Raw genomic sequence first — 461,373 nt, 5'->3', positions numbered from 1 at the left:
TGGGAGCAAATAAGTATCCGTTTTTAAAATACGTTTTTTATGCGTATACAGCTGGATTTGTCTGGATGATGGTTTATTTTAACCTGGGGCGTACTTTTCCTTATGCCTACAATTCCATCCTGAATCACTTGCAGGGATTTTTAATATCCTTGTCCGTTGCTGTTATCGCAGTGTTGGTGGTGCGTTATCTATATAAGGAGCGGAAAGACCGCAAAAGATATTGACAGTATATATTGATTTGAAATATGACGCTTTAATCCTTATACTGAATACATAGACATACAGAAAAGGATGAGGACTGTGATTCACAACGATTGGCTTGAGAAAGAAACGATTCGCACGGTGACTTGCAAGCATACAGATGCCGCTAAATTTTTGGTATCGAATGTGCTGACAGCCGGTAAAACATATGAAGTGAAAAATGAGACCGAAGAATTTATCTTTGTTGTGGACAACACCGGAAAAATCGGCGGTTTCTATAAAACTTATTTCGAATAAAGATGAAAATGACAAAAACCGATGCATGCACATCGGTTTTTTCTATGGAGAGAGGGTTGTTTATGGATTTTATCGAGAAGGAAATAAACGAACGAAAAAACAGGACACATGAAGGCTATGAAAAATTGATCGGTACCGGCGGTTATATCTCACCGGATGCAAACCTTTGGCAGGATGTAATGGCGGCTGTCGTCTTGCGTAAACCGGTTCTTTTAAAAGGGCCGACAGGGGCTGGGAAGACACGTTTGGCTGAATCGATTTCTGCAGTATTTGGGCAGCCGATGCAAAGCATCAACAGTTCAGTGGACCTTGACGCTGAAGCGTTATTAGGTTTTAAAACGCTGGTGCAGCGTGACGGACAGAGTGAGATTGAGTTTATCGAAGGGCCAGTAGTGACAGCCATGAAAAAAGGACATCTCCTTTATATAGATGAAATCAATATGGCCAAAGCGGAAACTTTGCCGATCCTGCATTCTGCGCTGGACCATCGCCGCATGATGACAAATCCGTTTACGGGCGAAGTGATCGAAGCACATCCCGACTTTGGCGTAATCGCAGCAATCAATGAAGGCTATATTGGAACGGCCCCGATGAACGAAGCATTGAAAAACCGCTTTATTGCTTATCCGATTCCTTACCTTTCCGGTCAGCAGCTTTCAGAGTTATGGAATCGGGAATTTCCAGATGCTGAACCCAAATTGAAGGAGTTTATGCTGAATCTCGCAGAAGATCTGATGAAGCAGGTCGAAAATGGGCTGCTGTCAGAAGAAGCGGCGTCGATCCGCAGTTTATTGGATGCGACTGCGCTGGCTGAACATATGGATCCGATCCGGGCAGTCGATTATGCCATTGCGCAAAAGCTGGAAGATGAAAGTGAACGGGAACTGTTCATGGACTTGGCCAATACCTGGAAAAAGTAGGTGAGTGGAATGGCGTCAGTCAATCGCTTTATCCAATTCAATAATGAAACGATCGATACAAAAATGCTCTATCGGCTGGAAATGCTGGGAGGCGCATTAGCCGATGCGCCTTATCTGAAAGTCACGACCCGTAAATTAATCGAATTTCGGCCAACGGAATCGTCCGTCTCTGTCAGTGTGTTCTGGCGGCATCGATCGAAATTTGTGGAACAGCATGGTTACCTGTCGGATATCTATTTGCTGAGCGCAGGTTTTTGGCGGAATTTCAGTTTGTCGGCATGGAAGGACGTTATAGCTGAACAATCCCCTGTGTCTTCATTGCGGCGACAGCTGCTCCTCTGTGCTGAAGAATTCAGGCTATCAGAAAAGATCGTCAAAGAGCGGCCGGGAACAGCAGATTCATTTGATGTACGTGAAGAGGTTTACGGCGAATTTCATCGGGATCAATTCAATCAGAACCTGAAACGCGGCTTTTTGGCGGATGCTTTTCTGAATGCGGCATACTTGAGCCTGCGGGATGTTGAAACTGAAATGGATGATCCGTGGGGACCTGTGCTGCTGATTTGGAAAGGCATGTTCGACGCAAAATCGACGGCTGATTCAAGTGCAATTGTGGAGCGGATGACAGGTCGGCTCGAGTTTTTGCTGAGCAGCGATATGATCCATACTTATTACACTTTCGGTGACGCGGCGGATAAAGCTCCTCCGTTTCATTACCATGAAGGAATTGAAGCAGAAAAACCAGACGAACAGGAAGAAATTGAAACAATCGAGGAATGGTTCAATTCGTGGCACCGCGAAACAGAATTGACGGATTCGCCGGCCATGGAATTTGAGCTCGAAAAGGGTGATTCACAATTGGCTACGGGCGGCAGGGAAGAAGCAGGTGCGGATGAGGTGCAGCAGACCGGAAAGGGAGATTCAAACGGTGAGCACCTGGAAGATAACGATGAAGACGACAAGGATATGGAAAGCGGCCCGAAACGTTCAGGCGGCAAATTCGGCCGCGCCAATGAACAGGTGGTTTATCATGAACAGCGGCTGCTGGCGCATATTGACCACAGCAGGCTGATTGCTGACTGGCGCCGGCAACAAGCTCCTTATGTTCGATCCCTGTTGAAGGAATTGAAGAAACGCATTACTCAGCGCCATCAGGATTACCGCACCAATTTAAATGCGGGAAGGCTTTCCAAAAATTTGCTGCCGCTGGCACTTGAAGAGCGTCCGAAGCCTTTTTACCGGAAATCTGCGCCTTCCAAGGAATTGGATGCCGTATTCTGTCTGCTGATTGACGGGTCTGCGTCGATGGTTGATAAGCTGGATGAAACCAAGCAGGCCGTTCTGTTGTTCCATGATGTGCTTCGCGGTCTGGGCATCGCACATGAAATAGTGCTGTTTTACGAAGACGCATTTGAGGCAAGCGACAGTGAACAGCCCAATTATTTTGAGTGGATGCATAAATTCGAAGACGGCATGCGCGACCATGCACAGGAAATCGTATCGTTTGAGGCTCATGAAGATAACCGGGATGGTTTTGCGATCCGCTGGATGACTGACCGGATCAAGCGCCGGCAGGAGAAACACCGCTTCATTCTGGTTTTCTCAGACGGTGAACCGTCGGCGTATAATTACGCAGAAAACGGAGTCGTGGATACGGCGAATGCTGTAAGTGAAGCGAAGAAAGAAGGGGTCGAACTGCTCCATCTATTTCTCACCAGTGAACCAATCACAGAAGAACAGGCCACTTTCTACCGCATGATGTATGGCAATAAATCGGTGAGCGCTGATTCGCTGGAGAATTTCGTTGACCAGACGCTGCGTTTGCTGAAACGGACCTTGCATCTGGTGATTCAGTCGGGATAGATAAAGGTATTCGGTTGTAAGCTTGCGTTTTCCATTTATATTTTGTGGAATTGCCGTGTTTTTCTTTGATTTTGTCAGGTTTTATCCAGTTAAAAGGGTATACTGTCCGCAGATGAAAAATACTGTCCGGAAACACTGAAATACTGTCCGGAGCAGCACAAATACTGTCCGGAGTAAAAATATGGAAAATAAATTCTAAGCGAAAAAATCCCGCGAAGCATTTTAGCTTCACGGGATTTTTTTTATTGATTTCTGGAGTTTTCGCCTTCGTGGATAGCGAGCAGGCGTTGCTTAAGCTCCACTTCCATTTTGCCGATTTCCATTTCAGCGGCGCGGCGGTTCTTGCGTCCTTCACTTTGGATCTGCAAAGTTTCCTCGATAGTGGTAAGCAGGTTTTCCTGTGTTTTCTTCAATGTCTCAATTTCGATGATGCCGCGTTCATTTTCCTTGGCGGTTTCAATCGAGTTCATTTTCAGCATTTCCGAGTTTTTCAGCAACAGATCATTTGTAGTGGAAGTGACCTGTTTCTGGGCTTCTACTGCTTTCATCTGTTTATTGAGCGTCAAAGCGATGGCAATCTGATTTTTCCAGAGTGGGATGGACGTCATGATGGATGATTGGATTTTTTCTGCTAACGTCTGGTTTGTCTGCTGGATCATGCGGATCTGCGGCGCGCTTTGAATCGTGATCTGGCGTGACAGCTGGAGGTCATAAAGACGTTTATCCAGACGGTCGACGAATTGCACCATATCGTTTACTTCCTGATAGGCCATCTGATCATCCGATGCCTCAGCCTTTTTACGGAGGGCAGGGATGGTTTCGTTCAGAATTTCATCCCGCTTAATCTCAGCAGCTGCAATGTAGACGTTCAGTGCCTGGAAATACATCTTGTTCTGATCATACAATTCTTCGAGCATTTGCACGTCTTCAAGAAGTCCGCGTTTGGAATGGTCCAATTGGATGCTGATGCGGTCAACCTGGGTGCTCAATTTCTGGTATTTGGTCATGATTTCCTGAACGGAGTATTTAGCTTTGGCAAATAATTTACGGATGCCTGATTTTTTCGTTTCGGTCAATTCTTCGGGATTCAGTTCCTGTAATTTTTTCATCAGATCATGCAGGACGTCGCCGACAGGGCCGATATCTTTCTGCTGTACATGATCCAGCATTTTATGCGAGAAATTGCCGAGCTGGCTTTGGGCATTCGCCCCATAAGTCAAAATCGCTTCGTGGTTGCCGGCTGGGATCTGTTTTGCAAGCTCCTGGGCTTTTTTCTTGTCTTCATTTGATAGCTTATCCATTAGCAATACCGGGCGTCCGCTCTGCTGTTCGGCAGGGGACTGCTCTTTTTCCAGCTGAATGCCGAATGGCGACTCCAACAAATCATCCAATTCACTTCGTGTCGATTGATTTTCGTTCATTTTCCACGTCTCCTTCATCATCGGTCAAGGATTGAACCAATAGTTTCTGATTTTGCTGTTTGTCGACAGCCAATCGCGCATAATCAAGTTCCATCCGAAGCTGTTCCACATCGGACGACAGCACTTTCTTCAAATCATTCTGCATGACACGGTTCATTGATTGCAGAGTTTCGCGGGTGTCCTGCAATGCGATTTTGATGTCACGGTCCTTAACGGGCTGACCGACAAGCAGGGTATATTTTTCGGTCAGTTCCAAAGCAGAATCGAGATGTGAATAAAAAAAGGATTCAGCGAGATAAAATTTTCTTGGATGCTGCTGCACGACTGCAATGATTTTATTGGAGAGCTTGGTCATTTCCATCAATTGCCTGAACGAAGAAATGGATCGCACCCGGTAATATTGGCCTTGCAGACGTTTGGTTTTAAGTTTAGCTTCCTGTACCTGTTTCAGTACATGTTTATATTCACTCCTCGTCATCCCCAGTTCTTTGGAAGTGGAAGAGAATTGAACTTGTTTGATTGTCGAATTGCTGGCAAGATAGGTTCCGGCAGCAATTGCTCCAGATGCGAGCAATCCAATTTCCGCCCCCAAATAAAGGATTGGAAACATCACTCCTGTGATCGGGAGGCTGACCGATTGTCTTCTTATAAAGTTTTGGACTCGGTTCATGCGGAAGTCACTCCTTAATTGCATTTCCATAATATACATACGATTGAATGCGTGAAAGGTTTCATGCAGGCTTTCTTTATCCCCATTTTACGGGAAAGGCATAGCCAATACAAACTTCGGAATCATATGCTGGTGCAGATGCATATCACTGGACAGACAGCGTTTTATTTGGCAAAATGCAAGTATAGAATTTGTAATTCTGTGTTTCATAAGAGGAATTCCAAAAAAATAATTATAAATATTTAGATTTGTTTGACACTTACGCGCAATTTAGGTATTATAGAGGAAATAAATACTATCTTCACCAACTACAGCTATTCACATATTCCAAAAAGTGATCAGCACGTGATGGTACTTTTTGGAATATGTGAATTTTTTTATGGAAATTCACATATTGAAAATTTTTTTATTACCAGGAGGTTTTTTACATGCAAGAAGGTACAGTAAAATGGTTTAACTCAGAAAAAGGATTCGGCTTCATCGAAGTTGAAGGCGGAGATGACGTATTTGTACACTTCTCAGCGATTCAAGGCGAAGGCTTTAAAACGCTTGACGAAGGTCAAAGAGTTGAATTTGAAGTAGAGGAAGGCAACCGCGGACCTCAAGCTACAAACGTAACTAAATTGTAATCTCCAAGAGCTGCTCATTGCGAGCGGCTCTTTTTTTTTATGCATTTTGAATACATAATATTCTGTTAATTTAAGATGGGTAATGGAAATCTGCTACTTTAATCTATGGTGTAAAGACACATAAAGTAAATATACCTATAATTTATATGAAATATCTGAAAACTTTTATTTTACCAAGTTCAATAATCTCCTTTAGAGTAAAATAAAAACACATAATCCAGCCTATATATTCAGAATAATTAAACAGTTATGCTGTTAACACCGAGCTAAGATGCCGGTAAGACGAGAAGGAGTGGATTTGATGAACAAGAAAAAATTACTGACTTTAAGTTTAGCAGCATCACTGGCGTTATCAGCAACTGCGGTTTCCGCAAATAATGCACCGGGGCAGAATGCCTCTGAAAAAGTGCATGTGAATAAGGAGACTCAGACACCGGATTTTATTTCCGGTAAACTGACTGCTCCATCCAATAAACCTGTGAAGGAAATCGTGTTTACATATTTGGAGCAAAAAGAGGAAGCTTACAAGATCGGCAAAAACGGTGCTTCCAATTTCAAGATTGTCAGCCAGAAAAAAGATGATCTCGGCTTTACTAAATTGAAATTGCAGCAAGTCTTCAAAGGTGTTCCGGTATTCGGTTCTGTCATCAATGCGCATGTAGATGAGAATGGAGTTCTGACTTCAGTTTCCGGAAATCTTGCGCCAGAACTGTATGATAAGCAATCATTGAAGAAAGGAGCGACAGTAAAAGCTGATGCAGCTCTCAAAACTGCGGCAGCTGACCTGGCGAAAAAAATCGGGGAATCACCGGAACTGGAGCATGAAGCAGCCGCTGAACTGGTTGTCTATGTGAAAGACGGCAAAGCTAATTTTGCCTACAGTGCAGAATTCGAATTCCTGTATCCGGAACCGGGGAATTATCAATATTTTATCGATGCTAAAACGGGTGAAGTTTTGGATTCCTATAATCAGATCCATGAAGCTAAGCCTTCTGCCGGCGGTGGAACGTTGACAGGAAACGATTCGACGGCTACCGGTAAAGGCGTTCTTGGCGATACGAAAACATTCAATACGCTTCTCAATAATAACGGATCCTATTTAGTGGATCGCACACGCGGAGACGGAATCTTCACTTATGATGCCAAAAATCGCACACGAACACCGGGCACGCTATGGCTCGACAGCGATAATGTATACAATGCCGCTTATGACGGTGCCGCTGTTGATGCCCATGCATATGCAGGACAAACCTACGATTATTTCCAGAATGTTCATAACCGCAACAGCTACGATGGCAACGGAGCGCAATTGGTTTCGACTGTCCATTATGGCCGCAGCTATAATAATGCATTCTGGAGCGGCTCGCAGATGGTTTACGGGGACGGGGACGGCAGCCAATTCATCCCGTTGTCAGGTGCACTTGATGTAATCGCCCATGAGCTGACGCACGCCGTAACAGATACGACGGCAGACCTGATCTATCAGAACGAGTCGGGTGCGATCAACGAATCCATGTCCGATATTTTCGGGACTCTAGTTGAATACCACTTCAATAATAATCCGGACTGGCAGGTGGGCGAAGATATTTACACCCCGAATGTTGCGGGTGATGCACTTCGCTCCATGGAAGATCCGACTTTGAGCGGGGATCCTGACCATTATTCGAAACGCTATACCGGCACGGGTGACTACGGCGGTGTGCATATAAATTCAGGCATAAGCAATAAAGCCGCATACTTGCTTGCTAATGGCGGAACGCATTACGGTGTCAGTGTAAATGCTATCGGCAATGATAAAGCAGGGGACATCTACTACCGTACGTTGACGCAGTATTTGACTCCAAACTCGAACTACAGCCATTTCCGCGCTTCAACGATTCAGGCAGCCACTGACCTTTATGGAGCTTCCAGTGCGGAAGTTGCAAGTGTGAAAGCCGCATTCTCTGCTGTTGGAGTCAATTAAACAGGCGAAAGCAAAGCTAATAGAAGACGCAAGTTGGAGGTCCACGAATGTGGGCCTCTTTTTGAGTGCGATCGCCTTTCTTATTATAGAAGAAAGTTTAAGCCATTGCTTTTGGAGGGTATAAAATAATGGTAGAGGAATTGATAATAGGAGGTTTTATTATGTCGGACGAAGTATTGTCAGGTGAAGGTAAAGTGAAATGGTTCGATGGAGATAAAGGATATGGCTATATCACAGCTCCTGACGGAGAAGAGTTTTTTGTCGAAACGATTTCCATCAATATGGATCTTGGCGTTTTGGTGCCTGGACAGGAAGTTAAATTCAATATCGTTGAAGGAAACCCGGAACGGGAGCGAATCGCTACAAACGTGACGATGAAATTTTAAATTATTTTTGATCGTGAGTTTGATGATCGTTCGATTCAGGTTATAGTAATTATAAATAAGTATAGAGGGGGAGAGCCAATGACAAACGATACGTTAAAGAAACCACTGCCAAATGAAGAAGAGCAGCGGGACTTTTATCAGAAGTTGCGTTATAAGATTCATAATTGGGTGGAAAGCAAGGACGGCAAAGGAAGTAAATTCCTGAAGTATGTATTATTTGCGCCAGACTTTTTCCATCTCTTGATGAAAATGATGCTGGACAGCCGCATCGACAGCAAGAGCAAATCGATGATCGGGGCAGGTATCCTTTATTTCTTTGCACCGGTCGATCTGTTGCCGGAAGTTCTGATGGGACCTGCCGGTTTTGCCGATGACGTAGTGGTGGCAGTTTATATTGTGAATTCATTATTGAATAAATACCCGAAAGAAATCGTGACATCACATTGGGCCGGCGATGAAGATCTGCTTATGGTAGTCAGCCGCCTGGCCAGCACAGGAAATAAATGGGCATCACGTTTGCCTGCAGGCAAAATGGTGAAGCGTTTCCTGAAATGATATATGAAAATCCCGCCACACATTCCTTCGGAGTGTATGGCGGGATTTTCAGCTCGTCGAGAAAAATTAGCTTTTTAAATCATTTCACTGCTGCGTGAGCCTCCTCGATAGCTTGCGAAAACGATGCTACTGTCTCTGCATCGGACCGCTGGATTCGAGACATGAATAAACGTATTCTTTGTAGAAAGCAATTCTGAGATATGGAGCAAACCAGCGAGACTCCCAGGGGATTAGAAACGGAGTTGGCTTTTCAACTCCGTTTCGTGCGAAGTGCTGAGATCCACTCGGACGAAGGGGACCGAGTCCGAGTTAGCTCAGTGCAAGCCCCCAGGAAAGCGAAGCGGTTTTGCGCAATATCGGTTATTTTGTTTAACAAGAATAAAAATCCCGCCACACTTTCAAAGTGTGGCGGGATTTTTTAGGTTAGTTAGTAATGCCTTGCGATTCTTTCCATTCAAGGAATTCATCATAAGTCAATTGCTTGTCGAGGATGGATCCGTCTTCGCGGATTTCAATCACACGGTTGGCAACTGTCTGGATGAACTGATGGTCATGCGATGTGAAGACCATCGCGCCTTTGAAAGCGATCATGCCGTTGTTCAATGCCTGTATTGACTCCAGGTCCAAGTGGTTGGTAGGTTCATCCAACAACAGGACGTTGGCATGTGACAGCATCATTTTAGAAAGCATGCAGCGTACTTTTTCGCCACCTGACAATACAGATGGTTTCTTTTTAACTTCTTCGCCGGAGAACAGCATTCTTCCGAGGAAGCCACGTAGGAAGGTTTCGCTTTCATCTTCCGGTGAATATTGACGAAGCCAATCAACCAGCGACAGCTCGCTGCCTTCAAAGTAAGCTGTGTTATCAATCGGAAGGTATGCGCGTGACGTTGTAACGCCCCAGCGCGCAAAGCCTTCTTCCGGCTCATCTTCTTCGGCAAGTATGCGGAGCAAAGCGGATTTCGCTAATGGATCTCCGATCAATACGATCTTATCATCTTTATTCATATTGAAATTGATACCGCTCAATAGTTTATTGCCGTCCACTGTCTGGCTCAAGTCTTTAACCGTCAAAACGTCGTTGCCGATTTCGCGGCCGATCGTAAAGTTGACGAATGGGTATTTTCTCGATGAAGGACGGATATCGTCCAATTCAATCTTATCAAGCATTTTTTTACGCGACGTGGCTTGCTTCGATTTGGAAGCATTAGCTGAGAAGCGGGCAATAAAGGCTTGCAATTCTTTGATTTTTTCTTCTTTTTTCGCGTTTTGGTCAGAAGCCAGGCGAGTCGCCAATTGGCTTGACTCATACCAGAAGTCATAGTTTCCTACATACAGCTGGATTTTACCGAAATCCAGATCCGCAATGTGCGTACAGACTTTATTCAAGAAGTGACGGTCATGCGATACGACGATGACGGTGTTTTCAAAGTTCATGAGGAAGTCTTCCAGCCATTGGATCGCTTTAAGATCTAAATGGTTGGTAGGCTCATCGAGAAGAAGAACGTCAGGTTTGCCGAAAAGGGCCTGTGCCAAAAGCACTTTCACTTTATCGGAACCGGATAGTTCAGCCATTTTCTTATCGTGCAGATCATCCGAAATACCAAGTCCCTGCAAAAGTATTGCGGCTTCAGATTCAGCTTCCCAGCCGTTCAATTCTGCAAACTCACCTTCGAGTTCAGCTGCGCGCATGCCATCTTCATCAGAAAAATCTTCTTTCATATAAATGGCATTTTTCTCAGTCATGACATCATATAATTTCTTATAGCCCATCATTACTGTATCAAGAACTTGTTTTTCTTCGTATTCGAAGTGGTCCTGCTTCAATACTGCAAGGCGCTCACCAGAACCCATATAGACATTGCCGGATTGTGCTTCAAGTTCACCGGAAAGAATTTTGATGAACGTGGATTTACCGGCACCATTGGCTCCGATTAGTCCGTAGCAATTTCCCGGGTTGAATTGGATGTTCACGTCTTCGAATAATTTACGGTCACCGAAACGTAAACTTACATCATTTACTGCTATCATTAATACGTACCTCCTAAATTTCACAATGCAATTAGTATACCATGAAATGGCCAAAAACAGATAGCATCTGAATGCAGTGTTCGATAAACTAAAAGAGTGTGTTTCGATAAGAGATATTCTTTCCATACCGCTTCGGCGCTTTGGACAAGGCTCACACAATAAGCCGAGAAGATCACTCGTCTTATTGTTCCGCCCAGTCCTGGAGCGCGCCTTCGCTAGAATTTTCTCTAGTGGTGTAGATCACAACAGCGAAGATGACTTGGGAAATAAGTTCAGCGCGAGTCCCCGGCAAGGGAAGCTGTTTTGCGAAACATCGGTTATATAATTTTCTTTATTTTATTTTTAAAAATGTTGCTAAACCTTATATTTTCGTGCCTTATAGGCTTCAAGAAGGCCGAGGTCCTTATTGAGTAAATACTCCATTTTTACGTAATCGCGCCGGTTCGGAATATGCTCGGGCGTCAGGCCTTTCATGGTAAAGATGAAATAATAGCCGCCGATTTGGCGGAACCATACAACGACGTGAGGAAATTCATCAAATATTGCTTTTATGTTATAGCGTTTCGCGTAACTCCAATTTACAAGTTTCATAAAAGTAACCGCCTTTCACTGCCCTTATTTTAATAAAATTTTGCGGCGAACACAAGTTTGATTGGCGCAGGAAGAGGTGTTTCCATTTTGACAGACAAGCAAAAAAAATCCGCGCTCGGCATAATGGTGCTGGCGATCCTTTTTGTATCCGTAAATCTCCGTCCTGCCATTTCATCGATCGGGCCGTTGCTGGATACGATTCGGGAAGAGTTGTCGCTGACAAGCAGCGAAGTGAGTCTGCTGACTTCGGTTCCCGTTTTCTGCATGGGGTTGTTTGCTCCGCTTGCGGTTGTTTTTAATAAAAAGCTCGGACTGAAAAAATCCATCGCGGTTCTGTTGACGGCGATCGGGGCATTCACCTTGCTCCGCGGATTTCTGCCGACATATCCTGTACTTCTGGCCAGCGCATTTTTTATCGGTTTATCGATTGCGATCATCAGCCCGTTGCTGTCTGCGATGATCAAGCGGAATTTTCCGACCCGGACAGCTTCATTGATTGGTGTCTATTCATTCGGCATGGGGCTCGGGGCAACATTGGCGGCGGGTTTGACGGGTGTTTTCTATTCATTTGCGGGATGGCCAACTGCCTTGGCAAGCTGGGGGCTGCTGTCGATTGCAGCGATCATCTTATGGCTTCGCGTAAAGGAGCCGGCAGCTGAAGTTGCTGAAATTCCGATGGAAGGTGCAGCAGTCGTTTCGCCGTGGAAAAACAGGCGCGCCTGGTATATGCTGCTGTTTTTCGGTTTCCAGTCGGCTTTGTTCTTTTCCATCATTACCTGGCTTGCGCCGATTGCCATCGAAAAAGGCATGTCAATACTGGTTGCAGGTGCAGTTTTGACGGTCATGTCGACTGTACAGATCGCCTGCAATCTATCGATTCCGCTGCTTCTTGAAAAATGGCCAAGCCGGCATTTATGGATCATGGTCAGTCTTGGGTTCGGAGCGGCAGGTGTTCTATTATTGATGTTTGGCAGTACGGCATTGATCTGGCCGGCAGCCGTATTTATCGGCATCACACTAGGAGGCTTGTTTCCTTTGGCATTGATGATGCCGCTTGACGAAAATTCGTCTCCGGATGACGTCAACAGCTGGACTGCGATGATCCAATCGGGGGGGTATATCATCTCCGCGCTGACACCATTCGCGATCGGTTTATTTTATGACCGGTTCCAAAACCATATGATATCTCTTAGCCTGTTCCTGGGTTTCATCGCGATTCTTATGGTATTCGCTTTTTTATTGAAAGAAAAACCTGCAACTGAGTAAAATCAATACGAATCAAAAAGGGGAAGACCAATTATGAAAGAGCAGATTTACACTACGATTATCTTTGACATCGACGATACATTAATGGATTTTGCATTATCCGAACAAGCGGCATTACATAACACGTTCATGGAATTCGATCTGCCGAATGGTTTCATGGATATGCATGCCAGTTACAGAGCCATCAGCAAAGTTCTTTGGCAGGATCTCGAGCAGGGCAATATTGCATTGCGGGAACTTGGCATCGAACGTTTCCGCAGACTGTTTCTGGAACATCGCTCAGACAAAGACCCAATCGCTTTCAGCAGCGCTTATTTAAGCTATCTGGGCAAGGAGGCGCATTTGATGGCGGGCGCTCTTGAAGTTCTGGAGCAGTTATCGCATTGTCGGCTAATGATAATGACGAACGGTTTTGGAGAAGTGCAGACATCCAGACTGAAAAATTCGGATCTTGGCCAGCATTTTGACCACATTGTCATCTCTGAAGAGGCTGGGTATCAAAAGCCGGATCCCGGAATCTTCGAATTCGCTTTTTCTAAAATCGGAGTTGAAGCGAAAGAGAACGCGATTATCGTCGGCGATTCATTGACTTCAGATATTCAGGGCGGCATCAATTATGGCATTGATACAATCTGGTTCAATCCATCAGCCAAAAAGAATGAGAGTGCAGTGGAGCCGACTTTTGAAATAAGAGATCTTCTGGAAATCATTGATATAGTAAATGGAAGTTTTACGCAAGGAAAGGAAGGATCCAAGTGATCATCAGACAAGCGGAAACTGCTGACGCGGAACGATTAGTGAGCTTGATGGCTGATGCAGAAAGATCAGGCTTCATGCTATTTGAACCGGGTGAAAGGCAAATAGCACCGGATCAGTTAAGCAAAAGAATAGCGGCGGTTGAACAGGATGAAAAATCGGCGATACTGTTGGCAGAAGACAATGGGGAACTGAAAGGTTATCTCTTCATCATCGGCAACAGCACTCAGCGGAGGAGCCATAATGTGTACCTGGCCATCGGTATTGCTGAAGCAAGCCGGGGACAGGGAGTGGGAATGCGATTATTTGAAGGCCTGGATAGCTGGGCAGCGGAAAATAATATCCACCGCCTCGAATTGACGGTGATGATGCACAATCGCGCCGGTGTCGCTTTATACCAGAAGGCGGGCTTTAAAATAGAAGGAATCAAAAAGAACTCGTTGAAAATCGACGGGGAATACATAGATGAGTATTATATGGCGAAGCTGCTAGGTGAATAAATAGATAGATAAAAAACGGACGCTTCCATTTCTGAAGCGTCCGTCAGTATTATTTTTCGATTTTTTCCTGTTTCCATACGGCATCTAGAAAATCATCACGGCCCGATTGAGCACGGTCTTCCAGATAATGTTCTGAGTTTTTCTTATAATAATCCTGGTGGTAGTCTTCTGCAGCATAAAAAGGTGCAGCATCTAGAATTGGTGTGTTGACCGGTTTATTGTATCGTCCGGATGCATCCAGTTCCTGCTTTGAAGTTTCGGCGATTTCACGCTGTCTGTCATTATGGACAAAGATGGCAGGTCTATACTGATCTCCGCGATCCTGGAACTGTCCTTCATTGTCTGTTGGATCGATCTGCTGCCAGAAAATATCAAGCAGCTGCTCATATGGGAAAACTTCCGGATCGAATGTGATTTCGACCACTTCAAGATGGCCGGTTGTGCCAGTCTTGACCTGCTCATAAGTGGGATTTTCCACATGCCCGCCGGAATAACCCGATACCACTTTCTCTATTCCGTCAAATTGGTCAAACGGTTTGACCATACACCAGAAACAACCGCCTGCAAATGTTGCTTTCTCTGCCATAATCATTCTCCTCCTGTCGTTCATAAAAGAAATAGTACCACTGCAACTGTTTACAGACAATAAAATTGTTTATACTGTATGGAGATAAGGTGAAATCAGCTTTCAAGAATCCGTAAATATAAAAAGCCAACCGAAACCTGCAAAAGTTCCATGCGTCATATTTGCATGGATATAGAAAGGAATGTGTCATTAATGGAAGAAGAACGTCAACTAAGAGGTAAACGCCGCAAAAAAAGAAGATTTCGGAAACGGGGAATCCTATTCCTTTTGATGATTGTATTGCTTGCCCTTGGCGCTTACTTTTTTATGCAGTACCAAAGCGGCAAGAAACTGGCAGAAGAATCGGACTTGCCGGAAGTCGAATTCAATAATGATGAAGAGAACGATGGCTACGAAAACATCCTGGTTCTGGGTGTGGATGCACGGGGAGAAGAGAAATCCCGTACAGATACGATGATGCTCGTCGCACACAATAAAGAAACGAATGATGTGAAAGTCGTGTCATTCATGCGGGACATCTATGCGGAAATTCCTGGATATCAATCGTATAAATTGAATACAGCATATTATTTAGGCGGCGTGGATCTGCTGGCTGATACGCTGCGCAATATGTTCGGTGTGGAAATTCAGCATTATGCACTTGTCGATTTCTCCAGTTTTGAGAAGTTGGTGGATATTGCCGCGCCGAATGGTGTCGAAATGGATGTCGAAAAAGATATGTCCGAGAATATCGGCGTCTCCCTGACACAAGGCGAACAACGTTTGAACGGCAAGGAATTGCTGGGCTATGCTCGTTTCCGGGCAGACAATGAAGGGGATTTCGGCCGTGTGCGCCGCCAGCAGCAGGTGCTAGCCGCTTTGAAAGAAGAAATGATCAGCATCTCCGCAATTCCGAAATTCCCGAAATTGGCGGGAGCCGCACAAGGTTATGTCCAAACCGATATGCCAGTGCTTGATCAAGTAAAGCTGGCGACTGATATGGCAACCGGTGGAACGGAAGGCGTCGAAAGGCTGACAATTCCCGTTGAAGGCAGCTACAGCTATGGCAGTTATGCGCAAGCCGGATCTGTCCTGGAGATAAATCTGGAACAGAACCGACAGGCATTAAGTGAATTTTTAGATCAGCCGCTGCAATGAAAAATTCTGAAAATATGATAAAATAAAATAGAATAGTCCATATGGAAAGTAGGGCGCGCCATGGAACCAGAAGATAAGCCATCCTTTTTCAGAACGAATTACATTCAGTTCCTGGGAGGCCGAAACACGTTATTCACATTAATCGCTTTAGTATTGATCGGTTTGATCATTTTCATATTCAGGGAAGTGTCATTCATCTTCAATCCGCTGAGCGTCTTTATGCAGACAGTCGTTTTGCCGGTTACGCTGGCTATGATCCTGTATTACTTGTTGAGACCTGTACTTAGGCTTCTTGAGCGTTTCCGCATCAAAAGGATATGGGGGATCCTGATCATCTTCATGGGTGTCGTCGGTATGTTGACGCTTGTCACTTTCCTGATCCTGCCGTTTCTCAGAGAGCAGCTGCAGATGCTGATTGAAGAGTTCCCGCAATATTTCATGCAGTTATTGACAGACATCGACGCGTTTCTTCGGACTTCTTTTGTCGGGGATTACTATACCGGCTCCAATTTCGACATCGATCAATTGATGGAAACGCTGCCGGACAATCTGGCCGGCATACTCCAGGATGTTGTGGCAAGCATCATTACCGGGATCACTGGTTTCCTTTCGACCATTACAAGTTTTGTCCTGTCGATCGTCATTGTTCCATTCATTTTGTTTTATTTGCTTAAAGACGGCGAAAAGCTTCCTGAATATATATTAAAACTTCTCCCACCGCGTCTGCGCGATGATACGCGAGAGGTATTTGGGGAAGCGGATAGGCAGTTAAGTGCTTACATTCAAGGGCAATTGATCGTCGCTTTCTTAATCGGCGTCATGGTTTTCATAGGATTCCTGATCATCGGCATGAAGTATGCACTGCTTTTGGGTGTATTGGCTATGTTCACAAGCGTCGTCCCGTATATCGGACCAGCCATCGCGATTACACCTGCAGTCATCATCGCCCTTGTAACTTCGCCATTCATGTTAGTGAAGCTTGCAATCGTATGGACAGTGGTACAATTGGTGGAAGGAAACATCATTTCCCCGCAGGTCATGGGAAAAACACTATTTATCCACCCGGTCACGATCATTTTCGTGCTGTTGACTGCCGGCTCACTGTTTGGTGTAGCGGGGGTTATCCTGGGTATTCCGGCCTATGCGATTCTGCGGGTTCTGGTATCCCATATATTCAAGCTGTTTAAACGCAGATACAATAAACATGAACCTGTGCTCGACAATCAATATGATTACACGGAGCTGCACTAGAAGTTTACAGTTAAACCGGAAGTGGTAAAGGGATAATACAAATATTTGGAGGTTTCCGAGATATGAAATTCAAAGAGTTTTTATCATCTATCGGCTTTGGCTCGATGAAAGTCGAAACAGTTGTGGAGAGGCCGCATTTGGAAGAAGGCGAGACCTTGAACGGCACCATCTATTTTGAAGGGGGAGACTCCGACCAGGAAGTTGACTACGTGGAATTACATGTCATTAAAATAATCGACGATTATCGTGAAGACAGTGATTTCAACATTATCGAAACCATCGTAGCCAAGCAATCCATGGAATTTGCGGGATCCGTCAAGTCTAAGGATACAGTGATGCAGCAATTTGAAATCGTGCCGGATGAACGCTGGCTGGTGGAAACCGATAAAGCGCGTCTGATTTTGCGGACGATAGTGCACATCCGCGAAGGTGTGGATGTACGTGATGAAGACGAGATTACATATGGGAAGATTGAAGGCTGATAAAGCCTTCTTTTTTTTGTGTCTATAAAATTGGATGGTTAACAATTGTAAGAACTATAAAAAAAATTTAAGTTACTATGCTAATATTTAGAAAGAGTTCGGTTTTTTTAGGAAGGGGGATAGTCGTTAATGAAAAGATTTTTTATTATATCAGTCATTTTGTTTACCAGCATATCTTTGTCTGGCTGCCAGCAGTCATCCGGTGCTGATACTCCTGCGGTACCAGCAGACAATCCTGAAAATCCTTACCCACCTGAAGAGGCGATCGAGAACGGAGATGTTGTCAATATTTTTGGGGAGATAACCAACTTGGAAACATTCACTAGTTTCACAGAGAATTTTGAAGCGGAGATTGAAGATGAAATCCGCATCACTTTATACACAGTAGAAGGTGATCCGTTTTTCTATAATCTTAACTTTGATGGCAGTGAAATCCATTATACTTACGATGATTCTCAAGATAGTTATGCCGGTTCTGATAGAGGCATTTATAGTACGACATGCTCTGAAATAAACAGTGAAAATACTGAAGATGGGACTCTGTACAGTTTGGAAGGATGTTCATCTTCGGATATTGGCGGCACCTTTTATTTTATAGTTTCGGAATCCTGATTAAAGTGGATATCAAGCCATTAACCTAATGAAAAAGGCAGATTGGATACCATCTATCCGATCTGCCTTTGATTATTATTGTTTTAAGGTTTAGATTTCTCGCCAGGTTTTTCCTGCTTTTCTTTTTCTTTCTTAGCCGATTTCTCAGCTTCACGTTTTTCCTCAGCCGCAGCCTTCTCAGCTTCGCGTTTTTCCTCAGCCGCAGCCTTCTCAGCTTTGCGTTTTTCCTCTGCAGCAGCCTTCTCAGCTTCACGTTTTTCCTCAGCCACAGCCTTCTCAGCTTCACGTTTTGCTTCAGCCGCAGCTTTCTCAGCTTCGCGTTTTGCTTCAGCCGAAGCTTTCACAGCATCACGTTGCTCCTCAGCCGCAGCTTTTTCTTCAGCTTTCTCAGCTTTGGCGGCGATTTTTTCTTCTTCGGACCGTTCTTCTTCAGGCTCAGAATCTTCGTCTGCAGAAGGAGTGGATACTGTTTCATCTTCAGTATCTAATTCTTCATCAGCATCTTCGGATTCCTCGGACTCTTCTGGTTGGTCTTCAGGGCTATCTGCATTTTCAGCTGTTTCATCTGCAGCGCTTTCTTCAGCAAGAGCATCCGATTCCTCTTCTGTTTCTATTTCTTCATCCGATTCATTTAACTTGGCAAGCTCTTTTTCAATTTTATTCTCCAGACGCTCCATCGCTTTGGCGACATTTTTAGCCAGCGATTCCTTTGCCTGCGGATTCGTCACTTTCTCCATCGCTGCTTGCAGCGCCAGCAGGCTGGAACTGAACTTGGCTTCCAATGCAGCACGCGCATCTTCTTCCGTCAAATCGTCATCCGTTTCCGAACCCATATCGACAGGTTCTTCTTCAGCCTCTTCAGCTGGAAGTTCTTCTCCGTCCGGTTCGTCAGCAGGCGGCTCTTCCGTTTCATCTTCTTCGCCATCCACCAGTTGGTCCAAGCCTTCTTCATACAGCGCCAATGCTTTCTCCAGCGTTTGGACTGCCAATTCCTCATCGCCGGCAGCCATCAAAGCTTCCGCTTCCAGAATGCGCTGCTCTGCATACTCAGCAAATAATTCCGCTTCCGCAGCTTGGTCAAACGTGAAAGCCAATTGGACCGTTTCCTGCAATTGCTTCAGGAAATAAAAGAAGTCACCCGGCACCAGTGCGGGTTCTTCCGCTACAGTTGTGTCAGTTGCATTTTCTTCAGCAGCTGGAGAATGTTCATCGGCTGAGGCAGCCAGTGCATTCAACGACAGCATGCCAGCTGAAGCAATCACCCCGACTGCAAAATAGCGCTTGATCTGTTTGGAAACTTGTTCTTTTTTCTGTTTTGATAACATTCCATTACCCCCGAGTTCTTTTTTTCATTGCAAAAGAACATTGAACTCTACTCTAAAAAAGTATCATCCGCCATTCCCGGCAGTCCAGCCGCCATAGCCGAAGCCACAGGCCTGTAACTTTGCGTCACAGCCTTTCAGCTGTTTTGCCTTTATACAAGATGCGAATAAATATTTTGCTTAGCTTTGAAAGAAAAACAGAATATTATTGCCACTTAAGTTTAAATGAATACTATAGAACTAGGTAGGGTAAAATGAACTTATTTATTGTATATATTTTCAAGTGGAATGGTTTTAAAATCACTCAAGAAGATAGAACCGTACCCGTAATCGAAGAAAGGATTACAAGCAGCAAGATTGCGGCAGATAAAGCAAAATCTTTAGGCTTTATAGACACAGGCTGATAGAACTCTTTTCGGGCTTCACCGGTAAATCCACGCGCTTCCATCGCAAAAGCGGAGCGCTCCGCTTTTCTCACAGCTCCGGCAAGCATCGGAATAATGATTCTGCGGATATTAAGAAGCCTCTGCCACCAGTATTTTTCAACCGCTGTTCCGCGGAGGCGATGTGCCTGTTGGATCTGAAAGAATTCATCTCTCAGCACGGGGAGGAACTGATAGCCCACCAACACACCATAGGCTAGTTTTGGTGACAGTTTCAATTGCTGCATCAGGCTCATGACGAATTTTACCGGATCCGTCGTCAACGCGAACAGGAGAGAGAGGGAAGAAAACGCCAGAACACGGAAAGACAGGGATAACGCCAATGCCAGCTGCCTATCAGTCACATCATGGCCGAACAGCGACCAGATGACTGTGCCGCCGGTTTCAGCACTGAAAACGATCGTTGTCCAGAGATAGCCGAATGCGCCCAGCACAAAAGGGAACATGTACAAAGTCCAAAGCTTCCAATTGATGCTGCTGAAAACGAACTGCATCAAAAGGATGCTGATAAAAACGAGCAACGGCGTCCAAGGATTGAAGAAAAACGCGAGACCAAGCATCGCGATCGTCACTGTGATGAATTTCATCGCGGGATTCATATCATGCAAAAGATTCCGCACGTCGCGTCACTCCTTTCGGCGCTAGCAGGTTATGGGATGCAAGCAGTTCCACGTCTTGCCACACTCTCTCGGAAATGAATTTACCGGTCATTCTGCCGTCTTTTAAAAGCACAACAGAATCGGCGACTGCGGCCGCGAACTCCATATCATGCGTGACGATAAAAACAGTATCTCCCTGGTCCAACCGGCTGTCGATAAGTCGGAACAATTCCAAAAGCGCCGCTTCATCCTGGCCTGAAGTCGGTTCATCGAGAAACAGCACATTTCGTTTATCCGCGAGCATCGCTCCGATAGCCACCCTGCGTTTCTGGCCGTGGCTGACAGCAAAAGGATTGTGTTCTTTGATATCCGTTAAACGGAGAGACTCTATGAGATCATTCAGTTCCTGTTGGGAAGACGTTCCGCCAAAAGCCAGTTCGTCAAGGACTGTTGAAGTCAGAAACAGAAATTCTGGTGATTGTAGCACATAGCCGCACGGGTCTGATGCGAATTTCACGGCTTCTTTTTTATAGATGCCGCAAATCGCTTTCACCAACGTCGATTTTCCGCTGCCATTTGGTCCTGCAATAACAATGCATTCCCCTTTTTTTGCAGTCATTGATAAAGGGTGGAGCAGTGTATTGCCTTTCACATTGACTGAAAGTCCCGTCGCAATTAGAACGGTGGGATCCAGGATTGAATTCAACCGAAGCGGGTACCGCAATGTTTCATGTGGCTTGAAGATGGCGTCTTCTGAAATTCTGCCATCGCTCGTAACCTTAATCTCCCGGTCAAAAAATGTTCCCCAATAATCCAGCCTGTGTTCAACGGCAACGATTGTCAGATGAAATTTCTTCTGCAATTGATCGAGCCAAAGGATGAATTCTTTGGCGGTATATGGATCGAGATGCGAAATCGGTTCATCAAGCAACAGGACTTCAGGATTCATGACCAATGCACAGGCAGTGGCAACCCGCTGTTTCATTCCGCCGGAAAGTGTTTGGATTGAAACATGCCGGAGGTGGGACAGACCGGTTATGTCCAGGACATGGCGGATCCGCTCCTCCATTTCGCTTGCCGGGGTATTCAAGTTTTCCAGTGTGAAGGCAAGTTCTTCTTCGACCGTCGGCATACAGAATTGCGAATCCGGATCCTGGAAAACAGTCGCCACGCGGTGGTTGATTTCTCCCGGTGCATAAGAATCAGCCGCTTTGCCGAATATGTGAATTTCGCCATTCACGATGCCATCACAATTGGCGGGGTAGAGCCGGTTCAATAAATACAGCAACGTCGACTTGCCGGAGCCGCTGGGACCGGAAATGGCGACCCGTTCGCCGCGCTCGATTGCAAAAGAGATGGATGAAAGTGTCGGTGATTGGTCATCCGGAAAACGGAAGCTGACATTATTCATTTTAAAGATAGTGTCAGGCATTGGCATCACGCGGCTGTGTCCGGGCAATGGCGTAGCCGCGAAGTGAACCGGTCGCAAGCAGCGCATCGCCGATATATTTGCCGCCGATGCCGGCAATGATTGCTCCGCTCAATACACGCAGCGTAAACATCAACGCGACGAATGAAGGATCCAGTGCTGCATAGCCAGAAACGAAATAACCGTAGATAAAGCTGAATACAGCCGCACCGATTCCTGCGAGCATAAAGACGAAAATATTAAAGTGGCGGTAACGCGTCACAGCAAAAGCGGCTTCAGCGCCGAGCCCCTGAACAATCCCGGAAAGGATGAGACGCGGACCAACCGCATTTCCAAGCATCACTTCGATGATTGCCGCCATGGTTTCGGGAATTAAGGCAGCGCCGGGCTTACGGATAATGTGCATACAGATGATTGAAACGATAAACCAGATGCCGAACATCCATTCATAGGCGATGGGGCCGATCAGCCCAGCCCATATATTGCCGAGGTGGATGAATAACAGGTAGACGATGCCAAACACGACTCCGAACAGGGACATCAATACAATTTCCTTCAGTTTCCACGATTTAAGCATTTTCGCTGCCCCCTTTGTGAGATGGACTGTTGATGCTCATGGAGACCGTCATGACCAGATGTCGGTGTTCATCAGAACGTGCATGGGTGAATGATTCTTCAAAGAATGCAAAGACATCGTGTATATCACCGTGGATTCCGCTGGCATAATGCATCGAATCGTTCCAGACGCCGTGCTCTTTTGCCCGTTCCACTTCACGGTAAATGACGCTCATATAATCCGGATTGTTCATCGGGTAAAGCGCAAATTGCGACGAGACATATTGTTTGGTGTCGTCCGTGTTCAATAGCACATCGTCTTTGTCGAGGTACACATCTCCTGAGGTATCTCCCGGGCAGCCGATGGAGAACGTGCCGTTCAATGCCACATGTTCGCCGGTTTTGGCTGCATGCAGCGTGAGCGCTTTTGCTACATTGAAAACGTGGTTCTGTTTTCCGCGGATGACGGTTGAGACATCATCTGTGTGTTTCCAAACGTTTGAGGTGTCGGTTTCATTCAACGCCCCTTTGATGATTTTGATGAAGTCGCCGGACATCGGATTGAGCGTAAAGCGAAATCCGACGATGGGGCTCGTGCCGCATTGCAATGGTTCCATAACAATATTCCTCCTTAAAAATGTGCACAAAAAAGGCCGCATCCGTGAAGATGCAGCCACTGTTCCATGCAAATTAAAAGGAGAGTCGAGCTCCTGAAAAGTTCGTTTTGCGGAAAGTCACCGCACTTCCTCACGCAGGTCCTAACCTGATCGAGTCATAAGGGATCGGAGCTTTCGCTCGCATCTCAGCTAAATAAGCACCCCCAGTGCAGAAAACGGTATGCGGTTTTTGTGTTCGGGTTGTCCCGATGGCTCTAGTGTAAATGAAGGGAGGGGGGAAGTAAAGGGTATTTTGTAAACATGATATTCCGCAAAACAGCTCCGAAGACATTAGCCAAAGCTTGCGAGGATAATGTCTTTGCGACGAAGTGCGCAGCACTGCAACGCTCTTTCATGTCTTGAAGCTAGCGTAGCGGTGCAGAGACAGGAGCACGATTTTTTTAAGCTGCACTTATACAGCACCACATTTCTCCGCTGTTTTGCTCCATATCATTCTGCCCAGCAATTACCTAGTTGAAATTATTTAAATAGAGGAAGATGAAATCACTTCAGACGTACGCTTTCCGGGTGGCGGTGAATGGAGCCTCCTCCTCCGCTTCGCTCCGTGCGGGGTCTCCATTTACCGCTGATCACCAAGGAGTCGCCGTCTTCCGTTATTTCATCCAGATAGGGTGGGGAAATATATTTGTGGTGTCTATATATACTTATCTCGAAATCAGAGCATATATATTGTAATCAGGTATAGACCGGCGTAAAATTCCCATTAGTCACCAAATTTATAGGGGCTTTATTAAAATGAAATACAGATGAAAATCGATTGATTTAAACTATATAACTATCTGGTTAGCAGAAAGGATGGTTTTTGATATGACAGTAAAAGTGAAAGTATATTCGGATTACGTTTGTCCATTTTGCTTCCTGGCAGAACAGCCGTTAGAGGAAGCGATTAAAGGAAAAGATGTGGAAGTTGAGTGGATGCCTTTCGAGTTGCGTCCAGCACCGAATCAGACATTGCGCCCGGAAGACGATTATCTCCAAACAACTTGGTCGCAGTCGGTTTACCCGATGGCTGAGCAGATGGGAATCGAGATTTTCCTGCCGGATGTGTCGCCGCAGCCGCATACCCATTTGGCATTTGAAGGGTTTCAATATGCCAAAGAAAAAGGGAAAGGCACTGCCTATAATGAACGCATGCTGAAAGCCTTTTTCCAGGAGAGCCAGGATATCGGTGATGTTGAAGTATTGACGAAACTGGCAGGGGAAGTCGGCTTGGATGAAAAAGAATACCGTGAAGCACTTGAGTCCCGAAAGTACGAAGAAGCTCACCAGCAGGCACTTGAGCACTCTTATGAAGAGGCTGATATAACTGCTGTACCGACATTTGTGATCGGCGATACTAAAATCGCTGGCATCCATACGAAAGAGACGCTCGAACAGCTGATCGACGAAGAACTGCAGAAACAAAAACCTAAAGTCTTGTTTGAAGGAATGGCATGTGGACCTGGCGGTTTCTGCTAATACTATCAGAAGAGGTGTAAACCTATGACGAATAATAATAAAGCGATTTTAAAGAATAATGATTGGGTAAAAGGCATTTCCCGACACGGCGAAATGATCATCGGTTTTGTTGATTCGATGAGTTTGGAACAGGAAGCTGTGCATGTAGTTGTGGCTGAAAGTGATAACGAAGAGTTAATCGGCAAAACGATTCCGATGCATTTCAATCAAGTGGAAGTCATTCCGACGGCGACAAGCAAAAATGCCGGCGAGCTTGAGTTTTTGATTGATCTGGCTTTGTCGACTGGAGACAAAGAATGGTTCGAAGAGCTTTCTGCTGAGTTGAATGAGAAGAAGCAGGCAGTTAATTAAAAGAAGCAGACAAAAAAATAATTTAAGAAAGAGCAGCGGCAGAATGGAGCCGATGCTCTTTTTGATTGATTTTCAATAAACACCTAAGCCAATAGGAGTAATATTCTCAGAATAATGCGTAAGAGAATTGAAAGAGGGTATTTAAGATTATAGTGAAATAATTCAAGTGAAAATAATACAAAAAAAAATGACAAAGCAGGTGTTGAGATATGAATGAAGAGACGACGATCTTAAAAACAACTGATTGGGTAAAAGGAACTTCCATTAAAGGTGAAATGGTCATTGGATTCATCGATTCACTGAGCATGGTGCAAGGTGCTGTATATGTAACGGTCGCGGAAAGCGATAATGCTGAAATTGTAGGCTTAACAATTCCAATTGCAGTCCAGCAGGTCGAGACATTGCCGGAAATTGCACCGAAAGATACGGCTCAGCTTGAAGATCTGATTGATCTGGCTTTGCAGACGGGTGATAGAGAGTGGTTTAAGGAACTGACTGGTGAATTAAATGGAAAGAAGCGTCCAATAAAAATACAAACAAATTAAAAAGCAACTAGCTATATAAGCTCGTTGCTTTTTAACTTGTTATATTACACCAAAAAGTAGAAGTTTTCCAAGAATGCTATGTAAAACTATAATTGCAATAACATAATAGTGCAGAAAAATATTATTAAGTGAGCTGAAATTGTAAACCGAAGTTGGGAGCACCTTAATGAAGGGCAGTAACATGGAACTTAAGATTTTTCATCTAAATCTATTTAAAAATTAGCTGATTTATAATGGAAATTACATCATAAACCGCTAGCCTTTTGTAAATAAAAGGATTAGCGGTTTTTTTAGAGAAGAATACTTACTTCTTATTAATCATAGTAATACTTAATTAACAAATTATGTAATAAGATATACAAAGTGGTAATCATAGTGGTACTATATATCTAATTAATATAACGGAGGAAGTGATAAAATGTTCGATAAATTGCGAGATAAAGGATACTTTGAGCCTATAGGAAATTTTTTAGAATGGATAGAACCCGATTGGGATAAACATGAAAAGAACTTGGAGAAGTTTAATAAAAAAATGATGAAAACAGGTGTAAAAATTGATGCTGTATTAGGTATTGGGGAGTTTGAAGGCTCTACGCTAAAGGAAAGACGAAATGCTTACAAAGGGTATATAACTGAATTGAATTCAAATGCCAAGTTTGGGGATATTATTGGAGTAAATCGTCCAATGTATATTCATTATGGAATTTACATAAGTCATGAAAAAGTAATTCACTTTTCATCATTAGAATCTGACACTTCTTTTGCGGACAATAGAATCATTCAAACAGACTTAAAAACATTTTTAAGAGATTCAGATACGTTCTTTGTATTAGATGTAGAGTCTTTAGAGGAGAGAATATTAAAATTCCCTACTCTATACCCAGTCATGAAAATCCCCACAAATATTAACCTTTCTCAGATAAGAAAGTTGTTCAGTAAAATGAAGATTAATTCTCCAGAAGAAACGGTTGAACGAGCAAAATCATGCTTAGGCAATGGTTCATATAATTTAGCAACAAATAATTGCGAGCATTTTGCTGTATGGTGTAAAACAGGTGTTTCAAAATCTTATCAAGTTGATGCAATATTAAGCCTTATTCTTCAAGGACCGACTGTGAAAATTAAACTGATATGATCAGCCTACTTAAAATAGCCATGTGATTGCTTGTCGAAAAAGAAAGGAGAATTATAGTGAGAGAAGAAGAATTCAGAAATTACCTAATAGGCAATGAAGATATTCAAAGTAAAGTGAAGGCTGTAACTTCCAGAGTAGCGAAGGCTTTGAAAGTAGAACGGGAGTTATATATTGACCTGGATCTCATAGTAAAAAATGATGAACAGATGTATCAATTGCTCCTTGATGTTCAAGAAAAGTTGAATGACAGACAGTACCATAATGTTTTTCAAAATGCAGTCCGCAAATATTATTGCTTTGTAAACGGCAAGGAGTTCCCTAGAATGGCACAATATGAAAAAATAAGAAATTCATTAAAAGTTTAAAAATAAAGGAGATGTCTTAAAATGCCAATAGAATTTTGGGAATTTTTATTAGGATTTATAGAAACAGCTCGTACACCTTTAGTGGTCGCTGTAATGCTGGCCATTTATCATTATTATTATCATGTTAAACCCTCGAAAAATTAGAATTAGGTTGGATATAGATTAATATTGAAGAATACCAGGCTGCATTATGTCATTAGAAATATAAGCTGCTGATTAATTAATGAATTTCAGGAAAGAAGGTTTTTAGTCCATGACGTTAGAAATGAAAAACATAGCAAGTCTCGTCCACAGCAGAGAATTCGAAGAGTTGAACCGTATGTTCAAAAAGTTCAATCCATTGAAGGTTTTGCGTATGGACAGCCATGAAATTAGGCATTCGAATGTCTTGGCCTGGTTGCTGGACCATGAAGAAAATCATGGGTTGAATTCAGTCTTTATCGAAAAGCTAATTAGTAAACTACTTATGAAACCTGATAATAATGATTTTATTACTGACTCTGAATTTTTCTTAAAAGTTTTGAGTTTGAAGTTCAGCGATTGGAAGGTTGAAAGGGAAAAGCAAACAAGCAAGAAGCGATATATCGATTTGTTACTGTCTTCAGAAGAAAATAAAACAGTGATAATTATTGAAAACAAGTTTTACTCCTCACAGTCCAAAAACCAGTTAGCCGATTATCTTGAATTTGTAGAAAATGAATTTCCTGGATATAAAATTATTCCTGTCTTTCTTACATTACTTGACGAAGAATCAGCAAACGATTCCTATTGGACTTTGAAATATGCGGATATCGCAAGTGTTATAGAATTTATTCTTCAGTTCTACAAAGAATCTATAAGTGAAGAAGTTTTTGTGTTTCTAAAAAATTATCTAGCGGTATTACATGAACGTTTCGCTCCGGATCCGGAGCGACTGCTTCTTGCTGAAGGGATTTTTGAAAATCATGGAGAGGCAATCACTTATCTTTATTTACTCAACAATCCAGGAATCAAGTTTTTAAATCATCATCAGACCTTTAAACAACAGCTTCAAAAATTAACTTTTACTGAAGAAGCTTGGATGAAAAAGATATATCAATCATCCAAAGAAACAATCGATTTTATTTATTCTGAGGGCTCTTTGACTCTTAAGAAAGCTTTTGAACGGTTTGTTGAGGAAGATAATCAAAAAATTGTCTCCCGAAACGATGCATCGAAATCATATCCAAGCTTCACTCACCCAGAATGGGAGCAGCATTCTGAATTTTTAGAGATGCTGAACGATAAAGCACCATACTGGTTGAAATTAGGATTGATAGTATTTATGCACCGAGCAGGGAATCATCTTAAACTCATTATTGAAGTAGGTAACTTGGAATACGGAATACGACTCAAATTACTAGAGAAACTTGAAGAGAACAGCTTTTCCATTAAACCCTCTTCTAAATCATCAAATTCAATGTATACCCGCATATTCACAGATCAGGTGGAAGTGAAGGATTGGAGCAGCATCGATCAGATACATGAAGCAATTACACAGTTAACTACTAGTGTGGAGTTTGAAAATAATCTTCAAAGAGTCAACCAAAGTCTTCAAGCACAGTCTGCTGAGATGAATAAAGTTGGAGTTTCTTCGTAACATTTGTTTCTCTATTGTGCAGATATGATTCGGAAATGAATTTTATGCAGGAGGTCATAACATGGTGAGGAAGCGGCTTTTGGCAGTCATTAATTGTTTATCCACACACTCCAGCAAAGAACAGCCATTATCATTGCAGGAGATCAAAAGTCAATTAATGCATGAATACGATCTGGAATTATCCGATAAGATGATACGAACCGAACTTAAGTTTTTACAGAGTTCTGCATCCCTCTACAAGCTCGAAACAGGAACAAACAATAAGAATTATAAAGAAAAAGTGTACTATCTGGAAAATACATCGTTTCAAATCCACGAATTGCGATATCTCATGGATGCCGTCTCCTCGGCTCGTTTTATATCTCAGTCTGAAACCAATCAATTGATCTATAAATTGCGAGGTCTTACAGATGAATTCACATCCAAACGTTTGGCCAACGAATTAATTCATACTGAAGGCAAAATCGGTATAATGCATTTTGCTGACAACGTGCAAACACTTCATGAAGCCATCAAAGCTAAAAAATGCGTCAAGTTCCAATATGGAAGGTATAACGTTGATAAGGAATTCATTTTAAGTAGAGAAGGAGATTTTTACAAAGTAATTCCTTTAGGTGTTGTTTGGTATCAGGAGTATTATTACCTGATAGCCAAGGAAGAAGGCAAGGAGAAGATAATTCAATATCGAATCGATCGAATGAGTTCCGTTATGAAAACTGAGGACTCCTGGGTCCCGAATCCTGGCTTTGATTTAGAAAAATACGTTTCACAGTTATTCCATATGTATTCGGGTGAACAAAGTGGCATAGCTATGGAGTTCGATAATCATTTGATAAATGTTGTTATCGATCGTTTTGGATTGGATGCCAAAATAAAGAACCTTGAAAATGGCCGCTTTTTGCTTGAAGTTGATGGAGTTGTCAGTATGGGGTTAGTCAGGTGGCTCCTTACTTGGGGAGCCGATGCAAAGGCTTTGAGACCAACAAAGTTGGTTGATATGATGAAGAAGGAAATTGGACGTTATGACGGTCTATATACATAAAAACCGCTCGTTTCCTTCTGGAAGGAAACGAGTTTTCTGTGATATTGGTATTCTTAATTTAACAATTAATGAAGGGGTGGTTTAAATGACATTGATAGCTGCTAAACATTTAAAAGAGATATTTGAAGTAAATGCAAAATTTTATCACACAGAATTAAACGGTGAAAAATTCTTAATGAGACGTGAGGCAAGAATAACGCGTAAAGGTACTGATCAAGATAAAATTGATGCGGTTGTAGTGATGATCAATCCAGGAAGCTGCAAACCTTCGGCAGTCTTAAAAGAAACTTCTTCCGACAAAATGGAGATGGTTCCGGCAAATCCAGATCAGACACAATACCAATTAATGAATTTAATGGAACGGAAAAACTGGGATGTAATGGTCATTTTGAATTTATCGGATATATGTGAAGGTAATCTACAAAAATTCAGCGAGATTGAGAAAAAGTTTGCTGCAAAGAAAGAATCTCATTCAATTTTTCAAGATGAGAATGTATCGGCTCGTAATGAGTTGCTTTCCAACTCAAGTCATCTAATTTTTGCGTGGGGAACATCTCCCGTCGCAAAAAGACTGGCAAAGGAATTTGGTCTATTTAGTAACGGTACGCCAACAAAAAAATATAATCATATGAAAGCATGGGTTCACCCGGAAAAGTTATTTCCAATGCACCCACGCCCAGCACTGATAAAAAGCAGAGTTGGTTGGCTGGACACAATGGAGTCTTTATTGAGTGAAGGATTGCCTTCATGAACACCTTAACTTTAGAACATCAAACTTTCTTTTCTTTAATGATTTATGAAGATAATTATGCCTACGTTGAAGACATCCGAACAGTAAATCCTGATTTTCCATCCGGAATCGTTCAATATCAAGACTTCATCCCTGGTATCCAATTAAAAACTTTGCAAGTCGAGGGTGCATTTATCCAAGTGCAACGAACTCAGATGAACGATTTTTCTGAAATGGAAATACTGAAACGTTCTATAGGAAAAGAAGTATGGTTTAAGGAAGATGGAGGGGATTCACCTCGCCGCGTAAAACTCATAGAATATTCTGGGAGAAAGAAAGTATTGTTAGATATTGAAGAGCAAGTCTATTTATTTAATCCTATTGGACAATTTACCATTCCGATGAATTTTTTAGAACACACAAAACCATTTATTCAATGGAAATTTACCGATTTAAAGAAAGGTCTCACTATACGATATTTGACTCAAGGTTTCTCATGGGAGATGCATTATTACCTGACAGTCCAAGAAGATGGATTTCAGCTAAAAGCTTTATGCTCGATTGAAAATCAAACCAGCCATTCCCTAAAAAGTGTACCTGTATTTCTAGCGAGTGGTATAGAGAATAAGACCAATAATTTCCGGGTTTATTCACAAATGGAGCAGATCGGTTCGTCCTCTGAAGTGAAAACTTTTGAAGTTGGCGGCCATCATGTATTAAAGCTGCCTGAAACAGTGGATTTATATCCACACGAAGAGGTAAACATTGGTTATATTAATCGAACTGGAAAGACGATAAAACATGATTATTATGCAACATCCAAAAACAATCAGATTGTGTCAAAATATCGTTTTGAAAATTCAAAAGAAAATGGTCTGGGAATTGTTTTACCGAAAGGCCGGATTCACTTAAGTCATGAAGGTGATTTTACTAGCTACCTGGGTGAAAAGAGTTTCGAGAAAACTATGGAAAATGGATGGGTGTATCTTGATTTGGGTGCTAGTAAGGATATAAGTATAAGATCAAACGAACGTTATTGCTACGATGAAGATGATTATTACGTATATGAAGTTGAAGTTGTGTTCAGTAACCATGTTGATCGGCCCGTGAATGTCGATTATACCCATTTTATAGATACTAATAGCTGGCACATCATTGATTGCAATATAAAATATGATAAAAATTCTCATAGTACTGCGAATTTTACAATGGATCTTGGTGCTCTAGAAACTAATTCTTTGAAATTCACTTATTGCAAATACGAAACAGTATAGGACTGGTGAGTATGTCGATAAAAACTATTTTAATTGCTTTTGGTTCATGGTTATCGCAACAACCTAAACCTCATTCAACAACCATCGGTGACACAAGAATTATCAATGGCATCGAATACTGGAACATAGGAGACCTTGAAGACCAAGACAATTGGAGATATGTGGGGCCGGCAGAACCTCGTTGGTTTATTAATGTGTTGCTGGAAGGTAATAAAGTCTCATATTTGGTTACTCGATTTGAGGACCCGGCTGCAATTTACCATGAAGGGTTTTATGAGAGAGAGCTGGCTATAAAGAAATTGAGGATGCAAGCTTATGATTTTCACGAGGAGGAAGTGTATTGATTACAAACGATATGATGATCCACAAAATGTTTGTAAGATATTCTGAAACTCATACAGTGACTATGATCTCATACTTGTCAAAAACGTCATCATTGAAAATTGTTTCTACTTTTGAAAATCCGCTTACAGTTAAAATTGAGAAATTTAAAAGTATAGAGCGCTTTATAATAGTTGTTAACCAAAAGAACATAATGAAAGTAGCTTTTGGAATATTATCTCCGATTAAATTCATAAGTGCCGAATACGATGCGAGTTTTCTCTTGGAAACTACTGATGGTGAATTGAAAATTACATTTAGAGATTCTTAATACGAAGAAATGATGATTCGAAAAAAAGTAAAAAATGGAGAAGTTTATCCTTTTCAGGATGAACATCTCCATTTTTTATTTGTGAAATGGTTTCAAATGAAAAAGTGTATGGCTGCACTAGGTGAAAATTCGCTCGTTGCGTCCAAATGCTTCCGGCTTCGAACAAGTGCTTTCCATATGATGATAGACGCCATCCCTTGAAGATGTTAAGAAGCCATGCATCGCTTCCAATACATGATAAGCGAGCTGACCGTTCGCTCGGTGCGTTTTGCCATTCAGTAAGGCATGTGCCATATCAGCGACGCCTATGCCGCGGCCGTTTTCCTGGAAATCGGATATCAAAGGGATGTGGGTAAAGTTTTCTTCATCTTTTTTGCGCAGCCGCACCGGTCCGCCGAAGTTATTCGGATCTGGAACGAGCAAAGTGCCTTCGCTTCCGTAGATTTCAATCGGCGGGAGTGCGGAACCGCCGAAAGCATCGAAGCTTGTAGTTAGTGTACCAATCGCACCAGAGGCGAAATCGATTGTTCCGGATATATGGGTTTCTGTGGAAACTGTGATTTTCTGGCCTGCGTTCGGTTCACTCAGTATAGTGCGTTCCGGATAACTGATGCGCGCAGATCCCGCAATACGTTGGATGGGGCCAAGCAATGTGATCATAGCCGTTAAATAATAGGGGCCCATGTCGAACAGCGGACCGCCGCCTTTTTCATAATAGAAAGCAGGATTCGGGTGCCAATGTTCATGTCCGCGGCTGATTACAAAAGCTGATGCACCGATTGGGGTGCCAATTTCGCCGTTTTCAATCAAATGCAGTGCGGTTTGTACGCCTGCTCCCAGGAATGTGTCCGGGGCGGAGCCGACCAATAAGCCTTTTTCCTTTGCTTTGTCCAAGACCTGCTTGGCTTCCTGCAGGCTGATGGCCAGCGGTTTTTCCACATAGACATGTTTGCCGGCTTCCAATATTTGAAGGCAAACTTCAGCATGCACTTTCGGAAGCGTTAAATTGATGACCAGATCGATTTCCGGATCAGCCAGCAATTCCTGTACGGAGCAGGCTTTCGGAATGCCATATTGATCCGCTTGGGAGCGGGCGCGATCCAGTTCCAAATCTGCACAAGCTGTAAGCGATAGGTGTTTGTATGCCGGGATATTCTCCATATAGATGGAACTTATGTAGCCGCAGCCGATAATGCCGATTTTCATTGTGCGCATATTACTCCTCCTTCACTGGCTGTCGCCCATGCCGGTATAGTTTCCGGCATTTCCAGAAGCTGCATAGCTGTGATTGTTTGAATCTCTGTAGAGTGTTTTTCCTTCAGCCGCCCATAAAAATCCTCTTTTCATCATCAACGAAACTTCAGGCATCGCCATGATATCCGCTGAATGGCCCAGCGAATTGTAGAATACGCGCCCGGCGCCCCAGCGCTTTGTCCAGACAACCGGCATGTCGACAGCTTTGTTTGGGGTATGCGGCCCTTCCGCAACAGGGAAGCGGGTAGTGGCAAGCACTTCTGCTGCCGGATCGATATGGAGGTAATATTGTTCGCTGACGACTTTGAAATCGTTCATTCCTTCTAAAAGAGGGCTCGAAGAATGTTTGATATTGACCATGTATTCTATACCGTCATTGCCTGGATGTGCGACCCAGTTGCCACCCGTCATAAATTGCCAGTCCACATTTTTTCGGAAAGAATCGCACATACCGCCGTGGCTGCCCGCCAGTCCAACACCGCTGATGACAGCTTCCGAGACATTGCGCACATATTGCGAATCGATTTCGCCCATCGTCCAGTTGGGAACGATCAAATCAAGCGCTTTTAGTTTTTCGGCATCTGCGTATGCGTCAAGTGTATTGGCGATTTCTACGTCGAAGTTTTCGGCAACGAGCAGCTCTCTATAGATTTCTGCGACTTGTTCCGGCTCATGGCCGTCCCAACCGCCTTGGACGATCAATGCTTTTTTCTTCAAGGGCTCCACACTCCTGTCGGTTCATATTTGTTTTTAAAGGCTGGATACTTCAATCCACTTTCTTTCCTTAATGGATAATTCGACAGCTTCAAGAACTTGCTGGCATTTGACACCTTCATTGAAGTTGGGAACCGGCTGGCGGTCTTCCTGAAGTGCATCCATGAATTCCACGAAAGCATGGGTAAACGTATGTTCATAGCCGATCGGATGTCCAGCAGGCCACCAGGCGCCAGCATAGGCATGCGCCGGATCGGTTGCGAGTACGCGGCGGAATCCTTGGACGTCATCCTGGTCGTCGGTAAAATAAACCTGCAATTCGTTCATCCGTTCAAAGTCGAAAATGACACTGCCTTTGCTGCCGTTGATTTCAAAAGAGTTTGTGCTGCGGTGTCCTGTTGCGAAACGGGTGGCTTCAAAACTGCCAAGTGCGCCGTTTGCAAAGCGGGCCATGAACAGTGTTGCGTCGTCAACAGTAACAGGACCGGTTTGGGCTGACTGTCCGCCCGTTGCCGATAAACCGGCCGTTTCATCCGGAAGCGGCCGCTCTTTTATGAACGTTTCACTCATGCCGATGACATCAGCGATATCTCCGATAAGAAAATGGGCCATGTCGATCAGATGCGCTCCTAAATCACCATGCGCTCCTGACCCGGCAATTTCTTTCTGAAGCCGCCAGGCGAGGGGGAAGTCAGGGTCGACCAGCCAGTCCTGTAAAAACCAGGCCCGAAAATGATGGATGTCGCCAAGTCGGCCATCGTCGATCAATTTTTTCGCAAGCAATACGGCGGGGGCAAAACGGTAATTGAAGCCGACCATATGCTTCACGCCTGCTCCTTCCGCCGCTTCCAGCATTTCACGTGAATCCTTCAGTGAAAGGGCCAAAGGTTTTTCGCAGTAGAGGTGTTTTCCGGCATCCGCCGCCGCAATTGCAATTTCCTTATGGGCGTTGCTCGGGGCGTTGATATCGATTAAGTCGATATCGTCCCGGGATACAAGATCTTTCCAATCGGAAGTATGTTCTTCCCAGCCGAATTGTGTTGCGGCAGCTGCGACAGCACCAGTATTTCGTCCGCAAATCACTTTCATATTCGGCTTAATGCGGTCCGGGAAGAACATCGGCAGCGCCCGGTAGCCGTTGCTATGTGCTTTACCCATGAATTTATAGCCGACCATGCCGATATTCAATGAATTCATCCAATCATTCCCTTTCTTTGTTTACTTTCTAAACAAACTTGGCTTTATTTTCTCGAATATTTAAAATTCTGTCAAACTTAAGAATTCATTACCAGGATTTTTTCAAAGAATATACTATTTCTGCCAGGAAAGAGGAATCACAGGGCATCGAATAGAATGAAATTAAAAGGTGCCATCGAATAGGCTTTTAATTTGGAACCATTTATAGCTTAAAAGGGGATGAAGAGAATGACAGCACGTACATTGGATGTAACAATGCAGAAGATAGAGAAGGAAATCAATGATAATCCTGAACCGATTTCAGGCATGGATACGGTTTATAAGTTTGAGATCGATGGGGAAGTATTTCAGATGCGTTTAAAGGATCAAAAAGCTGAACTTTTATCCGAATCGGATAAGCAAGCGGACTGCACACTGAAAATGTCGTATGACAATTTCCAAAAATTCCTGAATGGCAAATTGAATGGCATGACTGCTTTCATGACCGGGAAATTGAAGATTGATGGAGACATGACTAAAGCATTGAAGCTTGAAAGCATCGTCAAAAAATACGACTTGAACATCTAATTGATCGTGCAGATAGACGGAAGCCGGCTTAGCGAAAAACGCTGAGCCGGTTTTTTATGGAAAACTTCCGATAATCCAACTATTTTCAGAATTATTCGAACTATATATTGCAAACGTACGTTCTTTTTGATATGATGTTGTAACTTAGATATGGGATGGCGGATCACTTTGCCGCTTGTTTAACTGATGCCTCTTCAATAAAGACATTATAAATTTGGAGGAGGATTTTTATGTTTCAATCAGCAAAGAAATTGGAAAATCTCTTTAACACGGAAGCCGCTTTCTATAAACTCCAGACACACGGCAAAATTCATCTCTGCCGCAGTCTTGCGGCAGTCCGGCGAAAGGGCGCAGAAATTGAAGAAGAACCAGATGCGTTATTTGTGTTGCTGAACCCGGGGAGATGTCTGCCGGTGGACGGTGAAGAAACCATTTCAATGCTAACTGGAGAAGTGGAAGTTCTCCCTATGCTGCAGGCAACACCTGACAATACGATGTATCAGCTGATGCGGCTGATGGAGCGGATGGGGTGGAATCATATCGAGATCATCAATCTGACCGATGTATTAACAGGGAAGTTTGAGGATTATTTGGAATGCCAGGAATGGATGAAGCTTCATCATGACAATCGACACAGCATCTTTTCCATTGACCGCTATCCTGAACTGTTGGAGCGTGTAGAAAAAGCGGGTGTGGTCATTGCGGGATGGGGCACCAAATCGAAGATAGCATCCGCTGCGGAAGAAGCGAATACGATCTTGTGGGAAATCGCTGAAGTAAAAGGTCTGCGATACAGGCAGCACCCACTTTATTATCATCCGTTTCCTTGGCTGCAAACTAGATGTGTCATGTGGCTGGATGATATGGAAGAGCAATTGAAACGTGTAGGTGAAGTTGTTTGATAGGCATTTAAAGAGAGGGAATGAACATGAATCTTTAAATAAGATTGAATTGTCTGAAAATACAGGTTAAGTTTAGAGTAACTTATATATAAGGAGATGATTGGATGGCAGATTGGCTGACCAGTTTGCAAACGGAGACACCGCAACAGGGATTTGAACTTGCATTGCTATTGGCGAGAAAAGGGGTGGCATATACGCAGACTTCTGCAGAAGTGCGTGAACGTCTGCGCCCGGAATATGCGGAAAACGCCGACAGCCTTACAATGGCTTCGCAAGTTGTAGCAATACATTTTCAGACAGTCGCCGCGGCAAATGGTTACTGGAGATGAAAATAGGAAAGCCGCAGCTGGATTATCACCAGTTGCGGCTTTCGTTTGTTTTATAACTGTAAAATCGATTGATTTACCTGCTGCGGATTTTCGACAGCAGACGAAGAATCTCCAGGTAAAGCCACACTAAAGTGATCAGCAGACCGAAAGCCCCGTACCATTCAAAATACTTGGGCACCCGGCTGGCCGCGGCGTTTTCGATAAAGTCGAAATCAAGCACCAGGTTCAGTGCGGCAATGATGACGATTACGACGCTGATCGCGATGCCGATCGGGGACGAATCATGCAGATAAGGAACATTGAATCCGAAGAATCCACCGATGAACGAAACAAGATAGACAAGGAAAATAGCGCCAGTTGCAGCTACTACGCCCATCCTGAAGTTTTGGGTGACCTTGATCAAGCCGGATTTATAAACTAACAGCAAACTGAATAACACAGCTATGGTCAACAATACCGCCTGGAAAACGATGCCTCCGTATTGGGCTTCGTATTGAGCGGATATTGCACCAAGGAACAGCCCTTCAAGCAAAGCATACAGCGGTGCTGTAAAAGGGGAAACTTTTGGGACGAATATAGTGATCAAAGCCACAATCAGCCCGCCGATTGCGCCTATCAAGATAAGCGGCAAAACACTGCCGGGATTTTCGACAAATTGATTCCAGGAATAGACGAATGTGGCCAATACCAGAAGGATCAGGATAAATGTTCTGTTGACTGTACCGCCGATTGTCATCGTTTGGCCCGAACCGACCGTATCGAATTTTTCAAATGCTTCTTTTTTCAAACTTGGATTTCCGCTTCTCAAAAATTTTCACCTCTTCATTTTTACGTGCAGTTTCATTATATCCTTCAGTACGGAAATGACCAAACAACTTTTGTTACATAAACAGCCATTTCTAACTTTGCTTTATTCTGACAGATAAAACATGTATAAAGAGCTATGTATTAAATTGACAAACAACACTTTCTTCCTATTCAAAATATATTGAATTATTTATACAATTTAAAAGTACAAAATAATATTTAGGGGGACGAATGATGTTGAAAGTATTATCTACATCCGCAATAACGCTTGCCTTAGTGGGCGGCGCAGTATTCGCTGGCGTAAACAACAGCGACTCAACTGTTGAAAAAGTCAGCCATAAAAGTGAATTGAGCTTGGCTCATTATGTTGGTGCTTCACCAGAACTCGCAGATCGGGCGAAGGAATTAGGAATTGATTTGTCAAAAGCTGATCCTGCTGAAAAATTGGCAAACAATAACGGCAAAAAATTTGAGGCGCCTGGTGATAACCACGCTGCTTACAATGTGACAGAAGGCGATGTACCGGTACTCGTGCTTTTAGCAAAATATAAAGACGGTGACGAGCCAATCGGTGACATGCCAGGCCAAGTGCCGGCTGAATATTACGAAGACCTGATTTTCGGTGATGAGTACAATCCTTATGAACTGGAACAGTTCAAACAATATGCTGAGCATAATGGCGTTGCCGTGCCGACGGACCGTACGATGCAAAATGTATATAAAGAGTCCAGCAATGGCAAAGTTAACCTGGTACGTAAGGAAAACACCGATTTTGCTTGGGTCGAATTGCCAAAAGGCGCTTCTTATTATTTGGATCAGGAAGGCACATATGCTGAAAATGGCAAATATCTTTTAGGCAACGCTAACGGAGATGCTCATACAGGTGAATTTGTCCGTGATTTGCTGAAAGCGGCAGATGATCAGATCGACTTTTCTGAATACGCTGTTGACGGCGAAGTGCCGAATATCTTTGTTGTCCATGAAGGAACCGGCGCAGAATTCAGCCGTGACCCGGCGCAGTTCTGGTCACATAAGTGGAGTCTTTTGAGCGCATTATTCTACGGCAAGTATTATGAAACAGGTAAAGATGCTGCTACTCATGCAGGAGTGTCACAAGGGGAATGGATCAACGATACTATCGCCAACGAGATGACCTATGACGGCGTACTTGTCAATAACTACAACATCCAGCCGGGAATCGGGGGCAACGTAGCGGGTTATGACGCGGCGACGGATTCTTATGATGAGTCTCTTGCGACAGGGCCATTCCCTGCACAGCCAGGCGTTTACGCACATGAATTCGGACACGCTTTAGGCTTGCCTGATTTTTATGACACAGTTTATTCTTCCGAAGGCGTCGGCAACTATTCAATGATGGCTGGCGGATCTTGGATGCGCTATCCGGATGCTGCGGCATACTCAGGAAACTCACCGACTCTATTTGATCCATTCTCGAAAATCTTCCTTGGATGGGCTGATCCAATTGACGTGAAACCTGGTGATGAGCCGCAGACGATTACATTGCCTCCGGTCAACGAAGCGTCAGCTGACAGCGGAATTGTGAAAATGGAAGTGCCTGGTTCAAACGGCACAGAATACTTCCTGTTCGAGAACGTTCAGCAAAAAGGATTCAACCAAGGATTGATCCGCCAAGGTGAAGATGCGCATGGCCTGCTTGCTTGGCATGTGGATGAAAACATCATCAATCTTTATCAGACAGCCGGATTCCGTCCGAATAACGTTGAAAACTGGATGAACAAACGCTTCCAGTACAACCAGTCCCAAACAGCTTCAGATGGCACGAAAGTGACGCATTATGGTCTATCCGTGCTGCAGGCTGACGGTAAATATGATCTTGAGAAGAACGTAAACCGCGGCGACGCAGCCGATTTCTTCAAAGCCGGCGATGAAATCACACCGGTTTCAAGCAATGTCCACTCAGGATCTTACTACTTCTGGAAAGGGCAGAATGCAACACCTGCCGATTCAGGGATCCATGTAACGGATATTGTGGAAAATGAAGACGGTTCAATTACAGCCAAGTTTTTCTATAACTCTAATTCAAGCAAGTAATAATTAAGGTTAGCAACAAAACCGCGATTCTCTATTGAATATAGAGAGGCGCGGTTTTTTATGTTTGATTATAAGTTATTAGGCTAATAAATATAGAGGCATCTTAAAATCAAAAAGAGGGGGTCAGCTATGTTTACTCATCAATTGCTGGTTTTGCTGTTCATCGGCTACATCATTTACACAGTCGATATCAAAAAGAATTTCTTTCCGGTGCCGGTGGTATTGGTGGCTATAGGATTAGGCTTATCGTTCATCCCATTTTTTGATGGATTCAATATCTCCAAAGATATCATATTCAATGTATTTCTCCCGGCCATCCTTTTTACTTCCGCGTACCAATTTCCGTTAAAACAATTAAAGGAGAATATTGGGATTATCATCACATTGAGTACATTCGGCATGATTGCCACTGTCTTTTTACTCGGACTTTCCATATATTTAACCGGCGGCTTTTTTACAGCAGTGTCCTTTACTGCAGCCTTCCTATTGGCGGCAATTCTTGCGCCTACTGATCCGGTGTCCGTGACAGCTATTCTGAAGGAAAGCAGCGGTGCTGATCAGATTGCTGATGTGGTTGAAGGGGAATCTATGATCAACGATGGTACCAGTATCGTGTTCTTCACTATTTTTCTGACTATGTTTCAGACCGGCGGCGGATTTTCACTCAGTAAATTCATATCTGAACTTTTGCTTGTATCGATCGGCGGTATTTTGCTGGGGGTCACAATAGGTTGGCTCATGAGCAAAACAATCAGATTTACTAAAGATAAGAAGTATCAGGTGATGCTGAGTATTGTCGGTGCCTATGGCGCATTTTATATCGGGGAAGCAATCGGGGTATCAGGAGTACTTGCAACTGTGGCTGCCGGCATATTTGTGTCCTATGAAATGAGCAAGGAAATCAAGGAGGATAATCTGCAGGAATCGCTTGATGGGTTCTGGGATATAACCACTCCCGTACTGCTTGCAGTGTTGTTTCTTCTCATCGGTATTAGAGGCGCTGACTATCTGGCGTTTTCAGGCTGGTGGTTTGCTATTGTGATTTTTATATTTTCCATCCTTGTCCGGTATATGGTCATTGGCGGTTTTATCTACGGGGTCCCGAAATGGAGGCATGAATTTAAAAACGACTTTTCCACCATTACACTTACAACTTGGTCAGGGATAAAAGGGGCGATGTCCATTGCTTTGCTTCTTTGGTTGGAAGAAGCGACTTCCGGCAAAGAAGAAATTTTGGTTTCTCTGTCTTTTGCGGTAATCTTATTATCCTTAGTGATTCAGAGTGTGGGAATCTATCCATTATCCAAAGTGCTGAAGAATCTGCAATAATTTTATTAAACATGAAAAAACTCCAATCCCATGTGGCGGGATTGGAGTTTTTTTAATCAAGACCCAGAGCGGTAATGCCGATATCAGCGAGTACCTGCTGGCCGGCGGCAGTTGGATGAATGTCATTTTGGATGACGTATTCGGCTTGATTGTCGCCAAATGCAGCATAGGCGTCTGCCACGTATACATTCTCATTCGAAGCTGCCAAAGCTGAGAAGGCCTGATTGATCCCGGGGAGAATGGGATCAGCAACATAATGAAGCGGATCATTCAACTGGAATGGATTATAAACATTATAAAGCACAATTGGAGCATCCGTCAGGGAGCGGGTTTCTGCTATAGCTGCCGCTATATTCGCAAAAACATCATCATTTGAAAGTTTTTGCATCAATAATTCCCGGAACAACACTTGATTGCCGCCGCTTTCCAGACCTGCTTCACGCAAAATTTGAAGTAAATCATTATTGCCGATCGTTATGGCTACATAATCAGCGTGGATGACCGCCTGGCGGTATTTCTGTTCAGTTTGCAGCGCGCTCAGCAATTGCTCGCTTTGCCAGCCTGGGATGCCCAGATTACGGACACGTAAATCTTCTGATGCACCGATTAGATAAGGATAAGCAGTTTTGGCGGGATTCTGGTAGTTCTGCCCAAGATTATAACCGAAGGGAATGGAATCACCTAGTGCTACCAAAGATTCTTTTGCTTGGTCGCTTTTGGCGAAAGTGGCTGGCGACACGATCGAAGTCGCCAGCAATAAAACAGCCAGGCTTTTTGTAATTTTTTTCATCAACATTCTCCTTTCAATTATATTGCAATTTTAGTATAAACTTATTTAATTGAATTGTCTGTAAAATATTTTCGCCAGAAGTTTCCTGTCAAGAGTGACTCTTTATTTATGGTAAGATTAAAGCAATAGAAGGGTAATTAAAATGGAGGGGCGGAAGGACATTATGAATCTGTTGATTGATAAGGCAGCTTGTTTTGCGGCTGTCAAACATGATGGTCATTACCGAAAAGGGACGCATATTCCTTATATTTCACACCCGTTTGGCGTGGCGTTGATCCTTATGGAAGAAAAACAATCCGACAAAATAATTGCCGCTGGTTTATTGCATGACACGCTGGAAGATACCGAGACAAGTGAAGAAGATCTATTCAAAAACTTTGGCGAGGAAATTCTGATGCTGGTGAAAGCCGCTTCCGAGCCGGATAAGACATTGCCGTGGGAAATCAGGAAACAGCGCACCATCGAAAGGCTCCAATACCACTCCGTAGACGAACTCCATTTGATACTGGCGGACAAACTTCATAATCTGCGATCTATCCAGACGGATGCCAGTAAATTCGGCGACAGCATTTGGGCCCGTTTCAATAGAGGGAAAAGGGAGCAATGCTGGTATTATATGAGCATTGTCCGCGAATTGAAAGACAAAAAGCGTGAAGTGCCGCTGATCAGGAAGCTGGAAGAAGAAACGAACGAGCTGTTCATCGGCAAAAAGAAATTGACACTCCATGACATTCGATTGCTGTTCAACAGTATACAGACCGGCAAAATCTCAAATTATGATGGGTTAAATGAATCCCGGCTGTTGGCATTCGCCCATGAACTGCAGGAAGCTGCCAGGCGGAATGATTGCAGTGAAACCGAACGAGACGTTATTCGCAATCTTTTGAAGGGCCGAGGGCTGGACAATGAGATTCAACCCGAGGATGATCCATTTATCTATGCTTATTTATATGAGTTAAAATTCCGGCTGGGCTGGAATGATGAAACTTTTCTCGATTATTTCAAAATTTATTATTAATAATGCTTCTATAATAATGCGTAAAAGGGGATAAAATAATATGCCGCTGGACATTGTGCGAAATGATATCACCAAGATGAAAGTAGATGCCATAGTCAATGCCGCCAATTCGGGTCTGAAGATGGGCGGAGGGGTATGTGGCGCCATTTTTCGAGCTGCCGGCGCTGACAAATTGCAAGTTGCTTGCGATAAAATTGGCCACTGCGCTGCAGGTGAAGCTGTCCAGACGGATGCGTATGGACTTGATGCCGATTTCATTATCCATACTGTAGGGCCTGTTTGGCAGGGAGGACAGGCTAATGAAGAAAAACTGCTCCGCAACAGCTATAGAAATTCACTTGAACTGGCAAAATCGATCGGCTGCGAATCAATTGCGTTTCCGCTGATTTCTTCAGGCATATTCGGTTACCCGAAAGAAGAAGCATTGAAAGTGGCTATAAGTGAAATTGAATCTTTTCTTACCACCAATGAAATGGATGTCTTTTTAGTCGTTTTCGATAAAACATCTTTTGGCATCAGCCGGAACTTGGTCGAATCCATCGAAGCCTATATTGATGAAAATCAAGTGGAGGCGATAGAAAAGCCCTATCCTCGGCGCAGACGTGTTATTAGAGAAGAAATCATTTCTCAAAAGATGGAGCAGGAGTTCAAATTGGATTCTGCTATGGATATCAGCTTGGAAGATGTCTTGAAAAATATGGATGAATCTTTTTCAGAACGCCTCTTCCGGTATATTGATGAAAAAGGGATGACGGATGCGGAGACTTATAAAAAAGCGAATATCGACCGAAAACTATTTTCGAAGATCCGGAATTCGCCGAAGTACACTCCTTTAAAGAAAACAATTATCGCATTTGCTGTGGCGCTCGAACTGGATTTGCAGGAGACGGAAGATTTATTGGAAAAAGCGGGTTACCGGCTATCGAGAAGCCATGAATTCGATTTGATCATCATGTATTTTATCGAACGGGGGAATTATAAGATCCATGAGATCAACGAAGCTTTATTCGCGTTCGACCAGGTTCTGCTCGGTGCATAAAAAATGTCGCTTCTGAAGCGACCAATTGGGAAGTCCAGTGACGTATCCTTAAGTTGTTAAGATAACTTGAGGAGGAATAAACAATGAAGAATGAGATGACGGAATTGGTATTCATACTGGATAAGAGCGGTTCGATGGCGGGGCTTGAAAAGGATACGATCGGCGGATTTAATGCATTGGTTGAGAAACAGCGTAAATTGCAGGGGGATGTCAGGGTTACTACAGTATTGTTTAATCAGAGCTATGAATTGCTGCATGACCGCATCTCGTTAAAAGGCATTTCTCCGCTGACCGAAGATGACTACGAGGTTGGAGGCACAACTGCATTGCTGGATGCGATCGGTTCCACGGTCCAGAAAATCGCAAATGCGCAGAAAAGGACCATGGAAGAAGAACGTGCTGATAAAGTGATGTTCGTGATCACCACAGATGGTATGGAGAACGCAAGCTGCGAATACAAATATAAAAAAATCAACGAAATGATTGCCTCGCAAAAACAGAAGTTCAATTGGGAATTCATTTTCCTCGGCGCCAATATTGACGCGGTCGCAACGGCGCGGCAATTCGGTGTTGAAGAGGAGTTTGCGGTGGAATATCATGCCGATCCTGAAGGGACCCAGCTGAATTATCAGGTTCTCAGCGAAGCTGTAACATCCTTCCGCACCGGTAAATCAATCGACCGGAACTGGAAGAAAGATATCGAAAAAGATTATAAATCGCGTGCAAAGAAATAAATAGGCAATTTTTACTCTTCCTTAAGTGGAAGAGTTTTTTGTTTGTGCCCGGTGCGGCGATAGTTTTGATTGAAATGGCAAAGGGTAGTGAGTCTATAAGGACCTTGATGTTAAAAATCGATTGTTGGAGGTATCTATTCAATGGATAAAAAGAACAATAAATTATTCGGTTTTTTTGGCGGACAAATGGAAGTTCAGGAAAAGATAGAGGAGTTAAGAAGTGAAGGTTATCCATCAGACAATATGTATGTGATCGCTAAAGACAATGAACAGATCAATGCCTTGCGCTCCTATTCGGAAGTCCATTTCAGTACTGAACAGGATGGCGATTGGATAGATAAATTCAAGGAGATGTTTTCCGGCAACCATTCGCTGAAAAATGTTTTTGAAGAAATGGGATTCAGCAATGAAGAAGCGGAAGACTATAACCGACGGATTGAAAATGGCGAAATTTTCCTGTTTGCCGACGACGAAGTCTATAACGAAGTCGATAGAAGCACCGGCTTTACAGCAACTGCAACAACTGGCACAAATGAACATACCGACAGCGGTTTTTCAGATGCTCCCAAGATGAGCCGGGCGGAACGCAGAAAAAAGATGACAGGGAATGGCGAGGAAAGCATGCTTTTGCATGAAGAGCAATTGGAAGTCCATAAAGAACGCGTACAGACAGGCGAGATCAACGTCAACAAACGCATAGTGGAAGAGCAGCAGCATATGGACGTGCCGGTTGAACGGGATGATGTCATAGTTGAGCGGCGTCCTGTCGCTGATAATGGGGATTCAAATGAAGAAATCAAAAGGGAACCCTATCAAGTCGGGGATGAGCTGCATATTCCTGTAGTTGAAGAACGACTGGTCGTGACAAAAAAAGAAGTAGTCACTGAAGAAATAGTAGTCACCAAACGCAAGATCAGTGACACAGAGCATATTTCAGAAACAGTGCGCCGGGAGGAAGTCGATATTGACGACCGTGACTTGCCGATCAATGGAAAAAATGATTTCTGATTGCCGCAAAACCTTTCCGTATTAGGCTTTCAGGGCTTATTATGTTTAATTTGAGTGCCACGGGGTAGACAGATACTAGCTTCATCAGAAAGAAGACATCACAATTTAATTGGAGGTTTTATGATGGTGAACAATAATAATAATGACAAACTGGTAGGTACATTTGAATTGCAGGCACAGGTTTTCAAGAAAATTGAAGAATTGAAAGAACAGGGTTATCGCGAAGAGGACATGTATGTAGTGGCCAAAGACGGCGCGAACATCGATACGCTTCAGGATAAGACAAGAACCAACATCACGTCAGGTGATAAAGACAGCAACTGGAAAGATAAATTCACTAATCTGTTCTCAAGTGACGATACGGAAAGAAGTTCTTATCGCAATGTCAGTGATGACAGCACCAGAGATACGGACTACAGCAGCCATGTGGAAAATGGCCGTATATTATTGTATGTCGACCGTGATTATGCGGGCACATCAGGTACATTTGCGACAGGCAGCAGAACCGGTTCGGATGCAGATATGGGCAGAGGTGGATACACTGGTACCGGCACCGGAAGAGGTACTGAAGAAGAAAGCTTTAAACTGCATGAAGAACGTTTGAATGTAGATAAGGAACGTGTGCAGACGGGTGAGGTTAACGTCGGCAAACATGTTGTAGAAGAAGAACAATCAATAGATGTTCCGGTCGAACGCGAAGAAGTGTACGTTGAACGTCGTCCGGTCAATGATGAGACAGGCTCAGGCTTAAATGATCGTGATGGCTTCAATGACAAGGATTCAATCCATGTGGATGTCAATGAAGAACGCGTAAATGTTTCTAAAGACGATGTCGTCAGTGAAGAATTGGTTGTCGGCAAGCGTAAAGTCAAAGATACAGAGCATGTCAGCGAAACGGTGCGCCGTGAAGAAGCTGATATCGATGAAGATAATAATGCCAATAAAGGCTTGTTCAACGATAAGGATGATAAAAGAGGATTGTAATATACGCCTCGGCAATAGCTAGAAATAGCGAAGCCGCTCCAGCTGTTTGCTGGAGCGGCTTTTTGCTTTGTTGAAACTTCAGATGATTTTTTCCGTAAAATAATTGGAGAGGGGAGGGGAGCCGATGAAGAAACAGCCTGCAATGAAAATACCGAAATCTTTGTTTGCGCAATTCTTGGATTGGCTGACGATTTTGGTTTTCGCTGCTGTCGTCATTTTTCTCATCACCCAGTTTTCTGCATTGCCGGACAGAGTTCCTGGACATTATGACGGAAAAGGCGATGTCGACAGATGGGGAAGCAAAATGGAATTATGGATTTTACCGCTGATCGGGGTATTGCTTTGGATTCCCATGACAGTCCTTGAAAAGTATCCGCATCTATTCAATTACATGAATTTGAGAGAAGACAATATTGAAGCCCAATACCGCAACGGCCAATTGATGCTGAACGTGCTGAAGAATGAATCGGTTCTTTTGTTCAGTTATCTTACCTTTCAGGGAATCCGGGTGGCGACCGGTGGCACAGAAGGTTTGGGCATATTCTTCATGCCGATTTTTCTGGTCGTGATCATCGGAAGCATGATCATATTTCTGATAAGGATGCTTAAACTGTGAATACCGGTGAACGCCTGTGGAGAGGGGTTATCCAGTAACCCACAGGGAAACGGGGTTATCCACAAAGGGGCAAAGTTATTAACTTTTTGATGATACGAGTGTATTAATTAGATTCAGGGTAATGAATTTATTTGATACACCTGTATCATATTTATTGAATAATAAAAGTATTCTGATAAAATGGATGTATGCCGAAACTAATAGATCACGAAAGCAAAAAGTTGGATATCGCACATGCCGCATGGAAAATTCTATTGAAGGAGGGTATGGAAGGCGCGTCAGTAAGGAATATCGCAAAGGAGGCCGGAATTACACTGGGAGCATTGCGTTATTATTTCACAACACAGGAAGAACTGCTGGCTTATACAGAAGACCTGGTTCATGCCAATCTGGCTGAACGGACAACCGAACTATTCATGGCCGATCTGCCTCCTCAGGAAAAAGTGCTTAAGCTGCTGGCGGGCTTGCTGCCGGAAAACGGGGAAGGGGACTCCGCGCCTGAGGCTCGGCTGATATTCAAACTCCATTCCAAATACTCGGGAAAAGCTTATGACAGGGGTCGGGACAGCGTCTACCAGGCTGTTAAATCAGTGATGTCGAACCTTGTGATGTTGAATCTGTTGAAAAAAGACACGGATCTGAGTTTGGAAACGGACAGGCTCTACGGCCTGATGGATGGCCTGGCGCTGAATTCTATGCTGCAAGGGGCGGAAGGGAATCCTGAAAAAACGAGGGGTATCCTGGAAACCCATTTAAAAGCTATAAGCAAGGAGCCAAGCGGGGGTCAATATTGACCTCTGTTTTTTATTTGTGAAGCGTTTTATTTATAAGTTAAATATCTATACAAAGTTCATCGGTAGCTATACATGATTTTTGTTTACATAATAAAAATATGAACAAACTAAATCGAAAGGTTTAGAATCTGAAAAATTAAGGTATAAATCAATAAACTTTCATTTATCTTCAATTTGAAATAAAATAAAGGGAAGCAATTCATCCCTAAAGAGGAGTTGAGACCGATGAGTTTAGAAACGATCAAAGGTTCAAGCATGATTGTTAAAATGACACGCAGTTTGATGAAAGAAGGCTGGTCATTTACTCCCAATGAATTTGATGTGATCATCAAAGCCGAAAACAAGGTGACAGGTGAATCCATCCATTTCCCATCGATCGGAAACTTGAAGACCTGGATTTATCAAAAAGCATTGAGCTATTAATAGTATAGAAAATCCCGGCCATCCAAATTTGGATGGCCGGGATTTTTCATTTTATATTTATAACATTTTCTCAAGAGCCATAACCGCTTCTTTAGCGGTTTTTGGATCAACTGAAATCCTGTTGATCACTCTGCCCTCGACCATTTCTTCAAGAGCCCATGTCAGATGCGGCAAATCGATTCGATTCATTGTCAGGCAAGGGCACATATAAGGATTCAGGGATACGATATCACGGTCAGGAAAATCCTTTATAAGGCGGTTGACGAGATTCATTTCGGTGCCGATCGCCCATTTTGAACCGGGTTCGGAAGCCTCGATCGTATCAATGATGTATTTTGTCGAACCGGCGTAATCAGAGATGCTGACGACTTCATAAGTGCATTCCGGGTGGACGAGGATATTGCGGTCCGGTTCTTTGTCGCGCAAAATTTCCACGTGTTTCGGCAGGAAATTCATATGCACAGAACAATGGCCTTTCCAAAGTATAACCTGAACGTCTTCGAGTTCACACTTGAGTTCAAGCTTTTGTTTAATTGGATCCCAGATCGCCATCCGCTCCAGTGGAATGCCGAGTTTTACCGCTGTATTCCTGCCAAGGTGCTGGTCGGGAAGAAACAGCATGCGCTGTTTTTGTGCAAGTGCCCATTCCACCATTTCAGCGGCATTCGAAGAAGTGACGGTAGCTCCGCCGTTTCTGCCGACAAAAGCTTTGATGGCGGCAGTCGAATTTACGTAAGTCAGGGGAACGATCGTGTCGCCAAAATACTCCTGCAGTTTCAGCCAGGCCCGCTCGGTTTGATCGATATTGGCCATGTCGGCCATCGAGCAGCCTGCACGCATGTCCGGTAAGATGACCGCCTGTTCAGGAGTCGTCAGAATGTCGGCTGTTTCCGCCATGAAATGGACGCCGCAGAAAAGGATGAAGTCCGCTGTCTGCTGACCGGCAATCTGTGATAGCTGAAGTGAATCACCCGTAACATCCGCATAGCGGATCACTTCGTCTTTCTGGTAATGGTGTCCAAGGATAAATAAACGTTCTCCGAGAATATCCTTTGCGCGGGCAGCGCGTTCGTGCAGTTCGCTGACAGGTGCTGACAGATATTCAGACGGCATTGCGTCAGTCAATTGAAGTTCATCCAATAGTGAAGTCATTGTGTGACAGCCTCCTTATGTGAAATGCTCAAGTTCATGCTCATATCCAGATTACTGACACTATGCGTCAAAGCGCCGATGGATATGACGTCAACGCCAGTATCTTTGTAATACCGTAACTTTGCCAGATCGATGCCTCCCGATGCTTCAGTGCGGATAGCAGAGGGAACAAGCTGGACCCAGCGTTTCATTGTTTCAGGCGTCTGATTATCGAACATGATGACATCAGGTGATGCATTGACCGCTTCCATTAATTGTTCCTCTGTTTCCACTTCAACCTCGATCATCATCATATGCCCATGTGCTGAGCGCGCTTTTTTCACAGCCTCCGTAATGGAGCCGGCAGCTGCTATATGATTGTCTTTCAGCATCACGGCATCGTATAGCCCGTTGCGGTGGTTAAACCCGCCGCCGGCTCTTACCGCGTATTTTTCAAACATCCGCAGGCCGGGTGTCGTTTTTCTCGTATCGACGATGCGGGTGTGAGAGCTGCTTAATGCTTCCGCACATTGTCTCGTCAATGTTGCAATCGCACTCATGCGCTGTACCAGGTTTAGAAAAACACGTTCCCCTGACAGGATTTGCGATACTTTTCCGGTAATCCTTACAATCGGTTCGCCCGCCAGGACTGGGTCGCCATCCTTTTTGAAGGCTTCAACCACTAGTGATGGGTCGAGAAGATTGTAGCCCCATTCAAAAATATGTAATCCTGCGATTATGCCGTCAGCTTTCGCTCGTACAATCGCTTCTCCTTCATCCGTTTCATTAAAGATGACCGACGATGCATCACGTTCACCGATATCTTCAATTAAAAAATTCGTCAATGCTTTTTCCGCCATTAATCTGTTCATGTTACAGTCTCCTTGCTATGGGTTTTTCGGTAGGTAATTGCGCTTCCTGTTTTAGACAATTCAATCACTTTTCCTTGCCATTCATCCATTCGAGAAGGGAAGTCTGTCCTGAAATGGGCGCCACGGCTTTCAGTGCGCAGATAAGCTGCAGTTGCAATCAATGTGCACACTGTCATTTGATGATGATTACTGATATCCTCATCGTCCATATTCATCAAATGCTTAATTGGGCGCAGCGGATAGTCAGTGATAAATGCATTTAACTGTTTCTTATCCCGCAATATTCCGATTGCGTCAGTCATTTTCGAACGCATCAATCCCATATCGGGGAAGTCGGAAAGGCCAGATGTTCCGTTTTCTATGGATGCATACACTTGAACTGGCAGCCTGTCAGCAGAAAGCGAGTTTTGTTCAACCAAATCATCTGCCAGCCGTTTTGCGAAAACGATTGCTTCCAGCAATGAATTGCTGGCCAGCCGGTTTGCGCCGTGTACGCCGCTGGATGCAACTTCCCCGATGGCATATAAGCCGCTAATAGTCGTTGCGCCTTTGTCATCCGTTTTGACTCCGCCCATATGAAAATGCGCTCCAGGCCGGACAGGAAGCAAATCTCTTGTGGGATCTATCCCATGGGTACGTAAGTTTCCCCAGATTGCAGGGAATTTGGATTTGAAACAGGTAATGCCCCTTGCATCCAGAAAAACAGGGCCATGCTTCTGCCAATGCCACTCAATTGTCCGGGCGACAATGTCCCTGGGGGCAAGTTCTTTCATCGGATGGATATCGTCCATTATGGAATGGCCGTCTTTATTGACCAAAAAAGCACCTTCTCCGCGGACTGCCTCTGAAATAAGCCCTTCAGATTTTCCGTCGATCGTCAAAATGGTTGGATGGAACTGGACGAATTCCAGATCTTCCAAAACAGCTCCGGCGTGATATGCCAGCGATAACCCTTCGCCTCCCGCGACAGGCGAATTGGAAGTGTGGCTGTATAATGCGCCGATTCCCCCTGTCGCAAGAACGGTATAGCGAGCGGGTATGATTTGTCGGTGTCCATTTCTATTGCTTGCCACTGCGCCGCAGCATTTTCCGTTATCCATTATGAGTTCGAGTGCCTGGTGTTCGGGTAAAAGATGGATTTTCTTTTCAGTTTTCTTCATTAAATAGTCCATCAGATTCTTGCCGGTCTGATCACCGCCCGAATGGAGGATTCTGCGGGTGCTGTGTGCACCTTCCATGCCAAGTATCGGCTGGCCCGATTCGTCCTGGTCGTAGGGCAGCCCTTCAGCCATCAGTTTTTTGATGGCAGTTTGCCCATCCTTGGTCAGCATCTCAACACGTTCGGGATCGGAATGATCTGCGGTCGCCAATAAAGTATCCCATGCATGCGCTTCAGGCGAATCGGTTTTGTCGAGGCTGGCTGCGATGCCGCCCTGGGCCAGATATGAATTCGCTATTTCTGGCGTATTTTTTGTCAGCACGGCAATTTTATAGGTAGAAGGCAGGGAATGTGCGAGCATCAAACCCGCTGCTCCGCCGCCGATAATACATACATCAAACAAAACTTTACACCTTCTTTACAAGTGTCTTGACACTATTAATGACATAAAGATACAGTGAATACAAGGTAAAAATGCATTTTGAAGGGATTTTGATAAAGATATGAAAAGCTATTTGGACGCGGCGGCGACAATTCCAATGAGAAAAGAAGCTTTACAGGCATATATGGAAACAGCCGAACAGGCTTACGGCAATACACAAAGCCTTCATGATGCCGGAACAAAGGCATCGGATTATGTGGATTCCTGCCGGCGGATCCTGGGAAATTTATTGGATGCCAGACCTGAAGGGTTTTACTTTACCGGCAGTGCATCAGAAGGAAACCAATTAGCCATCCGTTCGGTATTGAAAGGAAGGCCCGAACATTGCAGAAAAATCATATCGACATCTTTGGAGCATTCTTCTGTTTTGGCTGTTCTGCATGAGCTGGAAAAGGAAGGATATACAGTAGAGTATGTGCCGGTGGACGAATTCGGAAATCTGAACCGGAAAGAATTTGAGCTCGCGGTTGATAAACAGACGGCACTCGTGATAATGCAGCATGTCAATTCTGAAATGGGGGCAATCCAGGATATTGCCTATTGTTCGGCGTATGCCAAACGCTATGATGTTCCGCTTCATTCGGATATGGTCCAAGGTTTAGGCAAAGTGCCCGTCAATTTATCGGATAGCGGAGTTGCTTCGGCAGTTTTCTCTGCGCATAAAATTGGGGGACCCAAAAGCGTCGGCATCGTCTATGTGGATCCCAGCATCCACTGGCAATCTGTTTACGAGGGAACGGTCCATCAAAACGGTTTCAGGGCGGGAACGATTGATGTTCCGGGCATTGTTTCCGCTACAATCGCTGTAAAAATCGCGGTAGCGGAACAGCCCGGAAATTTCAATAACGCTAAAGAATTGCAATCGTATTTGCTTGGAAATCTGCCGGAGGACGTGATTCCTGCAGGCGATCCTTCGGCAAAATCTCCTTTCATCCAGGGATTATTATTGCCGCATGTTGAAGGGCAATGGATGATGCTTGAATGCAACCGGCACCAGATTGCCATCTCCACCGGTACAGCCTGCAAGATTGGAGCGGGTGAAGCGATGTCAGCGATGCTGGCAATGGGAATTGCGAGTGATGTCGCCAGGAAGTTTATCAGGATTTCATTCCATTCTGGCACAACTGAGGAAAATCTGATCGATTTTTTGGATGTATTGAACAAAACATTGCAGCCGACAGAACCTCCCTTATAGTTTGCGGAATAATCGGTAAATTGATATCCTTACAAAAAGGAAGGTGATATTTTGAGTGATATTATTGAATTGACCAAAATCACAGTGTTTCAAAAAGACACAGCCAATAAAATCCGTGAAGCCTATATCGGCGATTTCAAAGAGCCGCTCATGTTCGGTGTACACGGAGGTGTACGGGAATTTTATGGAGTCGAAACCGATCCGGAATATCCATCGACGCTGGACCATATCGTAGCTGCCGCGGGCGGCTGACTGGTCGGTACATTATCAGGCGCGCTGGAAGCGCGTCATATACCGACTTCACCAGACAAAGTAAAAGCGGAAGTACAAGGTGTCATTGAAGCGCCGGACGGAGTTTTGAAAATCACCAGAATCAGCTGCCATTATCACGTGAAAGTTCCAGCCGGCAAAGAAGAGGCTGCTGAACGGGCTCTAAAAGTCTTTGACAGGGGCTGTCCTGTAGCCCAGACGCTGAAAGGCGCAGTTGAAATTGAACATGCATGGGATATTGAAAGCTATTGAACGGATTACAGCAACGAAGTTACGGAAGACGTGTCTTAACATAAGGCATGTCTTCTATTTTATTGCTGCGGAATTTGCTGAAACTTGGGAGGCTCGCTATGAAAATAATTATTGCACCGGATTCGTTCAAAGGTTCGATGACAAGCTTGGTGGCCTCTGTAGCCATAAAGCGGGGGATACTCGATGTTGATCCACTTGCTGAAACAATCCTTTTGCCGATGGCTGATGGCGGAGAGGGAACAGTTGAGGCAATTCTGTCGGTTAGCGGCGGAAAGAGGATCAGCTGCCAGGTCCAGGATCCGCTTGGCCGGAAAATTGAAGCGGCCTATGGATGGATTGTTGAAGAGAAAGCAGCTGTGATTGAAACCGCTGCTGCTTCCGGCTTGCCATTGCTTTTGCCGGAGGAGCTGGATCCTGACAAAGCTTCGAGTTTTGGCACGGGTCAACTGATCAAAGACGCATTGGACCGGGGAGCGGAAAAAATCATACTGGGGCTTGGCGGCAGTGCGACGGTCGACGCGGGCACGGGTTTATTCCAGGCACTGGGCGTTAAATTCTTTGATGAAAACAACAGGGAACTGGAAACTGTCGGCGGTCGAGTGGATTTGATCGCCTCAATGGATGCAACTGGGCTGGAACCTTCCCTGGCTGCAGTTCAAATCATCGTTGCCAGTGATGTAATAAATCCTTTGTTGGGAAAAGATGGTGCGATTGCGGTTTTCGGCCCGCAAAAAGGAGTGAAACAGCAGCACATGAGCCGATACGAAAAAGGCATGCGGCAATTTTCCGCGCTCGCTGCCAATACTATGGGCCGTGATAAAAGTGCGGAACCCGGAAGTGGAGCTGCTGGAGGCATCGGTTTCTTGTTGAAAACTTTGTTGGATGTGGAATTTATGAGCGGCCTTGAATTGATTGTGGAAAGGACTCAACTGGAAAAGCAATTGGACGGCGCTGATCTTGTACTGACCGGTGAAGGGCGTATTGATGGGCAGTCTGTATTCGGAAAAGTTCCGGTTGGCATCGGGCGATTGGCCCGGAGCCATAATATACCCGTCATTGCTTTTGCCGGATCGATCGGTTCAGGCATCGAAAATCTTGAAAAGGAAGGTATTCTTGAAATCATGCCGATAATAAGTGGGCCGATGGAACTTCAGGAAGCTTTGCTTGATGGGGAAAGTCTGTTATATAAAGCAGCCAAGCGCCTCATGAATATCCTGAAGCTCGGAAAAGTGATTGCAGATGATAAGTGATGCTTAGATTAATAATGAGTTTAGTTGACCTGCTCTGTGACGAGCAGGTTTTTCTACGAATATTAATAATATCTTAATAAATAAGCTGGTTCTTTTTTAAGTAATCAGGGCTATAATAAGGTAATAAACTAACAGGAAATTACAAATATTTATGAAACTTTACACGTGTTCATTCGTTAAATTATATATAGACAGATAAGTCCCGATAAATTCTAAGTCTCCGGTCGCATACATTAATAGCCTGGCGCCTGATGTAGGTTTAAAGAGAGAAAGATAAACTGAAGGTAAGGAAAAACGGGATTCTTTGCAAGGGGGAAGAAATGATGGAAATATACATAGTGTTCACTGACACCAAAACCAATTTGGCAAAAATGATCAAGAACTGTACACGATATCCGTTCAGCCATGTGTCGCTGTCATTTACCAAAGATTTAAGCCAGATGTACAGCTTCGGCCGAAAAGAAACGGATAACGCATTCATAGCAGGATTTGTGAAAGAAGATGTGCGTGACCATCTTTTTCAACGGGCGGATTGCGCTGTCTGTAAGATGGAACTTAGCGAAGAGTGCTACCGGATGATATGGGCGTACGTTCAACGAATGGAACGGGAAAAAGATTCGTTCAAATACAATTTCACCGGTCTATTTGCCGTTGCTTTCAATTATAATTTCAATCGAAAAAATGCTTATTTCTGCTCGCAATTCGTAACCGAAGCATTGGCTGCCGGAAACATTCATTTGACAGAAAAGCCGCCTGCTTTAATGACACCGCGCGATATCTTTTCGTCAGACAGCATGGAAATGATTTACCGTGGAGACATGCGTAATTATCCGTATCTTGACAGCATCCCAGCTTATATTGCCGAAGCGCATTATCTGGAGGCTGTCCAATGAAGAAGGTTCTGCTTCTCCCTTTGCTGGACAGCATGCCATCCGGTCATCACCAGGTCGCTGATGCGGTCCGGGAGATTATTCAGATGAATTCCGGGGAGATTGCATCCACGAAACTGGATATTCTGAGTGAATGGAATACCTGGCTTGAAAAAGGCATCGTAGCGGGATATCTTGGATGGATCCGCCGCTTTCCAAAATCCTATGCATGGATATACCGGCAATTCGCCTATCGCAGTAAAAGTGAAAGGCCGCATAAATTATACGAAATCTTATTCATGAACAAAGTGAGGGACCTTTTAGAAAGGGAACAGCCGGATCTGATTGTCTGTACCCATGGCTTCGCTTCGCTTTTTATCAACCGTTTAAAAGAATCTGGCGAATGCGATATTCCCACATTGAATATCTATACGGATTTTTTCATTAACGACGTGTGGGGCTGCAGCCATATCGACTATCATTTCGTGCCCAGCAGGATGGTTAAAGACGCGCTGTCGTCTAAATATGATATTGATGAAACCCGGATCTTCGTTACCGGCATCCCGATCAGCCCAAAATTTGAACAACGGACGCGGCAAGAAGAAACCGGCAACCCAACAGTGAACCGGATTTTATTGTCTGGGGGCAGTGTGGGACTGGGAAACCTGGGGGATTTGGTCAAAAAGAGAGTTAAAAACACTAATTGCCGGGTGAAGGTTCTTTGCGGAGCAAACGAGAAGTTATATAAAGACATCAAACGCATACCGGATGAATTTGCTGAAGCGTACCCCTATATATCTTCCAAAGAAGAAATGAACAAAATTTATGATGAAGTGGACGCTATTATCAGCAAGCCCGGTGGTGTAACGGTGTCGGAAGCGCTCAGAAAAGGCATCCCAGTTTTTATTTCGTCGGCATTGCCCGGCCAGGAACAGATCAATTTGCAGATTCTAAAGGAGATGGAATTGGTAACGCTGATTCCCGGAGATGAAGACGCGCTTGATTTCACCTGCAGAGCGCTTCAGGACGAGAAAATGATGCAACAATTCAATGAAGCAGCTGACAGGTACAGGAAATCGATTGAACTGAATGATTCAAAAAGCATGTTTAAAGTGATCCAACAAATGCTGGAGCGGGGCTGAGAAGGATGGATATCCAATCCCTCATCAATCAGATATTGTTGTTCCTGGAAGCAATGGGTTTGTTTGGGCTGTTCGGGGCTATTTTTCTTGAAGGGGCTTCAGTTCCGTTTCCAGGCATCATCGCCGTGTTGGCATACGGCGGATTGCTTGATCTGTCATTGGCAAAGATGGCCGGAATTGCAGCAATGATGGCTGTCGTTTATAGCCTGGCGAGCCTGATCCCTTATTTCATCGGCAATAAACTGGAGCATCTCCTATGGAATAAAATCCGAAAGGGGCTTGAGAAGGCAGGCGGTTTCTTTAATCGCTACGGAATCTGGAGCATCGCTTTATCGCGGCCATTCGGAGTAGGGAACTATATATCTTATCTGGCGGGTATCAGCAATGTTGGCTTGGTAAAATACATGATCCTAACATTTTCAGGAATCTTTCCATGGTGTTTTGCGATTCTGTATCTGGGAGATTACCTGAACGGAAATTATGAGCGTTTTTCGGCTCTTTTCAACGATTATAAATTTGAGTTCTACGGAATCGGACTGTTGCTGGCGGTTCTCTTTACAGCGTATTCCATCTGGAAGCGCAGAAAAAAAGAACGGACATGAAAAGCCTCTTCAAATGCGAAGAGGCTTTTCCAAATCTGTCCAGAAATATTCAACTTCAATAAGCATTACGTTCTAGACGGATGCTTTCCGCGGGGAGCGGGCCTGAGCCTCCTCAGTCGCTCCGCTCCCTCCGGGGTCTCAGACTCACTCTGTTTCCCGCAGGAAGCGATTCACGCTTGCGTGAATCGTTTGCGACGAAGCTAGCGCAGCGATGCAGGAGCATATCTTTGCTCTTCACCGTCTATCACTTCATTCGGATTCCGTTCATAAATCTAAGATCTACTTCTTGATTTAGAGTAAACTTAAATAAGATCGTATTATAGAAAGTGATCTGAGGTATGGAGCAAAACAGCGAAGACTCCCAGGCGACCAAGCGAAGTGCTGAGATCCACTCGGGCGAAGTGTAACGAGACCGAGTTAGCTCAGCGCAAGCAGCCAAGTGCGGCCGAAGTATTTCGGCCAGCGCTTTGCGACGAAGCTAGCGCAGCGATGCAGGAGCACGGTTTTTGGAAAGCGAAGCTGTTTTGCGGAATATCGCTTTATATTTTTCTGTATCCGAAAGTTTAAAAAGCCTCTTCAAATGCGAAGAGGCTTTTCTGTATTCAATATGATCCCGAATTCTTCTTCGAGCAATTTTACTTTTTCAGCCTCCGTCAATTCCTGCTTTTCTTTCCTGCCTTCTATAGTTCGGGTGAGGGTGGTTCCGGAAAGTGTGACACGGCCTTCCGGAGTCGCTTTTGTTACGATGTCATCATGCGTAAATGTAGATTCTTCCGATACCTGGTTGAAGACACAGCCTTCATGGAAATCCTCCAGCTTTTTCTCATCCAGTGTAAAACGGTACAGCACTTTTTCGTTCCCGTCATTTTCGCGAGACAGTTCATAAACTCCGGATTCGGCTTCCTCTATCCGATAAGTTCCGCTATTATCGGTATGCCTTTCGCCTTCGAGAGGAATCGGACTGATCGTCGAATCGCCAAAACCCGCGTCCACCAGATAAGGGGCGTCGAGTTCAACGATGATGGCTGCATGCGTATCGGCTTTTGCATAGCTGCCGTCAGGCTTCACGACAGTCGCTGAAATCATTTTGGCGTCAAAACCGATTTGCTGCAGAAGCCAGCAGAACAAGCCGTTCAGTTCATAGCAATAACCGCCTCTGTGCTGATTGACCACTTTGTCGTAGATGCTCTCCAGATTCAGGTAGATCGGGACTTTTCGGATTACATCCAGGTTCTCGAAAGGGATATGCTGCATGTGAAGTGATTGGAGCTTCGCCAGGTCCTGCAGGTAATTCTCTTCGACCGGATGGGCATTAAAGCGTTTCAGATATTTTATCGGATTCATATATATTTTTTCCTTCCTTTCATGCGGTAGCTTACTGGCTTATTTATTCCCGATATTCGGCTTTCGGAAACTTGACGCGCTGTGCGCAATGAAAAATTGTGCGCCGTAATAGGTGGACATGATCAGCAGGTGAGAATACGCCACAGGAGCAACGAACATATTCCAGGCGAGTACGGAATCCGATGCGACAAAGAGCAGGCTGCCGATGATCAGCCAGCGGTTCCCGGTCATAAATGCGGACCAGGCCATCAGGATAATGGCGGAAATATAAAACAGTACCGGCATGATTAATGCGTCATCGCCGCCGGCCTGCAGTGCTCCCATCATCCGTACACCCATCAGCAGACCGAAAATGCCGAACGGCAGGATGGACAGTAATCGGTAAAGATTGTATTTCCATTGGGTTAAAAATGCGGCTATGTAAAAGAGGTGGCCGATTAAAAAGGCGGACAACCCGATAATGAACCAATGAAGCGTCGCGTCACCGATTGAACAAAAGATAAGTCCGGTGAGAATCAGCCAGTGGATCTTTAATTTTTCGTGAGGCATTCGAATGAGTGCATACATGATGATCAGCACCATCGGAATCAGCTTGAAAATAAGCTTAAACCATAAGGGGTTATCCGGAATAAAGAAAATGTAAAGAATGCTTGCAGCTAAAATTGTGGCAGGTAATAGTGATTTTTTCATAACCAGGCTCCCGTCGTTTCTTCTGTATGAAAGGTATTCCATCAAACAATAACAAATCCCTTTATTTTCCTTGTGATTTTTCCAGTATTGGTGGAATGGTCCAGGGGGCATAGTGAGATAAAATTAACAGATAAATAGGAAAATAAAATCAATACCTCTCTATACATCTTTTGAATCATAGGACTATCGGGTAAATTTATTATAATATTACATAATTTTAACAAAGTGTATATTTTCTTCTTGTATAATTATGCCGTACGCAAATTCAAAAGAGGGAGTGAATAGTTTGACGAAAAGCGCATTAGGGAAGCTTTTTCTAAGTCTTTTATTGGTGCTGTCAGCAGCTTTGCCGTATATGGCGACTGCAAATGCAGCAGATCCCATCTCGGTGGCGGACGCGATCGCGAATAACTCTGGAACGGCCACAGTTAATGGGTATATTGTGGGCACAGCCAATAGTGGGAGCAGTTATGACCAGGAAGCACCTTTTTCAAGTGCAACCAATTTAGGACTGGCAGATTCACCGGATGAAACAGACCCGGCTAAAATACTGCCGGTGCAATTACCGACCGGTTCTGTAAGAGCAGGTTTAAATTTGGTCGATAACCCGACCAACTTCAAAGCGGAAGTGAACATTACCGGAACATTAAGTGCATATTTCAGCGTTCCAGGTTTACGCTCGACAACATCTTTTGAAATCCTGTCTGAAGGCGAAGCTCCACCAGAACCGACTGTTGTAAATTCATTGGCTGAAGCCCGCACAATGCCTGGTGAATTGATCCAGGTGGAAGCGACAGTTACTACAGGTACCGGTTTCTGGGGCGGCAACGCGTTCTATGTCCAGGACGAAACAGCTGGACTTTATGTTTACACGAACAGCGCGACAGCAGCGCCTGGCGATATCGTCCGTTTGACTGGCTCAGTGTCAGAATACAGCGGGGAGCTGCAATTGCAGCCGAACACGGTAGAGGTGCTGTCATCGAACAACGAACTTCCTGCTTTGCAAACGATTACACCTGCAGGAGTGAACGAAGAAACGCAAGGTGAGCGCGTTGAGTTGCAGAATGTAACGATTACAGGTCTGCAAGCGGTCAATGATTACGGTACTTTCGAGTTTTCTGCAGTGGCGGAAAACGGGGAATCTGTAATTATCCGAAACGACAACCGCAACGGCGTGACTTTTGAGCAATTCACACAGCGTTACCAGGAAGGTGACCTGATCCATGTGACAGGAATCGCTTCTAAATACAATGATACTTATCAGGTGAAGACATTAGGTTTCGAGAGCTTCGACTTAGTCAACAAACCGGCTGTCTATGCGGATGTTTTCCCGGGCATCGTGTCTGAAGGCACAGAGATCACGCTTCAGTCAGGCTGGGAAAACGCAACGATCTATTACACGCTTGACGGCTCAGATCCAACAGCCGCCAGCACAGAATACACAGCGCCGATCGTATTGACGGAAGATACAGTCATCAAAGCGATTGCTTCAGCTGACGAAACATCGGAAGTCTTTTCATTCGAATATACGGTTTTGAAAACGGAAGATCTGCGCATCCGTGATATTCAAGGGCAAGGCCATTATTCAAATTACGAAGACGTAGCAGTCAATGAAATCACCGGCGTTATTACACATTTCTACAACGGTGCGAATTTTGTCATCCAGGACTTGGATGACGATGGCGACTGGACGACTTCAGAAGCGATTATCGTAAACAGATCCAGTGCAAGCACCTCATTTGCAGTTGGTGATCTCGTGACAGTAGCGGGGACTGTGGAAGAATGGTTCTATAAAGGCTATTCGGATATGCGGGATAACGACCTGCCGCTGACACGCATCCGTTCGACGGAAGTAGTGAAAAACGGTACGGCTGATCTGCCGGAACCGCTTGTCATCGGAGAAGATGTCTTCCCTCCGACTCAAAATATTGAAAATGACGGATTGACTTCGTTCGATCCGGAAGAAGACGGCATCGATTTCTGGGAATCACTTGAATTGATGCGTGTAGGTGTGGCTGACGCACAAATCGTTGGACCACAGGATTACGGCGAAGTATTCGTCGTATCCAAGAATGCAACAAACAATGATTTCCATAAACAAGGCGGCATTTTGCTTGCGGAAGATGATTATAATCCGGAACGCATCACTGTAACGACGGGTGAAAATGTCATCGCCAAAGCTGGCGACACCTTTGCGGAAATGCCGGTTGGCGTACTTGGCTTCGGCTTCGGCAATTACCAGATTTGGACAAATGAAAATGAAGTTCCGGCAATAGTGGACGGCGGAACAACGCCGGAAGAGACGTGGATCCAAAACGCGGAAGACGAGTTGACGGTGGCAGCCTATAATGTGGAGAACTTCTCTGCAGACCCAAGCCACACTTCTGACGCGAAAGCTCAGCGCATTGCCGAATCATTTGTGAACGATTTAAATTCACCGGATATTATCGTCATGGTGGAAGTACAGGACAGCGACGGTCCGACGGCATCCGGCAACAGCGATGCAACTGCAAGTTATGAACGCTTGATCGCTGATATCGAAGCTGCTGGCGGTCCAACTTATGCATGGACGGATATTGCGCCTGAATACAATCAGGACGGAGGACAGCCTGGCGGAAATATTCGCGTCGGTTACCTTTACAACCCGGAACGCGTAACACTTTCAGAAGGAACAAAAGGAACTGCGACACAGGATACGGAATGGGTGGACGGTGAATTGTCATTGAATCCAGGCCGCATTCAGCCGATCCCGATGCCGAATACACGCAAACCGATTGCCGCACAATTCGAATTCCAGGGTGAGCAGGTTGTTGTAATCGGCGCACACTTAAATTCAAAAGGCGGAGACGAGCCATTATTCGGCCAAAACCAGCCGCCATTCCTTGGTTCTGAAGAAGAACGCATTGAACTGGCGAAAGCCATCAACGGCTTCATCCAGGAAGGACTTGAACAAGATCCGGACCTGAATGTCATCGTTGCGGGTGATATGAATGATTTTGAATTCACACCAGCAATGGAAGCATTAAAAGGTGATATTTTAACTAATAAAGTGGAAGATGTTCCACTCGAAGACCGTTTCTCTTACTATTATCAGGGCAATTCCCAGGTTCTTGATCACCTGCTGGTGACGAACAACCTGGCGAATCGCACAGAACTGGATATGGTTCATATCAACGCCATGTTCATGGAAGAACATGGACGCGCATCTGACCACGATCCATTGCTTGCACAGATTGATTTCTCAAAACCGGCAGTGCCGGGCGAACAGGAAGCGGATCCTGATTATTCAGGAGATGTGGCTGTTATCACAGCAGGCGAATTTGACGAAGAAGGCAAACTGACAATCGAATTTACTGAAGGCACCGTCGAAGAATTGCTGGCGAGCGGAAAAGATCTGTTGATCGATCTTCCGGCAGCGGATATCACTTTCACGGCTGAAAACCTTCAGCAATTGGCGGATGCTGCAGGACAAAGCTTCAACCTGGAACTGGCTGTCGACGACGAAGAAACGGTGGACAAACGTCCAGCGTTGACGCAGCAACTTGACATCGCAGTTACAGATCCGGAAGGCAATGAAATCGATGTAGATTTCAACTCTGACTTCACTTTGGCTTTTGATACTGACAGCGGCGTAAAAATCCAGTTCGGCGCACGTGAAGATGCGAAAGGCAAATGGAAAATCATCCAGGGCGAACTGGATGGCGATACCTTCACTTTGAGCGTAAACGAATTCGGCAACTATACGGTGGTAACAAATAAGGGACAGGCGAAAAAACAGTAAGTGAATAAAAATAAGCGGCTCTTCAAGGTGGAAATAACCACTTTGCAGAGCCGCTTTTTAAGTTGCTTTATTCCGGCCATTTTCGGCCATTGTCACGCAAACTTCCTAATAATGCTTTCCGGCGTTCAGATGACTCTTCGAGTGACTGCAGGAAATCGTCTGTCTGGACAACTGGCAGCCCTCTCTCTCTCATCGTATCCAGGTCCGGTGGCGGGGGAGCTATTTCTGCCGGACTGATATAACCGCTGCGCAATGTTGTGATGTAACTGTCGATTGTCGATCTGGCTTCATGGACGAGCAGCTGATTCGGCCCGTGGCCATTCCTTAAACCGAATTTGAAGACAGTCAAAACTTCATCCAATGTAGCGACCGACACGGCGAGTTCCTCATCGCGTTTGCTTGAGTGGTAATAATGCAGGATAGGATACGCATTATGCATTGATGTCAATGTGCTTAGTTGGGAGGAAAAGGTGTTGAGTAACAGATCAATGTTATGAAAATTTTCGCCATTCCACGAGTTCGTTACAATCTCCGTTACATTTTGTCCCATTCCACGCACACTTTCAGCGAAAGCCCTTTTTTGGGTAACCGCATCGAGTACCGATAAGATATAGGTAACGCCAAGTGTGATAAATACAAGGCCGCTTGCAGCTGTCAGGACAGCCAGGATCTGCCATAAGCCCTCTTTCATGATGTAATCCCCTACACCGAGTGTAAAAAGGAGGTAACCGGTGACATACCACCGTTCCGCCCAGCTGATGGGATTATTATCATTTGTATCAATGAATGAAGCAGAATCTCCAGCAAAAAGCAATGTCCACCCGGTCCAAAACAACAGGATCCAAGTCAACAGCGTCGCTACAAGAATTATAGGGCCGGCCATGCTGATGATAAAGGATTTCCCTCCGCTCAGCCAACGAATGCCCAGCCAACAAAGCAGCGAAATCCTTTTTGTGATAGGTCCCGCTCCGCCGTCGGGCCATAAAGTCGTCCATGCAAAATCGATAATGCCCGCAAGTATCAGGATAATGCCTAAAATAGCATAGATTTCAGTCATTGTCAGCCTCCTTTAAAAAGTGCTTGATTGAGTACATATTAAAATGATAAGTGAAATTACTTGCCTTGTATAATCATAAGTCTGATAAGAGGTGAAACATTTGATAAAATAATGTTATAATGATATAATTATGATAATGGATGATTGAAAGGGAGGTGCTTAGATTGAAGAATAAATCGCTGACGGGCGCCCTTTTAACAAAAGCGCCTTTAAATAAAATCAAAAAACACAAAAAGGAATATTCAATCGATACAATTGTCATCATCGGTGACTCTGTCGCATACGGATATGGAACAAAAGAAGGGATCTCGAGGTATCTGAAAACGAGTTTTCCGGGAAGCCGAGTCATCAACCTGGGCATCAATGGGCTGACGAGTGACGGACTTGGAGCAAAATTGAAATCCGGCTCATGGGATCTCCAGATAGCTTCCGCTGACCTGGTGCTGATCAATATCGGCGGCAATGACCTGCTGCAGGGATTCCGAAAACTGGGAACTGCCGGGTTGGTCCGTAATTTTAAAGCAATCCGCGTTAATTACCGGAAAAATCTGCTTGAAATGTATGCCAAGCTTCGTGAGTTGAATCCGGAAATGCTGATCGTTCAGAACGATTTGTATAATTCCATGAAAAAAGAGCATCAGTACTGGGGATTGACAAAACTTCTCTACAGACGCTGGAACCGCGCTATCGGAGAACGGGGCGTCATCATATCGAAGACGGATAAGATGGGGAAAAACCCAGGGATCTGGTTGGACGGTATCCATCCCAATGAGGAAGGCTATAAATTGATGCATGAACTGCTGATCGATACATTAAGCTCGACGGGGATTGTCCTGGCTCAACATTCCAACAAAAAATAGCCTGCAAAAAAGAAGCGTCGATCAGCTTCTTTTTTTATGCCTGAAATTTTCCGGTTATCAGTTTATATTTTAGGGTATTGGTCTTTATACAGCATTTTTGCTGCAGTATCCAAAGCAGGAGGCGGATTGTATGAACCGTGGAGTAATCACATCATTATCAGCGATAGGCATCGCTCAAGCATTAAAAATTGTAACAAATAAAAAATTGACGGGTGAATGGCATCTGAAACACGCGTTTACAACCGGAGGCATGCCAAGCTCCCACTCAGCAGGTGTATCTGCTCTGGCTACATATGTGGCCGCCAACAAAGGGACGCGCCATACTGAAACCGCACTTGCTATTGTATTCGGCACAATCGTCATGTACGATGCACAAGGCATCAGAAGACATACCGGTGAAATTGCACAGCTGGTCAATGACCTTGAAGACAGCCTTATCTCATTGAAAGGCGATTTCCCAAGCCTTGAATTGATTAAGCGAGAAGAAGAATTGAAGGAACTATTAGGCCATCAGCCAATTGAAGTTTTCGCTGGGGCAATGTTCGGTGTCGTGCTGGGACTCATTTCAGCGAAGTTTGAAAACGATGCGATTGACCGTAAACGGGCCAAAAAGCTACCCGTTCCCGGTGGTATAGACCGTTATCGTTATGCTTCGCAATAAAGACTAACCAAAGCCCTTTCCAGGTATATATCTTGGAAAGGGCTTATTTTATGGATTTCGTTGATTATGAATACGTATACATATATACTTTAAATTAAGAAAAGGGGGAGGACAGATGGTCTCTTCAATCGATGTCGCCAAGCTCGCTGGTGTATCACAAGCAACTGTTTCCAGAGTTTTGAATGATCCTGATAAAGTGAATAAGCCGACGCTTGATAAAGTGAACGCCGCGATACGGCAGTTGAATTACCGTCCAAATGCCGCAGCCCGTTCATTGATCAGCAGAAAAAGCGGAGTGATCGCAATAGTAAGCGGTCCGCTCGATAATCCGGACAATGCTGAATTCACAAATGAAACAATAAAACGCATCCAGGAAAGAGGTTTCATTGCAGAGATCCATTTACAGGATTCCTCAAACCCTGAATCGGTTCTCCTATCAGTTCAAAATACGCAGGCGGAAGGTATAATCCTGGGTTCTATTGTCATTGATGAAATTGCGATAGCCAAATTGAAGAAAACAGGGATACCCTTGATGTTTTTCGATATGGAGCCAGCTGCAAATGAGCATACCGTTTCTTTGGACAACCGCTTGGCAGGTGCTGCAGCAGCTGAATATATCAGTTCACTGAACCATAGCAATGTTGGCTGGCTCGGAGGAGAACCATCAGAGTCGCATCTTCAGCTTCGATATCAAGGATTCCAGGAATGCGCAAAAGCGAACAACATGAATATTTTGCGTGCCATGGCAGCCATCGATGATTTGGATGCACCTTTATCAGCAATGCTGGCAAGAAAGGAAAGACCGACGGCCATTATAGCAGCAACGGATATGATCGCATACCGCGCTATGGATTTTTTGGTGGATTATGGCTATAGGATACCTGACGATATCTCATTGTTGGGTATCGGTAATGCACCTTTATCTGCCATGTCTTACATGAACTTGAGCAGTATCGGTATATCTGGAGACAGGGATATTTACAGTGATGGTGTGGACCGGCTGGTCAAAGCGATAGAAGAAGGTAGTGCGAATAAATCCGTTGAAATGAAATATGCACCTGTGTTATTTGAACGGAATTCGACCCGTAAAATATAATTTTATCAGTATGTATACGTATTCATATACTCAGCCGATATGAACTGAATTTATTGACCGAATATTTGTTATACTTATCTTTAATAAAAGGAGGGTTATTCATGAGCATAAAAGATCCAAAAGTTTTAACAGAACGTATTTCATTGATTGATGGTTTTGATATGAATATCTCGGAACGAACAGGTACATACGTAATCAACGAAGATAAGCTCACATTAATAGAAACCGGCCCAAGTCCATCAGTTCCCTATATAAAAGAAGGGCTAAAAAAACTGGGCTATTCTTTAGATCAAGTCAAATATGTCATTGTGACTCATATTCATCTCGACCATGCTGGCGGAGCAGGGCTGCTGCTGCGGGATTGTCCGAATGCGAAACTTGTGGTGCATCCGAAAGGAGCAAGGCATCTTACAGACCCATCACGTTTGGTGGCGGGAGCTAAATTGGTCTATGGGGACAGATTTGAAAGTTTGTTCGAGCCGGTGCTGCCTGTACCGGAAGAGAAATTGCTGATAAAAGGGGAAGGCGATGAGCTGGAAATAGGACCGGATTGCAAGCTTGTATTCTGGAATTCGCCAGGACATGCAAATCATCATTTAGCCATCCTGGACCCTGTCAGCAAAGGCATATTCACGGGTGATACTGCCGGAATACATTATAAGCAGCTGGCGAAGGAGAATATCGAATTTCATTTGCCTTCGACTTCTCCTAATCAATTCGATCCGGATCTCATGCGCGAATCGATTTTAAGAATGAAAGAAGAAGGGTTCATCCGTGCATTTTATGGACATTACGGGATGACTGAAAATCCGGAAGCGGCTTTTAACCAGACGCTCGAATGGCTGGATGTTTTTATGGAAGAAGCGGAAGCAGCCGTAAAGGCACAAGAAACATATATCGAGCTGGCAGCGCGGCTCAAAAAACAGGTCACTAAAAGATTACGTTCTTTGGGTATCAGTGATGACCATGAGGTCTATATGCTCATCGAACTTGATTTGATGGTCGGTTCAATGGGGTTAATGGATTATCTGAGCAAAAGAGATGGCTGATGACAAACTGGTGAAGAAGAGCGGAGCTCTTGTTCACCAGTTTTTTATGTTACCGGCCGATTCAAAGTGAAGAAGCGTTGGATCAGGAACTTAGAAGAGGAAAAAACGTCAAATTCAAAGGGGATATTTAAAATTAGTATTTTGTTAAATACATACATTTATATGTATTTAATTTCTTACGGTTTTTGATTTTAAAATTTTTATACAAAATTTATCACATATAGATTCTTTTTTAGGGTTTCATGTGATTTAATGAATGAGGAAACAAGGATAGCATTATGATTAAATTTGGAAAAGAGGCTTCATATGTGCGGATTTACAGGATTTATAGGTAATACAGAAAATGCCGGATCTATATTGAATAAAATGATGGACCGGATCATACATAGAGGACCGGATTCAGCCGGTGAATTTTTGGAAGGGGAAGCAGCTTTGGGTTTCCGCAGATTGAGCATCATCGATCTTGAAAGCGGCAGCCAGCCTTTCCATAATGAAGACAATACGCTTGTCTCCATGGTCAACGGCGAAATTTATAACTTCCAGGAACTGCGTGAAGAGCTGATCGGAAAAGGGCATGACTTCACGACCCATTCGGATTGTGAAGTCATCATCCACGGTTACGAAGAATACGGCACGGCGATTTTCAGCCGGCTTCGCGGCATGTTCGCTTGTGCCATCTGGGACCGCCAGGAAAAGAAATTGGTTGTTGCCAGAGACATGTTCGGCATCAAGCCGTTATATTATGCGAACATGAACGGCGTTTTGCTGTTCGGCTCCGAAATCAAAAGTTTCCTTCCGCATCCGGCATTCAAAAAAGAAGTGAACCGGGATGCGTTGAAACCTTATTTGACATTCCAGTATTCTGTTATGGACGAGACTTTCTTCAAAGGCGTTTTCAAGCTGCCTGCAGCCCATTTTATGGTGTATAAGGAAGGCCAGGTGTCACTCGAGCGTTACTGGGAACCTTCTTTTGATGTAAACGAGAAACCTTTGGAAGAAACAGTGGAAGAAATCGACAGCGTGATTCGCGAATCTATCCAGGCTCACCGGATCAGTGATGTAAAAGTCGGTTCATTCCTGTCCAGTGGAGTGGATTCCAGTTATGTGGCTTCTGTCCTTAAACCGGACAAAACATTCACAGTCGGTTTCAGTGATAAGAACTTTTCGGAAATCGACAATGCACAAATCTTATCTGATGAACTGGAAATCCAGAATATCAATGAAGTCCTTAATTCGGATGAATGTTTCAGCGAGCTGGAGCAAATCCAGTATTTAATGGATGAACCGCATTCCAATCCGTCGATTGTGCCATTGTATTTCCTGGCTCAACTTGCGAAAAAAGATGTTACAGTCGTTTTGTCGGGTGAAGGAGCGGATGAATTATTCGGTGGTTACGATGATTATGATGTTCGCCCGAATCTGAAGAAATACAGAAAGCTGCCAGCTGGCTTGCGTTCGGCCGTCGGTTCTGCAGCAGCAAAACTGCCGGAGATGCGCGGCAAGCAATTTTTGATCCAAGGCGGCCTGCCGGTAGAGAAGTGGTTTATCGGCCAAGCCAACGTATTCCCTGAACACGAAGCGGCTCGTATGCTTAAGCCCGCTTACCAGACTGGCCCCACGGTAGCTGAAATCGTGCAGCCCGTTTATGACCGTGTCAAAGGAAAAGATGATTTGACGAAAATGCAGTATCTTGATTTGAATCTTTGGCTTGTAGGGGATATCCTGTTGAAAGCCGACAAGATGAGCATGGCTCATTCCCTTGAATTGCGTGTGCCTTTCCTGGATAAAAAAGTGATGGAGACAGCATCCCGATTGCCTGCCCATTACCGCATTGGCGCGAATGACACCAAATATGCGATGCGGCTCGCGGCTCGCCGGGCACTTCCGGAAGTTTCAGCCAATCGCAAAAAGATGGGCTTCCCTGTGCCGATCCGTAATTGGATGCGTGAAGATAAATTCTATCAGCAGATCAAGTCCTATTTCACTTCGGACGAAGCGGCAGAATTCTTCAATCAGAACGAGCTCCTTGCTCTTTTGGATGAGCATTACACGAATAAAGCAAATAATGCCCGTAAAATCTGGACCATTTTTATGTTCCTTGTTTGGCATAGACGTTATTTCGTTTCAGAACAGCCAGACGCAGTTCAAGTTCAATTAGGCGAAGAATCCGCATTGGTATAAAACAAAAAGGGGTTATCAGATATTCATCTGATAACCCCTTTTTTTATCATTCATATGACTTCATGACTGTTGGCAGAAGCTCCGTCAGCTCGTGGGCAAGCAACGTATGCGCGGAGCGGGTTGTGACCCATTCATCTGCGCACGCCCCGTGGAGATGGACAGCATTCAGAACCGCGTGCCGCCAGTTATCATGGCAGCAGAGCATGCCAAGCAGCATGCCGGTCAGTGTATCGCCGGTGCCGCCTTTTGCAAGTGCGCTGTTGCCGGTCGGATTCAAATAAATTTCGCCGTCCGGAAATGCGATCACAGTATTATGACCTTTCAGAATGATGGTGACGCCTAACCTGGCAGCCCAATTTGCGGCATGATGAGCGTGCTTGTGTTGAAGTTCTTCTGGCGGAACTCCTGTGATCCGTGAAAATTCACCCGGGTGCGGTGTCAATATGACGGGAGCTTCAGTTTTGCCATATGCTCTCTCAGACAGGGCACCGGCATCCAGCACAAGTGGTTTTCCGACTCGGAGCAGGTGCCCGACTGCAGCTTCAGTTCTTTGATCCGGGAGCATCCCTGGACCGATTGCAATAGCTTTATAAGAGTCCAGGTCAAGGTCAGGATCGTTAATGCGCTCCATCAATTCGGGCTCGAAAGTCGCTTCCGGCACATGGGAAGCGATTGGTGCTATGGATTCCCTGGCTGTCGCCACCACCAATTTACCAAGCCCGCTGCGCATCGCTGCAGCAGACGCTAGGATTGCAGCGCCAGGCATTCCTGAACTGCCGGCAATCAATAGAGCGGTCCCATATGTACCTTTATGGCTTTCCGGGTGGCGATGGGGTAAGTGCCTTCTGACAAGATCTTTTGACCAAACAGGGATGTTATCCATTCAGTTCATCCTTCCTCTTTGCTATATAGAAGAAATAGCCTTATTAAAGGCGTATTAAACAAAGCAAGCTGACTGAACTGCTTGAAAAATAATGGAACGGGTAAAGGACAATAAACTTTAACAAAGGAGTGAACCGAATGCCTGATAAAAAAGAGCAGCAAAATAACGGAGAAGATAGGGAAGAACGTTTTACTGGAACGCCTGAAGAACAATTACCGGATCTGGAAGCAGAAGATATACAGAATCAGCAGAAAGGACGCACTGAAAAAGAAGAGGAATCAGATAAATGAGAAGATAACCGCAACAAACCGCTCCCATTAGAGGGAGCGGTTTGTTGTATATCGGGAAACATAAATATTTATCACTCAATATGGACATTTATGGAACTTGCTGTATTTATTTAAATGTGTTTTTGATGTAAAATTAGAATGTGTTTAAATGTCAGAAATATTTGAATATTAAAGGAGGATGATAAGAAGTATAATTTTTTTCAAATGCTAAAATGCCAACCGTCACCAGAAACTATTCGGAGGCGATCCAGATGGAAGAGAAGGCGAAAGCAGATTTTTTCCGTAAATTCAATGCCGCTTTTTTTAATGGAGATCAGGAATTCATTAATAACCATGTCACGGAAAATGTGACCTGGTCGATTGTCGGTGCAGAACCTGTTAAAGGGAAGCAGGGGCTATTGGACGCTGCTTTCGGTGTAGCAGACTTCAGTAATATGGAATACGAGATTGAATCGGTTATTTGCAGCCAGGGCGAAGCTGCTGTTAAAGGGGTCAGCCGCCGTAATGATGATGAAGGGAATGTCCGCAATTTCTGCTATTGTGATATGTATACATTGGAGGGTGAACATTCTGAAAAAGTGAAAAGCATCATTACATTCGTGATTGAACTGGAACCCAAGCATCAAGCAAATAGTTATTGAAAAGTTTTTATTTAAACAGATAAAAGTGATGGAAATAAGAAATTAGCCTGTCTGCCTCTGCACTTGTCTATGGTAAACTGAAAGATGCAATCGAATAGGGAACTCAAGGGTGGTTGGCCATCCCCGGAAGAAAGGGGGTGGTGCATATGACGGTTTATGAAGCATTGATGTTTGCAGTAACTTTCGCAAGCCTGATGCTGATGATTTCGTCTAAAGACCAAAAAAAATAACCCGCCCTTGAGTTGGTAGCTCTGCGGGTTATCCTTATTAAGTAACCTAATGGCTGATCTCCCTTGTTGGGACCTGTCGATTGCTTGCTGTCCGGTGTTGACGCACCGGGCGGCTTTTTCTTATACATACTATTATATACCCAGCAGCTTGAATTTCAAGCAAATCGGCTGAAATTACTGAAAGGCGGGTTCAGGTCATGAGAAATCGGGCTGGTGTGATTATAATCGAAAATAATCGATTGGCATTGATTGAAAGAATTCGGAACGGATATACCTATTACGTCTTTCCAGGCGGCGGCATCGAAGCAAAAGAAACGCCTGCAGAAGCTGCCAAACGGGAAGCTTTGGAGGAACTGGGCCTGGAAGTGGAAATTGGTGAATGCATTTTCAGGCTGTCAGGCACGGTGGAGGAATGCTATTTTCTGGCTGCAGTTACAGGCGGGAAGTTCGGAACAGGCGCCGGCATGGAATTTACAGAACGCGACCCGGAGCGGGGAAGCTATAAAGCTGTATGGGTGGATAGGGATACGCTGCCGTCGATTACACTGTATCCAAAAGAATTGGCTGCAAAATTGTGCCAACGTACAGAATAACCCCTTGGACAAGGAAAACCTTGTCCAAGGGGTTATTTTTTATTGCTGTGATTTCCATCGGAAAATTAAACCTTTAAAACTTATTTGTCCATTAATTGCGCTACATAATTCTTCACATCTTCAGCAGTAGCCAATGCCAAAATGGTATCTGTGTGGTTCTCCATTTCAGCTTTCGACAAGCTGGCGATCATGGAGCGGGTTTTTAATATGGATGATGCACTCATTGAAAACTCATCGAGACCGAGTCCGAGCAAAATGGGAACAGCCATTTCTTCACCAGCCATCTCTCCGCACATGCCAGCCCATTTGCCTTCTTTATGGGCTGCATCAATAACCATCTTGACCATTCGCAGAATTGCCGGGTTAAATGGCTGGTATAGATGTGAGACGTTCTCATTCATGCGGTCGGCAGCCATCGTGTACTGGATCAGATCATTGGTGCCGATGGAGAAGAAGTCGACTTCCTTAGCGAAAAGGTCAGCCATTACCGCTGTGGAAGGGATTTCGACCATTATGCCGACTTCGATATCCTTGTTGAAAGCAATGTTTTCAGCAGCAAGCTTCTCTTGTTCTTCCAACAGCAATTGCTTGGCCTGCCTGAATTCATCAAGAGTAGCGATCATCGGAAACATGATCTTCAAATTGCCGTGGACACTTGAACGAAGCAAAGCCCGCAGCTGTGTCCTGAACATATCCGGCATTTCAAGGCAAAGGCGAATGGCGCGAAGGCCAAGAAATGGGTTCAGTTCTTTCGGCAAATCCAAATAAGAAAGTTCTTTGTCCCCGCCGATGTCCAAGGTACGGACAACAGTGGGTTTTGTTCCCATTGCCTTCAGTACTTCAGAATAGATTTCATATTGCTGTTCTTCAGTCGGGAAACTGTCTCTGCCCATATACAAAAATTCGGTGCGGAACAGCCCGATTGCTTCCGCGCCGTTTTCAAGCGCGGATTTCACGTCTTTCGGTGAACCGATATTCGCCGCCAGTTCCACTTTAGAGCCGTCTGAGGAAACAGAGGGTGCGTCTTTCAGACCGGCCAGAACTGTTTTTTGATGTTCATACTCTTCTTTGCGCTTTTTATACGATTCGATTTGCTCTCCGGTGGGATCTGCAATAATCTTCCCTTCGATACCGTCTATTATCAGCAACGTCTCATCGGCCAGGCTCTCCATCAATTTTTTGACTCCGACAACTGCCGGAATTTCCAATGTTCTTGCCAAAATTGCTGAGTGTGATGTCCTGCCGCCTATTTCAGTCAAAAAGCCCTGGATGAATTCAGGATTGAACTGGACTGTGTCTGATGGCGTAAGATCCTCCGCCAACAGGATCACTTTTTCTGAGATCAACCCTGGGTTTGGAAACTTCACTCCCAGTAAATGTGCCAAAACACGGTTTCGGACATCTTTGATATCCGCTGCCCGTTCTTTCATATAGTCATTGTCCATCGAAGCGAAAATATTCATGAACATTTCCGATACTTCATGCAGGGCAGTCTCAGCATTGACCCGGTCCGTTTCAATTTTCTCAGTGATCGGCCCAATCAGTTCCGGATCACTTAACACCATGAGATGGGCACCGAAAATCGCTGCTTCTTTAGGGCCGATCTGCGTTTCTGCCTGTTCTTTGATGAGTTCCAGCTCTTTTGAAGAAACAGCTATCGCTGTCTGGAACCGCTCGATTTCAAGTGCCGGATCATCAATTGTGTTTCTGTCAAATTCCAGAGAAGGGCTTTCGAGCCGGTATGTCTTTGCTATGGCAATTCCGTCAGAAGCCGCAATTCCATATAATTCCGTTGTCATTGGTTTGATATCCCTTCAGCTTTCATCGCTTCTTCGATTTTAGCCATCGCTTCTGCTTCGTCTTCACCGTCCGCTGAAATTGTAACAACCGAGCCTGATGAAATGCCGAGGGACATGACACCTAATATTGATTTCAAGTTTACTTTCTTGCCTTTGAATTCCAATTGGATATCAGATTTGAATTTGCTCACTGTACCAACCAGCGCAGATGCAGGGCGCGCATGCATACCCGCTTCGTCTGTAATGGTGAATTGTTTTTCAGTCATTTAAATTCCTCCTAAATATAATTATAAGTTCATTTTCAATAGTATAAACCACTGTATATCAAAGAACCAATGATAGAAAATGAACGTTTTTGATTGCTTATGAATGATTATGATTGATTTTGGAAGCGATTTCAAGTAATATCTACTTAAAATTACTAAAGCAGGTGATTGAGTTGTTAACCAATGAGCGGCATGACTATATTTTACGAATGCTCGAAGAAAAAAAGACAGTGAAACTGCAGGATTTGGTTGAAGTGACAGATGCTTCCGAATCGACTTTACGTCGAGACCTGACTGAACTTGAAAGCATGGGGAAACTTGAACGTGTTTTTGGCGGGGCGGTTCTCCCCGGACGAAATTTGCAGGAACCGAGCATGGATGACAAGTCGACCCGCAATTTGAAAGAGAAAAAGTCGATTGCTGAATACGCGGCTTCATTTGTTCAGGAAGGCGACAGTGTATTCCTGGATGCTGGTACGACCACGCTGCAAATGATCCCCTTTATAAAAGATAAGAATCCTGTCGTAGTGACTAATGGGCTGCCACTTGCAGTTGCACTGAATGAAGCTGGCATCACCACCTATTTGACCGGTGGGATGTTGAAGCCGCGAACCGGCGCATTCGTCGGAGCGGGTGCTTTAGCTGCGCTTGGAGCCTATCATTTCGATATCTGTTTTCTCGGTGTCAATGGCATCCATGCCGATTATGGCTATACGACGCCGGATCCGGAAGAAGCCGCCGTCAAGAAGAAAGCAGCTTCCCATGCGAGAAAGACCTATATACTGGCAGATCACAGCAAAGTGAATAAAGTGAGTTTCGCCACAATCATGGATCTCCAGGATGCTGCGCTGATTGTCGATGGAGTGCCAGCTGAAACTTTGCAGGAATATAAAAAAATTACAACTGTAAAGGTGGTTGAAAAATGATTTATACATGTACCGTATCACCATCGATTGATTACACGAATTACTTGCCCTCATTCCAAAAAGGCGCCTTGAACAGAAGTGAAAAAGTGAATTATTACCCGGGAGGAAAAGGGATAAACGTTTCCAGAGTCTTGAAGCGTCTCGGAGTCGACAGTATCGCTTATGGATTTGCCGGAGGTTTTACCGGCCAGTTCATCCAGGATTTTCTGGCAGCTGAAGATGTGCGGACAGACTTTATTGATACCGGCCAGATTTCACGGATCAATATCAAGATCAAAGCCGCGGAAGAAACCGAATTGAATGGACCAGGACCGGAACTGAGCAACAGCCATCTGCAGGAAATGAAAAAGAAAGTGGAAAACATCAAACCCGGTGATTGGTTCGTTCTTTCCGGCAGTATACCAGACACATTGCCGATCGATTATTTCATCTCATTGGGAGAGACCTTGCAGAAACAGAAAGCTCGCTTTGTCTTGGATACGTCAGGTAAAGCATTAAGTGAATTGATCGACAGCCGCCCTTTTCTCATCAAACCGAATATCGAAGAACTGGGGGAATTGTTCCAGACAACCATTCAAAATAAGGAACATGCTGCGGAATGCGCGTTTCAGCTTACTGCCAAAGGCGTCGCCAACGTCATTGTTTCCATGGGGGCTGACGGGGCCATGCTGGTTGACCGGGAAGAGGCTTATTTTGCTGAAGCTCCGACAGGACAAATGGTCAATACCGTAGGAGCGGGTGATTCACTCGTTTCCGGCTTCATCGCTTCATTGTCGAAAGGCAGTTCAAAGGAAGAAGCATTCCGCTACGGCATCGCATGCGGCAGTGCAACTGCTTTCAGTGATGATTTGTGCAGGAAAGAAGAGACAGAAGCATTATTGAATCAAATAAAAGTTCGGCCATTTAAAAGACTGGATGTGAAAAAATGAGAATTACGGATTTATTGACAAAAGAAACGATTGCCATGGATTTAGCAGCTGGTTCAAAAGAAACGGTGATTGATGAATTGGTGAACCAGCTGGATGCAGCAGGGAAGTTGACGGATAAAGAAGCGTTCAAAGAAAATATCTTAGCGAGAGAACAGCAAAGTACAACGGGAATTGGTGAAGGAATCGCCATTCCACACGCAAAATCTGCAGCAGTCAAGCATCCTGCGATTGCATTTGGACGCGCACTTAACGGCATCGATTTTGAATCAATGGACGGCCAGCCGGCGAATTTATTTTTCATGATTGCTGCAAGTGAAGGGGCGAATGACGCCCACTTGGAAGCCCTGTCAAGATTGGCGACCTTTTTAATGGACGAACAGTTCCGAGAAAAAGTACTCGCTGCCGATTCAAAAGAAGCAGTTTTGCGTGCGGTGTCAGAGAAGGAAACTGAAGTTGAAGGTCCGGAGGAAGAAATTATGGCAACCGACGATGTGCCAGATACTGCCGGAAAAAGGATTTTAGCGGTCACGGCCTGTCCGACAGGCATTGCCCATACGTATATGGCGGCTGAAAAATTGAATGACCGTGCAAAAGAGCGGGGCATTTCACTGAAAGTCGAAACAAATGGGTCAAGTGGTGTAAAAAATCGTTTGACTGCTGAAGATATCGCGGCAGCTGATGCGATTATCGTAGCCGCTGATACCAAAGTGGATATGGCCCGTTTTGACGGTAAACCGGTCATTCAGACAGCAGTCGGGAAAGCCATCTATGAAACAGATAACCTATTGGACCGTGCTGTTACAAATGATGCACCGGTCTATAAACACGATAAGTCAAAGGATGATGCAGCTGAATCAGAATCCAAAGGCGGCTTTTACAAACATTTGATGAATGGTGTATCCAATATGCTTCCTTTCGTAGTCGGCGGCGGGATCCTGATTGCTATATCGTTTTTCTGGGGAATTGAAGCGACAGATCCGACAAGCCCTGATTACAATGCCTTTGCTGCGATGCTCAATACGATCGGCGGCGGCAATGCCTTCTTCCTGATGGTGCCTGTCCTTGCCGGTTTTATCGCCATGAGTATTGCTGACCGTCCCGGTTTCGCACCTGGGATGATCGGCGGTCTGATCGCCATCACCGTTTCCGGTGTGGATGAAGTCAGCGGCGGTTCCGGTTTTCTTGGCGGTCTGATCGCCGGATTCCTGGCAGGTTACGTAACGCTATTGGTGAAAAAGGCTTTTGCCGGTTTGCCGAATGCGCTTGAAGGGTTGAAACCGGTCTTGTTCTATCCGGTGTTCAGTATTGCGGTCACCGGTATCATCATGATGCTGGTCAATCCACAGCTGACAAAAGTTTACACTGGCATTTCTTCTTTCCTGGAAAGTCTTGGCGGCACGAATCTGGTGCTTGTCGGTTTGCTTTTGGGCGGCATGATGGCGGTCGATATGGGTGGACCGGTCAATAAAGCCGCGTATACATTCGGTATCGCCATGCTCGATGCCGACAATTTTACATTTATGGCGACAGTCATGGCTGCCGGGATGGTTCCACCGCTTGGCATGGCAATAGCTACTACATTGTTTAAGAAGAAATTCACGAAACCTGAGCGTGAAGCAGGTAAAACAGCATACGTTCTCGGGGCATGCTTCATTACGGAAGGTGTGATTCCATTTGCAGCGGCCGATCCCGCTCGTGTCATTCCGGCATCTATAGCTGGAGCGTCGGTTACAGGAGCTCTTGTCATGCTGTTCGACATCGGATTACGTGCTCCACACGGCGGCGTGTTTGTAATGGGCTTTGTCGAAGGCGGAGCCATGAACGTCCTGCTCTATGCCCTGGCCATCATCATTGGGGCAATCGTTGCTGCGTTGACAGTGGGTATTCTGAAAAAGAATACTGTTACAGCTTAATTAATATGGAGAGCTCTCATAACTATGAGGGCTCTTTTTCTATCTTAAATATGTAATCCGTATGCTAAAATAAGGAAAAATATTATTGATGTCATACAAGACTTTTTGGAAGTAGAGGTGAGAATGTGTTTTTGAAACGAATAAGCTTGCTAAATAAAGACAATGTCGACGCAACACAATTTCCTTTCACGATTCCAGCCATCGAAAACTTTGAAGAACTGGAGCTGACAAGTAATATCACTTTCTTTGTCGGTGAAAATGGATCCGGGAAATCCACGCTGCTGGAGGCAATCGCCGAGAAATGCGAATTCAATTCAGCGGGCGGCGGGCGCAATAATACATACGATGTCCATGCTTCCCATTCAGTATTGGGAAGACATATCCGTTTGTCGTGGATGTCCAAAATTACGAATGGTTTTTTCATGCGAGCCGAATCTTTTTATCATTTTGCCACTCATATCGATGAACTGCAAAAAGACGGAGCCGATGTATACAGAAGCTACGGCGGACGCTCTTTGCATGAACAGTCCCATGGGGAGTCATTTTTCTCTTTGTTCCAGAATCGATTCAATGGACGTGCGATTTATCTCCTGGATGAGCCGGAAGCTGCATTGTCGCCGCAACGGCAACTGGCATTCCTGCGGATTCTGCACGATTTGACGGAGAAAGAAGGATGTCAGTTTATCATTGCCACGCATTCACCAATTTTGCTGGGATATCCGGAAGCGACCATATTAAGTTTTGACGAGGGTAAAATAAAAGAAATCGATTATGAACAAACCGATCATTATCAAATTACGAAATATTTTCTTGATCACCGGGAAAAATTCCTGGAGGAAATTTTGAAGGATGAACCAGAGGAATAACTCTATAGATCGAGGATAAGGAAATAGCCGCATGATTCTATGCGGCTTTTTTGCGTTCATATTGATGAATAATAAAGTTGTTTAATTTAAAACGATTAAAGCGTTCGTAAAGGTATCTGGAAAAAAGCGGACGTTCGTAAAGTGGCTATCCACTTTTACGAACGGTTTTATCTTCAATATAAAAGCTGCTCAAGTAATTTATGAAATGGTGGAAATTAATGTTAATATGGATTTGAAAGTGTTTGGTAGATTGGGATGTATCAAAAGTGCATTTAGGTTACATTCTGTTTTTGGGTAATATGGAATTAGTCTTCAATTATTCTTATTAAGGGTAGGTAAAGTAATATGCGAACGGCGAGTCTAAAAAATGATAAAAACCGAGGTGGTAAGTTTCATGGACTTAATTTTATCAATGGGTGTGGCTGCTTTTGGCTTATGGGGGATTTATGCGAGTATTTTTCTCATTACCAAAGAGAAATTTTTAGAGAATCCCGACTATCGATTTTTAAGGGAGATATTCCCTTTACCTGCAAAAGTGAATTATTGGCTATTTAAAATTTTCTTTTTTGTCGCTGGAAGCATCGTAATGGTTGTAGGCATTCAAGTCTTTTTAAGAGACCTTTAAATTTTCTATGGATAATCTTCAAAGATTAAAAAAATAGAGAAAGGAGGTGTTCACAAATGGCTTCTGCAAAAGAAAAAAAGATAAATAAAATTCTTCTATGGATTGCATTTCCTTTTTTAACCCTGGCTATTATATTATCTCTTACAGGGATTGTGCCTCTTCCACCACAGACTACTATTATAGGTATCATTTTGCTGATTTTGGCTTTGATAACGTTCATTAAATCCTCCAAAAAACAAAACATGAAATAAACAATTTAAGCAGACTTAATATTTTCTAATACATCCCAAAGTGACTTACTTTGAGACAATTTACATTTAAAAGTTTGTGCAATAAAATTTCAAAGAACGAATTTGTAAAAGGCTAAAGGTTTACATATCCCGAATTTATCGGAAGCTGCACAAATAGAAAAATGAAGAGAAGAGGCTGATTAGAGCAACTCTTTTCTCCTTTTCGTCTGTAAAATTGCCCCTTAGAGAACTAGCACAACATTCTTATTTTATTCATTGAGAACCAGCTTAGCTTATATAGAAATTCTCTTTACGAGTCGTTTTTAATCTCTTTGATTTTAGTTGGATAGAGCAATTGAAAAGCTGGACGACTGTCTGCCAAATTCATTTCGTGAAGGTTAGTCTCTTTTTCAAGCACGACTTGATTCTCCTCGGCCAAAACTTGCTCAATGCTAAGCATCATGCATTTCACCGCGACAATCAATAACGTCAACAGGATCAACGGATAAGCGGCGAGCCACGGGTAAGAAGTATACAGGTAGCTCCACCACATGCCGAGCGTGCCGCCCCATTCACTGGAAATGGAAATCGTTCTTGAGACATCAAAGATATCCTTCATGGAAACAGATCCTCCGATAAAAATTAGGAAAACCCCGAGATGTGCCATGAGGATAAGTGTCTGGATAAATTCCCGCATGCTGATCAGAAAGACTTGCGGAACGAGATACGGTTTGATGTGTTTAGTCAAGATGCGCCATTTTCCCGCACCCAGGGTAATGGAAGAAGCGATGAATTCCTTCCGGTAAACAGCTTTTATTTCATTTGCGATCAGCACCGAATTTGCCGGGACAAAGATGAAGGACAGAACGGAAATATAAACGAATAATGCTGACCAGATGCCAATCCTTTCTTCCGTTTCGAAGGTGCCCGTCGTCGGATTAAATAGACTGGAGGGTTCAATCCAAAGCAGCAGGAGAAAGGCGAACAGTGTAATCGGGAAATAATTGACGGCATCGGCGATGTTTTTGACCACACGCTGCAGGAACGGCGGGCAATAATGGAGCGCGATGCCAATCACCACCGCAGGCACGACCCGGAAAAAGGCAATCGCCAGTCCTGCCAGAATGGTGTATTTCGCCCCGACCAGCAACACAAACGCCGCATTCCGGCCGAAAGTGTCCGAACCGAGTGGCGGGAAATCAGCTCCGCTGTAAGGGGCATGCAACGGGCGGCCGTTTTCGTATTGTAGAGGCACTTTTGGTATATAATCATCAAAAAATAGATAGTAGCCCATACTGGTGAGGAACAGCAGGGAGATAAATGTAAAACCCGCGACAAATATTTTTTTTTGGGATAACCGCTTTACTAAGCTCATCTCACCACTCCAATCGTTGGCCGGTCGTCCGCGCAATTAGTACGGAGAACAGCATATATAAAAGGAATATCGGCACATAAAAAAGGATCAGCGCGAACGCAATCACATTCGGCTCCGGATAGCGGATCAAATACGTAAAGAGACCGGAGATATTAAAGAGGCGCTCAAACACGAACATTGACGACAACAGGATAAGCAGAATCGCTTTGCTATGGGTAAAGAAGCTTGGTGTGATATTCCGGAAGATATGGCTGAAAAAGATCGAAGTTGTGGAGAAACCTTGACCTCTAGCCAACTCGACATACGGCTTCTTCAATTCATCATTGACGAGGAAGAGGGTGACCTTGTAAAACATCAGGGCTGGAATCAAAGACAGAGCGACAATCGGTAGCACATAGGATGGATTTTGTGCAGTTGCGGCTACGGAAAACAGCAGAATACCAGACTCTTTCAACACCGCCAGAATCGTGGCCTGGATGACGAGAATGATCAACAAGTCAGGCGTCGATTCCAGTAACGCAGCAACTTGGGTAATCCGGAAACGGATTTTATCCGGCAACAAGATCGTTAAATACGACAGCAGAACGCTCAATCCAATGGAAAGAAATAAGGCAGGCAGGAAAATGAGCAAGGAATATTGGTATAACGGCCAAAAACTCTCGAATATTTGGTGCTCATGTCCCGACAAAGAAGTCACTGTAAGCAGATCAGGTCTGATAAAGGACTGGAGGATATGACTGACACTTTCGATATACAGTCCCCATTCCAGCTGTGGCTGGTCCCGGAACAGACCGGTAAACGCGCTAAGCAAAATGAGACCGATGGAAACAAGCAGAAATTTACTGAGTATAACCGTCATCCACTTCATGACTCTCCCCCTAGAAAAGTTTGCTTCATTCATTATATCGTAAGCGCTTACAAAAATGGATGGAAATTACATTAATTGAATGTACGTATGCAAATACACTTATTACTTTAACTTGTTTGCCACAACAAGCAAGAAAAAATTGGTCTGTATTTCTTCTGCATGATTCTTTTAAACACAGCTTTGAAAGTAAAATAAAACCTTAATCACAAACTAGAGTTTTTAAAAGAGAATTAAAGTTTACATATGATTGCTTATCGGTAGTTCCATAGGAAAAGCAGGTACTTTCTATAAGATGTCTGCTCTTTTTAAACAACGTTATATTTTTTTATATCAATTATATCTGGATTACATCAGAAATTAACCAACTTAATTTTCAGTTTTGTAAAACGTGGTCTTGATATAGAGGAATACCTGAGTTTGTTTTTAAACAGGTTTATTTCTAGCCAATAGTTCATTGAATCAGGAATATGCTGCTCCTCAAAATATGAAGTGTAGATTTTCCGGAAAAGGGAATTCCTAAAAAGAAGCTTTTATTAAAAAGTATGCAACAGGGAAGGAATGAACTTGATGGCACAATCGTTGAAAGGCAAGACAGCATTCATTACAGGAGCGGGCAAGGGAATCGGGAAGGCGACGGCAATTGCCCTGGCAGAAGAAGGCGTCAACATTGGATTGATGGCACGGACAGAATCCGATTTGAAGGCGGTGGCGGAAGAATTGGAGAGCCGCGGTGTCAAGGCGAGCTATGCCGCAGCCGACGTTTCGGATATGGAGCAGGTCAATCAGGCAGTGGAGAAACTGACTGTCGATCTTGGTCCGGCGGATATATTAATAAATAATGCCGGAATCGGCACATTCGGCCCTTTCCTCGAAATCGATCCAGCCGAGTGGAAAAAGATGATCGACGTCAATTTGATGGGGATGTATTATGTGACACGCGCTGTTCTGCCCCAATTGATCAAGAAAAACGGCGGGGACATCATCAATATATCCTCGATGTCCGGTGTCAAAGGCACAGAAGGCTCCAGCGCCTATAGTGCTTCAAAATTCGGAGTGCTTGGCATGACAGAATCGTTGTCCCAGGAAGTCCGCAAACACAATATCCGTGTTTTTGCGTTGACGCCTAGCCTTGTTATCACTGAATTTTTCGGTGATGGCAATAAACCGGAGAAGAGTGAAGAGAAATTCATGCAGGCAGAAGACCTGGCTGAATATATGGTTGCCCAGCTCAAGCTGCACCCGCGGATTTTCATTCCAAAGTCGAGCTTGTGGGCCACTAATCCATTCTAAAAACAGCTGCGGATAGTATTTTGGCGCTTACGGATAGTATTATAGATCTGAGGATAGTATTTTAAAAATGCGGACAGTATTGTGTTGATTCCAGATAGTATCTCCAATTATCTGGAAGATAGAGCAGGGCAATCAGAAGGGGAAGTGGTCATTTGGTGAAATGGAAAGAAGAAATGATGATTAAACAGCCGATTGAGAAGGTTTGGCAGCTGTTTTTGGACGAAAACGCCAAAATTCTCTACCCGAAACTCGAAGATCATGTGCTGGTGGAGAATGAAAACAATGAAACTGGCGCAAAACATGCCCAAAGTTATATGGAAGGCAAACAGCTGCAGACCTATATCGTAGAGACTAAACTGTTTGAAGATACACCTAACAAAAAAGTCCGCCACACCCGATTTGAGATGAACGGCCTCTTTGAAGTCAATTATGTCTTCACATTGGATAAAAAAGGCGAAGATCTTACGCTGTTCACTTATGAGGGGACACAAAAAGGACTGACAGTTACAGGGAAAGCCATGCTGATTGCCGGCAGCAAGAAAAGACGGAACGAAACAGTTATCGATTTCATGCAGCGGGTTGAAACCAAGGCTGAGAAATTGGGAAAAAATAAATGAGACTGAAAAAGCCTGATTTGACAGTGCACCTAAAATTTAGTTTTTACTCTAATTTTGGGATTGCTGGCATTTCAGGCTTTCTTTAATTTTCTTCTTGGGAAGGATATACTGATAAGAATCAGAAAAGTTTAAAAGATCAACTTAACCCTCGGCTGAACTCGATGAATTTTTGAAATATGGAAGGAGAGATCGATCATGATTGAATGGGAAGTAGAACGTGTCATCGATCAGAATATCGATAAAGTGTGGACGCTGTTTGCAGATGCAAATATCAAAAAAATCATGCCTCAAGTTGAGAAACATGAGCTGATTGAAAAGACGGAGAAAGAAATCGGTGCCAAGCATATGCAAAGTTATAAAGAAGGAAAGCGGACTGAGACATATATCGTGGAGACGCTTGCTTACGAAGATAAACCCGATAAAAAACATAAACAGATTTTCTTTGTGATCGGTAAAGCTTTTGAAATAGATTTATGTTTTTCCTTGATAACGTTAGGGGAGAACAAGACAAAATTGATTTATTCCGGATGCAACCAAGGCCGCAATTTTATCGGCAGGGCGATGATGAAAATGGCAAGCAATAAAAGCAATTCAAAAACAGTGGAAGCGTTCCTGGACCGTGTCGAACAGGAAGCGATGAACTTATAATTCAATATCAGCGGAAGAGGAAAGTGTTCTTGTAAATTTTACAGAGAGTAAGTATTTATGGTTAAAGATAAAGAGACGTTTATATTGAATATATGTAGTAAACTACATAAGGATTATCTGTAAAATACAATACCAGTCAACAAGAGACAAATTGAACTAAAAGGTTCTCCAATTAACGATATCAAAGTAATGGATAGGAATCGATAGTGAATAAATGGGGGTTTTTACTAATTAATCATCACGTTTAACAAATTAATGGAAATTCTTAAGGAAACTGTAACCTTTTCTGTTTTATTTCGCCTAAGCTTAAAAGGGGTGTTGAAATGAGAAGAGAATGTATTATATTACTGGCTTTAACAACCTTAATGGGATGTTCTTCGCCGTCGGACGTAAGCACGGGACAAAGTCCTTCGCAGCCGGCACAAACCACTCAGTCTGCACAGCAAAACGACGAATGTCCTGATGGCATCATAGATTGGGTAGATGTTTTGAAAATAAACGATATCCAGTATTCTGCGTTATGGAATGAATCAATACCGGTTGAAGAGAATATGAAAGGCGATGTGGTGGGGGAAGTAAGCTATCAAATGGACGGTAATGCCTGTTCGAATCACCAGATGCAGAACGGTGATGCAGCGTTTTTGGAAGTGGGAACTGAAGTATTCGAATTTATTGGCTACGATTCCGATTTCCGTGTAATTGCTAATGATGTGATTTACGAAGTGAATGAAAATGAGAAAGCCCAGACGATCGGTGATCTTTATGATATAGAAGGAAAAGTTGTGGGAATGAGTCTAAGAAGCTATTTCGACGGGAGTTTCATAACGGATTTGAAAGAAGAACATTGGAAGGAATTTCTCGATGAGTATTTGGCTCTGGAATACGTTGGCTTTGATAAAGTGTATGACGAAATCGGCAACGAGGACAGTGCATTCCTGGATATTCATTTGGAAGATGGCACTTCTTTGCGATTCGGTTATTGGACGGAAGCCAATGTGGTCAATCCAGGTGCGTATGCCAGTGAAAGGATGCTTGAGATCATCGAGCAATATCAATAAAAAAAGAACAGGAGAAAATAATGAGCATCCTAATTCGTGACATGAAAGAAGAAGACATTAAAGAGGTCCAGCAAGTTGCGAAAACGAGCTGGAACGACACATACGAAGGGTTAATTCCTGCATGTATCCAGGAAAACTTCTTAAATTCAGCTTACAGTGCTGAAATGTTGAAGCGACGCCTTGCTGTGTCTTCACTATATGTTGCTGAAGCTGACGGAAAAATTGTGGGCTTCAGCAATTTCTCGAAAGTAAAAGAAGGAGGGAAAGTGTAGCTGGGTGCTATTTATCTGCTTCCTGGGCACCAAGGAAAGGGATTAGGATCAGCTTTATTGAATGAAGGAATAAACAACGCACGGAATGTTTCACAAGTGTTCGTGAATGTGGAAAAAGGGAATGAGACGGGTGTTAACTTCTATAAAGCAAAAGGGTTTAAAAAATTATCTGACTTTGAAGACGATTTGGAAGGACATATAACAAGTATGATCCGCTTGGTGAAAGACCAGCTTAATGACAGAGAAATTTAACGTTAACTCTAATAGTATATGTAGATAAATACAAAAGGATTTAATAAAAAAACAAAAATGTAACAAGAAGTCAAAAGACTCAGGAGGCAAACTTATGAATGCTAACTACCCGAGACATATTGTTGCGGTTTCTGCGTATATAACAAATGAAGAGGGGGAGGCGTTGCTTGTCAAAGCGCATTGGCGCAAAGATACGTGGGAGCCGCCAGGCGGACAAGTGGAACAAGGCGAAGCGTTGGATGGGGCTGTGCGCAGGGAAGTTCTTGAGGAAACTGGGATAGAGATTGATATTCATGGAATAACCGGTGTCTATTACAGCGCAAGCAGTGAGATTTTATCTGTGGTGTTTCGAGCAACTTGCGGCATGTCAGAAATCAAGATACAGCCGGAAGAGATTTTTGACGCGAAATTTATTGCTTTAACAGAAGAAAATATCGAAAAATACATAACGCGTCCACACATGGTTTCCAGAACATTGGACGCCATGCAGGCAAAAGAGTCCATTCCATACGAGACATAGGAAGCCAGACCTTATAATTTATTAGGAAGATTAGAGAAGGCGAAGTTTAAAGTGTAAACTATAGGAGATGAACTGGATGAAGGATCAACTGCAAATGAAAAACTTTCCAAAACATATAGTCTCAGTTTCTGCATATATTACCAATGTACAAAACGAAGTACTACTGGTTAAAGCTCAATGGCGTAAAGATACATGGGAATTGCCTGGTGGACAAGTGGAATTGGGCGAAGCTTTGGATGATGCTGTATGCAGGGAAGTTTGGGAGGAAACAGGTATTAATATAACAGTGCAAGGCATTACTGGAGTTTACTATAACAGCACTAGAGAAGTTTTGACGATTGTATTCAGAGGATTCACTAATAATAATGATATTACTATTCAGCCAGAAGAGATTCATAAAGCTGAATTTATAAAACTTTCACAGAAAAATATAAGCGATTACATTACAAGGCCCAATGGTTTGTCCAGAACACTTGACGCCATGCAGGCAAAAGAGTCCATTCCATACGAGACATGGGAAGCCCGACCCTATAATTTACTGGGCCGTATCGAAAAGAAAAAGTTGTCCATCACTTAAATAGTAGAATTGAAAGTTCCATCAGCGGTATACAAATGCCTCCTATAGGGAGGTTTTTTTATTAGTTAAATTAAAACTCCCTTTTTTGATATACTGAATGAAATGGTATTGACTATAAATTCTGAAATCTTGAAAGGGGTCGCGGTCATGGGGTTTTTGAAGTTTTTTCTTGAGATATTGGTAATAGCGATCATCATTTATATAATCAGCGGCCGTTTGATGGGCCCCAAAGTCAATTTCCGGAAAAGGGTGCTTTCGGTTTCATTGGGGGTTGTACTTACCACATTTTTATATTGGTATTCCTATTTGCGTTTTACCGATTATATGGATTTGGATACTATCCAAATCGTTCAAGATGAAACATCTATCCTGTGGATTGGCAGTATGCTGCTGATCTCGATGCTGCTGTATCTGTTCCTGGAATTATTCGATCCAATGGAGCTGGGTGAATCAGGTGATCCAAAAACGGGCAAAGATTTCTTTTTGGTCCGTTGGAGAAGCCGTTTGAGAGAACAGAAACGGCTAAGCAGAATCCTGGAAATCTCTGTACGCAACGGATTTTCGCAAGCCCTTGATTTTGCCCGGCATCGGGGGGAGAATGACCGGGAATTGGCACGTGCTTTTCGCGTAACGCTTGAAGAGAGTGGCGGCATATTCATTAAATTCGGCCAGATGCTTTCCACCCATAGCGAGTTGTTTCCGCCTGCATTTATAAAAGAACTGGGTTCATTGCAGCAAAACGTCAAACCGTTGACGAGTGAACAAGTAGAGCGTCTATTGAATGAAAAGCTGCCATATCGGATAGAAGATGTCTTTGCTGAAGTGGATAAGGAACCGATTGCCGCGGGATCCATCGGACAAGTTCATAAGGCACTTTTAAAAAATGGTGATGAAGTGGTCATTAAACTGCTGAGGCATGATATCCGTGACATCATGCGGGATGATTTGAATTTATTGCTGGACTTTACTGAATGGCTCTCGAAGAAATCAGCATGGATTGATAATATCGGTATCCGCGATTTAGCAATCAGTTTTGCCAACAGCATGCGCGAAGAAGTAAACTTCAATATTGAGATACGGAATACGATTCAGTTGGGTAATATTATGAAAAAAAGTGAATACCATGTCAAAGTTCCAAAAGTTTATACAGATTTTAGCAATGACAAAATCATTGTTCTGGAATATCTGGAAGGCAAGAGCATTGCCAAAGGACAGGAGCTGTTCGACCGTTACCAGGTGGACCGAAGCGAATTCGCGCGAACTGTCCTTTTCTCTTATCTGGAACAGATGTTTTTCAACGGTATTTTCCATGCGGATCCGCATCCAGGTAATATCTTTATTGATCGTATGGATGGCAGCCCGATTATTCTGGATTTCGGTGCAGTCGGCAGGCTGTCTGATGAACAGCAAAAGGCATTGAATCTGTTTGTAATCGGAATTCAGCAAAATGATGCTGGAGTCATGACTGATTCTGTTTTGTCACTTGTTCAGGACAATAGTTCTATTGATCGTAAAAAATTCGAATATGCCATCAGCCAAAGTCTTATGCAAGTCTCATATATCGATAAGATTCCGACACGGGAACTGATACATTCCATGTTTGATATCGTACGCGATTTCAGCTTGAAGTTCTATCCGCCGGTCAGTACAGCTTTAAGGTCTTTGATTGTACTCGATAGCACTATCCATATAATGGATCCGACTTTTCATATGTTTAAAGAATCTAAAACATTCGCCAAAAAGTATAAAGCTTCTTATCTGTTTAAACCCTTTACACAACCTTCAGCAACTAAAGAAAAATTGGAAGAAGAGCTGGCTGTATGGCTTCCGGAGTTAATGAAAGTGCCTAAAAGACTAGACCGTCTTGTTCAGCGTGTTGAATCCGGCAAAGTGATCCTGCATCATGACGTATTTTCAGATAAACATAATTCCATGTTCGTCACGCAATTATTTTCACGCTTCGTATTGCTGATGACCGGCATCACATTCGGTCTCGTGTCAGCGGCTTTATTGGCCATTGCGCAGTTTATCGACACCACATATGCGGTATATTTAAATATAGCGTCTTACGCAGGGCTGTTTTTAAGTGTAGTATTATTGGTCAGACTGTCGATACAGGCAATTCGTGATATGAAACGAACGAGTGGCCTATAGGACGCTGTATGCTCACGCAGGGACACTGCAGGAGCCAAAAGGAGTGGATTAGATGGAACGACCGAGTCCAAGAGAGATTCTCGAACAGAAAATGCGCGAAACCCGTCCGTCCTGGACGCGAAATGCTCCAGCAAAGCCGCGTAAATATAAAGCCAGTATGAAACGGGTTGATGATTACGTTGTACTCGATTTTGAGACGACCGGCCTGCGTGCCGGCAGTGATAAGATCATTCAAATCGGCGCCGTCAAATACATTAACCATATGCATAAGGACACCATGTATTTAACGATTAATCCCCAACAGCATATTTCAAGCACGATTACACGTATCACAGGCATTACAAATGCTGATGTGCGTGATGCGCCGGTTATCGAGGAAGTTGCGCATGAATTGATCCAATTCATCGGAGGATTGCCGATCATCGCGCATAACGCGCCGTTTGATATGGGATTCCTGTACGCATTGGAGGAAATTACGCCGATTCCGGAGTATACGGTAATCGACACAGTAAAACTGGCGCGTAAAGTAATACCAGAGACACCGAACCATAAGCTGACGACTTTATCAGCGTTTCTGGAGCTTGAGCATAATGCGCACGATGCGCTCGGTGACTGTCTGGCAACAGCTGCGATTTATCAGTTTTGTATAGACCGTTTGTAATTTAATTAAGAATGAAGCACGCAAGCCGCTAATAAATGTGGTTTGTGTGCTTTTAAGTTATAAAGAGGCGCAGTAGCAATAGACAAGTGAAGGCAAAGTGAGAAGAGGAGCATCACTAGGTGTTTGAAGTAAAAATATAATTAAGTTTACATAATATAAATTATAGGAAGTTTAGTATCAAAACATAAGTATACTCATTATATTGAGACGAAAGCGATTTTTTAGCCAAATCAGGCTTGATTTCATCTTATTGATTATCAATGTGTTTTCGTTCATTTGAATACGCCGCAGTTTTTATCTTTTTGATAGCTCATTACTGAATTGAATTCAAATCTTGTCTCAAAATAAAAAACGAAATTGCTTTGTTTACGATCAGCAATTCCGTTTTGTGTTTAAGTTTTCTTTATTGATACTGACTGCTTCTTAAAATTTTCTTAATACATCTCATATCTAATTTTACATCGTCTCAAAATCAATATCTTCCACATACGCATCAATTACTGCAGCTTTGTTGCCGGCTTTAGCCATATCCAGCGCTTCTTTCAGTTCATGCCGGTTTTTAGCTGTATAGCCAATACCGCCGCAAGCTTCAGCAATCATCGCGAAATCAATATTTGCCAATTCGATATTCGTCGGTTTATTCCCCATTTCTTTCTGTTCCGTTTCGATCAACTGGATTTTCTGGTTATTCAAAATCACTATGATGATTGGCAGATCGTATTTAACTGCTGTAACGAAGTCTTGCATACCCATTGAAAATCCGCCGTCACCGATCAATGCGATTACCTGTTTATCCGGATACGCCAATTTCCCGGCTATTGCGCCAGGCAAACCACAGCCCATCGTCGCTATCCACGCAGATACAATCATTTTTTGATCTGTAAGCTTTAAATAACGCGCTGACCACAATGTCACACTTCCTACATCAAGCGAAACGACTGCTCCAGGCGCCAAAATTCGCTGCACTTCTGCCATTACATGCTGCGGCTGCAGCTGCTCCGTCTCTTTGGCCATCTCCTGCCCCAATTTTTCGTCCCATTTATCACGCTTTTCTTGAGATTTTTTAAGAAAATCATCACTTTTAGGCTTGATATTATCAATAAACCAAGCCATGACCGGTTCCAATTCACTGGCAATGCCAATAGTTGCCGGATAATATTTACCGATTACAGCCGGATCGATATCTATCTGAATGGCCGGTGCATCATTTGGCAAATAATCCCGGTATGGATAGGCAGTACCTGCTAATATCAGAAGATCCGCTTCCTTCATCACTTCCTTGGCCGGTTCAGTCCCTAATTGCCCGAGATGCCCCATATGATTGGGATGCTCGTCGGGAATCAGGCCTTTAGAAGGAAATGAAGCGATTAACGGCGCTTTAATTTCTTCAGCAAACATCAATAACTCGGCAACTGCACCTTTAGCCCCTTTGCCAGCTAAAATGACAGGTTTTTTTGCTGAATTAATCAGATCTGCAGCCTTTTCAAGGTCTTCTGCCGCCGCTCTTATATTAGGCTGCGAATACAATGCTGATGTCATGGGCTTTTCATATTTTATCTTCGTACTGAACAGATCATCCGAAACAATCAGTATAGCCGGACCATTTTCTGCGTACGCAGTCCTGATTGCCTGATTCAGCATATCCGGCAGCTGTTCAGCTGTCTGTACCCGCCTATTGTATACAGCCACCTGCTCAAACATCGATTCCAGCTTCAATTCCTGGAAATTATCCGTGCCGACTAAATCACTGCTTACCTGTCCGACAATCGCCAGCACCGGTACTTTGTCTTTTTTCGCGTCATACAAGCCATTTTGCAGATGGACCGCTCCCGGTCCCGCAATCGACATGCAGACGCCGATTTTGCCGGTCAGTTTGGCATGTGCTGCAGCAGCGAGCGCACCTGTTTCTTCGTGACGGATCTGGATAAACCGGATGTCATCTTCTTTCCGTAATTCTTCCATGAATTCATTGATTGAGTCACCAGGCATCCCGTAGATATGATCTGCTTTCCATTCCTTCAGTAAGTCTGTAACGTATGCTCCCGCTTTTTTATCAAACATCGGACCACTCCTTTAAGTCTTTGAATAACAGTCGATGACTTTAAATGTTCTTTCATTTCATTCCCTTTCAAGGGGCAATACTAACCACTAAATGGCTGCTCCACTTCGAAAAGAGGAGCAGCCATTTAAACCTTTATTATAAATTCATTTCTATTGTTAAGGGTTTCTCACTCTCAATTAAGTTTCATCTTCCGACAGCATCTCTTTGTACCTCTCTTTGATATGGTCTTCTTTTCCGATGATCATGATTTTATCCCCTTCCTGCAGTTCCACTTCGAATAGATCGAAACGCAGGATTTCGTCTCCCCTTCTTATGATCAGGAGGACAACGTCCAGACTTTCCTCGACCAACGTCCTTCCCTTCTGACCGATATAATCGGATCCATGTTTTATTTGAATAATGGCTACCATTTCTTCTTCGTCAAGGGCAAGCGCTGTCTTCATAGGCCAATCTTCCAGGTTGTATTCGGTGTCCATCTCATGCTCAAAACGATCCTCCAATCTGTTAAAGACCGATTTATTCTTGAATATAAATAAAAATACGAATAGAATCCCGATAATGATCAACAGCAGTTCTATTCGCAGGTCATTTGAAAGGATCGTGGCGATTGAAGATATGATTACGGCCAAAGAGAAATAACCGAATAAAATTAAACCGCTGCTGATTCTTCTCCGTATCGGATGATCAATAATCAATGCGGATTCTTGCGTCGTAAACCCGGTTCCAGTCAACATCGAGATGACTTGATAGCGGGCAATTTCCTTTTCCAGACCGGTCATATGAAAAAGAATGACTCCAATTTCAATAACCAATGCAATAATCACTGCATAGAGTGCTATAAATGCAAATTCCCACATAGAACCACCTCGTGTATTATAAATTTCCTTCCTCTATTATTTTTAAACCAAGTGTAATTCTCTATAGGATTTTGCAGCTGATGTCTGTAAAAGAATTGAAAAAATGGTTATAAAACGATACTTTCATGTGGGATGTTCGTCTATCCTTGTATAAGGAGGCGAAAATCGTGAACAGTGATCGCGTTTACCGATATATTTTTCTGTTAGTCCGCAATAAGGAAAATGCGGAAGATCTTACACAGGAAACATTTTATAAAGCTTTCAAAGGCTTGTCTTCATTCAATGAAGAAGCTTCCCCTGTCACCTGGCTGCTGAAAATCGCACGGAATGTCACATATGATCATTTCCGCAGGAAACGGGTCGTCCGCTTTTTTTCATGGGGCGATGAATATGATCAGGAAGCTGCATCCATCGCACCGGAAGCTTCAGCAGAACGGAAAGAACAAGTGATGGAGTTGCATAATGCCATTAATGGCCTTAAAAAAGATTATCGGGATGTCATCATCCTTCGGAGAATCCAGGAATTATCAATCAGAGACACGGCATACATACTGGGCTGGACGGAAGCTAAAGTGAAAACGAAATCCGGTCGGGCAATGGATGCTTTGAAGCAAGAATTAGCGGGAAAGGATGGCGTTATTCATGAATCTTTCTAAAAACCAGGATCAGCTTTTCAAGGAATTGAATAATATTGAACGTTCTCAAGAACTGAAAAAAGCGACGTATCTAAAGCTGCAGAACCGGATGCAAAAGAAACGCTCCTATCCTGTAATGCCTGCTGTCATCTCCGTCGCACTTGTTGCAGTCACCTGTTTCCTCGTTTTCTCATTCCTGAATGATCCTCCGGAAACTGCGGGGCCTCCTACAGATGTGGAAGCGATTGAAGAAGTGCTGAACACACAATTGAATAAACCTGAAGATGAGTTCTTCGACATCGTTTATGCGAAATGGCAGCGTATGGAGGAAGTCTATGCTGCAGATACTGAACTTACCAGCGATCCCATGGAAGGTACTCTTGAATTACTTGCCTATGATGAATACATCGAGAAGCAATTCAAACCATACTTCACAGACAATGGCTTCGACAACTTCAAAGTCCAGCCCATGGATTTCCATTATTTCTTCGCTATGGACAATCAGCGGAATTATGAAATGGAATTATTGGATCTGGACATCGAACAAAGTGAAAATACTTCGACAAATTACTCGTTCTCCGCAGAAGTCGAATATACCGATCCCACAGGCGGATCGAATGTATATAACCTGATGGGCAAGGCAATTGTACCCGAAAAAGGTAAAATCGGAAGCATCCAGTTTACAGATGTCGATGGTCTTCAGCAGCAAATTTCGGATGACGCCAATTCTTAAGAGTTAAACCCAATTAAATTTATCAAATATTTAATATTTTCTTTACTTTACATCAACAAATGGTTATTGTTTAGTTACAGCTACAAAATACCAGAAAAAAGGCCTTCCTTTTTTGCAACAGCGGCGGCTGCCCCTCATATAAATCAACCTGGTTGTGTATCCCAGACATTAGCGCTGACGATAACGCCGAAAAGGATTTTATTCTTTTCGGCGTTATTTTTCGGCCAGCTGAAGGAGTGAAAAATATGAAGTATTTTATCGACCACAAGAGTAAACGCATACACTCTCAGCAATTTGCAGGAGATTCCTGCGGGTTTGTTTCAACCCCGATTGCATACAGGGAATTTACGAACTGCCCTGCCTATGTGAAGCGGCTGATTGAAGACGAAAACTATTCAAAGTGTACAAATTGTGTTTCCGCTCCTACTAAACTCCATAAAAAGTCGATCAGTTGATAATATTTCGCCGGCACTGTAAATAGATCTGGGCTATTTTGACTTTCTTTACAAGAATAAAGAGATTCTGTATAGTAGACTTATAAAAGTAATTAAACAAGGGTGTGGGAACAGTCCGGCACTTCGACTTCTTCCCAACATTGCGCTATATGAATCAGGCAGAGTATTTCAGACAATAGAGCTGACAATAACGCCAAAAAGGAATGGAACATTCTTTTTTGGCGTTTTTTTTTGTTCAAAAATTTAATTGAACGTTGTTTTTTGTTTGAGAACTTGTTTGATCTGTCCGCTTGTCCCCATTTGTTATAAAAGGAGTGTTGCTTATGCCTGAGAGTCAGGCTGTTCAGTCACAGATTTCAAGCTATATATCAAAGTTTCTGAAAGACCATTTCGGCGAAAACCCTGAAGAAATGGAAGTACAATTTCACCCTCCCTACCTGTTGATTCATTTAAACGGTTTTTTATTGCCTCCTGAAAAGATGCTGCTCGATCGCCAGGAAAACAAACGGGTGCTTGAGAGCAGAGATTTAATGATGAATTCATTGAAGAATGATTTTCTTGAAGGTCTTGGCTCAGTTTCTGACTTTAAAGGAAAAGAACTATTCTTCGATTGGAATTTGGATAAGGAAAGTGCATTGCTGCTGGTAATTGCCGGCAACACTGATGCTGAAAGCGACTTTTCCGCTCCTCTTGGCGTACTTGAAGGACCCATAAAAGATATTATCGAAATGAACAGCTCACTTACACAGAAGAAACCGGAAAAAACAGAGTTGTTTTGGCTGAACAGCGATATTCTCTTGATTAAACGGACCGGCATACTGGTGGAAATAGAGAAACAATTGATTAAAAATGGTGCAACTGACAAATTAAAGCTGGCTAAAAGGCCATTGGAATACAGGATTACAAAATTCTTCAACCTGGACCATTTCTTGCCCAGCCCCGTTGAAGAGATATTTGTCGATTGGGATTTTCATCAGGAATACAGTTATATGGTGTTGATCCTGAAACGTTCTACTTCTTAAAAATTACAGTCATAAATGGAATTATTTTCGGCTTATTGCATCGGATACTTATGCCATACAATTGCTAGGTGGAAAGGAACTGCATCTCATGCTCAAAGAAAGAAGTATTGAAACAGAAGTAGGCGGATTTATATCGACGCTGTTGCGGAAACATTTTGGTAAAGGTCCTACTTCTGTTTATGTAACGATTAAACGACCTTTTATCATTATGCATTTCAGAGGTTTTACAACCACGATGGAGAAAATCCTTTTGAAGCAAAATGAATGGAAACGTGTATTGGAGACACGGAATTTATTGGTTCAGGACTTGAAACCCATTATTCGCCGACAATTGATGGAAATTGTGGGATGGACAATCGATGAATTTTATGTTGACTGGAATCTTGATTTTGAGACCGGTACATTTCTCGCCGTTTCTTCTGAAAAGGCTGACCCCCTTAATTTCGAATGGCCATCGGAGTATGACAAAGTCATCTTTGATATGAAACTTGAACAAGTTTGTAAAACATTACAGCGTAATCTCCATCAGACAGATACATATTGGGTCAATGACCGGACATTGTTGATTTGTTGGTCGGGCGTCTTAACCGAAATTGAAAAAGCGTTGATCAGGAATGGCCATAGTGAAATCCTGAAATATACCAAACGGCCGCTTGAGCGTTCGATGCTCGAAGCAGCGGGATTCGAATCTGTCTTTGAGAAACGGATACAGGAAATTTTTCTGGATTGGGACAACGAGTCCAATATCGGCTATGTCATCATGGTAATGGATATTAAAAAATAAACAGACACACTCGTCCCCTTTTATAGTTTCTGCATTAAAAATCCGGTTTGCTGAAAGAAGCAAACCGGATTTTTTATTTCGTATTCAATTAACGTCTCCCAGATAAATGGGTGAATCGATTCCTTTTGCCAACTGCTGCAATGGATGGACAATTGCTTTGGGATAGATGCGGTAGTTCGCCAACTCTTCAATCAGCAGCCAAACAACACCTACTTGGTGAGAATCCGGGTTCGTCGGAGGCAAGTACTCCAGTGTTGCTCTATGAGGCTTGCAGCGGAAATAATATTCAATCTGGTGGACTGCTGAATCAAAAGAGGCGTGTTCATGATTTTTGCCGATGTATTCTCGCATATGGAGCAGTTCTTTTACATCGACACCCGCTCCCGCTTCTTCGAGGCATTCCCTCTTCAAAGCCTCTGTCAAAGTTTCTCCGTGATTTTGCCCACCACCAGGAAAAAGATAAAAAGACCCTTCCCTGTCTTCGTTTTTTGTCAGCAATATCTTTCCGTTTTCAATAATAACTGCTTTTGCTGAATTTCTGATCTTCAACTTTCATTTCCCCTTTTTAAATACTGCATTATCCATGTCGATACGGCTTGAGATGAAATCTCTAATCACATTATAATTTCTATATATTTAATAGAAATCGTCCCGTCACTTCTGAATATGCTTCAGGCTGTTCGCTATGCACCAGATGGGAAGCGAATGGAATAATGGAAATATGGATATTTTCTTGTGCAGAGCTATATTCGACAGCACTGCGGCATTCGTGTGGACTGCTTTCTCCAGCAATCACTAATATGGGACAAGCTATCGCGCTTAAATCACTTGTTTCATTAAAAGGATACCAATCTTCAGATTGACCCAGTTTGATAAACCTTTTCCAACCTGCTCCGTGCAGCTCCGTAAAATAGGAAACGGCTTCTGCGTTATCCAATAGACCGGCTTGCATATCTGCATCCTGCTGATGCAGAATTTTCCAATTGCTTGGTTTCTCTTTCGTCACTCCAGATAAAATTAAGGTTTTAACTTTATCTGGAAAGCGTTTGGCAAAATAGATTGCTACAAGAGCCCCTAAAGAAGCACCGGCTAAATGCACTGATTCAAGTCCCAGGTTTTCAAAAGTTTCGTTCAGATCATTCGCAGAATCCTCGAAGAAATTGCTGATGTCCATTGAGGCCGACATCCCATGTCCTCTCAAATCGGGTGTAATTACTTGATAGTTTTCACTGAATAAAGCTTGTTGCTGGATAAAATCGGTTTTGGAAGTTTGAAGCCCCGTATGCAAAAAAACGATCGCCTCACCGCTCCCTTGAATTTCAGTATGTAAAATCATTTAAAAATTCCCCTCTCTGTTTTTACGAACAATTTTGCAGAAATGAAAGTTTCATAAATTCTTTCTTCTCCTCCTGCGCTAAGTCTTTCTCTTAATCATATATGAAGAACATACATTTTTTTAAAAAAATATGGAAATTATCAGGAAATCGGACAGAAAGATATTATTTTGGACAATGAAAAAAGATGCCAATCAGGCATCTTTTTGTCGGATAAAGATTTCAAAGGAAACTTTCTCTTATAGATATTCCTTTTCGATATTGCGTGTGCTTCGCACTGTGTCAATTGGCCGCACCATTTTTTCAATCCGCTCACGCTGTGCTTCGAGGAACGGCGGCAAGCTCAGTTTTTCTCCTAAAGTTTCGTAAGGTTCATCTCCCAGGAAGCCAGGGCCGTCTGTTGCCCATTCAAAGAGGATTCCTGGTGCTACTCTTGCGTACAGAGATTCGAAGAAGAAGCGGTCGACATAGCCCGAAGTGCCGAAGCCAGCAGACTGCATGTGATCGATCCATTCATTCAGTACTGCGGTATCATGGACGCGGAACGCTGTATGGTGCACGGTGCCGAACCCCTGCTGTCCGGCTGGCAGAATGGCATTATACTCGACGATGACCTGTGCTCCGTTTCCGCCCTGTCCCATTTCGAATAAATGCAGCGGACCTTCTTTGGCGATTTCGCGCATCATCATCACTTTTTCCAGCACTTCTTTCAAATAATCAAATTGGGCGATCCGGATATGGATCGGTCCCAAGCCAGTTATGGCGAATTCCAGTGGCACAGGACCATTCTGCCACGGCGTACCCGCCTCCACTCCTTCGTTCAATTCATCTGATACCAGCATATATTGCTGGTCGTCAAAATCGGAAAAGGATACCGTCTTCTTGCCGAACAATTCCTTGATGCCTGTATGTTTCACTTCATATTTATCAAAACGTTTTACCCAAAAATCCAAAGCGTCATCAGTAGGCACGCGGAAAGAGGTCTTATAGATTTCATTCGTTCCATGAGTTCCTTTAGGAATGCCCGGGAAATCGAAAAACGTCATGTCGGTTCCTGCTGAACCCTTGTCGTCGGCAAAGAATAGGTGATAAGTCTGGATGTCATCCTGATTGACAGTTTTCTTCACCAGCCGCATGCCCAATACGTAAGTGAAAAACTCATAATTCTTTTCAGCACTGCTTGTGATAGCTGTTACATGGTGGATTCCTTTTAATTCATTCATAGATTTATCTCTCCTCATATATTTATACCGGACTGCAGATAATAAAGTCAGCTTCTTAACGCCTGATAGCCTACTTTTTTCAAGTCGTTTATGATCGCTTCAGTTTCATCTGTATCCAATTCTTCAAACAAGCCATTTACTTTTGTTTCGTGCTCTGGCCAGATCCGTTCCATCAATGCCATTCCTTCTTCGGTCAATTGAGCGTAAGTGACGCGCCGGTCTTCAGAGCATTCGGAACGACGCACATATTTCTTCACTTCCAATTTATCTATAACATAAGTGATGCTGCTGCTGGCGATCAACACTTTTTTTCCGATTGATTGAATCGGCTGTCTGCCCTGATGGTACAGCAATTCAAGAACAGAGAACTCAGTCGGGTTCATGCCGTTATCGGCAGCATCGCTTTTGATGACTTCTTTTATGGCATCTGCCGCTCGAATGATGACGGTAACCGCCTTAAGATTGCGATTGGTGACTTCCACGTTTTTCACCTCTTTTAAATGTAATTCATATATCTTTAATTCGAGATAATCATACCATGTGCTTTTACCGACGTCAACTACATCGCTTGCTCGCAATATTCTTTTTTATCCTAAAAATATACAAAGCAGCTTCACTTTCACTTCAAGCCGATTCTGTGTATACTTTTAAATAATCATATAGAAAACAAAGTTTTCTAGGGTTCCGCAAGTATCCGCTTGGTCTGGTCCGAGAGAAAATGCACAGCTTGCTGTGACACGGAAGGACAAAAGCCTGGGAGAAACTGTTTATCAGTTGCTCCCAGGCTTTTTTAATTGGAAATGGAGGTCGTTAAAATGAATGTTGAATGGATCAAAGTGTATATTGCCGCTTTTTTTGAAGTTTTCTGGGTGATCGGATTGAAGCACGCGGAAAGTTTTTGGCCATGGACAGGAACTGTTATTGCCATCGTCATCAGCTTCTATCTCATGATCATGGCCGGCAGAAAACTTCCAGTAGGGACGGTTTACGCTGTATTTGTCGGAATGGGCACCGCAGGCACAGTGCTCGCGGATATCGTTCTTTTTGGAGAACCGCTCCAATTGCCCAAAATCCTGTTGATAGCTGTTTTGCTGGCTGGAGTCATCGGTTTGAAGCTGATCACTGATGACCATTCTGAAAAAGGAGTTGAATCATAATGGCCTGGCTTTCACTGCTTGCCGCCGGTTTATTCGAAATGGCCGGTGTCGCAATGATTAACAAATGGCATAATGACCGGCAATGGCAAAGCTTTTTATTGCTTCTGACCGGATTCGGGCTAAGCTTCGCTTTTTTATCATTTGCCATGGAGTCGCTGCCGATGAGTACAGCTTATGCTGTGTGGACGGGGATTGGCGCATCGGGTGGCGCGATTCTCGGTATGCTTTTTTATAATGAAGCTAAAGACTGGAAACGGATACTCTTTATTTCAATGGTCCTCGGATCAGCCGTCGGTTTAAAACTTATATCATAAATACTAAAGCACCAGAAAAGGAAGGTCGCCATCTCTTCGGGCGCCTTCCTTTTTTATTTCTTTTAAAATCCACCGGATTGCAACGTTGCATACAGCTCATCAGGCGTCGATGCTCCTGAATAATCCAAAGCATTCATACCGTCTGGACCTGTAAGATATGGATCAGCGCCATATTCCATCAGGATCATCGCTGTCTGAGTGTCCTCATACATAATCGCATTGGTCAATGCGGTGGCGTAGTCATCAGCGGTATTGGCATCTGCTCCAGCCTCCAGCAGATAGGCCACGGTGTCAGCCTGGCTTGAATACACCGCGTACATCAGTGCGTCAGATCCTTCAGAATCACGGGCCAGGATGTCGTCTCCAGCATCCAGGGCATTGTTGATGCCTGCAAGATCTCCCGCTGAAGCAGCTGACATCAAATCCGTCTGCCCTTCTAATGCATAATCCTCATCATAATAAGGTTCGTCCATAAAACTCGGTTCTGGGAATTCATTGGCAAATTGAGAAAATACAAGCGTGCCCCCAGCCAGCAACAGGATACTGATAAAGTAAACAGCCAGCCCCGCTCCTCCGATCAGCATCATGCCAAAGATGATTTTCCCGTGGTTTGGTGTATAGAGGCGTTCACCACTGCCTTCAAACTGTTGAATCGCTTGAATACGCTTTGGCAGCCGTGGATGTGAAGAAAGCACTTCGCTCAGCCACACAAAACCATTTGATTCTGTGTGGATCTGTTCACGGTAGGCATCGTCGTTCACTTCCACGTACATTTTTTTACCGATGCCAAGAAGCGTCAATGCACGTTTGGCTGCCGGTGCATTTTGTATAAGATATGCTGCATGGCGGTCGCATGTGTATTCACAGGAACGGCTGTAAGCCTGACTCAGAAACGGAATAAAGCCGGATGGCATAAGAAGGATATTTTTCCAGACATGGCGGCGTTTAATGTGCGCCAATTCATGGGCAATGATAAAATCCAGTTCCTCTTTCCCTTGTTCTCTTGCCAATTCAAAAACTTCCGAATACAACACCACCATATTCCTTCCGAAAAAGCGTGTCGCAAAAGCATTCAATGCCCCTTCTGATTGGATGACAAAAACGTCCGGCACAGTTTTCAATCCGATTTGTTTGGAAAGTGACTGTACGCTATCGTAGACATCCGGAAATTGCCGTTCGTGTACGCGGATGCCATTGCCCCGGATAGACCCGAGCATGAGTGCATTCGCAAACAAAAGAAAAGCAAAAATGCCCAATGCAATGGCAATGCCTATCACTGATATGAGAACCAGAACGTAGATAAGAATGCTGAAAACTAAACTAATGATGAAATAAGCTGTCTCTCTGTTTGACTGAATAGCCGAATGATTCATCTCTTTCTCCCCTTCAATATGAAATATCTTACATATAATAGCACAATATGCCTAAAAAGAAACTATAATTTTGATTAAATGATTTTAGTATTAATAGGTCTGCTCATCACTGGTAACAGCGTCTTTTCAGTAAGAAAAAAGCAATATCCTTCCGATCTTTTGGAAGGATATTGCTTTTCGACTCTCTGTATATAATTGTTTTTCTGCTTTGTCTTTATTTCATCGACGGATAGCAGGATCAATATTCAACAAACTGTAAATCACTCTGCTTAACAAAGATTTTGATCAATTGTCCCACTTCCATATTCTCAGCTTGGTCACGGGTTACCATGCATTCCAGCATTTCGTCTCCAGCTTGCACCAATGCCACATAAGTCCCCTGATTGAATTTCAATTTACTCACTTTTCCAGTGAATTGAACGGACGGGACAGTTGCTTGATTGCCGAAAGTCGCCGGCATCAATGTTTCAGGCCGAAAAATCAGGCAATACCTGCCATCGGCAAGTTCCTGGCCGGTATTGATGCTAATTTGCCCGTCATGTGATTCAAAGTTACGGGAATGGACCGTCCCTTCAACAATATTTTTCAGGCCCAGAAAAGAAGCGACCGTTGTACTTTCGGGCCGTTCATATAAATCCACAGGTGTTCCGACTTGGAGGAGCCGTCCCCCGCCCATGATGCCGATGCGGTCGGATAATTCAAAAGCTTCCTGGCGGTCATGAGTGACAAAGAGTACCGTGACACCGAGTTCATGCTGAATCGTGCCCAGCAGTTCCCTCATCTCTTCGCGGAGGCCGGGATCAAGCGCACTGAACGGTTCATCCATCAGCAGCAACCGGGGCTTGGCAACCAATGCCCTGGCCAATGCTACCCGCTGCTGTTGTCCGCCGCTCAGTTCATCGGGGTATCGGTGTTCAAATCCGCTGAGCCCTGTCATCGCCAGCATGCGCCTTGCTTCAAGAAGACGTTCTTTTTTGCCGATTTTCTGCATTTTCAAACCAAAAGCCGCATTTTCTTCAATCGTCATATGCGGAAACAATAATGGCTGCTGAAAAATCATGGAGAACCTTCTGGCTTCAGGTGCCACTTTTGTAAGATCGTTGTCACCGAACAGGATGTTTCCGGCATCCGCTTCAGTTAAGCCTGCAACGAGCTTGAGCAGCGTCGTTTTACCGCAGCCTGAAGGGCCCAATAATGAGAAGAACTCCCCTTCACGAATAGTGAGGTCGATTGGTCCAAGAGCGAAAGGCGCTTGCTGACCGGTTTTGGACGGTGCAAACTTTTTCTCAATCTGATTGATATGTAGACTTGCCATTTATTCGCCTCCTTCCCCGTTCGATCTGACGCCTTTTTTCTTATAATAATTCTTCAATGCCACGTCCAATGACAATAAAGCCAAAATGGCCATTCCTGCAAACATCAATGAATAAGCCGAACCAATAGCCGGATCACCGCCGCTGATGAATGGAAACAGCAGAATCGGCAGCGTTACAACCTGTCCTGAACCGATGATGAAAGTGATGAGGTATTGGCTTAAGGAAATCAGAATGCTCAAGCTTGCTCCCGCTGCGATGCCAGGCAGCAAATGGGGCAAAACGATATAGTAGAAGCGGAGCAAAGGTCCTGCTCCCAGCATTCGCGCCTGATTTTCCCTCTCCGTTGATAAGGTGCTGTAACTGATCACCACCGCCCGGACCATATAAGGAAGTGTGGGTGATAAATGCGCCAGCACTACACCCAGGATGGTTTCAGTCAGGCCGAACCGCAGGAAAGTCAGATGTATACCCATGACTGCTACAAACGGCGGGATGATAATAGGCGCGAATAGAATAGCCTCCGCCAGCCATTTCCCTCTGAATTGAAAGCGGACCAATGCATTGGCGGCCGGTACCGCAAGGACCACATTCACTATCGTCACAATCAATGCAATCAATAAACTGGTTCCGATGGACTGCCACGTTCTGGCACTGCCGAAAAGGATATAATCCCATGCCCGAAAACTGAAAGACGCTGGAATCAAATCCGGCCATCGCCAACCTGCTGCCAGGCTTGAGAGCAATAACGCGATAAACGGCAACCCGATGATTACAAATCCCAAAAGAAATAAAATTATTTTTAAAGGGGAGATTGTGGTATTCATTATTCCCACCCCTTCATGACATTCCAGCGCTTGCTGAAATAATAAGTGGCCAATCCGAGGCAAATAGTCATCAATGCCAGAATAATATTCACAGCCAAAGCTTCAGGACGGTCTGACAATGAGCCATCTGTATAAAGCTGGAACGAATAGACCGGCAGCATACCCGGATAAGTGACCCCCAGTAAAAAAGGGATTTCAAAAGCGGAAAATGTAAAAACGAAGACGATGAATACCGCAATGATCCAGGATGGCATCATGATCGGCAAGGCAATTTCCCGGATAAAATTCCAGTTTCCTGCCCCGTAGACGCGGGATACCTCACGCCACGATTTTTGGATTCTAGCCAGCACAGGGTACACCATCAGCAAGACGAAAGGGACTTCTTTCCATGTATAGGCAAGTATGATCCCCCAGCCGAACGGATCGTTGACCAGTACGGGAAAGTCCGTCATTTCATCGATCATTCCGACAGATGCCAACAACTTGGAAATGACACCGCTCTGCGTGAATAACAAGACAATGACATAACCAGCAACCAGATGTGGGATAGTCAAAGGCAGCTGAAACAGGCGGTGCCACAATCTGGAATTTTCATCTTCCGAATACTGGTTCAGCAGGAAAAGCGCAATTGCCAATAGACCGCCAAGCAGTCCTGCTAATAATGAAGAAATCGCCGCCACCCGTACAGTCAGTTCCAGGGAATCCCAAAAGCTGTCTGAAGCCAAAAGATTCGTATAAGCATCCAGGTTCAACTGGCGCTCACCTATCGCAGGAAAATAACCCAGGCTTTTCAGCAGACCGTCAAAAAGCCCTCCAAAAAAAAGGAGGACAATAGTGCCGGTGGCTGGAAGCAGCAAAAGGTATGGTTTACTCTTTCGCCACATTTTCCATCCACCCTTTTTCCAATATTTCTATATAATCCGAAGATAGTTCAGGCAGCCGGTTGTTTTCCAGTTCTTCCAACGGAAGCGTCGCTTCTCCGAGCTCCACATTATTCATCGCCGCTTGCTGTTCAGGCGATAATTTTTCCAGATCCAGCGCTGATAGATCGCCCCAGTTTTCAGGCGATAATTTAGCGGTCTGCGCTTCCGGCGACATCATTTCATTGATGGCCACCATCGCCCCTGCTTTATCGGACGAGTTGAATGGAATGGATAGAAAATGGGTGTTGGACAGTGTGCCCGCATCCAACAGGAAAGTACGGGTAGACTCCGGGAAACGCCCTTTGAGCACTTCGCTGGCGGCAAGGGCCGGATCGTAACTCATCGTCATGGCCACTTCCCCGCTCGCATAAAGCTGGTCCAGTTTTGACAAGCTCTCCGGGTAGGTCTCCCCATTGCGCCATAAATAAGGTTCAATATCATTCAAATAATCCCACATCGGCTCCAATCGCGATTCCAGGTCTTCGATTTGGGCTGCCGGCCGTTCGTATTGTTCGTGTCCGCCGGTTGTTTCATACAGCACATTGCGGATAAAAGCACTGCCGGTAAAATCAGGTAGCGCCGGGTAGGTGAACTGTCCCGGATTCTTTTCAACCCAATCCGCCAGTTCTTCCATTGATTTCGGCGGAGTCCCGACTTTTTGTTCGTCATGTACGAAAACGAACTGGGCTTTCCCCCATGGCGCCTCAAGGCCATCAACCGGTTCCCCGAAATCGTGGGAAATCTCAGGTGCCTCTGGATTTATGTACGAATTGAAATTAGGCAATTGTCCTGAAAAATCGCCAAACAGGAGTTCATTGTCTTTAGCGGCTTTGAAATTTTCACCGTTGATCCAAATGATATCCATGCTGCCGGCAGTCTTGCCGGCTGTTTTTTCATCGAGCAATTGATTGATAAAATCCTGGGCGTCGCTCACCGGAACCCGTGAAAGTTCTATATCATGCATTTCCTTCAGCCGTGGAGCCACCCAATCATCCAAATACCGATTGATATTGTCATTTCCGCCCCACATATACATATTCACTTCCTGCCCTTCGGCTTTATCTGTAATCTCTTGCCAGTCGGCGGTTAGGAGATTTTCCTCCTCCCGCTCCGCCTCCTCACTGGACTGCGCCGAGCATGCCGCCATCGTTAATCCCAGCAGCACAGGCGCTGTAATTTTTCTTATCATCATAGCTGTCACTTCCTAAACCGTTTAGTGAATGTTTACTCGAGTTCATCTTGCCGTTTATCGATCCAGCGCTTCCGGATGTATACAGGGATGATCGTCAGCAGAATAAAAACACTGGCCGCCAGCAGAATCATTCGCGGGCTTCCGCTGCCTGCGCTGCTGCCCAGAAAATTATAGGCGAACGTTCCGGGGATGATGCCGATCAATGTGGCAGATGCGAATGAAACGAAGCGTACTTTTGCAAAAGCTGCCAGGTAACTGATCAGATCAAAATTGATGACGGGAATCAGCCGGAAGATCAATACATACAGGAAACCGTTCTGTTCCATCTGCAACTGGATTTTCGCGGCTTTGCCATCCCATTCCTTCTGGATGATTTTCTTGCCGAGCCCATTGGCAACCGCATATGATAGCATTGCTCCACTGACCGCTCCGATGATTGTGTATAAAGTACCCAGCCATACACCGAAAACCAGTCCGCCGGCAAGCGACAGCAGCGATGCGGGAAAAAAAATCAAAGGCCTGACGGTATAAGCGATGATATAGATCACTGGCGCCCAAATCCCGAAAGATTCAATCCATATCCGCAATTGGTCCGCATCCACTTCAAATACCGAACGGCCCAGCCAGACAGCGACAATAATACCGCTAAGCAACAGCAGCCATTTCAGGACAAGCAATACCGTTTTTCTGCTCACCGGCGGTTATTATGTGACGCGATGCTTAAATATCTTCTTCTCATTTCTTCATACCGTTTCCGGTTGACGCCAGCGTCCGAAGTACCCACTCTGGAAGCCGAACGGAACTCAATTTGCTGGGCGGCATCGTTAAAGTAGAATTCCAGATCATCTTTGAATTTGAACACTTTTGATTTGGCGACTGCGTGGATATAATTATCCTCGTTTTGCACTATTTCGACACCTTGGTACCCTTTGAGCATGCCGATCAGGCATTTTTTAGCTTGCTGTCTGCTGTCGATATACGGGAATGCCTGGACGTATTTATCTTTTGATTTGGTCTGCGAGGACACTGCATTCGGAGTTATGGGCATTTCTTTCAGACGTCCATTCTTCACTCCAAGTTTTGGCTTCACATTGTTTTTGATGGCCATATTGGCAATTCCGATCCCTGCGGCCGCAGCGGCTCCATATATACCGATTTTTTCCGCCGGCAATTCACCGGCTCTTGCTTTATTGAACGTTTTGACCACGGGTTGATTCAAAAGATTGTCGACATATACTTTCTTGCCGATCTTCACAAGAACCTCACTGTAAGTCGGATATGGGTGAATGACACCAGACAGTTTCCCCATGTTGATATGAAGGGCTTTGATGGTTTGAATCTGGCTGATGATTTCTCCGGCACGGTCCCCCAGTATGCTGGCGCCCAAAATATAGCCTTTTTTGTCCAATATGATTTTCACGCTGCCGATGCTGCCCTTTTTCGTGTTGGCGCGGTCGATTTCAGCGTAGTCGTGTTCATAGACACGAATATCGTTTCCATATTTTTCACGTGCTTCTTCTTCCGATAAACCGGATCTGCCTAGTTCGGGATCCGTATACGTACACCAAGTGAGATTTTCGTAATCGATTTTTTTATTGATCGGCAAAATGGCGTTCTGCGTCGCAGTTATGCCCTGGTAATTTGCCATGTGCGACAGCTGATAAGGTCCTGTAACATCTCCGATGGCATAGATTCCTTTAGCGGCAGTTTCCATATGTTCATCTACGTGGATACTTTTTGAATCATACTTCACACCAGCTATTTCAAGGTCATAGCCTTCTACATTCGCTTTACGTCCGAGCGCCACTAACAGCCCTTCGCTAGTGATTGTTGTTTCCTTGCCTTCTTTTTCGATGGTCAAATCAATCCGGCCGCCTTGCTGCGACGCTTTGACTGCGGTCGCTGACGTGTGGATGATCACCCCTTCGTCAATGAGGCGCTGTTGGATCATGAGGACTTGATCCTTTTCATCTTTCGGCAGTATCCGTTCGAATTTTTCCACAAGCGTCACTTTCACTCCGAGGCGGTTTAAAGCCTGGCTCAATTCGACCCCAATGGCACCTCCACCGAGAATGGTCATCGTTTCAGGGAAAGAATCCAAGTTGAAAATGGTTTCATTCGTCAAATAAGAAACTTGATCCAGCCCTTCAATCGGCGGAACCATCGGTGATGAGCCGGTGGAAAGAATGATTTTTTTGGCTTCGATCCGTTCACCTTCCACTTCCACTGCATGCGGCCCGACGAATTTGGCATAGCCGTTGACGAAATCGATGCCGGATTTTTTCAGCACTTCGGGGGATTCACCTGCATAGACTTTTTGGATGACATCCTGGATATTTTTCAGAACGGCTGACGTGTCCACTTGCAGGTCCGGGGTGTATTTTTTCGCGTGGTGAACTTCTTCGGCAATGTTGATCAGCGATTTGCTTGGTATGCAGCCGGACCATGTGCATTCTCCGCCCGGCAGATTTTTATCGATCAATACAACTTTTTTCGAAAATCCAGCTGCTGTAAATGCTGCAGTCAGTCCAGCTGCACCTGCTCCGATTATTGCAATATCGTACATTTTTGCCATCTCAACCATTTCCTTTCTTTTCCTGTAATAAATTCAGTTTAGCAATAAAGGCTGAACTTTTGCTCTTATTTACCCTCGGCCACTTGTTCAAGCGGCTCCGGCTTCAAAAGTGAAATTGCGGGTTTGAAGTCAGGAGATATACTATACTGAAATCAACCCGACAATGAAAAGGTGATTCTATGCTTGATACACATGCGCGAAAACATGTTCAGCCTATGGTTGAAAAAACGGCTGATTATTTACTGAAACGCGGCTTGACTGCCGATTCTGTTACCAAAATCGCTTTTATCATCGGATTGTCCACGGGTGTTTTCATCTACCTGGACCAGCCATTGATAGCAATAGCCGCCCTATGGCTGTCCGGCTATCTCGATGTCGTAGACGGAACGATGGCCCGAAAAACGAAGCCCTCTGCCTGGGGGACCCTGCTTGACATCAGTTTTGACCGGATGGTGGAAATCAGCGTAATCCTTGGATTGGCATTCCGGTTTCCCGAATCGATGTGGGCATTGCTGCTGTTGAGTGTGTCCATCATAATCGCGATGACTGTTTTTCTTACAGTGGGTGCCTTATCGGATAAGCAGGGGATGAAATCCTTCTATTATCAGGCGGGGTTAGCTGAAAGAACAGAAGGTTTTATTCTGTTTACCCTAATGATTGCCTTTTCAACATATTTAACTGTTATTACTTTGATATTTTTGGCGATGCAAATCATTACAATCCTTCAGCGGATGGCCGAAGCCCGCAAAATATTGAAATAGAATGGAGGCGATAAGATGAAAACCCTGGTTTTGACTGGCGGCGGACATGCCCATCTGCATTGTCTTCAGCAGCTGGCAACTGACTTCCCTTCAAACTGCCGCGTCCTTTTAATTTCCCCATCAAGGCATCAATACTACTCAGGCATGTTTTCCGGATTTACTGAAGACGTCTACAGCGAGGAAGAAATCCGCATCGATTTGAAACGGATCTGTGAAAAAGTCGGAGCAGAATTTGTGACTGATCAGGTAGTTGCCGTGAATGCAATTGCCAAACAGCTTACCGGTGCCAACGGAGCGATTTATGACTATGATCTGGTGTCGTTCGATATCGGTTCCACTTCGGGAGCGCCGTCAGATATGAAACCGTATATAACAGCCATAAAACCGAATTTCCTGTTTCCTGATCAATTGCGACGAATACGTGAAACTGAAACTCCGGCAATAGTGGGCGGCGGTGCATCTGGGGTTGAATTGGCTTTTTCCATCAATGCCTGGAGAAAGCAGCAGCAGTTGCCGGCCAACACACTATTATTCAGTGCAACACCACTCCTTGCCGGATTACATAAACGGATTTCCAGGAAAATTGAATCCATTGCCAGACAGAAAGATTTGTCTTTTTTCACAAATGAATCTGTGGAGACAATTACTCCTGAAGAAATTATCACGAGTTCCGGACAGCTTTTTCCCCAAACCGAAATCCTATGGCTAACAGGGCCTAAAAGTTTTCCGGTCTTCCGGGATTCAGGACTGGACACAGATCCCACAGGATTTCTTCTAGTAAACGAATGTTTACAGAATGTCCATTATCCTGAGATTTTCGGTGCAGGCGACTGCATAACGATCCAACGCTATCCGATCTTGCCGAAAAATGGCGTTTACGCGGTAAGACAAGGACCCATCCTCTGGCGTAATCTGAAAAGCCGAATCGCTTCCATTGGCCTGGAGGCATTCATTCCCCAGGAACGTTATGTCTCGATTCTGTCGACAGGAGGCGGAGAAGCTTTTCTGACTTATGGAGATTTTTCGGCACACGGAAAAGTCCCCTGGCTGCTCAAAAAGCGGATTGACCGGAATTTTATGGAACAATACAAAAAGCTTTATGAATAAACCTGCAAATCGAAAAGGTCATTTATGTTAATTCGGCGGGAATTAGGGGTATAGAATGAACAATACGCGAACATATTAGAGGAGGAATATTAATGGACTCAACAATTTGGTGGTGGATTGCGCTCGGAATTCTCGTGGTGGGACTGATTATTGCAATCATCGGAGTAGTATTGTTCATCAAAGGCATGAAAGAACCAATGAAAAAGATAAAAGGTTCAACAGATAATCTGAAAGAACGCGTCGACGGTCTGAATTTGGAGGTTTCCAACCTCACCCACACAACAACCGAACTGAAAGAGGAAATTGCTGTGAAATCAGAAAAAGTCAGCGTCCTTGTCGATGCTGCGAAAGGTACTGTTAATTCTGTGGTTGATATGAACGCGGCTGTGCGAGCCATAACGGACAGAATCGTAACACGCTCTGAACATGATCCGAAGAACAAGCGCCAGGTGAAACGTTTGACAAACACTGCAGACAGCATCATCCATCTGCCTCAGGACCTGCAGACGATCAATCCGGATGCTGAACATGAAAATTACGATACATTATATTTCGGGAAAGTACGCTGAACTTCCCCTAAAAGCAACCCTTATAAGGTTGCTTTTTTTTCTTGTCAAAAGCTGGCCATGTATTTAAAGCCGACTCTTCCCCCTTCTGGATCAGTGAGCATACAATAAATAAATCAAATATTTTTGATTTATTCGTTGCGCTGCAAACCGAATGGATATATAATCAATTCATCAAATAATTTTGATCCAATCGGAAGGATGATCGCTTTATGAATGTCAGACCTCTTTCAGCTGAAACTGAAAAAGACGCTTTTGAAAACCTCGCTCTCCAATATAAGGCGTTGGCTGATCCAAAACGCCTCGAAATCCTAAATACGATTTGCCGGAAGAATTCCGCTTGTGTCTGCGATCTGACAGAAGTATTGGATCTTCCCCAGTCGAAACTGTCTTATCATCTGAAGATTTTATTGAACGCGCGCTTACTGAATAAAGAAACCAAAGGCACCTGGAGCTTCTATTCAATCAATCAGAAAGAGATGAACCGCTTGATTTCAAATCAGATTTGCAACGTCATCACTCCATCCTGTTAAAGGATGGATACTATTTTACTTAATAAATCAAAATAATTTGATTAAGGAGTGTTGAAAATGAAAAAGAGCGATTTACCGGTAGCGATTATCGGCGGCGGACCAGTCGGTTTGGCAGCCGCCGCCCAGCTGGCGGTCAGAGGAGAAAATTTCGTCCTTTTTGAATCCGGTTCAAGTTTAGGTACGAATTTTCTCGATTATGGCCATGCGAAACTGTTCTCTGCATGGCGCTATAACATGGATGCTGCTGCCAAGGAACTGCTATTGAAGAATGGCTTTGCCCTGCCGGATTCAGACACGCTGCCTTTTGCTTCGGAAATTGCAGAGGAGTATCTGCAGCCATTGGGACAGTTGCCGGAACTCGCACCTTTTATACATCTGAACAGCCGTGTACACCATATCCAGAAGCGCGGCTTGGATAAAATGCGGGATCAAGGCCGCGAAGCTATGCCGTTTCAGGTTACCGTGGAGAATTCAGGACAATATTTGCACTTTGAAGCTAAAGCAGTCATCGACGCGACAGGAACCTGGCAGCAGCCGAATCCGTTGATCTCCGGTGGATTTTCATCGTCTGACGATTCCATCCATACCCGCCTGCCGGACATTTTGGATAATGACCGGACCGTTTTTGCCGGAAAGAATGTGGCAGTCGTCGGGAGCGGACATTCGGCATTTAACTCGGTACTCGATTTGCTTGAATTGAAAAAAGAATATCCCGGCACTCAGATTACCTGGCTATTGCGCAGTAAAATCCAAAACTCATTGTTTGGCGGAGGCGATACAGATCAACTGGCAGCCAGAGGGGAACTTGGCAGTAAAATGAAACAGAGTGTGACAGCTGGAGTGCTTAACATTGAAGAAGAAAGTTTTATCAGTCAAGTCTCCCGGAATGCGTTCAATCAATTGCATCTGACAATTATTCAGGAAGAAAATCAAAGAATCCTTGGACCATTCGATGAAATCATTGCCAATACAGGGTCCCGGCCAGATTTCTCTTTTTTGCGCGAAATTCGGTATAAATCCGACGCTTCTCTTGAAAGTGTCCCGGCCATCGCACCGCTTATCGATCCGAATATCCATAGCTGCGGTACAGTCAGACCACATGGTGAAAAAGAATTGCGGCAGCCAGAAAAGGATTTTTATATTGTCGGGGCGAAAAGCTATGGCCGGGCTCCCACTTTCCTGTTGGCTACTGGCTACGAACAAGTGAGGTCTATTATCGCCTACCTTACTGGAGATATAGAAGCTTCGGAAAGAGTAGAGCTGTCATTGCCGGAAACTGGCGTCTGCAGTTCCCGCCCTTCTGCTTTTAATATTCTTAATAATGCCGATTCAGTGTGCTGCTGAATTACATGAAGAAGGCTCCTGAAAAGGAGTCTTTTTCTCCTTTTATAAGTTTACATAATAAAAATATTATAACATTAGTATTTACTTATATTATATTTCAGCAGAACTCATAGAAAAAACGCCTCCCTTAGAGGGAGACGCTTCCGCATTTTCTTATTCTTTATTAGGTACCAGATAAACATCCTGCACTTTTCCGTCAGAAGTCTCGTCCAGGACAAATGAACCGTTGGAATAACGGTCTACCGGTTTAAGGTTCGCCGCTGGTAATGTCAGTCGAATATTTTTCGTTGTTTCCAAAATGATCTCTTCATTGCCTGTCACACCATGTACTGCAATGACACGATGCGGATTCGATTTCAATTCACGCAGCATGACGACTCCGCGTTTTGCTCGGCTGCCTGTTTCGAATTCTGTGCTGCGCATCTTTTTGGCTGCTCCCCGCTGCGTTACAACAACAAGATCCTGTCTGACATCTGGATCCAGAAGAACCGCAGACACGGCAAAGTCTTTGTCTTTAAGGTTTACCCCTTTCACCCCGCCTGTACGGAGTCCAGTCAATGGAACTTCATCCAGAGGGAAACGAACGCCATAAGCATGGTTTGTGCCTATGAACAGTTCGGTTTCTTTCGTAACCAAAGCTGCGTAGATCATTGAATCATCTTTTTTCAGATTCATCGTTTTGATTGCCCGTGAATAACGCTGGACCTGATAGTCCTTCAATGCTGACCGTTTTACTTGGCCAAGTTTCGATACTGTAAGTATGCTTGCATCCGCGTCAAAGTTCTCAAACGGATATACCGCAAGTACTGATTCATCGGATTCCAATTGGACAATACTGGATAAATGCTGACCAAGATCTTTCCATTTGATATCAGGCAATTCATTGATTGGCTGGTAGACGAAATTCCCTTTTGTCGTAAAGATCAGGATGGTGTGCTGGGTATTCAGGTTTCCTTCAAACAGCAGATGATCGGATTCCTTCATAGCGAAATCACGTCCATTGGAAGCGGCGTGTGATCTGGTGCTCGTCCGTTTCACATAGCCCTCTTTCGTCACAGTAACTACCACTTCTTCACTTGGAATCATGACTTCACGGGTGATTGTAATTTCCTCGATCTTATCTTCGATAACTGAGCGGCGCGGTTCTGCGAATTGTTTGCGCACACCGGCAAGTTCTTTTTTGATGACATTTTTCAATTTGGTGGCGCTTGTCAAAATGCCCGTCAATTCTTCGATCAATTTCTTAAGCGATGCTTCCTCTTTCTGCAGCTCCGTAATATCCGTATTGGTCAGTCTGTAAAGCTGCAAAGATACAATGGCTTCAGCTTGCGCTTCGGAAAATGAAAATGACTCGATCAAATTGTTCTTTGCATCCCGTTTGTCTTTGGATGCGCGGATGGTTTTGATGACTTTATCCAGAATGGACAAAGCTTTCATCAGACCTTCGACAATATGCATGCGGTCTTTTGCCTTATGCAGATCGAACTCTGAGCGTTTTGTGACAATCTCTTTTTGGTGCGCAATATAGGCATCAAGCAGAGTCTGCAAAGTCATCATCGTCGGGCGCCGTTTGTAGATGGCGACCATATTGAAGTTATAGCTCACCTGCAGATCCGTATTCTTATAGAGATAATTAAGGATTCCTGCAGCCTGGACGTCTTTCTTCAATTCGATGACGATGCGCAGGCCGCTTCTGTCGGATTCATCACGCACTTCTGAAATCCCGTCGAGTTTGCGGTCAAAGCGCTGGTCATCAATTTTTTTGATCATGGTCGCTTTATTGACTTCGAATGGAATTTCAGTGATGACGATCTGTTCCTTGCCACCCTTCAATGGTTCAATAGCCGCTTTGGAACGGACGATGATTTTTCCTTTGCCGGTTTCATATGCTTTTTTGATTCCATCTACGCCTTGGATGATTCCGCCTGTTGGGAAATCCGGCCCTTTGATGACTTTCATCAATTCATCAACAGTTGCCTCCGGATTATCCATCCGCATGAGAACAGCATCCAGCACTTCGTGCAAGGCATGTGGCGGTATATCGGTTGCGTAACCGGCAGAGATACCGGTCGAGCCGTTTACCAGTAAATTAGGAAAACGCGCTGGCAATACAGTCGGTTCCATATCGGAATCATCGAAGTTCGGAATGAATTCAACAGTCCGTTTGTCGATATCGCGAAGCAATTCACCTGAAATCGCAGAGAGGCGCGCTTCAGTATAACGCATGGCAGCTGGTGAATCGCCGTCCATGGAACCATTATTACCGTGCATTTCCACGAGCATATGGCGAATTTTCCAGTCCTGGCTTAAACGGACCATGGCCTCGTAGACTGAACTGTCACCGTGAGGGTGATAATTCCCGATTACGTTACCGACCGTTTTCGCGGATTTACGGAATGCTTTCTCATTGGTGTTGCCTTCGTGATACATGGCGTAAAGAATCCGGCGCTGAACGGGTTTCAGCCCGTCACGGGCATCCGGCAATGCGCGGTCCTGGATAATGTATTTACTGTAACGCCCAAACCGATCGCCGATGACTTCTTCTAATGGCAGATCCTGATAACGTTCGATTTGCGTCATACGAGTTCCTCCTCAGCGTGGATCAGGTCGTTCTCCAGAATATTGCTGTCTTCTTCCATTCCAAAGTCGACGTTATTCTCTATCCACTTTCTTCTTGGTTCAACTTTATCGCCCATCAACGTCGTAATGCGGCGTTCTGCTCGTGCTCCGTCTTCAATCGTCACCCGGATCAATGTGCGGGTATCCGGATTCATCGTTGTTTCCCACAATTGGTCGGCATTCATCTCGCCGAGACCTTTATAACGCTGGAGCATATAGCCTTTGCCGACTTTTTTCGTGGACGCCTCAAGGTCCGCTTCGGTCCAGGCATAATCGACGACTTCTTTTTTGCCGATCCCTTTGGAAACCTTGTAAAGCGGTGGCAGCGCGATAAACACTTTGCCCGCTTCAATCAGCGGCTTCATATACCGGTAGAAGAACGTCAAAAGCAATACCTGGATATGCGCTCCGTCCGTATCGGCATCCGTCATGATGATGACTTTATTGTAGGCGATGTCATCGATCGAGAAATCCGATGACACCCCTCCGCCGATTGCGTGGATGATCGTCGAGATTTCTTCGTTTTTCATAATTTCCTCAAGCTTCGCTTTTTCCGTGTTGACGACTTTACCCCGAAGAGGCAAAATGGCCTGGAATGTGCGGTCACGCCCTTGTTTGGCGGATCCTCCGGCAGAGTCACCTTCCACCAGATACAATTCGTTTTTAGCGGCGTTCCGCGATTGCGCGGGTGTCAGTTTGCCGGATAATAACATATCGGACTTCTTGCGTTTTTTGCCGTTCCGCGCATCTTCACGCGCTTTACGGGCAGCTAATCTTGCCTGTGACGCACGGATCGCTTTGCGCACCAGAGATGCACTGAGGTCAGCATTCTCCTCCAGGAAATACATCAACTTCTGTGACACGACAGCATCAACGATACTGCGTGCTTCGCTTGTACCAAGTTTACTTTTTGTCTGCCCTTCAAATTGCAAAAGCGCTTCCGGAATCCGGACAGAAACAATCGCCGCTATCCCTTCCCGGATATCGGAACCTTCCAGATTTTTATCTTTATCTTTCAAGAGGTTGATTTTGCGTGCGTAATCATTGAATACGCGTGTCATCGCCGCTTTAGCGCCGGTTTCATGTGTACCGCCGTCACGTGTGCGGACGTTATTGACGAACGACAGGATCGTTTCAGAATAGCCATCGTTGAACTGGAATGAAAACTCGACTTCCAGTTCCTCCTGCTTGCCTTCGATATAGGCGACCTTGTGCAAAGTATCTTTTTCTTCGTTCAAATATTCAACAAATGCTTCGATGCCCGTTTCAAAGAAAAACTCTTCGTACTGTTCCTCTTCACTTCGTTTATCAGTCAATTCGATTTTCAGGCCTTTTAATAAAAATGCAGACTCACGCAGGCGTTCGCTCAAGGTTTCATAATTATATTTAGTGGCTGAAAAAATTGAAGGATCCGGACGGAAATGGATATTCGTTCCGCTTTCCTTTGTGGAGCCGATCTCTTCAAGCGTCGTTGCTGGCTTTCCGCCATTTTCGAATCGCTGGCGGTATTTCTTGCCGTCCCTGTGAATCGTTACTTCCAGGTACTCGGATAATGCGTTTACAACCGAAGCACCTACGCCGTGCAGGCCGCCGCTTGTTTTATAGCCGCCCTGTCCGAATTTCCCGCCAGCATGAAGGACAGTCAAGATGACTTCAGGCGTCGGTTTCCCGCTGCGGTGCATGCCAGTCGGCATGCCACGCCCATAATCCCGTACGCTGATGCTGTTATCTTCGTGTATGGTAACGCTGATTTTGTCGCCAAAACCAGCTAAAGCTTCATCTACCGAGTTATCGACGATTTCATAGACCAAATGGTGAAGGCCCCGTGTATCCGTCGAACCGATATACATACCAGGCCGTTTTCTGACGGCATCCAAGCCTTCGAGTACCTGGATCGCTTCTTCGTTATATGCCGTATTCTTCGTTTTAGCCATCTAATTCCCTCCAACAAACATCTGTTCGCATATCTCTATCTTTTAATCGTATCGATAAGTCGGGCATCTGTCAATAACCATAGAAAAAGAGCGCCAGGCGCCCTTTTCCTTTAACCGCTTATTTAAGGATGGCGTGTTCGACTTTGATGCAGCGGTCCATAATGACCGTATAGCCTTCTTCTTGTAACCGTTTAAATACTTTGTCATCCACTACATTTAATTGCGTCCAAAAAACAGGGCAATCGATTTCGGTAAATTCTTCAGCCAGCTCTTCTAAAAACTCACTGCGTCTGAAAACATTGACGATGTCCACTGGCTCAGGGACGTCCTTCAGGGACGCATAACTTTTCTCACCCAACACTTCATCGGCAACCGGGTTGACCGGGATGATCCGATAGCCCGCTTTTTGCATCGCCTCAGAAACCATATAGGATGTTCTGTTCGGATTCGGACTCAAGCCGACGACAGCGATGGTTTTGGCATTATCCAAAACTTCTTTGATTTCTTCTCTGCTTGGATTATTCAAGAGAATCACCTGTCCTTTTTATTCTATCATACATGATATTCTCGCTGTTTCATAAAAATCCTGCAAGGATTGTTTTAAGATCTTTTCGCGTGTTAAACTTAGAATACCAAATAGAGAGATTAAAAGGAGTCTACAATGGAAATATTGCTACCCGTTTTATTGGCTTATTTACTTGGTTCGATCCCTTCCGCATTATGGATCGGCAAAATTTTCTACAATACCGATGTCCGTACCAAAGGCAGCGGCAACCTTGGCGCAACCAATACATTCCGGGTCCTGGGTTCAACTGCCGGCCTGATCGTCACTGTACTTGATATTTTAAAAGGGACTGCCGCTACGCTTATACCATTGTATATCGATACGAACATCCATCCACTTGTATTCGGACTGATTGCGGTTGTGGGACATATGTATCCGGTATTCGCCAAATTTAAAGGCGGGAAAGCCGTGGCAACTTCCGGGGGCATTCTGCTCGGCTATCAATGGCCATTATTCATTGTAGCTGTTGCTGTGCTGCTGATCGCGCTGAAAATTACGAAAATGGTTTCATTGTCTTCCATGATACTCGCTGTAGTTGCTGTAATTTACGCCATCATTTATGCTGTTAATACAGGAGATTATCCTTTCCTCGCCGTGATTTTGGTTTTGGCGGCATTCATCTTCTATCGCCACCGGGCCAATATCGCTCGTATCCGGGCAGGCACAGAGCCAAAAATCAAGTTTATGTGACCCTAAAGCCGAAAGGACGTGTGCTTGATGGACATTAAAATCAGTGATGATGCTTTCAAATGGTTCCATGATGAAATGGAAGTCTCACCCGGAGAGACCGTTCGATTTTTTGTACGATATGGCGGCTCCGGACTCCAGCCAGGCTTTTCGCTTGGTATCACGAAAGATCAGCCAAATGAGGCTGCCGCTGAAGTTGAAAAAGACGACGTACTTTATTTCATTGAACAGAATGATCTCTGGTATTTCGACGGACACGATTTGACTGTAAGCGTAAATGACGATCTTCAGGAATTGGATTACTCATACGAATAAAGATTAAAAAGCCGGAACGGAAGAATAATTCTTCCATTCCGGCTCTTCTATTTTTTCTCCAGGCGTTCCAGTTGCTCCAAAAGATTTTCCGCTTTCAAAATGGATTTCTGAAGGTCTCCAAAAAGATCGAAATGCGGATAATTTCCCCGAAGATCCAGCCATTCGGGTTGCAGGCCATATCGCCTACCCCATAATTTCAACTTCTCAAGGTCGCTGCAGCCCACTTTCGTAACCGTGCTGCACCCCGGAAATCGATCATCTACCCAATAATGAGTCAAAAACGCGATGTTCCCTGCGTCAACTTCCTGCTTCCAGAGGTTTAACTCCGCCCTTTTAATTCCGAATGCCATGCTCTTCCCTCTTTTTAATTTCTTCATATTTTTCATGCCATTCAGGATAGATTTTCTGCAAAGAAACGGGACGGAAACTATCTTTCTTTACCACTACATGTTCAGATGTGGCTTTTGCTGCCAGTGTGCCGTCTTCGTGCAGGATTTCGTAGCCATATGTGGTTCGCAGGCGGCCGTGTTCTTCAACCCATGTACGGACGGTCGCTTTCTGGCCGTAGCGCATCGCTGCTTTATACTGAATCGAAATGTCGGTCACAGGTGACAGATAACCCTGTTTTTCCATTTCCGCGTATGTAAAACCTACATCTTCAATCAGCTTTGTGCGGCCAATCTCGAGCCAGATGATATAGTTCGCATGATAAACGACACCCATCTGGTCTGTTTCCGCATAGCGGATTTCTATTTCTTTTTCACTGATATGCATTCCAGTTTCACCTCTATGTCAGTATACAGAAATTGTTATTGAAATTCTAAGAGAAAGAGATTTGTAAAACGATATTCTGCAAAACAGCTTCGCTTTCCTGGGGGCTTGCGCTGAGCTAACTCGGACTCGGTTCCCTTCGTCCGAGTGGATCTCAGCACTTCGCTCGAAACAGAGTTGGATACCCAACTCTGTTTCTAATCCCCTGGGAGTCTTCGCTGCTTTGCTCCATATCTTAGAAACCCTTCTCGTACTGAAGTTGTTTCGTTTCCATATGCTAACTCGGACCTTCGTCCGAGTGGGTGCTCAACGCTATGCTGAGACTGTAGGGATTCTTTGCTGCTTCACTTCAACTCTAAAAGCGGACCTAAGCAAAGGCGCGGCTCAGGACTGGGTGGAGCAATAAGACGAGTGTTCTTCTCGGCTTATTGTGTGAACCCGGTCCATAGCGCCAAAGCGGTATATAAATGTCATTTCTATAATTCAGCGTATATAAAAAGGCTGCCCGAGGGCAGCCTTTTGTTTGTTTCATTTTATTCAGAAATTATACTTCAAGCAATTTGTTGCGAAGCACCATTTGCAGGATACCACCGTGGCGGTAGTAATCTACTTCAACTTCAGAATCGAAACGTGCAAGGACATCGAACTCAGTCACTTTGCCGTCTTCAGCAGTTGCAGTTACTTTCAGGATGTCGCGTGGTTTCACATCATCCGTCAAGTTGACTGAAATTGATTCGCGGCCAGTAAGACCCAGTGAATCTGCGTTTTGGCCGTTCAGGAATTGAAGCGGCAGAACGCCCATCATGACAAGGTTCGAACGGTGGATACGCTCATAGCTTTCCGCGATGACAGTTTTGATGCCTAATAGGAAGGTACCTTTTGCTGCCCAGTCACGGGAAGAGCCCATGCCGTAGTCTTTGCCAGTCAAGATAGCAAGGCCAGTGCCTTGTTCCTGGTATTTCATGGCTGCATCATAGATAGCCATCGTTTCACCCGTTGGCCAGTAAGTAGTGTAACCGCCAGTCGTGCCTGGAGCTACCTGGTTACGGATACGGATGTTGGCGAATGTTCCGCGCATCATAACTTCGTGGTTACCGCGACGGGAACCATAAGAGTTAAAGTTGCGGGGTTCAACACCGTTTTCACGCAAGTACTTGCCTGCAGGAGTATCTTTACCGATCGCACCGGCTGGTGAGATGTGGTCAGTTGTAATCGAGTCAGCAAATTTCGCAACAACGCGTAAGTCAGCCAATGGCTGGATCGGAGCTGGTTCTGTCGACATGTTTTCGAAGAACGGCGGGTTTTGGATATAAGTTGAATTGTCGTCGAAATCATAAAGCGCATCGTCATTTGTTTCAATTGCGTTCCATGCTTCGTTCTCGCTGAATACGTGCTCGTATTCTTTACGGAACAATTCAGGTGTAACTGTGTTATGCACAGCTTCCTTGATTTCGCTTGTTGATGGCCAGATATCTTTAAAGAAGACATCATTTCCATCTTGGTCCTGTCCGATTGGATCCACTTCGAAATCGATATCCACTGTTCCAGCAAGAGCATAAGCAACAACCAGCATTGGTGATGCAAGGTAGTTCGCTTTTACCAACGGGTGGATGCGTCCTTCAAAGTTACGGTTACCGGAAAGTACTGAAGAAACAAGCAAGTCATTGTCCAAAATCGCATCTTCGATTTCCGGAAGCAATGGACCAGAGTTACCGATACATGTCGTACAGCCGTAACCTACAAGGTTGAAGCCGATTTGGTTCATGTAATCCAGTAAACCGGAATCCTGCAAGTAGCCAGTAACTACTTTAGAACCTGGTGCAAGGGAAGTTTTCACGTAAGCAGGTGGAGTCAAGCCTCTTTCAACCGCTTTTTTCGCTACAAGTCCCGCACCAAGCATTACGTATGGGTTTGATGTATTTGTACAAGATGTAATGGCTGCAATTGCCAAAGAACCGGTCTTCATTTCAACGGAACGCCCGTCCTTGAAGTTTACAGTTGCTGTCTTGGCGATTTCAGCTTCATCAAGCGCAAAGCCATGCGGCCCTTCAGGCGCTGTTACAGCTTTGTTGAATTCTGTTTTCATTTGAGACAACGGAATCAAATCCTGTGGACGTTTTGGTCCTGCAAGGTTTGGTTCAATTTCAGAAAGGTTGATTTCAACAAGATCCGTGTAGATCGGGTCTTCATTTTCAACAGTGAAGAACATATCGTTCGCTTTTAAGTATTCTTTCGTGATGGCGATTTGCTCTTCTGTGCGGGCAGTCAGACGCATATAGTTCAATGCTTCTTCATCTACCGGGAAGAATCCGCAAGTAGCGCCGTATTCTGGAGCCATGTTGGCAATTGTCGCGCGGTCAGCAAGCGGCAATGTTGTTACACCTGTGCCGAAGAACTCGACGAATTTACCTACAACACCTTTTTTACGCAATGTTTCAGTGACTTTAAGCGCCAAATCAGTTGCAGTAGCACCGTTTGGCAATTCTCCAGTCATTTTCACACCGATAACTTCAGGAATCGGGAAATAAGAAGGTTGTCCAAGCATACCGGCTTCCGCCTCGATGCCGCCGACTCCCCATCCAAGAACGCCGATTCCGTTGATCATTGTCGTGTGGGAGTCAGTTCCCACCAATGTATCAGGGAAAGCTTCGAATGTTCCATCAGCGTTTTCAACTGCATGAACAACATTCGCCAGATACTCAAGGTTAACTTGGTGAACGATACCTGTAGCAGGTGGAACTGCGCGGTAATTATCGTAAGCTTTTTGAGCCCAGTTAAGGAATTGGTAACGCTCAGCGTTGCGGTCGAATTCCAGTTCCATGTTGATGCGAAGCGCGTCTTGGGAACCATAGTTATCTACTTGTACGGAGTGGTCAATTACAAGGTCAACCGGAATTTCAGGGTTGATCTTATCTGGATCTCCACCAAGTTTGGACATTGCTGAACGCAACGCTGCCAAGTCGACGACTACTGGTACACCCGTGAAATCCTGCAAAATTACGCGGGAAGGCTTGAATGGAACTTCTGCTTCTTTATTGGCATTTTTGCCCCATTTCGCCAATTCTTCAACGTGCTCATCTTTGATCACATATCCGTCATGCTGGCGCAATACGGATTCCAATAGAACTTTTACTGAGTAAGGAAGGCGTGATACTTTCGCGATTCCTGCTTCTTCAAGTGCAGCCAGACGGTAATAATTATACGTTTTACCATTTAGCTCAAAAGAAGTGCGGCTGTTGTGCAAACTGCTTTTTGCCATGTCGTGTTCCTCCTTTGAATCTTCTGAAAAGGCTTTGAGTAGCTTCTTTTCTCCTATACCATCATAACGAAATCCCAAGCATAAGTAAATTACATTAAAATTATGGAATGTGATAAGTTTTTCTAATAGCTGTTATTGTTTGCCATCCAATTCACTTAAGGTATTTTCCATCTGCTTTAAATGTCTTTTTTCATGTAGGCCGATAAACGGAAACCATTGGACCAAAGGCACATTGCCGAATACAGGATGCGGCATGGATTTATTTTTCAGCAATTCTTCCGGAGCATTGTCATAGAGTGAATTCAAGTTTGCCCGGGAGGAAGCCAATTTTTCTGTCATATCCACAAGTCTGATGAAATCTTCCGATGGTTCTGTATAGGATGGTGCATCCACTTTTATGGTTCTGCTGACAGTCAGCTGAATCGGTTTTTTCATTGCTTTCTTGCTGTTGCCCCGATCCAGCTCCTTCGAAATATTCCTGGCAATGACATTTTCCATCAACTGCAGATGGTCCAGTATTTGCATGGGCGACCATTTCCCTTCTGCCGGCTTTTCGTTCAGCTTCTCGTCAGATAACCCTTTCACCGCTTTAAAAATATCCTGCCGAATCGCTTCGTTCTTCTCTTTAAACATTTTTTCTCCCCTTTCAGCTTTTGTAGCCAGCGCTATTCTTTCCATACCCTATTATTTCCCTGTCAACGCCAACTTTTTGTTTTGAATTTCCTTTATAATTATGAGCGAATATTTTTTTCTTGTCGACTTGTTTTGAACTTTATGCTATACCCTTATGTATCAAAATATTCAAGGAAAATTATTTTTTAAATAACTTCCTGCGATTCAACTTCTCATATACCCGTGATACTATTCTCTTTTCGCCTACACGAAAGTACGTTCGCTTCAGTGCTGATTGTGGTATAATATTCAGTAAATAAAGACGCAGAGGTGAGCAGAATGCCTTATGGTTACGAAAAATATCGTTTGGAAAACGGCATCAGCCCGAATACTGTGATCCATGAAGTGCAATTGATCCATTCCCTTCTCGCTTTCCTGGCCAAAACTTATAAGAAGTCGGTCGAACCGCATGAAATACGGCCGGCCGACATACAAAACTTTCTACATGAACAACGTAAAACCGGCATCAAAGACAGTACATTGAACAGGAAAATCATTTTTATACGCCAATGGTTCGATTATATGTGGAGAATCGGCCGGATTCCGGTCGATTTCATGCCGAAATTCAAATACTCGGAGAAACTTGATCTGACTCCGCCGGACATCCACCTTAATTATGGGGAGCTGCTGGCAAAAAAAGACGCGGTCCTTGAAACCGAACAACTTTCCCTGAACGCGAAAATTTTATATATCCTCTACTTGCGAGGTCTTCGGCTGAGAGATATGGCTGCGATCGATATCAGCCATTTCGAAGATAAAGGACATAAATTGACACTATCCTTTGAAAAGAAAGATGGCTATATGAGCCGTATCGATTTTACTGGAAAAGAAATTACTGTTCTGCTCGAGGGAATTGAACGGGCCATTTTCAGGGGGACTCCATATCTTCTATCCTCTAAAGTGAATAATGAATTTACGATGTTCCAGATGGGGTCCCTTTCCGACTATACAGAAGCCCTTTCCTCATTCATCGGCATGCCGATGCGTTCGGGTGATATCCGGTTTGCATATGTCCATTATCTTTACTCGGAAGAACAGAAAAACCTGGAAGAAATACAGGAAATTTTAGGAGTATCCCTCGATTCGGCTTCCCGGATCCTTAAGGATTCCCTTCAAAGATTAAAGAAATAAAATACCATAGCGAAGAAGCCGGCAAAGGTAAATCCTTTGCCGGCTTCTTCGCTAATGATTGATTCTTGTCTCAAACCTGCCTGTCTGCCTAGGAGAAGAAACCGAAATTCAACGCTAAATTGAAGACAATCACCGTGTGGATGATTACAAACCACATCCCTTGTCTGTTCAATTTTTCAATATTTTCGTATTGCATGCGGTTTCACCCTTCCTTTTCTTTTTATTATACCGAATATTCAGTCTATTATCAATAGACTTATCTTTCCTATCTGCAGTTCAATATGGTTGAATAGAATAAACTACCGACAGGAGGAACTTATATGAAAAAAGCGTTGCTGGTTGTGGATTACACAGTGGACTTTGTGGCTGATGACGGCAGATTGACTTGCGGTAAACCGGGGCAGGCTATCGAAGGAGCTATATGCAAGTTAACAGAAAAATTTTTGGAGAATGATGATTTCATCGTTTTTCCAGTGGACTTGCATGAAGAAGGCGATACATTGCATCCTGAGCATAAACTATTTCCTCCCCATAATATCCGTGGAACCGGAGGAAGAGATCTGTATGGACAATTGAATTCACTGTACGAAGCAAATAAAGATAAAATAATGTGGATGGATAAAACCCGGTATAGTGCATTTGCCGGAACCAACCTTGAAATACTCCTGCGTGAAAGAAGAATTGAGGAACTTCATATCGTTGGCGTATGCACTGATATTTGCGTCCTTCACACGGCAGTGGATGCATATAATAAAGGATTTGCTATTAAAATTTATCAGGATGCGGTGGCCAGCTTTGACCCTGAAGGACATAACTGGACTTTGAGGCACTTTGCCAATACCTTGGGCGCACAGGTTTTATAAATTTTTCCTAGTCGATGTTTTAAATTTCCCGAATGAGGTTATATCAGTAGTGTAGCAATCATAACTACTAAAAAAGGAGTTGGAACACGATGGGATTCATTTTATTCTTAATCATGGGCGGTATCATCGGTTGGCTAGCAGGACTTATTTTAGGTAAAGATGTACCCGGTGGTATCATCGGCAACATTATCGCAGGTATTATCGGCGCATGGCTGGGAAGCCTGTTGCTTGGAGACTGGGGACCTGAAATTTGGGGCGTATTCATCATCCCTGCATTGATCGGTGCTTTGATCCTTGTATTCGTATTGAGCCTGATCCTTGGTTCAATGGGTAGAAACAGACGCAACCGCGCATAATTTAATCGGTAAAAAAAAGAGCGGACACCATGTCCGCTCTTTTTTCTATTCAGCAAATTCCTCATTATACAAATTGTAATAATGCAATACGTCCTCTACATATTCATCGCTGTGGTTATACTGGAAAATCGCTTTCTCCAAATCACCATCCGCTGCCCCGTTTTTCGCCAAATAATTTGCTGCGCTGTAAAGTGCATCCGTCAGATCATATGGATCAGCCACACCGTCGTCGTTCCCATCTATTCCATATCCACCAAATGCCTCGATAATCACCGGATCAGTTTTTTCGTCTTCGGGTATGTCCCCTTCGCCCAGTCCTGAACAGGTCGGATGGCCCCACCCTACAAATGTGCACGGCATGAACTGCATATGACCTTCTGCGCCTACAGGAGACAATAAGGGATCCATCGTAGAAAATCTGGTTTCCACCCGATGGTGCGCTGCAAGCAAAGTCCATGGGATGCCATATTCTTCCGCAGTTTCTTTATACAAAGGTATATATTCTTCAGGAACTTCCATTTCCCGGAATAAATTCGGCGTTTCCTTTAAAGCAGTCATTACAGTATCGGGATTGAAAAAATAATATACGATTATTGATAACGTCAAACTGACCAAAAGTGCTGGCAATAACGTGATCAGAAAAAGAAGCTTCAGGATGCCGCCTTTTTTCAGTTTTCTTTTTTTCTTCTTCATTTCTTCACGCCCAACTGCTTATTTTCTCTAGTTTAGCATAAAAAGCTCCTTATTTCTGTCGCCACAAGTACTATCTTTTCCCGATTTTCAAATGTAAAGTATTATACGGAGGTGAAGCAAATGTGGAATGATTTTAAAGCTTTTGCTTTAAAAGGCAATGTATTGGATTTAGCGATCGCTGTTGTGATCGGAGCTGCATTCGGTAAGATCGTGACATCACTGGTGGAAGATTTGATCATGCCTGCAGTTGGACTGCTGCTGGGAGGTTTCAGCATAGCTGACGCAGTGTATAAAGTCGGAGATGCCACGCTTAAATATGGAGCGTTTTTACAGTCTGTTTTGGATTTCCTGATTATATCTTTTTCCATTTTCATGGTCATCCGCCTATTTATGAAGTTCCGGCGCAAAGAAGAGATGCCGGCTGAAGAAGTTGTACCTGAACTGGATAAGAAAGAAGAATTGCTCGTCGAGATTCGGGACTTGCTAAAAAAACAACAGCTTTGATATGCACAAAAGACTCATTCCCGGTCGGAATGAGTCTTTTTTATATCAATTCTATTCGCTTTCATCCAATAACTCTTTTAAATCTTCAACAATTTCTTCGACCGGTACATCTCCATAACCGTCGTAATTATTAGCGACCTCGCCATTTTTATCCATCAGATAAAAACTGGTGCCGTGCACCACCTGATCACTGGAAGGATCGTTTTTGACAAACGATTTGAAGTTATCCTTAGCGTACTCAGCGATATAGTCCTGGGAATAACCGGTCAGAAGATGCCATTTCGATTCATCGGGTACATTGAATTTTTTTAGATAATCATTCAACACTTCAGGATCATCCACAGCGGGATCCACTGAAAAAGCGACAATTTTATATTGGTCTATTCCCTGTGCAGCCAATTCTTCCTGAATTGACGCCATATTGAAAGTCATGGGTGGACAAACGGTCGTGCAATTGGTGAATACAAAAGTGGACAGCCACGGAGTCCCTTTCAGGTTCTCGAGTGATAGCTCTTCTCCACGCTGGTCGGTGTGCGAAAAATCTTCAATTGCAGAATTGCCGCAAGCTGTCAGCAGCAAGACCAGGCTGACTATCCCGAATGCCATTATTTTTTTCATCGTGCCGCCTCCACAAAACATACTGCCTTCATCTTAAATGAAGAAAGCGGCCTATTCAACTCACATCCGGCACTGATTGTCACGAATTTGTGAAATCACAGCCTGATGGCGATCAACGCTTCATGTATCGCCACAAGCTTGGTTTCAACCCGGTGCATCAGATAAAATGATACAAAAATCGGAAAACCCACTTCCTGGATCAATCGCATCCAATCTTCCATTAGTTTGTCTCCTCCCTGTCAAAAATAAGATAAAAAGCCCTCCATTTCAGGAGGGCTCCAGTTCTTAAACTTCGTAGTCGACGACGTTCCGTTCAACTACCCGTGCACCTTTGGCGATCGCGAATGGCGACCCTTCAACTTCAAAGATATTCTGCGTAATGATGGTCTGCATGCCAGTCGCGAGTTCCAGAGCCGTCAGGTCTTCTCGCGGTTCTTCCACAGACAGCACCACGTCTTTGCCTGCCCCAGTTTCAAATATCAATTCCAATGTTTTAGCCATTCCCTATTCCCCCTTAGTGTAATTATGCGTAGATTGAAAGACTAGACTGCTTTTCCAAATCCATCAGCGGTTTGTTTCCGAATTCCGTCAATACGCGGGCTGATTCGAAAATCCCGGTTGCTGATGCCAAATCGGATACATTGTGGTACGCTTTCACTTTCTTCCTCGGTTTGCCTAATGCATCAAAGCCATTATCAAATGTCAGGCGGATGCTCGCCTTTTTGAAGTTGCTGTTTGCCATTTTGTTTCACCTCCTCTCACCCGCTATATAGACAGTTAAGGCAAAAAGGGATACATTTTTAATGAATTTTTTTTATTTTGCTCTTATAATGGAGATATCGGAAGGTTTGAGGTGAATAAAGTGGCGTTAGAAGGTTGGTTTTTATGGTTCATCCTGTTTTGGGTAGTGGTCCTTGTCGGTTTATTTGCGATTGGCGGCTATTTTATGTTCAGGAAATTTTTGAAGTCCATTCCGAAAAAAGACGGATTGTCTGATTTGAATTGGGAAGAATATTACGTCGGCAAAACCATCCATTTATGGGGAGACCGTGAAAAGGAATTATTGAATGAATTGGTGCAGCCTGTGCCTGACTTGTTTCGGCCAGTTGCCAAACAAAAGATAGCGGGCAGAATCGGTCAGATTCTATTGGAAGAAAAAGTTTCAAAAATGGAACACGAACATATTATCAGGGGCTATATCCAGGCGACTCCAAAACGCGACCATAAATTTTTGCGCAAAAAGCTGGACGAACTCAATATCGATGTCGCTCCGTATGAAAATTATTTTGAGAAATAAATAAAAAGAAAAGCGACGGCGCCCGTTAAGCTCTGAAAGGCGTAAGACGATCTGGCGAAGCGGCGTTTTTCCAGCCGCACAGCCAGAGTGGCTTACGACCCGAAGAGCTGGGCCGCCGGAGTCTAGACATAGAAAAGCGGCAAACAAAAACGCAGTACCCATCAACCGGGTACTGCGCTTTTGTTTTTATCTGCAAGTTTTTTAAATTGGACATACATAGCTATCCGCCAAGGAATGATCATTCCGAATGCCAGTATCCAGAACATACCGGCGAGTTCACCGATATCAATCGTAGAGCTGAGAATCACTTTGGCGAGCAACCGGACCAGTAATAATCCGATCAGTATGAAGATGAATGCCTTCGATTGCTTTAAATAGATTTCTCCTTCTTTTTCCTCAAATTTGGATGTCCAGATCAGCACAACCGAAAAAATGATGCCTGCGGCCAGCGCTTCGGCAATTTGTGGAGGCGCAACCCGGAAGAAAGGAAAAATGAACATCAATGCGCCAGTAGACATAAATAAAGGCGGCAATAGAATTTTTTTCACGGAAGCCGGTTTCTTGGCTGAGCGCGACCTTACAAAGATTGCAAAAACCCCCATAAAGACCGCTCCAACAGTTGTTATCGCCAAGTAGACTGCCGGAGGAATCTGATCAAACATTCAATCCCTCCTTAAACTCTTCATATTGTGAAAGCAACCTCTCGAATATGGGACAACTTTCTGTTTTGGCAAACAGCATATAAGAGGCTGCACTGTTGAATGTTTGCCGGTATTCATTCATGTAATCGATATTTTTCAATGGTGTCACCTGCTTTGTGATCAATTAGAAGCCCTGGAAATCGCCGAAAATCGGGCTCAGGATACGGATGAGATAAGTCATTCCATCAAAGAACAGTAAAATTCCGATTGCAATCATGATGAATCCGCCGACTTTCATAATCGTGTTATTATGCTTGCGCAGCCAGCCGAGGCGCGTCACGAAGAATGACAGCACAAAGAACGGAATGGCAAAGCCGAGGACATATGCGAGCATATACCATACACCTGAACCAGGATTCGCTGCAGCCAGCGTGTAAATGGCTGCTGTAATGGGCCCGGTACATGGTGTCCACCCCGCGGCAAACGCCAGGCCAATGATGAAAGTTCCAAGAAAACCGGATGGGCGGTTTTTAAATGAGAACTTTTTATCTGCCATCAGGAATTTTGGCTGGAACACACCGACGATCATCAGACCGAATATGACAATGAAAATGGCGCCGACTTGGCGGATCAATTCATCATAGCGGACAAACCATTCATAGAAGAATGAAGTACTGAAACCGAGTGCGATAAAAATGGTTGAAAATCCGAGCAGGAAGAAAAGCGTATGGAACATGCCTCTGCGCTGCATGACTTTCTTGTCGTTTTTAATTTCATCAAGCGACATGCCTGTAATATAAGATAAAAATGCCGGATATAAAGGCAAAGTGCATGGTGAAATGAAACTGAGGAATCCTGCACCGAAGGCCAGGAATAGATTAATGTCACTTGCCACTGTTTCCACTCCTTCATTATACTCTCCCCATCTTATCAAATTCAGCAAAAGAAAACTGCCCTTTTGCCTGTGAACTCTTTGTGAATGAGCTTAATGTGGCAATGGTAATTATACAGAACCATCTGGTCAAAAGCTGTTTCTTCTATATATAAAGAAAAACAGGAGCGAAGATCATTGGCTTCAATCATATTTGTCGCATATCTTTAATGTTGTGAAACTAGTGAAGCGATTCTGAGATATGGAGCAAAACAGCGAGACTCCCAGGGGATTAGAACCGGAGTTGGAACCCAACTCCGGTTCGAGCGAAGTGCTGAGATCCACTCGGGCGAAGGGGACCGAGGCCGAGTTAGCTAAGAGTTGGCCGTAGCTTGCAAGGCCGGCTCTTTGCGACGAAGCTAGCGCAGCGATGCAGGAGCACGGGTTTTTGCAAGCCCCCAGGAAAGCGAAGCTGTTTTGCGCAATATCGATTGCTAATATTATCTTTTTTCATAAAGGAAAACAGGAAGAAAAAGTTTTCACCTTTCCCTCCTGCCTTTAACAGAGCCTATATCAATTCCGTCGATCTTTTCGTCTGGCAAAAAGAATAATCAAGGTCATAATTGCTAGAATTATCCCCATTAGAATGCGTTGGTCCAATAGAAGATTCATGAAACGAAACATGGATTCTTGTCGGTAATCGGCTCTTAAATATTCGCCTTCCGCTTCCACGGCAATCGTTGCTGCGGGATCTCTTCCCTTAATTGCGTAATAGACAGTGCCAATTGGGTAATAGTTCGAAGCGTTGCCATAATATGCACCTGACATATCATCCGCCATGGTCACGACTCTGCCTATTGGCCCAGCTATCGCACTTTGAGGCAGCGGATCCTCTTCTGCTACTTCATAAAGTCTTCCTTCCCAAACCACAAATGGATATGCCCATGACAAAGCGTGTGCAGTACCACAAAAGACAAAGACCATCAGCAACACTAACGGAATGATTTTCTTCATAGGCTCCTCCATTGATCAAAATGACTTTTTAATTTCCGACATTCTCCACGATTCCATTTTGCAGCAGATACATTTTATGATAGAGGCCGCGCGCTGCCAACAGCTGCTGGTGGGTACCCTGTTCGACAATTTCCCCTTGGTGCAGCACAAGAATCAGTTCAGCGTCCTGTATCGTGCTCAATCTATGGGCAATCGCAATGGTTGTGCGGCCTTTCCGCATTTTTTCCAGGCTCGTCTGGATGGCGACTTCTGTTTCCGTATCAATATTGGCCGTCGCTTCATCCAGCACCAGAATCTTCGGATCAGCCGCCATTGTTCTGGCAAAAGCCAATAACTGCCGCTGTCCGCTCGAGAATGTAGACCCTCTCTCCGTCACTTTATGATCATAGCCATCCGGTAATTGCGCAATGAATTTATCAGCCTGCACAAATTCAGCGGCTGCCCTGATTTCTGAAAACAGCATATCTTGGTTAAAGAGCCTTATATTGCTTTCAATCGTGCCATAAAACAGGAAGGGATCCTGAAGGACAAGCCCCATTTTTCTCCTTAACTCACTGGCGCGATATTCTTTTACATCAACTCCGTCTATCAGGATATGTCCATTTTCGTAGTCATAGAACCGCATCAGCAAATTGATGATGGAACTTTTTCCGCTCCCCGTATGGCCGACAAGCGCTACCGTCTGTCCGGGCTCGGCAGTAAATGAAATGTTTTTCAAAACTTCCGCTTTGCCGTCATAGGAAAAGCTGACATTCCTGAATTCAATGCGGCCTTCCGCAATTTCAGCTGCCGCTCCTTTTTGGGCAGGCGCTTCGTCTGTTTCATCCAATAAATCGAAGACACGCGACGCAGCCACAATCGCCTGCTGGAAAATGGACAGCCGCTGCATCACCTGGTTGATCGGCTCGAAGAATCTGTCTATATAGGTCACAAATGCATAAATGACGCCTACTTCAATCGTCGAATTGAATGAAGTGATGCCGAAATAGCTGAGCAGCATGATCAATGCGAGTGTGTAAACGAGATCGATCGCGGGACGCAGCAGCAATCCATCGATTTTAATATTGCGTTTACCCGCTTTCCAATGTTTTTCGTTTATTTCATTGAATTCGTCCTGCATCCTGCCTTCCTGGCTGAATGCCTGAATCATGCCCATCCCTTGGACAGATTCGGAAATTTTAGCATTCAGCTGACCAAGCCTTTCACGCAGGTCCTGATAGAAAATCGAACTGTATTTACGGTAGATATACATGATCCAGAACAGGATCGGCAGCAGGATCAATGTAATGAGGGCCAGTCGCACATTCAGGAAGAACATTGCAATGTAAACACCGATAATTAAGAATATGCTCTGGATAAAACCGATGAGTACAGTGACGAACATTTCCTTGATCGCTTCTGTGTCATTGGTGACCCTGGAAACGATGCCGCCAGCGGGTGTGCGGTCAAAATAGCGCATGCCTAAGCTCTGCACTTTTGAAAAGACATCAATTCGCATCTGCTGAATGATTTTCAAGGCAGCTTCCTGGAATTTCAGCAATTGAAAATAACTGATGATGACGTTTGAAACCTGAATGAATAAGTAGCTAAGCGCCAGGCCGGTTACCGGACCTGTCGGGAAATTACCCGGAGTCAGATAGCCATCGATGAAGGTTTTGATGATCAACGGTCCGAGTACATCGCCAAGTACTGTCAATATCAGCAGCAACATGGCAACAGAGAGCATCTTTTTATGGGGGATCAAGTAAACGAGCAGGCGTTTGAATACGACCCACTGGTCCCTGCCGGTCAGTTCTTTTTGTTTTTCATTCATTGTGTCTCGCCTCCCTGCTCGACGAGTGCTTCAAGCCGCTGCAACTCATACATTTCATAGTAAATCCCTTTTTTCTTCATCAATTCATCATGTGAACCGATTTCCGCCACTGTACCGGCTTCCATCACTACTATTTGATGGGCGTGCTGGATGGCGCTGAGCCGGTGGGATGTGATGATTGTCGTTTCTCCTGTCCGCGTCCGCTTCAGTGATTCTAAAATCGCTTCTTCCGTTTTCGCGTCAACCGCGGACAACGAATCGTCCAGTATCAGCAATTCAGGCCTCATCATCAATGCACGGGCAATCGAAATCCGCTGCTTTTGTCCACCGGATAACGAAACACCACGTTCGCCGACTACTGTATTATATCCTTCTGTGAAATTCAAAATGTCCTGATGGATATGCGCCAGCTGAGCCGCCTGGTGGATTTCCTCTTCCGTGGCGTCCGGTCTCGCGAATGCGATATTGCCGGCGACTGTTGTCGAAAACAGGAAATGATCCTGCGGCACATAACCGATTGCCTCCCTGAGTTTTTTCTTTTTATAATCGTTGATGGAACGACCGCCAAAAAGAATGTCGCCGCTGTAGTTCTCAAATTCACGCAGCAATAAACGGAGAATGGCAGATTTTCCGGAGCCTGTCTTGCCCACAATCCCCAAAGTTTCTCCCCGCTTCAGCGTAAAACGGACATCCCGGAGAGCTGCCCGGTCATCATCTGTAAATTTGAATTCTTCAAGGTCGAATACGATATTGCCTTCAGGATGAATATCGAGCGCCCCTTTACGGTCGTCAATATCGACAGGTTCCGCAAGCAATTGCCGGATCCGGTCATATGAAGCCCGTCCCCGCTCCACTATATTGAATAACCATCCAAAAGCCAGCATTGGCCATACCAACAGGCCCAAATAGGCAGTGAATGCAACCAAGTCTCCAATCGACATATCGCCGTTGGTTACAAAGTAAGAACCGAAACCGATCGCGAGAAAATAACAGACGCCGATAATAGCTGAAATTGTCGGATCGAATAAAGAATCCACTCTGGCGACACGGATGTTTTCATCCACTACCTGCTTCGAAAGCGACCGGAAATCTTCAACGTCCTCTTTTTCCTGTCCGAAAGTCTTAATCACTTTCATGCCGGAAATGCTTTCCTGGGTTTTATCATTCAACCCTGAGAAAGCTGCCTGTGCATCGTGGAAACGAAGATGCATCAGCCGGCCATAATAATTGGTCATGTAAGCCATCAACGGCAATGGGATCAAGACAATCAAAGTCAGTTTCCAATCGATTGTAATGGCCATCGCCGCGATGACAAAACCGCCTGTCGCGATCGAGTCAAACAGCGTCAGGACACCTGCACCGGCAGTCATCTGAACAGCCTGTAAATCATTGGTGGCATGAGCCATCAAGTCCCCAACCCGTCTTTTCTGATAGAACGAAGGAGACATTTGAGTAAAATGGTGAAACAGCTGCCGCCTCAAATTTCGCGCTAAAATGATCGAAGAACCGAAAATCATTAAGCGCCATGCATAACGAAGTACGTACATGACCAATGCAGACGCCGCAAGGACTCCTAGCCATTTCATCAGGTAGGCAGGCGTCAATGTGCCTTTGCTGATTTCATCAACCACAAATCCGATAATGCGCGGCGGCAGTACGCCAAGCAAGGCAACGATCATCAAAAGAAAGATACCGATAGCATATTGCTTCTTCCTTTCTTTAAAAAACCAGCTCAATTCCAAAAAAACGCGCATTCCATTCTTCTCCCTGCTGTAATTTAATGTATGTAGTGAACTTTTTAAGTTTATCAAATGTTTCGATAAAATAGGAAGAAGTATTTCGTAAAATGAAATAAATCAGCCTTCCGCTGTAGAATTCGGCAAAAAAGAAACCAAAGCAAAAAATAATTTCTGCTTTGGTTCCTTTTATAGTGAACATTAATTTTATTGATCAACAAGCGTTTTCGCCAATTCCAATTGCTTGCGAACCTGCTCGAATCCGGTGCCGCCCAATGAATTCCGTCGTTCAACAGCCGTACGGGGCTCCAGGGTCTTGTAGATATCTTCACCGATCAACGGACTCGCCGCTTTCATATCTTCAAACGGCAGATCTTTCAAATAATATCCTCGTTGGATACAGGTAAACACCAGTTTTCCGGTGACGTCATGTGCTTCCCTGAAAGGCATTCCTTTCGCCGCAAGATAGTCGGCCAGTTCAGTGGCATTGGAAAAATCTGCGGATACCGCCCCTTCCATGGAATCTGTGCGCACTGTCATCGTGCGGATCATCCCTTCGAAAATCGGCAATGTTCCCGTCAAAGTATGAACGGTATCGAACATCCCTTCCTTATCTTCCTGCATATCTTTATTGTATGCCAGCGGCAATCCTTTTAAGGTGGTCAATAATCCAAACAGGTTGCCGTAAACGCGCCCTGTTTTGCCGCGGATCAATTCGGCCATATCAGGATTCTTTTTCTGGGGCATGATGCTCGACCCGGTCGAGAATGTGTCATCCAGCTCGATGAACCGGAATTCTTCACTTGACCATAAAATGATCTCTTCGGCGAAGCGTGACATATGCATCATCAGCATTGAAGCGTTCGACAGGAATTCGACGATGAAATCCCGGTCACTGACCGCGTCGATGCTATTGGCATAGACACCTGCAAAACCAAGATATTCAGCCGCCATTTCGCGGTCGATCGGGAATGTCGTCCCGGACATTGCACCTGCTCCAAGCGGTGAGATATCAATGCGCTTCAAGGATTCACGTAAGCGCTCTTTGTCACGCTGCAGCATCCAGAAATATGTCATCAGATGATGGCCGAATGATATAGGCTGTGCACGCTGAAGATGTGTATAACCTGGAACCACGGTTTCGACATGGCTTTCGGCTTGTTCAGCGATGGCCTGCTGAAAATGATCGACAGCTTGAATTATTTCACCGACCCGGTTTTTCAGGTATAGATGCATATCAGTCGCTACCTGATCATTACGGCTTCTCCCTGTATGGAGTTTTCCTCCGACTGGACCGATTTCATCAATCAGGAATTTTTCAAGATTCAAATGGATGTCTTCGTTTGCTGAACTGTATTCTAGTTCACCGGCATCCGCTTTCTGCTTCAATGTTTCCAGTCCGGAAAGGATCAGTGAAGACTCATCCTCCGTCAAGATCCCGCAATTTCCGAGCATTTTTACATGTGCTTTGCTGCCTTGGATATCTTCCATCACCAGTTTTTGGTCAAAACCGATCGAAGCACCGAACTCATCCACCCATTGTTCAGCCGACTTTTGAAAACGGCCGCCCCAGAGTTTGGTCATGATTTCACCTCTTCTTTTACCTGTTCCGTGACAGGCACCGGTTTTTTATTGACCATTGAGTTGACGACTGTCGGAAGACCCCATAATTCGATAAAGCCGACAGCCGACTGGTGATTGAACGTGTCATCCGTTGAGTAAGTCGCCAATTGTTCGCTGTATAATGAATTCGGGGACTTGCGCCCTTCAATGATTGAATGGCCTTTGAATAATTTGACGCGAACTGTCCCATTGACGAACTCCTGTGTTTCTTTTAGGAATGCTTCAAGCGCTGTACGCAGCGGCGAGAACCATAAGCCTTCATAAATCAGTTCCGTCATCTTCTTCTCGATGACCGGTTTGAAATGCGCCATTTCTTTTACCAGCGTGATGTCTTCCAGTTCTTTATGCGCCGCAATCAATGTCATGGCTGCTGGAGCTTCATAGATCTCACGGGATTTGATGCCGACAAGGCGGTTTTCCACATGATCGATCCGTCCGACGCCATGCTTGCCGGCCAAATGGTTCAATTCGAATATCAATTCTTTGAATGTATAGGCGATACCATCAAGTTTCACCGGTTTTCCTTGCACGAATTCGATTTCGACGATATCCGGCGTGTCCGGTGTGTCTTCCAGTGCATTGGTCAATTCGTAGGCATCTGCAGGCGGTGTCGCCCACGGATCTTCAAGGATTCCGCATTCATTGGCGCGGCCCCATAGATTCATATCGATTGAAAAAGGACTGTCCAAGTTAACCGGTATCGGCACATCATGCTGCTTCGCATAAGCAATTTCTTCATCACGTGACCAACCCCATTGTCTGACAGGAGCCACAACTTCAAGCCCCGGATTAAGGGATTTGATCGATACTTCGAAACGCACCTGGTCGTTGCCTTTTCCTGTGCATCCGTGCGCCACTGCTATCGCGCCGCATTGTTCAGCGATTTCTACCAGCTTCTTCGAAATCAAGGGACGGGAAAGCGCTGAGACAAGTGGATACTTACCTTCATACAACGTATGCGCCTGCATGGATATTAATGCATAATTATCCGCGAATTCGTCTCTGGCATCCACCATATAACTTTCGACCGCTCCAACCTGAAGCGCTTTTTGTTTAATGAATTCAAGATCCTTTCCTTCACCGATGTCCAGGCACACAGCCACGACATCATATCCTTCTGCTTTCAGCCATGGAATAGCCACCGATGTATCAAGTCCGCCAGAATAGGCAAGTACGATTTTTTTATTCAATAGAATAACCACCTTTGTATTTTTATACATTAATTAAAATTAATATACATACAATAACACGCATAAATATTTCATGCAAGTGGTAACGGTTGAAAAATCACATAAAAAAAAATACGGTGGAACCGGGTTCCACCGTACTGCTTTAACTTGCGTCTTCTGTTTCCGCGTCTTCTTCGTTGCCTTCTGTATATTCATGCGTATCCAGATCGATGCGGACTTCCTGCATTTTGCCGGTATCCATATTATTGAAGAGGAATCCGATTTCGTTATCCCTTACAATCGGCTGCCCCAGTATAAGCAGGCTGGCAAGTTGTTCTTTATTGATATAGGCCTGTAAAGCTTCGGATTGCTTGACTGATTCAGCATCGTTCAGGATTGTGATGCTTTCAGCTTCCGCTTGCAGCGGAAAAGCTTGCTCCAATGGCCCTTTATAATCGATTTCGACTTTCATGCCTGTACGGATGTCACTAAGAACAGCTTCAGTGCTGTCAGAACCATTGCCTGAATCCACTGTGACTTCTTCGTCCACCGCGAAATAGATATTATTGACCAACACTTTATCATTACGGATCTGGGTGATGAACCCGCTTTCCGTCATTTCAACTTGTTCCTGCTCTGCTGCCGCTTCTTCTTTTTCTTCGGTTTCAGCAGGTTTTGCTTCTTCTTCCGAACACGCTGACAAGAATAACATCCCAGCTAATAATAAACCCCATTTTTTCAAATCGATTCATTCCTTTTCCTGTTAATCGTGATGGCATAAACTTAGTTACTGACGCGTTTATTTTACACGCTCAACCGAATAGTTGCAATAAAAACAATTAGCAGTAAATTTAGGCTTCTTTGTAATGGAAGATTCCCTGATCATCCATCCGTTCTGTAATCAGGCCATCCTCCAGCAGATAATCGATTTGTCCGATCGTTTCCGACAAGGTTAAGCCCAGTTCTTTCTCATATGCGCGGGGGAATAACTCCACGGTCAATTCATAGACCGTTTTTTCATCGCCGCCAAGCATCGCGAGAACTTTCATCGCCCGCTCATGCTGCTTAGCAAGGCGTTCAGAAATCAATTCATGGCTGTTCCGCACTTCTTCACCGTGGCCGCTGTAAATGACTTCGACCGGCATTTTCAAAAGCCTTGCCAGCGAAGCGTTATATTGCAGCAGTGATTTTGGTCTGCCCATTGAGGGATCAAGCGGCGGTTCAATCAATGGGTTTGAGGAAACTTTTGCGATTACATGATCGCCGCCGATCATTTCACCGCTCTCTTTATTCCAGAAAGACAGATGGCTCTGGGCGTGCCCTAATGTCTCCATGACTTCCCAGCCGGGATGGCCCGGCAAAACGTCGCCTTCGTTGATCGTCATATCAAGCGGACGGCTGCCCATCAGGCTGAGCGGACGCTTCATGCGCTTGATCCAGTACAGCTGATCTTCCGGTACTCCCTCTTCTTTCAGGCGTTCAAGATAGAAAGCATCGTGAAAATCAAAAAATGCCTGATCTCTTCTCAACCAGAGGTCGTTATAAGGATGACCGAATAATTTTGCATTCTCAAAACCATCTATCCAGCCTGCATGATCGGGATGGTGATGTGTCAGAATCACTTGTTCGACATCTTCCGGACCGTAGCCCGCTTCATTTAAACCGTATTTGATCGCTTCCCATGCTTCAGGCGTTTTAGGTCCAGCATCGATGAGAGTCAATGCATCCCCTTTCAATAGATAGGAATTAACATCCCCGACCGCAAAAGGCGTCGGGATGATAATTCTATGCAGATGGTCATTTATATTCACGATAGATCTCCCCTTAAAAATGAATGAGTATTCATCCATCATACCGCTAAAAACCCATCACGTCACCCCGAATCGCTATTTGACAATCAAAATAGGTGTCCGTATAATTGATATACATATGTGAGCGATGATGAAGATCAGTAAAAAAGGTGACGGTGTAAAGAGAGTGCAGCTGATGCTGAAATGCGCACCTCCCTCTCCCTTTTTGAACCTGCTTTTGAGCTGCCTTGGAAACACGGCCGTAGATCCGCGTTAAGGATATCGAGTGGTGTCTTAATTGACAAAGCTAGGTGGTACCGCGGAAACACAGCGTTTTCGTCCTTGATGAACAGGGATGATTGCGCTTTTTATTTTGAGAAAAGGAAGTGGAGAAAGATGAAAATTGTATGTGTAGGAGCCGGATCAATGGCTGAATCCATGATTCATGGGTGGATCAATAAACGGATAATGAAACCTGAAGAAATTTCGGTAATGAACAGATCGGATTATGAACGCCTGGAATTTTTGCATGACGAATACGGCGTCAATATCGTCGACGAAGACAAGACAGAGTTAAAAGACGCGAATTTCATCTTATTAGCAATGAAACCGAAAGATGTTGCTGCTGCGCTTGCCGGCATCAAAAAGAAATTGACAGGCAATACAGTGATTGTCTCCGTAGCTGCGGGAGTGTCGATTGAAACGATCCAGCGCCATGTCGGGAACTTCCCGGTTGCACGGGCGATGCCGAACACCTCGGCTCAAGTCGGAAAATCCGCAACAGGCGTAGCCTGGAGCAAATATGTGACGAAAGAACAGCAGCACGAACTTCGCAATCTGCTATCATCCATCGGCAGCGTGACTGTGGTCGAAGAAGATCAATTGCACGCGCTGACAGGCGTGGCCGGAAGCGGGCCTGCATACCTGTATTACTTCGCGGAAGCGATGCGAGAAGCGGGTGTGGCAAACGGACTGTCGGCTGCAGATTCAAAAAAATTGGTGCGCCAGACTTTCTTAGGTGCAGCCGAGATGATGCAGCAGGAAGATTTTGCGGAATTGCGCCGGAAAGTGACCAGCCCGAACGGTACAACAGCGGCAGGACTGGATTCACTTGCCGAGAATAATTTCAAGGACATCGTGGAGCAATGTGTCAGCGCTGCAGCAGCAAGGTCCCGAGAGCTTGGCAAGGAATTCAAATAATTCTTCCGGTATACTGTAATGTATGTATAGAGGAGGATTATTCATGGCGAAACTTTTTGAAAATTTAACTATAAAAAATGTGACTTTCAAAAACAGGATCGTAATGGCACCCATGTGCATGTATGAAAGCGATGGGGAGGATGGCCGCGTCACTGACTGGCACCGGATCCATTACCCGAGCCGCGCAGTGGGCGGTTCCGGTCTGATCATGCTTGAAGCGACCGCGGTTCAGCCGCAAGGCCGCATTTCTGCCCGCGACCTCGGCATATGGGAAGACTCACATGTTGAGGGGCTGACCGAACTTGTGCGACTGATAAAAATTTCAGGCGCCAAAACCGCCATCCAATTGGCGCATGCCGGGAGAAAAGCGACGGTCGAAGGTGAAATCCAGGCCCCATCACCCCTGCCTTTCAATGAAAATTATAAGACTCCTGTTGAAATGGCAAAGCAGGAAATTAAAGAGACTGTCAATGCCTTTAAACAGGGCGCCATCCGGTCGGATCAAGCCGGCTTTGATGTCATCGAACTGCATGCGGCACACGGATATTTGATCAACGAGTTCCTCTCACCCCTGACAAATAAGCGGACGGATGAATACGGAGGCAGTGCCGAAAACCGGTACCGCTTTCTGCGGGAAATCATTGATGCGGTCAACGAGGTATGGCAGAAACCCCTTTTCGTCAGAATTTCAGCCCACGATTATACAGATGGCGGCATGACTCCTGAGCTGTATATTGAAATGGCGAGCTGGATGAAACAACAAGGCGTGGATCTGATCGATGTCAGCTCCGGCGCTCTGGTGCCTGCCAATATTCCCGTTTATCCAGGTTATCAGGTCAAATTTGCCGAAACAATCCGACAAGGAGCAAATATACCGACCGGCGCAGTCGGCTTGATCACAAGTCCCCTGCAGGCTGAAGAAATCCTTCAGAATGACCGGGCGGATATGGTGTTCCTTGCCCGCGAACTGCTCCGCGACCCTTACTGGCCTTACCGTGCATCCAAAGAGCTTGGAGCTGAAATAGAAGCTCCTGTGCCTTATAAACGGGGATGGGTATAAGTCAGTTGCAAAATAGAGTAGATTTAGTATAATAAGAATATAATGAGTACTATATAAGTAACGCAAAAAACCGAATGCTTTGGCATTCGGCCAGCTGTATGCCGCGATCTTAGAGCGGTTGGCTGGAATTCAAGGCATTAAATAACCGTCATTCCACGCCACATGGGACGGTTATTTTTTTTTATTTGCGACTAAAATCATTGAAATGATCAGGCTCAAGCCGCTGATCGTCAGCCCGATGCTCGTAAAGACCAATCCAAATGATTCATAAACCGTCATATCACCACCCCCTTTCCTTGGGGAATGGCCAAACCGCCCTCATACAGCTGTAACTTCATTTTATCACAAACAGAACGTTTGTTCTATTATTTAGCTGAAAATAAATCGAAATATCCATAATAATGAATTTTTTTTTATTTGAACTGGGAATAATTCCTACAAATCTCTTTAGCTCATTATATATTTTGCTTTATTCGCATAGTAATCTCTTTTCCATAAAAAAAGAAGCCTTGTTTTTTACAAGACTTCCGCATCCGTCGCTTATAGCTTTTTCAACCGCCGCTCATGGATTTTCCATTCAAACTCATCGAAATCATGTGCAATAAAGGATTGTTCATGTACATTGCGCATTTCTTTCACCAGCTGCTTTTCGTCTTCCGGCAGGAATCGGGAGCTCATATGATTGACGAGCAGCGTAGCGGCATCCGCTTGTTTCGCAGTTTCTGCCGCTTCCTTTATCGTTGAGTGCCCATACTCGCCTGCCAATTTTTCTGTAGTCGCATCAAAAGTCCCTTCATGGACGAGCACATCCGCATTCCGGCCAAGTTCAATCGCTGCTTGGCAAAATCGGGTATCACCGAGTATGGTGACTATGAAGCCCTTTTGTCCTGGTTCTGTGACATCGACACTTTTGATGATTGAACCGTCGTCCAAAGTAACATCTTCCCCGCTTTTCAGTTTTGCCAACAGCGGCCCTTTTGGAACCCCTTTTTCCTTCGCCTGGTCAATCAGCAGTCTCGGCGGCAGCGGTTTTTGTTCGATCCTGAAACCATAGGACGGGATGACATGATCGAGTTTTGCAGTTGTGACCTTCATTGATTCGTCTTCAAAAATGTTCCCTTCCAAGTCCTCAATAATACGAATCGTATAATTGAGATGCGTTCTGCTGATACGCAGAACACTTTCTACAAACTCTTTTATCCCCGGCGGCCCGTAGATTTCAACCGGTTCATCGCCGCCCTGGAACGACCGGGATCCCAGGAGTCCCGGCAAACCATAAATGTGATCCCCATGAAGATGAGTGATAAAGATCTTCTCGATCTTCCGTGGTTTTAATGTTGTGTGGAGAATCTGGTGCTGCGTCGCCTCCCCGCAATCAAATAGCCAAACAGCACCCCTCTCCTCCAGGAGTTTTAGCGCTAAAGCCGAAGTATTGCGTTGTTTGGATGGCATGCCCGCTCCTGTCCCCAAAAATAATAATTGCATACATTTCCTACTTTCTTTCGTGATCATCCAGAAAATCTTTGCTGAAACTGGTTTTGGAATCGTAATTGCTTTTTTTCGATTTAGTGCCTTTTGATAAAACAGATTTACCGAATTTTTTTTCCAGCTTGGACATCAGATCAAGAATCGGTTCATCTTTTACATGTTCCTGAAAATTGAACAGCGATAATTGTTCGGTCATTTCACCTTTGTCCACAACATTCGATACCGTCACGCCGACCAGGCGGAGCGGTTCCCCGTTCCAATGCTTCGTAAATAAACTCCAGGCATTACGGTTGATATCATCCGCTTTCCAGACAGTATTCTTTAAAGTCAGACTCCGGGTACGGTTTTGCCAATCGGAACTGCGTGTCTGTATACTGACAGTCGGACCTGCCAATTCTTTGGCTTCAAGCCGGCTGGCCACTTTATCGCTTAATTGCCGAAAAATCTTTTTCAGGTTTTCTTCATCGGTTTCATCGATCGGCAAAGTTGTGGAAGTGCCGACACTTTTCGTGTCATATATCGAATCGGGATCCACTTCACGGCTGTCGATGCCATTAGCGCGAGCTTGCAGCCTGATGCCGTTTTTCCCCATTTTCTCTTTAATAAGTCCTGGATTGGCCGTGGCCAGATCCCCTATTGTCAAAATTCCCAGCCGCTTCAATTTTTCGGCCGTACTATCCCCGATTCCATGCATTTCAATCACCGGCAGCGGCCACAGCATTTTTTGGATATCCCTCTTGCGCAGAATCGTGACACCCATCGGCTTTTTCATATCGGAAGCTGTTTTTGCCAGGAATTTATTCGGTGCAATGCCGATTGAACAAGGCAGATCCAGTTCAGCTTTGATACGCATCTGCAGTTCTTCCGCCAGCCCTGGCGCTGAGCGTTCATCAAGCAGATCCGTTACATCCAGATAAGCTTCATCTATTGAGACAGGTTCAACCTGAAGTGTATACGAACGAAGAATATCGAACATCGCTTTTGAAGCAGCCCGATAACGCTCAAAATTCGGAGGCAATAGAATCAATTCCGGAAATTTCCTTTTTGCTTCATGGACCTGCATTGTGGTGTAGATGCCATGTGCTCTCGCTTCGTAGGAACAAGTGACGATGATGCCTCGCCTTTCCTTCGGATTACCGGCAATGGCAAGGGCTTTCCCCTTTAATGTGGGGTCATGCGACTGCTCAACAGAGGCATAGAAACTATTCATATCGATATGGAATATAACTCGGCCAGCCATTGCAATCGCTCCAATTGATTTTCTTTTATTTTAACAAAAAAAGAGAGAACATACATCCTGTTCTCTCTTCCTTCTATTCGGATATAATTAAACCCGAGAAGTTTCCTTGATGATTTCGACCAGCATTTCTGCCAGTTTTTCAAGCTCTTCAATCGGCATCCGTTCATTTTTTGTATGGATTTCTTCATATCCGACACAAAGATTGACCGTCGGAATCCCGAAACCATTGAATATATTGGCGTCACTTCCGCCACCGCTTGTTAAAACAGGGGATGGCCGGCCGATTTTTTCGGCAGCGCGTTTCGCAATTTCAACAACAGGTTCATCTTCTTCAAAATGGAAGCCAGGATACATCAATTTCACTTCAGTTTTAGCTGTACAGCCGAAACTTGCAGCAGTATCCTCAAAGACGCTTTCCATATGGGCAGTTTGGGCAGCCAGTTTATCTTCCCGGATTGAGCGGGCTTCCGACAGGATATTCACTTCTTCACAAACGATGTTGGTTGCTTTGCCGCCTTCAAAACGGCCGATGTTTGCAGTTGTTTCATCGTCTATGCGGCCAAGCTTCATGGAAGAGATGGCTTTCGCTGCAATATTGATGGCTGAAACGCCTTTTTCAGGCGCTACACCGGCATGAGCTGTCTTACCATATATGGTCGTCCAAAGTTTTGCCTGGTTCGGAGCCGATGTAACGATGCCCCCGACTTTGCCGTCGCTGTCGACCGCGTAGCCGAATTTTGCGAACAGAAGGGAAGAATCGAATTCCTTGGCGCCTGCAAGACCGCTTTCTTCACCCGCTGTTATGACCAATTGGATATCACCGTGTTCGATCTGTTCTTCCTGGATCGAACGTATCATTTCAAATAACGCCGCAATACCGGCTTTGTCGTCTGCGCCAAGAATGGTTGTGCCATCCGAATAGACATAGCCGTCGCGAATTTGCGGTTTAACGCCATTGCCCGGCACTACTGTATCCATATGCACGGTGAAATAGATGGCAGGCACATTCGATGCCGCCCCTCGAAGTGTCGCAACAAGATTGTTGGCTCCGTGGCCATTGCGGAGCGAGGAATCATCTTCTGCAATATGGAAACCCATTTCTTCCAGTTTCACTTTCAATACTTCAGCAATATGGCCTTCATTTTTCGTTTCAGAATCGATTTGAACCAATTCCAGAAATTCATTCAACAATCTTTCTTTTTGCATCTGGTCCTCATCCTTTCCTTAAAGCGGCATATTGCCATGTTTTTTCGCCGGTCTTGAGTCTTTCTTATGGCGCATCATTTCCAGCGCCTGGATCAGCTTGATGCGCGTCTCGCGCGGATCGATGACATCATCCACCATACCGCGGGCAGCGGCTACATATGGATTTGCGAATTTCACACGATATTCCTCAATCTTCGCGGCACGCGTCGCTTCCGGATCATCACTAGCGGCAATTTCACGTGCAAAGATGATATTTGCAGCCCCTTGCGGCCCCATTACCGCAATTTCAGCATTCGGCCATGAATAAACCAGATCGGCACCGATCGATTTTGAATTGAGTGCCACGTATGCCCCGCCGTATGCTTTACGTAAAATGACAGTCATTTTAGGCACCGTCGCTTCCGAATAAGCGTACAGGATCTTCGCTCCGTGACGGATGATGCCGCCGTGTTCCTGTTTGATGCCCGGGAAAAACCCGGTAACATCTTCAAAAGTGATCAACGGAATATTGAACGAATCACAGAATCGGATAAAGCGCGCTGCTTTATCTGAAGAATCGATATCCAGTCCACCCGCCATGACTTTCGGCTGGTTGCAGACAAGACCGACGGTTTCGCCTTTGATGCGCGCAAGACCAATGACAATATTACGGGCAAATTCCGGCTGAACTTCCATGAAGCTGTCTTTATCAACCACTTGTTCCACTACTTTGCGCACGTCATATGGACGGATGGCTTCATAAGGAACGACGTCAGCAAGATCCGGACGGTAATCGTCATCTTCACCTGTTTCAAGACGTGGCGGCAATTCCTGATTATTTTGAGGCAAATAGGCAATCAAGCGGCGCACCATTTTCAATACTTCTTCTTCCGAATCGGAGCGGAAATGGGCGTTGCCGCTGATGGCAGTATGTACTCGTGATCCTCCGAGATCCTCTGATGAAATCTTTTCGCCTGTTACAGTTTCGATAACCTTTGGTCCGGTAATGAACATCTGGCTGGTTTTATCGACCATAAACACAAAATCAGTTATGGCAGGCGAATAGACCGCTCCGCCGGCAGAAGGCCCTAAAATTACTGAAATCTGTGGAATGACCCCCGAATAGATGGAATTGCGATAGAAAATCTTGCCATAACCATCAAGTGACAGGACACCTTCCTGAATACGTGCACCACCTGAATCGTTCAGGCCGATAAACGGTGCGCCATTTTTTGCGGCAAGATCCATGACATTCGCTATTTTCATCGCATGCATTTCACCCAATGCGCCGCCAAAAACAGTGAAATCCTGTGAAAACAGATAGATCGGCCGGCCGTCGACTTTACCGTATCCGGTGACAACGCCTTCACCTGGACCTTCCGCCATATCGAAATCTACTGTGCGGTGTTCAACAAATGGGTTCAATTCCACAAAAGACCCTTCGTCAACCAGCAAATCGATGCGCTCACGAGCAGTCAATTTGCCTTTTTCATGCTGCTTGTCAATTCTGTCTTCTCCGCCCCCAAGTTCAATCTTGCGTTTGCGGTCGTATAATTCATTAATTCTTTCATAGATATCCATACTAGACTAACACCCCTTATCTACTGTTTCTGACACAATTCATAAAGCACGCCGTTTGACGATTTAGGATGCATGAAAGCGACTAAAGCTCCGCCTGCACCTTGTTTTGGCTGTTCATTCAATAAACGGACGCCTTTTTCTTTCAACTCATCCATTCGCTGTTCGATATTTTCGACACCGAAAGCGATGTGGTGGATGCCTTCGCCTTTTTTCTCAAGGAATTTATGAATCGCACTGCTGTCGTCCATCGGTTCCAGCAATTCCAGTTTGATGTTGCCCGCATCGATAAATGCCACACGCACGCGTTCAGATTCGACTTCCTCGATTTTCAATAATGGACAGCCGAGCGTTTCCGTGTAATAGGGAAGAACGTCATCCAGGTTTCGCACGGCGATGCCGATATGATCAACTTTCTTCATCGATTATCCCACCTTCTTTTTGCTTCTTTCTTATTGTACCGATTCGCAGTGAAAAACTCTAGTTGTTGAAGAATATTTGGCGTATAGCGCTTGCCTCTTCAAAATTACAGAGAATTATGTTATTCTACCTACAAGTTCAAATGCACATAAAGGAGATTATCGATTAATGAGAAATCAAACATTCCGCAAAGTCATCGTCTACGCTATGGTTGCCTTGATGCTTCTTTCCAGCTTAATGATGGGATTAAGCTTTGTACTTTAATAAATCCTGAACACAAAAAACGGCCGGGGATCATTCCTCGGCCGTTTTTGTGTTCAGAAATCAGGCTAGGAAAACGATATTCCGCAAAACAGCTCCGCTTTCCTGGTGGCTTGCGCTGAGCTAACTCGGGCTCGTTCCACTTCGCCCGAGTGGATCTCAGCACTTCGCGCGAAACGGAGTTGGAAAGCCAACTCCGTTTCTACTCACCTGGGAGTCTTCGCTGTTTTGCTCCATATCTAAGCAATACTTTCAATAAATAAGTAGCAACTTATACAATCCAATTAGAAGTGAGGAAGCCAACAAACAGATTCTTCACCACAACAAAATGAAGCGGCAGGCGGCGAAGGGCAAAGATGTGCTCCTGCATCGCTGCACTGCTTCGTCGCAAAGACTTGTCCTCGCAAGCTTCGGCCAATGTCTTTCCTGCTGGATTCAGAGCTAGTCCTGAGACCCCGCAGGGAAGGTTTGACCGAACAGCATTCGGTCGAACCTTTGCGACGAAGCGCTGGCGCTGCAACGGTTTTTCATGTCTCGAAGCTAGCGCAGCGATGCAGAGACAGGAGCATCGGTTTTCGCAGCGACTGAGGAGGCTCAGGCAGCTCCCAGCGGAACGCGTCCGGCTAGAGCGCAATGATTGAAGAAATCAACAATTCCTAGACAGCCTAAAAACGGCCGGGGAGATTACTCCTCGGCCGTCTTCTTGTTTGTAAATCCTCTATAGGATTGTTTGATTTCCAGATAGGCATCCAGTTCTTCGATGACCTGGTATAAAGCGGCCATCGACTGGAATTCTTCGTGGCTCTCGGGCAGCGGAAGCAGTGAAAATTCCTTCTTCACAACTTCCAGCTTATCAAGGTAATGGTAAGCGGTATTGCCGGCATGGACATGATCCGCCAGATCGTTAAGAAAATCGGCGATCAATTGGGCATGTTTAACAAGGACGGGCAATGTGGATATTTTCGGCAGAATGCGTTCGATGATTTCAAATTGATCCTGGCGCATATCAAAATACCGGTAATATTTATTTTCAAGCCGCGTTACGTGGTTCTCAACATCCTGATATGCCAGAGCTTTTGCTTTTTTCAATAATTCTTCAGTCTGCATCAGCTCTTTGCCATCCCAGTCGCTCTTGCCGTCTTTAAGGTATCCAGCCATTTCATGCAGGATCTTCGCGTAAAGCACTTCTGTCTGATAACGGTAATCGTCGAGTTTTTTCTCTATGCTTGGCATGTACATATTGACCAATAACGCTGTACCAAAACCGACTACCATAAGAAGAATTTCATTTAAAATCAGGCTGCCTGTCAAATTACCCGCGCTGTAGATATGAAAAATGATGACGGAACTTGATACGAAACCATCTGCAAACCGAAGGCTAACAAGCACCGGTATGAACAATAGAATCATTAAACCGACAACAACGGGATGATAAGCGATTCCTTCCAGAAAAATAGAGGCATAGCCGATTGCTATCAGGCTGGCGATGAATCTGGATAGAGCTGCACGGATGGAACGCTTCTTTGTAGGCTGAATGCAAAGGATGGTCAGAATGCCTGCAGAAACAAAAAATTCGAGCTGCAGCAATTGCGCCAGTGAAATCGCGATAATGACTCCGACAGCAGTTTTCAATGTACGGTAGCCGATCGACAATCGTTTCATTTTCAGATTCCTCACCCCTTTTTATCCCGGCATAAAAAAACGCCCCTTTTTGAGGGGCATTTTCTTTTTAGATTTCGTTGCAATGCTCTTCAAACAACGCCTGAATATGCGTGATAACCGACATTGGATCATGGCCTTCAATTTCATGGCGTCCGATTTCATCCACCATTTTCCCGTCTTTGACGATTGCAAAAGATGGAGATGACGGCAAATGGTCGTCGCCGAAGATTGCGCGTGCCTGGGCAGTCGCTTCTTTGTCCTGCCCCGCAAAAACCGTGTAAAGGTTATCCGGGCGTTTGTCGTAATGGACCGCGTGAAGTGCTGCAGGTCTAGCGATGCCGCCTGCACAGCCGCAGACCGAGTTGATCATGACAAGGCTAGTACCAGATTGAGTCAGCGCCTCATTGACTTCTTCAGGTGTTGTCAGTTCTTTATAGCCACCGTCTGTCAATTCTTTGCGGGCTTGTGTTGCTATATCATTCATAAGGAAATTAAAATCCATACTCAACGCTATCACTCCTTCTATTATCTGTAATAATCATAGCAGGTGTCAGCGAGTTCTGCAAAAAAGCTTACTCGAATAATTGATGAATTGCCTGCGCAACTGTAAGTTCTTCATCCAGTATTTGCTGTTCCAATTCCTTGACCATCCTGCGTTTGTCCGGGTCCTCAAAAAACCTGCCATATAATTCATCTGTAATCATCGAACGGAACCAATCCTTGGTCTGGGTTTGCCTGCGTTTATTGAAGATGCCGTTATCTTTGGCAGTCGCCTCGAATTCCTTTGCCATATCCCAGACATCCTGAATTCCATTATTTTCAAGGGAAGAAACAGCGAGAGCCCGTGTTTTCCAGTTTTCGGTCGCCGGCTGCAGGAAATGAAGCATCCCTTTATATTCGCGCACCGTCTTTTCAGCCAAAGGGAGATTGCCGCTGTCGGCTTTATGGACCAGGATGGCATCCGCCAGCTCCAGTATCCCTTTTTTCATACCCTGCAGCTCATCTCCCGCGCCGGTCAGTACAAGCAGCATGAATATGTCCACCATCCCACGCACCAATGTTTCACTCTGACCGACACCTACTGTTTCCACTAAAATGATGTCATAACCCGCAGCTTCACAAAGCAGCATCGTTTCACGTGTTTTTTTATGGACGCCGCCAAGCGTTCCGGCTGTCGGTGATGGACGAATAAAGGCTTTCGGATTTTTGGCAAGCTGCTCCATCCTGGTTTTGTCACCCAGGATGCTGCCGCCAGTAATGGATGAGCTTGGATCTATCGCTAATACTGCTACACGTAAGCCAAGACCGGTGATCATCTCACCGAAGGTTTCGATGAACGTGCTTTTCCCGGCACCCGGCACACCCGTGATACCGATACGAAGACTTTTACCGGTGAAGGGCAGAAGTCTGTTCAGCAGTGCCTGCCCATCCTTTTTATGGGATGGATTCGAACTTTCCAGCAAGGTGATGGCTTTACCGAGATGCAAGCGCGAACCGCTTTTGACACCTTCAGCGATTTCTTCGATATCCAGCATCTTCTGTTCAGGTTTTTTAAACTTTTTCCGCGGCGCCGGCGCCATGCCATCATGCGCAGCATTCACACCATCCATGACACGTCTAGAGCCGTTGTCGCGCTCCATCAGTCCGCCACTTCCTCATATCCGAGGCGCACGTAAATTTCTTCGATCACTTTTTGGGCAGCGACAGGAATTACGGTGCCTGGTCCAAAGATGGCACTCGCGCCGTTATTCCGTAAGAATTCATAATCCTGAGCAGGAATTACGCCCCCGACTACAATCAGAATATCTTCACGTCCCAATTTTTGCAGTTCTGCTGCAAGATCCGGCACCAATGTACGGTGTCCTGCTGCGAGAGAACTTACACCGATCACATGGACATCATTTTCAGCCGCCTGCTGGGCAGTTTCCGAAGGAGTCTGGAACAGCGGTCCGATATCCACATCAAAGCCCAGGTCAGCGAAAGCGGTGGCAATAATCTTGGCACCACGATCATGGCCGTCCTGTCCCATTTTAGCGACCAGGATACGAGGTCTCCGGCCTTCATTTTCAATAAAGTCTTCCGTCATTTCCTTGACGGTTTCAATTTCCTGCTGGTTCGAGAAGTTTGAACTGTATACACCGCTCACAGAACGGATCACCGCCTTATGTCTGCCGGATGCGAGTTCGATGGCATCCGAAATTTCACCGAGTGTCGCCCGTTCACGGGCAGCTCTTACAGCACAATCGAGAATATTTTCTCTTCCTTCTTTAGCTGCGGCTGTGAGTTCGTCGAGTGCCTGTTTCACTCGATCGCTGTTTCTTTTCGCTTTCGCCAATTCAATGCGTTCAATCTGCTTTTTGCGCACCATCGTATTATCGATATTCAAGATATCAATTGGGTCTTCCTGATCCAGACGATAGCGGTTGACGCCGATGATCGACTCTTCACCGGAATCGATCTGCGCCTGCTTTTTCGCCGCAGCTTCTTCAATCCGCATTTTCGGCAGACCTGTTTCAATCGCTTTTGCCATACCGCCGAGTTCTTCGACTTCTTCTATCAATTCCCATGCCTTATCGGTCAATTGCTTAGTCAGGCTCTCTACATAGAAAGAACCGCCCCATGGATCGATGACATCGGTCATTCCTGTTTCTTCCTGCAGGAACAGCTGCGTATTGCGGGCAATGCGGGCAGAGAAATCTGTCGGCAGCGCTATCGCTTCATCAAGTGCATTGGTGTGGAGTGATTGTGTATGCCCCATTGCGGCAGCATTCGCTTCAAGCAAAGTACGCGTTACATTATTGAAAGGATCCTGTTCGGTCAGACTCCACCCTGAAGTTTGGGAATGCGTGCGCAGCGCCAAGGATTTCGGATTCTGTGGATCAAACGACTTCATCATTTTGGCCCAGATTTCGCGGGCAGCTCGCATTTTTGCCACTTCCATGAAATAATTCATGCCGATTCCCCAGAAGAACGATAAGCGGGGAGCGAATGAATCGATGCCGATACCAGCTTTCAAACCTGTCCGTACATATTCCAACCCGTCAGCAAGCGTATAGGCCAGTTCAATATCCGCCGTCGCCCCCGCTTCCTGAATGTGGTAGCCGGAAATAGAGATGGAATTGAATTTCGGCATTTTCTTCGACGTGTATTCAAAAATATCGGCAATGATCTTCATCGACATTGCAGGTGGATAAATATACGTATTGCGCACCATATACTCTTTCAAAATGTCATTCTGAATCGTGCCAGCCAATTGGTCTGGTGTGACTCCCTGTTCTTCCGCCGCTACGATGAAAAATGCCATAATCGGCAGAACTGCTCCGTTCATTGTCATGGAAACCGACATTTTATCGAGCGGTATGCCGTCAAACAGAATTTTCATATCTTCAACACTGTCGATTGCCACGCCTGCTTTTCCGACGTCTCCTACTACGCGGGGATGGTCTGAATCGTAACCGCGGTGAGTAGCAAGGTCAAATGCGACGGACAATCCTTTTTGTCCCATCGCCAGATTGCGGCGGTAAAAGGCATTGCTTTCCTCGGCTGTTGAAAATCCAGCATATTGGCGGACAGTCCATGGTCTAGAAGCATACATTGTCGGATACGGTCCACGTATGTAAGGAGCATATCCGGGCAATGTATCTTCGACTCCGGCAGCATCGTCTGGAGAATATGCCGGTTTGATGGTTATTCCTTCATTTGTCAGGAAATCTTCACCTCCAACGGATCCATGGCTATTGGAGGTGAATTTTTTCATATTGACTTTGGAAAAATCGGGTTTGGTCATATTAAAGCGCCTTCTTTCCTAAGTTCAGAATCTGTTCCAGCTTCTCGACTATATTCTGCCCTGAATAGACAGCATCAGATAACGAAGCTGATTTCCAGGTTTCCATCAGTTCCGCCGGGTATTTTCCGGCCACATCAAGTACAGTATTGCTGTTGATAGCAGGAATAACCATCTCCAGTTTTTCCTGAAGCCCACAAAGCACTGCATAATCGATATGGTGATCAGTAAGATAATTGTTAAGTGCCTCGGCATCATCCAGCTCGGGGCTGATTTCCGGTTCGATGCCGCCGACTGCCAATAGACCTTCCACGAAATCGGATTTTGCTTTGACATCTTTTAATGGACCCAGATGGATGATGGCCGTCTTCAATTCCACTTCCCGGCTTCTGGCACGAAGCTTTTCGAACGGTGTCGCCAATCGCTTGGCAGTTATATATTCCAAATGGCTTGCATCTATGGAATGATCTTTTACCGCTTCCTGCGGGTTTGCATAGATATTGGTACCAATCAATGAAATTTTGCGTTCGGCTGCGAGGTTTTTGCGCTCAAGCCATTTCCCTTGGATGTCGTCAGCCAGCCAGCCTGATTTGATTACTTCAGAATAGCCGCCGGCTTCTTCAATCTCAAGGAAGTAATTCCAAGAAGCATCAATATACTCATTTGTCAGGTGTTCGATAAAATACGAACCCGCTGAAGCATCCAGCACACGTGAAGCATGGCTTTCTTCTTTAATGACCAATTGTACATTGCGCGCAATCCTGCGGCTGGAAGGCTGTGACACCGTCAAAAAATCATGCGGATGTACCGTATGGGCATCCGTGCCGCCCAATACTGCTGCAAAACTGGCATTTCCTGCACGCAGCAAATTGACATACGGATCAAGTTTTGAATAGGAACGGACAGAAGTTTCCGTATACACAGGCATGCTCACCGCTTCCTCGCCATAAGCTTCGCTGAATGCTTTCCATAGTCCGCGGAATGCGCGAAGTTTAGTAATTTCCTGGAAGAACTGAGTGTCCACAGCAAAACGGACCCACGTCTTCGCGGCTGTTTCCTTATAATTGCCATCTTTAATCGTTTCAGCAAGTATACTCAGAGCCACTCCCAATTCATGGATGATTGTTCCGCCAGCGTGGTGAACTGGAATGGTATCAACCAGACGTGTTCTGACATTCCCCGGGGCGGCAGTTTCTTCTTCTGAGAAAATCACCCCTCTTAATCCGCTGTGCTGTGTTTCCTCGATGAAATCAAAGACCCGCAATATATCCGTATCTTCACTTGTCAATTTAAAATAAAAAGGGTGTTTGATCAAAAGTTCCGCCAATTGCGCAAGTTCCTGGTCAGTCCAGTTGAATTCCTGTGAACTGGTGTAAACCACCATATCATTGCCCTTCAAAAGATCTTCTTTGGTTTTCACCAGAAAATCCGATGGTGATTCGGAAAGAACTTCCTGCGCTATCAGCCATCCTGCCTCTTTCTTACCATTTCTTACTGCGTCCTGTTGGAAAGCGGGAAGGTCTCCCAAAGTTTCAAGCATCTCTTTCGTATATAAGGGTTCTAATTCAACGCCTTCAATTGTCTGTGTTTTAAGTGTCGGATCGACCGGCTTGCCGCCAATCGCTTTTTCAGCAGCCTGCAGCCAATCTTCGTATGTACGTTTCGGAAATTTTGTTTGTTTCATCGAATCGATCGTCAAAATATTCCCTCCCTTATCTATCTCTTCTCCATTTTACCTGAGAACGCCGGTCTATTAAAGCCAAAAAAGCTTGAAGTCCGGAGACTTCAAGCTTTTTTCTGATTGTCCAGACTCCAGCAGCCCAACTCTTCGGGTCATAAGCCAACTCAGCTGCGCGGTCAGGACCGCTGCACTGATTCGTCTTATGCCTTTCAGGGCTGAACGGGCGCTTTCGCTTTCCTTAATATACTGAAGTATTTTCTTTTGACATGTTCTCAAGTATTTCTTTGACACGTCCAAGGAATTGGCCGCAAACTAGTCCGTCCAGTACACGGTGGTCAAGAGAAAGACACAGGTTAACCATGTCGCGGGCTGCGATCATGCCGTTATCCATGATCATCGGACGTTTAACAATCGATTCCACTTGGACGATTGCCGCCTGTGGATGGTTGATGATCCCCATCGACTGGACAGAACCGAACGACCCTGTGTTATTGACTGTAAATGTGCCGCCCTGCATTTCAGCTGAACCGAGTTTGCCGGAACGCGCTTTTAAAGCCAGCTCGTTGATTTCCTTGCCGATGCCTTTAACGGATTTTTCATCCGCGTCTTTGATGACTGGAACGAATAAAGCGTTATCTGAAGCAACAGCAATTGAAATATTGATGTCTTTTTTCTGGATGATCTTATCGCCAGCCCACATTGAATTCATCATCGGGAATTCTTTCAACGCCTGGGAGATCGCTTTTACGAAGAAAGCGAAATAAGTGATATTGAATCCTTCTTTTTTCTTGAAATCGCCTTTGATTGAGTCACGGTATTGAACCAGGTTCGTAACGTCGACTTCAATCATCATCCATGCATGCGGAGCTTCGTGTTTGCTCTTCAGCATGTTTGCAGCGATTGCACGGCGAACGCCGGTAACCGGAATTTCAACATCTCCGGGAGCACTTTGGATTGGTGCTGATGGAGCTTTCTGTGCAGGTGCAGATGGAGTTGAAGCTGCTGGCTGCTCTTGAGTTGTTTCTTCAGTTTGCTGTGAAGAAGCAGCTGGAGCATCACCAGCTTTTGGAATATTTCCGCTTTCAATAAGAGCCATTATGTCTTTACGCGTAATACGCCCTTCATTGCCGGAACCTTCAACCTGAGTCAAATCGATATCATTCTCCTGAGCCAAACGCATGACCGCAGGTGAATAACGAGCTTTTGAACCACTGGCCTTGGCCGGTTGTGAAGAACCTTTTTCGCCTTTCAGGCCATCTGTCGGTTTTGCGCCCGCAGCTGGCATTTCATTGGCTTTTTCGTCTGCAGCCGGTTTCGCTTCTTCCACCGGTTCAGAATCTCCGCCTTCAGTTTCGATTGTGCAGACAATCTCACCAACAGAAAGCGTATCACCTTCAGAAGCGACCAATTCTATTATCTTACCAGTAAATGAAGAAGGCACTTCCGCTGTAACTTTATCTGTATTCACTTCAGCAAGTGCATCATACTTGTTGACGTGGTCGCCGGGAGCAACGAGCCATTTTTCAATCGTTCCTTCAGTGACACTTTCGCCAAGTTGAGGCATCTTAATATTTTCAATAGCCAAAGGGATTCCTCCTTTTTCTTCTAAATATGTTGAATTAATGATTCTATTCAGTCGATATTCCGCAAAACAGCTCCGCTTTCCTGGCTGCTTGCGCTGAGCTAACTCGTGCTCGTTACACTTCGCCCGAGTGGATCTCAGCACTTCGCTTGGTCGCCTGGGAGTCTTCGTTGTTTTGCTCCATATCTTTAGAAATTTTACTCAGCGCCGGCGCGCATATGGACTGAGCGGAGCAATAAGACGAGTGGTCTTCTCGGCTTATTGCGGGAGCTTTGTCCTAAGCGCCGAAGCGGCATGATTATACCGGCTCTTTACTTCTGCCTAAATATGTTTTAGAAATTCTTTCTAGTATTCAGCAAGCTCACGCATCGCTTTTTCAACTTTATCCGGGTTGATCATAAAGAATTTCTCCATGGTCGGGGCATATGGCATTGCCGGAACATCAGGTCCCGCAAGGCGCATAATCGGCGCATCCAGGTCGAACAGGCAGTTTTCGGCAATGATCGCCGCCACTTCACCGATGATGCTTCCTTCTTTATTGTCTTCAGTTACAAGAAGCACTTTCCCTGTTTTCTTAGCAGCTTCAATGATTGCTTCTTTATCCAATGGATAGATGGTGCGGAGGTCAAGGATGTGCGCAGAATAGCCATCTTCAGCAAGACGTTCAGCAGCCTGCAATGCGAAATGGACAGCCAGACCATAAGTGATGACGGTAATGTCTTCACCTTCACGTTTAACATCGGCTTTTCCGATTTCAATCGTATAATCGTCTTCCGGCACTTCGCCTTTGATAAGGCGGTAAGCACGTTTATGCTCAAAGAACATGACCGGATCTTCGTCGCGGATAGCCGCTTTCAAAAGACCTTTTGCGTCGTATGGTGTTGACGGGATGACAATTTTTAAACCGGGCTGGTTGGCGAATACCGCTTCCACTGATTGGGAATGGTAAAGCGCACCGTGGACGCCCCCGCCAAATGGAGCACGGAAAACGATCGGGCATGACCAGTCATTGTTTGAACGGTAACGGATACGTGAAGCCTCGGAAATGATCTGGTTCACCGCAGGCATGATGAAATCGGCAAATTGCATTTCTGCAATCGGACGAAGGCCATACATAGCTGCACCGATTCCAACACCGGCAATAGCTGATTCTGCCAGTGGCGTATCAAGAACGCGGTCTTCGCCAAATTGATCGTAAAGACCGGCAGTCGCTTTGAAGACGCCGCCTTTTTTACCGACATCTTCTCCGAGAACGAATACGTTCTCGTCACGTTCCATCTCTTCTTTCATGGCGAGCGTTATGGCGTCAATATAATTCATTACTGCCATTATTCGTTCCCTCCTTTTTCTGCATAGACATATTTCATTGCATCTTCAGGTGCTGCGTAAGGCGCATTTTCAGCATAGTCAGTTGCTTCGTTTACTACAGCCATGATGCGGTCGTTGATTTCTTTTTCAAGTTCATCATTCAGGATGCCGTTTTCTTTCAAGTAAGCACCGAAAGTAAGGATTGGATCCTGCTCTTTTTGTGCAGCCAGTTCATCTGCTGAACGGTATTGTCTGTGATCATCATCTGATGAGTGGGCAGTCATACGTTCTGAAACAGTTTCGATCAGGCTCGGCCCTTCGCCGCGGCGAGCGCGGTCAGCAGCTTCTTTAACGTGTTTGTATACTTCAATCGGGTCGTTGCCGTCGATTGTAACGCCTGGCATACCGTATCCGATTGCACGGTCCGAAACGTTTTTGCTCGCAATTTGACGTTCGAAAGGAACGGGTATCGCGTATTTATTGTTTTCCACCATAATGATGACCGGCAATTTATGGACGCCGGCAAAGTTCATGCCTTCATGGAAATCTCCCTGGTTGGACGAACCTTCACCAAGAGTCGTGAAAGTGATGAAATCCTGTTTTTTCATTTTCCCAGCCAAAGCAACGCCGACAGCATGAGGAAGCTGAGTCGTTACTGGCGAAGAGCCTGTCAGGATACGGTTTTTCTTCTGGCCGAAGTGGCCAGGCATTTGGCGGCCGCCTGAGTTCGGGTCTTCCGCTTTCGCAAATGCGGAAAGCATCAAATCTTTTGGCGTCATGCCGAAATGCAGGACTACCCCCATATCGCGGTAATAAGGAGCAATATAATCTTTTTCATTATCAAGTGCGAAAGCTGCGCCTACTTGAGCTGCTTCCTGGCCTTGGCATGAAATTACGAACGGGATTTTACCCGCGCGGTTCAAAAGCCACATACGCTCATCGACACGGCGTGCCATCAGCATCGTTTCATACATTTTCAGTACATCATCATTCGACAAACCAATTTCTTCGTGTTTAGCTGACATTCAAATTTCCTCCTTTAACTGTGGATTGCTTTGCCGTCAACGGCAAGAGCAGCTTCACCCATGACTTCGGACAAGGTCGGGTGAGGGTGGATCGTATCTGCAATTTCCCATGGAGTTGCATCGAGGACCATTGCCAGACCTGCTTCGGAAATCATATCCGTCACATGCGGTCCGATCATATGGACGCCAAGGACGTCATTTGTTTCTTTATCAGCGATGATTTTGACAAAACCGTCACTTTCACCATAGACGAGCGCTTTTCCGATCGCTTTGAAAGAAAATTTGCCAACTTTAACGTCATGGCCTTTTTCTTTTGCCTGCTCTTCAGTAATGCCTACGCTTGCAGCTTCCGGATTAGAATAGATGCACCGGGAAACTTTGTCATAATCGATGGCATGCGGGTTATTGCCTTTAATATGTTCTATGGCGGTGATGCCTTCATGAGATGCAACATGTGCCAATTGAAGGCCGCCGATTACGTCGCCGATTGCATAGATATGGGACTCTTTAGTCTGGAAAGTGTTTTTCACTTGAATAAACCCTTTGTCCACAATGATGTCCGTATTTTCGATCCCGATATTTTCAACATTTGCCTGGCGCCCAACGGACACAAGCATTTTTTCAGCAGAGAAGCTTTGGTTTTCGCCATTGATTTCTGCTTGGATCGTAACGCCGTTATCGCTTTTTTCAAGAGTATCAGCCATCACTTTAGCACTTGTTGCAAAAGTGATCCCTTTTTTCTTCAATAATTTAAGCATCTCTTTTGAGATATCTTTATCTTCAGTTGGAATAATGCGGTCAGCGTATTCGATGACCGTCACTTCAACACCGAAGTCGTTGAGCATTGAGGCCCATTCGATGCCGATGACACCGCCGCCGACAATCAGTATTGACTTAGGCAATTCCGTCATGGCAAGCGCTTCGTCTGAACTCATCACGAAGTCACCGTCAATTTCAAGGCCAGGCAGGCTTCGCGGCCGTGAACCGGTTGCGATGATGACGTTATTCGGAATCAGCATTTCGTTTTCTTCGCCATTATTCATTTCAACAGAAATCGTACCTGGATTCGGAGAAAAGATGGAAGGTCCCAGAATACGTCCGATGCCTTCATAAACATCGATCTTCCCTTTTTTCATCAATCCTTGAACACCAGTGTGCAATTGGTCGACGATTCCTTGTTTACGCTGCTGCACTCTGGAAAAATCAAGGCTGACTTCACCTGTATTGACTCCAAAATCAGCCGCGTGGTTTTTTGCAGTCGAGTATACTTCTGCGCTTCGGAGCAATGCTTTGCTCGGAATGCATCCTCTGTGAAGGCAAGTTCCGCCAAGTTCGCCTTTTTCAACGATTGCCGTTTTCAAGCCTAATTGTGCTGAACGGATAGCGGCAACATAACCGCCGGTTCCGCCGCCAAGGATGACTACATCATAATTCTGTGCCATGTAAATGTCCTCCTTCTATTATAAAGCCGGATAAATTTTAGCTTCTTCTTCTTTATTCAAAACCCTTACCGCACCTTCAGCAAGAGCCTGTAATTCATTTTCCCCCGGATGAACAGCAACATCTGCAATCCAGTTGATGCGATCGGAAATCGCTTTCACAAAGCCTTTTCCGTAAGCAAGTCCACCGGTCAGAATGATGGCATCAACTTTGCCGTGCAGCACAGCACTTGCCGAACCGATTTCCTTTGCCACTTGGTAAGCCATGGCATCATAGACCATCTCTGCCTGTTGATCACCTTTTTGTATACGCTTTTCAACAGTCACGGCATCATTCGTGCCCAAGTAACTGACAAGTCCCCCCTGGCCTACGAGCCGCTTCATGATTTCATGGCGATAATATTGTCCGGAAAAACACAATTCAACCAAATCACCGGCCGGAACGGTACCTGCCCGTTCAGGGCTGAAAGGGCCGTCTCCATGTAATCCGTTATTGACTTCGACCACTCGGCCCTCTTTATGGACGCCGACAGTTATACCGCCCCCCATATGGGTGACGATAAGCCTGAGATCTTCATATCTCCGGCCTTTTTCTTTTGCATATCTTCTGGCTACTGCTTTCTGGTTGAGCGCATGGAAAATCGATTTCCGCTCGATCAGGGAAAAACCTGATATGCGGGCAATCGGATCCAGTTCATCCACCACTACCGGATCTACTATGAAAGCAGGGATATTCAGTCCTTCGGCAATTTCGTTTGCAATGATGCCGCCCAGATTGGAAGCGTGCTGACCTGAAACCCCTTTTCTGAGATCCGCCAGCATCGCTTCATTCACCGAATAGGTGCCGCCTTCGATCGGCCGCAGCAATCCACCACGGCCGCAGACAGCCGAAAGTTTGGAAATATTCATGCCTTCTTCATCCAAAGCTTCCAGAATGGTCTGTTTACGAAATGCGAACTGGTCGATGATCGATGGAAATTCATTGATCGCTTCGGTCGAATGGCGGATCGTTTTTTCCATGATCAGAGTATCATTGTCAAAAACGCCTATTTTCGTAGATGTAGATCCCGGGTTAATGACCAATATGCGATAAGTCTGTTCCTGCAAAGCGATCCCTCCATTTCAAATTAGCGTCTGCTGATGATATTGTGTTCATTGCGCAGGAATTGGCTGCGTGATTTGCGCACGCGCTCGATGCGTTCTTCTGCCATACGGTCTGCAGCTTGGTAGCTAGGGATTCCATCACGTTTCGAAATTTCGAAAATGCGTGAAATGCTGTCGTAGATCGTTTCTACGCGCTTCATCGCACGTTCGTTATTGTATCCGTAAAGTTCATCGGCTACGTTGATTACCCCGCCAGAATTGATGACGAAGTCAGGTGCATAGACAATGCCGCGTGATTCCAGTTCATCACCGTGACGTTCTTCTTTTAACTGGTTGTTTGCTGAACCAGCGACAACTTTCACTTTCAATTGCGGAATTGTATCGTCATTGATGATTGCGCCCATTGCACATGGAGCGAATATATCCGCTTCCTGTGAATAGATTTCGTTCGGTTCAACCGCTGTAGCACCGAAGTTATCTACCGCACGCTGAACTGCGTCTTTGTTAATATCTGTAACGATCAGGTTTGCGCCTTCTTTGTGCAGGTATTCGCATAGTGTATAAGCCACGTTTCCTACGCCTTGTACAGTTACAGTTTTGCCTTCAAGAGAATCATCTCCGAAAGCTTCAAGAGCAGCTGCTTTCATTCCGATGTAGCAACCGTAGGCTGTAACCGGTGAAGGGTTGCCTGAAGAACCGAACGCAGGGGAAATCCCTGTTACGAAATCTGTTTCTTCGTGGATCAAATCCATATCTGCAACAGTTGTTCCTACATCTTCAGCCGTGATATAACGTCCATTCAAACCTTGGATGAAACGTCCGAATGCACGGAACATTTCTTCGTTCTTATCTTTCAATGGATCCCCGATGATAACGGTTTTACCGCCGCCAAGGTTTAAGCCAGCCGCAGCATTTTTGTATGTCATTCCGCGTCCCAGACGGATTGCGTCTTCGATCGCTTCTTCTTCTGTTTCGTAATTCCACATGCGCGTTCCGCCAAGAGCAGGCCCTAATGTAGTGTCATGGATGCAAATGATCGCTTTTAATCCGGAATTCTTGTCCTGGCAAAATACCAATTGCTCATAATCATGTTCTTCCATTTTTTTGAATATTTCCATTTTAAATTCCTCCTAATGATTTATTCAATGGCGGATGATTTTATCGCCAATGCTAGTGAATATAATTTACTTTCGGCGCTGTCTGCCCGTGAAGTCAGCACTATCGGTGCCTTTGCACCCGCGATGACTCCGCCGACTTTCGCTTTCGCGAAATAGACCAGCGATTTGTAAAGGATATTGCCGGATTCGATGTTAGGAACCACTAATATATCTGCATTTCCTGCGGTAGTACCGGTGATGCCCTTATGCTCAGCAGCAATGGCCGATATTGCGTTGTCTAAAGCCAGCGGGCCATCGACGATGCAATCAGTGATTTGCCCCCTCTTGTTCATAGCAGTCAAGGCTGCGGAATCAAGAGTCGCCTGCATTGCCGGATTAACCACTTCAACGGCTGCAAGCGGTGCCACAACAGGAGTATCGACTCCAACAGACCGCGCAACTTGCACTGCGTTCCGAATAATCTGCGCTTTTTGCATGAGATCAGGAGTGATATTCATACCGGCATCCGTAATGAAGATCAGCCGGTCAAAACCAGCAACTTCGAAAGCCGCAACATGCGACAGAATATTTCCTGTGCGCAAACCATATTCATCATTCAGCACGGCCTTCAACAGCACAGCTGTAGGAATATGCCCTTTCATCAGAACATTGGAATCCTTGACGAAAACCGATTTCACCGCGGCATTTGCTGCTTGCGCAGCCCCTTTTACATTTATCAGCCTGACTTTAGGATGATTCAGCAGATGAGGGAAATGTTCACTCATCATCGCCTTGAGTTTCGCTTCTTCATCAAAGAGGCTAAAACTGGCTATATTGCGTGAGATCGCCATGTTGACTGCCTCTAATACTTCCATATCAGCAGCAGCGGCAACCGCCACATCATTTTGTTTCACTTCTGAAGAAATTTGTTCGACTATTTCATTTAATGTGGTCATCAATTATCACCTCATTCTACTTAATTAAAACAGAAAGAACCTTGCAATATAAGGGATGTAAGCGTTTTATCGGGCAAAAACAGCGTATCTCTTTGCAAATTATTGCAAAATCGTGCAATAAGCTGCAAAATTAATCTAATCCAAACTTTTCTAACTTGTAATAGAGTGTTCTTAAAGATACATCCAAGGCTTTTGCCGTCTTCGATTTATTTCCTTTATGCTGCTCCAGAGCCCGTTGCAGTATCCCCCGTTCAACCGTGTCAAGCTGCTCCTGGAGCGGACTGCCGCTTTCAATCGCCACTTCGTTCTTCGTTTCGGCCGCTTTGATCATATTCAAGGGGATATTTTTTTCGGTCAGAATTTTTTCATTGATATTCATGAAGATCATCGCTCTGCTTATGACATTCTCCAACTCTCGCACATTACCAGGCCAATCGTATAAACGTAATAGCTGCAGTGCTTTGTCAGTAATGCTTTCCACGTTTCTACCGTATTCCTGATTCAATTTCATCAGAAGCCGGTCCACGATACGGGGTATGTCCTGTTTCCTGCTCCGTAGAGGCGGAATGAGGATTGGCATCCGGTTCAACCGGTAATACAAGTCTTCCCTGAAAGTCCCATCCAACAGCGCTTTTTCCATATTGGCGTTTGTGGAGGCTATGACCCGTACATTCACGGGGACCGGTGTCGCCCCTCCTATCCGCAGTGTTTCATGTTCCTGCAGAACCCTCAATAATTTACTTTGAATAGCAGGTGACAATTCACCGATCTCATCTATGAAAATGCTGCCATTGTTAGCCTCTTCGAACAGCCCTTTCTTTTCACCGCTTTTGACTCCGGGCATTGCACCTTCTTCATAACCGAAGAGTTCGCTTTCCAGTAATTCTTCTGACAACGCGGCACAGTTTACCCTGACAAATTTATTGTATTTGCGGTCGCTTGCACTGTGGATTGCATGTGCGAATAATTCTTTTCCGGTTCCTGATTCGCCCCGCAGCAATACAGTGACTGGCGTCTGCGCCGCCAATTTCGCCTGTTGCAGCGATAATTGCATTTCCGGAGACAGGCCGATGATATCATCGAATGTATATTTGGATTCCAATGTCCTGATAATGCTTCTTGCGCGGTCCAGTTCTTTCATGAGCGATCTGATTTCTGTTGTGTCATGGATGACGCCTACGCTGCCTTTCAAAATATTATCCACAATGATCGGCGCCACATTGACGATCACTTCCCGGTTTGCCGGTCCCACTTTAAGATTCACGCCGCGCACCGGTTTTCTTGTTTGGAGCGCCCTCAAATGCATGCTTTCACCTTCTGAAATATCCGCTGAGGCAGGCTGGCCGATTACATCGTCCATGTGCAAACCGGTAATTCTTGTATAGGCCGGATTAACCAGAAGACCGTAGCCGTTTTCATCCACCACTGAAATGGCATCATCACTCGACTGGATAATTGCTTGCAGCATCGTTTGGATTTCTTTCAGATCCGTAATTTCCTCAGCCAGCGAAACCACTTCAGTGATATCCTGGAACACTGCGAATGCACCGATGATTTCACCGTTTTCATCAATCATGGGAAATCGGGAAGTGACGATTTTCAAGCCATTTTTTAACTGCAGTTCCCTGTTCAATTCGACCCTTCCCGTTTCGTATATCCTCGGAAGTTCACTCGTGGAGATTAATTCATGGATATGTTTCCCAATAACTTCACGGGAATCTTTTTCCAGCATCCTTGAAGCAGAACGGTTCATGAAAATGATATGGCTGGATCGGTCAATGCCGATCATCCCTTCTTCAATTGAATTGAAAATGATATTCTGTTTGTGGCTTTCGCCGCTGAGTTTTTTGATGAAATGTTCTTTTTCGTTTATCAGCTTTACAATAAAATTCGCAATGCTCCCCGGAATGATGACAGTGCTGACCGGAAAATAGTTTTCCAATTGCCGCTGCACTTCATTGCTGCCGGAGACATTGATCACAATATCAAAATCGTTTTTTTGAAAGTCCGTATAACTCTTTCTGATGCTGATCCCTAATTCTTTCGCCAGTTCCAAAGCCGGTGCAGCCGGATTGATATCCGCGATACCGACCATCTCCAGATTCTCGGAATCACGGAGCATTTCAAGCAAAGCAGAACCGCCTGCACCGCCGCCTATTATCAGTACTTTTTGCAAGATAATTCAAACTCCTTTGCTTACTATGCAATAGATTGCAATCTTATTTAAGGTTACATCAGGCAGGAATTCTTGACAACTTTAACGGAAATCTGAACAATAGACAAAGAAGGAGTGGAAACATGGGACGTTTAATAGCATTCATCATTCTTTTAATTCCTGGAGTCATGGCCGCTTATGGCATAAAACTTATGAGAGATTCCGTATTCAATAAATTGCTCGAACCTTATCCAGTGCTTTGGCTGCAATTTTCATTGGGACTGCTATTCACTGTTCTCGGCATCGGATTCTTCGCAGGGTTCCTGTTGAATCGCGACCGGAAAAAAGGAACGGTATCGAAGAGATTCCAGAAATAAGGAAAAGCGGAAATGACCGTTTAAATCTTAAATGCAAAAGACAGGTTAACAAATTGCCACAGTGATGCAAGTACACATCTGTGCTCTTCGCCGACTCTTGATGCATTTTAATTTGTCAGGTACTTCTTAATTGAGAGTGATTTTGAGATATGGAGCAAATCAGCAAGACTCCCAGGGGGTTAGAACCGGAGTTGGGTTCCAACTCCGGTTCGAGTGAAGTACTGAGATCCACTCGGGTGAAGGGGACCGAGACCGAGTTAGCTCAGTGCAAGCCCCCAGGAAAGCGCAGCTGTTTTGCGCAATATCGGTTGCTTAGATTTCACTATTTCTCAACAAACTAAAAAAATGCGTCTGCCTCAATCGGGCAGACGCATTTTTTCTTTTATTTTACCGGGATAATCCGTAATGATTCCAGACAGGTGTCGCGAAGGCTGTTTTACCGCTTTTTCCGTTCCCACGATTCCGTAGATCCTTATCTTCTTTCTCATGTCATTCAACCGGATCAGAAGTTTTTCTGAATAAAGCCTTTTATGCAGATGGATGCCGTCGACCCAGGTCAACTTGTCCAAGAATTGCAGTTTATGTTTTTTCTTGATGACCAAGGCAGTTTCAATTTCTGGTTTAAGCTGTTTCATTTCCTTCAAAATTTCAGCATTAAAGGAAGACAGATGAATATTTTTAAGCCCTTCGAGCATAGCCGCCAGAATTTCCGGTCCCTCGGAATGAACTGCAAATGATTCTTTTATTTCAATATTCAAAGGCACCGACTTCTCCTTTGCCCAGTGAAAAACTTCATAGGCCAAAGGGATGCGGTCGGCCGAAAATTTCCGTCGCCCCCGTTTGCCTATTCTCAGATCCTTGATTTTTTCATAGTCGATTTCTTCAATCCTCAGGTTCCTCCCACCGAGCCTTTTAAGATCATCATCATGAAATACCAGCACTACTCCATCTTTAGTTATCTGAACATCCAGCTCAATGCCCACTCCCAACTCACAGGCCTTGCGAAAAGCAGGCCATGTATTCTCGAGCGCTACGGATGACGCTCCACGATGGCTGTAGATTTCTATATTTTGCATGAATACCACGCTTTCTGCTTATGGATTTTCAAGTTTAGGATAATTTTTTCATTCGGTGTCCATTTTACCACGCTGAGGAAAGATGTACAGTTATCCGAATAGCAAAAAGACACCGGATACTGCTGATCCGATGTCTATGGTGAAATAATATCCGATTGTGCACTATTCGTTACTCGGAATCCTGGTTTTCATTTTCCATATTCCGATTGACTGTTTCATGCAGCATGGCAATAAATTCCGAATTAGCCGGCCGATTCTTCAAATAATCCTCACTGTAGCCGAAAGTCTGAGCTATCGCTTTAATATCTCCCCGGTTCCACACAAGTTCTATTGCATGGCGTATTGAACGTTCCACACGGGTCGATGTTGTGTCGAATCTTTCGGCAATACCTGGATATAATGACTTCGTCACTTTATGGATTATATTAGGATCTTCCAGCACGAGATGGACTGCTTCTTTCAGATAAATATAGCCATTGATGTGTGCCGGAATGCCGATCTCTTTTATGACCGCAGTTACGGGGTCATCCTTCACTTCAGGTTCCGTGTTCTTTTCTTCCATTATATGTTCAATCTGCTTTGCCAGACGATCGAGTTCAAACGGTTTCATGATGAAATAGGATGCTCCGTTTTGAGCAGCCTGGCTCATCAGGGTATCCTGGCCAAATGCTGACAGCATGATCACTCGGACGTTTTTTAAGTCTTCTTCCCCTTTGATGGCATCCAATACACCGATCCCATCCAAAAAAGGCATGATATTATCCAGCAATAAGATATCAACTTTCTGCTTTTTCAGCATTTCTATGCATTCTTTTCCGTTATGGACAACTGCCACCACTTCCATATTCGGCTGTAAGTTCAGATACTCCACCATCATATCCGCTAATTGCCGATTATCATCGGCAATCGCGACATTTATCTTTTCCATAATTCCACGTCCTCCTGTACCTGCTCTTTGAAGATTATCTCATCGCAAGTTTGCGGTCTTTGGCGAGCTTCAGCAATTCGTCAGCATGCTGTAAGGTCAATTCTGTAATTTCCGCTCCGGAAAGCATCCTGCTCATCTCTTCTGTCCGTTCACGGCCATCCAATTCATGGACAGCTGTGATGGTGCGTTTCTTTTCAATCCGCTTTTCGATGAAAAGATGCTGATCCGCCATAGCCGCAACTTGCGGCAGATGCGAAATGCATAATACCTGGGAATGTACAGATATCGCCGCAATTTTTTCCGCGATTGCTTGAGCTACACGGCCGCTGACTCCCGTATCGACTTCATCGAAAATAATGGAAGTGATTCCCTGATGCTTCGAGAAGATTGTTTTCAAAGCCAGCATCATGCGGGAAAGCTCACCACCTGAAGCGACTTTAGTCAACGGCTTTAAAGGTTCACCGAGATTGGTAGAAATATGGAAAGCGATGGAATCTCCGCCATTCCGGTCGAATTTACCGGGTGCAAAAGGTTCGAAGACCACTTCAAATGATGCTTTTCCCATATGCAGCTCCCGCAGCTGCTCCATGATATCTTTGCTGAGTCGGCTGGCTGCTTTTTTTCTCAATAAAGTCAGCTCTTCCGCATCGATTTTCAGGTCCTCTTTCAACTCTTTCAGTTTCTGCTGATCCAATTGGAGCCGCTGATCACGATTCAGCAATTTATCCAACTCATCCGTCTGGGTTTCCTGATAGATGAGAATATCTTCGACGGATGCACCGTACTTTCTTTTAAGTGACTGGATGGCGGCTAAACGCTGTTCGATTTCATTGAGTCTGGCTGGGTCGAATTCCATGTCATCCAGCATGCGCTTTATCTCTGTAGCCGTATCCTGTAATTGATAGAACGCACCGCTGACCATTTCTGAATGGCTTTGATATGTTTCATCTACAGAAGCGGCATGCTCCAGCTCAGACATTGCAGAGCCCACCCAGTCCAAACCTTTGGATTCTCCTTGAATCGCTTCATGCGCAGCAGAAACCGATTCATATATCTTATTGAAATTCTGGAGTTTTTTCCGTTCAAGCGCAAGCTCTTCTTCCTCACCGGCGATAAGTTCAGCCGCTTCGATTTCCCGGAGCTGGAAAGTCAGCAGATCGATCCGCTGGGCAATTTGCTGTTCATTTTCGTTATAGGAAGAAAATTCACGTTTTAATTTCGTGTACTTTTCATAAGTATTGGCATAACTTGCCTTCGCTTTTGAAAGGCTCTTTCCGGAATATTGATCCAATAAATGCAGATGGCGTTTTTCATCCATCAGCTCCTGGGTCTCATGCTGGCCATGTATATCGATTAACGCGCCGCCTACTTCACGCAGAATAGAAATCGTCACCAGTTTGCCGTTGATCCGGCAGACATTTTTCCCTTTATCGTTCAACTCGCGCCGCAATAATACATCGCCTTCAGAAAAATCTATTCCAATTTCTTCCATTTTACGGAAAACCGGATGTTTAGGGTCATCAATAGAGAAAAGCCCTTCTATTTCAGCTTTACTGGCACCGTGCCGGATAAATTCCTGGCTCCCTCTGCCGCCCGCCAAAAGATTGACCGCGTCGATGATGATCGATTTTCCGGCTCCAGTTTCCCCGGTCAACACGGTAAGCCCTTCGGTAAAACTGACTGTCAGATTATCTATGATAGCAAAATTCTTAATATCCAATTCACGAAGCATCAGTTTTCACCTCTTCATCAAAGCATTTCAATCAAGCGCTGTTTTAGTATGTCCCGATGTTCTGTATCCCTGCATATAATCAAACAGGTATCATCACCGCAAATTGTTCCAAGTATTTCTGGCCAGTCCAGATGGTCTATCAATGAACCTATGGCATGAGCATTTCCCGGCAGGGTCTTCATGACAAGAAAATGGCTGGCGCCGTCGATGCTGACAAACGCATCAGTTAGCGCACGGTGCAATTTCTGCATCGGATTGAAGCGCTGATCCGCAGGCAAACTGTATTTATAGCGTCCGTCCTGCAATGGCACTTTGACGAGATGCAATTCTTTTATATCTCTTGAAACCGTAGCTTGAGTGACTTCGTATCCACCTGCTTTTAAAATATCCACCAATTCATCCTGCGTTTCAATCTCACGGTTCGAGATGAGGTCACGAATTTTTATATGGCGTTGTCCTTTATTCATAATGTGCCCCCTGAATGAATAATTATTCTAATTCTTTTATATCGTAACCTTAAATGTGGTTAAAAACAAGAAAACACATGCCCGAAGGAATGTGTTTGCCTGCTAAAGATTTTCATGTGCTGATGCGACTGTCTGAACAGCATCCGCTTCAGAAATGGAGGAAACTTCTTCCCCGTCGAAAGCCGATTGCAGATGAAAGAGGAATTCGATGTTACCTTCTCCTCCAGTTATGGGGGAGTAGGACATATTCCTGATATGAAAACCGGCTTCAGATGCGAAACCGCCGACTTTTATCAGCACATCTTTATGGATTTTGGGATCGCGGATAATACCTTTTTTGCCTACATTTTCCCTGCCTGCTTCAAATTGAGGTTTCACGAGGGCAATCACATCGCCCCCCGGCACCAGGATTGTTTTCAAGACCGGCAGGATGATTTTCAATGAAATGAATGATACATCAATGCTGGCGAATTCAGGCAGACCTTCCGTAAAATCTTCAGGTTTGGAATGACGGAAATTCGTCCGTTCCATAACTGTCACCCGATTGTCCTGCCTGATTTTCCAAGCCAGCTGATTATAACCGACGTCCAAGGCGTAGCAATGGGCAGCACCGTTCTGCAAGGCGCAATCCGTAAAACCGCCGGTGGAAGAGCCGATATCGAGCATCAGTTTGCCATCGACGGACAGATCGAATTCAGCCAAGGCTTTTTCAAGTTTCAAGCCACCCCTGCTGACATATTTAAGATCATTGCCCTTCATTTGCAATGGAGCATCCGAAAAGATCTTTTCTCCCGGTTTGTTCAGCCGTTCAGAACCGGAATAGATGATTCCAGCCATGATGGCGCGTTTCGCTTTCTCACGTGTTTCACAGATTCCCCGATCTACAAGGAGAACATCCACACGTTCTTTTTTGATTTTGTTCATAGGGCTTTGTAGCCTGCCTGTGATTTTTCTGGAATCAGATTCTGAATGGTACTGACAACTTGGTCGCTGTTCATATGGATTTCATCCATCAATTCGGCAACATCACCGTGTTCAATGAATTGATCCGGAATCCCCATTCGGTCGATTGTTGCATCATGGTAACCATGATCATGGGCAAACTCAAGCACCGCGCTGCCGAAACCACCCTGAAGAATCGCTTCTTCAATGGTCATCACAGGTATATTGCGTTTGAAAATGGAGTGAAGCATTTCTTCATCCATCGGTTTGATGAAACGGGCGTTAACAACTTCTGCATTGATGCCTTTTTCAGAAAGTTTTTCTGCAGCATCCATCGCCATCGGTATTGTGGTACCGAAAGTCAGGATGACGGCATCTGTACCTTTTTTCAAGACTTCCCAGCTGCCGATCGGCAATGCCTGAAGCTCGGCATCCATCTCTACACCCAGTCCGTTGCCCCTCGGATAGCGCAAGGCAATCGGACCTCCATTATAGTCGATGGCGGTTTTGACCATATGCTGTCCTTCATTTTCATCTTTCGGCATCATAACAACCATATTCGGCAAGTTGCGGAGGAATGCGACATCAAATACACCCTGATGCGTTTCGCCGTCCGCCCCTACTAAACCGGAGCGGTCAATGCCGATGAAAACATTCAGGTTTTGGCGGCAGATATCATGGACCACCTGGTCATATGCGCGTTGAAGGAATGTCGAATAAATGGCCAGGAAAGGTTTCATATCTTGTGTAGCAAGTCCGGCAGACATCGTGGTGGCATGCTGTTCTGCTATGCCCACGTCATAGAAACGGTTCGGAAATTCAGAAGCGAAGCCTTCCAGCTTGGATCCAACCGGCATCGCAGGCGTAATCGCTACAATGCGTTCGTCTGTACGTGCCAGCTTGCGGACGGTTTCAGCCACCAAGCCACTCCAGGAAGGTGCTTTCGATGATGATTTCACGAGATCCCCGGTATCGATCTTATAAGGGCCAGTTCCGTGCCATGTACCGATTTTATCCTGTTCCGCAGGCAAGAAGCCTTTACCTTTTTTGGTAACGACATGCAATAGTACAGGTCCGCCAACTTTTTTGGCGTATTGCAGATTGTCTTCAAGTTCTTCCAGGTCATGGCCATCAATTGGTCCAAGGTAAGTGAATCCAAGCTCTTCAAAAAACATGCCTGATACCAGTAGATATTTGAGGCTGTCTTTTACACGTTCAGCCGTGGTGGCAAGTTTGCCTCCGACAGCCGGCACCTTTTTAAGAAGGTATTCGAGATCGTCTTTGACTTTATTGTATTTACCGGCAGTACGCATACGCCCGAGCACAGAATGCAAAGCACCAACATTAGGTGCAATCGACATCTCGTTGTCATTCAGGATGACAACCATATCCGTGTTGGCGTGGCCGATATGGTTAAGAGCTTCCAAGGCCATGCCGCCAGTCAATGCCCCATCACCGATAATCGGGATGACATGATTTTTGGCGCCTTTGATATCACGTGCGGCAGCCATCCCCATTGCTGCGGATAATGAAGTGGAGCTATGTCCTGTTTCCCATACATCATGATCGCTTTCATTGCGTTTAGGGAAACCACAAAGTCCTTTGAACTGACGCAGCGTGTCAAATTGCGATGCTCTTCCGGTAAGAATTTTATGGACATAAGATTGATGCCCGACATCCCAGATCAATTTGTCCGATGGGCTGTCGAATACGCGATGAAGCGCAATCGTCAATTCAACCACACCAAGATTGGGGCCGATGTGTCCACCGGTTTTTGATAAGTTCTCTATTAAAAATCGTCTAATATCTTCACTTAAGTCAACAAGCTGATCATTGCTCAGCTGTTTTAAGAAAGATGGACTAGTAATCGTATGAAGATCCATTCCATCACACACCTTTTTAAAAATTTTTCCGTCTTTATTTCTCTCTACATTATATCAATTGTCAGCGAATGTACAAACGGGAGCAACTATTGTCAGTTTTTTCTTTTGACTATCATGGCCGTCAATTCTTTCAATAATGCCGCTTCCCCGTCCAACCCTTCGATAGCAGCCAATGCTTCAGCTGCATGATGGTCCAATTTTTCCTTGGCTTTCGGAAGTGTCAGGATGCCTGGATAAGTGCTTTTTTCGCTGTTTTCATCTTTTCCGGCCGTTTTGCCAAGTTCTTCGGATGTTCCTGTAACGTCCAAAATATCGTCCTGAATCTGGAAAGCGAGTCCAAGATGCTTCCCAAAACGGGTCAATGACACCATGGTATCGGGTTTCGCCTGCGCAAGTATCGCCCCTGCCAGGATACTGAAAGTCAGCAGCGCCCCTGTTTTTAAGCGATGCACTTGTTCAAGTTCCTGTAATTCCAATTTCTTTTCTTCGCCTTCAATGTCCAGGATCTGGCCGCCGACCATGCCTTCCGCACCGGCTGACACACTCATAAGATCGATCAATTGCACTTTATCATCGCTCGAGACATTTTCTAAGCGCGCGATCAAACCAAAGCTGTACGTAAGTAAAGCGTCACCCGCCAGGATGGCGACTGCCTCCCCGTAGACTTTATGGTTCGTCGGCATGCCTCTTCTCAGATCGTCGTCGTCCATACTCGGCAGATCGTCATGGATCAGCGAATAGGTATGGATCATTTCAATTGCAGCCGCAACTTTTAGAGCATCCGGATGGTTATGGCCAAGTTCATGCATGACCGCAAGCAGAAGGATCGGGCGAATGCGCTTGCCGCCTGCCTGGAGGGAATAATTCATTGATTCCTTTAATGAAGCCGGAATCGATAATGAAGAGATCTGACCCAGTAACTCCTGCTGGATCAACGGTTCGTAATAGCTGCGGAACTCGTTCAACTTCATTTCGGCGTCCCGTCCTTTCCGATATCGACGGATGTTTCTTTGCCGTCTTTCATCATCGTCACTAATTGTTCTTCAGCATTCTGTAATTTATCGTGGCACACTTTTGATAATTCCATGCCCTTTTGATATAGGGTTAATGCTTCCTCCAAAGGCACATCCCCTTGTTCCAGTTGGCGGACGATTTCCTCCAATTGCTGCATCGCGTCATTGAACATGATTTTCTTTTCAGCCATCTGTATGCTCCCCTTTTGTAATTGGAATAGTTTTGGTGACGGTTGTTTCCACAGTTCCGTCCTGCATGGTCACTTTAAGTTCATCTCCGGCTCTCACCTGCTGGATGCTCTTCACCACATCACCGTCCTTGTAAGGAATAGTGTAGCCGCGCTCCATAAGTTTTAATGGGCTCAAAGCATCAAGAGTGCGCATTGCCGAACTTAATTTCATTTTATTGGTGTTCATCGATTGAAGGGCGGATTGCTCCAGCCGTTTTTGTAATTGGCTGATATCCGCCTGCGACTGGCGGATCCGCTGTGTGGGAATCCGGTTGGCCAGCTGGCGGTCCAGATTGGCATGCCGCTCCCGCGACCGGTTCAGATGCTGGAAAACTTCCCGCTGCAGTGAATCGGTGGCGCGTTCCACCCTTTCTATGAACGGCCGATACAATCGGTCCGGATATGCAAATGGCATCGAAGTCGTCAGCTTTCTTAAAGCTGTCTTTTCCCTTTCGAGCAGATTCGTAATGACACGGTACATGCCGCTCTGCTGATTTATCACCCTGTCCAGCAATTCAGTGCGGCTTGGAACTGCGAGTTCAGCAGCGGCCGTCGGTGTGGCAGCGCGAAGATCTGCCACAAAATCCGCAATTGTTGTGTCGGTTTCATGGCCCACAGCGGAAATGATCGGAATCCGCGAATCAAAAATGGCTCTGGCGACAGCCTCTTCATTAAAAGCCCACAGATCTTCTATTGAACCGCCGCCACGGCCAACAATCATGACATCAAAATCTGTTTTATTGGCTGCCTGTATCGACTGGACAATGGATCTGGTCGCTTGCTCACCTTGCACTAACGTGGGAAATATCGTAACCTTTGCCAGCGGGTAGCGCCGGTTCAAAGTAATGACAATATCTCTGACGGCTGCTCCTGTGGGTGCGGTGACTACTGCGATTTTGTCAGGGAATCTGGGCAATTGCTTCTTATGGGAAGGATTAAAGAAACCTTCTTCATAAAGCTTCTTCTTCAATTGTTCGAATGCCAGATAATAATCACCTATGCCATCGGGCTGCATCGAATGCGCATATAATTGGTATTGTCCTGAAGCTTCATAAACGGAAACATCGCCTCGGATCAGCACTGTCATACCGCTCTCCGGTTTAAATTTCACGGCACGGGCATTAGCGGCAAACATCACTGCAGGCAATCGCGCAGAACTGTCTTTCAAGGTGAAATAAATATGGCCGCTCGTATGGATCTTCACATTCGAAAGTTCCCCTTTTACATAAACATCCCGTAGATAAGGGTCGGCATCAAATTTCTTTTTTATGTATTTCGTTAACGCTTTTACACTTAAGTATGGGTCGGACGTCAAGTTTTCAGCCCCTATCTTCCATATTAAAAAGCTGTCTTTCTTTCGAAAAACAGCTTTGTTTCTTATTATTTTACATGGTCAAGCTCATTTTGTCTCCGCTAATCCTCTTTCAGCCGACAGGAGTGTATTTTCCATCAGCATAGCGATGGTCATAGGACCGACACCGCCTGGCACGGGTGTAACATAAGAAGCAGTTTCAAGGACGTCGTCAAAATTCACGTCGCCGCATAACTTGCCGTTTTCATCCCGGTTCATGCCGACATCGATGACTACAGCTCCAGGTTTTATATAATCTTTGCCCAGGAACTTCGCCCGTCCGACTGCAGATACAAGAATATCCGCAGTTCGGGTATAAGCTGCCAAATCAACAGTTCTGGAATGGCAATATGTCACTGTAGCGTCCTTTTGCAATAGAAGCTGCCCCGCCGGCTTTCCGACGATATTGCTTCTGCCGATGACGACCGCATGCTTGCCTGCCGGATCGATTTGATATTCTTCCAGCAGTTTCATGATGCCGTGTGGCGTACATGGCAAAAAAGCGTCCCTGCCAATCATCATATTTCCGACTGACACAGGATGGAATCCGTCGACATCTTTTTCCGGATCAATCGCCAGTATCACTTTAAATTCATCGATATGTCCCGGAAGCGGCAATTGTACGAGTATGCCATGAATTTCAGGGTCATTGTTCAAGTTGTGGATCACTGCCAGTAATTCGTCTTCACCGAAAGTCTCCGGGAACTGCAATAAATCAGACCGCATGCCAAGTGCTTCGCATGTTCTCTTTTTATTTTTTACATATGTATGGGACGCCGGGTTGTCACCGATCAGGACGACCGCTAATCCCGGTATGATTCCTTTTGATGCTAATTGTTCCACGCGAAGTGCTATTTCGTTTTTGATTTTCTGGCTGGTTGCTTTTCCATCGATTAAAGTGGCTGACAAGTGAATCCCCCCAAATTAATTTTCTAGTTCGTCTGTAAATTTAGATAGAACCCCATTGACGAAGCGGCTCGATTTTTCATCACCGAACGTTTTACTGAGTTCAATCGCTTCATTCATGATGACACGGGATGGCGCATCTTCCATATATGTCAGTTCGAAGACAGCCATACGCAGGATAGTGCGTTCAATTTTCGGCAATCTCTCCAAAGACCAATTTTCCAAATGTCCTTTTAATTTTTCGTCGATGTCAGCCATATTCGTATATGTACCTTCGACAAGGAGTGTGTAGAAATTATCGTTCTCTCCATCCATTACATGGTCGATCGCTTCCACCATCGTCAGTTCGGTGCCCTCCAATTGAAATAAGGTCTGGAGTGCTTTTTCGCGTGCTTCATGTCGTTTCATAATAAACCCGGTCTCCTTTTCACTGCTAATTACCCCTCATTATACAGATAATCCATCGGAACTTCCATGTTTGAAATGTTCGGAAAATAAGAGGGTCAATCCTCAAAGCATTCCACAAAAACTCAAAAGATGCACGCAAATTTAAAAAACCGCCCATCACCATCTGGTGGCTGGGCAGTCTCTCGCTCATCAATCGATATTCTGTTGGGACTCAAATTGAATTCCGGTAATATGGACATTCACTTCCTGAGTCTGCAGGGATGTCATGTTTTCAAGTGTCTGGCGAACCTGTTCCTGGATTTTCTGGGCAGTCTGTGGAATCGAAACGCCATAATTGATGACACAATAGACATCAATCATCAAGCCGTCAGCCGCAAGTTCGGTTTTGACGCCTTTGCCATGGACTTTCTTGCCAAGACGTTCAACTACGCCAGATGCAAAATTCCCTCGCATACTGGCAACTCCCTCGATATCCGAAGCCGCGATGCTTGCGATGATTTCAAGAACTTCGGGAGCCACTTCAATATTTCCGAGATCCTGTTTGTTCGTCGGTTTCATTTTTACATATGGAATCGTTTTTTCTGCCATTGTGACATTCCTCCCTAGGAATTCAATACATCGTATTTCTCAAGGAATTTCGTGTTGAAATCACCTGATTTGAAAACTTCGTGATCCATCAGTTTCAAATGGAACGGAATTGTCGTGAAAACGCCTTCGATGACAAATTCACCAAGTGCGCGTTTCATTTTCGCAACCGCCTCTTCACGTGTATCAGCAAATGTGATCAATTTCGCGACCATGGAATCATAATACGGCGGAATGCTGTAGCCTGAATACATCGCAGAGTCGATGCGGACGCCAAGGCCGCCCGGAGGAAGATACATATCCACGCGTCCCGCTGAAGGCATAAAATTCTTCGCAGGGTTTTCAGCGTTGATGCGGCACTCAATCGACCAGCCTTTAAACGTGATGTCTTCCTGGCCAAAGCTTAATGTTTCACCGGAAGCCACACGCAATTGCTGTTGGATCAGATCCACTCCGGTGATCATTTCAGTTACCGGATGTTCAACCTGAATACGTGTATTCATCTCCATGAAATAGAACTTTTGATTGACGGCATCAAAGATGAATTCCACCGTACCTGCTCCGCGATAAGCCACTGCAAGAGCCGCTTTGACTGCCGCTTCGCCCATTTCGGCGCGAAGTTCTGGTGACAAGGCAGGTGATGGAGCTTCTTCCACCAATTTCTGCATGCGGCGCTGAATTGAACAGTCACGCTCGCCCAAATGGACAGCGTTGCCATGTGAATCAGCCAATACCTGAATCTCGATATGACGGAAATCTTCGATGAATTTCTCAATATAAACACCTGGGTTACCGAATGCGGCAGCCGCTTCTTTTTGGGTCATCCGGAGGCCAGTAATGAAATCTTCACGTGTTCTAGCCACACGGATCCCTTTTCCTCCACCGCCTGCAGTAGCTTTGATAATGACCGGGAAGCCGATTTTTTCAGCAATCTTAAGGCCATCTTCTTCGCTCGCCACGATGCCTGTAGAGCCTGGAACTACCGGTACACCAGCCTTGCGCATGGTTTCCCGCGCAACATCCTTCGTACCCATTTTCGATATGGCATCCGATGTTGGCCCGATGAACATGATATCGCATTCTTCACAAAGTTCAGCGAAACTGGCATTTTCTGCCAAAAAACCGTATCCTGGATGGATGCCGTCACAGTTGGTCAGTTTTGCCACACTGATGATATTGGAAAAGTTTAAATAGCTGTCTTTTGATAATTTGGGGCCGATGCAGTATGCTTCGTCCGCCAATTCAACGTGCAACGCCTCTTTATCCGCTTCAGAATAGACAGCGACAGTTTCGATATCCATTTCTTTGCATGCGCGGATAATACGGACGGCAATTTCACCGCGGTTGGCTATTAATACTTTTTTCATCGTCATTGGTCAGATCCCCTTCCTCAGTTTGTTTTAACGAGGAATAAAGGCTGGCCATATTCGACGAGTTGTCCGTCTTTTACAAGAATTTCAGCAATTTCCCCATCCACTTCCGCTTCAATTTCATTGAAGAGTTTCATGGCTTCTACGATGCATACGACCTGTTCAGCGGAAACTTTCGTGCCGACCTGCACATATGCAGCTTCTTCAGGTGAAGGTGACTGATAGAACGTCCCGACCATCGGCGACAGGATTTTGTGCGTGTTTGCATCTGAAGCTTCAGTTGCAGATGGCTGTTCAGCCTTCCCTTCTTTTGCCGGTGCTTCTGGAGCAGCTGGAGCGGCTTGGGCTGCAGGTGCTTGAGGAGCCTGTGGCGCCGCAGGAGCTGACTGCATTGGCGCTGCCGAATTATCAGCTGATATCCCGCCATTTTTCTTGAGCTTGATTTTTGTGCCTTCTGTTTCATATGTGAATTCGTTAATGGACGAACTGTCGACCAATTTTATGATTTCGCGGATTTCTTGAATTTTCAAATTACCCTACTCCCCTTATGTACAAAATTTAATTGAATATTAATGAAATGCCATTTTTAGAAAAACGGCCCCCGGCAAAGGAGGCCCTTATTCATTATTTTCTAAACTCCGGCGGCCCAGCTCTTCGGGATATAAGCCAAATTGTCTCATGCCTTTCAGAGCTTAACGGGTGCCGTCGCTTTTCTTTATTGTCCAGACTCCGGCGACCCAGCTCTTCGGGTCATAAGCCACTTTGGCTATGCGGCTGAAAAGACGCCGCTTCGCCAAATTGTCTTATGCCTTTCAGAGCTTAACGGGTGCCGTCGCTTTTCTTTATTGCGCGCGTGAAACGTATGACGCATCAGTCGTATTGATGATCAATTGATCGCCTTCGTTCACAAAGAATGGCACCTGAACAGTCAAACCTGTCGAAAGATGCGCAGGCTTTGTACCGCCGCTTGCCGTATCCCCTTTAATCCCCGGATCTGTTTCAGTTACGGTAAGAACCACTGTATTCGGCAATTCGACCCCAAGAACTTCTCCCTGGAATTGAATGACTTGAACTTCCATATTCTCTTGAAGGAATTTCAATTCATACTCGATGCTTTTTTCAGGAAGCTCGATCTGGTCATAAGTTTCAGTATCCATGAATGCGTGGACATCGCCATTTGCATATAGATATTGCATTTTTTTATTGTCGATCTGTGCTTTGGCAACTTTTTCGCCGGCACGGAAAGTCTTTTCAGTCACACTTCCAGTACGCAGATTACGCAATTTCGAACGGACGAATGCCGCCCCTTTGCCTGGTTTGACATGCTGGAATTCCATTACGCGCCAGATGCCGCCGTCTACTTCAATTGTTACACCTGTTTTAAAATCGTTTACAGAAATCATTTAATTTCCTCCGTTTTTATAAAATGCGAAGCTCTTTTGAAGACTTGGTCAGTCTTTCGTTTCCGGACTCGGTAATCAGTATATCATCTTCAATGCGCACTCCGCCAATACCCGGCAAATAAATTCCCGGTTCAACTGTCACAGCCATGCCCGGTTCAAGAACTGTTTGTGACTTGAATGAAAGAGCTGGCCCTTCATGGACTTCCAGTCCGATTCCGTGTCCAGTCGAATGCCCAAATGCATCGCCATATCCTTTTGACTTGATATGGTCCCGGCCAATGGCATCAGCATCGAATCCTGTCATTCCAGGTCCGATTTTTTCAACGCCCATTTCCTGTGCGTCCAGAACAACCTGATAGATTTCTTTCAGTTTGTCGGAAGGTTCCCCGACCGAAACCGTGCGAGTGATATCAGAAATATAGCCTTTATATAAAGCGCCGAAATCCATTGTGACGAAATCTCCGGATTCGATCACTTTTTCGGATGCTACTCCATGCGGCAACGCTGAACGGTAACCCGAGGCGACGATTATGTCAAAAGACGATGAAGTGGCGCCCTGTTTACGCATGAAGAATTCCAGTTCATTTGAGACTTCAAGCTCGGTCATACCCGGTTTGATGAACGTGCAGATATATTCAAAAGTATCGTCTGCAATCTTCGCTGCAGCTTTCAGGATTTCAACTTCCTCAGCTGTCTTGATCATACGGATTTTTTCGATAATTCCGCTCACCGGTTTTAATTCGGCATCCATTTTTTCACTATATTGTTCGAATGATGAATAAGTAACAAAATCTTTTTCGAAGCTTAGTGTTTCCACACCTAATTTCTTCACTTGTTCGGCTGCTTCTTCCAATAGATTGGTTTTCGCCTGGATTATTTCAAAATCCTTGATTTGGTCCGCTGCCTGTTCGGTGTAACGGAAATCCGTAATGAAAAGCGCGTTGTCTTTAGTAACGATCGCCAATCCTGAAGATCCGGTGAATTCAGTAATATAGCGAAGATTGAATTCGCTTGTGATCAGGAAAGCTTCAATTTCGTTTTGTGCCATTTCGTTGCGAAGTTTTTGCAGTTTCAAAATAGTCATCCTCTCTGATTTCGTAAAAGCAAGGCGTGCAGACCAAGGAAATAGGAATCTTTGCCGAATCCGGTGATCTGCCCTTCCACTACCGGCGCTATATAAGAATGGTGGCGGAATTCTTCTCGTTTGTGAACATTTGAAATATGTACTTCTATAACGGGTACTTGGATGGAAGCGATGGCATCACGGATAGCAATGCTGGTATGTGTATAAGCCCCGGCATTCAGAACGACGCCGTCAAAATTCTGGCGTTCAGCCTGTTGAAGCCAATCGATGATTTCCCCTTCATGATTGGACTGGCTGCAGGTCAATTCAATGCCATTGGCAAATGCGAACTGTTCCAGTTCATGTTCCAGTTCAGCAAGTGTAAACGTGCCGTAAGCATCAGGTTCTCTTTTGCCGAGCCGGTTCAAATTTGGCCCATTTAAAACTAAAGCGCGCATCTTCTTCACTCCCCGTCAGTAACTTCTTCATTATTTTATCATACGAGCAGAATCGAGCAACTGTAAGCGGGAAATTGAACGTACGTAGATCACAAGATTTATCTCCATATGAAAAAGCGGAAGCCGAGGCTCCCGCTTTCCAATGTTTAATTTACAGTCCGCATTTGAGTTGCGCTGCGCAATTCGTGCATGTATTGCAGCCGCCCATTTCCTCGACTGTCCCTTTTCGGCAGACCGGGCAAGTATCGCCCACTTCTGAACCGATGGTTACATTTGTTGAACGAAGATCCTGGATGGTGTCGATCAAAACGATCGGACGTTTTGTCCGCACTTCTTCCGGCGCATCATCTTCAAATGTATTTTCTTCAGCTTTCAAAGTAAGCACCTGGGAATCACGGCTGCCGTCGACGTAGACCGTTCCGCCTTTGGCACCGCCTTTGTAAAGACGCTCGTAGACGCCTTCCACTTGTTCAACAGTATATCCACGCGGTGCGTTGACTGTTTTCGAAATGGAGGAATCAATCCAGCGCTGTATGATGCACTGTACATCAGCATGTGCTTCCGGTGCCAAATCCATTGATGTCACGAATGCTTTCGGAAGGTTTTCTTCATCAGCTTCAGGATTGTTCTTCAAGTATTCACGGACGATATCCGCTTTCACTTCGATGAACTTGCCCAGGCGTCCACTGCGGTAGTATGTGAATGAATAATATGGCTCAAGTCCTGTCGAGACACCTACCATCGTTCCAGTCGAACCAGTTGGCGCAACCGTCAATAAATGCGAATTGCGGATGCCGTTGGCCAGGATGCCTTCGCGGATTTCTTCCGGCATGCCCTGCATAAATCCTGTTTCTGTGAATGCTTTGCGAAGAGCAGCTGTCTGTTCTTCAGTTTCGCCTTCAAGGAACGGGAAGCTTCCGCGTTCAGCAGCCAGTTCAGTCGAAACTTCATAAGCTGCTACAGCTATTGTTTTGAAAATCCGATCAACGAGTTCATTGCCTTCAGGCGAACCGTATTCTTTGTCGCAGTAGATCAATAGATCGGCAAGCCCCATGACACCTAGTCCGACGCGGCGTTCGCCGAGTGCCTGGATGCGGTTCTCTTCCAGGAAATAAGGAGTTGCATCGATAACATTGTCCTGCATGCGGACACCGACACGCACTGTTTCTTTCAACGATTCAAAATCGACTTCTTTAGTTTTTGGATCGGCGAATTGCGCCAGGTTTACTGCAGCGAGGTTGCATACTGAATAAGGCGCCAGCGGCTGTTCGCCGCAAGGGTTGGTAGCAACGACTTTTTGGCCATATGCTTTGGCATTCGTCTTTTCATTTGCGTTATCGATGAAGAATATTCCCGGTTCCGCTGAGTACGTGGCGCAAACATTGATAAGGTTCCAAAGATCGCGCGCTTTCATTGTGCGGTATGTGCGCACTTTATGGCCCATCCGTTCCCACTCGCGTACATCTCCAACTTCCTGCCATTGTTCATTGTAAATAGCCATTTCTTCTTTAGAATAGGATTCGACAGCCGGAAACCGCAAATCGAAATTCTCATCATTTTCAACAGCTGTCATGAAGTCGCTGGTCAATGTAACTGAAATATTAGCGCCTGTCAGGAATTCTTCATTGTGTACAGAATAAGTTCCGCCGTCGCGGAGCTTTGTTTCAGCATCCCGCATGATTTTTTCATTGAAACCGCCCATCCCTGGAATCGCACGGTAGTTTAAGACGCCTTGGTACATAGCCTCTTCCTGTTCCGTCAACGGTTTAAATTTCAATTTATCTTTAGCCAATTTCTTGATCGTTTCGTCTTCCGTATTTTCAATCAGGTATCTGAGAATACGAGGGTTCTGCATTTTGGAAATAATGAACTCCGCAATATCCGGATGCCAGTCGGCGAGCATGATCATCTGCGCACCGCGCCGTGAACCGCCCTGTTCAACAAGGTGCGTCAATTTAGCGATATCGTCCAGCCAAGATACTGAACCGGATGACTTGCCGTTGACTCCGCGGGCTAATGTATTGCGCGGACGCAATGTCGATCCATTCGTCCCAACGCCTCCTCCGCGGCTCATGATTTCCATCACTTGTTTGCGGTGGTCGGAAATGCCTTCGCGTGAATCTGCGACAAACGGCATTACATAGCAATTGAAGTAAGTGACATCCGTATCTGCTCCTGCTCCATAAAGGACCCGGCCTGCAGGTATGAACTTCAGGCCAACGAGCTGTTCATAAAATTTATCGAACCATTCCTGGCGTTTTTCTTCTGTTTCTTCAACAGAAGAAAGACCTGCTGCATTCCGTTTGGCGATCTGTTCGTAATAAACCTCAAGAGGCTTTTCAATAACGTCCAGCGATCTTACAACAATTCCGTTTTCAAGATCATCCTGGTTATCGATAGCACTGCGGTAGTCTTCTTCAATCCAAACTTCAGCCTGATTCGCCGCGTGATTGACCGAAACGATAAATCCTAATCCGCGCGCAGGGAATTTTGGATCCTCTTTAACCGTAAGAACAACAAAATCTCCAGCTTTCAACGTTTTCTTTTCCGTATCCTTGAATGAATACCGGTCGATCATAACCAGCCTTGACACGCCTTTATGAGTTGTCGTCATATCCGGCGTAATCGGAAACACTTGTTGAAACTGTTCGATGTCCTTGTTCAAAGCCTCAGGATTTAACGTATAAACAGAATTAGTTGCAGAAACCATTTGACAATTCCTCCTTTATATTATAAGAGCAAACACTATATATAGTATTAATACTTTTCCCATGATACTAGATATTGAAACTCTATTCCATAACAAAATTTTGATTCCCATATTCATTTCTTCAAAACCTCCATCACAACAAGGTTCTGAGCAGGCGTGAAAATTAAAATGAGTCGAAAGTGATATTTTTTGCACCAATTTGCATTAATTCAACTTTTAACACATAACAACGCTCGACTACCCGCCGTGTCTGCTTTCTCTCTTGAATGAGCTGATAAGTCAAAATATTGTATCCATTCCGGACTGAGACTCAGGCAGGTTTCATCTTCATGGCAATGATAAATTTTCATGATTGAGTAAATATACGTAATCTCCAAAATTTCACAGCATCGCCTCTTTTTCTCTTACATACATGAATATTGCCATTGAATTAAAAGACCTTTATCTTTTATAATGAAGAAAGAATAGAAAGGGGAAAGACCATTGGAATTCTTGTATTTTATCGCAGCGATTTTATTCGCTATAATCGCTTACGCGGTGGTGTCATATTTCCGCATGAAAAAAGCAGTCACTACTTTGACGCAAGACCAGTTCATCGAAGGCTATAGGAAAGCCCAGCTGATCGACGTGCGTGAACCGAAAGATTTCGCCGCCGGCCATATACTTGGCGCGCGCAACATTCCGCAGACTCAATTGCGCCAGCGCCATAAAGAAATACGGTCAGACAAACCTGTATATTTATATGATCAGAACGGCGCTCGGGCAGGACGTGTAGCCATCTATCTGAAAAAACAGGGTTACGACCAATTGTATCAATTGCAAGGCGGGTTCAAGCAATGGACCGGCAAGATCAAAGCTAAATCCTGACAGACAGCTCTTCCATCCGGAAGAGCTTTTTTTACAAAAATCCGCATTTTACGGAGGCCTGAAATGACAGAAAACATCCTTTTCCCTCACAACCCTAGCCTAAAAGACTTTTTGCCTGTATACGCAAACATAGCTGAAGTTTCAAACAGGATCTTCAATTGCCTCAATGAAGTTTCGAGCGGCCCGTGGAAGCATATCGATGTCGCAGAACCTTTTATGCAATTGCACAGCCACCTTCTGGACATGATGAAAAAAGGACAGCTGGAGTATGATACCCTCGCTTTCATTTATGAAGCACGTCCACAAGGAAAAATCACAAATGCCGCTGAAGACATTCACAGCACGAATCTTTCAATCGATACGACATTTGAGAATCGGATTATTTATTTTCCCGCACACGATGTCGCTGTCACCCAATTGACTTTCTATACACATGCGGAAACAAGCTGGCCGGAATTCCAATGCTATGCCAAATCCGTCGAAGCCGCCCATAGTTTCCTGCAAGCGATAGACGAATTGCTAAGGCAGATGCTGATGAACAATATCACTTTCCTGGTCGATACAGACGACGGCGTCCGTCGCCGGAATTTCAGCACCCACGCCATCATTGAACGGTCTGATGTAATCTTGGACGAATCGGTCAAGAAAGATATTTTCAGATCCATCGATGAATTCTTCAAAGACGATGGGCAGTTTTTCAGAAACTATGGAATCCCTTATAAACGGGGCATCCTTCTATATGGTTCACCCGGCAACGGCAAAACGACTCTCGTCAAATCGATCACCGGATCGACAGAAGCACCTGTCGTCTATTGGCAGATTACAGAGTACACGAACAGTTCCACTATCCAGGAAGTGTTCAGCATCGTTTCACGGCTAGCTCCTGCCATCCTGGTCATCGAAGACATCGATTCGATGCCGGAATACACACGCTCCGTCTTCTTGAATACGCTGGACGGCACTCAGGCCCGCGAAGGACTATTTGTAATCGGAACAACCAATTACCCCGAAAAAATCGATCCGGCGCTGATTAACCGTGCGGGACGGTTCGACCGGGCCTATGAAATACCTTCACCATCCCAACGGCTAAGGAAGACCTACCTGCAGAAATTGGACATCAATCATATATTCACCGAAGCACAATTATCGGATATGGCAAGCCGGACCAAAGGACTGTCAATTTCCCAGCTGAACGAGCTCTATATGTCCAGTGCGCTGAACTGGCATTACGATGGAGATTCCGCTTATGAAAAACGCATAGATGAACTCCTGCAGCAAAACAAAAGAGCTGACCGCAATAATTGGCAGGAAGCCGATTCATTTATCGGATTTTAAATGAAATGAAAAAAGCCTGGAAGCTAATTTGCTCCCAGGCTTTTTTTGTATCCTATTCAGCTTTGTGGTAACGAAGAACTGGTTTCCGCGCAGCTTTTGTTTCATCAAGGCGTTTGATGACTGTGGTATGAGGGGCATCCTGGACAATTTCAGGATTCTCTTCCACTTCACGCGCAATCTGGATCATTGCGTCGATGAAAGCATCAAGCGTTTCTTTCGATTCAGTTTCAGTCGGTTCAATCATCATGCCTTCTTCTACATTCAACGGGAAGTAGATTGTCGGCGGATGATAGCCGAAGTCAAGCAGGCGCTTCGCCATATCAAGTGTGCGAACACCCAATTTCTTCTGGCGACGGCCGCTCAATACAAATTCGTGCTTGCAATGGCGGTCATACGGCAAATCGAAATGCTCCTGCAGTCTGCGCATCATATAATTCGCGTTCAATACAGCATATTCCGTCACGGCTTTCAGGCCATCCGGCCCCATTGAACGGATATACGTGTATGCACGCACGTTGATGCCGAAGTTTCCGTAAAACGGCTTAACTCGTCCGATTGACTGTGGACGGTCGTAATCAAATGCGAACACGCCGTCTTTTTTGACAAGAATCGGTTTTGGCAGGTATGGCAATAAATCTTTATTGACGCCTACCGGACCTGATCCCGGTCCACCGCCTCCATGAGGTCCGGTGAATGTTTTATGAAGATTCAAGTGGACAACATCGAAGCCCATATCGCCAGGACGCGCTTTGGACATAACAGCGTTCAAGTTCGCGCCGTCATAATAAAGCTTGCCGCCGACTTCGTGGATGATAGCCGCCATCTCCAGGATCTGCTCTTCGAAAAGACCCAATGTATTCGGGTTAGTCAGCATTAAAGCGGCTGTGTCTTCCCCGACTACGCGTTTCAAATCTTCCAGATCCACAAGTCCGTGTTCATTTGACTTGACTGTCACGGTTTCAAAGCCTGCGACGGTTGCAGATGCAGGGTTTGTACCGTGGGCCGAATCGGGAACGATGACTTTTGTGCGTTTCGTATCCCCGTTTGCTTCGTGGAAGGCGCGGATCATCATCAATCCTGTCCATTCCCCGTGCGCACCGGCTGCCGGCTGAAGGGTCACTTCATCCATTCCGGTGATTTCCTTCAAGTGTTCCTGAAGGTCATACATCAATTCCATGGCACCCTGCACTGTGGATTCGTCCTGCAGCGGGTGGATATTGGCGAAGCCGGAGTATCTTGCTACGGATTCGTTGATTTTCGGATTGTATTTCATTGTGCATGAGCCCAGTGGATAGAAACCGGAATCAACACCGTGATTACGTTTAGACAGTGCAGTGTAATGGCGCATGATATCAAGTTCGGAAACCTCTGGCAGATCAGCAGCCTCATCGCGGACGAGACCTTCCGGCAATAACTCAGCAAGATCGATTTCAGGTACATCGAGTTCCGGCAGGCTATAGCCTACGCGGCCTTCTTTTGTCATTTCAAAAATGAGCGGTTGGTTGTCTTTATGCATGAGTAGCCCCCATTTCCTGCACGAATGCATCGATTTCTTCTTTAGTGCGCTGTTCCGTAACGGCGATCAGCATATGATTATCAAACTCATCATAGCTTAAGCCCAGGTCATACCCGCCGATCATCCCTTTTTGCAGCAGGGAGGCATTCAGCTCTTTGACCGGTGAATCTGTTTTTACGACGATTTCATTGAAATGTGCGCCATCAAAAGCAATTTCAAAACCGGCTGCTTTCAATTGCTGTTTCATATAGTAAGTTTTCGTAATGTTTTGGACAGCCATTTCCTTGGTGCCTTCCTTGCCGAGAGCAGTCATGGCAACAGATGCAGCAAGAGCGTTCAGCGCTTGGTTCGAACAGATATTCGAAGTGGCTTTGTCGCGGCGGATATGCTGCTCACGTGCCTGCAGCGTCAATACGAAACCGCGGCGGCCGTCTTCGTCCGTCGTTTCACCAACAAGGCGTCCCGGTACTTTTCTCATCAGCGCTTTAGTCACGGCAAAATAACCACAATGAGGTCCGCCGAAAGCTTCCGGAATACCGAATGGCTGCGCGTCTCCAACTGTTATATCAGCGCCCAATTTACCTGGAGGCGTCAAAGCCCCAAGCGCTAGCGGGTTCGATGAAACTGTGAATAATGCACCGGCTTCATGGACGATCGGCTCAATTTCCTTCAGGTTCTCAACCTGTCCAAAGAAGTTCGGATACTGAATCATGACCGCAGCTGTATTATCGTCGATCATCTCTTTCAAAGCATCAAGGTCCGTATGTCCATCTTTCAATGGAATTTCTTCCACCGCGATGGACTGCCCAAGTGCATACGACCGAACGACATCACGGGACTCAGGATGCACAGCGCGGGAAACCAGGATTTTTTTGCGGCTTGTATGCCCGGCAGCGAGCATCCCCGCTTCTGCCAGTGACGTTCCACCATCGTACATTGAAGAGTTTGCAATTTCCATACCCGTCAATTCACTGATCATTGTCTGGAATTCGAAAATCGCCTGCAATTCACCCTGTGAAATCTCAGGCTGATATGGTGTGTAAGCCGTATAGAATTCAGAGCGTGAAATGACGTGGTCTACGATGATCGGTTTGTAATGGTCATAAACCCCCGCTCCAAGGAAAGAAGCGTACGTATTGGAATCGGCATTTTTTGCAGCCAATTGTGACAGTTCTTTTGTCAATGAACTCTCTGATTTTGCTGGTTTAATATTATATTCGCCTTTGAACCTAACTTTCTCCGGAATATCGGCAAATAATTCATCGATCGACTGGATTCCGATTGTATCGAGCATTGCTTTTTCGTCTTGAGGCGTCATTGGTAAATAGCGATGTTTCATCGATAGCTGTCCCCTTTTCAATTGAAATTAATTGCTGCGTTTATAAAACGGTGTTTCTACAGTAATGGCTTTCAGGCGTTTATTGCGGATTTCCACTTCAAGTTCCTGGCCAAGTTCTGCATGTTCCGCGGAAATTAGAGCGAGTCCGATATTTTTCTTTAAGGTAGGTGATTGAGTTCCGGTGGTCACTTCACCGATTTTTTCATCGTTCAAGTAGACTGCATAGCCATGGCGCGGAATTCCTTTGTCGATCATTTCAATGCCAACAAGTTTACGTGGAACCCCATTGTCCTTCTGCTCTGCGAGAGCCTCTTTTCCGATAAAGTCATCTTTAGCCAATTTGACGACAAAATTGATGCCTGCTTCCAGCGGTGAAATATCTTTTGTAAGTTCCTGGCCATAAAGAGCCAGACAAGCTTCAAAACGCAAGGTATCACGTGCTCCAAGACCTGTTGGAATGACACCGTCGTTTTTGCCCTCTTTTAATATATCGTCCCATAACGCTATGGATGCTTCAGGAGAAGCATATATTTCAAAACCATTTTCACCGGTATACCCAGTACGGGAAATAAGAACCGGGTAACCGCCGATCAGAACATCTTTCTTAAAGCGGAAAGGTTTGATGTCCGCCAAGCTTTCTTCAGTCAGGCGTTGGAGAACCTGTTCGGCAAGCGGGCCTTGTAATGCGAGTAATCCGTATTGATCAGAAACATTTTTCAACTCGACACCATCGATCGATTGTTTTTGCATCCATTCAAAATCTTTTTCGATATTCGAGGCATTGACTACCAGCATATAATTTTCTTCATCAAAACGGTAAGTCAATAGATCGTCGACAGTCCCGCCGTCCGGATAACACATAGCCGTGTATTGGGCTTGTCCATCCTTGATTTTTGAAATATCATTTGTCAGCAGCTTCTGAAGAAATTCCAGGCTGTTCGGACCTGATACAAGAATTTCTCCCATGTGCGAAACATCGAAAAGCCCAGCCTTTGTTCTTACAGCCTCATGTTCATCTTTGATGCTTGAAAATTGCACAGGCAATTCCCAGCCGCCGAAATCGATTGTCTTACCGCCGTATTGTGAATATGACTCGAATAGCGGTGTACGTTTTAACTCTCCCATTCAACTTCCTCCTCTTTGATCAAATTCCACAAAAAAAGGACAGAGATTCCCCTGTTAAGGGAAATCTCTGTCCTGGAACCTGAAAGTTTACCGTTACGGTTTTCCTCTTTGGTAGTTGCAGAGCAACACTCTCCAGAGATGCGTCCGGCACGAGTCTTTTTGCCTGAGAGATTCACGGCTGCTGCCATTTGCTCCTTCGGCGACGCTTTCGCGTACTCTCCCCGTGCTTTCATCCGCCCAAATCAAAATGATTGGTCCATAGCGCTATACAGAATCGTATAACTTCGTCTATATCCTAACATTATTGAAGGGTAAGCGCAATCTTTTTTAATGAGTGAGTCGAAACACGAACGTTTCACTTTTTTTCATCTTAATTATCCGCCTTTTAATCGATTCACTTGGAAGGCTGCATATTGCGTAATCTGTCTTAACGTCCGGAATTCAGTGCGGATTGTGATATGAGCAACGGCTTTATATTGAGGATAACGGGTTTTATATAAAGCTTCTATCTGCTCTTTCGTCGAATTTACAACAATTGGGCGTTTAGGATCTTTGTGGATCCTTCGCCAAATTTCCCTGAAAGGCGCATCCAGAAACAAGACAAGGCCAGTCTGCCGCATTATTCTTCTGTTGATATCACGCATTGCCACACCGCCTCCTGTGGAGACGATGCAATCTTCATCTTTCAGAGTTCGGAGAAATTGTGTTTCCAGCTCTCTGAAATAAGCTTCTCCGTGGCTCTCGAAAATAGATGCGACAGTCATCCCCATCTGTCTTGCAATTTCCTTATCCATATCATAGTAAGGCATTTTCAGCAGAAAACTGAGTCGCCTGCCGACAGCACTTTTTCCACATCCCATAAATCCGACCAAATAAATTCTTTTCATCCAACCACCCGATACTACCCAAATCATTCAGGTATTTTATTTTTCTCGATTTCTGCCAGTAGTTGTATAGTAGCATGCCGGTGCATATTTTCCAATCCATCATATATTTTATAATGTTGCGCATAGAGCGCGGCAGCATGCGACATGACAATCAAAGCTGAAAGGAAAAAAATGATTGATACAGGGTAAGCAGCGGCTTTTTCGGATTTAAGGACCTGTAATGGCATATTCGGATCTCTCCTCTTTTCCATTTGAACGCACGGCAGATATCTTCAGTGTTTCTTCCTCGATACTGAACGTGCATCCGCTTATGCCAGTCAGCATTATTTCATGTCCCTGATTGAATTTTTGTTTACGGAGTATAGACCCGTAAACTTCGATATCATATTCGACACCGGCTTGAATTACACGGAAGCCTGTTCCGCCATTGATGACTTCTATGGAATCGATTCCTGTCAAATAATTCTGCATTTCAGTTGTAAACAGCCGCCACTCCATTTCGTCGGCATCCTGATCTTTCAAGTATTCAGATGTGTACAAATAGAACAGGACGATAAGAGGCAAGATTGCTGCCACCAAAATAAGATCCATCAACGCATCGAAATAGATGAACCCTGCCTCTGAACGAAGTTTCCATTTTTTTATTCCAGACATATGGTCTCCTGCAATGAACGATAATTTTTATACCGGACACATAACTCGCTGTGATAGTCCCAGGAAAAGATGACGCCATTAACGGTTCGCTCTCCCTGTATTTCACCATAAGACTTTATGATTTTCGCCGCTTCATGGAGAGTCTCAAAAGCTGAAGCGCGCAGTTGCTTATCATCAAGTGTCTGCTGCATTTTTTGCATAGTCGGCAAAAGGGTTCCGAACAGCATAAAGATGATCAGCAGGCTAAGCATCGTTTCCGCCCATGACAGGCCCTTTTCATCCAGAGAAAACCACCCTTCCTTTACCAAGATGGACTACGATCGTTCTTTCACCTGTGCTCGTCAAAAACCTTAAAGTGCCGGAAGCGATCACCGATCCGTTTGACCAGTAACCGATCGAACTCAAATTGCTTGTCTTCTGCAAAATGACGGAATCAGGAAACTCACGTGATGAAATGGGGCTGAATTGATTTTGCACCAAATCGTATCGCCCGACTTCCCTGAACATGACGGAAACAGATAATCCAGAACGATAAGCTTCCGTTTGGGCAAAATAGATATCGTTTTTAAGGAGTTGAAAAAATCGCTCTTCTTCTTTTTGGACCGCAATCTGGTTATACGCCGGCAAACCGATGCCGATGGTTGCCATCAGGAGTGCCAAGACGATCACCACTTCCAGCAGCGAGAATCCCTTATTCTTTACACAGCCGGTTTGGACGATGACACTACACCATCTGTTGAAATGTTTACAATGTCTCCATTCGGACAATCGGTTTCATCAGCTTTCAGATAGCCTTCTGTCACGAGGTCAGCGATAGTCGGCACTTTCTTTTCATCCATCCTGAAAGACTCCACTTGCCCTTGGACCATCTGGACAAATGCTTTACACCCTTTTTCATCCACTGCTGTCGTCTGTTTTGAGACATTCGGAATTGCGATAGCTATTAAAACCGTGATGATCAACATGACAATCAGCATTTCAATCAGCGTAAAGCCTTTTTGATTTTTCAATTTCGTCATATATTTCTCCTCCTTAAATTGTATGGACTAAATTATACATCGGCAGTAAAATCGCCAGATAAGCGGCGACAATACATGCGGCTATGATGATAAAGAATGTCGGCTGGATGATCCGCAGCCATTTTTGGGTGTGCTGCTCAATTTGTTCCATCTGGACGTCGCTGTACAGGATCAGCTCTTTACCAAGAAAACCCGTGAGCTCGCCGTGCTTCAAAAATGCCGGCATGTCGGTTGACAGAATAGCCATCCGCTCAACAGCTGTCGATAACGGCTGCCCTTGAATGATTTCTGATTTAATATTCCCCGCGATAAAACGGACGATCGTGTGATGGTTCTGTTCAGTCAAAACCTTCACTGACTCCTGCAGTGAAATTCCGCTGTGGACCAATGTACCGAGTTCTCTGGCAATCAAATGTGACCAATAGAGCCGGATATATTGTTTTACTATAGGTAAGCGAAGCAGCCAATTGATCTGGACGCGGACCTTCTGCACTTTTAAAATCTTCCAAAAAACAAATGCGCCAAAAAGGCTGACAGCGATACCTGCAATAAAATAATCCGGCAGTTTAAGTAAATAGGCAGGAACGCCGCTGTTCCCCTCTCCGCTTTGTAAAGAAGCCATCAACTCGGTCAGGTTTGGCACATAATTCAATCTGAAAAACAGGAACAGCAACGAAGTGAAGCCAAGCAGGGACACCGGATAAACCAATATATTCCTCAGTTTTGTCCGGACCTGTTCAGTTCTCCCGTAACTCTTAGCGATACTCTGCAATGATTCGGACAACCTCCCATGATGTTCGGCTATCTCTACCGGAAACAGCACACTGTCCTTGAAACCAAGGAATTTCAACAACTCCGCTGCATTGCCTCCACTTTTTAATATCGAATCCAATCCTGCTTCCGCAGCTTCGAGCGTCCTGCAGTGGATCGGTAAAAGAAGTGTCAATGCAGTGGGCAATAAATAGCCTTCCGTTAACAGGACGGACAACCTTTCAAGAAATCGGCTGCGGTCACGCAGATGGATCTTCCGGGATTCTTTCCTGACGTTCAAATGCACCAATCGCCACCCCTTCCCGTATTTGGCCCACGAAAGAAAGACGCTCTGGAAGAAGGTATGCTTTATTAGCCTTCGCAGCTTCAAGCGCTTCTTCCAGACGGTTGCCGTGCAGGATTTCGTATAGTGCGCGGTAGGATGGCAGATCATCACCCATTTCAGCGAAAACCGGCATGATGCGTTGCGCGGAAACCGCTATCAGGGTCTGTGACATATCTTCATAAGAAATCCCAAGATCTCGCAGACGGTGAAGACAGCCGACAGAATGCCTCGCATGGATTGTCGAAAATACAAGATGGCCTGTCAACGCTGCACGCACAGCAATATGGGCTGTTTCGGCATCACGGATTTCACCGATCATGATAATATCGGGATCATGTCTTAAAATAGCTCTTAAGCCGGCTGCATAATCCAAACCTGCTTTTTCATTAACCTGAATCTGAAGGATTGCCTGATTTTTCCGCTCTACTGGATCTTCAAGGGTTATGATATTGCGGTTCAGTTTATCAGCACAATGTTTCAACAGAGAATAGAGGGTTGTCGATTTACCGCAGCCTGTCGGTCCAGTAAGCAAAATCAACCCTTGGCCTGATTCGGATAATTTTTCAAGCAGTCTAGCTGAATCCCGGAATGCCGCCAGTTCACGGATCGGCTTGGCTGCTTCGTCCGGCATTATGCGGATTACGATGCTTTCTTTCGTCAATACAGAAGGCAAAGTCGATATGCGAAAATAAAAGGATTTGTCTTCAATGGGAAGATGGAAGGAGCCAGTTTGAGGTTTTCTTTTTTCACTCATGTCTAAAAGGGATAGATATTTGAAATAGGCAATCATCCGATCGCCAAAATCAAAGGGGATTTGTGTTACTTGCCGCAATCCTTCGAATGAGCGGAAAGAAACATTATAGCAAGAAGGTGCGGGTTGGATATGGATATCAGTCGTGTCACAGTCAGCTGCTTTTTGCAGCAGCTCGGTGCATTTCCGTTCGATGATTTCCTGCATGATTCCCTCCTGTACGGTTTTGAACAGCGCCGCCACACTGTTCCCCCATAGTATAACCACGACTATTTCCAAGCGCTATAGTTTATGCCATAATAATTTTTTACCCCCCGCTTTTCGGGGCAAAAATGATTTTTGGCCACCAGTTCCATAGAAATAAAATTGATAATATTAGTAGCCGATATTCCGCAAAACAGCTTCGCGTTCGGGGGGCTTGCGCTGAGCTAACTCGGACTCGTTGCACTTCGCTTGGTCCCCCAGGAGTCTTCGCTGTTTTGCTCCATACCTCTAGAAGTTTCTCTTAAAAATGAATCAGTATATAAATTAATATTTGTTTAGTTCAACATGGATAATGCTTAGCTAACTCGGGCATTCGCCCGAGTGGGATTGGAGTACAACTCTTTTTCTAAGCCCTCTTAACTAACTTTCATATCCAGAAGCGGATCCCTGCGAAGGCGCGGCGCCGGACTGGCCGGAGCAATAAGACGAGTGATCTTCTCGGCTTATTGCGGGAGGCTTGTCCAAAGCGACGAAGCGGTGTATTCATACTATTTTTTAAAAAAGATAACTACAATTTTTTCCCCTCAAAAGATTACACCGGTTTGTCACAAAGAAAGGGAACTCGCGGTTTACACAACGACTCGCTTTCCTATATAATAAATATGAGATTATTGTGTTGTGGCAAAGGAGGGATTACCCATGGATAACATGTTTAAATTAATGGGATGGTGGACTGGGATTTTCGCAGTTCTGTTTTATGTAGGCGATATGGTGGAAGTTTCTTTATTGATGGTTGCCAACACCGGATTTTTTGTACTTCTAGGATTTTTAAATATTTCTGAGCGTATGTATATGTATATCTTCGCGGCTTACCTAACAGTATTCTTCGTCGGCTTCACATACTACTCAACTTTCATCCATATTCCGGGTGGAGGACATTAATCAAAATATTAACCAAAAAAAGCGGCCAGCATTGGCCGCTTTTTTAATTTGATTGCAGAACTCGAAATTTTACAGGAACGGATTGCTTCTGGCTTCTTCAGCCGGAGTCGTATCAGGGCCATGTCCCGGAAACAGGACCGTATCCGGCGCCAGTGTCAATAAGGAGGTGCGGATCGAATGGAGAAGTTTTGTTTCAGAGCCATCGATCAGGTCAGTCCTTCCTATGCTCCCCCGGAATAATGTATCACCGACAATAGCGAATCTTTCTTCCGGAAATGAAAAACTGACACTTCCAGGGGAATGCCCCGGTGTATGTAATAAATCCATCCTGAAAGTTCCCAGCACAAGTTCGGTTTCCTCATTGATCAAAACATCCGCATCCTTTACCCGGTAATCCGGCAATGCAGCATATTTTCCAGAGCCATTCAGATTAGGTCGGCCAAGCCACTCCCTTTCGAGATGATGCAGATAGACAGGCACTCCATAGGAATCCCGCAGTGCATCGACAGCTCCAATGTGATCGAAGTGTGCGTGTGTCAGCAAGATTGCCAAAGGCTTAAGATCGCGTTTTTTCAAAAGGGCTATGACTCGTTTTTCTTCCTCGCCCGGATCAAATATAAGACATTCCTTTTCCTCATTTGAAACGATGTAACAATTCGTCTGAACTGGGCCTAATTCCAATTGTTCAATTTTCAGCATTATTTTCACCTCTGCTTCAATTATATCACGGACCCTTTTCAATTGACTGTTCAATAGATTGCCACTTTTCACGCTCGACAAAACAAGTTAAATTCTTTACAATAGTATAGAACACGACGGCACTGGCTGTTAATGTTGAAGGGAGTGTCATATATATGGAATCAGGTTGGATATTAATACTCATTTTTGGCCTCATTGCAGTTTTAGCCGCAATAGGCACTGTACAGACATTGAAAAACAAAGAAGTATTAGGATTTTTATTTAATTTCGGAACTTTTGCCATTTTTGGAGCCTTTGCAGTAGCTACAGCAATCACACAAGGCTTTCCACCATCATTGCATTAATATGAAAAAGCTGTTGTTGCATCCTATGCAACAACAGCTTTTTTATTTCCTTTAATCATTAAAAAAAACGGACCTTCAAAAGGTCCGTTTTTTTATTGTGTTGCTGCGGGAGCTTCATCAGTCAAAAGCTCGCCGGTTTCTTCGTCATAAAACCTCAATAGGTCGCCGTTGATGATGGCTTCCGAATAGTTCAACTGTTGCATAGCACGATCGATGAACGGCTCACAACCTGCCGGATCGTCTATTTCACCTGTTTCCAGATCATAGCATGAGCCTCCGGCATAAACATTTTCCCCGGTAATGAATCGTCCGTCACGGAACACTGTGAACTCTTCACGTTCTTCCGAAAACAGATCGTCACCGAACTGGATATCCTCATCAGCTTCGATCCCCATCAAATTCAAGATCGTCGGACGCATATCGATCTGGCCGCCAATCTCTTCATTGACATGGCCTTCACCGTATCCTGGAATGTGCACGAAGAAAGGCACTTTCTGAAGTTGAGCTGTATCATAAGGTGTTATTTCTTTCCCTAGGAACTGAGACATGGCAGCATTATGGTTCTCGGAAATTCCGTAATGGTCACCATACATGACAATAATGGAATTTTCATAGAGACCTTTAGCTTTCAATTCATCGAATAATTCCTTGACAGCTTCATCCAAGTATCTTGCCGTTTGGAAATAACGGTTCAAAGTCCCTGAATTGGAATCGAACTCAGAAATGAATTTATCTTCCTCATCCAAATAGAACGGATGATGATTCGTTAATGTCAAAAGACGACTGTAGAACGGCTGCTGCATCTCAGTCATGTGTTCAACAGACTGCTGCATGAACGGAACATCCTTCATGCCCCAGTTGACCGCCTGGCCTTCTTCGATTGTAAAGCTTTCTATATCCTGGAATTCGTCAATTTCAAGCGCCTGATACATAATATCGCGGTTCCAGAAACTTTTCGTATTGGCATGTTGTACATTCGTGAAATACCCATTCTCTCCAAGCTTTTCAGCCATCGAGTTATAGGTGTTGCCGCTGTGCGTGAAGAAAACAGCACTTCCTCCACGAGGATAAAGTGAATTTTCAAGAATGAATTCCGAGTCGGATGTTTTCCCAAGTCCTGTTTGATGATAGAAATTCGGGAAGTAGATCGTATCCTTGTCTTTCGTCAATTCATTCATGAATGGTGTGATCGTCTGTCCATTCATCTCATTATTCAAGACGAACGTTTGAAGCGATTCAAGTGTTACCACGATCAAATTGCGATCCTTGGCAATGCCGTGCATTTCATCAGATGGTTCAGCCTGTGTTGAACTTACGTAATTGGTTACTTCAACCAATTCAGAACCGTTTGCCAACGCACGTTGAGCCTGTGACTTCGATTGGATGTAAACATCATACAAGTGGTAATTATACATCCCGATATTCTTCACCAGCATTTCCCGGTCAAAACTCCGCGTCAGCAATTGCGGACGTTCAGCCTCAGCCAGTCCCAAATTGAAGAACATTAGAGCAGCCGACAGGATGAAATACGCTTTCCTTTGAACAGAAGATGCTTTTTCTGTGATCTTCATTGTCGGCAGGAACTTGATTGCCAGCAGCACAATCAGGAAATCAGAGAAATAAAAGATATCTGTCCAAAAAATGCTGGCTGCTGCACTGGACTTCAAATCACCGAAGTTCTGGGTTTGAAAAAGCAGCGGCAATGTGATGAAATCACTGAAAAAGCGGTAAAATGCGACGTTACCGTACAAGATGGCCGATGTCACTAATGTCATGATGAGTAAATATCGGTTTTTGGCCTTTTCACTTTTAAAGAACAAGGCTAATCCGTATAGAAATAAAAGCATGCTCAACGGATTAATGAACAAGATGAATTCCTGCAATGCATTATCAATCGTGATTGAAAATGCTGTTTTGTAAACGATGTAGGTTTTTAACCAGGTTGCGATGATTGCGATTGCAAGAATTGAATGTTTAGGCCATTCTCTTTTTAACATCCCAAAACATCCTCCTCTTTTCGATACATTTTGTCATTCATATCAATTCCATTTCTTTTTGAAATTACAGCTTAATTGTTAATCCAATGTTTACTGAAATATTACATAACCACAACATAATATTTACCCTCTTAATAGACGGATGAAACGCTGGAAAGTTTCAAAAAAACGGAAATTCTTTTAGATTTTATTCTGTTCACTGCGCAAAATCAATAATGCGGAGGAAAATTCCTTTGCTGTTATGAACTGCAATCGATACAGTTCCCTGATTTCTTCTTCCATCAAATGCAGGTCAGCTTTTTTATCTGCTGTGTATATAATCGTGCCATACCTTTTCAGCAGCTGCATCACATCGTATAAGTTATTCATCCATTCACCTGCCCGGCATCCTTGCAGCCATATTCGGTGCAGATTCGCTGAACTGGAATGTCATGCCCTTCGACAGGTACATACTCTTTGATTTGGGCTGCAAATGCAAGGGATATGGTAAATCCTCTATAATTCGTCAGATAGCGGTCATAATAACCTCCGCCAAATCCGATGCGGTAGCCGTCTCGCGAAAAAACTACACCAGGCACAATCAGCAAATCTATTTGATCAGGCTTCACAGGTTCCGTTTGTTCAATAATGGGTTCCTGAAGCTTCATATATACTGTTTCCAATTGGTCGAAAGAATCAATATTCCTGAAGTCCATGCTGCGCGAAAGCGGTTCGCATTTCGGCACCACGGTCTTTTTACCGGCTTTCCAGCATTCTTCGATCAGCCTGTGGGTATCGACTTCCGGAAAAGCTGATATTGTGAGGCCGATTACTTCAGCCTGCTGAAATGCTTCGTCTTTCAATAGAAACTGGATGATTGCTTCAGACTTTACCCGATGGTTTTCCGGATCCATTGCCTTCAGTTCATTGATCATTTCTTTACGCTGGCTTGTTTTTCCCATATCAGACACCCCTTTAAAAGAAAAAAGCCAAAACCCAGAGGTTTTGGCGGTCCATTCATTACTTAGTTTCACGGTGTAAAGTCATTTTTCGTTCACGTGAGCAATATTTTTTCATTTCAAGACGCTCAGGGTTGTTGCGCTTATTTTTAACAGTGCTGTAGTTACGTTCGCTACATTCTGTACAAGCTAAAGTGATGTTAACACGCATCGGTTTCCCTCCTAATTCTTTCAAAGATCATTTTTAAATAAGCAAGATCTATACGACTTAATTATTATAGCATATATCACCATAAAGTCTACTGATAATATTCATAAAATATAAGATGGCAAAATGCGAAATTCCAGTCGAAAAAAAGCCGGCGGAATAGTGACCGCCGGACCGTCCTTATTTATTCAGATCGTAATGCCTGCCGCGCACCAGGTAAAATAATTGTTCGGCAATATTGGTGGCATGGTCTGCAGACCGTTCCATATAGCGGCCTATGAAAGCCAACTGGGTGATCTGGCTGATTTTCTCCGGATCCTCGCTTCCAGCAAGCATTAATTGTGTCAACACCTGCCCATACAGGTCATCCACCTGGTCATCGAGTTCCGCTATTTCTTTGGCTTTCGCTACGTCTTCTTCCACAAAAGCATCTATGACCTGCATCAGCATGGTCGTTGCCAGCTTATGCATTTTTTCGATTTGGACAATCGGAGCCAGATGCTCTTCTTTGCCCAGACGAATCGTTTCTTTAGCGATATTCACCGCGTAGTCCCCTACCCGCTCCATATCCGTTGCCACTTTAATGATGACAATTAATCTGCGCAGATCGGTTGCAACGGGAGATTGTTTAGCGATCAACAGGATCACGCGGTCATTGATTTCTTCCTCCAGCCTATTGATCTGGACATCATCTTCAATAACTTCCAGTGCAGCATCAATATCATGATTAAGCAATGCACTGACCGATTTTCCAAGCGCATCAACTGCCATCGTACTTAACTGGATCAATTGGTCTTGGGATGAATGCAATTCTGTATCGAATTTTTCACGTACTGACAAAATGGAACGCTCCCTTTCTTAGCCGAACCTGCCGGAAATATAATCTTCTGTGCGTTTATCTGAAGGATTTGAAAAAATTGTATCCGTTTTATCATATTCGATTACTTCACCGTTCAGGAAAAACGCTGTCTTATCCGAAATACGCGCAGCTTGCTGCATATTATGCGTCACAATGATGATGCTGTAATCTTTTTTCAGTTCCTGGACAAGTTCTTCAATTTTGAGCGTCGAAATCGGGTCAAGAGCTGAAGTCGGCTCATCCATTAAAATAACATCCGGTTCAATGGCCAGCGCGCGAGCTATACAAATTCTCTGCTGCTGCCCTCCTGAAACGCTGTATGCATTTTCATGCAGGCGGTCCTTCACTTCATCCCAGATAGCTGCGCCTCGAAGGCTTTTTTCCACGATTTCGTCCAGGATTTTTTTGTTTTTGATGCCGTGGATACGTGGTCCGTATGCAATATTGTCATAAATGGATTTCGGGAACGGATTCGGTTTCTGGAAAACCATGCCGACACGCGTCCGTAGTTCTTCCACTCCGTAATCCTTGTCAAAAATGTTGCGACCCCGGTAAAGGATCTGCCCGGAAGTCTTAACTGAAGGGACAAGCTCCACCATCCGGTTCAAAGTTTTCAGATACGTGGATTTACCGCATCCTGAAGGCCCGATGATTGCAGTGACTTCATTTTGCTTAATATCCAGATCTATATTTTTCAATGCATGATTATCGCCATACCATAGATTCAATTGTTGCGTATCATAAACGGATTTTGATGCGGAACTGGTTGAATCGTCCTTTACAAGTTCAGCTGTTTTACCGTTGTTGTAGATAGTATTTGTCGTTGACATAGTAGAACCCCTTCCACTCTAGTAGCGTTTCTCGAATTTATTGCGGATGATGACTGCCACTGAATTCATTAACAGCAGGACAACCATCAGAACGATAATGCCTGCAGCTGCGACTTGCTGGAATTCGGGCTGCGGACGGCTGGACCAATCATAGATCTGCATCGGAAGTGCTGTGAATGTATCCATCACTCCCTTAGGCAGGAACTGGATGATCACAGGTATTCCGACTACGATCAATGGTGCGGTTTCACCAATAGCCCGTGATAAGGCCAGGATGCTTCCTGTCAAAATTCCTGGAATTGCTGCAGGCAGGATGATTTTAACAATAGTCTGCCATTTTGTAGCACCCATCCCATAGGAAGCATCGCGCAATTCGCCCGGAACGGAACGGATCGCTTCCTGCGAAGCAACGATGATGACCGGAAGAATCAGAAGGCTCATTGTGAAGCCTGCTGCCAGTACGCTGTTGCCGAGTGCCAGCGCGCGGACAAAAATCGTAAGTCCGAGCAAACCGAATACGACAGATGGCACACCCGCCAGATTTGAAATGTTCATCTGGATAAATGTGGTGATACGATTCTTGCCGGCGTATTCTTCAAGATAAATCGCCGATCCCACACCCAGGATGATGGACGTCGGTGCAACCACCAGCATCAGCCAAATCGAACCGACCAATGCGGCTTTGATGCCCGCCTGTTCGGGAAATCTGGATGCGTAATTGACCAGAAAATCAAACGACAGGTGATTGACCCCTTGGGATACAATCTGGTAAAGCAAAATGACCAGGGCCAATAAAGCAGACAGCGTTGCAAGGAGAAATATCGATTTGAATAATTTATTGACGAGATTTCTTCCATTCATCCGTCTCACGACGTTGTCGTGTTCTATATATCTCATCTCAATACTCCTCTCTGAAACGCTTGGAAACGTAGTTGGCAATAATGTTCATTACCATCGTGAAAATGAACAGGGTGAATCCGACAGCGTAAATTGAATAATAGATGGTTGTGCCGTAACCAGCATCGCCTTTAGATACCTGGACGATATATGCAGTCATTGTCTGAATGGATCCGGTAAAGTCACCATCGAATTGTGGTGTAGATCCGGCGGCGAGGGAAACGATCATCGTTTCTCCGATTGCGCGCGATACTGCCAGCACAACGGAAGCGATGATGCCTGAAATTGCGGCCGGAACTGTGATTTTCATGGCCACTTCGAATTTGGTCGAGCCCATCGCAAGTGCTCCTTCACGGATGCTTTTCGGCACGGACGACATGGCGTCTTCCGACAGCGATGCAATCATCGGAATGATCATGATCCCAACGACAATTCCTGGTGAGATGGCGTTGAAAATCTTTATTTCCGGGAAAAAGCTTTGAAGCAGCGGCGTGACAAAAGTCAGAGCGAAGAATCCGTAAACGATTGTCGGAATGCCGGCCAATACTTCCAGCACCGGCTTTATCACTCTCCGTACATTGTCAGTTGCATATTCACTCAAGTAAATAGCGGCTGCAATACCGATCGGCACTGCGACGATGACAGCTATCAAAGTGACCTTCAAAGTGCCGACAATCAGTGGCAAAACGCCGAATTGTGCAGACTTGTTTGAAAAAGGCAGCCATGTGGTGCCGAATATAAATTCACTGATGCTTACTCTTGTAAAAAATGTGACTGTTTCCACGATTAACGTCAACATGATCCCTATGGTTGTCAATACGGATACCGATGCAATCAGGAACAATAGAACCGGTATGAGTTTTTCCACGAATTTCTTATTTTTCTTGCCTTTCGACTGCGCGATCATTTCCTGCACAGATTGCCCCATGACGAAACCCCTTTCACACCCAAAAGGTGAGCAAAGGCTGCTCACCTGAATTCTGGACTATCTTCAAATTATTTTAATGCTTCAAGATCTGCCAAACCTTTTTCATACTCTTCTTCAGGCAGTGCCACGTAACCGACTGCTTCCGCCATTTCACCGGCATTCTCAATTGTGTATTGCATGAAATCGTATGCTGCTTCGTTGTCACTCATTGAAGAGTTTTTAGCATAAGTGAACAATGGACGTGATAACGGTGAGTATTCACCTGACGCAATCGTTTCATCATTCGGCTCTATTCCGTCGATTGACACTACTTTCAAAGTTTCCTGGTTCGCTACGTAGTATGCGTAACCGAAGAATCCGATGGCATTCGGATCAGCCTGGATGCCCTGGACCAATGTGTTGTCATCTTCGGAAAGCGTCGCTGCGCTGACGATGTCTTCGTCTTCAAGGATTACTTCATTGAAGTAATCGAATGTTCCTGAAGCCGTACCCGGTGCGTAGAAGACCACTTCTTCATCCGGCCATTCCGGATTGATGTCAGACCATTTTTTCGTAGTGCCGTCTTCAACCCACAGTTTTTTCAGGTCTTCAACTGTCAGGTCTTCGACCCAGTCGTTTTCTTGGCTTACGACAACCGAAAGGCCGTCATACGCTAACAGCAGTTCTGTGTAATCGATGCCCGCTTCTTCAAGGGCTGCTGCTTCTTCTTCTTTTATAGGACGGGATGCATTGGAGAAGTCCGTTTCACCTTGTATGAATTTTTCAAAGCCACCGCCTGTTCCGGATACACCGACTGTTACCTGAACGCCTGGTTGTACTCCAGCGTATTCTTCAACGATGCCCTCCATGATCGGTGCTACTGTAGATGATCCATCACCAATAACTGAACCTTCAACTTCTCCGGCTGTTGCTGAGCCGTTCTCTTGTGATTGGCTTCCTTCCTCAGTGCCGCCTCCACATGCTGCCAGCAACATTGTCGAACCTAAGATTGTTGAAGCCATTTTAAATTTCCAGTTTTTCATCAGTTACGCCCCCAAATAGTTTGTTTTGTTTACAGTCTTAACTATAACGACCGATTGTTGAGGACATATAAAGCCATTGTTAAGATATTGTAAATGTGAAGCAATTTAAAACAAAGATAAAAAACCCGCTCTGCCTATTTGGCAGAGCGGGCTTCAAACCTTATTCTTCTTCAGCATCTATCGGTTCTTCTTCGCCTTCTTCAATCACTTCATTTGAATATGGAGCTTTGATGACTGAAGGCGACTCTTCAGATTTTGTTTCGCGAAGTTCGAAGTATTTATCGAGCGCTTCACGCACAATCAGATTGCTTGTCGGTGGAACAATACTTGTATTTGTCGTTATATAAGGAATCATCACCGCGTAAGCAACTTCAGGATTTTCATATGGAGCAAAACCGACATGAGTTGTCGTTATAGAATTCTTAGTGTAATAAGGACTTGTTTTGTCATCGTAGAATTGAACTTCTGCAGTACCGGTTTTTCCGGCTGCCGTATAGTCTGTGTCCTTGAAATAGGATCTGGCTGATCCTCGGCTACCTACATAGACATTGCGCATGCCCTTTTTCAAATGATCGATCTCCGCCTGAGGATTACTGATTCGGTTCAGGATTTTAGGCTCGATCACAGTTTCCACCGGCCCTAAATTTTTGCCATCGGTAGACGGACCGCGGATTTCTTTAACAAGATGTGGTTCCATCCGATAACCGCCGTTGGCAATCGTAGAAATATATTGAGCTAACTGCATTGGAGTATAGGTGTCAAATTGACCAATGGCCAAATCGAGGAAAGTACCACCAACGTTTTTCGCTCCCTGATACCCGCTGCCTTCAAATGGCAAATCGATACCTGTTTTGACGCCTAAACCAAATTGTGCAAATGAATTTCTCATTATATCAAAATTTGAAGATGGAATGTTAATTGGTTCTTTGTATTGGTATGTTTCGTTAGCGATTTCCAGGGCAATTTTGAACATATACACGTTCGATGATTGCTCTATAGCCTGTAAATCCGTCATTGGAATACGGTTAAATAGAGATTTATTAAAAATAGACCGTTTTAGCGGCGTCCCTTTTATTTGCAATGGCTCATCAATCAAGACATCTCCCATATTAACTGCATCTTGCGCATAACCTGTCAAAAGTGTTGCGCCTTTTACTGAGGAGCCTGAAGCATAGGCAGCGGTGACTGCAGCATACGAATGGTCCTGAATAACCATTTTACCAGTGTCATCCCGTTCAATCCGTTTACCGACCATCGAAAGGATTTCACCAGTGCGGGGATCCATCATGACTAGATAGGCATCTTTTACCAGTTGAGAGTTGGGACCTGATTTTAACTGTCGTAAATGTTTTTCTACTATATCTTCTAAGGAAGAGTGCAATTCGCTGTCTATCGTCAGCATCAAGTCTTTGCCTGGTTTTCCTTCGTCTGCCGGTATCGTATCAATAACCCGGCCTCTGCCATCAGTAATATTTTTGACGACCGATTTCTGACCTTGCAGAACATCCTCATATTGCTGTTCCAAAAAGCTGGTTCCGACCCGGTCATTGCGTGAATAATCGCGGGCCAGATAATACTCGAGACTGCTTGAAGGAATCCCTTGTTCAGGTGTTGTAGTGCTGCCGAGAATCGTCAAGTCGCTGGTTTTTACCCGTTTCCAGTCAGTGATCGTGTTGACGCCTTTCAGTTTCGGGTCAGTCAGTCTTTCAGATACACGGGCAAACTCTTCCGGTGTCACGCCTTCATTTTTAATGATTTGAGGAGATAGAGCGTAACCCGAAGTCATCTCACGGAAAATAGCAAGCGTTTCAATATCTTCGGCAGTAAGGCTGGCCAGCTCTTCTTCTGTAATCTTTTCCCGGATTAAATCATCCAGCTTGCGCTGCTTTTCTTTTTCAGTGATTTCTTCATTCTGGATGGCTTGTCGTTCTTCATCCGTCACTTTATCCGTTGCTTCCTCAGTATTTAACATTATATAAAAATCCTGTTTATCCCGTTCGGTAACACGTTTATCATCTTTTTCAATCAGTTTCGCCAATTCTCTAGCGGTATCCAGCATTTCAGAGCGCTTTGTCGTCTGCATTGCCGTATATGTAATGGCGCTGACCGGATCGTTGTCAACAAGGACGCGGCCTTCGCTGTCGAATATGCGGCCTCTTGGCACACTGGTGTTGACAGGCACTTCTTCCGTTCTTGCAAGTGCACGCGCATAATCCTCGCCTTTAACGATTTGCAGATAGCCGAGTCTCAGGATCAGCATTGAGAACAGCAGAAAAATGGAGAAGAAAAGGACATTCATGCGAAAGACGGTATGGGATTTCAGCTTCGACTTCGCCTGGCTTACTCTCCTTTTATTGGGTTGGGTCATTTAGTAAAGGTCTCCTTCCGGTGAAATATCCAAAAGCTAGTATATCATCGAACAATAAAAAACACACACTTTTTCAGACGAAAAAGTGTGTGTCAGGTTTCATTTATCGGATATTATTTTGCAGCTTCGTAGCGTTTTGATACTTCGTCCCAGTTTACTACATTCCAGAAAGCAGCCAAATAGTCAGGGCGTTTGTTCTGGTATTTCAAGTAGTAAGCATGTTCCCAGACATCAACTCCAAGAATCGGCGTTTTGCCGTCCATCAATGGAGAATCCTGGTTGGCAGTTGAAGTTACTTCCAACTCTCCGTTAGATACAGTCAGCCAAGCCCAGCCTGAACCGAAGCGAGTTTTTCCTGCATTTTCGAATTTTGTTTTGAATTCGTCAAAGCTTCCGAACTTGCTGTCGATTGCTTCCGCAAGTGCACCTGATGGAGCGCCAGTGCCATTTGGAGTCAACAATTGCCAGAATAATGAGTGGTTTGCGTGTCCTCCGCCGTTATTGCGTACAGCTGTACGGATATCTTCAGGAACAGCGTTCAAATCAGAAATCAATTCTTCTACAGATTTTGAAGAAAGATCGTCGTGGCCTTCCAGGGCAGCATTTACATTAGTTACATAAGTATTATGGTGTTTCGTGTGGTGGATATTCATCGTCTCTTTGTCGATGTGTGGTTCCAGTGCGTCATACGCGTAAGGTAGTTCCGGTAATTCATAAGCCATGATTAAATTCCTCCTTGAGTCTATTGTTCTACTTTCCTAGCGTATCAAAGTTTACAAGTTGTTACAATTAAAATGCATGAACATCCAATTTAATCAGACCTTTGACTGAATCAGACCAATATAAAGAACAGTATCACCATCACCAGCTGAATGATGCCTTTTGTGAATACAGAAGTAATAAAACCGACGACAGATCCTATACCGGATCTGAATGCCTGTTTGAAATTAGACCGGTTAAAGATGAGTTCCGCACCGATCGCACCTAAAAATGGGCCGATGATGATCCCGATGATCGGGATTAAAAACGGACCGGCAATCAGGCCGAGCATGCTCCCCCAGAATCCCGCTCTCGATCCGCCAAACCGTTTTACCGTATAGGCATTTGATAAGGCGTCTGCGCTGAAAAGCAACCCGACGAACAATAACTGGATAAGCCAGAACCACCAAGGCAGATCAGCAAAATCAAAGAACAGGCCATACATGATGAATCCACCGAAGATAAAAAGAACTGCCGGTATGACGGGATACACGAGACCGATAAATCCGATGACAAAAAACAGCAGAACCACAATCCAGCCGATCACTTCCAATGCTTCCACAGCCATTCCCCCTTTAATAAAATTATTTGCGCCATTAATGCTCTGACAGGCATAAACTGACTTCATTTTGCTTCCTCAAACTTATTAAAACACTTCATTCAAATAATATAAAAAACTCCCTTCCATCGTGCCTTACATTTTTTAAAATGTAAAGAAAGATGAAAAGGAGCTGTTTTTTAAGCCCGGTTGCCTAAGATGGCTTCCGCGATATTCACTGAATGGTCACCAATCCGCTCAAGGTTGCTGACGATATCCACGAACACGATGCCCGCCTGTGCCGAACATGCTCCTTCATTCAAGCGAAGGATATGTTTCTTACGGAATTTGCGTTCCATCTTATCGATAAGATCTTCCTGCTCCGCAACTTCACGTGCAAGTTCATGGCTTGTCGTATCAAGTGCATCCAATGCTTTTTGGACCGTTGCAATGGTCAACGTGAACATTTCTCTTAAGTCTTCCATTGCGTCTTCAGTAATATTTACACGATTATTAACCTGATAGTCAATCAATTCGATGATATTTTCGAAATGATCTCCGATCCGTTCGATATCACGAACAGTTTCCATCAGCATGGTATGGCGTGTTGAATCAGCAGCCGAGATCGACTCTGCAGAAATCAATACAAGATAATCAGTGATTTTACTGTCGAGATTGTTTATTGCATCTTCCAGCTGATAGCCGGTTTGTGCATTCTTGGAACTTTTAGTTTTTAGATATTCATATGTTTCCTGTAGTCCCTGCACAGAATACTGACCCATGCGGAGAATTTCCTCTTTCGCCTGCCCCAGTGCAATCGAAGGAGATTGCTCTATAAAATGGATATCGAGGTGCTTCGGTTTGAATTCGATTGTCACTTCTTCTCCAGGAATTACCTTAGTTACCAGATAAGCCCAAAGCCCGATCAGCGGGAACTGGATGATCGTGTTAGCAACGTTGAATGTTCCGTGTGCAAATGCGATTTCCATTTTCGGCTCCAACCCGAATGTAGTGCCAAGCCAAGTTACATAAGCTGTGAAAGGCACCAGCAAAATGAGGAACAGTACAGATCCGATGACATTGAATAGTACATGTACCGCTGCTGCACGGCGTGCTGCAACTGACGTACCAAGAGCGGCAAGCACTGCTGTAATAGTAGTACCAATGTTATCGCCGAATAATACAGGCAATGCAGCATCAAGCGTCACAAGACCTTCAGCGTAAAGACCCTGCAGGATTGCTATGGTACCGCTTGAACTCTGAACGATTAAAGTAAAAATAGTTCCTACTGCTACGCCCAGAATAGGCATTTCACTCAAATTGACCGTCATATCGATGAATGCCGGCAATTCTCGCAGCGGCTTCATGGCTCCGCTCATTGTTTCCATCCCGAAGAATAATCCCCCGAAACCGAAAATGACCTGGCCGATATTCTGGATTTTATTTTTCTTAAAGAAGAAAATCATGAAAGCACCAACGGCCATGATCGGTAAAGAGTAGGCTCCTACGTCAAGGCCGATGATGAACGCCGTAACAGTAGTACCGATATTAGCTCCATAATGACACCAATTGCCTGGCGCAAAGTCATGAACCCAGCGCTTACCAGCCCGACGACGATTACAGTCGTACCTGAACTGGATTGAATGAGGATGGTTACTATTATACCAACTAGAACCCCCATGAATGGATTGGTTGTAAAGCGATCCAAAATATCACGCAGTTTATCCCCTGCCGCTTTCTGCAAAGCATCTCCCATATATTTAATGGAGAAAAGGAATATACCAAGTCCACCAAAGAAGCTGAATAGTATTTCTTGCCAGTTCATTTCCACGATTAACAATCACTCCTAGATTAGCGTATTGACACCTTGTCTATTATGAATAGTTCTATAGCGAATTGTAAATACCTTTAATAAAAATTTACATTCCCGTAACAAAGCAAAATTTTTTCTGATAAATATCATGGTAGGATAGGATTAAAGTGAGAAAGGAAGATGAATTTGAACATATATCAATTGCTGAAGGCCAGTTTGATGGAACCTAAAAAGCAGGCGGCCGTCAGGATAATGCCGATAGGCAAAATTATGCGTTTTATATTTCTGTTTATCCTGGTGCTGACAATTGCAGCTTTCATCGAATTTATCACTGGCCTTAATAATGTTTCTGGAGATTTGGAAGGCTTGCTAGTTTATATAGAAGAAATTGAATGGCTGCTTTACCCTTTGGCATTTATTCTTTTATTTGTTTCCACAACCCTATACCATTTCATAAAGATCAGTTTATTCGCGTGGATCGGTATGGTTATACTCAAAGCCCGCAAGCGCCGTGGAGAATATAGGCATCTGTGGCGGACAGCCGCACTCAGCGTCACAATTCCGACAATATTGTCTTTTGGCATCGGTTTTTTCACCGACAATGCATGGCTTCCGCTGCTGATTTCCCTGCTTACTTTAGTTTACCTGTACATGGCAGTGAAGTATTACCCCAAAATGCCTCCACAGCGCAAATAAAGCCAGTAAAGCTCTTTCTTGTATTTTTCGAGCTGTGACTGCTAAAATAGCAATAGGCATCCCTTAGAACCGGAGAGGAAATAGCTTCCTCCATCAATCCGGCAGAAGAAATCCGGGATCGGCGCCTTAGCCGGAGCATCCCAAAAGGAGAGATAATTGATGAGTGAGATCATTCACCGTTCAAAAACACGCCCCGTTAAAGTTGGAGACATCACAATCGGCGGCAGCAACGAACTTTTCATCCAAAGTATGGCTACAACAAAAACACATGACGTGGAAGCGACAGTCGCTGAGATTCTGCGCCTCGAGGAAGCAGGCTGCCAGGTGGTCCGGGTAGCATGTCCAGACGAACGTGCAGCCTACGCTATAGGCGAAATCAAAAAGCGCATTAACATTCCTCTGGTTGTCGACATCCATTTTGACTATAAATTAGCGCTGATCGCCATTGAGCAAGGCGCTGATAAAATCCGGATCAACCCAGGCAATATCGGCCGACGCGAAAAAGTCGAAGCAGTTGTGAATGCGGCTAAAGCGAAAGGCATTCCGATCCGCATCGGAGTCAACGCAGGTTCTCTGGAAAGAAAAATTCTTGAGAAATACGGTTATCCGACTGCTGACGGAATGGTTGAAAGCGCGCTTCACCACATCAAAATCCTTGAAGACCTTGATTTCCATGACATCATCGTGTCACTAAAAGCATCAGATGTGAGCCTTGCTATTGAAGCATATGAAAAAGCTTCGCAGGCGTTCGATTACCCGCTCCACTTGGGCATCACTGAATCCGGCACCCTCTTCTCTGGTACTGTGAAGTCGGCTGCAGGCCTTGGGGCATTGCTTGCCAAAGGCATCGGCAACACGCTTCGTGTTTCATTGAGTGCTGATCCTGTTGAAGAAGTCAAAGTAGCCCGCGAAATGCTTAAAGTATTCGGCCTTTCTTCAAATGCTGCAACATTGATTTCATGTCCGACATGCGGCCGCATCGAAATCGATTTGATCTCGATCGCCAATGAAGTCGAGGAATACATCTCCCATATTAAAGCTCCGCTTAAAGTGGCAGTTCTTGGCTGTGCTGTCAATGGACCAGGAGAAGCTCGCGAAGCGGATATCGGAATTGCCGGCGCACGCGGTGAAGGATTACTGTTCATGCACGGCAAAACTGTCCGCAAAGTACCGGAAGAGACTATGGTGGAAGAACTGAAGATTGAAATCGACAAGCTTGCACAGGAATATTTTGAAAAGCAAGCCGCAGAAAAAGCGGAAGCAGAAAAACAACAAGTTTAAGGTAGTGATGCAATGAGATACCGTTTTGGAATCGATATAGATGGGACAGTGACTTCACCGACTTCGCTGATCCCTCATATTAACAAGCAATTCAACAGTGAGTTGACCTTGGATGATATAAAAGAGTATGACCTTACATCCGCCCTTCCCCATTTGGAGCCTGGAGAATTCTATTCCTGGTTCCGGGAAGCGGAGTCAACCATATACGCTTCTTCCCCGGTGTCGGAAAACGCTAAAAATATTCTGAACCAGTGGAAAGAGCAGTATGAATTATTCTATATTTCTGCTCGTGGTGAGAATGTAATGGACATTACGTTCGAGTGGTTCAAAAAACATGCCATCGCCTATGATCACATAGAATTGATCGGCACCCACAAAAAGATTGCAGCAGCGAAACGCCATAATGTAGACCTCTTTTTCGAGGACAAACATGACAATGCTGTTGAAATCAGTGAAGAACTTGATATTCCTGTTATCCTGTTCAACACCCCTTATAACCAGGATCCGATTCCTGACAAGGTTATTCGCGTTTATAACTGGCTCGAAGCGGAACAATGGGTGGATAACGAATTTGGCATCCAAAGCGCATTAACAACTCAAAATAAATAGAAAAAAGCCGATTGCTTCTCTGAGCAATCGGCTTTTTCTATTTATCATTATTTACAAGCAGGGCATTTCCCATAGATTTCGAATTTATGGTTATCGATTTCGTAGGCTGGCAATGCCGCACCGAGCATATCCATCGGACAAACCGGTATCTCTTTGATTTTGCCGCAGTCCATGCAAATGAAATGATGATGATGGGAATCACTTTCACAGTGCATGCGGAAATGCCGCTCCCCTGACAGTTCCGTCTCTTCCAATATGCCAAGACTGACGAAAGTCGCCAGATTACGGTAGACCGTATCATAGCTCATGCTCGGATAATCCTTTTGCATGACATCCAGAAGGTCTCTGGCAGTCAGGTAGCGGTCGTCATTGACGAACAACTCCAAAATCTGGTTGCGCTTTGAAGTTTCCTTGTAACCATTTTCCTTCAGAATATCCCACGCTTTTACAAGATTCATGCGATCGCCCCTCTCTTTACACTTACAGCAATTTTTTTATAGATCAAGACAAGCAATAATAATAAAATCGATGTAACGACAATTGTGCCGCCTGGCGCAAGATCAAAATAGAACGCTGATATCAGGCCGGCAATGACCGATGCCTCCCCGAAGATAATGGACAGGGTAATCGTTTGCTTAAAGCTCTTTGAAACACGCATGGCCGCAGCCACTGGAATTGTCATGAGCGATGACACCAAAAGGATTCCCACAATACGCATCGAACCCGCAATAACTAGCGCTGTGACAATCATGAACATGAAATGGATCCACTTTGCCGGCAACCCGGAAGCCTTGGCGTATTCATCGTCAAACGACAAAACGAACAGTTCCTTGAAAAATATCACGATAAACGCAAGAACCACTATTGCAATGGCGACGACAATCAGCAGGTCTTCCCTGCTGACAGCCGAAACCGATCCGAACAGGTAACCGAAAAGGTCATTTGAAAATCCTTGTGCCAAGGAGATGAAAATTGCACCGAAACCGATTCCTGCCGAAAGAATGATGGGAATGGCCAATTCCTCATAATGCTTGTAGAGTGTCCGCAGACGTTCAATTAAAACGGAACCGCCGACGGAAGCGGCAATCCCGAGAAAGAGCGGATTCAATGCCGAGAAAACAACGACACTCTGACTTAAATAAAGGCTGCCGGCAATTCCAGCCAATGTAACGTGGCTTAAGGCATCCGCGATCAATGACAGCCGGCGCACGACGATGAAGACTCCCAGCAGCGGTGCAATGACCCCGATGATCAAACCGGCGCCAAAAGCATTCTGTAAAAATTCATAAGTAAAAATTGCATCAATCATGGTCAATGTGCGCCTCCCACATGATGGATCTTGCGGACAGAATGTCCATACCAGGAAGCCCGTTCCTCATCACTTAAAGTTTGGAATTGTTCTTTGAACCCGTGGAAATGGATAGTCTGATTCAGACAGGCAACATGGGAGATCCGGTCAGTCACCGTATCTACATCGTGCGTCACCATAACCAGCGTAATTTCTTTCTCCCGGTTCAGTGCAGCCAGCATATCGTAAAATGCCTGGACGTTCTGGTGGTCAATGCCGACAGTCGGCTCATCCAGAATGAGCATTTTAGGTTTTGCCACCAAAGCGCGGGCGATAAATACACGCTGTTGCTGGCCACCTGACAGTTCGCTGATGCTGCGGTGGAGAAATGCCTCCATCCCAACCGATTTCAATGCATCCAGTACATCTTCGTCAACCGTTTTCGGCAGACGCCGGAATAGACCGGCTTTTTTAGCAAGACCTCCTGCCACCACTTCTTCCACAGTAGCCGGAAATCCGGAATTGAATGAATTGGATTTTTGCGAAACATAACCGATCCATTCTCGATGTTTGAAGTTTTTAGAGTCTACCCCGAACAATTTGATGGATCCTTTTGTCGGTTTTATCAGCCCGAGCATGATTTTCAGCAAAGTGGATTTACCTGACCCGTTAGGACCAAGGATTGCTAGAAAATCCCCTTTCTCAACTTTCATCGAGATGTTCTCAAGCGCTTTCGTTTCTTCATATTCGAAGCTGATGTCTTTGATTTCAATCAATGGCGCTTCCATAATGCCGCCTCTTTTCTAATTAAGAATGATTACGATTTACATTTTAAAAGTATAAGACACAATTAGAACAATGTAAACCTAAACAGCTTAAAAGAAAAAACCCCTCTATTAAAGAGGAGCTTTCATTTCTTCTATTACGCCTGGTGAAAATACACCCGCTTTGAACATTTCGATTTCAAATGCATATGGCGCTTTTTTATTCTTGGCATCAGCACCGACATACGGCGTTTCCAGGATTTTAGGAATATCCTTCAAATCACGGTGGTGAACGATGCCGTTCAGGGCTTCGAATCCGATTTCTCCAAAGCCGATATTTTCGTGGCGGTCTTTGGCTGCCCCTCTTACGTTTTTGCTGTCATTGATATGAAGCACTTGCAGTCGTTTAATTCCGACAGTGCGGTCGAACTGTTCAAGGACGCCGTTAAAATCTTCTCTGATATTATACCCGGCGTCATGCGTGTGGCACGTATCAAAGCAGACTGAAAGACGTTCATTATTAGTGACACCATTGATGATTGCTGCGATTTCTTCGAAATTGCGTCCGCATTCCGTCCCTTTGCCCGCCATTGTTTCCAGGGCAATGTTCACTGGATAATCCTGGCTCAGCACTTCGTTCAGGCCTTCGATAATTTTCGCAATCCCTGCTTCCGTTCCTGCACCAACATGTGCTCCCGGGTGAAGAACAATCTGTTTTGCACCAAGAGCCGCAGTCCGTTCAATTTCTTTTTGCAGAAATTCAACGCCGTGAGCGAAAGTTTCCGGCTTTTGGGTATTGGCAATATTGATGATATAAGGTGCATGCACGACAATATTGGATAAGCCGTTTACTTCCATGTGTGCTTTGCCCGCTTCTATATTCAGTTCTTCAATCGGTTTGCGCCGTGAATTCTGTGGTGCTCCGGTATAGATCATGAAAGTTGACGCTCCGTAGGAAGCTGCTTCTTCACTTGCTGCAAGCAGCATTTTCTTGCCGCTCATCGATACATGAGATCCGAGTAACATAGATTCGACTCCTTATTTCTTGCGGTTTTTTCTTCGTTCCGCTTTTTTGATTTCGTCCATTTTCCACTTCATCTTTTTCTTGTACATCGGTTTGACCGATTTCGGTTTGTGGACCATCGTTTTAGCTTTTGCATCCGCTTCGTTTGTTGTCCGGACACGCGTTTTTCTGCTGTGGCGCTCTTTCAGGTCCACAAACTCGCCTTTAACGATGTCTTTCTGCTGGAATGGAATGCCCATTTTTTCAACGCGTACAATTGCGTCATCTTCTTCAGGTTTGAATAATGTGATTGCCAAGCCTTTCATTCCTGCGCGGGCAGTACGGCCGACACGGTGAATGAAGAATTCGAGGTCTTCAGGCAATTCATAGTTGATGACATGGCTGACACCTTGGATATCGATGCCCCGTGCCGCTAAATCTGTGGCAACGATGTATTGATACTCTAGATCGCGGATCTGCCTCATCATTTTTACACGTTCACGAGGAGCAAGGTCACCGTGTACACGGCCGACTTTGATGCCGTCTTTCGCTAATTGGTCTGCCACATAATCCGCATTGGTGCGCGTGTTCACGAAAATGATCGCCAGGTATGGATTGATGACTTCCATCACTTCTTTCAGGCGTTCCATTTTCTTTTTGCTGCGGACAGGGACAAGGTAAAAATCAAGCCCTTCCGCTGTAGGACGCTTGTCTCCAAGGTTTACATGTATCGGAGATTCCATATATTTTTTCAGGAACGGCTTCAGTTTTTCAGGAATTGTGGCGGAAAAGACATACATCTCCAGGTCTTCCTGCATTTTTCCTGCCACCTGGTCGATTTCTTCGATAAAGCCCATATCAAACGCCAAATCCGCTTCATCTACCACAAGAATTTTTGCAGTATGAACGAATAACGCGCGTTCATTGACCATATCCTTCAATCTTCCCGGCGTACCGATGACGATATGCGGCTGTGTCTTCAGTTTATTGATGGAACGCTGTTTATCAGTTCCGCCGATAAATGATTTCACTTCGATGCCTGAGCCTTCTGTAAGACGCAGGATTTCATTGTAGATTTGTGTACCAAGCTCCCGCGTCGGCGCAGCGATGACTGCCTGCACTTCCTGCCGCTCCACATCAATGCGTTCGACGATCGGAATGATGAAACTGTGCGTCTTGCCTGTCCCTGTATGGGATTGGCCGATTGCACTGTTGCCTTTCAATATATGCGGCATAATTTGCTGCTGAATTGCTGTCGGTTCTGTAAAACCGAGTTTTTCCACTGCCTCTAACAGGAATGGTTTCAATTGGTATTCGTTGAATTTTGTCATGGGATTTAATTCCCTCCTTACGCTCCGTATATTATAGCATAAATGAGCTATTTTAAGCGATGCAACTTTTGTAAAGCTGTGCCGTCTCCGTTATAATGAAAGTATTGATTGTTGAAAGGAGCGGTACCAGATGAAAGTAATGAAAATATCGCCTAGAGGATATTGCTACGGAGTGGTGGATGCCATGGTCATAGCGAAAAATGCCGCAATGGACGAAACTTTGCCGCGTCCCATCTATATATTAGGAATGATCGTCCATAATAAACATGTAACCGATGCATTCGAACAGGATGGCATCATCACGCTTGACGGCCCTAACCGTCTGGAGATCCTTGAAAAAGTGGAGTCCGGAACCGTCATTTTCACAGCACACGGTGTATCTCCACAAGTTCGTGAACTGGCGCGCCGCAAAGGACTTGTATCGATCGATGCTACCTGCCCGGATGTTACAGTTACACATGACCTGATCCGCGAAAAAACAGCAGAAGGCTATCATATTGTATACATCGGCAAGAGCGGACATCCTGAACCGGAAGGCGCAATCGGCGTCGCTCCTGATTTAGTCCACCTGGTCGAAAACGTCGATGATGTGAACAACCTGGAATTGACAGCAGACAAAATCATCATCACCAACCAAACAACAATGAGCCAATGGGATGTTGTAGCCATGATGGAGAGGCTATCTGAAAAATTCCCGCATTCTGAAGTGCATAAGGAAATTTGCCTTGCCACCCAGGTTCGTCAGGAAGCTGTTGCCGAACAGGCTGGAGAAGCTGATCTGCTGATCGTAATCGGCGACCCGATGAGCAATAACTCGAATCGCTTGGCTCAAGTATCACAGGACATCGCAGGTACACCTGCTTACCGTATTTCCGATTTGTCCGAGCTGAAACTTGAATGGCTCGAAGGTGTTGAAACTGTTGGTGTGACAGCTGGAGCGTCAACTCCGACTCCGATCGTAAAAGAAGTCATGAACTTCCTGGATAAATTCGACCCTGCCGATCCTTCAACCCATGAATTAACGCGGTCAGTACCATTGAATAAAATCCTGCCGAAGATCAAACACCCGAAACCGTCCGATCGCATTGAGCCTTATCCGGTTGGTGAATAATTAAGAAAAGCGGTATCCTTATAGCAAAAGCGCCATTTCTGCAATATGCAGAAATGGCGCTTTTTATCATATGATTTTAAACGGTTCCGTATCCACTTCGGACGCTATAAATTCACATTGCAACTTTGTGTGCTTAGCCATATATTCGGCTACTCCCCTGATCATCACCTTCTCAACATGATGGCCGGGATCGATGATGTTCAACCCGATGGCTTGTGCATCCTGTGCCGTATGGAAATACATATCACCGGTAACATAGACGTCAGCTCCGGAACGCTTGGCCTGCGAAATGTATTTATTGCCATCGCCTCCAAGGACCGCCACTTTCTTCACTTTGTCCTCCCCATTGCCAACCATTCTTGCAAACGGGACATCGAGTTTCTCTTTCACAAGTTCAGCAAAATTGCGGAGAGTCATTTCTTCCGATAAGGTGCCCACTCTTCCCAGGCCCATTGGCAGCTCTTTATTTTCAAGGGTGAAGACATCATAAGCAACTTCTTCATAAGGATGTGCGGCGATCATTGCCCGGATAACACGGTCTTTATCCGCTTTACGTACCACCACTTCAATTTTCGACTCCTCAGTCACTTCCATTTTACCTGATTCCCCGATATATGGATCAGCATCTGCAGTCGGCCGGAAACGTCCTGTGCCAGACAGCGTATAACTGCAATACTCGTAATCGCCAATTGCCCCTGCGCCAGCCTTGCCCAGCGCATCCCGCAATTGATCTTCATGGCTTTCTGGCACAAAAACAGCGATTTTAACCAGCTCGGCTTCATAAGTCTGGACGAGGATATCAGTATTCTCTAGTCCCAGCGCCTGCGCCAGGAGATCATTGACTCCGCCATCAGCGACGTCCAGATTGGTGTGGGCAGCATAAACGGCAATGTCATGCTTGATAAGTTTCTCCATCAGCCTGCCTTGAGGGAAATCTGTCTGAAGATTTTTCAATGGACGGAATATCGGGGGATGGTGCGCTATAATCAGTTCAGCTTTTTTGCTGATCGCTTCATCCACTACCGCTTCATCGACATCAAGTGTCACCAGGACACGCTCAACTTTTTTATTCAACGTACCGACGTGGAGGCCGATTGGATCCCCTTCCATTGCCAAATATTTCGGAGACCATTTTTCGAATTCTTCGATGATTTGCTGGCCATTAGGTATTTTCACCATGCAGCACCTCTTCCGTTAATTGAATTTTATGGATCAGTTCCTGTTTTTTCGCGAGTATTTCAACAGTCTGTTCAGTTGATTCCATCGCCAGCAGGATCCGTTTCCATTGGGAACTTTCCCTGTCCCACTTCTCCATAAACACAGCAGATTTTTCTTTCATCAGGAATGGGCCCATCAGAAGTTCCTGCTCATTATAGGACACATGTGATGAGACAGGTTCGAGTACAAGGATTTCGTAAATCTTATCATTTTCCTTTAGTATCTCTTCATCAATAATTGACCATCCGTTGAAAGCTGCCCATTCACGTATCGATTTGGCATGGACATTCGGCTGGAGAATCAGACGCTCGACTCCTGACAGTTTCTCTTTGCCGTCTTCCAATATGGAAGCGATCAAAGGCCCCCCCATGCCGGCTATTGTCACAGCTGTTACACCATCAACCGACTCCACTGCTGCCAGTCCATTCGCCAGCCTGACTTCGATAACGTCGCTCAGACCTTCCTGGCGTACTTGGTTCCTTGCTGATTCAAAAGGGCCTTTAACTACTTCACCGGCTATTCCTTTTTCGATGTCGCCTTTTAAAGCCAGATAGCACGGAAGGTAAGCATGGTCACTGCCGATATCAGCCAGCACTGCGTTTTTAGGAACATAAGCGGCCACCCGTTTCAATCTTTCCGATAATTGTTGCGCATTCATCCAAAATCCTCCATTTGACAGAAAAACCCTTAGCTCCTGAAGAACTAAGGGTTTTTTGCTATTATTCGAGTGACAGAATCCACTCAGCCATTGCTGGGATGTTATCAGCTTCTACCAGTCCGCCTGGCATGCCGCCTTTACCGTTTGCAATGATTTCTTCGATTTCTTCCTGAGACATTTCAGTTGCTACTAATGATGGCCCTACTCCGCCTTCATAATTGCCGCCGTGGCATGAAATACAGCTTTCCTGCGCTTTAGCTTCCGGGTCGAATTCCCCTGCGTCTGCAGTTTCTTCGCCTTCACCAGTGCCTTCGCCTGTAGCTGCACCTTCACCATTTTCTTCAGCTGCATGTTCTTCAGCAATTTCAGCTTCGTTGCCGACGCCTTCCAATGACAGGAAGAAAATTAAGCCGATTCCGAAAGCCATGATTAAGATATAAGGTACAATTGCATTTTTTTGCATCCGTTACCCCTCCCTCTTCAAGTTCTGCAAATGATAGTATTCGTATCATTCATTATTGTACTGTATTCTGCCCGAAACCGAAAGACATAACGGAGAAGTTTTAACTGTTTGTGACAAATTCGGTAATTTAACAGCCGATTTGTCTAGCAATTACCATACGCTGAACTTCCGAAGTACCTTCACCGATTTCAAGAAGTTTAGCGTCACGCATATAGCGCTCCACTTCATATTCTTTCATGTAGCCGTAGCCGCCGTGGATCTGGATCGCTTCATCTGCAACTTCCATCGAAATTTCTGAAGCGTAAAGTTTAGCCATGGAAGCTTCTTTCGTAAATGGACGGCCTTGGTCTTTCAGCCATGCAGCTTTATAGACCATATTGCGTGCCAGTTCAATCTTCATCGCCATATCAGCCAATTTAAATTGAGTGATTTGGAATTCCGAAAGCGTCTTGCCGAATTGCTTGCGCTCTTTTGAATAGGCTAAAGCCTTATTGAACGCTGCCTGAGCGATGCCCACAGCCATGGCTGCAATTCCAATACGTCCGCCGTCAAGCGTAACAAGGAATTGCTTGAAACCGTCTCCGCGTTTGCCCAGAAGGTTTTCTTTTGGCACTCGGACATTCTCCAGTACCAGCTCGGTTGTGTTTGAAGAATTAAGACCCATTTTTTCGTAGTTATCGATGATAGTAAAGCCTTCAGCATCTGTCGGAACAATGATAGCACTGATTTCCTTCTTGCCGTCATTCATTCCAGTTATCGCTGTGATCGCCAAGTGCTTCGCATGGCTGGCATTCGTAATATATACTTTCGACCCATTGATCACCCAGTCATCACCGTCTTCAATCGCACGGGTTTCAGTTCCGCCAGCATCAGATCCGGCATTTGGTTCTGTTAAGCCGAACGCGCCGAATGATTCTCCCGAACAAATAGGAGTCAGGTATTTCTCTTTCTGTTCATCTGTGCCGAACAGATTAAGTGGTGCTCCGCCAAGTGAAATATGAGCGGAATAAGTGATCCCAGTAGAAGCACAAGCGCGGCTCAATTCTTCCGTGACAATTGCAAAACTTGTAGTGTCAGCTCCAGCGCCGCCGTATTTTTCATCAAACGGCAATCCCATCATCCCCATGTCGGAAAGCTGTTTGAAAATTTCTGTCGGAAATTCCTTGCTTCTGTCGCGGTCGATTGCTCCCGGAGCAACCACTTTGTCAGCAAATTCCTTCATCGTTTTCTTGATCATCTGTTGTTCTTGCGTCAAATCGAAATTCATTATTTTACATCCCCTTTAATCTGAATACGCTTACATTATTCATTATATAGCTAAAATTCCGTCAAACTCAATAGATAAGGTGATAATGATATTTTTTTGGATGATATATATATAGTTCAGATTAAAGAATCAGTATAATTATGCCGCTACGGCGCTTTGGACAAGGGCAAAGATTATGCTCCTGCGCACTGCTCGTCGCAAAGGAGGTGCCATCTTCGTATGGCACACCTTGACTCCCGCAATAAGCCGAAAAGAGCCCTCGTCTTATTGCTCCGCCCAGTCCGGCGACGCGCCTTTGCTGAGAGAAATCTTTATAGATATGGATTAAAACAGCGGAGACTCCCAGGCTACCGAGCGTAGTATTGAGATCCACTCGGGCGAAGTGCAAGGAGCACGAGTTAGCTCAGCGCAAGCAGTCAGGAAAGTGCAGCTGTTTTGTGGAATATCGGCTATTAAAAATTATTTGTTCAACTTATATAGATGGAGATCCCTTCAACAAATATATCAAACAAAAAAACCGTTTCCCATAAATGCATGAGAAACGGCTGTGCTTATTCTAAAAAGTCTTTCAAGCGTTTGCTTCTTGAAGGATGGCGAAGCTTGCGAAGTGCTTTCGCTTCGATTTGACGGATACGCTCACGCGTTACGCCAAATACTTTTCCTACTTCTTCAAGGGTGCGTGTGCGTCCGTCATCAAGACCGAAGCGCAGGCGCAGGACATTTTCTTCACGGTCAGTCAGTGTATCCAGTACATCTTCGAGCTGTTCTTTCAAAAGTTCATAGGCAGCATGATCAGATGGCGACTGGGCATCTGAGTCTTCGATGAAGTCCCCAAGATGTGAATCATCTTCTTCACCAATAGGTGTTTCGAGTGATACGGGTTCTTGAGCGATCTTCAGGATTTCACGCACTTTTTCCGGTTGAAGATCCATTTCTTCACCGATTTCCTCCGGTGATGGCTCACGGCCGAGATCCTGCAGCAATTGGCGTTGTACACGGATCAGTTTATTGATGGTTTCAACCATATGGACGGGAATCCGGATGGTGCGTGCCTGGTCGGCAATCGCACGTGTAATGGCCTGTCGAATCCACCATGTAGCATAGGTACTGAATTTGAATCCTTTAGAGTAGTCGAATTTTTCGACTGCTTTGATCAGACCCATATTCCCTTCCTGGATCAGGTCCAGGAACAGCATGCCGCGGCCGACGTAACGCTTGGCAATACTGACGACAAGACGAAGGTTCGCTTCAGCAAGTCGTTTCTTGGCTTCTTCATCACCTTGCTCGATCAGTTTTGCAAGACGCACTTCTTCTTCAGCTTTTAAGAGATCGACACGCCCGATTTCTTTCAGGTACATACGGACGGGGTCGTTGATCTTAACGCCTGGAGGCACACTCAGATCATTCAGGTCGAATTTTTCCTCGGTAGGTTTCATCAGGCGATCCAAATGTTCTTCATCATCGGATTTTCTTTCAAGCTCAATGCCGTGGCCTTCCAATTGATCGATGAATTCCTCCACCTGGTCGGATTCCATCTCGAATACTGCTAATTTATCAGCGATCTGCTCGTAATTGAGTTCACCGCTCTTTTTACCGGTCTCTATCAATTGTTTCTTAGCTTCCTCGACACTCACTTCCGGACCTTCAGTAGTCAATGGTACGTTACTTGCTTCAACTTCATTTTGGCGATCAGACTTTTCAGCCATTCGACTTCCTCCTTTAAATACCGGAATTAAACTATAGCGACTTTCGCAAAGCAATCACTTCTTGGGCAAGAAGCAAAGCACGCTTCAGATCATGCTGTTTTTCCGCTTCTTTTGATTGCTGTATCTTCAATGAAATTTCCTGCTCTATACGATGTTTGCCCAGATGTTTCAGACAATCGGAAATCTCTTCTTCAGGATGGTCAGGGTCCCGTTCCGAAAGGGCGGTCTCCATCACCAGTTTCCGAAGTTCAGGATCCTGGAGCGTTTCGAGAAATTTATGGAAATCCGCTTTATTCCATTCTTCATAAAATCCAAGCAATTGCACGTATATTGCCTGGAATTCCTCACTGATGAACGGAATTCCATCCTGCTGGGCGAGTTTGTCCATGACAGAAGCGTCTGCCAGCGCATGAGCCATCAAGAGCCGTTCTGCCCGGTGCAGTGAAGTGACCTTTTTAGGTTCACGCCTCACGGGCTGCGCAGGTGCTTCAGGACGGTTCCTTTCAACGGACTTGTTCTCCAGTTTGCGGTAGTGCTGCAGAATTGCTTCCTGAGACAAGCCTGTTTCTGTGGATAATTGTTTGATATAAAGATCCCGTTCCAGTGGTGTTGACCGTCCCGCCAATAATTGCAGGACTTCCTGGATATATTGGAGCAGATCATTTTCATATTGGAAATTTTTATGGCGTCTGGCATGCATCATGGCAAAAGCTATGAAAGCATGCGGTTTGCCGATGATCTGTTCCTTAAAAGCTTCGCTGCCGTTTTCACGGACATAATCATCCGGATCCATTTTTCCTGGCAATACAGCAACTTCCACTTTGAACTTTTCCTCATTCAACGCAATAGCAGCACGTTTCGCAGCTTCCCATCCGGCGTCATCGCCATCAAAACATATGACGACTTCCTGTGCGAAACGTTTCATGATCCGGATGTGCTGGGCGGTCAGGGACGTACCCATCGTCGCAAGTGCATTATCGACTCCCGCTTTTCCGGCCGCTATGACGTCCATGAATCCTTCGAAAAGAACTATTTTCCTGTTCTTTCGGATCGACCCTCTTGCCAAGTGAAAATTGTAGAGGACCTGGCTTTTTTGGAATACAGGCGATTCCGGGCTGTTCATATATTTGGCTTCCTGTTTCGTGTTTTCCATGATTCTGCCGGAAAACGCTATGGTCTTACCGGTTTCATTCATGATCGGGAACATGATGCGGCCGCGGAAGCGATCGAAAAAGCCATCCGACTGTTCACGCGCAATCGCCAGTCCGCTCGAAGTCAACTCTTCTTCTGTATACCCTTTTTTCTGCAAAGCAGACGATATATAATTCCATTCCGGCAATGACCAGCCGATCCGGTATTTCTCGATCATCTCGCGGGTGAATCCCCGGTTTTCGAGATAATCAAGCGCCGCCTGCCCTTCTTCTGTATTCAACAGAATATGATGATACATATCAGCTGCAAACTCATGCATATCCACCAGCCGGTTATCGGCTTTTGACGGAGCGTCCGCTGACGTGGAGGATGCGCTGATTTCTATCTCATGCCCTGTCCGCTGACCCAGTCTCGATAAAGCTTCCTGAAAAGACAGGTTTTCGATATCCATCAGGAATGTTATAACATTGCCGCCTGCGCCGCAGCCGAAACAGTGGAATATCTGTTTATCGGATGTAACGGAAAACGACGGGGTGCTCTCACCATGGAATGGGCATAACCCAAACCAGTTCCTGCCCCTTTTGGTCAATTGGACATACTCACCGACTACATCCACAATATCCGCAGAAGAGCGGATTTGTTCAATCACTTCTTCTGGTACCCGACTGGACACATTCATCACCATCTTTTTTTGCTTAACATACTTAATTCGAGATACAGCGGCAAATTCCTTCATGTTTCTATAAAAATCTGAAGGGATCAATTTAGTCTATCTTAATGCTTTAGCCACAATTCTTCATTATAAAACTCTTTTGCGGAAAAATCCACAAATAAAGCAGAAAAACCTCCTTTTCAGGCGGCTTTTCCACTTGGTTTATTTCAATTTGCTCATGATCAGGTTTGCGGTTTCTTCAACAGCCCGATTTGTCACATCGATCACTTCACAATTGATCTTCTCGACAATTTTATTGAAATGGATGATTTCTTCATGGATGCGCTGGATTTTCGCGTAATTGGCATCATCGTTCAAACCCAGTGCAATAAGTCTTTCTTTCCGGATGTGATTGAGTTTTTCAGGAGAAATGACCAGTCCAAAGCATTTCTCTGGGGCGACCCTGAACAATTCTTCCGGAGGATCCACTTCAGGAACCAGCGGAACGTTCGCCACCTTCAAACGCTTATGCGCCAAATACTGTGAAAGCGGGGTCTTCGAAGTCCTCGAAATGCCCACCAGCACTATGTCGGCCATCAAAATACCTCTTGGGTCACGGCCGTCATCGTATTTTACTGCAAACTCGATCGCTTCGACTTTCTTGAAATAATCATCATCCAATTTTCTTACCAGTCCAGCCTCTTCAAGCGGTTCGGCTTTCAATTCCACTCTCAAGGCATCCAGCAATGGCCCCATCAGATCCACAGCGGTCACTTTGAGCCGTGCGGTTTCTGTTACAATAAATTCACGCAACTTGTTAGATACGAGTGTATAAACGACAAATGCATGCTGATCAGCGGCCATATGGATGATGTCTCTCACTTGGTCAATTGAATCAATATATGGAAACCGTTTCAAGGAGACATTCTGATCAGGATTCAGATACTGGCTGACTGCTGCTTTAGCCACCAGCTCCCCTGTTTCTCCCACTGAATCGGAAATCACGAATACACGCAGTAGATTCATCTATTGTTCACCTCATAATTCATGGCTTTCGGATAGGGACAAAAATGCCCGGGTAATATTGGTTTTCGTTATGCGTCCCACAACTTTCAATCCGTTCGACAATTCTTCGACGACCGGCAGGGCATCAATCTGCTGATTGATCAGCCGATTAGCTACCTGTATCAGGGAATCGGCTTTAAAGCAATACGTGATGTTCGGCATCCTGGTCATGATGATATGTACGGGAATAGCCGTCAGATCCTGGCTGCCGATGCTTGTGCGAAGTAAATCTTTGCGGGATAGGACACCCGTCAGCAATGAATTTTTATCCACTACGAACAAAGTGCCGACATCGTCCAGGAACATCTGGCTTATCGCGTCGTAGACACTGACATTTTCCCGGACGACTACCGGAATCGACTGGAAGTCTTTGACTTTCATATTATTCATCGTATCGGTCACATCATGGCCCGGCTTTTTGCCGGAATAGAAATAGCCGACCCGCGGACGTGCGTCCAGGAATCCAGCCATTGTCAGGATAGCAAGGTCAGGCCGCAAAGTCGCCCGCGTCAGGTGAAGGCGTTCAGCTATTTGCTCGCCTGTTATAGGACCATTCCCTTTGACGATGCGCAGTATCTCTTCTTGTCTTTTATTGAGTTCGATCGGACTCACCGCCTCAAAATATGTGTTATACTCAATGATGATTATTATATACTAATTAGAGCGATATTGCGAAGAAAAGTTTAGCGTGATACAATACTTACAGATTCTATAGCAGGCAATGAAAGATCTATAAGTACTGCCAAACGAGCGAGCGGGGACAGTGAAAGCCTGCATCGGCAGGAAAAGGCAATCTGGAGCCATATTTTTTTAAGAGGGCTGTATCAGCAGCCAATCGGGGTGGAACCGCGGGTCATAACGTACTCGTCCTCGGACTTTATGTCCGGGACGTGTGCGATTTTTTATTTTATGGAGGTAATTTTTATGTCAATGGAAGATGTAGTATCGTTAGCAAAACACAGAGGCTTTGTATTCCCGGGCTCTGAAATTTACGGAGGGCTCGCAAATACGTGGGATTACGGCCCACTCGGCGTCGAACTTAAGAACAATATCAAAAAAGCATGGTGGAAAAAATTCGTACAGGAATCCCCTTATAATGTCGGACTTGATGCCGCAATTCTGATGAACCCGAAAACGTGGATCGCTTCAGGCCACGTCGGCAACTTCAATGATCCGATGATCGACTGCAAGAGCTGCAAGTCACGCCTGCGCGCTGACAAATTGATCGAAGAGGCATTGGATGCAAAAGGGATCGAAATGATCGTCGATGGCCTGTCGTTCGAAAAAATGGCTGAATTGATCGAAGAGCATTCAATCGACTGTCCGGTCTGCGGCAAGCATGACTTCACAGAAATCCGCCAGTTCAATCTGATGTTCAAAACTTTCCAAGGTGTGACAGAAGCGTCGACCAACGAAATCTTCCTGCGTCCGGAAACGGCACAAGGGATTTTCGTCAACTACAAGAATGTCCAGCGCTCGATGCGCAAAAGAATGCCTTTCGGTATCGCACAGATCGGCAAGAGTTTCCGCAACGAAATCACGCCGGGGAACTTCACTTTCCGTACGCGTGAATTCGAACAGATGGAACTTGAATTCTTCTGCAAACCCGGTGAAGACCTGGAATGGTATGCCTACTGGCGCGATTTCAGCAAAAACTGGCTGTTGAACCTCAACATGTCGGAAGATAATATGCGTCTGCGCGAACACGATGCGGATGAACTTTCCCATTACTCGAACGCGACAGTCGACATCGAATATAAATTCCCATTCGGCTGGGGTGAACTATGGGGCATCGCTGACCGCACCGATTTTGACTTGAAGCGCCATATGGAACATTCGGGTGAAGACTTCAATTACATCGATCCGATCACCAACGAACGCTTTGTGCCTTATTGCATCGAACCATCACTGGGTGCTGACCGTGTCACACTCGCCTTCCTTGTTGATGCCTATCACGAAGAAGAACTTGACAATGATGACAAGCGCACCGTATTGAAGTTCCACCCAGCATTGGCTCCTTATAAAGCCGCTGTCCTTCCGTTGTCCAAGAAATTGGCAGAAGGCGCGACAGAAGTATTCGCTGATCTGGCGAAACACTTCATGGTCGATTACGATGAGTCCCAGTCGATCGGTAAACGCTACCGTCGCCAGGATGAAATCGGTACACCATTCTGTGTCACTTATGATTTCGATTCAGTCGAAGACGGCCAAGTGACTGTCCGCCACCGCGATTCCATGGAACAGGTGCGCATGCCAATCGCTGAAGTACAGGCTTATATCGAAAAGCATATTCAGTTTTAATAAAGAAAAGCGGAAACGTCCGCTCAGCCAAAGTGGCTTACGACTCGAGGAGTTGGCCGTTGGAGTCTGGATACTAATAAAGAAAATCGAAAGCGCTGCCCCTAAATTATGGGAGCAGCGCTTTAATATTTTGTTTGAAGCGCTCGCGGACAGTATTTTCCGAATGCGGACAGTAAATTGGATTTCCGGACAGTATTTGATCTGTTCCGGACAGCAAATGAAAAATATGGAAAAAAAGATGACCCTGACCAGCTGGATTCAGCTGTCTTTAGGGTCATCTTCTGCTTTTTTCGGCAAAAATTCAGGCGTGCGTTCGAGCTGCTCCAGAAATTTCCTGGATTTCAGCCGGATGCCGGCCTGTTCTTCGTAAATTGTGCGGACTATCTGCTTCAGTAAAGATTTCGATTCTTTTTTCAGCGTCAAAGATCCTACACGTTCAATCGGTACAAAGTAAAGCGTACGGATCACTTTAACAAGTGCAGGGCTCAGACGGATGATATAGGGATCGATATGGAAGCAGCGATGGCAGAGGAATCCGAGTTCCTGGAAAGAAAAAGCGAATTCCCCTTCTGTCGCACCGCAATTGGCACATTCATGGAGAGTCGGTGCCAGACCGGCCGTCTGCAGCATTTTCCACTCGACGAACAAGGTGATCGCTTCAGGATCGTAGCCTTCTTCGATGGCGTGCAATGCCTGAAAGAGCATTTCATAAATGCCCGGCTGCGGTTCGTCCTGCTCCGTCAGACGGTCGACAAGCTCTGTAATGTAACTGGCATAGGCGGTGGACATGATATCTTCACGGATATGGCGAAGCGACTCCAATTGGTCGCCTGCCTGAAGCGTCCCCATTCCTTTGCCTTTATAAATTGAATAAGTGCCATGTGTAAAAGGCTGGGTTATTGCAGCCAGCCGGCTTGCGGGCTTTTTGGCACCTCTCGCCATACAGGTGATTTTCCCTGCTTCGCGGGTGAACAAGGTGACGATTTTATTGTTTTCACCATACGGCATCGTACGGATGACGATGCCCTCTAATTGACTCTGCATGGAGACTACCCCTTAGTATTCATCGTCTCTGAATCCAAAATCACGCAAATGAAGGGCCTTATTGCGCCAGTCTTTCTGCACTTTCACCCATAGCTCCAGATATACTTTCGAACCGAGCAGGTTCTGGATATCCTGGCGCGCACGGGAACCGATCTCTTTCAATAACGCACCTTTTTTACCGATGACAATCCCTTTTTGGGAATCACGTTCCACCATGATCGTTGCCTGGACACGGACCATATCAGGATTTTCCTCATCCGGTGCAATTTTTTCGATGACTACAGCAATTGAGTGGGGAATTTCTTCCCGCGTCAAATGAAGCGCCTTCTCGCGGATCAATTCGGAAATGATGAATCGTTCCGGATGATCGGTCACCTGGTCAGCTGGATAGTACTGCGGGCCTTCCGGCAGACGTTCTGAAATCTTGACAAGAAGATTTTCCACGTTATTGCCCTGCAATGCAGAAATCGGAATCGCTTCAGCGAAATCGAATTCATTGCGGTAGGATTCAATAATCCTCGGAAGATCGTCCGGATGTACCTGGTCGATTTTATTCAATACCAGGAAGACCGGCACTTCAATGCCTTTCAGCATTTCAAGGACATAGCGGTCCTGCTTGCCGATGCGGTCAGCCGCACTTGCGACAAACAGCAGCACATCCACTTCGCGGAATGTATTTTTTGCGACTTTCAACATGAAATCGCCAAGTTTATGGCGAGGTTCGTTGATGCCCGGTGTATCGATGAAAACCATTTGGCTGTCATTGGTTGTAACGACACCTTGGACTTTATTGCGTGTAGTCTGCGGCTTATCGCTCATAATGGCGATTTTTTGGCCGACTACACGGTTCAGGAACGTCGATTTTCCGACATTCGGACGGCCGATGATGGAAATGAAGCCTGATTTGAAGCCATTATTTTCCTGCTGCATATTTAAGGTCCTCCGGTGTAAAAGCTCCAGGCAACAGTTCGCTGATAGTCGTATCCTGAACATCGCCTTTCAGATTCGTCAAATAGACAGGCATATCAGGTGCACAGAATTCAGCCAGCACCTGGCGGCAAGCGCCACAAGGGGAAACAGGCCCTTCCGTATCAGCCGATACAGCCAATGCCTTAAATGTACGGTCGCCTTCCGAAACAGCTTTGAACATCGCTGTTCGCTCAGCACAGTTCGTCATGGAGTAACCGGCGTTTTCGATATTGCATCCCAGGTAGACTTTGCCGTCTGATGTCAGCAGCGCAGCTCCAACCGGAAATTTTGAGTAAGGCACATAAGCATTTTCACGTGCCGCTATTGCTTGTTCCAACAATTGTTCTTTTTCCATCTCAATCACCTCTATAAAAATTAAAACCATTTTGGTAAAAATATTAATAATCCAATTATAGCACTTGCGATGGCAAATACCAAAACAGCGCCTGCCGCCATGTCCTTTGCCTGCTTGGCAAGAGGATGCAAATCGGGACTGGCGAGATCTACGATCCTTTCCATTGAAGAATTGAACATTTCAAAAGCGAGCATTCCGCCGATCACGAGGACGATCAGCATCCATTCGACCGAGGATAATCCGGTCAGCAAGCCTGCAATCACAACGATGATTGCAGCTGTGAAATGGAACCGGATATTCTGCTCGCTTTTAAGGGCAGCACTGATACCAGCGTAAGCAAATACAAAAGATCGGAAAAACCTAATTGCCTTCATAGCCATCACGCGTGATGCCGAGCGAATTCAAAATCACGTCCTGTTTGGCGAACATCTTTTTCTCATCGTCCTCATTCATATGGTCGTATCCAAGAAGATGAAGAAAGCCGTGGACCGCCAAAAAACCGAGTTCACGTTCAAAAGAATGTCCATAATCGTCTGCCTGTTCCTTTGTCCGGTCCAATGAAATGATGATATCACCCAGTACTCTTGGTTCATCAGCCCCATGGATGGCCACTTCCCCTTCGCCAGGCTCTTCCATCGCAAACGAAATGACATCCGTCGGCTGGTCCTTATCCCTGTATTCGCGGTTGATATCCTGGATCATTTCATTTGTCACGAAGCTGACCGATACCTCCGCTTCCCCAATTCCCTCTTCAGTTGCAGCATGCTGCAGGATCTTCTCAACAAATTGGATATCACTTTCTTTCAACGTTTCGGTTTCGTCCATAAAGTCAATGGTTAACATGCCGAAGACCTCCTTTTACTCTTTATCTTTCGGGTACTCGATTCTGGTATGGAAAATGCCATTCAGCGTTTCACACATGACGTTCTTGATCGTCTTCAATTCCTTCATCGTCAAATCACATTCATCGAATTGCCCGTCTTTCAGTTTATCTTCAATTATGGAATCCACCAATTTTTTTATCTTTTCTGATGTCGGTTCCTTCATCGAACGTACTGCGGCTTCAATACTGTCCGCCGCCATAATGACCGCATTTTCACGCGTTTGGGGCTTCGGTCCATTATATCGGTAATCGTCTTCCTTCACATCCGGATTCTTTTCTTTTTCTTTATAATAGAAGAACTTCAGTAAACTCGTTCCGTGATGCTGGTCAGCTATGTCGACAATCTCTTTCGGCATCTTGTATTTGCGCAGCATTTCAGCTCCTTGGGCGCCGTGTGCCAGAATTATATCACGGCTGGTTTCCGGCGGAAGTGCATCGTGCGGATTGGCAATATTCACTTGATTTTCAATAAAATATTGGGGACGCTTCGTTTTGCCGATGTCATGGTAATAACATCCGACTCGTGCCAGAAGGCCATTTGCGCCTATCGCTTCACAGGATGCGTCCGCCAAATTGGCCACCATGACACTGTGGTGATAAGTTCCAGGAGTTTCTGTCAGGATTTTTTTAAGAAGCGGATGGTTCGGATTGGATAATTCTATCAGCCTCATCGGCGAAATCAATCCGAATGCCCATTCGAAAAACGGCAGTAAGCCGATGGTCAAAGCCCCTGACAGCAATCCTGAAATGATTGCCGCCGCAAAATAAAACCCGACTTCAGCCATATCATACTGGCTTTGGGAAATAAGCAGGTAGAAGCCGATGAAAAGCGAGTTCACTATCGCGACAAACAGGCTTGTCTGCAGAAGCCTTGCACGCCGATCATCGCGTTCTATCAGATAGATGCCTGCTAGACCGCCAAAAAGGATATATAAAACAACTTCCATCTGAAGGATCGGTGAATAGGAATTTTGAAGAATCAAGCCGGCACTGGACGCAGTGATGAATGCCACCAAAATGGCGGTTCTTTCATTGATCAGCATACGGACAATCATTCCCGCTAAAGCTGTAGGAAAAAGAAATGATATTTCCACATCAAAATTACCGCTTACCGCATTAAGCAATTTCATCAGCGTAAGGCTTATGGCAACAGTCGCAGCCAACACCAATAACGCCGTCATTTTTTTCTGTTCCACTTCTTTGGAACGCTGCACCACTATTAATAATAGCCCCATTACGATCAATACAAACAACAGGAGGCCCAATGCAGGCTTCAGATCGGTCTGGTTGTCGGTCATTCCGGCAAGTTCCAATTGACGGTAAACTTCCCGGTCAACTACTTGCCCTTCCTGCACCAGCACTTGCCCCTGCAGGATTTTAGTGGGTTCCACACTTTCACGCGCCTGCTTCAGCTGCGCTTCTGTCAGACTCTCATCCACGGTTTCATTGGCCATGACCCCGAATCTGCCGATATTTACCGCTGCCTGAAGGACAGAAGCGGGAATTTCTTCATTGTTCCGCAGCATCTGTTCAACTTCGTTACGCTTGGCGGTAAGGTCATCCTCCCGGACCGGAGAAGCGAGAATGTTCTCGATGAGACCCTCTATTTCCTGCTGCACTTCAAAGAGACGTACATCTGATAAGGTCAGCAAGGAGCGGAGCATATCGTCTGTCAGCCTCAAGCCATTTTCACTCGTCTCCATCAAACGGGTCGTCTCACGCAACTCAATTACCATGTCCTGCAGTTCAGCTGCTTCCTGGCCATCTTCCCCTTCGGTTTCCATGTTCTTCGCATCCTGCACATAAGCGAATAAAGAAGCGATCACTGCGGATTGATTAGTCGCAAGTTCATCATTGAACTTGTAACTTGGTGTAAGTTCTGCAGCAGCGCGCTGCCTTTCAAGTTCAGTTTTGAAGGGATCTTCTACTGTTTTGGAAGATCGTATGGTTTCATCCGACAATTGGAACAATTCGATATTATATGTATCACCTTTAATGGTGCTGTACAGAAAACTGAAAAGAATGATTCCTATTAAAAAGATCATCGAAAAAGAGAATGCCCTAAAACCAGCTTTATCGTAAATTGCCCGTAACCTTGTGACCATCTAACCACCTCACTCTTAGTACTTCCATCATATCAATATCAATCAATGATTTCACGATATTTCCGAATTATTTCCAATGTTTACTAAATTCCATATAAGAATAAGAAAAACCAGCCTTAGATCGGCTGGTTTTCGTATGCATCTATTATTTTGGAAACCAGTGGATGCCGGACGACATCCCCGCTTTCAAGGTACATGAACTGAATGCCGCTGACTCCCTGAAGGATTTTCTCTGTCGCAATCAATCCCGATTCCGCTCCTTGCGGCAAATCGATTTGCGTCTTGTCTCCGGTAATGATCATTTTTGAACCGAAACCAAGTCGCGTCAAGAACATCTTCATTTGAGCCTTAGTGGTATTCTGGGCTTCATCTAGAATGACAAACGCTTCATCAAGCGTTCTGCCGCGCATATACGCAAGAGGCGCGACTTCGATTGTACCGCGCTCAATGAACCGGTTAGTTTGCTCGACGCCAAGCACATCATGCATCGAATCATAAAGTGGCCGTAAGTATGGATCGACTTTTTCCTTTAAGTCCCCTGGAAGGAATCCAAGGCTTTCACCCGCTTCAACAGCTGGACGGGTTAGGATGATCCGTTTCACATGGCCGTTTTTCAATGCCTGCACGGCCATAACAACCGCCAGATAGGTTTTACCGGTTCCTGCCGGTCCGATGGCAAACGTCAGGTCCTTGCTGCGGATTGCACGGATATAATGGCGCTGGCCGATTGTTTTTGCACGGATGATTTTTCCTGCAGCGTTTCTTGCAATTTCTTCATCATAGAGTTCAGCGAAATATTCGATGGTACCCGATTTGGCCATTTCAATAGCGGACACGATATCGCGCTGGTCGATATTGATGCCTTTCCGGATCACTTTCAATAATTGTTCTATCAATAACTTGCCGGTAGCCTTGCCGTCTTCTGAACCGGACAGTTTAATGACTTCGCCTCGGGTGATAATTTGTATATCAAGAGCTTCTTCGATCAATGTCATGTGGTTATCTGATATACCAAGCAGAAGCACCGCTTCATTGGGGTCTTTCACATGAAGTTCTAATAATTCATTCTCTGTCATTCGGACACTCCTTGGTTGAGTTATTTATTCTGATTTAACTCTATCATTAAACAGGAATAACTGTAAAATATTATTGCAGCGATATGTTTACATAATAATAATATATAATAAAAATGAGTGGATTCATGCAAAAAAGAAAAACCGGCACCGGATTAAATTCCCGGACCGGCTTTTCAGCTGATACTCTTTTTCTTACTTGCGCTTTGCTTTAGGCGGCATAAATACTTCTGCCAGAATAATGGCTTTTTGCGCTTCGCTTTGTGTTAAAGGAAAAGGACTGCGATTTTCATCAGCCACTGCTTTTCGAACTGGCTGGACCGGCTTCTGGTGAGCCGATAATCTGCCGCCGATTTCTTTAGCGGCTACCGGAGTGGCCTGCCGTTCCGGCCTGCTTTTCGTATGCCTTTCGACAACTTCTCGGGCAACTTCTTTGACCTGTTCCTTTTTATCGGCTTCAGGGTTTATTTGCGCCTGGAATTCACCATAAATTTCTTTAGCGTAATCTTCCATGCGCTTAAAACCGCCTTGGGCACGCCCTCTGGTATCCGGCTGATTGCCAGTCGGACGTTTAGGGGATGAGCCGCCTTCTTCCCTTTTTTTATTGCCGAAAAATGCGCTGACCGCCATAAGTATCAGTGCGACTATGAGTGGTTCCATGTGACAAACCCCCTCTTTCGATCGTTGCTGTTATTCTTCATTGGACTGAGGTGTGCTTGTTTTCGCAATCGAATCGCGCATACCTGTATCAGCCTGTACGTTTTTATAATTTACATAATCCATGACTCCAATATTGCCTGAGCGGAGCGCTTCTGACATTGCGAGCGGCACTTCTGCCTCTGCTTCCACAACTTTCGCTCTCATTTCCACAACTTTCGCTTTCATTTCCTGCTCACTTGCTACGGCCATTGCACGGCGTTCTTCAGCTTTGGCCTGTGCGATTTTCTTATCGGCTTCAGCTTGTTCCGTCTGCAATTCTGCACCGATATTCTTACCGATATCAACGTCCGCGATATCAATGGACAGAATTTCAAATGCCGTACCGGAATCCAGGCCTTTACCCAAAACCGTCTGGGAAATCAAATCAGGATTCTCCAGAACTTTTTTGTGGCTCGTGCTTGAACCGAGTGTGGAAACGATACCTTCACCAACACGGGCAACGATTGTTTCTTCACCCGCACCACCGACCAGGCGGTCGATGTTGGCGCGCACTGTGATACGCGCTTTCGCTTTCACTTCAATTCCGTCCATCGCAACACCGGCGATAAATGGAGTTTCGATGACTTTCGGGTTAACCGACATTTGAACGGCTTCCAAAACGTCACGGCCTGCAAGGTCGATCGCAGCAGCGCGTTCGAATGGAAGTTCGATATTGGCACGGTGTGCCGCGATCAGAGCATTGACCACGCGGTCTACGTTACCACCTGCCAGATAATGGCTCTCCAATTGATTGATCTGCACTGTCAAACCTGCTTTTGATGCTTTGATCAATGGATTGACGATACGCGAAGGGATAACTCTGCGCAGTCTCATCCCAATTAAAGTGAAGATGCTGATTTTAACGCCGGCAGCAAGTGCGGAAATCCATAATGTCACCGGTACAAATGTGAAGAATATTGCCAGTACAATTATTATGCCTATTATGGCAGCACCTAAACCAATTGCTTCAATTCCCATTTATTCTTCCTCCTCTTTTTTCTCCAGTTCACGCACTACAATACGTGAACCTTCTACCTTGATAATCTTAACATCTTTGCCGCGGCCGATATAACGCCCTTCAGAAACTGCATCAATCCGTTCATCACCGAAAACGATGGTGCCTGACGGACGTAATTCTGTGGCGGTCACTGCCATTTGGCCGATCAGTTCCGGCCGGTTGGCAGTTGATACATAACCGCTCTTGGTGTCGGTGGAATCCGACAGAATGATGCGATTGAACAATTGGAGTCTTTTACCAAAGAATTTCACTAGAATCACCATCCCTGAAGTTGCTGCAATCATTGCGATTAATACTGCGATAGCTGTGGTCTGAAGATCTCCTCCTGCTAGCAGGATACTGCCGAGTACTGCTGCAATCCCCAGTATCCCCGCTACACCGCCTGGCACAAAAAATTCCAGGATCATCAAACCGAGTCCGATGACCAACAGGATTATGGATTCATATCCCGCCAAACCGGCAACAAGGTGACCGTAGAAGAACAGCATCAATGAAGTCAAACCGATAAATGCCGGAACACCGATACCTGGTGTGAATAATTCAAGCAGCAGGCCAAGCATCGCGACAGATAACAGGATCGGCACCACCACCGGGTTTGTCAGAAAACGGGCAAGATTTTCAGAGAAGGTTTCATTGATGTAAACCAGTTCACTGTCCTGCAGCCCTTTCAGTTCAAGCAATTCCTCGATGGATGAAACGGTTCCTTCGGAATACCCGACTTCTTCAGCTTCCCCTGCGCGCAGCGTCAGCAGCTCGCCTTCTCCTGCCCTGTATTCAGGCAAGTCAATGGATGCATCTGCCATCGCCAAAGCATATTCGGTTTCTCTGTCAGAACTTTCGGCCGCATTCACCATGGATGAACGCCAAGCGCTGTCCGCTTTGTCAGCAGCCGCATTGCCAGCTTGGTCGATGACTTGCGCTGCGCCCATGCGCGCCGAAGGATGCATGTAAATTTCATCAGCATTGAGCGCTAAAAAAGCGCCGGCAGACAGTGCATCCTGGTTGATATACGCAATTGTCTCAATGTCGGTGTCCTGCAGGAGACGGGCTATGCCATCCGCCGCGTCGACGAATCCTCCCGGTGTATCTATTTCAAAAATGATTGCTCCCGCATCCGCTTCTTCCGCTTCTTCAATACCGCGGTCGATGAACGCCTGCAGACCTCTTTCAACTTCCGCTTCCACCGGAATTATGTAAACGGAATGGCTGTCTGCATGGAACACCGGTATCAACAGCAGCAATGCCATGGCAAACAACAATAAAGCAGTAAAGATTTTCATCTTCCTCAAAGAGCTCACCCCTTTATTTCTCCGCTTATCTATATACGAATGAACATGTAATCGGTTTCAAATATTCTGCTGATTTTATTATAAAATTAAAATTGCGTAATAGCGAAGATTGCGCTTATTTGTCCCATGGAAATTGGTTGGAAGGATGAAAATGAACACAAAAATAAAACCGGCTGCACAAAGAATGTGCAGCCGGTTTCAGCTGATCGTTCATATTTTTAAAAGTCTCATTTTAAAAGTAAGGGTCAATTAAAATTTACGTTTACGCGCAGCTTCTGATTTTAGTTTGCGTTTCACGCTCGGCTTATCATAATACTCGCGCTTTCTAACCTCTTGCATTGTTCCGGATTTAGAAACAGTGCGTTTGAAGCGGCGAAGAGCATCTTCAATCGATTCGTTTTTACGAACGGTAGTTTTTGTCATCTCTTTTTCCCTCCCTCCGAACACACGTTGAAGCAAATAACAACAAGTGTTATATACCAAAAATTATATCGTATGTTCAAACCTGAGTCAACAGTTAATAATCAGAATCTGATTTCAATCCCTGCATGATCTGGACACCCGAGCTAGCGCCAATGCGGCTTGCCCCTGCATCGATCATCGCTTGGACATCTTCCAGGCTTCTGACACCGCCGGAAGCTTTCACTCCCAGTTCAGAGCCGACTGTTTCACGCATCAGCTTCACGTCAGCCACTGTAGCTCCACCAGTCGAGAATCCTGTAGAAGTCTTAACGAAATCAGCTCCGGCTTCTTTTGAAAGGCGTGATGCCAAAACTTTTTCTTCATCAGTCAACAAGCTTGCTTCAATAATCACTTTAACGATCGCTTTGCCTTTTGCAGCTTCCACAACCGCCTGAATATCATTTTTCACAAGTTCTGAATCACCGGATTTAATTGCGCCGATGTTAACCACCATATCGATTTCTTCCGCCCCTTTTGCAATCGCGTCTTTCGTTTCAAACGCTTTTGTTTCAGAAGTCGAAGCTCCTAACGGGAAACCGATGACCGTGCAGACTTTCACTTTGCTGTCCTTCAGTTCAGCAGCAGCTGTTTCTACATATGAAGGGTTAACGCAGACAGATGCAAATTCATATTGCGCCGCTTCCTTGCAAAGTTCAATCACCTGTTCTTTCGTGGATTCCGGTTTCAATAAAGTATGGTCGATATAAGATGCGATGTTTGACATGAAAATGCTCCGTTCTCAGATAGATTTAGTTAAAGAATTCCGCTGATGAAAATCGACGGATGTGTGTGACTTTATTGATTGGAGTTGATGGACCGCCTGGTCACTCGAATTCATAGGACATTGCGGACAATGCATAGAAAGGAGCGGTTTCCGTTCGCAGGATGCGTGGACCAAGTGAAGTGAACAACGCACCAGCGTTTTTCAGGCTGAAAACTTCTTTTTCGGATATACCGCCTTCAGGCCCAAAAACAATCAATATCGTACTTTTATCATACATGGTTTTTAAAATATCGGCAAACCGCGCCGGTGCTGATGCCCGAGCTTCTTCTTCGTACGCTACTATCACCGCGTCATAAGAGCCGGCTGCTTCCAGCAATTGCTTAAAGCTTTGGACGTTATGTATGACCGGCAAATGCGTACGATGTGACTGCTCAGCAGCTTCTTTAGCGATTTTCTGCAGACGGGAAATCTTTTTATCGCTTTTTCCGGCGTCCCATTTGACGATCGATCTTTCTGCCGCAAACGGAATCATCGCATACATGCCAAGTTCGGTGCATTTCTGTGCGATCAATTCCAGTTTATCGCCTTTGGGCAGCCCACAGGCAATGGTCACCTGCTTGGGCATTTCTACAACCGCTTCAACTTCCGTGTCCAGCCGCACTTCTACATCACGGTCTGCTGAAAGAATCGTGGCTGCATAGGCTTTGCCTTCCATTACCGCTATCAGGCTGTCACCGGCAGTTTGGCGCATAACTTTGGCGATGTGCTTTGCATCATCGCCAGTTATTACAGTTATGCGGTTGTCGGGAACTTTGCCATCAATAAAATATCGCTGCATCGTTGCACCCCGTTCATTCAGGTTTTTTTGAAATGATCGTAACCCAGTCTTCCATCATCATAATATCCTCAATAACAAAGCCGGATCCTTCCAAAGCTTCCTTCACATCATTCTTCTTAGCGGAAATGATGCCGGAAGTTATATAATGGCCGCCTGGTTTCACCACTTTATAGGCATCATCTGTAAATGACATGATGATTTCCGCCAAAATATTCGCCACTACCACGTCGCCGGGTTCGTCAATCGTATCAACAAGATTGCCGCCTGCAACTGTTACTCTATCCTGCACTTTATTGAGCTTGACATTGATGCCCGCAGCTTTTACTGCGATATCGTCAAGATCCAGTGCATGAACTTCCTTGGCACCGAGCAGAGCTGCGCCGATAGCCAGAACGCCTGAGCCGGTTCCGATGTCTATGACCCGTTCCCCGGTTTTCACCGTCTTCTCAAGCGCCTGCAGGCTCATGACTGTTGTCGGGTGCGTCCCTGTGCCAAATGCCATGCCCGGATCCAGTTCAATGATCAATTCGTCACTGGAAACAGGATTATAAGTTTCCCAAGTGGGCACAATCGTAAAACGCTGCGAAATTTTGACTGGATGGTAATACTTTTTCCAGGCAGTTGCCCACTCTTCTTCGTTCACTTCGCTGATCGTCACCACATTGGCTCCGATATTGATATCGAAAGTGACGAGATTGTTGACGGCCAGTTTAATTGCCTCTACGGTTTCACCTAAAAAACTGTTGACCGGCAAATAAGCTTTGAGAATTACACCGTCTTTCGGGAAGTCGTCTGCATTAAGTGACCAGATCTCTCCGAATTGATCTTCTCTTTCTTTGGAAAAATCATCCGAATCTTCAATGACGACTCCACTTGCACCCGCTTCGTGCAGAATATTCGAAATGGATTCAATCGCTTCGTTCGTTGTATGGATGGATAGTTCTGACCATTTCACGTGCAACCAGCTCCTTTAATCGCCTTTGATCGTTCGTTTGATTTTATCGAATAATGAACTTTCCTGCTCTTCAGGAATATCTCCACTGATCTCAGCAAACTCTCTCAGCAACTGGCGCTGTTTCTCGCTGAGTTTCGTCGGTGTTTTCACACGGATGATGACGTGCTGATCTCCGATACCGTAACCATGGACATTTTTGACGCCTTTCCCTTTCAGGCGGAAACGTGCGCCACTTTGTGTACCGGCTGGAATTTTCAGTTTCACTTTTCCGTGGACCGTCGGCACTTCGATTTCATCGCCAAGCGCTGCCTGCGGATAAGTTAATCCCAACTCCAGATAGATGTCGTCGCCTTCACGTTCAAAGTCCTTATGCGGTTTCACGCGGAATACAACATAAAGGTCTCCGGATGGTCCGCCGTTGTAACCAGGGCCACCTTGTCCGCTGACGCGCAATTGCTGGCCGTCATCAACGCCTGCCGGAATGCTAACTTTGATTTTTTTGACTTTGCGCACTTTGCCTGCGCCTTTACATGTCGGGCATTTTTCTTCGATGATCTGCCCTGTGCCTTCACAGTGCTGGCAAGCTCTGCGGTTGACCATGCGTCCAAAAGGCGTATCCTGCGTCACGTTCAATTGGCCGGTACCTTCGCAGTATGGACACGTTTTTTTCTTCGTGCCCGGTTTTGCTCCAGAGCCGTCACACGTATCACAATTTTCCTCTTTCGGAATTTCAACTTCCGTTTCTTTTCCGAAAACTGCGTCCATGAAGTCGATAGTCATGGAATATTGAAGATCATCGCCTTTACGCGGCGCATTCGGATCACGGCGTCTTGTGCCGCCGCCAAAGAATGTGCTGAAGATGTCGTCGAAACCGAAACCTTCCGCTCCGCCAAAACCGCCGCCGAATCCCTGGTTCGGATCCTGATGTCCGAATTGATCGTATTGCGCGCGTTTCTGTTCATCACTCAATACTTCATATGCTTCTTTCACTTCCTGGAATTTCTCAGATGCATTTGCTTCTTTATTGATATCCGGGTGAAATTGCTTCGATAATTTCCGGTAAGCTTTTTTGATTTCTTCCTTGGATGCTGTTTTTGAAACACCAAGCACCTCATAATAATCTCGCTTATTCATATGTCACTCTCCCTCTAACAATCACCGTTAATTGTACACGGTATCAATTGACCTTGCAAAGACATTGAAAAAGCCAAAGCATGTTGCTTTGCTTTGACTTTTCCGGGTCTTTCTTATTGCTTGTCTTTATCGTCGTTGACTTCTTCGAATTCTGCATCAACGATATCGTCGTTTCCGCCTGCTGCGCCTTCTTCGCCTCCTGCTGCCTGCTGAGCTGCTGCTGCCTGCTCATAAGCTTTCATCGCTAAGCCTTGAAGGATTTCGTTCAATTTGTCTTTCTTCTCACGGATGTCATCTGTGCTGTCGCTCTCTAGAGCGGCTTTCAATTCATCGCGTGCATCTTCAGCTTGTTTCTTCTCTTCTTCAGTAACTACTTCACCAAGATCGGCGATTGTTTTATCTGTTTGGAATACTGCCTGATCAGCTTCATTGCGAAGTTCAACTTCTTCTTTCACTTTCGCATCCGCTTCAGCGTTTTCTTCAGCTTCTTTGATCATGCGTTCGATTTCATCATCTGACAATGAAGTATTCGACTGGATTGTGATCGTTTGTTCTTTTTGAGTTCCAAGGTCTTTCGCTTTAACGCTTACGATACCGTTTTTATCGATGTCGAAAGTAACTTCGATTTGCGGTACGCCGCGCGGTGCCGGCGGAATATCAGCCAATTGGAAACGGCCAAGCGTTTTGTTGGCTGCAGCCATTGGACGTTCACCTTGCAAAACATGGATATCAACAGCTGGCTGGTTGTCAGCGGCAGTCGAGAATGTCTGCGATTTTGAAGTCGGGATCGTCGTATTGCGTTCGATCAATTTCGTGAACACGCCGCCCATTGTTTCAATACCAAGCGACAATGGAGTCACGTCAAGAAGAACGACATCTTTAACGTCTCCAGTCAATACGCCACCTTGTACAGCTGCGCCCATTGCTACTACTTCATCCGGGTTTACGCCTTTATGCGGGTCTTTGCCTGTTTCTTTCTTAACTGCTTCCTGTACTGCCGGGATACGAGTAGATCCACCGACAAGGATGACACGGTCAAGTTCAGAAGCAGAGATTCCTGCATCTTTCAGTGCCTGGCGAGTTGGTCCCATTGTGCGTTCAACCAATGAAGAAGTCAGCTCGTCGAATTTCGCACGGCTCATTGTCACTTCAAGGTGAAGCGGGCCAGATTCGCCGGCAGTGATGAACGGCAATGAAATTTGTGTAGAAGATACGCCGGAAAGATCTTTTTTCGCTTTTTCAGCTGCATCTTTCAAACGTTGAGTCGCCATTTTGTCTTTTGAAAGGTCGATGCCGTTCTCTTTTTTGAATTCCTGCACAAGATAATCGATGATCACTTTATCGAAATCATCGCCGCCAAGACGGTTGTCGCCGGCAGTCGATTTTACTTCGAATACGCCGTCGCCAAGTTCAAGGATGGATACGTCAAACGTACCGCCGCCAAGGTCATAAACAAGGATCGTTTCATCTGTTTCCATTTTATCCAAACCGTATGCAAGTGCTGCTGCTGTAGGTTCGTTGATGATGCGTTCCACTTCAAGACCTGCAATACGGCCAGCGTCTTTTGTAGCCTGGCGTTCAGCATCATTGAAATAAGCCGGTACTGTGATAACCGCTCTTGAAACTTTCTCACCAAGATATTCTTCTGCATAGCCTTTAATGTATTGAAGGATCATTGCTGAAACTTCCTGCGGCGTATATTCTTTGCCTTCTGCAGTCACTTTTTCCTGTGTACCCATCAAACGTTTAACAGACTGGATCGTGTTCGGATTCGTGATTGACTGGCGTTTTGCTACTTCACCGACCTGGCGCTCACCGTTTTTGAAAGCTACTACAGATGGTGTCGTACGGTTGCCTTCCGGGTTAGGGATGATTTTCGGTTCGCCGCCTTCAAGAACTGCGACCGCTGAATTTGTTGTTCCTAAGTCAATACCAATAATTTTACTCATTTGAATTCCTCCATTTAACTATTATTCGTTTTAGCTATTATTCGTTTACTTTAACCATTGCCGGACGAAGGACTCTGCCTTTAAGGGTATACCCCTTCTGCAATTCCTGTAACACTGTGCCCGGTTCTGCATCGTCATCTTTTTCCTGCATCACTGCCTGGTGGAAATTCGGATCGAATGGTTCACCGACAGCAGGGATTTCTTCGAGGCCTTCACGCTTTACAGCTTCAAGCAAGGATTTTTGAACCATTTCGACGCCTTTCATGATAGAAACGGCATCTTCGCTTTTGGCTTCCACGGCCAAAGCGCGTTCAAAATTATCAAGTACCGGCAGAAGATCTGTCAGCAAGGACTGCGAACGGAATTTCGCTGAAATTTCACGGTCTTTCTGCGTACGGCGTTTGAAATTGTCGTAATCCGCCAGTAACCGCAAATATTTGTTCTGTTCAGCTTCCAGTTCATCTTTCAAAACGGAAACTTCATCTTCGCCTTCATTTTCATTAGATTGATCATCGCGGCTTTCAACTGCCTCTTCAGTTTCCTCTTTCAATGAAACAGTCGTCTTTTCGGCGTTTTCATCCGACTGCTTGCCTGTTGTTGTTTCATCGATGTCTGCTGCAGTTTCTTCCTCATTTGCTAGAGGTTTTTTTTCATTAGACAAAATGATGTTCCTCCTTTATTTCCGAAATATTCGAGTCAGCTCTTTGGAGAGATCGCCGCTCAATGTATCAAGCAATGAGACGATCCTCTTATAATCCATCCTTTTCGGGCCGACGATGGCGATCGAGCCGGTCTGTTCTTCGCCGATATCGTAGGACACCGTAATAACAGAACAGTCCTCCATTGCCGACAGCGCATTTTCCGATCCGATCCGGATGTGCAGCCCCTGGTTGCCGACTGGAATGATCATCGGAATATGCTCCGATTCCTCCATGACATCCATCAGACTCCTGATCTTATGAAGATCATGGAAATCCGGCTGATTCAGGATATTCAGCTTACCGCCGTAGTAGACATTCTTTTCCCGCGGCAATATGACCGCTTGCCTGAAAGTCGAAAACAATTCACCATAACGCTCCATATGCTGTTTCATGACCATCATCGTTTCCTGTTCGAGCCGCGTATGAAGATCATAGAGCGAGACGCCTACAAGGCGTTCGTTCAAAATATTGACCATTTTTTCAATTTCGGAAGGATTCAAGCCTTCCGGTATCGGAAAGACCCGATTTTCGACATGGCCGGAATCCGTCACAATGATTGCGACTGCGGAATTGGTAGTCAGCGGCACGATCGACAATTTCTTGACGATGTGCCGGCGGACATCCGGCCCCAGCAGGATTGATGTGTAATTCGTCAATTCAGACAAAATCATTGCAGACCGTTTGATCACTTCTTCGGTCTCGCTGATTTTATCTTCGAAGATGGAACGTAATTGGATGATATCTTCCTTCGGAAGCGGACGGGGAGTCAGTAAATGATCCACGTAATAGCGATAGCCTCGTTCAGATGGAATCCGGCCGGAAGAAGTATGGGTTTTCTCAAGGAACCCCATTCCTTCCAGGTCGGCCATTTCATTCCGGATTGTCGCCGAACTGAAGGAAATTCCGGATTTTTTGGCTAATTGGTTTGATCCTACCGGCTGCGCTGATTGAATATAATCATCCACCGTCACTTTTAAAATGAGCAGTTGCCGTTCTGTTAACATGATCATCACCTCTGTTAGCACTCTTATAGTGCGAGTGCTAAGACTACACTAAAATTACCAAATTCCTTTTCCCTTGTCAACGATTGCGCATCCAACAAATTTCTATGCCAGCAAAAATTGCTCGAATACGTTATTGCCGATGAAACGGCCCTTCTTCGTCAATTTGACTCGGCCTTTTTCAATAGCTAAATTTTCGCTGTCAATTTCTTTCTTCAGAATTTCGCCATATACAGTTTCCATGCCCATTCCGAATTTCGTTTCAAAGTGTTCAAGTGACACACCGTCAGTTTTTCGGAGGCCAAGGAACATCTCTTCTTCCATCTGCTCTTTCTTCGGAACTTCATGTGAATTCAAAATCGGACGCTCATCCGAATCCAATGGCTCCATATATTTTTTCAGAGGACCATGGTTCGAATAGCGGATGCCCTGGACATATCCATGTGCACCGGCTCCAGCTCCGATATATTCCTCGTTGTCCCAGTACAGCAAGTTATGGCGTGATTCCATCCCTTCACGCGCAAAATTCGAAATTTCATATTGCAATAAACCTCGCTGATTCATTTCAGTCATCAGCTTCTCATACATATCAGCTTCAAGGTCTTCGGTCACCGTATTCAGTTTCCCTTTGGTCATCAAATTATAGAAAACCGTCTTCGGCTCAATAATCAACGAGTACGCCGAGAAATGCGGCAAGTCGAAAGCAAACGCTTGTTCAAGCGTATCTTCCCATTGTTTCATCGTCTGCCCTGGCAGACCGTACATCAAATCAAAACTGATATTCGTAAAGCCTACTTTACGTGCGTCTTCAACCGCTCTTGCAACATCTCCATTGCTGTGGGTGCGGCCCAGGCGCCTCAATAAATCCTCATCGAAAGACTGGACACCCATGCTCAGTCGGTTGACTCCACCATTGAAGAGCACCTGCATTTTCTCAAATGTCAATTCATCAGGATTTGCTTCAGATGTCCATTCGACATCGCTTGTCATCGGCACGTATTCATGGATATAGCTAAGCAATTTTTCCAGCTGACGAGGTTCCAATGACGTCGGAGTGCCGCCGCCGAGAAATATCGTTTCCAGCGGCTGATCGAGTGCTCCCTGCTGTTTCCATAGGGATAGCTCTTTCCCGAGTGAATCGATATAGGCATCGACTGGCTGGTCTTTGAAAAAGACTTTATTGAAATCACAGTAGAAACAGATCTGGTGGCAGAATGGAATATGGATATACAATCCCTTTACCATGTTATTCCTCTTTTCTAATAGGAAAAGGAGGCTGAAAACACCGCCTCCTCCTTACGTTTATTTTGATTGGTCGTCCATTTTTAATATCGCCATGAAAGCTTCCTGCGGCACTTCAACAGAACCGACTTGCTTCATGCGCTTCTTGCCTTCTTTTTGCTTATCAAGAAGTTTGCGTTTACGTGAAATATCGCCGCCGTAACATTTAGCCAAAACGTTTTTGCGCATCGCACTGATTGTCTGGCGGGCAACGATTTTCTGACCGATTGCAGCCTGGATTGGAACTTCAAATTGTTGTCTCGGAATCAGCGTCTTTAATTTGTCGACGATGACTTTGCCACGTTCATAAGCGAAATCACGGTGGACGATGAAACTTAATGCATCGACCTGCTCCGAATTCAGAAGGATATCCATTTTCACAAGTTTTGATTCTTTATAGCCGATCAATTCGTAATCGAAAGAGGCATAGCCTTTCGTTCCCGATTTCAATTGATCGAAGAAATCATAGACGATTTCTGCAAGCGGCAGTTCATAGATGATGCTGACGCGTGAATTGTCCAGATAATCCATGGTCATGAAATTACCGCGTTTTTTCTGGCATATTTCCATAACAGCGCCGACATAATCATTCGGCACCATAATTGTCGCTTTTACATAAGGTTCTTCCACATAGCTGATCTTTTGAGGATCCGGCATCATTGCGGGGTTATCGATTTTCAGGATTTCTTCATCTGTCATGTGCACATTATAGATAACACTCGGGGCAGTCGTGATCAAATCGATATTGAATTCACGTTCAATCCGTTCCTGGATGATCTCCATGTGCAATAAACCGAGGAAACCGCAGCGATAGCCGAAGCCGAGTGCCTGGGATGATTCCGGTTCAAATTGCAAAGCCGCATCATTCAATTCCAATTTTTCAAGTGCATCACGCAAGTCATTATATTTTGAGGTGTCGATCGGATAAAGTCCGCAGTATACCATCGGGTTCAAGCGACGGTAACCGGGCAATGCTTCAGCTGCCGGATTTCTCGCGTGGGTGATCGTATCACCTACAGGCGCATCCCCCACATTTTTGATGGCAGCAGTCAGGTAGCCTACGTCACCGACTGTCAATTCTTCGCGAAGTGTTGCTCTCGGCGTGAATACGCCAGCTTCAATCACTTCGAACTCTTTATCGCTGGACATCATTTTAATCTTATCGCCTGGTTTGACAGTTCCTTCGACGATTCTTACATAGGAAACGATTCCCCGGTAAGGATCGTACAGCGAATCAAAAATCATCGCTTTTAAAGGCGCACTCGGGTCACCGGTCGGAGCCGGCACTTTTTCAACGATCTGCTCTAAGATCTCTTCGATTCCGATGCCCGCTTTCGCAGAAGCAAGAACCGCGTCTGATGCGTCAAGACCGATGACATCTTCCACTTCCTGGCGCACGCGCTCAGGATCAGCTGCAGGCAAATCGATTTTATTGATGACCGGCAGAATTTCCAGATCATTGTCCAACGCCAAATAAACATTCGCCAATGTCTGGGCTTCGATGCCCTGTGCTGCGTCCACTACGAGAACAGCACCTTCACAGGCAGCAAGGCTGCGGGAAACTTCATAAGTGAAATCGACGTGCCCCGGTGTATCGATTAAATGCATGATATAAGTTTCGCCGTCTTTTGCTGTGTAATTCAACTGGACAGCGTTTAATTTGATCGTAATGCCGCGTTCCCTTTCCAAATCCATGGAATCCAGCAGCTGCTCTTTCATCTCCCTTGCGGTAAGGGCGTTCGTTCTCTCCAATATACGGTCGGCAAGCGTAGATTTTCCGTGATCGATATGGGCGATGATCGAAAAATTACGTATTTTGCTTTGACGCGCTAATCTCTGTTCTTGGTTCATGGTCCACACTCCTATACAAACTACTATGAATTATAGCAGTACCATGGCTATTGGGCAATGAAAGCACCGGAAATGATTTCTGTGTCAAGGAAAACTTCTTTGCACGTATCTATTGCATTCCGTTCCCTGGTTTGATAAAATAACTCATGTTGTATAGAGACATAAAAGAGTTGAGGTGTTTCCACCTCTTTCCCTATTTGTCTAGGAGGTGAAAGATATGCCAAACATTAAATCTGCGATCAAACGTGTGAGAACGAACGAGTCTAAAAACGCTCAAAACACGCAAGCTAAATCAGCAATGCGTTCATCTTTGAAAAAAGCTGAGCAAGCTTTGACAAACAATGACGAAAACGCAAACGCTAAGGTTAAAGCTGCGATTAAACAAGTGGAAAAAGCGGCTTCAAAAGGCTTAATCCATAAAAACACTGCAGCCCGCCAAAAATCTCGCTTGATGAAACAAGCGTAAAAATGTAAAAAGCCGGTTCCTTTTAAAGGAGCCGGCTTTTTTTTGAATTTTTTCAGATTCAGCTGTTCTTCGCCCCGCGCTTCATCAGAAAGAATTCAAGTACGCGTTCACGGTTGCCGCTTACGGTTTTTAATTGCAGGTCAATATCTGCCAAATCACCCAACACTTCCAGCAGGCGCTGTTCAGAAATTTGCTGGCGTTTCTCGACAAGCAGTTTCACCCTGTACGGATGAGCTTTTAATTGCTTGGAGATCTGCTGCGCGTGATAGCCCTTCTTTTGAAGATAATAGACGTGGACCATGAACCGGATCTGTGAAGCCAGCAGCGCAGCAAGTGCGACAGGCTCCTCTTTCTGCCTGAGGAGATCATAATAGACGCTCAGCGCTGTGCTGATATTGCCGTCCAGATAAGCCTGCAGCATTTTGAATGCATCCTGTTCGAGTGTACGGGCAGTCATCTGCTCCACCAATTCTTCGGTTATTTCACCCTCCGCTCCAAGATAAAGCGACATCTTTTCGACTTCAGATGACAGCAGCGTAAGATTGGTGCCGGCCATTTCCACCAGTTTGCGGACTGCATTTCTGCTGATTTCCTTGCCGAACGATTTCGCTTCATGCGATAACCACGATTCCAGATCATTTGCCTGCAGCGGTTTCGCTTCGACGACAACGGCATGCTGCTTCATCAGCTTGACCACTTTTTTACGTTCATCCAATTTTTCGTATGGCGCAACAAAAACGGTAACTGAACTGGAAGGTGGATTTTCAAGCCACGCTTCAAGAATCTTCATATCATGATTTATCTTTTCCTTGCCGCGCTCAGCTGCTTTCAAAAAAGAAGCGTTTTTTGCGATGATCAGTTTGCGGTCACTGAAAAAAGGAATAGTGTCTGCTTCGTCGATGGCGTGGTCGACCGGCACTTCATCCATGTCAAAGAACGACAATTCCAGTTCTCCCGCCTGTGTCAGACTGGCCTTCAATAAATCCAGGGTTTTTTCTATGAAATAACTTTCATTGCCTACAATGAGATAGACGGGATCAATCTGCCCGCTGCGTATCGATTTCCAAATTGATGTGATCATTATTCCGCCTCCTTCTTATACTATATCGGATTTTACACGATTTGTGGGATTTGTCTTTTCTGTGACGGCTGGGAAATTCGGGCGGTTAAATAAAGTTCGATGTGGATTTTTCAGATGCAGTAGCTTATAATTAGAGGGAATTAGGAGGGATAGCCATGAATGAATTTGAAAATAATGTACAATCGAAGCGTAACGACGCAATCGATGCCGGTATGGGATTTGTGGTATCATTCGTGTTCTTCGCAGCTATCTTTATCATCGCTGCAGTCGTACAATACGTAGCATTGTAATTTTAAAGAAGGTTCCGGCTAACCAGCCGGAGCCTTTTTTCGTTATTTCATCGTCGAAACAGTATAACCATCTTTTTTAAAAACGATTTCGATGGTGCCGGTTTCGGCCGTATTGAGTGTAGCCAAAGACAGATTTTCAAACCTTTCCTTTACTTCTTCCGCCGGATGGCCGTATCGATTGTCTTCACCAGTTGAGAAAATTGATAGCTCCGGTTTCAATTTCACCAGAAAATTTTCCCCGCTCGAGGTTTTGCTGCCATGATGGCCAACTTTCAGGATTGTGGTATTTTCCAGCAAGTCTCCATCGTTCTTGATTATTTCATTTTCACCGTCAATTTCAAGATCGCCGGTGAACAGAACTTTATGGATTCCATGTTCCATCAGCAAAACCAGTGAATCATTATTGCCTTCATATTCCCCATCAGTCGGACTCAAATAACTGAAAGACGTGATTCCATCACGCCAACCACTCCCCCTCCCTGGCAATCGGACTGTCACCCCATTCAATTCCTGGTCAAGCCCAATTGCCAGTTCCGTTTTCTGGGAGCCAGGTGACATATGGATTTCATCCACCAGAAACAGCTGAAGTATTTCATCCGCCCCTTCCGCATGGTCAGCATCCGGATGCGAAAGAATCAGTGCATCCAGCCGTGAAATGCCGTTGCCTTGCAGATAAGGTGCCACCACCTGCCGGCCGATCTCGAACGGACGGTTCCTCTCTTCGAAGCCTTCCCTCCCGAATCTGAGCAGTCCCCCCGTATCTATCAGATAAATCCCTCGTCTGTAGGGCAGCTCAACCAAAGCGCTGTCTCCTTGTCCAACATCGATAAAAGTTACCCGCAGCGCTCCGTCGAAATATGGCATTGCCGTGAAGACGACCGCCGGCAGCATTCCGATTCCAATTTTCCACCAGCGAAAACCTTTTTCAGCATAACTGTAAAAAAGGATGACTCCCGCCAGCATCGCAATCACAATAATGCCTGAAGGTTTCCCAGGAATCCACATTTGGCCAGGCCATTCCGCCAGCCATACGGTCCATTTTTCGAGAAAGGTCCGGAACGGTTCATAAAAATAAAATAAAAAATCCGCAAATGGCTGATACAAGAGAGTCAATCCAAGCAAAAGGATATTAATAGGCAGGATGACAATCGTATATAACGGCACAAATAGGCTATTCACAAAAAAAGAAGAGAGTGACAGTCCATAAAAATGAATCAGCAATATCGGATAAAGTGTGAATTGGGACAGGAATGTGACCATTAAACCTAATCTGATCGGCGACTGCATCTTCTCCAATATCTTCATTGAATAGATGATGCCGAAACTGGCACCGTACGAAAGCTGGAAGCCTATTTTATAAATGACATATGGATCCAACAAGATAAAAAAGATAAAGCTCAGCAGCAGAATAAAGGCTATGGGCATCCGAATCCTGAAGAGCCGGAACGCCAGGACTGCCGCCGTCATACTTACGGCGCGCCAGACAGAAGGCGCACCTCCTGCCAGTAATGCATAGAAAGGCAAAATGATGAGCAGCAGCAGCATGGCGTCCTCTTTTCTGACACCACAGCGCAGCAATAAAAAATATAGCAGGCCACTGATGATGCCAACATGAAGTCCGGATATCGCAAACAGGTGGGAAATGCCAAGGGTCTGCTGGATTTGTTGCTGTTCGGTGGTGAGCGCCTCCCTTTCTCCGATCAGCAGGGCCTCCGCTTCTGACGTCAAATTTTCAGGAAAACTCAGCCGAATATGGGTTTTAAGCAGTTCCCGCCTTTCGGCCATCGCTGCTAAAAATCCTGTCGACTCCTTCTGGTACTCGAACTCATTGATTGTGAAAACAGCTGACGCGCCATTGCTTTTCAAGTAATCACCCATGTCGAAGGCATACTCATGTGATGGGATGTCAATTTCCTCAAAAACCCCTGAAACGGCAAATACAGAATTATGGATTAAACCGGTTTTTCGCTGCATTTCTTCTGGAGTGCTGAAACGGTAGTTTCCATAGACAATCCCGCCATCTTCCAGCACCATGAAACCCCTGACTGCATCCCCATCAATTTTAAAGCCATCTTTGAAAGAAGCTGCCCCAGTATACTCTCCTGTATACACTGGCCTAGCCCCATGGCGCATTTCCTGAAGGGCATACGTGAAGATGGAGAAAACTATCAGTAGCATAAAGATTGAAAGAGCTTCCTTCTTCCAGACCAACCAAAAAAACAGCAGCGGCATGAACACAAGAACTTCTGGTGTATCATGCGCTGCTATAGTCGTAATTGCCGTCGCTGCGGCGAAATAGATAATGATGTTGCGGCTCAGACTTCGATTTCTTCTCCGAATAATTGCTTCACCCGTTCATTATAATGGGCCAATTCTTCATCGCTTCCGCCTTTTTCTTTCAATTTCCCGATTAATTCCATGTAAAGCGATGCTTTTTCAACGCTCAAAAAGTCGATTTGACGTTCATCAAAAATGACTTGGACCACTTCCACCCCTGCCTGTTCCAATAACTCGATGGCATATTCATGATTTCTGTAATCCGTCGCATAATACAAACGGGCAATGCCAGCCTGTATGATCGACTTCGTGCATTGCAGACATGGAAAATGGCTGACATAGATATCTGCGCCACTGACACTGACCCCATATTTAGAGCATTGCAGCAATGCGTTCATCTCAGCGTGTATCGTTCTGACACAATGGCCGTCGACAACATAACAGCCTTTATCGATGCAATGATCGCCTCCTGAAATCGATCCATTGTAGCCTCCCGCAATAATCCGGCGGTCACGCACGATAGTGGCTCCGACAGCCAGCCGGGTGCATGTGCTCCGCAACGCGAGCAAATGGCTTTGCGCCATGAAAAATTGATCCCAAGTTATTCGCTTCATTTTAATTGCCCCCTGCTTTTTACTTTCAGTATAAGTTTAGCAGAGGTGCCAGGTACGTCAACAATCAGTTGGCAGTGATTGAATCTTGTAATTGCTCATAAGTCTTATCGCCTATACCAGTCACATCTTTCAATGCATCAATGGTTATAAACGGTCCATTTTCCTCGCGATATGCAATGATCGCAGCCGCTTTTGAAGGACCGATTCCCGGCAGCATCATCAGACCGGTTTCATCCGCTGTATTGATATTGACCCGACCTGCTCCCTCTGCAGCTGAACCAGCCGCCGTTGAAGGTGATGCCACAACAGGCGGAAGACTGACAGTCGTCTCACCAATTTTGGGAACATAAATGCTCATTTCATCGGTCAGCTTCATCGCCAGATTAAGGGACAGCGCATCTGCATCTGGAAGAAAACCTCCCGCCAAATCGACTGCCATGTGCAGCCGTGATTCGGCAGGCAGCTCAAATACACCTGGTTTTTCAACCTGGCCTTTTATTTCGATAAGTATTTTTTCGGATTGAGTCTGTTCAACGGGCAGTGTTTCCTTGTTCAGGGTTGGGGTTTCGATCGGCTGAGGGGTTTCAGCCATGATCAGATCAGATGGCGCCGCTGTAATTTCTTCGGTTTCGCCATGGGGAAATAAAAAATAAAGCGCCAGCATCAATACGACTGCAGCGGGGATCAGCAGTCTGCTGTATTTACTGAAAATCTTTTGGATATTCAGCTTGCATCCCTCTTTCCAGCGGGAGCAATTAAATTGAAGCTGTCTGAATTATATAATTATTCAATTCTGATGTCCAGTCTATGCAAAATAATTTTAAGCACAAAAAATAACCGCCAATAAGGCGGTTAAGGAATCAAATCATACTTTTCTCGCACAGAAGAAAATACGTTCACTTTCTCTTGACGGTTCAGCTTCAGTGAAATCCGCTGAGATGGATTCAATTACAAATCCTGCCGCTTTCAACCAGGTCGTGTACGTTGAAATTGGAAAAGTCCGTTGTTCATGTGTTTCTTCAAAACGCTGGTAAAGATCTTCCTGCTGCTGAACAAAGAACGTGATGTCATGAACGACACTGTGCTTGGTTTTGCCAGGTTCAGTGTGCCAGATAAAAGAAACTTCTTCATCATCAAGTATAAATGGACTGTCCATATAAACTTCATCGACTTTATAAACGGAATGAACATCGAAAAAGAACATGCCATCGTCATTTAAAGCTTTATGGACTTCATTGAAGGTTTTCTGCACTTGTTCACCATTTTTCAGGTAATTCAACGAATCGATTGCGATTGTCACCGCGTCGAATCCGTGAAGCCCCTCTAAATTATCCATGGACAATTGATAAGTGGGGATTCGCAGATTCGCTTCATGAAAACGCTGATTCGCCATTGTAAGCATTTGTTCCGACAAATCACTGGCTGTCACTTCATATCCGAGTTCCGCAAAAAGCTGGGCAAGTGTTCCTGTGCCACATGCAAGATCCAGGAGCTTCCCGGAGGTTTTTCGTGAGGCAACCCATTCCACGTATTGTTCATACGGTATATCCTGCATTAAACTGTCATAAATTGAAGCGAACTTGCCGTAACTCATATATCCATTTCAGGCGCTTCTCTCCAGAGGCGCTCCAGGTTGTAATACGAACGTTCGTCTTTGTGGAAGACATGTGCCACCACATCGCCAAGATCGACAAGGATCCAGCGTGCCGAATCAAAGCCTTCAACGCTCTTGACTTCGTTGCCGGCTTCGTTTGATTTCTCGATCAGTTCACGCGCAATCGCTTGTACCTGGCGGTCTGAATTTCCGCTGCAGATGACAAAATAATCCGCAAGCAATGAGATCCCTTCCATATTAAGGACAACGATGTCCTCCGCCTTCTTATCTTCGGCAGCTTGATAAGCCATTTGTAATAATGTATGTTCAGTCATTCTTTCACTTTCCCTTTCTGTTGCACGAAGTATTCATAACACTTCAGTGAATCCGGATAGACCGGCTGATTTTTTGATACAAGAAAATCGATGCTGTGTTTGACGCAGGCTTCCATCATAACATCCAATCCCTGTTCTTTTAATTGACGCAATTCTTCGACGCCTTGAAATCTTCTGCCCACTTCCACAAGATCAGCGATATAGATCACTTTTTCGAGGTCGGACATGTTAGCCCGTCCGGTCGTATGATAGCGGATGGCATTCAAAATATCTTCATCTTTTACGCCGAATTCTTTTGAGGCGACATAGGCACCTACCGGAGCATGCCACAATTCCGAGTGATATTCCAGTAAAAGCGGATCCATTTTTTCTTTTTCGATGATGGATTTCATCCATTCACGGTCAGAAAACTTGGCTACATCATGAAGAATGGCCGCAACCTGCGCTTTTTCCTGAGGAACACCAAACCGGATGGCAAGTGAAGTCGCCATGTTAAGGACGCCGACAACATGGGCGTAGCGGTTGTCTGGCAGGCGTTTTTTAACGAGCTGGAGCATCTTGCTCTGGTCCATATAAACCCTCCTTCCTGATATAGGCTTCGACTTTCTCCGGCACGAAAAATGTCAATGGCCGTTTGGCTGCGACTCTTTCACGCAGCATCGTCGAAGAGAGGTGCATTTCTGGCGAATCGATCATCATGACGGGAAAATCGGTAGCCGCGTCATAACCAGGACGACCGATGCCAACAAATTGGATCAGATCGGCCAGTTCATGGATGCGATGCCAGGAGTTCAATTCTTCTATCGAATCTCCTCCGATGATGAAATAGAACTCTTTGTCCGGCTCCTGTTCCACCAATTGCATGATTGTGTTATAGGTGTATGAAACCCCGCCGGTTTTGATTTCAAAATCTTCAATGCGGAATTGAGGGTAGTCTTCAATTGCCAGTTCAGTCATCATCAGTCGCTGCGAAGCGTCCGCACCATGGACATCTTTGTGTGGAGCTGTCGCATTGGGCATGAATCTGACTTCCTCAAGACCCAGGCTGTGATAGGCTTCATTAGCCATGATCAAATGGCCGAAATGCGGCGGATTGAATGTCCCTCCCAGAATTCCGACTTTCTTCATCGCTTCACCGGGAGCTCGATCCGCTTATTGTTCACTGATTGTTTGTAGAGGACGACTGTATGGCCGATCAATTGAACCAATTCAGCTTTTGTCCCTTTCGCCAACTTTTCAGCCACTTCATTTTTATCATCTTCATTGTTTTGAAGGATGCTGATTTTCACCAGCTCGCGCTTTTCCAGAGCTTCTGAAATTTGAACGATCATCGCTTCGTTGACTCCGCCCTTGCCTACCTGAAAAATCGGGTCGACATGATGTGCTTCACTTCTTAAGAAACGCTTTTGTTTACCTGTTAACATAATTTCCTCCTAATTTTTCCGTTATCACTTTAATCATTTTTTCTGTATCAGGTTTGATGCCCGTCCACTTCTCAAAGCCGATGGCTCCCTGATAGACGAACATGCCCACACCGTTTAACGTCCGGCAGCCTTTTTCTTCGGCTTTCTTTAAAAATGGCGTATCAATCGGGTTGTATACGATATCCACCGCCAAAGCACCGGTTTTTGCATTTTCCAACGATATCGGCAGCGCCTCATCTTCTGCCAGTCCTACAGAAGTCGTCTGGATGATGATATCAAAGCCGCCAAGGTTTTGTTCGGCGTCTGATTTCGTCATCGACTCGCTGGCTGTTTCTTCTGCCAGCTCCTCAGCACGGCGGAATGTCCTGTTCGTTATGGTGACATCGCTAAAACCGGCACGGTTCAATGCGAATGCAATCCCTCTCGCTGCACCGCCCGCACCGACCAAAATGATTTTGTCATCTGTTCTTGGATCTGCAGTCAGCAAAGACTGTACAAAGCCATCGCCGTCTGTATTGCTGCCCTTGAAATTCTTGCCGTTCCGGACCACCGTATTGACAGCATTCATCTCTGAAGCTGCTTCGTCGATGCCATCCAGAAACGGCATGATCGCCTGCTTATGGGGCAGTGTCACATTAAAACCGCCGGCTCCGAGCAATTGCAGCGACTCACAAGCCTCTTTCAATTTAGAAGGTTCCACATGGATCGGTAAAAAAGATGCGTCAATGCCGTTCTCCTGAAACCAAGTATCATGCATGAATGGTGATAATGAGTGTGCGATCGGGTCGCCGATCACTGCATACCATTTCTTCATCCAATTCCTCCTATATAAGGGATGGGCGCAACATCACTTCGACGCCTTTAGGGGCATGCGCTGCGACAATTACATCCGGGTGCTGGACCGTTACCCAGCCCAGTCCGGAAAAGACAATATCCGTTTTTGCTTCTTTGATGCGGAATTCGTGGCGGACCAGTTCAGGATAATCCTCTTTATATTCCTCAGATGGCGGAGCGAGCATTCCACCAAAATGCTGATTGTAAAGTTCATCCGCATTCTCCAGCTTCGTCCGATGGAGCGGCAGCTCATTGGCGATATGGAATGTGAATGAAGAACGATCACCTTTTATGAAATCGAATCTTGCAAGCCCACCGATGAACAGGGTCTGTTCCGGATTAAGCTGGAATACACGCGGTTTGATTTCTTTTTTCGGCATGATCATTTTCAAATCGGATGTATGGAGATAATGCGCCAATTGATGGTGGTTGATGATTCCTGGCGTATCGTACATCGATTTTTCATCATCCAGTGGAATTTCAATCATATCTAGCGTCGTTCCCGGAAAATGGGAAGTTGTGATGATATTATCCTGTCCAGTCGCCTGTTTGATGATGCGGTTGATGAATGTGGACTTGCCGACATTCGTCGATCCTACGACAAACACATCCTCACCTTTGCGATAATGGTCAATTGCCTCCATCGCTTCAACGACACCTTTGCCTTTTTGGGCAGAAACGGTTAAAATGTCGACCGGTTTCAATCCCAGCTTATTGGCTTCCCGTTTCATCCATTGCAACAGTTTTTGCTCTTTCACTGATTTCGGAAGTAAATCCGCTTTATTGGCAATCAATAAAATATCATTGTTTCCGACGAATCGATGAAGTCCCGGCAGCCAGCTGCCATTAAAATCGAAAATATCAACAATCTTCACAATAAGGCCTTTACGTTCGCCAAGGCCATTCAAAATGCGCAGGAAGTCATCATCAGTCAATGAGACCGGCTGCAATTCGTTATAATTTTTCAATCTGAAACATCTTTGGCAGATGATTTCCTCTTTTTCCAATGACGATGCCGGCGCATAGCCGAGCTCTCCAGGATGTTCTGTTTGTATCTGTGCACCGCATCCGATGCAATTTGGCATTTCGTTCAATTTTCTTCCTCCCAAGTCATATAACCTTTATCTTTAAGCCTCTTCATGATACGGCGCTCGACCATACGATTGAAACGGGTAAAGAACCCGTCGGATTGAGCGACCGGCAAAACGAGGATCGTATGCAATTTATTGCGGTTGCCGCCAAAAATGTCCGTCAGCATCTGATCACCGATGACCACCACATTTTCACGTTTGACACTCATGATCTGCAAAGCCTTTCGGAAAGCCTTGCCCATCGGCTTGCGCGCCTGGTAAATGAACGGTATGCCTAATGGGTCGGCGAATGATTTGACGCGCAGCTCACTGTTATTGGAAACGATGACCACTTGGATGCCTGCATCTTTCATGGTTTTTAACCAATCGATAAGCATCGGTGTAGCTTCCGGACGATCCCATTCCACAAGCGTATTATCAAGATCCGTGATAATCCCGCGGATGCCGTTTTCAAGCAAACTCTCAGGGGTGATATCGAACACCGTTCTGACGTATTGGCTCGGTATGAATTTCTGGTACACTATCAACAACTCCCGTATCTTCGAACTTAATGTTAATGATTATAGCATATTTGCCAAGGCTTCTCCCACTTTGATCGGTTCACCGGACATAATATTATCTGTAAAACGGAAACAATTCGGTTCAAAAAATAGAACCACGGTGGATCCAAAACTGAAATAGCCGACTTCCTCGCCTTTTTTCCAGCTGCCGCTTGTATTGGTGAGCTCAATTGAGTTGACGAACATAGCTCCTACTTTGACCATCAGAACGTTTCCCGAGGCAGTTTCGAGTTCTGTGATCAAGCGGTGATTGCCGCTGATCGGCGATTTGCCATAAAGCAAACCTGATTGATTGACTGGGTAGGATTTTCTTCCGAGAACGAATTGCCTTTTTACATTGCCGTCCAGCGGGCTGTGAATTCTGTGGTAATTGGCCGGTGAAAGATACAGCACCGCATAATCTCCTTGTGCATATCGTTCAGCCAGCTCTTCACTCCCCAATAACTCCGCAAGTGAATATTGCTGCCCTTTCACTAAAAAGCTGCTGTCTTCATGAATCCTGCCGGCAATCTCGACTTTCCCGTCAACTGGTGAAATGAGATGGCTGTTAGCCTGAGGCCGGCTTCCTGCCCGCAATTTCCGGATGAAAAAATCATGTAATGTAGGGAAAGCCCCAATTTCCTCTTCGATATCATTCAAGTTTATTTTATAGGTCCTGACATAATTCGGGATCAGCGAACGACTTCCCGATGAACGCGCAAAACGCTGCAGCATATTGGACGTTAAAGGTCCATTCGTCAATTCTATCGTATACTGATATAATTTTTTCTTCATTTCGATACCTCCGCTTTGATAAAAGTCTACCATTATTTCCTATAGGACAGTATAATGAAGGGAACATCATAATGTACGCAAGGAGGATTCTCCATTGATTTTTATAGAACGGATGGACCAAAACCTAAAAAAACTGAAATCCCAGACGGCGAATATGCTGACCATCGGCAATATGGCGTTTGGCGGTGCTGCCCTGATGGCCGCTATGAATGGTGCCTACAGCTTTAGTGTATTATTCATTTTCATCGCAGCCTTTTTAGATCGCTTCGATGGAATCGTCGCCAGAAAACTCAACCAGGAATCCGCTCTCGGCAAACAATTGGATTCCATGAGTGACATCATATCTTTCGGCGTCGCACCTGCCATTCTGATCTACGAATTGGCATTGGCCGATTTCGGTATTGCCGGTATGGTATTTACAGTAATTTATATTTCCAGCGGCGCGTTCCGACTCGCCCGTTTCAATATCAGTGAATCGAATGGCTATTTCACAGGACTGCCGATCACTGCAGCAGGGACCGTATTGACCTTATCCTATTTCGGACTTTCTTTATTCCCTTCGGTCTTTTATATGTTCCTGATGCTGATCTGCTCTCTGCTTATGATCAGTACATTCACCTTAAAAAAAGTATAAACAAAAGCTGCCGGATCCATTTCCGGCAGCTTTTTCATTTTCATCTTAACGCTCAAGTCTGGAAGTCAGCCGTTCTACAACACGAAGCACGATTTTCGTGGAATGTTCAGCAGCCTTCGGAAGAAACTCTTCAAATGAAACTGAAGATTCTTTACCTGCAATATCCGATAACGCCCGTATTACGACAAAAGCGGTGTCGAATTGGTAGCATACCTGTGCCACTGCGGCTGCTTCCATTTCGGCAGCTTTCATTTCAGGGAAATGGCCGCGCACTGATTCAACGCGTTCAGGATCATTCATGAAGGAATCGCCTGTTGCAATCAGCCCGACTGCATACGGAAGATCCTCCAATTCACTTACCGCTTTTTCGGCAAGTTCGATCAATTCAGGGTTCGATTGGAAAGCTGCCGGCATCTGGGGCACCTGGCCCATTTCATAACCAAAAGCTGTAACATCCACATCATGATGCCGCACTTCATCGGAAATGACGATAGAGCCTACTTCAAGATCTTTATCAAAGCCACCCGCGGACCCCGTATTGATCACCAATTCCGGTTTGAAGTGCTGAAGCAGGATCGTAGTTGACATAGCTGCATTCACTTTACCGATGCCGCTTTTCAGCAAAACAATTTCCTGTCCCTGATATGTACCTGTTGTGAATTCGCAATTCGCGATTGTTTCGACCTCCGGGTTCTCCAGACTGCTGCGCAGCAATTCCACTTCTTCTTCCATTGCACCAATTATTCCGATTTTCATCTGTCATTTCTCCTTTATCTCATCAGATTCTGAAATTACTTTTTAATAAGTTGAATTAAACAAGCAGTGAAATTTGCCGCTTCGTCGCTTTGGACAGCACGAAGATTATGCTCCTGCGAACTGCTCGTCGCAAAGACTTAGTCTCGCAGGCGTCGGCTAATGTCTTCGGAGCTGTTTTACGAAATATCGACTGCCATGAATTATTATATCAACTTTAATAGAAAAAAAGACGCTATATTAATAAGCGCCTTCTACAGTATTCAGTATATCCATTTTAACAGGTTTCCAACCGTCTTTTTCAACCCATTCTAAATGTACGCGATATTTTTTTGACATATCTTTGGATTGAACAGTTCCGATTGATTTTTGAGGACTGCCTCCGTTGCCGATATGCATGATGTACATATCTTTTTCAGCAAGGCCTGTAGCGTAAGTGATTGCGTCGATCTTTTCCTGCCAGTCCACTGAGTTTGTGTCATAAACAGAAACGTGTTCGCCGCTCTGCTTTGTTCCTACCGGTTCCCAGCTGGTATTGATGATCGTCTCTTTGACAATCGGATCATTCGATTCCTGGCGTGTGATCGTTCCGCCGGTCACTGTGCCTTCTTCAGCTTTTTCCTTGTCTTTTTCAGCTTCTTTATCTTTATCTTTTTCTTTATCTTCTTCTTTATCTTTTTCAGCATCAGTTGGCTCTTGGGATTCTTCATCTTTTTGTTCTTCGTCCGAAGCCTCTTCATCTTTTGTGGTTTCTTCTGTACTTTCAGTTTGTTCTTCGCCGTTATCCTCTTCGCTCGCCTCATTGTCGGTCTCTGTGGAAATCTGTACGGATTCCGGTTCCTGGGCGTTCTCTGAGCCGTCGTTTTGTCCCAGGAATATAAATGCCCCCACGATAAGAATTAATGCAAATACCAGTCCAATCATTACATTCAACATTTTATTAGTTGTGGAACTGCTTTTCTTCTTATTCACACGAGAGGGATAAGGTTTTTTATCTTCTGCCATAGTAATAGCCTCCCCTTCCTTGATATTCTATCATAATTTAATATGACAAATTTAACTTCCTTGATAAATTTATGTTTCATTATGAATTATAAACTTTAAATGCGCAACTGCAACTGATATCTGAAATAAATATCGTTTGGAGAAAATTCTTCTCTGCTTTCGACAAATAAAAAAGAGCCATCCTTATAAAGAATGGCTGCAATGATTACGTGATGGAAACGATTTCAATTTCCATTTCCCCACCTGGTGTCAACACTTTCACACGGTCGCCGATCGTACGGCCAATCATGCTTTTCGCGATTGGTGAATCGTTCGAGATGCGTCCTTCGAGAGGATCCGCTTCTGCTGAACCTACGATTGTGTATGATTCCTTGTCACCATCCGGAACTTCAACAAACGTTACAGTAGTTCCCAAACGGACAATGTCGTTGCTCATATCGTTTTCATCTATGATGACCGCATTGCGGATCATTGATTCCAATGTTGAGATGCGTCCTTCTACAAACGCCTGGTCTTCTTTAGCTGAATCATATTCAGCGTTCTCAGACAAATCACCGAAATCACGGGCGATTTTAATCCGTTCAACCACTTCTTTGCGTTTAATCGTTTTCAGGAAATCCAGTTCGTCCTCCAACTTCTGCTTTCCTGCAGCTGTCATCGGAAATTGTTTTTCATTAGCCATTGTTCCCCACTCCTTCAACTGCTGACTTGAGATTTTTGAAAAATCCGTCAGTCTTGTCTCATCATAGTATAATTTACCAATCTATTCAAGAATTGTTTTAATTTTTGTAACCATCAGATCAATTGCGACTTCATTTTGCCCGCCTTCGGGAATGATGACATCCGCGTAGCGTTTTGTCGGTTCGATAAATTGGTTGTGCATCGGTCTTACGACGTTGAGATATTGTTCGATCACCGAATCGATCGTCCGGCCGCGTTCATTGATATCGCGGAGCAGACGGCGGATGATGCGCAAATCGCCATCCGTATCGACAAATAATTTAATGTCCATCAGATCTCTGAGCCTTTTGTCTTCAAGCACCAATATCCCTTCGAGGATGATAACATCTTTAGGTTCGATGTGGATAGTTTCTTCGGCCCTGGTATGGATGGCATAATTATAGACCGGTTTTTCAATCGGCCTGCGTTCCAGTAATTCGTCGATATGTTGGATCAAAAGGTCTGTGTCGAACGCCAAAGGATGGTCATAATTTGTTGACAGCCTTTCTTCGAACTCCAGGTGGCTTTGATCTTTGTAATAATAATCCTGCTCTATGACAACAACCGAATGTTCCTTGAACACTTCATAGATTGAATTCGTCACACTTGTTTTGCCGGAACCTGATCCCCCGGCGATACCGATTACTACCGGTCTGTTTTTTGACATAGCAAACTGCTCCTTGCGTCTAATCGTTATTTTTTACCGCTTTTTGCAAATCATGATGCCGTCCCCTATATCGAGCAGCTTTGTATCATACTGGGCATGTTCCATCATGGTTTCCCTGAACTTTTTGAGATTCCGTATCATCGTCCGCTTTCTTCGCGGAATTTCCGATAAAGGAACCGCAGACATGCCATGCATATGCATGTTATCACAATATACTATTCCACCGCTGTTTAATAAAACTTCATACTTTTCAAAAAAGCGTTCATATTGCCCTTTTGCCGCATCTATGAAAATCGCGTCGTAAGCTTTTCTGAGCAGCGCCAAATCCATTTCAAGGGCATCTGCTTCAAAGACGCGGATTTGCTCATGTTTCCCCGCTTCATTGATATACTCCCGGGCTTTTGCATAGCGTTCTTCGTCCCGCTCGATTGTATCAATAAGAGCACCCGGCAAAGCTCCAGCCATTTTCAATGCGGAAAAACCGATCGCAGAGCCGATTTCCAGGATCACACCTGGTTGTTGCTCTTTCAACAGAGCTGTCAATTGATTGATGCCGTCATCTTCCATGATGGGAACATGATTTTCACGGGCATAATCTTTCATAGCCGAAATCGTGTTCTCAAATCGTTCATTATCCATTTTTGGAGCCCCTTTTCGCCATCGCAAAAATTCTTTCAAATGATAACATAAAACAAGAAGGAATGCGAGGTCGCTTCCTTCTTGTCTGTTTAATTGCCTATATACTCGTCACGTTTTTGAAGATGTTCTTCGTAGGTGACAGAGAAGTGGTTGGTGCCTTCTGAGTCAGCCAGGAAATACAGGTACTCCGTATCTGCCGGGTCAAGCACGGCTTCTATGGACGAAGCTCCGGCACTGGCGATCGGGCCAGGCGGCAAACCTTTATTGATATAGGTGCTGTACGGATGCTCAAACTGATAATCTTCGTTGAACAAACGCTCACGATGCTCGCCCATTGCATAAATGACAGTCGGGTCAGTTTAAAGCGGCATATCCTGCTCCATCCTGTTATAGAAGACAGAAGCGATTGCAGCACGGTCAGCCTGCGCCGTAGCTTCTTCTTCAAGCAACGAAGCGAACGTCAGCAGCCAATGCGGCGATTCTCCGCGCTCTTCCAAAATAGCTGTATATGGCGCAATATTCGCTTGTGTAGCATTCAGCATCTGCTCAATTATCAATTCCAGTGAAGGATCTTCTTCATAGAAAGGATACGTTGCAGGGAATAGATAGCCTTCAAGTGCATATCTGACATTTTCGCCTTTGATCTCTTCCGTTAAAAGATCCGGATAGCTTGCCATCAACTCTTCAATGTAAGCCTCATCAGTAACTTTAGCCATAAAATCTTCCGCCGAGTGATCGGTTTTTTCAGCTATGACGTTCTCTGCAATCTGCTCGAGTGTCAAGCCCTCAGGGAAATTGATCGTAAATAAAGGCTCGCGGTATACTTTACCCGTTTTCAAACTTTGCGTTATTTCATCCAGTGTCATGGAAGGCAATAAGCCATAGGTTCCAGCCTGGAATTCTGATTCATTGTTGAATTTCACATAATATTTATAGATCCGGGCGTCTTCGATTATTCCATTTTCCTCCAGCAACTCAGAGATGCTGTCCAGATTGGAACCAATCGGAACCTCTATTTCGATAACTTCCTCGGAATCCGGATCCACCGGCTCCAAAGCGGAAGTCACATAAGTGTAACCCCGGTAACCTGCAACTGCCACCACGATCAATAAAACCAGCGTGATGATAAAAACGATGCGCCGCACAATTCTAACTTCTTTCTTCTTTTCTTTCATGCGGTCAAACATGATATCGATCTTCGATTTCTTTTCCACGGGTTCCCCCCCTTAACTATTCTTTACTATTATACAAGAAAGCAGACAAAAAGAAAAAGGCGGAATTGAAACTCAATTCCGCCTTACTTTTTAAAGCTCTTCGTTTTCCTCTTCTTCAGCAAGGAAAGTATTGAGCATTTCTTCGATCATGTCCCATTCTTCATCAGTTTCAACCGGCAAAAGATCGCCGCCTGCCACTTTTCCATCGACATCAGTGTTTTCAGTGAAAGATGATGCCTGGATTTCGATTTCGCCTTCTTCATCTTCTTCAGCGCCAACCGGGAAATACAAAACGTATGATTTTCCGAATTCTTCTGAGTCAAATGTAAACAAAATTTCGAATAGCTGCTCGTTGCCGTTTTCATCAACGACTGTGATATGTTCTTGTCCGTGTTCCATTGTCGTCACCTCATCATTTTTTAAAATCAAGATAGCCTTGCAAAATCATTACTGCAGCCATCTTGTCGATCACTTTCTTACGGTTCTTTCGGCTGACATCGGCAGAGATCAGCATTTTCTCAGCTGCCGATGTTGTGAGACGTTCATCCCATAAAACCACTGGTATAGCATACGCTTCTTTGAGCAATGCTGCAAACTTTTCGGATGCCTCTGCACGAGGGCCGATAGAGTTGTTCATGTTTTTCGGGTATCCCACAACAATTTCAGAAACTTCATATTGGCTGATCAGTTCACCCAGGCGGTCAAACCCATATTCTTCAATCGCTTCATTGATTTTTACGGTCTCGATCCCCTGTGCCGTCCAGCCGAATGCGTCGCTGATTGCGACGCCGACTGTTTTAGAACCTACATCCAGCCCCATTATTCTCATAATTTATTCCTCATTATTCTTTTTGATATAAAACTTCACAAGTTCTTCAAGGATTTCATCCCGCTCGAGTTTGCGAATTTTGTTCCTTGCATCCTGATGGCGAGGAATATAAGCCGGGTCCCCGGATAAAAGATAGCCGACAATCTGATTAATCGGGTTATAGCCTTTTTCTTCTAATGATGCATGAACTTCCAGCATCACTCGTTTCACATCTTGCTCCATCGATTCATCAGACGAATCAAACTTCATAGTGCGATCGAATGAACTCACGACAAGCACCTCGCTTTCGGATTTAGATAGGAAAAACCTTTTCCGCTGCCTGATTTCCATTATATACGATAAAAGTCTTTTATTAAACCTATTTGACTAAGTCGTAAACAGACTCAAGAGCCTCATCCAGTTTTCCAGGTTCTTTTGCCCCTGCCATCGCCATGTCCGGACGGCCGCCGCCTTTTCCGCCGCATAGCTCTGCTACATGTTTGACGATTTGGCCCGCATGATAGTTCCCGCCTGCCAATTCTTTTGTAACACCTGCAGCAAGCATGACTTTTTCGCCGTCGACTGCGCCTAACACGATCACCGCATTTTCAAGCTTTTGTTTCAGATCATCCATCATCTGGCGCAATTGGTTATTGTCTTTCGCTTCGACACGCGCAGACAGCACTTGAACATCTCCCACTGTCTTCACAGCATCCAGTATGCCTGCCGATTGTGCATTTGAAATTTTCGCCATCAACGATTCATTTTCACGCTGAAGCGCTTTTTGATCCGCCATGAACGTCTGGACCTTCTGAACGAGATCTTTCGGATTCGCTTTCAACAACGATGCCGTTTCTTCAAGAGTCCGCTCAGTGTTTTTCAGATTTTCGTAAGCACCTTTCCCAGTCAATGCCTCAATGCGTCGGATGCCTGCACCGATGCCGCTTTCCGATACAAGTTTGAACAAACCTATTTCAGCTGTATTGCCTACATGTACGCCGCCGCAAAGCTCTAATGAGTAGCCCCCGATTTCGACAACGCGCACAACATCACCGTATTTCTCTCCGAACAATGCCATTGCTCCCATGTCTTTCGCTTCCTGTAAATTATGGTAGCCGGTTGCAACTGCAATGCTGTCCCAGATTTTATTGTTTACAATCTTCTCGATCTGCTCCAGTTCTTCCGCAGTCACCTGGCCGAAATGCGAGAAGTCGAAACGCAGACGGTCCGGTCCGACATATGACCCCGCCTGGTTGACATGGCTGCCGAGCACATCTTTCAATGCCTGGTGCAGCAGGTGTGTAGCTGTATGGTTCTTCACTGTGTGGCTGCGTTCTTCAATATCCACTTTCGCTTCGACTGCTGACTTCGTCAATTCACCCGAATCGATTCGGATGGAATGGATATTCTGGCCATTCGGTGCTTTTTTGACATCAAGAACAAACGCCTGAACCAGGTCATTGCTCAAGATTCCGTGATCGGCAATCTGTCCGCCGCTTTCCGCATAGAAAGGTGTGCGGTCAAGAATTACCTGCACTTCTTCACCTTCCTGAGCATGTTCGACAAGTTCTCCGTCTTTGATGATGAACAATACATTCGCTTCTGCGACTGTATCTGTATAACCGATAAATTCACTCGGTTCTTTAATATTGCCGAGAACTTCTGATTGCGTCTGCATCGAATTGACGTTCTGTCGAGCGCTTCTTGCACGTTCACGCTGAGCCATCATTGCCTGTTCAAAGCCAGGATGGTCGATTGTCATTCCAGCCTCTTCAGCGTATTCTTCTGTCAGTTCAATCGGGAAACCATACGTATCATAAAGACGGAAGGCCTCTTCACCAGGAATTTCATTGCTTCCCGCAGCTTTTTGCTTATCCGTAACATTGGACAAGATAGCCAGTCCCTCATTCAGCGTTTCATGGAAACGCTCTTCTTCAAGTTTCATGACACGTACAATAAAGTCTTCTTTTTCGTTCACTTCCGGATAGAAGGCTTTCATGATATCGCCGACAATCGGAACCAGCTGGAACATGAACGGTTTTTCGATGCCCAATTTTTTAGCGTAACGGACGGCGCGGCGCAGGAGTCTGCGAAGCACATAACCGCGGCCTTCATTGGACGGCAGCGCGCCATCACCGATTGCGAAAGCGACAGTGCGGACATGGTCGGCGATCACTTTGAATGCCAGATCGCTGTCTTTGTCCTCCCCATATTGCTTGCCGGAAATCTCTTCCGTTTTTCTGATGATCGGCATGAACAGGTCTGTATCGAAATTCGTCGGCACATCCTGGACGACACACGCCATGCGCTCTAAGCCCATTCCCGTATCGATGTTCTGTTTCGGCAGCGGTGTATAGGTATGGTCAGCGTTATGGTTGAACTGAGAGAACACGAGGTTCCAGATTTCAAGGTAACGATCATTTTCGCCGCCTGGGTATAATTCCGGATCGTTCAAGTCATTGCCGTAGCTTTCACCGCGGTCATAGAAGATTTCCGAGTTCGGTCCGCTTGGGCCTTCTCCGATGTCCCAGAAATTCCCTTCCAAACGGATGATGCGTTCAGCCGGCACACCGACTTCATTGAGCCAGATGCCATAAGCTTCTTCATCTTCGGGATGCACTGTCACCGACAGCAATTCCGGGTCAAAGCCGATCCATTTCGGATCCGTCAGGAATTCCCAAGCCCAGTGGATCGCTTCTTTTTTGAAGTATTCACCGATCGAGAAGTTGCCTAGCATTTCAAAGAATGTATGGTGGCGTGCTGTCACACCCACGTTTTCAATATCGTTCGTGCGGATGGATTTCTGCGCATTGACGATCCGCGGATTTTTCGGGATGACACGTCCATCGAAATATTTCTTAAGTGTTGCGACACCGCTGTTGATCCATAGCAATGACGGGTCTTCAAATGGCACGAGCGGTGCGCTCGGCTCCTGATCATGTCCTTTTTCTTTGAAAAAGTCCAAATACAGCTGTCTGATTTCTTCTGCTTTTAAATTCTTCATTTGTTTTCCTCCTTATAACTTAGTTAAATTGAATAATCGATATTTCGCAAAATAGCTCCGCTTTCCTGGGGGCTTGCACTGAGCTAACTCGTTCTCGTTTCACTTCGCCCGAGTGGATCTCAGCACTTCGCTCGAAACACAGTTGGAAAACCAACTGTGTTTCTAATCCCCTGGGAGTCTCCGCTTTTTTGCTCCATATCTGGGAGTGAACCTTTAGATGAAATAGCGGTAAGCTTCCATATGGAGCTAATTCATCTGGTTATTAAAAATAAAAAGATATCAGATGGATATAAAAATAGCCTCCATCCCTTGCGTAAACGCAAGGGACGAAGGCTATTGATTCGCGGTACCACCCTAATTACACGGAAATGTTCTTCCGTGTCTCTCATTGGTGCCTTAACGCGGCTTTACGGCAGGGATTAGCTGCACTCAGGAGTAGCTTTCTAAAATATCATCGCGAAGATCCTTTCAGCCGGGGGATCTATTTCTGGACGCTTGCTATTTTATACTTTCTCCATCAACGTTTTGAATATTGTATAGCTTGAATTATAGAAAAGTTATTTGGTCCTGTCAACAACAGCCGTCAGGATTCGATAAAATCACGCGGTGTGATGCCTTTCATGCCAATCAATGGATGGATTGCATGCACATTGTCATTTGTCAGGGAAACTGGTCCATCCGCTTCTGCGACAGCAGTTTGTTGCGCAGATTCAGATTGTACAGCCGTTTGTGAAGACGCTGCTGGCTTAGCAGCAACAGCTTTCTGCTGCGCCGGCTCACTTATGGTTTTATTGTCATCCGCTTCAGGGTCTGACAGCGACAGCCGGTCTTTTAGAGTGGTCATGCGCTTCGTATCGTCCGTGCGTTCGACTCCGTAGCGGAAGACGCCGGGGTCGCCGCAGAGAATCAGGAAATCCTTGCTGCGGGTGATACCGGTGTAAAGCAGATTGCGGCGCAGCATTTTCATATAGCCGCGCACCACCGGCATGATGACGGTCGGAAACTCGGAGCCCTGCGATTTATGGATCGAACAGCAATAGGCCAATGTCAGCTGATTCAAATCGCTGCGCTGATAGGTGACTTCAATGCCGTCGAACGACACGACCAGGACGTCCTGCTTTTCGACCGTTTCGCTCGCTTTCATGATGGCGACCACTTCACCCATGTCACCGTTGAAGACATTGCTCTCCGGCTGATTGACAAGCTGCAGCACTTTATCTTTTACGCGGTAGGTGATGTCACCGAAAACAAGTTCTTTCCGTTTGCCGTCCGAATTCGGGTTGACCATCTGCTGGATCATTTTGTTCAATGCATCTATACCCGCCGGTCCTTTGTACATCGGGGCGAGTACCTGGATGTCTTTGATGTGATGTCCTTTTGCAAGCGCGCTTTTCACCACTTTTTCGACCACTTCCGGTATTTGTTCGGCACCGGCTTTGATGAATGAACGGTCAGAAGTTTTAGCGGTGATATCCGCCGGCAGCTGTCCGTTTTTCATCTGATGGGCCAGTTCTATAATGGAAGAACCCGAAGTCTGACGGTAAATATGGGTCAATTCAACCGTCGGAATCCGTTTCGAATCGAGAAGGTCTCGCAGCACCTGGCCCGGTCCCACCGGCGGCAGCTGATCCTGGTCACCGACGAAAATGATCTGCGCATCATCAGGCACTGCCTTCAGCAATTGATGCGCAAGCCAAGTATCGACCATCGACATTTCATCGATGATGATCAACTTACCTTCGATTTCTTTTTCGGTTTCTTCTTCTTTTTCCTGGCCGTTAAAGCCCAGCAAACGGTGGATCGTCATCGCCGGAAGTTCCGTGGATTCACTCAGGCGTTTTGCTGCACGGCCAGTCGGCGCCGCAAGGATAATCGGAAAAGGTTCTTTTTTCTTGGCATAGTCTTTAGGGTCCAACGACAAGCCGTGGAGTTCCGCATACACTTCAACGAGCCCACGAACTACTGTCGTCTTCCCGGTCCCCGGACCGCCGGTCAAGATCATGACTGACGAATTAAGGCTCGATTCGATTGCCTGCACCTGCGTTTCCGCGTAATTGACGCCAAGCCGTTCTTCCGCTTCACCGAGCGCTTTCCGCACTTCTGATGACGGGAAGCCGTCGCGGTTTTCCTGCGAAGCGAGCAAGGTTTCGAGTTTAGTCGCAATGCCCACTTCCGAATAATAGAGAGACGGCAAATAAAGGCGGGTTTCTTCCCCCGCGACTTTGCTTTCTTCATTCAACTCGATGGCCGCTTGGGAAATCGCTTCGATCGAAATTTCTTCACGCTGCCTCGCTTCAAGCATTTCCTTAACCTGTGGGATAAGTGTTTTGGCATCGATATAGACATGACCTTCTGACAGGGAGGCCTGATTCAATAAATGCAGGATCGACGCTTTGATGCGGTCGGGGTGGCTGCCGGTCAAGCCCAGCTTCGCGCCGAGTTCATCAGCCCGCTGAAAACCGATCCCTTCAATTTCCTCGATCAGGCGGAACGGATTTTTCGTCAGGATGTCGATCGTTTCTTCGCGGTAGGCCTGGAAAATGCGCATGCCGACCTGCGGACCGAATCCCCAGTCATTCAGCTGGATCATGACCCGCTCCAGCCCTAGGTTCATCTGGAGCGTCGAGCGGATGGTGTCCTTTTTCTCATCTGACAAACGCGGGACAACATCCAGTGCTTCCGGATCTTCCAGAATTTTTTTGATGGCATCTTTGCCTAATTTTTTGACGATCGTTTCCGCTGTCTTCCGGCCGATGCCGTTGAACATATCGCTCGACAGATAATGGACGATCCCTTGCTCGGTTTCCGGCACTTCTTTCGTGAATGTCTCCACTTGGAACTGGATGCCGTAACGAGGGTGATTTTTCACCGCTCCTGTAAAACGGTATTCTTCTTCCATGGAAAGTTCAGGGAAATATCCTGACACGATGATTTCTTTTTCTGCATAAGAGGTGTTGGTCTGGTGGATTTTCACTTTTGCAATGGTGAAAAGATTCTGGGGGTTATGAAAAATTGAAACGACCGGCCGACCAAGCACAAATTGCGTTTCTTCCTGAAATAAATCAATTTGTCCTGTCATGCCGATCGTTCCCCTTTCAAATTCCTATTGAAGATTTGTTTTAATCATATCATACGCGTAGCGCGCCATTTCATTTTCTTCGTCCAGCGTGAATGCCTGCTCGAGATGGTGCATGGCATCTTCTGTGCGATTGGTTGAAACGGCATATAAAACACCCAGATTATAATGGGCATCCGAATGGTCCGGCTGCAATTCCAGAACTTTTATGAATTGCGGTTCCGCCAATTCGAATAATTCCATTGCTGCCAGCGTCACGCCGTAGCTCATCCGTGCCGCCACATCGTTTTCATCCAGTTCCACTGCACGCTGCAGATAAGGCAGTGCCAATTTTGTCTGGCCCAGCCGCTCCAGGCATTTGCCGATCATGAAATGCGCATCCGCGCCTTCCAATTGATACTGCACCGCTTTTTCATACAGCTTCAATGCTTCATCATAGCGTTCAGCATTGAAATACAGATTAGCCAATCCGTAATAAGCGGTTGCCGATGTTTCATCGAGTGTGATCGCTTTCTGGAAAAAGCGTTCGGCACGCTCAGTTTCTTCCATCGAAGTCAGTACATGACCAAAATTGATATAACCAAGCGGATTTTCCGGTTCTTCTTCAATGGCTTTCGTGAATGCCTGCACCGCTTCTTCGGTTTTGCCATCCTGGATGGCCTGTATGCCGATTTCATTGTAATTCATATGTCTCTCTCCCATTAGCCTACATAGTCAAGGCGTGCGCCTTTTTTAAACACTTTATCGATTGTTCCGCCGCCCAGGCATACATCGCCGTCATAGAAGACGACTGCCTGACCAGGAGTGATTGCGCGGACCGGCTCATCGAAAGTCACGATCGCTTCGCCGTCTTTCAATTGGACTGTTACGCCTGTATCTTCCTGGCGGTAGCGGAATTTAGCCGTGCAATGGAAGTTGTCCGCAGGCATCGTGTCAGCTGTGAAGCTCAGATTCACCGCGGTCAAGCTGTCGGAATACAAGGCATCATGATGGAAATTCTGTCCGACGTAAAGAATGTTGCGGTCAAGATCCTTGCCGATGACGAACCACGGATCGCCCGCTCCGCCGATGCCAAGTCCCTGGCGCTGGCCGATCGTGTAATACATCAAACCGTCATGGCTGCCCATTTTGACGCCTTCAAGTGTTTCCATTGAACCTGGCTGTGCAGGCAGATATTGGCCAAGGAATTCTTTGAAATTACGTTCGCCAATAAAGCAGATGCCTGTTGAATCTTTTTTCGTTGCAGTTGCAAGACCCGCTTCCAATGCGATTTCACGCACTTTTTTCTTTTCCATATGGCCGATCGGGAACATCACTTTCGATAATTGCTCCTGATCGAGTTGATTAAGGAAATAAGTCTGGTCTTTGTTGTTATCCTTGCCGCGCAGCATTTTTGTTTCACCATTCGCAGCGTGCTCCACCTGTGCGTAATGGCCGGTCGCCAAATAATCCGCGCCAAGGCTCAGAGCATGCTCCAAAAACGCCTTGAATTTGATTTCTTTATTGCACATGACATCCGGATTCGGTGTTCTGCCTGCTTTGTATTCATCCAGGAAGTACGTGAAAACCTTATCCCAGTATTGTTTTTCAAAGTTGACGGCATAATACGGAATGCCGATTTGGTTGCACACGCGAATAACGTCTTCATAATCTTCTGTCGCTGTGCAGACGCCATTTTCGTCCGTGTCATCCCAGTTTTTCATGAAGATGCCGATGACGTCGTACCCTTGTTCCTTCAATAAATAAGCGGCAACCGAAGAGTCCACCCCTCCGGACATGCCGACAACAACCCGCGTATCTTGCGGTGTTTTTTCTGTCATTTCAATCACCTTTTCACTTTAGCGCCAGGCGCTTGCTGATTTGGGCTGTTTTTTCAGCCGCTTGCCGGACCTGTTCAATGGTCAGTCCGTAACCGAAACTGAAGCGGATGGAATTGCGGATCTCTTCCGCTTCTTCACCATACATCGCCACGAGAACATGTGACGGATCGATCGAACCGGCCGTGCAGGCAGAACCGCTTGAAGCGGAAATACCCGACAGATCCAAGTTTACAAGAAAGGATTCGATTTCGATTCCTTCGATGCTGAGATTCAGGATATGCGGCATTTGCTGACTGCCGTTCTCTTTATATGCAACACCCGCATCATCGAGTGCTTTTTTAAACTCATCTTTGTATTGCTCGTACTGCGCTGCTTTTTCTTCTCTTGATTCCAAAGAAATGGAAACAGCTTTTGCAAAAGCGCTGATTGCCGGAACATTTTCAGTTCCTGCGCGGCGCTTGCGTTCCTGTTCGCCGCCGTAACTCAGCTGCCCCAGGCTCGTGCCTTTGCGCTGATACAGGAAACCAACGCCTTTTGGTCCGTTCAGCTTATGGGCCGAAACGGACAATAGATCCACTTTCAGTCTATCGACATCTATCGGCAGAACGCCATATGCCTGGACAGCATCCGTATGGAACACTGTCTCTGTGCCTTCCAGCAATGCACCGATTTCCTCAATCGGCTGCATGCTTCCGACTTCGTTGTTGCCAAGCATCACCGTCACAAGAATTGTATCGTCCCGGAGCGCTTTTTTCACGTCATCTGCTTTTACAAGCCCATCTCTGTCCACCGGCAGATACGTCACTTCATAGCCATCCCGTTCAAGTTTCTGGCAGGCATGGAGAACAGCGTGATGTTCAACCTGCGAAGTGATGATATGTTTGCCTTCTTTTTTTAACGCGGTGCCGAAGATCGCCAAATTATCCGCTTCTGTTCCCCCGCTGGTAAAAATGATTTCCGGATCGTCCGCACCTATGCTTTTCGCAAGGACATTGCGGGCTTCGTCCAGTATCTTTCTCGCTTCGCGACCAGTGCCGTGAATGCTTGAAGGGTTGCCGTATACTTCCGCCAGTCTGTTTGAAAATAATTCGACCACTTCCGGATGCATCGGAGAAGTGGCCGCATGGTCAAGGTAAATTCGATTCATCGTTTAAACTCCTCTATATATAAAACATATAATTTTCTGTTGTTGATTCCTGCTGGTTAGCCAGGTCTTCGATTGTTGTTGTATCCAGGACATTTTTGACGGCATCCCGGATGCGGATCCATAGTTCACGCTGCGGCTGGGCCTCGTCTTCGATTCCTTCGACGGGCTGTATCGGTCCTTCCAGAACACGGATGACGTCTCCCGCTGATATTTCCTTCGGATGGCGCGACAGCATGTATCCGCCGTAGGCCCCTCTCACACTTTTCACCAAGCCCGCATTGCGGAGTGGTGCAACCAATTGCTCCAAATAGGCCTCGGACAAGTCGTGCTCCGCCGCAATTTTACGCAGCGGCAGCGGCCCTTCGCCATATTCTTTGCCAAGTGCGATGATGATCGTCAAGCCGTAGCGGCCTTTTGTTGAAATTTTCATAAATACACCTCTGAGTCAGATTCCATTATTCTTCAAAATAGTATAGCATAAATCACGCCTATGGACTTGCAATGACTTTTGAAAGCTGTCGCGATATACTAATGGAACAGATGTACGGAAGGAGTTTTTTCATTGCAGAACGAACCATTGGCTTTTCGCATGCGGCCGCGCACCATCGACGAAGTGGTAGGACAGCAGGATGTCATCGGACCGTATACGGCTCTATACAAAATGATCCAGAACGGCCACGTGCCGTCCATGCTGCTGTACGGCGAGCCAGGAATCGGCAAGACGTCGATCGCACATGCCATCGCAGGCACTTCGAATCTGCCGTTCATCGCGTTGAACGCCACAACCTCCGGCAAGAAAGATGTCGAAGACGTTGTCCGTGAAGCCCGTGTTACCGGCAAAGTCCTCCTATTCCTTGATGAAATCCATCGATTCAATAAACTCCAGCAGGATGCCTTATTGCCGCATGTGGAAAGCGGCTCGATCGTCCTGATTGGCGCCACGACGGAAAATCCGTTTCACGACGTCAATCCGGCAATCCGTTCACGCTGCGGCGAAATAAAGCAATTGAAGCGGCTGACCCATGAAGACATCGTCCATTTGCTTGATACGGCGCTGAAGGATCCGAAACGGGGACTCGGACGTGAAGAAATTGAGATTTCTCCGGCGCAGGTCGAACGCATTGCCGAAGGAACCAATGGTGATGCCCGCAAAGCGTTGACGATGCTCGAGTCGATTGTCATTGCGTCCGATGAAGTTGACGGGAAATATGTTGTCGAGGATCAGATGATCGAACAGATGATCAAGCGTGTCGGAGTATTTGGGGATAAAAAAGGCTCGCATTTCTTCAATCTCCTGTCGGCTCTTCAGAAATCCGTGCGCGGCAGTGACATCAATGCCGCTATGTATTATCTGGCACATCTTTTGGAAAACGGCGATTTGACCGCTGTCACCCGCCGCCTTCTGGTCATGGCCTATGAAGATATCGGACTCGCGAATCCTTCTGTCGGCCCGCATGTGCTTGCCGCCTGCCAGGCAGCTGACCGCTTAGGATTGCCGGAAGCGCGCATCCCGCTGGCACAGGCTGTTGCGGAAATGTGCCTGTCGGAAAAATCCAATTCCGCTTATAAAGCAATCGACGCAGCCACAGCCGCAATCAATAAAGGATTGACCGGCGATATTCCGATGCATCTCCGTGATACTCATTACGCTGGAAGTGCCGAACTCGGCCACGGCGGCTATATCTATCCGCATGACACCCCGATCGGCTCGTTCGGCGGCTGGGCCGATCAGGATTACCTGCCGAAAGAAGTGCAGAAAACGGAATTCTATAAACCGGTCATCGCCGGCGAGGAGAAAAAATTTGCCGGAATTTATGAAAAATTGAAATCGTTCCGAAAGAATAAAAAATAAGAGGATTTTGTATGGCCATTCCTTCGGGAGTGGCCTCTTTATTTGGAATTTCGTATTTTTGTGGGGATTGTCTTTCATTTTGTTAATTACATTGCGTTTTTGAAGGAAGTTTCCAGCTGAATAGCTTTTCGAGAACCGGTTTTACTTGGTTATGCGCGATTAAATTTTTTTACGCACGGTTAGAATTTTTTACGCACGATTAAAAAATTATATGCGCGTTCCTGAAGACTTATGCGCGTTAAACGTTTTATTTAATTTTATCAACCTTAAATGTCCATAAAAAAACCGGCTCGTCCGAAATGAGCCGGTTCATTTTAATTATTTCTTACACGGTTGATCGGGATCGATGAAGTAATGTCATTCACAACCCAGCTCGCGCAAATCAAGCCGACAGTGGATGGCGTGAATGCGTTCGATGAAGGCGGCATCTTGGCTTTGCGGATAGCCGCTTCCGGTTTGCCTACACTTCCTACGATATCCTCCCGCACAATTATCGGACTTTCATCCGAGAATACCACCGGAATCCCTTTACGGATGCCTGCTTCACGCAATTTCTTGCGTATGATTTTCGCCAATGGGTCGGTATGCGTTTTCGAGATATCCGCAATCTTGAAGCGGGTTGGATCGGTTTTATTGGCAGCACCCATACTTGAAATGATTTTAACGCCTCGTTTATAGCATTCCTGCATCAGATGTACTTTATAGATCATCGTATCCGATGCATCGATGACATAATCCGGGTTATAGCTGAAAAATTCTTCATATGTATCTTCCGTATAGAACATATGCAGATCGATGACTTCGCAGTCCTCGTTGATGTCAGCAATGCGATTCTTCATGACGGCACTCTTCGATTGGCCCACTGTAGAAAGGTTGGCGACCAATTGCCGATTTACATTGGTGATGTCGACGTTGTCCTTATCGACTAGGATAATACGGCCAACACCGCTTCTTGCACAGGCTTCAGCTGCGAATGAACCGACTCCGCCGACTCCTAGAATTGCTACAGTCGAATTCTTCAGCATTTCGATTCCTTCTTTGCCGACTGCCAGTTCGTTTCGTGAAAATTGATGTAACATAGTTTTCCTGCCTTTCAATGTTGATGGACTTAGTTGGAATTAACCTAGTAGGAATTATACACAAATAAAAACCCTCCAGCAAATTGCTGAAGGGATGAATAACATTTTTAAGTGAGAATCCCGATCGTGCCGTCCTTGACTTGCATATCGTTTTTGAACCCGCTTCTAGCAGGTGGGTGACCTCTTCACCGCTTATAACTTCCGGTTAAGGCATGTTAGCCACGTTGAAATTCGGTCTCCCGACGACAAAATGTTGGGTCAAAACTGAATTGCCTGTAACGAACACATCAGGATTCTCTACTAAGGTTATATTAGCACACGCTGCAAATTTCTACAACCGTTTTACTCTAGCCCTTTTGAATTATTCTGAACATTCAGTAATAGGCTTAATTCATCAAGTTGGTCTTTTGAAACCGGGCTTGGCGCATTCGTCAACAGATCGCTTGCGCTGGCTGTCTTAGGAAATGCAATGGTGTCGCGAAGGTTTGTACGGCCTGCAAGCAGCATCACCAAACGGTCCAAACCAAAGGCAATCCCGCCATGTGGAGGCGTTCCATACTCAAATGCTTCCATCAGGAATCCGAATTGAGCGCGCGCTTCCTCTTCAGAGAAGCCAAGCACTTCAAACATTTTCTCCTGAATGTCGCGGCGGTAAATACGAGCCGAACCTCCTCCAAGCTCAAAGCCGTTCAATACAAGGTCATATGCTTGGGCACGGACATTTTGCGGCTCAGTGGTTAATTTATCGATATCTTCTTCATATGGCATAGTGAACGGATGATGCGCTGCATAATAGCGCCCTTCTTTCTCGTCATACTCGAATAATGGCCAGTCAGTGATCCATAGGAATTTATAGACCGACTCATCGATAAGCCCGAGTTCTTTGCCGAATTTCATTCGCAAAGCGCCAAGTGCGTCAGCTACCACTGCTTTTTTATCAGCTACGAATAAAAGAAGGTCTCCTGCCTCAGCGCCGGCTGCTTCCATCAATCCTTGAGCTGCTTCGCCTTCGAAGAATTTCGCAATCGGCCCTTTAATGCCGTCTTCTTCAACTTTCATCCATGCCAGTCCTTTTGCTCCGTAACGGCCGGCAAATTCACCGAGTGCATCGATATCCTTACGGGAATAATTGGCTGCCTGGCCTTTGACATTGATCAATTTCACTTGGCCGCCATTCTCTACTGCACCTGCGAAAACTTTGAATGAAGAGTCTTTCACCAACTCAGAAACGTCGATTAATTCCATTCCGAAGCGGACATCCGGTTTATCTGAACCAAAACGTTCCATCGCTTCGGTATATTCCATACGTTCGAATTTCGGCTCGATGTCGATGCCTTTGACTTCTTTCATCATCTGCACCATCAAACGCTCGTTCATTTCCAGAATCTCTTCCATCGTCTGGAAACTCATTTCCATATCGATTTGCGTGAATTCAGGCTGGCGGTCAGCACGCAGATCTTCATCTCGGAAGCAGCGGGCAATCTGGAAATATTTATCGAATCCGGATACCATCAGCATCTGCTTGAACAATTGCGGTGACTGTGGCAATGCGTAGAATTCACCATCGTGCACACGGCTTGGAACGAGATAGTCACGCGCGCCTTCCGGAGTCGATTTTGTCAGGATCGGCGTTTCAACTTCCAAAAATCCTTCTTCATCCAGGAAACGGCGGATTGATTTGGTCACATCTGAACGCATTTTGAACGTCTCGAACATTTCAGGGCGGCGAAGGTCCAAATAACGGTATTTTAATCTGAGGTCTTCACTGACATCCGTATTGTCTTCGATTGCGAACGGCGGGTTTTTCGCTGCATTTATGATGCTCGCAGAATCCACTTGGATCTCGATCTTGCCCGTCTTCAATGCTGCATTTATCTGTCCGTCTGCACGTTCAACAACCAATCCTTCGATATGGACGACGAACTCATTGCGCAATTTTTCCCCGACTTCAACAGTTTCCTTTGAAATTTCCGGATTGAAAACTGCCTGAACGATGCCCGAACGGTCGCGTACATCGACAAATATCAAGCCGCCAAGATCGCGTCTTTTCTGCACCCAGCCTTTAATGGAAACGCGCTGCCCGATAGCAGTTTCGTTCACTTCACCACAATAATGCGTTCTAGTCATAACTATTCCTCCAATTGTTTCTTCACATTTTTCTTCTATATAAAGTTATAAAGCTAAAAAAATCGATATTCCGCAAACAGCTCCGCTTTCCTGGTGGCTTGCGCTGAGCTAACTCGTGCTTGTTACACTTCGCCCGAGTGGATCTCAGCACATCGCTTGCTCACCTGGGAGTCTTCGCTGTTTGCTCCATATCTTGGTACACCTTATTAAATTAGAAAATTTTAAAGCAAATTTCAGTAAGCTTATCTATTCTCCAAAATCGCTCCCGCAATTTTGTCGAATTCCAATTCCTTCTGTTCACCGGTTGCCATGGTTTTCAAAGCCACTTTGCCGCTCTCAAGTTCGGTTTCACCGATGACGATGACATATGCCGCCCCTTTACGGTCGGCTGATTTCATCTGGGCTTTGACTTTGCGGCCATTGAAATCCATATCTGCTGAAATGCCATTCCCACGCAAGTCACGAACTAAAGTGAACGCTTTTTGCTTCGTCGACTCATCCATTGCCACCACATATACTTCAAGATCCGCTGATTGGCCGATTTCGACCTTTTCCATTTCCAGCGCCAATAGGAGGCGTTCGATGCTCATCGCAAATCCGATTCCCGGCGATTCAGGTCCGCCCAGATCTTCGACTAAGCCATTATAGCGGCCGCCGCCGCAAAGCGTGGTAATTGCGCCGAATCCTTCAGCGTCACTCATGATTTCGAATGCTGTGTGATTGTAGTAATCAAGCCCGCGAACCAGATTCGGATCGACGACATACTCAATGCCGAGCGCTTCAAGATAAGCTTTGACGCCGTCAAAATAAGCTTGGGATTCTTCGTTCAAGTAATCCGCTAAAGATGGCGCTGTCCCCATCAATTCGTGATCGCGGTCCACTTTGCAATCAAGGATGCGCAGCGGATTTTTCGTCAAACGTGACTGGCAATCCCCGCAGAATTCATCGATTCTTGGTTCAAAGTGTTTGATCAGCGCCTCTTTGTGTGCGATGCGGCTTTCCGTGTCCCCCAATGAATTGATGACCAGACGCAGCTGTTTCAAACCGACGGAACGGTAAACTTCCATGGCGAGTGAAATGACTTCTGCATCAATTGCAGGGTCTTTCGAGCCGATCGCTTCCACACCGAACTGGACAAACTGGCGTGTGCGTCCTGCCTGCGGACGCTCGTAGCGGAACATCGGGCCCATATAGGAAAGTTTCACCGGCTGATCCGGCAAGCCGAAAAGTTTATTTTCAACATATGAACGCACAACTGAAGCTGTGCCTTCCGGACGCAATGTCAATGAACGGTCGCCGCGGTCCTGGAATGTATACATTTCCTTTTGGACGATATCTGTCGTATCACCGACACCGCGCTGGAACAATTCTGTGTGTTCAAAAACCGGCGTCCGGATTTCTTTATATTGATAAAGTCTGCAAAGTTCGTTGATTTTTTGTTCCACTTCCTGCCATTTGGCGGATTGTTCCGGCAGCACATCATACGTGCCGCGCGGCAATTGAATATTTTTGCCCATGTCTGTCACTCCTCTTTTTTTCCATACAAAAAAGCTCCCGCCCCTTGCTTGCGCAAGGGACGAGAGCCTGTATACAAGCTTCCGCGGTTCCACCCTAGTTGATGCAGAAATTCCTGCACCCTCTCATTCCCGGATAACGGCCGGTTCCGTTTTCCCCTAGTAAATGCGACATGAAAATACCTTGCATCTTTCGAAGAAAAGCCTCTAAAGTGTTGTTCACCACACGTCTCTGCAGGGAAGTTTGCAGCCTGGGACTTCCCCTCTCTTATCAGCCAATCATGCGGTTACTTTCTTCGTCATCGGCGTTCAAATCATATAATAAGCTTAATCTTAAATTTTCCTATCCCCCTTGTCAACCTTTTTCACATTTCGTATGATTTATTTGCTAAAATAAATATACCGTCTTAAGAGGAGGTCCTATATGAACCGAAAATCCACAATTGCATACATAATCCTGATTTTATTGATATCACAGGCATTGCCTTTCGCTGATAATTCCACTGCGCTCGCCAACACTTCCGGAATTGAAGTATCTGAGTCATCGGTCAACGTGCGCAGCGGTCCAGGCTTAAGCTACCCTGTCATCGCTTCGATGAATAAGGGAGATGCCGTAGATGAAATTTCAAGAAGCGGCGATTGGATAGAAGTTTCCATTTCCGGCGAAACAGGATGGATCGCTTCCTGGCTTACGAAAAGCTCCGAGCAGGAAGCAGCTGCCCATTCCAGCAAAACGGCTGTATCTTCAGTAAACCGGTTGAATGTCCGGGCACAGCCAAATCTTTCCGCCTCAGTCCTGGCGCAGATGAATGCTGGAGAGCAAGCGAATATCATCAACGATTCCGATGACTGGGTTGAAGTCGAATTCCGCGGCAGCCGCGGATATGTTTCGAAAGAATACATAAGCATCAATGACACTACGCAAGCGAATCCCGCTCCAGCCGCCAGCGATGTTTCTTCCATCGAAATTGCTGTGGATGTGTTGAATGTTCGCAAGAAAGCGGACCTCAGCTCTTCAAAACAAGGAACCGTCAAAAAAGGTGAAATCTACCCTGTGCTGGAACTCGCAGGTAATTGGGTAAAAATTCAATTGGATGGCAATAAAACCGGATGGGTCTATTCTTTCTATGGCCACCTTTCCAATGAAACCGTCGAGACAAAAACCGACAGCAGCATTGAAACAGTAACCGTACAAACGAACGGCACCAATATCCGGACGCAAGCATCCACTTCTTCTGAAGTTGTCGCCCGCGCAAATGCCGGTGAACAATTAGCCGTGCTTGCTAAACAAGGCGACTGGTACCAAGTTCAGCTTTCCGGCGGCGCAACCGGTTTTATTGCATCGTGGGTAGTTGCAGCCGGCGAGCAGGAAATCAAAGCCCAAAAAGAAGAAGTCGAGCGCAAAAAAGGGACATTGAACGGCTTAACGATTGTCCTAGACCCGGGTCACGGTGGCAATGACGGCGGCACAGTCGGCGCCCGCAAAACCGAAGAAAAAGGGTTGACCCTCAAAACGGCGGAATTGCTGTCGCAACATTTGCAGTCAGCTGGCGCAGAAGTGCATATGACCCGCCAGTCCGATGTCTATGTCGATCTTCGGAAACGAGTGGCTGAAGGTCATAATTCAGCAGCCGACGCGTTTATCAGCATCCATTACGATGCGACCGAAGACAGCACCGTTTCCGGATTCACGTCCTATTATATGCACGACTACCAGAAAGAACTCGCCAGCTATCTGAATGCCGGCCTCGGCAAAAAGCTGACCATCCGCGACCGCGGTGTGCAGCCGGGCAACTACCTGGTGCTCCGTGAGAACCGCCAGGCAGCTGTCCTTGTCGAACTCGGCTTCCTGAGCAATTACAACGAAGAACGCATCATTTCATCCGAGCAGTTCCGCGAACAGGCTGCACTTGGCCTGTACCAGGGGACCATCAATTATTTCGATGCACAATTAGAGAAATAGAAAAAGCTGTCCATTGCGGGCAGCTTTTCTTGTTTTGCTTAAAGTACATTCAGTCACTATGGAAAAATTAGGAATTTCAGTATTTTTAGTTGCGCGATTTGGAGTTTTAGTTGCGGTTAAAAGACGAATAGTTGCGGCAGCTTAGAAACGCTAGCAAAAAAACCATTCACTTAACTTCTATTCTCATCAATTCAAGAAACAAATTTATTTTTATGTTCGTCTATGATTTTTACTGCAGAAATCATCGATTCATTGCTCTATTTGTTTTTGTTTGTGGATTTCAACAGGTTTTCTAAATAGCTGCACAGTTGAATCTGGTGATTCTTAACCTTCGTTTGCACCAAGGCTTCAGATAATGCGATTAACGGTCTCTTATTAACAGCAATCGTTTTACCGTTGTTTTTCACGATATGCCAAGCGTTCGCTTTTTTGACAGCTTTTAAATCGATTTTATTAATTTTCGCTTCCACTTTAGGAGTCGCTTTTGAAACGACATTTAAAACTTTCGATTCTTCTTTCTTGATATATTGCCTGCTCATTGAATGAGCATCCTGTAAGTAATTCCTATTATCAGCATCCTCTTTATAGAACACTTTGATCAGCGGCCTTGCTTCGTTGCTTTTTGAACAATGGTAAATAGAGGATTTCGATTTTCTGGCAATCAATTCTTTATAAAGCTCTCTCAAATACAGAAAATAGTGATTCGTCTCTTGTTTAATGAAGAATTCATTTTGATGAAAATCGAACTGTTGATAAAATTGCAGACTGCTAATCAGGTGTCTGCAATCTGAATAAACATTAATCAATTCATTTTTATGTATATCGTTTTCTTTAATCATTTCCAAAGCCTTTTCAAAGGCAAAACCTTCAGCAATTTGAGGAGTAGGATTTATATGTTCAGCAGCGAAATGCCGCTTATCCATAAATCCAAATTCATTTATTCTAACGATGCCTGCCCCTATCGTTTTGTCTTTTGCTGAACCATCGATGTAATATTCGATCACCGCAATCCCTGCTTTCCTTGAACCCTTTTTATCTTTTACGAAAAAATTACAATTTGGTTTCCCTTTTACAAAAATAAAATTTTATCCCATACAAAAAGCGCTTATTCGCAACTCACGAACTGTATCTATATTCCATGGCATAAAAAAACAGCGACACTGAATAATCAGCATCGCCATTTCCACCTTTATTTCGATTCCACAATCATCGTCACCGGACCATCGTTCACCAGTTCGACGTCCATCATGGCGCCGAATACGCCTTCTTCGACACGCAAGCCTTCATTTCGCAGCACTTCATTGAAATAATTCCATAAAGGCTCCGCTTTTTCCGGACGGGCCGCTTCGACAAAACTCGGCCGGCGCCCTTTGCGGATATCACCGTAAAGCGTGAATTGCGAGATGGACAGGATATCGCCGCCGTTTTCGAAAATCGAACGGTTCATCTTGCCATCTTCGTCCTCGAAGAGACGCATTTGTGCAATCTTGCGCGCACAATAATCAGCGTCTTTTTCTGTATCTTCATGCGTAATACCGACTAGGAGCACATAACCGGAATCGATCGCTCCGGTGATGCTGCCCTCGACAGTCACAGATGCTCTTTTGCTTCGTTGAAGAATAACTCGCATAATGCCTCCTTAATTCGTGACACGCGTGACCGAATAGACATCCGGCAATTGCTTGATCCGCTCCACTACACGGTTCAGGTGTGAAATATGAGGGATCATGATTGACAGGTTAATGGTCGCAATTTTGTTATTATCGGCACGGCCGCTGACGGCGACGATTGTCGTTTTCGTTTCGCTGACCATGTGCATGACCTCGTTGATCAAGCCAGTGCGGTCATAGGCCTGCACTTCGATGTCAATTTGGTAGGATTTGTTTTCAGGCGTCTCGCCGTTTTCCCATTCAACTGGAATGAGACGGTCGGTTTCATTGGCCTGGACATTCGGGCAGTCCGCACGGTGGACTGAAACGCCGCGGCCTTTGGTAATAAAACCGATGATTGCGTCACCCGGCACCGGGTTGCAGCATTTCGACAAACGGATCATCATGTTGTCGATGCCGCGCACGATTACACCCGATTCGGTCTGTTTACGTGGCTGGTTCGACTTCATCTCAACAGTGATTTTCTCGAGAGCTTCTTCCTGCTCACGCTTCTTGCGTTCTTTTTCCGCGAGTCGGTTGACGACTTGCTGAGCCGTGATTCCTGTGAAACCGACAGCTGCATACATATCATCTTCACCGGCGAAATTGAATTTCTCGCAGACACGCTTGATGTTCTCATTCGTAAGAATGTCTTTCGGCACGAATTCCTGCGCTTTGATTTCGCGCTCGATCATTTCCTTGCCTTTTTGGACATTATCTTCACGCAATTGCTTTTTGAAGAATTGCTTGATCTTATTTTTCGTTTGCGTCGACTTGGCGATTTTCAGCCAGTCGCGGCTAGGTCCGAATGATTGCTTGGACGTCAGGATTTCAACGATATCGCCGGTGTTCAATTGCGTATCAAGCGGCACCATTTTGCCGTTCACTTTGGCGCCGATGGTTTTATTGCCAATTTCAGAATGCACGCGGTAGGCAAAATCGATCGGACAGGAACCCGCCGGCATTTCAATAACATCACCTTTTGGCGAAAATACGTAGACCATATCAGAAAACAGGTCGAATTTAAGCGACTCCATGAATTCTTCGGCATTGTCGGATTCGTTCTGGAAATCGAGGATTTCGCGGAACCACGACAACCGCGAGTCAACGGAACTCAATGGCTTATCTGACGTTTTGCCTTCTTTATAAGCCCAGTGAGCCGCCACCCCGTATTCAGCGATGCGATGCATTTCTTCCGTACGGATCTGCACTTCAAGCGGATCGCCTTGTGGTCCGATCACAGTCGTATGAAGCGATTGATAAAGATTCTGTTTCGGCATGGCGATATAATCCTTGAAACGGCCCGGCATCGGTTTCCATGTGGAATGGATGATACCCAGCACCGCGTAGCAGTCCTTAATGCTTTCAACGGTAATGCGCACTGCCAATAAATCATAGATTTCGTTGAATTGCTTGTTTTGGATCGCCATTTTTTTATAGATGCTGTAAATGTGTTTCGGCCGGCCGAAAAGATCCGCTTTGATATCCACTTCATCAAGCTGGACGCGGATTTCATTCATGACATTGTTCAGGTATTCTTCCCGCTCCGTTCGTTTTTTCTTCATCAGATTGACGATGCGGTAATATTGCTGTGGGTTAAGGTAACGGAGAGCCGTGTCCTCGAGTTCCCATTTGATCGTGTTGATCCCTAAGCGATGCGCAATCGGAGCGAAAATCTCAAGCGTTTCGTTGGCCTTGATCCGCTGTTTCTCAACCGTCTGGTATTTCAATGTACGAAGATTGTGCAGGCGGTCAGCGAGTTTGATCAGGATGACACGGATATCCTGTGCCATCGCCACGAACATTTTGCGATGATTTTCCGCCTGCTGCTCTTCTTTCGACATATATTTGATTTTGCTCAGTTTCGTTACGCCGTCCACCAGCAAAGCGACTTCTTCATCAAAGTCACGGACGATGTCTGCCCTGCTGACTTCCGTATCTTCCACGACGTCATGCAAAAAGCCCGCTGCTACTGTAGCGGGGTCCATTTCCAATTCTGCGAGAATTCCTGCAACCTGTACCGGGTGAACAATATAAGGTTCTCCGGATTTGCGGAATTGTCCCATATGGGCATCATATGCCACTTGATATGCTCTTCGAATCATTTCAACATTTTCTTCATTCATATACGAAGCAACAGTATCAAATACATCATCAGCTGTCTTTACTTGGTCTTTCGCCATAATTGCCCACCTTGCTCCTCTTTTTTCGAAAAGTATATCTATATATTATAGAAAACAATTGGGCTAATTGTAAAGCTTGGTCAACCGGGAAAAGTTATTATCTCCCTGCTTTTCTCAAGAACTGGAAAATCTGGTTGCATTAAATAGAGATTCTCCCAAAAGATTATATTTCTGCCCTCAAAATATTGTTTATTTGCACCGTCGAATCGTCTTTTCCTAGGTCCAACAACTCGGACGCTGAATGATAAGAATGAACATTTTGCACCAACACATTCCGGACATTTTTTTCACCGGATGCAATCGTCAAATCCGTCTTCGCGCTTCTGAATCCCTGGATGCGGCCATTTGCCAGCGCGACATTAGCCGCACGGAATTGAACGGATGTCGCAGTTTCGTTTCGGTAATCATAATGCGGATCTCCTGCGAATAAAAAATGGTTTACCGCCACATTTCGATAGCCAGACACCACCAATGCGCGGGGTGAAGAGTTTTTATAAAGCTGAGTGTGAACAGGGTGAATGGCCACCAGTTTCTGAGCCGTTATCGAGTAGGCAGATTTCGACTCCTCGTCATCCTCATGGTGATGGCCAATATGGCGGAAATTGAACGCCCTGTTATCATTCACCGACAGATGTCCTGAAATATGCACGCCAGCCGCGGCGGATGAAGTGGCATGTGCTTTAATCTCGACGCCGCCAAAACAGCGGGTACTGGAGTTATTAGTTAGCCAGACATTGCGCGAGCCGTCATCAATTTCAAAACCGTTTGAGTTGGAAAACCCTTCTTTGTGGGAACGGCCGCCTGGATCGCGGAAATGGCTGTTTGAAATGAAAATGTTGTCGCTGTGATGCGTCGTCACCCCATCATCCCCGAAACCGTAACCAGAGACCTGATCGAGCCAGATAGAACTGCTGCCACCTTTGGCCTTTGTTCCGTCACCCGCGTAGCTATAAAAGCTAGAGGAAATATCAAAACAATGAAGCCCCGGATTGATGGCCTCGACATTTTTCACCCAGCCATTCTGTACATTTGCGTACGTCAAACAGCTCGAGAAATTATTGCCGGTTGCTGATTTTTGCCCAGGCTTCAAGCGCTCGATATTCCAGTCGAGTGTCAGTCCCTCCACGGAAATATTGCGATTGCCGCTGATCGGATTTTTATTGGCGAGAAGCGTTCTGCGTCTCGGCGCATCATCGTGCAGTCGAATCACCGCCTTGCCTTTGCCCGCGCCGATCAGCAGTGTCCATGACGGCAGCTTCAATCCTTTCACTAGATAGACGCCTTCCGGCACAAATATCTTTTTGCCCCCGTTGCCGAACGCTCGTTTGAAAGCGGCGGTCGAGTCGGTTTTGCCGTCTCCCCGCGCACCGAATTGCGTCACTGATATGTAATTTCCGGTCACTTTTTGCAGCCGGTCGTATTGGCGGTCCAGTTCCGTTTTCCAATAAGGATAGATCTGGTTTCCTTCTGTTTGAAAGCCGATTTCTTTATTGTCGTCGATTGTGAAATCGGTTGAAATCAGTGACCAGAATTTTTCCTGAAGCTTTCTTTTCTGAGTAGTTGTCTGCGGCTTTAGCGGCTGATAGATTTGGTTGAATAATTCCTGCGTTTCTTCTGTGATATTTTTTAGCGGCTCATCTGTGTCCAGCAGCATGTCGATCAGCCGCGCATTATTGGCTGGATAATGATTGTCGTCCCATTTCAGCATAGTCGCACCTCTTTAGTGTTCGGTTTTTCTATCCATACCCGCTTGCGGAATAAAAAATTCATGTGGAGGTTTTGTAAGTTTATTTTAAATAAATTCCTCAACTTGATCCGGAAATATTTAACATAAATAAACTCACATCTTTTATTCTCATAAATCCATTTATTAAAATATCAAATTAATATTAAATTGAGTATGAAGCATGGTTTTGCGCACACAAGATTTGTTCTGCGCACACAAATCTCGTTCTGCGCACATAAATCTCATTCTCCGCACATAAATTCCACTCGAGGCTGACTTGGTTAATTATAAAATAAATTAAAGCAAATATTCCCAGCCAATACCACCTGATTTCATTTCCCATAACAAAAAAAACAGCCCCAAACGCATCACGCGTTCAGGGCTGTCTCCAGTTTTCATTAGTATTGCAATAAGGTACAGACTTCGTAGCCTTCGAGTTTGTCGCGGCCGTCGAGATACGTCAATTCGATCAGGAATGCACAGCCGGCAACGATTCCGCCAAGCTGTTCGACAAGGTTGATCGTCGCTTCGATCGTTCCGCCTGTCGCCAGGAGGTCATCCGTGATCAGGACGCGCTGTCCCGGCTTGATGGCATCTTTGTGCATCGTCAGAACATCTTTGCCGTATTCAAGGCCATATTCCGCACGAATCACTTCACGCGGCAATTTGCCTTCTTTACGGACAGGAGCAAATCCGAGTCCCAGTGCATAAGCAACCGGGCAGCCGATGATGAAACCGCGGGCTTCCGGCCCGACGATGATATCCGCTTCCACTTGTTTCGCATACTCGACAATCTGGTCAGTTGCGTATTTATAGGCGTCGCCATTGTCCATCAAAGAAGTGATATCTTTGAAACGGATCCCCGGTTTCGGCCAATCTTCTACAATTGTAATATACTCTTTTAAATCCATACCTGTTCCTCCTTGGCAGACACTTTCGCGTCGAACCACTCTTTTAAGTCTCGATAAGATGCATACAGAAGCTTTTGTTCCAGGGCGATCTGCTGTTCACGCTTCTTATAGCTCGGCGCTTCGGCCAAGTCGCGTTTGCCTGGAGATTCTGCGATCTCAGTAAGTCCATTGTTAAGTGTAACAAAACCGAGTTCAAAAAACACCTGCAACATGAAAAATAACGAATCACGTGTCCATCCTTTATGTTTCGCAAGCTCATCACAATGCTTTTTGAAGTCAAAAGTGCCCCTTTTTTTAATAAAAGCAAACAGCCATTTAAACTGCTCACGCGTTGGAATCTGTTCGAAATACTGTGATTCCTTCGCATAGAAATGCGCGTAGATCCGCTTCGGAGTAAGCCTCTTCAAGACTTCTTCCAATTGCTCTTCCGACTCGGGCAGGTCCAGCAGCACGAGATGATGCTTCTCACCTGCCAGCTGTCCTATCGAATCGACCGAGTGGATCGGATGCGGTATCAAAGTTTTGAAAACCGCCACAGTTTCCGTATTGAATGCCAGATAAACCTGATCTCTTTCAGGAATCAGCTTCGACCAGCGCGACACCTGACGGATGCCGCGGATATCAAACAGCTGCCACTGGTCGGTCCGGATATCTTCGATCAGCATCTGTGCTTTTTTACGGCCGTTCCACTCATTGATCTGCAGATCACCGATCACATCGATCAGCACATCCGGCGTCAGTTGATCGCCGATTTCACCAATCCCGAAACCAACAGCGTCAAGTGTGGAACCGCCTGAAGCAAGCTCCACTTTCAAATGGTTCTGCGCTGCTCCGATTTTGCGGATGGATGCCACTTTGACTCCTTGGATGTAAAACTTCGGTTTGGCAAAGCCCATGCCGAACGGCGCGAGATAGCGCATGGATTCAATTGTATCCGTGTCGATTTCCTCCAGCTGAACCGGAATATCGATATCGACCACCGGCACAAGATCTTCACTTGTCAGACAAGCTTCCGCCTGTTTGTTCAAGCGCTTGCGGAGATCTGCCACATTAGTGGCTTCGAGCGTCATGCCCGCTGCCATCGGGTGTCCCCCAAATGCCGGCAGGATATCGCGGTTCTCAGCCAATTCATTATAAAGGTGGAAACCTTCGATGCTGCGCGCCGAACCTTTCGCTTTGCCCGTCTCCGGATCCAATGAAAGAACGATGGTCGGACGGTAATATTTCTCAACCAATTTGGACGCTACAATACCGACGACTCCCGGATTCCAGCCTTCCTGTTCAACGATGATGACATGCGGTGGCCCGTCCGGATATTGCGACTCCACCTGGGCTGTCGCTTCATCCGCAATTTGCTTGACGATCGCCTGCCGTTCTTTATTCAAGACATCCAGTCCGTCCGCCAAAGAACGTGCCTGAGCAGCGTCTTCCGTCAGCAGCATATCCACTGCCGGGTCGGCGTCCTGCAGACGGCCGATTGCATTGATGCGCGGACCGAACATGAAGCCGATCGTTTCTTCATTGATTTCTTCCTGCTTCACGCCGGCAACTTCCGCCAACGCTTCAATCGCCGGCCGCGGCGTGTCGCGCAATGCCTGCAAACCTTCTTTAACGAAAATCCGGTTCTCACCGTGCATCGGCACAAGGTCGGCGATGGTGCCGATCGCTACGAGCTCAAGCAGGTGATCCGGCATTTCTTCGTATAAGGCGTGCGCCATTTTAAATGCCACACCCACTCCCGCCAATTCACCGAACGGGTAGCTGCCTTCCGGATGACGGGGGTGGACGATCGCCAGCGCATTCGGCATCGCCTCTCCGATATCGTGGTGGTCGCTGATGATAACATCCATCCCGAGTCCGACCGCAAAATCCACTTGTTCGATGCCGGAAATTCCGTTATCGACCGTGACGATCAATTTCGCGCCTTTGTCATATGCCTGCTGGAACAATTCTTTATTGGGGCCGTAGCCATGTTTAAAACGGTTTGGGATCATGAATGAAACATCCGCTCCCAAATCCTGCAAAACGGTCATCATGACAGCGGTGCTCGTTACACCATCCGCGTCATAATCTCCGTAGACGATTATTTTTTCCTGATTATCGACAGCTCGGCGGATCCGCTCCACTGCGATGTCCATGTCTTTCATCAAATAAGGATTATGTATGGCCGAAACGTCCGTCGCCATAAACGCTCGCGCTTCTTCCGCCGTACGAATTCCACGGGTCACGAGGATTTTCGACAGCACAGAAGAAAGGGATAATTCCTGTTGGATGTCCCGTACTGCATGAGCATCGGGCTCCGTCAAACGCCATCTTTTTTTGGATTCTATCATATCAGTCACTTCCTCACTGATTCATTATACAAGAAAAAACTGCAGACAAAAACCTTTCGGCGCAATTGCCGAAAGGTTTCTTGTTTAATATGTGTCGCGTTGTTTTTCTTCGTAATTATCCACCCGGTCATCACGCGTCACTTCGTCGCTCGTGACAACCTGTGCTTCCGGATTGACGCCAGCTTTCTGGTACTCGGCGATTTCATTTTGCTGCGTAGCGATCAAGGATTCCTTGACAGCCATTTCTTTTTGCAGAGCTTTTACTTTGCGCTGCAGAGAATAGCTGCGTGCAATTGCTACAACCCCACTTAACAGGAAGCCAAGCAATGCCGAAGCCAGGATGACAAGGATCAACGGAAACTCTGCTTCCCCGAAGATATAATTGACTGGAACAGCGTCGACATTGACGACTGCAAAGGCTGCGATGATAACTGCGAAAATGAGTGCGATCAATAATAGCCATTGTATTTTCAAACCGTCCAACTCCTTTCTGAAATAAAAAAATGGAACAGGGTCATTTTTACTATACCCTGTTCCATTTCCTTTATAAACTTATCAGACGACAGGCTCATCAGAACCCCATTTGTTTTCCTGCTCTTTCTTCTCTACATCGATCGGGCCTTTCTTGTTCAGTTCCTTCTTCTTAAGCACAAGCCACAACTGGGCTGCGATGAAGATGGATGAATAAGTACCCGCAATCAGACCGATCAACAGAGCGATCGAGAAGTTCGTGATGGAAGGTGCGCCGAAAATCAGAAGCGCTATAACCACCAGCACGACGGTCATGACAGTATTGACTGAACGGACGAGTGTCTGGCGCAAGGAAACGTTGACGACGTTCTCCAATTGCTCGACGGTCTCGATTTTCTTCATGCGTTTCAAGTTTTCACGGATCCGGTCAAACGTAACGATGGTATCGTTGATCGAGTAACCGACTATCGTCAGTACTGCCGCGATGAAAGTGATATCCACTTCAAGGCGAAGCAGGCTGAATACCGCCACGATGAAGAATGTATCATGAATCAATGCAACGATGGACGCAACACCCATGCGCCACTCGAAGCGGAATGCGACATAGATGATGATGCCGAGCGCGGCAATCGCCAAGGCATACAAAGCATTTTGTGCAAGCTCGATGGACACCTGGTTCGAAACTGTGGAAACGTTTGGATCCTGGCCATATTCTTCATTGGCCGCCTGTGTTAATTCATCGATCTGATCCTGGGTGAAATCATCCTGATAACGGGCAACGCCGATATTGGATTCGTCTCCCGAAATGACCACATCATCTGATGGATAACCCGTCTCTTCAAGGAACTCTTCAACTTCCTGTTGGCTGAGTGCTGAATCAGCAGTTACTTCAACTCGTGTGCCTCCAGAAAAATCAATCCCGAGATTCAACTGGAAGATGCCGAGCACGATGGCTCCAGCTGCAATCAATGCCAGTGAAGCGGCAAAGAATTTATTGCGGTTGCCGGCAAAGTCGATACGGTCGAAAGGTGTTGATAGATCAGTGATTTCTTTTTCTTCGGAAAGATTGTGGATCTTATCAGCTTTCAAACCGAACCAGCCGAATTTTCTGTCGAGGAATCCGCTGTGGACCCAAAGGCCAAGCAATAGACGTGATCCCCAAACCGCTGTGATAAAGCTGGCAAGGATTGAAATGATCAATAAGGTCGCAAATCCTTTTACGGAACTGGTACCGAAATAGAACAGGACACCTGCAGCAAGCAGCGTCGTTACGTTGGCATCAATGATAGCCGAGAACGATGAACGTGCGCCGATGCGAAATGAATCCCTGACAGACTTACCAGTCCGCATCTCTTCACGGATCCGTTCGTAAGTGATGATGTTGGCATCAACCGCCATACCGACACCGAGCATGATTGCTGCGATACCCGGCAGTGTCAGCACTCCGCCGATCCATACAAAGATCAACAGGATTAAGTAGACATATACCGATAAGGTGATGAAAGCGATCACTCCTGGGAAACGATAGAACACAAGCATGAACAACAGGACAAGGCCGATACCGATTGCAGCGGCAAATGTCGTTTTATCCAGAGCTTCTTCCCCGAATTGTGCGCCAACTGAAGTCGAGTAGATCTCCGTTAACTTGACTGGCAGTGCGCCAGCATTCAGGATGCCTGCAAGATTTTGTGTTTCTTCTACAGTGAATGAACCTTCGATTTGAACACTGGGTGAGTTAATGCGCTGGCGCACGCTTGGAGCAGAAACAAACTTCGGATCTGCTTTCATGCGTTCTTCCTCATAGGAATCGACGCCTTCTTCAAAGTCCAGCCAAATGACCAGAACGTTTTCACCTGGCGGACGCTGTGAAATTTCGCCCGTAATTTCTGCGAATTGGCCTGGATCTTTCAATTCAAGCGATACGATCGGCTGGCCGTTTTCACCGAACGTTCCAGTAGCTCCGCCTTCTTTTAAATCCGATCCGTCCAGCACGACATTATCATCCGCATCACGGAAAGTCAGGTTCGCTTCCGTGGATAATAATTCACGTGCCTGGGACTGGTCTTCAATGCCAGCCAGTTGGACTCGGATCCGGTCTTCGCCTTCAATCTGGATGACCGGTTCGCTGACACCGAGAACGTTGATCCGGTTCATCAGAGCGTCAGTTGTGTCAGACAGGATTTCATTGGTGATTTCAGGGCCGCCCTCCAAAGGCTGGACTTCGTAGAGAACTTCAAAACCGCCTTGCAGATCCAATCCCAATTTAATGTCTTTAGCTATCGGTAAGCTGGTGGTGCCAATCATTCCTATCAGTACAATGACCAGTAAGAAAAAGGCTATTATACGACCTCTTGCTTTCATATGTATAGTTCCTCCTCATTATCTAAAACGCAGCAACTTCATTATGAAACACGCATCAAAGCGTGTCAAATTCATTTTGGTTTTTTCTGGGTGGGCCGAAGCAGCTGTTCCAGATCATCGGAATTTTCTCCTGAAAACCAGTTGTCTCCCTTGAAGCCTTCGATCTGATGATACGCCACAAATTCCGAAGCCCGCATTTCCATGATTTCATTGACCATTTCATGCAGCGGCATATCGCCGATATCTTTCTTGCGCCATTTCTTCTTAATCAGGTATTGCCAAATATCTTCCGGTGTAAATGTATCGTAATCGGAAAACTGGAATTCCTCACATTTACTTTCTAAGAATGGCAATACGACATCATATTGCTCGGTATATTTCGGCATGGTTTTTTCCCTCATTTATCAGTTGAATAAAGAAATAAAATTTACACACCGCTTGTCGCTTTGGACAAGCCTCCCGCAATAAGCCGAGAAGATCACTCGTCTTATTGCTCCGGCCAGTCCTGCGGCGCGCCTGCGCTAGAGAAATTTCTAAAGATATGGAGCAAAACAGCGAAGACTCCCAGGCGACCAAGCGAAGTGACGAGATCCACCCGGGCGAAGTGAAACGAGTCCGAGTTAGCTCGGCGCAAGCAGCCAGGAAAGCGAGCTGTTTTACGTAATATCGTTTATTAAAGTTTTCAATTTAATTATATTTAATTTATTTGAACAATCCGTGAATTATCTCTAAAAAAAATCGCCTTCAGTTCGAAGGCGAAGATTTCTTAGACTGTCGTTTTTGCCTGATCCACAACGCGGGCAATTGCCTGGCGTTCGAATTGCATACGAGTACCGTCTGCAACTGTGATGTAGATCGTCGCATCATCCACAGCATCGATCGTGCCGTGAAGTCCCCCGATCGTAACGATACGATCGCCACGTCTCAATTCAGACTGCATGTTGGCCGTAGCCTTCTGGCGCTTCTGCGCTGGGCGGATAATAAAGAACCACATCAAAACGAACATTAGAAGTAAAGGTGATAAAGCAACTAAAGTTTCCATTATTCATATTCCCCCTTTCACTCTCTATCTGTGTCTTAGAAATTCTTTGCGTTTGGTTTATTGAAGCCATAAGCCTCAAAAAATTCTTCGCGGAAATCTCCCAGGCGGTCCTCACGAATCGCTTGGCGCACCTGTTCCATTAAGTTTAACAGAAATTGCAGATTATGATAACTGGTAAGTCGAATTCCAAAAGTTTCATCTGCGCGAATTAAATGATGGACATAAGCGCGTGTGTAATTTTTGCATGTATAGCAATCACATTTTTCATCGATCGGATTGAAATCACGCTTGAACGCTGCGTTTTTGATATTCAAACGGCCAGTGCTGGTCATCAATGTACCATTACGGGCAATGCGTGTCGGCAAGACACAATCGAACATATCGATGCCGCGGATTGCTCCGTCGATCAATGAATCAGGAGATCCGACGCCCATCAGGTAACGCGGTTTATTCGTCGGCATCAAAGGGGTCGTGAATTCAAGTGCACGGTTCATGACATCTTTGGGTTCGCCGACAGAAAGTCCGCCAATTGCGTATCCCGGGAAATCGAGTGACACCAGATCCTGTGTACTTTGTTTACGAAGATCTTCGTACTCGCCGCCCTGGATGATGCCGAAAAGACCTTGCACATCTTTGCGCGCATGCGCTTCCAGGCAGCGTTCTGCCCAGCGCGATGTACGCTCTACAGATGATTTCATGTATTCATGGCTCGCCGGGTATGGCGGGCATTCATCGAAAGCCATCATGATATCAGATCCAAGATCGTTCTGAATTTCCATCGCTTTTTCCGGGCTCAAAAATAATTTGTCGCCGTTCATGTGATTGCGGAAATGGACGCCTTCTTCTTTGATATTGCGGAATTCACTCAATGAAAATACCTGGAAGCCGCCGGAATCCGTCAGAATCGGACGGTCCCAGTTCATGAATTTATGAAGGCCGCCCGCTTCCTTGATGACGTCATTACCAGGACGCAACCACAAGTGATATGTGTTACTGAGGATAATCCCCGCGTTCATCGCCTTCAATTCTTCCGGTGACATCGTTTTAACGGTCGCTTGTGTGCCTACCGGCATGAAAGCGGGTGTTTCGAATGAGCCGTGCGGCGTATGGACGATGCCAAGTCGCGCGCCGGTCTGTTTACAGGTTTTGATGTGTTCATAACGGACTGCTTCAGTCATGGTGATTCTCCTTTTTCTGTGGTTCAATGAACATGGCGTCTCCAAAACTGAAGAATCTGTAACGTTCATTTACTGCTTCGTTGTATGCGTTCAATATATTGTCCCGGTTCGATAAAGCACTGACAAGCATCACCAGCGTCGATTTCGGCAAATGGAAATTCGTGATGAGGCCGTCGATCGCTTTGAACTCGTAGCCCGGGAAGATGAAAATATCCGTCCATCCGCTGTCTTCCTGGAGCTCGCCGCCGAATTTATTGGCTACGGATTCCAGCGTACGGGTCGATGTAGTGCCTACCGAAATGACGCGGCCGCCATGTGCTTTCGTGTTATTGATGAGTTCTGCCGTCTCTTTGGTGATGCGGTAGAATTCAGCGTGCATTTCGTGGTCTTCGATCGATTCGACCGATACCGGACGGAAGGTTCCAAGGCCGACATGCAAGGTAATAAAGGCGATATTGACGCCTTTCTCTTCGATTTCCTTCAATAATTCATCGGTGAAATGAAGCCCGGCAGTCGGTGCCGCAGCACTTCCCCGCTCTTTCGCGAATACCGTCTGGTAACGGTCCTGATCTTCCAGTTTTTCGCGAATATATGGAGGCAATGGCATCTCACCAAGCTGATCGAGGATTTCGTAGAAAATCCCATCATAGATCATCTTGAAATGGCGCCCGCCGTGGTCAAGGATGCCGGTACATTCAGCACGCAGCAATCCTTCACCAAAGCTTACGACCGTACCGACTTTCACTTTTTTCGCCGGTTTCACAAGTGTTTCCCATACGTCATCCTCGATTTGTTTCAATAGAAGAACTTCGATATTGGCGCCTGTATCTTCCTTGACGCCCATCAGGCGCGCAGGCAGCACGCGCGTGTCATTCAAAACAAGCGTGTCGCCTTCGTGCAGATAATCGATGATGTCGCGGAAATGCTTATGTTCGGTCTTGCCGCTTTCTTTATTCATGACCAAAAGCCGGCTTGACGTACGGTCAAGAAGCGGCGTTTGAGCAATCAATTCTTCAGGAAGCTCAAAGTCAAAATCATTTACATTAAGTGTATTGGGTTGTTGAGTAGTTTTCGTCATTCAGGCATCTCCAATTTAAAGTGTTCGTAGGCTGCAGCTGTGACAGTCCGGCCTCTCGGTGTCCGCTGGATAAAGCCGATCTGCAATAAATACGGTTCATAGACATCTTCGATCGTCGTCGACTCTTCCCCGATGCTTGCCGCAATCGTATCCAGCCCGACCGGTCCGCCGCGGAAACGGGAAATCATTCCGGTGATCAGTTTGTGGTCAATGTGATCCAGACCAAGCGGATCGACCTGCAGCATCTCTAAAGCTTGATCCGCCATGTCCATTGTGATCGAACCGGTGCCGCGTACCATCGCATAGTCACGGACCCGCTTCAATAGACGGTTCGCAATCCGCGGGGTTCCGCGTGAACGCCGCGCGATTTCAACAGCCGCGTTCGGGTCGATATCCGCTTCAAACAATTTAGAACTGCGGACAACGATTTCAGTCAATGCTTCCGTGTCGTAATAATCAAGTCGAGCCAGCACACCGAACCGGTCACGAAGCGGCGCGGATAAAGCACCCGCGCGCGTTGTGGCACCGATTAATGTGAAAGGTGGTAGATCTAAGCGCACAGAACGCGCCGTCGGGCCTTTGCCCACGACAATATCGAGGCAGAAATCTTCCATCGCCGGATACAGCACTTCTTCGATCGAGCGGTTCAGGCGATGAATCTCATCTATGAACAGGACATCTCCCGGCTCCAGCGAAGAAACGATCGCTGCCAAATCACCTGGACGTTCGATCGCCGGGCCGCTCGTCATCTTGACGCCGACCTGCATCTCGTTGGCGATGACCGCTGCGAGCGTCGTCTTACCAAGACCCGGAGGCCCATAGAGCAGCACATGGTCCAGGCTCTCCTCACGCATTTTCGCCGCTTCGATGAAAATTTCAAGATTATGCTTCACTTTCTGCTGCCCGATATACTGGGACAGATACTGCGGACGCAACGACTGCTCAAAACGCTCATCAAATTCGGAAATCTCGCTTCCTATCACCCGTTCTTCCATGGTCTGCACCTCCTTATTATTTATATTAATCCTTTATAACCGATATTCCGCAAAACAGCTTGCTTTCCAAAACCTCTGCTCCTGCATCGCTGCGCTGCTTCGTCGCAAAGAGTTGCCCTTGCAGGCTTCGGTCAACTCTTCGCTGTTTTGCTTCATATCTTTTATGCTATTTTATCCTAAGCTACTGTTTTAGCGCCGGCGCGCCAATGGACTGAGCGAAGCAATAAGACGAGTGATCTTCTCGGCTTATTGCGGGAGCTTTGTCCTAAGCGCCGAAGCGATATATAAATTTACACCATTGATTAAGATCTCAATTCTGCTTCAACAAAAGCTGCAAAGCCTTCTTCATATAAGCTTCCGTGTTCAGGTCGAGATCCTTAAGCTTCGGTTTGACTTTATTGATTTCGCGTTCAGAATAACCAAGCGCGCCAAGCGCCAGCATCGCTTCCTCAAGTTCATTGTCTTCAACCGACAGCAAACCACCCGTCTCTTCATTGTCCTCAAATGGATCGCCGAAGAATTCCGCCAGCCTGCCTTTCAGATCGAGGATCATCTGGCGCGCCGTCTTCTTGCCAACGCCCGGGAATTTGACGAGATACGACTCATCTTCCCGCTCGATCGCTTCGATGACGTGCTGCGGCTGACCGCTAGCCAAAATCGCCAACGCGCCTTTTGGTCCGATGCCCGACACCGATATCAGCTTGCGGAAAAGTTCGCGCTGCTCCAGCGTCGGAAAACCGAATAATAATTGGGCGTCTTCGCGGACGTGGTGGTGCAGGAATACCTGCAGCTCATCCGAACCGAACGAATACGGATTCGGCGCAAAAATCTGCCAGCCAATTCCCGCCTGTTCTATCACTAAATATTCAGGCGTCACTCGCGTAACCCGCCCTTTTATGTAATCGTACATATCATTTCTCCCCTTCAATTCAACTCTATGATTATAGCATATCTGAGCCCTTTAGACGAAATAAACCCGCCCAAAGTCGCCCCGTGGTAAAATGGGTTTATGACGAATTAAAGCGAGGGATCTCAATGAAGAAAATTATGGGAGAACAGCGCCGGCAATTGCTGCTGGACAAATTGAAAGAGACAGCCGATCCGCTGAAAGGCGGCGAGCTTGCTTCACTTATGGGCGTGTCGCGGCAGGTCATTGTCGGCGACATGACATTGTTGAAAGCGAAAGGCGAACCGATTATCGCCACCAGCCAGGGCTATCTGTACATGCGCGAAACTGCAGATGACGATCTGTACCGCGTACTGGCGTGTTTCCATAAACCCGAAGATACGCAGGATGAATTATATGTGCTCGTCGATGCGGGCGTCACCGTCAAAGATGTGACGATTGAACATCCTGTCTACGGCGAACTGACAGCCGGCATCCACGTGTCGTCACGCCGTGAAGTCGATATGTTCATGCAGCGTGTGCGGGAAACCGGCGCCAGCTATTTACTGGAGCTGACCGGCGGATTGCATCTCCACACGATTACCGCTCCGAATGTCGCGATTTTGGAACAGGCAATGAATGATATGCGTGCAGCAGGTTATTTATTGGAGGAAAGTGAATAAAATTGAGTGTTTTTCCCGTGAATCGCTTTCAGATTCACGGGATTTTCTTTTTTCTGCAGATTTTATTGCCCGGAAACTGGAATAAAGCTTGCCGTTAAGCTGATTTTGTGTTTTATGATCGGCTACGGATGATTTGTGATCGGCTATCACCGGTTTGTGATCGGCTACGGACAATTTATGATCGGCTACGACAGAAATGTGATCGGCAAGCGATTCCCCCTTTATCCCAGACCTCAAGCGGAAGTTTTCGCATAGCGAAAACTTCCAAGTCCTTAAAGGGAGCCTTCGCGTCCGCGAAGGCTTTTCATTCCAAAGCCCTGAGAACGTAAAAAAAGCTCCGCAGCCGATCCGGCAGCGGAGCTTTCCTCTTTTATTCGTAGGTATAATACGAACCGAGCGTTTTAACCGTGCAGCCGAGAGCCGCGAGTTCCATGAAGGCGCCTTGCATCATCGGCGACATTTCGTCATCCACCACATCGGCGATGAAGAAATAATTGCCGAGGCCCGTCTTCAGCGGACGCGACTCGATTTTACTCAAGTTGAGCTGGCGCCAGGCGAAGACGGACAGCACCTGATGAAGGACTCCTGAACGGTCGTCTTTCGGCGGCGAAATCATCAACGTCGTTTTCACTTTATCGTTATGAGCCGGATTGTCCAATTGGTGGTTCGTCTTCGACAGTACGAAAAAACGTGTGTGATTGAAATGGAAATCATGGATTTCCCGGTGGACAATGGTCAGGCCATATTTCTGGGCCGAGAATTCATTGCCAATCGCTGCAATATTCCGCTCCGGCAGCTCGCTGACCATTTTGGCCGCTGCCGAAGTCGAGCTGTATTGTTCAAGCGGTGTGTTTTTAAAGGTATAGTAAAGGAATTTATGGCATTGCGCCAAAGCATGCGGATGCGAATAAATCGCTTCGAAGGAATCCGATTTTGCGTTATCCGGATGAACCATCAAATGCTGCTCGATTGGCGACAGCACTTCAGCCGTCACATACTGCTGTACTTCATGGAACAGATAATCGATCGTCAGCGGAACTGAGCCTTCCAGCGCATTCTCCAGCGGCACGACCGCATATTCCACTTCATTGTCCGCTACGGCTTCGATGCATTCCGGAATTGTTGTGTAAGCAATCAATTCGCTGTCTGGAAATGCCTTCAATGCCGCCAAATGGGTGAACGAAGCGTCCGGACCCAAAAAAGAAATTCGTTTTTTCGTCTGCTGCTCAGCCATCAAACCACTCCTAAATTATAATGATCCGCTTGAAACCACATCCGCCGACTCGACAAAATCGAGTTTTTTCAGCTGATGCAAAAAGCTGTCGAGATCCTGCTCCATCGCCGTAACATCCAAAGACAGCGTCACATTGGCGCGTCCCTGGATTGGAATCGTCTGATGGATCGTCAAAATATTGCAGCCAGCCTGGGCCACCGCCTCGAGCAAAGTCGCAAGCGTGCCCGTCCGGTCCTCCAATTGAAGGAAAATCGTCAGTATCCGTTCTTTGACGATGGAATGAAATGGAAAAACAGCGTCCCGGTATTTATAGAAAGCGGATCGGGATAAGCCGGTCTTCTCCACGGCATCGAGTATGGAGATGTTATCACGCTGCAGCATCTTCTTGACCTCGAGCGTTTTTTGCATCGCTTCGGTCAGCACATCCTCGCGCACCAAATAATACCGCTGTTCCGAAATATCCTTCATCCATGTCCCCTCCAGATTTATTCAGTAAATTCGAATTCAAATTCAAGCAGGCGAACTGTGTCGCCGTCTTCAGCACCGCGCTCACGCAATGCGTCATCAATGCCCATGCCGCGCATCTGGCGGGCAAATCGGCGGATTGAATCTTCACGCGAGAAGTCGGTCATCTTGAACAATCGCTCGATCGCATAGCCGCTCAATACATAAGCGCCGTCCGGATCGCGGGTGATGTTGAAACCATCGCCTTCCGATTCGTGGCGGTAAAGAACAGAGCTTTCCGATTCGTCGGCTTCTTCGTCGATCATCGGGAATTCAGGCGTTACTTCAAGAAGATCCGCAATGGCGAATAAAAGATTGTTCAAGCCCTGGCGGCTTAAAGCCGATATCGGGAAAATCCGGGCATCTTCCGGCAATTTCTTACGGAATTCCTCCAGATTTTCTTCTGCATCCGGCATATCCATCTTATTCGCAACGATCAGCTGCGGACGTTCCGTCAAACGCATATTGTATTGTTCCAATTCTTTATTGATTGTCAAATAATCTTCATACGGATCGCGGCCTTCCATGCCGGACATATCGATGACGTGGACGATGACGCGCGTCCGTTCGATGTGGCGCAGGAATTGATGGCCAAGGCCGATCCCTTCGTGCGCGCCTTCGATCAATCCAGGCAAATCGGCCATAACGAAGCTGCGCTGATCTTCCGTTTCAACCATTCCGAGGTTCGGCACGATCGTCGTGAAATGATATTCAGCGATTTTCGGTTTAGCAGCCGATACGACTGACAATAAAGTCGATTTTCCGACACTCGGGAATCCGACAAGCCCTGCATCCGCAAGCACTTTCAATTCCAGAATGACGTTGCGCTCAAATCCTGGTTCACCTTTTTCCGAAAGCTCAGGTGCCGGATTGGCAGGTGTCGCAAAGCGCGAGTTGCCGCGTCCTCCGCGTCCGCCTTTAGCGATGATGGCTGTTTGGCCGTGTTCAACCAAATCAGCGATCGTTTCGCCCGTATCAGCATCTTTCACCACTGTGCCAGGCGGAACTTCGATAACCAGATCTTCCGCTTTCGCGCCGTGTTTGTTGGCACTCATGCCGTGTGTTCCGCGGTCCGCTTTAAATATCCGTTTGTAGCGGAAATCCATCAGCGTGCGCAAACCTTCCTGTACGATAAAGACGACGTTCGCGCCTTTACCGCCGTCACCGCCGGCTGGTCCGCCGTTCGGTACATATTTCTCGCGACGGAATGCTACCATGCCATCCCCACCGTCGCCACCTCTAACATAAACTTTTACGTGATCGACAAACATATTATCCCTCCATCTTTGCGCTGACAATAATTTTTGTATTGTCCGCTGCAATGTCTTTCTTTATCAATAAACCCGGCACTTCCGGAAGCTCTAATGCATCCGGCAAGTTTCCGTCCAATTCCAACCCGATTTCAAATGCGGATTGATGTTCTTTCAACGTCGTTCGGCAACTAGTGTCCGACGCAGGATCCGCCTGCTTTTTCAGGCTGGTGAAAAACTGTTCCAGCCAGTCAGCGAATGCTGCATCTTTTGTGGCCATCCCTGCTTCCGCAAGGCATTCCAAATGGAAACGAAATTCCGGAAAACGCCATTCCGCCGTCAGCAGCCAATTTTCGGTTGCCGGCATCTTAAGCGCTGTCAGCCTGTTTAGCTGCACAGCCGCTTCGGCACGCGATCGAATAATCGATTTCACGTCCTGCCCACGTCCAAGATCAAGTTTCATCTGAATCAATTGAAGCTCATTCAAGAAATCGTGGCGCGCATGCCGAAGCGCTTGTGCCACCGTAATCGAGTTATCCATTACACTCACGTCCTAAACTTTCTTCTTTTTTCAGTATACCAATTTTATTCGAGAAATTCCTAAAAAAGAAAAAGGGCTGCGAAAGCAGCCCTTTTCGTTTTTATTAAGCTTCTTGTGCAACTACTGGGTATACGCTCACTTTTTTCTTGTCGCGGCCGTAGCGCTCAAAGCGCACAACGCCGTCGATTTTAGCGAAAAGTGTATCGTCTCCGCCACGTCCAACGTTTTCTCCTGGATAAATTTTAGTACCGCGTTGACGGTATAAAATTGAACCACCAGTAACTTCTTGGCCGTCTGCACGTTTAGCGCCAAGGCGTTTAGATTCTGAGTCACGTCCGTTTCTCGTTGAACCTACACCTTTTTTGGATGCGAAAAACTGAAGATCTAATCTTAACATTCTGTCCCACCTCCTAAGCTGTGAAGGTTATTTTAATATATTCTTCATAGTCTTGTTCAATCGTTTTTAACGAAACAATCATGCTGCGAAGGAGCAGTTGCACCTTTTCATCTGTTTTCCCGTCAAGGTCATCCGCTAAACCGACTTTTAAATAGCCGCTTTCCGACTGCGTGATTTCCGGTTCAATTCCGGTAAGTTCCATAATGGCGTTCACTGCTCCAAATGAAACAGCAGATGCGCCGGCACATACCAGGTCTTGCCCATGTTCAGCGAAGTCCGCATGTCCTGACATCTCAAATGACGAAATGCGACCTGACGTCTCTTTAATTTTAACTTTGATCATCCTTACAGGTTGATCGCGTCAACAGTCAATTTTGTGTATGGTTGACGGTGACCTTGCTTTTTACGGTAGTTCTTTTTAGCTTTGTATTTGAAGACAGTGATTTTTTTCTGTTTGCCGTGTTTTTCAACTTTAGCTGTAACAGTAGCTCCTTCAACAAAAGGAACACCCACTTTAGTGTCATCTCCACCTACAAATAGAACTTTGTCAAATGTGATCGTGTCACCAGCTTCTCCGTTCAATTTCTCAACGTAGATCTCCTGACCCGCTTCAACTTTGATCTGTTTACCACCAGTTTCAATAATTGCGTACATATCCTTGCACCTCCTCTTAGACTAAGACTCGCCTATCCAGGTGATCCACATTGCTGCGAATGCTTGCTGACCCGGTTCGAGCGGTTGTAGCACAGGTGCGCTACAAACATAACATTAAAATAATATCACGCCGGAGCTAGTGGCGTCAATAGATATTGTTGGATTGGGTGGGAATGGGTTGAGAATTTATTAGTTAAGTAAGGAATTGGATTGGTTTGGGTGGAAATGGGTCTGGTTTGAGCGGTAATGAGTTAGTTATATGTTCAAATGGACTTGTCGAACAGTGAATTGGTTGAAATCTGTAGTTGAGTTCTTGAAAAGGCGTCTTTGTCCAGGAAGTATTATACATATTTATTTCCGTGGTGCGGCTTGATTGCTCTGAGGTGCGGCTTAAACGAGTTGGGGTGCGGCTTGACCTCTTTGGGGTGCGGGTTAAACCGTTTGGAGTGCGGCTAAGAATAAATCGTCTCAAAATAATCAATAAGTAGCTCCCTTTTTTCAATAATTAGCCTCTTGCCACGATTATTAATTTTAATGGTTGATTTTTCCAGCATTCGATACAAAGTGTATTTATCTTTTATCCCAAGCCAGGTATAAGCGAATTCTGTAGTCAACTCCTCACCAAATAAAACCATATACTCCTGCAAAGCGAATTCGTGAGTATCTGCAGAAACTTTCCCGCATTTATTGCAGCGCCACCTGAGTCTCGACCATTCCATCTTTTGTTTCCCACACCCCAAACACCTCACCCCCACCTCCAAACACTCCCTCGTCAGCTTATGCTTCTCCAAAAGATCAGGACCGTTGAATTGCCCGCGGCTGCGCCGCACTAAGCCCTCAAGACCTTCTACGTTGTGCGCGGTGCGAACGTCCACCATCTTCTCGATATGGAACGGTAGGTAATCAAGCGCAATGACCGAATAGAGTTTCGGCGGCACGGCGACTCTTCCCGAGCGGCTCGACAGCACGATGGTGCCATGGACTTTGCAGCCGAAGAATTTTTCGGAGGCTTTGACTGCGCGGTGGAGCTGGGATTCGGGATTGCGCATGCCTTCGACGCGGCCGTCGATGATCCGGTGGAATTGAAAGTTGATCGAATCGAAATGGAATTCACCGATCATGTTCTTCACTTCGAGCGCGCAGACAAAATTTGGGTGCAGCACGAGAACATCCACTTGTGCGAAACCATCCATATAAGGAAGCCACACGCCTCGAAAGATCTTCGCCTTCTCTACAAGATCCAATTCCCGCTCCAGCAATTCAACTGTCCGCTTCTCGCCTGCCGCTCCCGCCAGAGACCTTTTCACTTCGCCAAACATCTTCACTTTTGCCGGATGACCCACCGGCAACCGATCATATAACACCATCCCTTTCAACATATGAACGTCCAACCCGCACCCCTTTTCATATTTCGAACTCAACCTTATCAATTGCGCTTTGTTAGTGAAGTATTTATTCCATTGATAAAACACAAAAACCCCCACAAAATTCTGTGAGGGTCGCATGATGAAAAATTTTATTTAGCAAAAATAGCCTTAATCTTCGAAAACACACCGGTACTCTGTTTATCCATCGTCATCAGCGGCACGGATTCGCCGAGCAGGCGGCGGGCGATGTTGCGGTAGCCCATGGCGGCCGGGTTGGCCGGGTTCATGACGACGGGTTCACCGCGGTTCGAGCTGGAGATGACGCTTTCGTCATCGGCTACGATGCCAAGGAGGTCGATGGACAGGTGGGTCGTGATTTCGTTGATGTCGAGTGCTTCGCCGGCTTTCATGAGATGCTGGCGAATGCGGTTGATGATGAGTTTTGGCGGCTCGATGTTTTCTTCGAGCTCGAGCAGGCCGATGATGCGGTCGGCGTCGCGCACGGCTGAAATTTCAGGGGTGGTGACGACGATGGCGCGGTCAGCACCGGCGACGGCGTTTTTATAGCCTTGCTCGATGCCGGCCGGGCAGTCGATGATGACGAAATCGTAGTCTTTTTTGAGTTCGGTCACGAGTTCCTTCATCTGCTCCGGATTGATGGCGTTCTTGTCAGTCGTCTGGGCGGCTGGCAATAAATACAGCATATCTTCAAAACGCTTGTCTTTGACGAGAGCCTGGTGCACTTTGCAGCGGCCTTCGAGAACATCGACAAGGTCATAGATGATGCGGTTTTCAAGACCTAAGATAACATCAAGATTGCGCAGGCCGATATCGGTATCGATCAGGCAAACCTTTTTCCCTTGAAGAGCCAATGCAGTGCCGAGATTGGCGGTTGTCGTCGTTTTACCGACGCCCCCCTTGCCTGATGTTATGACGATTGCTTCTCCCACACTAGCTTCCTCCTTTAAACGTTGAAATTTGCGGTCGGATGTACCGCAATTCCTGCAGACGGTCGATGACGATGTTCTGGCCGTTGCTATGTAAATATGCGCATTCCATTTCGGGCTGTTCGGACAGCACCGACAATTCGTCGGTCATCGTCTCGATGGAATCGTCGATCATCAAATGAGTCGCCTCAAGCCAGGACGCGGCAATGACAGCCTCACGGTTGCCGTTCGCGCCTGCATGGGCGATTCCTTTAAGACGGCCCAGCACGTAGATATTGCCGCCGGCCACAACACGGCCGTTCGGGTTGACATCGCCGACTACGACGAGGTCCCCTTCAGCTTTCACTACCTGCCCGGAACGCACGATGCCGACATAAGTCTCGGACTGGCGTTCCTGGATCCGTTTATTGCTTTCTTCGACGGAAATCACTTCACTGCGCATCTTCGACACCCGCAGATGCGAGTTGTTCTGGATGGTTGCGACGACTTCCTTATATTGAGCTTCGGTGCAATAGCGATAGCCCAGATGGAGCTGCACTTCGGCGCTGCCATCAAGCGCAGGGTCCGAAACCTTGGCCTTCAGTTCGTTCAGCATGTCCGTGTAGTCGCACTGATCGTCGAGCTGCAGCACAAGGCCTTCTTTCGTTCCTCTTATTTGGACAAGATTCTTCAAAAATACGTCACCTGCGCTTTCAAATTAAATACCTGAGTATAAACTTCTTTCCGTTGAGAAAGCATCAAAATCAAATGGTTCCCGCTTTTCATTCGGATTAGACTTTACTGTTTTCACGTTCGATCAACCGCGCGACGATCACTGATTTGAATGCCCAGCCAAGCATGACCAGAAATAAGGAATTGGCGATCATTGTCGGCAAAAGACGTGAAGTCAGGAAGACATCGACCGGCATTGAAGCAAGGGCGATAAATGAAAAGAATAAATACAGCACAAATTCAAAAAGTGCTGTCAGGACCAGTGTCAGGAGAGTGGCAACGATCAGATTACGGTGCACTGACTTGACGATGTAACCCGCGATCAGACACATCATCGGGTACAAAAATGAATATAGTCCAATAATATCAATGAAAAAGACATCGTACAAGAGGCCGAAAAATAAACCGTAGAACATTGCATGTTTGGCATCATAATAGACCGTTACGAAAATCAGGAACATCAATAAAAAACGAGGCACAATATAATAATAAACCCCGTCAAGCTGCAACGGGGAAAATAATCCAAAGACGGGTTCGAGGAAAAACAGGACGAGTGCGATCAGCGGAAGGAGATAACGGATCATGATCCTTCTTCCTCCGTTGCGACGCCCTCATCTTCACCTTTTGTTTCAGGCATTTCACGATCGGCGATCATGACATGGTTCAGCAATGTAAAGTCGGCTGACGGTTTGACATACGCAAGTTTCGTCAGACCGAATTCATCAATGGTGATTTCTGTAATCTCACCGATGATCAGACCTTTGGGGAAAATCCCGCCGAGTCCGCTTGAAACGACCTGCTGGCCGACTTCAAGTTCGATTTGCGCATCAATACGCTTCAATAAGAGTTCGCGGCGTTCAGCGTCATAGCCCTCGATTAAACCGAAGACGCCTTCTTCCCCGCCGATGACCATTGAAGAAACCCGGTAATTGGGGTTTTGTGTTGAGATTAATTCGACAGTGGATGTCGTAGCAGTCACCAATGTGACTTTACCGATCAGCCCCTGAGCCGTCATGACTGCCATGTTTTCCATGACACCATCCGATTCGCCTTTATTCAAAATAACTTTTTCTTCCCATTGATCCGGGTTCCGCGCAATGACGGTTGCCTGGATCGGGTTATAATCCCGCAAGTCGGCTTCCTTGCCGACGATTTCCTTCAATTGATCGTTCTCGGAACGCAGGTCGGTCACTTCCGCTTTCACTGCCGCGAATTCTTCCAGACGGCCTTTCAAATGCTGATTTTCCTTATATGTATTCAAAAGTGAATCAACGTTATCGAATATGCCGGTGACAAAATGCGCCGGGCCGGAAAACAGGGACTGTCCGGCACCTACTGTGTCTTTGATGATCTGTTCCGGAAAGGATACATTGTCGCGATCCCGCAAGGAATAGGAAATTAATGCTACGAGCAGAATAACCCCGAGCATCAACAGAATTAGCCGCTTGTTCGAAAAGAACCTAGACATGGCAGCAATCCTCCTTACTTATTTAGTTGATTGCATGCGACGGATTTGATCAATATTATCAAGTGCTTTGCCTGTGCCGATTGCCACGCAATCCAGCGGGTTTTCTGCAATCAGGACTGGCATTTGAGTTTCATCCGAAATGACTTTATCCAGATTTTTCAGGAGAGCGCCGCCTCCAGTAAGAACGATTCCGCGTTCCATGACGTCAGCCGATAATTCCGGCGGAGTCGTTTCAAGCGTCTTCTTCACGCCTTCAATGATTGAAAGAACGGATTCCTTCAACGCTTCAGCGATTTCTTCGGAAGAAATTTCAATCGTTTTCGGCAAGCCTGTCAACAAGTCGCGGCCGCGGATGTCCATTTTCACCGCTTTTTCTTCCGGTGTAGTGACACGCGCTGCGCCGATTTCCATCTTGATGGCTTCAGCTGTACGTTCCCCGATCGTCAGGTTATACGTTTTACGGATATATTGCGTGATTGCCTGGTCCATCGCATCCCCGGCAACACGGATGGATTCGCTCGTTACGATGCCGCCAAGTGAAATGACCGCAACTTCCGTTGTTCCTCCACCAATATCGACGACCATGGAGCCCATTGGTTCCCAAACCGGAAGACTTGCGCCGATTGCAGCTGCGAACGGCTCTTCGATTGTGAACGCTTCACGTGCGCCAGCTTGACGTGACGCGTCGATGATTGCGCGCTGTTCTACGGATGTGATGCCAAAAGGAACACAGATCATGACGTTCGGCTTTTTCATCGATCCGCCGACTTTCTTCATCGCTTCCTTCATATAATATTGAATCATTGCAGTTGTTGTATCGTAATCAGCGATGACGCCATCACGCATCGGGCGGATTGCCACGATGGATCCCGGTGTACGGCCGATCATATTGCGCGCGTCGTTGCCGACAGCGACGATTTCGCCGGTTTGCGTATTTTTCGCGACAACGGATGGTTCTCTCAGAACAATCCCTTTATTTTTAATAAATACTAGTGTGTTAGCAGTTCCTAAGTCGATTCCTACATCTTTTGATCCCATTCCAAACACGTCAAATCTTCCCTTCTTTATATGCCAAAAAGCCATAGAGTTTACACAATACTACTCATTATAGCTGAAAAGTAAAGAAAGTAACAGTGCTACATATATCCCTTTTCATTTAATGAAATGAACTGATGGTCCCCGATAATGATATGGTCCAATAACTCAATGCCGACAATGCTTCCGGCTTCCATCAGCCGCTTGGTCACCGCGATATCTTCAGGCGACGGCGCGGGATTGCCGGATGGATGGTTATGCGCGCAGACAATGGACGCGGCCGATCGGCGCACCGCTTCCCTGAAAATTTCGCGCGGATGGACGATGCTGGCGTTCAAACTTCCGACAAATATTGTCTGTCTATGCAAAACCTGGTTCTTTATATTCAAAAATAGAACGACAAAATGTTCCTGTTTGAGTGAAGTCATATCCGCCATGAGAAATGAGGCGGCATCTTTAGGGGAACGGATGGTGAATTTCGCATCCGTCTGTTTGGAGGACAGGCGCCTGCCAAGTTCGACAGCGGCCAATAACTGGACCGCCTTCGCCTGACCGATGCCGTTGATGGATGTGAGTTCTTCAATGCTGGCGTCTTTAAGCTGCTGGATCTGTTCAAAATGATTCAGCACTCGGTTCGCCAGATGCAGGACGGACTCCTGCCTTGTACCGGTGCGCAGCATGATGGCGATCAATTCCTGGTTCGACAGGCTCGGCGCCCCCTGATTGACCAGCCGTTCGCGCGGCCGGTCTGCTGTATGGACATCGCGGATCATCAATGACTGTTCCTTCAGCATTCGACACGGCTCCCCGACAGGCTGATGTAACCAGCGTCTGAAAGTTTCCGCGCCAAACGGGCAACCGGCAAGCCGACCACCGTATTGTAATCTCCGTTGATCTTCTCAACAAATAGACCCGACAGCGTCTGGATGCCGTAAGCGCCCGCTTTGTCGTAAGGATCGTCCGTATTCGTGTAGGCTTCGATCCAGTTGTCCGGCAAATTGAAAAAAGTCACTTCAGTCGTCTCGTGGAATTGCATTTCACTGTTTCCGGATTTAATCGCTACGGCTGTAATCACTTCATGGCTTCGGCCGGAAAGTTTGCGCAACGTTGCTATCGCCTGTTTCTTATCTTCCGGCTTTAAGAGGATTTCACCGTCGCATACGACGATTGTATCCGATCCGATGACCACTGCCTCCGGATTCTTTTTCGCGACATCCGCCGCTTTCATTTCCGCACAATTGATGACATAGTTCAGCGCATTCTGGAATTGTTCCGGTTTCGGCTCTTCCTTTTTGCTTGGAATCACACGGAAATCAAATCCGAGCATCTCGAGCAGTTCGCGTCTTCTCGGCGACTGCGATGCCAGGACAACCGGTTGCTGGGGTTTGAAATACATAAAAACGCCTCCTTTTTCTTTCCTTAAGAATACCACCACCCCGACGGCCACTTCAAATTGCGAAAAATGGATTTTGCCGGCTATGGACGATCCAAATATGAAATTTGCGGCAGGCAAATTAAATATCCGGCGGCATCATTGAAAACAGCCATTAAATTTAGCAATTATGACGATTGAACAGCCCTTTTCAAGCTCCAGTAAATTTTCCATTTCAAGCACGTTGTCAAAACAATAAAACATTATCCAATTTTTCCATTATTACTACTTCTTCAAAAGCCTTTATTCCTTCAATCCAAACCTATACAATGGTAACGGATTTTAATTTCTGAAATTTCCTATTTTGAAATAATGAATAGGGAGTTCAAAATTTGAAAAGAGGTAGATTAAATGGAAAAAAAGCGAAAAGGATTCTTCCAGAAGTTCCTGGATGGAATCGAATTTGCAGGCAATAAACTGCCACATCCGGTGACGCTGTTCGCCTTGCTTGCCTTGCTTGTACTTGTGCTGTCAGCCATCATTTCAAGCTTCGGCATCTCGGTCGAACATCCCGGACAGGAAGGCGAAATGGTCGAAGTGAAAAACCTGCTGAATGCGGAAGGCATCCAGTATATCTTCACCAGCATGGTTGATAACTTCATCGGATTCGCACCGCTCGGCGTCGTGCTGGCGACTATGCTCGGAATCGGAATCGCGGAACGCACAGGCTTGATCAGCGCGATGCTGCGCGGATTCGTTTTGTCCGTTCCCCGCTTCCTGATTACAGCTGGACTTGTGTTCGCCGGTATCATGTCGAGTGTTGCATCTGATGCAGGATACGTTGTCCTGCCTCCGCTTGGCGCAGTCATATTCGCGGCGCTCGGCCGTCATCCGCTTGCGGGTCTTGCCGCTGCGTTTGCTGGTGTATCCGGCGGTTTCAGTGCGAACTTGCTGCTGTCGGCAACTGACCCGATGCTCGGTGAATTGACGATTGCCGCCGCGGCAATCATCGATCCGGCGTATGCTGAAGGCATGAATATCGCGATGAACTATTACTTCATCATCGCTTCTGTTTTCGTCCTGACACTTGCCGGTGCATTCGTCACCGAAAAAATCATCGAACCTCGCCTCGGTGAATATAAAGGCGAGTTCCGTGAAGAATTGACAGGCCTCAGCGCCGAAGAAAAGAAAGGCATGCTATGGGCTGCGATTTCATTCCTTATAGCTGCAGCCGCATTTGCCATGCTGATCGTTCCGGAAAACGGAGCGCTTCGAGCTGAAGACGGCGGCATCGTACAATCACCGTTCATGTCGTCACTTGTTCCGATCATCACCATCCTGTTCTTCATCCCTGGCTTGTTTTACGGAATCGCCACAAAGAATATCAAGAACGATAAAGATGTCGCGAGCCATTTGACTGACACGATGGCGTCGATGGGGATGTTCATCGTCCTGGCGTTCACTGCCGGACAATTCGTCGCCTACTTCGCCGAATCGAATATGGGAATGGTCATCGGCGTTTACGGGGCAGAATTCCTGCAAGGCGCCAACTTGACAGGCATCCCGCTGATTCTCGGCTTCATCTTCATCACGGGTGTCATCAACCTGTTCATCGGTTCAGCGTCGGCAAAATGGGCCATGATGGCGCCGGTATTTGTGCCGATCATGATGCAGCTCGGCTATTCGCCTGAACTCACGCAGATGGCTTACCGCATCGCCGACTCATCGACGAACATCATTTCGCCGCTGATGACGTATTTCGCGATCATCATCGCGTTTGCACAGAAATACGACAAGAAGATGGGCATCGGGACATTGATTTCGGTCATGTTCCCGTACTCGATCATCTTCCTGATTGTCTGGTCGATCATGCTGATCGTCTGGATGATGCTCGGTTTGGATCTCGGACCTGGTTCACCATTGCATTATAATAATTAAGGAAATAAATAGAGCCAACTCAGATTTTTCTGGGTTGGCTTTTATTGTGGAGTTTTTTTGTGGGGGTTTTTTTGTGGGGTTTTTATAGACGATATTCCGCAAAACAACTACGCGTTCCGAGGGGCTTGCGCTGAGCTAACTCGGTTTCGTTCCACTTCAACCGAGTGGATCTCAGCACTTCGCTTGCTCCCTCAGGAGTCTTCGTTGTTTTGCTCCATATCTTAGTTTGGCTTCTCTAAATACAAGTGCATGCTAGCTTGATAATTTAATTTATGCATATTAAACAAATTAAGCCCGTACAAGATTATTAGTAATCCAATCAAATCCCCTTTCCGCCTCTCGTAGTTAAGGTATTAATTCTTTCCATTCCAGTAATGATCGGCTTTGCACGCCTTATCAAAGTTTGTGTAGTTTCAAGAGACAGAGATGCTTGATGAGCATTTTCATCTGCCCACACTTCATAAACATAGACAGCGTTGGATTCATCTTCAGCAATACTTACTAAGTAAATCTCGCATTCAGGCAATTTATCCATGGACTCTGCAGCTTCAAGTAAAATACTTACCAATGTGTCCCGCTTGCCATCTTCCACTATAAACTTGCCATATAACCCGAATTTATTCATATTGTCCTCCTTAGTTTAAGTCAATCGTTAAGTGTTTCTACAACAAATCACGATTCTCCTGTAATTGCTTATATTAAAAGTTCTGTTGAGGAAAAATTAACTTCATCAGAAGCAATATAAGTTTCCATACATCAACGCCATTAAAAATAATTTCCCCTTATAAATTACCTTAAAAAATTATGGATAATTTTTCATGTCTATTATCTTTCTCGTGCGGGTATGTCAGTTACAAGAGCAAAAAAGAGTCATTTCAACAAATAGTTGCTATGCATAAACATAAACTCTGCCCCACGAAACGAGGTGCAAGACATGTCTATCCCTGACAATAAGGCTCCCTTGAAAAAATATATATGGCTGCTGATCATCTTGAATGGGCTTGATGGCATCCTGACATACTTCGGTTTGACCCGGGGACTTGTCACTGAAGCCAATCCCTTATTAAGCTCGTTCGCGCCTTTCACGATTCTCGGCATCAAACTTTTCCTATCCGTTTGTTTATTCGGTTTGTTGTTCACGACATTCGCCGGCATACGCAAAACGTTCTGGCGCTATACATTCATTTTCGCCAATGTGCTCTACACCATGATCCTCGCCCTTCATCTGTATTGGCTTCCATTCCTATTCATCTAAAAACTCCCTGAAGATTTCTCTTCAGGGAGTTTATTTACATCCACAAATTCATATACCAATTCAATAAAGGCTCTCCGTAGAAATAAACAATCACAGCTCCCGCCGCAATGGATGGGCCGAACGGAATCGGTGTTTTGCGTCCCTGCTTAGTGACGCGCAAGACGATGATGCCGACAATCGCTCCGATTAAAGATGCGAAGAATAACGTCATCAACGTTCCACCAGTACCGAGCACCAGCCCGATGACGAAAAACAATTTAATGTCTCCGCCGCCCATGCCGCCTTTCGAGACAATCGAAATGAGCAAGAGAATAAGGAAGCCCGTTGCAGCACCGAGCAAACTGTCCCACCACGGATCAAGCGGGATGAAAAATCGCAATCCAAGCAGCAAGATGCCAAACGGCAGCAGCACTTTATCCGGAATCAGCATATAAGCGATGTCCGACACGGTGATGATGACCAGCATTGATACGAATAAAATCGCGATGATCAGTTCAGGTGTGAAGCCGAAATGCCAAAACGATAAGGCGAACAAGCCTGCTGCTATGAATTCCATCAACGGGTAAACCCAGTGGATCTTCTCACCACAGCCGCGGCATTTCCCTTTCAGGAACAGGAAAGAAAAGACCGGCACCAAGTCCAGCGGCGTCAGCCGGCGGTCACACGATGTGCAATGGGAAGGCGGAAACGCGATCGATTCCTTTTTCGGCACACGCAGGCCGACGACGTTGAAAAAGGAGCCGAATACCAGACCGAAAAGATAGAAGAATGCTGTATAAGTTATTGTCATAGGAACCCTCATCACGTTTTGATTTTAGAAAAAAGGAGAAATCATGATGATTTCTCCTTTCAAGGTTTTTCAGGGATCAATAATGTTGTCCCGGTTTTTACGATATAATTATCCATTTTGTTTGCATTGCGGATCAGTTCCACTCCGCTTCGGTCGCCATAGTATGTCTCGGAAATTGAATATAGCGTATCCCCTTTTACCACTCTATGTGCTTTGGCAGTCTGTGCTCCCGCAACCTGATCGTTCGATTCAGCAGAAGCTTCTCCATCAACTGTTACATTAACGTCGACTTCCACATCTGCCTCTTCGTCTTCATCTTCAGCCTTGGCCAAATCGACGCCGTCGTTTTTCGGCAACGGATCGACTTTATTCGCAGGCGGCGGTGCATCGACTTTCGGCAATGTATCGGCGAGCGCGATCAAGTCCGGACGGTAGAATGCTGAGAAGCTCAACGTGACTTCCAGGATATCGTCTTCCGCTTCAACAGTCGTAACTTCACCGTTTGAAGCAAAATCGATGGCATCGATGATCAGGATGCGCTTCATCGATTCGATTTCTTTGATGAATTTCGTGATCCCCGCATAGTCGTCCGTTTCAAAAGCAACGGTCGTCTGGATTTTCTGGACGTTTTCAATGCCTTCGACAGGCGTCATTAACTCAAGCGGCGATTCTGCGATCTGAAGTGATTTTACTTGGGAACGCGACAACAATTCCGCCTGCTCCAATTGAAGGACGATCAATTCCGATAACGGTTCGACCGATACACGTTGCTGCAACTCAGCCGTCGATACGCGCTCTTCTTCCGGCAATGCTTTTACTTGCTCCTGCAAAGCCATCAATACTTCTCTTTCGGATTTAAAGGTCTGTTCCGCCATCATTCGTGCTTCTTTAGCCGGCGTATAGACCATGAAATAGGCATAAGCTGAAATGGCTAAAAGGGATAAAACAGCTATCGCAATCAAGCCATTTTCTTTCTGCTTCTTCGTCAAACTACTCATTTGTATCCCCCTCCGTTTCTTCTGGAGTGGTTTCGGTTTCTTCGATAACTTCGACTTCCACATCTACATCCGCTTCTACATTTTCTTCCGTTTCAGCAGCTGGTGTTTCTTCCAACGGCTCTTCGATGATATTACCTTCAGCGTCAAGCACCGGCAGGCGGTCATCAACGAATACCAATGTGTATGTAGCAAGATATCTCGGCGTTTCGATAGGCTCATCTTCTTTTTTAGTTTCGTCTTCTTCGTCTTCAGTCAATAAGTCGCTTTGACTTTCAACTGAGTCCAAGGAAGCGAAATCAAGAAGTTCTGAGCCTTTCAATTGTGCCAGGTAATACGCAGCGTCACGCGTGGCATCAAATTGGACAGTTAAAGTAGCCGTATTTGGCTCCGCGAATGCAATCTGATCAAAGAATCCACGTGCAGGAAGCAATGCGGACAGTTCTTCCAGCAAAGGAATTGTATCGTATTGATAGCTTTCCGCCCAATCGACAGTCGCTTTCAGCTGCTGTTCTTCATTCATGCCGGCAGTGGCTTCAAGCTGTGCGCGAATTTCGGCTTGCTGCGCAGCAAGTTCAGCGCTTTGCGCCGCCAGAACCGCCTGTTCGGTGTTCTCCGATTTTGCCATAAAGAACAATGCGGCGAAAACGATTAGACCAAGAAGTAAAATAGAAAGCGCCGCAATGAGGAAGGCGGGACGGTCCCGCTCCTTCTGCGGCAATAGATTAATATCAACTAACATATGGTCACACCTCTTTCAGCGCCAGACCGATGGCACGGTTGAAACGTCCAGGGACGTCGTCGCCATGTTCGGTAGTGATGGGTTTCAAAACAATCGGTGATACCGGAATTGAAAAGCGCCCTTCAAAACGGGCTTGGAATGTATACCATTCGTCAAATTCACCATTGCAGAAAATTTTCGTGATGCCGCTCTCGCCTTCATTCATGTTATAACGATAGAAATTAGCCAGCTTCTCCGTCTCAGAAATGATGACATCCATCAATGCGGAAGCATCACCTGCAAACGAACTGTATTCCGACAGGTCAACCGGCCGCATGAATAAAGGAAAATGTTCATGGAAGATGGAGACTGTCATTTTGGAACCTTGCACATCGATGATCAAAATATGGTCGTCTTCAGTGATATCATGCTGCAGATATGCCAAACGGTATAACGCAAGCGGCGTAATATCCGCTACAACGGGCACCAGTTTTGATTCGCTGAACGCTCGCTCAAAATCATGGACGATCGATTCTTTCGAAGCGATGATGATCGCTTCAGGATTTTCCGAATCCGGGTGGTATGGAACCACATCGAAAACGGGATCTTCGAACGGAAGATAAAGCGTTGAGCCGATTTCAATGAAGAAATGACCTTTCAATTCATCAGTTGCAACGTCTTCGGGGTAAGGTACTTTGCGGATAATAACAAATTCGTCAGGGGCGAGGAATCGGACTGACTTTTTGGTGAGACCCCACTGATTGACAGCCTTATCGAGTACCGAGCCGAGCTCTTCGAAATTGGTGATCTTGCCGTCTTCAATGATGCCTGACGGGAGTGGATACTCCTCGGCAAGGCTCAATTGAAGCGGATCGACCGATTTCAAATCGACATGGCGAATTGCATCTTCTTCTATTGTAATGGTCGCAACGCGCGTTTTTCTCGATAAAAACGATAAGGCCATTTGATCAGCTCCTAGAATATTTTAATTATCTACCTGTAATTGTAATGCCGCCAACTGTTGTTCCACTCGCTGTTTTATTTGGGAAATCTGAAACCTGTGCTTTAGTAACAGATGGTACAGCCGGGTCTGCGCCAAAAGCCATTGATATAGTATCAGTAACAGCAGCGGTTCCAGCCATAGCAGCAGCAGTAGCACCTACTGCAGGTTTGTAACTAAATGCAGTTAAAGTTCCTTTATCATCTAAATAGCCGTTTAAATCAGTAATATCGTCAACTACCGTTTCAGAAGGATTGTCAGCTAAAAATAATTCCGCAGCTGCCATAGCATTTAGTGCATCTGATTTCGCCGCTCCTATACGACTATTCTCAATAATATTTCCAATCGCCGGAATCGCGATTGCTGCGATAATCGCCAAGATCACGATTACTGCCAAAAGCTCGATCAGCGTCATACCTTTTTCATTGCCCAATTTCTTTTTCAAAAATTTCTTCATCATCTCATTTCCTCCCTTTGACCTAATTTTTTAGTACTTTGTGAGTACATCTTTAGTATATCAATACTTATGAAATACGCAACAAAATTTTTCGATATTTTTACATTATTTTTAAATAATATAGTCAAAAACAAACTACATGTTGTCAATATTTTGAAACATTTCAAACATAGGTAGCATTATCGACATGACGATAGTCCCGACAAGCGCCGCTAAAACGACAATCATCAGCGGTTCTATTAACGCTTTAAGGCGATCCGTTTCCGCTTCCACTTCTTTTTCGTAGAAGTCGGCCACTTTATCCAACATATGGTCCAGCGAGCCTGTCTGTTCCCCTATTAGGATCATATGAGGAATCAACGGTGGAAACGCCCAGTGATTTTTCATTGGATCCGTCAATGAGCCGCCTCGTTCTAAATTATCACGTGATGCCAGGATAACTTTAGACATTACTGCATTGCCTACTACTTTTTCGACCATAGTTAATGCCTGAAGAATCGGAACAGAACTTGAGAACAATGAACTTAACGTTCTTGTTAAACGTGCCAATGCTGATTTTTTCATGATACGGCCGAATATCGGCATTCTTAGAAGCAACGTATCAAGCATCATCTTTCCTTGTTCGTTTCGCTTCATCATCCAGATTGCCATCGCAATTCCCAAACCAATCATTACTAATAAGTACCAATACTTAATTGTGAGATCACTTGCAGCCATAACCATCTGCGTCAGCATCGGCAATTCCCCGCCAAACCCTTCAAACATTTCAGCGAACATCGGAACGATTGAAGATAACAGGAAAATAACAACCCCGATTGCGAGCACCCCTACCACCAATGGATAAGACATCGCAGATTTAACTTTCTGCCTCGTTTGATACGCCTTATCATAGTAAGTTGCAAGACGATCTAACGACTCATCAATATTCCCCGATAATTCTCCTGCTTTAATCAGGTTGATTGTCAGCGGTTCGAAAATTTTCGGATGCTTTCGCAACGACTCAGAAAGCGAATTACCTTTGCGTAGATCTTCATCAATGTTGACTAAAGTCTTTCGCAAAGCCTTCGACTCCACTTGTTGAGACAGGATCTTTACGGAATCGACGATCGTCACACCCGCTCGCATCAGCGTTGAAAACTGGCGCAGGAACATGATGAACTGATCCCGTTTTACTGGGTTACCTAGAACAATATCTTTTTGCAGAGCCGTTTCAGCAATTTCACGGATTTCGATGACACGAACTCCATCATCACGTAATTTTTCGACCGCTTCACGGCGGTTGCCTGCTACTACGACCCCAGCTCGCACACGTTTCCGGTCTCGCCCTTCGTATTTAAAACGCGGCATCTTACTCCTCTCCTTCCAGGAAAGGCTGAGCGATTTGTCTCGTTATTTTGCCTTGTGCCAATAATTCCTGCACGGATGTCGACATCATATGCATGCCAGCTGCCCGGTTCGTCAGAATGACGTTCGGAATCTGGTGCACTTTTTCGGTCCGGATCAAGTTGGCTACTGCCGGGTTACTGATCATGATTTCAGTTGCGGCTACTCGTCCTTTGCCATCTGCTGTCGGCAATAAACGCTGGGCGATAACCGCTTTCAAAATACCGCCTAGCTGCGTCCGAACCTGCGATTGCTGCTCAGGTGGAAATACGTCAATGATCCGTTCAATAGTTGTAGCAGCACTCGATGTATGCAGCGTGCCCATTACCAAGTGACCTGTTTCTGCGGCAGTGATGGCGGTCATAATTGTTTCCAAGTCACGCATCTCACCAACCAGTATTACGTCAGGATCTTGACGAAGTGCTGCACGCAAACCGTTAGCGAAACTGTTCGTATCGAATCCGACTTCGCGCTGATCAATAATCGACGTACCATGTCTGTGAAGATACTCAATGGGATCTTCAAGCGTAATGATGTGCTTCGTCATTTCTTCATTGATATGTCGGATCATCGCCGCAAGTGTCGTTGATTTCCCCGAACCCGTCGGACCTGTAACCAGTATCAGCCCCTGATGGATTTCAGCGAGTTTCTTCAAGGTTTGCGGCATCTTTAGATCATCAACAGTCGGTACTATTGTCGGTATCGCACGGAATGCGTGTGATATAGAGCCACGCTGATGGAATGTATTGACACGGTAACGGCCGATTCCAGAGATAGCGTAAGAATAATCCATCTCGCCTTTTTCAAGGAACGTTTCCCATAGTGAATCAGGCATAATGGCTTTCGCGATCGCTTCGGAATGATCGGGTGTGATCATTTCTTCTCCGTAGCGGCGAAGGGTGCCGTGCATCCGGAAAACCGGCGGGATGCCGGTCGTCAAATGGATATCGGAAACATTCAGTTCTTTGGCTGCAGTCAAAACTTTATCGATATAAGTCGTCGTAGTCAGCATAGTCTATTCTGCAATCGCAACGCGGAGAACTTCTTCCGTGCTGGTCATGCCCTCCTTCACTTTTAATAAGCCGTCATCGATCAGGAAGATGGTTTTATTTTTCACGGCAATTTCACGGATTTCCGCAGCTGAACCGTTTCTGTTGATGATGTTCTTCATGTCTTCATCAACAACCAGCACTTCGTGGATTGCCATACGGCCGCGATAGCCGGTCATATTGCATTGTGGACAGCCTTTGCCTCGTGCGACCACATCAATCGTTAAGCCGCGCTTGGCAAAAATCTCCTGTTCCCGCAAAGTCGCTGGTTCAATGGCTCGGCAATCCCGGCATACTTTACGGATTAGACGCTGGGCGACAACTGCATTGAGTGAAGCCGTTACGAGGAATGGCTCGATGCCCATATCCATCAGACGAGTGATCGAAGCAATCGAATCGTTCGTGTGAATCGTGCTCAACACCAAGTGGCCCGTCAACGAGGCACGAATCGAAATATCTGCCGTTTCCTTGTCCCGGATTTCCCCTACCATGACGATATCGGGATCCTGACGAAGAATGGAACGGAGACCCGCCGCGAATGTCAGTCCGACATTCGAGTTCACCTGGATCTGGTTGATGCCTTCCAGCTGATACTCAACCGGATCTTCAACGGTGATGATATTCACTTCTTCACTGTTTAGTTTGTTTAAAGCCGCATAAAGCGTCGATGATTTACCTGAACCAGTTGGACCGGAAATCAATACGATGCCGTTCGGCTTTTCAATTTCACGCATAAAGCGTTCCATATTCGTATCGTTGAAGCCAAGTTTCGAGATATCGGTCAAGTTCGCGCTTAGATCCAAAATCCGCATTACGATTTTTTCACCGAAAACAGTCGGCAACGATGACACACGCAGATCGATCGGACGGAAGTCGACATTCGTCTTGATCCGGCCATCCTGAGGAATGCGGTTTTCAGTGATGTCAAGATTTGCTAAAATCTTGATCCGCGCTGTGACCATTTGCTGCATCGTTTTCGGCAACGTGCGTTCAGTGCGGAGCGAACCGTCAATACGGTAACGCACCAGGACTTTATTTTCCTGCGGATCGAAATGGACGTCACTCGCTTTTTGCGATACGGCGTTTGAGAGAATCTGATTTACGAGGCGCACGATCGGCGCATCGAGGTCATTCAGTTCTTCCTGTTGCTCTTTGGTCACTTCCGGCAATTCATCCAGCAGGTCGTCGTACGATTCTTCATCATAATATTTCGCGATGGTTTTCATGATATCGTCTTTCGACGCGATTGCCGGCTCGATGTTGAAACCGGTCGTCAAACGCAGATCGTCGATCGTGATGATGTCCATCGGATCGGTCATGGCGATATACAATTTATCGTTTTCCCGCTTCAGCGGCACCAGCATCTTCCGCTTGGCGACTTCTTTTGGCACCATATTAAATAATTTCGGATCAAATGGATAACGGTAAAGCGTAACGTGCGGGATGCCAAGCTGTACTTCCAGTGTTTCGATCAATTGCTGTTCGGTGATGATCCCTCTTTGCAGGAGTGCATCCCCGATTTTCTGGTCGCTTTGCTTGCCCTCAAGTACGCTGAGTAATTCTTCTTCGGTCAATAGGCCTTGTTCGATCAATAAATCGCCAAGTTTCTTTCTTCTGACTGCCAAAGTCCCACCCCCTTCATAACGGTTAAGGATCAATCTGATTTCCACCTTTATCGTATTCTGGATCTTTCTCTTCATCATCAGGTATGCCGTCCAAATCGGAATCGATTACCGGATCTGTTGATGGCGGCGTGGTCGGCGTCGGCAACGGAATCACAATCGTGCCGTCCGGATTTTTTATCGTGCCATCAGGATGCGTGATCGTTCCGTCCGGATTCGTTATCGTTCCATCAGGATTGGCGACCGGAGCCGGTGCTTCCGCTTTCGTCAGCGGATACACTTCGATGCGGTGGACTGGCGGATAGAAATCCGTCGAAATGACTTCAACTTCCAGTTCTTTTCCATCCGACTTGATTGCGCGCGATACTTCCACGATTACACCGTCACTGCCTTCTTCTTCCACCACTGTGCCGGAAGTGACGAAAGCACTGAACTGGCGAATCAACCGCGGTTCAAGTTCCTGTTTGCCGCCGGTTAGGATTTCATACGTGTTCACAAACGGCATGCCGGCAATTTGTGATGTTAAGCGTGTACCGTCTGCTGATAATTGCAGATTGAAGGCACTCGCGTTAACGTTTGTGAATACAAAATCGATTCCGAGGTTCCGGTTGATTGCTGCTTCCTGTCCTAGCGGAATCGATGTAGGAACCACTGTGCCGATGCTGCGTTCGTCAACCAGGAAATTTGTCTTCAAAACCGATGAGTAGATAGCGGATGCGATTTCGGTCAAATCTTCATCCGTTACATCAGCCGGCTGCATTTCATTGATGAAATCAAGGAATGAAAACTGCGTGCCTGCTTCTATTTTGTAATCATTGAGAGCTTTGACGACTTCCTGCGCACCCGAACTGGAGAAAGAATGGCTCCAAGACGTTTCAGCTACAGTCTCATAACTGACGCCCAGCGTATCGTCGCTGATCGTCACTCGGCTCATCGCCTGGCCGGATTGTAAGGCAAGTTCCATTTTTTCATTGATAACTGTAATATCCGCTGCTGAAAAAACGGCTACCGGAAATTGTCGTTCAAGGAAAGTGCGCGTCGAATCTTCCGAAAGCTCGAAGACAAAATCATTTTGTGCACCAGTCTGTGCACTGGCTACCGTTTCGTCCAATAAAATCTTTGCATTGTCCAATGGATATGACGCCGTCACATCCTGATACGTGACAAGCAGTTCAGCAGTCGAGCGCCAGGATTCCACTTTGCCTGTGAACACCATGCGCGCATCCGTCAACTCCATATTGGAAACATCCGTCGTACCGATATATGTATTGCTCCCGAACTCCTGAGCCGGGAACAGCCATTTATCTGCAGCAAACGAGCCGGCGTTGGCAACGCCGAAAACCAGAAAAGCGGAAGAAGTGATCGTCAATAGGGTCTTACCAAATACCTGATTATCCAACTTAACGCTCCTCCCCGCCCACACCGATTGTCTGCATGGCAAATGATTTCTTCTCTTGTACTGGTTCATCGTATAGCGAACGTTCCGCTTTCACTGGCGCAGCATTCTCTTCAAGAGAACCTGTTTCCACATGAACCGCCTTTTGTCTTTTCTCTTTCCGCTCATCCGCGATACGGCGTTTCTCAGCCTTTTCCATTTCATCGATTTTCGCGTAAACAATCGCGCCAATCATTGAAATGGCGACAATTGCCAACAACGGAATGTAGAAAGCGAATTCAAGCATCTGAAGAAATGCTGAAACGAGTGCAGCAGCGACAATCGAACCGGCAATAAGCATTCTCTTTGGCAGAGGAGTCTCTTTAAACTGGAAGTAAGCAAGCGGCAGGATGAGCGCCGCTGTTATGACGGTGATGAAAATTTGGATCATATGTGAATCCCCCTTTGTTGGTGGTGCTTTTTCTGTTTAGTATTCGACGTCCATATCAAATATAGGGTCGAGGTTATCAACTACTGAAACATCAGTTAAATCTGAAATAGTATATTTTAACGTAAGTCCACAAGCACTTAAGAAAGTGGTATAGTCCAATTCTTTTACCACAGATTTATTTCTCTCTACAGCATTGTTCCCGGTTAAAACAAATTCCGCGTTTGTATTTCTGCTAAAATAGATCAATAATCCTCCGTCAGAAAACGTAGTTCTATTCTTTATATCTGCTAGATCGGTAGGATCAATTTTGTCTATATCAATACAAAATCTTGCCGATTCGCCCACATTAAAATTTTGATTAACATTACCGAAGTCTAGAGTTGACTGCGGCATAACTCCGTTTACTTCTTCACCACCCAATGCTATTAGGTTGGTGTTGACCATACCTTTAAAGTTAATCCTTACATCTAGTTCCTTTAGAACAATCGTTTGTTTGTCACCTGTTAAGTCACCTAAATTTTGAATGTTGTTATCAACTGACCACATTCCATTAATAATAAAGTTAACGCCTTCAAGATTATTCATATTATTACTTGCATCTATATCCCCCTCGGCAATCACCACTGAAATTCCATGAAATTCAAAACCATTACATGAATTCCCTGGGATACCGGGGCAAACATTAGATAAAAAGTTATCAGTATGAACTCTGAAATCGGCTGGATCCAATCCTTCTGCCAAAATATCGTTTATAAAGTCTTTGAGATTCTCACCTGAACCTAAGGTACATTCTATAATTCCAGTTGCAGTGCCTGCATCTACCTCTGCCAATAACTGAGCGCATGTTTTAGCTGGCATTTCTGAACTGAAAATGTCTGAATAGGTTATACCATCTTGAATTAATGTTTCGGTATAGATAGTTAGAGGATCCGATGGATTAAGAAAAGTCTCAGGGACTTCAATGCTAAAGATTGCTTCCAGAGTCTTTATCACTCCATCTGAACTTCCTTCCATTTCAAGCAGGACTTTAATCTCTCTTATCTTGGTATCTGTAACACCTACAGCTGAAACGTCTTCTCCCAGTTGATTGAGTTTAGTCGCAGTTGCCGATTTAATGGAATATTTGATCTGGTCTGCTGAAAACGGTAAAAATTCATCACCTTGCATATCCACTAATTCGTCCACTTTATTCAAGATCAAAGTGACGTATAAATTAAGCATTTCATTATCAATAGCTTTTTCTTTATTGGTTATTTCAAGCTGCTCATCACAAGTGGTGTCAGTTTTCGATTGGAAACAATTGCGCAATTCCAATAATTTGTCCCGTGTTTTACCTGTGACTTCTTTGGTAATCATCCTGAGGTCGCGCTGAAAATCCGTGGAGAAATATCGAACTCCCATTTCAGCAGAAGCGACCGCTTGATTAGAAGTATCAATAGTCTTCTCTTGCTTCGCATTGCTGAGAGAACCGGCCATAAATGTTGCAGAAATTCCAAGAAATAAAACAACCATTAATAGAACAACTAATAAAGCATAACCATTCTGGTTTTTAAAAAACTTCATCTTTTTTGCTCCCTTCGAATAATTAGTTGGTTATTATTCTAGTTAAAGAGGTTTTCAACTCAACTGATCTTGCAGTTTTAATGGGATCTGCTACTTTCAAGATGAAGTTAACATGCTGTTTTTTTGGTTCTATCATGGATGTGCTGCTCCAGGAAGAAAAGTCTGTTCCATTTATGCTGCCACTATATAGATATGAATTGTCAGTAAGCCTTGTAAAAGGTTCACAATCCACAACTCCTGTTAAGTCATTATCATTGCAAGTACTGATTTCGAGATTGCCTCCCATCAGCCGCAAGTAATAATAATCATTTCTTCTGTGTTCTGCTGAAAGTTTAGTAATTATAATATTTGCATCCTGTTGTAACATCGTTTTACTGGTCTCGGCTGCGCCATGCTTCATTCCAATCGTTAATGTGCTCCAAGCTGCAATCGCAATAACTGATACTAATGCCAGTGCAGCGACTAATTCCACGAGCGTAATGCCTTTCTCATTCATGCTCATAATCCTACACCAGCTTTCTAATTAATATCAGTCTCCTTATAAGGTATAAAAGAAAAAGTTTCACTGCTTAAACGATAAGTTCCACTACCCGGTTGCGTTTCTAAAAGTACTTGAAGATGTACTTTATGTAATTTCACGATGTCTTGTTGCGCGCAGCTGCTGGCGGAAGGCGGTGGAGCTGCAGGATCAGGTTTTTGATAAGCCTCGCATTCCAAATAAACATCGGCGATATACAGGTAATCGCTGGAACCAGTATTATAGAACCGTTTATATTCGGATGTTCCTGGATCACCTGCGTTCACTGTATAAGATAAACCTAAAAGCTTTGATTCAATTTCGCTTTCAGAAAGAAAATTTGGCGCCTCCCCATTTAAGGAATTATATTGTCTTTTCCACAAATCCTGCGCCGTTATCGTCGCCATCTCCTGCCTCGCCAAGTTCATGGTGTCCAATTTCGCTTCTGTCTTTTCATTAAATAATGTCATCTGCGGGAAAATCGTCATGATGCCGACAAACAAGATACCCAGAATTACCAGTGCTGCCAATACTTCGACCAATGTTAATCCTTTTTCATTGCTGCCTGAGCACTTCCTCATTCCCAACCCCCCATGGACTATTTAATCGTTAATGTACAAATATTGGAAATTTAGCCTACCATATGATTTAAATCCTAATTACTAACATTATTACACTTAAATTCTTTTCTTGCACTATTTTTTTGCATATTTTTCTGCTTTATTTCTTAGATATTTACCAAATATTTTTCTTGAATAGTAAAAAAGACTGAAAACCGGTGTTTCTCCGGCTTTCAGTCTATTTTGTGTAGGCTGCAACTTTATTTCTTCCCGCCTGTTTGGCTCCGATGTAGAGCGCGCGGTCAGCGTTGCGGATCATCGCCATGCCATCATCGCTGTCATCCGGTGCGGATGACACGCCGATACTCATGGTAATCTTGATCGGAATCGTGCTGCGGTCTTCATCCAGATCACTTTGGATCATGAATTCGCGTTTTTCGATTTCCTTGCGGATGTTTTCCGCAAATAACATTGCCAGCTCTTTACTGTAGTTTGGAAGGAGCACTACAAACTCTTCACCGCCGTACCTGGCGACAGTCCCTTCTTTTCCCACGATTTCCGTCAGCAGGTTGGCCAGGGCGACCAGTATTTCATTGCCGCTTTGGTGGCCGTACTTGTCATTGATGCCCTTAAAGCGGTCGATGTCCATCATGACAACGGACAGATTGCGCAGTTCGCCGCTATTGACCTTGGCCATGCTCTTTTCAAGAGCTTCATCAAGATAGCGGTAATTATACAATTTCGTGAGGCCGCAGCGTTCGCTTTTGGCAATGGCTTTTTGGATCAGCCCTGCTTTTTCCAGCGACACTGCAAAGTACGTACTCAGGATATCCATGATTTGCAGCTGATGATGGACGAATGCATGCTTACTTCTCGAACCCATCACAAGGACCCCTTCGATCCGGTTGTTCCGGGAAATCGGTGTCGCCATCAAGCTTTCAGTATCATTTGGCATATAGCCGCTAGCTATCCCTTTCCACTGCGCTTTATTGTCATAGATATAGGAAGTATTGTTGACAATCGCGTTGCCGGCAATGCCTTCATTATATTTAACAGGTTCAACGTCGAGTGATTGGAACTGATTATCTTCGAACATACGGAGCATTAGAAGTTTGCCGTCCCGGTAATCAATGACATAAGCATAATCCGCTTGGAATAAATCCGTTACCTGGATGACGAATTGATCCAGCACCTCATCTGTAGAAAGACGCGCCGCCAATTGATGGCCGATTTCACCCGCTTTTTTCAGATCGCTGTTCACTTTTTCCGAGTTATTATACATGCGCATGATGGCGGTCATCGTGAAGAACGGTATGCCCAGCAGCAATAACGCCGTCAAGCCGATATAGGTTTCAGAAATGTATAAGGCGATGGCAAGTGGAAAGACCAGCAATGTGATAGAAAAATCCCAGATCGTATCGGTCGAAAAGAAATCCTTGTGTTCACCGAGAATCCTTACATATACGTAGAGGATCAGCTGGTTCGAAACTACGGAAACCATTTGGAACAGCAATCCATATATCAGGATATGGCCAAGATCCAGTGAACCGATTTCGCCGCCCGCGAAGATGAAAGATAATCCGGCAAGTGAAGAAATCGCGAAAAACATCATGGAGTTGAATGGAATCCGGATGCTCAGGCTTTCGGAAGTGCGCAGCCTCAAGATTACGATCAGCATGGTGATCTGCGAAAGAATTACCTCAGCGAAAAGCCCATACTTCAGAAATACGGCGACTGTCAGCCATTGCACCAGATAAGTCGGTACACCATTGATGTTCATCGGCAGCAGACAGGCCAGGATGAAGAATGCCAGATAAGCAGCGGCATCAACCAGGGATATCGTTGGCGGCGGGAAGTATTGATAAATCAGGTAAAGGCCCGGTGGCACAATGAGAGCCCAGAGTGTCCACAGAACTGCTTTTCTTTTCTGTACATTATCCATAGCAACTTCTCCCCTACTAGGTTCTCTCTATTGCCAAAGAAATTTTGATTAATCGGGTCTGTAATGTTCAAACATCGAATAATTTCGTTTTCTCAGGATCGCTAAAAGGTAAAGTGAACCCGTGACTATTGTCACTTCATTTTTACTAGATACAGGTAATATATCACAATCATTTAGAATTGTCTTTATTTTACTACTACTTTTTGAAAATAAAATCTGTGCCGGTAAAGCCCGTTCATTTTCAAATTTCAGGAAGGTGAAATGGTCGCTTATGGTTTCCAGTTTCCGCAGTATCGCTCCGTGGTCTTTATCCTTTAACAAACCCATAACTATATGTATTTCGCGGTCCGGATAGATTTTTCGGACTGTTTCAACCAAAGCATCCACACTGGCTTCATTATGTGCGCCGTCGAAAATCACATCCGGATATACTTCTTCGAATCGGAAAGCCAGTGTCGCTTCGGATAAACCTAATATTCCCAAATGTTCTTTAAATTGGTTTTCTAATATGTTTTCAGCAACGAGCAATGCTAAATCAGCGTTTGCTTTCTGATGCTGGCCTTTCATTTTTAATTCACCTTCAAATAGGTCTTTAGACTTCAATATTTCCGAACTCATCTTTTCAGCAGTGGTACAGATTACCTTTTCCGCTTCTTCCGGCAGCTTCCCGATGGCTAACGGTTTCCCTTTTTTGATGATTCCCGCTTTATGCCAGGTAATTTCAGCAATTGTGCTGCCCAGGAAATTCGTATGTTCAAGTGATATGCTCGGTATGACGGAAATCAGCGGATCGATGACATTCGTGCTGTCAAAACGTCCGCCCATACCGGCTTCGATGATGATGAAATCCGGCTTTCTTCTATAAAATATGAGAAAAGCAGCGGCTGTCAGCAATTCGAAATCGGTCAATGGTGTCTGAACCTTCGACAACTGCTCAAATGCCGCTTCGAAATCCGCTTCCGTTGCCGGCTCCCGGTCTATCTGAATCTGGTCATGCACGTCTTCAATGGCAGGCGAAAAGAAATTGCCCACTGACTTGCCATGCTGCATAAGTATAGCGGCGATGAACGCCGCTGTAGAACCTTTGCCGTTCGTGCCGGCGATATGTATGAACTGATGATTTTCATGTGGATTGCCCAGTTCCTGCAGTGCTTGTTTTATTGCGTCCAAACCAGGTTTGATGGATGTGTCGGAGGCAATATTCCATTTTTCTTTATAATGATCAAGTCCCGTAATCATCGAAAACCTCTTTTCTTCCTTTAAACGTGATACAATTTTTTTATAAGTATAGCATGAAGGTGGTATGGAAATGGCCGTATGTTGGATCATTTATAATGGAAGTTTAATCTCCGAAAAATTTATCGACCAGGCGGAATTGGTGGCGGAAGCTGCCGAGAGAGCCGGTGTGAAAACGCGCATCATGAAAAATAATGATGTTGTGATGGATCTGTTGTCGGAAATGGCATTGCCTGATTTCGCGGTCATGCTCGACAAAGACATCCTGCTTGGCTATTTCCTGAAAAGCCGCGGCATCCCCGTCTACAACGATCCGGCAATCATCGACCTCTGCGACAATAAAGCCAAGCAATACATAGCGCTTGCGGCTGCCGGCCTCCCTATGCCGGCTACCATCATTGCGCCGAAAGTCTATCCCGCCTTCTCTATCCGGGAATCGGGTTATTTCGAGAAAGTGCTCGAACGATTCGGTCTTCCGATGATCATCAAAGAAGGACATGGTTCATTCGGCATGAAAGTTTATCTGATTGAAACAGAAGAACAGTTCTATGAAAAAGTGGAATCGCTCCGCGGCATCGATTTCGTATTTCAGGAATTCGTCGAATCCAGCCGGGGACGTGATATCCGCGTCAACATCGTCGGCGGTGAAATCGTCGCAGCCATGTACCGGGAGTCGAAAACCGATTTCCGCGCCAACATCACAAACGGCGGCGAAGCGTCCCCGATTGAATTGACGGAACAACAGAAAGTCATCGCCATTGCGGCAGCCCGTGCGACCGGTGCAATATTCGCCGGAGTCGATCTCCTGTTCGATATCGACGAACAGCCGCTGGTCTGCGAAGTGAACGCCGCCGCCCATATCCGCAATATCTTAAATGTCACAGGCATCAATGTCGCGGACGCCATGATCGCTTATATACTGGAGGACGTTCGATGATCCTATTGTACGAAACCGCGGACGCCAAGCGCAATGAAGCATTTATCCTGGAATTGCAGCGATTTGCCGATTTCGAATTGGTTTGCTGGGACGATTGGAGCGAAGCTGGACTGGATGGCCTGCTTGAGAAATTGAAGAGCCAGACTGTTCTGTTTCGCTGCCGTCGCCCTGAAGCAGCCCGTTATTTGGAAGACCGTGCCGTGCGTCTTGTGAACCGCGCCGAAGTGAACCGGATCGCCAATAATAAGTGGCTGTCTTATCAGCTGTTTCAAGTATTAGGGATTCCGGCGATCACCACTTACCGCGAACCGCAGGAATTTCCGTGTGTCATTAAGAGCGTCGACGGCCACGGCGGCCAGGAAGTTGAGATGGTGGAATCGGCTGATTCTTTGCCAGCTTTTTCTTCTGATGTTATCTATCAGCCGGTGGTCCCGCATACAGCCGACATACGCGCTTATGTCATTGGTGATGAAGTAGTTGGTGCTGTAAAACGCAGCTCGGAATCTTCATTCAAGAAAAACTTTTCGCTCGGCGCCGAAGTTGAGCGGTATGAATTAGATTCCATTCAGGAACTGCATGTATTGAAAATAGCCCGCGCCGTGAAAGCTGACTATATTGGCATCGACTTTCTTCTGCTGGAAGACGGCCGCCACCTCTTCAATGAAATCGAAGATCCCGTCGGTGCCCGCTCCTTCTACCAGACGCACGAAGATAATATCGCTGAACTATTGGTTCGGCATATAGAGAAAAAGTATGACTGACATCAACCTTCTTTCTTGGAGCGTGAAGGGCTTGGTTTGAAAAACATTCGCCGCGGCGAATGTTTCTGGGATGGTTCCCGCTGCGCGGAAACCATCCGATCCGATCGGGTTTTTCCTTGTATTGTGTTTCATTTGGTCGTTTGGGATTGTGAAATACGAGTGTGATTTCCAGTTAATTGGATGTACTGTCCATTAGAGTATGTTTACTGTCCATTATCAGCTGAATACTGTCCGTTAGAGCACAGTTACTGTCCATTAAGCATCCTTTACTGTCAATTACGTTTTTTAAGTTTAAGATTTATAAAAAAGAACAGTCATATTAGATAGGTTAGAGCTATCACCTTAAACTTAATTTCCAATATTTGGACTTACTTTCCAAAACACCTAGAATACTTTCCAATTGAACCCGAATACTTTCCAGTTCAGCCTAAATACTTTCCAATTTGGCTGTAATACTTTCCAATTTGATAACCTATGATAATGCAATATATTCTGTTTAATTTTTCCAGCTCAAAACCTATCTGACATGACTTCTTTCTCAAGTTGTTTCATAGATTTAAATACTATTTAAAAACCCTGATCATCTTCTGTAATTATAGAAGTTAATCAGGGTTTTTTTTATTATTACCTCTTCGATTACTGAGAAATCCCCAAAGATATGGAGCTAAACAGCGAAGACTCCCAGGCGACTAGGCGAAGTGACGAGATCCACTCGGGAGAGTGAAACGAGCCCGAGTTAGCTCGGCGCAAGCAGCCAGGAAAGCGAAGCTGTTTAGCGAAATATCTGTTTCCAAAAGTCTTAAAGATTCTTCAATTCCTCAATACGCTTTTCAACCGTCGCGTGTTTCTCCAGGTAATCCGCTTCTTTCGCGCGTTCCTCGGCCACAACCGCTTCCGGTGCTTTCGAAACGAAGCGCTCGTTCGACAATTTGCCTTGGACAAGCTTAACTTCCTTCGCCCATTTCTCCAGCTCTTTATTCAAACGTGCAAGCTCTGCATCGATATCGATGAGGCCTTCCAGCGGCATGAACAATTCCGCGCCGGACACTACAGCCGACATGGATTTTTCAGGAGCTTCGATATTCCGCCCGATCGTCAACGTTTCCGGGTTGCAGAAACGTTCGATGTAAGCCGAGTTCGCTTCCAGCACCGCGTGAGTTTCCGCGTCTTTCGCCGAAATCGTCAATGGCACTTTCTTGCTCATCGGCGACTGCACTTCAGCGCGGATTGTGCGTACCGATTTAATTACATCAACCAATAACTTCATGCTCGACGACTGGCTTTGATCGGACAATGACTCGTCCACTTTCGGCCACTCGGCAATCGTGATCGATTCACCTTGGGTCGGCAGGTTCTGCCAGATTTCTTCTGTGATGAACGGCATTAATGGATGCAATAAACGCATCGTGTTATCGAGTACATACGCAAGAACCGAACGCGTCATGCGTTTCGCGTCTTCGTCTTCACCGTATAATGGCAATTTCGCCATTTCGATATACCAGTCACAGAAATCATCCCAGATGAAGTTGTAAAGGAGACGGCCCACTTCACCGAACTCATAACGTTCAGCAAGCGATGTGACTTGTTCGATTGTTTCATTGAGACGCGTCAGGATCCACGAATCAGCTACAGATTTCTTGCCGCTTAGATCGATTTCTTCGTACGTCATGCCTTCCATGTTCATCAGGGCAAAACGGGAAGCATTCCAGATTTTATTGGCAAAGTTCCAAACGCTCTCCACCTTCTCCATCGAGAAGCGAAGATCCTGGCCTGGCGATGAAGCTGTTGCCAGGAAGTAACGGAGCGAATCGGCGCCGTACTGTTCGATGACATCCATCGGATCAACGCCGTTGCCGAGTGATTTCGACATCTTGCGGCCTTCCGCATCGCGAACGAGGCCGTGGATCAGCACATCGTCAAACGGTTTTTCTTCCGTAAATTCAAGCGCCTGGAAAATCATGCGCGATACCCAGAAATTGATGATGTCGTATCCGGTAACCAAAACATCTGACGGATAGTATTTCTTCAGTTCATCGCTGTCTTCCGGCCAGCCAAGCGTCGAGAACGGCCATAGCGCTGAAGAAAACCATGTGTCCAGAACGTCTTCATCCTGCGTCCAGTTTTCAGCATCTTCCGGCGCTTCGTGCCCTACGTAGATTTCGTTCGTTTCGTTATGATACCAGGCAGGAATCTGATGGCCCCACCATAATTGCCTTGAAATACACCAGTCGCGGATGTTTTCCATCCAGTGCAGATACGTTTTCTCAAAACGTTCCGGCACGAAATTGACGCCATTTTCGTCTTTCTGCAGATCCACCGATTTTTGCGCCAGCGGCTTCATGTCAACGAACCATTGTGTCGACAAGTAAGGCTCAACCACTGCCCCGCTGCGTTCTGAATGGCCTACGGAATGCAAATGCTCTTCAATCTTGAATAAAACATCCATCTCCTGCAGGTCTTTGACAATCTGCTTGCGGCATTCGAAACGGTCCATGCCTTCGTATTTGCCGGCATTTTCATTCATCGTCCCGTCTTCGTGCATGATCAATACGCGTTCGAGGTTATGGCGATTGCCGATTTCAAAGTCATTCGGGTCATGAGCTGGCGTAATCTTCACAGCGCCGCTTCCGAATTCCATATCGACATAATCATCCGCTACAATTTCCATTTCACGTCCGATAATCGGAAGCGTCACAGTTTTGCCGATCAAATGCTTATAGCGCTCATCTTTCGGGTGAACCGCAACCGCTGTATCGCCGAGCATCGTCTCCGGACGCGTCGTTGCGATTTCGATGTGGCCGCTGCCGTCTGTCAACGGGTAACGCATATGATAGAACGCGCCTTGCACATCTTTATAGATAACTTCAATATCCGAAATCGCGGTTTTTGTCGCCGGATCCCAGTTGATGATGTATTTGCCGCGGTAGATCAATTTTTTCTCGTAAAGCTTAACAAATACTTCACGAACCGCTTTCGACAAGCCATCATCCAGTGTAAAGCGCTCACGTGAGTAATCGAGTCCAAGGCCCAGTTTCGACCATTGCTGGCGGATATGCCCTGCGTATTCCTCTTTCCATTTCCATGATTCTTCAAGGAAAGCTGCGCGTCCAAGGTCATAGCGAGACTTGCCTTCTTCCTTCAGCTTGCCTTCAACCTTCGCCTGTGTCGCGATGCCGGCGTGGTCCATGCCCGGCAGCCATAGCGCGTCGTATCCCTGCATACGCTTCATACGCGTCAGAATATCCTGCAGCGTCGTATCCCAGGCGTGGCCCAGGTGCAGCTTGCCTGTTACGTTCGGCGGCGGAATCACGATGGTATACGGCGTCTTGCCGCTTTCGGGTTTAGCTTCGAAATACTTGTTGTCGATCCACCAATCATAACGCCCTTTTTCAATCGATTGCGGATCGTACTTGGTCGACATCTGTTCTGTCATAGAGATTCCTCCTCGTCTAGTCGCCGCGGGTTTTATTCGCATAGCGCTTGGTTTTGATGGGTTGAAGCATCTTCTTGAGCTTAAAAAAGGGTACAAAAAAACTCCTGTCGTCTCTACTTAAAGGACGAAGGAGTTTTCGCGGTACCACCTTTATACACAGGCTGAAAAAAGCCTGGCTCTCAAGTTCGATAACGGATTCGCATCCGGGTTCCGCTACTCGTGTTCACGGAATCTGCTCGGAGGTGACATTCAAATGCTGGTCCATGAAAACCTCTCACCACTCGGTTTCCTCTCTGAAATGCACGCACATTCTACTATCCTCTTCAACGCATCAGTATCTGATTAAATCCATTGTACTCAATTTCCTGTTTTAGCGTCAAGTTTTTTCAGCACATATGCCACTGCAGGCGCCGCAAGCAATAAAATAAAGAACAGGCGGAACAGATGGAAACTCGTGATGAGTGCCACATCCGCACCGGCAGCGAGCGCCGTAATCCCCATCTCGGCCATGCCGCCGGGTGCCGCGCTCAAGAAGAAATCGAGGAACAGGTACTCCGGAAGTAGTGCCGCTAAGATATAGGCAATAAAAACGGTAAACGCGATTAAGAGCACGTTATTGACCACAATCGCCAACGCCAGCCGCACGCTCATATTTTCGCGCAGCTTCTCCATCTGGAGGCCGAGATGTGCGCCGACGAGGAGTTGGGCCAAGATTGTGAGAAGCGGCGGCATCTCGATGAGCGTGCTGCCGGTGAAGGACTGGACGATTGCCATGACGAGAACGGGCGCCAGTAATTCCTTCGCAGGAAATGAAAACTTTTTCATGGATAGATAAATTAAAATACCGAGTATTATGGCAGCCAGAAATGCCATCGGTGAAAATGAAAAGTCGTTTGCCTGGGCGGCGGCTGATGTCGCCTCCCTGCCGACAAGAAATGTTGTCAGCAATGGCACAATCGTTACGACGAGGAAAATACGGAACGTCTGCATCACCGATACGACGGTGACATTGGCATTTTTGACTTCTTCCGAAATCAGCACCATCTGTGACAAGCCGCCCGGCATTGAACCGAGCAGACTCGTCTGCAGCGATTCGTTGGCCATCTTGCTGAATAACAGCCCGAATAATAATGCCGCGATGATGACGGACACCGTCATAAACAGCATGTACGGCAAATCCACCCACATCAGCAGCACCGACTCACGCGTAAATGACGCGCCGATCATGACGCCGAGGAGGATAAGGCCGATTGTCCGCAATATTCGCGGCCAGTAAAACTCCATTTCCGTAAACTGCCGGAGCAGTAAAAGTGCCAGCATCGGCCCAAGAAGCCACGGCAAGAACATGCCGACCTGCTGGAATATAAAGCCGGCCGCAAACGCGACCAGCGCTGTACGCAATAATTTCAAAACTTACTCTACCTTCTTTCGCAAAATAACCTGTCTTTCTATCCTAACAGATAAATTGCGGGCCGTGAAAACTTCTATGAGCGGTTTTAGGAGTTCTATGAGCACTTTTCGGGGTTCTATGATCACTCAGGGGATTCTATGATCACTTATTCGATTCTATGATCATTCAAATGATTCTAAGATCACTCGCTATTTTTTATTCCCCCTATTCACTAAGAAAGAGCAGCCAGATCCACCGGCTGCTCCCTCCTCTCCGCATTTTCGGACGAAGTCCTGTAATCGGCCCTTTCCTTACATGGAAAAACCCGATTACAAGCTTTTCGCAGGCGAAAAGCGAAAGTGCAAAGGGCATTGGACAGGAGGCTAGGCCGTTGATTGCGGTAAAACTCTATTTGTTTGCAGTATAACTGGCTTTGTTTGCGGTATATAGCTTGTTGTTTGCAAAATAGCCCCCGTTGTTTGCGATATAACTCTCTTTGTTTGCAGTATAAGCTAATTCCCCTAAAACTTACGAAAAAAACAGCCGGATAACTTACTCCGGCTGTCTCTCTTTATTTATTAGCGTGCCAGTTTTGCGAAGACGGTGTGGAATGCTTCCACTGTCTTGGCGATATGCTCTTCGGTATGAGCAGTCGACAGGAACATGCCTTCGAACTGGGACGGCGGCAGGAAGATGCCTTCTTCCGCCATCAATTTATAATAATCCGCGAACAGGTCCAGATCGGACGTTTTCGCTGAGTCGAAATCGACCACTTCTTCGTTCGTGAAGAAGAAACCGATCATCGAGCCCGCACGGTTTACTGTGTGCGGAATATTGTATTTTTCTGCGGCTTCACGGAAACCGGCTTCAAGCTGGTCGCCGCGTTCGATGAACATATTATAGCTATCTTCAGAGAGACGCGACAGGGTTTCGTAACCAGCGCGCATTGCGAGCGGGTTGCCTGAAAGCGTACCTGCCTGGTAAATCGAACCGCTCGGTGCGACCTGTTCCATGATTTCACGGCGTCCGCCGAATGCACCGACCGGAAGTCCGCCGCCGATGACTTTCCCGAGGCAAGTCATGTCAGGCGTCACACCGTAATAACCCTGCGCACAATTGTAACCGACGCGGAAGCCGGTCATGACTTCATCAAAGATGAGGACTGTGCCGTTTTCAGTCGTCAAGTTGCGGAGTTCCTGCAGGAATCCTTCGCTTGGCGGTACAACGCCCATATTGCCGGCAACCGGCTCAACGATTACTGCTGCCAGATCGTCGCCGAATTCTTTGAATGCGTGGCGCACACTTTCAAGATCGTTATAAGGAACAGTGATCGTGTTCTGCGCGATTGACGCAGGCACTCCCGGTGAATCCGGAAGGCCCAGTGTCGCAACACCTGAACCGGCTTTGATTAACAGGCTGTCGCCGTGGCCGTGATAGCATCCTTCAAATTTCAGGATTTTATTGCGTCCTGTAAAGCCGCGCGCCACACGTAATGCACTCATCGTCGCTTCCGTACCGGAAGACACCATGCGCACCATTTCGATGGATGGCACACGGTCCATAACAAGTTTCGCCATTTCATTTTCAAGGACAGTCGGTGCTCCGAATGAAGTGCCGAGTTCCGCTGTTTCCTTAATCGCTGCGACTACGTCCGGTTGGGCATGCCCTAAGATAAGAGGTCCCCATGAAAGCACATAGTCAATGTATGTGTTGCCGTCGATATCCGTAATTGTGGCGCCGCTGCCGGAAGCCATGAAAATCGGATCCATATTGACGGATTTGAATGCGCGGACAGGTGAGTTGACGCCGCCTGGCATCAATCCTTTCGCTTCTTCAAATGCCGCTTGCGATTTTTCGTATCCCATTTATTTCCCCTCCAGCCAGCGTACCGCGTCTTTTGCGTGATACGACATGATAATATCCGCGCCAGCACGTTTCATGCTGAGCAATGTTTCAAGGACGATTTTCTCTTCGTCGACCCAGCCGTTCAAAGCCGCCGCTTTGACCATGGCGTATTCGCCCGAAACGTTATAGGCGACGATCGGCAAGTCGAAGTTATCACGTACTTCACGGACAACATCCAAATACGATAAGGCCGGTTTGACCATCAGGTAATCGGCTCCTTCTTCCACGTCGGAAGCCGCTTCACGAAGTGCTTCCAGGCGGTTGGCCGGATCCATCTGATAAGTTTTGCGGTCGCCAAATTGTGGTGTTGAGTGGGCAGCTTCGCGGAATGGGCCGTAATAAGCCGACGCGTATTTCACTGCGTAGCTCATGATCGGGATATGCTGGAACCCAGCCTGATCCAGTCCGTAGCGGATTGCTGCGACAAAACCGTCCATCATATTCGATGGCGCGATGATGTCCGCTCCCGCTTTTGCCTGTGACACAGCTGTACGCGCCAATAGGTCGAGCGACTCGTCATTTAAAATGACCCCGTCTTCGATAACGCCGCAATGGCCGTGGTCTGTATACTGGCAAAGGCAAGTATCAGCGATGACAACCAAGTCCGGATGGCGCTCTTTCGCGAAACGGATGGCTTCCTGTGTGATGGCATGGTCATGATAAGCTTCAGAACCTACAGCATCTTTGTCGTTCGGCACACCGAACAGGATCACTGAAGGAATCCCCAAATCGACGACTTCGTCCAATTCCTCGCCAAGGCGGTCCATCGAAAAATGGAAAACGCCAGGCATGGATGAAATCTCCTGTTTAACGTTTTCGCCTTCGACGACGAAAATCGGGTAGATGAAATCTTCTTTATAAAGTCCAGTTTCACGCACCATGGCACGGATATTCGCAGATCCGCGCAATCTCCGGTGACGATTGAATTTCAAGTCTTTCATTCGTTACATCTTCCTTTCGCTATTTCATTGACGACGTCCACATACGTATAGGTCGCGGGAATAAAATCGATATGCCCGCCTGCATCCTTGATCGCCTTTTCGGTTACATGGCCAATTGCCGCAACCTCTATATCATTCCATCCCCCTCCCGCTTTCCGGTAAGCCGAAACAGCTGAGGGGCTGGCAAAGATGATGGTTTGGTGTTTCATTTGGGATAGTTCTTCTGCGTTATCCAATTTCAGGTTCGTGTCGTAGATGATCCATTCGTCGACAGGCAACGGCATGGACGAGATGGTGTTCTTCGCAAGCGCACCTTTGATGAAAAGACATTTTACGCCATTAGCAACAGCTGGAAACTCCTCGACAAAACGGTCGGCACTGTAGACGGTCGGTATGAAATCCACCCGATAGCCGTTGTTCTCGAGAACTTCCGCAGTCTTTTCACCGACAGCCGCTATTTTCGGCACATTGTCTGCATGCAGCTGGCAGAAAGCTTCCGCACTTGTGCGGCTCGTAAAAATGAGCCACCCGTATGCATCGAAATCCGGTTTGTCCGTTTGACGGACCGATGTTTCAATAAGCGGCAGGTAAATTGCCTTGCCGCCCAGTTCTTCGATTTCACCTGCAGCTTCTTCCGGAAAGTTTGAACCAGTAAAAACGATCGTTTTGCCTTCGAGCGATCTTTCGTTTTTACACATTGCTCTCAGCAATGACACGCTGAATCAGGTCATAACCGCCTTGGCCGCTGATCTTATCAGCAACGATGCGTCCCGCTTCAACCGGATCTTTGCTTGTCGCCGTTTCTTTATAGACCTGATCTGCTTCAGGTGAAGAGATCAATCCCGTAAACGTGATTTCACCTTTATCGACCGTTGCATAGCCCGCAATCGGAACCTGGCAGCTGCCGTTCATATCTTTCAGGAATTTACGTTCAGCGTTAACCGCCAGCATCGTGTCTTCATCGTTCACTTTCGCGAGTTCAGCTAATAATTCTGCATCATCTTCGCGGCATTCAATCCCTAGAGCGCCTTGGCCGATCGCCGGCAGGCATTCTTCGATGCTAAGGAATTCGGTAACGATCTCGTCTTTCCAGCCCATGCGTTTCAAGCCGGCTGCCGCCAAAATGATGGCGTCGAATTCACCGGATTCCAATTTTCCAAGGCGTGTGTCGATATTGCCGCGGATCCACTGGATATCAAGGTCCGGACGCATCAACAATAATTGCGAACTGCGGCGCAGGCTGCTTGTGCCCACTTTCGCGCCGACTGGCAGATCCATGAATTTCACGTGGCCATTGGCAATAAAAGCGTCGCGCGGGTCTTCACGTTCCGGCACACAGCCGATGACGAATCCTTCCGGAAGAACAGATGGCATGTCTTTCATGCTGTGCACAGCAAAATCGATTTCTTTATTAAAAAGCGCCTGCTCGATTTCTTTGACGAATAAGCCTTTGCCTCCGACTTTCGATAGCATGACGTCCACAATGCGGTCGCCTTTAGTCACGATTTCCTTTATTTCAAATTCAAAAGGGGCTCCTGCCGCCTTCAATCTATCGATAAACTGATTTGTCTGCGTTAAAGCAAGCTTGCTTCTTCTAGATCCTACAACGATTTTTCTCAAATGAATCCTACCTTTCTTTAATACCAAAAATGAAATTCCGATAAACGGCTGCCGAGAAAGAAATTAATCAGCAGCACTAAAAACGCATAGATATGGGCCAATGAATAGGACATGCCATTCAATGTGCCTTTCTGGTGGCGCCACAGGATTATACTGTAGACGACCACGAGTATAAATGAACCGACGATCTTCAAATCGAAAATCGAGAAATCAAAGAGCGCTATGTACGCCCATTGCAGGCCAAGTACGAGCGACACGAACAGCAGCGAAATGCCGACGCCGATCGAAATCGACATCCCTCGCTCAGTCTGTCCGAGTGACGGCAGGCTGTTCCATTGCTTAGTCCATTTTTTGCGTTTCAAGAGCCTGTATTGCAGCACATTGAGGAGCGAAAAGACGAACGACAGCGAAAATGCCGCATAGGAAAGAATCGCGAAACTGATATGAATCAGCAGCAATTCGGAGATCAATGATTCCCCGACCGGCGACCGCTCAATCTGGACCGGCGCGAATGTGTGGATTGTCATGAAGATGAATCCGATGATGTTGATCAGGAATACCGCGAAATCGAACCGGTAGAAAATCCTGAGTACGAGCGACAGCGTGACCAGCAGCCAGGCATAGAAATAGATGCCTTCAAATAAGGTCAGCACCGGAAATCTCTGTGTTTCCATCATATAAAATATCAGGAACACCGTCTGAAGCAGCCATACGCCGCCAAGCAGCGACATGGCAATCTTCGCCGCCTTCTTCTCTTTATATACATAATCCAAAAAATAAAAAACAAGGCTGACAGCATATAGAATAACCATAGCTTCGTGCAGCCTTGCCATTGTTATATCAGCCATCCCATTCCCCTTCATTTCCATAGTTAAAGGCGCTTCGTCTCTACATTTTAACATATAGATCCGAAAACGCCTCTTTCCAACCGATTAAAATGAATATCCGGGTGATTCCTGTTTCTGCTGTTGCTTCTGTTTTTCTTCAGCAGCTTTCTCAGCTTTTACCAACGCCGCTTTTGACTGCTGTTCAATCTGTACTTGCACTTCATCTTCAATGCCGAAAATCTGCTGGAACAACTCAAGCTGTTCACGTGATTTAGGCGCTCCGGCCATTTCCTTCGCTTGAAGGATCGGCTCTTTCAGCAATTGATTGATGATTGATTTTGTATGTTTGTTCAGGATTTTCTTCTCACGGTCAGTCAGGTCCGGCATCTTGTTCTCGATGCTCGCCATCGTTTCCGCCTGGATTCCAAGCGCTTTTTCGCGCAATGCCGAAATCACCGGAACTACGCCAAGAGTCGTCAGCCAGTCATTGAATTGATGTGCTTCCTTATCAATCATGGAAACAATCTGAGTTGCAGCGCGTTCGCGTTCCGCCAAGTTGGCGTTGACGATGCCTTGCATATCATCGATATCATAAAGGAATACATTCGGCAAATCGCCGATGCGCGGATCCATATCACGCGGCACAGCAATATCCACAAGGAATAAAGGCTTGCCTTTGCGCAGCTTCTCAACAAATTGCATAAGCTCCAAATCGATTACGAAGTCCTGTGCACCTGTAGATGAAATGAGGATATCCGCATCCAATAATGCGCACTGCAGTTCATTCAGCGGCTTCGCTTTGCCGCCAAATTTATCAGCCAGTACTTCCGCTTTTTCGAATGTGCGGTTAATGACCGTAATGCGGTCCGCTCCGCTGCCTTGAAGATTCTTAATCGCCAGTTCGCCCATCTTGCCGGCGCCAAGGATGACAACATGCTTGTTTTTAAGCGCGCCAAAAATCTTTTTGCCCAGTTCAACTGCCGCATATGAAACCGATACGGCATTTTCACCGATCGCCGTTTCAGAATGCGCCCGTTTTGCAAGCGTCACCGCCTGCTTAAATAATTGGTTGAAAACCGTACCCGTCGTGCCGATTTCCTGGCCGGCAAGGAAACTCCCCTTCACCTGTCCAAGAATCTGCGTTTCGCCAAGAACCATCGAATCGATTCCCGCTGTAACACGGAACAGATGCTCGACAGCCTCATCTTTTTCATGCACAAATAAATACTGTGAAAACGACTCCTGCGGAATATCAAAATAATCCGCCAGGAATTGCTTCACATAGTATTTGCCTGTATGGAGCTGGTCGACCACCGCGTAGATCTCCGTGCGGTTGCACGTAGATACGATGACGTTCTCCAGTATGCTTTTTTGTTTATTCAAAGCCTGCATCGCCTGTGGAAGCTCATTTTCGATGAACGACAACTTCTCGCGGATTTCCACGGGTGCAGATCGGTAGTTCACCCCGACTACTAATGTATGCATGGGTTCAAAACACCTTTCACGTTCCATATTTCATATATATAAGTATACCACTATCAATGCTTTATAAGCTTTTGAAATTGTGAACAAGCAATGAAGATATGCTATTTGTCCCAAAATAATGGTCAGTGGAAAGCAAGCTCCGCACTGATTAAAGTTTCTCTTTATAATGATTATAAACTAATTCTAGCATTGGGAATATTGCAGGACAAGGATAACGCTCGTATTCGAATTTGTCAGTTTACTTGGGGAATGAAATCGGTTTTTTGGAAAGATGGGAGCGGGTTTGGAGGTTCTAAAATTGCTTTTCGGGATTCTATGATCACTTATTCGATTCTATGATCATTCAAACGATTCTATGATCACTCAGCTGAAAATTGACCGGATCAGCCGACTCATCCACCACTATCATTATCACCAAAAGAAAAGACATTTGATTTGAAAGCAGTCCGCATCCGCGGACTGCCCAGTGGGCGGGGTCCCCCCACCCGAACTTAGCCATTCAGTTTTTCTCCATAAAAAAAAGCGCAGCCTCAGCCGCGCTCCCCTTCTTACATTCTGCTTTCGATTTCTTTCCAGGCTTCGTCTTTGCCGAGTCCTGTTTCGGATGAAAAGACGATCAACGGATCCGACTTCTCCATTTCAAGCGTGTCACGGACAATTTTCTTATGCTTGTCCCATTTGCCTTTTGGAATCTTATCCGCTTTCGTTGCGATGATGATGCACGGGATGTCGTAATGCTTCATGAAATCATACATCGCGATATCGTCACGGCTCGGCGGATGGCGCAAATCGACAATCTGAATCACAGCCCGCAACGGTTCGCGGTCCGTGATATAGCGTTCAATCATCTTGCCCCATGCTTCTCGTTCACCTTTTGAAACTTTGGCGTAGCCGTAGCCGGGAACATCCACATAGAATAGTTTTTCTTCTATCTTATAGAAATTCAGCGTCTGCGTCTTTCCGGGTTTCGAAGAAATACGCGCCATACTTTTACGGCCGATCATTTTATTGATAAATGAAGATTTACCGACATTCGAACGTCCCGCTAAAGCGAATTCCGGCAGGCCGTCTTCCGGATACTGATCCGGACGCACGGCACTGATTACTAGTTCTACGTTATTAACTTTCATTTGTTTACTCCTTCTAAAGCGATTTCAAGCGCTTCGTCTGCCTCGGATACAAATTTGAACGTCAATTGTTCGCGGACTGTTTCCGGAATATCTTCGATGTCACGTTCGTTGTCCTTCGGCAAAATGATAGTAGTGAGCCCAGCGCGGTGTGCGCTCAATGTTTTTTCCTTCACGCCGCCGATCGGCAAGACGCGGCCGCGCAATGTAATTTCTCCTGTCATCCCCACTTCGCGGCGGATCGGACGTTTTGATAATGAAGACACCAATGCAGTCGCAATGGCGACACCCGCAGATGGGCCATCTTTAGGTACAGCGCCTTCGGGAACGTGGATGTGTATATCATGGGATTCGTGGAAATTCGGATCCAGGCCAAGCGATTCAGCTCTTGAGCGGACAAACGATAAAGCTGTCTGCGCCGATTCCTTCATGACATCGCCGAGTTTACCAGTCAACTGCAATTTCCCTTTGCCTGGTGATAACGATACTTCGATCTGCAGCGTGTCACCGCCGACAGTCGTATAGGCAAGCCCCGTTGCAACACCGATCTGGTTTTCCGTCTCAGCCATGCCGTAACGGAATTTGCGTTTGCCGAGATACTCCTCGACTTCTTTCTCCGTAACTTCCACAGCTTCCGTCTCTTTTGATACGATCTGCTTGGTCACTTTCCGGCAAATCGCTGCCAGCTGGCGTTCAAGTCCACGGACGCCCGCTTCACGAGTGTAGTAACGGACGATGGACAATAAAGCCTCATCTGTAAACTGCAATTGTTCAGCAGTCAAACCATGCTCTTCCAATTGCTTCGGCGCCAGATGGTTTTTCGCAATCTGTGTTTTCTCAGCTTCTGTATAGCCAGCGATCGAAATCACTTCCATGCGGTCGCGCAGCGGTCCAGGAATGGAACTGAGATCATTCGCTGTCGCAATGAAAAGCACATTCGAAAGATCATAGGTTTCTTCAATATAATGGTCGCTGAATGAATTGTTCTGTTCAGGATCCAGCACTTCCAGCATTGCTGAAGAAGGGTCTCCACGGAAGTCATTCGACATTTTCTCGATTTCATCAAGAAGGAATACCGGATTGACCGTCCCCGCTTTTTTCATTCCTTGGATAATACGTCCCGGCATCGCCCCGACATACGTACGGCGATGGCCGCGGATTTCAGATTCATCACGGACGCCGCCAAGTGAAATACGGACAAATTTCCGGTCGAGCGATTCAGCGATCGATTTTGCCAAAGACGTTTTACCGACACCTGGTGGTCCGACTAGGCACAAAATCGGGCCGCGCAGTGATTTCGTCATCTGCTGAACTGCCAAATATTCGAGGACGCGTTCTTTGACGCTCTCCAATCCGTCGTGATCCCGGTTCAATACTTCTTCAGCATATTTGATATCCAAACGGTCTTCCGTTTTCTCAGACCACGGAATCGTCACGAGCCACTCGATATAATTACGGATAATGCCGCTTTCCGCTGCTGCAGAAGGCAGTTTTTCGTAACGGTCAAGCTCTTTAAGCGCCGTCTTTTTCGTCGATTCCGGCATGCCAGCTGCGTCAATCCGCTTTTTCAAGTCGGAAATTTCACCCGTTTTGCCATCTTTGTCTCCAAGTTCCTGTTGGATCGCCTTCATCTGCTCGCGCAAATAAAATTCTTTTTGCGTCTGCTCCATCGCTTTTTTGACGCGCTGATTGATGCGTTTCTCCAAGTCGATGACTTCGTGCTCATTGTGCAGACGCCCAATCAGCATTTCAAGACGCTTGCTGATATCAAAAGTCTCAAGGACTTCCTGTTTGCCAGCCATTTTCAGCGGCAGATGAGAAGCGACCATATCCGCCAGGCGGCCAGGCTCTTCAATATCCGCAACCGTTTTATAGGTTTCGTTGGTCACTTTTTTCGACGCTTTGGAATATTTCTCGAAATGCTCGAGCAATAGACGCATCAACGCATCCTGCTCCGCATCCCGTTCAGTCTCATCAGGGAATGAAGTCACTTCCACAACTGCGAAGTTTTCTTCTTCTTCATAAGACTTCCACTGACCGCGTTCCAGTCCTTCGACCAGCACACGGATTGTGCCATTCGGCAACTTCAGCATCTGTTTCACATACGCCATCGTGCCGATTTTCTGCAGATCCTCTTTTTCAGGCTGCTCGACACTGATATCCTTTTGAGTTGCAAGGAAGACGATATTATCTTCCAATAATGCCTGTTCCAGTGCAGCCACCGAACGCTCGCGTCCGACATCAATATGCAATACCATAGTCGGGAAAACAAGAAGTCCGCGCAGCGGCAATAAAGGCACTCGTTTTGTAACTTTCTTCTTAGCCATCTATAAGCCACCTCCGGGTGTGTGTATCTATTCCATACAATAAAATTTCAAAATCGATATTCCGCAAAACAGCTCCGCTTTCCTGGGGGCTTGCACTGAGCTTACTCGGGCTCGCTACCCATCGCTCGAGTGGATCTCAGCACTTCGCTCGAAACGGAGTTGGAAAGCCAACTCCGTTTCTGTTCCCCTGGGAGTCTTTGCTGTTTTGCTCCATATCTAAGTGAACCAATTTAAGATGAATGAGCGAAAGAAGGCGACTCCTGCGGGATACAGAGCGTGTCCTGAGACCCCACAGTGAGCGAAGCGAGCGAGGAGGCTCAGGCCGCTCCCCGCGGAAAGCGTCCTTCTGGAGCGAATTCATCTAAAAAACCAAAAAAATGGACTGAGCCCAGACCGCGCGGATGTGCACAATCTGAGTCAGCCCATATCATCCTAAATTATGCGGATGTTTTCTCATTATTATCTGCAATGTATTCAGAGCCATCTTCCAAGATGAGTTTTGGCTGAACTTTATCGGTAATCGTCTCTTTTGTGATGACACATTCAACGATGTCTTCGCGTGAAGGCAAGTCGAACATGACATCCAGCATGACGTTCTCGATGATCGAACGAAGTCCGCGGGCACCTGTTTTGCGTTCAATCGCAAGTTTGGCGATTTCAACCAGTGCTTCGTCTTCGAACGTCAATTCAACGCCATCAAGCTCCATCATTTTCTGGTATTGCTTGATCAAAGCATTTTTCGGTTCAGTCAAGATCTGCACCAATGCTTTTTCATCCAATTGTTCAAGGCTAGCCAATACCGGCAGACGGCCGATGAACTCAGGAATCAGACCAAACTTAAGCAAGTCTTCAGGAATCAATTGGCTGAGCAATGATTTGTCGTCAAGCTCTTCTTTGTTTGGATCCGCACCGAAACCGATGACTTTATTGCCAAGACGGCGTTTGATGATTTGGTCTACTCCGTCAAAGGCTCCGCCCACGATGAACAAGACATTCGTCGTGTCGATCTGGATGAATTCCTGATGAGGATGCTTGCGTCCGCCTTGCGGTGGAACACTTGCAGTCGTACCTTCAAGAATTTTCAGCAATGCCTGCTGAACGCCTTCACCTGATACGTCACGAGTAATTGACGGGTTCTCAGATTTACGGGCCACTTTATCGATTTCATCGATATAGATGATGCCTTTTTCAGCACGTTCCACATCATAGTCTGCTGCCTGAATCAGTTTCAACAGAATGTTCTCGACGTCTTCACCGACATAGCCGGCTTCAGTCAGAGATGTTGCGTCCGCAATAGCGAAAGGAACATTCAGGATACGGGCCAAAGTTTGGGCCAATAAAGTTTTACCGCTTCCTGTTGGTCCGATCAATACGATGTTCGACTTGGAAAGCTCGACATCATCGATCTTACTTTGCGAATTGACACGTTTGTAGTGGTTGTAAACAGCGACGGCAAGCGATTTTTTCGCTTTGTCCTGGCCGATTACATAGCCGCCGAGGATATCCATGATTTCCTTCGGTTTAGGCACTTCCTTGAATTCCACTGCCTCTTCGGTACCAAGCTCTTCTTCTACGATTTCCGTACAAAGCTCAATACATTCGTCACAAATATATACACCCGGTCCTGCAACCAGTTTACGAACCTGCTCTTGTGGTTTGCCACAGAATGAACATTTTAGATGGTCTTTTTCGTCATTAAATTTGAACAATGTATTCACCCCTATTCAAGCCATAATCTTACAAGATTCTATAGCTTTGAGCAACTAATTAGATTCATGCCGCTGCGCAAAGCCTATGTGCAAACAATTATCTTCTATGTAGAGAAAACAAGGCGCGTCTCCGCGCCTTGTTCTTATTAAAACTTATGTGTTATGCAATATTAGTTGATTTTAGCGTTTTCTACAAGGAATTCAACAGTGTTCTGCATGCGGATATCATTTTCAAGCATTTCAGTGCCGCCTAATGCAGCTTTGATCTGCTCGATATCCATGTTGAATTGGCCAGACATCTTCTCAAGTTCTTTGTCGATGTCTTCAGAAGTGACTTCCATGTTTTCAGCTTTTGCAATCGCTTCTAGCGTCAATGATACACGTACGCGAGTTTCCGCGTCGCCTTTCATCTGCTCGCGAAGAGCCGCTTCGTCCTGTCCGGAGAACTGGAAGTAAAGCTCAAGATTCATGCCTTGTTGCGTCAAGCGTTGTTCGAAGTCCTGCATCATGCGGTCCATTTCAGAATCGATCATTGCTTGCGGGATATCGATTGTTGCGTTTTCAGCAGCTTTTTGCACCAATTCGTCGCGTACAGCCGCATCAGCGTTTGAAGCTTTTTCAGCTGCAGCCGCTTCTTTCATTTTTGTGCGAAGTTCATCAAGGCTTGATACTTCAGCATCGATTTCCTTAGCGAACTCGTCGTTCAACTCTGGAAGCTCTTTTGCTTTAACTTCATTCACTTTCACTTTGAACGTTGCAGCTTTTCCTGCAAGTTCAGCAGCGTGGTATTCTTCAGGGAATGTTACTTCAACATCTTTTTCTTCACCTGATTTCACGCCTACCAATTGCTCTTCAAAGCCTGGGATGAATGAATTCGATCCGATTTCAAGAGAATAGTCGTTTCCTGCTCCGCCTTCAAAAGCTTCGCCATCGACGAATCCTTCGAAATCGATCACTGCAGTATCGCCTTCAACGATCGCTTCGTCTTCTTTAACAGCAAGTTCAGCGAAACGCTCCTGGTTCTCTTTCAATTTTTCTTCGATTTCTTCATCAGTCACTTCAGTTTCAGGTTTTGAAACTTCAAGTCCTTTATATTCACCAAGCTCAACTTCCGGTTTAACCGTCACTTTTGCAGTGAATACAAGCGGCTGGCCTTTTTCGATTGTTTCAATATCGATTTCAGGGCGGTCAACTGGGTTGATTCCCGCTTCTTCAACAGCGTTTGCATAAGCATCCGGCAAGATGAAGTCCAAAGCATCCTGGTAAAGAGATTCTGCACCGAAACGTTTTTCGAACATTTGGCGCGGCATTTTCCCTTTGCGGAATCCTGGTACGTTGATTTCTTTTACGACTTTCTTGAACGCTTTGTCCAGTCCGGCATTAACTTCTTCTGCTGGAACTTCAACTGTAAGTGTTCCTGTGTTACCTTCTTGTTTTTCCCATTTTGCTGACATATATAAGCCCTCCAAACATTTTTTACAAAAGTCATTCATACGTTTATACGAATTTTGACAACTTCAATATTATATCACACATGATACGAGGTTCAACTATTTCTATCTGTTACGCATTTCAAACCACATTTCCGCTTGCATCAACAGATTTTGCAGGTCTTCATCACTCGTCTCGTCCGCTACGCCTGTGAACAATAAATCCAGATAGGACATATAGGCTTCCGCCACTTCTTTTGCATCGTACTCATCCATCAGGAAAGGATAGAACAGATAGACATGTCGTTCAAACAGTTCGTTCGCCATTTCCAGGCGTGTCGGATCCTTCGCCAATTGCTCGGCAAAAATCGTTTTTATGTCGTGTACACGCGGGCTTTCCTGAGGATCTGTAAGGTCTGAGATATTGAACTCGCCGATATAATGAAACTTATGTATGTTGACCTTAGCTATTATTTTTTCCTGCTGCATGATGAATAATATGTATGTCTTCGCCAATAAATCAATTTCCGGATGTTCGACGAGTGCAATCAGCTTATCTTTCAACGGCTTGAACGACGATGGCGGCAATTCCATCACTTTGCGTTCCTGCTCATAAGGATTCAATTTCAGAAAAACTTCCGGCGTAAACTGGTCAGCGTCGATCTTTTCGATCGATTTCGAGGCGATCCGCTCATTGAGGTCCCGCAGCAGATGAAATTGTTCCAAACGTTCTTCTGGCAAGACTTTCTCATCGATCAGCGCTTCGATTACCCGCTCCGCTTCTTCAAATTCCCGAACCTGCATCAATATGCTTATGTATAATTCCATCGTTTCAAGGTAATGGATCGGTCCGACTTTCAGCAGCTCACGGCACACTTCCAGCGCTTCATCGTAATCGCCAAGCTCATATAGGCAATAGGAATAAGCCCCGAGCGCAGCCGGATGCTCCGGTTCATAGGTCAGCACCTGATAAAGACCATCCCTCGCTTCCTCATAACGCTCCTGCTTCAGCAGCGTCATCCCTTCTGTCAGCAGCCGTTCAATCGTAGTCGGAAAAACGACGACGTTGCCTTTCCGCTTTAATTCCCTGTATTTTTTACGCATCTTATCACCTCCGTCGCGCAATTATTGTCTATACCCTTGAACATTGCCTATTTCACAAGATTTAAACCTTTTGCGGCGGTCCCCGCATTTATTTTACTATACCACTTACTTTATCATTTTATGAATCGAATAAAATAAAAAATCCTTCCCCAACAGGGAAAGATTTTTCAGGAGTTAATCGCCGATAGACAGTGAGTAGGCCATGTATGCGCCGACTTCACGGAAAAAGAACGGCACGATCGTCGTCAGTGAATTGTATTCGGAAGTCGTAGTCGGTGAAGTGAAAGCTTCGAAGCCGGTATCCTCAGCCATCTGCAGCGCACGTTTCATATGAAGCGGATCGCTTACCACCAGAAAATCCGTCAGTTCATGCAACTCGGCGATTTCAGCAACGAAGCGGAAGTTTTCAATCGTCACCATGGAACGATCTTCTATGTAAATATCTTCTGCTGGGACATTATGCGCTATCGCATAGTTTTTTGAAACAACCGCCTCAGCCAGTTCCGAACCATTGGTCTTGCCGCCGGTAAAAATGATCTTTTCGACATAATCGTTTTCATATAGCCAAATGGAGTGATTGATCCGTTCACGGAGCACAGGCGATGGTTCGTCCCCCCACACCGCGGTGCCCAACACGATGGCGGCATCCGCCTTCACGAGCTCGGAAGTTTTAGCATAAGTCCATATATCATAAGCGGCGGTGCCGCTGAATCCCACAAGCAATATCAAAGCAGCGATCACTATTTTAACCGGCAGTTTCGTCAGCAATTCCAGTTCATCCTTCTTTCTCTGATTCATCTATAATCACAAAACAGTTTAGCAAATCCGGTTGTTCGATTGGAAGGGTTTCTGAAAAAATAATTTCATTTTTTTCTGCCGCTTCACACAATGTCCAAACATACAAAAAGCCCTCCAGCCGATGACCGGCTGAAAGGCTTTTCCATAATTACGTCCCAGGAGCGATTCGAACGCCCGACCGACGCCTTAGAAGGGCGTTGCTCTATCCAGCTGAGCTACTGGGACATGACTTTCTGCTCAATGCAATGGGAACTGTGAACAGCTCGTTTTGCATTCTATTTCGAAAGACAATTTTAATTATAGAAATCTTTTATGGAAATGTCAACGCTATTTTAAAAAAACATTTCAAATCTGTCAAAATCAGTGGTGGCTCAGTTGCCGGACAAGCCAGGCATCGCTTTCCCTAATTCCCGAATAGCATTTCCGCGATGGGAAACCGATGCTTTCTCAGAAGGTTTCATTTCGGCCATCGTTTTATCCAAAGCCGGCACATAAAAAATCGGATCATATCCGAATCCGTTCTCACCTTTTCTTTCATCTGTGATCAAGCCCTCACAGGTTCCTTCAAAAAGGATGGTTTCCTTGCCAGGTGACGCCAAAGCCAGGACGCAGCGGAAACGCGCTGTCTTTTCACTATCCGGCACCTGGACCATTTTCTGAAGGACTTTATCGATATTGGATTCATCGTTTCTTTCATCGCCTGAATAGCGGGCTGAGTAGACACCCGGTTCGCCGTCAAGCGCATCGATTTCAAGGCCGCTGTCATCGGCGATGACAGTCGCCTGCAATTCTTGCGCAATCGCCTCCGCTTTCAGAATGGCATTCGCTTCGAAAGTTTCACCGGTTTCCTCGACATCCATATGTGGAGCAACATCATGCAAAGTCAGTACTTTATAGCCCATCGGTTCAAGCAATTGTTCAAAATCTTTGGCTTTGCCTTTGTTTTTCGTCGCAATGATTATCTCTTTCATAATTCCGACCTCGTTTCTTCTCCGATCCGGAGTGCGGTTTCACCAAGAATTTCTTTCTGCTTTTCAATCAATTGACGGATTCCCGCTTCACCGAGATCCAGCATTTCGTTTAACTGGACACGAGTAAAGGTTGATTCTTCTCCTGTACCCTGCAGTTCCACAAAATGGCCTTTGCCTGTCATCACCAGGTTCATGTCAACTTCAGCAGTTGAGTCTTCACTGTAATCCAAATCCAAGATGGCGCCATTGTCTTTTGTGATGCCGACGCTAGTGGCCGCCAGGAAATCCGTTACCGGGAAAGCTGTCAACTCGAGTTTGCTGATGGCCATGACCATCGCCACAAATGCTCCGGTAATAGAAGCTGTGCGAGTTCCTCCATCTGCCTGGATAACATCGCAATCGAGCCAAATCGTGCGTTCACCCAATTTTTCGAGATCGACCACCGCACGCAGCGCGCGGCCGATCAGGCGCTGGATTTCCATTGTGCGTCCACCTATTTTGCCGGCTGACGCTTCACGCCGGTTGCGGCTGCCTGTCGCCCGCGGCAGCATGGCATACTCGGCTGTGATCCAGCCTTTCCCCTGGCCGCGCAGGAAACCGGGAACTTTTTCTTCTATTGTCGCAGTACAGATCACCTTTGTCTGCCCTACCGTAATTAACACGGACCCTTCAGGATGGATCAGATACTCTGCCTGCATATTGACCGGACGCAATTGGTCCGCATTTCTTTCGTCTGCTCTTGTCATGGATATCCTCCTTATATTTACTCGATTAGCGTACCATATTTTATTGGGACCGACAAAAACCTGACGGCTGCGCCATCAGGTTTGAGGGAATTTTATTGAATGGATGACCGGTTTGTCGATCTCCAGCCATTTCTTGATGATCGTTTCAAATATCGAAGTGGAACCTGATGTATAGAATTTATGCACTGGCCGCTTGTCTGCTGATGCCAGCATGTTTTGAAAGCGCAGGTGATTTTCGACATCTTTGGCGGTTTCGGCAGCAGATGACAAGACCGTCACCGAAGGTCCGAACTTCTCCTGGATAAAGTCATGAAGAAGCGGGTAATGCGTGCAGCCCAGTATAGCAGTATCAAAATGTTTGCGCTCCAATTGGGCAAGCGTTTCCCTCACCATTTTTCTTGCAAATTCACCTTCGTACTCATCACTTTCAACAAGCGGCACAAATTTGGGGCACGCCAGTTGAACAACGTGGCAAGAAGACATCAATGATTTCAACGCATTTTCGTATGCCCCGCTTTTCACTGTACCGATTGTGCCGAGCACGGCGATTTCCTTCGTGGCAGAAACTTTCATCGCTGCCCGGGCACCCGGGAAAATGACGCCGATGACCGGAATCGGCAATTTTTTCTGCAATGATTCAAGCGTTGCAGCCGTCGCCGTATTGCAGGCGATGACGAGCAGCTTGATGTTTTTGTCCATTAGCGCCTTGGCCATCTGCCATGTATACTTCCTTACTTCCGCTTGTGGACGCGGCCCGTATGGACATCTTGCGTTGTCTCCGATATAAATCACTTGCTCGTTCGGTAAAAGCCGCATGATCTCTTTTGCGACAGTCAAGCCCCCGACTCCTGAATCGATTACTCCGATTGGCGCATTCGCTTGCATGTTTCCGCCCCTATTTCATGTTCGTGTGCAATTTCTCCAATAGGAATGAAAATTGCTCCACTTCTTCTTCGCTGAATTCACTCAGGACGTTCTGTAAATAATCCTGTCTTTTCTCAATCACTTCTTCAATGATGCGTTCGCCTTCTTTCAAAAGCTTGATGCGCACCACTCGGCGGTCCTGTTCTTCGCGGATCCGGACCACCAGTTCATTCTTTTCCATACGGTCGACCAGATCGGTCGTCGTACTGAATGCCAGATACATCTTGTTCGACAGATCGCCGATCGTCATATCACCATGTTCGAAAAGCCATTGCAGCGCGATGAACTGCGGCGGTGTAATGGTATACGAATTGAGGATTTCCCGGCCTTTCTGCTTGATGATACCGGAAATGTACCTCAGTTCCTTTTCCATGAAAGCGACGCGTCCCTTATCGTGCTGAATTTCATTTTTGTTTTCATTCATCATTCATGTCCACTCCTTGAGTACAACTATTACTATATATAGTGAAGGTTTTTTTATGATTTAGCAAGAACTGACTTAATTTTCTGATGAAATTAACTGCTTGTTTTCAAAAAGCTCTTTTTCTTCAGCAGTCCAAGGATGTCCTTTGCCCGTGGCTTTGGAAATCTGCACCATCGCGCCTCTGCCTGTAAAGCAGGTTTCCCCTTTTGCGTTTACCACCCAATAATGGATATCGATCGACGACCTGCCGACAGATGCTATTTTCACAAACACGTCGAGCATTTCATCGAAATAAACCTGCTGCGTGTAGTCCACCTGCATATCAGCGATAACTGGAAACAGTTCCCCGTCTCCTTTAAGCCAGCGCTGCATCAGACCTAATTCTTTCATATATTCGATCCGAGCGAATTCAAAATAAGCGATCGGCACCGTATTATTGACATGGCCGAACATATCTGTCTCAGAAAAACGCACTTGCACCGGAGCCGAAAAACTGAATTCCCGCTTCCATTGATCGAAATCCTTAATGTAATTAGCTTTCATTTGATTGCCTCCAATAATTGTTCCCTTACTATTTTATCAGTATAACAAAAACCCTGTTTTGTGGCTCTCATTTTCATTTCTGCAGGAGTGTTTTTACTAATTTTTTGACCTGCGAATCAAAACAAAAAAACCTCCACCGAAGTGGAGGTTTTCTGTATCAATCAGACTGCGTGATCGCTTCCGAAGAAGTTACGGAACATTTGAACTGTAGTTTCACGGTTCAACGCTGCGATTGAAGTTGTCAAAGGAATACCTTTAGGGCAAGATTCAACACAGTTTTGTGAGTTACCGCAGCTTGCAAGGCCGCCTTCGCCCATGATTGCGTTCAAACGCTCATCACGGTTCATGGCACCAGTTGGATGCGCATTCATCAAGCGAACTTGAGAAAGTGGCGCAGCTCCGATGAAATCGGATTTATCGTTGACGTTCGGGCATGCTTCAAGGCAAACACCGCAAGTCATACATTTAGAAAGTTCGTAAGCCCATTGGCGTTTGCGTTCAGGCATACGTGGACCTTCGCCAAGATCATGCGTTCCATCGATCGGAACCCAAGCTTTGACTTTTTTCAATGAATCGAACATGCGGCTGCGGTCAACGACAAGGTCGCGGACGACAGGGAATGTTTTCATCGGCTGTAAACGGATCGGCTGTTCCAATTGGTCAACAAGAGCTGTACACGACTGGCGTGCTTTGCCGTTGATGATCATTGAACATGCTCCACAAACTTCCTCAAGGCAGTTCATGTCCCAGTTTACAGGTGTTGTTTTCTTCCCTTCCATATTGACAGGGTTACGGCGGATTTCCATCAATGCCGAGATGACATTCATGTTCGGCCGGTATGGTAATTCGAATTTCTCGAAATAGGATTCTTTTTCAGTGGAATCACGGCGTTCGATTTCAAAAATTACCGTTTTTGCTGCTTCACCCATAGTAATTTATCTCCCTTCTTTGACTCGTTCTTATGCTTTGGCTGAATAATCACGCTTGCGCGGCGGAATCAATCCTGTATCCACATCTTCATAATGGAAGATCGGTGCGTCATAGCCATTGAATTTCGCCATAGTCGTTTTCAAGAATTCTTCATCGTTACGTTCCGGGAAATCAGGTTTGTAGTGAGCTCCGCGGCTCTCATTGCGGTTCAACGCTCCAAGTGTGATCACTCGTGCTAAATGTAGCATATTTTTCAGCTGACGTGTGAACATTGCGCCTTGATTGCTCCAAAGTTGAGTGTCAGTAATATTGATATTATTGAAACGCTCAAGCAATTCCTGGATTTTCTCGTCCGTTTTCTGAAGACGGTCGTTATAACGGACCACTGTTACATTATCCGTCATCCATTCGCCAAGCTCTTTGTGAAGAACATATGCGTTCTCTGTTCCGTTAAGAGCAAGGATTTCATCCCATTTGCGCTGCTCTTCAGCAACCGCAGCAGCAAAGATGTCTTCCGGCATATCTTCTGCAAGAACTTCAAGGCCGTTGATGTAATCAAGCGCATTCGGTCCTGCAACCATACCGCCGTAGATAGCTGAAAGAAGCGAGTTTGCGCCCAAACGGTTGGCACCGTGTTGAGAGTAATCAACTTCACCTGCAGCCAAAACGCCAGGGATGCTAGTCATCTGATGATCATCGACCCATAATCCGCCCATTGAATAATGGACTGCCGGGAAGATTTTCATCGGTACTTTGCGTGGGTCATCGCCTGTGAATTTCTCATAGATCTCGATGATTCCACCAAGTTTGATATCCAATTCTTTCGGATCTTTATGTGAAAGATCCAGGTAAACCATGTTTTCGCCGTTGATGCCCAGCTTTTGATTAACGCAGACGTCGAAGATTTCGCGTGTTGCGATATCACGAGGAACCAGGTTTCCGTAAGCAGGATATTTTTCTTCGAGGAAATACCAAGGTTTTCCGTCTTTATATGTCCAGATACGGCCACCTTCACCACGAGCCGATTCAGACATCAAGCGCAGCTTGTCGTCTCCCGGAATCGCAGTCGGGTGAATCTGGATAAACTCGCCGTTTGCGTAATATGCGCCTTGCTGATAAACGATGGAAGCCGCTGAACCTGTGTTGATGACAGAGTTCGTCGATTTCCCGAAGATGATCCCAGGTCCGCCGGTTGCCATGATGACAGCATCTCCGCGGAACGCTTTGATTTCCATAGTCGTCATGTTCTGTGCAGTGATTCCGCGGCTGACGCCGTTTTCATCAAGAATCAAACCAAGGAATTCCCATCCTTCGTATTTCGTTACAAGACCGCTTACTTCGTGGCGGCGTACTTGCTCATCTAGTGCATAAAGCAATTGCTGGCCAGTAGTCGCGCCGGCAAAAGCCGTTCTGTGGTGCATCGTTCCACCGAAGCGGCGGAAGTCAAGCAAGCCTTCAGGCGTACGGTTGAACATGACGCCCATACGGTCAAGCAAGCGGATGATCGCTGGCGCCGCATCTGTCATCGCTTTCACTGGACGCTGGTTTGCAAGGAAATCCCCGCCGTAAACCGTGTCGTCAAAGTGAATATCAGGTGAATCGCCTTCACCTTTTGTATTTACCGCTCCGTTGATGCCGCCCTGTGCACATACCGAGTGAGATCGTTTAACCGGAACGATTGAAAATAAATCGATTGACGCGCCAGCTTCTGCGCCTTTTACAGCCGCCATTAAACCGGCAAGTCCGCCACCGACAATAATAAGTTTGCCTTTCGCCATTTTGGTATTCACTCCTCTTTTAATTCACCAATGATCGAATTCGTTTTAAACGAATGCCAATAAAGCGCGGATACCGATTACCGACAACACAAGGAACACAAGAAGTGTGAAGTATGTCGAATATCGCTGAGCTTTCTCGGATTGAGTAATGCCCCAAGTTACAAGGAATGACCACAAGCCATTTGATAAGTGGAACGTAGCTGTGAGTACTCCGACAATATAGAATGCAAGCATCCATGGATTATCCAGAATGTTAGCCATCATATTGAAATCAGCTTCCGCTGCATTCCCGATTGCTACCTGGAAGCGTGTTTCAAATACGTGCCAAGCGATGAAGACAACCAGGAATACTCCTGTATATCGCTGAGCTACGAATAGAAGATTGCGCAAATAGCTGTAGTGGCCAGGGTTATTCTTAGAAGTGAAAGCTATGTATACACCGTAGAAAGCATGATACATAATCGGCAGATAAATAACGAAGATCTCCAGGAAAATTACGAACGGAAGGTTCGCCATGAAGTGGGATGCGTTGTTAAATGCCTCGACACCTTGTGTTGCGAAATGGTTAACGATCAAATGCTGTGTAAGGAATAACCCGATTGGAATAATTCCAAGCAATGAATGCAACCTGCGCAATAAAAATTCACGATTATCCAAAACTTTTACCCTCCTCAAAACATTAATAAGGCAGTAAATGAAGCAATCGATATTTTACGAAAGCATCCATTGACTGCAAACAACATCATGATACAATAATATGACATATTTATTGTACTCCGCTCAATTAGGAGCGTCAAGGCAACTTGTCTTTATTCAGAAGATTCCCCCAGGGGTTTCTACATATTGAAAGTGGGTTTACGATGACTGCAAAAGAACCTGAAACCACCGAACATTTCGGTTATGAAATTATTCGCGACTATGTATTATCAGATATACTGGGCAAACACGAAAACGACGTCCTCTACTGGGCCGGCAAATCGCTTGCCCGCAAGTTCCCTCTTTTCTCACTGGACGAAGCCGCCGACTTTTTCCGTCAGGCAGGATTTGGCGAATTAGTGACAGAAAAAACCGGCAAGGACGAAACTGTTTTTGTTTTGCGCCCTTTCAAACTCGATAACCGCTGCTTCAAGCTCGAAGCCGGCTTCCTCGCCCAGCAGCAGCAAAAAATCAGCGGCTATCTGACCGAAGCCTACGATGAAGTGCTGACGAAGAAGAAACTGGTCCGAATCACGCTGAAAACGGATCTCCGCGAGCAAGTTTGAGCCGAATATGATGTGGATTGGCCGTCTCCGGGGGTGGGACGGTTTTTTTGTGTGTGATTTTTGGTTGGTGGCTGGCGGTGTGGGCGTGAGGCGGCTGTTTATGTGCGGTGAGGGACATTTGTGTGCGCAGATACGGATTTATGTGCGGTGACGCCATTTTATATGCGCAGAATCAGTTTTATGTGCGTAGTGATAACTTCTTGCTAATAAAAATAAAAAAACACCTACTTGAATAGGTGTCTTTGATACACAAAATTAGTTTTCATTAATGTACTTACGGTTCTTCCTTGCCCCTTTAATGACAAGTCCAGCATCAGAAAGCATTCTGAAAACTACATAACGTGATTCAATCCCGCTAAACCGCCTAAATTCCTTATTATCAATCTCACTACTGACCAATGCAAAATACTCCTGCAAAGCTTGTTGATGGGCATTCGGATCACGGTGGCCGCACTCTTTGCATTCCCAGACTTTAAACAACCGCTCCACCGCAATCTTCCCACACTCACTGCACTTCACACCCACCTTCAACTCACGCGGGTCAATCCGATAATATTCACATAAAGGCGGCCGCTCATACGGGCAAATGTTCGCTTCAATAAGGCGCCTGATCCTGCTCGGCTTAGGGGAGTCAGCCGAAATAACATGTGCATCAAGAATTTTGTAAACCGTCTCAACCGCCTGATATGTCTTGCAGATATTCTTATTCGCAGGTTTCGCAATAAACTCACAATGCCTCGGCGTAAAGACGACCACTCCATCAATCGGCGGATGCGAAATCTTCCTCCGTTTCAGCCACAGCTCGAGAAAGCGGATGTGCTTGGCCAGCTGAACCTGCGGATCTTCCATAACCATTTTTTCGCCTTCATTATTGAACCGGTAAAATTCTGATGTAACTGCATCGAAATGGATTTTACCGCTGATATTCTTGGAACTGATCACGATGACGCAGCGTTCCGTCACCAGCAAGCCGTCTATTTGAACCTTCCAGTCGCCCAGCTTCAAACCCACATCCCAGAGCAATTCATAAGGTTCACCCCAATGAAATTCAACCATTTTTGCGTGCAGGCGCTTCTCGCCTTGCCAACCCGCTTCGTATCGATGAAACTCCTTTTTCAAATACTCCTGCTCGGGATGCCTGTCCGGCAACCGCTCCATCAGCAGCCGCACGCATTCCCACATCTCCAACCGTTCCTCCCCTATCCGAATCGCCGCCTCTCCATCAAGTTATCTGAATTATAACACTACTATATAGAAGGAAGATGATTCTTTTTGCTACTTCCTGATATAAAATTCAAACCCTGATTTGAAAGCAGTCCGCATCCGCGGACTGCCCAGTGGGCAGGGCTCGCCCCGCCCGATCTTGGGTAATAATGGATTTATCACTAGGTTTAGGGTGGAGCAAAAAGTTTGAGGCGTTCACCTTTCGAAGTCCGCTTTCAATTTTGTGGTTTGCACTTTCTAATTTGGTTATTACTTTTTCATTCCACAAAAAACCCGGCAACCGCCGGGTTCAACATAAGCTGTTATTTCACTAATCCATCTCAAAAACTTTCTTAAAAGCAAACTGTGGGCAAGAAAAAACTTTCTTCCCTATACTCACCCCAACCCATAAGCCTCATGCAGCGCATTCGCCGATTTCTCCATGTCGCCACCAGGCACAACCACGGAAATCTTGATCTCAGAGGTGCTGACCATTTTGACAGGGATTTCTGACTGGCGAAGGATATCGAACATCCGGGCAGCGACACCCGGATTGGAGACCATGCCGGAGCCGACGATTGAGACTTTTGCCAGGCCGACTTCAAAGTCGGTCGACATGAAGCCGATCGTTTCTTTATTGACATCAAGCACACGACGCACTTCTTCCAGGCTGTCCTCTTTGATTGAAAATGAAACGGAAGGCTGGAATTCTTCTGAAATGCTTTGGACGATGATGTCTACATCGATGTGATTTTCTGCCAGCGTCATGAAGATGTTCGCGAGTGAACCGTTGAATGGTTTATTGTATGTAACGGTTACGCGCGCAATGCCGGGCTCGAATGCTACGCCACGGACGATGAGATTTTTTTCCACAGTGACCACCTCTTGTATGATTGTTCCCGGTTCGTCGGAATAGCTTGCCCGGACGGTTAATGGGACGTTATTGTTTTTCGCGAATTCGACGGCGCGCGGGTGAAGGACACCGGCACCCAGATTCGCCAGTTCCAGCATTTCATCATAGGATATCTGTTCCAATTTGCGAGCGCCTCCAACAAAACGCGGATCCGACGTATAGACTCCGTCGACATCCGTATAGATGTCGCATTTCTCCGCCTTCAATGCGGCAGCCAGCGCAACCGCCGTCGTATCGGACCCGCCGCGGCCGAGTGTCGTGATGTTGCCGATGCGGTCGACGCCCTGGAATCCGGCAACGACTGCAATAAATCCACTGTCCAAGACCGCTTCGAGGCGCTCGGTATGAATCTGTTCAATTCGCGCATTGCGCGGAACGGACTCGGTTTCGATGCCCGCCTGCCAACCGGTGAACGATACCGCTTCGTGGCCAAGCTGTTTAAAAGCCATCGCCAGCAAGGAAATCGTCACTTGTTCACCAGTCGCCAGCAGCATATCCATTTCACGTTTTGGCGGCTCCGCGGATATTTCCGCCGCCAGTCCAAGGAGCGTATCCGTCGTCTTGCCCATTGCAGACACGACGATGACAACCCGTTTGCCTTTCTCTTTCTCAGCGATTGCGCGCTTTGCAACCCCGATAATTTTTTCAGGTGTCGCCACCGAGGTTCCACCAAATTTCATCACAACAGTTTCCATTTATCATCCACTCCCACATCAGTATGTGGCTCCCAGCATGAAAAGCGCCGGCATCCGTTTCGGTTTTTAAAACAGGATGCCTTCACCAGACATAAAAAAAGGCAGCTTGCCGTCGATCCGGCAAACTACCTCATTTATCATGTACGAAAAACGTCCATGTGAGATAGCCCTCCAGAGTATGACTCTGACAGCCCTGCATCTCTTAAATGCAGAACCAGCATGTTCGGCTGCAGCCTTCACACACTTCGGCGGTCGTCCCTTTCCTCATCCTTCACAGATTCTGCAAATCTCCGGATGGCTACTTTTGACGCCCGCGCCTCTATCACCACTTTTACAAGTGATTCAATTTATGCTTATTACAATAACACGAACTCATTCAGATGACAATGTTTGTTCAGCAAAATGCAGATGAATGGATTCCGCCAATTTTTCTGGCATACCCGCTTCCATCAATTGAGCTGCGTCCGCTTCTTTGATTCGTTTGACAGATCCAAAATGCTTGAGCAATTGCTGCCGGCGCTTCGGACCGACGCCTTCCAGTCCGTCAAGCGCCGAAACGATCGAATTCTTGCCGCGCAGCTGACGGTGGAATGTGATGACAAAACGGTGGACTTCATCCTGTATGCGCTGCATCAGATAAAAGGCTTCGCTCGTCCGTTTCAACGGCACAACTTCGACCGGATCCCCATACAATAATTGCGAGGTTTGGTGCTTATCGTCTTTCGCCAAGCCGGCAATCGGAATCGACAGGCCAAGTTCGTCTTCCAAAATTTCGCGAGCCGATGACATCTGCCCTTTCCCTCCGTCGATGACGATCAGGTCCGGCAGCGGCAATCCGTCTTTCAGCACCCGTGAATAACGGCGCCGTATGACTTCCCGCATAGCCGCGTAATCATCGGGCTTCGAACCGGTCCGCGTTTTGTACTTGCGGTAATCCTTTTTGGAAGGCTTGCCGTCGATGAATGTAATCATCGCCGATACGGCATCCGCCCCTTGGATATGCGAGTTATCGAATGCTTCGATTCGCAGTGGCGTCTCAATGTTCATTGCTTCACCAAGCTCCTGGCAAGCTCCAATCGTCCGTTCTTCCTGACGTTCAAGCAGCTGGAACTTCTCTTTGATCGAGATTTCGGCGTTTTTCTTCGCCAGCAGCACCAAGTCTTTCTTCTTCCCGCGCTGCGGCACAAGTGTGCGCACACCAAGCCAATCCTTCACTAGCTCAGCATCTTCACCCTCCGGCAATAAAATCTCGTTAGGCTTCACATGATTTGATTTCTCGTAAAACTGGCCGAGATACGTCATGAATTCTTCCTGCGGGTCGCGGTAAAGCGGAAACAGGGAGACGTCCCGTTCAATCAGTTTGCCCTGGCGCACGAAAAAGACCTGAACGCACATCCAGCCTTTGTCGACGGCATAGCCGAAAACATCACGATTGGTGAAATCGTTCATCGCCATCTTCTGTTTTTCCATGACGTTTTCAATGTGGCTGATCTGGTCACGGTATTCTTTGGCACGTTCAAACTCAAGGTTTTCAGATGCCTCCGACATTTTTTCGACCAGATCCTGCTTCACTTCCCGGAAGCCGCCATTCAAAAATTTCGATATGGCGTCGATCATTTCCGTGTAAGTTTCTTTTTCAACCGGTTTGATGCACGGCGCCAAACATTGGCCCATATGATAATAAAGGCAGGCCCGGTCCGGCATCTGGTGGCATTTCCGCAACGGATACAAGCGGTCGAGCAATTTTTTCGTCTCACTCGCCGAGTAGGCGTTCGGATAAGGGCCGAAATACTTCCCTTTATCTTTTTTCACCTGGCGTGTAATGATCAGTTTCGGATGACGCTCACCTGTAATTTTCAGATAAGGATAGGATTTATCGTCCTTCAGCATGATATTGTATTTCGGATCGTATTTCTTGATGAGGTTCAATTCCAGAATCAGCGCTTCTTTGTCCGAAGACGTCACGATGTATTCAAAATCCTCGATTTCATTGACCAGGCGCTGAGTCTTGGCGTCGTGGCTGCCTGTAAAATAGGAACGCACACGGTTTTTCAGCACTTTTGCCTTGCCCACATAGATGATTGTGTCCTGACGGTCCTTCATGAGGTAGCAGCCAGGCTGGTCGGGAAGTACTGCCAATTTATGTTGAATCAATTCGTTTGCCATATTCTCACCCTATTAAAAAACCGGGCCGCCATGGACCCGGTTAAGAATTATGCGTGTTGGTTAACCAAATCAGCCAATGCTTCTTTTGGTCGGAAGCCGACAACTTTATCAACTGTCTCTCCGTCTTTCATCAATAGAAGGGTCGGAATTGACATGATGCCGTATTGTCCAGCTGTTTCCTGGTTTTCATCAACGTCCACTTTTACGATTTTCACTTTATCGCTCATTTCAGCGTCAAGCTCTTCCAATACAGGAGCGATCATTTTACAAGGTCCGCACCAAGTTGCCCAAAAATCAACAAGTACTAGTCCTTCTGATACTTCCTGTGAAAAGTTCTGATCTGTTCCGTGTACAATTGCCATGAATAATTCCTCCTTAGTTTTACCAAACTATAAACCGATTATAGCATGCGTATTTTTCACTAGCTATTTTTTTGCCTACTCCTGCTTTACCCGCTGGCTATACAAATAAACAGAAGAAAAAGGCCTGCAATTTGCAAGATATTTAAGAAGTGAAAATGAATTTCCGATATTCCGCAAAACAGCTTCGCTTTCCTGGGGGCTTGTGAAAACCCGTGCTCCTGCATCGCTTCGCTAGCTTCGTCGCAAAGAGTTGGCCTTGCAAGCTACGGCCAACTCTTAGCTAACTCGTGCTCGTTCCACTTCGCCCGAGTGGATCTCATCACTTCGCTCGAAACACAGTTGAAAGCCAACTGTGTTTCTAATCCCCTGGGAGTCTTCGCTCTTTTGCTCCATATCTCGAATCTATTTCTATATATAAGATTTATTCCTGCTTGTTTCAAGAATAGAAGCAGACAGTTTATTATCGAATGGTGTCAGAATGAAGTGACAGACGGCGACTCCTGCGGGAATAAGAGCGAGTCCTAAGACCCCGCAAGGAGCGAAGCGGATGAGGAGGCTTAGGCCGCTCCCCGCGGAAAGCGTCCGTCTAAAACGTAATGATTTAAAAAATCGACTTTTTCCAAACTAAAAAACGGCCTGCACAATGCAGGCCGTCGCTTTTCTCCGTCCAGACTCCGGCTGCCCAACTCCTCGAACTTAAGCTGCCCTTCCTGTGCGGCATAGAGCGCCGCTTCGGAAGTTCATCTTAAGCCTGTCGGAGCTGAACGGGCGCCGTCGCTTTTCTTAATTACATTACTTTCTTAAACTCTTCAGTCAGCATCGGAATGACTTCAAACAAATCTCCTACGATACCGTAGTCAGCAACTTTGAAAATGTTCGCTTCCGGATCTTTGTTGATCGCAACGATCACTTTCGAGTTGGACATACCAGCCAAATGCTGGATTGCGCCGGAAATACCAGCTGCAATGTATAGGTCCGGCGTTACGACTTTACCAGTCTGGCCGATTTGAAGTGAGTAATCCACGTAATCCGCGTCACATGCACCGCGGGATGCGCCGACTGCTCCGCCAAGAAGGTCAGCAAGTTCCTGCAACGGCGCAAAGCCATCTGCACTCTTCACGCCGCGTCCGCCTGCAATGATGACTTTTGCTTCTGAAAGGTCAACACCTTCAGCAGATTTGCGGACAACGTTTTGGATGATTGTGCGCAAGTTCGTGATGTCCACTGACAATGAGCTGACATCTCCAGAACGCTCTTCTCTTTCAAGAGGCGCAATGTTGTTTGGACGGATTGTGATGAAGTCGATTCCGCCTTTATTTTTTACTTTTTCAAACGCTTTACCGGAGTAGATCGGACGGATGTATACTGCATCATCGCCTTCTCCTTCGATATCTGTAACATCAGAGATCAAACCTGTTTGCAGTTTGGAAGCGATTTTTGGAGAAAGGTCTTTTCCGACCGCTGTGTGGCCGAAGACCAATGCTTCCGGCTGCTCCTGGTCGATGACTGCCATCATCGCTTGGCCATAGCCGTCTGAAGTGTATGACTTCAAGTGAGGATGCTCGACTGTAATGACACGGTCAGCACCGTAGTTCACCAATTCAGCTCCGAATTCACCAACTGAATCACCAATCAATACGCTTACGACTTCTCCGCCGCCGGAGATTTTTTTAGCTGCGGCAATTGCTTCAAATGAAACGTTACGCAAAGAACCTTCACGTGTTTCGCCTAATACTAATACTTTTTTCGACATAGTCCGTTTACCTCCTAAGTAGATGTAAAAACTCGAATCATTCTATCTGTTTAAAACGGGACGGCCGGTCTATCTACCGGGCGCCGTCGCTTTTCTTTGTCCAGACTCCGGGGGCCCAGCTCTTCGGGTCATAAGCCAGCCCAGCTGCCGTGGCAAAACTCGCCACTCTGCTGTTCTGTCTTATGCCTTTCAGAGCTTAGCGGGCGCCGTCGCTTTTCTGATTTATATTACTTTCGCTTCGTTTTTAAGCAAGCTGACCAGTTCAGTCACCTGGTTTGAAATATCGCCTTCCAGAATGCGTCCTGCAGCTTTAGCTGGCGGCAAGTAGATTTCGATAGTTTCTGTTTTCGCTTCAACGTCGTCTTCGTCGATATCAAGATCATCCAGTTCAAGTTCTTCAAGCGGTTTTTTCTTCGCTTTCATGATTCCTGGAAGTGATGGATAGCGCGGTTCGTTCAAACCTTGCTGAGCAGTTACCAGCAATGGCAATGAAGTTTCAAGCTCTTCAGCGTCTCCTTCGATATCGCGGACGATCGTCACTTTTTCGCCTTCGATTTTAAGGCTGGTGATTGTAGTCACATAGTTGATGTCCAACAAGTCTGCAACGCGTGGTCCGACTTGTCCTGAACCGCCGTCGATTGCAACGTTACCCGCAAGGATAAGGTCAGCTTCTTTATCTTTCAGATATTCAGCCAATATGTAAGCTGAAGTGAATTGGTCCATTTCTTCTACATCGTCTTCAGTGTTGATAAGAACCGCTTTGTCTGCACCCATAGCAAGTGCTGTACGAAGCTGTTTCTCAGCGTCTTCGCCGCCCATCGTGATGACAATAACTTCACCGCCGTGCTCATCGCGGACGTTGATCGCTTCTTCGATCGCGTATTCATCGTAAGGATTGATGATGAATTCTGCGCCGTCTTCCTGAATCTTTCCGCCAGAAATGACTAATTTCTCTTCTGTGTCGAACGTACGTTTAACTAATACATAAATGTTCATTAACGTAGACCTCCCAAGTATTATTTCCCTTTAAATTGTGCTTCGCGTTTTTCCAGAAACGCCTGGATTCCTTCTTTTGCATCTTCGGACACAAAAACGGTTCCGAAAGAATTCGCTTCGGCTTCCACGCCGTCATAATAGCCTGCATGCTTGGCATACTGCAGCATATTAATCGCGGCTTTAACTGAAACCGGGCTCTTCTTGGCAATCTTCTTGGCAATTGTAAGCGTTTGCGAAAGAAGTTCTTCTTCCGGATAAGCTCTGTTCGCCAATCCCAATTGCGCTGCTTCCGTTCCGCTGATCGGGTCGGAAGTCAATAGCATTTCGGCCGCTTTCGCAACGCCGACATATCTCGGCAATCTTTGTGTTCCCGCAAAACCAGGAATAAGCCCAAGCTGAAGTTCCGGCAATCCTAGCTTAGCATTTTCTGAAACAAAACGCATTTGACAACTCATCGCGAGCTCCAGACCGCCGCCAAGGGCAGCACCGTGGATTGCAGCGATAACAGGCTTATGGAATGTTTCAACCCGTTCAAAAACTTTTTGCCCGCTTGCAGCGAGTTTTGAAAATTCTTCACCTGAAGTGACCTGGGTAAATTCCTTGATATCCGCTCCAGCTGAGAAGAATCTGCCTTCTCCGTGCAATACGATTGCGCGGACAGCGTCATCGTTTTCGACTGCACTCAACAATTCATCCACTTCCATGATCAAAGCGCGCGACAAAGCGTTTGCCGGCGGACGGTTGATCGTTGCGACCGCAACCCCGTCTTCTACACGATAACTGATAAATTCCATTCTGATAAACCCCTCTCTTAGGCACGCATGCCCTTCATCAATAAATGATGGACTTTCGGAGCCAATTCGACCAGATCATATTTATGCTCATTCATGACCCACGTCGTTATGGTTTCATCCATCGTACCGAAGACCATCTGTCTGGCCAGGCGGATATCCATGTCCTTATCGAACTCATTCGCTTCCATACCGCTGATCAGGATTTGATCCAGCAATAGAAGATATTCCCGAAGGACGCTGTTGATCTTCAGCCGGATCTCGGTATTCGACTGCCTGAGTTCGAGCTGGGTGACGATAGCCAAATGGATATCGTTCGCCAATAAATTGAAGTGACTCTCGATCATATGCTTCAGTTTTTCAGCGGCTGAATGATCTTTCTCGAGAATCTGTTCCAATTTGCTGACGAAAACCGCCATCTTTTCCTGAAAGACAGATATGAGAATGTCTTCTTTGTTTTTGAAATACAAATAAATTGTACCATCCGCGACCCCGGCTTGTTTAGCGATTTTCGAAACCTGGGCTTGATGGTAGCCATTTTCGGCGATGACGATCACCGCCGCATCGATTATTTGCTTATATTTCGGTTTATCTTTTTTTACCAATTCCTCACCACCCAAAAAAATATGAAAATATGAATGGCGATTCATTCATATTTTCATATTATAGTTTACTGCTTATTGTGTCAAGCTTTATGAAGGGACGGCTTCGCTGAGCTTCTGCTTCTCTTCATCGATCAGAGAGCGTCTCAAAATCTTGCCGACTGCTGTTTTCGGCAGTTCAGTACGGAATTCATAGATGCGAGGTACTTTAAATGCCGCTAGATGTTCCCTGCAATACGCATCCAGTTCTTCTTCCGTAATCGATTTGCCTTCTTTCAGGACGATGTATGCTTTCACGGTTTCTCCGCGGTAAGGATCCGGTATGCCCGCTACGACGCATTCCTGAATAGCTTCGTTTTCATAAAGGATTTCTTCGATTTCACGTGGGTAGATATTGAATCCACCAGCGATGATCATGTCTTTTTTGCGGTCAACCACGAAGAAATGGCCTGCATCATCCATATAGCCAAGGTCGCCTGTCATCAGCCAGCCATCGACAATCGTGGCAGCCGTAGCTTCTGGATTATTCCAATAGCCCTGCATGACTTGAGGTCCTTTGATGCCGATTTCACCGATTTCACCATGGGGCACTTCTTCAGTCGTTCCTGGCTGAAACACTTTGCAATCCGTGTCCGGATATGGCAATCCGATAGAGCCTTTGACTCTGTCTCCCCACACAAGATTCGAATGCGTTACCGGTGAAGTTTCTGTTAACCCGTAACCTTCCACCAGACGGCCGCCCGTGATCTTCTCGAATTTCTCCTGAACTTCCACCGGCAGCGGCGCAGAACCGCTCAAACACGCGCTGATTGAAGAAAGGTCGTATTTCTTGATATCCGAGTGGTTCATCAATCCGATATACAGCGTCGGAGCCCCCGGGAATAAAGTCGGTTTCTGTTTACTGATCGTCTTCAAAGCAGTTTCTGGATCGAATTTCGGCAACAGCACCATTTTATTGCCCTGCATAACTGATAGGATCAGCACAGTTGTAAGTCCATACACGTGGAATAACGGGATGATGCCGAGAACCGTTTCCTCGCCGCGCTTGGTTTTATAGAGCCACGTATCACACATGGTCGCGTTTGAAATCAGGTTCTTATGTGACAGCATGACGCCTTTCGGTGATCCTGTCGTGCCTCCAGTATACTGCAGGAGAGCCAGGTCCTTTTCAAAATCGAATTCGGTTTTCGCAACATCGGTTGTTGCTGTTTTCATGATTTCAGAGAATAGGTGATTCGAGCCCCTATGCTCCACTTTCACTGTAATGCCGTATTGTTTCTTCTGAATGAAAGGATAAATCATATTTTTCGGGAACGGTAGATATTCCTTGATACCTGTAATGATAACATTTTCAAGGTCCGTATCCTTCAATACTTTTGAAATCCTTGGATAAAGGATATCCATCGCCAAAATCGCTTTGGCGCCAGAGTTCTTCATCTGGTAGGCAATTTCACGTTCTGTATACAAGGGGTTGGTCATAACCACTACACCGCCAGCATACAGGATACCGTAGAATCCGATGACAGCCTGTGGAGAGTTCGGCAGCATAATCGCTACGCGGTCACCTTTTTTGATGCCCAGACCTTGCAGGTAACTTGCGAATTTCATCGCAGAATCATAAAGTTCCTGGTAAGTCATATCTTTGCCCATGAAATGAATCGCCGTTTTTTCAGGTGTGGCCTCGAAAGTATGGGTCAAATAATCCTGTACCGGCTTACTTTCATAATCCAGTGTATGAGGAATCTCCGGCGGGTAATGTGCAAGCCATGGCTTTTCTGTCATTCTAATTTCCTCCTTTTGTATTATAAGAATCGTGTGAATATTCCTATTTTTAATTATAGAGAAATATGTCAGCGCTTACAAACTTTATTTTCATAAATACATACAATAAAAAACTGCCAGCTGTTTTAGCTGGCAGTTCCGTTTCTAGATCATGAAAAGATAGACAATCCCGACGAGTACAAACAATACACAACAAACGATCAGGATCTTTATTAGATTTTCCAAGTGCCACAACTCCTAAGAAATACTTGCACCGATTACAAATGACAGCCCCACGGAAATCATCATGGAAATCAGACCGACAGATCTGTTGTCGTTCTCGATCTCATCGTCGACTTTGAATTTAGGCGTTAAAAATTCAAACAGGATATAAGCGAATATCAGCAGGCCGAATCCATAGACTCCCCAGCCGATCATTTCCGGCAGCGTGTTGTGCTGTTCGATAGAATAACGGAAAATATTCGTTACACCAAAAATCTTCCCGCCAGTCGCCATGGCCACTGACAGGTTGCCTTTTTTGATTTCTTCCCAGTTTTTATACTTGGTGATGACTTCGAAAATCACCATCGCCACGATCAAACACAATACTACTACACTGAAATAGCCTGCCGTCTCGACAAGCGGATGCGTCCAAAACCCAGTCTCTGACATTGCTCAATCTCCCCTATATTCCTACTTCAACTCGGCGACGGTCACTCCTGAACCGCCTTCACCCGCTTCGCCAAAGCGGTAACTTTTTACACGCGGATGTTTTTTCAGGTATTGCTGCACGCCTTGCCGCAGCGCACCTGTCCCTTTTCCATGAATAATGGAAACTTGATGGTAATTCGATAATAACGCATCATCGAGGTATTTTTCAACACGGGCAAGCGCATCTTCATAGCGTTCGCCTCTCAAATCAAGCTCCAGCTTCACATGGCTGTCGCGGTCTTTGAGAGTGGCCATGGTGCGCGTCTCTTTTTCCTTTTCCGGTTTTGTATAGGAAAGATCCGATTCCGGCAATTTCATCTTCAGGATGCCGATCTGCACGATCCATTCCTTGTCGGAAACTTTTTCGACCAGCGTGCCTTTTTGTCCGAATGAAATCACTTTGACTTCATCATTGGGTTTCAACTTCACTTCGCGCTGTTTGTCTTTAGCCGCTTTTTTCAAAATGCGGTTTTCTGGCGCGGCCCCTTCAAGACGTTTTTTCGCATCGATCAATTGATGCTCTTTGATGGAGCCTTGCTGGTTCAGCTGCATCTTCCGCAAGTCGGAAATGACCTCTTCCGCTTCTGCACGGGCCTGGTCGACAATCTTGCGCGCTTTTTCACGCGCTTTTTCTTCAAGCTGCTCTTTTTTCTGTTCATATTGTTTTAATTGGGCAGCCAGTTCTTCTTTTAATTTCTCAGATTCCTTCAGTACTTCGCTTGAGCGTTCGGCATCCTGCTCAGATTCCCTGCGGCTCTTCTCGAGTGACGCAATCATGGAATCCACCTGGCGGCTGTCCGTGCCGGTAAAGCTTTGTGCATGGGTGATGATGTGCTCAGGCAATCCGAGGCGTTTTGAAATCTCAAATGCGTTGCTTCGTCCAGGAACGCCGATTAACAAGCGGTACGTGGGACTTAAAGTTTCCACATTGAATTCCACGCTGGCATTCGCCACTCCCGGCCGGTTATAGCCGTATGCTTTAAGCTCGGGATAGTGAGTCGTCGCAATGACGCGCGCGCCTCTGCCATGAACTTCGTCAAGCAATGAAATCGCCAGTGCCGCACCTTCCTGCGGATCCGTCCCTGCACCCAGTTCATCGAAGATGACAAGCGAATTCTCATCGAACTTCGTCAATATATCCACGATGTTGACCATATGGGACGAAAACGTACTGAGGCTTTGTTCAATCGACTGCTCATCACCAATATCGGCAAAAATCTGATCGAACACAGCAAGTTCAGAGCCATCAAGCGCCGGAACCGGCAGACCCGCCTGGGCCATCAATGTGCAGAGTCCCACCGTTTTCAAGGTGACGGTTTTACCTCCTGTATTCGGTCCGGTTATGACAATCGCTGTAATGTCACGGCCAAATTCGATATCGTTGGCGACCACTTCATCTTTTGGAATCAAAGGATGGCGGGCTTTTTTAAGATTGATATAGCCCTCTGTATTCATAGCTGGTTTTGAGCATTTATTGGCTGAACCGTATTTCGCTTTGGCGAAGATCATGTCGATTTCACCAAGCACTTCGACCATGACGAAAATGTCATGTGCCACTTCCTGCACCTGGGCCGACAGCATCTGAAGGATACGGTCAATCTCTTCTTTCTCTTTCATTTTCAGACGGCGCACTTCATTATTTGCCTGCACCACCGCATCCGGTTCGATGAAAAGCGTCTGTCCGGATGAAGACTGGTCATGGATAATGCCGCCATAATGGCTGCGATATTCCTGTTTGACTGGAATGACAAACCGGTCATTGCGGATGGTGACGATGGAATCCGACAGCATTTTCGACGCATTTTTTCCACGCACCAAGCTTTCCAGCCGCTCGCGTACCCGGCTTTCCTGCGAACGCAGTTGCTGGCGGATCGAGCGCAATGCGGGACTTGCTGAATCCAGCACCCCTCCGTTGTCATCGATGCACGCATTGATGTCGTGTTCCAATTGTGTCAGAATCGGCATCGATTCCTTTTTCTCAAGGAATAAAGGGATTTGGATATCTCCTTCTTCACGAATTGCTTCGAAAAATTGGCGAAGAATCCGGCTGGCGCGAATGGTTGATGATACCTCCATCAATTCGACCGGGCTCAACGAACCTCCAATTTGCGCTCTTCTTGCGTGCATCCGGACGTCAAAAATACCGCCCATCGGCACATTATTTTTCACACGTAAAACCTGGGCTGCTTCGTCCATTTCAGCAAGCAGCTGCTCCACTTCCCGGATTTCTACAGATGGCACCAATTTATCTATATGATTTTTACCGAGTGAAGAGGTGCAATATCGCGCCACTTCGTCACGGATTTTATAAAATTCGAGTGTCTTTAATGCGCGTTCCGCGATCATTCGCGACACCTCCTATTTTTTCAGATATGCTTTAAATTTCTCCAGCGGCCATGTATTGACCACATTGTCACGTTTCAGCCAGGCTTTTTGCGCGTGGCGAACCCCGATGGCCATCACTTCCAGTTGATCAATGGCGTGGGCATCTGTATTGATTGCCACAGGCACCCCTTTTTCCTGCGCCATTTCAAGAAATTCCACTGCCAAGTCCAACCGGTATGGACTTGCATTCAATTCCACAATTTTACCATATTCACTTGCCCAGTCCAGAAGCTGCTCGACGTCCGGGTCATATCCGCTCCGCTGGCCGACGATACGTCCTGTAGGATGCGCAATCATGTGGACATATGGATTTTTCATCGCAGTGTGGATCCGCTCCATGATCTGCTCCTGCGGCTGCTGGAAACTGGAATGGATGCTGGCAATGACAAAATCAAGCTGCTTCAATACTTCATCATCAAAATCGAGCGACGCATCCGGCAAAATATCCATTTCCGTACCGGACAGCACTTCGATATCATCATATTCTTTATTCAATTCACGGATTTGACCATTCTGCTCCAATAAACGCTCAGGCGTCAAACCGTTTGCAACTTTCAGATATTGCGAATGGTCGGTGATGACCATATATTCGTAATTTCGGCTGCGGCAGGCGTCAATCATCTCTTTCAATGAATGCGCACCGTCAGACCAGACCGTATGCATATGCAGATCGCTTATGATGTCTTCAATAGAGACAAGTTCCGGCAATTCTTCGATGCGGTCAGTTTCACGTCCATCTTCACGGACCGACGGCGGAATGAACGGCAATCCGAAATGCGCGAAAAAGTCTTCTTCCGAATTGAAGGTCTTGATGGAACCGTCTTCCTGCTCGACTCCGTATTCACTGATTTTCTTATTCTGTGATTTCGCCAGCTGGCGCATCTTCACATTATGGTCTTTCGATCCCGTGAAATGATGCAGCGCCGTGACAAACTCCTCTGATGCCACCAATCGGAAATCAATATCGATCGGGTCCTGGAATTCAACAGTAACCGATACTTTCGTGTCACCGGAAGCAATCGTTTCCTGCACCGGCAACGCTGCAAGCAATTGCTCTTTTACAATGGATGGCTGGCTGGTCGCTACGATGAAATCCAGATCCTTGCTTGTTTCCTTCGTACGGCGATAGCTGCCTGCGACAGAAAACTCACTGACTTCTGTTATGCCCTCTAGTATTTCGTTGATGGCGGCGACAGCTTCAGCCGTTTTCCAAATAGGATGGCGGCCGGGTTTAGAGTCGAACTCCATCAATTCCTTTAAAATTTTGTCTTCGGATTTCGGGCCGAAACCAGGCAGTTTTTGAATATTGTGGTCGATGCATGCCTGTTTCAAAGCTTCAGCAGAATCGATGCCGAGTTCTTTATATAGTTTGGCGATTTTTTTGCCGCCAAGCCCCTGCAATTTCATTAAGGGAATAAGCCCTTTCGGCACTTCTTCCTTCAGCTCCTCTAAAACCGACGATTTGCCGCTGTCCATCAACTCAAGGATGACGTCCCCTGTACCTTTGCCGATCCCTTTCAGCTTCGTGACGTCTTCTATTTCAGACAATGAACGCTGATCGAGCTCGAGTGCCTGCGCCGCTTTACGGAAAGCGGACACTTTGAATGGGTTTTCACCTTTCAGTTCCATATATAAAGCGATCTTTTCAAGTGTTCGGATAATGACTTTTTTATTCATTGGGAGACCTCCTGTTTAAAAAATTACATAATCTTGATAGCCATTCCGCTTCAGACGGACGCTTTCCGCGGGGAGCTGCCTGAGCCTCCACGTTCGCTGCGCTACCTGGGGGTCTCAGGACTAGCTCTTAATCCCGCAGGAGTCGCCGTCTGCTGCTTCATTCTTAATCCGCTAATTATTTTTTGATGTACTTCATAAGTGGTTTTAAATACATCACATTTATAAAAGTACTTCCAGAGATATCTTTCAGCAAAGGCGCGCCTATGGAGCAGGCGAATGCCGACGGAGTAAAAGACGAGTGGTCTTCTCGGCTTATTGTGGGAGGCAAGGTTCGCCATGCGAAGATGGCGCAACCTTTGCGACGAGCAGTGCGCAGGAGCATAATCTTTGCACTATCCTAAGCGCCGAAGCGTTATTTAAGATAATTTTATTCAATTTATACCCCTAAACTCCAAAAAAACTTCTCCCGCAATGAGAGAAGTCAGTGCTTACATATAAATATACCACCATTCTTTCACTTTCTCAGAGAAATAAGGCGTGTGTTCAAGGATTGCCTGGGCAATTCCTGAGTTTTCAAGCTGGTTCTGGATGATATCCAGCGGCAGCAATGCAAAAACATAGATGAAGAAGAATAACAGGATCAACATTTCGATAAAACCAAGGATTGCTCCTAAGATTTTGCTGAGGAATCCGAGTACCGGCAAATACTTCAGGAAGTCGAACATGGATGCAATCAGCTGCAGGCCAAATTTAACTACAAAGAAAATAAGTGCGAATGCGAATAATTGATAAAAGGTCTGGTCAAGATCTAATTGCTCGATCGCGAGTGTAAACCTGGATTCATTAGTTACTGCCGGATATGGAATCCACAGAACGAAGTATTCGGATAAAGGTTTATAATAGAGGTATGCCACGACCAGCGCGATGATGAACCCTACCATATGTATTAATTGGACCACAAGGCCCCGTTTGGCACCGACTATTATGCCGGCAATTAGCAACAGGAATAAAATTATATCTAGCATCTACTTCAGCCCTTCAGTTTTTTCAATTCAGTTTCCAATTGTTCAATACGCTCTTTCAGTTTAAGATTATCATGTACCGCATTTACCGCAGTCAAAACTGCAAGGCGCGAACTGTCGAGAGATGGATTCATCGCATGAATCTCACGCATCTTCTCGTCCACTGTAGAAGCCACCAAACGCATGTGGCCAGAGGTTTCAGTGCCTACCATCTTGTAAGTATGGCCGTAGATCTCAACTGATGTGCGAATTCTTTGCTGATCCGACAATGTTCCATCCCCCAATCAATTATGCCTCGGCATAACAGCATCAGCCTATTCCAGCCAACGCATTTTATTTCTGTACATAATCATAACATGAACACAAGCAACTTGTGAATCATTAGAAAGGAGACTGTCCTATGTCCAATGTCGTATTAAAACTTCCAGAGGAAAGTCTCCTCCAGATCATCAAGCATTATGAAAATAAAAAGACCCCTGCCAAAGCGCAATATGTCCGTTTCACCGCCAAACTGACTGATACGGTAGTGACCGTCTACAATTCCGGAAAAGTCATGTTCCAAGGGGCTGGAGCTGAACGGGAAGCCGGAAAATGGGGAGAAGCTTCGGCTGCTGCCACGAAAGTTTCCGGCGCTAAAGGCGACACGCTGCCCGAAGATTTTGCGAAGCTTTCCGTTTTGGGGTCTGACGAAACCGGCACCGGAGATTTCTTCGGACCGATTACAGTCGCCGCTTGTTTCGTACCTGCCGATAAAGTAGAACTAGCACACGAACTTGGCGTCAAGGATTCGAAATTGCTTTCAGATGACTACATGCGCAAAATTGCGCCCGACCTTCGGGAAGCTTTCGTCCATAAAGTTCTTACTTTGAAAAATGAAAAATACAATAAAGTCCAAGCACAAGGCTGGTCTCAAGGAAAAATAAAAGCCCTGCTCCATAACCAGGCACTGAAACACGTGCTGGCAAAGTTGGATCCAGTAAAACCTGATGCCATACTTATCGACCAATTCGCCGAACGCGGTATTTATTATAATCATATCAAAGGCGAAAAAGAAATTATCCGCGAGAACGTCCTATTCTCCACGAAAGCGGAAGGCCTCCATGTTTCCGTAGCCTGTGCTTCAATCATCGCACGCGTGGCTTTCCTGGAAGAAATGGATCGGATGAGCGCTGAAGCCGGCGTCACTCTTCCTAAAGGAGCCGGCAAAATTGTGGATGAAGCGGCTGCGAAAATTATCATAAAGCATGGTGAAGAGTATTTGAAAACTTTGACGAAGTGGCATTTTGCGAATGCTGGGAAGGCGAAGGTTTTGGCTGGGAAGAGACGGAGTTAGGGATATTTTTATTATGTAAAGTTAATCAGATAAAAAAAGAAGCTTCTGACGAGATTTTTAATTTTCTCTGAAGCTTCTTTAAGTTATCAGTGATAAAAATATATAAAAAAATCCTCTAATTATAATTTACAATTTTTTCATCCTGCAATACCCAATTCGGAGTCCCAAGCGGTTCGTCTTTAGAAGCAGGAACAGCACAAGATAAATTATTTGCTGCACTTATTTGATTTCCTTTTAGAATTTTAAAGGGATTTGAAATTGCTATAAATTTGTTTTGGTTATCCATTTGATAAACCTGTCCGCCTATATAAAGATTTCGATCATCTTGTTTATTTACAGGGTAATTGTAAGCTTTCGGCAAATATAAGTCACCGAAGATATAAACATTCACTTGATTTTTATGCCAGTTTCCGATTGCAGCAGGCAAGTATGCATCTTTTCTAACCAATAAAGATGTTTTGCTGTTTCCCCAGTTAAAAGGTTTTAATGCTGTGAAGTCTCCTCCGGAGCTGATGCATGCATGGTTTTGAATGCTTATGTCACCTGAAATATATAAATCTTTTTGGGTTATTAATACATCTGAGTTACCGCCACCAATATCCAATCTGTCTCTGATAATTAAATTACCTGTGAATGTTTCATAGTCTTTTTTCATTGCTAAAATTGTTTTAACTTCCGTATCTTGACTTGCAGGTATCACTGGTGGAGAAAATGTACTACCGCCAGCTGGTGGAGATGTTGAAGACGTGCCTTTATTAGCAGCATAGAAAGTTGCCTCAACTTCTTTTCTTGTATTCCCATTGATTACTCCAATACTTTTGATAGTTATCTCCATAAGTTTGCTGTTTTCCATTTCTTTGCATGAAATTCCAGTTGCAGCATTGGCTGGTTCAATTGTATAGGCGCCTACATTCAGTTTTTTTGATGTTCCTAGTAATGCATCGATGTCACTGCATTTTAAAGATGTAGTTGATGAACTGGTAATCTTGTCTTTCAGTATTGCGCTGTAATGTAAAACGCCCATTTCTGCCTGATGCCTTGCTTGGACTTGATCTTCTTTGAGTGTGAATTGCTTAGCTGAGTTCATATTAGTAGCCATAAGCCCCATCCCAAGAACTGTAAACAATATAATCAGCATCAACACCATCAATAATGCATATCCGCTTTCATTTTTCCAATTTCCCATATCTTCCTCCTAATTAATCTTACTGAATGATGTGTTGATTTTATATTGCTGTCTTTTTGAATTTCCGTCAGCTGGACCAAATAGTATTAAGTTAAAATTAGATTTTTTTGTCCTGTCCAGAACTGTCTTATTTTTGGTGGGAGAAGAAGTTACGGCTGCTGGATCTAAATCATAGGAATATCCCTCTGAGATAATCATATTTCCACCTGTTTCATCAGTAAAAACCAGTTGGTCATTTTGCACCAAAATCTCAAATTTATCAGGTACAGCATCGTCATGATGATTTAAAAGGTATTGGGCCCGAATTTTTTCTACTATTATATTGCCTTCCTGCTGCAGCTGCTGATTCAAACTTGTCCTTTGCGAGGCGTTTGTTCCGCTTGAAAGTACACTTGCAATTAGAGCTACAATAATTCCGGCAATTGCAAGCACTGCAACCAATTCCACTAGAGTGATCCCCTTCTCATTCCTCATGGCTGAACCTTCAAATACATTTCTGTCTTAAATTCAGGTTCGTTTATACCAAAACCAGGTTTTGCTTTTACAGAGATTTTGGCTTTTTTTAATTTAAGTATCGTAGCCGGAGAGTCGGGTCTAGTCACTTGTATTTCTTCCTCTGTGACTTTAACTATAAAATGATCATATGTATCTTTGTCTTCAATAAAACCGCCGACTTTCTTATAATTATCAACGTTATTCAGGGTTAAAATAGTCTCCAGATCTCTAACATCTGAAACGATTTGCTCCGCAATTTGAACAGCCGTCAACGTCTCCTGATTATGCGCTGAAAATTTAGCTGACTGGGTAAAAATAGACATGAAAGTAAATAAAACGATTCCTAACAGAGCAATTGCGGCCAACAATTCTACCAGGGTCATGCCCTTTTCCTTATTTAAAAAGTTCTTCATCATTTTCCTCCGCTTAATTTAACTATTTATGTTTTTAATTTACATTATTTAACTTTTTTATATGTTAATTAAATTAATTTTACCATAGCTTTCTGTATTTACTAGTTATTTCTATCCATCCTCAAACTTATTTTTTCAAGCGTAAAGAAATAAATAACAAAAAACCGGAATCCAAGGATTCCGGCTGATTACTTGCTATTTGATCAGCTGCGCAGTTCAGCGCCTGATTCTTTCAATGCTCCAACTACTTTATCATGTACAGCAGTTACTTCTTCATCTGTCAGCGTCTTCTCCGGATCGAAGTATGTCAGTGAGAACGCCACTGATTTCTTGCCGGCTTCAAGATTATCGCCTTCATAAAGATCGAAAACGCGAACATCTTTCAATAGCTTACCGCCTGCGGAACGGATCAGTTTCTCGATCGTGCCGGCTTCGACGATTTTAGAGAGTACCAATGCAACGTCACGCGTAATTGACGGATAACGTGGCACTTGTGTATAGACTAAAGGCTCCGTTTGTTCTTTGAATAGCTCTGCCAGGTTCAATTCCATGACAATAGTCGTTTTCAGGTCACGCGCCTTCTGCTCATTCGGATGCAATTGGCCGATGATGCCGATACGGCGGCCATCAAGTGTGATGAAAGCCGTTCTTCCTGGATGTAGGCCATCCATTTCACCGCGTTCAAACTCCAATTCAATATCCAGCTTAGCAGCCAAACCTTCTACAATTCCTTTCAGTACAAAGAAGTCCACGGCTTTCTTCTCGCCTTGCCAGCTGTTGTCGAGCCATAAACCGGTGATTGCAGCTGCCAGGTGCTCTTCTTCATTCAACAGTTCATCATGGCCTTTCAGGAATACAGATCCTGTTTCATACAATGCCACGGAATCTGTGCGTCTTGCTGTATTATAGGAAACCGACTCGAGCAGATGTGGCAGGATGCTTTGGCGCAATGTGCTGCGTTCTTCACTCATCGGCATCAATAGACGTGTCAATTCGGTTTGTTTCATTGCAAATTGAGTCGCTGATTTTTCAGAAGTCAGTGAGTAGGTTGTTGCCTGCAGCAAACCTGCACCTTCCATATAATTACGGACAATGCGGCGTTTCTGCTGATACGGCGACAAGCCTCCCGGTGTGGTCGCTGTTTCCGGCAATGTCGACGGAATTTCGTCGTAACCGTAAAGGCGGGCGATTTCCTCTACAATGTCTTCTTCAATTTGGATGTCCTGTCTGCGTGTCGGTACAGAAATCATCAATTGATTGTTCATCGCTTCCGTCTTGAACTGCAGACGATTCAGAATGTCCAGCATATCGTCGAAACGGATTTTCATGCCAAGTCGGCTGTTAATGAAATCCGGGGACACATGGACGACTTTTTCTTCACGCTGCAATTTGTCGAAAATGACCGAACCGGCAAGGACTTCTCCACCTGCAAGTTCCGACAGTAATTGTGCTGCACGTTCTGCAGCTGGAATCACGCGGTTGGGATCCACACCTTTTTCATAACGTGAACTCGCGTCACTGCGCAGGTTATGTTCTTTCGACGTTTGACGGATCGAGCCGGATTCAAAATAAGCCGATTCAATGACGACCGTTTTCGTATTTTTACTTACTTCTGAATTTGCCCCGCCCATTACTCCTGCCAGGGCCACTGGTTTTTCACCATTTGTAATAACCAGGTTGTTCAGCGAAAGCTTGCGTTCATTGCCATCAAGTGTCGTGATCAATTCATCTTTCTTGGCATGGCGAACCGTGATATTGCCGGTTTCCAGCAAATCATAGTCGAATGCGTGCAACGGCTGGCCGTATTCCATCAAGACATAATTCGTCACATCGACCACGTTATTATGCGGGCGGACGCCAGCAGCCATCAAACGCTGCTGCAGCCACATCGGAGATTCCTTCACTTCTATACCACGCACCACTTTTGCCACATACAGCGGATTGGCTTCCGGTGAGTCGATGTTCAATGTCAGCATGGACGAAGCCGTATCTTCCGCTTCTGTATAAGTGATTTCCGGCAGCTTCACTTCTTCTTCCAGAATCGCCCCGACTTCGTAGGCTACTCCCAGCATGCTCATCGCATCTGCGCGGTTTGGCGTCAGGCCAAGTTCAAGGACCGTATCATCCAAATCAAAATTCGTGATGACGTCCGAACCGACTTCCGCGTTTTCAGGCAATACATAAATCCCTTCCGCATATGCTTTCGGGACCAGTTTCCCTTCAATCCCCAGTTCCTGCAATGAACAAATCATCCCGTTCGATTCTTCACCGCGCAGTTTGGCTTTTTTGATCTTCATTCCACCTGGCAGACGTGCACCCGGACGGGCAACAATCACGTTCTGGCCAGCCGCAATATTCGGTGCGCCGCAGATGATCTGTGTTGTTTCTTCGCCGACGTTAACTTGGCAAATACTCAATTTATCCGCTTCAGGATGTTTTTCGCATGATTCCACATATCCGACGACGATATTCGAAAGGCCATCCGAACGGTCGATTACTGCATCGACTTCGATTCCGGCACGCGTTATTTTTTCGCCAAGTTCAGCCGGCGGCAAATCTTGTGTATTTACATAATCCTTCAACCATTTTATCGATACTAACATGTCATTTCCTCCTTAAACTTCCGTGCGTTGAAATTGGGATAAAAAGCGGACGTCATTTGTATAGAAATGACGGATGTCTTCTATGCCATATTTCAGCATCGCAATGCGTTCAGGTCCCATACCGAAAGCGAATCCGGTCAGGCGCTTCGAATCATAGCCTGCCATTTCCAAAACGTTCGGATGCACCATACCCGCTCCAAGAATTTCGATCCAGCCGGTTTTCTTGCAAACGTTGCAGCCTTCCCCACCGCATTTGAAGCAGGAGATATCCATTTCAACAGATGGTTCCGTGAACGGGAAGAAACTTGGACGAAGACGGATTTCACGGTCTTCCCCGAACATTTTCTTGGCGAATACAGAAAGCGTCCCTTTCAGGTCGCTCATGCGGATATCTTCGCCGATGACCAATCCCTCAATTTGCGTGAACTGGTGTGAATGCGTCGCGTCATCGTTATCACGGCGATACACTTTCCCCGGACAGATGATTTTGATCGGCTCTCCGCCTTTCGCTTCCATCGTACGCGCCTGCACAGGAGATGTATGTGTGCGCAAAAGAATATCTTCTGATATATAGAAGGAATCCTGCATATCACGCGCCGGATGCCCTTTTGGCAAATTCAAAGCTTCGAAATTATAATAGTCCTTCTCGACTTCCGGGCCTTCTTCAATTTCATAGCCCATGGAAATGAAAAGATCTTCGATTTCTTCGATGACACGCGTCAATGGATGGGCATTGCCCGATTTTACAGGACGGCCTGGCAGTGTGATGTCGATCGTTTCACTTTGCAGCTTTTCATTGATCGCCTGTTCCTCAAGAATCGCCATGCGCTCTTCCAGACGCGCCGTCACTTCTTCCCTTACCACGTTGACAAGCGCACCCATCTTCGGGCGTTCTTCTGCTGGCAATTTACCCATGCCTTTAAGCAGATCCGTAATCGGACCTTTCTTGCCTAAATAGGCAACGCGGACAGCGTTCAGTTCTTTCACGTTTGATGCGGCAGCAATTTTGTCCAACGCCTGTGTCTTCAACTCATTCAATTGTGCTTCCATTTTTTTCTCCTCCTCTAAACATAAAAAAGCCCCGTCCCTGAAAAGGGACGAGGCATTATTCGCGGTACCACCCTAGTTATTGCACGTATGCAATCACTCATTTACGTAACGGCTCTTCACCGGCCCACCTTTACAGCAATATGCTGGTCCCGGCGGCAGCTCGCGGGGTGAACTTCCGAAACGTCTGCATATCCGCGCTTTCAGTCAAGGCGCAAATTTCCTGTCGATGCAAATGGATTCCGTACTTTTCCCGGTCAACGCTTTTGTGTTTTATTTACCTGTTAATTATACGAAAGTTCCACTCTATTATCAACCTTAGTTCTTCGGAACGAGGCTGTACAATAAAATCCCTGTCGCCACTGCGACATTCAGCGACTCCGCGCTGCCGTATAACGGCACCATCAGGTTCTGTTCGGTCATCTGTAAAAGTTCAGGCGCAACGCCGCTTCCTTCGTTGCCGACGATCAGTGCAAATTGCTCTTTTGTTTGGACTTCATGTACCGGAATAGCTCTTTGCAATGCCGTGCCGAACACAGAAATTCCTGCATTTTTCAGCTGCGGAATCCATTCTTCCAGCTCTCCGCGGACGACTGGAATCTGAAAATGCGAACCTTGTGCCGAACGGACCGTTTTCGGATTGAATGGATCTGCGCAGCCTTTGCCAAGGATAACGGCATCGATGCCGGCAGCGGATGCTGTCCGGATCATCGTGCCGATATTGCCGGGGTCCTGGACAGCATCGATCAATAGGAGACGCGTCCAACTCTGCTGATCCTCTTCGGTAAACTCCGGTTGCGCGCAATGAGCGAAAATCCCCTGCGAATGTTCCGTCTCCGAGATTTCCTTCGCAACCGCTGCAGTCACCGAATAGAGCGGCACGTTTTCAATATCCCATGCATCCGGAATATCCACGCCTTCACGGACGATCAATCCTTTGACGAGGTCTTTCTTTTTCAGGGATTCTTCAGTTAAATGAAATCCTTCCACAAGAAATTCCGAAAATTTATCGCGTTCCTTGCGAGTAGTGGTGAGTTTTTTCCAATGCTTCACCAATGAATTTTGCAGTGATTCGATTCGTTTCATATTTGTTCACGCCTTTAAGTCAGAATAGCTTTAGTATAGCACACCGTTGCCGTTTCTTTAGAGTTCCCGTGTGAAGAAATCAAAGCCAAGTGCTGTCAGGATGCCGAAAGCTAACGTCCAAACGGCAATGCTGATTGTCAGCCAGACGGTTGTATTTTTCTTCGTGGCACCAAGCGTCATTCCGATGAATGCCGCGATATGAGTGCCAATCAGAATCGGTCCTAGCAATGCCAGTCCCGGCAATCCGTATTTATTCCAGATGCGTTTGGCGCGCTCGCTCTTCTTATTTTGCGTCTTGCCTTTCGCTTCCTGGCGTTTATTGTACCAATCCTTGAAACGGTCGAAGCCGATGATCAGCGCCAGCACCGTCACCATATTGCCGACAAACGCCAGCAGCATCACCCAAAACGGCGACAGCCCCCAAACGATGCCGAGCGGAATGACCAATGCAATTTCAAGCCATGGAATTGCCGCCCCAAGAAAGACCAATGCATATTCATAAATCATTCCGTTTCCTCCTTAAAATGTTTGCGGACTTCTGCGTAGTAGATCCCGTATTGAGTGAATGCTAAACCGAGAATAGCATAAATGATAAGCAGACGTGGAATCGGCAATATGATCACAACCGTCGCAAGTGCCGGAAGTGCCAGCGAGTAAAAAGTGTAAACTTTCTGCACTGCCCATCTCGTAATATAAGTCATCCCTTCGTCCGCTTCCAAGTACTCAGGCGGACGGATGGAAAACATCGATATTTTTTGTTGCGGGTTGTTCTTATTGTATTGCTTCACTTTTGACACGAAAATCGTTAAAACAATCAAGTACACGAATATGGCACCGAATATAAGCGCGCTTTCAAATGGGCCAATTTGAACCGTAAGACTTGTTTCAGTTGCAGTATCGATAAACTCGGTTTTAGGCGAATTGATACCATATGCAATAACTCCAAGCAATGCTATGAATCCCATCATCCATAACGGATAAGTCACTCTGATATCATTTTTCATCTTCTTTCTCCCCTTCCAGCCAAAATAATTCGTTGACATCCACCTGCAGCGCTTTTGCCAATTTCAATGACAATGTAATCGAAGGTGAAAACTCCCCTTTTTCAATAAACGCGATCGTCTGCCTCGTCACATCGACCTGCTTGCCTAAATCACTTTGCGTCAGACTGTGGCGGGCCCGCATTTCCTTCACCCGATTTTTCAGCATCCGTTTCTTCCTTTCTGTAAAGATGTTCGGTTTATATTACATAATGTACAGTATACTTAACATTAAGTAAAGTATTATTTACTTTTTTATTGGAGCGCTGAAAGCGGTCCGGTCATTTTAAAAGGCATGCGCGGGTTTGGCGCATGCCTTTGGGTTTTGGGTTTGGGTTAGGTTTTGGCGTTTTTTTGAAGCGGTACCAGCTTTTAACCCGATTCCGGCTGAAATACGTCATTTCGTATGTTTCTCTCACTTCAAAACCACTGATTGAATGCTTTTCGCGGTCTAAAAGCGACGGTTCAGAGAGTTGAATGCGAAAAACTCTTGTTGTTTGCGGGATATGAAGAGTTGTTTGCGATACAATATACCTTGTTTGCGGAATAAAGCATTTTGTTAGCAGAATAGCCGGTGTTGTTTGCGTTATAGTGCTGTTTGTTTGCAACATAAAAAAACTTCCCGAATTTCATGGAAAGTCTAATCCTTTTTCTTTAATTGATAAACTCGGTTACGGAGAGCTCCATTCTGCTCCAATTCCATTGTACCTAATAGCCGGGAAGTTACATAAACAGACGAGATCTGGCAAAATTCCCGCAGACGACGGTTGTTTAATTCTATGTCCACCAGTGAAAAATATTCCTGAACGGCTAATTTGAAAGCATCTGAATCAACAGTTTTGCAACGAGAACATATCCAACCCACTCTTTTCTTCTTCTGTAATGTGTGTTGCTTGCATTGTGTGCATAAGATGCCCGTCCGCAAATCTGCTTTATCTATTAAAAACTGATGACATAGTGGAACACGTTTGTAAGGAGCTCTATGTTTTTGAAGAAGCTTTGAGATTTTCAATAGATTGATTTGAGTGGATTCCATAGGTAAAGTTTGATGAATATGTAATAAGTAATCCACTAGTTGATAAGTTTTGCAGACGTAATTTGATTTTGGTTTAGTTAGAAACTCACATTCTTTTGATGTAAAGACTACAAGACCTTTTACTGGCAACTTAATTTTTTGGGATTTAAAGAATTGATCCATGAACCTTACATGTTTGTTCAATTGTGATGTAGGATCATTCATCACAGTGCGCATTCCATCCCTGTCAGTTCTTGAGAATTCTCCGTTAGCTGCATCGAATAACAATTTGCCGCTGATGTTTTTAGATTCAATGACTATAGCACCGCGATCTGTCAGCAATAGTCCATCAATTTGTACTTTCCAGTCGCCTATGGCAAGAGTGACATTTCGCAGAAACTTATAGTCTCCATCCACATGAAACTCGGCAACTTTCTGCTCAAGTCTTTCTTCTCCGCGTTTTCCAGCCGCACTTTTATAAATTTCCTTCTCAATAAAAGTTCTTTGTGCATGCTGCTCTGGGAGTCGGTACAGCAATCGCTTCAATGCTTCTGTTTCGGATAATAAGCCAATTTGTAATTTACTCATTTAACACCTCCAAAAGTTTTCCTGGAGTATATCATTCAGATTTTCATTCTACAAAAACAGATAAATTTTCATATCTTTCTCATTCTGAATCTGCCTTGGAAATTGGTTCATTATTTTAGAGGCTATAGCGGGATTTTCCCGACCATTTTGGATTCGAGAATCTGTACTCATTAAAGGTTTTTTTAATTTTTCATCTCTATTTCAGCTGAAACTTCAATTATCATATCTTTTTTAAAGTTCAAAAATCTATAATGGATGCTTTTCGCGAGCGAAAAGCGACAGTACGGAGAATTAAACATGGGAAAATTAAAGTTGTTTGCGGGAAAAGCACTGTTGTTTGCGATATGAATCACTTTGTTTGCAGTATAGCTGGTGTTGTTTGCGTTATAGCTTTGTTTGTTTGCGGTATGCGTAACACACTCCTAAAAACAACAAAAAACCCCAGCCAAACTCGGCCGGGGTCGTAATATTTATTCGAATGTAATTTTCGCTACTGTGTCTTTGTCCAATTTTTTGATGACTTCGATGATCAGTTTGACTGCGTTTTCGTAGTCGTCGCGGTGAAGAATGCCGGCGTGTGAGTGGATGTAGCGGGTTGCTACGCCAATCGACAGGGCTGGAACGCCGTTCGCCGTCAAGTGGATCGAGCCGGCGTCAGTTCCGCCGCCTGCAATCGTTTCGAATTGGTACGGGATGCCTGCTTCTTCCGCTGTATCAACAACGAGTTCGCGCAAGCCGCGGTGAGATACCATGGAAGCGTCAAATAGCAGGATTTGAGGTCCGTCGCCCATTTTGCTGTTGGATTCCTGAGCAGTGATGCCCGGAGTGTCGCCGGCGATGCCCACGTCCACTGCAAATCCGATATCCGGCTGGATTTTCGCTGTCGCTGTTTTCGCGCCGCGAAGTCCGACTTCTTCCTGGACTGTTCCTACGCCATAAACGACGTTCGGGTGATCCTGGCCTTTAAGACCTTTCAATACATCGATTGCGATTGCGCAGCCGATGCGGTTGTCCCAAGCTTTCGCCAATAGGAATTTTTCGTTTGTCATAGCCTGGAATTCGAAATAAGGTGTCACCATATCGCCTGGTGTAACGCCCCATTCTTTTACTTCGTCGCGTGAAGACGCACCGATGTCGATGAACATGTCTTTGATTTCGACAGGTTTTTTACGTGCTTCAGGAGACAGGATATGCGGTGGTTTAGAACCGATTACGCCTGTGATTTCCTTGCCGCTGCGTGTAGTGATGGTTACGCGCTGTGCCAGCATAACCTGGTTCCACCATCCGCCGACAGTCTGGAATTTAAGGAATCCTTTATCGTCGATCTGTGAAATCATGAAGCCTACTTCATCCAAGTGGCCGGCTACCATGATTTTCGGTCCGTCAGCTTGCCCTTCTTTTTTAGCGATCAGGCTTCCCAGCCCGTCCGTTTCAATTGAGTCGGCAAAAGGCGCTATGTATTTCTTCATGACTTCGCGCGATTGGCGTTCATTGCCTGGAATACCGTTTGCATCAGTCAAATCTTTCAACATTTGAAGCGTTTCGTCTAATTTTACCATTTATTTCGACCTCCTAAATAGTCTCACTTGTCCATTATAAATGAACCTGCGTTTATTTTCAAAAAATTCATCTAATGGATTAATAGCCATCTTTTTGGCGGTCGTAATTCTTCTGGTTTTTCGCTACATAAGCATCCAAGATTTCTTCATAGCTGAATCCTAAAATGTCGGCAATATTGCCGTAGCAGCTCCAAACCCGCTGGTAAGTCGACATTGAATGTTTCTCCAGAAACTCCAATATGCTTTGATTCGTCTTCAGAAAGACTGTAGTCAGATCTTCTTCCAGCAACGGATCCGGCCACTCCTTCAGCATATTCAGATCTTTTTCGATTCCGAGGGACAATAAAAAATGGATGGAATCCACATATTCTTCCAAAATCACTTCACGTTCCGAGGGGCCCTTTGCGCTCCAGAATTTGAAGGTGCGGGTTTCATTCGCCAGCTCAGCCAGTTCGACGATGAGGGCCAGCCCTTTTTTCTCGAAGAGGTCACCCTCAGCTGAGTTGTTCGTCTGGATGTAACGGTCCAATTCTTCCTGCATGCTGAATAATTTCTCTAAATTCATAAGAATCCTCCTTTTTTTTCAATAAATCTTGAAACCATAATTCTTTATGTCCGTATTATACATGACAACCACTTTTCCAAGGGGGTATTTTGCATGGCCATCATTATCCGTTTCATTGTAATTGCATTAATTATATATCTATTCTATCGTTTATTGCGCTATGTATTCGACCCGAAACGAAAATTCGATGCGGCAGTCGAAAGTAAATCGTATTACTTCTTTGATGATGTCCAGAATGTCCGCAAAAATTTTTTTATTACATTGCGCGGCGCCATCTTTGAAGGTGAAAAATACCTGGGAACCACAGACGATGCTTTTGAAGTGGTTTCAATATTCGTTTGGGCAGAAGATCCCGCAAAGCTCCAGGGATTTACGAAAGAGGATTTCCATTTTCTCGAAAAAGAAATCCGCATGAACTACCCGAATGCTGCGATCAACTGGAAAAATCCGATTGAGCAATTGATGAAAAGTGAAACCGGCGCTTAACGCAATCCGAATTCCGTGTAAAGCCAAACGAGCAGCGCTGCCTGAAGCAATGCCAGCATAAGGAAACCGATCCGGAAATTCGTATGCTTTGTTTTATGGCGGAAAGCCATCATGCCCATATAAGCGCCGATGCCGCCGCCGAACAAAGCGACTCTCCACAGATTCTTCTCTGGTATCCGCTGGCCACGCTTCTGCGCCTGCCGTTTATCAATTTTCATCATTATGAAAGCCATCAGGGACAGGATAGCGATATAAGCGGAAATCACAATAAACATTTTATATTCCTCCATGAAAAAAGACTGGCGAATGATCGCCAGTCTTTTTTGTGCATTATCTTATTTGTTCAATGCTTTTTTAGCTTGGTCAGCCAGTGCTGTGAATGCAGCTGCATCAGATACAGCGATTTCAGCTAGCATTTTGCGGTTGATGTCGATGCCGGCAACTTTCAAACCGTTCATTAGACGGCTGTAAGAGATGTCGTTCAAACGAGCTGCTGCGTTGATACGAGTGATCCACAATCTGCGGAAGTCACGTTTTTTGTTGCGACGGTCACGGTAAGCATAGTTACCTGACTTCATCACCTGTTGGTTTGCTACTTTGAAAAGGATGTGCTTCGCACCATAATAACCTTTTGCTAATTTAATGACCTTTTTACGACGCTGGCGCGTCACTGTTCCACCTTTTACGCGTGGCATAATACATTACCTCCTGCTTGAATATAAAGAATTCGATTTTTTGTTCGGTCTTGTCCAGACTTCAACGGGCCAACTCCTCGGTCTTAAGCTGCCCTTCCTGTGCGGCAAAAAACGCCGCTTCGGAAGTTCATCTTAAGTCTGCCGGAGCTGAACGGCCGTTTTCGCTTTTCGTTTTTATTTCATGTTGTAGATCAAAGATTTAATGCGTTTCAAATCGCCTGAAGATACGAGTTTCCCTTTACGGAGTTTACGCTTTTGCTTAGTCGATTTGTTTGCAAATAAGTGGCTTGTGTGTGAACGATTGCGTTTTACTTTACCTGTTCCAGTTTTCTTGAAACGTTTTGACGCACCGCTATGGCTTTTCATTTTCGGCATTTCGAGTTCCTCCTAAACAATTGTACTGTTATTCTTTTTCGTTGACTGGAGCCAGCATCAAGAACATGCTGCGTCCGTCCATTTTAGGGCGCTGTTCAACCGTCGCAACTTCTTTGCACGCTTCAGCGAAGCGTTCAAGTACACGTTGTCCGATTTCTTTGTGCGTGATCGCACGGCCTTTAAAACGGATTGAAGCTTTGACTTTGTCGCCTTTTTCAAGGAACTTGATTGCGTTCCGAAGTTTCGTGTTGAAGTCGTGATCGTCGATCCCAGGGCTCAAACGAACCTCTTTCACTACGATGACTTTCTGATTCTTGCGAATCTCACGTTCCTTCTTCTGCTGTTCAAACTTGAACTTACCATGGTCCATGATGCGGGCAACCGGCGGCTTAGCTTGAGGAGCCACAAGAACCAGATCCAAGTTGACACGACCTGCAATTTCTAGGGCTTCGTTGCGCGTTTTAATGCCGAGCTGTTCACCGTTTTGATCAATAACCCGTAATTCCCGTGCACGAATGCCTTCGTTTACATTACTGTCTTTGCTAATAATAATCCACCTCCGGATAGTGTTGCGAATAGCTTAAAATGCGTAACCGACCACGTCGGCTTACAGGTTCCGATCCAAAGAAAAAGCGGATGGACCTCGTTCGGCCCACCCGCAATTTATGACAGCACGCCTCGGCGTGCAAAAAGTCAAATCGTGTCTACCTGCCAACAATTGGTCGATCAGGTGAGAAGCGGGTGCTCCTGCTTGCACATATAAGTATTCTATAACCTTAACTATAATACCACGCACCTGTAGGCGTGTCAACTTGTTTATCAATATAGGTTTCCAGCATAGCCGATATTCCGCAAAACAGCTACGCTTGCCTGGGGGCTCGCGCTGAGCTAACTCGTGCTCGTTTCACTTCGCCCGAGTGGATCTCAGCACTTCGCTTGGTCCCCAAGGCGTCTTCGCTGTTTTGCTCCATATCTTTAGAACTTTCTCTAGCGCCGGCGCGCCTATGGACTGAGCGAAGCAATAAGACGAGTGCTCTTCTCGGCTTATTGCGGGAGCTTTGTCCTAAGCGCCGAAGCGTTACATATGGAATGTCTTTAGTTTAACCCTATCGAAGTTCCCCTCGGATCATCGACAGGAAGTCATCGAAAGGCATACTTTCCGATTTCTGTTCACCGTATTTACGGACGTTGACAGAACCGTCTTCCAGCTCCTTATCTCCCAGAACGAGCATATAAGGAACTTTCTGCATTTGCGCTTCGCGGATCTTGTAACCAAGTTTCTCATCGCGTCCGTCAATATCTACACGCAGTTTGTGGGCCTGCAGTTTTTCCTGCACTTCATTCGCATAATCACTGTGGACATCGAGAGATACCGGTATGATTTCCACTTGCACTGGCGCCAGCCAAGTCGGGAAAGCACCTTTGTATTCTTCGATCAGGAATGCGACAAAACGTTCCATTGTTGAAACGACACCGCGGTGGATGACAACCGGACGATGCTGTTTGCCGTCTTCTCCGATATAGGAAAGGTCGAAACGCTCAGGCAACAGGAAATCAAGCTGTACAGTAGAAAGAGTCTCTTCTTTACCGAGCGCAGTTTTCACCTGTACATCCAATTTCGGGCCGTAGAATGCCGCTTCCCCTTCCGCTTCCACATAATCCAATCCCATTTCATCCATCGCTTCCTTCAGCATGGATTGTGCACGTTCCCACATTGCATCGTCATCAAAGTATTTTTCTTTGTCTTCAGGATCACGATATGACACACGGAATGAATAATCCTTGATGTCGAAATCTTTATAGACTTGCACAACTAAATTGACCACTCGTTTGAATTCGTCTTTGATCTGATCTGGTCTTACGAATAAATGTGCATCGTTCAAAGTCATGCCGCGAACGCGCTGCAAGCCTGATAATGCGCCGGACATTTCGTAACGGTGCATAAGCCCAAGTTCCGCGATGCGGACCGGCATCTGGCGGTAGGAATGGATGCCCTGTTTGAAAATCATCATGTGATGCGGGCAGTTCATCGGACGAAGAACCAGATCTTCATTATCCATGCTCATGACCGGGAACATGTCTTCCTGGTAATGATCCCAGTGTCCGCTTGTCTTATAAAGGTCAACGCTGCCCAGAACCGGAGTGTAGACGTGGTCATAGCCCAGACGTTCTTCTTTATCGACGATATAGCGCTCGATGATGCGACGGATTGTCGCGCCTTTTGGCAGCCACATCGGCAGCCCCTGTCCAACTTTCTGAGAATTCATGAACAGGTTCAGTTCTTTACCGATTTTACGGTGATCGCGTTCTTTCGCTTCTTCCAGCATTTCAAGATGCGCTTTCAGGTCTTCTTTTTTGAAGAAGGCAGTTCCGTAAATACGCTGCAGCATTTTATTGTCGCTGTCGCCTCTCCAATATGCACCGGCAACGCTCAGCAATTTGAATTCTTTCAGTTTGCCTGTTGCCGGAACGTGGATGCCGCGGCAAAGATCGAAAAACTCGCCTTGCTCATAAATTGTAACCTGCTCGTCTTCCGGAATTGCTTCAAGCAGCTCCAGCTTGTATGGATCTTCGATCGCTGCGAAACGTTCCTGCGCTTCTCCGCGGGAAACACTGTGACAGACGATTTCAAGGTTTTCACCGATGATTTTCTTCATTTCCTTCTCGATTTTCGGAAGGTCTTCTGAAGTGATCGCCGATTCTGTATCGATGTCATAATAGAAACCATGTTCGATCACGGGACCGACGCCAAGCTTCGCGTCCGGATAAAGGCGTTTAACTGCCTGGGCCAATAAATGCGCTGAACTGTGGCGGAGAATTTCAAGTGCCTCATCCGATTCCGCTGTGATGATCGCAATGTCCCCGTCTTCGTTAAGCGGCGCTTTCAAATCAACAAGGCGGTCGCCAAGTTTTCCGGCAAGCGCTTTTTTGCGAAGTCCCGGGCTGATTGACTGGGCCACGTCTTCTGTTGTTGTACCCCGTTCGAATTCTTTTACGGCCCCGTCCGGGAATTTCAAATTGATCATGTCTGACATAGCAATCTCTCCTTTTGAGTTTCATCTTTTTCCATGATGCACTGCAGAAACTTTTGGAACACAAAAAAGCCCCATCCCAAAGGGACGAAGCTCAGTTCGCGGTTCCACCCTTCTTCTGTCCCACTCAGCAAACTGAATGGAACGAAGCTCTGCATCGGCTAACGGGCCGGTTGCCGGCAGCTGCTACTAATTAAGTTCACAACTGCTGCTCGGAGGCGGTAAATGGATGGCCGTTTCTTAAGAAGCTTTCAGCCTGGGCTTCTCTCTCTGGAAGTCGTGCAATTCATTATTGTCCTCGTCGTCGCATTTAAAATCATATTTCGATTAAATTCACTATAAACCGAAAGCATCCAAAATGCAATCACTGTAAATAAAATGCATTTAAATGTTCTCCGAATTAATTTAATTCCGCCAATTGCGACCGTCCATCTTTACAGGACTCGTAAGTGCACGGATCCGTTCCATAACACGCGCCGCTTTCAAATCTTCTTTTTCACCACGCTGGGAATATGTGAGATGATGCTGAAGTTCTGAGTAGCTGAAATTCGACGTCATGAACGTCGGAAGCTTTTCAGCCATCCGGTAATGAAGGATGGTGCCCAGCACTTCATCACGCGTCCAGCTCGACATTGCTTCCGCTCCAATATCATCCAGCATCAGAACATCCGCCTTTTTGACGTAATCCACTTTTTCCTGCAGCGTCTGGTCGCCGATGGCCTGTTTCATTTCGCGCATGAATTCAGGCACGAAGACCAAAACCGATTTGACATTCATTTCCGCCAGCTCATTTGCGACAGCACTTAAAAGATAGGATTTGCCCACACCGAATTTGCCGTAGAAGAACAAGCCTTTTTCAGGCAGGTTATCCGGCCCGGTCGCCTGATCAAGAAAAGTGCCGACTGCACGGAATGCTTCCATCCGGCTGTCGTCCGGTTCGAAATTGGACAGCGTCGCCTGCATCACTTCCTTCGGCATGTACATGCTGTGGATCAGGGAGCTTGCGCGGCGTTTATTGTCATAGGCATTTTTTGACTTACACGGTGTATAAGCGATGCCGATCGTATTGCGTTCAAGTACCAGGTTCGGTTCGAAGCCTTTCAGATGATTGATGCAGCCATCCAGGCTAGGGCATTTATTGCAATCATGCGATTGGTCGATGTACTCGTATAATTTATGCATGCCGCGGTCGACGATGCTTTTATCGATTTCAGAGGCATGTTCTTCAAGAAAATTCTGGACGCCCGGGTTTTCTAGCACTTCCTTTCGCATATCGTTGTAACGCTCTGAAAAAGCCGGTGCATTGACAACCCGTTTTAAGGTTTCCCGTATCGGTTCCATTTAATCACCCTTCCCTTTTTTCAAAGCAAGTTTCGCCAGAAGTTTTTGTTTTTCGACTTCGAGGCTTTCGTTTTTCTGTGGAGCTGCTGCCTGCGGCTCGTCCTTCGTATAGAACCATTCGGGCAATTTTTCCTCGCGAACGGGCTTGCCGCCCGAACGGCTTGGATTTTTCGAAGCTGCAGCAGGCGACCCTTCTGATTTCCATTTCATATATTGGGCGTGCTCGGTACGCGCAAGTTCCATCGCTTCAGCAACTGTGGATACATTTTTTCGGATCCAGTGGGAAGCGATTTTTTCCACATAGCCTTTAGTCAATTTCATGTCGGTGCGCAAAAGAACATACTGCAGCAGGACATTCACCACAGCAGGTTCCATCCCGTGCTGCATGACCAGATTATTGGCAAGCTGCACATCGGCTGATAACGGCTCTTTGCCCCCGGCAATATCCCGGAGCACTTCGACAGGTGAAGCCGATTCCAGGTATAAAATCAAGTCGTCCTGGCGATTCTTCGGTTCAGTTGCAGGCTCCGAGGCTTTTACGAGAACCGGTTCCAATTTGGGCGCAGTGGTAGATACCGTCATCTTATAATATTCCGATGCGGATTTTTTAATTCCTTCTATAGTAAGGCGGTAATCATCGTCAATGGCCAACAGGATCACTTTCTGCATTTCAAGCGGTCCCCATCCGTACAGGAAAGCGAGTTTGCAGATGGTGTCTTTAATCGCCGCAGTCAAAACGCGTTTCGGCACCAGCTGTTCGGACAACCCTTGGTGAAGCAAACTGAAATCAAAATCGTATTCCGCTTCATAACCTTTACGTCCGCGCTGCTGCATTTTTTGCGAATCATTCGGATAACCCGCTTTTGCATGCACCGGCTGAAATATATCCGTGAATGTACGCGAAACTTCCTCATATGATTCCATATCTTCCGCAGGCAGGATGAATCGATCCCTGACTCTCCGGTAAGCGATGTCCCCAATCTTACTGAACAGGAACATCGACAACAATGGATCAGTGAAGAAGTCTTTCGGGTCAAGCGGCGGACATAATTCATAAAGGAATGTACGTGATTCTGTTCCTTTTTTATATGTTTTCAGCAAACCGATCGCTTCCAATTGGAGACGTGATTCAAAAATTTTCGCAATCGGCATGCCCAAGGTGTTCATCAGCGTGTAATGCGGTGTTTCATTTCTTTCCGCTTCTCCTTCTGCCCAAAGCGTCAGGTAAAGCGAAATCGCTTCAGCACCGACCATCGGCTGATAAAGCAGCGTCAGTAATTGGCGGTCGTAATTGGAAAATGGATAGGGCAGACGGATATTAAAAGCATCAGCTGCCTGCAACTCCTTATAGAACGCAGTCATAAGTCACCGCCTTACTCGGATATCTTGTCATCCGGATTCTTGTTCAATAAATCCTTCAGTTCATCTATGAATACATTGATGTCTTTGAACTGGCGATAGACGGAAGCGAAACGGACATATGCCACTTCGTCGATTGCAGCCAGTTTGTCCATCACCATTTCGCCGACCTGTTCAGACTTCACTTCGGCATTGCCGATTCTGCGAAGGTTTTTTTCAATAGTAAAGACAAGCTCTTCTAATGTTTCCAACGGCACCGGCCGTTTCTCACAAGCCCGGATCAAGCCGCGCAATACTTTTTCGCGGCTGAACTCTTCACGGGAACCGTCTTTTTTCACGACAATCAGCGGCATCTCTTCCACTTTCTCGAAAGTGGTGAACCGGTAGCCGCATTCTTCACATTCCCTTCTTCTCCTGATCGATTTCAATTCATCTACTGGCCGCGAATCCACGACACGGGTACCGTTATGCTGACAAGCCGGACATTTCATTTTGACATCTCCCCAAATTCTCTTTCTTGTGGTATAAGTATAACAAAATTTCAGCGTTTATAATATTTGAATTTGGAATCTTTACGTATGGTTGATGAATTCGCTCCAAGCAGACGCTTTCCGCTTTTTCATCAAAACAATTTAAAGATATATAAAGTAAATTACATTAAGTAACCGATATTCCGCAAAACAACTCCGCTTTCCTGGTGGCTTGCACTGAGCTAACTCGAGCTCGTTCCACTTCGCTCGAGAGGATCTCAGCACTTCGCTTTCTCACCTGGGAGTCTGCGTTGTTTTGCTCCATATCTTTAGAAACTCCTTTAAGAGATGAATCAGTCTATACATTGCAATTTAGTTAGTTCACCTTTTTAGAGAAAAACTAATAGATTGCGCTTAGCTAACTCGGGCCATCGCCCGAGTTACTAACAGCCCAACTCTTTTAAAAAAGTCCACTTAATTTCATATCATTTCCAGAATTGAATCCAGCGAAGGAGCGCGCCAGGACGGAGCGGAGCAATAAGACGAGTGTTCTTCTCGGCTTATTGCGGGAGGCTTGTCCAAAGCGACGAAGCGGCATATTTAAAATACCTATGAATTATGTACACAAATAGAAAAAGCAGGGGATCAGCTCCCCTGCTTTAATGTCTTGGTTTAAATGGATTATGCAGTTACTGTAACTTTGGTTTTTCCAGCACCGACTGGACCCATTCCACGTGGCAATTCTGTTACTTCGCTCGAACCCGAGCCAAGTGCCTTAGCGATATAATCCGCTGCGATAGTCGGATCAAGATCACCACAAGTGTAAACATCTACACTTGCATAGCCGTGTTCAGGAAAGCTGTGGATTGTCAAATGTGATTCAGAAATGATTACTACGCCGCTTACGCCTTGTGGCGCAAATTTGTGAAAAGCGACCTCGCGGACTTCTGCTCCTGATTTGAGTGCTGCATCAACAAAAGTTTGTTCGATATAATCCATATCGTTTAATTTGTCAAAATCACACTGCCAAAGTTCTGCAATTACGTGACGTCCCATTGTTTCCATGGTTCGTTTCCCCCTTTGATATCATTTTGGTTTCGTGCTCAAAATATTCAAAGTTGACTACCACGGGGGAAAGTTAGTCCAAAGAGGTCCTAACCCTTTAAGCAGTCATGTGAATAAAATTTCTCCTAAAGATTCCTCATTGAGCTTTGGAATCCGTCAGAGGAAGGTAGCTTTTTTTGCTACGAATCATAGTATATGATGTATTCCGTGGAAATGCAACAAATAAATCTGATAAAAATTTCTTTTTTTTCGTGGGTTTTTGGCACAAATTAAAAAACCACTTTTTCATACTAATAGAAAAAGTGGTTCTTGTCATTAAATTACACTCATCGCCGAAGCGACACGTTTTGTCAGGTCGATTACGCGAGCGGAGTAGCCCCATTCATTGTCGTACCATGCAAGGACTTTCACTTTCCGGTCTGCAATAACCATTGTAGTAAGGCCATCCACGATAGCTGAATCCGTGGTTGTGTTAAAATCTTTTGAGACAAGCGGCTCCATTGTGAAATTCAAAATCCCTTTCATCGGGCCGTTTGCCGCATCGATGAATGCCTGATTGACTTCTTCAATCGTTACATCACGGTTAACATCAACCACAAGGTCCACTAATGACACGTTCGGTGTTGGAACACGCAGTGCCAAGCCATGCATTTTCCCTTCCAGATCAGGAAGAACCTGCGACAAAGCTTTTGCTGCTCCTGTCGAAGTCGGGATGATCGACTGGGCACAAGCACGCGCTCGGCGAAGATCCTTATGGGGATTATCCAGATTTTTTTGGTCATTCGTGTAAGCGTGTACAGTTGTCATCAAACCATTGTCGATACCGAAAGCATCGTTGAGGACTTTTGCTACAGGTGCAAGGCAGTTTGTCGTGCAGCTGGCGTTGGAGATGATATCGTGCTTGTCGATATCCAATTTATCTTCATTGACACCCATGACAATCATGACATCTTCATTTTTTCCGGGTGCAGTCAAAATGACTTTTTTCGCTCCAGCTTCAAGATGAAGAGCTGCTTTATCACGTGAATTGAATTTTCCGGTAGCTTCTATGACGATATCGATCCCCATCGTTTTCCATGGAAGTTTCAAAGGATCGCGTTCGCTTACCAATTCAACCCGTTTTCCATTGACAATTAAAGCCCCTTCTACAGCGCTTACATCTCCGTCGAAGGTTCCGTGATTTGTGTCATACTTAATCAAATGAGCTAAAGTCTCGGCAGGGTAACTGGCGTTTACTGCCGAAATAGTTACATCATCCATTAAAATTGCCTGTCTGAACACCATGCGGCCAATACGGCCAAATCCATTAATCGCAATAGAAACTGTCATTTAAAAGTCCTCCATTAATTAAGTTATACTTATATTTTTAATTCGTTATATAGTATAACACATTATCCCGATTCGAGAACCTCAAAACCGGATGAATATTTCAGCTTTGTGAACTTTCTCCCCATTGCTCCAGAATTCGCTCTAGCTGCCGGGCAGTCTCTTCAATCGTTCCATTATTATAGATGACCGCGTCAGCACCTTCCTCTTTTACAGACATGGGCAACTGCGAGCTGATCCGGGCCCTGGCATCTTTTTCGTTTAATCCATTTCGCTCCATCAATCTGGCAAGCTGGTTTTCTTCAGAAACACTGACAACCAGAACCTTATCGACAAAATGCTGCAATTTGCTTTCAAATAGCAAAGGAATGTCCATCACGATTGTTCTATGTCCATCCTCCATGAACACGCTTTTTTGGCGGAGCATTTCCGTCCGTATGGCGGGATGGATGATATCGTTCAATTGCTTTCTTTTTGCGGGATCTGAAAAAATGAGAGCGCCGACTTTTTCGCGGTCCATCGTCCCGTCATCACGGATGGCTTCCGGACCGAATAAAGCCTCAATCTCCATTAATGTTTCACTCCCAGGTTCAACCACTTGCCGGGCAACCAAATCCGCGTCAATAATCGGATAGCCCAACTCCTCCAACATTTTAGAAACAGTGCTTTTCCCGCTGGCTATACTGCCTGTTAACCCAATAATCATCTTAAACCCTCATTTTTGGCATGTTGGACAGAAAACAGATGTGCGTCCCCCGATTTTCAGGGTTTTCGTCACACTGCCACATGTCATGCATTGTTTTTTTCCATACATCGCGAAGCGGTTTTGCATGCCTCCCGATTCACCGTTGATGTTCCGGTAATCGGAAATTGTGCTTCCTCCAGCTTCTATACTTTCCAGTAAAATATCCACGATTGCTTGAAACAGTTCAGCACGGCGCTTTCTGCTGATTCGATGTGCAGCGCGGTTCGGATGGATTTTCATCCGGAACAGAGCTTCCGTTGCATAGATATTGCCGGCACCCGAAATGACCTGGCCATCCATGATCACTTCTTTGATGGGTTTATTCCGATATTTCGGGCTTTCTGACATATCGAGAAAATGCTGCAGAGCGTTTTCGTCGAAAGGTTCAGGAGCCATCAACAGCAGCGGCGGATAGTCCCCTTCTTCATTCAACACCCGCATTTCACCAAAACGGCGGATGTCCGAATAGGCCAGCAGATTGCCATCGCTCAGCGTCAGCACGACATGGACATGCTTGCGGAATTTATCTTCCGGTATCGCCATCAGGCTGCCCACATAAAACCAGGCACCAGACATCCCCAAGTGATTCACTAACAAAAACTCGCCATCTTTTCTTAAGCCGAAATAGATGTACTTACTGCGCCGCTCCACACTGACAATCTGTGAACCTTTCAATCGTTCAATAAAACTGTCGGCCTCGACTTTTTTTAGAACGGCTTCCTTGCCTCCGGTTTTAGACAGCCGGATCGTATCGGATACAAAAACATCTTCTATTTTCTTGCCGATCGCAACTGGCCGTATCTGCCGGACCACACCTTCTACTTCAGGAAGTTCAGGCATCCCAACGGCCTCCAATCATTTTGTTTCATACCATGTGTCACCGGATGCGATATCCACTTTCAGCGGCACATTCAATTCCATCGCCGATTCCATCACTTTTGGAACCAACTCCATCAATTTAGCCAATTCATCTTTTGGCGCTTCAAAAATCAGTTCATCATGCACCTGCAGCAGCATATTGGCTTTCAGGCCTTCACGTTCAAGTGCTTCGTCCATATCTATCATCGCTTTTTTAATGATATCTGCTGCGCTTCCTTGAATCGGCGTATTCATTGCTGTGCGCTCCGCAAAACTGCGGAGGTTGAAGTTTGAACTCGTAATATCAGGAAGATAACGTCTCCGGTTCATCAATGTCGTGACAAATCCATCCTTTTTCGCAGAAGAAACGATATTCGTCATATATTGCTGTACGCCCGGGAAACTCTTCAGATAGCGGTCGATGAATTCCGCCGCTTCTTTCCGCGGGATATTCAGACTTTGGGATAATCCATAATCACTGATGCCATAGACAATACCGAAGTTGACAGCTTTGGCCGCGCGCCTCATATCACCCGTCACTTCTTCCAACGGCACATGGAATACATCCGCCGCTGTGGCGGTATGGATATCCTGATCATCTTTGAATGCCTGCACCAGCCGGTCATCTTCAGACATATGGGCAAGTACGCGCAATTCGATCTGTGAATAATCGGCCGCGACCATGACCCAATCCGGTTCAGAAGGTACAAACGCTTTTCTGATTTTACGCCCTTCTTCAAGCCGGACAGGAATGTTCTGCAGATTCGGATTCGTTGAGCTCAATCGGCCCGTTGTGGTAAGTGCCTGTTGGAAACGGGTATGGATTTTGCCGTCATCATGGATTTCCTTCAATAAACCTTCTATATAAGTGGACAGCAGTTTGCCGAGCTGCCGGTAAAGCAGGATATGTGAAATGATCTCGTGCTGGCCTTCCAGTTTCTCAAGAACGTCAGCAGCTGTCGAATAGCCGGTTTTGGTTTTTTTCAGAGCAGGCAACCCCAGTTTTTCAAAAAGGATCACCCCTAATTGTTTAGGTGAATTGATATTGAATTCCTGTCCGGCAAGACTGTAGATCTCAGATTCGATCTTTTCCAATTTCGCGGCCAGTTCTTCACCCATATCCGATAACTGCGCTTTGTCCACTTTAACGCCGAGCGATTCCATTTTGCCCAGAACCGAAGCAAGCGGCAGCTCCAATTTATCGTAGAGATCAAATTGTTGATTGTCTTCCAGCTTTTTGATGATGATGTCACGCACTTTCCAAATAGCGCGCGCTTTTCTCGCAATATGTTCATTCAAGACAGCATCATCCGGTACTTTCTTTTTAGCGCCTTTGCCATAGACCTGTTCGTTTGTCGATACATCGGTGTAGCCGTATTCCAAAACAATATTGGCCATATCGGTATACGTCAGTGAAGGGTTGACTATATAGGCACCCAGCATCAAATCGAAATCGACGCCGTCCAGTTCAATCTCACTGCGCAGGAATGCGGCAGTCGATGCTTTTGAATCGGACATGTATTTTTTCTTCGAAGGATCTGCCAGCCAGGTTTTCAAAATATCCGAACCTTTTACAGCGTCCATCGGTATTACATAGGTGTCAGTTGCATCAGATAACGCAACCCCAAGAAGGTCGCATGTATGATAATGTTCATCATACATTTCCAGATGGACGGCCATTTCACCCTTCAGTATGGAAGGCTCAATTTCGGTCACGACCGTAAATTTCAATTCTTCTTTGACAGTTTCTTCTGCCGTGTAATCCATTTTCTCAAGCAAAGATTTAAAGGCAAGTTCGCTCCAGACCCGAACCAACTCGTCCTGATCAGGACCTTCGTAACCGAGATCATCAAGCTTCACTTCTACAGGTGCCTGGCGCTCGATCGTAGCGAGCTGTTTGCTGATGTAGGCCAGGTCTTCATTGGCGACCAGTTTTTCTTTCATCTTGCCTTTCTGCTGGTCGATCGCTTCATATACGCCTTCCACTGAGCCGTGGGCTGCGAGCAGTTTCAAGGCCGTTTTTTCACCGACTCCAGGAACTCCCGGTATGTTGTCGGAAGAATCCCCCATAAGGCCTTTCATATCAATGATCTGCAATGGTGTAAGACCGTATTTCTCTTTAATATGTTCAACGGTGTATTTTTCAATATCGGTGATGCCTTTACGTGTGATGTATACAGTCGTCGAAGGAGATGCCAATTGGGTCAAATCCTTATCCCCTGAGATCACGATCACTTCGTCGCCTTGCTTTTCCGCTTCCAGGCTCAAAGTTCCGATAATGTCATCCGCCTCGTAATTCGGCAGTTCATACTGCTTGATGCGATATGCATCGATCAACTTCCGCAAATAAGGGAACTGCTCGGATAATTCGGGTGGCGTCTTTTGGCGACCGCCTTTATATTCACTGAACGTTTCATGCCGGAAAGTGGTCTTCCCCGCATCAAAAGCCACCATCATATGGGTAGGTTTTTCCTCTTCAAGAATTCGTTGGAGCATCATCGTGAAACCGTATACAGCATTTGTATGGATGCCATTTTCATTAGTCAGCAGCGGCAGCGCGAAAAACGCGCGGTACGCCAAGCTATTGCCGTCCAGTAATAGTATTTTCTTAGCCACAAAATTACCCCTTTCAATAAAAAACCGTCATTCCCTTTATTTTACCACGAGGGCAAAAAGAAGAGAAATGACGGAAGGTTTTATTCCATTATACCGGTTAAAACACTGGCATATGGTGAATCTGACGGCAGGATAATGACTGTATCTTCCCCGATGGTTTTTGTATATGACTGGAGTGAACGATACAGCTGATAGAATTCGGGGTCTTTGGAGAACGATTCGTTATAGATTTTCGCAGCCTCCGATTCTCCTTCTGCCTGAATCAGCGCTGCTTCTTTGCGGGCGGTTGCGATAACTTCCTGGGCTTCCCGGTCAGCCTGCGCTTCGATTTCGCGTTTCTTCGCATCACCTTGCGATAAATAGTCCTGAGCCGTGGAGTCCCGCTCAGAAATCATACGGGTATAAACTGATTGTTCGTTTTCCGCCGGAAGATCCGTCCGCTTCATGCGTACATCCGTGACACGGATTCCATATCGGTCTTTTTCCAGCAGTTCATTGACTTTAGCTGTGACATTGTCATTCAGGCTGCCTCTTGAAGAATTTTCGTCGTTGATGATTTCATCGTAATCCAATTGGCCAAGTTCCGTCCTGATGACTGAGTAGATGAATTCTTCCATTCGGGATTCAGCATTGACGATGGTAGCGGCATTGCTGATCAATTCACGCGGGTCCACTACTTCCCATACAGCATAATTATCAATAATGATCCGCTTTTTGTCTTTCGTGTTGATCTCCGCTTCCGATACATCATAGATCATCTGATATTTCGGCAGCGTTGTCAGACTCTGGATGAAGGGAATCTTTACATGGAGGCCCGGATCCTCTTTGATATCCACGACTTCACCAAACTGGCGAACTACGCGGTACTCGTTTTCCTTCACAACGTAGACGTTTGCAAATAGGGTAAGCAATACAATCAAAGCAAGTGACAGCCCCAAAATCAGCTTCCAGTATTTTTTGAAGTTGATGGGATCTTTCGGCTGTTTTTTCGGCTTGGATGGTTTATAAACATCAAATTTGCTGGGTTCATTCTGCGGTTTATTCGTTTCCATCTGTATCGCCTCCCGTCTCAGTTTCTGCAGCCGGCGGCAATAATGTCTGGCTGTCACCAAGCGGCCAGTATTTCATCGTGCCGCCTTCATCGTTCATGATGTAGAGTTTTGCATTCGGCAATACGATTTCTAAGGTTTCAAGGATCAACCGCTGTCTGGTGACTTCGGGATTCGCTTCATACTCTGCAAATAATTTATCGAAAACCGCTACATCACCTCGAGCTTGTTCCACCCTGGCCACTTTTTGGCCTTCAGCACGGGAATTGATCGCAGCTTTTTCACCAAGAGCTTCGTTGCGTTTCTGGTTCTCATATTTCCTGGCTTCGTTGATTTTTGTATTCATGGTTTCGCGTGCGTCTGTGACATTAGTGAAAGCCGCACGAACTTCTTCATTCGGCAATTCGACATCCTGCAATTTGACTGCAAGAACAGAAATTCCGATATCGTATTTTTCGATTAACGAAGCAAGAAGATCACGCGTTTCCGCTTCTATTTCCGCTTTTCCCGAAGTCAATGCATCATCGATCAGAGAGCTGCCGATGATAGACCGGATGGAAGCCGAAGTGGCGTCATGCAGAATCTCTTTCGGCTCTTCAGCATTGAAAAGATATTTTTTCGGATCGGTGATCTTCCATTGTACGACCAAATCGGTCAGCACTATATATTCATCACCTGTGATCATTTTTGTTTCTTTGTCAAAAGAGACAATCTCCCCGTCTTCATCCTGGCTGTAGCCGAATTGAAGACTGTAGGTTTCTTTGGAAAGCACTTCGGCCCGTTGAATCGGCCATGGCATCTTAAAGTGCAGACCAGGTTCCACAATGGTTTCATTGGCCACACCAAAAGTGATGATAACCGCTTGTTCAGATTCATCGACGGTATACCAGGACGTCAGAACCGCTACAAGAAGCAATATACCGAGAATAGAAAGCCCGATGATGGACAGAACTTTTTTTGCTGTCATAAGTTTTCCTCCTTATTTATGTATAATAAATATACGGAAAACCACATGAATAGTTTCACCAAAAAAAGAAAAAGGACCTCGTGGAAGGTCCTTTTTCTTTAGTGGGTGTTGAAAGGGGGTTCTATTAGAAGATACCACCCTTATGTGAAGACAGTATTAATGCAATGTAAATCTTTGTATATTTATAATGTTTCAGTCGGCCAGAGGAAGATAAATAGTAAAGACGCTCCCGCGTCCCGGGATGCTTCGCACCTCAATCTTTCCATGATGCGCTTCCACCAAATGTTTGACGATGGACAAACCGAGTCCCGTTCCACCGGAATTTCGGCTTCTGGCTTTATCCACGCGATAGAAGCGTTCGAACAGACGGCTGATTTCAGATGCTTCAATTCCAATTCCTTCATCCTCAACTTCCACGACCGCCTGACTCCCTTTTTGCGATAACCTGACTGTAACCGTTTTTTCAGCAGCGGAATATGTAATGGCGTTTACAAGCAGGTTCATCATGATCTGCACCAGACGGTTCGCATCCCCGGATACATAAACCTCATCCAGGAAAGTTTCGCATTTCATGTTCTTTTCTTCAAAACGGGAATGGACCATTTCAAAGGCGTATTCGATAACAGCTTTCATATCTGTAGGTTGTGCATCCACTTCAAAGCCGCTCTGTTCAACACGTGATAATTCCAACAGCTCTTCTATTAAAGTTTCCAGCCGGTTCGTTTCTGTCTGGATAATTTCAAGAAATGACAGTAAAGTGGCTTCTTCTTTATATGCACCGTCAATAAGCGTTTCTGAGAATCCTTTAATCGATGTCACCGGTGTCCGCAATTCATGGGATACGTTCGCCACAAAATCTTTCCGGATCTGTTCAAGACGCTTCAATTCGGTAATGTCATGCAGCACGATGACGATACCCAGCCATTGCTCATGGCTGCCGATGACAGGAGCTCCATAAACTTCGATTGCCCTGTTATTGATGCCCGACTGGTACTCCAATTGTTCCCTTGCCGGAGTTTCAGTCATAAAGACTTTTTCAATGAAACCCGCAAATGTTTCGGGAATCGGCAATTCCCCATAAAATTTACCTATTATATCATCTGCATTCAATCCGAATTCATTTTGGAAATACTTGTTCGAAAGCGAAATCTTCCCTTGCCTATCGACCATGACCAAACCGCTGCCCATGGTTTCAATAAGCGTTTTCAAACGCTCCTGTTCCATCTCGCGGACAGCTGTTATTTCCTGGAGGTTCCGCGCCAGTACATTGATCGTTGAACTGAGTGGAGCAGAACCTATATCCGAATCTTCATAAGCCCTTGCGCGGTAATTGCCTTTTACCAGCTCCATTGCAGTTTCTGTAATATTTTCAATAGGGGCGATATGAATCTTGATAATACGGTAACCGATGACTGCCGCAAAAACGAATGCAGCAATAAATACAAGTGCCAGTATCAGCCAAAACTCGGCATCACTGCCCATTTCCTGTTGCAATGGCAAAATCTGGACCACAACAATATAAAGGCTGACCAAAAGTGTACCGAGCCAAAGAAGCAGTGTGCCCAGAAGGCGCCGCCGAAATGGCATCATACAGCTTTAGGCTCCTCGAATTTATATCCAAGGCCGCGAATCGTTTTGATGAAAACGGGCTTACGGCTATTTTCTTCTATCTTCTCTCGCAGGTGACTGATATGGACATCCACAATTCGAGTATCCCCTGCAAAATCATATTTCCATACTGCGCTTAATAATTGATCCCTGGTTAGCACCCTGTTTTTATTTTCCATCAAATAGACCAGCAGCTCGAACTCTTTCGGTGTGAATTCCAATTGCTCATCATTAAGAAAAGCTTCGTAACGATCAGGATAAACTTTCAGCTCTCCCAATTTCATTTCAGATGAAGATGAATCTTCCCGCTGGACTTTGATGCCTTCAGACCGGCGAAGTACGGCTTTGATCCTCGCAACAACTTCCCTAGGGCTGAATGGTTTGGTCATATAATCATCTGCTCCGAGTTCGAGCCCCAATACTTTATCGAACTCATCATCTTTGGCAGTAAGCATGATGATGGGTGTGCTTACTTTTTGCAGGCGCAATTCCTTGCAGATTTCCACACCGTCCATTGATGGCAGCATCAGATCTAAAACTATAAGAGATGGTGCCTCTTTTAATGCAAGCTCAAATCCTTCTTTGCCGTCATTTGCGACAATTGTTTCATATCCGGCTTGCTTCAAATTATAAGACAGCAATGTAGCGATGGATTGTTCATCTTCAATGATTAAAATTTTCTTCTGCATTTTACAGCCTCCACATTCAGTTTGAAACCCCCATTTCAAACCAATTAAAAATTATCCATTGCTTCAGTGGTCAGCTTGCTCAGCACTTGAGGCGGATTAGCCACAAGAATCCCTTCGAGCACCATTTCACCATTTTCATCCGTCGCTTCCACACGCACAGTAACTTCGTTTGCCGGTACATTCACTTCTGTCACTTCCAGAAGAAAATCAACGGTTGCGTAATGGAATACAGGCTTTTTGAATTTCAGATGCTGTTCGGTGATATACGAACCCGGTCCCGGCAGGTACTTCGATACTGCAGAAGTGATGATGCCAGTGAGCATCGCAGTTGGAACCACGGGCTTTTCAAATTTTGTCTGAGAAGCGAAATCATGCTGGATATACAGCGGATTCCCGTCATTTGTAAGGCCCAAATAAAGCAGAAGATCTTTATCCTCGATATTTTCTGTCAGCTTGAGCTTCTCACCTGTCGCCATATCTTCGATTTTACGGCCTAACTTCCGTTTCTTTCCAAGCAACATTAAAATCCCCCCTGTTGTCTTAATACTTTAATAATATCAATTAAGTACTGAAAAGCAAACCGCGTGCGGATATCAGCATTATTAAACTATATAAAACAGCAAGAAAAAACGGACAGGAAACCCCTGTCCGCCTCTCACTGTTTACGCTAAAATCTCCATGACCGCTTTTACTGATTCGGCTGATTTATTCAATAGCGCTTTTTCTTCTTCATTCAGATCAATTTCAAATATCTTCTCGATCCCGCCAGCTCCAAGGATAGTCGGAACTCCCAAATAGATTCCATCCATTCCATATTCACCTTCCAGATAGGCGATAGCCGGTAATACGCGACGCTGATCTTTGATGATCGCTTCAGCCATTTCCACAAGTGATGCCGCAGGTGCATAATAAGCGGAACCATTGCCGAGAAGATTAACAATTTCAGCTCCGCCTTTTCTGGTGCGGTCAACAATTTCATCCAACCGCTCTTTGGAGATCAGCGTTTCAAGCGGAATGCCGCCTGCATAGGAATAGCGGACGAGCGGCACCATGTCATCACCGTGGCCTCCGAGCACAAAGCCACTGATGTCTTTGACGGACAGATTCAATTCCTGTGCGATGAACGTTCTGAAGCGCGCGGAATCGAGTACGCCCGACTGGCCGATCACACGCTCTTTTGGAAAGCCTGAAGCTTTGAATACTGTATAAGTCATGGCGTCCACAGGATTTGTCAGAACGAGAATGGTTGAATCGGGTGAATAATTGACGATTTCCGCGGTAACGGATTTCATGATCTTTTGATTGGTCTGAACCAGATCGTCCCTGCTCATACCGGGCTTTCGTGCGATGCCGGCGGTGATGATGACCAGATCCGAATCTTTGGTATCCGCATAGTTAGCAGTACCGATGACATTCGAATCGTAGCCGATCACCGGCCCTGCTTCCGCCATATCCAGGGCTTTGCCTTTTGCCGGATCTTCCATTTGCGGTATATCAACCAGTACGACATCACCTAATTCTTTTTGAGCCAGCAGAAAAGCAGCTGTTGCCCCTGTAAAGCCTGAACCGATTACTGAAATCTTTTTGCGTTTGAATGTCATGCTATCTCTCCTTGAAATCAGATTTTCGTATCAACAAAAATAACACTTCCTACTCCATACTGTTTCCTTTAAGGGAGGATCTGAAACAACGCCATAAAATTTTGTCATAAAAAAAGAGAGGGGGAAATCCCCTCTCTCCAAAATTACATGTTTTTGATTAGCTCGTCAGCGAATGCTGAAGTTTTAACTTCTGTTGCGCCGTCCATAAGACGTGCAAAGTCATAAGTTACAACTTTAGAAGCGATTGTTTTTTCCATTGAGTTTGTGATCAATTTAGCCGCTTCGCTCCAGCCAAGGTGTTCAAGCATCAATACACCTGAAAGGATGACAGAAGACGGGTTCACTTTATCAAGGCCAGCGTATTTAGGCGCTGTTCCATGAGTAGCTTCGAAGATCGCATGTCCAGTATCGTAGTTGATGTTCGCTCCAGGAGCGATACCAATTCCGCCTACTTGAGCAGCCAAAGCATCTGAAATGTAGTCGCCGTTCAAGTTCATTGTAGCAACTACATCGAACTCGCTTGGACGAGTAAGGATCTGCTGAAGGAAAATATCAGCGATTGAATCTTTGATAAGGATCTTGCCTGAAGCAAGAGCTTCTTCCTGTGCTTTGTTTGCAGCATCAGTTCCTTGCTCGTCTTTCACTTTATCGTACTCGTTCCACGTGAAGACTTTATCGCCGAATTCCTGCTCAGCAACTTCATAGCCCCAGTTTTTGAAAGCTCCTTCAGTGAACTTCATGATGTTGCCTTTATGAACAAGAGTTACAGACTCGCGGCCTTCAGTCAATGCATAGTTGATCGCTGCGCGCACAAGGCGTTTTGTTCCTTCCTCAGAAATTGGCTTGATGCCGATACCAGATGTTTCTGGGAAACGGATGTTTTTAACGCCCATTTCGTCAGTCAGGAAAGAGATCAATTTTTTCACTTCATCGCTGCCGTTAGCGTATTCGATGCCTGCATAGATATCTTCAGTATTTTCACGGAAGATGACCATGTCAGTGTCTTCAGGGCGTTTAACCGGTGAAGGCACGCCTTCGAAATAACGGACTGGACGCAAGCAAGTGTACAAATCCAGTTCCTGGCGAAGTGCTACGTTCAATGAACGGATACCGCCGCCGATTGGTGTAGTAAGAGGACCTTTGATTGCGATCAAATATTCACGGATCACTTCAAGAGTTTCTTCCGGAAGCCATTCGCCAGTTTCGTCGAATGCTTTTTGGCCAGCAAGAACTTCTTTCCATACAATCGATTTTTCACCATTGTATGCTTTGTTTACCGACTCTTCCAAAACGCGTGATGCTGCATGCCAGATATCCGGGCCAGTACCATCACCGATGATGTATGGAATTACTGCATTGTTAGGTACGTTCAATACACCGTTTTCTACTGAAATCTTTTCGCCGTTTGCCATGTTAAAATTCCTCCTGTGTTCAAAGTCATAGGGCTGCAGAATATGCCAGCCCCATCATCTTTATATTTTTTGCTTCTATTATAGAGTGTCTGCGAAAATTATCTTTCTTCAACCGGAACATAAGACTGCATTCCAGGCCCGATATATTCTGCGCGCGGACGGATCAAGCGATTGTTTGAATACTGCTCAAGGATATGAGCCAACCAGCCCGATGTGCGTGATACCGCAAAAATCGGTGTGAACAAGTCATGTTCAATGTTCAATGAATGATAAACAGAAGCAGAATAGAAATCCACGTTCGGTGGAAGATTTTTCTGTCCAGTTACGATTTCATCAATTTTAATCGACATTTCGTACCATTTCTCTTCACCGCGGATTTTTGTCAATTTCTGGGACATTTCACGCAAGTGTTTCGCACGCGGGTCACCTTTACGGTAGACACGGTGGCCGAAGCCCATGATTTTTTCTTTGTTTTCAAGTTTTTCGTTGATCACTTTTTCTACGTTATCCACTGAACCGATTTCTGTCAGCATTTTCATGACTTGTTCATTGGCTCCACCGTGCAATGGTCCTTTTAGGGCACCGATTGCAGCAGTAACACCTGAATAAACATCAGAAAGAGTTGCGACAGCAACACGTGCAGTGAATGTCGATGCGTTCAATTCGTGGTCAGCGTGAAGAACCAAAGCCTTGTTGAAAGCTTCTTCTTCGATGTCAGCAGGCGTTTCCCCTGACAACATATAAAGGAAGTTGGCTGCGAAGCTTAGGTCCGATTTAGGTTCTACCGGTTCCTGGCCATTGCGGACGCGTCCGAATGCAGTCACCAAAGTAGCGATTTTAGCCTGGATGCGGATCGCTTTGCGATAGTTCGCCTCAGGCTTCATCACTTCAGCTTCTTCATCAAAAAGACCCAGCATGGATACTGCTGTACGCAGAGCAGCCATCGGATGGACATTTTTAATGTCGTATGTTTTGAAATGATCCAAAACAGCTTTAGGAACTGACATATTGTCAGCCAATTGCTGTTTCAGTTCAGCAAGTTCGTCGGCTTTCGGCAAACGTTGATGCCATAATAGATAAATCACTTCTTCAAAGCTGGCGTTGTTAGCCAGATCATCGATATTGTAGCCAACATATGTAAGCGTGTCATCAATAATAGAACTGATGGCGGATTGTGTAGCTACTACACCTTCTAAACCTTTTGACGATGTCATAAAATTCGCTCCTTCTCCAGTATAATTCATCATTCCACAAAAAAAGGCAGAATGATGATTCATCTGCGTTTATGAAACTCTGATAAGTTCCTTACCTTGTTCATTATAATCAATAAACAGGGCTTTGTGAATGAAAACGCTTGTTTTTCTGTAAGATAGGCAAAAAAAACAATAAAAATACTCGGATTATCCTACTATAACCCGAGTATTTTTCATTCTTTTTTGGATGAAACGGTGAACCAATGGCTTATACAGTTTTTGAGTTGGCTTAAATAACAGGCTGAAACCGACAGCATCCGAGATAAATCCAGGAGTCAGAAGCATCACGCCTCCGACCAGGACGAATCCCGCATTCAACAGGTTGTCGCCGGGCGGCTGGAAATTCGACATCGCCTTCTGGATATCTCCGACCGCTTTCAGTCCCTGCTTTTTAGCGAGGAATGCCCCAACCAATCCTGTCGTAATAATCATGGCAACAGTAGCGAAGAAGCCGATATTGTTCGCCGCCCAAATCAGCAGCGCCAATTCCAGGGCCGGCACAACAATCAATAAAGCGATCAGCCATTTCATAATTGAACGGTCACCTCCTTTATTCGTTACAGCACACTAGCGTGCCCGTGGTAAATGACACCTGTTTCAGCATCGATGGTGATATCTTCATTATTTTTGATGACACTTGTCGCATCTGCAACTCCCACTATTACCGGGATGCCAAGGCTAAGACCGACCACCGCTGCGTGGCTCGTCAATCCGCCTTCTTCAGTGATTAGGCCGGCGCACTTTTCGATTGCAGGCATCATTTCACGGTCGGTGCCGATTGTTACAAGAATCTTTCCTTCTGTGTCCACAGCGTTGGCTTCTGCAGCTGATTTCACAACAAGAGACTCCCCGTAAGCAACGGTTTTACCGATTCCTTGCCCTTTAGCAGCGATATCTCCGATTACATGTACTTTCATCAAGTTGGTTGTCCCTGCTTTACCGACTGGAACACCTGCCGTTATCACAACTAAATCACCATGATCGACATATTCATGCTTCAAGCTTTCTTCAACTGCAGTTGCGAATACCTCATCCGTTGAAGATACCGGCATGCCGACAATCGGCTGGACACCCCATACCAATGTCAGTTTCTTAGCTGCAATATCGGAAGAAGTTACAGCAACGATCGGTGATTCAGGACGGTATTTAGAAATCATCTTGGCCGTCGTTCCGCTTTCTGTAGGAGCAATAATGGCTTTGACTTTCAAGTTCAACGCTGTATAAACGACGGCTTGTCCAATAGCTTCCGTCATATTGGCTTCTTTATCTTTTCTTCTGTTCGATACCAGCTGCTTATAATTAAGCGCAGATTCTGTAGTCATTGCAATACGGTGCATCGTTTCTACGGATTCTACCGGATAGATTCCGGCCGCTGTTTCACCGGAAAGCATGATCGCGTCCGTGCCATCGAAAATCGCATTCGCCACATCACTTGCTTCCGCTCGTGTCGGACGTGGATTCCGTTGCATCGAATCGAGCATTTGTGTAGCAGTTATAACCGGTTTACCCGCGCTATTGCATTTTTCGATAAGGGATTTCTGTACCAATGGCACTTCTTCCGCAGGAATTTCAACGCCAAGGTCTCCCCGGGCAACCATCAGGCCGTCAGAAACCATAATGATGTCATCAATATTATCGACACCCTCCTGGTTTTCGATTTTCGGAATGATCTGGATATGAGATCCGCCGTTCTTTTCAAGAAGTTCACGGATTTCCATTACATCCGAAGCTCTTCTCACAAAAGATGCTGCTACAAAATCCACTTTCTGGCTGATGCCAAACAGGATGTCCTGTGCATCTTTTTCTGTAATCCCTGGCAATTGAACCGATACGCCTGGAACGTTTACGCCTTTTTTGCTTTTCAGCGTACCTGCGTTTTCAACGATTGTATGAATCAAACCGTTTTGCTGGTCAACACTTTCAACGCGCAATTCAATTAAGCCGTCGTCCAGCAGAATAATTGAGCCTTCCTGCACATCCTCAATCAAGTGATCATAAGTGATTGAGAATTTTTCAGCTGTACCTAATACTTCTGTCATAGATATTGTGATTTTCTGATTGGTTACTAAATCAATTCCGTCGTTCTCCATTTGATGGGTACGGATTTCGGGACCTTTCGTATCGAGCAGTATGCCGACAATCTTGCCTGTTTTCTCCGAAGCTTCCCGAATGCGTTTAATGCGTTCAGCATGCTCTTCATGATTGCCGTGCGAGAAATTCAAACGCGCGACGTTCATTCCCGAATTAATCAGGGCTTCCAGTATTTCCGGCGATTCACTCGCTGGTCCGATGGTACATACAATTTTGGTTTTTCTCAATTGACTCACTCCATTTGGCATTTAAATTGATAATTCTTTTGATAAAGTATACAAACTCATATCAGTGTCGTGTTCACCAGTAAACGCTTTTGTCATATCATAGTCTACCACTTGATGATTTTTCATGCCAATAGCGCGACCGCCGGGACCATCCAATAGGACTTCCACTGCGCGTGCGCCGAAAAGGCTTCCCAGAACACGGTCACGCCCTGTAGGTGAACCGCCTCTTTGAATATGTCCAAGAACGGATACCCTTGTTTCCAGTTCGACTTTCCCTTGGATCATTTCGCCAAGTTCATTGGCGCTCATGACACCTTCAGCGACAATTATGATACTATGCTTTTTACCGCGTTTTTTCCCTTTTTGCAGACGGTCGATCATGTCGTCCATATCAAAATCCACTTCCGGAATCAATATGGTCTCTGCACCGCCAGCCAATCCTGCCCATAACGCGAGGTCACCCGCATCACGGCCCATCACTTCGATGATGAACGTACGCTCGTGGCTCGTAGCGGTATCCCGGATTTTATCAATCGCTTCTATTATTGTATTCAGCGCTGTATCAAATCCGATTGTATAATCAGTTCCTGGAATATCGTTATCGATGGTGCCGGGTACACCGATACATGGGAACCCTTTTTTTGTCAATGCCATCGCTCCACGGTACGATCCATCTCCCCCGATTACGACAAGGCCTTCAATTCCGAATTTCTTCAACTGCTCGATAGCACGATCCTGGCCTTCATCAGATTTAAATTCTTCGCATCTGGCAGAATATAATTTCGTTCCGCCGCGCTGAATAATATCCCCTACATCACCGGCTTCAAGCTTTTCGATGTTGCCTGCCAGCAGCCCCTGGTAGCCATAATAAATCCCGAAAACTTCCACCTCATGATAGATTGCTTTCCTGACTACCGCACGCACTGCAGCATTCATTCCTGGCGAGTCTCCGCCACTTGTTAACACTCCGATTCGCTTCATAATCCATGCCTCCTGATCTTCCTGATACTTTAATCACCTTACCACGATTTACAGCCTGCTGTCAGGTCAGTTCCCCTGAATTCAGAAGTAAAATACCTGTTCTTATATATTTATCAAAAGACACAAAAAAACCGCCGAAGCGGTTCCTATTCTGTAAATACACCGATTGCTTTGAATTTATTGTATCGCTGATCAATCAGGTCCTCTGGGTTAAGAGGATTCAGTTCGCTCAAAGATTTTTCAATGGCTTCAGACAGTAATTCGGCCTGCTTCAACGGATCGTGATGCGCCCCTCCACGTATTTCAGGAATCATCCGTTCGATGATGCCCATTTCGAGAAGATCAGGTGCTGTAATTTTCATGGCTTCAGCCGCTGTCTGGGCCAGCGCAGAATCTTTCCACAGGATTGACGCAGCTCCCTCCGGAGAAATTACGGAGAAAGTTGAGTTTTCAAGCATCAGGATGTGATTCCCTACTCCAAGTGCCAATGCTCCTCCGCTTCCGCCTTCACCAATCACGATAGAGATGACCGGTACTTCAAGGCCTGCCATTTCCACAAGATTACGCGCAATTGCTTCACTTTGTCCTCGTTCTTCTGCTGCTTTACCGGGATAAGCGCCTTTCGTATCGATCAGGCAGATGATCGGCCGATTGAACTTTTCAGCCTGTTTCATAAGGCGCAGCGCTTTACGGTATCCTTCAGGATGAGGCATGCCAAAGTTTCGGCGTACATTTTCCTTTGTGTCCTTGCCGCGCTGATGACCGATCACCGTTACCGGCTGCCCTTTAAAAGAAGCGATTCCACCTACAATCGCTTCATCGTCACCATAAAGGCGATCGCCATGAAGTTCGATGAAATCATCAAAAACATGTGGTACATAATCCAATGTAGTCGGACGGTTAGGGTGTCTTGCTACCTGGACCCGGTCCCACGGTTTCATGTCTTCATAAATATCGATTTCCAGTTTTTCCAGTCTGGCTTCCAAACTGTTAATTTCTGTACTCAAATCCACTTCCGCATTCTCGGTATATTCTTTCAGCTCTATGATTTTTTTTCGGAGCTGTATTAACGGCTCTTCAAAAGGCAATGATTTCTGTACTTTCTTAGCCATTTGCCACAGCTCCTTTCGTATGCAATTTGATCAGGGAAGACAAAGTGTTTTGCATCTTATGACGATGTACGACTGCATCCAGCTGCCCGTGCGCCAATAAAAATTCAGCTGTCTGAAAATCTTCCGGTAATTTTTCGCGGACTGTCTGCTCTATTACTCGGCGCCCGGCGAACCCGATCAGCGCCTTAGGCTCTGCGATATTGATATCACCCACAGACGCGAAACTTGCTGAAACGCCACCTGTTGTCGGGTGCGTCAATACGGAGATGAACAATAACCCTTCGTTGCTGTGCCGTTTCAATGCCACACTTGTTTTAGCCATCTGCATCAAGGATAGAACACCTTCCTGCATCCGGGCTCCGCCACTCGCCGTAAAAATGACAAACGGATAACCTTTATCGGTAGCAAGTTCGATGGCGCGGGTTATCTTTTCACCGACTACAGAGCCCATAGAGCCCATCCGGAAATGAGAATCCATGATAGCTGCAACCAGTGGCTGCCCATCGATTTTCCCGATGCCTGTCAATACCGCTTCATTCAAGCCGGTTTTCTTGCTGTCCGCTTCGATTTTTTCAGTGTAACCGGGAAAACCAAGTGGATTGCCTGTTTTCAAATGATTGTCAATGGATTCAAAAGAACCTTTATCCATTAAACTCTCCACTCTCTCCTGTGCCGTCATCTTACAGTGATGATCACATTTCGGGCACACTTTTTGGAGCTTCGCCATCTCTTTCGTCAACTCGATATGTTTGCATTCCGGGCATTTATACATCAAGCCTTCCGGTACATCTTTCGCGGCTTTGGACGGTATAGTCGGATCGTTGCGTTCTCTGTTGCGTTTGAATATATCACGAATCATCGTCATCTTTTCCAGTCTCCTTTTGCAGCCATGCAATCCAGGTTTTCAGGCCCTCAGTGGCTTTTTCAGTATCCTGCTGCCTGATTGCAGCTAAAATATTCTCGAGCATCGCAGTTTCTTCTATTATTATGCGTTCTTTGTATGGATTGCCGCTGTACTGCGCCAATAACAGCCATATCTTCAAAGATAGCCTGTTTCCTGATAAAACCATTATTTCCCTGACAAAATCTTCGCGACTAAAGAAGTCGCCCTCATCAATACGTTTTGAAAAACCGGTCCATACCGGTAATCGGCTTGAATTGGCATCTCCGCAAATTGTTCGGATAGCTGAAATTTCGTGGATCAACCGCGTCTCCCATACATCCTTTTGAGACTGATTATCCTGCAGTATGAAAGTTGACAGAACTTCCACCAAGCGATGGTTGCGATAATCTGACAAAAAGGTTCCTTCTCCTCTTCGTGTTTCGATCAATCCGAGTAACTCAAGGCTTCTCAGAGCTTCCCGAATTGTAGATCGCCCAACTTTCAAAGTTTCCGCCAATTCCCTTTCGGATGGAATCCTGTCGCCAGGCCTGATATTTTCCTGGCTGATCATTTTGCGTATATCCAGGACAATGTCCAAATAACGTTTTGGTTGGTTCATAACAGACCTCAGTTTCCATTTTTTTGAAAGTGGTCTGACCACTCATATTCCTACAATACAAAAAAAATCGTCCGACGTAAAGAAAAAACTGCTTTTCCGACTGGAAAAGCAGTTACAAATTGATATTTTTGCAGATAATCGATGTCCGGTTCATCCGGTTTTCTATTGTTCCCTGCACTTCGATGATTGCCTGTTCTTTCAAAATGGCATTATATTTTGCATACTCTTCCGGAAATAATGTGACCGATGCCGGACCTGTATCATCCTGCAGCGTGACAAACGCCATCGCATCCCCTTTTTTTGTTCGGATCCTTTTGATGTCTTCGATCATGCCCAGCACAATAACCCGATCTTTATCGGGTTTGTGCTTCAGGGATTTCAACTCATCGAAATTTTTCTGCCGCTGTTCTTTTTCCCTTTCGATCGGGTGTGTCGAAAGGTAAAATCCGAGCACTTCCATTTCCAGATCCAATTTCAGATTCTCAGGAATCGGTGAAGCTTTGGTGTATTTCGGCTTCATGAAGCTTGCGCCCATATCGTCAAACAGTCCGGGCTCCTCATCCGGTTTAACAAGCTCCGCATGCTTGACAGCACTGTCCAGTGAGGCGAGCAATGTTGCCCGGTCAAGTTCGAAGTCGTCCAGTGCACCAGCTTTTATAAGCGGTTCAAACGACTTGCGTGTGAAGTGGATGGCCGAAATCCGCTCAGCTACATTAAATAGGCTGCTGAACGGTCCACCTTCTTTTCTGGAGGCAATTAAAGCATTTATGACGTTGCCTGGTACGCCTTTTATACTGTTCAAACCAATCCGCACTTTACCGTCTTCAATGGTAAACGATTTATAGCTGCTTTGAATTGATGGAGGCAAAACAGGAATCTTTTTCTCCTTTATTTCCTGAAGGAGCTGCTTGGTCTTTTCAGCATTGCCAGAGGCGTTGCCGAGCATTGCAGCGTAAAAGTATATGGGATGATTCGCTTTCATATACGCCAGCTGATATGAAATCATACTGTAAGCGACTGCATGGCTTTTGGGGAATCCGTAATCGGCGAAACGCACGATTAAATCGTAGACTTCGGTGGCTTCACTTTCCTTGAAACCTTTCTTTAAAGCCCCTTGAACGAAATGGACTCTTTCCTGATCCAGGATTTCACGTTTCTTTTTACTGACCGCGCGCCTCAGAATATCCGCTTCTCCCAGTGAAAAGCCGGCCATACGGGCGGCAATCTGCATGATCTGTTCCTGGTAAACGATGACGCCGTAAGTTTCAGAGAGTACCGGTTCAAGAATCGGATGAACGAATGTTACGGTTTCCTGTTTATGTTTTCTTTTTGCATATAGCGGTATGAATTCCATGGGACCCGGTCTGAATAATGCATTGACCGCCACGATATCGCCGAAAGCGGTGGGTCTTATCTGCCTTAAAGCATTTCTCATGCCATCTGATTCCAATTGGAATACGCCGCTTGTGTCACCCTCAGCCAGTATGCTGAAAGTTTTTGCATCATCCAACGGCAATTTACGGTAATCGATCGATTTTCCCGTGCCTCTGGCTAGAAGTTTTTTTATTTGCTCCAAAATGGTCAGATTACGCAAACCAAGAAAATCCATTTTCAATAAACCGATGGCTTCAAGATCCCCCATCGGCCATTGGGTCAAATAGATTCCTTCGTTCCCTTCTTCAATTGGGACATAATCCACCAATGATGAGGGGCTGAGAATGACTCCGGCGGCATGAGTGGAGGCATGACGCGGCAATCCTTCCAGCTGCAGCGCTGTTTTAAACCAGGTTTTCCGTTCTTCGCGTGCGACAATCCAGTCGTTCAGTTTACTATTTTCCTTCAAAGCAGATCTTAAAGTTGTGCCTGGACGGCTCGAAATCATCTTTGAAATGGCCTCCAGGTCTTCAGCTTCGAAACCAAAGACACGTGCTGTATCCCTTGCCACCGCTTTAGCGGATAAAGTGCCGAATGTGATGATTTGCGCGGTTCTTGCCTGCCCGTATTTATTCGCGACATATTCCACTACTTCGTGCCGCCGGTGATCGGCGAAGTCGATATCGATATCAGGAAGAGTAACCCGCTCCGGATTCAGGAACCTTTCAAAAAGCAAACCATGTTCAAGTGGATCGACATCTGTAATATGAAGGGAATATGCAACCAGTGAACTGGCGGATGACCCACGGCCTGGTCCTGTCATTATCCCTTCATTTCGGGCAAATTTCATAAAATCTGAAACGATCAGAAAATAATCGATATAGCCCATCGATTTAATGACACCAAGTTCATACTCAAGTCTGGCCAGATATTCCTTTGGCACATTGCTGGCATTCAATCTGCCTCTGAGTCCATCCAAACAGATATTTTTTATGTATTCCGCTTTATCCACTTCTTTTTCCAATGGAAAAACTGGTAACAGCTGCCTGTTGGTCTGGATGCTGACTTTGCAGCTCAACAGCATTTTTTCTGCAGTTTCCAACCATTCAGGACGGTCCGAAAACCAATTCGTCATTTCTTCAGCGGCAGGCGCAAAAGCATCTGTATGTTCCGGCTGCAGACGCTGATCATCTGAAAGTTTTAGCCCCTGCCCGATGGCGGACGCCACTTCATATGCAAAAGCTCCTTCTTTTTTCAGGTATCTGACTTCCTGTGTCGCCATGATCGGCAAGCCCGACTGTTCGCATGCTGCGATAAATCTCGTTTCATTATCTGAGACATTTCCGCCTGGGCGCTGCACGGATCCAAAACATCTTTTCCCAAAAAGTTGATAAATATAATCGAATGCACCATGGCGATCGGTCAGCGTCCAGTCAATCGCATTCGGTATCACACATACAAGCCCTTCTTGATATGCGTTCAGCCATTGTTCCGGAATCGCCTTGCGTTTTCTTGTGGCCAACGCGCTGGAAATCTTCAAGAGATTACCATAGCCTTGATTGGACTGGGCATAAAGCACAACGGGATAAGGCTGTCCGTCGTATTCAATAAATGTTGAAAAACCGATCACCCCGTGGATGCCGGCTTGATAGCAGGCTTCCCAGAATGGCAGTACGCCGTACAGTTTCGAATTGACGATTGCGACCGAAGAAGTCCCTTGCTGTTTCAGAAAAGGGAAAAGTTCATCAAGGCGCACCGTACTTTTCAACAAATCTGCTGACGTACTTATATATGGATAAACCATTGACAAAGCAATCCCTCCTTTCTTATTCCGCGTTTGCGCAAATTTCTTTCAGCCGGTCAATCACCCGGTCAGCTTCTTCCCATGAATAAGCCGTTGCTCCTGAAGCCATCGGATGGCCTCCGCCGTTAAACTCTTTTGCCAATTCGTTGATGACAGGGCCTTTAGAACGGAGACGCACGCGGATCTCTTCTTCTTCCTCGATGAATATTACCCATGCCTTCATTCCTTTCACATTACCCAGGGAACTGACAAGCAACGAAGTTTCGGTTGCGGTGACTTCAAATTCCTTTAAGATATCCAACGTGATTTTTACATACGCAGCTCCATTTTCATCCATTTTAAAGTTCTGGTACATATAGCCTTGCAGATGCAGAAGCTTTCTCTCCATTTCATACATGCCATTGTGAAGCTCGTTGCGGTCAAAATCACTCTTGATCAGTTCACCGGCAATCCGGAAAGTTTTTTGTGTTGTGCTCGGAAAAAGAAAGCGCCCCGTATCCCCAATTATGCCAGCATACAGCTGGCGGGCGGCAGTAGCCGGCAGCTTCCAATTTTCCTGGACTTGGCCAGCTTCAAATAATTCATAGATGAGTTCAGAAGATGAACTTGCGCTAGTATCCACCAATAATAGATCACCATACGCATCATCGTTGGGATGATGATCAATCTTAATGATTTTATCTCCTTTTAGATAACGCTGATCGTCAATCCGCTCAGTATTAGCAGTATCCGTAACAATAACCAGCGAACCATTATAGTCTTCATCAGCCACCTGATCTTGAGTCCCAAGAAATTCCATCGTCGAATCGTGTTCTCCAGCAGCTAAAATCGTTTTTTCAGGATAGTTATGTTGCAGTATGTATTTTAATCCGAGCTGTGAACCATATGCATCTGGATCAGGTCTCACATGCCGATGGATAATGATCGTTTCGTATTTTTTAATTGTGTCGATGATTTGACTGTTCATAGGGCATTCCTCCATTTTTCAAGGAAATCCATTCGCATTCGGCCACATTTCTCAGTACAATAGAAGAAAGTTTCGGAATACAGGAGGTCCTTATGCTAATTTTTATATTTTTAATGATTTTTTCAATTGTGTTCTATTTCTATTATAAAACAAAGCAATTTCGAGCAACATTGCCAATCCGTAAAAAGTGGTATGCTTCCACAGCAGCTTTCTTTCTAGGAAGTTTCGGAGTGTTTTTGGGTATTGATCTGCTGATTGTCTTTCAGACCCCGCTCACCTATATAGTTGCCGGTATTTTTATCATTCTGGGACTGGCATTTTGCATCCATAATTACAAAGCGGCAAGACATTATCATAAATTCGTCGCTGAAGAAGCACGGCTGAACGAATAGCAAATCCCCCTCTAAGTGAGGGGGTTTTTTATTTCTCTAACGGTCCAGCAGTTGGAAAGTCAGCATCGCTTTCCCGACAATCTCCCCTTCAAACGACACTTCGATATCCACTTTAGCCGATTTACGGCTGATATCCAAAATCGCAGGTTTGATGTAAATAAGGGAATCCAGCTGAACCGGTTTCAGGAAATAGACCGTCATATTTTCAAGCACACTGTCCTTACGATTTTTCGTCTTCAATGCGCTCGTTGCGGCTTCAGACAGTATAGTGGTGTAAGCACCATAGGATATTGAACCATACGAATTGGTCATTTGAGGCGTTACCCGGAATTCCAATGAAAGCTTTTCATGAGGCTTCATCTGCAGCTGGCTGATGATGAGATCGTCTATCGTTTCACCTTGCTGCGGTTGCCGCTGCGCTGTCTGAATGGCTTTCAATACATCCTGTCGGCTGATGACCCCACATAATTTGCCTTGGTCATCGATGACCGGCAGCAGATCAATCCCTTCCCATATCATCCGGTGTCCCGCCGATGCTACACTTGTTTGCAGCGTGACTGTAATGGGATCTTTCGTCATTGCTTTCTCTACGCTGTCCTCGTCCGTAAAACCGATAATATCACGAGACGTCAATATCCCGATTATCCTTCCTGTATCATCGACTACCGGAAATCCGCCGTGCGTGGTTTCCTTGTTCAATTCACGGTAACGGCTGATTGGATCATGATGATGAAGGTAATGGGTATTCTCAAGAGGAATCAATATATCCTCTATTAAAAGTATCTCTTTTTTGATCAGTTGGTCATAGATGGCCCTGTTGATCATCGTAGCAACGGTAAACGTATCATAGCTGGTCGAAATGACCGGCAATTCATATTCATCCGCCAGTTTCTTGACTGTATCCGAAGCATCAAAGCCTCCGGTCACTAATACAGCGGCACCAGCCTGAAGCGCATATTCATGGGCTTTAAGGCGATTGCCGACGATCAGCAGGTTGCCGGCTTCCGTATAACGCATCATGTCTTCGAGCTGCATCGCGCCTATGACGAATTTAGTCAATGACTTATGCAAGCCGGTCCGCCCCCCCAGCACTTGTCCGTCAACGATATTGACGATTTCGGCATACGTCAGCCGCTCAATGTTCTCTTTCTTTTTCCGTTCGATGCGGATGGTGCCGACACGTTCAATTGTGGAAACAAGCCTTTTGTTTTCAGCTTCTTTTATTGCGCGGTAAGCTGTGCCTTCACTGACCTGCAATTCCTTAGCGATCCTGCGGACGGATATTTTTTCCCCGACTTCCAGCGTTTCAATATAATCAAGTATCTGTTCATGTTTCGTCGCCATGATTTCACCCATTCTTTCTGCTTTCCTGATGCTTTTAGTGTACCATATTTCCTAATACAGAAACCCCCGAAGAATGATTGCTCCTCGGGGGTTCTGCGTTTAAATTTCGAACTGGTCGCCAGCTTTCATAACCTTCACTTCAGAGCCTTTGACCAACTCCTTGAATTTTTCAGGGTCCTGCTTAATCGGCGGGAATGTATTGTAATGGATGGGAACTACTGTTTTCGCTTTCAAAAGTTCTGCCGCATATGCCGCATCTTCAGGGCCCATCGTAAAGAAATCGCCGATCGGCAGGAACGCGATATCAATGTCATTGCGTTTGCCGATCAGCTCCATGTCTCCGAACAAATCGGTATCGCCTGCATGGTAAATCGTCTTTCCTTCCGCTTTGAAAAGAATTCCTGCAGGCATGCCGCCATAAATGACATCTCCGTCTTCTGTCGTATATGAAGAACTGTGGAACGCTTTCGTGTATTTGACGGTTCCAAAATCGAATTCCTTTGCACCGCCCAAATTCATGCCGATCGTTTCAAATCCGAATGTTCCAAGATAATTCGCCAGCTCGACCGGCGCCACAACCGTGCAGTCATTTTCTTTGGCAATGTCCACCGTATCACCCACATGATCGTTATGCGCATGTGTAAGGAGAATCATATCCGGCTTTTCTTTGCTGGAATTCAGGTCGCAAAGCTTATTGCCATCGATGAATGGATCGAATAAAATCGTTTTTCCTCCGGTCATGATTTTGACGACTGAATGTCCGTGATAAGAAATTTTCATGTTATCCCTCCATTTAAGTATGCGTTCAGTTTCTAGCTGTCTTATACCCTCATCTTTGTTATGCTACACATATAGAGGAGGAATTTACCTATGAATAAAATCAGTAATCTGCAGAATTACCTGAAAGAGAACAGTATCGATGCAGCATTCATCACTAACCCGGATAACGTGTTTTACTTCACGGGATTCAAGAGCAATCCGCACGAACGGCTTCTAGGGGTCATGATTTTCAGCGATTCCGAACCTTTTCTGATCTGTCCCCAAATGGAGATTCCGGATGCCAAAAGTGCTGGATGGAACGGCAAGGTCGTCGGACACACGGATACAGATAACGCAATGGAGGTCCTGTACCGGACAGCAAGTGAAACAGTTTCCTCCATATCTGCACTGGCAATCGAAAAAAACCATATGATTGTAGAGCGGTATGATGCAATCAATGAGTTTTTCCATTCTCCGACCATCGTTGGGATCGATGAAAAAACAAGTGCCATGCGCGTTATCAAAGATGCTGCTGAAATGGAAATACTTCGCGAAGCAGCGGAGTTGGCCGATTATGCAATTGAAGTGGCTGCGAAAACAATCAAAGAAGGCATTACTGAAATCGAAGTCATGACTGAAATCGAACTTGCATTAAAAAAACGCGGAGTCACACATATGTCGTTCGATACCACTGTATTGACCGGAGACCATGCTGCTTCTCCGCATGGCAAGACAGGCGACCGCAAACTGCAAAAAGGTGACCTTGTCCTGTTTGACCTAGGGGTCGTCCACAAGGGGTATTGTTCAGATATCACCCGCACGCTGGCTTTGGGTGAACCAGGCGAAGAACAGAAAAAAGTCTATGACATAGTGCTGGCAGCTGAACTGGCTGCCTTGAACGCCGTCAAACCAGGTGTTACAGCAGCTGAACTGGACGGCATTTCACGCGGTGTTATCGAGGAAGCGGGATACGGTGAATACTTCACTCATCGCCTTGGCCACGGACTCGGCATTTCTGTCCACGAGTTCCCTTCACTCCATGGCTCGAATGATATGAAAATGGAAGCCGGCATGGTCTTCACAATTGAACCCGGCATTTATGTACCCGGCAAAGTGGGTGTCAGAATCGAAGACGATCTTGCCGTTACCGAAGATGGCGTCGAAGTGTTGACGAAATATCCGAAAGAACTGCAAATCATCAATAACTAAAAAAGAGCTGCGCCGGAATTTTATCCGGCGCAGCTTTTCATGTTCATGCAGACTGCATAACAGCTGCAAGCATCTATTCTATTAAGCCAACAGTTCTTCGACTGATTTGTATTCGACACCCTGATCATCGGCAACCGCTTTATATGTCACATACCCATTAAGCGTATTTACACCTTTTTTCAAAGCTTCGTTTTCAAGGATAGCCTGTTTATAACCTTTGTTGGCAATTTGTACTGCGTAAGGAACAGTAACGTTCGTTAAACCGATTGTGGAAGTACGCGGAACCGCACCAGGCATGTTCGCAACTGCGTAATGCACCACATCATGCTTGATGTATGTCGGTTGGTCGTGAGTCGTGATGCGGTCACTCGTTTCGAAAATACCGCCTTGATCAATTGCAATATCGACCACAACCGAGCCCGGTTTCATCGACTTGATCATATCTTCTGTAACCAATTTAGGAGCTTTTGCACCTGGAATCAACACAGCACCGATTACAAGATCCGCTTTCTCAACAGCATCCGCAATATTCAATGGATTTGAAATCATCGTCTGTACATCCTGTCCGAACAAGTCGTCCAATTGACGGAGACGATCCGGATTCAAGTCGAGGATCGTTACGTTGGCACCCATTCCTACCGCTACTTTGGCAGCATTTGTTCCTGCTACACCGCCTCCGATTACTGTAACTTTGCCGCGTGAAACTCCCGGGATTCCGCCTAGAAGGATTCCCCCACCGCCATGGATTTTTTCCAGAAATTGAGCACCGATCTGAGTTGACATCTTACCTGCGACTTCACTCATCGGCGTTAATAACGGCAATGAATTATTCGGCAGCTGCACAGTTTCATAAGCGATTCCGATGACTTTCGAATCCAGCATAGCTTTCGTCAATTCCGGTTCAGGCGCAAGATGCAAGTACGTGAACAGGATCATTCCCTCGCGGAAATAGCCATATTCAGATGCTGTCGGCTCTTTCACCTTCATGATCATTTCCTGGTTCCATGCTTCTTCTGCTGTCGCGACAATGCTGGCTCCTGCAGAACTATAGTCTTCATCCGTAAACCCGGAGCCAAGACCTGCTCCAGCCTGGATGAACACCTCATGCCCATACAATGAGAGATTGACAACGCCCGATGGTGTCATTGCTACTCTGTTCTCGTTATTTTTCACTTCTGTTGGAACTCCAATACGCATGGTGAAACCCTCCATTAATCTTTAATAGGAAATATAGATTAGAAATTTTTTACTTCAAAGCAAATCCATTCTATCAGATATTATTAGACTTTGCCCAACTTTATTTACCGATTTGAAAATCTTTTATTATATCCCTTTTTTCGAGCTATATTTTTCTGGATTATTATGTAATATTCCAATTAACCTTTAATTTTATTCTATTTCGATATAACTTTAATCAGGCATTCTAATTTTATCCATATTTTGGACACAGGTTTTAAGCGATTTTTTCAAGAAAAAGAAGGAGCTGGTACTGCTTGTATCGAATTTCATAAATAGAACAGGAGGAATGCAATCATGACATTAAAATACGAACAAATTCTTGTGGCAGTGGATGGCTCTAAGGAAGCTGAGTGGGCTTTCAAAAAATCAGTGGGCATTGCAACACGCAATAACGCGACATTGAACCTGGTCAACATCATCGATACCCGATCATTTGCGGCAATCGAAGCCTATGACCGTTCCATCGCTGACAGAGCACAGAAATTCGCAGAGGACCTCTTGGCCGATTATAAAAAGGAAGCAATGGCGGCAGGAGTACAAAACGTGAACATCGTAGTGGACTACGGTTCACCTAAAACAATGATTTCACGAGATCTTGCGAAAAAAGTGCATGCTGATCTGATTATCTGTGGAGCAACCGGTCTCAACGCAGTCGAACGATTCCTGATCGGCAGTGTATCCGAACATATCGTGCGTTCAGCGAGTTGTGATGTACTCGTAGTCCGTACCGATGATGCCCCGTCTGATTTGCAAGGCAGAGCAGACCAATCACAAAATCCAACAGCTTAAACGGCAAGCACGAAAAACCCTTTTCCAGTGTTGGAAGAGGGTTTTTCTGATTTTCAAAAACATCATTTTATTCGATCATTTCGCTGCATATCTTTTAATGTCTCGAAGCTAGCGAAGCGATTCAGAGATATGGAGCAAAACAACGAGACTCCCAGGGGAGTAGAACCGGAGTTGAAACTCAACTCCGGTTCTAGCGAAGTGCTGAGATCCACTCGGGCGAAGTGAAACGAGACCGAGTTAGCTCAGTACAAGCCCCCAGGAAAGCGAGCTGTTTTGCGCAATATCGATTGCTTACATACACTTTTCGCAACAAGCTAAAACCCCTCTCCAGTGATGGAAAAGGGTTTTTTCTGTCGTTTATTCAGCTAGCTCATAGCCGCATGATAAGATAGCCGTTTCTGCCAATACAATCAGTGAATCAAGATAGAAATCGGGCAGGTCCATTTCCTTTTTAACAATGGAAAGTTCAGTACAGCCTAGCACCACTCGATCGCATCCCTGATTTTCCATATGATTGACGATTTCGCGCCATGTATCTTTATCAGCATTTTTTCCCGCTTTAACATTATCGTAAATGATTGACATGACTTTTTCCTGTATTTCCGGACTCGGTAAAACAGGTTCCAGTCCATATTCGTTTGCCGCTTGCTGATAGACTTTCGATGTAACTGTTCCGGTGGTGGCAAGAACACCTACTTTTACAGCGCCTTGCTGAGCTGCGCGCTTCATTGTTTCCCGGATCATATGGATAACCGGAACCGGAGAGCCCATTTGGAGCTCATCGTAAAATGTGTGAGCCGTATTGCAAGGAATAATGATGATTTCAGCACCGATTGATGATAGTTTTGCCATGTCGTCAATCATGACAGGAACAGGATTATCATCGGAGCGCCCCATGATGAAAGCTGTCCGATCAGGAATACGCGTATTATTCGTAATAATGGAGTTGACATGATCCTGATCTTTTGCAGCCTTTGTCCGGCGCACGATCATTTCGCCTATGAACATAGTAGCGAGTGGTCCTACACCACCAACAATGCCCAGTGTTTTTTTTTCCATAACTTATGACAGACCTTTATTATTGAAGTATTTTTTATATTTCCGGTGATAGTTTAAATTATTCAATGTCAATTTGATCCAACGTTTTGTATTGAAATCTTTTTTGTAGAACAAGGAATTCGTTACTTTTCCTTCTTTAATCAGACGTTTTGCCTCATTTTTTAAAACTGCGTTCTGTGCGTATTTGAAAAGGACTTTTTTAGGGATGATCAGCCACAGATGCTTGTCTTTGGCGTAAACCAATTTCTGGGGTTTATTGAAAATATGATCATCCGCAACGTATTTCATAAGATTGTGTCCGCTTGCAGTGACATAATAACTGCTGCGTCCATTACGCAGGTTGATTTCAAATAATTTGTAAGAATCATCACGCGCATCATACTTCATATCGAAATTGGCAAATCCGGTATAACCGATATCTTCCAGGAAAAAGCGTACTTTATCCATCAATTTCTGATCGAATGTATTAATGATTGCAGCATAACTGCCGATTCCTTCCGGTGAATGCTCTTCAAGAATCGGATTTCCCAATGCCATCAGTTTAACTTTACCGTCTTTTCCGACATAAGCATTCAAAACCCGCATGAAAGAATCGTCACCCGGTATGAACTCCTGGATAGTCAGATTATCTTTATAGGAAGAATTGTAGATGGCATCCAGAATTGCATCTTTTTCCGCTTTATCATGTGCGACAAAAACCTTCTTTTTGCCCGGGAATGAACAATTCCAGTAAGCGACTGAATTGGATGCCTTGATGATGATCGGATAAGAAAAGTTAGGTGTAAACTCTTTATAATTCTCATATGTGCAAAGGTCTGTACGTGGATAGCTGAAGCCATACTGCTCACAAATATCATAAAAATTTTCTTTAAGGACCAGACGATCCATCAGTTTTTCATCAATATATGGAACCGCAAAATAAGGCGTCAGCTTATCCTTATTGCGAATGATGAGTTTCGCGTAATCATCTCCGCAGGCAAGCAGCAATAGCTTTCTCCCTTTGAATTCTTCTGCGATGTCCAATACCGAAGGAAGGAAAGTTTCTTCTTCATTCAAGTTTTCAATCACCCGCAAAGTCAGAATGTCACTGTGCTGGGTTGCAGAAAGATTTGACCTTCCCAAAACAAGCGGCTTAATGCCGTATGCTTCGTAAAAAGACCGGGCCATTCCATATGCGTTCATATCAGAACCTAGAAGCACCGGTAAAAATTCGGGTTCTCTCTTATTTGCAGTCAAGTTTATCAGCTCTCTTTTAATTTATTATAGTCCTAGTCTATCACATTCCGGGATGCCTTCATTATTCATAGGCATTCCCTCTGTCACTTAAATATCCATCACAATCAGTAATTATAGCATTTTCAAACAGCAAAATAGAAATGCTAACCCTAAATAAGGAGTAAATCCTTCATTAAACAGGAAAAAGGACGGATAAATCCCGTCCTTTCTCTATATCCTTTATATCTGCATTGGAAACTTAAGTCTTTTGACGTTCACACTCTTTTCACTATTGATAAAGCGGGGATCAATCCATTTCTTCCTTCAATTGAGCAATCTCGTCTTCCAATTGGCCTATCCGGTGATGAATCTTATAAAAAATCGGTATATAAGCAATTACAACTATTATCATCCACATCATACAGGAACACTCCTTCATCTTATAGGATCTGCGGTTTATTTTACAATCAGCACCGGCATATCAACTTTATTCAGGACTGAACGGCTGACGCTGCCAAGCACCATTTCCTGCATCGGATTCAATCCTCTTTTCCCCATGATCAAAATATCAAAATTCCTGTCATTCGCATACTCAGCAATTACATGTACGGGGACTCCATAAATCATTTCCACTTTATGAAAAACCATTTCCTTCTCAAGCAGTTCTATAATCGGCAGGATCTTCTTCTGGCGGGACATTTCAATTTCAGCTGAAGCATGGCGATGGATTTCTTCGTTGCCTGCTTCATTGTGATCGATGACATATATTATCGTAACTTCCGCCCCTTTGACCAACGAGGCCAATTTCACCGCTTCTTTGGCAGCCCGAAATGAATTTTCAGAGCCGTCTGCAGCTATCAAAATCGATCGGTACATGGTTTCCACTCCTTCGAATGGTGATTGGTATATTGTCTCTTAAAGAATAATTCTATAAAAATCTGCTTAACCCTTTATTATAGAAGTGAAAAAAGTGCATAAAAATAAAAAAAGCGAACCCGGCGAGGTCCGCTTTTTTAGGATGGCTTATGTGTTTGGGGGTTTTTGCTGTCCAGCTCTTCGGGTCATAAGCCATCTCAGCTGCCGTGGCAAGTAACGCCACTCTGCTCATCCGTCTTATGCCTTTCAGAGCTTAACGGGCGCTAACGCTTTTCTTCCTTAAACTCCCATCTTACGGCGTGTATTGTTGACTTTCTTTGTTTGCTGGCTCTTCATCTTTTTCGTTTCCAAAGATGCGTTGCCGCTCCCTTTTTTACCTGAAGCCTGATTTTTCTTGGCTTCAAGCTGGCGTTTTACTGCTTCCTGCAAGCTCACTTTTTTCGGTGTTTCATTGGACTCACTCACGTGTCATCCCTCTTTTCAATTGGACTGATGCAATAGTTCTGCTGCTTTCAGTATAGCATATTCCTATTATTTCAACCTTTATTTTCTTTGAACCAATTATTTACTTGTGTAAAGAATTTTGCCATTGAATCCGGTTTCGACATGTTTGGGACTCTCGCCAGTAAGACTTCTCTCGGAGCTTTGATACCTTCTTTTTTCTTCTGCAGAATAAGAATCCCTTTTGCATGGGACGAATTTTTAAAAAGCGTATCCGGCAATTCCATCACTGCTTGGATGTCAGCCGTCTTCTTCAGATAATTATGCAGCTGACCTGCCATAGGTGATTCAAACAAAGCTTTCGGTACGATAAAGAATAGATATCCCCCATCAGCTGTATGTTTCAGGGATTGTTCGATGAAGAGGTGATGTGCATAAGACATTCCTTCCTCCGCTTTCAGTTCATAAGTTGCTGCGTTCTCATCATTAGGATAATATCCGACAGGCAAATCCGATACCACTGCATCCACCGGATCAATCATCAAAGGCTGCAAAGCATCCTGCAAATAGAGCGTCACCGGCTGCTGAACAAGATTGCCCGTATTCGATGCAAGCTTGATGAGCAGATCGTCAATTTCCACTCCGGCACCCGTCAATTTACCATCCAGATAATTCATGATAGTGAAGATTAAATTGCCAGTTCCAACAGCTGGGTCTAAAATGGTCGCCTGGTCTTTCTTCACGAACAATTCCACAAGATAACCCATCAGCAACCCCAGCGCATCCGGTGTCATCTGATGATGAGGCTGGATATGTTCTTTCATGCCTTTAAGCACCGCCAGCTGAATCGCTTTGCGAATATCTTCCTTAGATGCTTCTTCATTGGGCTGTATAATTCCGTCCAGCCATTTTTCAGTTGTGATCAGCAGGCTTTCCAGATATGAATTCTCCTGCTCCTTCTGGATTTCAGAAGTTTGCTCATCGATAAAATTAAATACGTTTTCCATTGCTGAATTCATTAGTTCTCCGTCCTCAATAAGGAAACCCACTCAAATGAGTGGGTTCCAAGTATTATTTTGTCAGCTCTTTTACAGCTTCAATCGCTTTATCATAATCCGGATGATTCGTTCCCTCAGGAACATATTCCACATAAGTCACTTTATCATTTTCATCCACAACAAATATGGAGCGTGCCAGCAATCGCAATTCCTGCATTGTGACACCGAATGCTTCACCAAACGACAGATCGCGGTGATCCGAAAGTGTAGTGAGATTTTTGACTTCATTAACTTCAGTCCATCGTTTTTGTGCGAATGGCAAATCACAGGTTACATAATAGACTGCAACGCCATCTCCCAACGATGATGCTTCCTCGCTGAAGCGTTTCGCCTGATCTGAACAAACACTGGTGTCCAAGGATGGGGATACGGTGAAAAGTCTGACTTTGCCAGCTGTATCCTGGGCAGTCACCGGATTCAAATCATTATCGAGCACTGTGAAATTCGGGATTTCGTCTCCAACTTTGACTTCTTTGTTTGGTAAGGTAACAGGATTTTCATGAAATGTAACTTGTACCATTCAAACGCCTCCCTTTCAGATTACTTTCATCATACTAAAAGGCGCTCTCTTCTTGCAACCCAGACCCATTATCCCGGACCTTCTGCATCATTTTACGCTTACGATAGGATTGTTCATGCACCACTGTCGTATCAGCAAAAAAGTCATGGACTCCCTGCTTCAGCGGTGTGAATCCAACAATGAAATAAAGCGGCAGGATGGTCACTGAAATTAACCGGCCGATCCATTCACGGAACAGCAAAGTCCCCCAATCGAGCGAATCTTTTTTCAACGACACCACTTTAATTGCAAAAATCATTTTACCGACCGTTTGACTGAAAAACTTTGTCATCAAGACGAAATACGTGTAGAACAGCAGAGCCGACAATATTGTGAAAGGCGCGTACCAATTAGTCGAATCCACTGAAACACCGATTAAAGCGAATACCGGTTTCAGCAGGATGGAAGTGACACCTGAAATAACAAGAAGGTCAATCAGATATGCCCAGAACCGTATCCAAAATCCGGCTGGCTTTCGTTCATAGAACATCACTTCTTCATATTGCTTTTGAGCCGGTTGATGAATCCCTTCATTATTCGCCGTTTTTTCAGTATTAATATTGTCTGACATGATCGCCCCTCCTTATTTGTCACCGTAAAGATACATCATACGTGGTGAGCTGTATTCAGTCATCAGCTTCGCCAGCATCTGCGTTTCGATATCGTTTCCGAACAGTGATTGAACTTTCACGTTAAGCAAAGAACCCCAGCTTTGGGACACGCCGTATTTGAAAACCTCCGCATCCGCTAGTTTGAAATCGTTCCGCAGCGCTGCAATTACATCTTCTTCATATCCGAAGTCATCAGCAAGATTCGCTTCTACAGCCTGGCGTCCGTTCATGATCCGGCCGTCGGCCACAGCGCGGACTTCATCTTCCGGCATGTCACGGCCTTCAACGATGATATCCACGAAGCTTTGGTAGGAATCATCCAGCATTTCCTGGAGCAATTCGCGTTCTTCTTCAGTCATATCGCGGGTAGGGCTCATGATGTCTTTGTAAGGGCCAGACTTGATCGTTACAAAATCCACACCATAACGTTCTGCCAGCTCCCCATAATTTACACTTTGCATAATGACACCAATCGAACCTGTGAGCGTTTCTTTATTTACAAAAATCTTATCGGCTGGTGCAGCGATATAGTAGCCGCCTGAAGCTGCCATCGCTTCCATTGAAACATAGAACGGCTTGCCGGTTTCTTCCTGGATTTCCGTGATTTTGTCATAGATTTCAGCTGACTCCACCACACCGCCTCCCGGTGAATTGATTTTCAGCATGACTGCCTTGACGCTGTCATCTTCTTTAATCTGTTCCAGTTGACCCATGAAGAATTCATGGTTATAGCCGGCTGCTCCAAACAAAGGTGAAGCTTCTCCTGTATCCTGAATGGCTCCGTCAACTTCAAGAACTGCGATTCGCGAATTGGCGCTGCCCTGTTCGATGACCGTTTCTTCAAACTGACTGGACTCAACCGCCATCAATTCATCAAAACTGCCGGCAAAATCACTTTGGAACATGGCAAAGACAGAGTTGACCAATAGTGATATCACAAGCACTGCAGCAGCAATAACCAGTGCGATCCACCTTTTTGTATTCATAAAAATTCCTCCTTTATTTCTCTACTAGCTATACGCTTTAACGTTGAAAATGTTTCATTGTTTTTTACTGTAGGCGATGGGATGTGACACTTTTTCACGCCGGATCTTCCTGGCTTCCGCCATTTTGGAAGCTGTGAATAAAATCAGCGCCACCCAGATGAATGAGAAAGAGATCAAACTGGTCCGGTTGAATTCCTCTCCGTACATCAATACACCGATTATGAGCATCATCGTCGGGGCGATATACTGAAGGAAACCGATCATATACATCGGAATCAAAGGCGCACCGGTAGCAAAAAGCACCAATGGCAATGCTGTGACAGCTCCGCTCAAAATCAGCAATCCATCCGTTTCAATGTTCACTGTTGTAAATGCCGCTCTGTCAATTACGAATAAGTAAACATAGAAGGCTGTTGCCACCGGCAATACAAACAAGGTCTCCAGAGCGAGCCCGCGGAGTGCATTCAATTTGATGGTCTTTTTAATCAGGCCATAAAACGCGAAACTGAATGCCATACCCAAAGCCATCCAAGGAAATGCGCCATAGGAAACGGTCAGGATGCCAACGCCGATCGCGGCCAATACAAATGCGATTTTGATGGCGGGCGTCAGCTTCTCTTTCAGGAAGAAAACGCCAAGCAGCATCGATACCAATGGATTGATGTAATACGCCATACTCGTTTCAACGATTCGGTCATTGGTCACCGCGAATATGTACAGGAACCAGTTCAGCGTTATCAAATACGATGCCAGCATCAATGTAAAAAAGGCTTTTTTTGATTTCCATAAGGATTTCAGGTCTGCAAACAGCTTTTTATGGCCGCCGATGACGAAAATAAAAGCCACCGTCACCCAGAAAGCCCAAAAAATTCGCGCTGCCAGGATCTCGTCGCTTGGAACATGTCCAAGCTGCTTCCAATAGATCGGAAGCACACCCCACATCGCGTAAGTCAAAATCGTATAAATGATTCCTTTTTTCTCATCTGCCATATATCTTTATCACCATTCTTATTTTATTTTCAATATCGAAATATTATTCAATTATAGGCTTCAAGCCATGCTAAGGCAATAAAAAAACAGCCGGTTATTTACCGGCTGTCTTATGTTTACTTATTCATTTCCTTTTGGCGCAATTCTACACGACGTATTTTACCGGAAGCTGTTTTAGGCAGCTGTTCCAAAAACTCTATGGATCTCGGATATTTATAAGGAGCAGTCAATTCCTTTACATGATCCTGCAACTCTTTAATAAGCTCTTCAGAAGGGGCAATGCCTTCCACCAGGACAACAAAAGCTTTTACTACCGTCCCCCGCACTTCATCCGGTGAACCGACTACTGCACATTCCTGCACTGCAGCGTGTTTCACTAATGCATCCTCCACTTCGAAAGGCCCGATTGTATAGCCGGAAGATATGATGATGTCATCGCCCCGCCCTTCAAACCAGAAATAGCCATCGTCGTCTTTGGACGCTTTATCTCCTGTAACGTAGTAATCGCCACGGAATTGCATTTTCGTCCGTTCATCATCATTAAAATAACCTTTGAATAATGCCGGTGTCTCAGAATGCACCGCAATATCACCGACTTCTCCTGTCTTACAAGGATTCCCGAACTCGTCGATGATTTCCACTTTATTGCCCGGTGTCGGCTTGCCCATGGAACCGATCCGAATTTCCATCCCTTTCATGACGCCTACAAGCAATGTGTTCTCAGTCTGCCCATAGCCATCTCTGACTTCCAGACCGAAATGCTCCTTGAAAACATTTATGACTTCCGCATTCAATGGCTCGCCTGCAGATACGGCACTGTGAAGTGAAGACAAATCGAAATCGGCAAGGTTTTTCTGCTTTGCCATCAGGCGATACTCTGTAGGTGTGCAGCAAAGGACGTTGATTTTCTGTTTTTCAAGAATACGCAAATATGTGTCAGGATCAAACTTTCCGTTATATACGTATCCTGTAGCGCCGCTTCCCAATGTTGCAAGGAACGGGCTCCAAATCCATTTTTGCCATCCCGGGCTGGCTGTAGCCCAAACCAGATCGCCTTCTTTCGCTCCCAGCCAATGCTCTGCCGAAGTCCGAAGATGCGCATAAGCCCAGCCGTGGCTGTGAACCGCTCCTTTAGGATTACCGGTAGTGCCGGAAGTATAAGACAAAAAAGCCATATCATCGTTATGGGTTGCGGCTTTTTCATACTTTTCAGAAGCGCTTTCCATTTCCTCCGTCAAAGAGATCCAGGAACTGACGGAATTGCCGATCACGAATTTCACTGTCCGTTCCATTTCGGGTACATCACCAAATTGGTCCATGAAGGGCTCATAAGCGACTACCGCTTTTGCTCCACTATGATTCAACCTATAGGAAATATCCTTCGCACGGAGCATTTCTGAACTCGGAATGACGACCAGCCCCGCTTTCAACGCTCCGATATATGTAATATATGCTTCAATCAGCCTGGGTACCATGACCAATACTACGTCACCTTTTTGCAAACCTGCCTTCTCGAAACTATTGGCCGCTTTATTGGCCGCTGACATCAGTTCATCATAAGTGACCCTTTTCGAGTCGCCTTTGTCATTTTCCCAAATGAGCGCCGTCTTCCGGCTGCCATCTGCGAACTTTTCGATTTCATCCACTAAATTATAATCTCTTGGCGCTACCAATGCTTCACGATTCATGCTGAAACCCCCTTGAATGATTTGCTTTCTACCCTTAATATTGTACCGCAATAATTTTATTATTCAAAATAATTAACCAAAAATAAAAGACCGCTATAGGCGGCCTTTACAAAATATCTTCGAATTCATCTTTTTTCGGTCTGGGGAATTTGATGATTTCCCGTTCATCGACTGCTTCCTGAATCAATTCATCGAAAGCGACAAATCCTTCGTAGAATTCCACTTTTTCAAGTTTCGGTTTCGTTTTAGGATTTGCCGGCGTGAAAATGGTACAGCAATCTTCGTAAGGCCTGATTGAAATATCGTGCGTTCCAATTCGCATGGCTGTATCAATGATTTCCAATTTATCTGTCGAAATCAACGGCCGCAAAACCGGTGTGCTGGTTACTGCATTAATTGCATATAAGCTTTCCAAGGTCTGGCTCGCCACTTGCCCAAGGCTTTCACCTGTAATGATGGCTTTTGAATCTGTAGCTTCCAATACTTTATCCGCGACACGCATCATCATTCTCCGGGTTGAAGTCATGGTGATGTTATCGGGAACCTGTTTATGCACTTCCTGTTGAAGCTTCGTAAATGGTATAACATGAAGATTCACGGAAGAGCCGAATTCACTCAGCTTTTCAGCCAAATCGAAGACTTTTTCTTTCGCCCGGTCATTTGTGAACGGCGGGCTGAAGAAGTGGATCAACTCCAAACGGACTCCCCTTTTCAGCATATGGTAACCCGCTACCGGACTGTCGAGACCACCTGACAGCATAAGCAGCGCCTTTCCTCCCGCTCCAATCGGCAATCCGCCTGCTCCTTTGATCACTTCTGCAGTCATATACGCCGCTTTTTCACGTATTTCCACTTTCAATTCGATGTCCGGATTTTTCATTTGTACTGACAGTTCCGGATAAGCCCGCAGCACAACAGAGCCGATTCCATGCAGAATCTCCGGTTTTTGAAGATCGAAATCTTTATTGGCTCGACGCACTGAGACTTTAAAACTCTTTCCTTGAATATCCATTTTACCGATCAATGCAACCGCGGCTGTTTGCATCGCTTCAAGCGATAATTCAGTTTCAGTGACGGGACTGAATGACTGGATGCCAAAAACTTTGGGCAATCTTGCAATCACTTTTTCCATATCCTCTTCACTGTCTGAATTGATGAACATGCGGTCGCGTTCAGCTTTGATCTGCAATTTGCCAAGATCATTGAATGTGTGATGGATATTATCCCGAAGGCGTCCGATAAAAGAACTTCTGTTTTTACCTTTTGTTGAGAGCTCGCCATATCTGACGAGAATTTGTTTAGTCTTCATTTCCATTAAACTCCTTTGATTATCCGATGGACCTTTTTGAATGCCTGCTGAAAATCACTGATGTCCTGCTGATCCGTAAATGCGCCAAAACTTATTCGTATGACGCCGTCCCGATAAGCAGGCGGAATATCCAGCGCTTCAATCACATGGCTTGTCCTCTTGTTTTTCGATGAACACGCACTTGACGTTGAGACGATGATGGATTCATCCTGCAGACCTGAAACCAATATTTCACCTTTAACGCCCTTCATGGCGATAGATAAAATATGCGGTGCTGCATTTTCGGGGCTGATGACCATAATATCATCAAAACTGCTGAAAAACTCCCGCAAGCTTTTATTCCAGTCCATGAATTGCGGATTCGGCTGAGCAATTCTGAGCGCTTTGGCCGCCGCTGCTGCATGAGGTACCGGGACAGTTCCGCTTCTATAGCCGAATTCCTGTCCGCCGCCGTAAAGGATCGCTGCTGGCTGAACATCATTGAACGCCAGAATTCCGCTGCCTTTCAGCCCATGTAATTTATGTGCCGAAAAGCTTAATAGATCCGGCATATCCTCTTTATCCAGTGGAACCTTTCCGACGCTTTGAACCGCATCTGTATGCAGGAAAGTCCGAGTTCCTTTCAACAGCTTCTTAATATCAGCAATCGGGTTGATAACGCCGATTTCATTATTGATATGCATTAAAGTAACGAGAATCGTGTCGTTCCTCAAGGCATTCTTTAGTTCATCCAAATTGATATGGCCGGATTTATTGACGGTAAGCCGTGTAATTTCAAAACCACGCTTTTCAAGTTCTTCCAAGGGCTTCAATACAGAAGCATGTTCAATATTCGATGAAATGATATGACGCCCACGATGGGCATAAGCCGCGGCGGTACCCAGAATGGCGAGATTATTCGACTCTGTGCCTCCTGAAGTGAAAACTGCATGATCCATATTCAAGATTTGCGTGATTTGTTTTCGCGCTGATTCGAGAAGGTTTTCAGCATCGTTGCCTATTTTATGAAGAGATGCAGGATTTCCATAATATTGTTCACTGGCTTTCACGAAAGTTTCCAGGACTTCTTTATGGGGCTGTGTTGCGGCACTATTATCCAAATAAATCAATTGACTACCTCCGAAAAGAAAACCACCAGCTCGGGGGCTGGTGGTTTTAATTTTTTTGTTTGAACTGTTTCTGAGCTTAATGGAGCTGAGCGGCCGTTTCCGCTTTTCTGTGTCCAGACTCCAACGGCCAACTCCTCGAGTCGTAAGCCACTTTGGCTGTGCGGCTGAAAACATGCCGCTTCGCCAAATCGTCTTACGCTTGTCGGAGCTGTGCGGCCGTTTCCGCTTTTCTGTGTCCAGACTCCGGCGACCCAGCTCTTCGAGTCATAAGCCAAATCAGCTGCGTGACTAAAGCCACTACGCTGATTCGTCTTATGCTTGTCAGAGCTAAACGGGTGCCGTCGCTTTTCTTACTAAACTCTCCAAGCACTTTCCTTGCCAAGCACTTCAATCCGCTTCATGGATCCTGGCTCAAAGTTTTCGACTGCGGTCGCAGCTTCTTCAAGCGCCTTTGTGTAGCGGAGCTGACGGAAAGATTCTTCAGCTTCCATCAATTTCTGGTTCATCTGAGGATTTGTTTTGCGGTAACGGTTTCCGTACTGGATGATCCGTTCGATCAATTGGACATTCTCAACCATTTCAACCGCTTTTTCCTCGACTTCTTCAATGGACCTTTCGGCTTTCACCAAATAATTGTCAACCAATTTCATATTCAACGGAACTTCCTGCAGGCCTTGCATTGCAACGAACAAGTTTTCTTCCGCTTCTTCAAGTCTGACATCCATCTCCTCCGGGATTCCTGGCGTGTTGGCCTTGTGAAGCATTCTGTCCGTTTCCTGCAATTTCCGCTTCAGGACTTCGAGTCTTGCGCGGGCTTTATGTTCATCCGTACGCAGGCTCTTCAGGGATTCAGAGAAAGTGCCTTGAGTCGAATTCAAGCCCTCAAGTTCCGAACGAATTTCACTCAATTCCTGCTGAAGGCTGGAATATGCAGATTGGTCTTCGTTCGTCCGGGATTCGAGCAAGTCGAAACGTTTCTGCAATTCTTCAAGTGCTTCTAAACAGGTTTTAGGGATTTTCGCGTCATTTTCAGAGATCTTATAGCTTTGTTGCACAACCGCACATTCGTCGGACATTTCACGTGTTTCCAGTGTCACTTTCTCAAGTGTCCCTGCAGTATCATTTTTATGCTGATCGACATAGTGTTTGGATTCGACTTCGTTTTCAAGAAGTTCATAGAAGGAATCCACTTTTTCTTTCATTTCTTCAACTGCATCCTTCGGTTCTTCAATATTCAAATTGATCACCTGTTCTTTTGCAGCCTCCAGTTCCTTTTCCATTCCATCCAGCTGTTTAGCAATCTCCAGATGCTCCAGGTAATAGCCTTGCGATTCCATTTCCCGGATTCCGCTGCGCAGCTCATGTATATAGGAAGGGATCTTGGACTGGATATCAGCAAGCAGCGGCGGGATGACTTCAATCAGCCGGAAAATGTTCTTTCCTTCACCAGATAAATTGATGACAATCTCACGTGCTTTCAAGTAATTGCCTGAGGCGGTCAATTGATCATATTCCTCGAATAAGGGAGTGAACGTTTCCAGCTTCTTCTCAAGTGGTCCGGCAGCGGCACCATAGGAATGCTGGTGAGCCAGCAGGCTTTTTCTCGCTTGTCTGTATTGGTCTCTGAGAAGATCCATTTCACTGCGATTCTTTTCATCACTGCCGATCAGTTCTTCCAGTTCAATGAGAATTTCATTCATCTGGCGGTCGACCTGGTCGATTTTTTCCTCCGCTTTGTTTTCGGATACAGTCGCCTTGCCGAATTTAAAGCGGTCGACAGCATCTTCCGCATCGAAAAGCATGCCATCGATTTGCGGGATATGTACATCCATCACTTCAGTCCATGTCGCGCGCCAGCGTTCAAACATTTCCTCCGTCTGGCCGTTCATGTTGAGTTGCTTCACTTTTGTCAGTTCTTCCAATATCGGTTTATTTTGTATTTGCAGTTTTAACTGTTCCAAGCGTTCAATTTCCGCGTGATGCTTCTTTCGAAACATAAAGCCGACGATAATTACCGCTAATAGAATGATGACCGCAATGATGATATACTTCACCATAAGTCATGTAGCCCCCTGTTCAAAATCACATTTCCAGCTCTATGTAATTAAAATATCTAGATTCTTCTATTTTAACATGTAATTTACGCTTGTGTTCGCGAAAATCAAATAAAAAAGAGAATTTTTTTCATTTTAATCGAAAGCAGGTCGATCCATGAAAAGAGATGCGCACATCCATTCGCCTTATTGCCCCCACGGCACTAAAGACGCTTTAACCGCCTATGTCGAAAAGGCTCTTGCGTCCGGATTTACAGATATCAGTTTTACAGAACACGCTCCCCTCCCCTCTTCTTTTGAAGACACTACTCCTGATAAGGACAGCGGGATGGATTTGGCAACATTATCCGCTTACCTGGAAGCCGTCAACAAAGTGAAGGACCAATATAAAAAGGACATCAAAATCCGCACAGGCCTAGAAGTCGATTACATCGAAGGCTACGAAGATGAAACCAGAATCTTCTTCGATGAATTCGGTCCGATGCTTGACGATTCGATCCTGTCTGTCCATTTCTTGAAGCTTGCGGATAAATATATCTGCATTGATTTCAGTAAAGAGGCCTTTAAGGATGCGGCTCAGATTGCGGGCTCAACTTCCGCTTTATATGATTTGTACTACGATGCAGTGGAACTATCAATTTCAGCAGATTTGGGATTGTACAAGCCGACTCGAATCGGACACCCGACATTGATACACAAATTCCAGCTAGATCACGGTGAAAAGATAGATGACAGCAATCGCATTAAAAAATTGTTCCGTCACATCGCCGCAGCTGGATATGAAATTGATTTGAACAGCGCAGGTTTCTCAAAACCAGGCTGCCAGGAATCCTATCCGCCTCAGAATTATCTTCCCTACGCGGAATCATTGGGAATTCCTCTGGTCTACGGTTCTGATGCCCATAGTGTCGCAGGCTTGCATAAGCATTACGAAAAACTCTATAATAAATCCACCATATTATGAAATGAGGGTCCCCATGTTTACTCAAACAGATTACAGCGGAACACGCACTGAACAATATTCAATGCTCGGCAAGCAGCTGGATGCGCTTCTTACAGGCGAAACGAACAGAATCGCCAATCTAAGCAACGCGGCCGCTTTGCTCAACCAATTTCTTGAACGCATCAATTGGGCAGGCTTCTATTTAATGGAAGAGGGCGAACTGGTTCTTGGGCCGTTCCAAGGTCTTCCGGCATGCGTACGCATTCAAGTCGGACGAGGCGTATGCGGTACGGCTGTTGCCGAGAAAAAGACGATGCTCGTCGAAGACGTCCATCAATTCCCTGGCCACATCGCGTGTGATGCCGCATCCCGTTCGGAAATCGTCATTCCGTTGGTCAAAGATGGCGAAGTGATCGGAGTTCTCGATATCGACAGCCCCGAACTTAGCCGTTTTACACAAGAAGACCAGGATGGCCTGGAAGCTTTCACCGAAATTCTGATGAGCCACCTATAAAAAATTAAGCCGGAAATCCATTCAGGATTTCCGGCTTTTTCTATTCCGCGACAGATTCATTGCGGCTGGCAGCTATTGTGCTGATAATCGTTTCGCGAGGCATCGCCAGCCATTTCTCCACTTGGTTGATCACGGCCGGTTTCGCATAATAATAGCCTTGAACTTCCTGGCAGATCAGCTGATGAAGAAAATTGCTTTCTTCTAAACGTTCAATCCCTTCCGCCAGGCAGGTTAATTGGAAGCGGTCTGCCATCGATGCGATCGTCGTAACGATTCGCTGGCTGTTTTGATTGCTGTCGACATTTTCTATGAAATCGCGTGGAACCTTGATTTTATCCACTTGAACTTTTGCCAGAATGCCGAATGATGAGTAACCGGTGCCGAAGTCGTCAATTGCAATGCGGATGCCTTTTGCCCGCAGCGCATCGATTTTAGCCAAATCTTCCGGCCGATTCTCGAATAAAGATCGTTCGGTCAGTTCAATTTCCAGGCGATCCGGCTGGAAGCCGATCTTTTTCAGGATTTGCAATACTTCTTCCACGAATCCATCCTGGCGAATTTGTATGAATGACACGTTTACGGCCAGTTTCAATGGACGTCCAATGGAATCAGACAGCATCTGAACTTCCCAGCATGCTTTTTCAAGAATCCATTTGCCCAGCGGCACGATGAAACCATTCTTTTCGGCAATTTCAATGAATATACCCGGAGAAATCATACCCATTTGGGGATGATTCCAGCGGATCAAAGCTTCCACTCCTATAATCTGGTTGGTCTTCAATTCAATTTGCGGCTGGTACACCACATGAAACTCAGAATCCAGATTCGCCTGATAAAGAGCTTCTGATATCTGTACCTGGTTCATTGTGCTGCTTTTTAATTTATCAGACGAAAACACGATTTGGTTTATGCCATCAAGCTTTGCCTGGTCCAGCGCAAATTGCGCATGGCGCATCAGTTCGTCGCTGGAGTCTCCATCAGGTCCTGATAGTGCAGCACCAATATTGAAATTCAACTGATAATCATGGCCAAACAGGTCATACGGTGCAGTCAGGTAACGCAGAATTTCCTTTAAGTTTGAATCCAGTTCGTCAGCTTCGAAGTTTGGAGTAGCACCAAGAAATGTGCTGCCTTCCCCTTTTGCCAAATACGTACCATCGGCCATTTTTGTTTCAAGCCTTTGTTTTACCATCAACAGCAATTCATCCGTCCGTTGATGTCCAAGAACATCATATACCGACTGAAATTGATTTAATTCCAGTTTCCAAAGTAAAAGCTGGGATTCTTTTAATTCGTGATCGACATATAAATTAAAGTCGAAACGATTCGGTATTTTCAGGAACGGATCGAGATAGGCGGTTTCTTCCGCTTTATGAATGTAATGGTATAACAGTTTTTCTTTGTCCTTTACTGAATAGACGGCAATCAGACCGATAATGCCGGCAATCGAAAACAGAATCATCCGGATAATATGGTCTTCAATGCCCAATAAAACCGTTAATTGTTTCGGAGCCGTCATCATCAGGATGCTTAATCCCACCATCGATGAAACGAAAGAGTAAAGCAGCATCCGCCGGCTTTGCAAAGCCATCGCCATCAATAGATAGAGGAAAGTCAGGGACCAGATGGTTGTCGCCGCATCTTCTATGAAGTACAAAAGAATCAGCGGAAACAGCATGTAATTCAGCAGATAAACATGCGGACGCACTTTATCGCTTCCTTGCTGTTTACTGACCCACAGCGATAAAAGCCCCAAAATGATCATTCCGAAGGGGACGGGATACTCCAGAAAAGAGGTTTTTTGTGAATCCAAGAGCATGTATAGTCCGAAGATGAAGCCTCCCACTAAATTGCCCCAGCCGATCGCATCTCCGATTCTGCTGGTGAACCTGGACTTCATACTCTCTGTTTCACTTATGTAATTGTCGTATTTCCTATGTAATGTCATGTATACAACCTCATCCAGTGTATTTCTATTTTTTACAGACTCATTCAATATGTTATCGGCAAAACATCACATTTCTTTACCATTTCTAAAGTATTTCCATTTTTCAGGTTCAAATCGATTAATTTAGTATAGTTAATATAGCACATTCTCCTTCTACATCAACATTTTCATTAAAATAAAATCAATCTTTCAGCCAAATGTCCTTCCGATTTACTCCAGGCAACGAAATAAGCCAGAAAAGCATCGGAGACGCTCTTCTGGCTTTATTAATTTCACTGCCTTTTTAATTTATGCGGTGGACTTATTTATATTTCCTGCAGTTTCGCTTCTGGAGCCACTTTTTCAAATGCCTCTGCCAGATCAGCGATAATATCGTCGCTGGACTCCAATCCGATTGATAGACGCAGCAATGAATCCGTTATCCCCATGGATTCCCTCACTGTTTCCGGTACCACCGCATGTGTCATTGAAGCTGGATGCTGAATCAGCGTTTCGGCATCCCCAAGACTGACAGCAATTTTAATCAGCCCCAGAGCGTTCATGAACTTCTGCGCTTCTTTCTTGCCGCCCTCCAGTTCAAATGAAATCAAGCCTCCGCCTTTTTTCATCTGCTTCTGAGCCAATTCATATTGAGGATGGCTGGCATCGGTCGGATAAAAGATCTTACTGACGCCAGGCTGCTGCTGCAAGAAAAACAGAACCTTTTCAGCGTTTGAAATGTGGCGGTCCATCCGGACATGCAGCGTCTTAAGCCCCCTTAAAAGCAACCACGCGTCGAACGGCGACATGATGCCGCCGACATCTTTCTGGACAGTCATCCGGAGATGCTGCATTTCTTCGCCGTCTTTGCCGACCAGTATTCCTCCGATTACATCACCATGGCCATTGAGATATTTGGTTGCACTATGGAGAACAAAATCAGCACCCATTTTCAGCGGGTTTTGCAAATAAGGCGAGCAGAAAGTATTGTCCACTACCACACGCAAGCCATGTTTCTTTGCGACTTTGATTACCGCTTCCAGATTTACAAGCTCCATAGTAGGGTTGATCGGCGTTTCGACATAAATGCAAACCGTCTCTGGTCTAATGGCAGCTTCTATCTCCGCTTCAGTAGTCATAGAAACAAGGTCATGGGTGATGCCGTATTTTTCTTCCATTATTTCAAGCAGCCCAAATGTGCAGCCATAGATCCCACGCGAACAAAGAACATGGTCATTGGCTTTCGTCAGATAAATAAGAATCGCACTTACCGATGCCATTCCGGAACCAAATGCCAGCGCCCCTTCGCCGTATTCGATTTCGGCCATCCTTTCCTCCAGCACACGCACTGTCGGATTTCCGAGCCGGGAGTAAATATTGCCATCCGTATTGCCCGCGAAACGATTTTCCCCTTCTTCTGCCGTCGCAAAAGAAAATGTCGAAGTCTGATAAAGCGGTGTCGCTAAACTGTCGTGATGTTTTGAGCTGTCATACCCCTTGTGAATTACCGCAGTTTCCATACTCATTCTGGTTTTATCCATTTCTTACACCCCTTACGCATAAATAGAAAGCGCTTACATTATTCACTTCCATTCTAACTTGAAACCTAAAAAAAGGAAAGCCACCTTTCTTATAGTTTTATTTAACAATTGACTTTAGGCAACGAAATCGGTTATACTATGCTTTGTGTAAAATAATCGCAGCAGTTGTATGTGCCTGCTTGTCCATTTTATTCCTTATAGTAAAACACAGGTTTCGAATGAGGCCTGCGTCAAGTCTATAGAGGTGTATCGCGTAACTCTTGGCTGCTGAGCGAAGATACAGGACTATAAAATGGCTTGCAGCATGAATGCATCTGGTTTTTATTTTACTCTAAAAACCAACAACAGAGGAGGAGACTTATATGTCTCGTTATACAGGTCCAGCATGGAAACTGTCCCGCCGTTTGGGTATTTCCCTTTCAGGCACAGGTAAAGAATTAGAAAAACGCCCTTACGCACCAGGTCAACACGGTGCTAACCAACGCAGAAAAGTTTCTGAGTATGGTTTGCAATTGCAGGAAAAACAAAAATTGCGCTTCATGTTCGGTGTAACTGAACGCCAATTTAAAACACTATTCAACAAATCAGGCAAAATGCCTGGTAAACACGGTGAAAACTTCATGATCTTGCTTGAAGCTCGCCTTGATAACGTTGTTTACCGTTTAGGTCTTGCGCGCACTCGCCGCCAGGCTCGCCAATTGGTAAACCACGGACACATTCTTGTTGATGGCAAACGCCTTGACATCCCGTCATACAGCGTGAAACCAGGACAAACAATCGCTTTCCGTGAAAAATCAAACAACCTTGACATCGTCAACGAAGCAATCGAAGTGAACAGCTTTGTTCCTGAGTACGTTTCAATCGACGCTGACAAAAAAGAAGGTACGTTTGTACGTTACCCAGAACGCAGCGAATTGTCTGCTGAAATCAACGAGCAATTGATCGTTGAGTACTACTCACGTTAATCTTAAGATTTCAAACCCTGAACCGGTCTTTCGGTTCAGGGTTTTTCTGTTCCATTCAGCCATCCTGACTTTATGATAAACTGGAGAAAATGGAGGTGCAGCAATGAGATTAATATCAATTTGTCCAAGCAACACAGAGTTGCTGGCTTTTTTGGGTGCAGAAAAAATGCTGGTCGGCATCGATGATTACTCGGATTGGCCGGAATCCATCACCCACTTGCCGAGACTCGGGCCCGATCTTTCCATCCGTATGGATGAACTTGAAAAACTGGAGCCGGATCTGGTGCTCGCATCGTTAAGTGTGCCAGGCATGGAAAAAAATATCGAAGAATTGAAAAAGAGGAATATTCCCCATATCATTTTAGATCCACAAAGCCTGGACGATATCGGACAGGATCTTTTGACTGTGGGAAAAGCCTGCGGTGTAGACGCACTTACAGCATACGCTGCTTATACAGCAGCAATTGATGAGATAAAATCACGATCTGCAGCTGTTGAAAGCCGGCCCTCGCTCTACTGGGAATGGTGGCCAAAACCGATTTTCACTCCAGGAAACGTCAATTGGCTTACGGAAATCAGTGAAATCACGGGTGGACGCAATCTGTTTGACGATAAGGATCAGGCGAACGTCCAAACCGACTGGGAAGATGTTACAAACCGCGATCCCGACTATATCCTGCTTGCCTGGGTCGGAATCATGACAGATAAAGTCAAGCCGGAACTGGTCCGTAAAAGGCCCGGTTATAAAGAAATGAAAGCAGCAGATGAAATTCATATTATGGAAGAAGAGCTTTATTGCAGGCCTTCCCCCCGCTTGCTGGAAGGCGCAATCAGGCTGGGCAAGCTTATCCATCCGCATCATTTCAATTCAATGGAAGTTCCTGAATTCCTGAAGTGTGTGTAAGTCACAAGCTTCTGATTTTGAAGTTTCCTTCTATAATAATACAAAAAGCAACGCCACCGAAATCGGTGGCGTTGCTTTTAATTTGAATCCCTATTTTAAAGGTCTCTTGACCCTCTTATTCCGCCAGTTCGACGTTCATCACCGATCACCGGATCGTTGTCTGTGAATCGGTCGCGGTCATTATGATCTGGAATGTCTAATGTATCGTCCTCGACAAGCACGAGAATTTCACCTTCATTGAAACGGTTTTCATAATCCTTCGCTTCGTCTTCAGGAATACCCATTCCGATCAGAGCACCTGCCAGTCCGCCAATCCCTGCTCCAGCTGCTGCACCGGTCAAGCCTGCTACGATTGGACCTGCGGCCACAATCGGTCCAATACCCGGGATCGCGAGTGCCCCAAGTCCTGCAAGTACACCGCCAAGGCCACCAAGTGCACCGCCGGTTACTGCTCCTGTAGCGGCGCCTTCGCCGGCATGCGTACCGGTTTCTTCCGTTACATTTCGGGTTTCTTCTTCATTTTTACCAAGGACAGATATGTCTTCCGATCGATGCCCTCTTCTTTTTAAATCCTCGATTGCTTCAATTGCTTCTTTTTCTGAACGATAAGATCCGACTACTCTTGACATTATTACGCCTCCTTAGATTTGTAAGTCAATAGAAAATCTCTCACATTTCAAAGTTACCCCTTGGACAAAGTGTTAAACATCACTGTCAATAAATCCCTGCAGAGGCAGCGCCTAAGAAGAATCGAATCTCGTTCAGAGTCGGACTTAAGCCTTGAATTGCACCATATGGTATTTCTTTTTGCCTCGGCGGATAATGGAGAATGCATCCTCGAGCCGATCTTTTTCATCTATGACATATTCAAGATCCGTCACTTTTTCACCATTCACCGAAATGGCTCCATTAGTAACATCTTCCCTTGCCTGACGTTTAGAAGAACTGATGCCGGCTTCCACGATGAGGTCCACGATCGATTTTGGCTCCCGTTCCATTTCAATGGAAGGGACATCTTTGAACGCCGCTTTCATCTCACTTGCCGACAATGCTTTCAAATCCCCGCTGAACAACGCTTTCGTAATGCGAAGTGCATCTTCCAAAGCGGATTCCCCGTGGATCAGTTTAGTCATTTCTTCCGCCAGCACTTTCTGCGCTTTACGAAGATGAGCTTCATTCTCTACTGATGACTCCAGTGATTCAATGTCTTCCCGGCTGATAAACGTGAAAATTTTGAGGTATTTCACAACATCCGCATCAGATGTATTGATCCAGAACTGGTAAAACTCGTATGGAGAAGTTTTCTTCGCATCCAGCCAGACGGAACCGCCTGCAGATTTGCCGAATTTCGTGCCATCCGCTTTTGTTACCAGCGGAATGGTGATGCCAAAAGCTTTTGTTTCTTCTTCATGGGTTTTGCGGATAACTTCCAGACCTGAGGTGATATTTCCCCATTGATCCGAACCACCGATCTGAACACGGCAATTGTAGTTGTCATAAAGATGATTAAAATCGATTGCCTGAATCAGTGTGTAAGAAAACTCTGTAAACGAAATACCTGTTTCCAAACGGGATGCCACTGAATCTTTGGCAAGCATGTAATTAACCGAAATCAATTTACCGTAATCCCGCAGGAATTCAATGACGCTCATCGCTCCGATCCAATCACGGTTATTGACCATTTTCGCACCGTTTTCAGTCTGGAAATCAAAAATCTGCTGCATTTGGACTTTGATGCCTTCAACGTTCCGGTCTATCTGGTCCGTAGTCTGCAATTGGCGTTCTTCGTTGCGTCCTGACGGATCCCCGATCATGCCAGTCGCTCCTCCGACCAATAAGATCGGTCTGTGGCCGTGCATCTGGAAACGGCGCAATGTCAGAAGAGGTACGATATGCCCGATGTGCATGCTGTCAGCTGTCGGATCAACACCGCAATACAATGAAATCTTTTCATTTTCCAATACGTCAGCAAGCCCTTCTTCATCTGTTTGCTGATACAGTAAACCTCTCCATTTAAGATCTTCCAATAATTCATTCGACATTCCGATTCCTCCTCAGGTACAATTACTTTATTACTATAGACAGCAGGATGAATTCCCCAAAAACAAGCTTTGGTATGATGTATTTATTGCACCAAATAAAAAAGCCCCTGCATGTCAGACATGCAGGGACGCAATTGCGCGGTACCACCCAGCTTGAAGGAATAGATTCCTTCCACTCTTTTGTGCCGATCGTGGCACAGCCGAAAACTCCAAACCTGTAATTCAGCCGCTGCGTTTTTACCGGTTTGCACCAACCACCGGCTCTCTTGGAAAAATCGCAGTTCCTACTTCGGGTTCTTCATCGTTTTAATATTGAAATATACTAGTAGTGTACTTTATTATGACAGATTGTCAATAACTTAGTGGACTATATAAGAATATGCTATAATATAAAAAGATTTTAGGGGGTAGATAATGTGCGCGAACGATTAAAATACTGGCAGCAGAAATCTGAAGACACATACCATAAATGGAGTTCGACAAAATGGGCTAGAGGATTGAATATCACAACAGGTGTTTTTTGGAACTTGGCCATTTTATTGGCGATCATCCTGGTTGTCGGCGGTGTATTTGCCGCATCCGTAGGAGCTGGATATTTCGCTTCTCTTGTCGATGAAGAAAAACTCCGCACCGAAAGCGAAATGCGGGGCGAAGTTTATGCCTACGAGGAAACTTCAGAAATATTCTTTGCGGATGACCAGTACCTGGGTAAACTGCGAACCGATCTTGAGCGGGAGGAAACAAATCTCGATGAGGTTTCTGATTATGCAATAAATGCGGTACTGGCTACAGAAGATGAATATTTCAATGAACATGATGGCATCGTGCCCAAAGCGATTTTCCGCGGCTTGTTCCAGGATGTCTCGAATGCAGACAACCAGACTGGCGGCTCGACGCTGACCCAACAATTGATTAAGAACCAGATTTTGACGAACGAAGTTTCATATGAGCGTAAAGCTAAAGAAATCCTTTTGGCAATGCGCCTTGAGAAATTCATGACCAAAGAAGAAATCATGGAAGCTTATCTGAATATCATTCCTTATGGCAGAAACTCTGCTGGCACGAACATTGCAGGGATCGAAACGGCGGCTAACGGAATATTCAATGTGAATGCGAGTGAATTGAATTTGCCGCAGGCAGCATTCATTGCCGGGATTCCGAAAGCCCCATTCCGCTATACACCGTATTCCTCTGATGGCGGATTAAAAGAGCCTGAGTATTTGGAGTTCGGCATTGATCGGATGAAAACCGTATTATTCAGGATGCTTGAAACCGAATATATTACAGAACAGGAATATAATGAAGCACTGGCCTACGATATTGCAAAAGACTTCAGAACAGATGAAACCCGTTCTTATGAAAGATATCCTCATATAACGGTTGAAATTGAGAAGCGGGCAACCCGCATTGTAATGGATATTCTGGCTGAAGAAGCTGGAATTGACCCTGCTACATTAGAAGAAAACGATAAATTATTTGAAGAATATGAGATATTAGCTGACCGTGCCGTTCGCGCAAGGGGCTATCGTATCCATTCAAGTATTGAAAAAGACCTTTTCGATGCACAGCAAAAAGCTAAAGATGCATATGAATCTTATGGACCTACTTTAACAAAGACGATCGTCAATCAGGAAGGCCAGGAAGAAGAAGTGCCGATGCCGGTCCAAGTCGGATCCACTACAATTGAAAATGATACTGGCCGGATTTTAAGCTTTGTAGGTGGCCGCGACCATGAAATCTCCAATTTCAACTATGCCACACAAGCTTACCGCTCAATCGGATCTACAGCTAAACCGTTGCTGGTTTATGCCCCGGCAATCGAGTTCGGCAAAATTGGCGCCGGCAGTCCGGTGGTCGATGTGAAGTTTGAAATGGTGGATAACGGCGGCAAAATTTGGAGTCCGAGCAACTTTACAGCTACAAGTGAGCAAGGAATCATGCCTGCTCGGGACGCTTTGGCCCAATCCCAGAACTTGCCTGCAGTGCGTCTTTTCGCACAAATCCAAAATCAGATGCCTATAAACTACTTATTGCAAAATGGGTTATCCGCAGTTGAAGAATCAGATAATGCTATTCTCAGTGCTGCACTAGGAGCAGGTGTCGAAGCAACAACTGAAGAACTTGCCAATGCTTATGCAACATTTGCGAATGGCGGAACTTTTGCCAAGGCATCCATGATCGACCGCATTGAAGATGCGGAAGGCAATATCGTTTATGAGCATAAAGTCGAGACTAAAGAAGTCTATACACCGCAAACCTCATACGTCATTACAGATATGATGCGCGACGTGTTCGACGGTGCTCGAGGCACTGCAAACCGTGCAAATAATCTTTTGAAATTCAGTTCCGATTTTGCCGGAAAGACCGGTACTTCCCAAGAAACACGTGACGTTTGGCTCGTCGGCTATAATCCGAACGTTACAATGAGCGTATGGCTTGGGTATGATCAGGAGAGAAGTTCCCTGGATATCATGCGCAACAGCAATTTGCAGCCATCAACACGTGTTAACCAAGTATGGGCCTCATTAATGAATGCCTCATACGATGTTAACCCTGAGTTCTTTGGAACCCAGGAAACCTTTAAAGCACCTGAAGGTGTAGTTAGCCGTTCTTTCTGCGGTATTTCGGGTCTTGCACCAAGTGACGGCTGTTCCGGAGAACTTGTCCGGTCTGATTTATTCAATGCCAATGTCATGGTACCGAGCAAAGCGGATGACAGCCTGACAACCGGGAAATATACGACAATCGATGGTAAACGCTACGCTGCTCTTTCCTCGACGCCTGCAGAATTCGTTTCAGGCGGTGGTGTTGGAGTCTCTGAAGACTTTATCGACCGCATTCTTGCACCGTTCGGCGGAGATGCCAGCAAGCTGTTCCCATCGGATTCCCGATTCTCGAACGTTGTTTCATCAACGAGCTTTGATGCGGACGATGCAGCGCCATCAGGAGTTCAGGCAACTCTTGACGGCAGATCGCTCAGCTGGAGTAATTCATCTTCAAATGATGTTATCGGCTATCGGGTTTATAGAAATACCGGCGGTGCAAATTCGAAGGTAGCCACCATTTCTGAAGCCGAAAGCAACTCATTTACAGTTCCAGGCCCTGGCAGCTATTACGTAGTCGCAGTTGATATCACAGGCAGAGAGTCTTCCAACTCCAATGCCGTATCGATAGAAGCGCCGGAACCGGAAAAAGAAGAGCCGAGTGATACGCCGGCTCCACCACCTTCGACTCCACCTGCTACTGAGCCGGATGAGCCTGAAGAACCGGAAGAGCCAGCCGATCCTCCAGCTGAACCGGAGGAACCGGAAGAACCAGAAGAACCGGAAGAACCGCTGGAACCGACAGACCCACCGGATGAACCGATTGATCCACCTGAGGAACCGGAAGAACCGGAAGACACAGATGATGCAGCATAATAATGCTTAAGAGCCAGGCCAGTGTTTTAAAACTGGCCTGGCTCTTTTAATTGCAAATGAAAAACGCAGCGGATGAATTTCCGCTGCGTTTTTCTCTTTTGTCATTAATCTTCCATTGTCGATAAGTCGCCTGTCGGTAAATCGAGTTCCCAGGCTTTGAGGACACGGCGCATGATCTTACCGCTTCGAGTTTTAGGAAGCTTATCTTTGAATTCGATTTCCCTCGGCGCTGCATGGGCAGCTAAACCTTTTTTCACAAATTGTTGAATATCCTGGATCAATTCTTCTGAAGGTTCATAGCCTTCCACTAGAGCGACGAACGCTTTTATGATTTCACCACGGACCGGATCCGGTTTCCCGATAACCCCGGCTTCTGCTACTGCAGGGTGCTCCAAAAGTTTGCTTTCAACTTCAAACGGACCTACCCGTTCACCAGAAGTCATGATGACATCATCAACCCGTCCCTGGAACCAATAATATCCTTCTTCATCTTTATAAGCTGAATCCCCTGATACATACCATTTATCTTTCAAGAAATAAGAATCATACTTCTCAGGGTTATTCCATATTTGACGCATCATTGATGGCCAGCCTTTTTCAATCGCCAAGTTGCCCATTTGATTCGCCGGCAGTTCATTGCCCTGGTCATCGACTATTGCAACTTTAATGCCAGGGACCGGTTTACCCATGGAACCAGGCTTTATAGCCAGTGAAGGATAATTACAGATGACCTGTGCTCCGGTTTCCGTCATCCACCACGTGTCATGGATGCGGCGTTCGAATACTTGAGCTCCCCATCTGATCACTTCAGGATTTAAAGGTTCACCTACAGAAAGGACATGGCGCAAAGTTGATAAATTATATTCTTTGACCAGCGCATCCCCCGCTCCCATCAGCATACGGAAAGCCGTCGGCGCACTGTACCAGACTGTTACTCCGTAGTCTTCGATGGCTTGATACCAGCCTTCCGGTGAAAACCGCCCGCCGATAATCACTGTAGTCGTTCCATTGAGCCAAGGCGCAAATACACCATAGGAAGTTCCTGTCACCCAGCCTGGATCGGCTGTACACCAATAGATATCCTGTTCATTGAAATCGAGCACCCATCTGGCAGTCTGGAGATGCTGCACCATTGCATACTGGGCATGCAAAACTCCTTTAGGTTTGCCGGTCGAGCCCGAAGTATAATGCAGGACCAGCCCATCTTCCTTGTCCAGCCATTCCACTTCAAATCGGTCTGAACAATTCTGTAAATACTTCATAACATCGACTGTATGATTATTCTCTTCGATACCTTCCCCTACAAGGAAAACTGTTTTCAAGTTAGGCAATTTATCGAATGGCACGCGTGAAACAAGTTCTGGTGTTGTAATGATCGCTTTTGCATCACTGTCATCCAGCCTGTCATAAATCGCGCCTTCCATAAACGCTTCAAAAAGCGGACCGACAATCAACCCCATCTTCAATGCACCGAACATAGTGAAATACAATTCAGGAGATCGAGGCATGAAGATGAACAGCCGATCTCCCTTTTCAAGATCAGAATGGGATTTCAGCAAATTTGCAGCACGGTTGGTCATGCGTTTCATCTCATAAAACGTGTATGATTCATTTCTGTGCTGGTCCTTATAATAAAGAGCAACCTTATTTTTTCTATCGGATTCAGCGTGGCGGTCAATAGCTTCATGCGCCATATTGACTTTCCCGGTTTCATGCCAGGTGAATGCTTTCTCGGCTTCTTTCCAGTTAAAATCAGAAGCAATTTCGTCGTAATTATGTAGGTTGGAATTTCCAGGTACTGCAGGTAATGCTTCCACTTTCATCCAAATCATCCTTTCTATTCTTATCTCTTTTTCATTCTACATCAGCTCCGCCGAATATTGCCAACTTTTTTAACTATTTAAAAAATAGATAGCGCTTACAAACTGATTAGCCAAGCACTCTTTCTTTCATGTATAATGAAGCTAATTGCAAACTTACAGGCGGTGAAATGATGGAACATAAGAAAACTTACAACGCGATGGAATTGAAAACGAAACACGGAAGAATCATTGTAGAGGGCCCGATTCCCTCGAGTGAATTGAAATCATTGGATTTCCATGAAGATTTGATCGCATTCCGACCAGCTAAACAACAGCACGAAGCTGTAATAGGAATTGCTGATTTGCCGGAAGGCCGCATACTCATTGCCCGTGATAACAATACGATCGTCGGCTATGTCACGTTCTTATACCCTGATCCACTCGAACGGTGGTCAGAAGGCAATATGGAAAACCTGATAGAACTCGGCGCGATTGAAGTGATTCCAAAATTCAGAGGCAGCGGCGTTGGTAAAGCCTTGCTGAAAACGTCCATGATGGATGATGCTTTCGAAGATTTCATAGTCATCACCACAGAATATTATTGGCATTGGGATCTGAAAGGAACAGGGCTTAATGTCTGGGAGTACCGTAAAATCATGGAAAAAATGATGCAGGCCGGCGGTCTTGAATATTACGCGACAGATGAACCTGAAATAAGCTCCCACCCGGCAAATTGCCTGATGGCGAAAATCGGCAAACGGGTTGACCGGGAGTCCGTTCAAAAGTTCGATCAATTACGTTTCAAGCACAGATACATGTATTAACCAT

Annotated in this window: 450 protein-coding genes, 1 tRNA gene, 1 other RNA gene, 3 pseudogenes, 5 riboswitches and 6 other annotated features (1 of these 466 running past the window's edge); of the genes and pseudogenes, 124 read left to right on the top strand and 331 right to left on the bottom strand. The window is 45.5% G+C overall.

Going from position 1 to position 461,373, the window contains the following annotated elements:
• The 4 genes from D2910_RS02660 to D2910_RS02645 all read left to right on the top strand — a co-directional run.
• Positions 1-224, top strand: the final stretch of a protein-coding gene (locus tag D2910_RS02660) for a DedA family protein (protein WP_117312321.1). The gene continues 373 nt to the left of window position 1, outside the view; only the last 224 of its 597 coding nucleotides appear in the window; its start codon lies beyond the left edge, outside the window; its stop codon occupies positions 222-224.
• Between the two features lie 76 nt (positions 225-300).
• Positions 301-498 (top strand): DUF6501 family protein, encoded by a 198-nt coding sequence (locus tag D2910_RS02655; protein WP_084245686.1) that lies wholly within the window; start codon positions 301-303, stop codon positions 496-498.
• 62 nt (positions 499-560) lie between these two features.
• Complete coding sequence (locus tag D2910_RS02650; RefSeq protein ID WP_117312320.1) at positions 561-1,418, top strand: ATP-binding protein; 858 nt, start codon at positions 561-563, stop codon at positions 1,416-1,418.
• A gap of 9 nt (positions 1,419-1,427) precedes the next feature.
• Entirely contained in the window at positions 1,428-3,281 is a 1,854-nt protein-coding gene (locus tag D2910_RS02645; protein ID WP_117312319.1) for a vWA domain-containing protein, read from the top strand.
• A 242-nt stretch (positions 3,282-3,523) separates the two neighbouring features.
• Here the strand turns inward: D2910_RS02645 and D2910_RS02640 are convergent, their stop codons facing one another.
• Together D2910_RS02640 and D2910_RS02635 are read right to left on the bottom strand one after the other, a co-directional pair.
• On the bottom strand, positions 3,524-4,702 hold the full coding sequence (locus D2910_RS02640) for a toxic anion resistance protein (protein WP_117312318.1): 1,179 nt from the start codon (positions 4,700-4,702) through the stop codon (positions 3,524-3,526).
• Positions 4,674-5,372: a 5-bromo-4-chloroindolyl phosphate hydrolysis family protein gene (locus D2910_RS02635; protein ID WP_084245695.1), complete on the bottom strand. Its 699-nt coding sequence runs from the start codon at positions 5,370-5,372 to the stop codon at positions 4,674-4,676. Before D2910_RS02635 ends, D2910_RS02640 begins: the two co-directional genes overlap by 29 nt.
• A gap of 428 nt (positions 5,373-5,800) precedes the next feature.
• Here D2910_RS02635 and D2910_RS02630 point away from each other — a divergent pair, with 428 nt between their 5' ends.
• From D2910_RS02630 to D2910_RS02615, 4 genes are all read left to right on the top strand, one after another.
• Positions 5,801-6,001, top strand: coding sequence for a cold-shock protein (locus D2910_RS02630; protein WP_033541967.1), 201 nt, complete (start codon positions 5,801-5,803; stop codon positions 5,999-6,001).
• 301 nt (positions 6,002-6,302) lie between these two features.
• Complete coding sequence (locus D2910_RS02625; protein WP_117312317.1) at positions 6,303-7,964, top strand: M4 family metallopeptidase; 1,662 nt, start codon at positions 6,303-6,305, stop codon at positions 7,962-7,964.
• Between the two features lie 161 nt (positions 7,965-8,125).
• Entirely contained in the window at positions 8,126-8,350 is a 225-nt protein-coding gene (locus D2910_RS02620) for a cold shock domain-containing protein (RefSeq protein ID WP_084245699.1), read from the top strand.
• Positions 8,351-8,428: 78 nt separating this feature from the next.
• Positions 8,429-8,905, top strand: a complete 477-nt coding sequence (locus D2910_RS02615; protein WP_084245701.1) for a YkvA family protein — start codon at positions 8,429-8,431, stop codon at positions 8,903-8,905.
• Positions 8,906-9,328: 423 nt separating this feature from the next.
• Here the strand turns inward: D2910_RS02615 and D2910_RS02610 are convergent, their stop codons facing one another.
• Together D2910_RS02610 and D2910_RS02605 are read right to left on the bottom strand one after the other, a co-directional pair.
• The gene (locus tag D2910_RS02610; protein WP_084245703.1) at positions 9,329-10,936 is read right to left on the bottom strand and encodes an ABC-F family ATP-binding cassette domain-containing protein; all 1,608 of its coding nucleotides are present in this window, start codon (positions 10,934-10,936) and stop codon (positions 9,329-9,331) included.
• Positions 10,937-11,290: 354 nt separating this feature from the next.
• Positions 11,291-11,527, bottom strand: a complete 237-nt coding sequence (locus D2910_RS02605) for a hypothetical protein (RefSeq protein WP_084245705.1) — start codon at positions 11,525-11,527, stop codon at positions 11,291-11,293.
• Between the two features lie 87 nt (positions 11,528-11,614).
• Between D2910_RS02605 and D2910_RS02600 the strand changes: the two genes are divergently transcribed.
• The 3 genes from D2910_RS02600 to D2910_RS02590 are packed head-to-tail and all read left to right on the top strand — an operon-like array spanning position 11,615 to position 14,049.
• Positions 11,615-12,793, top strand: a complete 1,179-nt coding sequence (locus D2910_RS02600; protein WP_117312316.1) for an MFS transporter — start codon at positions 11,615-11,617, stop codon at positions 12,791-12,793.
• 33 nt (positions 12,794-12,826) lie between these two features.
• On the top strand, positions 12,827-13,552 hold the full coding sequence (locus tag D2910_RS02595; RefSeq protein WP_117312315.1) for a YjjG family noncanonical pyrimidine nucleotidase: 726 nt from the start codon (positions 12,827-12,829) through the stop codon (positions 13,550-13,552).
• Positions 13,549-14,049 carry a GNAT family N-acetyltransferase gene (locus D2910_RS02590; RefSeq protein WP_117312314.1) on the top strand — a complete coding sequence of 167 codons (501 nt, stop codon included), beginning with the start codon at positions 13,549-13,551 and terminating at the stop codon, positions 14,047-14,049. The genes D2910_RS02595 and D2910_RS02590 overlap by 4 nt, the downstream gene beginning before the upstream one ends.
• Positions 14,050-14,098: 49 nt before the next feature.
• Here the strand turns inward: D2910_RS02590 and msrA are convergent, their stop codons facing one another.
• The gene (gene msrA / locus D2910_RS02585; protein WP_117312313.1) at positions 14,099-14,635 is read right to left on the bottom strand and encodes a peptide-methionine (S)-S-oxide reductase MsrA; all 537 of its coding nucleotides are present in this window, start codon (positions 14,633-14,635) and stop codon (positions 14,099-14,101) included.
• 192 nt (positions 14,636-14,827) lie between these two features.
• On the opposite strand from msrA, the gene D2910_RS02580 reads away from it, so the two are divergent.
• The 4 genes from D2910_RS02580 to D2910_RS02565 all read left to right on the top strand — a co-directional run bounded on the left by D2910_RS02580 (position 14,828) and on the right by D2910_RS02565 (position 18,117).
• A complete protein-coding gene (locus D2910_RS02580; RefSeq protein WP_084245715.1) occupies positions 14,828-15,772 on the top strand; it encodes an LCP family protein in 945 nt (314 codons plus the stop codon).
• A gap of 60 nt (positions 15,773-15,832) precedes the next feature.
• Positions 15,833-17,023, top strand: coding sequence for an AI-2E family transporter (locus D2910_RS02575; RefSeq protein WP_084245717.1), 1,191 nt, complete (start codon positions 15,833-15,835; stop codon positions 17,021-17,023).
• A 62-nt stretch (positions 17,024-17,085) separates the two neighbouring features.
• The gene (locus tag D2910_RS02570; RefSeq protein ID WP_084245719.1) at positions 17,086-17,505 is read left to right on the top strand and encodes a sporulation protein; all 420 of its coding nucleotides are present in this window, start codon (positions 17,086-17,088) and stop codon (positions 17,503-17,505) included.
• Positions 17,506-17,634: 129 nt separating this feature from the next.
• Positions 17,635-18,117, top strand: a complete 483-nt coding sequence (locus tag D2910_RS02565; RefSeq protein ID WP_117312312.1) for a DUF4362 domain-containing protein — start codon at positions 17,635-17,637, stop codon at positions 18,115-18,117.
• Between the two features lie 83 nt (positions 18,118-18,200).
• On the opposite strand, the gene D2910_RS02560 is transcribed toward D2910_RS02565, so the two are convergent.
• The 5 genes from D2910_RS02560 to D2910_RS02540 form a co-directional block, all read right to left on the bottom strand.
• A complete protein-coding gene (locus D2910_RS02560) occupies positions 18,201-19,442 on the bottom strand; it encodes a DUF5667 domain-containing protein (RefSeq protein ID WP_117312311.1) in 1,242 nt (413 codons plus the stop codon).
• A 75-nt stretch (positions 19,443-19,517) separates the two neighbouring features.
• A riboswitch (cyclic di-GMP riboswitch) is annotated at positions 19,518-19,600 on the bottom strand.
• Positions 19,601-19,743: 143 nt separating this feature from the next.
• A complete protein-coding gene (locus tag D2910_RS02555; protein ID WP_240633538.1) occupies positions 19,744-20,502 on the bottom strand; it encodes an energy-coupling factor transporter transmembrane component T family protein in 759 nt (252 codons plus the stop codon).
• Entirely contained in the window at positions 20,483-21,913 is a 1,431-nt protein-coding gene (locus tag D2910_RS02550; protein WP_117312310.1) for an ABC transporter ATP-binding protein, read from the bottom strand. The genes D2910_RS02555 and D2910_RS02550 overlap by 20 nt, the downstream gene beginning before the upstream one ends.
• On the bottom strand, positions 21,906-22,487 hold the full coding sequence (locus D2910_RS02545; RefSeq protein ID WP_084245729.1) for an ECF transporter S component: 582 nt from the start codon (positions 22,485-22,487) through the stop codon (positions 21,906-21,908). Before D2910_RS02545 ends, D2910_RS02550 begins: the two co-directional genes overlap by 8 nt.
• Positions 22,480-23,082, bottom strand: coding sequence for a YkoF family thiamine/hydroxymethylpyrimidine-binding protein (locus D2910_RS02540; RefSeq protein ID WP_117312309.1), 603 nt, complete (start codon positions 23,080-23,082; stop codon positions 22,480-22,482). Before D2910_RS02540 ends, D2910_RS02545 begins: the two co-directional genes overlap by 8 nt.
• A gap of 110 nt (positions 23,083-23,192) precedes the next feature.
• Positions 23,193-23,297, bottom strand: a riboswitch (TPP riboswitch).
• Positions 23,298-23,949: 652 nt separating this feature from the next.
• On the opposite strand from D2910_RS02540, the gene D2910_RS02535 reads away from it, so the two are divergent.
• The 11 genes from D2910_RS02535 to D2910_RS02485 all read left to right on the top strand — a co-directional run bounded on the left by D2910_RS02535 (position 23,950) and on the right by D2910_RS02485 (position 32,312).
• Positions 23,950-24,600: a DsbA family oxidoreductase gene (locus D2910_RS02535; RefSeq protein WP_117312308.1), complete on the top strand. Its 651-nt coding sequence runs from the start codon at positions 23,950-23,952 to the stop codon at positions 24,598-24,600.
• A gap of 24 nt (positions 24,601-24,624) precedes the next feature.
• Positions 24,625-24,951, top strand: coding sequence for an IDEAL domain-containing protein (locus D2910_RS02530; RefSeq protein ID WP_117312307.1), 327 nt, complete (start codon positions 24,625-24,627; stop codon positions 24,949-24,951).
• 209 nt (positions 24,952-25,160) lie between these two features.
• Complete coding sequence (locus D2910_RS02525) at positions 25,161-25,496, top strand: IDEAL domain-containing protein (protein WP_117312306.1); 336 nt, start codon at positions 25,161-25,163, stop codon at positions 25,494-25,496.
• A gap of 418 nt (positions 25,497-25,914) precedes the next feature.
• Positions 25,915-26,631 (top strand): lecithin retinol acyltransferase family protein, encoded by a 717-nt coding sequence (locus D2910_RS02520; RefSeq protein WP_084245739.1) that lies wholly within the window; start codon positions 25,915-25,917, stop codon positions 26,629-26,631.
• 56 nt (positions 26,632-26,687) lie between these two features.
• Positions 26,688-26,996, top strand: coding sequence for a hypothetical protein (locus D2910_RS02515; protein WP_084245741.1), 309 nt, complete (start codon positions 26,688-26,690; stop codon positions 26,994-26,996).
• Between the two features lie 253 nt (positions 26,997-27,249).
• Positions 27,250-28,614 carry a PDDEXK-like family protein gene (locus tag D2910_RS02510; protein ID WP_117312305.1) on the top strand — a complete coding sequence of 455 codons (1,365 nt, stop codon included), beginning with the start codon at positions 27,250-27,252 and terminating at the stop codon, positions 28,612-28,614.
• Between the two features lie 61 nt (positions 28,615-28,675).
• On the top strand, positions 28,676-29,656 hold the full coding sequence (locus D2910_RS02505) for a helix-turn-helix transcriptional regulator (protein ID WP_117312304.1): 981 nt from the start codon (positions 28,676-28,678) through the stop codon (positions 29,654-29,656).
• An 85-nt stretch (positions 29,657-29,741) separates the two neighbouring features.
• The gene (locus D2910_RS02500; RefSeq protein WP_117312303.1) at positions 29,742-30,407 is read left to right on the top strand and encodes a DUF1643 domain-containing protein; all 666 of its coding nucleotides are present in this window, start codon (positions 29,742-29,744) and stop codon (positions 30,405-30,407) included.
• Positions 30,404-31,660, top strand: coding sequence for a hypothetical protein (locus D2910_RS02495; protein WP_084245749.1), 1,257 nt, complete (start codon positions 30,404-30,406; stop codon positions 31,658-31,660). The genes D2910_RS02500 and D2910_RS02495 overlap by 4 nt, the downstream gene beginning before the upstream one ends.
• An 11-nt stretch (positions 31,661-31,671) precedes the next feature.
• Positions 31,672-32,004, top strand: a complete 333-nt coding sequence (locus D2910_RS02490) for a hypothetical protein (RefSeq protein ID WP_117312302.1) — start codon at positions 31,672-31,674, stop codon at positions 32,002-32,004.
• Entirely contained in the window at positions 32,001-32,312 is a 312-nt protein-coding gene (locus D2910_RS02485; RefSeq protein WP_117312301.1) for a hypothetical protein, read from the top strand. Before D2910_RS02490 ends, D2910_RS02485 begins: the two co-directional genes overlap by 4 nt.
• 117 nt (positions 32,313-32,429) lie before the next feature.
• Here the strand turns inward: D2910_RS02485 and D2910_RS02480 are convergent, their stop codons facing one another.
• The 3 genes from D2910_RS02480 to D2910_RS02470 are packed head-to-tail and all read right to left on the bottom strand — an operon-like array spanning position 32,430 to position 35,477.
• Complete coding sequence (locus D2910_RS02480) at positions 32,430-33,527, bottom strand: Gfo/Idh/MocA family protein (protein WP_117312300.1); 1,098 nt, start codon at positions 33,525-33,527, stop codon at positions 32,430-32,432.
• A 12-nt stretch (positions 33,528-33,539) separates the two neighbouring features.
• Positions 33,540-34,283, bottom strand: a complete 744-nt coding sequence (locus tag D2910_RS02475; protein WP_117312299.1) for a ThuA domain-containing protein — start codon at positions 34,281-34,283, stop codon at positions 33,540-33,542.
• Between the two features lie 33 nt (positions 34,284-34,316).
• Positions 34,317-35,477, bottom strand: a complete 1,161-nt coding sequence (locus D2910_RS02470) for a Gfo/Idh/MocA family protein (protein ID WP_117312298.1) — start codon at positions 35,475-35,477, stop codon at positions 34,317-34,319.
• A gap of 228 nt (positions 35,478-35,705) precedes the next feature.
• Between D2910_RS02470 and D2910_RS02465 the strand changes: the two genes are divergently transcribed.
• The 3 genes from D2910_RS02465 to D2910_RS02455 all read left to right on the top strand — a co-directional run bounded on the left by D2910_RS02465 (position 35,706) and on the right by D2910_RS02455 (position 37,275).
• Positions 35,706-36,044, top strand: coding sequence for an SCP2 sterol-binding domain-containing protein (locus D2910_RS02465; RefSeq protein WP_240633537.1), 339 nt, complete (start codon positions 35,706-35,708; stop codon positions 36,042-36,044).
• A 230-nt stretch (positions 36,045-36,274) separates the two neighbouring features.
• The gene (locus tag D2910_RS02460) at positions 36,275-36,946 is read left to right on the top strand and encodes a DUF1643 domain-containing protein (RefSeq protein WP_117312296.1); all 672 of its coding nucleotides are present in this window, start codon (positions 36,275-36,277) and stop codon (positions 36,944-36,946) included.
• A gap of 104 nt (positions 36,947-37,050) precedes the next feature.
• Entirely contained in the window at positions 37,051-37,275 is a 225-nt protein-coding gene (locus D2910_RS02455; RefSeq protein ID WP_117312295.1) for a hexameric tyrosine-coordinated heme protein, read from the top strand.
• 73 nt (positions 37,276-37,348) lie between these two features.
• Here D2910_RS02455 and D2910_RS02450 read toward each other — a convergent pair whose 3' ends face one another.
• Positions 37,349-38,083, bottom strand: coding sequence for a Bax inhibitor-1/YccA family protein (locus D2910_RS02450; RefSeq protein ID WP_117312294.1), 735 nt, complete (start codon positions 38,081-38,083; stop codon positions 37,349-37,351).
• Between the two features lie 233 nt (positions 38,084-38,316).
• On the opposite strand from D2910_RS02450, the gene D2910_RS02445 reads away from it, so the two are divergent.
• Together D2910_RS02445 and D2910_RS02440 are read left to right on the top strand one after the other, a co-directional pair.
• Positions 38,317-40,155 (top strand): M6 family metalloprotease domain-containing protein, encoded by a 1,839-nt coding sequence (locus D2910_RS02445; protein WP_117312293.1) that lies wholly within the window; start codon positions 38,317-38,319, stop codon positions 40,153-40,155.
• 129 nt (positions 40,156-40,284) lie between these two features.
• Positions 40,285-41,484 carry a cation:proton antiporter gene (locus tag D2910_RS02440; RefSeq protein ID WP_117312292.1) on the top strand — a complete coding sequence of 400 codons (1,200 nt, stop codon included), beginning with the start codon at positions 40,285-40,287 and terminating at the stop codon, positions 41,482-41,484.
• 52 nt (positions 41,485-41,536) lie between these two features.
• Here D2910_RS02440 and D2910_RS02435 read toward each other — a convergent pair whose 3' ends face one another.
• Positions 41,537-42,274, bottom strand: coding sequence for a GDSL-type esterase/lipase family protein (locus D2910_RS02435; RefSeq protein ID WP_165850127.1), 738 nt, complete (start codon positions 42,272-42,274; stop codon positions 41,537-41,539).
• Positions 42,275-42,437: 163 nt separating this feature from the next.
• Here D2910_RS02435 and D2910_RS02430 point away from each other — a divergent pair, with 163 nt between their 5' ends.
• From D2910_RS02430 to D2910_RS02395, 8 genes are all read left to right on the top strand, one after another.
• Positions 42,438-43,292 carry an HD domain-containing protein gene (locus tag D2910_RS02430; RefSeq protein WP_117312586.1) on the top strand — a complete coding sequence of 285 codons (855 nt, stop codon included), beginning with the start codon at positions 42,438-42,440 and terminating at the stop codon, positions 43,290-43,292.
• Between the two features lie 40 nt (positions 43,293-43,332).
• Positions 43,333-44,331: a macro domain-containing protein gene (locus D2910_RS02425; protein ID WP_117312291.1), complete on the top strand. Its 999-nt coding sequence runs from the start codon at positions 43,333-43,335 to the stop codon at positions 44,329-44,331.
• An 83-nt stretch (positions 44,332-44,414) separates the two neighbouring features.
• Positions 44,415-45,065 carry a vWA domain-containing protein gene (locus D2910_RS02420; protein WP_117312290.1) on the top strand — a complete coding sequence of 217 codons (651 nt, stop codon included), beginning with the start codon at positions 44,415-44,417 and terminating at the stop codon, positions 45,063-45,065.
• A 141-nt stretch (positions 45,066-45,206) separates the two neighbouring features.
• Entirely contained in the window at positions 45,207-46,073 is an 867-nt protein-coding gene (locus D2910_RS02415; RefSeq protein ID WP_117312289.1) for a YsnF/AvaK domain-containing protein, read from the top strand.
• A 123-nt stretch (positions 46,074-46,196) separates the two neighbouring features.
• Entirely contained in the window at positions 46,197-47,057 is an 861-nt protein-coding gene (locus tag D2910_RS02410; protein ID WP_117312288.1) for a YsnF/AvaK domain-containing protein, read from the top strand.
• 124 nt (positions 47,058-47,181) lie between these two features.
• Positions 47,182-47,673, top strand: a complete 492-nt coding sequence (locus D2910_RS02405) for a DUF1648 domain-containing protein (protein ID WP_117312287.1) — start codon at positions 47,182-47,184, stop codon at positions 47,671-47,673.
• A 188-nt stretch (positions 47,674-47,861) separates the two neighbouring features.
• Positions 47,862-48,467 (top strand): TetR/AcrR family transcriptional regulator, encoded by a 606-nt coding sequence (locus D2910_RS02400; RefSeq protein ID WP_117312286.1) that lies wholly within the window; start codon positions 47,862-47,864, stop codon positions 48,465-48,467.
• A 225-nt stretch (positions 48,468-48,692) separates the two neighbouring features.
• A complete protein-coding gene (locus D2910_RS02395; RefSeq protein ID WP_084245785.1) occupies positions 48,693-48,890 on the top strand; it encodes a hypothetical protein in 198 nt (65 codons plus the stop codon).
• Positions 48,891-48,947: 57 nt separating this feature from the next.
• On the opposite strand, the gene nadA is transcribed toward D2910_RS02395, so the two are convergent.
• The 3 genes from nadA to nadB are packed head-to-tail and all read right to left on the bottom strand — an operon-like array spanning position 48,948 to position 52,455.
• Positions 48,948-50,042, bottom strand: a complete 1,095-nt coding sequence (nadA, locus tag D2910_RS02390; protein WP_117312285.1) for a quinolinate synthase NadA — start codon at positions 50,040-50,042, stop codon at positions 48,948-48,950.
• A complete protein-coding gene (gene nadC / locus D2910_RS02385) occupies positions 50,039-50,893 on the bottom strand; it encodes a carboxylating nicotinate-nucleotide diphosphorylase (RefSeq protein ID WP_117312284.1) in 855 nt (284 codons plus the stop codon). The genes nadA and nadC overlap by 4 nt, the downstream gene beginning before the upstream one ends.
• Complete coding sequence (nadB, locus tag D2910_RS02380) at positions 50,890-52,455, bottom strand: L-aspartate oxidase (protein WP_117312283.1); 1,566 nt, start codon at positions 52,453-52,455, stop codon at positions 50,890-50,892. Before nadB ends, nadC begins: the two co-directional genes overlap by 4 nt.
• 100 nt (positions 52,456-52,555) lie before the next feature.
• On the opposite strand from nadB, the gene D2910_RS02375 reads away from it, so the two are divergent.
• From D2910_RS02375 to D2910_RS02345, 7 genes are all read left to right on the top strand, one after another.
• Entirely contained in the window at positions 52,556-53,689 is a 1,134-nt protein-coding gene (locus D2910_RS02375) for an IscS subfamily cysteine desulfurase (RefSeq protein ID WP_117312282.1), read from the top strand.
• Between the two features lie 51 nt (positions 53,690-53,740).
• Complete coding sequence (locus tag D2910_RS02370) at positions 53,741-53,941, top strand: hypothetical protein (RefSeq protein ID WP_084245795.1); 201 nt, start codon at positions 53,741-53,743, stop codon at positions 53,939-53,941.
• Complete coding sequence (locus D2910_RS02365) at positions 53,942-54,211, top strand: OsmC family protein (RefSeq protein ID WP_101803013.1); 270 nt, start codon at positions 53,942-53,944, stop codon at positions 54,209-54,211.
• A gap of 98 nt (positions 54,212-54,309) precedes the next feature.
• Positions 54,310-55,461: a glycerate kinase gene (locus D2910_RS02360; RefSeq protein ID WP_240633536.1), complete on the top strand. Its 1,152-nt coding sequence runs from the start codon at positions 54,310-54,312 to the stop codon at positions 55,459-55,461.
• Between the two features lie 323 nt (positions 55,462-55,784).
• Positions 55,785-56,354: a C40 family peptidase gene (locus D2910_RS02355; protein WP_101803015.1), complete on the top strand. Its 570-nt coding sequence runs from the start codon at positions 55,785-55,787 to the stop codon at positions 56,352-56,354.
• A complete protein-coding gene (locus D2910_RS02350) occupies positions 56,351-57,472 on the top strand; it encodes an MGDG synthase family glycosyltransferase (RefSeq protein ID WP_117312280.1) in 1,122 nt (373 codons plus the stop codon). The genes D2910_RS02355 and D2910_RS02350 overlap by 4 nt, the downstream gene beginning before the upstream one ends.
• Before the next feature lie 5 nt (positions 57,473-57,477).
• A complete protein-coding gene (locus D2910_RS02345; protein ID WP_117312279.1) occupies positions 57,478-58,074 on the top strand; it encodes a DedA family protein in 597 nt (198 codons plus the stop codon).
• A 576-nt stretch (positions 58,075-58,650) separates the two neighbouring features.
• Here the strand turns inward: D2910_RS02345 and D2910_RS02340 are convergent.
• Positions 58,651-59,418 (bottom strand): arylamine N-acetyltransferase family protein, encoded by a 768-nt coding sequence (locus D2910_RS02340; RefSeq protein ID WP_117312278.1) that lies wholly within the window; start codon positions 59,416-59,418, stop codon positions 58,651-58,653.
• Between the two features lie 39 nt (positions 59,419-59,457).
• Positions 59,458-60,108, bottom strand: coding sequence for a lysoplasmalogenase (locus tag D2910_RS02335; RefSeq protein WP_117312277.1), 651 nt, complete (start codon positions 60,106-60,108; stop codon positions 59,458-59,460).
• Positions 60,109-60,385: 277 nt separating this feature from the next.
• On the opposite strand from D2910_RS02335, the gene D2910_RS02330 reads away from it, so the two are divergent.
• A complete protein-coding gene (locus tag D2910_RS02330) occupies positions 60,386-63,889 on the top strand; it encodes a DUF6359 domain-containing protein (RefSeq protein WP_377280296.1) in 3,504 nt (1,167 codons plus the stop codon).
• Positions 63,890-63,956: 67 nt separating this feature from the next.
• Here D2910_RS02330 and D2910_RS02325 read toward each other — a convergent pair whose 3' ends face one another.
• Positions 63,957-64,946: a two pore domain potassium channel family protein gene (locus tag D2910_RS02325; protein WP_117312275.1), complete on the bottom strand. Its 990-nt coding sequence runs from the start codon at positions 64,944-64,946 to the stop codon at positions 63,957-63,959.
• A gap of 164 nt (positions 64,947-65,110) precedes the next feature.
• Between D2910_RS02325 and D2910_RS02320 the strand changes: the two genes are divergently transcribed.
• The 5 genes from D2910_RS02320 to asnB all read left to right on the top strand — a co-directional run bounded on the left by D2910_RS02320 (position 65,111) and on the right by asnB (position 70,793).
• Positions 65,111-65,806: an SGNH/GDSL hydrolase family protein gene (locus D2910_RS02320; RefSeq protein WP_165850126.1), complete on the top strand. Its 696-nt coding sequence runs from the start codon at positions 65,111-65,113 to the stop codon at positions 65,804-65,806.
• 130 nt (positions 65,807-65,936) lie between these two features.
• A complete protein-coding gene (locus D2910_RS02315; protein ID WP_084245817.1) occupies positions 65,937-66,467 on the top strand; it encodes a divergent PAP2 family protein in 531 nt (176 codons plus the stop codon).
• A gap of 115 nt (positions 66,468-66,582) precedes the next feature.
• A complete protein-coding gene (locus tag D2910_RS02310) occupies positions 66,583-67,563 on the top strand; it encodes a LacI family DNA-binding transcriptional regulator (RefSeq protein ID WP_117312273.1) in 981 nt (326 codons plus the stop codon).
• 101 nt (positions 67,564-67,664) lie between these two features.
• A complete protein-coding gene (locus D2910_RS02305; RefSeq protein ID WP_117312272.1) occupies positions 67,665-68,612 on the top strand; it encodes an MBL fold metallo-hydrolase in 948 nt (315 codons plus the stop codon).
• Positions 68,613-68,918: 306 nt separating this feature from the next.
• Positions 68,919-70,793: an asparagine synthase (glutamine-hydrolyzing) gene (asnB, locus tag D2910_RS02300; RefSeq protein WP_117312271.1), complete on the top strand. Its 1,875-nt coding sequence runs from the start codon at positions 68,919-68,921 to the stop codon at positions 70,791-70,793.
• A 46-nt stretch (positions 70,794-70,839) separates the two neighbouring features.
• Here the strand turns inward: asnB and D2910_RS02295 are convergent, their stop codons facing one another.
• The gene (locus D2910_RS02295) at positions 70,840-71,676 is read right to left on the bottom strand and encodes an NAD(P)H-hydrate dehydratase (RefSeq protein WP_117312270.1); all 837 of its coding nucleotides are present in this window, start codon (positions 71,674-71,676) and stop codon (positions 70,840-70,842) included.
• 137 nt (positions 71,677-71,813) lie between these two features.
• On the opposite strand from D2910_RS02295, the gene D2910_RS16805 reads away from it, so the two are divergent.
• From D2910_RS16805 to D2910_RS02285, 3 genes are all read left to right on the top strand, one after another.
• A complete protein-coding gene (locus tag D2910_RS16805) occupies positions 71,814-71,966 on the top strand; it encodes a hypothetical protein (RefSeq protein ID WP_165850125.1) in 153 nt (50 codons plus the stop codon).
• A gap of 251 nt (positions 71,967-72,217) precedes the next feature.
• Entirely contained in the window at positions 72,218-72,607 is a 390-nt protein-coding gene (locus tag D2910_RS02290; RefSeq protein ID WP_165850124.1) for a nuclear transport factor 2 family protein, read from the top strand.
• A 427-nt stretch (positions 72,608-73,034) separates the two neighbouring features.
• Complete coding sequence (locus D2910_RS02285) at positions 73,035-73,430, top strand: NUDIX hydrolase (RefSeq protein ID WP_117312268.1); 396 nt, start codon at positions 73,035-73,037, stop codon at positions 73,428-73,430.
• 80 nt (positions 73,431-73,510) lie between these two features.
• Here the strand turns inward: D2910_RS02285 and ptsP are convergent, their stop codons facing one another.
• Both ptsP and D2910_RS02275 read right to left on the bottom strand, forming a co-directional pair.
• Positions 73,511-75,229: a phosphoenolpyruvate--protein phosphotransferase gene (ptsP, locus tag D2910_RS02280; protein ID WP_117312267.1), complete on the bottom strand. Its 1,719-nt coding sequence runs from the start codon at positions 75,227-75,229 to the stop codon at positions 73,511-73,513.
• Complete coding sequence (locus D2910_RS02275; protein WP_084245833.1) at positions 75,226-75,495, bottom strand: phosphocarrier protein HPr; 270 nt, start codon at positions 75,493-75,495, stop codon at positions 75,226-75,228. Before D2910_RS02275 ends, ptsP begins: the two co-directional genes overlap by 4 nt.
• Before the next feature lie 173 nt (positions 75,496-75,668).
• Between D2910_RS02275 and D2910_RS02270 the strand changes: the two genes are divergently transcribed.
• The 6 genes from D2910_RS02270 to D2910_RS02245 all read left to right on the top strand — a co-directional run bounded on the left by D2910_RS02270 (position 75,669) and on the right by D2910_RS02245 (position 81,005).
• Positions 75,669-76,421: a DeoR/GlpR family DNA-binding transcription regulator gene (locus tag D2910_RS02270; protein ID WP_117312266.1), complete on the top strand. Its 753-nt coding sequence runs from the start codon at positions 75,669-75,671 to the stop codon at positions 76,419-76,421.
• Positions 76,418-77,350: a 1-phosphofructokinase gene (gene pfkB / locus D2910_RS02265; protein WP_117312265.1), complete on the top strand. Its 933-nt coding sequence runs from the start codon at positions 76,418-76,420 to the stop codon at positions 77,348-77,350. Before D2910_RS02270 ends, pfkB begins: the two co-directional genes overlap by 4 nt.
• Positions 77,347-79,263: a PTS fructose transporter subunit IIABC gene (locus D2910_RS02260; RefSeq protein ID WP_117312264.1), complete on the top strand. Its 1,917-nt coding sequence runs from the start codon at positions 77,347-77,349 to the stop codon at positions 79,261-79,263. Before pfkB ends, D2910_RS02260 begins: the two co-directional genes overlap by 4 nt.
• 125 nt (positions 79,264-79,388) lie before the next feature.
• Positions 79,389-80,129: an AAA family ATPase gene (locus D2910_RS02255; RefSeq protein WP_117312263.1), complete on the top strand. Its 741-nt coding sequence runs from the start codon at positions 79,389-79,391 to the stop codon at positions 80,127-80,129.
• A 394-nt stretch (positions 80,130-80,523) separates the two neighbouring features.
• The gene (locus tag D2910_RS02250) at positions 80,524-80,754 is read left to right on the top strand and encodes a hypothetical protein (RefSeq protein WP_117312262.1); all 231 of its coding nucleotides are present in this window, start codon (positions 80,524-80,526) and stop codon (positions 80,752-80,754) included.
• 56 nt (positions 80,755-80,810) lie between these two features.
• On the top strand, positions 80,811-81,005 hold the full coding sequence (locus D2910_RS02245) for a hypothetical protein (RefSeq protein ID WP_117312261.1): 195 nt from the start codon (positions 80,811-80,813) through the stop codon (positions 81,003-81,005).
• A gap of 289 nt (positions 81,006-81,294) precedes the next feature.
• On the opposite strand, the gene D2910_RS02240 is transcribed toward D2910_RS02245, so the two are convergent.
• Positions 81,295-82,359, bottom strand: a complete 1,065-nt coding sequence (locus D2910_RS02240; protein ID WP_117312260.1) for a peptide ABC transporter permease — start codon at positions 82,357-82,359, stop codon at positions 81,295-81,297.
• 1 nt (position 82,360) lies between these two features.
• Positions 82,361-83,227, bottom strand: coding sequence for an ABC transporter permease subunit (locus D2910_RS02235; RefSeq protein ID WP_117312259.1), 867 nt, complete (start codon positions 83,225-83,227; stop codon positions 82,361-82,363).
• A gap of 567 nt (positions 83,228-83,794) precedes the next feature.
• Between D2910_RS02235 and D2910_RS02230 the strand changes: the two genes are divergently transcribed.
• The 9 genes and pseudogenes from D2910_RS02230 to D2910_RS02190 all read left to right on the top strand — a co-directional run bounded on the left by D2910_RS02230 (position 83,795) and on the right by D2910_RS02190 (position 91,276).
• Positions 83,795-84,517 carry a 3-ketoacyl-ACP reductase gene (locus D2910_RS02230; RefSeq protein WP_084245875.1) on the top strand — a complete coding sequence of 241 codons (723 nt, stop codon included), beginning with the start codon at positions 83,795-83,797 and terminating at the stop codon, positions 84,515-84,517.
• Positions 84,518-84,672: 155 nt separating this feature from the next.
• Positions 84,673-85,134, top strand: coding sequence for an SRPBCC family protein (locus D2910_RS02225; RefSeq protein ID WP_240633547.1), 462 nt, complete (start codon positions 84,673-84,675; stop codon positions 85,132-85,134).
• Positions 85,135-85,329: 195 nt separating this feature from the next.
• Positions 85,330-85,782, top strand: coding sequence for an SRPBCC family protein (locus D2910_RS02220; RefSeq protein ID WP_117312257.1), 453 nt, complete (start codon positions 85,330-85,332; stop codon positions 85,780-85,782).
• A gap of 323 nt (positions 85,783-86,105) precedes the next feature.
• Positions 86,106-86,840: a hypothetical protein gene (locus D2910_RS02215; protein ID WP_133299065.1), complete on the top strand. Its 735-nt coding sequence runs from the start codon at positions 86,106-86,108 to the stop codon at positions 86,838-86,840.
• 20 nt (positions 86,841-86,860) lie between these two features.
• Positions 86,861-87,364 (top strand): annotated as a pseudogene (locus D2910_RS02210) (GNAT family N-acetyltransferase).
• Positions 87,365-87,458: 94 nt separating this feature from the next.
• Complete coding sequence (locus tag D2910_RS02205; protein ID WP_117312255.1) at positions 87,459-87,884, top strand: NUDIX domain-containing protein; 426 nt, start codon at positions 87,459-87,461, stop codon at positions 87,882-87,884.
• Positions 87,885-87,960: 76 nt separating this feature from the next.
• On the top strand, positions 87,961-88,461 hold the full coding sequence (locus D2910_RS02200) for an NUDIX hydrolase (protein ID WP_240633535.1): 501 nt from the start codon (positions 87,961-87,963) through the stop codon (positions 88,459-88,461).
• A 147-nt stretch (positions 88,462-88,608) separates the two neighbouring features.
• Entirely contained in the window at positions 88,609-90,615 is a 2,007-nt protein-coding gene (locus tag D2910_RS02195) for an ABC1 kinase family protein (RefSeq protein WP_117312254.1), read from the top strand.
• A gap of 52 nt (positions 90,616-90,667) precedes the next feature.
• On the top strand, positions 90,668-91,276 hold the full coding sequence (locus tag D2910_RS02190; protein ID WP_084245890.1) for a 3'-5' exonuclease: 609 nt from the start codon (positions 90,668-90,670) through the stop codon (positions 91,274-91,276).
• Positions 91,277-91,732: 456 nt separating this feature from the next.
• Here the strand turns inward: D2910_RS02190 and D2910_RS02185 are convergent, their stop codons facing one another.
• Both D2910_RS02185 and D2910_RS02180 read right to left on the bottom strand, forming a co-directional pair.
• Positions 91,733-93,337, bottom strand: a complete 1,605-nt coding sequence (locus D2910_RS02185) for a pyruvate oxidase (RefSeq protein ID WP_117312253.1) — start codon at positions 93,335-93,337, stop codon at positions 91,733-91,735.
• A gap of 177 nt (positions 93,338-93,514) precedes the next feature.
• Positions 93,515-94,195 (bottom strand): TrkA C-terminal domain-containing protein, encoded by a 681-nt coding sequence (locus D2910_RS02180; RefSeq protein WP_117312252.1) that lies wholly within the window; start codon positions 94,193-94,195, stop codon positions 93,515-93,517.
• Between the two features lie 167 nt (positions 94,196-94,362).
• Here D2910_RS02180 and D2910_RS02175 point away from each other — a divergent pair, with 167 nt between their 5' ends.
• From D2910_RS02175 to D2910_RS02155, 5 genes are all read left to right on the top strand, one after another.
• On the top strand, positions 94,363-94,851 hold the full coding sequence (locus D2910_RS02175) for an RNA polymerase sigma factor (protein WP_240633534.1): 489 nt from the start codon (positions 94,363-94,365) through the stop codon (positions 94,849-94,851).
• Entirely contained in the window at positions 94,838-95,563 is a 726-nt protein-coding gene (locus D2910_RS02170) for a hypothetical protein (RefSeq protein WP_117312250.1), read from the top strand. Before D2910_RS02175 ends, D2910_RS02170 begins: the two co-directional genes overlap by 14 nt.
• 245 nt (positions 95,564-95,808) lie before the next feature.
• Positions 95,809-96,018, top strand: a complete 210-nt coding sequence (locus tag D2910_RS02165) for a hypothetical protein (protein WP_117312249.1) — start codon at positions 95,809-95,811, stop codon at positions 96,016-96,018.
• 323 nt (positions 96,019-96,341) lie between these two features.
• Complete coding sequence (locus D2910_RS02160; protein ID WP_117312248.1) at positions 96,342-97,040, top strand: Na-translocating system protein MpsC family protein; 699 nt, start codon at positions 96,342-96,344, stop codon at positions 97,038-97,040.
• A gap of 88 nt (positions 97,041-97,128) precedes the next feature.
• Positions 97,129-97,824, top strand: a complete 696-nt coding sequence (locus tag D2910_RS02155; protein ID WP_117312247.1) for a Na-translocating system protein MpsC family protein — start codon at positions 97,129-97,131, stop codon at positions 97,822-97,824.
• A gap of 84 nt (positions 97,825-97,908) precedes the next feature.
• On the opposite strand, the gene D2910_RS02150 is transcribed toward D2910_RS02155, so the two are convergent.
• The 4 genes from D2910_RS02150 to D2910_RS02135 all read right to left on the bottom strand — a co-directional run bounded on the left by D2910_RS02150 (position 97,909) and on the right by D2910_RS02135 (position 100,863).
• On the bottom strand, positions 97,909-98,373 hold the full coding sequence (locus D2910_RS02150) for an NUDIX domain-containing protein (protein ID WP_117312246.1): 465 nt from the start codon (positions 98,371-98,373) through the stop codon (positions 97,909-97,911).
• A 79-nt stretch (positions 98,374-98,452) separates the two neighbouring features.
• Positions 98,453-99,160, bottom strand: a complete 708-nt coding sequence (locus tag D2910_RS02145; RefSeq protein WP_117312245.1) for an alpha/beta fold hydrolase — start codon at positions 99,158-99,160, stop codon at positions 98,453-98,455.
• A gap of 237 nt (positions 99,161-99,397) precedes the next feature.
• Complete coding sequence (locus D2910_RS02140; RefSeq protein ID WP_117312244.1) at positions 99,398-100,381, bottom strand: ring-cleaving dioxygenase; 984 nt, start codon at positions 100,379-100,381, stop codon at positions 99,398-99,400.
• 47 nt (positions 100,382-100,428) lie between these two features.
• Complete coding sequence (locus D2910_RS02135) at positions 100,429-100,863, bottom strand: MarR family winged helix-turn-helix transcriptional regulator (protein ID WP_117312243.1); 435 nt, start codon at positions 100,861-100,863, stop codon at positions 100,429-100,431.
• A gap of 183 nt (positions 100,864-101,046) precedes the next feature.
• A riboswitch (guanidine-I (ykkC/yxkD leader) is annotated at positions 101,047-101,143 on the top strand.
• 53 nt (positions 101,144-101,196) lie between these two features.
• Between D2910_RS02135 and D2910_RS02130 the strand changes: the two genes are divergently transcribed.
• Both D2910_RS02130 and D2910_RS02125 read left to right on the top strand, forming a co-directional pair.
• Entirely contained in the window at positions 101,197-101,538 is a 342-nt protein-coding gene (locus D2910_RS02130; RefSeq protein WP_117312242.1) for a DMT family transporter, read from the top strand.
• Positions 101,538-101,852: a DMT family transporter gene (locus tag D2910_RS02125; protein ID WP_117312241.1), complete on the top strand. Its 315-nt coding sequence runs from the start codon at positions 101,538-101,540 to the stop codon at positions 101,850-101,852. Before D2910_RS02130 ends, D2910_RS02125 begins: the two co-directional genes overlap by 1 nt.
• A gap of 62 nt (positions 101,853-101,914) precedes the next feature.
• Here the strand turns inward: D2910_RS02125 and D2910_RS02120 are convergent, their stop codons facing one another.
• From D2910_RS02120 to D2910_RS02090, 7 genes are all read right to left on the bottom strand, one after another.
• Positions 101,915-103,225 carry a M48 family metallopeptidase gene (locus D2910_RS02120; protein ID WP_117312240.1) on the bottom strand — a complete coding sequence of 437 codons (1,311 nt, stop codon included), beginning with the start codon at positions 103,223-103,225 and terminating at the stop codon, positions 101,915-101,917.
• Between the two features lie 238 nt (positions 103,226-103,463).
• Positions 103,464-104,540: an ABC transporter ATP-binding protein gene (locus D2910_RS02115; protein WP_117312239.1), complete on the bottom strand. Its 1,077-nt coding sequence runs from the start codon at positions 104,538-104,540 to the stop codon at positions 103,464-103,466.
• On the bottom strand, positions 104,541-105,365 hold the full coding sequence (locus D2910_RS02110) for an ABC transporter permease (protein WP_117312238.1): 825 nt from the start codon (positions 105,363-105,365) through the stop codon (positions 104,541-104,543).
• A complete protein-coding gene (locus D2910_RS02105; RefSeq protein ID WP_117312237.1) occupies positions 105,365-106,249 on the bottom strand; it encodes an ABC transporter permease in 885 nt (294 codons plus the stop codon). Before D2910_RS02105 ends, D2910_RS02110 begins: the two co-directional genes overlap by 1 nt.
• Positions 106,233-107,480 carry an ABC transporter substrate-binding protein gene (locus D2910_RS02100; protein ID WP_240633533.1) on the bottom strand — a complete coding sequence of 416 codons (1,248 nt, stop codon included), beginning with the start codon at positions 107,478-107,480 and terminating at the stop codon, positions 106,233-106,235. Before D2910_RS02100 ends, D2910_RS02105 begins: the two co-directional genes overlap by 17 nt.
• A 32-nt stretch (positions 107,481-107,512) precedes the next feature.
• A complete protein-coding gene (locus D2910_RS02095; protein WP_117312236.1) occupies positions 107,513-108,175 on the bottom strand; it encodes a TVP38/TMEM64 family protein in 663 nt (220 codons plus the stop codon).
• Positions 108,172-110,055 (bottom strand): FAD-dependent oxidoreductase, encoded by a 1,884-nt coding sequence (locus D2910_RS02090; RefSeq protein ID WP_117312584.1) that lies wholly within the window; start codon positions 110,053-110,055, stop codon positions 108,172-108,174. Before D2910_RS02090 ends, D2910_RS02095 begins: the two co-directional genes overlap by 4 nt.
• Before the next feature lie 179 nt (positions 110,056-110,234).
• Between D2910_RS02090 and D2910_RS02085 the strand changes: the two genes are divergently transcribed.
• From D2910_RS02085 to D2910_RS02065, 5 genes are all read left to right on the top strand, one after another.
• A complete protein-coding gene (locus D2910_RS02085) occupies positions 110,235-110,816 on the top strand; it encodes a CDP-alcohol phosphatidyltransferase family protein (protein ID WP_117312235.1) in 582 nt (193 codons plus the stop codon).
• Positions 110,817-110,831: 15 nt separating this feature from the next.
• Complete coding sequence (locus tag D2910_RS02080) at positions 110,832-111,923, top strand: FAD-dependent oxidoreductase (protein ID WP_117312234.1); 1,092 nt, start codon at positions 110,832-110,834, stop codon at positions 111,921-111,923.
• Positions 111,924-112,015: 92 nt separating this feature from the next.
• Positions 112,016-112,492 (top strand): DUF948 domain-containing protein, encoded by a 477-nt coding sequence (locus D2910_RS02075; RefSeq protein WP_117312233.1) that lies wholly within the window; start codon positions 112,016-112,018, stop codon positions 112,490-112,492.
• Positions 112,493-112,701: 209 nt separating this feature from the next.
• Positions 112,702-113,022, top strand: a complete 321-nt coding sequence (locus tag D2910_RS02070) for an ArsR/SmtB family transcription factor (RefSeq protein WP_117312232.1) — start codon at positions 112,702-112,704, stop codon at positions 113,020-113,022.
• Between the two features lie 57 nt (positions 113,023-113,079).
• Positions 113,080-114,366: an NAD(P)-binding domain-containing protein gene (locus tag D2910_RS02065; protein ID WP_117312231.1), complete on the top strand. Its 1,287-nt coding sequence runs from the start codon at positions 113,080-113,082 to the stop codon at positions 114,364-114,366.
• Between the two features lie 153 nt (positions 114,367-114,519).
• Here D2910_RS02065 and parC read toward each other — a convergent pair whose 3' ends face one another.
• From parC to D2910_RS02050, 3 genes are all read right to left on the bottom strand, one after another.
• Positions 114,520-116,946: a DNA topoisomerase IV subunit A gene (gene parC, locus D2910_RS02060; RefSeq protein WP_117312230.1), complete on the bottom strand. Its 2,427-nt coding sequence runs from the start codon at positions 116,944-116,946 to the stop codon at positions 114,520-114,522.
• A complete protein-coding gene (gene parE / locus D2910_RS02055) occupies positions 116,943-118,919 on the bottom strand; it encodes a DNA topoisomerase IV subunit B (protein ID WP_084245940.1) in 1,977 nt (658 codons plus the stop codon). Before parE ends, parC begins: the two co-directional genes overlap by 4 nt.
• A 118-nt stretch (positions 118,920-119,037) precedes the next feature.
• Positions 119,038-119,445 (bottom strand): CoA-binding protein, encoded by a 408-nt coding sequence (locus D2910_RS02050; RefSeq protein WP_372868970.1) that lies wholly within the window; start codon positions 119,443-119,445, stop codon positions 119,038-119,040.
• A 135-nt stretch (positions 119,446-119,580) separates the two neighbouring features.
• On the opposite strand from D2910_RS02050, the gene plsY reads away from it, so the two are divergent.
• Positions 119,581-120,174 (top strand): glycerol-3-phosphate 1-O-acyltransferase PlsY, encoded by a 594-nt coding sequence (gene plsY, locus D2910_RS02045; RefSeq protein ID WP_117312229.1) that lies wholly within the window; start codon positions 119,581-119,583, stop codon positions 120,172-120,174.
• A gap of 27 nt (positions 120,175-120,201) precedes the next feature.
• Positions 120,202-120,486 carry a HesB/YadR/YfhF family protein gene (locus D2910_RS02040; protein WP_117312228.1) on the top strand — a complete coding sequence of 95 codons (285 nt, stop codon included), beginning with the start codon at positions 120,202-120,204 and terminating at the stop codon, positions 120,484-120,486.
• 47 nt (positions 120,487-120,533) lie between these two features.
• On the opposite strand, the gene D2910_RS02035 is transcribed toward D2910_RS02040, so the two are convergent.
• From D2910_RS02035 to D2910_RS02020, 4 genes are all read right to left on the bottom strand, one after another.
• A complete protein-coding gene (locus D2910_RS02035; RefSeq protein WP_117312227.1) occupies positions 120,534-120,836 on the bottom strand; it encodes a hypothetical protein in 303 nt (100 codons plus the stop codon).
• Positions 120,820-121,260 (bottom strand): acyl-CoA thioesterase, encoded by a 441-nt coding sequence (locus tag D2910_RS02030; RefSeq protein WP_084245948.1) that lies wholly within the window; start codon positions 121,258-121,260, stop codon positions 120,820-120,822. The genes D2910_RS02035 and D2910_RS02030 overlap by 17 nt, the downstream gene beginning before the upstream one ends.
• A 541-nt stretch (positions 121,261-121,801) precedes the next feature.
• Positions 121,802-124,516, bottom strand: coding sequence for an aconitate hydratase AcnA (gene acnA / locus D2910_RS02025; RefSeq protein WP_117312226.1), 2,715 nt, complete (start codon positions 124,514-124,516; stop codon positions 121,802-121,804).
• Between the two features lie 132 nt (positions 124,517-124,648).
• On the bottom strand, positions 124,649-125,149 hold the full coding sequence (locus D2910_RS02020; protein WP_117312225.1) for a DinB family protein: 501 nt from the start codon (positions 125,147-125,149) through the stop codon (positions 124,649-124,651).
• Between the two features lie 318 nt (positions 125,150-125,467).
• Here D2910_RS02020 and D2910_RS02015 point away from each other — a divergent pair, with 318 nt between their 5' ends.
• From D2910_RS02015 to D2910_RS02005, 3 genes are all read left to right on the top strand, one after another.
• Positions 125,468-126,319 carry a site-specific integrase gene (locus tag D2910_RS02015; RefSeq protein WP_117312224.1) on the top strand — a complete coding sequence of 284 codons (852 nt, stop codon included), beginning with the start codon at positions 125,468-125,470 and terminating at the stop codon, positions 126,317-126,319.
• Between the two features lie 320 nt (positions 126,320-126,639).
• Entirely contained in the window at positions 126,640-127,182 is a 543-nt protein-coding gene (locus D2910_RS02010) for a cysteine hydrolase family protein (protein ID WP_117312223.1), read from the top strand.
• Positions 127,183-127,271: 89 nt separating this feature from the next.
• Positions 127,272-127,538, top strand: a complete 267-nt coding sequence (locus D2910_RS02005) for a GlsB/YeaQ/YmgE family stress response membrane protein (protein WP_101803651.1) — start codon at positions 127,272-127,274, stop codon at positions 127,536-127,538.
• A gap of 45 nt (positions 127,539-127,583) precedes the next feature.
• Here the strand turns inward: D2910_RS02005 and D2910_RS02000 are convergent, their stop codons facing one another.
• Positions 127,584-128,231 carry a lytic transglycosylase domain-containing protein gene (locus D2910_RS02000; protein ID WP_117312222.1) on the bottom strand — a complete coding sequence of 216 codons (648 nt, stop codon included), beginning with the start codon at positions 128,229-128,231 and terminating at the stop codon, positions 127,584-127,586.
• Positions 128,232-128,351: 120 nt separating this feature from the next.
• Here D2910_RS02000 and mscL point away from each other — a divergent pair, with 120 nt between their 5' ends.
• Positions 128,352-128,735 carry a large conductance mechanosensitive channel protein MscL gene (gene mscL / locus D2910_RS01995; protein WP_084245962.1) on the top strand — a complete coding sequence of 128 codons (384 nt, stop codon included), beginning with the start codon at positions 128,352-128,354 and terminating at the stop codon, positions 128,733-128,735.
• Positions 128,736-128,786: 51 nt separating this feature from the next.
• Here the strand turns inward: mscL and D2910_RS01990 are convergent, their stop codons facing one another.
• The 4 genes from D2910_RS01990 to D2910_RS01975 form a co-directional block, all read right to left on the bottom strand.
• Complete coding sequence (locus D2910_RS01990; protein ID WP_240633532.1) at positions 128,787-129,353, bottom strand: SCO family protein; 567 nt, start codon at positions 129,351-129,353, stop codon at positions 128,787-128,789.
• Between the two features lie 95 nt (positions 129,354-129,448).
• Positions 129,449-129,574 (bottom strand): YvrJ family protein, encoded by a 126-nt coding sequence (locus tag D2910_RS01985; RefSeq protein ID WP_084245964.1) that lies wholly within the window; start codon positions 129,572-129,574, stop codon positions 129,449-129,451.
• 64 nt (positions 129,575-129,638) lie between these two features.
• On the bottom strand, positions 129,639-129,854 hold the full coding sequence (locus tag D2910_RS01980; protein WP_101803654.1) for a DUF2922 domain-containing protein: 216 nt from the start codon (positions 129,852-129,854) through the stop codon (positions 129,639-129,641).
• A 22-nt stretch (positions 129,855-129,876) separates the two neighbouring features.
• Entirely contained in the window at positions 129,877-130,095 is a 219-nt protein-coding gene (locus D2910_RS01975; RefSeq protein WP_084245968.1) for a DUF1659 domain-containing protein, read from the bottom strand.
• 120 nt (positions 130,096-130,215) lie between these two features.
• Between D2910_RS01975 and D2910_RS01970 the strand changes: the two genes are divergently transcribed.
• On the top strand, positions 130,216-130,650 hold the full coding sequence (locus D2910_RS01970) for a DUF2621 family protein (protein ID WP_084245970.1): 435 nt from the start codon (positions 130,216-130,218) through the stop codon (positions 130,648-130,650).
• A gap of 161 nt (positions 130,651-130,811) precedes the next feature.
• Here the strand turns inward: D2910_RS01970 and D2910_RS01965 are convergent, their stop codons facing one another.
• The 9 genes from D2910_RS01965 to D2910_RS01920 form a co-directional block, all read right to left on the bottom strand.
• Entirely contained in the window at positions 130,812-131,312 is a 501-nt protein-coding gene (locus tag D2910_RS01965) for a CcdC family protein (protein ID WP_084245972.1), read from the bottom strand.
• A gap of 163 nt (positions 131,313-131,475) precedes the next feature.
• Positions 131,476-132,186 carry a cytochrome c biogenesis CcdA family protein gene (locus D2910_RS01960; RefSeq protein ID WP_101803655.1) on the bottom strand — a complete coding sequence of 237 codons (711 nt, stop codon included), beginning with the start codon at positions 132,184-132,186 and terminating at the stop codon, positions 131,476-131,478.
• Between the two features lie 549 nt (positions 132,187-132,735).
• Positions 132,736-133,176, bottom strand: a complete 441-nt coding sequence (locus D2910_RS01955) for a hypothetical protein (RefSeq protein ID WP_117312221.1) — start codon at positions 133,174-133,176, stop codon at positions 132,736-132,738.
• A 28-nt stretch (positions 133,177-133,204) separates the two neighbouring features.
• Positions 133,205-134,989 (bottom strand): ABC transporter ATP-binding protein, encoded by a 1,785-nt coding sequence (locus D2910_RS01950; protein WP_117312220.1) that lies wholly within the window; start codon positions 134,987-134,989, stop codon positions 133,205-133,207.
• A complete protein-coding gene (locus D2910_RS01945; RefSeq protein WP_117312219.1) occupies positions 134,986-136,743 on the bottom strand; it encodes an ABC transporter transmembrane domain-containing protein in 1,758 nt (585 codons plus the stop codon). The genes D2910_RS01950 and D2910_RS01945 overlap by 4 nt, the downstream gene beginning before the upstream one ends.
• 189 nt (positions 136,744-136,932) lie before the next feature.
• Complete coding sequence (gene argH, locus D2910_RS01935) at positions 136,933-138,309, bottom strand: argininosuccinate lyase (RefSeq protein WP_117312217.1); 1,377 nt, start codon at positions 138,307-138,309, stop codon at positions 136,933-136,935.
• Positions 138,306-139,568, bottom strand: coding sequence for an argininosuccinate synthase (locus D2910_RS01930; RefSeq protein WP_205854573.1), 1,263 nt, complete (start codon positions 139,566-139,568; stop codon positions 138,306-138,308). Before D2910_RS01930 ends, argH begins: the two co-directional genes overlap by 4 nt.
• A gap of 112 nt (positions 139,569-139,680) precedes the next feature.
• Positions 139,681-140,229: a hypothetical protein gene (locus tag D2910_RS01925; protein WP_240633546.1), complete on the bottom strand. Its 549-nt coding sequence runs from the start codon at positions 140,227-140,229 to the stop codon at positions 139,681-139,683.
• Positions 140,230-140,368: 139 nt separating this feature from the next.
• Positions 140,369-141,367, bottom strand: coding sequence for an MBL fold metallo-hydrolase (locus D2910_RS01920; protein WP_117312583.1), 999 nt, complete (start codon positions 141,365-141,367; stop codon positions 140,369-140,371).
• A gap of 336 nt (positions 141,368-141,703) precedes the next feature.
• Here D2910_RS01920 and proC point away from each other — a divergent pair, with 336 nt between their 5' ends.
• Both proC and namA read left to right on the top strand, forming a co-directional pair.
• Positions 141,704-142,507 carry a pyrroline-5-carboxylate reductase gene (proC, locus tag D2910_RS01915; protein ID WP_117312215.1) on the top strand — a complete coding sequence of 268 codons (804 nt, stop codon included), beginning with the start codon at positions 141,704-141,706 and terminating at the stop codon, positions 142,505-142,507.
• A 43-nt stretch (positions 142,508-142,550) separates the two neighbouring features.
• Entirely contained in the window at positions 142,551-143,567 is a 1,017-nt protein-coding gene (namA, locus tag D2910_RS01910) for an NADPH dehydrogenase NamA (protein WP_117312214.1), read from the top strand.
• A 540-nt stretch (positions 143,568-144,107) separates the two neighbouring features.
• On the opposite strand, the gene rnz is transcribed toward namA, so the two are convergent.
• The 5 genes from rnz to mce all read right to left on the bottom strand — a co-directional run bounded on the left by rnz (position 144,108) and on the right by mce (position 149,480).
• Positions 144,108-145,052, bottom strand: a complete 945-nt coding sequence (gene rnz, locus D2910_RS01905) for a ribonuclease Z (protein ID WP_117312213.1) — start codon at positions 145,050-145,052, stop codon at positions 144,108-144,110.
• 7 nt (positions 145,053-145,059) lie between these two features.
• Complete coding sequence (locus D2910_RS01900; protein WP_117312212.1) at positions 145,060-146,295, bottom strand: DNA polymerase IV; 1,236 nt, start codon at positions 146,293-146,295, stop codon at positions 145,060-145,062.
• A gap of 87 nt (positions 146,296-146,382) precedes the next feature.
• Entirely contained in the window at positions 146,383-147,501 is a 1,119-nt protein-coding gene (locus D2910_RS01895; protein WP_117312211.1) for a M20/M25/M40 family metallo-hydrolase, read from the bottom strand.
• An 18-nt stretch (positions 147,502-147,519) separates the two neighbouring features.
• The gene (locus D2910_RS01890) at positions 147,520-149,061 is read right to left on the bottom strand and encodes an acyl-CoA carboxylase subunit beta (protein WP_084246000.1); all 1,542 of its coding nucleotides are present in this window, start codon (positions 149,059-149,061) and stop codon (positions 147,520-147,522) included.
• A 20-nt stretch (positions 149,062-149,081) separates the two neighbouring features.
• On the bottom strand, positions 149,082-149,480 hold the full coding sequence (mce, locus tag D2910_RS01885; protein ID WP_084246002.1) for a methylmalonyl-CoA epimerase: 399 nt from the start codon (positions 149,478-149,480) through the stop codon (positions 149,082-149,084).
• Between the two features lie 166 nt (positions 149,481-149,646).
• On the opposite strand from mce, the gene prli42 reads away from it, so the two are divergent.
• Positions 149,647-149,742, top strand: a complete 96-nt coding sequence (prli42, locus tag D2910_RS16800) for a stressosome-associated protein Prli42 (RefSeq protein WP_158241215.1) — start codon at positions 149,647-149,649, stop codon at positions 149,740-149,742.
• 681 nt (positions 149,743-150,423) lie between these two features.
• Here the strand turns inward: prli42 and D2910_RS01880 are convergent.
• The 13 genes from D2910_RS01880 to D2910_RS01820 form a co-directional block, all read right to left on the bottom strand.
• Entirely contained in the window at positions 150,424-151,401 is a 978-nt protein-coding gene (locus D2910_RS01880) for an aromatic acid exporter family protein (RefSeq protein ID WP_117312210.1), read from the bottom strand.
• A gap of 67 nt (positions 151,402-151,468) precedes the next feature.
• Complete coding sequence (locus D2910_RS01875; protein ID WP_084246007.1) at positions 151,469-151,909, bottom strand: BrxA/BrxB family bacilliredoxin; 441 nt, start codon at positions 151,907-151,909, stop codon at positions 151,469-151,471.
• Positions 151,910-151,973: 64 nt separating this feature from the next.
• Positions 151,974-153,041 carry a methylmalonyl Co-A mutase-associated GTPase MeaB gene (gene meaB / locus D2910_RS01870; protein ID WP_117312209.1) on the bottom strand — a complete coding sequence of 356 codons (1,068 nt, stop codon included), beginning with the start codon at positions 153,039-153,041 and terminating at the stop codon, positions 151,974-151,976.
• Positions 153,041-155,188, bottom strand: coding sequence for a methylmalonyl-CoA mutase (gene scpA / locus D2910_RS01865; RefSeq protein WP_117312208.1), 2,148 nt, complete (start codon positions 155,186-155,188; stop codon positions 153,041-153,043). The genes meaB and scpA overlap by 1 nt, the downstream gene beginning before the upstream one ends.
• 1 nt (position 155,189) lies before the next feature.
• On the bottom strand, positions 155,190-156,884 hold the full coding sequence (locus D2910_RS01860; RefSeq protein WP_117312207.1) for a methylmalonyl-CoA mutase family protein: 1,695 nt from the start codon (positions 156,882-156,884) through the stop codon (positions 155,190-155,192).
• A gap of 220 nt (positions 156,885-157,104) precedes the next feature.
• A complete protein-coding gene (locus tag D2910_RS01855) occupies positions 157,105-158,451 on the bottom strand; it encodes a dihydrolipoamide acetyltransferase family protein (protein WP_117312206.1) in 1,347 nt (448 codons plus the stop codon).
• 342 nt (positions 158,452-158,793) lie between these two features.
• On the bottom strand, positions 158,794-159,777 hold the full coding sequence (locus D2910_RS01850) for an alpha-ketoacid dehydrogenase subunit beta (RefSeq protein ID WP_084246017.1): 984 nt from the start codon (positions 159,775-159,777) through the stop codon (positions 158,794-158,796).
• Positions 159,777-160,781 carry a thiamine pyrophosphate-dependent dehydrogenase E1 component subunit alpha gene (locus D2910_RS01845; protein WP_117312205.1) on the bottom strand — a complete coding sequence of 335 codons (1,005 nt, stop codon included), beginning with the start codon at positions 160,779-160,781 and terminating at the stop codon, positions 159,777-159,779. The genes D2910_RS01850 and D2910_RS01845 overlap by 1 nt, the downstream gene beginning before the upstream one ends.
• A gap of 14 nt (positions 160,782-160,795) precedes the next feature.
• Positions 160,796-162,223, bottom strand: coding sequence for a dihydrolipoyl dehydrogenase (lpdA, locus tag D2910_RS01840; RefSeq protein ID WP_117312204.1), 1,428 nt, complete (start codon positions 162,221-162,223; stop codon positions 160,796-160,798).
• A gap of 18 nt (positions 162,224-162,241) precedes the next feature.
• On the bottom strand, positions 162,242-163,327 hold the full coding sequence (gene buk / locus D2910_RS01835; protein ID WP_117312203.1) for a butyrate kinase: 1,086 nt from the start codon (positions 163,325-163,327) through the stop codon (positions 162,242-162,244).
• A gap of 20 nt (positions 163,328-163,347) precedes the next feature.
• Positions 163,348-164,442 (bottom strand): Leu/Phe/Val dehydrogenase, encoded by a 1,095-nt coding sequence (locus D2910_RS01830; RefSeq protein WP_084246025.1) that lies wholly within the window; start codon positions 164,440-164,442, stop codon positions 163,348-163,350.
• 20 nt (positions 164,443-164,462) lie between these two features.
• Positions 164,463-165,377 (bottom strand): phosphate butyryltransferase, encoded by a 915-nt coding sequence (yqiS, locus tag D2910_RS01825; protein WP_117312202.1) that lies wholly within the window; start codon positions 165,375-165,377, stop codon positions 164,463-164,465.
• Between the two features lie 130 nt (positions 165,378-165,507).
• A complete protein-coding gene (locus tag D2910_RS01820; RefSeq protein WP_117312201.1) occupies positions 165,508-167,553 on the bottom strand; it encodes a sigma-54 interaction domain-containing protein in 2,046 nt (681 codons plus the stop codon).
• Between the two features lie 122 nt (positions 167,554-167,675).
• Here D2910_RS01820 and D2910_RS01815 point away from each other — a divergent pair, with 122 nt between their 5' ends.
• Entirely contained in the window at positions 167,676-167,909 is a 234-nt protein-coding gene (locus D2910_RS01815; RefSeq protein WP_084246031.1) for a DUF2627 domain-containing protein, read from the top strand.
• A gap of 356 nt (positions 167,910-168,265) precedes the next feature.
• Here D2910_RS01815 and D2910_RS01810 read toward each other — a convergent pair whose 3' ends face one another.
• From D2910_RS01810 to D2910_RS01725, 18 genes are all read right to left on the bottom strand, one after another.
• Positions 168,266-168,985 carry a glycerophosphodiester phosphodiesterase gene (locus D2910_RS01810; RefSeq protein ID WP_117312200.1) on the bottom strand — a complete coding sequence of 240 codons (720 nt, stop codon included), beginning with the start codon at positions 168,983-168,985 and terminating at the stop codon, positions 168,266-168,268.
• A 169-nt stretch (positions 168,986-169,154) separates the two neighbouring features.
• Positions 169,155-169,913 (bottom strand): sporulation transcription factor Spo0A, encoded by a 759-nt coding sequence (gene spo0A, locus D2910_RS01805; RefSeq protein ID WP_117312199.1) that lies wholly within the window; start codon positions 169,911-169,913, stop codon positions 169,155-169,157.
• A 34-nt stretch (positions 169,914-169,947) separates the two neighbouring features.
• Positions 169,948-171,645, bottom strand: a complete 1,698-nt coding sequence (gene recN, locus D2910_RS01800; protein ID WP_117312198.1) for a DNA repair protein RecN — start codon at positions 171,643-171,645, stop codon at positions 169,948-169,950.
• Positions 171,646-171,662: 17 nt separating this feature from the next.
• Positions 171,663-172,112: a transcriptional regulator AhrC/ArgR gene (ahrC, locus tag D2910_RS01795; protein WP_084246040.1), complete on the bottom strand. Its 450-nt coding sequence runs from the start codon at positions 172,110-172,112 to the stop codon at positions 171,663-171,665.
• A gap of 102 nt (positions 172,113-172,214) precedes the next feature.
• Entirely contained in the window at positions 172,215-173,036 is an 822-nt protein-coding gene (locus tag D2910_RS01790) for a TlyA family RNA methyltransferase (protein ID WP_117312197.1), read from the bottom strand.
• A complete protein-coding gene (gene dxs, locus D2910_RS01785) occupies positions 173,033-174,937 on the bottom strand; it encodes a 1-deoxy-D-xylulose-5-phosphate synthase (protein ID WP_084246044.1) in 1,905 nt (634 codons plus the stop codon). Before dxs ends, D2910_RS01790 begins: the two co-directional genes overlap by 4 nt.
• Before the next feature lie 92 nt (positions 174,938-175,029).
• Entirely contained in the window at positions 175,030-175,908 is an 879-nt protein-coding gene (locus tag D2910_RS01780) for a polyprenyl synthetase family protein (protein WP_117312196.1), read from the bottom strand.
• Positions 175,905-176,141 carry an exodeoxyribonuclease VII small subunit gene (locus D2910_RS01775; protein WP_084246048.1) on the bottom strand — a complete coding sequence of 79 codons (237 nt, stop codon included), beginning with the start codon at positions 176,139-176,141 and terminating at the stop codon, positions 175,905-175,907. Before D2910_RS01775 ends, D2910_RS01780 begins: the two co-directional genes overlap by 4 nt.
• The gene (gene xseA / locus D2910_RS01770; protein ID WP_117312195.1) at positions 176,134-177,495 is read right to left on the bottom strand and encodes an exodeoxyribonuclease VII large subunit; all 1,362 of its coding nucleotides are present in this window, start codon (positions 177,493-177,495) and stop codon (positions 176,134-176,136) included. Before xseA ends, D2910_RS01775 begins: the two co-directional genes overlap by 8 nt.
• Before the next feature lie 84 nt (positions 177,496-177,579).
• Positions 177,580-178,440 (bottom strand): bifunctional methylenetetrahydrofolate dehydrogenase/methenyltetrahydrofolate cyclohydrolase FolD, encoded by an 861-nt coding sequence (folD, locus tag D2910_RS01765; RefSeq protein ID WP_117312194.1) that lies wholly within the window; start codon positions 178,438-178,440, stop codon positions 177,580-177,582.
• Positions 178,441-178,455: 15 nt separating this feature from the next.
• Complete coding sequence (gene nusB, locus D2910_RS01760; RefSeq protein ID WP_084246054.1) at positions 178,456-178,845, bottom strand: transcription antitermination factor NusB; 390 nt, start codon at positions 178,843-178,845, stop codon at positions 178,456-178,458.
• Positions 178,846-179,034: 189 nt separating this feature from the next.
• On the bottom strand, positions 179,035-179,433 hold the full coding sequence (locus D2910_RS01755; protein ID WP_084246056.1) for an Asp23/Gls24 family envelope stress response protein: 399 nt from the start codon (positions 179,431-179,433) through the stop codon (positions 179,035-179,037).
• A gap of 14 nt (positions 179,434-179,447) precedes the next feature.
• A complete protein-coding gene (gene accC / locus D2910_RS01750) occupies positions 179,448-180,797 on the bottom strand; it encodes an acetyl-CoA carboxylase biotin carboxylase subunit (protein ID WP_117312582.1) in 1,350 nt (449 codons plus the stop codon).
• A 23-nt stretch (positions 180,798-180,820) separates the two neighbouring features.
• Positions 180,821-181,330, bottom strand: a complete 510-nt coding sequence (gene accB / locus D2910_RS01745) for an acetyl-CoA carboxylase biotin carboxyl carrier protein (protein WP_117312193.1) — start codon at positions 181,328-181,330, stop codon at positions 180,821-180,823.
• Positions 181,331-181,642: 312 nt separating this feature from the next.
• Positions 181,643-182,203 carry an elongation factor P gene (gene efp / locus D2910_RS01740; RefSeq protein ID WP_084246060.1) on the bottom strand — a complete coding sequence of 187 codons (561 nt, stop codon included), beginning with the start codon at positions 182,201-182,203 and terminating at the stop codon, positions 181,643-181,645.
• Positions 182,204-182,219: 16 nt separating this feature from the next.
• Entirely contained in the window at positions 182,220-183,281 is a 1,062-nt protein-coding gene (locus tag D2910_RS01735; RefSeq protein WP_276310415.1) for a M24 family metallopeptidase, read from the bottom strand.
• 2 nt (positions 183,282-183,283) lie between these two features.
• Positions 183,284-183,724, bottom strand: a complete 441-nt coding sequence (gene aroQ / locus D2910_RS01730) for a type II 3-dehydroquinate dehydratase (protein ID WP_117312192.1) — start codon at positions 183,722-183,724, stop codon at positions 183,284-183,286.
• A 151-nt stretch (positions 183,725-183,875) separates the two neighbouring features.
• Positions 183,876-186,434 carry a vitamin B12-dependent ribonucleotide reductase gene (locus tag D2910_RS01725; protein ID WP_117312191.1) on the bottom strand — a complete coding sequence of 853 codons (2,559 nt, stop codon included), beginning with the start codon at positions 186,432-186,434 and terminating at the stop codon, positions 183,876-183,878.
• Positions 186,435-186,917: 483 nt separating this feature from the next.
• Between D2910_RS01725 and D2910_RS01720 the strand changes: the two genes are divergently transcribed.
• Entirely contained in the window at positions 186,918-187,301 is a 384-nt protein-coding gene (locus D2910_RS01720; protein WP_117312190.1) for a rhodanese-like domain-containing protein, read from the top strand.
• A gap of 63 nt (positions 187,302-187,364) precedes the next feature.
• Positions 187,365-188,636, top strand: coding sequence for an ATP-binding protein (locus D2910_RS01715; protein WP_117312189.1), 1,272 nt, complete (start codon positions 187,365-187,367; stop codon positions 188,634-188,636).
• Between the two features lie 52 nt (positions 188,637-188,688).
• On the opposite strand, the gene gcvPB is transcribed toward D2910_RS01715, so the two are convergent.
• The 10 genes from gcvPB to comGA all read right to left on the bottom strand — a co-directional run bounded on the left by gcvPB (position 188,689) and on the right by comGA (position 197,230).
• Positions 188,689-190,152 carry an aminomethyl-transferring glycine dehydrogenase subunit GcvPB gene (gcvPB, locus tag D2910_RS01710; RefSeq protein ID WP_084246070.1) on the bottom strand — a complete coding sequence of 488 codons (1,464 nt, stop codon included), beginning with the start codon at positions 190,150-190,152 and terminating at the stop codon, positions 188,689-188,691.
• Complete coding sequence (gcvPA, locus tag D2910_RS01705; protein WP_117312188.1) at positions 190,145-191,491, bottom strand: aminomethyl-transferring glycine dehydrogenase subunit GcvPA; 1,347 nt, start codon at positions 191,489-191,491, stop codon at positions 190,145-190,147. Before gcvPA ends, gcvPB begins: the two co-directional genes overlap by 8 nt.
• A 27-nt stretch (positions 191,492-191,518) precedes the next feature.
• Positions 191,519-192,616, bottom strand: a complete 1,098-nt coding sequence (gene gcvT / locus D2910_RS01700; protein ID WP_117312187.1) for a glycine cleavage system aminomethyltransferase GcvT — start codon at positions 192,614-192,616, stop codon at positions 191,519-191,521.
• A 141-nt stretch (positions 192,617-192,757) separates the two neighbouring features.
• A riboswitch (glycine riboswitch) is annotated at positions 192,758-192,849 on the bottom strand.
• A gap of 141 nt (positions 192,850-192,990) precedes the next feature.
• Positions 192,991-193,503: a shikimate kinase gene (locus D2910_RS01695; RefSeq protein WP_084246076.1), complete on the bottom strand. Its 513-nt coding sequence runs from the start codon at positions 193,501-193,503 to the stop codon at positions 192,991-192,993.
• Between the two features lie 207 nt (positions 193,504-193,710).
• Positions 193,711-194,157: a ComGF family competence protein gene (locus tag D2910_RS01685; RefSeq protein ID WP_117312186.1), complete on the bottom strand. Its 447-nt coding sequence runs from the start codon at positions 194,155-194,157 to the stop codon at positions 193,711-193,713.
• Positions 194,145-194,408 carry a hypothetical protein gene (locus D2910_RS01680; protein WP_117312185.1) on the bottom strand — a complete coding sequence of 88 codons (264 nt, stop codon included), beginning with the start codon at positions 194,406-194,408 and terminating at the stop codon, positions 194,145-194,147. The genes D2910_RS01685 and D2910_RS01680 overlap by 13 nt, the downstream gene beginning before the upstream one ends.
• A 25-nt stretch (positions 194,409-194,433) precedes the next feature.
• Positions 194,434-194,925, bottom strand: coding sequence for a type II secretion system protein (locus D2910_RS01675; protein WP_117312184.1), 492 nt, complete (start codon positions 194,923-194,925; stop codon positions 194,434-194,436).
• The gene (gene comGC, locus D2910_RS01670; protein ID WP_084246084.1) at positions 194,856-195,176 is read right to left on the bottom strand and encodes a competence type IV pilus major pilin ComGC; all 321 of its coding nucleotides are present in this window, start codon (positions 195,174-195,176) and stop codon (positions 194,856-194,858) included. Before comGC ends, D2910_RS01675 begins: the two co-directional genes overlap by 70 nt.
• A gap of 13 nt (positions 195,177-195,189) precedes the next feature.
• The gene (comGB, locus tag D2910_RS01665) at positions 195,190-196,233 is read right to left on the bottom strand and encodes a competence type IV pilus assembly protein ComGB (protein WP_117312580.1); all 1,044 of its coding nucleotides are present in this window, start codon (positions 196,231-196,233) and stop codon (positions 195,190-195,192) included.
• A complete protein-coding gene (gene comGA, locus D2910_RS01660; RefSeq protein WP_117312579.1) occupies positions 196,187-197,230 on the bottom strand; it encodes a competence type IV pilus ATPase ComGA in 1,044 nt (347 codons plus the stop codon). The genes comGB and comGA overlap by 47 nt, the downstream gene beginning before the upstream one ends.
• 696 nt (positions 197,231-197,926) lie before the next feature.
• Between comGA and D2910_RS01655 the strand changes: the two genes are divergently transcribed.
• Positions 197,927-198,169, top strand: a complete 243-nt coding sequence (locus tag D2910_RS01655; protein WP_084246088.1) for a DUF2626 domain-containing protein — start codon at positions 197,927-197,929, stop codon at positions 198,167-198,169.
• A gap of 69 nt (positions 198,170-198,238) precedes the next feature.
• Here the strand turns inward: D2910_RS01655 and D2910_RS01650 are convergent, their stop codons facing one another.
• Positions 198,239-198,868 (bottom strand): MBL fold metallo-hydrolase, encoded by a 630-nt coding sequence (locus D2910_RS01650; RefSeq protein ID WP_117312578.1) that lies wholly within the window; start codon positions 198,866-198,868, stop codon positions 198,239-198,241.
• Between the two features lie 155 nt (positions 198,869-199,023).
• Here D2910_RS01650 and D2910_RS01645 point away from each other — a divergent pair, with 155 nt between their 5' ends.
• Positions 199,024-199,212: a DUF2759 domain-containing protein gene (locus D2910_RS01645; RefSeq protein WP_084246090.1), complete on the top strand. Its 189-nt coding sequence runs from the start codon at positions 199,024-199,026 to the stop codon at positions 199,210-199,212.
• A gap of 92 nt (positions 199,213-199,304) precedes the next feature.
• Here the strand turns inward: D2910_RS01645 and D2910_RS01640 are convergent, their stop codons facing one another.
• From D2910_RS01640 to D2910_RS01580, 13 genes and pseudogenes are all read right to left on the bottom strand, one after another.
• Positions 199,305-201,209, bottom strand: coding sequence for an LTA synthase family protein (locus D2910_RS01640; RefSeq protein WP_084246092.1), 1,905 nt, complete (start codon positions 201,207-201,209; stop codon positions 199,305-199,307).
• A gap of 180 nt (positions 201,210-201,389) precedes the next feature.
• On the bottom strand, positions 201,390-201,578 hold the full coding sequence (locus tag D2910_RS01635; protein ID WP_084246094.1) for a YqgQ family protein: 189 nt from the start codon (positions 201,576-201,578) through the stop codon (positions 201,390-201,392).
• Entirely contained in the window at positions 201,575-202,150 is a 576-nt protein-coding gene (locus tag D2910_RS01630; protein WP_117312183.1) for a 5-formyltetrahydrofolate cyclo-ligase, read from the bottom strand. The genes D2910_RS01635 and D2910_RS01630 overlap by 4 nt, the downstream gene beginning before the upstream one ends.
• Before the next feature lie 58 nt (positions 202,151-202,208).
• A complete protein-coding gene (rpmG, locus tag D2910_RS01625; protein WP_081986929.1) occupies positions 202,209-202,358 on the bottom strand; it encodes a 50S ribosomal protein L33 in 150 nt (49 codons plus the stop codon).
• 177 nt (positions 202,359-202,535) lie between these two features.
• Positions 202,536-203,195 (bottom strand): phosphate signaling complex protein PhoU, encoded by a 660-nt coding sequence (phoU, locus tag D2910_RS01620; protein ID WP_084246098.1) that lies wholly within the window; start codon positions 203,193-203,195, stop codon positions 202,536-202,538.
• Between the two features lie 18 nt (positions 203,196-203,213).
• Positions 203,214-204,044, bottom strand: a complete 831-nt coding sequence (gene pstB / locus D2910_RS01615; RefSeq protein WP_240633531.1) for a phosphate ABC transporter ATP-binding protein PstB — start codon at positions 204,042-204,044, stop codon at positions 203,214-203,216.
• Between the two features lie 18 nt (positions 204,045-204,062).
• A complete protein-coding gene (gene pstA, locus D2910_RS01610) occupies positions 204,063-204,941 on the bottom strand; it encodes a phosphate ABC transporter permease PstA (protein WP_117312182.1) in 879 nt (292 codons plus the stop codon).
• A 1-nt stretch (position 204,942) separates the two neighbouring features.
• Complete coding sequence (pstC, locus tag D2910_RS01605; protein WP_084246100.1) at positions 204,943-205,869, bottom strand: phosphate ABC transporter permease subunit PstC; 927 nt, start codon at positions 205,867-205,869, stop codon at positions 204,943-204,945.
• Positions 205,870-205,937: 68 nt separating this feature from the next.
• Positions 205,938-206,891, bottom strand: a complete 954-nt coding sequence (locus tag D2910_RS01600) for a PstS family phosphate ABC transporter substrate-binding protein (RefSeq protein WP_084246102.1) — start codon at positions 206,889-206,891, stop codon at positions 205,938-205,940.
• Positions 206,892-207,051: 160 nt separating this feature from the next.
• On the bottom strand, positions 207,052-209,259 hold the full coding sequence (locus D2910_RS01595; RefSeq protein ID WP_117312181.1) for a penicillin-binding transpeptidase domain-containing protein: 2,208 nt from the start codon (positions 209,257-209,259) through the stop codon (positions 207,052-207,054).
• A 113-nt stretch (positions 209,260-209,372) separates the two neighbouring features.
• Positions 209,373-209,981, bottom strand: coding sequence for a superoxide dismutase (locus D2910_RS01590; protein ID WP_084246106.1), 609 nt, complete (start codon positions 209,979-209,981; stop codon positions 209,373-209,375).
• A 110-nt stretch (positions 209,982-210,091) separates the two neighbouring features.
• Complete coding sequence (locus tag D2910_RS01585; protein WP_084246812.1) at positions 210,092-210,571, bottom strand: DUF456 domain-containing protein; 480 nt, start codon at positions 210,569-210,571, stop codon at positions 210,092-210,094.
• A 185-nt stretch (positions 210,572-210,756) separates the two neighbouring features.
• Positions 210,757-212,387: pseudogene (locus D2910_RS01580) on the bottom strand (Na/Pi cotransporter family protein).
• A 162-nt stretch (positions 212,388-212,549) separates the two neighbouring features.
• On the opposite strand from D2910_RS01580, the gene D2910_RS01575 reads away from it, so the two are divergent.
• The 3 genes from D2910_RS01575 (at position 212,550) to D2910_RS01565 (ending at position 214,955) form a co-directional block, all read left to right on the top strand.
• Positions 212,550-213,065 carry a DUF1189 family protein gene (locus D2910_RS01575; protein WP_240633530.1) on the top strand — a complete coding sequence of 172 codons (516 nt, stop codon included), beginning with the start codon at positions 212,550-212,552 and terminating at the stop codon, positions 213,063-213,065.
• 159 nt (positions 213,066-213,224) lie between these two features.
• The gene (gene ispG / locus D2910_RS01570; RefSeq protein ID WP_084246110.1) at positions 213,225-214,346 is read left to right on the top strand and encodes a flavodoxin-dependent (E)-4-hydroxy-3-methylbut-2-enyl-diphosphate synthase; all 1,122 of its coding nucleotides are present in this window, start codon (positions 213,225-213,227) and stop codon (positions 214,344-214,346) included.
• Between the two features lie 12 nt (positions 214,347-214,358).
• Positions 214,359-214,955, top strand: coding sequence for a hypothetical protein (locus D2910_RS01565; RefSeq protein ID WP_084246112.1), 597 nt, complete (start codon positions 214,359-214,361; stop codon positions 214,953-214,955).
• A gap of 47 nt (positions 214,956-215,002) precedes the next feature.
• Here the strand turns inward: D2910_RS01565 and D2910_RS01560 are convergent, their stop codons facing one another.
• From D2910_RS01560 to D2910_RS01540, 5 genes are all read right to left on the bottom strand, one after another.
• The gene (locus D2910_RS01560) at positions 215,003-215,413 is read right to left on the bottom strand and encodes a Fur family transcriptional regulator (protein ID WP_084246114.1); all 411 of its coding nucleotides are present in this window, start codon (positions 215,411-215,413) and stop codon (positions 215,003-215,005) included.
• Positions 215,410-216,264: a metal ABC transporter permease gene (locus tag D2910_RS01555; RefSeq protein ID WP_117312180.1), complete on the bottom strand. Its 855-nt coding sequence runs from the start codon at positions 216,262-216,264 to the stop codon at positions 215,410-215,412. Before D2910_RS01555 ends, D2910_RS01560 begins: the two co-directional genes overlap by 4 nt.
• Positions 216,265-216,266: 2 nt before the next feature.
• Positions 216,267-217,031, bottom strand: coding sequence for a metal ABC transporter ATP-binding protein (locus tag D2910_RS01550; RefSeq protein WP_084246116.1), 765 nt, complete (start codon positions 217,029-217,031; stop codon positions 216,267-216,269).
• 108 nt (positions 217,032-217,139) lie between these two features.
• The gene (locus D2910_RS01545; protein WP_117312179.1) at positions 217,140-218,033 is read right to left on the bottom strand and encodes a deoxyribonuclease IV; all 894 of its coding nucleotides are present in this window, start codon (positions 218,031-218,033) and stop codon (positions 217,140-217,142) included.
• Positions 218,034-218,045: 12 nt separating this feature from the next.
• Entirely contained in the window at positions 218,046-219,341 is a 1,296-nt protein-coding gene (locus D2910_RS01540; protein WP_084246121.1) for a DEAD/DEAH box helicase, read from the bottom strand.
• 130 nt (positions 219,342-219,471) lie between these two features.
• Between D2910_RS01540 and D2910_RS01535 the strand changes: the two genes are divergently transcribed.
• A complete protein-coding gene (locus tag D2910_RS01535; RefSeq protein ID WP_084246123.1) occupies positions 219,472-220,452 on the top strand; it encodes a 4-hydroxy-3-methylbut-2-enyl diphosphate reductase in 981 nt (326 codons plus the stop codon).
• Positions 220,453-220,518: 66 nt separating this feature from the next.
• Here the strand turns inward: D2910_RS01535 and D2910_RS01530 are convergent, their stop codons facing one another.
• The 8 genes from D2910_RS01530 to ccpN form a co-directional block, all read right to left on the bottom strand.
• On the bottom strand, positions 220,519-221,628 hold the full coding sequence (locus D2910_RS01530) for a Nif3-like dinuclear metal center hexameric protein (RefSeq protein WP_117312576.1): 1,110 nt from the start codon (positions 221,626-221,628) through the stop codon (positions 220,519-220,521).
• Positions 221,615-222,328: a tRNA (adenine(22)-N(1))-methyltransferase gene (locus tag D2910_RS01525; protein WP_084246125.1), complete on the bottom strand. Its 714-nt coding sequence runs from the start codon at positions 222,326-222,328 to the stop codon at positions 221,615-221,617. The genes D2910_RS01530 and D2910_RS01525 overlap by 14 nt, the downstream gene beginning before the upstream one ends.
• Before the next feature lie 61 nt (positions 222,329-222,389).
• A complete protein-coding gene (gene cccA / locus D2910_RS01520; RefSeq protein WP_084246127.1) occupies positions 222,390-222,791 on the bottom strand; it encodes a cytochrome c550 in 402 nt (133 codons plus the stop codon).
• Between the two features lie 127 nt (positions 222,792-222,918).
• Positions 222,919-224,058: an acyl-CoA dehydrogenase gene (locus tag D2910_RS01515; RefSeq protein WP_117312178.1), complete on the bottom strand. Its 1,140-nt coding sequence runs from the start codon at positions 224,056-224,058 to the stop codon at positions 222,919-222,921.
• Positions 224,059-224,609: 551 nt separating this feature from the next.
• Positions 224,610-225,764 (bottom strand): RNA polymerase sigma factor RpoD, encoded by a 1,155-nt coding sequence (gene rpoD, locus D2910_RS01510; RefSeq protein ID WP_084246133.1) that lies wholly within the window; start codon positions 225,762-225,764, stop codon positions 224,610-224,612.
• Positions 225,765-225,795: 31 nt separating this feature from the next.
• Entirely contained in the window at positions 225,796-227,589 is a 1,794-nt protein-coding gene (gene dnaG, locus D2910_RS01505) for a DNA primase (RefSeq protein ID WP_084246816.1), read from the bottom strand.
• A 201-nt stretch (positions 227,590-227,790) separates the two neighbouring features.
• A complete protein-coding gene (locus D2910_RS01500) occupies positions 227,791-228,594 on the bottom strand; it encodes a pyruvate, water dikinase regulatory protein (RefSeq protein WP_084246135.1) in 804 nt (267 codons plus the stop codon).
• Positions 228,595-228,606: 12 nt separating this feature from the next.
• On the bottom strand, positions 228,607-229,245 hold the full coding sequence (gene ccpN / locus D2910_RS01495; RefSeq protein WP_084246137.1) for a transcriptional regulator CcpN: 639 nt from the start codon (positions 229,243-229,245) through the stop codon (positions 228,607-228,609).
• A gap of 312 nt (positions 229,246-229,557) precedes the next feature.
• On the opposite strand from ccpN, the gene D2910_RS01490 reads away from it, so the two are divergent.
• On the top strand, positions 229,558-230,934 hold the full coding sequence (locus D2910_RS01490; RefSeq protein WP_084246139.1) for a glycine--tRNA ligase: 1,377 nt from the start codon (positions 229,558-229,560) through the stop codon (positions 230,932-230,934).
• Between the two features lie 258 nt (positions 230,935-231,192).
• Here D2910_RS01490 and recO read toward each other — a convergent pair whose 3' ends face one another.
• The 20 genes from recO to lepA form a co-directional block, all read right to left on the bottom strand.
• On the bottom strand, positions 231,193-231,978 hold the full coding sequence (gene recO / locus D2910_RS01485; RefSeq protein ID WP_117312177.1) for a DNA repair protein RecO: 786 nt from the start codon (positions 231,976-231,978) through the stop codon (positions 231,193-231,195).
• 12 nt (positions 231,979-231,990) lie between these two features.
• Positions 231,991-232,908 (bottom strand): GTPase Era, encoded by a 918-nt coding sequence (gene era, locus D2910_RS01480; protein WP_117312176.1) that lies wholly within the window; start codon positions 232,906-232,908, stop codon positions 231,991-231,993.
• On the bottom strand, positions 232,892-233,302 hold the full coding sequence (locus tag D2910_RS01475) for a cytidine deaminase (protein ID WP_084246145.1): 411 nt from the start codon (positions 233,300-233,302) through the stop codon (positions 232,892-232,894). The genes era and D2910_RS01475 overlap by 17 nt, the downstream gene beginning before the upstream one ends.
• A gap of 20 nt (positions 233,303-233,322) precedes the next feature.
• A complete protein-coding gene (locus D2910_RS01470; protein WP_084246817.1) occupies positions 233,323-233,676 on the bottom strand; it encodes a diacylglycerol kinase family protein in 354 nt (117 codons plus the stop codon).
• A complete protein-coding gene (ybeY, locus tag D2910_RS01465; protein ID WP_117312175.1) occupies positions 233,663-234,145 on the bottom strand; it encodes an rRNA maturation RNase YbeY in 483 nt (160 codons plus the stop codon). The genes D2910_RS01470 and ybeY overlap by 14 nt, the downstream gene beginning before the upstream one ends.
• Before the next feature lie 15 nt (positions 234,146-234,160).
• Complete coding sequence (locus tag D2910_RS01460; RefSeq protein ID WP_117312174.1) at positions 234,161-236,290, bottom strand: HD family phosphohydrolase; 2,130 nt, start codon at positions 236,288-236,290, stop codon at positions 234,161-234,163.
• 116 nt (positions 236,291-236,406) lie between these two features.
• Positions 236,407-237,366 carry a PhoH family protein gene (locus D2910_RS01455; protein WP_117312173.1) on the bottom strand — a complete coding sequence of 320 codons (960 nt, stop codon included), beginning with the start codon at positions 237,364-237,366 and terminating at the stop codon, positions 236,407-236,409.
• Between the two features lie 192 nt (positions 237,367-237,558).
• Positions 237,559-238,023 (bottom strand): hypothetical protein, encoded by a 465-nt coding sequence (locus tag D2910_RS01450; protein WP_117312172.1) that lies wholly within the window; start codon positions 238,021-238,023, stop codon positions 237,559-237,561.
• Between the two features lie 30 nt (positions 238,024-238,053).
• Positions 238,054-239,040 (bottom strand): flotillin-like protein FloA, encoded by a 987-nt coding sequence (gene floA / locus D2910_RS01445; protein WP_117312171.1) that lies wholly within the window; start codon positions 239,038-239,040, stop codon positions 238,054-238,056.
• A complete protein-coding gene (locus D2910_RS01440; protein ID WP_117312170.1) occupies positions 239,041-240,369 on the bottom strand; it encodes an NfeD family protein in 1,329 nt (442 codons plus the stop codon).
• Between the two features lie 249 nt (positions 240,370-240,618).
• A complete protein-coding gene (rpsU, locus tag D2910_RS01435; RefSeq protein ID WP_008431605.1) occupies positions 240,619-240,792 on the bottom strand; it encodes a 30S ribosomal protein S21 in 174 nt (57 codons plus the stop codon).
• Positions 240,793-240,886: 94 nt separating this feature from the next.
• Positions 240,887-241,555 carry a deoxyribose-phosphate aldolase gene (gene deoC, locus D2910_RS01430; RefSeq protein ID WP_117312169.1) on the bottom strand — a complete coding sequence of 223 codons (669 nt, stop codon included), beginning with the start codon at positions 241,553-241,555 and terminating at the stop codon, positions 240,887-240,889.
• A gap of 100 nt (positions 241,556-241,655) precedes the next feature.
• Positions 241,656-242,393: a 16S rRNA (uracil(1498)-N(3))-methyltransferase gene (locus D2910_RS01425; protein WP_117312168.1), complete on the bottom strand. Its 738-nt coding sequence runs from the start codon at positions 242,391-242,393 to the stop codon at positions 241,656-241,658.
• 13 nt (positions 242,394-242,406) lie between these two features.
• Entirely contained in the window at positions 242,407-243,348 is a 942-nt protein-coding gene (prmA, locus tag D2910_RS01420; RefSeq protein WP_117312167.1) for a 50S ribosomal protein L11 methyltransferase, read from the bottom strand.
• 15 nt (positions 243,349-243,363) lie between these two features.
• Positions 243,364-244,482, bottom strand: coding sequence for a molecular chaperone DnaJ (gene dnaJ, locus D2910_RS01415; RefSeq protein WP_117312166.1), 1,119 nt, complete (start codon positions 244,480-244,482; stop codon positions 243,364-243,366).
• 113 nt (positions 244,483-244,595) lie between these two features.
• Complete coding sequence (gene dnaK / locus D2910_RS01410) at positions 244,596-246,431, bottom strand: molecular chaperone DnaK (protein WP_084246167.1); 1,836 nt, start codon at positions 246,429-246,431, stop codon at positions 244,596-244,598.
• A 37-nt stretch (positions 246,432-246,468) separates the two neighbouring features.
• Positions 246,469-247,041, bottom strand: coding sequence for a nucleotide exchange factor GrpE (gene grpE / locus D2910_RS01405; RefSeq protein WP_117312575.1), 573 nt, complete (start codon positions 247,039-247,041; stop codon positions 246,469-246,471).
• A gap of 66 nt (positions 247,042-247,107) precedes the next feature.
• Positions 247,108-248,136: a heat-inducible transcriptional repressor HrcA gene (gene hrcA / locus D2910_RS01400; protein ID WP_117312165.1), complete on the bottom strand. Its 1,029-nt coding sequence runs from the start codon at positions 248,134-248,136 to the stop codon at positions 247,108-247,110.
• A 102-nt stretch (positions 248,137-248,238) separates the two neighbouring features.
• The gene (gene hemW, locus D2910_RS01395) at positions 248,239-249,378 is read right to left on the bottom strand and encodes a radical SAM family heme chaperone HemW (RefSeq protein WP_117312164.1); all 1,140 of its coding nucleotides are present in this window, start codon (positions 249,376-249,378) and stop codon (positions 248,239-248,241) included.
• 57 nt (positions 249,379-249,435) lie between these two features.
• Entirely contained in the window at positions 249,436-251,265 is a 1,830-nt protein-coding gene (lepA, locus tag D2910_RS01390) for a translation elongation factor 4 (protein ID WP_084246173.1), read from the bottom strand.
• Between the two features lie 217 nt (positions 251,266-251,482).
• On the opposite strand from lepA, the gene rpsT reads away from it, so the two are divergent.
• Positions 251,483-251,731, top strand: a complete 249-nt coding sequence (rpsT, locus tag D2910_RS01385; protein ID WP_084246175.1) for a 30S ribosomal protein S20 — start codon at positions 251,483-251,485, stop codon at positions 251,729-251,731.
• 58 nt (positions 251,732-251,789) lie between these two features.
• Here the strand turns inward: rpsT and holA are convergent, their stop codons facing one another.
• Positions 251,790-252,812, bottom strand: coding sequence for a DNA polymerase III subunit delta (holA, locus tag D2910_RS01380; protein ID WP_084246177.1), 1,023 nt, complete (start codon positions 252,810-252,812; stop codon positions 251,790-251,792).
• Between the two features lie 155 nt (positions 252,813-252,967).
• Here holA and D2910_RS01375 point away from each other — a divergent pair, with 155 nt between their 5' ends.
• Positions 252,968-253,102: a YqzM family protein gene (locus D2910_RS01375; protein ID WP_084246179.1), complete on the top strand. Its 135-nt coding sequence runs from the start codon at positions 252,968-252,970 to the stop codon at positions 253,100-253,102.
• A 42-nt stretch (positions 253,103-253,144) separates the two neighbouring features.
• Here the strand turns inward: D2910_RS01375 and D2910_RS01370 are convergent, their stop codons facing one another.
• From D2910_RS01370 to D2910_RS01315, 12 genes are all read right to left on the bottom strand, one after another.
• Positions 253,145-255,214, bottom strand: coding sequence for a DNA internalization-related competence protein ComEC/Rec2 (locus D2910_RS01370; RefSeq protein ID WP_240633529.1), 2,070 nt, complete (start codon positions 255,212-255,214; stop codon positions 253,145-253,147).
• Positions 255,215-255,417: 203 nt separating this feature from the next.
• Positions 255,418-255,993 carry a ComE operon protein 2 gene (locus D2910_RS01365; RefSeq protein WP_084246183.1) on the bottom strand — a complete coding sequence of 192 codons (576 nt, stop codon included), beginning with the start codon at positions 255,991-255,993 and terminating at the stop codon, positions 255,418-255,420.
• Positions 255,994-256,057: 64 nt separating this feature from the next.
• Entirely contained in the window at positions 256,058-256,657 is a 600-nt protein-coding gene (locus tag D2910_RS01360) for a helix-hairpin-helix domain-containing protein (protein ID WP_240633528.1), read from the bottom strand.
• A 201-nt stretch (positions 256,658-256,858) separates the two neighbouring features.
• Positions 256,859-257,587: a class I SAM-dependent DNA methyltransferase gene (locus D2910_RS01355; protein ID WP_101803727.1), complete on the bottom strand. Its 729-nt coding sequence runs from the start codon at positions 257,585-257,587 to the stop codon at positions 256,859-256,861.
• Complete coding sequence (gene rsfS / locus D2910_RS01350) at positions 257,584-257,922, bottom strand: ribosome silencing factor (protein ID WP_084246187.1); 339 nt, start codon at positions 257,920-257,922, stop codon at positions 257,584-257,586. The genes D2910_RS01355 and rsfS overlap by 4 nt, the downstream gene beginning before the upstream one ends.
• Positions 257,919-258,494 carry a bis(5'-nucleosyl)-tetraphosphatase (symmetrical) YqeK gene (yqeK, locus tag D2910_RS01345; RefSeq protein ID WP_084246189.1) on the bottom strand — a complete coding sequence of 192 codons (576 nt, stop codon included), beginning with the start codon at positions 258,492-258,494 and terminating at the stop codon, positions 257,919-257,921. The genes rsfS and yqeK overlap by 4 nt, the downstream gene beginning before the upstream one ends.
• Positions 258,463-259,050 (bottom strand): nicotinate-nucleotide adenylyltransferase, encoded by a 588-nt coding sequence (locus D2910_RS01340; RefSeq protein ID WP_117312162.1) that lies wholly within the window; start codon positions 259,048-259,050, stop codon positions 258,463-258,465. Before D2910_RS01340 ends, yqeK begins: the two co-directional genes overlap by 32 nt.
• Positions 259,047-259,346 carry a ribosome assembly RNA-binding protein YhbY gene (gene yhbY, locus D2910_RS01335; RefSeq protein ID WP_084246193.1) on the bottom strand — a complete coding sequence of 100 codons (300 nt, stop codon included), beginning with the start codon at positions 259,344-259,346 and terminating at the stop codon, positions 259,047-259,049. The genes D2910_RS01340 and yhbY overlap by 4 nt, the downstream gene beginning before the upstream one ends.
• Positions 259,333-260,160: a shikimate dehydrogenase gene (gene aroE / locus D2910_RS01330; protein WP_117312161.1), complete on the bottom strand. Its 828-nt coding sequence runs from the start codon at positions 260,158-260,160 to the stop codon at positions 259,333-259,335. Before aroE ends, yhbY begins: the two co-directional genes overlap by 14 nt.
• A gap of 10 nt (positions 260,161-260,170) precedes the next feature.
• A complete protein-coding gene (gene yqeH / locus D2910_RS01325; RefSeq protein ID WP_117312160.1) occupies positions 260,171-261,274 on the bottom strand; it encodes a ribosome biogenesis GTPase YqeH in 1,104 nt (367 codons plus the stop codon).
• A complete protein-coding gene (locus tag D2910_RS01320; protein WP_255400103.1) occupies positions 261,271-261,801 on the bottom strand; it encodes a YqeG family HAD IIIA-type phosphatase in 531 nt (176 codons plus the stop codon). The genes yqeH and D2910_RS01320 overlap by 4 nt, the downstream gene beginning before the upstream one ends.
• Positions 261,802-261,831: 30 nt before the next feature.
• Positions 261,832-262,605: a phosphatidylserine decarboxylase gene (locus D2910_RS01315; protein WP_117312159.1), complete on the bottom strand. Its 774-nt coding sequence runs from the start codon at positions 262,603-262,605 to the stop codon at positions 261,832-261,834.
• A gap of 94 nt (positions 262,606-262,699) precedes the next feature.
• Here D2910_RS01315 and pssA point away from each other — a divergent pair, with 94 nt between their 5' ends.
• Positions 262,700-263,239 carry a CDP-diacylglycerol--serine O-phosphatidyltransferase gene (pssA, locus tag D2910_RS01310; protein ID WP_084246201.1) on the top strand — a complete coding sequence of 180 codons (540 nt, stop codon included), beginning with the start codon at positions 262,700-262,702 and terminating at the stop codon, positions 263,237-263,239.
• A 45-nt stretch (positions 263,240-263,284) separates the two neighbouring features.
• Here pssA and mtnN read toward each other — a convergent pair whose 3' ends face one another.
• From mtnN to cymR, 15 genes and pseudogenes are all read right to left on the bottom strand, one after another.
• Complete coding sequence (gene mtnN / locus D2910_RS01305; RefSeq protein ID WP_117312158.1) at positions 263,285-263,995, bottom strand: 5'-methylthioadenosine/S-adenosylhomocysteine nucleosidase; 711 nt, start codon at positions 263,993-263,995, stop codon at positions 263,285-263,287.
• A gap of 237 nt (positions 263,996-264,232) precedes the next feature.
• Complete coding sequence (locus D2910_RS01300; protein ID WP_117312157.1) at positions 264,233-264,997, bottom strand: YrrS family protein; 765 nt, start codon at positions 264,995-264,997, stop codon at positions 264,233-264,235.
• 205 nt (positions 264,998-265,202) lie between these two features.
• Complete coding sequence (gene greA / locus D2910_RS01295) at positions 265,203-265,679, bottom strand: transcription elongation factor GreA (RefSeq protein WP_084246207.1); 477 nt, start codon at positions 265,677-265,679, stop codon at positions 265,203-265,205.
• Between the two features lie 81 nt (positions 265,680-265,760).
• A complete protein-coding gene (gene udk / locus D2910_RS01290; protein WP_338088668.1) occupies positions 265,761-266,408 on the bottom strand; it encodes a uridine kinase in 648 nt (215 codons plus the stop codon).
• 9 nt (positions 266,409-266,417) lie between these two features.
• Complete coding sequence (locus D2910_RS01285; protein WP_117312156.1) at positions 266,418-267,023, bottom strand: O-methyltransferase; 606 nt, start codon at positions 267,021-267,023, stop codon at positions 266,418-266,420.
• An 89-nt stretch (positions 267,024-267,112) separates the two neighbouring features.
• Positions 267,113-268,237: pseudogene (gene mltG, locus D2910_RS01280) on the bottom strand (endolytic transglycosylase MltG).
• A gap of 90 nt (positions 268,238-268,327) precedes the next feature.
• Positions 268,328-268,636, bottom strand: a complete 309-nt coding sequence (locus D2910_RS01275) for a DUF1292 domain-containing protein (RefSeq protein ID WP_084246213.1) — start codon at positions 268,634-268,636, stop codon at positions 268,328-268,330.
• A 13-nt stretch (positions 268,637-268,649) separates the two neighbouring features.
• Positions 268,650-269,066, bottom strand: coding sequence for a Holliday junction resolvase RuvX (gene ruvX, locus D2910_RS01270; protein WP_084246215.1), 417 nt, complete (start codon positions 269,064-269,066; stop codon positions 268,650-268,652).
• Between the two features lie 3 nt (positions 269,067-269,069).
• Positions 269,070-269,336 carry an IreB family regulatory phosphoprotein gene (locus tag D2910_RS01265; protein WP_071151980.1) on the bottom strand — a complete coding sequence of 89 codons (267 nt, stop codon included), beginning with the start codon at positions 269,334-269,336 and terminating at the stop codon, positions 269,070-269,072.
• Positions 269,337-269,424: 88 nt separating this feature from the next.
• On the bottom strand, positions 269,425-272,049 hold the full coding sequence (gene alaS, locus D2910_RS01260; protein WP_117312155.1) for an alanine--tRNA ligase: 2,625 nt from the start codon (positions 272,047-272,049) through the stop codon (positions 269,425-269,427).
• Between the two features lie 319 nt (positions 272,050-272,368).
• Positions 272,369-272,579: a binding site (T-box leader), on the bottom strand.
• A gap of 53 nt (positions 272,580-272,632) precedes the next feature.
• On the bottom strand, positions 272,633-275,128 hold the full coding sequence (recD2, locus tag D2910_RS01255) for an SF1B family DNA helicase RecD2 (RefSeq protein WP_117312154.1): 2,496 nt from the start codon (positions 275,126-275,128) through the stop codon (positions 272,633-272,635).
• A gap of 24 nt (positions 275,129-275,152) precedes the next feature.
• Positions 275,153-275,812 carry a tetratricopeptide repeat protein gene (locus D2910_RS01250; protein WP_205854572.1) on the bottom strand — a complete coding sequence of 220 codons (660 nt, stop codon included), beginning with the start codon at positions 275,810-275,812 and terminating at the stop codon, positions 275,153-275,155.
• A 14-nt stretch (positions 275,813-275,826) separates the two neighbouring features.
• The gene (gene mnmA / locus D2910_RS01245; RefSeq protein WP_117312152.1) at positions 275,827-276,945 is read right to left on the bottom strand and encodes a tRNA 2-thiouridine(34) synthase MnmA; all 1,119 of its coding nucleotides are present in this window, start codon (positions 276,943-276,945) and stop codon (positions 275,827-275,829) included.
• A 13-nt stretch (positions 276,946-276,958) separates the two neighbouring features.
• On the bottom strand, positions 276,959-278,092 hold the full coding sequence (locus D2910_RS01240) for a cysteine desulfurase family protein (protein ID WP_117312151.1): 1,134 nt from the start codon (positions 278,090-278,092) through the stop codon (positions 276,959-276,961).
• Positions 278,093-278,105: 13 nt separating this feature from the next.
• Positions 278,106-278,522: a cysteine metabolism transcriptional regulator CymR gene (cymR, locus tag D2910_RS01235; protein WP_101803745.1), complete on the bottom strand. Its 417-nt coding sequence runs from the start codon at positions 278,520-278,522 to the stop codon at positions 278,106-278,108.
• A gap of 132 nt (positions 278,523-278,654) precedes the next feature.
• On the opposite strand from cymR, the gene D2910_RS01230 reads away from it, so the two are divergent.
• Entirely contained in the window at positions 278,655-279,944 is a 1,290-nt protein-coding gene (locus D2910_RS01230; protein WP_117312150.1) for a replication-associated recombination protein A, read from the top strand.
• Between the two features lie 314 nt (positions 279,945-280,258).
• On the opposite strand, the gene D2910_RS01225 is transcribed toward D2910_RS01230, so the two are convergent.
• The 4 genes from D2910_RS01225 to hisS all read right to left on the bottom strand — a co-directional run bounded on the left by D2910_RS01225 (position 280,259) and on the right by hisS (position 284,667).
• Positions 280,259-281,023: a tRNA threonylcarbamoyladenosine dehydratase gene (locus tag D2910_RS01225; RefSeq protein ID WP_117312149.1), complete on the bottom strand. Its 765-nt coding sequence runs from the start codon at positions 281,021-281,023 to the stop codon at positions 280,259-280,261.
• Between the two features lie 113 nt (positions 281,024-281,136).
• A non-coding RNA gene (gene ssrS, locus D2910_RS01220) (6S RNA) lies at positions 281,137-281,320 on the bottom strand.
• 45 nt (positions 281,321-281,365) lie between these two features.
• On the bottom strand, positions 281,366-283,150 hold the full coding sequence (aspS, locus tag D2910_RS01215; RefSeq protein WP_117312148.1) for an aspartate--tRNA ligase: 1,785 nt from the start codon (positions 283,148-283,150) through the stop codon (positions 281,366-281,368).
• A gap of 242 nt (positions 283,151-283,392) precedes the next feature.
• The gene (hisS, locus tag D2910_RS01210; RefSeq protein ID WP_117312147.1) at positions 283,393-284,667 is read right to left on the bottom strand and encodes a histidine--tRNA ligase; all 1,275 of its coding nucleotides are present in this window, start codon (positions 284,665-284,667) and stop codon (positions 283,393-283,395) included.
• A 52-nt stretch (positions 284,668-284,719) separates the two neighbouring features.
• Positions 284,720-284,976: a binding site (T-box leader), on the bottom strand.
• A 112-nt stretch (positions 284,977-285,088) separates the two neighbouring features.
• Here hisS and D2910_RS01205 point away from each other — a divergent pair.
• Positions 285,089-286,627, top strand: a complete 1,539-nt coding sequence (locus D2910_RS01205; RefSeq protein ID WP_117312146.1) for an N-acetylmuramoyl-L-alanine amidase family protein — start codon at positions 285,089-285,091, stop codon at positions 286,625-286,627.
• Positions 286,628-286,884: 257 nt separating this feature from the next.
• On the opposite strand, the gene D2910_RS01200 is transcribed toward D2910_RS01205, so the two are convergent.
• From D2910_RS01200 to ruvA, 14 genes are all read right to left on the bottom strand, one after another.
• Complete coding sequence (locus tag D2910_RS01200; RefSeq protein WP_117312145.1) at positions 286,885-287,631, bottom strand: ribonuclease H family protein; 747 nt, start codon at positions 287,629-287,631, stop codon at positions 286,885-286,887.
• 185 nt (positions 287,632-287,816) lie between these two features.
• Positions 287,817-288,257: a D-aminoacyl-tRNA deacylase gene (dtd, locus tag D2910_RS01195; protein ID WP_117312144.1), complete on the bottom strand. Its 441-nt coding sequence runs from the start codon at positions 288,255-288,257 to the stop codon at positions 287,817-287,819.
• Positions 288,258-288,266: 9 nt separating this feature from the next.
• A complete protein-coding gene (locus tag D2910_RS01190; protein ID WP_117312143.1) occupies positions 288,267-290,459 on the bottom strand; it encodes a RelA/SpoT family protein in 2,193 nt (730 codons plus the stop codon).
• Positions 290,460-290,622: 163 nt separating this feature from the next.
• Positions 290,623-292,167 (bottom strand): glycosyl hydrolase family 28-related protein, encoded by a 1,545-nt coding sequence (locus D2910_RS01185; RefSeq protein ID WP_117312142.1) that lies wholly within the window; start codon positions 292,165-292,167, stop codon positions 290,623-290,625.
• Between the two features lie 416 nt (positions 292,168-292,583).
• Positions 292,584-293,096 (bottom strand): adenine phosphoribosyltransferase, encoded by a 513-nt coding sequence (locus D2910_RS01180; protein WP_084246247.1) that lies wholly within the window; start codon positions 293,094-293,096, stop codon positions 292,584-292,586.
• A complete protein-coding gene (gene recJ, locus D2910_RS01175) occupies positions 293,087-295,429 on the bottom strand; it encodes a single-stranded-DNA-specific exonuclease RecJ (protein ID WP_117312141.1) in 2,343 nt (780 codons plus the stop codon). Before recJ ends, D2910_RS01180 begins: the two co-directional genes overlap by 10 nt.
• A gap of 84 nt (positions 295,430-295,513) precedes the next feature.
• Positions 295,514-295,903, bottom strand: a complete 390-nt coding sequence (locus tag D2910_RS01170) for a LapA family protein (RefSeq protein ID WP_101803754.1) — start codon at positions 295,901-295,903, stop codon at positions 295,514-295,516.
• Positions 295,904-295,984: 81 nt separating this feature from the next.
• A complete protein-coding gene (gene secDF, locus D2910_RS01165) occupies positions 295,985-298,261 on the bottom strand; it encodes a protein translocase subunit SecDF (protein WP_117312140.1) in 2,277 nt (758 codons plus the stop codon).
• Between the two features lie 71 nt (positions 298,262-298,332).
• Entirely contained in the window at positions 298,333-298,647 is a 315-nt protein-coding gene (locus tag D2910_RS01160) for a post-transcriptional regulator (RefSeq protein ID WP_084246251.1), read from the bottom strand.
• A 380-nt stretch (positions 298,648-299,027) separates the two neighbouring features.
• Positions 299,028-299,303, bottom strand: coding sequence for a preprotein translocase subunit YajC (gene yajC, locus D2910_RS01155; protein WP_084246252.1), 276 nt, complete (start codon positions 299,301-299,303; stop codon positions 299,028-299,030).
• A 35-nt stretch (positions 299,304-299,338) separates the two neighbouring features.
• Complete coding sequence (gene tgt / locus D2910_RS01150) at positions 299,339-300,481, bottom strand: tRNA guanosine(34) transglycosylase Tgt (protein WP_117312139.1); 1,143 nt, start codon at positions 300,479-300,481, stop codon at positions 299,339-299,341.
• Positions 300,474-301,559 carry a tRNA preQ1(34) S-adenosylmethionine ribosyltransferase-isomerase QueA gene (gene queA / locus D2910_RS01145; protein WP_117312138.1) on the bottom strand — a complete coding sequence of 362 codons (1,086 nt, stop codon included), beginning with the start codon at positions 301,557-301,559 and terminating at the stop codon, positions 300,474-300,476. The genes tgt and queA overlap by 8 nt, the downstream gene beginning before the upstream one ends.
• Positions 301,556-302,554: a Holliday junction branch migration DNA helicase RuvB gene (gene ruvB, locus D2910_RS01140; RefSeq protein ID WP_084246255.1), complete on the bottom strand. Its 999-nt coding sequence runs from the start codon at positions 302,552-302,554 to the stop codon at positions 301,556-301,558. The genes queA and ruvB overlap by 4 nt, the downstream gene beginning before the upstream one ends.
• 310 nt (positions 302,555-302,864) lie before the next feature.
• Positions 302,865-303,464 (bottom strand): Holliday junction branch migration protein RuvA, encoded by a 600-nt coding sequence (ruvA, locus tag D2910_RS01135; RefSeq protein WP_117312137.1) that lies wholly within the window; start codon positions 303,462-303,464, stop codon positions 302,865-302,867.
• 125 nt (positions 303,465-303,589) lie between these two features.
• On the opposite strand from ruvA, the gene D2910_RS01130 reads away from it, so the two are divergent.
• Positions 303,590-304,123, top strand: a complete 534-nt coding sequence (locus D2910_RS01130; RefSeq protein ID WP_101803760.1) for a transcription repressor NadR — start codon at positions 303,590-303,592, stop codon at positions 304,121-304,123.
• A 370-nt stretch (positions 304,124-304,493) separates the two neighbouring features.
• Here D2910_RS01130 and pheA read toward each other — a convergent pair whose 3' ends face one another.
• The 15 genes from pheA to D2910_RS01055 all read right to left on the bottom strand — a co-directional run bounded on the left by pheA (position 304,494) and on the right by D2910_RS01055 (position 315,627).
• Positions 304,494-305,357 (bottom strand): prephenate dehydratase, encoded by an 864-nt coding sequence (pheA, locus tag D2910_RS01125; protein ID WP_117312136.1) that lies wholly within the window; start codon positions 305,355-305,357, stop codon positions 304,494-304,496.
• A 15-nt stretch (positions 305,358-305,372) separates the two neighbouring features.
• The gene (locus D2910_RS01120; RefSeq protein WP_084246263.1) at positions 305,373-305,825 is read right to left on the bottom strand and encodes an ACT domain-containing protein; all 453 of its coding nucleotides are present in this window, start codon (positions 305,823-305,825) and stop codon (positions 305,373-305,375) included.
• A 17-nt stretch (positions 305,826-305,842) separates the two neighbouring features.
• Positions 305,843-307,132: a GTPase ObgE gene (gene obgE, locus D2910_RS01115; protein ID WP_084246265.1), complete on the bottom strand. Its 1,290-nt coding sequence runs from the start codon at positions 307,130-307,132 to the stop codon at positions 305,843-305,845.
• Between the two features lies 1 nt (position 307,133).
• Positions 307,134-307,652 (bottom strand): Spo0B domain-containing protein, encoded by a 519-nt coding sequence (locus D2910_RS01110; protein WP_117312135.1) that lies wholly within the window; start codon positions 307,650-307,652, stop codon positions 307,134-307,136.
• 103 nt (positions 307,653-307,755) lie between these two features.
• Positions 307,756-308,049, bottom strand: coding sequence for a 50S ribosomal protein L27 (gene rpmA / locus D2910_RS01105; protein ID WP_084246269.1), 294 nt, complete (start codon positions 308,047-308,049; stop codon positions 307,756-307,758).
• 13 nt (positions 308,050-308,062) lie between these two features.
• The gene (locus D2910_RS01100) at positions 308,063-308,392 is read right to left on the bottom strand and encodes a ribosomal-processing cysteine protease Prp (RefSeq protein WP_117312134.1); all 330 of its coding nucleotides are present in this window, start codon (positions 308,390-308,392) and stop codon (positions 308,063-308,065) included.
• A gap of 2 nt (positions 308,393-308,394) precedes the next feature.
• Positions 308,395-308,703, bottom strand: a complete 309-nt coding sequence (gene rplU, locus D2910_RS01095; RefSeq protein WP_084246273.1) for a 50S ribosomal protein L21 — start codon at positions 308,701-308,703, stop codon at positions 308,395-308,397.
• Between the two features lie 14 nt (positions 308,704-308,717).
• Positions 308,718-308,799 (bottom strand) — a sequence feature (ribosomal protein L21 leader region).
• A gap of 356 nt (positions 308,800-309,155) precedes the next feature.
• On the bottom strand, positions 309,156-310,094 hold the full coding sequence (locus D2910_RS01090) for a nuclease-related domain-containing protein (protein ID WP_117312133.1): 939 nt from the start codon (positions 310,092-310,094) through the stop codon (positions 309,156-309,158).
• 125 nt (positions 310,095-310,219) lie between these two features.
• Complete coding sequence (gene minD / locus D2910_RS01085) at positions 310,220-311,020, bottom strand: septum site-determining protein MinD (protein ID WP_117312132.1); 801 nt, start codon at positions 311,018-311,020, stop codon at positions 310,220-310,222.
• 1 nt (position 311,021) lies between these two features.
• Positions 311,022-311,690, bottom strand: coding sequence for a septum site-determining protein MinC (gene minC, locus D2910_RS01080; RefSeq protein ID WP_117312131.1), 669 nt, complete (start codon positions 311,688-311,690; stop codon positions 311,022-311,024).
• A gap of 97 nt (positions 311,691-311,787) precedes the next feature.
• Positions 311,788-312,312 carry a rod shape-determining protein MreD gene (gene mreD, locus D2910_RS01075; protein WP_084246279.1) on the bottom strand — a complete coding sequence of 175 codons (525 nt, stop codon included), beginning with the start codon at positions 312,310-312,312 and terminating at the stop codon, positions 311,788-311,790.
• Entirely contained in the window at positions 312,309-313,196 is an 888-nt protein-coding gene (gene mreC / locus D2910_RS01070; RefSeq protein ID WP_117312130.1) for a rod shape-determining protein MreC, read from the bottom strand. The genes mreD and mreC overlap by 4 nt, the downstream gene beginning before the upstream one ends.
• Positions 313,197-313,214: 18 nt before the next feature.
• The gene (locus D2910_RS01065) at positions 313,215-314,243 is read right to left on the bottom strand and encodes a rod shape-determining protein (protein ID WP_084246283.1); all 1,029 of its coding nucleotides are present in this window, start codon (positions 314,241-314,243) and stop codon (positions 313,215-313,217) included.
• 89 nt (positions 314,244-314,332) lie between these two features.
• Positions 314,333-315,025: a RadC family protein gene (radC, locus tag D2910_RS01060; protein ID WP_117312129.1), complete on the bottom strand. Its 693-nt coding sequence runs from the start codon at positions 315,023-315,025 to the stop codon at positions 314,333-314,335.
• Positions 315,019-315,627 (bottom strand): Maf family protein, encoded by a 609-nt coding sequence (locus D2910_RS01055; protein WP_117312128.1) that lies wholly within the window; start codon positions 315,625-315,627, stop codon positions 315,019-315,021. Before D2910_RS01055 ends, radC begins: the two co-directional genes overlap by 7 nt.
• Positions 315,628-316,014: 387 nt before the next feature.
• Here D2910_RS01055 and D2910_RS01050 point away from each other — a divergent pair, with 387 nt between their 5' ends.
• Entirely contained in the window at positions 316,015-317,541 is a 1,527-nt protein-coding gene (locus D2910_RS01050; RefSeq protein WP_117312127.1) for an AbgT family transporter, read from the top strand.
• 319 nt (positions 317,542-317,860) lie between these two features.
• Here the strand turns inward: D2910_RS01050 and D2910_RS01045 are convergent, their stop codons facing one another.
• The gene (locus D2910_RS01045; protein ID WP_117312126.1) at positions 317,861-318,166 is read right to left on the bottom strand and encodes a putative quinol monooxygenase; all 306 of its coding nucleotides are present in this window, start codon (positions 318,164-318,166) and stop codon (positions 317,861-317,863) included.
• A gap of 309 nt (positions 318,167-318,475) precedes the next feature.
• Between D2910_RS01045 and D2910_RS01040 the strand changes: the two genes are divergently transcribed.
• On the top strand, positions 318,476-318,796 hold the full coding sequence (locus D2910_RS01040; protein WP_084246293.1) for a DUF5658 family protein: 321 nt from the start codon (positions 318,476-318,478) through the stop codon (positions 318,794-318,796).
• 34 nt (positions 318,797-318,830) lie between these two features.
• Here D2910_RS01040 and D2910_RS01035 read toward each other — a convergent pair whose 3' ends face one another.
• The 15 genes from D2910_RS01035 to D2910_RS00965 form a co-directional block, all read right to left on the bottom strand.
• Positions 318,831-319,586 carry a prepilin peptidase gene (locus D2910_RS01035; protein ID WP_117312125.1) on the bottom strand — a complete coding sequence of 252 codons (756 nt, stop codon included), beginning with the start codon at positions 319,584-319,586 and terminating at the stop codon, positions 318,831-318,833.
• A 59-nt stretch (positions 319,587-319,645) separates the two neighbouring features.
• The gene (locus D2910_RS01030) at positions 319,646-320,584 is read right to left on the bottom strand and encodes a LysM peptidoglycan-binding domain-containing protein (protein WP_165850122.1); all 939 of its coding nucleotides are present in this window, start codon (positions 320,582-320,584) and stop codon (positions 319,646-319,648) included.
• Complete coding sequence (locus tag D2910_RS01025) at positions 320,577-321,323, bottom strand: fimbrial assembly protein (protein ID WP_117312124.1); 747 nt, start codon at positions 321,321-321,323, stop codon at positions 320,577-320,579. The genes D2910_RS01030 and D2910_RS01025 overlap by 8 nt, the downstream gene beginning before the upstream one ends.
• A gap of 4 nt (positions 321,324-321,327) precedes the next feature.
• Positions 321,328-322,266 (bottom strand): type IV pilus biogenesis protein PilM, encoded by a 939-nt coding sequence (gene pilM, locus D2910_RS01020; RefSeq protein ID WP_117312123.1) that lies wholly within the window; start codon positions 322,264-322,266, stop codon positions 321,328-321,330.
• A 25-nt stretch (positions 322,267-322,291) separates the two neighbouring features.
• A complete protein-coding gene (locus tag D2910_RS01015) occupies positions 322,292-322,762 on the bottom strand; it encodes a prepilin-type N-terminal cleavage/methylation domain-containing protein (protein ID WP_377280298.1) in 471 nt (156 codons plus the stop codon).
• 132 nt (positions 322,763-322,894) lie between these two features.
• Positions 322,895-324,106 carry a type II secretion system F family protein gene (locus D2910_RS01010; protein WP_117312122.1) on the bottom strand — a complete coding sequence of 404 codons (1,212 nt, stop codon included), beginning with the start codon at positions 324,104-324,106 and terminating at the stop codon, positions 322,895-322,897.
• Between the two features lies 1 nt (position 324,107).
• On the bottom strand, positions 324,108-325,154 hold the full coding sequence (locus D2910_RS01005; protein ID WP_117312121.1) for a type IV pilus twitching motility protein PilT: 1,047 nt from the start codon (positions 325,152-325,154) through the stop codon (positions 324,108-324,110).
• Positions 325,155-325,157: 3 nt separating this feature from the next.
• Positions 325,158-326,816, bottom strand: coding sequence for a GspE/PulE family protein (locus D2910_RS01000; protein WP_205854576.1), 1,659 nt, complete (start codon positions 326,814-326,816; stop codon positions 325,158-325,160).
• A gap of 22 nt (positions 326,817-326,838) precedes the next feature.
• Positions 326,839-328,212, bottom strand: a complete 1,374-nt coding sequence (locus tag D2910_RS00995) for a VanW family protein (RefSeq protein ID WP_165850121.1) — start codon at positions 328,210-328,212, stop codon at positions 326,839-326,841.
• A gap of 1 nt (position 328,213) precedes the next feature.
• Positions 328,214-328,639, bottom strand: coding sequence for a hypothetical protein (locus D2910_RS00990; RefSeq protein WP_117312119.1), 426 nt, complete (start codon positions 328,637-328,639; stop codon positions 328,214-328,216).
• Between the two features lie 36 nt (positions 328,640-328,675).
• A complete protein-coding gene (locus D2910_RS00985) occupies positions 328,676-330,202 on the bottom strand; it encodes a hypothetical protein (RefSeq protein WP_117312118.1) in 1,527 nt (508 codons plus the stop codon).
• Between the two features lie 22 nt (positions 330,203-330,224).
• The gene (locus D2910_RS00980; protein ID WP_165850120.1) at positions 330,225-330,698 is read right to left on the bottom strand and encodes a PilW family protein; all 474 of its coding nucleotides are present in this window, start codon (positions 330,696-330,698) and stop codon (positions 330,225-330,227) included.
• A 23-nt stretch (positions 330,699-330,721) separates the two neighbouring features.
• Complete coding sequence (locus D2910_RS00975; RefSeq protein ID WP_117312116.1) at positions 330,722-331,300, bottom strand: PulJ/GspJ family protein; 579 nt, start codon at positions 331,298-331,300, stop codon at positions 330,722-330,724.
• Positions 331,301-331,517: 217 nt separating this feature from the next.
• Positions 331,518-333,221, bottom strand: coding sequence for a sensor domain-containing diguanylate cyclase (locus D2910_RS00970; RefSeq protein ID WP_117312115.1), 1,704 nt, complete (start codon positions 333,219-333,221; stop codon positions 331,518-331,520).
• A gap of 48 nt (positions 333,222-333,269) precedes the next feature.
• Positions 333,270-334,460 carry a bifunctional folylpolyglutamate synthase/dihydrofolate synthase gene (locus D2910_RS00965; RefSeq protein WP_117312114.1) on the bottom strand — a complete coding sequence of 397 codons (1,191 nt, stop codon included), beginning with the start codon at positions 334,458-334,460 and terminating at the stop codon, positions 333,270-333,272.
• Between the two features lie 70 nt (positions 334,461-334,530).
• Between D2910_RS00965 and D2910_RS00960 the strand changes: the two genes are divergently transcribed.
• Both D2910_RS00960 and D2910_RS00955 read left to right on the top strand, forming a co-directional pair.
• Positions 334,531-335,394 (top strand): ATP-grasp domain-containing protein, encoded by an 864-nt coding sequence (locus D2910_RS00960; RefSeq protein ID WP_117312113.1) that lies wholly within the window; start codon positions 334,531-334,533, stop codon positions 335,392-335,394.
• Entirely contained in the window at positions 335,391-336,155 is a 765-nt protein-coding gene (locus D2910_RS00955) for an ATP-grasp domain-containing protein (protein ID WP_117312112.1), read from the top strand. The genes D2910_RS00960 and D2910_RS00955 overlap by 4 nt, the downstream gene beginning before the upstream one ends.
• A 799-nt stretch (positions 336,156-336,954) precedes the next feature.
• On the opposite strand, the gene D2910_RS00950 is transcribed toward D2910_RS00955, so the two are convergent.
• The 24 genes from D2910_RS00950 to D2910_RS00835 all read right to left on the bottom strand — a co-directional run bounded on the left by D2910_RS00950 (position 336,955) and on the right by D2910_RS00835 (position 363,224).
• Complete coding sequence (locus D2910_RS00950; RefSeq protein ID WP_117312111.1) at positions 336,955-339,588, bottom strand: valine--tRNA ligase; 2,634 nt, start codon at positions 339,586-339,588, stop codon at positions 336,955-336,957.
• A gap of 117 nt (positions 339,589-339,705) precedes the next feature.
• Positions 339,706-339,924: a binding site (T-box leader), on the bottom strand.
• Between the two features lie 21 nt (positions 339,925-339,945).
• Positions 339,946-340,998: an AbrB family transcriptional regulator gene (locus D2910_RS00945; protein ID WP_117312110.1), complete on the bottom strand. Its 1,053-nt coding sequence runs from the start codon at positions 340,996-340,998 to the stop codon at positions 339,946-339,948.
• Between the two features lie 558 nt (positions 340,999-341,556).
• Positions 341,557-342,843, bottom strand: coding sequence for a glutamate-1-semialdehyde 2,1-aminomutase (hemL, locus tag D2910_RS00940; RefSeq protein ID WP_117312109.1), 1,287 nt, complete (start codon positions 342,841-342,843; stop codon positions 341,557-341,559).
• The gene (gene hemB, locus D2910_RS00935) at positions 342,844-343,824 is read right to left on the bottom strand and encodes a porphobilinogen synthase (RefSeq protein ID WP_117312108.1); all 981 of its coding nucleotides are present in this window, start codon (positions 343,822-343,824) and stop codon (positions 342,844-342,846) included.
• The gene (locus D2910_RS00930) at positions 343,821-344,522 is read right to left on the bottom strand and encodes a uroporphyrinogen-III synthase (protein WP_117312107.1); all 702 of its coding nucleotides are present in this window, start codon (positions 344,520-344,522) and stop codon (positions 343,821-343,823) included. The genes hemB and D2910_RS00930 overlap by 4 nt, the downstream gene beginning before the upstream one ends.
• Positions 344,515-345,444, bottom strand: a complete 930-nt coding sequence (gene hemC / locus D2910_RS00925; RefSeq protein ID WP_117312106.1) for a hydroxymethylbilane synthase — start codon at positions 345,442-345,444, stop codon at positions 344,515-344,517. The genes D2910_RS00930 and hemC overlap by 8 nt, the downstream gene beginning before the upstream one ends.
• Before the next feature lie 17 nt (positions 345,445-345,461).
• The gene (locus D2910_RS00920) at positions 345,462-346,292 is read right to left on the bottom strand and encodes a cytochrome C assembly family protein (RefSeq protein WP_117312105.1); all 831 of its coding nucleotides are present in this window, start codon (positions 346,290-346,292) and stop codon (positions 345,462-345,464) included.
• 84 nt (positions 346,293-346,376) lie between these two features.
• Entirely contained in the window at positions 346,377-347,756 is a 1,380-nt protein-coding gene (hemA, locus tag D2910_RS00915) for a glutamyl-tRNA reductase (RefSeq protein WP_117312104.1), read from the bottom strand.
• A 343-nt stretch (positions 347,757-348,099) separates the two neighbouring features.
• Positions 348,100-348,255: a hypothetical protein gene (locus D2910_RS16795; protein WP_165850118.1), complete on the bottom strand. Its 156-nt coding sequence runs from the start codon at positions 348,253-348,255 to the stop codon at positions 348,100-348,102.
• A gap of 49 nt (positions 348,256-348,304) precedes the next feature.
• A complete protein-coding gene (gene yihA / locus D2910_RS00905) occupies positions 348,305-348,886 on the bottom strand; it encodes a ribosome biogenesis GTP-binding protein YihA/YsxC (protein ID WP_117312102.1) in 582 nt (193 codons plus the stop codon).
• Positions 348,883-351,210, bottom strand: a complete 2,328-nt coding sequence (gene lon / locus D2910_RS00900; RefSeq protein ID WP_084246345.1) for an endopeptidase La — start codon at positions 351,208-351,210, stop codon at positions 348,883-348,885. The genes yihA and lon overlap by 4 nt, the downstream gene beginning before the upstream one ends.
• A gap of 437 nt (positions 351,211-351,647) precedes the next feature.
• A complete protein-coding gene (gene clpX, locus D2910_RS00895) occupies positions 351,648-352,919 on the bottom strand; it encodes an ATP-dependent protease ATP-binding subunit ClpX (RefSeq protein ID WP_084246347.1) in 1,272 nt (423 codons plus the stop codon).
• Positions 352,920-353,089: 170 nt separating this feature from the next.
• Positions 353,090-354,373 (bottom strand): trigger factor, encoded by a 1,284-nt coding sequence (gene tig, locus D2910_RS00890; protein ID WP_117312101.1) that lies wholly within the window; start codon positions 354,371-354,373, stop codon positions 353,090-353,092.
• A 102-nt stretch (positions 354,374-354,475) separates the two neighbouring features.
• Positions 354,476-355,453, bottom strand: a complete 978-nt coding sequence (locus tag D2910_RS00885) for a tetratricopeptide repeat protein (protein ID WP_117312100.1) — start codon at positions 355,451-355,453, stop codon at positions 354,476-354,478.
• A 174-nt stretch (positions 355,454-355,627) separates the two neighbouring features.
• The gene (locus D2910_RS00880; RefSeq protein ID WP_117312099.1) at positions 355,628-356,251 is read right to left on the bottom strand and encodes a YdcF family protein; all 624 of its coding nucleotides are present in this window, start codon (positions 356,249-356,251) and stop codon (positions 355,628-355,630) included.
• Positions 356,252-356,402: 151 nt separating this feature from the next.
• Positions 356,403-356,476: transfer RNA gene (locus D2910_RS00875), tRNA-Arg, on the bottom strand.
• Positions 356,477-356,622: 146 nt separating this feature from the next.
• Positions 356,623-357,222 carry an XTP/dITP diphosphatase gene (locus D2910_RS00870; RefSeq protein WP_117312098.1) on the bottom strand — a complete coding sequence of 200 codons (600 nt, stop codon included), beginning with the start codon at positions 357,220-357,222 and terminating at the stop codon, positions 356,623-356,625.
• The gene (gene rph, locus D2910_RS00865; protein ID WP_084246361.1) at positions 357,219-357,968 is read right to left on the bottom strand and encodes a ribonuclease PH; all 750 of its coding nucleotides are present in this window, start codon (positions 357,966-357,968) and stop codon (positions 357,219-357,221) included. Before rph ends, D2910_RS00870 begins: the two co-directional genes overlap by 4 nt.
• Positions 357,969-358,043: 75 nt before the next feature.
• Positions 358,044-358,853, bottom strand: a complete 810-nt coding sequence (gene racE, locus D2910_RS00860; protein WP_117312097.1) for a glutamate racemase — start codon at positions 358,851-358,853, stop codon at positions 358,044-358,046.
• Positions 358,854-358,863: 10 nt separating this feature from the next.
• The gene (locus D2910_RS00855; protein ID WP_117312571.1) at positions 358,864-359,316 is read right to left on the bottom strand and encodes a MarR family winged helix-turn-helix transcriptional regulator; all 453 of its coding nucleotides are present in this window, start codon (positions 359,314-359,316) and stop codon (positions 358,864-358,866) included.
• A 75-nt stretch (positions 359,317-359,391) separates the two neighbouring features.
• Positions 359,392-359,859, bottom strand: coding sequence for an acyl-CoA thioesterase (locus D2910_RS00850; protein WP_084246365.1), 468 nt, complete (start codon positions 359,857-359,859; stop codon positions 359,392-359,394).
• A 161-nt stretch (positions 359,860-360,020) separates the two neighbouring features.
• Positions 360,021-360,788, bottom strand: coding sequence for a succinate dehydrogenase iron-sulfur subunit (sdhB, locus tag D2910_RS00845; RefSeq protein WP_084246367.1), 768 nt, complete (start codon positions 360,786-360,788; stop codon positions 360,021-360,023).
• 30 nt (positions 360,789-360,818) lie between these two features.
• Positions 360,819-362,567, bottom strand: coding sequence for a succinate dehydrogenase flavoprotein subunit (sdhA, locus tag D2910_RS00840; protein WP_117312096.1), 1,749 nt, complete (start codon positions 362,565-362,567; stop codon positions 360,819-360,821).
• 45 nt (positions 362,568-362,612) lie between these two features.
• On the bottom strand, positions 362,613-363,224 hold the full coding sequence (locus D2910_RS00835) for a succinate dehydrogenase cytochrome b558 subunit (RefSeq protein ID WP_133299061.1): 612 nt from the start codon (positions 363,222-363,224) through the stop codon (positions 362,613-362,615).
• 203 nt (positions 363,225-363,427) lie between these two features.
• Here D2910_RS00835 and D2910_RS00830 point away from each other — a divergent pair, with 203 nt between their 5' ends.
• Complete coding sequence (locus D2910_RS00830) at positions 363,428-363,829, top strand: YslB family protein (RefSeq protein ID WP_084246373.1); 402 nt, start codon at positions 363,428-363,430, stop codon at positions 363,827-363,829.
• Between the two features lie 255 nt (positions 363,830-364,084).
• Here D2910_RS00830 and D2910_RS00825 read toward each other — a convergent pair whose 3' ends face one another.
• From D2910_RS00825 to zapA, 14 genes are all read right to left on the bottom strand, one after another.
• On the bottom strand, positions 364,085-365,011 hold the full coding sequence (locus tag D2910_RS00825) for a nuclease-related domain-containing protein (protein ID WP_117312095.1): 927 nt from the start codon (positions 365,009-365,011) through the stop codon (positions 364,085-364,087).
• A 417-nt stretch (positions 365,012-365,428) separates the two neighbouring features.
• Complete coding sequence (locus D2910_RS00820; protein ID WP_101801742.1) at positions 365,429-366,640, bottom strand: aspartate kinase; 1,212 nt, start codon at positions 366,638-366,640, stop codon at positions 365,429-365,431.
• A gap of 156 nt (positions 366,641-366,796) precedes the next feature.
• Positions 366,797-366,970, bottom strand: a riboswitch (Lysine riboswitch).
• A 42-nt stretch (positions 366,971-367,012) separates the two neighbouring features.
• A complete protein-coding gene (uvrC, locus tag D2910_RS00815; RefSeq protein WP_117312094.1) occupies positions 367,013-368,806 on the bottom strand; it encodes an excinuclease ABC subunit UvrC in 1,794 nt (597 codons plus the stop codon).
• Between the two features lie 47 nt (positions 368,807-368,853).
• Positions 368,854-369,168 carry a thioredoxin gene (trxA, locus tag D2910_RS00810; RefSeq protein ID WP_084246381.1) on the bottom strand — a complete coding sequence of 105 codons (315 nt, stop codon included), beginning with the start codon at positions 369,166-369,168 and terminating at the stop codon, positions 368,854-368,856.
• 787 nt (positions 369,169-369,955) lie between these two features.
• A complete protein-coding gene (locus tag D2910_RS00805; RefSeq protein WP_084246383.1) occupies positions 369,956-370,921 on the bottom strand; it encodes an electron transfer flavoprotein subunit alpha/FixB family protein in 966 nt (321 codons plus the stop codon).
• Positions 370,922-371,143: 222 nt separating this feature from the next.
• Positions 371,144-371,917, bottom strand: a complete 774-nt coding sequence (locus tag D2910_RS00800; RefSeq protein ID WP_117312093.1) for an electron transfer flavoprotein subunit beta/FixA family protein — start codon at positions 371,915-371,917, stop codon at positions 371,144-371,146.
• Positions 371,918-371,937: 20 nt separating this feature from the next.
• Positions 371,938-372,711, bottom strand: a complete 774-nt coding sequence (locus tag D2910_RS00795) for an enoyl-CoA hydratase (RefSeq protein WP_117312092.1) — start codon at positions 372,709-372,711, stop codon at positions 371,938-371,940.
• A gap of 17 nt (positions 372,712-372,728) precedes the next feature.
• Positions 372,729-373,358, bottom strand: coding sequence for a TetR/AcrR family transcriptional regulator (locus D2910_RS00790; RefSeq protein WP_084246389.1), 630 nt, complete (start codon positions 373,356-373,358; stop codon positions 372,729-372,731).
• 42 nt (positions 373,359-373,400) lie between these two features.
• Entirely contained in the window at positions 373,401-375,092 is a 1,692-nt protein-coding gene (locus tag D2910_RS00785) for an AMP-binding protein (protein WP_117312091.1), read from the bottom strand.
• 237 nt (positions 375,093-375,329) lie between these two features.
• On the bottom strand, positions 375,330-375,743 hold the full coding sequence (locus D2910_RS00780) for a DUF350 domain-containing protein (RefSeq protein ID WP_084246393.1): 414 nt from the start codon (positions 375,741-375,743) through the stop codon (positions 375,330-375,332).
• Between the two features lie 21 nt (positions 375,744-375,764).
• Positions 375,765-378,128 carry an endonuclease MutS2 gene (locus D2910_RS00775; RefSeq protein WP_117312090.1) on the bottom strand — a complete coding sequence of 788 codons (2,364 nt, stop codon included), beginning with the start codon at positions 378,126-378,128 and terminating at the stop codon, positions 375,765-375,767.
• Between the two features lie 12 nt (positions 378,129-378,140).
• On the bottom strand, positions 378,141-379,844 hold the full coding sequence (gene polX / locus D2910_RS00770) for a DNA polymerase/3'-5' exonuclease PolX (protein WP_117312089.1): 1,704 nt from the start codon (positions 379,842-379,844) through the stop codon (positions 378,141-378,143).
• A 488-nt stretch (positions 379,845-380,332) separates the two neighbouring features.
• Positions 380,333-380,869 (bottom strand): CvpA family protein, encoded by a 537-nt coding sequence (locus D2910_RS00765; protein ID WP_117312088.1) that lies wholly within the window; start codon positions 380,867-380,869, stop codon positions 380,333-380,335.
• A 5-nt stretch (positions 380,870-380,874) separates the two neighbouring features.
• Entirely contained in the window at positions 380,875-381,135 is a 261-nt protein-coding gene (gene zapA / locus D2910_RS00760; protein ID WP_084246401.1) for a cell division protein ZapA, read from the bottom strand.
• A gap of 131 nt (positions 381,136-381,266) precedes the next feature.
• On the opposite strand from zapA, the gene rnhC reads away from it, so the two are divergent.
• Positions 381,267-382,199 (top strand): ribonuclease HIII, encoded by a 933-nt coding sequence (gene rnhC / locus D2910_RS00755; RefSeq protein ID WP_117312087.1) that lies wholly within the window; start codon positions 381,267-381,269, stop codon positions 382,197-382,199.
• Positions 382,200-382,314: 115 nt separating this feature from the next.
• On the opposite strand, the gene D2910_RS00750 is transcribed toward rnhC, so the two are convergent.
• From D2910_RS00750 to D2910_RS00695, 13 genes are all read right to left on the bottom strand, one after another.
• Positions 382,315-383,385, bottom strand: a complete 1,071-nt coding sequence (locus D2910_RS00750; protein ID WP_117312086.1) for a hypothetical protein — start codon at positions 383,383-383,385, stop codon at positions 382,315-382,317.
• Between the two features lie 9 nt (positions 383,386-383,394).
• Positions 383,395-383,832 carry a type II secretion system protein gene (locus tag D2910_RS00745; RefSeq protein WP_240633526.1) on the bottom strand — a complete coding sequence of 146 codons (438 nt, stop codon included), beginning with the start codon at positions 383,830-383,832 and terminating at the stop codon, positions 383,395-383,397.
• Between the two features lie 23 nt (positions 383,833-383,855).
• Entirely contained in the window at positions 383,856-384,293 is a 438-nt protein-coding gene (locus D2910_RS00740) for a type IV pilus modification PilV family protein (RefSeq protein ID WP_165850117.1), read from the bottom strand.
• Between the two features lie 203 nt (positions 384,294-384,496).
• The gene (pheT, locus tag D2910_RS00735) at positions 384,497-386,896 is read right to left on the bottom strand and encodes a phenylalanine--tRNA ligase subunit beta (RefSeq protein WP_117312083.1); all 2,400 of its coding nucleotides are present in this window, start codon (positions 386,894-386,896) and stop codon (positions 384,497-384,499) included.
• A 12-nt stretch (positions 386,897-386,908) separates the two neighbouring features.
• Positions 386,909-387,946: a phenylalanine--tRNA ligase subunit alpha gene (gene pheS / locus D2910_RS00730; protein WP_101801731.1), complete on the bottom strand. Its 1,038-nt coding sequence runs from the start codon at positions 387,944-387,946 to the stop codon at positions 386,909-386,911.
• A 40-nt stretch (positions 387,947-387,986) separates the two neighbouring features.
• Positions 387,987-388,213 (bottom strand) — a binding site (T-box leader).
• A 48-nt stretch (positions 388,214-388,261) separates the two neighbouring features.
• On the bottom strand, positions 388,262-389,029 hold the full coding sequence (locus tag D2910_RS00725; RefSeq protein ID WP_117312082.1) for a TrmH family RNA methyltransferase: 768 nt from the start codon (positions 389,027-389,029) through the stop codon (positions 388,262-388,264).
• 57 nt (positions 389,030-389,086) lie between these two features.
• Entirely contained in the window at positions 389,087-389,536 is a 450-nt protein-coding gene (locus D2910_RS00720; RefSeq protein ID WP_117312081.1) for a small multi-drug export protein, read from the bottom strand.
• Positions 389,533-390,033 carry a hypothetical protein gene (locus D2910_RS00715; RefSeq protein ID WP_117312080.1) on the bottom strand — a complete coding sequence of 167 codons (501 nt, stop codon included), beginning with the start codon at positions 390,031-390,033 and terminating at the stop codon, positions 389,533-389,535. Before D2910_RS00715 ends, D2910_RS00720 begins: the two co-directional genes overlap by 4 nt.
• Entirely contained in the window at positions 390,023-390,238 is a 216-nt protein-coding gene (locus D2910_RS00710) for a helix-turn-helix transcriptional regulator (protein WP_084246421.1), read from the bottom strand. Before D2910_RS00710 ends, D2910_RS00715 begins: the two co-directional genes overlap by 11 nt.
• A gap of 112 nt (positions 390,239-390,350) precedes the next feature.
• On the bottom strand, positions 390,351-390,680 hold the full coding sequence (locus D2910_RS16750; RefSeq protein ID WP_133299059.1) for a hypothetical protein: 330 nt from the start codon (positions 390,678-390,680) through the stop codon (positions 390,351-390,353).
• A gap of 29 nt (positions 390,681-390,709) precedes the next feature.
• Positions 390,710-391,672, bottom strand: a complete 963-nt coding sequence (locus D2910_RS00705; RefSeq protein ID WP_117312079.1) for a nuclease-related domain-containing protein — start codon at positions 391,670-391,672, stop codon at positions 390,710-390,712.
• A gap of 470 nt (positions 391,673-392,142) precedes the next feature.
• On the bottom strand, positions 392,143-393,231 hold the full coding sequence (locus tag D2910_RS00700) for a M42 family metallopeptidase (protein WP_117312078.1): 1,089 nt from the start codon (positions 393,229-393,231) through the stop codon (positions 392,143-392,145).
• 79 nt (positions 393,232-393,310) lie between these two features.
• Entirely contained in the window at positions 393,311-393,796 is a 486-nt protein-coding gene (locus D2910_RS00695) for a dUTP diphosphatase (RefSeq protein ID WP_117312077.1), read from the bottom strand.
• A gap of 93 nt (positions 393,797-393,889) precedes the next feature.
• Here D2910_RS00695 and D2910_RS00690 point away from each other — a divergent pair, with 93 nt between their 5' ends.
• Positions 393,890-394,282 (top strand): sigma-w pathway protein ysdB, encoded by a 393-nt coding sequence (locus D2910_RS00690; RefSeq protein WP_117312076.1) that lies wholly within the window; start codon positions 393,890-393,892, stop codon positions 394,280-394,282.
• Here D2910_RS00690 and D2910_RS00685 read toward each other — a convergent pair.
• The 29 genes from D2910_RS00685 to D2910_RS00545 form a co-directional block, all read right to left on the bottom strand.
• Positions 394,279-394,557: a DUF1294 domain-containing protein gene (locus D2910_RS00685; RefSeq protein WP_117312075.1), complete on the bottom strand. Its 279-nt coding sequence runs from the start codon at positions 394,555-394,557 to the stop codon at positions 394,279-394,281. The genes D2910_RS00690 and D2910_RS00685 overlap by 4 nt on opposite strands.
• A 60-nt stretch (positions 394,558-394,617) precedes the next feature.
• A complete protein-coding gene (gene rplT, locus D2910_RS00680) occupies positions 394,618-394,977 on the bottom strand; it encodes a 50S ribosomal protein L20 (RefSeq protein WP_084246433.1) in 360 nt (119 codons plus the stop codon).
• Positions 394,978-395,151: 174 nt separating this feature from the next.
• Positions 395,152-395,352 carry a 50S ribosomal protein L35 gene (rpmI, locus tag D2910_RS00675; protein ID WP_084246435.1) on the bottom strand — a complete coding sequence of 67 codons (201 nt, stop codon included), beginning with the start codon at positions 395,350-395,352 and terminating at the stop codon, positions 395,152-395,154.
• A gap of 28 nt (positions 395,353-395,380) precedes the next feature.
• Positions 395,381-395,902, bottom strand: coding sequence for a translation initiation factor IF-3 (infC, locus tag D2910_RS00670; RefSeq protein ID WP_218673378.1), 522 nt, complete (start codon positions 395,900-395,902; stop codon positions 395,381-395,383).
• 556 nt (positions 395,903-396,458) lie between these two features.
• Complete coding sequence (gene thrS, locus D2910_RS00665) at positions 396,459-398,387, bottom strand: threonine--tRNA ligase (protein ID WP_117312074.1); 1,929 nt, start codon at positions 398,385-398,387, stop codon at positions 396,459-396,461.
• Positions 398,388-398,789: 402 nt separating this feature from the next.
• Positions 398,790-399,725, bottom strand: a complete 936-nt coding sequence (dnaI, locus tag D2910_RS00660) for a primosomal protein DnaI (protein ID WP_084246441.1) — start codon at positions 399,723-399,725, stop codon at positions 398,790-398,792.
• A complete protein-coding gene (locus tag D2910_RS00655) occupies positions 399,726-401,087 on the bottom strand; it encodes a replication initiation and membrane attachment family protein (protein WP_117312073.1) in 1,362 nt (453 codons plus the stop codon).
• Positions 401,088-401,098: 11 nt separating this feature from the next.
• A complete protein-coding gene (gene nrdR / locus D2910_RS00650; RefSeq protein ID WP_084246445.1) occupies positions 401,099-401,575 on the bottom strand; it encodes a transcriptional regulator NrdR in 477 nt (158 codons plus the stop codon).
• 660 nt (positions 401,576-402,235) lie between these two features.
• Positions 402,236-402,619: an adenosylmethionine decarboxylase gene (gene speD, locus D2910_RS00645; protein WP_084246447.1), complete on the bottom strand. Its 384-nt coding sequence runs from the start codon at positions 402,617-402,619 to the stop codon at positions 402,236-402,238.
• Between the two features lie 315 nt (positions 402,620-402,934).
• Positions 402,935-403,948: a glyceraldehyde-3-phosphate dehydrogenase gene (locus tag D2910_RS00640; RefSeq protein ID WP_084246449.1), complete on the bottom strand. Its 1,014-nt coding sequence runs from the start codon at positions 403,946-403,948 to the stop codon at positions 402,935-402,937.
• Between the two features lie 100 nt (positions 403,949-404,048).
• Positions 404,049-404,651, bottom strand: coding sequence for a dephospho-CoA kinase (coaE, locus tag D2910_RS00635; protein ID WP_117312072.1), 603 nt, complete (start codon positions 404,649-404,651; stop codon positions 404,049-404,051).
• A 9-nt stretch (positions 404,652-404,660) separates the two neighbouring features.
• Positions 404,661-405,530, bottom strand: coding sequence for a bifunctional DNA-formamidopyrimidine glycosylase/DNA-(apurinic or apyrimidinic site) lyase (gene mutM, locus D2910_RS00630; protein ID WP_101801718.1), 870 nt, complete (start codon positions 405,528-405,530; stop codon positions 404,661-404,663).
• Between the two features lie 15 nt (positions 405,531-405,545).
• Positions 405,546-408,164 carry a DNA polymerase I gene (gene polA, locus D2910_RS00625; RefSeq protein ID WP_117312071.1) on the bottom strand — a complete coding sequence of 873 codons (2,619 nt, stop codon included), beginning with the start codon at positions 408,162-408,164 and terminating at the stop codon, positions 405,546-405,548.
• 80 nt (positions 408,165-408,244) lie between these two features.
• Positions 408,245-409,216 carry a protease modulator HflC gene (gene hflC / locus D2910_RS00620; RefSeq protein ID WP_117312070.1) on the bottom strand — a complete coding sequence of 324 codons (972 nt, stop codon included), beginning with the start codon at positions 409,214-409,216 and terminating at the stop codon, positions 408,245-408,247.
• Positions 409,203-410,180, bottom strand: coding sequence for an FtsH protease activity modulator HflK (gene hflK / locus D2910_RS00615; RefSeq protein WP_117312069.1), 978 nt, complete (start codon positions 410,178-410,180; stop codon positions 409,203-409,205). The genes hflC and hflK overlap by 14 nt, the downstream gene beginning before the upstream one ends.
• A 192-nt stretch (positions 410,181-410,372) precedes the next feature.
• Entirely contained in the window at positions 410,373-411,770 is a 1,398-nt protein-coding gene (gene pnpS, locus D2910_RS00610; RefSeq protein ID WP_117312068.1) for a two-component system histidine kinase PnpS, read from the bottom strand.
• Complete coding sequence (locus D2910_RS00605; RefSeq protein ID WP_084246463.1) at positions 411,767-412,477, bottom strand: response regulator transcription factor; 711 nt, start codon at positions 412,475-412,477, stop codon at positions 411,767-411,769. The genes pnpS and D2910_RS00605 overlap by 4 nt, the downstream gene beginning before the upstream one ends.
• Before the next feature lie 44 nt (positions 412,478-412,521).
• A complete protein-coding gene (locus D2910_RS00600) occupies positions 412,522-412,998 on the bottom strand; it encodes a MaoC/PaaZ C-terminal domain-containing protein (protein ID WP_084246465.1) in 477 nt (158 codons plus the stop codon).
• A gap of 141 nt (positions 412,999-413,139) precedes the next feature.
• Positions 413,140-414,078, bottom strand: coding sequence for a malate dehydrogenase (mdh, locus tag D2910_RS00595; protein ID WP_117312067.1), 939 nt, complete (start codon positions 414,076-414,078; stop codon positions 413,140-413,142).
• Positions 414,079-414,221: 143 nt separating this feature from the next.
• Positions 414,222-415,490 carry an NADP-dependent isocitrate dehydrogenase gene (gene icd, locus D2910_RS00590; RefSeq protein ID WP_084246469.1) on the bottom strand — a complete coding sequence of 423 codons (1,269 nt, stop codon included), beginning with the start codon at positions 415,488-415,490 and terminating at the stop codon, positions 414,222-414,224.
• Between the two features lie 98 nt (positions 415,491-415,588).
• On the bottom strand, positions 415,589-416,704 hold the full coding sequence (citZ, locus tag D2910_RS00585; RefSeq protein WP_117312066.1) for a citrate synthase: 1,116 nt from the start codon (positions 416,702-416,704) through the stop codon (positions 415,589-415,591).
• A gap of 186 nt (positions 416,705-416,890) precedes the next feature.
• Positions 416,891-417,274, bottom strand: coding sequence for an FxsA family protein (locus tag D2910_RS00580; protein ID WP_338088647.1), 384 nt, complete (start codon positions 417,272-417,274; stop codon positions 416,891-416,893).
• Positions 417,275-417,300: 26 nt separating this feature from the next.
• A complete protein-coding gene (gene pyk / locus D2910_RS00575; protein WP_117312064.1) occupies positions 417,301-419,061 on the bottom strand; it encodes a pyruvate kinase in 1,761 nt (586 codons plus the stop codon).
• A gap of 21 nt (positions 419,062-419,082) precedes the next feature.
• A complete protein-coding gene (pfkA, locus tag D2910_RS00570; RefSeq protein ID WP_084246477.1) occupies positions 419,083-420,042 on the bottom strand; it encodes a 6-phosphofructokinase in 960 nt (319 codons plus the stop codon).
• A gap of 146 nt (positions 420,043-420,188) precedes the next feature.
• A complete protein-coding gene (gene accA / locus D2910_RS00565) occupies positions 420,189-421,154 on the bottom strand; it encodes an acetyl-CoA carboxylase carboxyl transferase subunit alpha (RefSeq protein ID WP_084246479.1) in 966 nt (321 codons plus the stop codon).
• Positions 421,147-422,019, bottom strand: a complete 873-nt coding sequence (accD, locus tag D2910_RS00560) for an acetyl-CoA carboxylase, carboxyltransferase subunit beta (protein ID WP_117312063.1) — start codon at positions 422,017-422,019, stop codon at positions 421,147-421,149. Before accD ends, accA begins: the two co-directional genes overlap by 8 nt.
• On the bottom strand, positions 422,003-422,656 hold the full coding sequence (locus D2910_RS00555) for a FadR/GntR family transcriptional regulator (RefSeq protein WP_101801708.1): 654 nt from the start codon (positions 422,654-422,656) through the stop codon (positions 422,003-422,005). Before D2910_RS00555 ends, accD begins: the two co-directional genes overlap by 17 nt.
• A 112-nt stretch (positions 422,657-422,768) precedes the next feature.
• Entirely contained in the window at positions 422,769-425,834 is a 3,066-nt protein-coding gene (gene dnaE, locus D2910_RS00550) for a DNA polymerase III subunit alpha (protein ID WP_240633544.1), read from the bottom strand.
• Positions 425,835-425,856: 22 nt separating this feature from the next.
• Entirely contained in the window at positions 425,857-426,801 is a 945-nt protein-coding gene (locus D2910_RS00545) for a DHH family phosphoesterase (protein ID WP_084246487.1), read from the bottom strand.
• A 92-nt stretch (positions 426,802-426,893) separates the two neighbouring features.
• On the opposite strand from D2910_RS00545, the gene D2910_RS00540 reads away from it, so the two are divergent.
• The gene (locus D2910_RS00540) at positions 426,894-427,193 is read left to right on the top strand and encodes a YtpI family protein (protein ID WP_084246489.1); all 300 of its coding nucleotides are present in this window, start codon (positions 426,894-426,896) and stop codon (positions 427,191-427,193) included.
• Positions 427,194-427,229: 36 nt separating this feature from the next.
• On the opposite strand, the gene D2910_RS00535 is transcribed toward D2910_RS00540, so the two are convergent.
• Together D2910_RS00535 and D2910_RS00530 are read right to left on the bottom strand one after the other, a co-directional pair.
• Positions 427,230-428,537, bottom strand: a complete 1,308-nt coding sequence (locus D2910_RS00535) for a DRTGG domain-containing protein (RefSeq protein ID WP_084246826.1) — start codon at positions 428,535-428,537, stop codon at positions 427,230-427,232.
• A gap of 99 nt (positions 428,538-428,636) precedes the next feature.
• Positions 428,637-429,317: a metal-dependent hydrolase gene (locus tag D2910_RS00530; RefSeq protein WP_117312061.1), complete on the bottom strand. Its 681-nt coding sequence runs from the start codon at positions 429,315-429,317 to the stop codon at positions 428,637-428,639.
• Between the two features lie 90 nt (positions 429,318-429,407).
• Between D2910_RS00530 and D2910_RS00525 the strand changes: the two genes are divergently transcribed.
• Entirely contained in the window at positions 429,408-430,505 is a 1,098-nt protein-coding gene (locus D2910_RS00525) for a M24 family metallopeptidase (RefSeq protein ID WP_117312060.1), read from the top strand.
• A gap of 81 nt (positions 430,506-430,586) precedes the next feature.
• Here D2910_RS00525 and ald read toward each other — a convergent pair whose 3' ends face one another.
• Positions 430,587-431,702, bottom strand: coding sequence for an alanine dehydrogenase (gene ald / locus D2910_RS00520; protein WP_084246495.1), 1,116 nt, complete (start codon positions 431,700-431,702; stop codon positions 430,587-430,589).
• A gap of 336 nt (positions 431,703-432,038) precedes the next feature.
• Between ald and D2910_RS00515 the strand changes: the two genes are divergently transcribed.
• Positions 432,039-432,533: a universal stress protein gene (locus D2910_RS00515; RefSeq protein ID WP_084246497.1), complete on the top strand. Its 495-nt coding sequence runs from the start codon at positions 432,039-432,041 to the stop codon at positions 432,531-432,533.
• Positions 432,534-432,890: 357 nt separating this feature from the next.
• On the opposite strand, the gene cuyB is transcribed toward D2910_RS00515, so the two are convergent.
• The 13 genes from cuyB to ezrA form a co-directional block, all read right to left on the bottom strand.
• Entirely contained in the window at positions 432,891-433,592 is a 702-nt protein-coding gene (gene cuyB / locus D2910_RS00510; protein ID WP_117312059.1) for a cysteate racemase, read from the bottom strand.
• A 3-nt stretch (positions 433,593-433,595) separates the two neighbouring features.
• Positions 433,596-434,774 carry a carboxylate--amine ligase gene (locus D2910_RS00505; RefSeq protein ID WP_084246827.1) on the bottom strand — a complete coding sequence of 393 codons (1,179 nt, stop codon included), beginning with the start codon at positions 434,772-434,774 and terminating at the stop codon, positions 433,596-433,598.
• Positions 434,775-435,263: 489 nt separating this feature from the next.
• A complete protein-coding gene (locus D2910_RS00500; RefSeq protein WP_084246501.1) occupies positions 435,264-435,683 on the bottom strand; it encodes a universal stress protein in 420 nt (139 codons plus the stop codon).
• Between the two features lie 279 nt (positions 435,684-435,962).
• On the bottom strand, positions 435,963-436,148 hold the full coding sequence (locus D2910_RS00490) for a hypothetical protein (protein ID WP_101801700.1): 186 nt from the start codon (positions 436,146-436,148) through the stop codon (positions 435,963-435,965).
• A 71-nt stretch (positions 436,149-436,219) separates the two neighbouring features.
• Positions 436,220-437,143 carry a class I SAM-dependent methyltransferase gene (locus tag D2910_RS00485; protein ID WP_117312057.1) on the bottom strand — a complete coding sequence of 308 codons (924 nt, stop codon included), beginning with the start codon at positions 437,141-437,143 and terminating at the stop codon, positions 436,220-436,222.
• Between the two features lie 52 nt (positions 437,144-437,195).
• The gene (gene tpx, locus D2910_RS00480; RefSeq protein WP_117312056.1) at positions 437,196-437,702 is read right to left on the bottom strand and encodes a thiol peroxidase; all 507 of its coding nucleotides are present in this window, start codon (positions 437,700-437,702) and stop codon (positions 437,196-437,198) included.
• A 34-nt stretch (positions 437,703-437,736) separates the two neighbouring features.
• Positions 437,737-438,312, bottom strand: coding sequence for an RDD family protein (locus D2910_RS00475; protein WP_117312055.1), 576 nt, complete (start codon positions 438,310-438,312; stop codon positions 437,737-437,739).
• Positions 438,313-438,324: 12 nt separating this feature from the next.
• Positions 438,325-439,338, bottom strand: a complete 1,014-nt coding sequence (gene sppA, locus D2910_RS00470) for a signal peptide peptidase SppA (protein WP_117312054.1) — start codon at positions 439,336-439,338, stop codon at positions 438,325-438,327.
• A 54-nt stretch (positions 439,339-439,392) separates the two neighbouring features.
• Entirely contained in the window at positions 439,393-440,328 is a 936-nt protein-coding gene (gene rarD, locus D2910_RS00465) for an EamA family transporter RarD (RefSeq protein ID WP_117312053.1), read from the bottom strand.
• 116 nt (positions 440,329-440,444) lie between these two features.
• Positions 440,445-442,016 carry an acyl-CoA synthetase MbcS gene (gene mbcS / locus D2910_RS00460; protein WP_117312052.1) on the bottom strand — a complete coding sequence of 524 codons (1,572 nt, stop codon included), beginning with the start codon at positions 442,014-442,016 and terminating at the stop codon, positions 440,445-440,447.
• A 106-nt stretch (positions 442,017-442,122) separates the two neighbouring features.
• A complete protein-coding gene (thiI, locus tag D2910_RS00455) occupies positions 442,123-443,325 on the bottom strand; it encodes a tRNA uracil 4-sulfurtransferase ThiI (RefSeq protein WP_117312570.1) in 1,203 nt (400 codons plus the stop codon).
• Between the two features lie 5 nt (positions 443,326-443,330).
• Complete coding sequence (locus D2910_RS00450) at positions 443,331-444,434, bottom strand: cysteine desulfurase family protein (protein WP_117312051.1); 1,104 nt, start codon at positions 444,432-444,434, stop codon at positions 443,331-443,333.
• A gap of 353 nt (positions 444,435-444,787) precedes the next feature.
• Positions 444,788-446,491: a septation ring formation regulator EzrA gene (gene ezrA, locus D2910_RS00445; RefSeq protein ID WP_084246519.1), complete on the bottom strand. Its 1,704-nt coding sequence runs from the start codon at positions 446,489-446,491 to the stop codon at positions 444,788-444,790.
• A gap of 154 nt (positions 446,492-446,645) precedes the next feature.
• On the opposite strand from ezrA, the gene hisJ reads away from it, so the two are divergent.
• Both hisJ and D2910_RS00435 read left to right on the top strand, forming a co-directional pair.
• Positions 446,646-447,452, top strand: a complete 807-nt coding sequence (hisJ, locus tag D2910_RS00440) for a histidinol-phosphatase HisJ (protein ID WP_117312050.1) — start codon at positions 446,646-446,648, stop codon at positions 447,450-447,452.
• A gap of 13 nt (positions 447,453-447,465) precedes the next feature.
• Complete coding sequence (locus D2910_RS00435) at positions 447,466-447,945, top strand: GAF domain-containing protein (protein ID WP_117312049.1); 480 nt, start codon at positions 447,466-447,468, stop codon at positions 447,943-447,945.
• A 40-nt stretch (positions 447,946-447,985) separates the two neighbouring features.
• Here D2910_RS00435 and D2910_RS00430 read toward each other — a convergent pair whose 3' ends face one another.
• Together D2910_RS00430 and megL are read right to left on the bottom strand one after the other, a co-directional pair.
• Positions 447,986-449,893 carry a putative bifunctional diguanylate cyclase/phosphodiesterase gene (locus D2910_RS00430; RefSeq protein ID WP_084246525.1) on the bottom strand — a complete coding sequence of 636 codons (1,908 nt, stop codon included), beginning with the start codon at positions 449,891-449,893 and terminating at the stop codon, positions 447,986-447,988.
• Positions 449,894-450,198: 305 nt separating this feature from the next.
• Positions 450,199-451,413, bottom strand: coding sequence for a methionine gamma-lyase (gene megL / locus D2910_RS00425; protein ID WP_117312048.1), 1,215 nt, complete (start codon positions 451,411-451,413; stop codon positions 450,199-450,201).
• A 362-nt stretch (positions 451,414-451,775) separates the two neighbouring features.
• Here megL and rpsD point away from each other — a divergent pair, with 362 nt between their 5' ends.
• Positions 451,776-452,378 carry a 30S ribosomal protein S4 gene (rpsD, locus tag D2910_RS00420; RefSeq protein WP_084246529.1) on the top strand — a complete coding sequence of 201 codons (603 nt, stop codon included), beginning with the start codon at positions 451,776-451,778 and terminating at the stop codon, positions 452,376-452,378.
• 103 nt (positions 452,379-452,481) lie between these two features.
• Positions 452,482-453,282: a cobalamin-binding protein gene (locus D2910_RS00415; RefSeq protein WP_117312047.1), complete on the top strand. Its 801-nt coding sequence runs from the start codon at positions 452,482-452,484 to the stop codon at positions 453,280-453,282.
• A gap of 95 nt (positions 453,283-453,377) precedes the next feature.
• On the opposite strand, the gene D2910_RS00410 is transcribed toward D2910_RS00415, so the two are convergent.
• Both D2910_RS00410 and tyrS read right to left on the bottom strand, forming a co-directional pair.
• Complete coding sequence (locus D2910_RS00410; RefSeq protein WP_084246533.1) at positions 453,378-453,911, bottom strand: general stress protein; 534 nt, start codon at positions 453,909-453,911, stop codon at positions 453,378-453,380.
• A 144-nt stretch (positions 453,912-454,055) separates the two neighbouring features.
• Entirely contained in the window at positions 454,056-455,324 is a 1,269-nt protein-coding gene (tyrS, locus tag D2910_RS00405) for a tyrosine--tRNA ligase (protein ID WP_117312046.1), read from the bottom strand.
• Between the two features lie 121 nt (positions 455,325-455,445).
• Positions 455,446-455,635: a binding site (T-box leader), on the bottom strand.
• A gap of 105 nt (positions 455,636-455,740) precedes the next feature.
• Between tyrS and D2910_RS00400 the strand changes: the two genes are divergently transcribed.
• Positions 455,741-458,743: a transglycosylase domain-containing protein gene (locus tag D2910_RS00400; RefSeq protein ID WP_117312045.1), complete on the top strand. Its 3,003-nt coding sequence runs from the start codon at positions 455,741-455,743 to the stop codon at positions 458,741-458,743.
• Between the two features lie 104 nt (positions 458,744-458,847).
• Here the strand turns inward: D2910_RS00400 and acsA are convergent, their stop codons facing one another.
• Positions 458,848-460,566, bottom strand: coding sequence for an acetate--CoA ligase (gene acsA / locus D2910_RS00395; protein WP_084246539.1), 1,719 nt, complete (start codon positions 460,564-460,566; stop codon positions 458,848-458,850).
• A gap of 170 nt (positions 460,567-460,736) precedes the next feature.
• Here acsA and D2910_RS00390 point away from each other — a divergent pair, with 170 nt between their 5' ends.
• The gene (locus D2910_RS00390; protein WP_117312044.1) at positions 460,737-461,369 is read left to right on the top strand and encodes a GNAT family N-acetyltransferase; all 633 of its coding nucleotides are present in this window, start codon (positions 460,737-460,739) and stop codon (positions 461,367-461,369) included.
• Positions 461,370-461,373 lie beyond the last annotated feature (4 nt).

It is taken from the genome of Planomicrobium okeanokoites (genome assembly GCF_003428875.1).
Classification (GTDB): domain Bacteria; phylum Bacillota; class Bacilli; order Bacillales_A; family Planococcaceae; genus Planococcus; species Planococcus okeanokoites.
This window is presented reverse-complemented; position numbering and strand designations above follow the sequence as displayed.

Coding starts and splice junctions, on each gene's coding strand:
- D2910_RS02335 (WP_117312277.1), bottom strand. CDS start 60,108: ATGAAAAAATCACTATTACCTGCCACAATTTTAGCTGCAAGCATTCTT.
- D2910_RS02195 (WP_117312254.1), top strand. CDS start 88,609: ATGGGGTTTTTGAAGTTTTTTCTTGAGATATTGGTAATAGCGATCATC.
- D2910_RS00535 (WP_084246826.1), bottom strand. CDS start 428,537: ATGGCGACGAAACATGAACAGATACTTGATTATATTGAAACGCTGGAA.
- D2910_RS01005 (WP_117312121.1), bottom strand. CDS start 325,154: ATGCTGACTACGACGACTTATATCGATAAAGTTTTGACTGCAGCCAAA.
- D2910_RS01845 (WP_117312205.1), bottom strand. CDS start 160,781: ATGTCAGCTAAACACGAAGAAATTGGTTTGTCGAATGATGATGTACTG.
- ptsP (WP_117312267.1), bottom strand. CDS start 75,229: ATGACAACGGAATTATATGGAATTGCGGCTTCTGACGGAATTGCCATA.
- D2910_RS01640 (WP_084246092.1), bottom strand. CDS start 201,209: ATGTTAAAAAGAGAATGGCCTAAACATTCAATTCTTGCAATCGCAATC.
- ispG (WP_084246110.1), top strand. CDS start 213,225: ATGAGTGAGATCATTCACCGTTCAAAAACACGCCCCGTTAAAGTTGGA.
- obgE (WP_084246265.1), bottom strand. CDS start 307,132: ATGTTTGTCGATCACGTAAAAGTTTATGTTAGAGGTGGCGACGGTGGG.
- D2910_RS01715 (WP_117312189.1), top strand. CDS start 187,365: ATGACAGAAAACATCCTTTTCCCTCACAACCCTAGCCTAAAAGACTTT.
- rpoD (WP_084246133.1), bottom strand. CDS start 225,764: ATGGCTGAAAAGTCTGATCGCCAAAATGAAGTTGAAGCAAGTAACGTA.
- D2910_RS00825 (WP_117312095.1), bottom strand. CDS start 365,011: ATGTGGGAATGCGTGCGGCTGCTGATGGAGCGGTTGCCGGACAGGCAT.
- proC (WP_117312215.1), top strand. CDS start 141,704: ATGAAAATTGTATGTGTAGGAGCCGGATCAATGGCTGAATCCATGATT.
- D2910_RS01985 (WP_084245964.1), bottom strand. CDS start 129,574: ATGGAAGATTGGATGCGATTGATCCAGGAAGTGGGTTTTCCGATTTTT.
- hemA (WP_117312104.1), bottom strand. CDS start 347,756: ATGCATACATTAGTAGTCGGGGTGAACTACCGATCTGCACCCGTGGAA.
- D2910_RS02295 (WP_117312270.1), bottom strand. CDS start 71,676: ATGGATAACATCCCTGTTTGGTCAAAAGATCTTGTCAGAAGGCACTTA.
- D2910_RS00435 (WP_117312049.1), top strand. CDS start 447,466: ATGTTTACTCAAACAGATTACAGCGGAACACGCACTGAACAATATTCA.
- D2910_RS02325 (WP_117312275.1), bottom strand. CDS start 64,946: ATGACTGAAATCTATGCTATTTTAGGCATTATCCTGATACTTGCGGGC.
- D2910_RS01515 (WP_117312178.1), bottom strand. CDS start 224,058: ATGAATTTCGATTTGACGCAAGAACAACAGATGATCAAGAAAACGATG.
- D2910_RS02645 (WP_117312319.1), top strand. CDS start 1,428: ATGGCGTCAGTCAATCGCTTTATCCAATTCAATAATGAAACGATCGAT.
- pfkA (WP_084246477.1), bottom strand. CDS start 420,042: ATGAAGCGAATCGGAGTGTTAACAAGTGGCGGAGACTCGCCAGGAATG.
- D2910_RS00765 (WP_117312088.1), bottom strand. CDS start 380,869: ATGCTAGATATAATTTTATTCCTGTTGCTAATTGCCGGCATAATAGTC.
- D2910_RS16795 (WP_165850118.1), bottom strand. CDS start 348,255: ATGGCTAAGTTCGGGTGGGGGGACCCCGCCCACTGGGCAGTCCGCGGA.
- yajC (WP_084246252.1), bottom strand. CDS start 299,303: ATGGAAACTTTAGTTGCTTTATCACCTTTACTTCTAATGTTCGTTTTG.
- D2910_RS01340 (WP_117312162.1), bottom strand. CDS start 259,050: ATGAAGAAAGTCGGAATTCTGGGAGGGACATTCAATCCGCCGCATTTC.
- D2910_RS00705 (WP_117312079.1), bottom strand. CDS start 391,672: ATGAGTAAATTACAAATTGGCTTATTATCCGAAACAGAAGCATTGAAG.
- gcvT (WP_117312187.1), bottom strand. CDS start 192,616: ATGGGAGAGTTAAAACGTACACCGCTATTCGAGTCATATTCACAATAC.
- D2910_RS01895 (WP_117312211.1), bottom strand. CDS start 147,501: ATGCAAAAAGAAAGATTGTTGAATGAATTTCTGGAATTGGTTCAAATC.
- mdh (WP_117312067.1), bottom strand. CDS start 414,078: ATGACATTCAAACGCAAAAAGATTTCAGTAATCGGTTCAGGCTTTACA.
- D2910_RS02085 (WP_117312235.1), top strand. CDS start 110,235: ATGCTTGATACACATGCGCGAAAACATGTTCAGCCTATGGTTGAAAAA.
- mutM (WP_101801718.1), bottom strand. CDS start 405,530: ATGCCTGAACTTCCTGAAGTAGAAGGTGTGGTCCGGCAGATACGGCCA.
- D2910_RS02105 (WP_117312237.1), bottom strand. CDS start 106,249: ATGTGGCGAAAGAGTAAACCATACCTTTTGCTGCTTCCAGCCACCGGC.
- D2910_RS01900 (WP_117312212.1), bottom strand. CDS start 146,295: ATGGCTGGCCGAGTTATATTCCATATCGATATGAATAGTTTCTATGCC.
- lon (WP_084246345.1), bottom strand. CDS start 351,210: ATGGCTAAGAAGAAAGTTACAAAACGAGTGCCTTTATTGCCGCTGCGC.
- D2910_RS01830 (WP_084246025.1), bottom strand. CDS start 164,442: ATGGAAATATTCAAAAAAATGGAAGAACATGATTATGAGCAATTGGTA.
- D2910_RS01460 (WP_117312174.1), bottom strand. CDS start 236,290: ATGGTCACAAGGTTACGGGCAATTTACGATAAAGCTGGTTTTAGGGCA.
- D2910_RS02220 (WP_117312257.1), top strand. CDS start 85,330: ATGATTGAATGGGAAGTAGAACGTGTCATCGATCAGAATATCGATAAA.
- tig (WP_117312101.1), bottom strand. CDS start 354,373: ATGTCAGCAAAATGGGAAAAACAAGAAGGTAACACAGGAACACTTACA.
- asnB (WP_117312271.1), top strand. CDS start 68,919: ATGTGCGGATTTACAGGATTTATAGGTAATACAGAAAATGCCGGATCT.
- efp (WP_084246060.1), bottom strand. CDS start 182,203: ATGATTTCTGTAAACGATTTTAAAACAGGTGTAACAATTGAAGTAGAC.
- D2910_RS01725 (WP_117312191.1), bottom strand. CDS start 186,434: ATGGTTTCTGCAACTAATTCTGTTTATACGTTAAATCCTGAGGCTTTG.
- D2910_RS02570 (WP_084245719.1), top strand. CDS start 17,086: ATGAAATTCAAAGAGTTTTTATCATCTATCGGCTTTGGCTCGATGAAA.
- D2910_RS01050 (WP_117312127.1), top strand. CDS start 316,015: ATGGAAAAAAAGCGAAAAGGATTCTTCCAGAAGTTCCTGGATGGAATC.
- pstA (WP_117312182.1), bottom strand. CDS start 204,941: ATGAGATATATAGAACACGACAACGTCGTGAGACGGATGAATGGAAGA.
- D2910_RS02115 (WP_117312239.1), bottom strand. CDS start 104,540: ATGGCAAGTCTACATATCAATCAGATTGAGAAAAAGTTTGCACCGTCC.
- D2910_RS02090 (WP_117312584.1), bottom strand. CDS start 110,055: ATGGCAAAAATGTACGATATTGCAATAATCGGAGCAGGTGCAGCTGGA.
- comGC (WP_084246084.1), bottom strand. CDS start 195,176: ATGACGAAATTGAAAAATCAAAAAGGCTTTACGCTGATTGAAATGCTG.
- recN (WP_117312198.1), bottom strand. CDS start 171,645: ATGCTTCGTGAATTGGATATTAAGAATTTTGCTATCATAGATAATCTG.
- D2910_RS01475 (WP_084246145.1), bottom strand. CDS start 233,302: ATGGAAAAAGAACAATTGTTGGAACAAGCAATAGCGGCACGTGAAAAT.
- D2910_RS01275 (WP_084246213.1), bottom strand. CDS start 268,636: ATGGAACACGGACAAGAACATATCACAGTCGTTGATGAAAACGGCAAC.
- D2910_RS01315 (WP_117312159.1), bottom strand. CDS start 262,605: ATGAAGAAAAAATTATATCAGTATACGATAGAATTGACGAATGGACCT.
- D2910_RS00555 (WP_101801708.1), bottom strand. CDS start 422,656: ATGAACCAACCAAAACGTTATTTGGACATTGTCCTGGATATACGCAAA.
- D2910_RS01815 (WP_084246031.1), top strand. CDS start 167,676: ATGGGACGTTTAATAGCATTCATCATTCTTTTAATTCCTGGAGTCATG.
- D2910_RS01110 (WP_117312135.1), bottom strand. CDS start 307,652: ATGGATAACTCGATTACGGTGGCACAAGCGCTTCGGCATGCGCGCCAC.
- D2910_RS01555 (WP_117312180.1), bottom strand. CDS start 216,264: ATGATTGATGCAATTTTTACTTATGAATTTTTACAGAATGCTTTTGGC.
- D2910_RS02410 (WP_117312288.1), top strand. CDS start 46,197: ATGGTGAACAATAATAATAATGACAAACTGGTAGGTACATTTGAATTG.
- D2910_RS00775 (WP_117312090.1), bottom strand. CDS start 378,128: ATGATCGCGGAACGCGCATTAAAGACACTCGAATTTTATAAAATCCGT.
- D2910_RS00390 (WP_117312044.1), top strand. CDS start 460,737: ATGGAACATAAGAAAACTTACAACGCGATGGAATTGAAAACGAAACAC.
- D2910_RS02000 (WP_117312222.1), bottom strand. CDS start 128,231: ATGAAGAAGAAAAAAAGAAAACTGAAAAAAGGCGGCATCCTGAAGCTT.
- D2910_RS01045 (WP_117312126.1), bottom strand. CDS start 318,166: ATGAATAAATTCGGGTTATATGGCAAGTTTATAGTGGAAGATGGCAAG.
- D2910_RS01035 (WP_117312125.1), bottom strand. CDS start 319,586: ATGACAATAACTTATACAGCATTCTTCTATCTTTTCGGTCTGGTATTC.
- D2910_RS02290 (WP_165850124.1), top strand. CDS start 72,218: ATGGAAGAGAAGGCGAAAGCAGATTTTTTCCGTAAATTCAATGCCGCT.
- D2910_RS01425 (WP_117312168.1), bottom strand. CDS start 242,393: ATGCAGCGATATTTTATTGATGGCAAAGTTCCCGACAACCGCATAACT.
- polX (WP_117312089.1), bottom strand. CDS start 379,844: ATGAATAAAAAAGTCATTATCCGAACACTTGAAAAGATCGCTTTATAT.
- D2910_RS02510 (WP_117312305.1), top strand. CDS start 27,250: ATGACGTTAGAAATGAAAAACATAGCAAGTCTCGTCCACAGCAGAGAA.
- D2910_RS00975 (WP_117312116.1), bottom strand. CDS start 331,300: ATGAGGAAGTGCTCAGGCAGCAATGAAAAAGGATTAACATTGGTCGAA.
- comGA (WP_117312579.1), bottom strand. CDS start 197,230: ATGCAGGAAATCATCGAACGGAAATGCACCGAGCTGCTGCAAAAAGCA.
- accC (WP_117312582.1), bottom strand. CDS start 180,797: ATGAAAAAAGTATTAATAGCCAACCGCGGTGAAATTGCCGTCCGTATT.
- D2910_RS02345 (WP_117312279.1), top strand. CDS start 57,478: ATGGATATCCAATCCCTCATCAATCAGATATTGTTGTTCCTGGAAGCA.
- plsY (WP_117312229.1), top strand. CDS start 119,581: ATGGAAATATTGCTACCCGTTTTATTGGCTTATTTACTTGGTTCGATC.
- D2910_RS02465 (WP_240633537.1), top strand. CDS start 35,706: ATGACAGCACGTACATTGGATGTAACAATGCAGAAGATAGAGAAGGAA.
- D2910_RS02170 (WP_117312250.1), top strand. CDS start 94,838: ATGAATCTTTCTAAAAACCAGGATCAGCTTTTCAAGGAATTGAATAAT.
- tyrS (WP_117312046.1), bottom strand. CDS start 455,324: ATGTCGAATGAATTATTGGAAGATCTTAAATGGAGAGGTTTACTGTAT.
- hemB (WP_117312108.1), bottom strand. CDS start 343,824: ATGAAAGACTTGAAATTCAATCGTCACCGGAGATTGCGCGGATCTGCG.
- parE (WP_084245940.1), bottom strand. CDS start 118,919: ATGGCTAAAACGAAGAATACGGCATATAACGAAGAAGCGATCCAGGTA.
- D2910_RS00820 (WP_101801742.1), bottom strand. CDS start 366,640: ATGGAAACTGTTGTGATGAAATTTGGTGGAACCTCGGTGGCGACACCT.
- D2910_RS02305 (WP_117312272.1), top strand. CDS start 67,665: ATGAGCATAAAAGATCCAAAAGTTTTAACAGAACGTATTTCATTGATT.
- D2910_RS01225 (WP_117312149.1), bottom strand. CDS start 281,023: ATGTTACATCAATTTTCACGAAACGAACTGGCAGTCGGCAAAGAAGGA.
- D2910_RS00795 (WP_117312092.1), bottom strand. CDS start 372,711: ATGGAATTTATCAGTTATCGTGTAGAAGACGGGGTTGCGGTCGCAACG.
- D2910_RS02200 (WP_240633535.1), top strand. CDS start 87,961: ATGAAGGATCAACTGCAAATGAAAAACTTTCCAAAACATATAGTCTCA.
- D2910_RS01565 (WP_084246112.1), top strand. CDS start 214,359: ATGAGATACCGTTTTGGAATCGATATAGATGGGACAGTGACTTCACCG.
- D2910_RS00430 (WP_084246525.1), bottom strand. CDS start 449,893: ATGACATTACATAGGAAATACGACAATTACATAAGTGAAACAGAGAGT.
- gcvPB (WP_084246070.1), bottom strand. CDS start 190,152: ATGCATAAAGACAACCAACCGCTCATTTTTGAAATGACAAAAGAAGGC.
- D2910_RS02650 (WP_117312320.1), top strand. CDS start 561: ATGGATTTTATCGAGAAGGAAATAAACGAACGAAAAAACAGGACACAT.
- D2910_RS00600 (WP_084246465.1), bottom strand. CDS start 412,998: ATGTTGCTTGGAAAGAAACGGAAGTTAGGCCGTAAAATCGAAGATATG.
- D2910_RS01120 (WP_084246263.1), bottom strand. CDS start 305,825: ATGAAGGATATTTCGGAACAGCGGTATTATTTGGTGCGCGAGGATGTG.
- D2910_RS01790 (WP_117312197.1), bottom strand. CDS start 173,036: ATGAACAAAATCAAAAAAGAACGTGTGGATGTTCTCCTTGTAGATCGG.
- D2910_RS01980 (WP_101803654.1), bottom strand. CDS start 129,854: ATGGCTAAAACATTGGAATTGATATTTGAAACTGGGGCAGGCAAAGAC.
- cuyB (WP_117312059.1), bottom strand. CDS start 433,592: ATGGAAAAAAAAACACTGGGCATTGTTGGTGGTGTAGGACCACTCGCT.
- D2910_RS00920 (WP_117312105.1), bottom strand. CDS start 346,292: ATGGCTGATATAACAATGGCAAGGCTGCACGAAGCTATGGTTATTCTA.
- D2910_RS01450 (WP_117312172.1), bottom strand. CDS start 238,023: ATGGAACCACTCATAGTCGCACTGATACTTATGGCGGTCAGCGCATTT.
- D2910_RS02375 (WP_117312282.1), top strand. CDS start 52,556: ATGAAAAGCTATTTGGACGCGGCGGCGACAATTCCAATGAGAAAAGAA.
- D2910_RS02020 (WP_117312225.1), bottom strand. CDS start 125,149: ATGTTTAAAGAGAAGAACGAAGCGATTCGGCAGGATATTTTTAAAGCG.
- ruvA (WP_117312137.1), bottom strand. CDS start 303,464: ATGTACGATTACATAAAAGGGCGGGTTACGCGAGTGACGCCTGAATAT.
- mce (WP_084246002.1), bottom strand. CDS start 149,480: ATGAAGAAAGTTGATCATATCGGCATCGCCGTGCGAAACCTGGATGAC.
- rpmA (WP_084246269.1), bottom strand. CDS start 308,049: ATGTTAAGATTAGATCTTCAGTTTTTCGCATCCAAAAAAGGTGTAGGT.
- acnA (WP_117312226.1), bottom strand. CDS start 124,516: ATGGCAAAAAGCAGTTTGCACAACAGCCGCACTTCTTTTGAGCTAAAT.
- msrA (WP_117312313.1), bottom strand. CDS start 14,635: ATGGCAGAGAAAGCAACATTTGCAGGCGGTTGTTTCTGGTGTATGGTC.
- D2910_RS02415 (WP_117312289.1), top strand. CDS start 45,207: ATGGATAAAAAGAACAATAAATTATTCGGTTTTTTTGGCGGACAAATG.
- sppA (WP_117312054.1), bottom strand. CDS start 439,338: ATGAATACAAAAAGGTGGATCGCACTGGTTATTGCTGCTGCAGTGCTT.
- acsA (WP_084246539.1), bottom strand. CDS start 460,566: ATGAAAGTGGAAGCATTACCTGCAGTACCTGGAAATTCCAACCTACAT.
- D2910_RS02595 (WP_117312315.1), top strand. CDS start 12,827: ATGAAAGAGCAGATTTACACTACGATTATCTTTGACATCGACGATACA.
- hflK (WP_117312069.1), bottom strand. CDS start 410,180: ATGACAGCAAAAAAAGTTCTGTCCATCATCGGGCTTTCTATTCTCGGT.
- D2910_RS02140 (WP_117312244.1), bottom strand. CDS start 100,381: ATGAATGAATTAAAAGGAATCCACCATGTAACAGCTATCACAAGCAGT.
- D2910_RS00525 (WP_117312060.1), top strand. CDS start 429,408: ATGAATAAAATCAGTAATCTGCAGAATTACCTGAAAGAGAACAGTATC.
- D2910_RS01030 (WP_165850122.1), bottom strand. CDS start 320,584: ATGAGTAGTTTGACGAAGAAGCAGAAAGAAAATGGCTTGATTGCGATA.
- D2910_RS00790 (WP_084246389.1), bottom strand. CDS start 373,358: ATGAATCGCCATTCATATTTTCATATTTTTTTGGGTGGTGAGGAATTG.
- D2910_RS01590 (WP_084246106.1), bottom strand. CDS start 209,981: ATGGCTTATGAATTACCGGAACTACCTTACGCGTATGACGCACTGGAA.
- rsfS (WP_084246187.1), bottom strand. CDS start 257,922: ATGACTGAACATACATTATTACAAATGGCTTATCAAGCTGCCGAAGAT.
- D2910_RS00640 (WP_084246449.1), bottom strand. CDS start 403,948: ATGACAGTTTCTATTGCGATTAATGGATTTGGCCGTATTGGCCGCATG.
- D2910_RS01635 (WP_084246094.1), bottom strand. CDS start 201,578: ATGAATAACTTATACGATGTGATGCAGCTGCTGAAAAGGTATGGCACG.
- D2910_RS02355 (WP_101803015.1), top strand. CDS start 55,785: ATGGAAATATACATAGTGTTCACTGACACCAAAACCAATTTGGCAAAA.
- mnmA (WP_117312152.1), bottom strand. CDS start 276,945: ATGACAGAAAAAACACCGCAAGATACGCGGGTTGTTGTCGGCATGTCC.
- dtd (WP_117312144.1), bottom strand. CDS start 288,257: ATGCGAGTTATTCTTCAACGAAGCAAAAGAGCATCTGTGACTGTCGAG.
- mtnN (WP_117312158.1), bottom strand. CDS start 263,995: ATGAAAATCGGAATAATTGGTGCAATGGAAGAAGAAGTGGAATTGCTG.
- rarD (WP_117312053.1), bottom strand. CDS start 440,328: ATGGCAGATGAGAAAAAAGGAATCATTTATACGATTTTGACTTACGCG.
- mscL (WP_084245962.1), top strand. CDS start 128,352: ATGTGGAATGATTTTAAAGCTTTTGCTTTAAAAGGCAATGTATTGGAT.
- nadC (WP_117312284.1), bottom strand. CDS start 50,893: ATGAACAGATTAATGGCGGAAAAAGCATTGACGAATTTTTTAATTGAA.
- argH (WP_117312217.1), bottom strand. CDS start 138,309: ATGACCAAACTCTGGGGCGGCCGTTTTCAAAAGTCGGCTGAACAATGG.
- D2910_RS01550 (WP_084246116.1), bottom strand. CDS start 217,031: ATGGAAGCGCCATTGATTGAAATCAAAGACATCAGCTTCGAATATGAA.
- D2910_RS01655 (WP_084246088.1), top strand. CDS start 197,927: ATGGATAACATGTTTAAATTAATGGGATGGTGGACTGGGATTTTCGCA.
- D2910_RS00855 (WP_117312571.1), bottom strand. CDS start 359,316: ATGAATGAAAACAAAAATGAAATTCAGCACGATAAGGGACGCGTCGCT.
- rpmI (WP_084246435.1), bottom strand. CDS start 395,352: ATGCCGAAAATGAAAAGCCATAGCGGTGCGTCAAAACGTTTCAAGAAA.
- prli42 (WP_158241215.1), top strand. CDS start 149,647: ATGAGAAATCAAACATTCCGCAAAGTCATCGTCTACGCTATGGTTGCC.
- D2910_RS01955 (WP_117312221.1), bottom strand. CDS start 133,176: ATGAAGAAAATCATTCCGTTAGTGTTGCTGATGGTCTTTGTCTTTTGT.
- D2910_RS01755 (WP_084246056.1), bottom strand. CDS start 179,433: ATGGCAGAAAAAACGATTCCATATGTAAAAATGAAACCGACGAACAAA.
- greA (WP_084246207.1), bottom strand. CDS start 265,679: ATGGCTAATGAAAAACAATTTCCGATGACAGCTGCAGGAAAGCAGAAG.
- D2910_RS02315 (WP_084245817.1), top strand. CDS start 65,937: ATGAACCGTGGAGTAATCACATCATTATCAGCGATAGGCATCGCTCAA.
- D2910_RS01695 (WP_084246076.1), bottom strand. CDS start 193,503: ATGAAAAGAATTTATTTGGTCGGATTTATGGGATGTGGAAAAAGTGCT.
- D2910_RS01455 (WP_117312173.1), bottom strand. CDS start 237,366: ATGACAGAGAATGAATTATTAGAACTTCATGTGAAAGACCCCAATGAA.
- dnaK (WP_084246167.1), bottom strand. CDS start 246,431: ATGAGTAAAATTATTGGTATTGACTTAGGAACAACAAATTCAGCGGTC.
- D2910_RS02630 (WP_033541967.1), top strand. CDS start 5,801: ATGCAAGAAGGTACAGTAAAATGGTTTAACTCAGAAAAAGGATTCGGC.
- D2910_RS02505 (WP_117312304.1), top strand. CDS start 28,676: ATGGTGAGGAAGCGGCTTTTGGCAGTCATTAATTGTTTATCCACACAC.
- D2910_RS00415 (WP_117312047.1), top strand. CDS start 452,482: ATGAGATTAATATCAATTTGTCCAAGCAACACAGAGTTGCTGGCTTTT.
- ald (WP_084246495.1), bottom strand. CDS start 431,702: ATGCGTATTGGAGTTCCAACAGAAGTGAAAAATAACGAGAACAGAGTA.
- D2910_RS00580 (WP_338088647.1), bottom strand. CDS start 417,274: ATGAAATGGCTGATCGCTTTATTGATTGTTGTGCCGGCCCTGGAATTG.
- D2910_RS02120 (WP_117312240.1), bottom strand. CDS start 103,225: ATGAATCATTCGGCTATTCAGTCAAACAGAGAGACAGCTTATTTCATC.
- D2910_RS02030 (WP_084245948.1), bottom strand. CDS start 121,260: ATGCATATCAGTGAAAAAGAAATAGAAATCCGCTATGCGGAAACAGAC.
- yqiS (WP_117312202.1), bottom strand. CDS start 165,377: ATGACCACATTAAATGAAATAGTCGAACAAATTTCTTCAGAAGTGAAA.
- D2910_RS00970 (WP_117312115.1), bottom strand. CDS start 333,221: ATGGATAATGTACAGAAAAGAAAAGCAGTTCTGTGGACACTCTGGGCT.
- D2910_RS02455 (WP_117312295.1), top strand. CDS start 37,051: ATGGCAGATTGGCTGACCAGTTTGCAAACGGAGACACCGCAACAGGGA.
- D2910_RS01240 (WP_117312151.1), bottom strand. CDS start 278,092: ATGAATCGAATTTACCTTGACCATGCGGCCACTTCTCCGATGCATCCG.
- pilM (WP_117312123.1), bottom strand. CDS start 322,266: ATGGCCTTATCGTTTTTATCGAGAAAAACGCGCGTTGCGACCATTACA.
- D2910_RS01945 (WP_117312219.1), bottom strand. CDS start 136,743: ATGCGCGTTTTTTTGGAATTGAGCTGGTTTTTTAAAGAAAGGAAGAAG.
- ahrC (WP_084246040.1), bottom strand. CDS start 172,112: ATGAATAAAGGACAACGCCATATAAAAATTCGTGACCTCATCTCGAAC.
- D2910_RS02250 (WP_117312262.1), top strand. CDS start 80,524: ATGGACTTAATTTTATCAATGGGTGTGGCTGCTTTTGGCTTATGGGGG.
- D2910_RS02425 (WP_117312291.1), top strand. CDS start 43,333: ATGCCGCTGGACATTGTGCGAAATGATATCACCAAGATGAAAGTAGAT.
- D2910_RS00805 (WP_084246383.1), bottom strand. CDS start 370,921: ATGTCGAAAAAAGTATTAGTATTAGGCGAAACACGTGAAGGTTCTTTG.
- D2910_RS02480 (WP_117312300.1), bottom strand. CDS start 33,527: ATGCGCACAATGAAAATCGGCATTATCGGCTGCGGCTACATAAGTTCC.
- D2910_RS02460 (WP_117312296.1), top strand. CDS start 36,275: ATGTTTCAATCAGCAAAGAAATTGGAAAATCTCTTTAACACGGAAGCC.
- pheS (WP_101801731.1), bottom strand. CDS start 387,946: ATGGAAGCACAATTGAATGAGTTGAAGACACAGGCGTTGGACAAAATT.
- D2910_RS01185 (WP_117312142.1), bottom strand. CDS start 292,167: ATGCTGAAATGGGACGACAATCATTATCCAGCCAATAATGCGCGGCTG.
- rplT (WP_084246433.1), bottom strand. CDS start 394,977: ATGCCACGCGTAAAAGGTGGAACAGTGACGCGCCAGCGTCGTAAAAAG.
- floA (WP_117312171.1), bottom strand. CDS start 239,040: ATGGGAATTGAAGCAATTGGTTTAGGTGCTGCCATAATAGGCATAATA.
- rpsT (WP_084246175.1), top strand. CDS start 251,483: ATGCCAAACATTAAATCTGCGATCAAACGTGTGAGAACGAACGAGTCT.
- D2910_RS01965 (WP_084245972.1), bottom strand. CDS start 131,312: ATGTTTGATCAGATTCCTCCGGCAGTCTACTTGGCGATAACAACTGTT.
- D2910_RS01680 (WP_117312185.1), bottom strand. CDS start 194,408: ATGCTTAGCCTGCTGATCATCTTTATGCTGTTCGGAACCCTTTTGCCG.
- D2910_RS02610 (WP_084245703.1), bottom strand. CDS start 10,936: ATGATAGCAGTAAATGATGTAAGTTTACGTTTCGGTGACCGTAAATTA.
- D2910_RS02240 (WP_117312260.1), bottom strand. CDS start 82,359: ATGAGCTTAGTAAAGCGGTTATCCCAAAAAAAAATATTTGTCGCGGGT.
- D2910_RS01810 (WP_117312200.1), bottom strand. CDS start 168,985: ATGCAAAATATAGAAATCTACAGCCATCGTGGAGCGTCATCCGTAGCG.
- hisJ (WP_117312050.1), top strand. CDS start 446,646: ATGAAAAGAGATGCGCACATCCATTCGCCTTATTGCCCCCACGGCACT.
- D2910_RS02125 (WP_117312241.1), top strand. CDS start 101,538: ATGGCCTGGCTTTCACTGCTTGCCGCCGGTTTATTCGAAATGGCCGGT.
- D2910_RS16805 (WP_165850125.1), top strand. CDS start 71,814: ATGCCTGATAAAAAAGAGCAGCAAAATAACGGAGAAGATAGGGAAGAA.
- D2910_RS02160 (WP_117312248.1), top strand. CDS start 96,342: ATGCCTGAGAGTCAGGCTGTTCAGTCACAGATTTCAAGCTATATATCA.
- D2910_RS00715 (WP_117312080.1), bottom strand. CDS start 390,033: ATGAAAAATGATATCAGAGTGACTTATCCGTTATGGATGATGGGATTC.
- hemL (WP_117312109.1), bottom strand. CDS start 342,843: ATGGGATACGAAAAATCGCAAGCGGCATTTGAAGAAGCGAAAGGATTG.
- hrcA (WP_117312165.1), bottom strand. CDS start 248,136: ATGTTAACAGAACGGCAACTGCTCATTTTAAAAGTGACGGTGGATGAT.
- cccA (WP_084246127.1), bottom strand. CDS start 222,791: ATGCAAAAAAATGCAATTGTACCTTATATCTTAATCATGGCTTTCGGA.
- D2910_RS01525 (WP_084246125.1), bottom strand. CDS start 222,328: ATGAATGCGCAACAATTATCGGAAAGATTGAAACGGGTGGCCGCTTAT.
- D2910_RS00690 (WP_117312076.1), top strand. CDS start 393,890: ATGGCCATCATTATCCGTTTCATTGTAATTGCATTAATTATATATCTA.
- D2910_RS00800 (WP_117312093.1), bottom strand. CDS start 371,917: ATGAACATTTATGTATTAGTTAAACGTACGTTCGACACAGAAGAGAAA.
- lepA (WP_084246173.1), bottom strand. CDS start 251,265: ATGAACCAAGAACAGAGATTAGCGCGTCAAAGCAAAATACGTAATTTT.
- aspS (WP_117312148.1), bottom strand. CDS start 283,150: ATGACTAGAACGCATTATTGTGGTGAAGTGAACGAAACTGCTATCGGG.
- D2910_RS01285 (WP_117312156.1), bottom strand. CDS start 267,023: ATGGATAATGAACGATTTGAGAACACGATTTCGGCTATGAAAGATTAT.
- D2910_RS02550 (WP_117312310.1), bottom strand. CDS start 21,913: ATGCCTGACACTATCTTTAAAATGAATAATGTCAGCTTCCGTTTTCCG.
- alaS (WP_117312155.1), bottom strand. CDS start 272,049: ATGAAGAATTTAAAAGCAGAAGAAATCAGACAGCTGTATTTGGACTTT.
- D2910_RS02080 (WP_117312234.1), top strand. CDS start 110,832: ATGAAAACCCTGGTTTTGACTGGCGGCGGACATGCCCATCTGCATTGT.
- D2910_RS01920 (WP_117312583.1), bottom strand. CDS start 141,367: ATGGATGAATACTCATTCATTTTTAAGGGGAGATCTATCGTGAATATA.
- D2910_RS02035 (WP_117312227.1), bottom strand. CDS start 120,836: ATGGCATTCGGAATTAAAAGGGCGGAGTTAAACCTCTGGAAGCAGGAA.
- D2910_RS02530 (WP_117312307.1), top strand. CDS start 24,625: ATGACGAATAATAATAAAGCGATTTTAAAGAATAATGATTGGGTAAAA.
- D2910_RS02065 (WP_117312231.1), top strand. CDS start 113,080: ATGAAAAAGAGCGATTTACCGGTAGCGATTATCGGCGGCGGACCAGTC.
- yqeK (WP_084246189.1), bottom strand. CDS start 258,494: ATGGACCAGAGCAAGATGCTCCAGCTCGTTAAAAAACGCCTGCCAGAC.
- thiI (WP_117312570.1), bottom strand. CDS start 443,325: ATGAAGACTAAACAAATTCTCGTCAGATATGGCGAGCTCTCAACAAAA.
- D2910_RS00530 (WP_117312061.1), bottom strand. CDS start 429,317: ATGAAAATTTCTTATCACGGACATTCAGTCGTCAAAATCATGACCGGA.
- D2910_RS00545 (WP_084246487.1), bottom strand. CDS start 426,801: ATGAACAGTCAAATCATCGACACAATTAAAAAATACGAAACGATCATT.
- D2910_RS01360 (WP_240633528.1), bottom strand. CDS start 256,657: ATGCTGGCGCTTTATTTTTTATTTCCCCATGGCGAAACCGAAGAAATT.
- dnaJ (WP_117312166.1), bottom strand. CDS start 244,482: ATGAATAAGCGAGATTATTATGAGGTGCTTGGTGTTTCAAAAACAGCA.
- holA (WP_084246177.1), bottom strand. CDS start 252,812: ATGATCACATCAATTTGGAAATCGATACGCAGCGGGCAGATTGATCCC.
- D2910_RS01645 (WP_084246090.1), top strand. CDS start 199,024: ATGGAATCAGGTTGGATATTAATACTCATTTTTGGCCTCATTGCAGTT.
- yhbY (WP_084246193.1), bottom strand. CDS start 259,346: ATGTTAACAGGTAAACAAAAGCGTTTCTTAAGAAGTGAAGCACATCAT.
- mreD (WP_084246279.1), bottom strand. CDS start 312,312: ATGATCCGTTATCTCCTTCCGCTGATCGCACTCGTCCTGTTTTTCCTC.
- D2910_RS02075 (WP_117312233.1), top strand. CDS start 112,016: ATGGACTCAACAATTTGGTGGTGGATTGCGCTCGGAATTCTCGTGGTG.
- secDF (WP_117312140.1), bottom strand. CDS start 298,261: ATGAAAGCAAGAGGTCGTATAATAGCCTTTTTCTTACTGGTCATTGTA.
- D2910_RS02430 (WP_117312586.1), top strand. CDS start 42,438: ATGAATCTGTTGATTGATAAGGCAGCTTGTTTTGCGGCTGTCAAACAT.
- D2910_RS01355 (WP_101803727.1), bottom strand. CDS start 257,587: ATGAGTTACGGCAAGTTCGCTTCAATTTATGACAGTTTAATGCAGGAT.
- cymR (WP_101803745.1), bottom strand. CDS start 278,522: ATGAAAATTTCAACAAAAGGCCGCTACGGCTTGACGATCATCATCGCA.
- sdhB (WP_084246367.1), bottom strand. CDS start 360,788: ATGGGTGAAGCAGCAAAAACGGTAATTTTTGAAATCGAACGCCGTGAT.
- D2910_RS01300 (WP_117312157.1), bottom strand. CDS start 264,997: ATGGCAGAAGATAAAAAACCTTATCCCTCTCGTGTGAATAAGAAGAAA.
- D2910_RS01010 (WP_117312122.1), bottom strand. CDS start 324,106: ATGCCGCGTTTTAAATACGAAGGGCGAGACCGGAAACGTGTGCGAGCT.
- pstB (WP_240633531.1), bottom strand. CDS start 204,044: ATGTCAACGACAAATACTATCTACAACAACGGTAAAACAGCTGAACTT.
- lpdA (WP_117312204.1), bottom strand. CDS start 162,223: ATGGCACAGAATTATGATGTAGTCATCCTTGGCGGCGGAACCGGCGGT.
- D2910_RS01500 (WP_084246135.1), bottom strand. CDS start 228,594: ATGAATCTACTGCGTGTATTCGTGATTTCCGATTCAGTGGGAGAAACA.
- gcvPA (WP_117312188.1), bottom strand. CDS start 191,491: ATGAAACATCGCTATTTACCAATGACGCCTCAAGACGAAAAAGCAATG.
- D2910_RS02545 (WP_084245729.1), bottom strand. CDS start 22,487: ATGCTTAAATCGTGGAAACTGAAGGAAATTGTATTGATGTCCCTGTTC.
- D2910_RS01880 (WP_117312210.1), bottom strand. CDS start 151,401: ATGAAACGATTGTCGATCGGCTACCGTACATTGAAAACTGCTGTCGGA.
- D2910_RS01650 (WP_117312578.1), bottom strand. CDS start 198,868: ATGCTGAAAATTGAACAATTGGAATTAGGCCCAGTTCAGACGAATTGT.
- scpA (WP_117312208.1), bottom strand. CDS start 155,188: ATGACCAAACCCGATTTTTCCAAAGTCAATATGAAAAAATTCACCTCC.
- icd (WP_084246469.1), bottom strand. CDS start 415,490: ATGGCAAACGGCGAAAAGATTTCAGTAGAAAACGGTGTATTGAACGTA.
- D2910_RS01540 (WP_084246121.1), bottom strand. CDS start 219,341: ATGACAAAATTCAACGAATACCAATTGAAACCATTCCTGTTAGAGGCA.
- D2910_RS02235 (WP_117312259.1), bottom strand. CDS start 83,227: ATGAAGTGGATGACGGTTATACTCAGTAAATTTCTGCTTGTTTCCATC.
- D2910_RS01015 (WP_377280298.1), bottom strand. CDS start 322,762: ATGATGAAGAAATTTTTGAAAAAGAAATTGGGCAATGAAAAAGGTATG.
- D2910_RS00980 (WP_165850120.1), bottom strand. CDS start 330,698: ATGAATGAGAAAGGCATTACGCTCGTGGAATTAGTCGCTGCACTGGCA.
- D2910_RS02340 (WP_117312278.1), bottom strand. CDS start 59,418: ATGAATCCGATAAAATATCTGAAACGCTTTAATGCCCATCCGGTCGAA.
- D2910_RS00725 (WP_117312082.1), bottom strand. CDS start 389,029: ATGAAACGAATCGAATCACTGCAAAATTCATTGGTGAAGCATTGGAAA.
- D2910_RS02010 (WP_117312223.1), top strand. CDS start 126,640: ATGAAAAAAGCGTTGCTGGTTGTGGATTACACAGTGGACTTTGTGGCT.
- deoC (WP_117312169.1), bottom strand. CDS start 241,555: ATGTCAAACATCGCATCTTATATCGACCATACTTTATTGAAACCGGAA.
- recO (WP_117312177.1), bottom strand. CDS start 231,978: ATGCAGAGTCAATTAGAGGGCATCGTCATCCGTACGATGCCGTATGGT.
- D2910_RS00500 (WP_084246501.1), bottom strand. CDS start 435,683: ATGTACCGATCGATTTTGATAGCTGCAGACGGCTCTGAAAATTCATTT.
- D2910_RS02435 (WP_165850127.1), bottom strand. CDS start 42,274: ATGAAAAAAATTACAAAAAGCCTGGCTGTTTTATTGCTGGCGACTTCG.
- D2910_RS01055 (WP_117312128.1), bottom strand. CDS start 315,627: ATGTATTTCAAACCCCAGCAACCGGTTGTCCTGGCATCGCAGTCGCCG.
- D2910_RS01160 (WP_084246251.1), bottom strand. CDS start 298,647: ATGCCGAAATATACCGAGCAATATGATGTCGTATTGCCATTCTTAGAA.
- D2910_RS02245 (WP_117312261.1), top strand. CDS start 80,811: ATGGCTTCTGCAAAAGAAAAAAAGATAAATAAAATTCTTCTATGGATT.
- megL (WP_117312048.1), bottom strand. CDS start 451,413: ATGGATAAAACCAGAATGAGTATGGAAACTGCGGTAATTCACAAGGGG.
- D2910_RS00965 (WP_117312114.1), bottom strand. CDS start 334,460: ATGATTACGGGACTTGATCATTATAAAGAAAAATGGAATATTGCCTCC.
- D2910_RS00720 (WP_117312081.1), bottom strand. CDS start 389,536: ATGATTTATGAATATGCATTGGTCTTTCTTGGGGCGGCAATTCCATGG.
- D2910_RS02005 (WP_101803651.1), top strand. CDS start 127,272: ATGGGATTCATTTTATTCTTAATCATGGGCGGTATCATCGGTTGGCTA.
- D2910_RS02070 (WP_117312232.1), top strand. CDS start 112,702: ATGAATGTCAGACCTCTTTCAGCTGAAACTGAAAAAGACGCTTTTGAA.
- D2910_RS01535 (WP_084246123.1), top strand. CDS start 219,472: ATGAAAGTAATGAAAATATCGCCTAGAGGATATTGCTACGGAGTGGTG.
- D2910_RS01950 (WP_117312220.1), bottom strand. CDS start 134,989: ATGAATGAAAAACAAAAAGAACTGACCGGCAGGGACCAGTGGGTCGTA.
- rpmG (WP_081986929.1), bottom strand. CDS start 202,358: ATGCGTGTTAACATCACTTTAGCTTGTACAGAATGTAGCGAACGTAAC.
- D2910_RS02500 (WP_117312303.1), top strand. CDS start 29,742: ATGACATTGATAGCTGCTAAACATTTAAAAGAGATATTTGAAGTAAAT.
- D2910_RS01630 (WP_117312183.1), bottom strand. CDS start 202,150: ATGGGAAAAACAAGCCAGCGTAAAGAAATGATCAATGAACTGAAGGCA.
- thrS (WP_117312074.1), bottom strand. CDS start 398,387: ATGTCAGACATGATCAATTTGAAATTCCCGGACGGGGCCGTAAAAGAA.
- D2910_RS02620 (WP_084245699.1), top strand. CDS start 8,126: ATGTCGGACGAAGTATTGTCAGGTGAAGGTAAAGTGAAATGGTTCGAT.
- tpx (WP_117312056.1), bottom strand. CDS start 437,702: ATGGTACAAGTTACATTTCATGAAAATCCTGTTACCTTACCAAACAAA.
- D2910_RS00930 (WP_117312107.1), bottom strand. CDS start 344,522: ATGTGTAAAAACGAAAGATCGCTCGAAGGCAAAACGATCGTTTTTACT.
- D2910_RS00780 (WP_084246393.1), bottom strand. CDS start 375,743: ATGTCAGAGACTGGGTTTTGGACGCATCCGCTTGTCGAGACGGCAGGC.
- D2910_RS00605 (WP_084246463.1), bottom strand. CDS start 412,477: ATGCAGAAGAAAATTTTAATCATTGAAGATGAACAATCCATCGCTACA.
- D2910_RS00485 (WP_117312057.1), bottom strand. CDS start 437,143: ATGAATTCAGCAATGGAAAACGTATTTAATTTTATCGATGAGCAAACT.
- ybeY (WP_117312175.1), bottom strand. CDS start 234,145: ATGTTAACCATTGACTTTATGGACGAAACCGAAACGTTGAAAGAAAGT.
- D2910_RS00950 (WP_117312111.1), bottom strand. CDS start 339,588: ATGACAGAACAGATGTCGACCAAGTACGATCCGCAATCGATTGAAAAA.
- D2910_RS02395 (WP_084245785.1), top strand. CDS start 48,693: ATGAGTTTAGAAACGATCAAAGGTTCAAGCATGATTGTTAAAATGACA.
- citZ (WP_117312066.1), bottom strand. CDS start 416,704: ATGACATCGTCAAAAGGTTTAGAAGGTGTAGTAGCTACACAATCCGCC.
- dnaI (WP_084246441.1), bottom strand. CDS start 399,725: ATGGAACCGATACGGGAAACCTTAAAACGGGTTGTCAATGCACCGGCT.
- D2910_RS02180 (WP_117312252.1), bottom strand. CDS start 94,195: ATGTGGGAATTTGCATTTATAGCACTCTATGCAGTGATTATTGCATTG.
- pfkB (WP_117312265.1), top strand. CDS start 76,418: ATGATTTATACATGTACCGTATCACCATCGATTGATTACACGAATTAC.
- namA (WP_117312214.1), top strand. CDS start 142,551: ATGGCGAAACTTTTTGAAAATTTAACTATAAAAAATGTGACTTTCAAA.
- D2910_RS02405 (WP_117312287.1), top strand. CDS start 47,182: ATGAAGAAACAGCCTGCAATGAAAATACCGAAATCTTTGTTTGCGCAA.
- D2910_RS01600 (WP_084246102.1), bottom strand. CDS start 206,891: ATGAAAAACTGGAAATTTAAAATGGCTTCAACAATCTTAGGTTCGACA.
- spo0A (WP_117312199.1), bottom strand. CDS start 169,913: ATGGAAAAGATAAATGTCGCGATTGCCGATGATAATCGGCAATTAGCG.
- D2910_RS02110 (WP_117312238.1), bottom strand. CDS start 105,365: ATGAATACCACAATCTCCCCTTTAAAAATAATTTTATTTCTTTTGGGA.
- D2910_RS01990 (WP_240633532.1), bottom strand. CDS start 129,353: ATGAAAAAAATAATGGCATTCGGGATAGTCAGCCTGGTCTTGCTGCTG.
- D2910_RS02490 (WP_117312302.1), top strand. CDS start 31,672: ATGTCGATAAAAACTATTTTAATTGCTTTTGGTTCATGGTTATCGCAA.
- D2910_RS02445 (WP_117312293.1), top strand. CDS start 38,317: ATGTTGAAAGTATTATCTACATCCGCAATAACGCTTGCCTTAGTGGGC.
- D2910_RS01365 (WP_084246183.1), bottom strand. CDS start 255,993: ATGAAGCGAATAACTTGGGATCAATTTTTCATGGCGCAAAGCCATTTG.
- D2910_RS02275 (WP_084245833.1), bottom strand. CDS start 75,495: ATGACTGAAAAACAATTCACCATTACAGACGAAGCGGGTATGCATGCG.
- D2910_RS02155 (WP_117312247.1), top strand. CDS start 97,129: ATGCTCAAAGAAAGAAGTATTGAAACAGAAGTAGGCGGATTTATATCG.
- D2910_RS00740 (WP_165850117.1), bottom strand. CDS start 384,293: ATGAAGAACTTTTTAAATAAGGAAAAGGGCATGACCCTGGTAGAATTG.
- D2910_RS01575 (WP_240633530.1), top strand. CDS start 212,550: ATGAATTTGAACATATATCAATTGCTGAAGGCCAGTTTGATGGAACCT.
- D2910_RS02605 (WP_084245705.1), bottom strand. CDS start 11,527: ATGAAACTTGTAAATTGGAGTTACGCGAAACGCTATAACATAAAAGCA.
- D2910_RS02040 (WP_117312228.1), top strand. CDS start 120,202: ATGGACATTAAAATCAGTGATGATGCTTTCAAATGGTTCCATGATGAA.
- D2910_RS02360 (WP_240633536.1), top strand. CDS start 54,310: ATGAAAATAATTATTGCACCGGATTCGTTCAAAGGTTCGATGACAAGC.
- D2910_RS01375 (WP_084246179.1), top strand. CDS start 252,968: ATGAATGAATTTGAAAATAATGTACAATCGAAGCGTAACGACGCAATC.
- aroQ (WP_117312192.1), bottom strand. CDS start 183,724: ATGCGCGCTTTAGTTTTAAATGGGCCAAATTTGAACCGGCTCGGCAAA.
- D2910_RS00655 (WP_117312073.1), bottom strand. CDS start 401,087: ATGACTGCGTTCTATAAGGAGTTGCAGGCAGCTGATGCTTTTAATATC.
- trxA (WP_084246381.1), bottom strand. CDS start 369,168: ATGGCAATTGTACACGGAACAGATCAGAACTTTTCACAGGAAGTATCA.
- pheA (WP_117312136.1), bottom strand. CDS start 305,357: ATGGCTGAGCAGCAGACGAAAAAACGAATTTCTTTTTTGGGTCCGGAC.
- D2910_RS00695 (WP_117312077.1), bottom strand. CDS start 393,796: ATGAATTTAGAGAAATTATTCAGCATGCAGGAAGAATTGGACCGTTAC.
- era (WP_117312176.1), bottom strand. CDS start 232,908: ATGCAGCAGGAAAATAATGGCTTCAAATCAGGCTTCATTTCCATCATC.
- D2910_RS02575 (WP_084245717.1), top strand. CDS start 15,833: ATGGAACCAGAAGATAAGCCATCCTTTTTCAGAACGAATTACATTCAG.
- D2910_RS00750 (WP_117312086.1), bottom strand. CDS start 383,385: ATGGGAAATTGGAAAAATGAAAGCGGATATGCATTATTGATGGTGTTG.
- D2910_RS02520 (WP_084245739.1), top strand. CDS start 25,915: ATGTTCGATAAATTGCGAGATAAAGGATACTTTGAGCCTATAGGAAAT.
- D2910_RS01190 (WP_117312143.1), bottom strand. CDS start 290,459: ATGGCGAAAGACCAAGTAAAGACAGCTGATGATGTATTTGATACTGTT.
- hisS (WP_117312147.1), bottom strand. CDS start 284,667: ATGGGCAAAAATATTCAATTGCCGCGCGGCACGTATGATGTGCTGCCG.
- meaB (WP_117312209.1), bottom strand. CDS start 153,041: ATGGAGCGCGACAACGGCTCTAGACGTGTCATGGATGGTGTGAATGCT.
- uvrC (WP_117312094.1), bottom strand. CDS start 368,806: ATGGCAAACGAATTGATTCAACATAAATTGGCAGTACTTCCCGACCAG.
- D2910_RS02525 (WP_117312306.1), top strand. CDS start 25,161: ATGAATGAAGAGACGACGATCTTAAAAACAACTGATTGGGTAAAAGGA.
- yihA (WP_117312102.1), bottom strand. CDS start 348,886: ATGAAAGTTAATAACGTAGAACTAGTAATCAGTGCCGTGCGTCCGGAT.
- D2910_RS02230 (WP_084245875.1), top strand. CDS start 83,795: ATGGCACAATCGTTGAAAGGCAAGACAGCATTCATTACAGGAGCGGGC.
- D2910_RS02565 (WP_117312312.1), top strand. CDS start 17,635: ATGAAAAGATTTTTTATTATATCAGTCATTTTGTTTACCAGCATATCT.
- rpsD (WP_084246529.1), top strand. CDS start 451,776: ATGTCTCGTTATACAGGTCCAGCATGGAAACTGTCCCGCCGTTTGGGT.
- dnaE (WP_240633544.1), bottom strand. CDS start 425,834: ATGGTTTATCCATATATAAGTACGTCAGCAGATTTGTTGAAAAGTACG.
- queA (WP_117312138.1), bottom strand. CDS start 301,559: ATGACGAAAACTACTCAACAACCCAATACACTTAATGTAAATGATTTT.
- ezrA (WP_084246519.1), bottom strand. CDS start 446,491: ATGGTGAAGTATATCATCATTGCGGTCATCATTCTATTAGCGGTAATT.
- hemW (WP_117312164.1), bottom strand. CDS start 249,378: ATGGTAAAGGGATTGTATATCCATATTCCATTCTGCCACCAGATCTGT.
- rplU (WP_084246273.1), bottom strand. CDS start 308,703: ATGTACGCAATTATTGAAACTGGTGGTAAACAGATCAAAGTTGAAGCG.
- D2910_RS01490 (WP_084246139.1), top strand. CDS start 229,558: ATGTCAATGGAAGATGTAGTATCGTTAGCAAAACACAGAGGCTTTGTA.
- D2910_RS02640 (WP_117312318.1), bottom strand. CDS start 4,702: ATGAACGAAAATCAATCGACACGAAGTGAATTGGATGATTTGTTGGAG.
- D2910_RS02285 (WP_117312268.1), top strand. CDS start 73,035: ATGAGAAATCGGGCTGGTGTGATTATAATCGAAAATAATCGATTGGCA.
- parC (WP_117312230.1), bottom strand. CDS start 116,946: ATGACGCAAATCGAACGTTATCAGGATCTGCCATTAGAAGAAGTCATC.
- D2910_RS00540 (WP_084246489.1), top strand. CDS start 426,894: ATGCTAATTTTTATATTTTTAATGATTTTTTCAATTGTGTTCTATTTC.
- D2910_RS02190 (WP_084245890.1), top strand. CDS start 90,668: ATGGAACGACCGAGTCCAAGAGAGATTCTCGAACAGAAAATGCGCGAA.
- D2910_RS01560 (WP_084246114.1), bottom strand. CDS start 215,413: ATGAATCTTGTAAAAGCGTGGGATATTCTGAAGGAAAATGGTTACAAG.
- mreC (WP_117312130.1), bottom strand. CDS start 313,196: ATGTCTAGGTTCTTTTCGAACAAGCGGCTAATTCTGTTGATGCTCGGG.
- D2910_RS01975 (WP_084245968.1), bottom strand. CDS start 130,095: ATGGCAAACAGCAACTTCAAAAAGGCGAGCATCCGCCTGACATTTGAT.
- D2910_RS01595 (WP_117312181.1), bottom strand. CDS start 209,259: ATGACCCAACCCAATAAAAGGAGAGTAAGCCAGGCGAAGTCGAAGCTG.
- D2910_RS01545 (WP_117312179.1), bottom strand. CDS start 218,033: ATGTTACTCGGATCTCATGTATCGATGAGCGGCAAGAAAATGCTGCTT.
- hflC (WP_117312070.1), bottom strand. CDS start 409,216: ATGGAAACGAATAAACCGCAGAATGAACCCAGCAAATTTGATGTTTAT.
- D2910_RS02635 (WP_084245695.1), bottom strand. CDS start 5,372: ATGAACCGAGTCCAAAACTTTATAAGAAGACAATCGGTCAGCCTCCCG.
- D2910_RS01180 (WP_084246247.1), bottom strand. CDS start 293,096: ATGGATTTAAAAGAGTATATTACAATTGTAGAAGATTGGCCGAAACCG.
- D2910_RS00700 (WP_117312078.1), bottom strand. CDS start 393,231: ATGGTAAAATTAGACGAAACGCTTCAAATGTTGAAAGATTTGACTGAT.
- D2910_RS00410 (WP_084246533.1), bottom strand. CDS start 453,911: ATGTCAAGAGTAGTCGGATCTTATCGTTCAGAAAAAGAAGCAATTGAA.
- D2910_RS01250 (WP_205854572.1), bottom strand. CDS start 275,812: ATGAATTACAATGAAATCGGCATACAGGCCATCCAGGATGGCAAAACC.
- D2910_RS02495 (WP_084245749.1), top strand. CDS start 30,404: ATGAACACCTTAACTTTAGAACATCAAACTTTCTTTTCTTTAATGATT.
- D2910_RS01780 (WP_117312196.1), bottom strand. CDS start 175,908: ATGAAGTTGAACGAGTTCCGCAGCTATTACGAACCGTTGATCCAGCAG.
- recJ (WP_117312141.1), bottom strand. CDS start 295,429: ATGATAGAATCCAAAAAAAGATGGCGTTTGACGGAGCCCGATGCTCAT.
- D2910_RS00885 (WP_117312100.1), bottom strand. CDS start 355,453: ATGCGTAAAAAATACAGGGAATTAAAGCGGAAAGGCAACGTCGTCGTT.
- ruvX (WP_084246215.1), bottom strand. CDS start 269,066: ATGAGAATAATGGGGCTGGATGTAGGTTCTAAAACAGTCGGCGTCGCA.
- D2910_RS00505 (WP_084246827.1), bottom strand. CDS start 434,774: ATGAACGCATATGGAATGGCCCGGTCTTTTTACGAAGCATACGGCATT.
- D2910_RS01040 (WP_084246293.1), top strand. CDS start 318,476: ATGTCTATCCCTGACAATAAGGCTCCCTTGAAAAAATATATATGGCTG.
- D2910_RS02470 (WP_117312298.1), bottom strand. CDS start 35,477: ATGAATTCATTGAATATCGGCATGGTCGGCTATAAATTCATGGGTAAA.
- D2910_RS02560 (WP_117312311.1), bottom strand. CDS start 19,442: ATGTTATCAAAACAGAAAAAAGAACAAGTTTCCAAACAGATCAAGCGC.
- D2910_RS16750 (WP_133299059.1), bottom strand. CDS start 390,680: ATGTTGCAAACAAACAGCACTATAACGCAAACAACACCGGCTATTCTG.
- sdhA (WP_117312096.1), bottom strand. CDS start 362,567: ATGGCGAAAGGCAAACTTATTATTGTCGGTGGCGGACTTGCCGGTTTA.
- nrdR (WP_084246445.1), bottom strand. CDS start 401,575: ATGAAATGTCCGGCTTGTCAGCATAACGGTACCCGTGTCGTGGATTCG.
- tgt (WP_117312139.1), bottom strand. CDS start 300,481: ATGACTGAAGCAGTCCGTTATGAACACATCAAAACCTGTAAACAGACC.
- D2910_RS02260 (WP_117312264.1), top strand. CDS start 77,347: ATGAGAATTACGGATTTATTGACAAAAGAAACGATTGCCATGGATTTA.
- mbcS (WP_117312052.1), bottom strand. CDS start 442,016: ATGAATCGTGAAGCATTGGTAGCGCCAAGAGATTATAATTTAGTGGAT.
- accA (WP_084246479.1), bottom strand. CDS start 421,154: ATGGCTAAGAAAGTACAGAAATCATTGCCTTTTGAAGAGCCGTTAATA.
- D2910_RS01205 (WP_117312146.1), top strand. CDS start 285,089: ATGAACCGAAAATCCACAATTGCATACATAATCCTGATTTTATTGATA.
- D2910_RS01470 (WP_084246817.1), bottom strand. CDS start 233,676: ATGAAGGCAATTAGGTTTTTCCGATCTTTTGTATTTGCTTACGCTGGT.
- D2910_RS02625 (WP_117312317.1), top strand. CDS start 6,303: ATGAACAAGAAAAAATTACTGACTTTAAGTTTAGCAGCATCACTGGCG.
- D2910_RS02185 (WP_117312253.1), bottom strand. CDS start 93,337: ATGTTTGATAAAAAAGCGGGAGCATACGTTACAGACTTACTGAAGGAA.
- D2910_RS01930 (WP_205854573.1), bottom strand. CDS start 139,568: ATGTATAAAAATACAAAGGTGGTTATTCTATTGAATAAAAAAATCGTA.
- D2910_RS02535 (WP_117312308.1), top strand. CDS start 23,950: ATGACAGTAAAAGTGAAAGTATATTCGGATTACGTTTGTCCATTTTGC.
- D2910_RS02615 (WP_084245701.1), top strand. CDS start 8,429: ATGACAAACGATACGTTAAAGAAACCACTGCCAAATGAAGAAGAGCAG.
- D2910_RS00870 (WP_117312098.1), bottom strand. CDS start 357,222: ATGAAAGAGATAATCATTGCGACGAAAAACAAAGGCAAAGCCAAAGAT.
- nusB (WP_084246054.1), bottom strand. CDS start 178,845: ATGAAACGACATGAAGCACGCGAAAAAGCACTCCAGACCTTATTTCAA.
- D2910_RS00880 (WP_117312099.1), bottom strand. CDS start 356,251: ATGAATCAGAGAAAGAAGGATGAACTGGAATTGCTGACGAAACTGCCG.
- coaE (WP_117312072.1), bottom strand. CDS start 404,651: ATGATTATTGGGTTAACAGGCAGTATAGCCAGCGGGAAAAGCACTGTT.
- D2910_RS00475 (WP_117312055.1), bottom strand. CDS start 438,312: ATGTCAGACAATATTAATACTGAAAAAACGGCGAATAATGAAGGGATT.
- racE (WP_117312097.1), bottom strand. CDS start 358,853: ATGCAAGCGAATGCGCCAATCGGAGTAATCGATTCAGGAGTCGGGGGC.
- nadA (WP_117312285.1), bottom strand. CDS start 50,042: ATGACTTCACTATTGGATGAACTTCAATTGACTGACGCAATGCCGTCT.
- D2910_RS01775 (WP_084246048.1), bottom strand. CDS start 176,141: ATGGCTGAAAAGAAAATCATGTTCAATGACGCGATGCAGCAATTGGAG.
- D2910_RS02205 (WP_117312255.1), top strand. CDS start 87,459: ATGAATGCTAACTACCCGAGACATATTGTTGCGGTTTCTGCGTATATA.
- D2910_RS01850 (WP_084246017.1), bottom strand. CDS start 159,777: ATGGCAGTAATGAATTATATTGACGCCATAACGCTCGCCATGAAAGAA.
- pheT (WP_117312083.1), bottom strand. CDS start 386,896: ATGTTAGTATCGATAAAATGGTTGAAGGATTATGTAAATACACAAGAT.
- rnhC (WP_117312087.1), top strand. CDS start 381,267: ATGTCCAATGTCGTATTAAAACTTCCAGAGGAAAGTCTCCTCCAGATC.
- aroE (WP_117312161.1), bottom strand. CDS start 260,160: ATGAAGAAATGGTATGCAGTGATCGGCGACCCGATCGCACACTCATTA.
- D2910_RS01685 (WP_117312186.1), bottom strand. CDS start 194,157: ATGTCTGGAATAAAAAAATGGAAACTTCGTTCAGAGGCAGGGTTCATC.
- ruvB (WP_084246255.1), bottom strand. CDS start 302,554: ATGGAAGAACGGGTGATAGGAAGCGAGATTTCCGAATTTGATGAGCGT.
- D2910_RS00960 (WP_117312113.1), top strand. CDS start 334,531: ATGGCCGTATGTTGGATCATTTATAATGGAAGTTTAATCTCCGAAAAA.
- D2910_RS00710 (WP_084246421.1), bottom strand. CDS start 390,238: ATGCTGAAAAATCGGGTGAAGGAAATGCGGGCCCGCCACAGTCTGACG.
- D2910_RS00850 (WP_084246365.1), bottom strand. CDS start 359,859: ATGAAAGCTAATTACATTAAGGATTTCGATCAATGGAAGCGGGAATTC.
- D2910_RS00515 (WP_084246497.1), top strand. CDS start 432,039: ATGACATTAAAATACGAACAAATTCTTGTGGCAGTGGATGGCTCTAAG.
- D2910_RS01130 (WP_101803760.1), top strand. CDS start 303,590: ATGAAGAAAATTATGGGAGAACAGCGCCGGCAATTGCTGCTGGACAAA.
- radC (WP_117312129.1), bottom strand. CDS start 315,025: ATGCTGAAGGAACAGTCATTGATGATCCGCGATGTCCATACAGCAGAC.
- accD (WP_117312063.1), bottom strand. CDS start 422,019: ATGACGATGATTCGTGATATATTCAAACGCAACAGAGAACGCAACGAT.
- D2910_RS00785 (WP_117312091.1), bottom strand. CDS start 375,092: ATGACAGAAAAGCCATGGCTTGCACATTACCCGCCGGAGATTCCTCAT.
- D2910_RS02165 (WP_117312249.1), top strand. CDS start 95,809: ATGAAGTATTTTATCGACCACAAGAGTAAACGCATACACTCTCAGCAA.
- D2910_RS01100 (WP_117312134.1), bottom strand. CDS start 308,392: ATGATCAAAGTTAAAATTAAAGAGACGTCAGGTCGCATTTCGTCATTT.
- dxs (WP_084246044.1), bottom strand. CDS start 174,937: ATGGATCTTCATACGATTACTAGTCCATCTTTCTTAAAACAGCTGAGC.
- D2910_RS02440 (WP_117312292.1), top strand. CDS start 40,285: ATGTTTACTCATCAATTGCTGGTTTTGCTGTTCATCGGCTACATCATT.
- D2910_RS00830 (WP_084246373.1), top strand. CDS start 363,428: ATGACTGCAAAAGAACCTGAAACCACCGAACATTTCGGTTATGAAATT.
- D2910_RS02310 (WP_117312273.1), top strand. CDS start 66,583: ATGGTCTCTTCAATCGATGTCGCCAAGCTCGCTGGTGTATCACAAGCA.
- D2910_RS02215 (WP_133299065.1), top strand. CDS start 86,106: ATGAGAAGAGAATGTATTATATTACTGGCTTTAACAACCTTAATGGGA.
- rpsU (WP_008431605.1), bottom strand. CDS start 240,792: ATGACAAAAACTACCGTTCGTAAAAACGAATCGATTGAAGATGCTCTT.
- recD2 (WP_117312154.1), bottom strand. CDS start 275,128: ATGACAGGACAAATTGATTTATTTCAGGAAGAAACGCAATTTGTGCTT.
- pstC (WP_084246100.1), bottom strand. CDS start 205,869: ATGGGGCAATCTGTGCAGGAAATGATCGCGCAGTCGAAAGGCAAGAAA.
- D2910_RS01890 (WP_084246000.1), bottom strand. CDS start 149,061: ATGGATATCTATGAAAGAATTAATGAATTATACGACCGCAAACGCAAG.
- D2910_RS01025 (WP_117312124.1), bottom strand. CDS start 321,323: ATGTTAGTTGATATTAATCTATTGCCGCAGAAGGAGCGGGACCGTCCC.
- D2910_RS01925 (WP_240633546.1), bottom strand. CDS start 140,229: ATGTTATTCTTGTCAGCGTGTTCGGAAGAAGAAGCAAAACCTGCTGAA.
- D2910_RS02100 (WP_240633533.1), bottom strand. CDS start 107,480: ATGATGATAAGAAAAATTACAGCGCCTGTGCTGCTGGGATTAACGATG.
- rph (WP_084246361.1), bottom strand. CDS start 357,968: ATGACAAGAGCAGACGAAAGAAATGCGGACCAATTGCGTCCGGTCAAT.
- D2910_RS02540 (WP_117312309.1), bottom strand. CDS start 23,082: ATGGAACCATTGCAATGCGGCACGAGCCCCATCGTCGGATTTCGCTTT.
- D2910_RS02350 (WP_117312280.1), top strand. CDS start 56,351: ATGAAGAAGGTTCTGCTTCTCCCTTTGCTGGACAGCATGCCATCCGGT.
- D2910_RS00955 (WP_117312112.1), top strand. CDS start 335,391: ATGATCCTATTGTACGAAACCGCGGACGCCAAGCGCAATGAAGCATTT.
- D2910_RS02130 (WP_117312242.1), top strand. CDS start 101,197: ATGAATGTTGAATGGATCAAAGTGTATATTGCCGCTTTTTTTGAAGTT.
- D2910_RS02580 (WP_084245715.1), top strand. CDS start 14,828: ATGGAAGAAGAACGTCAACTAAGAGGTAAACGCCGCAAAAAAAGAAGA.
- pnpS (WP_117312068.1), bottom strand. CDS start 411,770: ATGATGCCATTTCGGCGGCGCCTTCTGGGCACACTGCTTCTTTGGCTC.
- D2910_RS02420 (WP_117312290.1), top strand. CDS start 44,415: ATGAAGAATGAGATGACGGAATTGGTATTCATACTGGATAAGAGCGGT.
- D2910_RS00990 (WP_117312119.1), bottom strand. CDS start 328,639: ATGATCCAAATTTTCATCACCGTCATAACAGCGGCGCTCATCCTGCCG.
- D2910_RS00685 (WP_117312075.1), bottom strand. CDS start 394,557: ATGTTTATTGTGATTTCCGCTTATATCGCTATCCTGTCCCTGATGGCT.
- D2910_RS02400 (WP_117312286.1), top strand. CDS start 47,862: ATGCCGAAACTAATAGATCACGAAAGCAAAAAGTTGGATATCGCACAT.
- D2910_RS02015 (WP_117312224.1), top strand. CDS start 125,468: ATGCCTTATGGTTACGAAAAATATCGTTTGGAAAACGGCATCAGCCCG.
- speD (WP_084246447.1), bottom strand. CDS start 402,619: ATGGAAACAATGGGACGTCACGTAATTGCAGAACTTTGGCAGTGTGAT.
- D2910_RS00985 (WP_117312118.1), bottom strand. CDS start 330,202: ATGAAGTTTTTTAAAAACCAGAATGGTTATGCTTTATTAGTTGTTCTA.
- rnz (WP_117312213.1), bottom strand. CDS start 145,052: ATGCAATTATTATTTTTGGGGACAGGAGCGGGCATGCCATCCAAACAA.
- D2910_RS02145 (WP_117312245.1), bottom strand. CDS start 99,160: ATGATTTTACATACTGAAATTCAAGGGAGCGGTGAGGCGATCGTTTTT.